The 448222-nt window shown below is 67.5% G+C and carries 412 protein-coding genes, 3 tRNA genes, 1 other RNA gene, 3 pseudogenes and 2 riboswitches (2 of these 421 cut by a window edge); of the genes and pseudogenes, 188 read left to right on the top strand and 231 right to left on the bottom strand.

The features are described 5' to 3' along the window. Positions 1–937, bottom strand: the 5' portion of a protein-coding gene (xseA, locus tag AC5WJ1_RS02855; RefSeq protein WP_135704586.1) for an exodeoxyribonuclease VII large subunit. 449 nt of this gene lie to the left of the window's left edge; only the first 937 of its 1386 coding nucleotides appear in the window; its start codon is at positions 935–937; its stop codon lies off the left edge, out of view. Positions 938–2014: 1077 nt separating this feature from the next. On the opposite strand from xseA, the gene AC5WJ1_RS02850 reads away from it, so the two are divergent. From AC5WJ1_RS02850 to AC5WJ1_RS02820, 7 genes are all read left to right on the top strand, one after another. Next, complete coding sequence (locus AC5WJ1_RS02850; RefSeq protein WP_133093852.1) at positions 2015–2635, top strand: MotA/TolQ/ExbB proton channel family protein; 621 nt, start codon at positions 2015–2017, stop codon at positions 2633–2635. Between the two features lie 18 nt (positions 2636–2653). After that, positions 2654–3100, top strand: a complete 447-nt coding sequence (locus AC5WJ1_RS02845; RefSeq protein ID WP_133093851.1) for an ExbD/TolR family protein — start codon at positions 2654–2656, stop codon at positions 3098–3100. A gap of 241 nt (positions 3101–3341) precedes the next feature. Then, positions 3342–4451, top strand: coding sequence for a tetraacyldisaccharide 4'-kinase (gene lpxK / locus AC5WJ1_RS02840; protein ID WP_133093850.1), 1110 nt, complete (start codon positions 3342–3344; stop codon positions 4449–4451). After that, positions 4432–4638, top strand: a complete 207-nt coding sequence (locus AC5WJ1_RS02835) for a Trm112 family protein (RefSeq protein WP_133093849.1) — start codon at positions 4432–4434, stop codon at positions 4636–4638. Before lpxK ends, AC5WJ1_RS02835 begins: the two co-directional genes overlap by 20 nt. Before the next feature lie 39 nt (positions 4639–4677). Further along, the gene (gene kdsB / locus AC5WJ1_RS02830; RefSeq protein ID WP_434033161.1) at positions 4678–5487 is read left to right on the top strand and encodes a 3-deoxy-manno-octulosonate cytidylyltransferase; all 810 of its coding nucleotides are present in this window, start codon (positions 4678–4680) and stop codon (positions 5485–5487) included. A 394-nt stretch (positions 5488–5881) separates the two neighbouring features. Then, positions 5882–6547 carry an adenylate kinase gene (gene adk / locus AC5WJ1_RS02825; RefSeq protein ID WP_133093847.1) on the top strand — a complete coding sequence of 222 codons (666 nt, stop codon included), beginning with the start codon at positions 5882–5884 and terminating at the stop codon, positions 6545–6547. A gap of 213 nt (positions 6548–6760) precedes the next feature. Continuing rightward, on the top strand, positions 6761–7519 hold the full coding sequence (locus AC5WJ1_RS02820; protein WP_133093846.1) for a 3-hydroxyacyl-CoA dehydrogenase: 759 nt from the start codon (positions 6761–6763) through the stop codon (positions 7517–7519). 14 nt (positions 7520–7533) lie between these two features. Here the strand turns inward: AC5WJ1_RS02820 and AC5WJ1_RS02815 are convergent, their stop codons facing one another. Continuing rightward, on the bottom strand, positions 7534–8451 hold the full coding sequence (locus AC5WJ1_RS02815) for a LysR family transcriptional regulator (RefSeq protein ID WP_133093845.1): 918 nt from the start codon (positions 8449–8451) through the stop codon (positions 7534–7536). A 92-nt stretch (positions 8452–8543) separates the two neighbouring features. On the opposite strand from AC5WJ1_RS02815, the gene AC5WJ1_RS02810 reads away from it, so the two are divergent. Then, positions 8544–9569, top strand: a complete 1026-nt coding sequence (locus AC5WJ1_RS02810) for a bile acid:sodium symporter family protein (RefSeq protein WP_133093844.1) — start codon at positions 8544–8546, stop codon at positions 9567–9569. 56 nt (positions 9570–9625) lie between these two features. On the opposite strand, the gene AC5WJ1_RS02805 is transcribed toward AC5WJ1_RS02810, so the two are convergent. Next, a complete protein-coding gene (locus AC5WJ1_RS02805; RefSeq protein WP_133093843.1) occupies positions 9626–11125 on the bottom strand; it encodes an N-acetylmuramoyl-L-alanine amidase in 1500 nt (499 codons plus the stop codon). Beyond that, entirely contained in the window at positions 11119–11652 is a 534-nt protein-coding gene (tsaE, locus tag AC5WJ1_RS02800; RefSeq protein WP_195431740.1) for a tRNA (adenosine(37)-N6)-threonylcarbamoyltransferase complex ATPase subunit type 1 TsaE, read from the bottom strand. Before tsaE ends, AC5WJ1_RS02805 begins: the two co-directional genes overlap by 7 nt. A 16-nt stretch (positions 11653–11668) precedes the next feature. On the opposite strand from tsaE, the gene queG reads away from it, so the two are divergent. After that, the gene (queG, locus tag AC5WJ1_RS02795; RefSeq protein ID WP_434033162.1) at positions 11669–12895 is read left to right on the top strand and encodes a tRNA epoxyqueuosine(34) reductase QueG; all 1227 of its coding nucleotides are present in this window, start codon (positions 11669–11671) and stop codon (positions 12893–12895) included. Here queG and AC5WJ1_RS02790 read toward each other — a convergent pair. Further along, entirely contained in the window at positions 12888–13781 is an 894-nt protein-coding gene (locus AC5WJ1_RS02790) for an AEC family transporter (protein ID WP_135704576.1), read from the bottom strand. The genes queG and AC5WJ1_RS02790 overlap by 8 nt on opposite strands. Positions 13782–13966: 185 nt before the next feature. On the opposite strand from AC5WJ1_RS02790, the gene AC5WJ1_RS02785 reads away from it, so the two are divergent. From AC5WJ1_RS02785 to AC5WJ1_RS02755, 7 genes are all read left to right on the top strand, one after another. Continuing rightward, entirely contained in the window at positions 13967–14644 is a 678-nt protein-coding gene (locus AC5WJ1_RS02785; RefSeq protein WP_135704574.1) for a chalcone isomerase family protein, read from the top strand. A gap of 134 nt (positions 14645–14778) precedes the next feature. Continuing rightward, positions 14779–15747 (top strand): tripartite tricarboxylate transporter substrate binding protein BugE, encoded by a 969-nt coding sequence (locus AC5WJ1_RS02780; protein WP_135704572.1) that lies wholly within the window; start codon positions 14779–14781, stop codon positions 15745–15747. A 108-nt stretch (positions 15748–15855) separates the two neighbouring features. Continuing rightward, entirely contained in the window at positions 15856–16347 is a 492-nt protein-coding gene (locus AC5WJ1_RS02775; RefSeq protein WP_195431745.1) for a methylated-DNA--[protein]-cysteine S-methyltransferase, read from the top strand. Then, on the top strand, positions 16344–17300 hold the full coding sequence (gene xerD, locus AC5WJ1_RS02770; protein ID WP_195431748.1) for a site-specific tyrosine recombinase XerD: 957 nt from the start codon (positions 16344–16346) through the stop codon (positions 17298–17300). The genes AC5WJ1_RS02775 and xerD overlap by 4 nt, the downstream gene beginning before the upstream one ends. Positions 17301–17334: 34 nt before the next feature. Next, on the top strand, positions 17335–17826 hold the full coding sequence (locus AC5WJ1_RS02765) for an aminoacyl-tRNA deacylase (RefSeq protein ID WP_133093835.1): 492 nt from the start codon (positions 17335–17337) through the stop codon (positions 17824–17826). A gap of 155 nt (positions 17827–17981) precedes the next feature. Beyond that, positions 17982–18590, top strand: a complete 609-nt coding sequence (gene plsY, locus AC5WJ1_RS02760; protein WP_133094214.1) for a glycerol-3-phosphate 1-O-acyltransferase PlsY — start codon at positions 17982–17984, stop codon at positions 18588–18590. Between the two features lie 155 nt (positions 18591–18745). Beyond that, on the top strand, positions 18746–20398 hold the full coding sequence (locus AC5WJ1_RS02755; RefSeq protein ID WP_255519935.1) for an amidase: 1653 nt from the start codon (positions 18746–18748) through the stop codon (positions 20396–20398). A gap of 270 nt (positions 20399–20668) precedes the next feature. On the opposite strand, the gene AC5WJ1_RS02750 is transcribed toward AC5WJ1_RS02755, so the two are convergent. Together AC5WJ1_RS02750 and AC5WJ1_RS02745 are read right to left on the bottom strand one after the other, a co-directional pair. Continuing rightward, complete coding sequence (locus AC5WJ1_RS02750; protein WP_133093834.1) at positions 20669–21940, bottom strand: ATP-binding protein; 1272 nt, start codon at positions 21938–21940, stop codon at positions 20669–20671. A gap of 67 nt (positions 21941–22007) precedes the next feature. Further along, the gene (locus AC5WJ1_RS02745) at positions 22008–22751 is read right to left on the bottom strand and encodes a response regulator (protein ID WP_135704564.1); all 744 of its coding nucleotides are present in this window, start codon (positions 22749–22751) and stop codon (positions 22008–22010) included. 339 nt (positions 22752–23090) lie between these two features. On the opposite strand from AC5WJ1_RS02745, the gene AC5WJ1_RS02740 reads away from it, so the two are divergent. The 4 genes from AC5WJ1_RS02740 to AC5WJ1_RS02725 are packed head-to-tail and all read left to right on the top strand — an operon-like array spanning position 23091 to position 32592. Next, the gene (locus tag AC5WJ1_RS02740; RefSeq protein ID WP_195431750.1) at positions 23091–24602 is read left to right on the top strand and encodes an MdtA/MuxA family multidrug efflux RND transporter periplasmic adaptor subunit; all 1512 of its coding nucleotides are present in this window, start codon (positions 23091–23093) and stop codon (positions 24600–24602) included. Positions 24603–24611: 9 nt separating this feature from the next. Then, positions 24612–27734: an MdtB/MuxB family multidrug efflux RND transporter permease subunit gene (locus AC5WJ1_RS02735; RefSeq protein WP_195431752.1), complete on the top strand. Its 3123-nt coding sequence runs from the start codon at positions 24612–24614 to the stop codon at positions 27732–27734. Between the two features lie 2 nt (positions 27735–27736). Then, positions 27737–31033 (top strand): efflux RND transporter permease subunit, encoded by a 3297-nt coding sequence (locus AC5WJ1_RS02730; RefSeq protein ID WP_494476363.1) that lies wholly within the window; start codon positions 27737–27739, stop codon positions 31031–31033. Positions 31034–31050: 17 nt separating this feature from the next. After that, positions 31051–32592 carry an efflux transporter outer membrane subunit gene (locus AC5WJ1_RS02725; RefSeq protein ID WP_240745924.1) on the top strand — a complete coding sequence of 514 codons (1542 nt, stop codon included), beginning with the start codon at positions 31051–31053 and terminating at the stop codon, positions 32590–32592. Here the strand turns inward: AC5WJ1_RS02725 and AC5WJ1_RS02720 are convergent. Next, positions 32589–33491: a LysR family transcriptional regulator gene (locus tag AC5WJ1_RS02720; RefSeq protein ID WP_133093829.1), complete on the bottom strand. Its 903-nt coding sequence runs from the start codon at positions 33489–33491 to the stop codon at positions 32589–32591. The genes AC5WJ1_RS02725 and AC5WJ1_RS02720 overlap by 4 nt on opposite strands. 113 nt (positions 33492–33604) lie before the next feature. Here AC5WJ1_RS02720 and AC5WJ1_RS02715 point away from each other — a divergent pair, with 113 nt between their 5' ends. The 7 genes from AC5WJ1_RS02715 (at position 33605) to AC5WJ1_RS02685 (ending at position 40269) form a co-directional block, all read left to right on the top strand. Continuing rightward, positions 33605–34060: a PACE efflux transporter gene (locus AC5WJ1_RS02715; RefSeq protein ID WP_195431756.1), complete on the top strand. Its 456-nt coding sequence runs from the start codon at positions 33605–33607 to the stop codon at positions 34058–34060. 137 nt (positions 34061–34197) lie between these two features. After that, positions 34198–35451 carry a flavin-dependent oxidoreductase gene (locus AC5WJ1_RS02710; RefSeq protein WP_195431758.1) on the top strand — a complete coding sequence of 418 codons (1254 nt, stop codon included), beginning with the start codon at positions 34198–34200 and terminating at the stop codon, positions 35449–35451. 52 nt (positions 35452–35503) lie between these two features. Continuing rightward, the gene (locus tag AC5WJ1_RS02705) at positions 35504–36673 is read left to right on the top strand and encodes an ABC transporter substrate-binding protein (protein ID WP_133093826.1); all 1170 of its coding nucleotides are present in this window, start codon (positions 35504–35506) and stop codon (positions 36671–36673) included. Then, on the top strand, positions 36670–37272 hold the full coding sequence (locus AC5WJ1_RS02700; protein WP_195431760.1) for a MarR family winged helix-turn-helix transcriptional regulator: 603 nt from the start codon (positions 36670–36672) through the stop codon (positions 37270–37272). Before AC5WJ1_RS02705 ends, AC5WJ1_RS02700 begins: the two co-directional genes overlap by 4 nt. 44 nt (positions 37273–37316) lie before the next feature. Beyond that, positions 37317–38942 carry a D-alanyl-D-alanine carboxypeptidase/D-alanyl-D-alanine endopeptidase gene (gene dacB, locus AC5WJ1_RS02695; RefSeq protein WP_494476362.1) on the top strand — a complete coding sequence of 542 codons (1626 nt, stop codon included), beginning with the start codon at positions 37317–37319 and terminating at the stop codon, positions 38940–38942. A gap of 191 nt (positions 38943–39133) precedes the next feature. Further along, the gene (locus AC5WJ1_RS02690) at positions 39134–39949 is read left to right on the top strand and encodes an AzlC family ABC transporter permease (protein ID WP_135704549.1); all 816 of its coding nucleotides are present in this window, start codon (positions 39134–39136) and stop codon (positions 39947–39949) included. Continuing rightward, positions 39946–40269 (top strand): AzlD domain-containing protein, encoded by a 324-nt coding sequence (locus tag AC5WJ1_RS02685; protein WP_135704548.1) that lies wholly within the window; start codon positions 39946–39948, stop codon positions 40267–40269. Before AC5WJ1_RS02690 ends, AC5WJ1_RS02685 begins: the two co-directional genes overlap by 4 nt. Before the next feature lie 36 nt (positions 40270–40305). On the opposite strand, the gene AC5WJ1_RS02680 is transcribed toward AC5WJ1_RS02685, so the two are convergent. The 7 genes from AC5WJ1_RS02680 to AC5WJ1_RS02650 all read right to left on the bottom strand — a co-directional run bounded on the left by AC5WJ1_RS02680 (position 40306) and on the right by AC5WJ1_RS02650 (position 47998). Then, on the bottom strand, positions 40306–41295 hold the full coding sequence (locus AC5WJ1_RS02680; RefSeq protein ID WP_133093821.1) for an L-threonylcarbamoyladenylate synthase: 990 nt from the start codon (positions 41293–41295) through the stop codon (positions 40306–40308). 13 nt (positions 41296–41308) lie between these two features. Then, positions 41309–42553, bottom strand: coding sequence for a 5-(carboxyamino)imidazole ribonucleotide synthase (locus AC5WJ1_RS02675; protein ID WP_133093820.1), 1245 nt, complete (start codon positions 42551–42553; stop codon positions 41309–41311). Positions 42554–42594: 41 nt separating this feature from the next. Continuing rightward, on the bottom strand, positions 42595–43092 hold the full coding sequence (gene purE / locus AC5WJ1_RS02670) for a 5-(carboxyamino)imidazole ribonucleotide mutase (protein WP_135704546.1): 498 nt from the start codon (positions 43090–43092) through the stop codon (positions 42595–42597). Positions 43093–43177: 85 nt separating this feature from the next. Further along, positions 43178–44086 (bottom strand): phosphoribosylaminoimidazolesuccinocarboxamide synthase, encoded by a 909-nt coding sequence (locus AC5WJ1_RS02665; protein WP_133093818.1) that lies wholly within the window; start codon positions 44084–44086, stop codon positions 43178–43180. Positions 44087–44190: 104 nt separating this feature from the next. Further along, complete coding sequence (gene fba / locus AC5WJ1_RS02660; protein ID WP_133093817.1) at positions 44191–45255, bottom strand: class II fructose-bisphosphate aldolase; 1065 nt, start codon at positions 45253–45255, stop codon at positions 44191–44193. Positions 45256–45305: 50 nt separating this feature from the next. Continuing rightward, a complete protein-coding gene (pyk, locus tag AC5WJ1_RS02655; RefSeq protein ID WP_133093816.1) occupies positions 45306–46742 on the bottom strand; it encodes a pyruvate kinase in 1437 nt (478 codons plus the stop codon). Positions 46743–46801: 59 nt separating this feature from the next. Beyond that, the gene (locus AC5WJ1_RS02650; protein ID WP_135704544.1) at positions 46802–47998 is read right to left on the bottom strand and encodes a phosphoglycerate kinase; all 1197 of its coding nucleotides are present in this window, start codon (positions 47996–47998) and stop codon (positions 46802–46804) included. Between the two features lie 370 nt (positions 47999–48368). Here AC5WJ1_RS02650 and AC5WJ1_RS02645 point away from each other — a divergent pair, with 370 nt between their 5' ends. Both AC5WJ1_RS02645 and AC5WJ1_RS02640 read left to right on the top strand, forming a co-directional pair. After that, positions 48369–49475 carry a helix-turn-helix transcriptional regulator gene (locus tag AC5WJ1_RS02645; protein WP_135704542.1) on the top strand — a complete coding sequence of 369 codons (1107 nt, stop codon included), beginning with the start codon at positions 48369–48371 and terminating at the stop codon, positions 49473–49475. A gap of 104 nt (positions 49476–49579) precedes the next feature. Beyond that, complete coding sequence (locus tag AC5WJ1_RS02640; RefSeq protein ID WP_133093813.1) at positions 49580–50716, top strand: helix-turn-helix transcriptional regulator; 1137 nt, start codon at positions 49580–49582, stop codon at positions 50714–50716. A gap of 144 nt (positions 50717–50860) precedes the next feature. Here AC5WJ1_RS02640 and AC5WJ1_RS02635 read toward each other — a convergent pair whose 3' ends face one another. Next, positions 50861–51880 (bottom strand): Bug family tripartite tricarboxylate transporter substrate binding protein, encoded by a 1020-nt coding sequence (locus AC5WJ1_RS02635; protein WP_133094212.1) that lies wholly within the window; start codon positions 51878–51880, stop codon positions 50861–50863. Between the two features lie 162 nt (positions 51881–52042). Then, positions 52043–55042 carry a DEAD/DEAH box helicase gene (locus AC5WJ1_RS02630; protein WP_494476361.1) on the bottom strand — a complete coding sequence of 1000 codons (3000 nt, stop codon included), beginning with the start codon at positions 55040–55042 and terminating at the stop codon, positions 52043–52045. 192 nt (positions 55043–55234) lie between these two features. Between AC5WJ1_RS02630 and AC5WJ1_RS02625 the strand changes: the two genes are divergently transcribed. The 6 genes from AC5WJ1_RS02625 to AC5WJ1_RS02600 all read left to right on the top strand — a co-directional run bounded on the left by AC5WJ1_RS02625 (position 55235) and on the right by AC5WJ1_RS02600 (position 59834). Next, positions 55235–56155, top strand: a complete 921-nt coding sequence (locus AC5WJ1_RS02625; RefSeq protein WP_135704539.1) for a branched-chain amino acid transaminase — start codon at positions 55235–55237, stop codon at positions 56153–56155. Positions 56156–56250: 95 nt separating this feature from the next. Then, the gene (locus AC5WJ1_RS02620) at positions 56251–56445 is read left to right on the top strand and encodes a zinc-finger domain-containing protein (RefSeq protein ID WP_133093810.1); all 195 of its coding nucleotides are present in this window, start codon (positions 56251–56253) and stop codon (positions 56443–56445) included. Positions 56446–56557: 112 nt separating this feature from the next. Continuing rightward, entirely contained in the window at positions 56558–57580 is a 1023-nt protein-coding gene (waaF, locus tag AC5WJ1_RS02615; RefSeq protein ID WP_135704537.1) for a lipopolysaccharide heptosyltransferase II, read from the top strand. Positions 57581–57598: 18 nt separating this feature from the next. Further along, on the top strand, positions 57599–58039 hold the full coding sequence (locus AC5WJ1_RS02610; RefSeq protein WP_133093808.1) for a YybH family protein: 441 nt from the start codon (positions 57599–57601) through the stop codon (positions 58037–58039). Between the two features lie 87 nt (positions 58040–58126). Further along, the gene (locus AC5WJ1_RS02605) at positions 58127–59221 is read left to right on the top strand and encodes a YheT family hydrolase (RefSeq protein ID WP_494476360.1); all 1095 of its coding nucleotides are present in this window, start codon (positions 58127–58129) and stop codon (positions 59219–59221) included. A 46-nt stretch (positions 59222–59267) separates the two neighbouring features. After that, a complete protein-coding gene (locus AC5WJ1_RS02600) occupies positions 59268–59834 on the top strand; it encodes a DUF2946 family protein (protein ID WP_195430656.1) in 567 nt (188 codons plus the stop codon). A 27-nt stretch (positions 59835–59861) separates the two neighbouring features. Here AC5WJ1_RS02600 and AC5WJ1_RS02595 read toward each other — a convergent pair whose 3' ends face one another. Beyond that, positions 59862–61691, bottom strand: a complete 1830-nt coding sequence (locus AC5WJ1_RS02595; protein ID WP_195430653.1) for a M48 family metalloprotease — start codon at positions 61689–61691, stop codon at positions 59862–59864. A gap of 83 nt (positions 61692–61774) precedes the next feature. Here AC5WJ1_RS02595 and moaC point away from each other — a divergent pair, with 83 nt between their 5' ends. From moaC to AC5WJ1_RS02575, 4 genes are all read left to right on the top strand, one after another. After that, positions 61775–62260: a cyclic pyranopterin monophosphate synthase MoaC gene (gene moaC / locus AC5WJ1_RS02590; protein WP_135704531.1), complete on the top strand. Its 486-nt coding sequence runs from the start codon at positions 61775–61777 to the stop codon at positions 62258–62260. Positions 62261–62417: 157 nt separating this feature from the next. Continuing rightward, complete coding sequence (gene hmpA / locus AC5WJ1_RS02585; RefSeq protein ID WP_494476359.1) at positions 62418–63629, top strand: NO-inducible flavohemoprotein; 1212 nt, start codon at positions 62418–62420, stop codon at positions 63627–63629. Between the two features lie 237 nt (positions 63630–63866). Continuing rightward, positions 63867–64307 carry a hypothetical protein gene (locus AC5WJ1_RS02580; protein WP_494476358.1) on the top strand — a complete coding sequence of 147 codons (441 nt, stop codon included), beginning with the start codon at positions 63867–63869 and terminating at the stop codon, positions 64305–64307. A 16-nt stretch (positions 64308–64323) separates the two neighbouring features. After that, entirely contained in the window at positions 64324–64830 is a 507-nt protein-coding gene (locus AC5WJ1_RS02575) for a hypothetical protein (RefSeq protein WP_494476357.1), read from the top strand. A 1-nt stretch (position 64831) separates the two neighbouring features. Here AC5WJ1_RS02575 and AC5WJ1_RS02570 read toward each other — a convergent pair whose 3' ends face one another. The 8 genes from AC5WJ1_RS02570 to recA form a co-directional block, all read right to left on the bottom strand. Then, entirely contained in the window at positions 64832–66640 is a 1809-nt protein-coding gene (locus AC5WJ1_RS02570) for a PglL family O-oligosaccharyltransferase (protein ID WP_494476356.1), read from the bottom strand. 87 nt (positions 66641–66727) lie between these two features. Further along, positions 66728–67198: a pilin gene (locus AC5WJ1_RS02565; RefSeq protein WP_195430647.1), complete on the bottom strand. Its 471-nt coding sequence runs from the start codon at positions 67196–67198 to the stop codon at positions 66728–66730. A gap of 320 nt (positions 67199–67518) precedes the next feature. Next, complete coding sequence (locus AC5WJ1_RS02560; protein WP_494476355.1) at positions 67519–68214, bottom strand: TerC family protein; 696 nt, start codon at positions 68212–68214, stop codon at positions 67519–67521. A gap of 253 nt (positions 68215–68467) precedes the next feature. Continuing rightward, complete coding sequence (sucD, locus tag AC5WJ1_RS02555; protein ID WP_062796940.1) at positions 68468–69349, bottom strand: succinate--CoA ligase subunit alpha; 882 nt, start codon at positions 69347–69349, stop codon at positions 68468–68470. A gap of 101 nt (positions 69350–69450) precedes the next feature. Next, on the bottom strand, positions 69451–70617 hold the full coding sequence (sucC, locus tag AC5WJ1_RS02550; protein ID WP_494476354.1) for an ADP-forming succinate--CoA ligase subunit beta: 1167 nt from the start codon (positions 70615–70617) through the stop codon (positions 69451–69453). 91 nt (positions 70618–70708) lie between these two features. Continuing rightward, positions 70709–71416: a DUF2889 domain-containing protein gene (locus AC5WJ1_RS02545; RefSeq protein WP_135704519.1), complete on the bottom strand. Its 708-nt coding sequence runs from the start codon at positions 71414–71416 to the stop codon at positions 70709–70711. Between the two features lie 207 nt (positions 71417–71623). Further along, on the bottom strand, positions 71624–72091 hold the full coding sequence (gene recX, locus AC5WJ1_RS02540) for a recombination regulator RecX (RefSeq protein WP_494476353.1): 468 nt from the start codon (positions 72089–72091) through the stop codon (positions 71624–71626). A 95-nt stretch (positions 72092–72186) separates the two neighbouring features. Further along, on the bottom strand, positions 72187–73242 hold the full coding sequence (gene recA / locus AC5WJ1_RS02535; RefSeq protein ID WP_133093781.1) for a recombinase RecA: 1056 nt from the start codon (positions 73240–73242) through the stop codon (positions 72187–72189). Between the two features lie 239 nt (positions 73243–73481). Between recA and AC5WJ1_RS02530 the strand changes: the two genes are divergently transcribed. From AC5WJ1_RS02530 to AC5WJ1_RS02510, 5 genes are all read left to right on the top strand, one after another. Then, the gene (locus tag AC5WJ1_RS02530) at positions 73482–74171 is read left to right on the top strand and encodes a response regulator transcription factor (RefSeq protein ID WP_116317177.1); all 690 of its coding nucleotides are present in this window, start codon (positions 73482–73484) and stop codon (positions 74169–74171) included. A gap of 90 nt (positions 74172–74261) precedes the next feature. Continuing rightward, positions 74262–75833 carry a sensor histidine kinase gene (locus tag AC5WJ1_RS02525; RefSeq protein ID WP_494476352.1) on the top strand — a complete coding sequence of 524 codons (1572 nt, stop codon included), beginning with the start codon at positions 74262–74264 and terminating at the stop codon, positions 75831–75833. Next, positions 75833–76162, top strand: coding sequence for a DUF4212 domain-containing protein (locus AC5WJ1_RS02520; protein WP_135704515.1), 330 nt, complete (start codon positions 75833–75835; stop codon positions 76160–76162). The genes AC5WJ1_RS02525 and AC5WJ1_RS02520 overlap by 1 nt, the downstream gene beginning before the upstream one ends. 261 nt (positions 76163–76423) lie before the next feature. Then, entirely contained in the window at positions 76424–78121 is a 1698-nt protein-coding gene (locus AC5WJ1_RS02515) for an MFS transporter (RefSeq protein ID WP_434033175.1), read from the top strand. Positions 78122–78260: 139 nt separating this feature from the next. Then, positions 78261–78337 (top strand) — tRNA-Met (locus tag AC5WJ1_RS02510). A gap of 98 nt (positions 78338–78435) precedes the next feature. On the opposite strand, the gene AC5WJ1_RS02505 is transcribed toward AC5WJ1_RS02510, so the two are convergent. The 8 genes from AC5WJ1_RS02505 to AC5WJ1_RS02470 all read right to left on the bottom strand — a co-directional run bounded on the left by AC5WJ1_RS02505 (position 78436) and on the right by AC5WJ1_RS02470 (position 86409). After that, positions 78436–79176, bottom strand: coding sequence for a GntR family transcriptional regulator (locus AC5WJ1_RS02505; RefSeq protein ID WP_135704512.1), 741 nt, complete (start codon positions 79174–79176; stop codon positions 78436–78438). A 124-nt stretch (positions 79177–79300) separates the two neighbouring features. Then, entirely contained in the window at positions 79301–80332 is a 1032-nt protein-coding gene (locus AC5WJ1_RS02500) for a Bug family tripartite tricarboxylate transporter substrate binding protein (protein WP_195430641.1), read from the bottom strand. A gap of 76 nt (positions 80333–80408) precedes the next feature. Beyond that, complete coding sequence (locus AC5WJ1_RS02495; RefSeq protein WP_151071156.1) at positions 80409–81443, bottom strand: Ldh family oxidoreductase; 1035 nt, start codon at positions 81441–81443, stop codon at positions 80409–80411. After that, on the bottom strand, positions 81440–82375 hold the full coding sequence (locus tag AC5WJ1_RS02490; RefSeq protein ID WP_195430700.1) for a hydroxyacid dehydrogenase: 936 nt from the start codon (positions 82373–82375) through the stop codon (positions 81440–81442). The genes AC5WJ1_RS02495 and AC5WJ1_RS02490 overlap by 4 nt, the downstream gene beginning before the upstream one ends. Further along, positions 82375–83550 (bottom strand): UxaA family hydrolase, encoded by a 1176-nt coding sequence (locus tag AC5WJ1_RS02485; protein ID WP_135704506.1) that lies wholly within the window; start codon positions 83548–83550, stop codon positions 82375–82377. Before AC5WJ1_RS02485 ends, AC5WJ1_RS02490 begins: the two co-directional genes overlap by 1 nt. A 63-nt stretch (positions 83551–83613) precedes the next feature. After that, complete coding sequence (locus tag AC5WJ1_RS02480; RefSeq protein ID WP_195430638.1) at positions 83614–83895, bottom strand: UxaA family hydrolase; 282 nt, start codon at positions 83893–83895, stop codon at positions 83614–83616. A gap of 285 nt (positions 83896–84180) precedes the next feature. Next, positions 84181–84741, bottom strand: coding sequence for a peptidoglycan L,D-endopeptidase MepK (mepK, locus tag AC5WJ1_RS02475; RefSeq protein WP_135704504.1), 561 nt, complete (start codon positions 84739–84741; stop codon positions 84181–84183). A 30-nt stretch (positions 84742–84771) separates the two neighbouring features. Continuing rightward, positions 84772–86409 carry a L,D-transpeptidase family protein gene (locus AC5WJ1_RS02470; RefSeq protein WP_195430636.1) on the bottom strand — a complete coding sequence of 546 codons (1638 nt, stop codon included), beginning with the start codon at positions 86407–86409 and terminating at the stop codon, positions 84772–84774. Between the two features lie 441 nt (positions 86410–86850). On the opposite strand from AC5WJ1_RS02470, the gene AC5WJ1_RS02465 reads away from it, so the two are divergent. The 3 genes from AC5WJ1_RS02465 to AC5WJ1_RS02455 all read left to right on the top strand — a co-directional run bounded on the left by AC5WJ1_RS02465 (position 86851) and on the right by AC5WJ1_RS02455 (position 90992). Further along, on the top strand, positions 86851–87393 hold the full coding sequence (locus tag AC5WJ1_RS02465) for a fimbrial protein (protein ID WP_195430633.1): 543 nt from the start codon (positions 86851–86853) through the stop codon (positions 87391–87393). Between the two features lie 182 nt (positions 87394–87575). Continuing rightward, a complete protein-coding gene (locus tag AC5WJ1_RS02460; RefSeq protein WP_368671186.1) occupies positions 87576–88337 on the top strand; it encodes a fimbria/pilus periplasmic chaperone in 762 nt (253 codons plus the stop codon). A gap of 207 nt (positions 88338–88544) precedes the next feature. Further along, positions 88545–90992 carry a fimbria/pilus outer membrane usher protein gene (locus AC5WJ1_RS02455; protein ID WP_368671185.1) on the top strand — a complete coding sequence of 816 codons (2448 nt, stop codon included), beginning with the start codon at positions 88545–88547 and terminating at the stop codon, positions 90990–90992. A 9-nt stretch (positions 90993–91001) separates the two neighbouring features. Here the strand turns inward: AC5WJ1_RS02455 and AC5WJ1_RS02450 are convergent, their stop codons facing one another. The 3 genes from AC5WJ1_RS02450 to AC5WJ1_RS02440 form a co-directional block, all read right to left on the bottom strand. Next, entirely contained in the window at positions 91002–91628 is a 627-nt protein-coding gene (locus tag AC5WJ1_RS02450; RefSeq protein ID WP_133093769.1) for a response regulator transcription factor, read from the bottom strand. Positions 91629–91786: 158 nt separating this feature from the next. Continuing rightward, positions 91787–92197: a carboxymuconolactone decarboxylase family protein gene (locus AC5WJ1_RS02445; protein ID WP_135704498.1), complete on the bottom strand. Its 411-nt coding sequence runs from the start codon at positions 92195–92197 to the stop codon at positions 91787–91789. 51 nt (positions 92198–92248) lie between these two features. Next, positions 92249–93316, bottom strand: a complete 1068-nt coding sequence (locus AC5WJ1_RS02440) for a CaiB/BaiF CoA transferase family protein (RefSeq protein WP_135704496.1) — start codon at positions 93314–93316, stop codon at positions 92249–92251. A 394-nt stretch (positions 93317–93710) separates the two neighbouring features. On the opposite strand from AC5WJ1_RS02440, the gene AC5WJ1_RS02435 reads away from it, so the two are divergent. Further along, positions 93711–94151, top strand: coding sequence for a universal stress protein (locus AC5WJ1_RS02435; protein WP_135704494.1), 441 nt, complete (start codon positions 93711–93713; stop codon positions 94149–94151). Between the two features lie 114 nt (positions 94152–94265). Here AC5WJ1_RS02435 and AC5WJ1_RS02430 read toward each other — a convergent pair whose 3' ends face one another. Together AC5WJ1_RS02430 and AC5WJ1_RS02425 are read right to left on the bottom strand one after the other, a co-directional pair. Further along, positions 94266–95318: a serine/threonine protein kinase gene (locus AC5WJ1_RS02430; RefSeq protein ID WP_135704492.1), complete on the bottom strand. Its 1053-nt coding sequence runs from the start codon at positions 95316–95318 to the stop codon at positions 94266–94268. A gap of 4 nt (positions 95319–95322) precedes the next feature. After that, positions 95323–96945, bottom strand: coding sequence for a DEAD/DEAH box helicase (locus AC5WJ1_RS02425; RefSeq protein WP_494476351.1), 1623 nt, complete (start codon positions 96943–96945; stop codon positions 95323–95325). Between the two features lie 329 nt (positions 96946–97274). Here AC5WJ1_RS02425 and AC5WJ1_RS02420 point away from each other — a divergent pair, with 329 nt between their 5' ends. The 15 genes from AC5WJ1_RS02420 (at position 97275) to AC5WJ1_RS02350 (ending at position 113364) form a co-directional block, all read left to right on the top strand. Then, positions 97275–98960 carry a ClcB-like voltage-gated chloride channel protein gene (locus tag AC5WJ1_RS02420; protein WP_135704488.1) on the top strand — a complete coding sequence of 562 codons (1686 nt, stop codon included), beginning with the start codon at positions 97275–97277 and terminating at the stop codon, positions 98958–98960. A 110-nt stretch (positions 98961–99070) separates the two neighbouring features. Next, complete coding sequence (locus AC5WJ1_RS02415; protein WP_135704486.1) at positions 99071–99484, top strand: hypothetical protein; 414 nt, start codon at positions 99071–99073, stop codon at positions 99482–99484. An 86-nt stretch (positions 99485–99570) separates the two neighbouring features. Next, positions 99571–100923, top strand: a complete 1353-nt coding sequence (miaB, locus tag AC5WJ1_RS02410; RefSeq protein ID WP_195430621.1) for a tRNA (N6-isopentenyl adenosine(37)-C2)-methylthiotransferase MiaB — start codon at positions 99571–99573, stop codon at positions 100921–100923. Between the two features lie 21 nt (positions 100924–100944). Further along, positions 100945–101943, top strand: a complete 999-nt coding sequence (locus AC5WJ1_RS02405) for a PhoH family protein (RefSeq protein WP_133093760.1) — start codon at positions 100945–100947, stop codon at positions 101941–101943. Continuing rightward, entirely contained in the window at positions 101944–102705 is a 762-nt protein-coding gene (ybeY, locus tag AC5WJ1_RS02400; RefSeq protein ID WP_135704484.1) for an rRNA maturation RNase YbeY, read from the top strand. A 134-nt stretch (positions 102706–102839) separates the two neighbouring features. After that, positions 102840–103727 carry a CorC family transporter gene (locus AC5WJ1_RS02395; protein ID WP_135704482.1) on the top strand — a complete coding sequence of 296 codons (888 nt, stop codon included), beginning with the start codon at positions 102840–102842 and terminating at the stop codon, positions 103725–103727. After that, on the top strand, positions 103724–105331 hold the full coding sequence (gene lnt, locus AC5WJ1_RS02390; RefSeq protein WP_195430617.1) for an apolipoprotein N-acyltransferase: 1608 nt from the start codon (positions 103724–103726) through the stop codon (positions 105329–105331). Before AC5WJ1_RS02395 ends, lnt begins: the two co-directional genes overlap by 4 nt. Positions 105332–105899: 568 nt before the next feature. Then, complete coding sequence (gene glyQ, locus AC5WJ1_RS02385) at positions 105900–106853, top strand: glycine--tRNA ligase subunit alpha (RefSeq protein ID WP_135704480.1); 954 nt, start codon at positions 105900–105902, stop codon at positions 106851–106853. Next, positions 106850–107479 (top strand): hypothetical protein, encoded by a 630-nt coding sequence (locus AC5WJ1_RS02380; RefSeq protein WP_195430614.1) that lies wholly within the window; start codon positions 106850–106852, stop codon positions 107477–107479. The genes glyQ and AC5WJ1_RS02380 overlap by 4 nt, the downstream gene beginning before the upstream one ends. Before the next feature lie 35 nt (positions 107480–107514). Next, entirely contained in the window at positions 107515–109638 is a 2124-nt protein-coding gene (gene glyS / locus AC5WJ1_RS02375; protein ID WP_133093754.1) for a glycine--tRNA ligase subunit beta, read from the top strand. A 31-nt stretch (positions 109639–109669) separates the two neighbouring features. Continuing rightward, on the top strand, positions 109670–110272 hold the full coding sequence (gene gmhB / locus AC5WJ1_RS02370; protein ID WP_133093753.1) for a D-glycero-beta-D-manno-heptose 1,7-bisphosphate 7-phosphatase: 603 nt from the start codon (positions 109670–109672) through the stop codon (positions 110270–110272). Between the two features lie 46 nt (positions 110273–110318). Beyond that, positions 110319–111083, top strand: coding sequence for a lysophospholipid acyltransferase family protein (locus tag AC5WJ1_RS02365; RefSeq protein WP_135704478.1), 765 nt, complete (start codon positions 110319–110321; stop codon positions 111081–111083). After that, positions 111080–111934, top strand: a complete 855-nt coding sequence (locus tag AC5WJ1_RS02360) for a M48 family metallopeptidase (protein ID WP_133093751.1) — start codon at positions 111080–111082, stop codon at positions 111932–111934. Before AC5WJ1_RS02365 ends, AC5WJ1_RS02360 begins: the two co-directional genes overlap by 4 nt. Positions 111935–112030: 96 nt before the next feature. Continuing rightward, on the top strand, positions 112031–112438 hold the full coding sequence (gloA, locus tag AC5WJ1_RS02355; protein ID WP_029048797.1) for a lactoylglutathione lyase: 408 nt from the start codon (positions 112031–112033) through the stop codon (positions 112436–112438). A 59-nt stretch (positions 112439–112497) separates the two neighbouring features. Continuing rightward, positions 112498–113364, top strand: a complete 867-nt coding sequence (locus AC5WJ1_RS02350) for a DMT family transporter (RefSeq protein ID WP_195430696.1) — start codon at positions 112498–112500, stop codon at positions 113362–113364. 123 nt (positions 113365–113487) lie between these two features. Here AC5WJ1_RS02350 and trpS read toward each other — a convergent pair whose 3' ends face one another. Genes trpS through AC5WJ1_RS02325 form a run of 5 tightly spaced genes read right to left on the bottom strand, consistent with a single transcriptional unit; the run spans position 113488 to position 120506 of the window. Beyond that, a complete protein-coding gene (gene trpS, locus AC5WJ1_RS02345) occupies positions 113488–114525 on the bottom strand; it encodes a tryptophan--tRNA ligase (protein WP_133093748.1) in 1038 nt (345 codons plus the stop codon). Positions 114526–114581: 56 nt separating this feature from the next. Further along, positions 114582–115415: a 16S rRNA (adenine(1518)-N(6)/adenine(1519)-N(6))-dimethyltransferase RsmA gene (rsmA, locus tag AC5WJ1_RS02340; protein ID WP_133094207.1), complete on the bottom strand. Its 834-nt coding sequence runs from the start codon at positions 115413–115415 to the stop codon at positions 114582–114584. 29 nt (positions 115416–115444) lie between these two features. Next, positions 115445–116548 (bottom strand): 4-hydroxythreonine-4-phosphate dehydrogenase PdxA, encoded by a 1104-nt coding sequence (gene pdxA, locus AC5WJ1_RS02335; protein WP_195430610.1) that lies wholly within the window; start codon positions 116546–116548, stop codon positions 115445–115447. A gap of 34 nt (positions 116549–116582) precedes the next feature. Next, positions 116583–118055: a peptidylprolyl isomerase gene (locus AC5WJ1_RS02330; RefSeq protein WP_133093746.1), complete on the bottom strand. Its 1473-nt coding sequence runs from the start codon at positions 118053–118055 to the stop codon at positions 116583–116585. Positions 118056–118064: 9 nt separating this feature from the next. After that, the gene (locus AC5WJ1_RS02325) at positions 118065–120506 is read right to left on the bottom strand and encodes an LPS-assembly protein LptD (RefSeq protein WP_195430607.1); all 2442 of its coding nucleotides are present in this window, start codon (positions 120504–120506) and stop codon (positions 118065–118067) included. 200 nt (positions 120507–120706) lie between these two features. Here AC5WJ1_RS02325 and AC5WJ1_RS02320 point away from each other — a divergent pair, with 200 nt between their 5' ends. The 17 genes from AC5WJ1_RS02320 to AC5WJ1_RS02240 all read left to right on the top strand — a co-directional run bounded on the left by AC5WJ1_RS02320 (position 120707) and on the right by AC5WJ1_RS02240 (position 136806). Beyond that, on the top strand, positions 120707–121741 hold the full coding sequence (locus AC5WJ1_RS02320) for an aminoglycoside phosphotransferase family protein (protein WP_195430604.1): 1035 nt from the start codon (positions 120707–120709) through the stop codon (positions 121739–121741). 106 nt (positions 121742–121847) lie between these two features. After that, positions 121848–122549, top strand: coding sequence for an AzlC family ABC transporter permease (locus AC5WJ1_RS02315; RefSeq protein WP_255519884.1), 702 nt, complete (start codon positions 121848–121850; stop codon positions 122547–122549). Beyond that, positions 122546–122869, top strand: a complete 324-nt coding sequence (locus tag AC5WJ1_RS02310) for an AzlD domain-containing protein (RefSeq protein ID WP_133093742.1) — start codon at positions 122546–122548, stop codon at positions 122867–122869. The genes AC5WJ1_RS02315 and AC5WJ1_RS02310 overlap by 4 nt, the downstream gene beginning before the upstream one ends. Next, positions 122869–123606, top strand: coding sequence for an N-acetylmuramate alpha-1-phosphate uridylyltransferase MurU (gene murU / locus AC5WJ1_RS02305; protein WP_135704470.1), 738 nt, complete (start codon positions 122869–122871; stop codon positions 123604–123606). The genes AC5WJ1_RS02310 and murU overlap by 1 nt, the downstream gene beginning before the upstream one ends. Before the next feature lie 118 nt (positions 123607–123724). Then, on the top strand, positions 123725–125116 hold the full coding sequence (locus tag AC5WJ1_RS02300; RefSeq protein ID WP_195430602.1) for an aminopeptidase P N-terminal domain-containing protein: 1392 nt from the start codon (positions 123725–123727) through the stop codon (positions 125114–125116). Beyond that, a complete protein-coding gene (locus AC5WJ1_RS02295) occupies positions 125113–125598 on the top strand; it encodes a hypothetical protein (RefSeq protein ID WP_135704466.1) in 486 nt (161 codons plus the stop codon). The genes AC5WJ1_RS02300 and AC5WJ1_RS02295 overlap by 4 nt, the downstream gene beginning before the upstream one ends. Then, positions 125579–126808 (top strand): UbiH/UbiF/VisC/COQ6 family ubiquinone biosynthesis hydroxylase, encoded by a 1230-nt coding sequence (locus AC5WJ1_RS02290; RefSeq protein WP_195430599.1) that lies wholly within the window; start codon positions 125579–125581, stop codon positions 126806–126808. Before AC5WJ1_RS02295 ends, AC5WJ1_RS02290 begins: the two co-directional genes overlap by 20 nt. 304 nt (positions 126809–127112) lie before the next feature. Beyond that, positions 127113–128180 (top strand): tRNA dihydrouridine synthase DusB, encoded by a 1068-nt coding sequence (gene dusB / locus AC5WJ1_RS02285; RefSeq protein ID WP_133093738.1) that lies wholly within the window; start codon positions 127113–127115, stop codon positions 128178–128180. Then, positions 128177–128410: a Fis family transcriptional regulator gene (locus AC5WJ1_RS02280; RefSeq protein ID WP_019447044.1), complete on the top strand. Its 234-nt coding sequence runs from the start codon at positions 128177–128179 to the stop codon at positions 128408–128410. The genes dusB and AC5WJ1_RS02280 overlap by 4 nt, the downstream gene beginning before the upstream one ends. A gap of 22 nt (positions 128411–128432) precedes the next feature. Next, on the top strand, positions 128433–130007 hold the full coding sequence (gene purH, locus AC5WJ1_RS02275; RefSeq protein WP_063236800.1) for a bifunctional phosphoribosylaminoimidazolecarboxamide formyltransferase/IMP cyclohydrolase: 1575 nt from the start codon (positions 128433–128435) through the stop codon (positions 130005–130007). Positions 130008–130873: 866 nt separating this feature from the next. Beyond that, complete coding sequence (gene ruvC / locus AC5WJ1_RS02270) at positions 130874–131419, top strand: crossover junction endodeoxyribonuclease RuvC (RefSeq protein ID WP_133093737.1); 546 nt, start codon at positions 130874–130876, stop codon at positions 131417–131419. A gap of 91 nt (positions 131420–131510) precedes the next feature. After that, positions 131511–132689, top strand: coding sequence for a glycerophosphodiester phosphodiesterase (locus AC5WJ1_RS02265; protein ID WP_135706207.1), 1179 nt, complete (start codon positions 131511–131513; stop codon positions 132687–132689). A gap of 74 nt (positions 132690–132763) precedes the next feature. Further along, on the top strand, positions 132764–133345 hold the full coding sequence (gene ruvA, locus AC5WJ1_RS02260) for a Holliday junction branch migration protein RuvA (protein ID WP_133093736.1): 582 nt from the start codon (positions 132764–132766) through the stop codon (positions 133343–133345). A gap of 46 nt (positions 133346–133391) precedes the next feature. Beyond that, positions 133392–134447 (top strand): Holliday junction branch migration DNA helicase RuvB, encoded by a 1056-nt coding sequence (ruvB, locus tag AC5WJ1_RS02255; RefSeq protein ID WP_133093735.1) that lies wholly within the window; start codon positions 133392–133394, stop codon positions 134445–134447. Positions 134448–134661: 214 nt separating this feature from the next. Continuing rightward, positions 134662–135276 carry a hypothetical protein gene (locus AC5WJ1_RS02250; protein WP_240745920.1) on the top strand — a complete coding sequence of 205 codons (615 nt, stop codon included), beginning with the start codon at positions 134662–134664 and terminating at the stop codon, positions 135274–135276. A gap of 44 nt (positions 135277–135320) precedes the next feature. Next, on the top strand, positions 135321–135905 hold the full coding sequence (locus AC5WJ1_RS02245) for a BPSL1445 family SYLF domain-containing lipoprotein (protein ID WP_133093734.1): 585 nt from the start codon (positions 135321–135323) through the stop codon (positions 135903–135905). A 175-nt stretch (positions 135906–136080) separates the two neighbouring features. Continuing rightward, positions 136081–136806: a queuosine precursor transporter gene (locus tag AC5WJ1_RS02240; RefSeq protein ID WP_133093733.1), complete on the top strand. Its 726-nt coding sequence runs from the start codon at positions 136081–136083 to the stop codon at positions 136804–136806. A 40-nt stretch (positions 136807–136846) separates the two neighbouring features. Here AC5WJ1_RS02240 and AC5WJ1_RS02235 read toward each other — a convergent pair whose 3' ends face one another. The 4 genes from AC5WJ1_RS02235 to tyrS form a co-directional block, all read right to left on the bottom strand. Next, a complete protein-coding gene (locus AC5WJ1_RS02235; protein WP_133093732.1) occupies positions 136847–137521 on the bottom strand; it encodes a histidine phosphatase family protein in 675 nt (224 codons plus the stop codon). Positions 137522–137550: 29 nt separating this feature from the next. Further along, a complete protein-coding gene (locus AC5WJ1_RS02230; protein ID WP_135704462.1) occupies positions 137551–138198 on the bottom strand; it encodes a YbhB/YbcL family Raf kinase inhibitor-like protein in 648 nt (215 codons plus the stop codon). Between the two features lie 79 nt (positions 138199–138277). Further along, the gene (gene dtd, locus AC5WJ1_RS02225; RefSeq protein WP_133093730.1) at positions 138278–138739 is read right to left on the bottom strand and encodes a D-aminoacyl-tRNA deacylase; all 462 of its coding nucleotides are present in this window, start codon (positions 138737–138739) and stop codon (positions 138278–138280) included. 10 nt (positions 138740–138749) lie between these two features. Beyond that, the gene (gene tyrS, locus AC5WJ1_RS02220; RefSeq protein ID WP_133093729.1) at positions 138750–139991 is read right to left on the bottom strand and encodes a tyrosine--tRNA ligase; all 1242 of its coding nucleotides are present in this window, start codon (positions 139989–139991) and stop codon (positions 138750–138752) included. 270 nt (positions 139992–140261) lie between these two features. Between tyrS and AC5WJ1_RS02215 the strand changes: the two genes are divergently transcribed. Further along, positions 140262–141656 (top strand): M23 family metallopeptidase, encoded by a 1395-nt coding sequence (locus AC5WJ1_RS02215; RefSeq protein ID WP_133093728.1) that lies wholly within the window; start codon positions 140262–140264, stop codon positions 141654–141656. 52 nt (positions 141657–141708) lie between these two features. Continuing rightward, a complete protein-coding gene (locus AC5WJ1_RS02210) occupies positions 141709–142794 on the top strand; it encodes an anhydro-N-acetylmuramic acid kinase (protein WP_218959691.1) in 1086 nt (361 codons plus the stop codon). Here the strand turns inward: AC5WJ1_RS02210 and AC5WJ1_RS02205 are convergent. Further along, on the bottom strand, positions 142782–143699 hold the full coding sequence (locus AC5WJ1_RS02205; RefSeq protein ID WP_494476350.1) for a LysR family transcriptional regulator: 918 nt from the start codon (positions 143697–143699) through the stop codon (positions 142782–142784). The genes AC5WJ1_RS02210 and AC5WJ1_RS02205 overlap by 13 nt on opposite strands. A gap of 90 nt (positions 143700–143789) precedes the next feature. Between AC5WJ1_RS02205 and AC5WJ1_RS02200 the strand changes: the two genes are divergently transcribed. Next, positions 143790–144599: a phytanoyl-CoA dioxygenase family protein gene (locus tag AC5WJ1_RS02200; RefSeq protein WP_133093725.1), complete on the top strand. Its 810-nt coding sequence runs from the start codon at positions 143790–143792 to the stop codon at positions 144597–144599. Between the two features lie 59 nt (positions 144600–144658). Here the strand turns inward: AC5WJ1_RS02200 and erpA are convergent, their stop codons facing one another. The 4 genes from erpA to rplM all read right to left on the bottom strand — a co-directional run bounded on the left by erpA (position 144659) and on the right by rplM (position 146711). Then, positions 144659–145027, bottom strand: a complete 369-nt coding sequence (erpA, locus tag AC5WJ1_RS02195) for an iron-sulfur cluster insertion protein ErpA (RefSeq protein WP_010813904.1) — start codon at positions 145025–145027, stop codon at positions 144659–144661. 101 nt (positions 145028–145128) lie between these two features. Next, positions 145129–145626 (bottom strand): bactofilin family protein, encoded by a 498-nt coding sequence (locus AC5WJ1_RS02190; RefSeq protein ID WP_133093724.1) that lies wholly within the window; start codon positions 145624–145626, stop codon positions 145129–145131. 251 nt (positions 145627–145877) lie between these two features. After that, positions 145878–146270 (bottom strand): 30S ribosomal protein S9, encoded by a 393-nt coding sequence (rpsI, locus tag AC5WJ1_RS02185; protein ID WP_018312775.1) that lies wholly within the window; start codon positions 146268–146270, stop codon positions 145878–145880. A gap of 12 nt (positions 146271–146282) precedes the next feature. Beyond that, on the bottom strand, positions 146283–146711 hold the full coding sequence (rplM, locus tag AC5WJ1_RS02180; RefSeq protein WP_010813907.1) for a 50S ribosomal protein L13: 429 nt from the start codon (positions 146709–146711) through the stop codon (positions 146283–146285). Between the two features lie 708 nt (positions 146712–147419). Between rplM and AC5WJ1_RS02175 the strand changes: the two genes are divergently transcribed. Continuing rightward, positions 147420–147842 carry an OsmC family protein gene (locus tag AC5WJ1_RS02175; protein WP_133093723.1) on the top strand — a complete coding sequence of 141 codons (423 nt, stop codon included), beginning with the start codon at positions 147420–147422 and terminating at the stop codon, positions 147840–147842. A gap of 54 nt (positions 147843–147896) precedes the next feature. On the opposite strand, the gene rnpB is transcribed toward AC5WJ1_RS02175, so the two are convergent. The 5 genes from rnpB to AC5WJ1_RS02150 form a co-directional block, all read right to left on the bottom strand. Beyond that, positions 147897–148237, bottom strand: an RNA gene (gene rnpB, locus AC5WJ1_RS02170) — RNase P RNA component class A. 23 nt (positions 148238–148260) lie between these two features. Then, positions 148261–149100 (bottom strand): DUF3025 domain-containing protein, encoded by an 840-nt coding sequence (locus AC5WJ1_RS02165; RefSeq protein WP_135704452.1) that lies wholly within the window; start codon positions 149098–149100, stop codon positions 148261–148263. 11 nt (positions 149101–149111) lie between these two features. Next, entirely contained in the window at positions 149112–150146 is a 1035-nt protein-coding gene (gene pyrC, locus AC5WJ1_RS02160) for a dihydroorotase (protein WP_135704451.1), read from the bottom strand. Positions 150147–150195: 49 nt separating this feature from the next. Further along, a complete protein-coding gene (locus tag AC5WJ1_RS02155) occupies positions 150196–151503 on the bottom strand; it encodes a glycerate kinase type-2 family protein (RefSeq protein WP_135704449.1) in 1308 nt (435 codons plus the stop codon). Beyond that, complete coding sequence (locus AC5WJ1_RS02150; protein ID WP_494476349.1) at positions 151500–152573, bottom strand: tartrate dehydrogenase; 1074 nt, start codon at positions 152571–152573, stop codon at positions 151500–151502. The genes AC5WJ1_RS02155 and AC5WJ1_RS02150 overlap by 4 nt, the downstream gene beginning before the upstream one ends. A gap of 157 nt (positions 152574–152730) precedes the next feature. Here AC5WJ1_RS02150 and AC5WJ1_RS02145 point away from each other — a divergent pair, with 157 nt between their 5' ends. Further along, positions 152731–153561 carry a class II glutamine amidotransferase gene (locus tag AC5WJ1_RS02145; RefSeq protein ID WP_135704445.1) on the top strand — a complete coding sequence of 277 codons (831 nt, stop codon included), beginning with the start codon at positions 152731–152733 and terminating at the stop codon, positions 153559–153561. Between the two features lie 62 nt (positions 153562–153623). Here the strand turns inward: AC5WJ1_RS02145 and AC5WJ1_RS02140 are convergent, their stop codons facing one another. The 8 genes from AC5WJ1_RS02140 to AC5WJ1_RS02105 all read right to left on the bottom strand — a co-directional run bounded on the left by AC5WJ1_RS02140 (position 153624) and on the right by AC5WJ1_RS02105 (position 162828). Then, a complete protein-coding gene (locus tag AC5WJ1_RS02140; protein WP_135704128.1) occupies positions 153624–154940 on the bottom strand; it encodes an IS4 family transposase in 1317 nt (438 codons plus the stop codon). Between the two features lie 123 nt (positions 154941–155063). Continuing rightward, a complete protein-coding gene (locus AC5WJ1_RS02135) occupies positions 155064–155798 on the bottom strand; it encodes an amino acid ABC transporter ATP-binding protein (protein ID WP_029048544.1) in 735 nt (244 codons plus the stop codon). Next, positions 155795–156478 (bottom strand): glutamate/aspartate ABC transporter permease GltK, encoded by a 684-nt coding sequence (gene gltK, locus AC5WJ1_RS02130; RefSeq protein ID WP_133093718.1) that lies wholly within the window; start codon positions 156476–156478, stop codon positions 155795–155797. Before gltK ends, AC5WJ1_RS02135 begins: the two co-directional genes overlap by 4 nt. A gap of 9 nt (positions 156479–156487) precedes the next feature. Further along, positions 156488–157216 carry an amino acid ABC transporter permease gene (locus AC5WJ1_RS02125; protein WP_133093717.1) on the bottom strand — a complete coding sequence of 243 codons (729 nt, stop codon included), beginning with the start codon at positions 157214–157216 and terminating at the stop codon, positions 156488–156490. Positions 157217–157279: 63 nt separating this feature from the next. After that, a complete protein-coding gene (locus AC5WJ1_RS02120) occupies positions 157280–158179 on the bottom strand; it encodes a glutamate/aspartate ABC transporter substrate-binding protein (protein ID WP_133093716.1) in 900 nt (299 codons plus the stop codon). Positions 158180–158457: 278 nt separating this feature from the next. Then, complete coding sequence (locus AC5WJ1_RS02115) at positions 158458–159765, bottom strand: Glu/Leu/Phe/Val family dehydrogenase (RefSeq protein WP_133093715.1); 1308 nt, start codon at positions 159763–159765, stop codon at positions 158458–158460. A 138-nt stretch (positions 159766–159903) separates the two neighbouring features. Then, positions 159904–160851 (bottom strand): LysR substrate-binding domain-containing protein, encoded by a 948-nt coding sequence (locus AC5WJ1_RS02110; RefSeq protein ID WP_133093714.1) that lies wholly within the window; start codon positions 160849–160851, stop codon positions 159904–159906. A 75-nt stretch (positions 160852–160926) separates the two neighbouring features. After that, positions 160927–162828: an ABCB family ABC transporter ATP-binding protein/permease gene (locus AC5WJ1_RS02105; RefSeq protein WP_494476348.1), complete on the bottom strand. Its 1902-nt coding sequence runs from the start codon at positions 162826–162828 to the stop codon at positions 160927–160929. Between the two features lie 112 nt (positions 162829–162940). Between AC5WJ1_RS02105 and AC5WJ1_RS02100 the strand changes: the two genes are divergently transcribed. Next, positions 162941–163345: an acyl-CoA thioesterase gene (locus AC5WJ1_RS02100; protein WP_025583457.1), complete on the top strand. Its 405-nt coding sequence runs from the start codon at positions 162941–162943 to the stop codon at positions 163343–163345. An 84-nt stretch (positions 163346–163429) separates the two neighbouring features. Here the strand turns inward: AC5WJ1_RS02100 and AC5WJ1_RS02095 are convergent, their stop codons facing one another. The 6 genes from AC5WJ1_RS02095 to clsB all read right to left on the bottom strand — a co-directional run bounded on the left by AC5WJ1_RS02095 (position 163430) and on the right by clsB (position 172151). Further along, positions 163430–164206, bottom strand: coding sequence for an enoyl-CoA hydratase (locus AC5WJ1_RS02095; protein ID WP_195430586.1), 777 nt, complete (start codon positions 164204–164206; stop codon positions 163430–163432). A 30-nt stretch (positions 164207–164236) separates the two neighbouring features. Beyond that, the gene (locus tag AC5WJ1_RS02090; protein WP_434034027.1) at positions 164237–165436 is read right to left on the bottom strand and encodes an acetyl-CoA C-acyltransferase; all 1200 of its coding nucleotides are present in this window, start codon (positions 165434–165436) and stop codon (positions 164237–164239) included. Between the two features lie 21 nt (positions 165437–165457). Further along, positions 165458–167926 carry a 3-hydroxyacyl-CoA dehydrogenase/enoyl-CoA hydratase family protein gene (locus AC5WJ1_RS02085; protein WP_494476347.1) on the bottom strand — a complete coding sequence of 823 codons (2469 nt, stop codon included), beginning with the start codon at positions 167924–167926 and terminating at the stop codon, positions 165458–165460. Between the two features lie 131 nt (positions 167927–168057). Beyond that, positions 168058–169845, bottom strand: coding sequence for an acyl-CoA dehydrogenase C-terminal domain-containing protein (locus AC5WJ1_RS02080; protein ID WP_434033194.1), 1788 nt, complete (start codon positions 169843–169845; stop codon positions 168058–168060). Positions 169846–169921: 76 nt separating this feature from the next. Next, on the bottom strand, positions 169922–170512 hold the full coding sequence (locus AC5WJ1_RS02075; protein ID WP_063236773.1) for a TetR/AcrR family transcriptional regulator: 591 nt from the start codon (positions 170510–170512) through the stop codon (positions 169922–169924). 343 nt (positions 170513–170855) lie between these two features. Beyond that, positions 170856–172151 (bottom strand): cardiolipin synthase ClsB, encoded by a 1296-nt coding sequence (clsB, locus tag AC5WJ1_RS02070; RefSeq protein WP_431189899.1) that lies wholly within the window; start codon positions 172149–172151, stop codon positions 170856–170858. A 108-nt stretch (positions 172152–172259) separates the two neighbouring features. Here clsB and mobB point away from each other — a divergent pair, with 108 nt between their 5' ends. Beyond that, on the top strand, positions 172260–172769 hold the full coding sequence (gene mobB, locus AC5WJ1_RS02065; protein WP_135704430.1) for a molybdopterin-guanine dinucleotide biosynthesis protein B: 510 nt from the start codon (positions 172260–172262) through the stop codon (positions 172767–172769). Positions 172770–172799: 30 nt separating this feature from the next. On the opposite strand, the gene AC5WJ1_RS02060 is transcribed toward mobB, so the two are convergent. The 17 genes from AC5WJ1_RS02060 to AC5WJ1_RS01980 all read right to left on the bottom strand — a co-directional run bounded on the left by AC5WJ1_RS02060 (position 172800) and on the right by AC5WJ1_RS01980 (position 192869). Continuing rightward, positions 172800–173585, bottom strand: coding sequence for an endonuclease/exonuclease/phosphatase family protein (locus AC5WJ1_RS02060; protein ID WP_133093705.1), 786 nt, complete (start codon positions 173583–173585; stop codon positions 172800–172802). Next, entirely contained in the window at positions 173582–174064 is a 483-nt protein-coding gene (gene nudB, locus AC5WJ1_RS02055; protein WP_133093704.1) for a dihydroneopterin triphosphate diphosphatase, read from the bottom strand. Before nudB ends, AC5WJ1_RS02060 begins: the two co-directional genes overlap by 4 nt. Positions 174065–174153: 89 nt before the next feature. Further along, positions 174154–175068: a hypothetical protein gene (locus AC5WJ1_RS02050; RefSeq protein ID WP_494476346.1), complete on the bottom strand. Its 915-nt coding sequence runs from the start codon at positions 175066–175068 to the stop codon at positions 174154–174156. 218 nt (positions 175069–175286) lie between these two features. Further along, positions 175287–177095 carry an aspartate--tRNA ligase gene (aspS, locus tag AC5WJ1_RS02045; protein ID WP_494476345.1) on the bottom strand — a complete coding sequence of 603 codons (1809 nt, stop codon included), beginning with the start codon at positions 177093–177095 and terminating at the stop codon, positions 175287–175289. A 67-nt stretch (positions 177096–177162) separates the two neighbouring features. Beyond that, a complete protein-coding gene (locus tag AC5WJ1_RS02040) occupies positions 177163–177870 on the bottom strand; it encodes a DUF502 domain-containing protein (protein WP_195430574.1) in 708 nt (235 codons plus the stop codon). Positions 177871–177883: 13 nt separating this feature from the next. After that, positions 177884–178222, bottom strand: coding sequence for an FmdB family zinc ribbon protein (locus AC5WJ1_RS02035; RefSeq protein WP_135704428.1), 339 nt, complete (start codon positions 178220–178222; stop codon positions 177884–177886). A gap of 196 nt (positions 178223–178418) precedes the next feature. Then, positions 178419–179855, bottom strand: coding sequence for a high affinity choline transporter 1 (locus AC5WJ1_RS02030; protein WP_135704426.1), 1437 nt, complete (start codon positions 179853–179855; stop codon positions 178419–178421). 287 nt (positions 179856–180142) lie between these two features. Then, positions 180143–180763: a methyltransferase domain-containing protein gene (locus tag AC5WJ1_RS02025; RefSeq protein WP_135704424.1), complete on the bottom strand. Its 621-nt coding sequence runs from the start codon at positions 180761–180763 to the stop codon at positions 180143–180145. Positions 180764–180817: 54 nt separating this feature from the next. Next, the gene (gene ubiB / locus AC5WJ1_RS02020) at positions 180818–182392 is read right to left on the bottom strand and encodes a ubiquinone biosynthesis regulatory protein kinase UbiB (protein ID WP_133093698.1); all 1575 of its coding nucleotides are present in this window, start codon (positions 182390–182392) and stop codon (positions 180818–180820) included. Positions 182393–182467: 75 nt separating this feature from the next. Continuing rightward, positions 182468–183142: a ubiquinone biosynthesis accessory factor UbiJ gene (locus AC5WJ1_RS02015; protein ID WP_133093697.1), complete on the bottom strand. Its 675-nt coding sequence runs from the start codon at positions 183140–183142 to the stop codon at positions 182468–182470. 148 nt (positions 183143–183290) lie between these two features. Beyond that, positions 183291–184262, bottom strand: a complete 972-nt coding sequence (locus AC5WJ1_RS02010) for a Tim44 domain-containing protein (RefSeq protein WP_133093696.1) — start codon at positions 184260–184262, stop codon at positions 183291–183293. A 61-nt stretch (positions 184263–184323) separates the two neighbouring features. Beyond that, positions 184324–185055 carry a bifunctional demethylmenaquinone methyltransferase/2-methoxy-6-polyprenyl-1,4-benzoquinol methylase UbiE gene (gene ubiE / locus AC5WJ1_RS02005; protein WP_133093695.1) on the bottom strand — a complete coding sequence of 244 codons (732 nt, stop codon included), beginning with the start codon at positions 185053–185055 and terminating at the stop codon, positions 184324–184326. Positions 185056–185085: 30 nt separating this feature from the next. Next, entirely contained in the window at positions 185086–185511 is a 426-nt protein-coding gene (locus AC5WJ1_RS02000) for a gamma-butyrobetaine hydroxylase family protein (RefSeq protein WP_133094203.1), read from the bottom strand. A 94-nt stretch (positions 185512–185605) separates the two neighbouring features. Further along, positions 185606–187471 (bottom strand): ABC transporter ATP-binding protein/permease, encoded by a 1866-nt coding sequence (locus AC5WJ1_RS01995; RefSeq protein WP_133093694.1) that lies wholly within the window; start codon positions 187469–187471, stop codon positions 185606–185608. Positions 187472–187603: 132 nt separating this feature from the next. Further along, a complete protein-coding gene (locus AC5WJ1_RS01990) occupies positions 187604–188041 on the bottom strand; it encodes an HIT family protein (protein WP_135704420.1) in 438 nt (145 codons plus the stop codon). Between the two features lie 93 nt (positions 188042–188134). Further along, positions 188135–192109, bottom strand: coding sequence for a DUF3683 domain-containing protein (locus tag AC5WJ1_RS01985; RefSeq protein ID WP_133093692.1), 3975 nt, complete (start codon positions 192107–192109; stop codon positions 188135–188137). Between the two features lie 181 nt (positions 192110–192290). Next, positions 192291–192869 carry a YqaA family protein gene (locus AC5WJ1_RS01980; RefSeq protein WP_133093691.1) on the bottom strand — a complete coding sequence of 193 codons (579 nt, stop codon included), beginning with the start codon at positions 192867–192869 and terminating at the stop codon, positions 192291–192293. Between the two features lie 333 nt (positions 192870–193202). Here AC5WJ1_RS01980 and AC5WJ1_RS01975 point away from each other — a divergent pair, with 333 nt between their 5' ends. From AC5WJ1_RS01975 to AC5WJ1_RS01940, 8 genes are all read left to right on the top strand, one after another. Further along, positions 193203–193709: a (2Fe-2S)-binding protein gene (locus AC5WJ1_RS01975; protein WP_195430571.1), complete on the top strand. Its 507-nt coding sequence runs from the start codon at positions 193203–193205 to the stop codon at positions 193707–193709. A 12-nt stretch (positions 193710–193721) separates the two neighbouring features. Continuing rightward, positions 193722–196103: a xanthine dehydrogenase family protein molybdopterin-binding subunit gene (locus tag AC5WJ1_RS01970; RefSeq protein WP_494476344.1), complete on the top strand. Its 2382-nt coding sequence runs from the start codon at positions 193722–193724 to the stop codon at positions 196101–196103. 27 nt (positions 196104–196130) lie between these two features. Then, a complete protein-coding gene (locus tag AC5WJ1_RS01965) occupies positions 196131–196931 on the top strand; it encodes an FAD binding domain-containing protein (RefSeq protein WP_434033197.1) in 801 nt (266 codons plus the stop codon). Between the two features lie 190 nt (positions 196932–197121). Further along, positions 197122–198018: an AAA family ATPase gene (locus AC5WJ1_RS01960; protein ID WP_133093687.1), complete on the top strand. Its 897-nt coding sequence runs from the start codon at positions 197122–197124 to the stop codon at positions 198016–198018. A 9-nt stretch (positions 198019–198027) separates the two neighbouring features. Further along, positions 198028–199278, top strand: a complete 1251-nt coding sequence (locus tag AC5WJ1_RS01955; protein ID WP_494476522.1) for a vWA domain-containing protein — start codon at positions 198028–198030, stop codon at positions 199276–199278. Next, positions 199269–199826 (top strand): SRPBCC family protein, encoded by a 558-nt coding sequence (locus AC5WJ1_RS01950; protein WP_133093686.1) that lies wholly within the window; start codon positions 199269–199271, stop codon positions 199824–199826. The genes AC5WJ1_RS01955 and AC5WJ1_RS01950 overlap by 10 nt, the downstream gene beginning before the upstream one ends. Continuing rightward, entirely contained in the window at positions 199799–200839 is a 1041-nt protein-coding gene (locus AC5WJ1_RS01945; RefSeq protein WP_494476343.1) for an XdhC family protein, read from the top strand. The genes AC5WJ1_RS01950 and AC5WJ1_RS01945 overlap by 28 nt, the downstream gene beginning before the upstream one ends. A 23-nt stretch (positions 200840–200862) precedes the next feature. Then, positions 200863–201468 (top strand): nucleotidyltransferase family protein, encoded by a 606-nt coding sequence (locus AC5WJ1_RS01940; RefSeq protein ID WP_133093684.1) that lies wholly within the window; start codon positions 200863–200865, stop codon positions 201466–201468. A 101-nt stretch (positions 201469–201569) separates the two neighbouring features. On the opposite strand, the gene AC5WJ1_RS01935 is transcribed toward AC5WJ1_RS01940, so the two are convergent. The 4 genes from AC5WJ1_RS01935 to otsB all read right to left on the bottom strand — a co-directional run bounded on the left by AC5WJ1_RS01935 (position 201570) and on the right by otsB (position 206098). Then, entirely contained in the window at positions 201570–201905 is a 336-nt protein-coding gene (locus tag AC5WJ1_RS01935) for a 4a-hydroxytetrahydrobiopterin dehydratase (RefSeq protein ID WP_084254411.1), read from the bottom strand. A gap of 33 nt (positions 201906–201938) precedes the next feature. After that, positions 201939–203330 (bottom strand): alpha,alpha-trehalose-phosphate synthase (UDP-forming), encoded by a 1392-nt coding sequence (otsA, locus tag AC5WJ1_RS01930; protein WP_135704411.1) that lies wholly within the window; start codon positions 203328–203330, stop codon positions 201939–201941. 61 nt (positions 203331–203391) lie between these two features. Then, positions 203392–205257 carry a glycoside hydrolase family 15 protein gene (locus AC5WJ1_RS01925; protein ID WP_135704409.1) on the bottom strand — a complete coding sequence of 622 codons (1866 nt, stop codon included), beginning with the start codon at positions 205255–205257 and terminating at the stop codon, positions 203392–203394. A 13-nt stretch (positions 205258–205270) separates the two neighbouring features. Beyond that, entirely contained in the window at positions 205271–206098 is an 828-nt protein-coding gene (gene otsB, locus AC5WJ1_RS01920; RefSeq protein ID WP_135704407.1) for a trehalose-phosphatase, read from the bottom strand. A gap of 300 nt (positions 206099–206398) precedes the next feature. On the opposite strand from otsB, the gene ilvA reads away from it, so the two are divergent. Both ilvA and queF read left to right on the top strand, forming a co-directional pair. Continuing rightward, entirely contained in the window at positions 206399–207937 is a 1539-nt protein-coding gene (gene ilvA, locus AC5WJ1_RS01915; protein ID WP_135704405.1) for a threonine ammonia-lyase, biosynthetic, read from the top strand. A 29-nt stretch (positions 207938–207966) separates the two neighbouring features. Continuing rightward, positions 207967–208800, top strand: coding sequence for an NADPH-dependent 7-cyano-7-deazaguanine reductase QueF (gene queF, locus AC5WJ1_RS01910; RefSeq protein WP_434033199.1), 834 nt, complete (start codon positions 207967–207969; stop codon positions 208798–208800). A gap of 14 nt (positions 208801–208814) precedes the next feature. Here queF and AC5WJ1_RS01905 read toward each other — a convergent pair whose 3' ends face one another. After that, positions 208815–210194: a carbohydrate porin gene (locus AC5WJ1_RS01905; protein WP_434034029.1), complete on the bottom strand. Its 1380-nt coding sequence runs from the start codon at positions 210192–210194 to the stop codon at positions 208815–208817. 188 nt (positions 210195–210382) lie between these two features. On the opposite strand from AC5WJ1_RS01905, the gene AC5WJ1_RS01900 reads away from it, so the two are divergent. The 5 genes from AC5WJ1_RS01900 to AC5WJ1_RS01880 are packed head-to-tail and all read left to right on the top strand — an operon-like array spanning position 210383 to position 215776. Further along, positions 210383–211138 carry a TetR/AcrR family transcriptional regulator gene (locus AC5WJ1_RS01900; RefSeq protein WP_135704403.1) on the top strand — a complete coding sequence of 252 codons (756 nt, stop codon included), beginning with the start codon at positions 210383–210385 and terminating at the stop codon, positions 211136–211138. After that, positions 211135–212121, top strand: coding sequence for an HlyD family secretion protein (locus tag AC5WJ1_RS01895; RefSeq protein ID WP_135704401.1), 987 nt, complete (start codon positions 211135–211137; stop codon positions 212119–212121). The genes AC5WJ1_RS01900 and AC5WJ1_RS01895 overlap by 4 nt, the downstream gene beginning before the upstream one ends. Next, positions 212118–213098 (top strand): ABC transporter ATP-binding protein, encoded by a 981-nt coding sequence (locus AC5WJ1_RS01890; RefSeq protein ID WP_135704399.1) that lies wholly within the window; start codon positions 212118–212120, stop codon positions 213096–213098. The genes AC5WJ1_RS01895 and AC5WJ1_RS01890 overlap by 4 nt, the downstream gene beginning before the upstream one ends. Continuing rightward, positions 213095–214273: an ABC transporter permease gene (locus AC5WJ1_RS01885; RefSeq protein WP_133093674.1), complete on the top strand. Its 1179-nt coding sequence runs from the start codon at positions 213095–213097 to the stop codon at positions 214271–214273. Before AC5WJ1_RS01890 ends, AC5WJ1_RS01885 begins: the two co-directional genes overlap by 4 nt. Before the next feature lie 12 nt (positions 214274–214285). Next, positions 214286–215776 carry an efflux transporter outer membrane subunit gene (locus AC5WJ1_RS01880; RefSeq protein WP_135704397.1) on the top strand — a complete coding sequence of 497 codons (1491 nt, stop codon included), beginning with the start codon at positions 214286–214288 and terminating at the stop codon, positions 215774–215776. 21 nt (positions 215777–215797) lie between these two features. Here AC5WJ1_RS01880 and AC5WJ1_RS01875 read toward each other — a convergent pair whose 3' ends face one another. The 6 genes from AC5WJ1_RS01875 to AC5WJ1_RS01850 are packed head-to-tail and all read right to left on the bottom strand — an operon-like array spanning position 215798 to position 222357. After that, entirely contained in the window at positions 215798–219037 is a 3240-nt protein-coding gene (locus AC5WJ1_RS01875; RefSeq protein WP_135704395.1) for a pilus assembly protein, read from the bottom strand. 48 nt (positions 219038–219085) lie between these two features. Then, positions 219086–219637 (bottom strand): pilus assembly PilX family protein, encoded by a 552-nt coding sequence (locus AC5WJ1_RS01870; RefSeq protein WP_135704393.1) that lies wholly within the window; start codon positions 219635–219637, stop codon positions 219086–219088. A 23-nt stretch (positions 219638–219660) separates the two neighbouring features. Then, positions 219661–220704, bottom strand: coding sequence for a PilW family protein (locus AC5WJ1_RS01865; protein WP_195430537.1), 1044 nt, complete (start codon positions 220702–220704; stop codon positions 219661–219663). Further along, positions 220701–221342 carry a type IV pilus modification PilV family protein gene (locus tag AC5WJ1_RS01860; protein WP_135704390.1) on the bottom strand — a complete coding sequence of 214 codons (642 nt, stop codon included), beginning with the start codon at positions 221340–221342 and terminating at the stop codon, positions 220701–220703. The genes AC5WJ1_RS01865 and AC5WJ1_RS01860 overlap by 4 nt, the downstream gene beginning before the upstream one ends. Beyond that, positions 221339–221836, bottom strand: coding sequence for a GspH/FimT family pseudopilin (locus tag AC5WJ1_RS01855; RefSeq protein WP_135704388.1), 498 nt, complete (start codon positions 221834–221836; stop codon positions 221339–221341). The genes AC5WJ1_RS01860 and AC5WJ1_RS01855 overlap by 4 nt, the downstream gene beginning before the upstream one ends. Before the next feature lie 2 nt (positions 221837–221838). Further along, positions 221839–222357, bottom strand: a complete 519-nt coding sequence (locus AC5WJ1_RS01850; protein ID WP_135704387.1) for a type IV pilin protein — start codon at positions 222355–222357, stop codon at positions 221839–221841. A 311-nt stretch (positions 222358–222668) separates the two neighbouring features. On the opposite strand from AC5WJ1_RS01850, the gene AC5WJ1_RS01845 reads away from it, so the two are divergent. Then, positions 222669–223601, top strand: a complete 933-nt coding sequence (locus AC5WJ1_RS01845) for a MurR/RpiR family transcriptional regulator (RefSeq protein ID WP_133093666.1) — start codon at positions 222669–222671, stop codon at positions 223599–223601. 6 nt (positions 223602–223607) lie between these two features. Here AC5WJ1_RS01845 and AC5WJ1_RS01840 read toward each other — a convergent pair whose 3' ends face one another. From AC5WJ1_RS01840 to AC5WJ1_RS01830, 3 genes are all read right to left on the bottom strand, one after another. After that, a complete protein-coding gene (locus AC5WJ1_RS01840; protein ID WP_243736815.1) occupies positions 223608–224588 on the bottom strand; it encodes a transporter substrate-binding domain-containing protein in 981 nt (326 codons plus the stop codon). A gap of 331 nt (positions 224589–224919) precedes the next feature. Then, entirely contained in the window at positions 224920–225273 is a 354-nt protein-coding gene (locus AC5WJ1_RS01835) for a hypothetical protein (protein WP_135704385.1), read from the bottom strand. Between the two features lie 127 nt (positions 225274–225400). Beyond that, positions 225401–225895 carry a two pore domain potassium channel family protein gene (locus tag AC5WJ1_RS01830; protein ID WP_133093664.1) on the bottom strand — a complete coding sequence of 165 codons (495 nt, stop codon included), beginning with the start codon at positions 225893–225895 and terminating at the stop codon, positions 225401–225403. Positions 225896–226099: 204 nt separating this feature from the next. Between AC5WJ1_RS01830 and AC5WJ1_RS01825 the strand changes: the two genes are divergently transcribed. After that, positions 226100–226348: a PA2433 domain-containing protein gene (locus AC5WJ1_RS01825; RefSeq protein ID WP_195430533.1), complete on the top strand. Its 249-nt coding sequence runs from the start codon at positions 226100–226102 to the stop codon at positions 226346–226348. A gap of 101 nt (positions 226349–226449) precedes the next feature. On the opposite strand, the gene AC5WJ1_RS01820 is transcribed toward AC5WJ1_RS01825, so the two are convergent. Then, the gene (locus AC5WJ1_RS01820; RefSeq protein WP_133093663.1) at positions 226450–226797 is read right to left on the bottom strand and encodes an RcnB family protein; all 348 of its coding nucleotides are present in this window, start codon (positions 226795–226797) and stop codon (positions 226450–226452) included. A gap of 385 nt (positions 226798–227182) precedes the next feature. On the opposite strand from AC5WJ1_RS01820, the gene AC5WJ1_RS01815 reads away from it, so the two are divergent. Beyond that, a complete protein-coding gene (locus AC5WJ1_RS01815) occupies positions 227183–228364 on the top strand; it encodes a GGDEF domain-containing protein (RefSeq protein WP_494476342.1) in 1182 nt (393 codons plus the stop codon). Positions 228365–228458: 94 nt separating this feature from the next. On the opposite strand, the gene AC5WJ1_RS01810 is transcribed toward AC5WJ1_RS01815, so the two are convergent. The 4 genes from AC5WJ1_RS01810 to AC5WJ1_RS01795 all read right to left on the bottom strand — a co-directional run bounded on the left by AC5WJ1_RS01810 (position 228459) and on the right by AC5WJ1_RS01795 (position 233203). Further along, positions 228459–229940: an ATP-binding protein gene (locus tag AC5WJ1_RS01810; RefSeq protein ID WP_434033201.1), complete on the bottom strand. Its 1482-nt coding sequence runs from the start codon at positions 229938–229940 to the stop codon at positions 228459–228461. Positions 229941–230133: 193 nt separating this feature from the next. Continuing rightward, the gene (leuD, locus tag AC5WJ1_RS01805; RefSeq protein ID WP_494476341.1) at positions 230134–230778 is read right to left on the bottom strand and encodes a 3-isopropylmalate dehydratase small subunit; all 645 of its coding nucleotides are present in this window, start codon (positions 230776–230778) and stop codon (positions 230134–230136) included. Next, complete coding sequence (leuC, locus tag AC5WJ1_RS01800) at positions 230771–232189, bottom strand: 3-isopropylmalate dehydratase large subunit (RefSeq protein WP_494476340.1); 1419 nt, start codon at positions 232187–232189, stop codon at positions 230771–230773. The genes leuD and leuC overlap by 8 nt, the downstream gene beginning before the upstream one ends. A gap of 39 nt (positions 232190–232228) precedes the next feature. Continuing rightward, entirely contained in the window at positions 232229–233203 is a 975-nt protein-coding gene (locus AC5WJ1_RS01795; protein ID WP_133093658.1) for a tripartite tricarboxylate transporter substrate binding protein, read from the bottom strand. Positions 233204–233305: 102 nt separating this feature from the next. Between AC5WJ1_RS01795 and AC5WJ1_RS01790 the strand changes: the two genes are divergently transcribed. After that, positions 233306–234232, top strand: a complete 927-nt coding sequence (locus AC5WJ1_RS01790) for a LysR family transcriptional regulator (RefSeq protein WP_133093657.1) — start codon at positions 233306–233308, stop codon at positions 234230–234232. A gap of 44 nt (positions 234233–234276) precedes the next feature. Here AC5WJ1_RS01790 and kdpE read toward each other — a convergent pair whose 3' ends face one another. Beyond that, positions 234277–234972 carry a two-component system response regulator KdpE gene (gene kdpE / locus AC5WJ1_RS01785; protein ID WP_133093656.1) on the bottom strand — a complete coding sequence of 232 codons (696 nt, stop codon included), beginning with the start codon at positions 234970–234972 and terminating at the stop codon, positions 234277–234279. Continuing rightward, complete coding sequence (locus AC5WJ1_RS01780) at positions 234973–237894, bottom strand: DUF4118 domain-containing protein (RefSeq protein ID WP_494476339.1); 2922 nt, start codon at positions 237892–237894, stop codon at positions 234973–234975. Positions 237895–238114: 220 nt separating this feature from the next. Between AC5WJ1_RS01780 and arsB the strand changes: the two are divergent. Continuing rightward, positions 238115–238975: pseudogene (gene arsB / locus AC5WJ1_RS01775) on the top strand (ACR3 family arsenite efflux transporter); the annotation flags it as partial. Between the two features lie 91 nt (positions 238976–239066). Here the strand turns inward: arsB and AC5WJ1_RS01770 are convergent. Both AC5WJ1_RS01770 and AC5WJ1_RS01765 read right to left on the bottom strand, forming a co-directional pair. After that, positions 239067–239612 carry a single-stranded DNA-binding protein gene (locus AC5WJ1_RS01770; protein WP_494476338.1) on the bottom strand — a complete coding sequence of 182 codons (546 nt, stop codon included), beginning with the start codon at positions 239610–239612 and terminating at the stop codon, positions 239067–239069. Positions 239613–239904: 292 nt separating this feature from the next. Continuing rightward, the gene (locus AC5WJ1_RS01765; protein WP_135704372.1) at positions 239905–241155 is read right to left on the bottom strand and encodes an MFS transporter; all 1251 of its coding nucleotides are present in this window, start codon (positions 241153–241155) and stop codon (positions 239905–239907) included. 409 nt (positions 241156–241564) lie between these two features. Between AC5WJ1_RS01765 and uvrA the strand changes: the two genes are divergently transcribed. Next, positions 241565–244429, top strand: a complete 2865-nt coding sequence (gene uvrA, locus AC5WJ1_RS01760) for an excinuclease ABC subunit UvrA (RefSeq protein ID WP_494476337.1) — start codon at positions 241565–241567, stop codon at positions 244427–244429. A 27-nt stretch (positions 244430–244456) separates the two neighbouring features. Here the strand turns inward: uvrA and AC5WJ1_RS01755 are convergent, their stop codons facing one another. Then, positions 244457–245059 (bottom strand): histidine phosphatase family protein, encoded by a 603-nt coding sequence (locus AC5WJ1_RS01755; RefSeq protein ID WP_133093651.1) that lies wholly within the window; start codon positions 245057–245059, stop codon positions 244457–244459. Between the two features lie 114 nt (positions 245060–245173). Here AC5WJ1_RS01755 and AC5WJ1_RS01750 point away from each other — a divergent pair, with 114 nt between their 5' ends. Then, entirely contained in the window at positions 245174–245659 is a 486-nt protein-coding gene (locus AC5WJ1_RS01750; RefSeq protein ID WP_133093650.1) for an adenosine-specific kinase, read from the top strand. Positions 245660–245668: 9 nt separating this feature from the next. Here AC5WJ1_RS01750 and AC5WJ1_RS01745 read toward each other — a convergent pair whose 3' ends face one another. From AC5WJ1_RS01745 to AC5WJ1_RS01735, 3 genes are all read right to left on the bottom strand, one after another. Continuing rightward, positions 245669–247348 carry a Na/Pi cotransporter family protein gene (locus tag AC5WJ1_RS01745; protein ID WP_135704369.1) on the bottom strand — a complete coding sequence of 560 codons (1680 nt, stop codon included), beginning with the start codon at positions 247346–247348 and terminating at the stop codon, positions 245669–245671. A gap of 169 nt (positions 247349–247517) precedes the next feature. Continuing rightward, the gene (locus AC5WJ1_RS01740; protein WP_494476336.1) at positions 247518–248126 is read right to left on the bottom strand and encodes a LysE family translocator; all 609 of its coding nucleotides are present in this window, start codon (positions 248124–248126) and stop codon (positions 247518–247520) included. Positions 248127–248173: 47 nt separating this feature from the next. Further along, the gene (locus tag AC5WJ1_RS01735) at positions 248174–248746 is read right to left on the bottom strand and encodes an adenine phosphoribosyltransferase (RefSeq protein WP_133093647.1); all 573 of its coding nucleotides are present in this window, start codon (positions 248744–248746) and stop codon (positions 248174–248176) included. A 161-nt stretch (positions 248747–248907) separates the two neighbouring features. On the opposite strand from AC5WJ1_RS01735, the gene AC5WJ1_RS01730 reads away from it, so the two are divergent. Both AC5WJ1_RS01730 and AC5WJ1_RS01725 read left to right on the top strand, forming a co-directional pair. Then, positions 248908–249486: a DJ-1/PfpI family protein gene (locus AC5WJ1_RS01730; protein ID WP_135704368.1), complete on the top strand. Its 579-nt coding sequence runs from the start codon at positions 248908–248910 to the stop codon at positions 249484–249486. Between the two features lie 86 nt (positions 249487–249572). Next, positions 249573–249962 carry a ribbon-helix-helix domain-containing protein gene (locus AC5WJ1_RS01725; RefSeq protein WP_494476335.1) on the top strand — a complete coding sequence of 130 codons (390 nt, stop codon included), beginning with the start codon at positions 249573–249575 and terminating at the stop codon, positions 249960–249962. A gap of 19 nt (positions 249963–249981) precedes the next feature. Here AC5WJ1_RS01725 and AC5WJ1_RS01720 read toward each other — a convergent pair whose 3' ends face one another. Further along, positions 249982–251961, bottom strand: a complete 1980-nt coding sequence (locus tag AC5WJ1_RS01720) for a monovalent cation:proton antiporter family protein (protein WP_133094198.1) — start codon at positions 251959–251961, stop codon at positions 249982–249984. Positions 251962–252112: 151 nt separating this feature from the next. Between AC5WJ1_RS01720 and AC5WJ1_RS01715 the strand changes: the two genes are divergently transcribed. The 11 genes from AC5WJ1_RS01715 to AC5WJ1_RS01665 all read left to right on the top strand — a co-directional run bounded on the left by AC5WJ1_RS01715 (position 252113) and on the right by AC5WJ1_RS01665 (position 261615). Further along, a complete protein-coding gene (locus AC5WJ1_RS01715; protein ID WP_135704366.1) occupies positions 252113–253096 on the top strand; it encodes a KpsF/GutQ family sugar-phosphate isomerase in 984 nt (327 codons plus the stop codon). Positions 253097–253139: 43 nt separating this feature from the next. Further along, the gene (gene lptC / locus AC5WJ1_RS01710) at positions 253140–253769 is read left to right on the top strand and encodes an LPS export ABC transporter periplasmic protein LptC (protein ID WP_135704364.1); all 630 of its coding nucleotides are present in this window, start codon (positions 253140–253142) and stop codon (positions 253767–253769) included. A 121-nt stretch (positions 253770–253890) separates the two neighbouring features. Beyond that, on the top strand, positions 253891–254538 hold the full coding sequence (gene lptA / locus AC5WJ1_RS01705; protein ID WP_133093643.1) for a lipopolysaccharide transport periplasmic protein LptA: 648 nt from the start codon (positions 253891–253893) through the stop codon (positions 254536–254538). A 68-nt stretch (positions 254539–254606) separates the two neighbouring features. Continuing rightward, positions 254607–255407, top strand: a complete 801-nt coding sequence (gene lptB, locus AC5WJ1_RS01700; protein ID WP_133093642.1) for an LPS export ABC transporter ATP-binding protein — start codon at positions 254607–254609, stop codon at positions 255405–255407. Between the two features lie 155 nt (positions 255408–255562). Then, complete coding sequence (locus AC5WJ1_RS01695) at positions 255563–257041, top strand: RNA polymerase factor sigma-54 (protein WP_133093641.1); 1479 nt, start codon at positions 255563–255565, stop codon at positions 257039–257041. 48 nt (positions 257042–257089) lie between these two features. Then, positions 257090–257440, top strand: a complete 351-nt coding sequence (hpf, locus tag AC5WJ1_RS01690) for a ribosome hibernation-promoting factor, HPF/YfiA family (protein ID WP_029046778.1) — start codon at positions 257090–257092, stop codon at positions 257438–257440. Between the two features lie 368 nt (positions 257441–257808). Then, complete coding sequence (gene ptsN, locus AC5WJ1_RS01685) at positions 257809–258264, top strand: PTS IIA-like nitrogen regulatory protein PtsN (protein ID WP_029046777.1); 456 nt, start codon at positions 257809–257811, stop codon at positions 258262–258264. A 79-nt stretch (positions 258265–258343) separates the two neighbouring features. Continuing rightward, positions 258344–259315: an HPr(Ser) kinase/phosphatase gene (gene hprK / locus AC5WJ1_RS01680; RefSeq protein ID WP_063236682.1), complete on the top strand. Its 972-nt coding sequence runs from the start codon at positions 258344–258346 to the stop codon at positions 259313–259315. Between the two features lie 178 nt (positions 259316–259493). Continuing rightward, entirely contained in the window at positions 259494–259826 is a 333-nt protein-coding gene (locus AC5WJ1_RS01675; RefSeq protein WP_133093640.1) for a PsiF family protein, read from the top strand. Positions 259827–259952: 126 nt separating this feature from the next. Continuing rightward, positions 259953–260840 (top strand): RNase adapter RapZ, encoded by an 888-nt coding sequence (gene rapZ / locus AC5WJ1_RS01670; RefSeq protein ID WP_135704362.1) that lies wholly within the window; start codon positions 259953–259955, stop codon positions 260838–260840. Between the two features lie 106 nt (positions 260841–260946). Continuing rightward, positions 260947–261615, top strand: a complete 669-nt coding sequence (locus tag AC5WJ1_RS01665) for an LON peptidase substrate-binding domain-containing protein (protein ID WP_133093638.1) — start codon at positions 260947–260949, stop codon at positions 261613–261615. Positions 261616–261633: 18 nt separating this feature from the next. Here the strand turns inward: AC5WJ1_RS01665 and mutY are convergent, their stop codons facing one another. The 3 genes from mutY to mutM form a co-directional block, all read right to left on the bottom strand. After that, positions 261634–262806 carry an A/G-specific adenine glycosylase gene (mutY, locus tag AC5WJ1_RS01660; protein WP_494476334.1) on the bottom strand — a complete coding sequence of 391 codons (1173 nt, stop codon included), beginning with the start codon at positions 262804–262806 and terminating at the stop codon, positions 261634–261636. A 148-nt stretch (positions 262807–262954) separates the two neighbouring features. Continuing rightward, on the bottom strand, positions 262955–264904 hold the full coding sequence (locus tag AC5WJ1_RS01655) for a dynamin family protein (RefSeq protein WP_494476333.1): 1950 nt from the start codon (positions 264902–264904) through the stop codon (positions 262955–262957). A 299-nt stretch (positions 264905–265203) separates the two neighbouring features. Then, positions 265204–266088 carry a bifunctional DNA-formamidopyrimidine glycosylase/DNA-(apurinic or apyrimidinic site) lyase gene (gene mutM, locus AC5WJ1_RS01650; RefSeq protein ID WP_133093635.1) on the bottom strand — a complete coding sequence of 295 codons (885 nt, stop codon included), beginning with the start codon at positions 266086–266088 and terminating at the stop codon, positions 265204–265206. Positions 266089–266229: 141 nt separating this feature from the next. Here mutM and AC5WJ1_RS01645 point away from each other — a divergent pair, with 141 nt between their 5' ends. From AC5WJ1_RS01645 to AC5WJ1_RS01610, 8 genes are all read left to right on the top strand, one after another. After that, positions 266230–268209, top strand: coding sequence for a tetratricopeptide repeat protein (locus tag AC5WJ1_RS01645; RefSeq protein WP_135704357.1), 1980 nt, complete (start codon positions 266230–266232; stop codon positions 268207–268209). A 115-nt stretch (positions 268210–268324) separates the two neighbouring features. Next, positions 268325–268933 (top strand): lipoprotein insertase outer membrane protein LolB, encoded by a 609-nt coding sequence (gene lolB, locus AC5WJ1_RS01640; RefSeq protein WP_133093633.1) that lies wholly within the window; start codon positions 268325–268327, stop codon positions 268931–268933. After that, on the top strand, positions 268930–269814 hold the full coding sequence (gene ispE / locus AC5WJ1_RS01635; RefSeq protein ID WP_494476332.1) for a 4-(cytidine 5'-diphospho)-2-C-methyl-D-erythritol kinase: 885 nt from the start codon (positions 268930–268932) through the stop codon (positions 269812–269814). The genes lolB and ispE overlap by 4 nt, the downstream gene beginning before the upstream one ends. Positions 269815–269873: 59 nt before the next feature. Beyond that, positions 269874–269950, top strand: a tRNA-Gln gene (locus AC5WJ1_RS01630). Between the two features lie 97 nt (positions 269951–270047). Further along, positions 270048–271001, top strand: a complete 954-nt coding sequence (locus AC5WJ1_RS01625; RefSeq protein ID WP_133093631.1) for a ribose-phosphate pyrophosphokinase — start codon at positions 270048–270050, stop codon at positions 270999–271001. 133 nt (positions 271002–271134) lie between these two features. Then, positions 271135–271752 (top strand): 50S ribosomal protein L25/general stress protein Ctc, encoded by a 618-nt coding sequence (locus AC5WJ1_RS01620; protein ID WP_133093630.1) that lies wholly within the window; start codon positions 271135–271137, stop codon positions 271750–271752. A gap of 162 nt (positions 271753–271914) precedes the next feature. Then, the gene (gene pth / locus AC5WJ1_RS01615; RefSeq protein ID WP_135704353.1) at positions 271915–272511 is read left to right on the top strand and encodes an aminoacyl-tRNA hydrolase; all 597 of its coding nucleotides are present in this window, start codon (positions 271915–271917) and stop codon (positions 272509–272511) included. 207 nt (positions 272512–272718) lie between these two features. Beyond that, a complete protein-coding gene (locus AC5WJ1_RS01610; RefSeq protein ID WP_135704352.1) occupies positions 272719–274581 on the top strand; it encodes a PhoX family protein in 1863 nt (620 codons plus the stop codon). Between the two features lie 152 nt (positions 274582–274733). On the opposite strand, the gene AC5WJ1_RS01605 is transcribed toward AC5WJ1_RS01610, so the two are convergent. The 5 genes from AC5WJ1_RS01605 to AC5WJ1_RS01585 all read right to left on the bottom strand — a co-directional run bounded on the left by AC5WJ1_RS01605 (position 274734) and on the right by AC5WJ1_RS01585 (position 279519). After that, positions 274734–274994 (bottom strand): YfhL family 4Fe-4S dicluster ferredoxin, encoded by a 261-nt coding sequence (locus AC5WJ1_RS01605; RefSeq protein WP_029046762.1) that lies wholly within the window; start codon positions 274992–274994, stop codon positions 274734–274736. 67 nt (positions 274995–275061) lie between these two features. Beyond that, on the bottom strand, positions 275062–275547 hold the full coding sequence (gene coaD, locus AC5WJ1_RS01600) for a pantetheine-phosphate adenylyltransferase (protein WP_029046761.1): 486 nt from the start codon (positions 275545–275547) through the stop codon (positions 275062–275064). 239 nt (positions 275548–275786) lie between these two features. Beyond that, positions 275787–276491: a 16S rRNA (guanine(966)-N(2))-methyltransferase RsmD gene (rsmD, locus tag AC5WJ1_RS01595; protein WP_205751646.1), complete on the bottom strand. Its 705-nt coding sequence runs from the start codon at positions 276489–276491 to the stop codon at positions 275787–275789. 88 nt (positions 276492–276579) lie between these two features. Further along, the gene (locus AC5WJ1_RS01590) at positions 276580–277971 is read right to left on the bottom strand and encodes a M16 family metallopeptidase (RefSeq protein WP_494476331.1); all 1392 of its coding nucleotides are present in this window, start codon (positions 277969–277971) and stop codon (positions 276580–276582) included. A 9-nt stretch (positions 277972–277980) separates the two neighbouring features. Continuing rightward, positions 277981–279519 (bottom strand): M16 family metallopeptidase, encoded by a 1539-nt coding sequence (locus AC5WJ1_RS01585; protein WP_494476330.1) that lies wholly within the window; start codon positions 279517–279519, stop codon positions 277981–277983. Between the two features lie 227 nt (positions 279520–279746). Here AC5WJ1_RS01585 and ftsY point away from each other — a divergent pair, with 227 nt between their 5' ends. Continuing rightward, complete coding sequence (ftsY, locus tag AC5WJ1_RS01580; protein WP_135704347.1) at positions 279747–280907, top strand: signal recognition particle-docking protein FtsY; 1161 nt, start codon at positions 279747–279749, stop codon at positions 280905–280907. 255 nt (positions 280908–281162) lie between these two features. On the opposite strand, the gene maiA is transcribed toward ftsY, so the two are convergent. After that, positions 281163–281810: a maleylacetoacetate isomerase gene (gene maiA / locus AC5WJ1_RS01575; protein ID WP_133093623.1), complete on the bottom strand. Its 648-nt coding sequence runs from the start codon at positions 281808–281810 to the stop codon at positions 281163–281165. A 4-nt stretch (positions 281811–281814) separates the two neighbouring features. Then, entirely contained in the window at positions 281815–282516 is a 702-nt protein-coding gene (locus AC5WJ1_RS01570) for a fumarylacetoacetate hydrolase family protein (RefSeq protein WP_133093622.1), read from the bottom strand. A 241-nt stretch (positions 282517–282757) separates the two neighbouring features. On the opposite strand from AC5WJ1_RS01570, the gene AC5WJ1_RS01565 reads away from it, so the two are divergent. The 5 genes from AC5WJ1_RS01565 (at position 282758) to ybiB (ending at position 288018) form a co-directional block, all read left to right on the top strand. Further along, complete coding sequence (locus AC5WJ1_RS01565; protein WP_133093621.1) at positions 282758–283393, top strand: ANTAR domain-containing response regulator; 636 nt, start codon at positions 282758–282760, stop codon at positions 283391–283393. Positions 283394–283777: 384 nt separating this feature from the next. Next, positions 283778–285118, top strand: a complete 1341-nt coding sequence (locus AC5WJ1_RS01560) for a CmpA/NrtA family ABC transporter substrate-binding protein (RefSeq protein WP_133093620.1) — start codon at positions 283778–283780, stop codon at positions 285116–285118. A gap of 56 nt (positions 285119–285174) precedes the next feature. Next, positions 285175–286098, top strand: coding sequence for a nitrate ABC transporter permease (ntrB, locus tag AC5WJ1_RS01555; RefSeq protein ID WP_133093619.1), 924 nt, complete (start codon positions 285175–285177; stop codon positions 286096–286098). An 18-nt stretch (positions 286099–286116) separates the two neighbouring features. Next, positions 286117–286920 (top strand): ABC transporter ATP-binding protein, encoded by an 804-nt coding sequence (locus tag AC5WJ1_RS01550; protein WP_133093618.1) that lies wholly within the window; start codon positions 286117–286119, stop codon positions 286918–286920. A 105-nt stretch (positions 286921–287025) separates the two neighbouring features. Further along, positions 287026–288018 carry a DNA-binding protein YbiB gene (ybiB, locus tag AC5WJ1_RS01545; RefSeq protein ID WP_135704343.1) on the top strand — a complete coding sequence of 331 codons (993 nt, stop codon included), beginning with the start codon at positions 287026–287028 and terminating at the stop codon, positions 288016–288018. A 40-nt stretch (positions 288019–288058) separates the two neighbouring features. Here the strand turns inward: ybiB and AC5WJ1_RS01540 are convergent, their stop codons facing one another. Beyond that, positions 288059–288937, bottom strand: a complete 879-nt coding sequence (locus AC5WJ1_RS01540; RefSeq protein WP_133093616.1) for a pirin family protein — start codon at positions 288935–288937, stop codon at positions 288059–288061. A 347-nt stretch (positions 288938–289284) separates the two neighbouring features. On the opposite strand from AC5WJ1_RS01540, the gene rpoH reads away from it, so the two are divergent. Further along, positions 289285–290214 carry an RNA polymerase sigma factor RpoH gene (rpoH, locus tag AC5WJ1_RS01535; RefSeq protein WP_133093615.1) on the top strand — a complete coding sequence of 310 codons (930 nt, stop codon included), beginning with the start codon at positions 289285–289287 and terminating at the stop codon, positions 290212–290214. A gap of 93 nt (positions 290215–290307) precedes the next feature. On the opposite strand, the gene AC5WJ1_RS01530 is transcribed toward rpoH, so the two are convergent. The 5 genes from AC5WJ1_RS01530 to AC5WJ1_RS01510 form a co-directional block, all read right to left on the bottom strand. Continuing rightward, positions 290308–290922 carry an SCO family protein gene (locus AC5WJ1_RS01530; protein WP_133093614.1) on the bottom strand — a complete coding sequence of 205 codons (615 nt, stop codon included), beginning with the start codon at positions 290920–290922 and terminating at the stop codon, positions 290308–290310. Between the two features lie 126 nt (positions 290923–291048). Beyond that, complete coding sequence (cyoE, locus tag AC5WJ1_RS01525) at positions 291049–291993, bottom strand: heme o synthase (protein WP_133093613.1); 945 nt, start codon at positions 291991–291993, stop codon at positions 291049–291051. Beyond that, positions 291990–293093, bottom strand: a complete 1104-nt coding sequence (locus AC5WJ1_RS01520; protein WP_195430494.1) for a COX15/CtaA family protein — start codon at positions 293091–293093, stop codon at positions 291990–291992. The genes cyoE and AC5WJ1_RS01520 overlap by 4 nt, the downstream gene beginning before the upstream one ends. Positions 293094–293103: 10 nt before the next feature. Further along, positions 293104–293772, bottom strand: a complete 669-nt coding sequence (locus tag AC5WJ1_RS01515; RefSeq protein WP_135704339.1) for an SCO family protein — start codon at positions 293770–293772, stop codon at positions 293104–293106. 73 nt (positions 293773–293845) lie between these two features. Beyond that, positions 293846–294628, bottom strand: a complete 783-nt coding sequence (locus tag AC5WJ1_RS01510) for an SURF1 family protein (RefSeq protein WP_195430492.1) — start codon at positions 294626–294628, stop codon at positions 293846–293848. 117 nt (positions 294629–294745) lie between these two features. Between AC5WJ1_RS01510 and AC5WJ1_RS01505 the strand changes: the two genes are divergently transcribed. Then, positions 294746–294955 carry a twin transmembrane helix small protein gene (locus tag AC5WJ1_RS01505; protein ID WP_029046742.1) on the top strand — a complete coding sequence of 70 codons (210 nt, stop codon included), beginning with the start codon at positions 294746–294748 and terminating at the stop codon, positions 294953–294955. Between the two features lie 123 nt (positions 294956–295078). Here the strand turns inward: AC5WJ1_RS01505 and AC5WJ1_RS01500 are convergent, their stop codons facing one another. The 8 genes from AC5WJ1_RS01500 to AC5WJ1_RS01465 form a co-directional block, all read right to left on the bottom strand. Next, positions 295079–295939 carry a cytochrome c oxidase subunit 3 gene (locus tag AC5WJ1_RS01500; protein ID WP_133093609.1) on the bottom strand — a complete coding sequence of 287 codons (861 nt, stop codon included), beginning with the start codon at positions 295937–295939 and terminating at the stop codon, positions 295079–295081. A gap of 141 nt (positions 295940–296080) precedes the next feature. Continuing rightward, positions 296081–296305, bottom strand: coding sequence for a DUF2970 domain-containing protein (locus AC5WJ1_RS01495; RefSeq protein ID WP_133093608.1), 225 nt, complete (start codon positions 296303–296305; stop codon positions 296081–296083). 9 nt (positions 296306–296314) lie between these two features. Further along, positions 296315–296947 (bottom strand): cytochrome c oxidase assembly protein, encoded by a 633-nt coding sequence (locus AC5WJ1_RS01490; RefSeq protein WP_135704335.1) that lies wholly within the window; start codon positions 296945–296947, stop codon positions 296315–296317. Positions 296948–296964: 17 nt separating this feature from the next. Beyond that, positions 296965–297096, bottom strand: a complete 132-nt coding sequence (locus AC5WJ1_RS01485; protein WP_209756341.1) for a cytochrome oxidase small assembly protein — start codon at positions 297094–297096, stop codon at positions 296965–296967. A gap of 63 nt (positions 297097–297159) precedes the next feature. After that, entirely contained in the window at positions 297160–298767 is a 1608-nt protein-coding gene (gene ctaD / locus AC5WJ1_RS01480; RefSeq protein WP_135704334.1) for a cytochrome c oxidase subunit I, read from the bottom strand. 38 nt (positions 298768–298805) lie between these two features. Next, complete coding sequence (coxB, locus tag AC5WJ1_RS01475) at positions 298806–300059, bottom strand: cytochrome c oxidase subunit II (protein ID WP_133093605.1); 1254 nt, start codon at positions 300057–300059, stop codon at positions 298806–298808. Positions 300060–300117: 58 nt separating this feature from the next. Continuing rightward, positions 300118–300627, bottom strand: coding sequence for a DUF2244 domain-containing protein (locus AC5WJ1_RS01470; protein WP_133094196.1), 510 nt, complete (start codon positions 300625–300627; stop codon positions 300118–300120). A gap of 261 nt (positions 300628–300888) precedes the next feature. After that, a complete protein-coding gene (locus AC5WJ1_RS01465; protein WP_240745918.1) occupies positions 300889–301860 on the bottom strand; it encodes a methyltransferase domain-containing protein in 972 nt (323 codons plus the stop codon). On the opposite strand from AC5WJ1_RS01465, the gene AC5WJ1_RS01460 reads away from it, so the two are divergent. Beyond that, on the top strand, positions 301849–302691 hold the full coding sequence (locus AC5WJ1_RS01460; RefSeq protein ID WP_494476329.1) for a ComF family protein: 843 nt from the start codon (positions 301849–301851) through the stop codon (positions 302689–302691). The two genes, AC5WJ1_RS01465 and AC5WJ1_RS01460, sit on opposite strands and share 12 nt — an antisense overlap. Before the next feature lie 62 nt (positions 302692–302753). Continuing rightward, positions 302754–303224 (top strand): tRNA (uridine(34)/cytosine(34)/5-carboxymethylaminomethyluridine(34)-2'-O)-methyltransferase TrmL, encoded by a 471-nt coding sequence (trmL, locus tag AC5WJ1_RS01455; RefSeq protein ID WP_494476328.1) that lies wholly within the window; start codon positions 302754–302756, stop codon positions 303222–303224. A gap of 13 nt (positions 303225–303237) precedes the next feature. Here trmL and AC5WJ1_RS01450 read toward each other — a convergent pair whose 3' ends face one another. The 5 genes from AC5WJ1_RS01450 to AC5WJ1_RS01430 form a co-directional block, all read right to left on the bottom strand. Further along, positions 303238–304215 carry a Bug family tripartite tricarboxylate transporter substrate binding protein gene (locus AC5WJ1_RS01450; RefSeq protein WP_133093601.1) on the bottom strand — a complete coding sequence of 326 codons (978 nt, stop codon included), beginning with the start codon at positions 304213–304215 and terminating at the stop codon, positions 303238–303240. 39 nt (positions 304216–304254) lie between these two features. Continuing rightward, the gene (locus AC5WJ1_RS01445; RefSeq protein WP_133093600.1) at positions 304255–305271 is read right to left on the bottom strand and encodes an NAD(P)H-dependent glycerol-3-phosphate dehydrogenase; all 1017 of its coding nucleotides are present in this window, start codon (positions 305269–305271) and stop codon (positions 304255–304257) included. 109 nt (positions 305272–305380) lie between these two features. After that, entirely contained in the window at positions 305381–305899 is a 519-nt protein-coding gene (secB, locus tag AC5WJ1_RS01440; protein WP_029046730.1) for a protein-export chaperone SecB, read from the bottom strand. A gap of 179 nt (positions 305900–306078) precedes the next feature. Next, the gene (grxC, locus tag AC5WJ1_RS01435; RefSeq protein ID WP_133093599.1) at positions 306079–306336 is read right to left on the bottom strand and encodes a glutaredoxin 3; all 258 of its coding nucleotides are present in this window, start codon (positions 306334–306336) and stop codon (positions 306079–306081) included. Between the two features lie 103 nt (positions 306337–306439). Continuing rightward, positions 306440–306853 (bottom strand): rhodanese-like domain-containing protein, encoded by a 414-nt coding sequence (locus AC5WJ1_RS01430; RefSeq protein ID WP_133093598.1) that lies wholly within the window; start codon positions 306851–306853, stop codon positions 306440–306442. Positions 306854–307044: 191 nt separating this feature from the next. On the opposite strand from AC5WJ1_RS01430, the gene gpmA reads away from it, so the two are divergent. The 3 genes from gpmA (at position 307045) to AC5WJ1_RS01415 (ending at position 310466) form a co-directional block, all read left to right on the top strand. Continuing rightward, positions 307045–307791 (top strand): 2,3-diphosphoglycerate-dependent phosphoglycerate mutase, encoded by a 747-nt coding sequence (gene gpmA, locus AC5WJ1_RS01425; protein ID WP_133093597.1) that lies wholly within the window; start codon positions 307045–307047, stop codon positions 307789–307791. A 201-nt stretch (positions 307792–307992) separates the two neighbouring features. Next, positions 307993–309582 (top strand): S41 family peptidase, encoded by a 1590-nt coding sequence (locus AC5WJ1_RS01420; protein ID WP_434033209.1) that lies wholly within the window; start codon positions 307993–307995, stop codon positions 309580–309582. Positions 309583–309701: 119 nt separating this feature from the next. After that, positions 309702–310466 (top strand): HesA/MoeB/ThiF family protein, encoded by a 765-nt coding sequence (locus AC5WJ1_RS01415; protein WP_133093595.1) that lies wholly within the window; start codon positions 309702–309704, stop codon positions 310464–310466. A 21-nt stretch (positions 310467–310487) separates the two neighbouring features. On the opposite strand, the gene mnmH is transcribed toward AC5WJ1_RS01415, so the two are convergent. The 12 genes from mnmH to AC5WJ1_RS01355 form a co-directional block, all read right to left on the bottom strand. After that, on the bottom strand, positions 310488–311591 hold the full coding sequence (gene mnmH, locus AC5WJ1_RS01410; RefSeq protein ID WP_494476327.1) for a tRNA 2-selenouridine(34) synthase MnmH: 1104 nt from the start codon (positions 311589–311591) through the stop codon (positions 310488–310490). Between the two features lie 11 nt (positions 311592–311602). Next, positions 311603–312649, bottom strand: a complete 1047-nt coding sequence (selD, locus tag AC5WJ1_RS01405) for a selenide, water dikinase SelD (RefSeq protein ID WP_133093593.1) — start codon at positions 312647–312649, stop codon at positions 311603–311605. A 197-nt stretch (positions 312650–312846) separates the two neighbouring features. Then, entirely contained in the window at positions 312847–313326 is a 480-nt protein-coding gene (gene bfr, locus AC5WJ1_RS01400) for a bacterioferritin (protein ID WP_133093592.1), read from the bottom strand. Between the two features lie 127 nt (positions 313327–313453). Then, positions 313454–313759, bottom strand: coding sequence for a (2Fe-2S)-binding protein (locus tag AC5WJ1_RS01395; RefSeq protein ID WP_494476326.1), 306 nt, complete (start codon positions 313757–313759; stop codon positions 313454–313456). Positions 313760–313984: 225 nt separating this feature from the next. After that, a complete protein-coding gene (ptsP, locus tag AC5WJ1_RS01390; RefSeq protein WP_434033212.1) occupies positions 313985–315775 on the bottom strand; it encodes a phosphoenolpyruvate--protein phosphotransferase in 1791 nt (596 codons plus the stop codon). A gap of 49 nt (positions 315776–315824) precedes the next feature. Next, the gene (locus AC5WJ1_RS01385; RefSeq protein WP_029046719.1) at positions 315825–316094 is read right to left on the bottom strand and encodes an HPr family phosphocarrier protein; all 270 of its coding nucleotides are present in this window, start codon (positions 316092–316094) and stop codon (positions 315825–315827) included. Next, entirely contained in the window at positions 316063–316518 is a 456-nt protein-coding gene (locus AC5WJ1_RS01380; RefSeq protein WP_133093589.1) for a PTS sugar transporter subunit IIA, read from the bottom strand. The genes AC5WJ1_RS01385 and AC5WJ1_RS01380 overlap by 32 nt, the downstream gene beginning before the upstream one ends. Before the next feature lie 77 nt (positions 316519–316595). Beyond that, the gene (gshB, locus tag AC5WJ1_RS01375; RefSeq protein WP_133093588.1) at positions 316596–317549 is read right to left on the bottom strand and encodes a glutathione synthase; all 954 of its coding nucleotides are present in this window, start codon (positions 317547–317549) and stop codon (positions 316596–316598) included. 23 nt (positions 317550–317572) lie between these two features. Then, positions 317573–318868 (bottom strand): glutamate--cysteine ligase, encoded by a 1296-nt coding sequence (gene gshA / locus AC5WJ1_RS01370; protein ID WP_133093587.1) that lies wholly within the window; start codon positions 318866–318868, stop codon positions 317573–317575. Between the two features lie 529 nt (positions 318869–319397). Next, on the bottom strand, positions 319398–320954 hold the full coding sequence (locus AC5WJ1_RS01365) for an ammonium transporter (protein ID WP_135704321.1): 1557 nt from the start codon (positions 320952–320954) through the stop codon (positions 319398–319400). A gap of 32 nt (positions 320955–320986) precedes the next feature. Then, positions 320987–321325: a P-II family nitrogen regulator gene (locus AC5WJ1_RS01360; RefSeq protein WP_010814843.1), complete on the bottom strand. Its 339-nt coding sequence runs from the start codon at positions 321323–321325 to the stop codon at positions 320987–320989. 53 nt (positions 321326–321378) lie between these two features. After that, the gene (locus AC5WJ1_RS01355; RefSeq protein ID WP_135704320.1) at positions 321379–322176 is read right to left on the bottom strand and encodes a TorF family putative porin; all 798 of its coding nucleotides are present in this window, start codon (positions 322174–322176) and stop codon (positions 321379–321381) included. Between the two features lie 381 nt (positions 322177–322557). On the opposite strand from AC5WJ1_RS01355, the gene AC5WJ1_RS01350 reads away from it, so the two are divergent. Together AC5WJ1_RS01350 and AC5WJ1_RS01345 are read left to right on the top strand one after the other, a co-directional pair. Then, positions 322558–322836 (top strand): accessory factor UbiK family protein, encoded by a 279-nt coding sequence (locus AC5WJ1_RS01350; RefSeq protein ID WP_133093584.1) that lies wholly within the window; start codon positions 322558–322560, stop codon positions 322834–322836. Between the two features lie 95 nt (positions 322837–322931). Next, positions 322932–324473 (top strand): YifB family Mg chelatase-like AAA ATPase, encoded by a 1542-nt coding sequence (locus AC5WJ1_RS01345; RefSeq protein ID WP_494476325.1) that lies wholly within the window; start codon positions 322932–322934, stop codon positions 324471–324473. Positions 324474–324555: 82 nt separating this feature from the next. Here the strand turns inward: AC5WJ1_RS01345 and zwf are convergent, their stop codons facing one another. From zwf to AC5WJ1_RS01325, 4 genes are all read right to left on the bottom strand, one after another. Then, positions 324556–326052, bottom strand: coding sequence for a glucose-6-phosphate dehydrogenase (gene zwf, locus AC5WJ1_RS01340; RefSeq protein WP_133093582.1), 1497 nt, complete (start codon positions 326050–326052; stop codon positions 324556–324558). 279 nt (positions 326053–326331) lie between these two features. Beyond that, a complete protein-coding gene (locus AC5WJ1_RS01335) occupies positions 326332–326511 on the bottom strand; it encodes a hypothetical protein (RefSeq protein WP_133093581.1) in 180 nt (59 codons plus the stop codon). Between the two features lie 71 nt (positions 326512–326582). Beyond that, positions 326583–327224, bottom strand: a complete 642-nt coding sequence (locus tag AC5WJ1_RS01330; protein WP_063236625.1) for a LysE family transporter — start codon at positions 327222–327224, stop codon at positions 326583–326585. A gap of 96 nt (positions 327225–327320) precedes the next feature. Continuing rightward, positions 327321–327932: a hypothetical protein gene (locus tag AC5WJ1_RS01325; RefSeq protein ID WP_135704314.1), complete on the bottom strand. Its 612-nt coding sequence runs from the start codon at positions 327930–327932 to the stop codon at positions 327321–327323. Positions 327933–328071: 139 nt separating this feature from the next. On the opposite strand from AC5WJ1_RS01325, the gene AC5WJ1_RS01320 reads away from it, so the two are divergent. The 3 genes from AC5WJ1_RS01320 (at position 328072) to AC5WJ1_RS01310 (ending at position 331530) form a co-directional block, all read left to right on the top strand. Further along, on the top strand, positions 328072–328599 hold the full coding sequence (locus AC5WJ1_RS01320) for a SoxW family protein (RefSeq protein ID WP_255519879.1): 528 nt from the start codon (positions 328072–328074) through the stop codon (positions 328597–328599). 120 nt (positions 328600–328719) lie between these two features. Further along, entirely contained in the window at positions 328720–329253 is a 534-nt protein-coding gene (locus tag AC5WJ1_RS01315; RefSeq protein WP_133093579.1) for a TlpA disulfide reductase family protein, read from the top strand. 165 nt (positions 329254–329418) lie between these two features. Continuing rightward, the gene (locus AC5WJ1_RS01310; protein ID WP_133093578.1) at positions 329419–331530 is read left to right on the top strand and encodes an ATP-dependent helicase; all 2112 of its coding nucleotides are present in this window, start codon (positions 329419–329421) and stop codon (positions 331528–331530) included. Between the two features lie 94 nt (positions 331531–331624). Here AC5WJ1_RS01310 and AC5WJ1_RS01305 read toward each other — a convergent pair whose 3' ends face one another. The 5 genes from AC5WJ1_RS01305 to AC5WJ1_RS01285 form a co-directional block, all read right to left on the bottom strand. Beyond that, on the bottom strand, positions 331625–332821 hold the full coding sequence (locus AC5WJ1_RS01305) for a class I SAM-dependent rRNA methyltransferase (RefSeq protein WP_135704310.1): 1197 nt from the start codon (positions 332819–332821) through the stop codon (positions 331625–331627). Positions 332822–333032: 211 nt separating this feature from the next. Further along, entirely contained in the window at positions 333033–333341 is a 309-nt protein-coding gene (locus tag AC5WJ1_RS01300; RefSeq protein ID WP_133093576.1) for an HP0495 family protein, read from the bottom strand. A 49-nt stretch (positions 333342–333390) separates the two neighbouring features. Then, positions 333391–334599 (bottom strand): D-alanyl-D-alanine carboxypeptidase family protein, encoded by a 1209-nt coding sequence (locus AC5WJ1_RS01295; RefSeq protein WP_133093575.1) that lies wholly within the window; start codon positions 334597–334599, stop codon positions 333391–333393. Between the two features lie 66 nt (positions 334600–334665). After that, on the bottom strand, positions 334666–335307 hold the full coding sequence (locus tag AC5WJ1_RS01290) for an alpha/beta hydrolase (RefSeq protein WP_133093574.1): 642 nt from the start codon (positions 335305–335307) through the stop codon (positions 334666–334668). 184 nt (positions 335308–335491) lie between these two features. Continuing rightward, positions 335492–335812, bottom strand: a complete 321-nt coding sequence (locus tag AC5WJ1_RS01285) for a (2Fe-2S) ferredoxin domain-containing protein (RefSeq protein ID WP_135704308.1) — start codon at positions 335810–335812, stop codon at positions 335492–335494. A gap of 396 nt (positions 335813–336208) precedes the next feature. Here AC5WJ1_RS01285 and AC5WJ1_RS01280 point away from each other — a divergent pair, with 396 nt between their 5' ends. From AC5WJ1_RS01280 to AC5WJ1_RS01245, 8 genes are all read left to right on the top strand, one after another. Then, positions 336209–337504: a dicarboxylate/amino acid:cation symporter gene (locus AC5WJ1_RS01280; protein WP_133094194.1), complete on the top strand. Its 1296-nt coding sequence runs from the start codon at positions 336209–336211 to the stop codon at positions 337502–337504. A gap of 88 nt (positions 337505–337592) precedes the next feature. Continuing rightward, positions 337593–339623: a sensor histidine kinase gene (locus AC5WJ1_RS01275; protein ID WP_434033214.1), complete on the top strand. Its 2031-nt coding sequence runs from the start codon at positions 337593–337595 to the stop codon at positions 339621–339623. A gap of 8 nt (positions 339624–339631) precedes the next feature. Continuing rightward, the gene (locus AC5WJ1_RS01270; RefSeq protein WP_133093571.1) at positions 339632–340957 is read left to right on the top strand and encodes a sigma-54-dependent transcriptional regulator; all 1326 of its coding nucleotides are present in this window, start codon (positions 339632–339634) and stop codon (positions 340955–340957) included. Between the two features lie 1053 nt (positions 340958–342010). Next, complete coding sequence (locus AC5WJ1_RS01265) at positions 342011–343138, top strand: NAD(P)/FAD-dependent oxidoreductase (protein ID WP_494476324.1); 1128 nt, start codon at positions 342011–342013, stop codon at positions 343136–343138. 11 nt (positions 343139–343149) lie between these two features. Then, positions 343150–343854: a two-component system response regulator CreB gene (creB, locus tag AC5WJ1_RS01260; RefSeq protein ID WP_276609602.1), complete on the top strand. Its 705-nt coding sequence runs from the start codon at positions 343150–343152 to the stop codon at positions 343852–343854. Positions 343855–343860: 6 nt separating this feature from the next. After that, positions 343861–345291 (top strand): two-component system sensor histidine kinase CreC, encoded by a 1431-nt coding sequence (gene creC, locus AC5WJ1_RS01255; RefSeq protein ID WP_494476323.1) that lies wholly within the window; start codon positions 343861–343863, stop codon positions 345289–345291. A gap of 131 nt (positions 345292–345422) precedes the next feature. Next, complete coding sequence (locus AC5WJ1_RS01250) at positions 345423–346400, top strand: NAD(P)H-dependent flavin oxidoreductase (RefSeq protein WP_135704300.1); 978 nt, start codon at positions 345423–345425, stop codon at positions 346398–346400. Between the two features lie 85 nt (positions 346401–346485). Next, the gene (locus AC5WJ1_RS01245) at positions 346486–346887 is read left to right on the top strand and encodes a YbaN family protein (protein WP_240745917.1); all 402 of its coding nucleotides are present in this window, start codon (positions 346486–346488) and stop codon (positions 346885–346887) included. Positions 346888–346963: 76 nt separating this feature from the next. Here AC5WJ1_RS01245 and AC5WJ1_RS01240 read toward each other — a convergent pair whose 3' ends face one another. From AC5WJ1_RS01240 to AC5WJ1_RS01210, 7 genes are all read right to left on the bottom strand, one after another. Then, complete coding sequence (locus AC5WJ1_RS01240; RefSeq protein WP_135704298.1) at positions 346964–348214, bottom strand: phenylacetate--CoA ligase family protein; 1251 nt, start codon at positions 348212–348214, stop codon at positions 346964–346966. Positions 348215–348308: 94 nt separating this feature from the next. Beyond that, positions 348309–349124, bottom strand: coding sequence for an ABC transporter ATP-binding protein (locus AC5WJ1_RS01235; RefSeq protein ID WP_029046690.1), 816 nt, complete (start codon positions 349122–349124; stop codon positions 348309–348311). 107 nt (positions 349125–349231) lie between these two features. After that, positions 349232–350569: an ABC transporter substrate-binding protein gene (locus tag AC5WJ1_RS01230; protein WP_133093563.1), complete on the bottom strand. Its 1338-nt coding sequence runs from the start codon at positions 350567–350569 to the stop codon at positions 349232–349234. A 94-nt stretch (positions 350570–350663) separates the two neighbouring features. Beyond that, positions 350664–351740, bottom strand: coding sequence for a branched-chain amino acid ABC transporter permease (locus AC5WJ1_RS01225; RefSeq protein ID WP_133093562.1), 1077 nt, complete (start codon positions 351738–351740; stop codon positions 350664–350666). Positions 351741–351764: 24 nt separating this feature from the next. Next, complete coding sequence (locus tag AC5WJ1_RS01220; RefSeq protein WP_133093561.1) at positions 351765–352679, bottom strand: branched-chain amino acid ABC transporter permease; 915 nt, start codon at positions 352677–352679, stop codon at positions 351765–351767. A 13-nt stretch (positions 352680–352692) separates the two neighbouring features. Further along, the gene (locus tag AC5WJ1_RS01215; RefSeq protein WP_494476322.1) at positions 352693–353652 is read right to left on the bottom strand and encodes an ABC transporter ATP-binding protein; all 960 of its coding nucleotides are present in this window, start codon (positions 353650–353652) and stop codon (positions 352693–352695) included. A 23-nt stretch (positions 353653–353675) separates the two neighbouring features. Further along, the gene (locus tag AC5WJ1_RS01210; protein WP_135704296.1) at positions 353676–355634 is read right to left on the bottom strand and encodes an AMP-dependent synthetase/ligase; all 1959 of its coding nucleotides are present in this window, start codon (positions 355632–355634) and stop codon (positions 353676–353678) included. Positions 355635–355913: 279 nt separating this feature from the next. Here AC5WJ1_RS01210 and AC5WJ1_RS01205 point away from each other — a divergent pair, with 279 nt between their 5' ends. Beyond that, the gene (locus tag AC5WJ1_RS01205; RefSeq protein WP_133093558.1) at positions 355914–356582 is read left to right on the top strand and encodes a Crp/Fnr family transcriptional regulator; all 669 of its coding nucleotides are present in this window, start codon (positions 355914–355916) and stop codon (positions 356580–356582) included. A 2-nt stretch (positions 356583–356584) separates the two neighbouring features. Further along, positions 356585–357007, top strand: a complete 423-nt coding sequence (locus tag AC5WJ1_RS01200) for a DUF3293 domain-containing protein (RefSeq protein ID WP_135704294.1) — start codon at positions 356585–356587, stop codon at positions 357005–357007. 27 nt (positions 357008–357034) lie between these two features. Here AC5WJ1_RS01200 and AC5WJ1_RS01195 read toward each other — a convergent pair whose 3' ends face one another. The 5 genes from AC5WJ1_RS01195 to AC5WJ1_RS01175 all read right to left on the bottom strand — a co-directional run bounded on the left by AC5WJ1_RS01195 (position 357035) and on the right by AC5WJ1_RS01175 (position 362983). Next, positions 357035–357370, bottom strand: coding sequence for a hypothetical protein (locus tag AC5WJ1_RS01195; RefSeq protein WP_135704292.1), 336 nt, complete (start codon positions 357368–357370; stop codon positions 357035–357037). Between the two features lie 219 nt (positions 357371–357589). Further along, positions 357590–358474 (bottom strand): 3-hydroxybutyryl-CoA dehydrogenase, encoded by an 885-nt coding sequence (locus tag AC5WJ1_RS01190; RefSeq protein ID WP_240745974.1) that lies wholly within the window; start codon positions 358472–358474, stop codon positions 357590–357592. An 11-nt stretch (positions 358475–358485) separates the two neighbouring features. Continuing rightward, positions 358486–358923, bottom strand: a complete 438-nt coding sequence (locus AC5WJ1_RS01185) for an HIT family protein (RefSeq protein WP_434034031.1) — start codon at positions 358921–358923, stop codon at positions 358486–358488. Between the two features lie 154 nt (positions 358924–359077). Continuing rightward, complete coding sequence (icmF, locus tag AC5WJ1_RS01180; protein WP_434033218.1) at positions 359078–362368, bottom strand: fused isobutyryl-CoA mutase/GTPase IcmF; 3291 nt, start codon at positions 362366–362368, stop codon at positions 359078–359080. Between the two features lie 267 nt (positions 362369–362635). Next, positions 362636–362983, bottom strand: coding sequence for a DUF2917 domain-containing protein (locus AC5WJ1_RS01175; RefSeq protein ID WP_133093552.1), 348 nt, complete (start codon positions 362981–362983; stop codon positions 362636–362638). 174 nt (positions 362984–363157) lie between these two features. On the opposite strand from AC5WJ1_RS01175, the gene AC5WJ1_RS01170 reads away from it, so the two are divergent. After that, complete coding sequence (locus tag AC5WJ1_RS01170; protein WP_494476321.1) at positions 363158–364567, top strand: aminotransferase-like domain-containing protein; 1410 nt, start codon at positions 363158–363160, stop codon at positions 364565–364567. Between the two features lie 3 nt (positions 364568–364570). Here AC5WJ1_RS01170 and bcaP read toward each other — a convergent pair whose 3' ends face one another. The 3 genes from bcaP to AC5WJ1_RS01155 form a co-directional block, all read right to left on the bottom strand. Then, positions 364571–365968: a branched-chain amino acid transporter BcaP gene (bcaP, locus tag AC5WJ1_RS01165; protein WP_494476320.1), complete on the bottom strand. Its 1398-nt coding sequence runs from the start codon at positions 365966–365968 to the stop codon at positions 364571–364573. Positions 365969–366171: 203 nt separating this feature from the next. Next, positions 366172–366372: a hypothetical protein gene (locus tag AC5WJ1_RS01160; RefSeq protein ID WP_133093549.1), complete on the bottom strand. Its 201-nt coding sequence runs from the start codon at positions 366370–366372 to the stop codon at positions 366172–366174. Between the two features lie 9 nt (positions 366373–366381). Next, positions 366382–367617 (bottom strand): MFS transporter, encoded by a 1236-nt coding sequence (locus AC5WJ1_RS01155; RefSeq protein ID WP_135704281.1) that lies wholly within the window; start codon positions 367615–367617, stop codon positions 366382–366384. A gap of 165 nt (positions 367618–367782) precedes the next feature. Between AC5WJ1_RS01155 and AC5WJ1_RS01150 the strand changes: the two genes are divergently transcribed. Beyond that, positions 367783–368757, top strand: coding sequence for a GlxA family transcriptional regulator (locus tag AC5WJ1_RS01150; protein ID WP_494476319.1), 975 nt, complete (start codon positions 367783–367785; stop codon positions 368755–368757). Positions 368758–368840: 83 nt separating this feature from the next. Here AC5WJ1_RS01150 and AC5WJ1_RS01145 read toward each other — a convergent pair whose 3' ends face one another. After that, complete coding sequence (locus AC5WJ1_RS01145) at positions 368841–370358, bottom strand: CoA-acylating methylmalonate-semialdehyde dehydrogenase (protein WP_494476318.1); 1518 nt, start codon at positions 370356–370358, stop codon at positions 368841–368843. A 108-nt stretch (positions 370359–370466) separates the two neighbouring features. After that, positions 370467–371798 carry an omega-aminotransferase AptA gene (gene aptA / locus AC5WJ1_RS01140; RefSeq protein ID WP_133098197.1) on the bottom strand — a complete coding sequence of 444 codons (1332 nt, stop codon included), beginning with the start codon at positions 371796–371798 and terminating at the stop codon, positions 370467–370469. A gap of 376 nt (positions 371799–372174) precedes the next feature. Here aptA and AC5WJ1_RS01135 point away from each other — a divergent pair, with 376 nt between their 5' ends. Beyond that, positions 372175–373641, top strand: a complete 1467-nt coding sequence (locus tag AC5WJ1_RS01135; RefSeq protein WP_135704277.1) for an aminotransferase-like domain-containing protein — start codon at positions 372175–372177, stop codon at positions 373639–373641. Positions 373642–374023: 382 nt separating this feature from the next. Here AC5WJ1_RS01135 and AC5WJ1_RS01130 read toward each other — a convergent pair whose 3' ends face one another. Beyond that, positions 374024–374902 (bottom strand): alpha/beta fold hydrolase, encoded by an 879-nt coding sequence (locus tag AC5WJ1_RS01130; RefSeq protein ID WP_434033221.1) that lies wholly within the window; start codon positions 374900–374902, stop codon positions 374024–374026. Positions 374903–375131: 229 nt separating this feature from the next. On the opposite strand from AC5WJ1_RS01130, the gene dmeF reads away from it, so the two are divergent. Further along, the gene (dmeF, locus tag AC5WJ1_RS01125; protein ID WP_494476317.1) at positions 375132–376133 is read left to right on the top strand and encodes a CDF family Co(II)/Ni(II) efflux transporter DmeF; all 1002 of its coding nucleotides are present in this window, start codon (positions 375132–375134) and stop codon (positions 376131–376133) included. 54 nt (positions 376134–376187) lie between these two features. On the opposite strand, the gene AC5WJ1_RS01120 is transcribed toward dmeF, so the two are convergent. The 4 genes from AC5WJ1_RS01120 to AC5WJ1_RS01105 all read right to left on the bottom strand — a co-directional run bounded on the left by AC5WJ1_RS01120 (position 376188) and on the right by AC5WJ1_RS01105 (position 378896). Further along, positions 376188–376631 carry a GNAT family N-acetyltransferase gene (locus AC5WJ1_RS01120; RefSeq protein WP_135704270.1) on the bottom strand — a complete coding sequence of 148 codons (444 nt, stop codon included), beginning with the start codon at positions 376629–376631 and terminating at the stop codon, positions 376188–376190. Positions 376632–376925: 294 nt separating this feature from the next. Beyond that, positions 376926–377000, bottom strand: a tRNA-Cys gene (locus AC5WJ1_RS01115). 107 nt (positions 377001–377107) lie between these two features. Next, positions 377108–377587 carry a bacterioferritin gene (bfr, locus tag AC5WJ1_RS01110; protein WP_133098191.1) on the bottom strand — a complete coding sequence of 160 codons (480 nt, stop codon included), beginning with the start codon at positions 377585–377587 and terminating at the stop codon, positions 377108–377110. Positions 377588–377915: 328 nt separating this feature from the next. Continuing rightward, positions 377916–378896 carry a Bug family tripartite tricarboxylate transporter substrate binding protein gene (locus AC5WJ1_RS01105; RefSeq protein ID WP_195431845.1) on the bottom strand — a complete coding sequence of 327 codons (981 nt, stop codon included), beginning with the start codon at positions 378894–378896 and terminating at the stop codon, positions 377916–377918. A gap of 107 nt (positions 378897–379003) precedes the next feature. On the opposite strand from AC5WJ1_RS01105, the gene AC5WJ1_RS01100 reads away from it, so the two are divergent. Next, on the top strand, positions 379004–379954 hold the full coding sequence (locus AC5WJ1_RS01100; RefSeq protein WP_494476316.1) for a LysR family transcriptional regulator: 951 nt from the start codon (positions 379004–379006) through the stop codon (positions 379952–379954). A 107-nt stretch (positions 379955–380061) separates the two neighbouring features. Next, positions 380062–381030, top strand: a complete 969-nt coding sequence (locus AC5WJ1_RS01095; protein WP_135704265.1) for a SphA family protein — start codon at positions 380062–380064, stop codon at positions 381028–381030. Between the two features lie 69 nt (positions 381031–381099). Here the strand turns inward: AC5WJ1_RS01095 and glmS are convergent, their stop codons facing one another. Together glmS and glmU are read right to left on the bottom strand one after the other, a co-directional pair. Then, the gene (glmS, locus tag AC5WJ1_RS01090; RefSeq protein WP_135704263.1) at positions 381100–382938 is read right to left on the bottom strand and encodes a glutamine--fructose-6-phosphate transaminase (isomerizing); all 1839 of its coding nucleotides are present in this window, start codon (positions 382936–382938) and stop codon (positions 381100–381102) included. Positions 382939–383043: 105 nt separating this feature from the next. Then, positions 383044–384408, bottom strand: coding sequence for a bifunctional UDP-N-acetylglucosamine diphosphorylase/glucosamine-1-phosphate N-acetyltransferase GlmU (gene glmU / locus AC5WJ1_RS01085; RefSeq protein ID WP_135704262.1), 1365 nt, complete (start codon positions 384406–384408; stop codon positions 383044–383046). 290 nt (positions 384409–384698) lie between these two features. Between glmU and AC5WJ1_RS01080 the strand changes: the two genes are divergently transcribed. After that, positions 384699–385526 (top strand): DUF6279 family lipoprotein, encoded by an 828-nt coding sequence (locus tag AC5WJ1_RS01080; protein ID WP_135704260.1) that lies wholly within the window; start codon positions 384699–384701, stop codon positions 385524–385526. Positions 385527–385610: 84 nt separating this feature from the next. Here the strand turns inward: AC5WJ1_RS01080 and ttcA are convergent, their stop codons facing one another. The 3 genes from ttcA to AC5WJ1_RS01065 form a co-directional block, all read right to left on the bottom strand. Further along, positions 385611–386552 (bottom strand): tRNA 2-thiocytidine(32) synthetase TtcA, encoded by a 942-nt coding sequence (gene ttcA, locus AC5WJ1_RS01075; RefSeq protein ID WP_133098184.1) that lies wholly within the window; start codon positions 386550–386552, stop codon positions 385611–385613. A 124-nt stretch (positions 386553–386676) separates the two neighbouring features. After that, positions 386677–387081: a dihydroneopterin aldolase gene (locus tag AC5WJ1_RS01070; protein WP_133098183.1), complete on the bottom strand. Its 405-nt coding sequence runs from the start codon at positions 387079–387081 to the stop codon at positions 386677–386679. A gap of 95 nt (positions 387082–387176) precedes the next feature. Further along, positions 387177–388049, bottom strand: coding sequence for an SDR family oxidoreductase (locus tag AC5WJ1_RS01065; RefSeq protein ID WP_494476315.1), 873 nt, complete (start codon positions 388047–388049; stop codon positions 387177–387179). A 15-nt stretch (positions 388050–388064) separates the two neighbouring features. Here AC5WJ1_RS01065 and AC5WJ1_RS01060 point away from each other — a divergent pair, with 15 nt between their 5' ends. Together AC5WJ1_RS01060 and AC5WJ1_RS01055 are read left to right on the top strand one after the other, a co-directional pair. Next, the gene (locus AC5WJ1_RS01060; RefSeq protein ID WP_135704258.1) at positions 388065–389282 is read left to right on the top strand and encodes a class I SAM-dependent methyltransferase; all 1218 of its coding nucleotides are present in this window, start codon (positions 388065–388067) and stop codon (positions 389280–389282) included. A gap of 15 nt (positions 389283–389297) precedes the next feature. After that, the gene (locus tag AC5WJ1_RS01055) at positions 389298–389492 is read left to right on the top strand and encodes a DUF2905 domain-containing protein (protein ID WP_133098180.1); all 195 of its coding nucleotides are present in this window, start codon (positions 389298–389300) and stop codon (positions 389490–389492) included. A 19-nt stretch (positions 389493–389511) separates the two neighbouring features. Here the strand turns inward: AC5WJ1_RS01055 and AC5WJ1_RS01050 are convergent, their stop codons facing one another. Further along, entirely contained in the window at positions 389512–389769 is a 258-nt protein-coding gene (locus AC5WJ1_RS01050; protein WP_240745972.1) for an ABC transporter permease subunit, read from the bottom strand. Here AC5WJ1_RS01050 and AC5WJ1_RS01045 point away from each other — a divergent pair. Continuing rightward, positions 389656–389925: pseudogene (locus tag AC5WJ1_RS01045) on the top strand (universal stress protein); the annotation flags it as partial. The gene AC5WJ1_RS01050 and the pseudogene AC5WJ1_RS01045 sit on opposite strands and share 114 nt — an antisense overlap. A 13-nt stretch (positions 389926–389938) precedes the next feature. On the opposite strand, the gene AC5WJ1_RS01040 reads toward AC5WJ1_RS01045, so the two are convergent. The 4 genes from AC5WJ1_RS01040 to AC5WJ1_RS01025 form a co-directional block, all read right to left on the bottom strand. Next, positions 389939–391174 (bottom strand): multifunctional CCA addition/repair protein, encoded by a 1236-nt coding sequence (locus tag AC5WJ1_RS01040; protein ID WP_135704254.1) that lies wholly within the window; start codon positions 391172–391174, stop codon positions 389939–389941. A gap of 55 nt (positions 391175–391229) precedes the next feature. Beyond that, entirely contained in the window at positions 391230–391919 is a 690-nt protein-coding gene (locus AC5WJ1_RS01035; RefSeq protein WP_133098178.1) for a glutathione S-transferase family protein, read from the bottom strand. 153 nt (positions 391920–392072) lie between these two features. Beyond that, positions 392073–393095, bottom strand: a complete 1023-nt coding sequence (locus tag AC5WJ1_RS01030; RefSeq protein ID WP_133098177.1) for a complex I NDUFA9 subunit family protein — start codon at positions 393093–393095, stop codon at positions 392073–392075. A gap of 106 nt (positions 393096–393201) precedes the next feature. After that, positions 393202–395157: a lytic transglycosylase domain-containing protein gene (locus AC5WJ1_RS01025; protein ID WP_135704251.1), complete on the bottom strand. Its 1956-nt coding sequence runs from the start codon at positions 395155–395157 to the stop codon at positions 393202–393204. 108 nt (positions 395158–395265) lie between these two features. On the opposite strand from AC5WJ1_RS01025, the gene AC5WJ1_RS01020 reads away from it, so the two are divergent. Next, positions 395266–395871 carry a 5-formyltetrahydrofolate cyclo-ligase gene (locus AC5WJ1_RS01020; RefSeq protein WP_494476314.1) on the top strand — a complete coding sequence of 202 codons (606 nt, stop codon included), beginning with the start codon at positions 395266–395268 and terminating at the stop codon, positions 395869–395871. A gap of 39 nt (positions 395872–395910) precedes the next feature. On the opposite strand, the gene AC5WJ1_RS01015 is transcribed toward AC5WJ1_RS01020, so the two are convergent. The 4 genes from AC5WJ1_RS01015 to ahcY form a co-directional block, all read right to left on the bottom strand. Beyond that, a complete protein-coding gene (locus AC5WJ1_RS01015) occupies positions 395911–396654 on the bottom strand; it encodes a Mut7-C RNAse domain-containing protein (protein ID WP_494476313.1) in 744 nt (247 codons plus the stop codon). Positions 396655–396816: 162 nt separating this feature from the next. Beyond that, positions 396817–397647, bottom strand: coding sequence for a methylenetetrahydrofolate reductase [NAD(P)H] (gene metF / locus AC5WJ1_RS01010; RefSeq protein ID WP_133098173.1), 831 nt, complete (start codon positions 397645–397647; stop codon positions 396817–396819). A 40-nt stretch (positions 397648–397687) separates the two neighbouring features. Further along, entirely contained in the window at positions 397688–398038 is a 351-nt protein-coding gene (locus AC5WJ1_RS01005; RefSeq protein ID WP_494476312.1) for a phage holin family protein, read from the bottom strand. An 82-nt stretch (positions 398039–398120) separates the two neighbouring features. Continuing rightward, positions 398121–399539 carry an adenosylhomocysteinase gene (ahcY, locus tag AC5WJ1_RS01000; RefSeq protein WP_494476311.1) on the bottom strand — a complete coding sequence of 473 codons (1419 nt, stop codon included), beginning with the start codon at positions 399537–399539 and terminating at the stop codon, positions 398121–398123. Positions 399540–399657: 118 nt separating this feature from the next. Then, a riboswitch (S-adenosyl-L-homocysteine riboswitch) is annotated at positions 399658–399751 on the bottom strand. 58 nt (positions 399752–399809) lie between these two features. Here ahcY and thiD point away from each other — a divergent pair. Further along, positions 399810–400646: a bifunctional hydroxymethylpyrimidine kinase/phosphomethylpyrimidine kinase gene (gene thiD, locus AC5WJ1_RS00995; protein WP_494476310.1), complete on the top strand. Its 837-nt coding sequence runs from the start codon at positions 399810–399812 to the stop codon at positions 400644–400646. Between the two features lie 7 nt (positions 400647–400653). Next, positions 400654–401088 carry a PGDYG domain-containing protein gene (locus AC5WJ1_RS00990; RefSeq protein ID WP_133098169.1) on the top strand — a complete coding sequence of 145 codons (435 nt, stop codon included), beginning with the start codon at positions 400654–400656 and terminating at the stop codon, positions 401086–401088. 34 nt (positions 401089–401122) lie between these two features. Here the strand turns inward: AC5WJ1_RS00990 and AC5WJ1_RS00985 are convergent, their stop codons facing one another. The 6 genes from AC5WJ1_RS00985 to thiC form a co-directional block, all read right to left on the bottom strand. Continuing rightward, a complete protein-coding gene (locus tag AC5WJ1_RS00985) occupies positions 401123–401572 on the bottom strand; it encodes a PaaI family thioesterase (protein WP_063241153.1) in 450 nt (149 codons plus the stop codon). 193 nt (positions 401573–401765) lie between these two features. Further along, positions 401766–402899: a thiamine phosphate synthase gene (locus AC5WJ1_RS00980; RefSeq protein ID WP_494476309.1), complete on the bottom strand. Its 1134-nt coding sequence runs from the start codon at positions 402897–402899 to the stop codon at positions 401766–401768. Continuing rightward, positions 402896–403738 (bottom strand): thiazole synthase, encoded by an 843-nt coding sequence (locus AC5WJ1_RS00975; protein ID WP_029047357.1) that lies wholly within the window; start codon positions 403736–403738, stop codon positions 402896–402898. Before AC5WJ1_RS00975 ends, AC5WJ1_RS00980 begins: the two co-directional genes overlap by 4 nt. A gap of 4 nt (positions 403739–403742) precedes the next feature. Then, a complete protein-coding gene (gene thiS / locus AC5WJ1_RS00970) occupies positions 403743–403940 on the bottom strand; it encodes a sulfur carrier protein ThiS (protein WP_063241150.1) in 198 nt (65 codons plus the stop codon). A 12-nt stretch (positions 403941–403952) separates the two neighbouring features. Next, a complete protein-coding gene (locus AC5WJ1_RS00965) occupies positions 403953–405143 on the bottom strand; it encodes an FAD-dependent oxidoreductase (RefSeq protein ID WP_494476308.1) in 1191 nt (396 codons plus the stop codon). 142 nt (positions 405144–405285) lie between these two features. Next, on the bottom strand, positions 405286–407166 hold the full coding sequence (gene thiC / locus AC5WJ1_RS00960) for a phosphomethylpyrimidine synthase ThiC (RefSeq protein ID WP_133098165.1): 1881 nt from the start codon (positions 407164–407166) through the stop codon (positions 405286–405288). A gap of 101 nt (positions 407167–407267) precedes the next feature. After that, positions 407268–407369, bottom strand: a riboswitch (TPP riboswitch). A 212-nt stretch (positions 407370–407581) separates the two neighbouring features. Between thiC and AC5WJ1_RS00955 the strand changes: the two genes are divergently transcribed. After that, positions 407582–409252: an acyl-CoA dehydrogenase family protein gene (locus tag AC5WJ1_RS00955; protein WP_135704241.1), complete on the top strand. Its 1671-nt coding sequence runs from the start codon at positions 407582–407584 to the stop codon at positions 409250–409252. A 22-nt stretch (positions 409253–409274) separates the two neighbouring features. On the opposite strand, the gene AC5WJ1_RS00950 is transcribed toward AC5WJ1_RS00955, so the two are convergent. The 3 genes from AC5WJ1_RS00950 to metK all read right to left on the bottom strand — a co-directional run bounded on the left by AC5WJ1_RS00950 (position 409275) and on the right by metK (position 413944). Next, the gene (locus AC5WJ1_RS00950) at positions 409275–410954 is read right to left on the bottom strand and encodes a GMC family oxidoreductase (RefSeq protein WP_135704239.1); all 1680 of its coding nucleotides are present in this window, start codon (positions 410952–410954) and stop codon (positions 409275–409277) included. 261 nt (positions 410955–411215) lie between these two features. Continuing rightward, a complete protein-coding gene (gene kdoO / locus AC5WJ1_RS00945; protein WP_494476307.1) occupies positions 411216–412160 on the bottom strand; it encodes a Kdo hydroxylase KdoO in 945 nt (314 codons plus the stop codon). A 620-nt stretch (positions 412161–412780) separates the two neighbouring features. After that, complete coding sequence (gene metK / locus AC5WJ1_RS00940; RefSeq protein ID WP_133098160.1) at positions 412781–413944, bottom strand: methionine adenosyltransferase; 1164 nt, start codon at positions 413942–413944, stop codon at positions 412781–412783. Positions 413945–414255: 311 nt separating this feature from the next. Here metK and AC5WJ1_RS00935 point away from each other — a divergent pair, with 311 nt between their 5' ends. The 4 genes from AC5WJ1_RS00935 to AC5WJ1_RS00920 all read left to right on the top strand — a co-directional run bounded on the left by AC5WJ1_RS00935 (position 414256) and on the right by AC5WJ1_RS00920 (position 417855). Next, on the top strand, positions 414256–415137 hold the full coding sequence (locus AC5WJ1_RS00935) for a lysophospholipid acyltransferase family protein (protein WP_195428599.1): 882 nt from the start codon (positions 414256–414258) through the stop codon (positions 415135–415137). After that, a complete protein-coding gene (locus AC5WJ1_RS00930; RefSeq protein ID WP_195428598.1) occupies positions 415134–416027 on the top strand; it encodes a lipid A biosynthesis lauroyl acyltransferase in 894 nt (297 codons plus the stop codon). Before AC5WJ1_RS00935 ends, AC5WJ1_RS00930 begins: the two co-directional genes overlap by 4 nt. 53 nt (positions 416028–416080) lie before the next feature. Continuing rightward, positions 416081–416947, top strand: a complete 867-nt coding sequence (dapF, locus tag AC5WJ1_RS00925; protein ID WP_133098157.1) for a diaminopimelate epimerase — start codon at positions 416081–416083, stop codon at positions 416945–416947. 98 nt (positions 416948–417045) lie between these two features. Beyond that, positions 417046–417855 (top strand): polyphosphate kinase 2 family protein, encoded by an 810-nt coding sequence (locus AC5WJ1_RS00920; RefSeq protein ID WP_133098156.1) that lies wholly within the window; start codon positions 417046–417048, stop codon positions 417853–417855. Positions 417856–417903: 48 nt separating this feature from the next. Here the strand turns inward: AC5WJ1_RS00920 and AC5WJ1_RS00915 are convergent, their stop codons facing one another. Together AC5WJ1_RS00915 and pyrE are read right to left on the bottom strand one after the other, a co-directional pair. Continuing rightward, entirely contained in the window at positions 417904–419229 is a 1326-nt protein-coding gene (locus AC5WJ1_RS00915) for a patatin-like phospholipase family protein (protein WP_135704230.1), read from the bottom strand. A gap of 83 nt (positions 419230–419312) precedes the next feature. Next, positions 419313–420017 carry an orotate phosphoribosyltransferase gene (gene pyrE, locus AC5WJ1_RS00910; RefSeq protein ID WP_431189917.1) on the bottom strand — a complete coding sequence of 235 codons (705 nt, stop codon included), beginning with the start codon at positions 420015–420017 and terminating at the stop codon, positions 419313–419315. A 30-nt stretch (positions 420018–420047) separates the two neighbouring features. Between pyrE and AC5WJ1_RS00905 the strand changes: the two genes are divergently transcribed. After that, complete coding sequence (locus AC5WJ1_RS00905) at positions 420048–420824, top strand: exodeoxyribonuclease III (protein WP_135704226.1); 777 nt, start codon at positions 420048–420050, stop codon at positions 420822–420824. Positions 420825–420833: 9 nt separating this feature from the next. Here AC5WJ1_RS00905 and AC5WJ1_RS00900 read toward each other — a convergent pair. Beyond that, a pseudogene (locus AC5WJ1_RS00900) lies at positions 420834–420935 on the bottom strand (type II toxin-antitoxin system MqsA family antitoxin); the annotation flags it as partial. A gap of 167 nt (positions 420936–421102) precedes the next feature. Here AC5WJ1_RS00900 and argC point away from each other — a divergent pair. Beyond that, on the top strand, positions 421103–422050 hold the full coding sequence (gene argC, locus AC5WJ1_RS00895; protein WP_135704224.1) for an N-acetyl-gamma-glutamyl-phosphate reductase: 948 nt from the start codon (positions 421103–421105) through the stop codon (positions 422048–422050). A 73-nt stretch (positions 422051–422123) separates the two neighbouring features. Here the strand turns inward: argC and AC5WJ1_RS00890 are convergent, their stop codons facing one another. After that, positions 422124–424172: a S8 family peptidase gene (locus AC5WJ1_RS00890; protein WP_135704222.1), complete on the bottom strand. Its 2049-nt coding sequence runs from the start codon at positions 424170–424172 to the stop codon at positions 422124–422126. Between the two features lie 81 nt (positions 424173–424253). Further along, positions 424254–425213, bottom strand: a complete 960-nt coding sequence (locus AC5WJ1_RS00885) for a M48 family metallopeptidase (RefSeq protein WP_133098148.1) — start codon at positions 425211–425213, stop codon at positions 424254–424256. 154 nt (positions 425214–425367) lie between these two features. Here AC5WJ1_RS00885 and AC5WJ1_RS00880 point away from each other — a divergent pair, with 154 nt between their 5' ends. Next, positions 425368–426627 carry a muropeptide transporter gene (locus AC5WJ1_RS00880; RefSeq protein WP_133098147.1) on the top strand — a complete coding sequence of 420 codons (1260 nt, stop codon included), beginning with the start codon at positions 425368–425370 and terminating at the stop codon, positions 426625–426627. Positions 426628–426650: 23 nt separating this feature from the next. On the opposite strand, the gene AC5WJ1_RS00875 is transcribed toward AC5WJ1_RS00880, so the two are convergent. Together AC5WJ1_RS00875 and AC5WJ1_RS00870 are read right to left on the bottom strand one after the other, a co-directional pair. Continuing rightward, positions 426651–427499, bottom strand: coding sequence for an acyl-CoA thioesterase (locus tag AC5WJ1_RS00875; protein WP_135704220.1), 849 nt, complete (start codon positions 427497–427499; stop codon positions 426651–426653). Between the two features lie 101 nt (positions 427500–427600). Beyond that, positions 427601–428488: a DMT family transporter gene (locus AC5WJ1_RS00870; protein ID WP_494476306.1), complete on the bottom strand. Its 888-nt coding sequence runs from the start codon at positions 428486–428488 to the stop codon at positions 427601–427603. 111 nt (positions 428489–428599) lie between these two features. Between AC5WJ1_RS00870 and AC5WJ1_RS00865 the strand changes: the two genes are divergently transcribed. Beyond that, positions 428600–429514 carry a LysR family transcriptional regulator gene (locus AC5WJ1_RS00865; protein ID WP_133098144.1) on the top strand — a complete coding sequence of 305 codons (915 nt, stop codon included), beginning with the start codon at positions 428600–428602 and terminating at the stop codon, positions 429512–429514. A 59-nt stretch (positions 429515–429573) separates the two neighbouring features. Here the strand turns inward: AC5WJ1_RS00865 and metW are convergent, their stop codons facing one another. The 5 genes from metW to argB form a co-directional block, all read right to left on the bottom strand. Beyond that, a complete protein-coding gene (gene metW / locus AC5WJ1_RS00860; protein WP_063241126.1) occupies positions 429574–430185 on the bottom strand; it encodes a methionine biosynthesis protein MetW in 612 nt (203 codons plus the stop codon). Continuing rightward, positions 430182–431363, bottom strand: coding sequence for a homoserine O-succinyltransferase MetX (gene metX / locus AC5WJ1_RS00855; protein ID WP_494476305.1), 1182 nt, complete (start codon positions 431361–431363; stop codon positions 430182–430184). The genes metW and metX overlap by 4 nt, the downstream gene beginning before the upstream one ends. Positions 431364–431667: 304 nt before the next feature. After that, the gene (slmA, locus tag AC5WJ1_RS00850) at positions 431668–432348 is read right to left on the bottom strand and encodes a nucleoid occlusion factor SlmA (protein ID WP_195428588.1); all 681 of its coding nucleotides are present in this window, start codon (positions 432346–432348) and stop codon (positions 431668–431670) included. Beyond that, positions 432345–433304 carry a pyrimidine 5'-nucleotidase gene (locus tag AC5WJ1_RS00845; RefSeq protein ID WP_135704216.1) on the bottom strand — a complete coding sequence of 320 codons (960 nt, stop codon included), beginning with the start codon at positions 433302–433304 and terminating at the stop codon, positions 432345–432347. Before AC5WJ1_RS00845 ends, slmA begins: the two co-directional genes overlap by 4 nt. Before the next feature lie 66 nt (positions 433305–433370). Beyond that, positions 433371–434288, bottom strand: coding sequence for an acetylglutamate kinase (gene argB / locus AC5WJ1_RS00840; RefSeq protein ID WP_084254770.1), 918 nt, complete (start codon positions 434286–434288; stop codon positions 433371–433373). 313 nt (positions 434289–434601) lie between these two features. On the opposite strand from argB, the gene AC5WJ1_RS00835 reads away from it, so the two are divergent. Beyond that, positions 434602–434832: a cysteine-rich CWC family protein gene (locus AC5WJ1_RS00835; protein ID WP_494476304.1), complete on the top strand. Its 231-nt coding sequence runs from the start codon at positions 434602–434604 to the stop codon at positions 434830–434832. On the opposite strand, the gene AC5WJ1_RS00830 is transcribed toward AC5WJ1_RS00835, so the two are convergent. Next, positions 434805–435356 carry a DMT family transporter gene (locus AC5WJ1_RS00830; RefSeq protein WP_494476303.1) on the bottom strand — a complete coding sequence of 184 codons (552 nt, stop codon included), beginning with the start codon at positions 435354–435356 and terminating at the stop codon, positions 434805–434807. The genes AC5WJ1_RS00835 and AC5WJ1_RS00830 overlap by 28 nt on opposite strands. Before the next feature lie 94 nt (positions 435357–435450). Here AC5WJ1_RS00830 and AC5WJ1_RS00825 point away from each other — a divergent pair, with 94 nt between their 5' ends. Continuing rightward, entirely contained in the window at positions 435451–436386 is a 936-nt protein-coding gene (locus AC5WJ1_RS00825; protein WP_494476302.1) for a LysR family transcriptional regulator, read from the top strand. Between the two features lie 187 nt (positions 436387–436573). Here AC5WJ1_RS00825 and AC5WJ1_RS00820 read toward each other — a convergent pair whose 3' ends face one another. Further along, the gene (locus AC5WJ1_RS00820; RefSeq protein ID WP_133098138.1) at positions 436574–437059 is read right to left on the bottom strand and encodes a copper chaperone PCu(A)C; all 486 of its coding nucleotides are present in this window, start codon (positions 437057–437059) and stop codon (positions 436574–436576) included. A 175-nt stretch (positions 437060–437234) separates the two neighbouring features. Here AC5WJ1_RS00820 and AC5WJ1_RS00815 point away from each other — a divergent pair, with 175 nt between their 5' ends. Further along, the gene (locus AC5WJ1_RS00815; protein ID WP_135704208.1) at positions 437235–438632 is read left to right on the top strand and encodes an ATP-binding protein; all 1398 of its coding nucleotides are present in this window, start codon (positions 437235–437237) and stop codon (positions 438630–438632) included. Between the two features lie 21 nt (positions 438633–438653). Further along, complete coding sequence (locus tag AC5WJ1_RS00810; protein ID WP_133098136.1) at positions 438654–439265, top strand: response regulator transcription factor; 612 nt, start codon at positions 438654–438656, stop codon at positions 439263–439265. 33 nt (positions 439266–439298) lie between these two features. Here the strand turns inward: AC5WJ1_RS00810 and AC5WJ1_RS00805 are convergent, their stop codons facing one another. The 5 genes from AC5WJ1_RS00805 to AC5WJ1_RS00785 form a co-directional block, all read right to left on the bottom strand. Next, on the bottom strand, positions 439299–439628 hold the full coding sequence (locus tag AC5WJ1_RS00805) for a hypothetical protein (protein ID WP_195428583.1): 330 nt from the start codon (positions 439626–439628) through the stop codon (positions 439299–439301). Positions 439629–439866: 238 nt separating this feature from the next. Next, a complete protein-coding gene (hslU, locus tag AC5WJ1_RS00800; protein WP_133098134.1) occupies positions 439867–441198 on the bottom strand; it encodes an ATP-dependent protease ATPase subunit HslU in 1332 nt (443 codons plus the stop codon). 37 nt (positions 441199–441235) lie between these two features. Continuing rightward, complete coding sequence (gene hslV / locus AC5WJ1_RS00795) at positions 441236–441772, bottom strand: ATP-dependent protease subunit HslV (RefSeq protein ID WP_012351483.1); 537 nt, start codon at positions 441770–441772, stop codon at positions 441236–441238. Positions 441773–442026: 254 nt separating this feature from the next. Then, complete coding sequence (locus AC5WJ1_RS00790; RefSeq protein WP_135704206.1) at positions 442027–443013, bottom strand: tripartite tricarboxylate transporter substrate-binding protein; 987 nt, start codon at positions 443011–443013, stop codon at positions 442027–442029. Between the two features lie 291 nt (positions 443014–443304). Next, positions 443305–444204: an alpha/beta fold hydrolase gene (locus tag AC5WJ1_RS00785; protein ID WP_133098132.1), complete on the bottom strand. Its 900-nt coding sequence runs from the start codon at positions 444202–444204 to the stop codon at positions 443305–443307. Positions 444205–444351: 147 nt separating this feature from the next. Here AC5WJ1_RS00785 and AC5WJ1_RS00780 point away from each other — a divergent pair, with 147 nt between their 5' ends. From AC5WJ1_RS00780 to AC5WJ1_RS00765, 4 genes are all read left to right on the top strand, one after another. Next, positions 444352–444858 carry a Fur family transcriptional regulator gene (locus AC5WJ1_RS00780; RefSeq protein ID WP_133098131.1) on the top strand — a complete coding sequence of 169 codons (507 nt, stop codon included), beginning with the start codon at positions 444352–444354 and terminating at the stop codon, positions 444856–444858. 30 nt (positions 444859–444888) lie between these two features. After that, positions 444889–445962 (top strand): CobW family GTP-binding protein, encoded by a 1074-nt coding sequence (locus AC5WJ1_RS00775; protein WP_135704204.1) that lies wholly within the window; start codon positions 444889–444891, stop codon positions 445960–445962. 338 nt (positions 445963–446300) lie between these two features. After that, positions 446301–446987, top strand: coding sequence for an RNA polymerase-binding protein DksA (gene dksA / locus AC5WJ1_RS00770; RefSeq protein WP_239477827.1), 687 nt, complete (start codon positions 446301–446303; stop codon positions 446985–446987). Between the two features lie 290 nt (positions 446988–447277). Continuing rightward, on the top strand, positions 447278–448222 hold the 5' portion of the coding sequence (locus AC5WJ1_RS00765) for a CobW family GTP-binding protein (protein ID WP_494476301.1). The gene runs 315 nt beyond the window's last position; the window shows 945 of its 1260 coding nt (coding positions 1–945); it begins with the start codon at positions 447278–447280; the stop codon falls past the right edge of the window.

The raw sequence follows: 448222 nt of genomic DNA, 5'->3' as shown, positions 1-448222 counted from the left end.
CCAGCCAGTCCAGGTGCTGGGCGCGCAGGTCAAGCGCGCGGCGCATCGCCTGCGCCAGCGCGTCGCGGCCGCGCAGGGTCTGCGCCAGCAGGTGCGAGCGGTCGGGGCTGACCAGCTCGGCCGCGCCGGTCGGCGTGGGCGCGCGCACGTCGGCGACGAAATCGGCAATGGTGAAGTCGGTCTCGTGGCCGACGCCGGAAATCAGCGGCAGTGCGCAACGCGCGATCGCATGCGCCACCACCTCTTCATTGAACGACCACAGGTCTTCGATGCTGCCCCCGCCGCGGCACAGGATCAGCACGTCGCAGTCGCGGCGCGCATCGGCCAGGTCGATCGCGTCGGCGATCTTCTGGGCCGCCCCGGCCCCCTGCACCGGTACCGGATAGACCACCACCGGCACATGCGGCGCGCGCCGGCGCAGCGTGGTCAGCACATCGCGCAAGGCGGCTGCCTGCAGCGAAGTGATGACGCCGATGGTGCGCGGGTGCGATGGCACCGCCCGCTTGCGCTCCGGTGCGAACAGGCCGGCCTGCGCCAGCTTTTCCTTCAGCCGCAGGAAGGCTTCGTAAAGGTTGCCCAGGCCGGCGCGGCGCATCGCCTCCACGCCGAGCTGCAGTTCGCCGCGCGCCTCGTACATCGTGACCACGGCGCGCACCTCGACCGCCTCGCCCTCGCGCGGCTGGAAGTCGACATGCTGGTTGCGGCCGCGGAACATCACGCAGCGGATCTGGGCACGCGCATCCTTGAGCGAGAAATACCAGTGGCCGCTGGCCGCGCGGGTGAAGTTGGAGATTTCTCCGCGTACCCAGGCCAGCGGGAAGCTGCGCTCCAGCAATCGGGCGATAGTGTGGTTTAGCTCACCGACAGGAATGACTTCGCGGCCACCGCGGGGGCTGGTGGAGGAAGCGTCACGCGAAAAGCTGGTCAGGTCGGGCATGGCGCACGCCGGTCAAGCGGCGTTGATGGGACATGTCCACAGCATAACTGGTCTGTCAAGGGGGTAGCAGTGATGGGCCGATGCTGCCCGGCGAGCCGCATCACTTCGTACAACTCTTTGATTTTTATGAGATTTATGATTGAAATAAAAATTAGGCAATATAACCAATTCTCTTTTGCATCAACCACTTAGCGGGCGCCAATGGGGCTTGTTCACAAAGTTATCCACAGGATCTCTGGATAAAACGCGCCGTTTACCCGACTTTTTCGCTGATTATTACCTCAAGCGTGGCCGGCATCACGCTGCGGGGCGGCGTAGGCGGCATGTCAAGCCATGCGCCCGCACTGCACCATGTGGAACGTCGAATAGCGAGGCGCCGCCTATTTTTTAGGCAGCGAGCAACGCCCCTCATGAAATCAATGGGTTAGCCCACCTCTCCAGACTTTATCCACAGGCCATCCACAATTCTCTCCCTGCCGGGTGTGGAAAAGCTCGGGTATACCCATGCATCGCACCATCGGGCGGTCGTGCAGCACGTCAGGAAGCATTTGCCTATTTTTTAAGCAATCACATGCCATGCTTTTAAAATCAAGGACTTAGATGGATTCTCCGACACCTGTCCACAACCGCTCCACAATACTGTCCCGCAATGGTGTGGATGACCGCGTCACATCGTGCGCGATCGCACCGACAAGGGTATGCAGCAGCTGCAAACCCGCCTTTCTCCGGTGTGCGGCAAGCGTCGCGAGCGCCCGGGACGGATCTGCTTAATTTTTAAGCAGATCCACGCTTCCTTTTGCGAATCAAGCACTTGCATCGCTTGTTCGGCGGCTTTCCACAATCGATCCACAATTCTGTCCCTGCGCCCTGTGGAAAGTCGCCGCCAACATCGGCCGGCACCGATGCGCGCCCGAGACAGCCGGCCCGGCCGTCGCTTGCCGCGCGGCAGGCCGCGGGGTAGAGTTGCGCCTGATTTTTCAGAGCAATGCCGGAGTGCGCTGCCTGCTGACGCGCCTCAAGGCATGCCGACCAGCTGGTTGGGGTTTCTTTATTGGGTTGTCGATCCCGGGGGTCCAATTGTTTTCCATCATTCAAGCGGCCGGCTGGCCGATCTGGCCGCTGTTGCTGGCCTCGGTCCTCGCGCTGGCGCTGGTCGTCGAACGCTTCCTGTCGCTCAAGCGCAGCAAGGTGCTGCCGCCGCGGCTCTATGACGAAGCGCTGGCCGCTGCGCAGCAGCGCCGCGCCACGCCGGAAGTGGTCAACACGATCGAACAGAATTCGCCGCTCGGCCGCGTGCTGGCCGCCGGCCTGCGCCACGTGGTGCTGCAGCCGCACACCTCGCGCGACGCCGCCAAGGATGTGGTCGAGGAAGCCGGCCGTGCGGTCGCGCATGAGCTGGAGCGCTACCTGAACGCACTCGGCACGATCGCCTCGGTGGCGCCGCTGATGGGGCTGCTGGGCACCGTGATCGGCATGATCGAGATCTTCGGCAGCCAGGGCGGCACCGGCGCCAACCCGGAGCAGCTGGCGCACGGCATCTCGGTGGCGCTGTACAACACCGCCTTCGGCCTGATCGTGGCGATCCCGGCGCTGATCTTCTGGCGCTACTTCCGCCGCCGCGTTGACGACTACGTGGCCGAGCTGGAATTCCGCGCCACCGCGTTCCTGGACGCGATCCTGCCGCAGCGCCGCAGCTGATCACGGACCCGCCACGCCATGCGATTCCGTTCCCGCCAGCGGCGCGAAGAGCCGGAGATCAACCTGATCCCGCTGATCGACGTGCTGCTCGTGATCCTGATCTTCCTGATGATCACGACCACGTACTCGCGCTATACCGAGCTGCAGATCCAGCTGCCCACCGCCGACGCCGAGCGCGCCCAGCAGCGGCCGCAGGAAATCGTGGTGTCGGTGTCGTCGCGCGGGGTCTACTCGATCAACAAGAAAGTGCTGGAGCAGAAGGATGTAACCAGCCTCGCCGACCAGCTGCGCGCCGCGTCCGGCCCCGCCGGCGCCGGGGGATCCGGCAATGGCCAGCCGCCGGTGGTGATCGTCAACGCCGACGCGCAGGCCAGCCACCAGGCGGTGGTCAACGTGATGGAAGCCGCGCGGCTGGCCGGGCTGTCGCGCCTGACCTTCGCCACGCAGAGCTCGCAGCCGCGCTGAGCTCCGGCATCGTCGTTGCCCCGCGGAAGCGGGGAACGGCGGCCTTGCCTGCGGGCGCGAAGCCAGCCTGGCCGGGCTTGCCCCATGCGCTTCGCAGTGCCCATAATGGGTGGATCCGCCGGTCCTTGCCGATCCACCCTTTCGGTCCCTTCCAGTCCCTTTGGGTCCCTTTTCGGGGGCGCGGGATCCCGGGCGCACTACAATCCCATCCCATCCACGACCTGAACGACCCGCCGCGTCCATGCCCGCTCCCCGCCATGCCCTCGCCGACTTCGTGACCGCCCAGTGGCAGCGCCGCGGCTGGTTTGCCTGGGTCATGCTGCCGTTCTCGCTGCTGTTCGGGCTGGTCGCCCGCGTGCGCCGGCACGGCTACCGGCGTGGCTGGTTCAAGTCCACGCGGCTGCCGATGCCGGTGGTGGTGGTGGGCAACGTGACCGTGGGCGGCACCGGCAAGACGCCGGCGGTGATCGCGCTGGCCCACGCGCTGACCGAGGCCGGCCTGCGTCCCGGCGTGGTGTCGCGCGGCTATGGCGTCGAGCTCAAGCATCCGCGCCGGGTCAAGCCGACCTCGCAGGCCAGCGACGTCGGCGACGAGCCGCTGCTGATCGCGCGCGCCACCGACGTGCCGGTGTGGGTGTTCCCGGACCGCGCGCTGTGCGCGCAGACCATGCTGGTGTCGCACCCCGGCGTCAACGTGCTGCTGCTCGACGACGGCCTGCAGCACTACAAGCTGCAGCGCGATTTCGAGATCGTGATGTTCGACACGCGCATGGGCGGCAATGGCCTGATGCTGCCGGCCGGCCCGCTGCGCGAGCCGCTGACGCGCCCGCGCGACGCCACGCTGATCAATGATCCCAACTTCCGCGCCACGCCCGACCGCCCCGGCGTCTACGGCATGCGGCTGGAGCTGGAAGACGCCTGGCAGCTGAACGACCCGACCATGGCGCGGCCCGTTGCCGCCTTTGCCGGGCGGCGCGTGCTGGCCGCGGCCGGCATCGGCAACCCCGAGCGCTTCTTCGCCAGCCTGCGCGGCGCCGGTCTGTCGCCGAAGACGCTGCCGCTGCCCGACCACTATGACTTTGCCGAAGACCCGTTCACCGGCAACGCCGACGCGCTCGATGCCGACGTGATCCTGATCACCGAGAAGGATGCCGTAAAATGCGAGCGCTTCGACGACCCGCGCATCTGGGTCGTGCCTACCAGGCCGGTGATCGACGCTGGCCTGATCGACAAAATCCGCAGCGCCGTGCTGGCGCATATCAACACCGCACCGACCGCGCAGTCGGCGGCGGCCACGTCCGGCGGCGCCGGGCGCAACGAGGAACACCGAGATGGACAACCGGCTGCTTGAAATCCTGGTCTGCCCGCTGTGCAAGGGCAAGCTGGAATACGACCGCGCCGCGCAGGAACTGATCTGCCACGCCGACAAGCTCGCATACCCGATCCGCGACGGCATCCCGGTGATGCTCGCCGACGAAGCGCGCCAGTCGGTGCCGGGCCGTGCCATCGACCCCGACGCGCCGGTGAATGGCAACTGAGCGCCACCGCGGGCAACTGAAGCTAACCAAGCCAGCACCATGACCGTTCCGGCCTTCACCGTCGTCATCCCCGCGCGGCTCGCTTCGACCCGCCTGCCCGACAAGCCGCTGGCCGATATCGGCGGGCGCCCGATGGTCGTGCGCGTGGCCGAACGCGCCCATGCCTCGTCCGCCCGGCGCACCGTGGTCGCCACCGACGCCCCGTCCGTGGCGCAGGTCTGCGCGGACCACGGCATCGAAGCCGTGCTGACCCGCGCCGACCACCCCACCGGCACCGACCGCCTGGCCGAAGTGGCAACGCAACTCGCCCTGCCCGACGACGCCATCGTGGTCAACGTGCAAGGCGACGAGCCGCTGATCGACCCCACGCTGATCGACGAGGTGGCGCTGCACCTGTCGCGCCACGCCGACTGCGCCATCGCCACCGCGGCCCACCCGCTGCACGATATCGCCGAGGTCTTCAATCCCAACGTGGTCAAGGTCGTGTGCGACGCCGCCGGACGCGCGCTGTATTTCTCGCGCGCGCCGATCCCGTGGGCGCGCGACGCGTGGGCGGGTGTGCCGGCCGTGCCCGCCGCGATGGCTCTGGTCCCGCTGCCGGCCATGCCGGTGCTGCGCCATATCGGCCTGTACGCCTATCGCGCCGGCTTCCTGCGGCGCTTCCCGACCCTGGCCGCCGCGCCGCTCGAGCAGACCGAGGCGCTGGAGCAACTGCGCGCAATGTGGCATGGCGAGCGCATCGCCGTGGTGGAAACCGCTGCCGCCCCGGCGCCCGGCGTCGACACCCCGGCCGACCTGGAGCGCGTGCGCGCGCTGTGGGCCGAGTCGATGGCGCAGGACGGGCCCTGATCGCCACCCCACCCTGATCGACAACCTGGGCGCCAGCCACTCCGGCCAGCCGCCCGCTCAGGTTCAAACTGCTGCAACCTGAACCGGGGGGCGGATTTCAGGCCGAATCGGCGCCGCCTCATGGCATAATGCTTGCCGATACAGAGCCGCCCCGGCTGTGCGCCAACGCGCCGCCGGCCAAGGCTCGGTGGGGAGATAAAGATAGAGCCCGACTGGTGCGCCGCGCCGCCATCCCCCTGGCAGCCGCCGCCGGACGTCCGCGTGGGCATGATGTGCCTGCGCCAAATGCCGTCAGTATCCGAACAAGACAGCTAGTAAGTCTTGCGTCAAGTTGCGGCATTACCCTCCTTCTGATCTCCCGCCACACCAGATTCAAAACTCTGAGGACCCGTAAATGCGTTTGATCCTGTTGGGCGCACCCGGCGCCGGCAAAGGCACGCAAGCCAAGTTCATCTGCGAGAAGTTCGCCATTCCGCAAATTTCCACCGGCGACATGCTGCGCGCGGCGGTGAAGGCCGGCACCCCCCTGGGCGTGGAAGCCAAGAAGGTCATGGACGCGGGCGGACTGGTGTCGGATGACATCATCATCGGCCTGGTGAAAGACCGGCTGAAGCAGGACGACTGCAAGAACGGCTACCTGTTCGACGGCTTCCCGCGCACCATCCCGCAGGCCGAAGCCATGAAGGAAGCCGGCGTGGCAATCGACTACGTGCTGGAAATCGACGTCCCGTTCGATGCCATCATCGAGCGCATGAGCGGCCGGCGCGTCCACGTGGCCTCGGGCCGCACCTACCACGTCAAGTACAACCCGCCGAAGGCCGAAGGCATCGACGACGAAACCGGCGAAGCGCTGATCCAGCGCGACGACGACAAGGAAGAGACGGTCAAGAAGCGCCTGGACGTCTACTCCCAGCAAACCCGCCCGCTGGTCGACTACTACTCGGACTGGGCCGCCAAGGGCGACCCCAGCGCCAAGGTAGCGCCGCCGAAGTACCGCAAGATCTCCGGCGTCGGCAACGTCGACGAGATCACCGCGCAAGTGTTTGACGCACTGAAGTAAGCCAGACAATACAACGCAAAAAGCGGCCCAAGGGCCGCTTTTTCTTTGGGGCTGCGCGCTGCGCAGCTGCAGGCGTTCCTACATTGAACCGTGCATATCAAATATCCACCAGGTATCAGCACGGGCCAAACCCCCTTGCACAACAACCTCCACCCCGTACAATAGTTGACGTTTACGTAAACGGAAATCAACCCCAAAAGGAGACACCGCAAAATGCAAATCAAAGACAACGTCTTCATCATCACCGGCGGCGCCTCCGGCCTGGGCGCCGGCACGGCAAAAATGCTGGCTGAAGCCGGCGCCAAAGTCATCATCGCGGACCTCAACGAGCAAACCGGCCAATCCCTCGCCACCGAACTGAACGGCCAGTTCATCCGCTGCGACGTCACCTCCGAAGCCGACGGCCAGGCCGTGGTCGCCGCCGCCCAGGCACTGGGCCGCCTGTCGGGCCTGATCAACTGCGCCGGCATCGCCACCGCCAACAAGACGGTAGGCAAGAACGGCCCGCATCCGCTGGATGCCTTCGACAAGACCATCCGCATCAACCTGATCGGCACCTTCAACATGATCCGCCTGGCCGCCGCCGCCATGGTCCAGAACACTCCCGACAGCGAAGGCGAGCGCGGCGTGATCATCAACACCGCCTCGGTGGCGGCCTTCGACGGCCAGATCGGCCAGGCCGCCTATGCCGCCTCCAAGGGCGGCGTGGTCGCCATGACCCTGGCCATCGCCCGCGACCTGTCCCGCGACGGTGTCCGCTGCATGACCATCGCCCCGGGCATCTTTGAAACGCCCATGCTGCTCGGCATGCCGCAGGAAGTGCAGGACGCCCTCGGCAGGATGGTTCCGTTCCCCCCGCGCCTGGGCCGTCCGGCGGAGTACGCCAAGCTGGCCCGCGCGATCATCGAAAACACGATGCTGAACGGCGAAGTGATCCGTCTCGACGGCGCGATCCGGATGCAGCCGAAGTAATCAAGCGCCGGCGCTCAGGCCGCTGCGCCCATCGCGGGCGCCTCGACGCGCAGCGTCAGGCGCCGCACCAGCGCCCACACCGCCGCCGCGGCGGGCGACAGCGAGCGGTCCTCGCGCCGGACCATGACGATGCTGCGCTCCTCGCGCGGCACCAGCGGCCGCCACACCAGCGGCGATGCGGCGGGCAGCGGCAGCGAGAAAGAGGGCAGCACGGAGGCGCCAATGCCGGCCTCGACCATGCCGAACACGCTGGCCGAGTGCCCGAGTTCCTGCACCACCTGCGGCGCCACGCCGTGGCGGCCGAAGATGCGGTCGATCAGCGGCCGGCTGCCCGAGGCAAAGTCCAGCAGCACCAGCCGCATGCCATGCAGCGCCGACCACGGCACCGTGGCCGACTGCGCCAGCGGATGGTCGCGCCGGCAGACAAAGCAGAACGGGTCGGTTGCCACCGGCTCCACCGCCAGCCCTTCGCGCACCAGCGGATCGATCAGCACGCCGAAATCGACTGCGCCGGCGCGGACCTGCTCGAGGCCGTCGGCCTGTACGTTGTCGCGCACAATCAGCCGGATATCGGGGTATTGCGCGGCGCAGGCGGCGACATACATCGGCATCAGCCGCGCGGAAATGGTTGGAGCTCCAGCTATTACGACACGGCCGCGATAGCGTTCGCCTAACTGCCTCGTTTCTTCGAGGGTGTCGTCGAGCTGCCCCAGCAGCCGCTCCAGCGCCGGCACCAGCGCATGGCCGGCATCGGTCAGCACCACCTCACGCGTAGTGCGGTCGAGCAGCTTGACGCCAAGTGCCTCTTCCAGCTCTGCGACGCCGCGGCTGACCGCCGGCTGGGTCAGTCCCACCACCTCCGCGGCGCGGCTGAAACCGCCGCTGCCGGCCACCGCGAGGAAGACGCGCAGCTGGCGCAGTGTGTAATTCATGCAACGACCGGATAAATAGATTCTATAAATGAATTTGCATTCTAGACCCGGCTGGCGTCCAATACTAGGCAAAACCCTAACCAACCGCAGTCATGTCTCGTCTTTTTGCCAAGCTCAAGAAACTTTATGACCTGATCGACGGCTTCGTCCTCGTCATGCTGACCGCCATCGCCATTGCCCTGGCGGCCCCGGAGATCGGCACCGGCAAGGGCCCGCTGCACCTGGGCCTGGTCACCAGCGTGGGCGTGGCACTGGTCTTCTTCCTGCATGGCGCGGCACTGTCGCGCGACAAGCTGGTGTCTGGCGCCAAGAACTGGCGCCTGCATGTGTTCGTGCAGTCGTTCACCTACGTGGTCTTTCCGGTGGTCGGCGCGCTGCTGATGCTGGCCCTGCACAACACGCTGCCGGCGGACCTGCTGCTGGGTGTGTTCTTCCTGTGCGCGCTGCCTTCGACGGTGTCGTCGTCGGTGGCCATGACCTCGATGGCGCGCGGCAACGTGTCGGGCGCGATCTTCAATGCCACCATCTCGGGCCTGATCGGCATGCTGGTCACGCCGGTGCTGATGGGGCTGGTGATCAGCGCCAGCGGCGCCTCGATGCCGCTGGGCAAGGCGCTCACCGGCGTGGCGCTGCAGCTGCTGCTGCCGTTCGCGCTGGGCCAGCTGCTGCGCCCGCTGATCGGCAACTGGCTGGCGAAGAAGAAGCAGATCACCACCAAGATCGACCGCGGCGTGATCGTGCTGATCGTCTATTCATCGTTCTGCGATGCCACCGCACAGGGCCTGTGGCACCAGTATGAGTGGCAGACCATTGGCGCGGTGATGCTGATCGCCGCGGTGCTGCTGTTCGTGGTGCTGGGCTTCACCACGCTGACCGCCCGCCGCATGGGTTTCTCGGTCGAGGACGAGATCACCGCGGTGTTCTGCGGCTCGAAGAAGAGCCTGGCCAACGGCATCCCGATGGCAAAGATCCTGTTTGCCGGGCATCCCGCGCTGGGGCTGCTGGTGCTGCCGCTGATGGTCTATCACCAGCTGCAGCTCATTGTCTGCTCGGTGATCGCGGCGCGCTACGCCAACCGGGATGCGCTGCTGGAGGATCGCGCGGCGGCGCGGGCGTAAGATGGCGCAGTCGTAAAAAAACCGGGGCATGCCCCGGTTTTCTTCGTCCATCCCGGTCACACCGACGGGTTCTTCGACAACGGCGGATTCTTCGCGAAGTAGGCCTTGATCCCGCGCAGGATGGCATTGGCCAGCTGTTCCTGGTGCGCGCTGTCGTTGAGCTTGCGCTCCTCCGCCGGGTTGCTGATAAACGCGGTTTCGATCAGGATCGACGGGATGTCCGGCGCCTTCAGCACCGCAAACCCGGCCTGTTCCACGTGCGCCTTGTGCAGCCGGTTGATGCCGCCGATCTCGCCCAGCACGGACTTGCCGACCTGCAGGCTGTCGTTGATCTGCGCGGTGGTGGACAGGTCCAGCAGCACGCGCGCGACCTGCGCATCCTTGTTGCCCATGTTGGCGCCGCCGATCAGGTCGGAGGCGTTTTCCTTGTTGGCCAGCCAGCGCGCCGCGGTGCTGGAGGCGCCGCGCTCGGACAGCGCGAATACCGAAGCACCATTGGCTTCCGGCGACAGGAAGGCATCGGCGTGGATCGACACGAACAGGTCGGCCTGCACCCGGCGCGCCTTCTGCACGCGCACGTTCAGCGGCACGAAGAAATCGGCATCGCGCGTCATCATCGCGCGCATATTGGGCTGGGCGTCGATCTTGGCGCGCAGCCGGTGCGCGATCTGCAGGACCACGTCCTTCTCGCGCGAACCAGCGGCGCCGATCGCGCCGGGGTCTTCGCCGCCGTGGCCCGGATCGAGCGCCACCGTCAGCAGGCGGCGCATCTTGAACGGGCGCTCGGCAGTCGGGTTGTCGCGCGCGACGGGCGGCACCACGGGGGCATCGGGCTTCGGCACCACCGGCGCAGACGGCTTGGGTCGGGTGGCAACCACCGGCGGCGGCGGCGCGGTGGTGGCCGGCACTTCGCCCTTCTCGTCGAACTTGCGCACCAGCGCGCCGATGGCATCTTCCTCGGCACCGGCCGGGGCGCCGGCGATGCTGTCCGGACCCGGGGCCGGGTCCGAGGTGGCGAAGCGGCGCTGCTTGTCCTCGGTGTCGCGCACCAGTTTCCACAGCGGGTCGGGCGGGTTGACCGGGTACAGGTCGAACACCAGCCGGTTGCGGTAGCTGCCGATCGGCAGCAACGTGAACACCTGGGGCGCCACGTTCTCCTTCAGGTCGAACACCATCCGCACCACGCGCGGGCGGTTCTGGCCGACGCGCACGGTCTGGATATACGGGTCGTTGGGCGTGATCTTGGCCACCAGCTCGCGCAGCGTGGGCGACAGGTCCAGGCCATCGATATCCACCACCAGCCTGTCCGGATCGCGAATCATCTGGTGCACCGCGGACAGCGGCGCGTCGGATTCGATGGTGACGCGGGTGTAGTCCTCGGCCGGCCATACGCGCACCGCGACGATGCCGGCGCCGAACGCGATCTGCGGACCGGCAAGCGTCAGCACGGCAGTGCCCGCGCCCAGCTTCAGCGCCTGCGCCATCCATTTGCGGCGCGCCTGCAGCAGGCCGTCGGGTCCATCGGGGCGGTCGGTGGCTAGTCGCTTGATCAGCATGCGTTCAGCAGGGTAAGTCCAGTGGGAGTATAGGCGCGCAAGGTCGCGATGCGCCGCTCGCCGGCGTCGCCGGCGAGCATTTCGCTGTCGGCCGGCCGTGCCGTGTCCGATTGGAGCAACACGTGCAGGTCGGGTTCCCCCAGCAGGCGCCCCGCCTTCTCCGGCCATTCGACCAGGTTAAAGGCCAGTTCGGCGAAACAGTCGCGGAAACCCGCATCGATCCACTCCTCCGGATCGGCGAAGCGGTACAGGTCGAAGTGGTAGACCGTCAGCGGCGACCCGTCGGCGCGGGCCACCTCGTAGGGCTCGCACAGCGTGTAGGTGGGGCTGCGGACCTTGCCGGCATGGCCGAGCGCGCGCAGCACCGCGCGCGACAGCGTGGTCTTGCCGGCGCCGAGGTCGCCGGACAGCTGCACATGCACCGCGCGCGGCGGCATGGCCTGCACGGTGGCGGCCAGCGCGGCGCCCAGGCGCGCGGTGGCGGCTTCGTCGGGCAGCGTCAGGGTGCGTTCTTCGAGCAAGGGCATTGCGTACAATTCAGGGATGATCGACCCAGCAGTCAAGCCGCCGGCCAGCGCGCCAGGCGCGCACAGTGTTCCCGCAAACGCTCCAGGGCAATCCGGCCAGGCCGGGCACGCCAACCCTGAGGAGCTGGCGGCGCTTGCGGAGTCCATCCGCGCATGGGGCGCCGCGCTGGGTTTTGCGTCGGTGCGCATCGCCGACGTCGATCTTGGCCACGCCGAGCCGGGGCTTCTGGCATGGCTGGAGCAGGGTTATCACGGCGACATGGATTATATGGCGAACCACGGCTTGCGGCGCGCCCGTCCGGCCGAACTGGTGCCGGGCACGGTACGCGCCATCGTGGCGCGCATGCCCTATGTCCCCGCCAGCGAGACCCCGCCGGGCGCGCCCGACTGGCGCCGGCGCGAACTGGCGCGGCTGGGCGATCCGGCCACCGCGGTGGTGTCGCTGTACGCGCGCGGCCGCGACTATCACAAGGTCCTGCGCAGCCGTCTCCAGCAGCTCGCCAGCCGGATCGAGGCCGAAATCGGCAAGTTCGGCTACCGCGTCTTTACCGATTCCGCGCCGGTGATGGAAGTGGCGCTGGCCAGCCAGGGGGGACTCGGCTGGCGCGGCAAGCATACGCTGCTGCTCGACCGCGACGGCGGCTCGATGTTCTTCCTGGGCGAGATCCTGGTCGATATCCCGCTGCCGGCCGATGCGCCCGAAACGGACCACTGCGGCAATTGCCACCGCTGCCTCGACATCTGCCCCACGCGCGCGATCGTCGCGCCCTACCGGCTCGATGCGCGCCGCTGCATCTCCTATCTGACCATCGAGCACAAGGGCCCGATCCCGGTCGAATTCCGCGCGCCGATGGGCAACCGTGTCTACGGCTGCGACGACTGCCAGCTGGCCTGCCCGTGGAACAAGTTCGCGCACGTGGCCAGCGTGCCGGATTTCGACGTGCGCAATGGCCTGGACGCGCCCGACATGGTGGCGCTGTTCCAGTGGACCGAAGACGAGTTCAACCAGCGCCTGGAGGGCAGCCCGATCCGCCGCATCGGCCATGAGCGCTGGCTGCGCAACCTGGCGGTGGGGCTTGGCAACAGCCTGCGCGCCGCGCTTTCCGGCACGCGCGCGGAAGACGCCGCCCTGGCCGCGCGCATCCGCGAAGCGTTGCAGGCGCGGCGCGATTCCGCTTCGCCGCTGGTGCAGGAGCATATCGACTGGGCACTCGCGCAGGGCGAGCCCGCACGCACTAGCTGACCAGGGCCAGCCACAGCGGCGTGGTAACGATGGCACCCACCGTCATCACCGATATCGTGGCCGCCACCATGGGTCCGTTGCCGCCCATGCGCACCGCCAGGATATAGGCGCTCGACGCGGTCGGCAGCGAGGCATACAGCACCACGATCTGGTACTGCAACGCGGTCAGCGGCAAGTACCGGCCCACCAGCCACGCCGTGCACGGCATCGCCAGCAGCTTGACCCCGGTCCACCACGCCACCGGCCCCGCCGTTCCGGTCGCCCCGCTCATCTGCAACCCGGCGCCCACCGTCATCAGCCCCAGCGCGGTCGAGGCCGAGCCAAGCCGGTTCAGCGTCATCGCCACCACCTCGGGCGGGTGCAAGCCCAGCAGGTTGGTCACGAGGCCGCCTGCGGTGGCCAGGATCAGCGGGTTGCGCGCCAGTTCCTTCCACAGCGCGGTCTCGCCGTGCCGGGCCAGCGCCCACACCGCCGCCACGTTGCACAGCGGCACGGTACAGCCGACGATCACCGCCATCAGCGCGAGCCCTTCGCTGCCGCCCAGGCGCGACGCCAGCGCCAGGCCGATGTAAGAGTTGAAGCGAAAGGCGGTCTGCAGGCCCGAGGCAAAGCTCAGCGCATCGGGCTTCAGCACCCACTTGACGGCGTAGCCGCCGGCCATGCCGACGGCCATCGCCAGCAGCGCCAGGCCCAGCATCGCCGAGGTCGAGGAAAAATCAAAGACCGCGGCATTGGTCGACTGGAGCAGCAGCGCCGGGAACAGCACAAAGTAGACCAGCCGCTCCACCCCGCCCCAGAAGGCGCGGTCGAACGGGGAATAGCGCACCAGCAGCCAGCCGATCAGGATCAGGCTGAAGTCAGGCACCAGCAGGAGAGCAGGAGACATTGTCGTTGTTGTTGTAATGGCGAGGGCACGGCGCGGTAACTGCCCGGCGTCCCGTCGCGATCCCGGCCGCATGGGGGATGCAAATAACGGCTGGCGATCTGGAATGTGCAGACTAGGGCAGATACGGATAGGTATTTTTCCAGATTTAGGTCAGCATGGCATGCCAAGTTGTACGCCCTGCCGCCATGTTGTCCCGCATCCGTTCCGCGCCGCCGGGCCCGGACACCCGCCTTCGCTCCCGTTCACGCCCTGGCCTGCCAAGCGGCCTGACCAGCCGCCTGCGCTCGCGCGCGGCCGCCCTGCTGGTGATGCTGTGCACCACCACCGCGGCCGTTGCCATGCCGGCGCGCGCGGTCGAGATGGAGGGAATCCGCTTCGATGACGCCGCGCGCGTGGGCGGCAAGGAACTGCAGCTCAACGGCGCCGCGCTGCGCGCGGGCTTCCTGACCAAGGGCTACGTGGCCGCGCTGTACCTGCAGGAAAAGGCCCGCAATGCGACCGTGGTACTCGGCACGCCCGGCGCCAAGCGGCTACAGTTGCGCATGCTGCGCGAGGCCGAACCGCCCGCCTTTGCCCGCGCCATCCGCCAGGGCATCCGCGACAACCACAGCGAAGCGCAGGTGCAGGGCCTGGCCGCGCGGCTGGTGCAGTTCGAGCGCACCCTGGGCGAGGTCGGCAACGCGCACAAGGGCGACGTGATCAACCTGGACTTTACCCCGCAGGCGGGCACCGTCGTCGCCATCAACGGCACGCCGCGCGGCCGCCCGATCCCTGGCGAAGACTTCTACCAGGCCGTGCTGCGGGTGTTCCTGGGCGACCGTCCGGTCGACCAGGACGTCAAGCGCGGACTGCTCGGCGGATAACGCGGCAGCCCTCCTTTACGCTGCGGCCGCCCTCATTTACGCTGCCGCCGCCGTGCCTGTACCTGTGGCACCGCGACGGTTTCTTTGCTTCCGGGCAGCACCCTGCCCGGACTTCTGACGGGAGACATGATCTCATGCAAGCTGGCAAACTCGCTCTGACCCTGGCCCTGGCCGCGGCCGCCACCACGGCGCACGCCCAGAGCTTTCCGACCAAGCCGATCCGCCTGATTATTCCGTTCGCACCGGGCGGCACCACCGACATCGTCGGCCGCGGCGCCGCTGACCAGATGAGCCGCATCCTGGGCCAGCCGGTGGTCGTGGAAAACCGCGCCGGCGGGGGCGGCTCGATCGGTGCGGACGCGATCGCCAAGGCGGCGCCGGACGGCTACACCATCGGCATCTCGACGGTGTCGACCATGGCCGTGAACCCGGCCTGCAACCCCAAGCTGTCGTACGACCCGATCAAGGACTTCAAGCCCATCACCAACCTGGCCAACGTGGCCAACGTGATCGCGGTGAACCCGAACTTCCCGGCCAAGACCTACAAGGAATTCCTGGCCGTGCTGAAAGCCAACCCGGGCAAGTACTCTTACGCGTCATCGGGCACCTGCGGCTTCGGCCACATGCTGGGCGAGCAGTTCAAGGTCTCGACCAAGACCTTCATGGTCCATATCCCGTACCGCGGCGCGGGCCCGGCGCTGAACGACGTGCTGGCCGGCCAGGTACCGATCATGGTGGACAACCTGCCGTCGTCGATGCCCTACATCAAGGCCGGCAAGCTGCGCCCGCTGGTGGTGGCCTGGAACAAGCGCCTGGACTCGCTGCCGGACGTGCCGACCTTCGGCGAAATGGGCCTGAAGGAGCCGAACGACCCGGCCTGGTACGGCCTGGTGGCGCCTGCCGGCACGCCTGACGACGTCATCAAGAAGCTGAACGAGGCCGCGGTCAAGGCCCTGCAGGACAAGGGCTTCCAGGAGCGCCTGCGCACCGCCGGCGCCGAGCCGTCGGGCAATACGCCGGCGCAGCACGCGGCCGAGATCAAGAAGGAATTCGACAAGATGAAGAACCTGGTGAAGGTGCAGAACATCAAGCTGGAGCAGTAATCCGGCCGCAGCATCGCATTCGCCACTGAAGGCCGCCAGCCAGGGCGGCCTTTTTTCTTGCCGGCGCAAAAAGCACTAGAATCCAGCATCCGCCCCAGCCAGACCGCCATGCCCGCCATATACGATGCCATCCTCCCTGCCCCGTTCGGCAAGGTCGGCGTGCGCACGGACGGCACACGCATCCGGGCCATCGTGTACCTGCCCGGGCACGTCGAGGCACGCGCGCCGGCCGATGCGCAGGCGCGGGAACTCGTGGCCCGGCTCGAAGCGCAGCTCGAGGCCTACTACGCCAACCCCGACGCGCGCTTCGACCTGCCGCTGGCACCGGCGGGCAGCGATTTCCAGCAGCGCGTCTGGCAGGCCATCGCCGCCGTGCCGCGCGGCGCCACCACCACCTACGGCACTATTGCCGGGGCCATCGGCGCGATGCCGCGCGCGGTGGGCCAGGCCTGCGGCCAGAACCCGTTCCCGATCGTGATTCCCTGCCATCGCGTGGTCTCGGCCCGCGGCATCGGCGGCTTCTCCCATCATGCCGAAGATGGTTTCTACCTCGACGTCAAACGCTGGCTGCTGCGCCATGAGGGCGCCATGCTGATATGAGCCCCGTGACACGCACGGCAGCGGCGGACGCACCGCCCGACCTCGCCGCGTCTCCCAGCGATGCCGACGCGGCGCTGGTCGGCCGCTTCTGCGATGCGCTGTGGCTGGAAGACGGCCTGTCGCAGAACACCATCGACGCCTACCGGCGCGACCTGACCCTGCTGGCGCGCTGGCTGCGCCACGAAGGCTGCGGCGAGCTGCCGGCCGTGGACGACAGCGTGCTGTCGGCCTACTTCAACGCGCGCCACACGCAGACGCGCGCGTCGTCGGCCAACCGCCGGCTCGCGGTGTTCCGGCGCTTCTACCAGTGGGCGCTGCGCGAGCACGTCGTCGAGGCCGATCCCTGCCTGCTGCTGCGCCCCGCCAAGCAGCCGCCGCGCTACCCCAAGACCCTGACCGAGGCGCAGGTCGACGCGCTGCTGGAAGCGCCCGACACCGGCACGCCGCTGGGCCTGCGCGACCGCACCATGCTGGAGCTGATGTACGCCAGCGGCCTGCGCGTGTCCGAGCTGACGCAGATGAAGACCATCGAGATCGGCCTGAACGAGGGCGTGGCGCGCGTGGTTGGCGGCAAGGGCGACAAGGAACGGCTGGTCCCGTTCGGCCAGCAGGCTGCCGACTGGCTGCGCAGCTACCTCGCCAGCGCGCGTCCCGCGCTGCTGGCCGGGCGCGCCTGCGACGCGCTGTTCGTCACGCAGCGCGGCGAGGGCATGACGCGGCAGGCGTTCTGGCACCTGATCAAGCGCCACGCGCGCGATGCCGGCGTGCACGCGCCGCTGTCGCCGCACACGCTGCGGCACGCCTTTGCCACGCACCTGCTCAACCACGGCGCCGACCTGCGCGTGGTGCAGCTGCTGCTCGGCCATGCCGATATCTCCACCACGCAGATCTACACCCACGTCGCGCGCGAGCGCCTGCGCGAGCTGCACCAGCAGCACCATCCGCGTGGGTGAGTGAAACTTAGCGACACTTAGCGGCACCATCGCCATGAGCAAGAACAAGCACGTCTCCGAAACCCCCGCCACCCAGTTCCTGCGCAAGCAAGGCGTGGCCTTCGGCGAACACCCCTATGAATACGTCGAGCATGGCGGCACCGGAGAATCGGCGCGCCAGCTCGGCGTTCCCGAGCACGACGTGGTCAAGACCCTGATCATGGAAGACGAGCGCGCGCAGCCGCTGGTGGTGCTGATGCACGGCGACTGCTCGGTCTCGACCAAGAACCTGGCGCGCCAGACCGGGCGCAAGAGCGTGCAGCCGTGCAAGCCGGAAGTGGCGCAGCGCCACAGCGGCTACATGGTCGGCGGCACCTCGCCGTTCGGCACGCGCAAGCGCATGCCGGTGTATGTGGAGGCCACGGTGCTGGAGCTGGAACGCATCTACATCAACGGTGGGCGGCGCGGCTACCTCGTCAGCCTGGACCCGAAGCTGCTGCGGGGACTGGTCGATGCACAACCGGTCCAATGCGCGCTGCCTGACTGAGGCACTGGCCAGGCGCCCCAGTCGCCACCTGGGCGACACCTGGCGACACGCGCATGGCGGCCGCGCATGCCAATCCGGGAAGTCACGGACGTGGTGAAGGCGCCGCCGCGCTACAATCCCGCCAGCTTGAAAACACCCCACTGCACATGGCTAACCTGCCTAACCTGATATTCGCCCTCGCCGCCTACCTGATCGGCTCGATTTCCTTTGCCGTTGTCGTCAGCAAGCTGATGGGGCTGCCGGATCCGCATTCATACGGCTCGGGCAACCCGGGGGCGACCAATGTGCTGCGCACCGGCAACAAGAAGGCCGCGATCCTGACGCTGATCGGCGATGCGCTGAAGGGCTGGCTGGCGGTGTGGCTGGCGGCGCGCTTCGGCCCGGCCTACGGGTTGAACGAGACCGGCCTGGCCATGGTGGCGCTGGCGGTGTTTCTCGGCCACCTGTTCCCGGTGTACCACCGCTTTGCCGGCGGCAAGGGCGTGGCCACGGCGGCCGGCATCCTGCTGGCGGTCGACCCGATCCTGGGGCTGGGCACGCTGGCCACCTGGCTGATCATTGCGTTCTTCTTCCGCTATTCGTCGCTGGCGGCACTGGTGTCTGCCATCTTCGCGCCGTTCTTTTATGTGCTGATGAATGGCGTGGATGTGATGACTGGTGCCATCTTCGTGATCAGCGTGCTGCTGATCGCGCGGCACCGGCAGAATATTGCCAAGCTGCTGGCCGGCAAGGAAAGCCGGATCGGGGACAAGAAGAAGGTCTGAGCATTACACTGCCAGCGCCGGCGTCCGGCGCGCGCTTTCCGCGGCCGGGCCCTGCCACGGCGGGTCTTTCCCGCTGATCCACGGCGGCGGGCCTGTCTCCGCCGTCCCATCGCGGCCGGCCACGTAACCGGCCCGTGCCAGGAGAATGCAAGCCGATGAGCGAAGCGCTTTGCTTTCTTTCCGCTGCCGAGCTGCAGGCCGGCATCCGCGGCAAGGACATCTCCCCGGTCGAACTGATGGACGCCGTGCTGGCCCGTGCCGCACGGCTGCAGCCCGGGCTCAACTGCTTCATCACGCTATGCGCCGACGAGGCCATGGCCGCCGCCCGCGCCGCCGAGCAGGACGTGATGGCTGGCCGGCCGCTCGCTCCGCTGCATGGCAGCCCGTTCACCGTCAAGGACATCGTCAACACGCGCGGCGTGCGCACAACCTTTGGCGCCGTACCGATGCGCGGCAATGTGCCGGGCGAAGACGCTGTCGCAGTGGCCCGTCTACGCGCGCAGGGAGCCATCCTCGTCGGCAAGACCACTACCCCGGAGTTCGGCCCCAAGTGCCTGACCGATTCGCCGCTGTTTGGCCGCACGCGCAATGCCTGGCACGCGCAGCGCACCAGCGGCGGCGCCGCGGTGGCAGTCGCGAGCGGCATCGCACCGCTGGCGGTAGCGACCGATGGCGGCGGCTCGACCCGCATCCCGGCGGCCTGCAACGGTGTGGTCGGCATCAAGCAGAGCCAGGGCGTGATCCCGCACAGCCAGGCGCAGGACCTGTTCGGCAACCAGACCTATGTCACGCCGACCACGCGCACGGTGATGGACACCGCGCTGATGATGCAGGCGATGGCCGGCGAGCATCCTTGCGACCCCTGGTCGCTGGGCGTGCCGGCCGCCGATTATGTGGCAGCCGCACAGCCCCACGGCGACCTGCGCGGCGTACGCATCCGCTATTGCCTGGCGCCGCCGGGCCACGCGGTGGCCACAGATGTGGCGGCGGCGTTCGAGGCCAGCCTGGAGCGGCTGCGCGAACTGGGCGCCGTGCTGGAGCCGTTTTCCGGCGACGGCTTTGAAGTCGAGCCGATCTGGCGCGCCATCAACCATACGGTCTGGCGCACCCGCTTCGCGCCGATCGTGGCACAGCATCGCGAGGCCCTCAGCGCAACCTTCGTGCGCCAGGTGGAATCCGCCGCGCACGTGACCGGCATGGAATACCAGCAGGCCATGTTCGAGCGCTCGAAGCTGTTCCTGCGCGTGCAAGGCCTGCTGGCGGATGCCGAACTGCTGGCGATGCCCACGCTCACGCGCACGGCCCTGCCGCTTGACCAGGACCTGTTCGGCCAGATCGAGATCGACGGCCAGCTCTACGACAATGTGCGCGCGAGCTGGTTTCCTTGGACCATGCCGTTCAACATGACCGGCCATCCGGCGATCAGCCTGCCCTGGCAAGACGGTGTTCATCGGGCCATCGCCGCTGTTCACGATCTTTCCGCTGACCTACAAGAAGCTCGGCTACGACGCCGACAAGCCTCTCGCTCTTCGCTGCGGCGGGCATCTGGTAGCTATTTGATATGCCCTGGTTTCGCCCCTGAAGGGGCGAGTCACTTTTGCCCGAGCGGCAAAAGTAACCAAAAACGCGTTTACGGCCCTGCGGGCGGCCACTCTTATCGTAGTGGGCTACGGCTTTCGTACGGGGCTTGGCTTCGTTGCAGGGCAGGACTGCCTGACGCCCTGGTGCGCCACGGTGGCTCGGGATTGACGCCATTGTTGAACGAGCCCAGAGCTGTTGGGTGGCCCCTGCTGCTAGCGGCAACGTAGGAACGCCTACGGCTGCGCTGCGCGCCGGCAGCATCTCAGGTCAGGGGCTCTGGCGCGGAACGCGTCGCTGCGCTCGCCTGGCGCTATCGCCGATGAGCCCACAGGCCTGTCCTTGCCCGTTGTTTGCTCCCCTCTCCCGCTTGCGGGAGGGGGCAGGGGTGAGGGCCGGAGCCTCCACGAAGTGCATCCGGTCAATTCCGTCAGACCGGGCGGAGGGCGGAACCGGGCATATCAAATTCCACCAGATGCCAAGTCGCAGCAAAACCGAACTTAAGCCCCCACCGCCCCAAACACCATCTCGACCCTAAACCCGCCCCCGTCGGCATTGACGAGATTGAGCTTCCCCCCAGCCTGCCGCACCAGCCGATCCACAATCGCCAACCCCAACCCGGAATGCGCATTCCCGCCCCGGGCCGGATCGAGGCGCACAAACGGCAGCGTGACGCGTTCCTTGTCCTCTTCGGGAATCCCGGCCCCCTGGTCTTCGACCACCAGCACATAACCATCAGCCGTACGCGTCGTAGCAATGCAAACCGGCGGCTTGCCGTAGGCATAAGCATTGTCAACAAGATTCCCGATAATCCGATCCAGCTGCGTAGCGATCATCCGGAACCCATCCCCCGCCCCCAGCGACAACACCACCTGCCGCTCCTGCTCGGCCAGCGAAGCCGCCAGTTCATTGACCCGCCGGTCCACCGGCACTGGCCGCGCCGTCGATTCACTGGTCTGTGCAAAGCTCAGGAACTGCTCAACGATCGCCTGCATCGAATCCACGTCGCGCGTAACCCCCGCCGCGGCCTTGGGATCGGACAGCATTTCGGCACGCAGCCGCAGCCGCGCCAGCGGCGTCTTCAGGTCATGCGCGATCCCGGCCAGCATCGTATTGCGCTCCTGGTCGATCCGCGCCAGGTCGGCCACCATGCGATTGAAGCGCTCGATCAGCTGGCGCAGCTCATGCGGCCCGCGTTCGCGCAAGGGCGGCACCGCGCGCTGGCGCGACAGCAGCTCGGCCGCGTTGGCCATGTCCCGCACCGGCCGCTGCAGCTGCCACGCGATCAGCAGCGCGAACACGATGGCCACGCCCACCACCAGCATCACGCCCGGCACCAGCCGGTTGTCAGGCGGCGGGTTGTGGACCCAGAGAATCGGCATCGCGATCCAGTCATCGCGGCTCGGCAGCTTGATCCAGATGCGCGGCGTGGTCTCGTCCTCGAGCCGGACCTCGGTGCCCTGCGGCAGCCGCGAGATGAACTGCTCGACCAGGCGGCGCGAGCGGCCGCCCTTGGGCGCGGTGGCGTGCTCATCGGCGCTGGCGGTATCGGCGGTCTCCACCAGGCTGGGCAGCTTGGCCGGCGGGTGCGCATCGAGCGCGCGCTCGATGCTGTCGAGCTGGAACAGCATCTGCTCCACGGAATAGTCGACCTGCTGCTGGCGCCGGTCCATGCGCAGGATGGCCAGCCACGAGAAGTGGCTGATCACGAGCACGGCCGCGATCAGCAAGGCAATGCGGCCGAACAGGGTGTCGATACGTCGCAACTTCATCGGGAAGCAGGCTCGGGTGGCACGCGGCGGCACGTAAAGGCGATAAAACGGCCGGCCGCCGCGGGCTTTAATCGGAAAGCTCGGCGGGAATCTCTTCCGCTTCGTCGGGCACGAAGGTGTAGCCGCGGCCGCGCACGGTCTGGATATAGCGCGGGCGCTGCGCGTCTTCGTCGAGCAGCCGGCGCAGGCGCCAGATCTGCACGTCGATGCCGCGGTCGCTGATGCCGCTGGCGCTGCCGTACATCAGCTCGACGATACGCTCGCGCGATAGCACTTCGAGCGGATGCATCAGCAGCAGCTTGAGCAACGCGAACTCGGTATCGCTGATCGACAGCGGCTGGCCGGCGCGGCTCAGCGTGCGCTGGCGGAAATTGACGCGGAACGGGCCAAACGCGACCGATTCGCGGTCCTCCGGCGCTGCCGCGGGGCGGGCCAGCTTGCGGCGCAGCACGGCGTTGATGCGCGCCAGCAGCTCGCGCGGCGAGAAGGGCTTGCCGAGGTAGTCGTCGGCGCCGATCTCCAGGCCCACGATGCGGTCGATCTCGTCGCTGCGGGCAGTAAGCAGGATCACCGGGATGTCGTCGTTCTTGGCGCGCAGGTTGCGCAGCGCGGTCAGGCCGTCGACCTTGGGCATCATCAGGTCGAGCACGATCAGCGCTGGCCGCTCGCGCTCCAGGCGCGCCTGCAGGCCGTCGCCGTCGTGCAGCACCGAGACGGCAAAGCCCTGCTGGGTCAGGTACTCGCGCAGCAGGTCGCGGAGTTCGGGATCGTCGTCGACGACGAGGATCTGGGTAGGCTGGTTCGTTCGCATAGGCACATGATAGTCAGCCCGCGCGGCGCACACGCCGGATCGGCCGGGCGGTTTTGTTTCCGGAGGTTACACCTGGGGCGCTGGTAATCCTCTGTAATAAAAGCGCCGGGCGCCGAAATACGGGCGTCCGCGCCCGCACATTATCCTTGCCGCATGACTTGCCAACGGCGCCGCCCCATGCGCGCCGCACGGCACTTGCCGGCACGCCGGCGGCCGCCGGGCGCGCTGCCCCCGCGGCCGGCCGGCGCCCATTGCGTTGCGGCATACTGCTGCATCCAGCGTCACTTGCCAGCAGAACACCGCGGCGCGCCCGGGCGCGCCGTTCCCAGGATTGCGGACATGTCCAACCCCGAACAAGGCCAACCTAACCCTCCCCCATCCCCGTCTTCCCGTCCGCCCCTGCCGCCCGGCGGCACCCCACCGCGCAGGAGCCGGCGCCGGCTGTATGCCGGGCTGCTGGTGCTGCTGCTGGCCGGAGGCGGCTGGTACTGGTATGCGCACCGCGGCGACGCCCCCAAGGGCACCGCGGGCGGCCCGGGCGGCGCCGGCGGACCCGGTGCGGGAGGTCCTGGCGGTCCTGGCGGGCCAGGGGGCCGCGCCGGCATGCCGCGCTCGCCGGTCGTGGTCGCCACCGTGGCCCAGCGCGACATGGACGTGGTCCTGAACGGGCTGGGCAACGTGACCCCGGTCTCTAACGTGACCGTGCGCGCGCAGGTGTCCGGCCCGCTGCTGAAGGTGCTGTTCAAGGAAGGCCAGATGGTCAGGGCCGGCGACGTGCTGGCCGAGATCGACCCGCGCCCGTTCCAGGCCGCGCTCGACCAGGCCGTGGGCCAGCTGGCGCGCGACCAGGCCCTGCTGCAGAACGCGAAGCTGGACCAGCAGCGCTACCGCACCCTGCTGGGCCAGGATTCGATCTCCAAGCAGCAGGTCGATACCCAGGACGCGCTGGTGCGCCAGTACGAAGGCGTGGTCAAGACCGACCAGGGCAACGTGGCCAATGCGCGCCTGCAGCTGGGCTACACCAGGATCGTGGCGCCGGTGTCGGGCCGCATCGGCCTGCGCCAGGTCGATCCGGGCAATATCGTCAACACCAGCGACGCCAACGGCATCGCGCTGATCACGCAGATCCAGCCGATCGCCGTGATGTACACCATCCCCGAGGACAACCTGCCGTCGGTGCTGAAGAAGCTCAACGCCGGCGAAAAGCTGCCGGTGCAGGCGTGGGACCGCCAGGTGCGCAACCAGCTGGGCGAAGGCACGCTGCTGACCACCGACAACCAGATCGACACCACCACCGGCACGGTCAAGCTCAAGGCGGTCTTCCCCAATGAAGACGGGATGCTGTTCCCGAACCAGTTCGTCAACGTGCGCACGCGCGTCGACACGCTCAAGGACGCCACCGTGATTCCGGTGGCGGCGATCCAGCGCGGACAGCAGGGCACGTTCGTCTACACCGTCGACGACGCCAACAAGGTCAAGGTCCAGGTGATCACCCTCGGCCCGGGCGATGGCAGCCGCAATGCGGTGCTCAAGGGCCTGGAGCCCGGCCAGCGCGTGGTGGTGGATGGCGCCGACCGGCTCAAGGAAGGCATGACGGTCGAAGCAGTCGACCCGGCCGCGCGTGCCGCGGCGACGGTGCCGGCCAGCCAGCCGCGCGGGCGCGGCCGACGCAACCGCGACGGCGCTGGCTGGGGCGGTGCCAGCGCGCCGCATGGCGATGCCAGCGGCGCGGCCGCGGGCGGCGCTTCCGGCGCTTCCGATGCTTCCGGCGCGGCCGGCGAGCATCGGCGCCAGCGTGAAGGCGGCGCCAGCGCTCCAGGTGCGGAAGGCCCGCGCCGCCAGCAGCAGTAAGGACCGCGCATGAACCCATCACGCCTCTTCATCCAGCGCCCGGTCGCTACGGCGCTGCTGATGCTGGCCATCCTGCTCTCCGGGCTGGTGGCCTACCGGCTGCTGCCGCTGTCGGCGCTGCCGGAGGTCGACTACCCGACGATCCAGGTCACCACGCTCTACCCCGGCGCCAGCCCCGACGTGATGACTTCGTCGGTGACCGCGCCGCTGGAGCGGCAGTTCGGCCAGATGCCCGGCCTGAAGCAGATGTCGTCGTCCTCGTCGGGCGGCGCCTCGGTGATCACGCTGCAGTTCGAGCTGACGCTGCCGCTGGACGTGGCCGAGCAGGAAGTGCAGGCCGCCATCAATGCCGGCAGCAACCTGCTGCCGTCCGACCTGCCGATGCCGCCGGTCTACAGCAAGGTCAACCCGGCCGACGCGCCGATCATGACCATCGCCATGACGTCCGACACCATGCCGCTGCCCAAGCTGCAGGACATGGTGGATACGCGCGTGGCGCAGAAGATCTCGCAGATCCAGGGCGTGGGCCTGGTCACCATCAGCGGCGGGCAGCGCCCCGCGGTGCGCATCCAGGCCAACCCGGCCGCGCTGGCATCGCTCGGCATGTCGATCGACGACCTGCGCACCGCGATCGGCTCGGCCAACGTCAACGGCGCCAAGGGCAGCTTCGACGGCCCGCAGCGCGCGTCGACCATCGACGCCAACGACCAGCTGCGGTCCGCCGACGAATACCGCCAGATCATCCTCGGCTACAAGAACGGCGCGCCGATCCGCATCACCGACGTCGCCGAGATCGTCGACGGCCCCGAGAACAGCCGCCTGGCCGCGTGGGCCAACGACAAGCCCGCGATCGTGCTGAACATCCAGCGCCAGCCCGGCGCGAACGTGATCGAGGTGGTCGACCGCATCAAGGCACTGCTGCCGCAGCTGCAGAACGCGCTGCCGGCGTCGGTGCACGTGCAGCTGCTGACCGACCGCACCACCACCATCCGCGCCTCGGTCGAGGACGTGCAGTTCGAGCTGCTGCTGGCGATCGCGCTGGTGGTGCTGGTGATCTTCCTGTTCCTACGCAATATCCCCGCCACCATCATCCCGGGCGTGGCGGTGCCGCTGTCGCTGGTGGGCACGTTCGGCGTGATGTACCTGGCCGGGTTCTCGATCAACAACCTGACGCTGATGGCGCTGACCATTGCCACCGGCTTCGTGGTCGACGATGCGATCGTGATGATCGAGAACATCATGCGCTACATCGAGAAAGGCGATTCGCCGATGCAGGCGGCGCTCAAGGGCTCGAAGCAGATTGGCTTCACCATCATCTCGCTGACCTTCTCGCTGGTGGCGGTGCTGATCCCGCTGCTGTTCATGGGCGACGTGGTCGGCCGGCTGTTCCGCGAGTTCGCGATCACGCTGGCGGTATCGATCCTGATCTCGGCGGTGGTGTCGCTGACGCTCACGCCGATGATGTGCGCGCGGCTGCTGCACCATGTGCCGGAAGAGAGGCTGTCGCGCTTCCACCGCGCCACCGGCCGCTTCTTCGACAACGTGATCGAGCGCTACGGGCGCGCGCTGGACTGGGTGCTCGATCGCCAGAAGGCAACGCTGGTCGTGGCCGTGGCCACGCTGGCGCTGACCGTGCTGCTGTACCTGCTGGTGCCCAAGGGCTTCTTCCCGGTGCAGGACACCGGCGTGATCCAGGGCATCACCGAGGCCGCGCAGACCACCTCCTTCGGCGCCATGGCGCGCAAGCAGGAAGCGGTGGCCAAGGTGGTGATGCAGGACCCGGCGGTGGCGAGCCTGTCGTCGTTCATCGGCGTGGATGGCAGCAACACCACGCTCAACGCCGGGCGCATGCTGATCAACCTCAAGCCCAAGGGCGAGCGCGACCCCATCGACGTGGTCACGCAGCGCCTGCAGCATGCGGTGCAGAGCCTCGGCGGCGTCTCGCTGTTCACGCAGCCGGTGCAGGACCTGACCATCGAGGACAAGGTCTCGCGCACGCAGTACCAGTTCACGGTGGAAGATCCCGATCCCGAGACGCTGGCCGCGTGGGTGCCGAAGCTGGTGGAGCGCCTGCGCCAGGAGCCGGAGCTGCGCGACGTCACCAGCGACCAGCAGAACAACGGCCTGCGCGCCTATGTCGATATCGACCGCGACGCCGCGGCGCGCTTCGGCATCACCACCGCGGTGATCGACAGCGCGCTGTACAGCGCCTTCGGCCAGCGGCTGGTGTCGACCATCTTCACGCAGTCGAGCCAGTACCGCGTGGTGCTGGAGACCATGCCGGAGTTCCGCAAAAGCCCGCAATCGCTGGCCGAGCTGCGCCTGCCCTCCTCTTCCGGCGGACAGGTGCCGCTGGGCGCGTTCGCGCGCATCACCGAGCGCACCGGGCCTCTGGTGATCAACCACCAGGGGCAATTCCCCGCGGCGACGATCTCGTTCAACCTGGCGCATGGCGAATCGCTCGGCGCCGCGGTCGACAAGATCACCAGGGTGGAGCAGGAGCTGGGCCTGCCGATCTCGATGCAGACCAGCTTCCAGGGCGCGGCGCTGGCGTTCCGCGCGTCGCTGTCGAACACGCTGTGGCTGATCCTGGCCGCGGTGGTGACGATGTATATCGTGCTGGGCGTGCTGTATGAAAGCACCATCCACCCGGTCACGATCCTGTCGACGTTACCGTCCGCAGGCGTGGGCGCGTTGCTGGCGTTGCTGGTGGCGGGGATGGACCTGGGCATCATCGCCATCATCGGCATCATCCTGCTGATCGGCATCGTCAAGAAGAACGCGATCATGATGATCGACTTCGCGCTCGAGGCCGAGCGCGAAGGCGGCATGACGCCGCGCGACGCGATCTTCCAGGCCTGCCTGCTGCGTTTCCGCCCGATCCTTATGACCACCATGGCGGCGCTGCTGGCGGCGCTGCCGCTGATGCTGGGCTCCGGCATCGGCAGCGAGCTGCGCCAGCCGCTGGGCGTGACCATGGTGGGCGGCCTGCTGGTCAGCCAGGTGCTGACGCTGTTCACCACGCCGGTGATCTACCTGGCCTTCGACCGCGTGGCGACGCGCGTGAAGGGCTGGCGCAAGCGCCGCTTCGGTGATCCGGAGGAAGGCGGCACAGGCGAGGAGCCGGTCTGAAAATGAATCTTTCGGCTGCCTTTATCCATCGCCCGGTCGCGACCGCGCTGCTCACGCTCGGCATCCTGCTGGCCGGGCTCGCGGCACTGCGGCTGCTGCCGGTGTCGCCGCTGCCGCAGGTGGACTTCCCGACCATCTCGGTATCGGCGTCGCTCCCTGGCGCCAGCCCGGAAACGATGGCCGCCACCGTGGCGACGCCGCTGGAGCGCGCGCTCGGTACCATCGCCGGCGTGACCGAAATCACCTCCAGCAGCTCGCTCGGCTCGACCCGCGTGACGCTGCAGTTCGACCTGTCGCGCAATATCGACGGCGCCGCGCGCGACGTCCAGGCCGCGATCAACGCTTCGCGCGCGACGCTGCCGACCAGCCTGCCCAACAACCCGACCTACCGCAAGGTCAACCCCGCCGACGCGCCGATCATGATCATCGCGCTGACCTCGCCGACGATGACGCGCGGACAGCTCTACGATGCGGCCTCCACCGTCCTGGCGCAGAAGCTGTCGCAGGTGGAAGGCGTGGGGCAGGTCACCATTGGCGGCGCCTCCTTGCCGGCGGTGCGGGTCGAACTGAACCCGACCGCGCTGAACAACTACGGCATCTCGCTGGAGGACGTGCGCAACACCATCAGCGCGACCAACGCCAACCGGCCGCTCGGCACGCTGGAAAACGCCAGCAACAACTGGCAGGTCTACGCCAACGACCAGATGATGAAGGCGGAAGACTACATGCCGCTGATCATCCGCTACGCTACGCCGGGCACCTACTCGTCGGCGTCGGCGGGCGCGCTGATCGCCAGCACCGCCAATGCGACCGCCAGCGGCGGCGTCAGCACCAAGGTGGTCAACGGCGTCACCGTGACCACGCTGACCACCAGCAGCGGCACCACAACCATCACCAGCGGCGCCACCGGGGGCGCCAGTGCCACCAGCGGGCCGAATTCGTTCGCGGTGCCGGTGCGGCTGCGCGACGTGGCCAACGTGGTCGATTCGGTGCAGGACATCCGCAACGCGGGCTCGGCCAACGGCAAGCCGTCGGTGCTGCTGGTGCTGAACCGCTCGCCCGGCGCCAATATCATCGAGACCGTCGACCGCGTGCGCGAGATGCTGCCGAACCTGCAGAAGATGATCCCGGCGGCGATCTCGATGGACGTGATGATGGACCGCACCCCCACCATCCGCGCCTCGCTGCGCGAGGTCGAGCACACGCTGATGATCTCGGTGGCGCTGGTGATCATGGTGGTGTTCATCTTCCTGCGCAACGTGCGCGCGACGCTGATCCCCAGCGTGGCGGTGCCGGTCTCGCTGATCGGCACCTTCACGGTGATGTACCTGGCCGGGTTCTCGCTGAACAACCTGTCGCTGATGGCGCTGACCATTGCCACCGGCTTCGTGGTCGACGATGCCATCGTGGTGCTGGAGAACATTTCGCGCCATATCGAGGAGGGCATGAAGCCGCTGGCCGCCGCGCTGCGTGGCGCGCGCGAGGTCGGCTTCACGGTGCTGTCGATGAGCCTGTCGCTGATCGCGGTGTTCATTCCGCTGCTGATGATGGGCGGCATCGTCGGGCGCCTGTTCCAGGAGTTCGCGATCACGCTGTCGGTGGCGATCCTGGTGTCGCTGGTGGTGTCGCTGACCACCACGCCGATGATGTGCGCGCGCATGCTGCGGCCGGCGGAACCGGAGCAGCAGGGACGCTTCTTCCGCGCCACCGAGCGCATGTTCCGGTGGCTGCACGATGGCTATGCGCGTTCGCTGTCGACCGCGCTGCGCTTCAGCCCGCTGGTGTGGCTGGTGCTGATCACCACCATCGCGCTCAACGTGTACCTGTACGTGATCGTGCCCAAGGGCTTCTTCCCGCAGCAGGATACGGGCCGGCTGATCGGCTTTATCCGCGCCGACCAGGCCACCTCGTTCCAGGCCATGCGCGGCAAGCTCGACAGCTTTATCAGGATCGTGCAGTCGGATCCGGCAGTGGAAAACGTGACCGGCTTTACCGGCGGCTCGCAGCGCAACACCGGCCAGATGTTCGTCACGCTCAAGCCGCTGGCGGAGCGCAAGGAGTCCGCCGACGCCATCATCGCGCGGCTGCGCGGCAAGCTGGCCAAGGAGCCCGGTGCGAGCCTGTTCCTGCAGCCGGTGCAGGACATCCGCATCGGCGGGCGGCAGAGCAGCTCGCAGTACCAGTTCACGCTGCAGTCCGACGACCTCGAAGTGCTGCGCACGTGGGAGCCCAAGGTGCGCGCGGCGCTGTCCAACCTGAAGGGGCTGGAGGACATCGACACCGACACCAACGACAAGGGGCTGCAGACCTCGGTGATCATCAACCGCGATACGGCGTCGCGCCTGGGCGTGACCGCGCAGCAGGTGGATGCGGTGCTGAACAACGCCTTCGGCCAGCGGCTGGTGTCGACCATCTACCATCCGCTCAACCAGTACCGCGTGGTGATGGAGCTGAGCCCCGAGTACCTGCAGGGCCCGAACGCGCTCAAGGACATCTACGTCGTCACCGGCAACGGCAACCGCGTGCCGCTGTCTGCCTTCGCGAGCGTGATCCCGACCAGCACGCCGCTGGGCGTGAACCACCAGGGGCAGTTCGCGGCATCGACGATCTCGTTCAACCTGGCGGAGGGGACCTCGCTGTCGCAGGCGACCGATGCGATCAACCGCGAGATGGCGCGCATCGGCGTGCCGGAAACGCTGCGCGCCAACTTCCAGGGCGGCGCCAAGGCGTTCCAGGACTCGCTCAAGAGCCAGCCGATCCTGATCCTGGCGGCGCTGATCACCATCTACATCGTGCTGGGCGTGCTGTATGAAAGCTATGTCCACCCGCTCACCATCCTGTCGACGCTGCCGTCGGCGGGCGTGGGCGCGCTGCTGGCGCTGATGGCGTCGAGGACGGACTTCAGCATCATCGCGCTGATCGGCGTGATCCTGCTGATCGGCATCGTAAAGAAGAACGCGATCATGATGATCGACTTCGCCATCGACGCCGAGCGCCGCGACGGGCTGTCGCCGCGCGAAGCCATCTACCGCGCCTGCCTGCTGCGTTTCCGCCCGATCCTGATGACGACCATGGCCGCGCTGCTGGGCGCGGTGCCGCTGGCGATCGGCCGCGGCGACGGCGCCGAGCTGCGCGCGCCGCTGGGCATCTCGATTGTCGGCGGCCTGGTGGTGAGCCAGCTGCTGACGCTGTACACCACGCCAGTGGTCTACCTGACGCTGGACCGCTGGCGCCTGAAGGTCAAGGCCTGGCGCCAGCGCCGCCGCGGCGGCACGCCTGACCAGCCGGCCGCCGTCTGAATTTACAGAGATTCCACATGACTGTGTTTCACCCTGTGTTTAGCGCTGTGTTTAGCCGATTGCTGACCCATGCCCTGCCGCTGCCGCTGGCGTGCGCGTTGCTGCTGGCCGGCTGCGCGGTGGGTCCCGACTACAAGCGTCCCGATGCGCCGGTGCCGGAAGCTTTCAAGGAAGCCGCCGGTACCAATGCCGATGCCGATACCACAGCCGATGCCAATGCCTGGCGCGGCGACTGGAAAACCGCCGAGCCGCAGGATGCCATCACGCGTGCCGACTGGTGGACGGTCTTCGGCGATCCGCAGCTCGACACGCTGATGCCGCAAGTGCAGATCTCCAACCAGAACATCAAGGCGGCCGAGGCGCAGTACCGCCAGGCCGTGGCCGCGCTGCAGGCGGCGCGTGCCGGCTTCTTCCCGGTCGTCGATGCGCAGGCCGGTGCGTCGCGCGCGCGCGGCGCCAGCGGCAATACGCTCAACGGGCAGAGCCTGACGCTGGGCGCGACCTGGGAGATCGACGTGTGGGGCCGCGTGCGCCGCCAGGTGGAAAGCAGCGAAGCCAGCGTGCAGGCAAGCCAGGCCGACCTGGCATCGACGCTGCTGTCGACGCAGGCGACACTGGCGCAGAGCTATTTCCTGCTGCGCGTGGCCGATGCGCAGAAGGCGCTGCTCGACCGCACCGTGGCCGATTACCAGAAGTCGCTGCAGCTGGTGCAGAACCAGTACGCCGCCGGCACCGCGCAACGCTCAGACGTGCTGCAGTCGGAGACCCAGCTCAAGAGCGCGCAGGCGCAGCAGATCGACATCCAGATCACGCGCGCGCAGCTGGAGCACGCCATTGCCGTGCTGGTCGGCAAGCCGCCCGCGGCGCTGTCGCTGGCCGCGGACGATTTCCGCCAGGCCCCGCCGCGCGTGCCGGGCGCGGTGCCATCGGAACTGCTGGAGCGCCGGCCCGACATCGGCGCTGCCGAGCGCCGCATGGCGTCCGCCAATGCGCAGATCGGCGTGGCGCAGGCCGCCTACTACCCGACGCTGTCGCTGTCGGCCAGCGGCGGCCTGACCGCCAGCACGCTGGCGCGCTGGATGTCGCTGCCGGACCGCATCTGGTCGATCGGCGGCGGGCTGGCGGGCACGCTGTTCGACGGCGGCCTGCGCAGCGCGGCCAAGGCGCAGGCCGTGGCCGCCTACGACCAGACCGTCGCCAATTATCGCCAGACCGTGCTGTCCGCGTTCCAGGAAGTCGAAGACAACCTTGCCGCGCAGCGGCTGCTGGAGCAGGAGGCGGTGGTGCAGAACGACGCGCTGCGCTCCGCGCGCGAGGCGCTGGTGCTGGTCAACAACCGCTACCGCGCCGGCACCGCGGGCCTGCTCGACGTGCTGACCGCGCAGACCGCCGCCTACACCGCCGAGCGCACCGCGCTGTCGATTGCCGGGCGCCAGTACACGGCGGCCGTGGTGCTGATCAAGGCGCTGGGCGGCAACTGGCATCAGCAGGCGCTGGAAGGCGCCACCGGCAGCAGGCCCGCCGGCGCCGCACCCGCCACCACAGTCGGCCAGCGCTAGGCGCCGCGCTGCGGCGCATTCGGCAACGGCTGCGCGCAGATGCGCTCGCGCAGCCAGGTGGCGGCCTTGCCCAGCGGCCGCTGCTTGTGCCACACCAGTTCCATTGCCACCGGCCAGTCCTGCTGCTGGAACGCCAGCGGCGGCGACACCAGCTGCGCCGCGGCCGGCGAGTTGGCCACCACGTGCCACGGCACGAACGCCCAGCCGAGCCCGCGCTTGACCAGCTCGACGATGACCCACTGGCTCTCCACCCACCACACATCCGCCGCCACGCGCAGGCGCATCTTCTCTTCGCTGTCGGTACGCGTGGCGACCATCAGCTGGCGGTAGCGCTTCAGCTCTTCCCAGTCCACGCGCTGCGACGCCAGCGGATGGTCGGGCGCGCACAGGATCTGCATCGGCATCCAGCCCAGCGCATGGAAGCCCAGTTCGGGCGGCAACACTTCCTGCCGCCACATGATGCCGAGATCGGCGCCGCCCTCGAGCACCAGCCGGCTCACGTCTTCCATCAAGGGGAACAGCACTTCCAGCTCGACCGCCGGGAAACGGCCGGAGAACGCTTCGAGCAGCTGGCCCAGCGTTTCCTCCGGGTAGAGCTCGTCGACGGCGAGCACCAGCCGCGTCTCCACGCCCTCGCCCAGGCTCTTGGCCACGCCGCGGAAGTGCTCGCAGCGTTCCAGGATCACGCGCGCTTCCGCCAGCAGCCGCTCGCCGGCCGGGGTCAGCACGGGATAGCGGCCGGCGCGGTCGAACAGCGCGTTGCCGACATCGATCTCCAGGTTCGACACGGCGGCGCTCACCACTGACTGGGCCTTGCCGAGCCGGCGCGCGGCGGCGGAAAAAGAACCCGCCTCGGCGGCAGCGACGAAAGCCTGGAGTTGCTCCAGTGAGAGACTCATACGGCGCCCTTCTGCGACATCTATCGGTTCTGACGATAGTATCCAACTTGGCAATCCCTGCAAAGCAGATAGACTTGGCCCGGTCTGAATTATTGCCTCGCAGGAGGAAAATCATGCGCACTACCCGCGACCGGATCCGCCACGCCGTTGGCTTCGAGGTTGTCGGCCTGCTGATCTTCGCGCCGCTGGCCAGCTGGGCCTTCGGCTACGAGCTGCACCAGATGGGCCTGATCGGCGCGGTCGCGTCGCTGATCGCGACCGGCTGGAACTACCTGTACAACCTGCTGTTCGACAAGGCCATGCTGCGTTGGACCGGCCAGCTGCGCAAGTCGGTCGTGGTGCGGGTGCTGCACGCCATCCTGTTCGAGGTGGGCCTGCTGGTGGTGTTCCTGCCGGCGCTGGCGTGGTACCTGAATATCAGCCTGCTCGATGCGCTGATCATGGATATCGCCGTGGCCGTCTTCTACATGGTCTACGCGCTGGTGTACAACTGGCTGTACGACATCGTGTTCCCGGTGCCGTCGCTGCAGCACGCCGCCGCGAGGCCTGACGGCGCGGCGGCCGGCTGAGGCCGGGTTTTTCCTGACCCCGGAGCAGGCACTCCGGGGTGTTTCCCCGCCTTGCCGTGCGGACGCGAATTGTTATACTCAATAACAAAATTCGACGGACCGGGTGCGCATCTGCGCGCCGCAAGCGGGGAGACAACATGAAGATCGCAATCGCCGGCGGCGGCATCGGCGGGCTGACGCTGGCGCTGCTGTGCCACCGCCACGGCATCGACGCCGAAGTCTGGGAAGCCAGCGAATCGCTGCGCCCGCTGGGCGTGGGCATCAACCTGCTGCCGCACGCGGTACGCATCCTGTCCGAGCTCGGCCTGCGCGACGCGCTGGCCGAGCTTGCGATCGAGACCTCGTCGCTCTCCTACTACAACAAACTGGGCCAGCGCATCTGGCACGAACCGCGCGGGCTGGCGGCGGGCTACGACTGGCCGCAGTTCTCGATCCATCGCGGCGAGTTCCAGATGCTGCTGCATCGCACCGTGGTCGAGCGACTGGGTGCCGATGCGGTCCACACCGGGCATGCGTTCGAGACCGTGCTCGATACCGGCGCGCGCGGGCCGGCGCGTTTCGTGCTGCGCCGCCGCGGCGATGGCGCCGAGGTGGAAGCCAGCGCCGACGTGCTGGTCGGCGCCGATGGCATCCACTCCGCGGTGCGCCACCACTTCTACGCCACCGGCGATGCACCGCGCTTCTCGCGCCGCATGCTGTGGCGCGCGGTCACGGAGGCGCCCGCCTACCTCGACGGACGCTCGATGTTCATGGCCGGCCACCAGGACCAGAAGTTCGTCGCCTATCCCATCTCCGAGCCGCTGCGCCGGCAGGGTCGCTCGCTGGTCAACTGGATCGCAGAGTTGCGCGTGCCCGACAGCGTGCCTGACACGCCGCCGCGCAGCGACTGGAACAAGCAGGTGGACAAGTCGGTGTTCCGCGCGCAGTTTGCCGGCTGGCAGTGGGACTGGATCGACATTCCCGCGCTGATCGATGGTGCGGCGGCGATCTACGAATTCCCGATGGTCGACAAGGACCCGCTGCCGCGCTGGACCTTCGACCGCGTCACGCTGCTCGGCGATGCCGCACACCCGATGTACCCGATCGGCTCGAACGGCAGCGCGCAGGCGATCCTGGATGCGCGCTACCTCGTCGACAGCCTGCTGGGCACGCAAGATACGCCTTACGCGCTGCGCGAATACGAGGCCGAGCGCCTGCCGCGCACCGCGGGCATCGTGCTGCGCAACCGCATGAACGGGCCGGAGCAGGTGATGCAGCTGGCGGAGGAACGCGCGCCGCAGGGGTTCAACGATATCGGGCAGGTGATCCCACGCGCCGAGCTGGAGGCGATTTCGCTGCGGTACAAGCAGCTGGCGGGGTTCGACCGGCAGTCGATGCAGGGCGGGCGATAGCGTCGCGGTCCGCCAGGCCACAACCAAAAATAAACCATCAAGAGGAGACAACATGGCGCCCCTGAACCTCACCCCGATCACCCGGCTCACCCGCCTCACCCACCTGACGCTGGCCGCCGCCCTCGCTTTCGCCGCCAACGCCGCACTGGCCGACATTACCGTCGGCGTCAGCCTGTCGACGACGGGGCCGTCCGCTTCGCTCGGCATCCCGCAGAAGAACTCGATGCCGTACCTGCCGCAGAAGATCGGCGGCGAGGCCGTCCGCTACATCGTGCTGGACGATGCCTCCGATCCCACCCAGGGCGCCAAGGTCGCGCGCCGCTTCGTCTCCGAAGACAAGGTCGACATCATCCTCGGCTCATCCGCGGTCGCCCCGTCGATCGCCATTGCCGAGGTCGCCGAGGAAAGCCAGACCGTCCAGCTTGCCTTCTCGCCGATCGAGCTCAAGCCCGGCCGGGGCGCCTGGACCTTCCGGCTGGCGCAGCCGGTGCGGCTGATGGCCAACGCCGTCGCCGCCACCGCCAAGACCAGAGGCGTCAAGACCATCGGCTTTATCGGCTTTGCCGACGCCTATGGCGAGACCTGGCTGAAGGATTTCACCGCCGCCGCCACCGCCAACGGCCTGCGCCTGATCGCCACCGAACGCTATGGCCGCGCCGATACCAGCGTGACCGCGCAGGCCATCAAGCTGATCGCCGCCAAGCCCGACGCCATCCTGATCGCCGGCGCCGGCACCGGTGCGGCGCTGCCGCATACCACGCTGCGCGAGCGCGGCTACGGCGGCGCCATCTACCAGACCCACGGCGCCGCCACCAAGGACCTGATCCGCATCGGCGGACGCCTGGTCAATGGCGCGATCCTGCCGGCGGGCCCGGTGATCGTGCCGGAGCAGCTGCCAGCCGGCGACCCGGTGCGCAAGCCGGGACTCGACTACGTCACCCGCTACGAGAAGCAATATGGCGCCGAATCGCGCACGCAGTTCGGCGCGCATGCCTACGATGCCGGACTGGTGCTGGAGCGGATCGTGCCGGTGGCGCTGAAAAGCGCCAAACCGGGAACGCCGGCCTTCCGCCAGGCGCTGCGCCAGGCGCTGGAGAGCGAAAAGGACATCGTGGTGTCGCACGGCGTGCTCAATTACAGTGGGCAAGACCACTATGGCTTTGACCAGCGCGGCCGCGTTATGCTGACAATCGACAACGGCAACTGGAAACTACTGCAATGATCCCTAACGCATCCAGTGCATCCAGTGCATCCGGTGCACCCGACGCACCCGCCGCGGCAGGCAAGACTGGCAGCTCGCACACCGCCAGCGCGCGGCGCAAGCCGCGCGAGCCGCTTGCGCCGGATCCGGCGGTGGCCGACGCCGGCTTCGATCCGCATGTGCCCAATATCGACTATGGCGTGCTCGACAGCCTGATCGGCTACGCCATCCGCCGCGCGCAGATCCGCATCTACGAGGATTTCGTGCTGTCGCTGTCGCAATGGCAGATCACCCCGCCGCGCTTCTCGGCACTGGTGATCATCTCGCGCAATCCGCACCTGAAGCTGACCGAGCTGGCGCGCATCCTGGGCATCGCGCGGTCGGGCGCGGTGCTGCTGGTCGATGCGCTGGAAGAGATGAACCTGGTCGCGCGCCGCCCGGCGGCGGGCGACCGGCGCGCCTACAGCCTGGTGCTGACGCCGTCGGGCCGCAAGACGCTGGACGCTGCCACCCGCGCGGTGGTCGAGCATGACGCGCATGTGGGCAGCGCGCTGTCCGACAGCGACCAGGCCACGCTGAAATCGCTGCTGTCCCGGCTGGCGCCGCCGCGCGCGGGCTGAGCGCCACGCTGCTGTCATCCGGCAGGCGCTTGCCATGCGTTAACATGGCCGCCATGCCAAGAACAACCGCCACGCGTACCGCATCGCGAACTGGCGCGCTGCTGCGCCGCCTGTCGCCTCTTCTTGCCGCCGCCTTGCTGATGGCCGGTGGGCCCGTCATCGCGCCGGCGCTGGCCAGGCCGCCGGCCAAGGTACAGAAATCCCAGAAGGTCCAGAAGAGCGCGAAAGCACAGAAGGACCAGATTGCCGGCAAGGCGGCAAAGGCCACGCCTTCCGCCGATGCCGGCCTGGTGCGGGCCGGCGTGCCGGCGCAAGTGGCCGCGGCCCTGCGCCGCGCCGGCGTGCCGGCTTCGGCCGCGAGCTTCTACGTAGTCAAGCTGGGCGCACCCAGCGCGCGCACCAGCTGGAACGCGCAGCAGCCGATGAATCCGGCCTCGACCATGAAGCTGGTCACGACCTTCGCCGGCCTGCAGCTGCTGGGACCCGACTACCGCTGGCAGACCGCGCTCTACGCCGACGCGCAGCCCGGCTTCGACGGCACCGTCAACGGCAATGTCTACCTGCGGGGCCGCGGCGATCCCAAGCTGGTGCCGGAGGAAATGGCCAAGCTGGTCGCCAGCGCCCGCGCCGGCGGCGCCACCGCCATCAACGGCGACCTGGTGCTGGACCGCAGCTACTTTGCCGATGGCCTGGACGGCGACGGCACCATCGACGGCGAAGTGCAGCGCGCCTACAACGTCGGCCCCGATGCCCTGCTCTATGCCTTCAAGACGCTGTCGTTCACGCTGACGCCGGATCCCGTCACGCAGACGGTGGCGGTCAGCGTCACGCCGGAGCTGGCGCAACTCAAGCTCGACAACCAGCTGGCGTTGACCAACGGCCGCTGCGGCGACTGGCAAAGCCGCGCCACCCCCAGCGTGCAGCCGCAGGCCGACGGCACCGTGCTGGCATCGTTCGCCGGTGACTATTCGAGCGACTGCGGCGAGCACGTGCTCAATATCGCCACGCTGTCGCACGCGGAATTCACCTGGGGCGGCTTTGTCGCCGAATGGCAGCGCGCCGGCGGGCGTTTTACCCGCCTGCCCGCGTTGCGCAGCGGCAAGGTGCCGCGCGGCGCGGTGCTGCTGGCGCGCCACTATGGCCTGCCGCTGTCCGACATCGTGCGCGACATCAACAAGTTCTCCAACAACGTGATGGCGCGCCAGCTGTTCCTGACCATCGGCGCCGAGCTCGACCGCGGCGGCCCGGCCAGCCCCGAGCGCTCGATCCGCGTGGTGCGGCGCTGGCTCGCGAAGCAGGGGCTGGACATGCCCGGGCTGGTGCTGGACAACGGCTCCGGACTGTCGCGCGAGGAACGCATCAGCGCCTACGACATGGCGCGCCTGCTGCAGCAGGCGGCGGCCAGCAGCGTGGGCCCGGCGCTGGTCGATTCGCTGCCGGTGCTGGGCGTCGACGGCACGCTGCGCAACCGGATGACCGGCGCCAATGCGGCCGGCAGCGGCTACCTCAAGACCGGCACGCTGGCCGACGTGCGTGCGCTGGCCGGCTATGTCGACGCGGAAGACGGCAGCCGCTACGTGCTGGTGAGCATGATCAACCACCCCAACGCCTCGCAGGCGCGGGAGGCGCACGACGCGCTGATGCAATGGGTGTATCGCGGCGCGCCCTGAGATTGCGCCGGCATTGGCGGATCGGCCACCCCGCGTGGCCTGCCGCCAACGCCGGCGCGGCATTTTGTTAAGCGCCCACTTACCAGGATGCGTTCCGACCCTATAATGCCAGGGTGCCGGCCGCGTCCTGCGGCGGCAGCTTTCCGGGCCAGCCCCCGGCGCCGGGCCTGCATTGCCCCCTTTCCTCTGACATGACTTCCCGACAACCCTCGGTGTGGTTGCGCTTCTGGCATCGCTTCGCACCCGCCGAACGCGACGGCTTCATGGCCGGCGTACGCCGCTTTGCCCCCTCCCTTCCCGCGGTGTTTTCCTGGGGGCTGGTGACCGGCGTCGCGATGAGCAAGTCGGTGCTGACCGTGCCCGAAGCCATCGGCATGTCGCTGCTGGTCTATGCCGGCTCGGCGCAGCTGGCGGTGCTGCCGTTGTTCGCCGCCGGGCTGCCGCTGTGGACCATCTGGCTGACCGCGGCCATGGTGAACCTGCGCTTCGTCATCTTCAGCGCCGCCATGCAGCCGCACTTCAGCTACCTGACACTGGCGCGGCGCACGGTGCTGGGGTTCTTCAACGGCGACCTGCACTTCGTCTACTTCCTGCAGAAGTATTCGACGCCGGGCTATGAGCCTGGCAAGGAAGGCTACTTCTGGGGCATGGCGCTGACCAACTTTGCGATGTGGCAGGTGTCGTCGATCCTCGGCATCGTGCTGGCGAGCCTGTTCCCGGACAGCTGGGGGCTGGGGCTGGCGGGCACGATGGCGCTGATCCCGGTGATGATCGCCACCATCAATTCGCGCTCGACGCTGATGGCTGTGGTGATTTCGGCGGTGTTGGCGTTGTTGTGCTTTGACCTGCCGTACCGGCTCGGGCTGGTGGTGGCGGTGGTCGGTGCGATTGCTGCGGGCATGGCGACCGATGAACTGGCGGCGCGGGCTACGCTGCGGGGTATCCGCAAGCGCAAGTCCCCGCCGATTGGCAATGCGGCTGACGCACCGCCAGGAGACCGCGCATGAGCCATGCCGAGATCTGGATCGCGCTGGTTGGCATGGCGGTGGTCACGGTGCTGACGCGCGCGTTGTTCCTGATGGCCGGCGAGCACGTGTCGGTGCCTGACCGCATCCAGCGGGCCCTGCGTTATGCGCCCGCAGCGGCGCTGGCGGCGATCATCCTGCCGGACCTGATGACCTGGCAGGGGCATTTCACCGTGGCGCTGTCGAACTACAAGCTGGTGGCAGGGGTGGTGGCCACCGCGTTCTACCTGCTGACGCGGCGGATGGTGGGGATGATTGCTGTGGGGATGGCGGTTTATACGGTGTTGCGGTTGTTGGGTTGAGGACTGGCGCATTGGAAATGCCAGCCGGAACCCGCTTCAGCCACCAAACGCCGCAGCCGCCCGCTCCAGCCGATCCCGCACCCCGGCCCAATCCTGCCCTTCAGGCAACGTCTCGAACACCAGCTGCGAATAGCCCTGCTTGTCGAGCTTGCGCAACAACCGATACAGCTCCTGCGCATACGCGGCAGCATCCGCGGGCGCCTGCACCCAGGTGCAGCGCTGATCCGCCAGCGGCGCTCGTCCCACCCAGGCCACACGCGCAGCCGCAGGCAGAGCGGCAAGCCGCGCGGCAGCCGCCTGCGCATCCGCCAGCAACAAGGGCGTGTGCGGAGCGTAGTGCGCCTTCAGGGTGCCTGATGCGCGTGGCGCGGCAGCATCGGGCGGCATCGGCGCTTCGCCCAGCACCTGCGCCAGCATTCCGACCGTGATGGCACCGGGACGCAACAGGACCGGCCCGACGCCGGCGTCCAGGCGCGACAGATCGACGATGGTCGATTCGATCCCGACCTCGACCCCATCGCCTTCCAGCACATAGACCGCGTCGCCGAACTCTTCGCGCACATGCTGCGCGGTGGTCGGGCTGACCTGCCCGAACTTGTTTGCCGAAGGCGCCGCAATACCGCCGCGACCGCGCTTGAAGCGCGCCAGCAGCGCCTGCGCCACCGGATGCGACGGGCAGCGCAAGCCGATGCTGTCCTGCCCGCCCGCCACCGCGGCATCGATATGCGAAGCGCGCTTCAGGATCAGCGTCAGCGGCCCCGGCCAGAACGCATCGATCAGCTTCTGCGCGGCTTCCGGAACCTCGTCGGTCCAGTAGCTGATATCGGCGCCGTCGACCACATGCACGATCACCGGGTGGTTGGACGGCCGTCCCTTCAGCGCGAAGATGCGGCCGACCGCCTCGGGATTCTCGGCATCGGCGCCCAGCCCGTAGACCGTCTCGGTCGGGAAAGCGACCAGTTGCCCCGCCTCGAGCAGGCGGACGGCTTCATCGAGTTCAGCAGCCGTGGGCGTGCGCGGCGACATCGTGTTCCTTGCGTCAGAGCGGGATATGCAGTGCCTGCGCGGCGGCGGTAAAGGCAGCGTCGGCTGCCTCGGCATGCTCGCCGATGCAGTTGACGTGGCCCATCTTGCGCGACGGGCGCGCATCGTTCTTGCCGTACAGGTGCAGCTTGGCGCCCGGCTGCGCCACCACCTCGTCCCACGCGGGGGTGCGTTCCAGCCCGAACTCGAACCACACATCGCCCAGCAGGTTCAGCATCTTGCCGGCCGAGTGCTGGCGCGTGCTGCCCAGCGGCAGGCGGGCCATGGCGCGCACCTGCTGCTCGAACTGGCTGGTCTCGCACGCATCCATGGTGATGTGGCCCGAGTTGTGCGGGCGCGGCGCCATTTCGTTGGCGACCAGCGAACCGTCGGTCAGCACGAAGAACTCGATGCACAGCACGCCGACATAGCCCATTTCCGTGGCGATGGCGGCAGCCGCGGCGCGGGCGCGGTCGGCGATCTCGTGCGAGACGCTGGTCGACGGCATTTGCGTCGAGAACAGGATGCCGTCGCGGTGCACGTTTTCGGCCAGCGGCCAGGTCGCGGTGGAACCGTCCGCGGCGCGCGCGGCCAGTACCGAGACTTCATAGGCCAGCGGCAGCATCCGTTCCAGCACGCACGGCACGTGCTGCATCGCCTTCCACGCGGCACGCACGTCGTCGCGCGTCTTCACGCGGGCCTGGCCCTTGCCGTCGTAGCCCATGCGCGCGGTCTTGAGGATGCCGGGCAGCACGTGGTCGGGCAGCTGGTCGACATCGGCGTCGTGCTGGATCACCCAGTGCGGGGCCGTCGGCACGCCGGTGCGCTCGGCGCAGGCGGCAAAGAACTTCTTCTCGCCGATGCGGTTCTGCGCGATCGAGACGCAGTAGCCGCGCGGCGCGACAAACGAACCCAGTTGCTCCAGGCGGTCCAGCGACAGCGACGGCACGTTCTCGAACTCGGTGCTCACCGCCTGGCACAGCTTGGCCATCTCGGCCAGCGCGGCCTCGTCGGTGTACTGGGCGCAGATATGCTTGTCGGCCACCGCGCCCGCCGGGCTGTCCTGGTCGGGATCGAGCACGCATACGCGATAGCCCATCGCCTGCGCCGCATGCGTGAACATGCGGCCGAGCTGGCCGCCGCCCAGCATGCCCAGCCACGCGCCGGGCAGGATGGGCGCGTCGGGACGGTCGACGCCGAATTCGGCGCGCGATTCCGGCGTGTGGGCTTCGGAGAGGTAGGGATGGATATCGGTCGGCATTGCTCGGTTCCGTGTGGGTCCGGAGAATTACAGCGGCAGCATTACAGCGGCAAAGTCATGGCGCGCGCGGCTTCGGTCTGCTTCGCGCGGAAGGCTTCCAGCGCGTCGGCCAGCGCGTCGTCGGTGGTCGCCAGCGTGGCGATGGCATGCAGCGCGGCATTGGCGGCGCCCGCTTCACCGATGGCGAAGGTGGCGACCGGCACGCCCTTGGGCATCTGCACGATCGACAGCAGCGAATCCTCGCCGCGCAGGTACTTCGACGGCACGGGCACGCCGAACACCGGCACGATGGTCTTGGCGGCGATCATGCCCGGCAGGTGCGCGGCACCGCCGGCGCCGGCGATGATGGCGCGGATGCCGCGGCTGCGCGCGGTCTCGGCATAGCGGAACATGTCGTCGGCCATGCGGTGCGCGGACACCACCTGGGCTTCGAACGGCACGCCGAAATCCTTCAGCATGGCCACCGCGTGCTGCATCACGTCCCAGTCGGAACTGCTGCCCATCACGACGCCGACCAGCGGCTTGTCTTGCTTGCTCACGTTTGATCCTTGCTTGTTTGCTCCCCTCTCCCGCTTGCGGGAGGGGGGAACACCATTGGCTTTTGAAAAGCCGGTGGCAACGAAATTACTTCAGCTCTTCGCCCGTCAGGCGCGTCAGCGCCTCACGATACTTCGCCGCGGTCTTCTCGATCACGTCATCCGGCAGCTGCGGCGCCGGCGCGGTCTTGGGCCACGGCTTGCCGTCGATGCGCACCGCTTCCAGCCAGTCGCGCACGAACTGCTTGTCGAACGACGGCGGGTTGGTGCCCACCTGGTACGAATCGGCCGGCCAGAAGCGCGACGAATCGGCGGTCAGCACTTCGTCCATCAGCGTCAGCACGCCGTTGTCGTCCAGGCCGAACTCGAACTTGGTGTCGGCGATGATGATGCCGCGCGTGGCGGCAAATTCGGCCGCTTCCTTGTACAGGCGGATCGAGATCTCGCGCATCTGGCGCGCCAGCGCGATGCCGATGCGGGCCTCGACCTCGGCGAACGAGATGTTCTCGTCGTGCTCGCCCATCTCGGCCTTGGCGGCCGGGGTGAAGATCGGCTCGGGCAGCTTCTGCGAATTCTGCAGGCCGGCCGGCAGCGCGATGCCGCACACCTTGCCGGTGGCCTGGTAGTCCTTCCAGCCGCTGCCGGCGAGGTAGCCGCGCACCACGGCTTCGACCAGGATCGGCTTCAGGCGCTTGACCACCACGGCGCGGCCCTTGACCTGCTCCACTTCCTCCGGCGCGACCACGGTTTCGGGCGCGATGCCGGTCTCATGGTTCGGCACGATGTGCGCCAGCTTCTTGAACCAGAAGTCGGCCATCTGGTTCAGCACGCGGCCCTTGTCGGGGATCGGCTCGCCCATGATGACGTCGAACGCCGACAGGCGGTCGGTGGTGACGATCAGCAGCTTGTCATTGCCGACGGCGTAGTTGTCGCGCACCTTGCCGTGGCCCAGCAGCGGCAGCGAGTTGATGGAGGACTGGTAGAGAGCGTTGGACATGATGGTTCCGATAAAACGGCGAAGCCGCCGGGCGCAACATGCGTGCCGCGGCGGCCGGAACTGCGATCCGCCTTCCACTTGCGCGGAAGGCGGACACGGGACAATTACTGCACGACCTGCGCCAGCTTGCCCGACTTGTACTGCTGCGCGACGTCGACCAGCGTGACCGGCTTGATCTTGCTGGCCTGGCCTTCGCAGCCGAAAGCGATGTAGCGCGCCTTGCACACTTGCTTGGCGGCTTCGCGGGCCGGCTTCAGGTATTCGCGCGGGTCGAACTTGCTCGGGTTCTCGACAAAGAAACGACGGATCGCGCCGGTCATGGCCAGGCGGATGTCGGTATCGATGTTGATCTTGCGCACGCCGTACTTGATGGCTTCCTGGATTTCCTCGACCGGCACGCCGTAGGTTTCCTTCATGTCGCCGCCGAACTTGCGGATTTCTTCCAGCAGTTCTTGCGGAACGGACGACGAGCCGTGCATCACCAGGTGGGTGTTGGGGATGCGGGCGTGGATTTCCTTGATGCGGCTGATCGCCAGGATGTCGCCGGTGGGCTTGCGGGTGAACTTGTAAGCGCCGTGCGAGGTGCCGATGGCGATGGCCAGTGCGTCCAGCTGGGTGGCCTTGACGAAGTCGGCGGCCTGCTCCGGATCGGTCAGCAGCATGGAGTGGTCCAGCACGCCTTCGGCGCCGATACCGTCTTCTTCGCCGGCTTCACCGGTTTCCAGCGAGCCCAGGCAGCCCAGTTCGCCTTCCACGGTCACGCCGACGGCGTGGGCCAGTGCCACCACCTTGCGGGTGACGTCGATGTTGTAGTCGTACTCGGCCGGGGTCTTGCCGTCTTCGCGCAGCGAGCCGTCCATCATCACCGACGAGAAGCCCAGGTCGATCGCACCCTGGCAGATCGCCGGCGACTGGCCGTGGTCCTGGTGCATCACCACCGGAATATGGGGATAAGCCTCAACCGCGGCTTCGATCAGGTGGCGCAGGAAATGCTCGCCGGCGTATTTGCGGGCGCCGGCCGAGGCTTGCATGATCACCGGAGCGTTGACCTCGTCGGCCGCCTGCATGATGGCCTGCACTTGCTCGAGGTTGTTCACGTTGAAGGCCGGCAGGCCGTAGCTGTTCTCGGCTGCGTGGTCCAGCAGCTGGCGCATCGAAACGAGTGGCATGTCTAACTCCTAAATAAAAATGGGATGTCTCTGTATTTTTCTGTCGGCGCTCAATGCCCCACCCTGACGATCTTCAGGGTGTTGGTTCCGCCCGGCTGCCCCATCGGCTCGCCGATGGTCAGCACGATGAAATCGCCGCGCTGCACCACGCCCTGCGCCAGCAGCAGCTCTTCGGCCTGCTCCAGCGCGGTGTCGCGGTCGGCGCTGGATTGCAGCGGCAGCGGCACCACGTTGCGGTACAGCTGCATCTTTCGCTGCGAGGCCAGGTTGGGCGTCATGGCGTAGATCGGCACATGGATGCGGTGACGGCTCATCCACAGTGCGGTGGCGCCGGAATCGGTCAGCGCGGCAATCGCCTTCACCTGCAAATGATAGGCGGTGAACAGCGCACCCATCGCCACCGACTGGTCGATGCGCGAGAAGGTCTGGTTCAGGAAGTCGGTGTCGAGCTGCACCACCTCGGACTTCTCGGCCTCGATGCAGACCGCGGCCATGGCCTCGACGGTCTCGACCGGGTAGCGCCCGGCGGCGGTCTCGGCCGACAGCATCACCGCGTCGGTGCCGTCCAGCACGGCGTTGGCCACGTCCGACACTTCGGCGCGCGTCGGCACCGGGTTGACGATCATGCTTTCCATCATCTGCGTCGCGGTGATGGTGAGCTTGTTGGCTTCGCGCGCCAGCTTGATCATGCGCTTCTGCAGCGCGGGCACGGCAGCGTTGCCGACTTCCACGGCGAGGTCCCCGCGCGCCACCATGATGCCGTCGGACGCCTGCAGGATTTCTTCCAGCACGCCCGGGTGGATGGCCTCGGCGCGCTCGATCTTGGCGATCATGCGTGCCTTGTGGCCGTGCGGCTGGCCGGCCACGGCGGCCAGCTGGCGCGCCATTTCCATGTCGGTCGCGTTCTTGGGGAAGCTGACCGCGACGTAATCCGCGCCCAGGGCCATGGCGGTCTTGATGTCGTCCATGTCCTTGGCCGTCAATGCCGGCGCCGACAGGCCGCCACCCTGGCGGTTGATGCCCTTGTTGTTGGACAAATCACCGCCGATGCGCACGGTGGTAAAGATCTCGGTGCCCAGCACCCGGTCCACCACCAGCACGATCAGGCCGTCGTTGAGCAGCAGCAGGTCGCCCGGGCCGACATCGCGCGGCAGGTCCTGGTAGTCCAGGCCGACGCGTTCTTCGTTGCCGAGCTGGCAGGCGGAATCGAGGACAAAGGGGTCGCCCGGCTTGAGCGTGATCTTGCCATGCTCGAACTTGCCGACGCGGATCTTGGGGCCCTGCAGGTCGGCCATGATCGCGACTTCGCGGCCGCACGCCTGCGCGGCCTCGCGCACCAGGCGTGCGCGGTCGATATGGTCCTGCGCGCTGCCGTGCGAGAAATTCAGCCGCACCACGTCGACCCCCGCGGCAATCATGCGCGTCAGGATCTCCAGCGAGCTGGAAGCGGGGCCGATGGTGGCGACGATCTTGGTGGAACGGGTCATGCGCGGGTTTCCTTGGTGAAGGACGGGGGCCCGGCACGGCGCCAGGCCCGGCGGATGCTTCAGCCTGCTGCGCGCTGTTCCAGCACTTCAAAGGCGGGCAGCTTCTTGCCTTCCAGGAATTCCAGGAACGCGCCGCCGCCGGTGGAGATGTAGCCCACGCGGTCGGCAATGCCGTACTTGGCGATGGCGGCCAGCGTGTCGCCGCCGCCGGCGATCGAGAAGGCCTTGGATTCGGCGATGGCCTGTGCCAGCACCTTGGTGCCGTTGCCGAACTGGTCGAATTCGAACACGCCCACCGGGCCGTTCCAGACGATGGTACCGGCGGCCTTCAACTGCTCGGCCAGCAACGCGGCGGTTTGGGGGCCGATGTCCAGGATCATGTCGTCGTCGGCCACATCCTTCACATCCTTGACGGTGGCCGCGGCGGTCGCGCTGAATTCCTTGGCGCAGACCACGTCGACGGGAATGGGCACCGAGGCGCCGCGCCTGGCCATGATATCGATGATGGCCCTGGCATCGCCGACCAGGTCGGCTTCGGCCAGCGACTTGCCGATCTTCAGGCCGGCGGCCAGCATGAAGGTGTTGGCGATGCCGCCGCCGACGACCAGGTTGTCGACCTTGTCGGCCAGCGACTTCAGGATGGTCAGCTTGGTCGAAACCTTGGAGCCGGCCACGATCGCCACCAGCGGACGCGCCGGCTGGCCCAGCGCCTTGCCCAGCGCGTCGATCTCGGCGGCCAGCAGCGGGCCGGCACAGGCGATCGGGGCATACCTGGCGATGCCATGGGTGGTGGCCTCGGCGCGGTGCGCGGTGCCGAAGGCGTCGTTTACATATACGTCACAGAGCTTGGCCATCTTCTGGGCCAGCTCGTCGCTGTTCTTCTTCTCGCCCTTGTTCACGCGGCAGTTTTCCAGCAGCACCACCTGGCCGGGCGCGACCTCGACGCCGTCGACCCAGTTCTGCACCAGCTTGACCGGCTTGCCCAGCAGCTCGGACAGGCGCGTGGCGATCGGCGCCAGCGAGTCTTCCGGCTTGAACTCGCCTTCGGTCGGGCGGCCCAGGTGGGAGGTGACCATCACCGCTGCGCCGGCGGCCAGGCAGGCCTCGATCGCGGGCACCGAGGCGCGGATGCGGGTGTCCTCGGTGATATTGCCGGCGTCGTCCTGCGGCACGTTCAGGTCGGCGCGGATAAACACCCGCTTGCCGGAGATTTTGCCTTGGGAAATCAGATCGGAAAGACGCAGGACAGTGGTCATGACGGTGAAAGGCGCGAGATTTCGCTGAAAAATCGGGAAAACGGGATTTTACCTGATCGCGGTCGACGCTTTGGCGATTCCGGGTCGCAATGGTTTTGCAATGTGCGCCAGCACGCACAATACGGTTCCTTGCCGGGCTGACCGATTCCCTGCCTCCCCACGAAAGAAGGGGCCGGGGAATGTCCCCCTGATCCCCCGAGTGCGGTAATGTATGCAACGTCTGCTTAAACAGACACGCACTGACACCAGAGCCGGTCCAGCAAAACGGCCAGGACAACACCAGGCGGATAACAAAAAGGCAGGCCGGCGTGCGCGTGGGCGCACAGCCGGCGCCGCGCATTGTCTTGTCGCGAATGCAGGGGGTAATCAGATGAAAGAAGCCGACATGCACGGAGCGATCCGTGGCTTGTACGAGGGCATTCTCGATCCCGGTGCGTGGCAGCAGAGCCTGCGCACCCTGACCGATATGGCCGGATCGGCGCACGCCTCGATGATGGTCTGGGACACGGTACGCGACCAGGTCACCGTCAATGAAATTGTCAATCCGGTGGTGGAGTTGTTCACCGAGTACGAATCGGATTTCCAGACCATCGACCCGGCCAAGCAGTTCGCACCGCGGCTGCAGCCCGGCGCGTGGTACGTCGACGCGCGCGAGCTGGGCGAAGGCGCCATGGCGCGCCACCCGTTCTACCGCGATTTCTTTCACCGCTATGACCTGCGCTCGTACGTGGCATGCCTGGTCGCGCGCCAGCCGCACTACGAAGTCTATTTCTCGATGCAGCGCGGACGCACGCAGCCGCTGTTCTCGACCGACGACACCCGCGGCATGGACTGGATCATCCCGCATATGCGCAGCGCCATGGCCATGCGCGACCGCACGCTGGGCCTGACGGTGCTGGCGCGGCTGTCGTCGCAGCTGGTGGAGCGGCTCAACTTCGCGCTGCTGGTGTTTTCGCCGCAGCGCCAGGTGCTGCTGGGCAACCGCGCCGGCGAACGCTGGGTGCGGCGCCTGGACCCTGCGGGCAAGGTCTCTGACTGGACCCTGTCGCGCCCGTTCGGCGAAATGCTGGCCGCGGCTTGCGATCCGCAGCGCGCGGTGGCCGCCCAGGCCGCGCGCGCCACCGACGGCAACGGCAGCAGCGCGCAGGTGATCGTGCTGCCGCTGCCGCCCTCGCACGCCTTTGCCGCGCAGTGGCAGGAGCCGGCGGCGCTGGTGGTGGTGCACGAGCACGACAACGCGCCGCTGTTGCTGGCTCCGGTGCTGCGCGACCTGTACGGCCTGACGCCAGCGGAAACGCGGCTGGCGACCCGGCTCGCCGGTGGCCAGGGCCTGCCCGAAGCCAGCCAGCAGCTGAACATCCGCCATGAAACGGCGCGCACGCAGCTCAAGGCCGTCTTCAACAAGACCGGCACCAACAGCCAGGCCCAGCTCACCCACCTGCTTTCGCGGCTGGGCGCGGCACTGGAAGGGGCCTGAATTCCACCCTCGCGCGGTACGCCGGCCGGCAACACACCGGCAGCCCTGGCACAGCCGCGCGAAGGAAGTACCAAAAGTACGAAAAAGAAGAAAGAAGAAAGACCATGAGCGACACGCCGATGCATGAAACCATCCGCGCGCTGTACGAGGGGATCTTCGACGCCGATGCCTGGCGCCGCAGCCTGGGTGCGCTTTGCCAGGCCAGCGACAGCTCGCATGCGCTGCTGCTGGTGCGCGATACCGTCCACGAACGCGTGCTGGTGAACCAGGTGGTCAATCCCGTGCCCGAAGCGGTGGCCGCCTACAGCGAATACTACGAAACCATCGATCCGGCCCTGCCCTTCGCCCAGCGCATGTCGGTGGGCAGCTGGTATATCGATTCGCGCGAACTGGGTGCGCAGGCGATGCGACACTCGCCTTTCTATGGCGACTTCCTGCACCAGTTCGAGCAATCGTCGGTGATGGCCTGCCTGATCGAGCGCAAGCCGCACTATGAAGTGTTCCTGTCGCTGCAGCGGCCGCTGGGCGGCAACCAGTATTCGCCCGAGGACGCGCGCGCGCTCGACTGGGCGATTCCGCATGTGCGCCACGCCATGGCGCTGCGCGACCGCACGCACCAGGTGTCGGCGCTGGCGCATGCGTCGAGCCAGTTGCTGGAACGGCTGCCGTTTGGGGTGATCGTGTTGCGGGACGATGGCAAGACGCTGCTTGCCAACAGTACGGGAGAGGCGTGGGTGCGGCGGCTGCTGCCAGCGGTGTCGGCGGCGGTGTCGGCGGCGATTTCGGCGGCAAGCGGCCGGGCTGAAGAATGGCGGCTGTCGCGGCCGTTTGCCGAAGCATTGAAGGCCGCGTGCGATCCGGGCAATCCGCAGCCGGCGCAGGCGCTGCGGGCGGTGGATAACGGCGGGCGGCAGGCGCAGATTATCTTGTTGCCCTTGCCGCCGGCGCATCAGCTGTCGATGGACTGGCAGCGGCCCAGCGTGCTGGTGGCGATCCATGAACCGGGAGTCGCGCCGATGACATTGCCGGCCGTGCTGCGGGACTTGTACGGGCTGACGCCGGCGGAAACGCGCTTGGCGCTGCAGCTGTCGACCGGGATGGGGCTGCCCGAGGCTTGCGAGCAGATCGGGATCCGGCGGGAGACCGGCAGGACGCAGTTGAAGGCGATTTTCAACAAGACTGCCACTGGGACGCAGGCCCAGTTGGCGCATTTGCTGACGAGGTTGGGCGTCAGGGCTTAGGGGTTAGGGGTTAGGCCGCAAACCTGTCACCGGCCGCCTGTTTGCCCCCCTCTCCCGCCTGCGGGAGAGGGGCGGGGGTGAGGGCCGGAGCCTCAACGAAGTGAAGCCCCTTATGCAACCTCAGTCGCAACCTCAGTCGCAACCTCAGTCGATCGAAGCCCCCACCGTCTTCACCACCCCCGCCCACTTCTGCCGGTCGGCCTTGACGGTCGCCTTGAACTGCTCCACCGACTCGATCCGCGGCGTATTGCCGGCATCGACCAGCTTCTGCCGGATCGATGGGGTTTCCAGCGCAACCTTGACCGCGTCGTTGAGCTTGCGTGCGATCTTCGGATCCAGCCCCTTGGGACCGAAGAAGCCGAACCAGATGGTGCTGTTGTAGCCAGCGACGCCGCTCTCGGCAATGGTCGGCACGTCCGGAATCACCGGCACGCGCTTGCTGGTGGTCACGCCCAGCAGCCGCACCTTGCCGGCGCGGTATTGCGGCAGCACGCTCTGCACCTGGTTGAAGATGCAGCAGACCTCGCCCTTGAGCACGGCCTGCAGCGCATCGGGGCCGCCCTTGTACGGTACGTGGGTCATGTCCAGGCCCGCGCGGGCATTGAATTCGGCGAAAGCCAGGTGCGTGCCGGTGCCGTTGCCGGTCGAGGCATAGTTGTACTTGCCTGGATTGGCCTTCACCTTCTCGATGAATTCCTTCACCGTCTTCACGTCGATCACGGCCGGGTTGACGGTCAGCACGTTGGACACTTCGACCAGCGGCGCCACCGGCGTGAAATCGGCTTCGGCGTCGAATGGCAGGTTCTTGTACAGCGCCGGGTTGATGCCGTGCGTCGCCGCGGTGCCAAGCAGCAGCGTATAGCCGTCCGGCTTGGCGTGCGCCACCACCTCGGAGGCAACGTTGCCGCCGGCGCCCGGCCGGTAGTCATAGATGATCGTGGTCTTGAGCGACTTCTGCAGCGATTCCTGCAGCGCGCGGCCCACCATGTCGACGCCGGAGCCGGCGGTGAAACCCATCAGGATGGTCACCGGCTGCGTCGGCCACTCGCCCTGGGCCTGGGCGGGCGCGCTCACGGCAGCGGCGGCGCACAGGGCGGCCATGCCTGCGGCCAGGCGGAAAGCGGAACGGAAGGACAAGCGCGGCAGGCGGAACGAGATGGGCATGGGGGTGGGCATGGGGGCACCGTCAGTAAAGTCAGCACAAGAGGGCTGCCGGGGTCTGGGCCCCGGGCAGCGCCACAAGATAGCAAGGATCCTGCCAAAACCAAACGAACCAGTTCGCTTGAAGGTATGCCCTGGAAGTATATGGTGGGCGCGGCGTGACGCTCAGCGGCGCAGCAGGCCCACCAGGTCGTCGATATCCGGCAATGGCGCACCGGTTCCCGCAGTGCTTTCGTCATCCGCCTCCAGCAAGCCGTCGGCCAGCGCGCGCTTGTCGCGGTGCAGGTCGACGATGCGCTCCTCGATGGTGCCGGCGTTGATCAGCCGGTACACCGTCACGGGGCGCTGCTGGCCGATGCGGTGCGCGCGGCCCATGGCCTGGTCCTCGGCGGCGGGGTTCCACCATGGGTCGGCGATGATCACGTAGTCGGCCGCGGTCAGGTTCAGGCCGAAGCCGCCTGCCTTCAGGCTGATCAGGAAGACATCGCCCTCGCCCGCCTGGAAGGCGGCCACGCGGCGCGTGCGCTCGGCCGCCGGCGTGGCGCCGTCCAGGTACTGCAGCGCGAGCCCGGCGCGCTCCAGGCCCTGGCGCAGCAGCTGCAGGAAATCGACGAACTGGCTGAACACCAGCGTCTTGTGGCCGCTGGCGGCCAGTTCGCTCGCCAGAGCGACGAAGGCGCGCAGCTTGGCGCCCTCTTCCCCCTCCCGCAGCTGGCTGCCGATTTCCGGCGTGGCCAGGCGCGGGTCGCACGCGGCGCGGCGCAGGCGCATGATCTGCGCCAGCACATGGATGCGCGCTTGCGATTGCTGCTGCGCCTGCGCGAGGGCGCGCGCCTTTGCCCCTGCAGGCGCGCCTTGCGTGGCCTTGCGCACCGCCTCCACGCGCGCCAGCGCGGCTTCGGCCTGGGTCTGCGCTTGCCGGCGCAGCGCTTCGTAGTGCGCGGCTTCGACCGCGTCGGGCTCGACGCGGATCACCAGCTCCGTGCGCGGCGGCAGTTCGTCGAGCACCTGGGCCTTGGTCCGGCGCAGCACGAAGGGCGCGATCATGCGGCGCAGGCGCTGGCGGGCCTCGCGCACGCCGCCGCGCTCGATCGGATTGGCAAAATGTTCGTTGAAACGGGCCAGCGAGCCCAGCAAACCCGGGTTGCAGAAGCGCATCACCGACCACAGCTCGGCCAACCGGTTTTCCACCGGCGTGCCGGTCAATGCCATGCGGAAATCCGCCTGCAGCTCGAACATCGACTGCGCGCGCCGCGTGATGGCGTTCTTGAATGCCTGCGCTTCGTCAGCGACCACGGTATGCCAGTCGCGCGCGCAGAAATCCTGGCGCGCCTGCTGCAGCAGCGTGTACGAGACGATCACCAGGTCATGTGGGCCTGCCTGAGCCAGCAGCGTATCGCGCGCATTCTCTGCACCCTCTCCATAGACCTGGACATTCAGGGTCGGCGCGAAGCGTCGCGCTTCGGCGGCCCAGTTGCCGCACACCGAGGTGGGCACGATCACCAGCGCGGCGCCGCCGGCCGCGCGCGCCACCAGCACCGCCAGCGCCTGCACGGTCTTGCCCAGGCCCATGTCGTCGGCCAGGCAGGCGCCCAGCCCCGAGGCGGCCAGCGTCATGGCCCAGCGGTAGCCGGCTTCCTGGTAGGGGCGCAGCTCCGCCGCCAGCGTGGCGGGCACGGTGGTTGGCGTGTCGCGCGCCGCGCGCAGGCGGGCGATGCGCTGGCGGAAGTGGGCGTCGGGATCGATGCCCGCGCCGGCCAGCACGTCGTCCAGCCACGGCGTGGCCATCTGCGGCACGCGGATGCCGTCGGGAATGCGTTCGGCCACCGACGCCAGGTCGCGCAACTGGCCGCGCAGCGCGCGGGTCAGCGCCACGAAGACACCCTGCCCCATCGGCACGAAGCGGCCGGCGTGGCTGCCGGTCCAGTCGATCAGCTTGCCCAGCTCCAGCACCAGCCCCTCGGCCACGCGCAGCTCGCCGGCCAGCCGGTACCAGGCGCCACGGCTTTCGATGTGGACGCCGAGCTGCGGCAGGTCGGCGGGCACGATGCGGATTTCCTTGCCGCGCGGCCATTCCACAGCCTGCACCGCGGGCAGGCCGGGCAGCGCCTCCAGCACGGTCAGCGCGTCTTCGGGATCGTCCAGCGTCCAGGTATATTCACCGCCCGGCGGCGACTGCGTGACCAGCACCGGCAGCGCGGCGAAGACCTCGGCCACGCTGGCCAGTTCGGCATCGAGATCGCGCTGCGTGACCAGCGTCTCGCCGCGCACCGCGGCCATCAGGCGTTCCCTGCCCGCGCCCGGCGCGAGCCGGGGCCCGAGCTGGCCCAGCGGCGTGACCACCAGCCGCATCGTGATACCGCGCCCGGCCACGCCGCCGATCGGCGCAACCTCCGCGCGCAGCCGCGCTTCGGCCTCGACCGTGCGCGAGCCGGCAGCCTGGTCGGCGTGGACCTGGAAATGGCCGGCCAGCGCGCGCAGCGTGCGATCGAGCTGGGCCTGGCCATCCTCCGGGATCGCCAGCCCGTCGCCGATCAGCCGCGCGGCGTCGAACTGCGCCGGGGTGAAGCGCAGCACCTTGAGCCGGTGCGGCCCGTCGCGCAGCACCGTGACCTGGCGCAGCGCCTCGGCCACCTGGCGCGCCGCGGCGGGCAGCAGGGCCTCCATCGCCGGCGCCTCGCGCAGCGGCGGATAGAGGCGCAGCACGAAGCGGCCAGCGCTGTGCACGGCCTCCAGCGCGGGCGCGTCCTCGACCACCTCCAGTGTCTGCGCCGGCGCGTGGGCGAGCACCACGGCCGGGTGGCCGACCAGCGCCATGGCGGCGGCGGCGCGGTCCAGCACATAGCGCCGGTTGTGCGAGGCATCGCGCCGGATCGCGCGCGCGATGCGCGCGTCCCACGGCTCGAGCCGGTCGTCCTCGGCCACGCGCGCCAGCGGCACCGGCCTGGGCTTGCCCCAGCCACGCGCGCCGCGCACTTGCTCCAACGGCTCGATGGTGGCCACCGCGCCGTCCGGCTCCAGCGTCAGCGCCCACAGCAGGCGGCGGCCGCTCTCGCCGGCGGCGACGGGTTCGGCGCTGGCGAGGGCGCGCAGCGCTTCCAGCGCCTGCTCCCAGCCAGGCTGGCCGGGTTCGGCATGCGGGTCGGAATGTGTGGTCAAAGGCACGACGAAATGGACTGGCGTCGGAAGCAGGCCCTGACGATGCAACCGTCGAGCCGGCAAACGCACGGAAATGAGGATTCTAGTCCGCCGCGGCGCTGGTTTCGTACGCTCTCCCCCCGCCACTCGCGTTGGCACCCATGCCCCCCGGGCTTACAATGTCGTTTTTGCTACTTTCACGGCGCTGGGAGAACAGACATGTCGATGGCGGATCGCGACGGCAAGATTTGGATGGACGGCAAGCTGATCGAATGGCGCGACGCCAAGATCCACGTGCTGACGCATACGCTGCACTACGGAATGGGCGTGTTCGAGGGCGTGCGTGCCTACAAGACGCCCGAAGGCACCGCCATCTTCCGCCTGAAAGAGCACACCCGCCGCCTGTTCAATTCCGCCAAGATCTTCCAGATGGCCATGCCGTTCGACGAGGCCACCCTGGAAGCCGCCACGCGCGAAGTGGTGCGCGCCAACAACCTGGAATCCTGCTACATCCGCCCGATCGTGTGGATCGGCTCGGAAAAGCTGGGCGTGTCGGCCAAGGGCAACACCATCCACGTGGCGATCGCGGCGTGGCCGTGGGGTGCCTACCTGGGCGAGGAAGGCATGGAGCGCGGCATCCGCGTGAAGACTTCGTCGTTCACCCGCCACCACGTCAACGTGTCGCTGGTGCGCGCCAAGGCCAGCGGCTACTACATCAACTCGATCCTCGCCAACCAGGAAGCGACCGGCCTGGGCTATGACGAAGCGCTGCTGCTCGACACCGAGGGCTACGTCAGCGAAGGCTCGGGCGAGAACGTCTTTATCGTGCGCAACGGCGTGATCTACACCCCGGACCTGGCCTCGTGCCTGGACGGCATCACGCGCGACGCCACGCTCACCATCGCGCGCGACCTGGGCATCGAGGTGCGCGAGAAGCGCATCACCCGCGACGAGATGTACTGCGCCGACGAAGCCTTCTTCACCGGCACCGCCGCCGAAGTCACGCCGATCCGCGAGCTGGACGACCGCATCATCGGCGAAGGCCGCCGCGGCCCGGTCACCAAGCAGATCCAGGACGCGTTCTTTGCCGCCGTGGGCGGCACCAACGAAAAGTACAGGAAGTGGCTGACGCTGGTCTGAGCACCGGCCGCCAGCCCTCGTGCCCCGCACCCGCCGCCGTGCGCGCGGGGCACGCCTTGTTTTGACGAACAACAAGCCTCAATCCCCGCAACACCATGACGCAAACCGCCACCATCATCGAAATCGGCGCCGAAGACATTCCGCTGCACTGCCCCACCGCCAACACCCCGGCCTGGAACTACCACCCGCGCGTGTTCCTGGACGTGGCCGACACCGGCGAAGCCAAGTGCCCGTACTGCGGTACCGTCTACAAGCTCAGGCCGGGCACCGTGCTGAAGGGCCACCACTGATCCGAGCCGCCGGTTTTCGCACGACCCTGACGCTCCGGGCCCCCAGTTGGTGCTCCGGGGCGTTGCTGTTCCCGGCGATTGCGCCGGCGAACCGGCCCTCCGCGCCCCGCCCATGAAGAAAGCCCTCGTCATCGCCCCCAACTGGATCGGCGACGCCCTGATGGCGCAGCCGCTGTTCGCGCTGCTCAAGGCGCGCCATCCGCGCCTGGTCATCGACGCCCTCGCGCCCAAGTGGGTGGCGCCCGTGCTCGCGCGCATGCCCGAGATCGGCCGCGTGTTCCCGTCCGACCTGGCGCACGGCAAGCTGCAGCTGTCGGCGCGGCTGATGTTCGCGCAGCAGCTCAAGAACGAAGGCTACGACCTCGCCTACGTGCTGCCGAATTCGCTCAAGTCGGCGCTGATTCCGTGGCTGGCCGGCATTCCGCTGCGCATCGGCTACCGTGGCGAAGCGCGCTTCGGCATGCTCAACGTGCGCCATGCCAACCCGCCGCGCGACCACCGTCCGCCGATGGTCGAGCACTATGCCCGGCTCGCGCTCAAGCCCGGCGCGCGCTTGCCCGAGAACCTCTCCGAGCCGCGCCTGCGCATCGACCCGGCGCGCGTGGCGGCCACCGCCGAGCGCTTCGGCATCGCCCCGCACACGCGCGTGATCGCGTTCTGCCCGGGCGCCGAGTACGGCCCCGCCAAGCGCTGGCCGGCCGGCCACTTCGCCAAACTGGCGCAGATGCTGCGGCGCTCCTACCCGTACGCGCAGATGATCACGCTGGGCTCGGCCAAGGACGCCGAGATCGCCGCCGAGATCGTCAAGGACGCACCGTTCGTGCGCAACCTGTGCGGCCAGACCTCGCTGGATGATGCCGTCGACCTGCTGGCGCTGTCCGAGGCCGCGGTCTGCAACGATTCCGGCCTGATGCACGTGACCGCGGCGCTGAACCGGCCGCAGGTGGCGGTCTATGGCTCGAGCGATCCGCGCCACACGCCGCCGCTGTCACAGGCTGCGAGTATCATGTGGCTGCAGCTGGAGTGCAGCCCGTGCTTCAAGCGCGAGTGCCCGCTGGGCCACCTGCGTTGCCTGAAAGAGATCGAACCCGAAATGGTCTTTGTTGAGCTGCGCAAGCTGCTGCACCGGCCCTGATACCCTGACACTGCCACCATGCCTCGTTTTGCCCGCCTGTTCGATTCTGCCGAAGACATCGTCGAAGCTTTCCGCGAGGCGCTCAAGCTGCGCGACGCCGAGGGCGCGCTGCGCCTGTGGCTGGATGAGGATTCGATCACCTGCGTGCTGCCCGACGGCCAGCGCATGATCGGCCACGAGCAGCTGCGCCAGGCGTTCTCGCAGCTGCTGGAAGAACAGCCGGTGCTGGTCGACGCGATCGAAACCAGCAGCCACGCATCGATGGCCGTGTCGATCTTCGACGTGACCGAGGCGCTGCGCTTTGGCAGCGACCGGGTCGAGGCCGACCTGTACGTGCACACCACCTATGTGCTGATGCAGAACCACGAAGGCTGGCGCCTGGCGCATGTCCACTGCAGCCCGGCCAACGCCGTGCAGGTGGCCGCGGTGGCTGCGGCACCCGGCCAGGCGCTGCACTGAGCCTTTGCCTGCCAGGCCGCGCGGCCCGGCTGCAACCGAGCAGGACTGCGAGACGGCAACACCGCAAGACTGTATTACCGAGCTGGCATGACGCAGCGCCCCGATCTCCTGACGCACCGTTTGCCTGTCGCCGCCGCGCCGCACGAGCATGGCCACGGCTACGGCGACGGCATCGACATGCCCTGGTGGCTGCGCGGCGGCCATGCCCAGACCATCATCCCCGCCCGCTTCACGCGCCGCCCGCCGCGCGTGGCGTTCCGGCGCGAGCGCTGGGACACACCTGACGGCGACTTCATCGACCTGGACTGGACCACCCACGCGGTGCAGCCGGACACGCCGCTGGTGGTGATGTTCCACGGGCTGGAGGGGGATTCCGGCAGCCACTACGCGCAGGCACTGATGCACGCACTGGGCACGCGCGGCTGGCAGGGCGTGGTCCCGCATTTCCGCGGCTGCTCGGGCGAGCTCAACCTGGCGCCCCGTTTCTACCACTCCGGCGACTCGGCCGAGCTGCGCTGGGTGCTCGAACGCGTGCACCGCCAGCACTGCGCCCAGGGCCGCAAGCTGCTGGTAGTCGGCATCTCGCTGGGCGGCAACGCGCTGCTGCGCCTGCTGGGCGAGGACGGCAGCGGTGCCGGGCATGTGCACGCCGCGGCCGCGATCTCGGCGCCGCTGGACCTGGCCGCGGGCGGCGCGGCGCTGTCGGCCGGCTTCAACATGCTCTATACGCGCATGTTCCTGCAGACGCTCAAGCGCAAGTCGCTGGCCAAGCTGCAGCAGTTCCCCGGGCTGTTCGACCGCGAGGCGATGCTGGCCAGCCGCGACCTGTACGCCTTCGACAACGTGGTTACGGCGCCGCTGCACGGCTATGCCGATACCGACGACTACTGGCGCCGCGCCGCCAGCAAGCCGGTGCTCGGCGCGATCACCGTGCCCACGCTGGTGCTCAATGCGCGCAACGATCCGTTCCTGCCCGGCCGGCACCTGCCCGGCCCCGCCGACGTCAGCCCGCAGGTCTGGCTGGAACAGCCGGAGCACGGCGGCCATGTCGGCTTCATGACCCCGCATGAAGGCTGGCGGCGCCATCTGTGGCTGCCCGACAGCCAGTCGGGGGTAGCGTTCGGCGGCCATATCGAATGGCTGCCGGCGCGGATCCTGCGCTTTTTCGACAGCATGATGTAAAGCCGGCGGCGGCGTGCGTGGCGCCTTGCCGGCAGAGGAGACGGAGATGGACGACATCGTCAGGCAAGCCATGGCGCGCTGGCCCAACGTGCCCAACGCCTATGGCTGGCTCGCGCTGGACCGGCGCGGGCAGTGGCGCCTGCGCAATGAATACGCCCAGCAGCACGGCCTGTCCGGCGAGCCGGTGCGCAACGAAGCGCTGGTCGCCTTCATCGAGCGCAACTACCTGTGCGACGAGCGCGGCGCGTGGTATTTCCAGAACGGGCCGCAGAAGGTGTTCGTGGCGCTGGCGTACGCGCCGTGGATCGTGCGGCTGCACCAGGGCGCGCTTTGCACAACCTCGCACCAGCCCTTTGCGCTGCAATCCTGCTACGCGGACGAGCATGGCAACGTGGTGCTGTCGGGGACGGTCGACGGCGTGGACGGCACGCAGGTGGCGCTGCTGCACGACCATGACCTGGAAACCTTCAGCGGCAGCAGCACCTGGCACGGCGAGGCCTGCGGCACCGAACTCGGCCTGTTCCACCACGACGGCCACGACCTGCCGATCGAGCCGATCGCGGAGAGCGAAGTGCCGAAGCGCTTCGGCTTCGTGCGCCAGCCGGCGGCCTGACACCGCCCGGCCCTGGCCGGGCCTGCCTCAGTTCGGTATGCCCTTGCTGTCCTGCTTGTCCTCGCGATACTGGCGTTCCAGCTGGTGCAGGCGGGCGTCGACCTCGGACAGCGTATAGAAGTCGCCGTCGCCGGCCTTGCGCGCGATCTGCAGCTGTTCGATCGCAGCCTGGTAGGCACCATCCATCGCATATTTTTCGGCCAGCGCCTGGTGCTGCTGCACCCGCTTGCCCTGGCCGGCGTATGCGCGCGCCAGCATCTCCCACCAATCGCTGCGGCTGGTTTCCTGGCGCGTGCGTTCGCGCAGGAAGCGCACCGCCTCCTCATAGCGGCCCGAGCCGAGCAGGGTCTCGGCATAGGCGACCGATACCGCATGAGAGAGCGGGAAGGCTTTCATCGAGGCCGTGGCCTGTGCCAGCGCCTCGGGCACGCGGCCCTGCGTGCGCGCCAGCTGGATCGCCATCACGTCCAGCATGGGGCTGCCCGAGCTTGCGCCCGGGATGGTGCCGTACAGCCGCCGCGCCTCGGCCAATTCCTGCTCGGCGGCGGCGGCACGGCCGAGCCGCTGCTCGGTGAAGGCAAGGCCGTAGTGCAGCGCCGGCGCCCGCAGCGTCGAGGCACCCGGCAGCTGCGCGCGCAGTGCATTGCGCAAGGCCTGCAGATCGCTCGGCGACGATTCCTGGATCACGCGCGCGCGCATCCGGGCGAACTCGTACTCGGGCGTATTGGGCACCTTGCGCGCGTTGGCGTGGCTCACGCGGTCCTGCATGTCGGCGAGACGCTCCGAAGTCAGCGGGTGGGTGCGCACATAGGACGGCACCGAGCTTTCCGAGATGCCGGACACGCGCTGCAGCCGCGCGAAGAAATCGGGCATGCCCTGCGGGTCGAAGCCCGCCGCGGTCATGATCTGGAAGCCGACACGGTCGGCCTCGCGCTCCGCGCCGCGCGAGAAGGACAGCTGGTTGGCAACGGCGGCGCCCTGCCCGCCCATCGCCAGCGCCGCCGCGGCATCGGGGCTGCGCGTGGCGGCGAGGCCGGCCAGCACCATCGACGCCAGCGCAATCCACATCGACTGGTCTTGCGACGTGATGCCGCGCGCGATATGGCGCTGCATCACGTGGCCGATTTCATGGCCCAGCACCGAGGCCAGTTCCGACTCGGTATCGGACTGCACCAGCAGCCCGGTATGCACGCCGATATAGCCGCCCGGCAGCGCGAAGGCGTTGATGCTGCGGTCGCGCACCGCGAACAGGTCAAAGCCGGTGGCAAAGGTACCGGCGCCGGTCGAGCCCGAGATGTTCTGCCGCCGCGCCGCCTGCACCAGCCGGTAGCCGAGCGCGTTCAGGTAGTCCGACAGCAGCGGATCCGGCACGTACAGCGGATCGCGGCGGATATCGCGCATGATGCGGTCGCCCAGGCGCTTTTCCATGTCGGGCGACAGCGATGCCGTGGACGGGTCGCCCAGGTCAGGCAGCTGCACCCCGCCACTCTCGACCACCGGATTGTTGGTGCGCAGGCCGAACTCGGACTTCTGGCCCGCCTTGATGCTGCGGTTCAGGTTGTCGTAGACCTGGTCGCTCGCCTCGCCGGACAATGATGGCACCGGCTCCGGCGCCCGCATGGACGCGACCGGCCTGGCCGGCGCGGCCGCGGCAGAGGCCGGGGCAGCGGCCGGTGTTCGCGTCGTCGCCTGCGGCCACGCCGGCGACGCCATGCTCAGCGCCAGCAGCGCAGCCAGCGACCGCCGCCATGGCGACCCGGGGCGACCATGATGTGACGCCGAACCGGCAGGCGCGGCATCCGCAGCGGCACAATGGCCGGGCGCGGCAGACCTGCGAAGCGATGGTTGTTTTGGCATGTTGCTATGATAGCGGCCTCCGGTGGCCGTTCCCATCAGACGGTTCTCCTCCCCGCCAAAGGCCCCCTGCACCAAGCCCTGCCATGACCCAGCTCACCCATTTCGATACCGCCGGCCAGGCCCACATGGTCGACGTCGGCGACAAGGCCAGCACGCACCGCGTAGCCGTGGCCACCGGCACCATCACCATGCTGCCCGACACCTTCGCGCTGGTGCGCGACGGCAGTGCCAAGAAGGGCGACGTGCTCGGCATCGCGCGCGTGGCCGCGATCATGGCCACCAAGCGCACCGCCGACCTGATCCCGCTATGCCATCCGATCGGGCTGACCAAGGTCGCGGTCGACTTTGCGCTCGACGAGGCCAGCGCCACCGTCGCCTGCACCGTCCGCACCGAGACCCGCGGCCAGACCGGCGTCGAGATGGAAGCGCTGACCGGAGTGCAGGTGGCGCTGCTGACGATCTACGACATGTGCAAGGCGGTGGACCGGGGGATGGTGATCGGCAACGTGAAGCTGCTGGAAAAGCATGGCGGGAAGTCGGGCGACTGGGTGGCGGCCGCCGGCCAGTGAGCGGCCTGGCTGCAGCGCCCGTGGATCGGCACGCGCCAAACGGCAATCGCGGCACCTAGACTAGACATTGCTCAGGGCAGCCGGGAAACGCGCTTCGCGCCCGCATGGACCCAGCGTCCCCGGCTGGCTCCCATCACCTTGCCAAAGGAGAGACGCAATGCTGACGCAGAAGACAAAGGACATTGTGAAAGCCACCGCGCCGGTATTGGCGGAACACGGCTACGACATTATCAAGTGCTTCTATAAGCGCATGTTCGAAGCGCACCCCGAACTTAAGAATGTGTTCAACATGGCGCATCAGGAACGGGGCGAGCAGCAGCAGGCATTGGCGCGGGCGGTCTACGCGTATGCGGAGAATATCGAAGACCCGAGCAGCCTGATGGCCGTGCTGAACAACATTGCCAACAAGCACGCGAGCCTGGGCGTCAAGCCGGAGCAGTACCCGATCGTCGGCGAGCATCTGCTGGCGGCCATCAAGGAAGTCCTGGGCAGCGCAGCGACCGAGGAAATCATCTCAGCGTGGGCACAAGCCTATGGCAACCTCGCCGACGTCCTGATGGGCATGGAAAGCGCGCTGTATGAAGGTTCGGCCGAACAAACCGGCGGCTGGACCGGGTGGCGGTCCTTTGTGGTCCGCGAGAAGCGCCCCGAGAGCGGCGTGATTACGTCCTTCATTCTCGAACCGGTCGACGGCAAGCCGGTAGCAAACTTCAAACCCGGTCAATACACCAGCATTGCCGTCGACGTGCCCGCGCTAGGCCTGCAGCAAATCCGCCAGTACAGCTTGTCCGATATGCCGAACGGGCGCAGCTATCGGATCTCGGTCAAACGGGAAGGCGGCGGCACCCAGCCTCCTGGCTATGTTTCAAACCTGCTGCACGATCACGTCAATGTCGGCGACGAGGTAAAGCTGGCTACGCCATATGGGAGTTTCCATATCGACGTCAACGCCAAGACGCCCATTGTGCTGATCAGCGGCGGCGTGGGGCTGACACCGATGATCAGCATGCTCAAGACCGCGTTGCAGGCGCCGCCGCGGAAGGTCGTCTTCGCGCATGGCGCCCGCAATAGTGCAGTGCATGCCATGCGAGACAAGCTGCGCGAGGCGGCAAAGACCTATGAGAACTTCGATCTAATCGTTTTCTATGACCAGCCCCTGCCTGAGGACGTGCAAGGGCGCGACTACGATTATGCGGGGCTGGTCGACGTCAAGCTGATCGAAAAGTCGATCCTGCTGCCCGACGCCGACTACTACATCTGCGGCCCGATTCCCTTCATGCGCATGCAGCATGATGCACTGAAGAATCTTGGCGTCCATGAAGCGCGCATTCATTACGAGGTGTTTGGTCCGGACCTGTTTGCCGAATAGGCCGGCACGCATGGGCGCATCCGGGAACGACGGACTTGTCATGCCGCGCCGGTTCACGGCGTCCGGCCAGTCTGTCGTTCCTCGGTAATAAAGGTAACGCCACATTTCCACATGCGCCGCCGCAGCGCCTGCGCACGACAATTTGGTATTCAATACGATTGCGGGCCGGCGCATGTCGCGGCCGGCTGCCACTGCCCGCGGCGAGCCTTTCGGCCACGCGGGGGAAAGGTGAATACCATGAACGGGCGCAAGCTCTGCCAGCTGGTACTGGCACTGGCGGCCACGGCCGCAAGCGGCGCCGCCCTTGCCGGGCGAGCCGATTTCCACAATGCCGGCTGGCATGACGCGGACACACGCGGCGGCATGATCAAGACGCGTGTCGGCGTGGGCTTCTATTTCGGCCCCAGCGTCGTGTTCGGCGGCTACCCGTATTACTACCCTGCCTACCCTGCGCCCTATTACTACCCGGCTCCGGCCGTCGCCGTGCCGGCCGAGCCACCTCAATACGTCGAGCAGGGCCCCAACGGGCCGGTGCCAGCCCCGGGGCCCGAGCGGTCTGTACCGCAGGACCAGGGCTGGTGGTACCACTGCAACCAGCCGGAAGGCTACTACCCCTACGTGCAATCGTGCCCGGGCGGCTGGCAGCGAGTGCCGGCCCAGCCGCCGGCCAATTACTGACAGCGTGGAGCACAGCATGCGAGTCCTGACCCGCGCCACGCTTGCCGTGGCGACCCTGACACTCGGCGCCTGCGTCGTGATGCCTTCCGGCCCCAGCGTGATGGCGTTGCCGGGCACCGGCAAGAGCTTCGACCAGTTCCGCGCCGACGACTACAACTGCCGCCAGTTCGCCTTTGGGCAGGTCGGCGGCGTGACTTCCTCGCAGGCGGCCAACAACGCGGCAGTCGGCAGTGCGGTAGGGGGCACCGCGCTGGGCGCTGCGGCTGGTGCAGCCTTTGACGGCGGATCGGGCGCGGCGGTCGGCGCGGGCCTGGGCCTGCTGACAGGCGCCGCGGTCGGCGCGGGCAACGCGCAGTACGCGGGTTACGGCACGCAGCGGCAATACGACGCCGCCTACGTGCAGTGCATGTATGCCAGCGGCAACCGCGTGCCGGTACCGGGGCGAGTGGCCGCTGCGCCGGCTCCTGCGCCGCGGTACTACTATGCGCCGCCCCCGCCGGCCTACTACGTGCCCTACTACTAGGTCAGTTGCGTCCCCACGCGGAGAACCGGCGCGAGCGATCGGTGACCCAGGCGCAGAACGCCTGCGGGCGCTCGCCCTCGGACAACTCGCTGCATGCCTTGGCGGTCTCGGCGTATTGCGTCGCTTCATCGCCCAGGTAGTACCAGCGCAACCGCTCCATCCACAGCCGGCCTTGCGCGGCATCGCCGGTCAGCGCGAGCAGCCACGCCGTGCGCGCGATCATCGTGGGAGTCGGCAGCAAGTGCACCGCGGCGATATGCGCGGGCAGCAGTTGCGCTGCGTTCTGCGGCGTGATCACGACCAGGCCCGCGGCATCGGCCTGCGCATGCTGGCGGAACCAGATGCGCGGCATCGGCAAGGTGTTGCGGGTTTCGCTGGCGGCGTACTCGCGTGCTTCGGCGCGGCGGTAGTCTTGCCACATGGTTGCCAGGATGGCGACGGCAAGCGCAATGCAGGCCACGCTGAGACCCTTCGCCACACTGACCGGAACGCGCCATGGTCCTGCGGCGGCAGGCTCGAGCCAGCCCAGCAGGAAACAGAACGGCAGGAAGAAGTACAGGTAGTGCAGCGGGTATTCCAGCATCGAATGCGCGCACAGCATCGCCAGCCACGTCAGCATCAGCACCGCTTCACGGCGCTCGCCGTTTTCTGCCTGCCAGAGCCGCGCCCGCACCACGCGCCATAGCCACGCTGCGAGAATCAGCGCGACGCCGAGCGTGCCCGCGACGCCGGTCTTGGCCAGCAGGTCTAGCACAGCGTTATGCGCATGCAGGGACATCTCCACCTTCACGCCGACCTGCGGCAACTGGGTGAATTGCGCCCAGCCGAATTCGCCCCAGCCGACACCGAGCCATGGATGCGCGCGGAACATCGCCAATGCATGCGACCATAGCGCGCCACGTGCGGACATCTGGTCTTCGGCTTCCAGTTGCGCGATGGTGTCGAACAAGCGCCAGTCGAGCAGCTGGCCGGCGGCGCGGATCGCTGGCTGCAGCACCAGCAGCATCACGATCATGGCGGCCGCGGCCACCAGCAGTCCGGTCGTACGCCGCATCGGATCCGTCTCGCGCAGCGTGCCGCGTGCCAGCCAGGCAGCAACCAGCGCGTAGAGCGCGGCAAGACCAACATGCAGCACGCCGGTGCGCGATCCCGATAGCACGATGCCGCTCTCCAGCAGTGCTACCGCTACCAGCCACATCGGGAAACGCAGCCTGCCGCGCGATGCCAGCCAGACTGACGCAACCAGTGCGAGGCCGTGCACGGTGGCCTGGTGGTTGGGCTGGTTCAGGTTGCCCCACAGGCGGCGGTTGTCATCGTAGAAGTAGGTGGAAACGAGGCCGAAGGCACTGCGCTCAAGATGGAAGAGCTGGACCCACTGTGTGACGGTGCCGAGCAGGCCGGTGATCAGGAAGGCGATGGCCAGGGTGTCGCCGGCGTTGAGCGTCTCGGATGCTTGACTGCGGCGGTATGACCATGCGGCGCATGTCACGGCTGCGCCGAGGAACAGTGACAGGACAGTGAGGGTCGCGCTGCCGGTGATATCGGCGTGACCGAGGGCGGTGCGCATCAGACCGACGGCGGCGAGCCAGAAGAACAGCAAGGCTACCCACGGCAGCGAGATCGTCGCAGATGCCGCTGGGGTGGCGGGCTTGCGAAGCGACAGGAACGCGACCAGGGCCAGCGCGCAGCACGCGGCGGTCCATTCGCCGTAGAACGTCGCGAGTGGGAGCGTATGCCGGGAGACTAGCAGCGGGAAGACGATTGCTGCGATGAGGGCAGCCGCGGGGAGATTTGTCCGGGACGGCGGCATTGAGGCGCCTGGTTTGGGGAAAGGCGCATGATAGCTTGGGCGCTGGGCAAAAAAAAAGCGCCCGAAGGCGCTTCCCCCTCCAGTAAATCAACGCTGAGTGGCAGGGTAGAACTTTGCCGGAATAGTGTCACCCGCCACGGAAGCGAACGTAAGCTTGGTGCCCGAACCGTCCTGCGCCCAATCCGCAGTGTAAACATAACTGCCAACTTCCGCCGTGCCGGTGTAGCTAACTGTAACTTTACCCGCAGCCCCGACAACACCAATAGCCGCAGTCGCATACTTCGGCTGCGGCAGTGCGGTGATATTTAGTTCACCAGCAGTGTCGCACAGAGTGCCATCGCCAGCATTATTTTGCATACAGAGCGCCACGGCTGTTTTCACGGCAGCCAGGTCCGAAATGTTGGTACCCCATTTGGACTTCGTCACGTAATCCTGATACTGCGGAATTGCGATCGCCGCCAAGATACCGATGATCGCCACCACGATCATCAGTTCGATCAGCGTAAAACCCTTCTGGACACGACGGCCCAGTTTCTTCAGTTGTTGTACCCGTTGCATGATTTGACCCCTCGAAGAGATTTTGGTTAAGCGTTGCACGTCTTCGGTTTCGTGACGCGGGGCCTATTCAGCAGTAAGCGTGCCAGCCATATCCCCCGTCCGCAGGGGGCAAAAAGCGACAAATTCCGTCACCCGGCAGCGGAAAGGCCCTACGCATGCGCCAAATTTTGTCACCTGGTGGCGCTACCACCTGCCGAAGCGACAAAATGTGCGATCACTCACATGAGTTAGTTGGATATCCCACCGACAGGGACGTCTGCCAGGAGGGCAACAAAAAAGGGCGGCCACCCGGCCGCCCTTCCCTGCGATGCAATACCCCGTCAGGCCGTCTGCGCGGCCCGGCGGCTCAGCAGCTTGCCGAGGATCACCACCAGGAACGCGCCGGCGGCGCCGAATACCAGGTGGGCATGCGGCACATGCACTTCAAACCAGGCCGCATCGACCGGATCGCTGACCAGCATCTCGCCAGCCAGGTAGCCCAGCAGCGCCGCACCCAGCACGATGATGACCGGGAAGCGCTCCATCACCTTGAGCAGCAGCGTGCTGCCGAACACGATCAGCGGGATCGACAGGCCCAGGCCGATGATCAGCAGCATCAGCTGGCTGCCTTCGGGGCCCTTCTGCGCGGCGGCGGCCACGGCGACCACGTTGTCGAGCGACATCACCAGGTCGGCGATCAGGATGGTGCGGATAGCGGCCCAGATATTGTCCTTGCCGTCGTGGCCTTCCTCGTCGTCATCGCCGGTCAGCAGCTGCACGCCGATATAGACCAGCAGCACGGCGCCGACGATCTTCAGGTACGGCAGGCTCAGCAGCTTGACCGCGGCCACGGTCAGCACCACGCGCATGATGATGGCGGCGGCGCTGCCCCAGAAGATGGCCTTCTTCTGCTGGGCGGGCGGCAGGTTGCGCGAGGCGAGCGCGATCACCACCGCGTTGTCGCCGGACAGGACGATGTTGGTCAGGATGATCGATCCCAACGCAATCCAGAAAGTGGTGGAAGACAGCAGTTCCACTGGGAGGCTCCTCGAGTTCTATGTGGTGGCGGTTTTATGTACTGGCGCGCCCCGTCATCCGACGGGTGTTCGGATGTCTGAAAGCGCAGACATGACTGTTTAACCCACGAACCTTTCGATTACATTTCAATCCTGTAATCTTTCGGGGCTTTCACGGCGCCGGGATCACCCGCCGCAAAAACAATGCCCCCGCCGATGGCGGGGGCATCACTAGTCTGTCATTCCCCGCCACAGCGGGAACGGCAAGCAGACCTTACAGCATCGCCTTCAGCAGGCGGCCCATCTCCGACGGGTTCTTGGTCACCTTGATACCGCAGGCTTCCATGATTTCCAGCTTGGCCTGGGCGGTGTCGGCACCGCCCGAGATCAGCGCGCCGGCGTGGCCCATGCGCTTGCCCGGAGGCGCGGTCACGCCAGCGATGAAGCCAACCACCGGCTTCTTCATGTTGTCCTTGATCCAGTTGGCCGCGTTGGCTTCGTCCGGACCACCGATCTCACCGATCATGACCACGGCGTCCGTTTCCGGATCGTCGTTGAACATCTTCATCACGTCGATGTGCTTCAGGCCGTTGATGGGGTCGCCACCGATGCCGACAGCCGACGACTGGCCCAGGCCCAGCGCGGTCAGCTGGCCCACGGCTTCGTACGTCAGGGTGCCCGAGCGCGACACCACGCCGATGCGGCCCTTCTTGTGGATGTGGCCCGGCATGATGCCGATCTTGATTTCGTCCGGCGTGATCAGGCCCGGGCAGTTCGGCCCCAGCAGCAGGGTCTTCTTGTTCTCGCGGCGCATGCGGTCCTTGACTTCCATCATGTCGCGCACGGGAATGCCTTCGGTAATGCAGACCACCAGGTCCAGGTCGGCATCAACGGCTTCCCAGATCGCGGCAGCGGCGCCTGCGGGCGGCACGTAGATGACCGACACGGTCGCGCCGGTCTGGGCCTTGGCGTCCTTGACGCTGGCGTAGATGGGAATGCCTTCGAAGTCTTCGCCGGCCTTCTTCGGGTTCACGCCTGCGACGAAGGCGTTCTTGCCATTGGCGTAGTCGCGGCAGCCACGGGTGTGGAACTGGCCGGTCTTGCCGGTGATGCCCTGGGTGATGACCTTGGTGTCTTTGTTGATCAGAATCGACATGCTGTAATCCTTTGCTTTTCTACGAGCGGCGCGCGCGGGAGCTCAATAAAGAGCGCCAGCGCACCGCTCGCGTTCGCGTATGGTTGCGTTCGTGCGACGGCTTACTTGCCAGCGGCAGCGGCCACCACCTTCTGGGCGGCTTCTTCCATCGTGTCGGCCGAGATGATGGGCAGGCCCGACTCGGCCAGCATCTTCTTGCCGAGGTCTTCGTTGGTGCCCTTCATGCGCACGACCAGCGGCACCGTCAGGTGCACGGCCTTGGAAGCGGAGATCACGCCTTCGGCGATCACGTCGCAACGCATGATGCCGCCGAAGATGTTGACCAGGATGGCCTGCACGTTCTTGTTGCTCAGCATCAGCTTGAAGGCTTCGGTCACCTTCTCGGTGGTGGCACCGCCGCCCACGTCGAGGAAGTTGGCCGGCTCGCCGCCGAACAGCTTGATGGTGTCCATGGTGGCCATGGCCAGGCCGGCGCCGTTCACCAGGCAGCCGATGTTGCCGTCCAGCGAGATGTAGGCCAGGTCGAACTTCGAGGCTTCGATTTCGTTGGCGTCTTCTTCATCCAGGTCGCGGTAGGCGACGATTTCCGGGTGACGGAACAGCGCGTTCGAGTCGAAGTTGAACTTGGCGTCCAGGGCGATGACCTTGCCTTCGCCGGTCAGGATCAGCGGGTTGATTTCGGCCAGCGAGGCGTCGGTGTCGTAGAACGCCTTGTACAGGCCTTGCAGGGCCTGGCGAGCCTGGGCAACCGAAGCGTCGGGCACGCCGATCTTGCGGGCGATGTCATCGGCGTCAGCGTCGGTCAGGCCGGTCGACGGCTCGATGATCAGGGTGTGGATCTTTTCCGGGGTGTGGGCAGCGACTTCTTCGATGTCCATGCCGCCTTCGCTCGACGCCATCAGCGCGATCTTCTGCGACACGCGGTCCACCACCAGCGAAACGTACAGTTCCTTCTTGATGTCGGCGCCTTCTTCGATCAGCAGGCGGTTGACCTTCTTGCCTTCCGGACCGGTCTGGTGCGTGACCAGCTGCATGCCCAGGATGCTCGAGGCGTATTGCTTGACCTCGTCCATGCTCTTGGCAACCTTGACGCCGCCGCCCTTGCCGCGGCCACCCGCGTGGATCTGCGCCTTGACAACCCACACCGGGCCGCCGAGCTGTTCTGCGGCCTTCAGGGCCTCGTCAACCGAGAACGCGGGGATGCCGCGCGGAACCGGCACATTGTATTTGCGCAGGATTTCCTTGCCTTGATACTCATGGATATTCATGCGTGTTTCCTTTCGGGTAGGCGTAAAAGGTAGAAGGGAGAAATCTGAAAAAGGAGACGAACTCTCTCGTCTGGTTGGCTGATCCTGAGAATCAGCCGGAAGTGCCGGTTGGCCTGTCGGCCGGGACAGCGTCGTTGCCGTCGTCGTTGGCTTGACCACCGCGGTCGCCATTGGCCACGGCGGGCGCCCGAGGCGCGGTTGCGACGGCAGGTGCGGCCTCGGCCCTTGCCTTGGGCGTCGGCTGGTGACCATACCAGCGCGGGTAAAACTCACGAACCACCTCGCCGTCGAAACGCAGCGCGTGGCAGCCGTGCAACTGATAGGGCGGCTCCGGATTCGGATCGTCCTCGCCGTTGTCGCGGATACTGATGACTTCGCCGGCAAACGCCTGGATCGCGGTGCTGGGCAGCACGCCGGCGGCTTCGGTCAGGTGGGAACAGCCGTTGATGCCGGCCAGGCGCTCGCGCACGGCCTTGCGGAAGCCCTTGCGCAGGTTCAGCCCGATCAGCTTGCGGTAGGCCGGGCCGATGGTGTCGCACTGCGACGGGTACGGCACCCAGTCGGAGCACGCCTCGGCATCCAGCACCGTCATGTCCTCGTTGATCGTGACGCGCAGCCACAGGTCGTGCAGGGGCTGGCCTACCGGGCGGATACGGTCGCCGGCAAGTGCGATGTCGCGGGGCTTGGTGTCGGTCAGGCGCACCTCGACATCCCACAGGCCGTCCTCTCTCTGGTACGCCTCGGCCGTAATGGCACGGCGATGGCGCAAGGAGCGGTTGACGGGCTGGGACAGAGGCATGGCCAGGCTGGAATACTGGGGGCTTGGGAACGGCGGCGCCGGAGCACCGAATAACCCGGGGAGTTTAACATGCCGCGCTGGTTTGCCCGGGAACATCCTTGTGCGGCGACTGTCGCGCCGCATTGTCGGGCAACGGCGCGCCAATGACACCCTGACTGCAGTGCAGGTAATGAACCGACGAATGCGGATACTACCGCACACAGACGCTCAGTCGTCCTCGCCGTACGCTTCGTCAGCGCCCTGGATGATCTTGCTGACCACCGCCCGGGAGAATCCCCGCGCCACCATGAATCGGATCTGCCTCGCACGTGCCTCCGGCGTATCCGGCGGCACGCCGAAACGCTTGCGCCAGACCTCGCGGGCGCGCTCGGTCTCGGTGGCGTGCAGCCTTTCCTGCAGTTCGCCCAGCTGTTCGCTGTCCAGCTTGTGGGTCTTGGCTTCCTGCATCACCCTGGCCGCGCCATAGCGGGCGCCGCGGCGATGGACCAGGCTGTCGGCAAAGCGCTGGTTGGACAGCCAGTTCTCGCGCTCGAGCGCATCGAGCAACTGCTCGAGCTGTTCCGGCGATTCGGCATGGGGCGCCAGCTTGCGCGCCAGCTCGGCGCGGCTGTGCTCGCGGCGCGACAGGTAGCCGACGGCGCGGGCCTTCAGGGACAGGGGGGGACGCGTGGCCATTGAGGTCGTGAAGTTTCCACCGTGGGCCTAAACAAAAAGGCCGGCGCATCGGCGATGCCCCGGCCCTTCCGGTTGCTCCAGCGGCGGGCTGGCGCTCAGTCTTCCAGCACTTCGGCCGGCACGACGTTGGTCGGCGCCACACCCAGCGCGGCACGCACCTTGTTCTCGATCTCTTCGGCGATGTCCGGGTTCTCGCGCAGGTATTCGCGCGCGTTGTCCTTGCCCTGGCCGATCTTGTCGCCGTTGTAGCTGTACCACGCGCCCGACTTCTCGACGATCTTGGCGTCCACGCCCAGGTCGATGATCTCGCCCTGGCGGGAAATGCCCTGGCCGTACAGGATGTCGAAGAAGGCTTCGCGGAACGGCGGCGAGACCTTGTTCTTGACCACCTTGACCTTGGTCTCGTTGCCGATGACGTCGTCGCCCTTCTTGATCGAGCCGATGCGGCGGATATCCAGGCGCACCGAGGCGTAGAACTTCAGCGCATTGCCGCCGGTGGTGGTTTCCGGCGAGCCGAACATCACGCCGATCTTCATGCGGATCTGGTTGATGAAGATCACCAGGCAGTTGGTGCGCTTGATGGTGCCGGTCAGCTTGCGCAGCGCCTGGCTCATCAGGCGGGCCTGCAGGCCGGGCAGCGAGTCGCCCATTTCGCCTTCGATTTCGGCCTTGGGCACCAGCGCCGCCACCGAGTCGATCACGATCAGGTCGATCGAGCCCGAGCGCACCAGCGCGTCGGTGATTTCCAGCGCCTGCTCGCCGGTGTCCGGCTGCGAGATCAGCAGGTCGCCGACGTTCACGCCCAGCTTGCCGGCGTAGCTGACATCCAGCGCGTGCTCGGCGTCGATAAAGGCGCAGGTGCCGCCCAGCTTCTGCATTTCGGCCACGACCTGCAGCGTCAGCGTGGTCTTGCCCGACGATTCCGGACCATAGATCTCGACCACGCGGCCGCGCGGCAGGCCGCCGACGCCAAGCGCGATGTCCAGGCCGAGCGAACCGGTGGAGACCACCTGGATGTCCTTCTCGACCTCGCCGTCGCCCAGGCGCATGATCGAGCCCTTGCCGAACTGCTTCTCGATCTGGGAGAGCGCGGCGGCAAGCGCCTTCTGCTTCTCGGCGCTCACGCCCGCACCTGCCTTCTTGTCGTCCATGGTCGTCCTTGAATCAAATGGTGTATAAATAGGCCGCATGTGGCGCGGCACCGGCTTTTGCCGGCTCCGGCGCCGGCCCGGCTGTCTGCGCGGCCGCCATTCCGGAAGCATCACTCAGGAAGCATCCCGGGCGGCCCCAGCGGAATGTGCGGGTACTGTATAAAAAAACAGTATGCTTGGCAAGCCCCATCGCGCCCATTCCGCGGGCGTCCGGCTATGCCGGCCAGGTGGAGACAACCATGCGTATTCTGATCGCCGAAGATGACGACACGCTGGCCGATGGCCTGACGCGCTCGTTACGTCACTCTGGCTATGCCGTCGACCATGTTGCCGACGGGCTCGGTGCCGACTCCGCCCTGTCGACCCAGACCTTCGACCTGCTGATCCTGGACCTGGGACTGCCGCGCATGTCCGGCCTGGAGGTGCTCAAGCGCCTGCGCGCCCGCGGCGCGATGCTGCCGGTGCTGATCCTGACCGCGGCCGACAGCGTCGACGAACGCGTCAAGGGCCTGGACCTGGGTGCGGACGACTACATGGCCAAGCCGTTCGCGCTGTCCGAACTGGAAGCGCGCGTGCGCGCACTGGTGCGCCGCGGCGCCGGCGGCGGCGCCACGCTGATGCGGCACGGGCCGCTGGCCTTCGACCAGGTCGGCCGCATCGCCTACCTGAACGAACAGATGCTCGACCTGTCGGCGCGCGAGATCGGCCTGCTGGAGATCCTGCTGACGCGCTGCGGCCGGCTGGTGTCCAAGGAACAGCTGGTCGACCACCTGTGCGAGTGGGGCGAGGAAGTCAGCAACAATGCCATCGAGGTCTACGTGCACCGCCTGCGCAAGAAGATCGAGGTGGGCGGCATCCGCATCGCCACGGTTCGCGGCCTGGGTTATTGCCTGGAAAAATTCCAGCCGGCCGTGGCCGCGCAGCATTGACGCCGCCATTGACGCCACCATTGACGCGGCCCGCACCTTAGCCTCGCCCGTGCAGGCGAGCACGACCGCACCCGAGCGACCACCGTCGAGATGAGCCTGCTGCAACTGCCCTGGCGGCGCGCGCACCGCGCCGTGCCACCACCCTCCCATACCACGCCTGGCACGCCTGGCACGCCTGGCACGCCCGGCACCGACCAGGAACTGGCCGACGCACTGCCTCACCTGGAGGAAAGCACCGCCACGCCCGCGCCACGCTCGCTGTTCGGCGAGATCCTCGACTGGATGCTGGCGCCACTGCTGCTGCTGTGGCCGATGAGCATCGCGGTGACCTACCTGGTGGCCAAGTCGATCGCCAACGGCCCGTTCGACCGGGCGCTGGAAGCCAGCGCCATCGTACTGTCGCAGCAGCTGCGCGAGGTCAACGGCCGCGTCACGCTGCAGCTGCCGCTGTCGGCGCGCGAGATCCTGCGCGCCGACGAGACCGACAATATCTATTACCAGGTAGTCGGCAAGCGCGGCGAGTACATCGCCGGCGACCACGACCTGCCGCTGCCGTCGGAAGAAGACCAGGGCCACGCCGGCCTGGTGTCGCTGCGCGACGACCGCATCGCCGGCAACGATGTGCGCGTGGCCTACACCTACGTCGACCTGCGCAACGTCAGCGGCAGCCAGCCGGTGCTGGTGCAGGTGGCCGAGACGCTCGACAAGCGCGCGCGCCTGGCCAACGAGATCATCAAGGGCGTGATCCTGCCCCAGTTCGTGATCCTGCCGCTGGCGGTGGTGCTGGTGTGGTTCGGGCTCTCGCGCGGGCTGGCGCCGCTGACCGCGATCCAGCAGCGCATCCGCGCACGCAACCCCGGCGACACCAGTCCCATCGACGAACGCGCCGCACCGCAGGAGATCACGCCGCTGGTGGGATCGTTCAACGACCTGCTGGCGCAGCTGGACCAGTCGGTGCAGACGCAGAAGCGCTTTATCGCCGATGCCGCGCACCAGATGAAGACACCGCTGGCGGGGCTGCGCATGCAGGCCGAGCTGGCGCAGCGCGAGCAGTCGCCGGAAGAGCTGCGGCGCTCGCTGGCACAGATCGCCGGCAGCTCCGAGCGCACCGCGCACCTGGTCACGCAACTGCTGTCGCTGGCGCGTATGGAAAACCTGGCCGGCACCGGCGGCATGGGCGAGCTGGACCTGTGCGCGCTGGCGCGCGAGGTGGTCAAGGACTGGCTGCCGCAGGCCTGGGCGCGCGACATCGACCTGGGGCTGGACGCCGCCGACCACCCGGTCACGGTGCTGGGCAACGGGCTGATGCTGACGGAGATGCTCAACAACCTGCTCGACAATGCCATCCGCTATACGCCGCGCGGCGGGCATGCGACGGTGCGGGTCAGCGCCGATGCCTTCGAGCCGTTTGCCTACCTCGACGTGGAAGACACCGGCCCGGGCATCGCGCCGGCCGATCGCGAACGCGTGATGGAGCGCTTCTACCGCGTGCTCGGCACCAATACCGAAGGCAGCGGGCTGGGCCTGGCCATCGTGCGCGAGATCGTACAGCAGCACGGCGGCGACGTGCAGATTTCAGACCACGTCTACCAGCAATCGCCGCGCCTGGCCGGTGCGCATTTCCGCGTGACATTGCGCCGCCCAACCGAAACTCCGACGTGATGAACGACGTTCCCGCCGCTGACCTCGCCGAAGCCCGCCAGCGCCAGGCCTGGCACCTCAACCTGCGCTGGATCGTTGGGCTGCTGGCGATCTGGTTCGTGGTGACCTTCGGGGTGGCGTGGTTTGCGCGCGAACTGCGCTTCGACTTTTTCGGCTGGCCGTTCTCGTTCTGGGTGGGGGCCCAGGGAGCACTGGTGGTCTACGTGCTGATGGCCGCGCTGTACGCCTGGCGGATGAACCGCGCCGACGAAGCTTCCGACGAAGCTGTCGCACCCGCCCCCCTGCCTTCGCAGGGTGCCTTGCGCGGGCCGGGCTCCGATGTTGCATAGCGATATGCCGGCGCGCCCGCGCGGCAATGCCAGGTGGTGCCGTGTGGCGCCAGAACTGGCTGCACCGCAGCATGCGCGGCCCTTGAAAACGGCTAGCGTATACCCCGACATTTTTGGCACTTGCGCGCCGGAATCTGTCAGAACTCAGTAAGTTTCGCGAACCACAATCCTCTGCAACTCAGGCTCCCGGCCAGCGGCACGGGCCTTTTCCGCGATGTTGCCGCGCCTTGCCCGAGATCCATTCCAGACGGAGGAGACAAGATGGCAAACGTGCAAAACGTTGCGGTACCCGGAGGGGGTGCGCAAAACGCACCGATGACACGCGAGGAACGCAAGGTGATCCTTGCCTCGTCGTTGGGCACGGTGTTCGAGTGGTACGACTTTTACCTGTACGGCTCGCTGGCGGCGATCATCGCCAAGCAGTTCTTCGCCGGCCTGGATCCGACCTCGGCCTTCATCTTCGCGCTGCTCGCCTTTGCCGCCGGCTTTATCGTGCGGCCGTTCGGCGCACTGGTGTTCGGCCGCCTGGGCGACATGATCGGGCGCAAGTACACCTTCCTGGTGACCATCCTGATCATGGGCCTGTCGACCTTCATCGTCGGCCTGCTGCCGGGCTTTGCCACCATCGGCTGGGCGGCCCCGGTGATCCTGATCGCGCTGCGCATGCTGCAGGGCCTGGCGCTCGGCGGCGAGTACGGCGGTGCCGCCACCTACGTGGCCGAGCACGCGCCGCACGGCAAGCGCGGCGCCTACACCTCGTGGATCCAGACCACCGCCACGCTCGGCCTGTTCCTGTCGCTGATCGTGATCCTGCTGTGCCGCGAGCTGACTGGTCCTGCCTTCGAAGTCTGGGGCTGGCGCATCCCGTTCCTGCTGTCGATCCTGCTGCTGGGGATGTCGGTGTACATCCGGCTGTCGATGAATGAATCGCCGGCATTCCAGCGCATGAAGGCCGAGGGCAAGACCTCCAAGGCCCCGCTGACCGAGTCCTTCGCGCAGTGGCGCAACCTGAAGATCGTGATCCTGGCCCTGCTCGGCCTGACCGCCGGCCAGGCCGTGGTCTGGTACACCGGCCAGTTCTACGCGCTGTTCTTCCTGACGCAGGTGCTCAAGGTCGATGCCAAGACGGCCAACCTGCTGATCGCCGGCGCCCTGGTGATCGGCACGCCGTTCTTCATCTTCTTCGGCTCGCTGTCGGACAAGATCGGGCGCAAGTGGATCATCATGGCGGGCTGCGCGCTGGCCGTGCTGACCTATTTCCCGCTGTTCAAGGCGCTGACCCACTACGCCAACCCGGCGCTGGAGCGCGCGCAGCAGACCGCTCAGATCGTGGTGACCGCGGATCCGAAGCAGTGCTCGTTCCAGGGCAGCCCGATCGCCCGCGAGATCGACTTCCGCAGCTCGTGCGATATCGCCAAGCGTACCCTGGCCCAGTCGTCCGCCAGCTATGAGGTGGTGGAAGCCCCGGCCGGCACGATGGCGACGGTCAAGATCGGCGACAAGGAAATCAAGGCCTTCGACGCCAAGCTGGCCAATGGCCACAGCTTCGACGACGCCAGCAAGGCGCAGATCGCGGCGTTCAAGAAGGAGGTGAGCGGCGCGATGTCCGCCGCCGGCTACCCGGCCAAGGCCGACCCGGCGCAGATGAACACGATCATGGTGCTGGTGATCCTGGTCATCCTGGTCATCTACGTGACCATGGTCTACGGCCCGATCGCCGCCATGCTGGTGGAGCTGTTCCCGACGCGCATCCGCTATACCTCGATGTCGCTGCCCTACCATATCGGCAACGGCTGGTTCGGCGGCCTGCTGCCCACCATCTCGTTCGCGCTGGTGGCCCAGAACGGCAATATCTACTACGGCCTGTGGTACCCGATCATCATCGCGGCCATCACCTTCGTGATCGGTGCGCTGTTCGTGCGGGAAACCAAGGACGTGGATATCTACGCCCACGACTGAACGGCCGACGGGACGAAACCGTGACCACGACGGCAGGCCGCCCGGCCTGCCGTTTTTTCATGGGCGCTGGTGTCCCGAAAAAACTTCGCACGGGGGTGTTGACAGTGCCGAAAGCCCCTGTATAATCTCAGTCTTCGTTGGCGAATTAGCTCAGTCGGTTAGAGCGACGGAATCATAATCCGCAGGTCCGGGGTTCGAGTCCCTGATTCGCCACCATCTATTTGAAAAGCCGCGTTCTCGCAAGAGAACGCGGCTTTTTGCTTTGGATTGCCAGGCGCGCTGCCGGCACCTCTCGATGCCGGAAGCGTCACGCCCTACGGCTGCGTCAACAGGAACTCATGCCGGCTGGTATCGAGCCGCGACACGCGGTACTCGATCCGCTCGTCGTGGTAGGACGAGGCCACGCGCAGGATCTTCAGCAACGGACTGCCCACGGCAACGCCCAGCAGCTGGTGGTCATCTTCGTCCGCCAGCGCCGAGCGCAGCCGCTCTTCGGTGCGGATGATATTGATGCCGAAGCTATCCTGGTAGAAGTTGTAGAGCGTATTGGGCCGCTCGCGCAATTGCTTCTCCGTCAGGCCCTTGAAGCGCTCTTCCGGCACGGTGATGGCATCGATCATCATCGGCGTGCCTTCCAGCGACAGGACGTTGGCGAAGCGGAACACGGGTTCACCGACGGCCAGCCCCAGGGCGGCCGCCTCGTCCTTGTCGGCCTTCGCGCGCCGGAACCTGGCCAGGCGTACGGTCGGATATTCGCGATGGCCATCCTGGCGCACGATACGGAAGAAGCGGAAGAAGTGATCCTCCTGCCGGTGCGTGGCGACGAAGGTGCCGCGTCCCTGGTGCCGGATCATGATGCCTTCGGCCACCAGTTCGTCGATCGCCTTGCGCAGCGTGCCGATCGACACGCCAAAGCGCTCGATCAGCTTGCGCTCGGACGGAATGGCTTCTCCCGGCTTCCACTCGCCCTCCGCCAGCGCGGAGAGAATGGCCTGCTTGACGTCCTTGTACAGGACGCCGCCGATCGCACTGGCGGCATCAAATCTGGCACCCACGTTGAAATCCCTGTTCGCTGGCCCGCGCCGCCTTGACGGCTGTGCACAGGCCGATTCATCTAGATAAGCCAGATCATACCGGAGGCCATCTTGTGCCTATCGGCGCTGTCGCGGCCAGCCGGTGCTATTCGGCGCGGATGTGTTTCTCTTCGATCAGCCTTGCCCATCGCGTCACCTCGCCGTTGAAGTATTCGGCGAAGGGGCCGCTGGTCTGCGGCGCCGGGCTGAAGCCGGCCGCCACAATGCGCTCGCGCATCGCGTCGGACTGCAGCATGCGCGCCACCGACGCGGCAACCTTGTCGACGATCGGCCTGGGCGTCCCCGCCGGCATCATCAGGCCGGTCCAGTTCTCGACGATCAGGTCGGGATAGCCCGCCTCGGCCACGGTCGGCACGTCGGGCAGCAGCGGATGCCGTTCACGCGTGGTCACCGCCAGCGCGCGCAGCTTGCCGCCCTTCACATAGGCCAGCGACTCCGGAAAATTGGAGAACACCACATCGATCTGGCCGCCGATCAGGTCGGTCATCGAAGGCGCCCCGCCCTTGTACGGCACATGGGTCAGGTTGGCGCCGGTCAGGCTTTCGAACAGCGCCAGCGTCAGGTGCGGCGGCGTACCGTTGCCGCTGGAGCCGGCATTGAGCTTGCCCTTCTGCGCCGCGGCGGCCAGGTCCTTCAGCGACTTGACCGGAGAACTGGCCGGCACCACCACCAGCATCGGCGACGAGGCGATGCGCGCTACCGGCACCAGGTCTTTCTGCATGCTGAACGGCAGCTTGGGGAACAGCGTCACATTGGAGGCATGCGTCAGCGTGACCGCGAGCCAGGTATAGCCGTCGGCGGGTGCCTTCGCGACCTGGTCGGCGCCGATGTTCGCGTTGCCGCCGGGCTTGTTGTCGACCACCACGGGCCGCTTCCACTCTTCGGCGAGCTGGTGCCCGACCAGCCGCGCCATGATGTCCGTCAGGCCACCGGCCGCGAACGGCACCACGTAGCGGATCGGCTTGCCGGGATAGTCATGGGCGGGCACCGACGCCTGCGCCGTGCCCTGTGCGGCGGCCGGCGCCGAAGCCAGTCCGGTGAGCGTGGATACTGCGGACAACGCGACAAGCGCGCCGGCCCCATACCTGAGCGCGGTGCGAATCAAACCTCGATACATGGTGTGTCTCCGTTTTGTGGTCGCTGGCCCGTTCTTTGCCGGGTCCGGTTTCGTGGTGGGAATCGAATCGAAAACGCTAGGCCTTGCCCTCCTGCACCTCTTCCGCCAGTTCGCCCGCCAGTTCGCGCAGCTCACTTAGCAGGGCCTCGGGGATGTCTATGCCATGGGCCTGCGCGTCGGCCTGCGCGGCATCGCGCCGCGCGCCTGGCAGGCGCGTGCCCTCGTCATCCAGCATTGCCTGCAACAGGGCTTCGACACGTCCGTCATAGGCGTCGGAGCCCGCGAACGCGCCCGGGTCCAGCGCCATGAAGAGCTGGCCGATGCGCGGCCGGTTGCCGGCGTCCGTGAAAAAGGAATCCGCTTCGGCGCCGAAGCTGGCACCTGCCAGCGAGGTCACCAGCAGCTCGACCATCAACGCCAGCATCGCGCCCTTGACGCCGCCGGCGGGCAGCATCGAGCCGCGCAACGCGGCCTGCGCATCGGTCGTCGGCTGGCCGGCTTCGTCCAAAGCCCAACCCAGGGGAATCGGCTTGCCCTGCTTCGCCGCCACCATGATCTTGCCGCGTGCGACTTCGGACAACGACAGGTCGATCACGATCGGCGCGTGGCCCCGGCGCGGAAACACCGCGGCAATGGGATTGGTGCCGAACAGCGGGCGCCGTCCTCCCCAGGCAGGCATTGCTGCGGGCGAGTTGCCCATGGCGATGCCCACCATGCCCGCGCGCGCCACCGGATCGAGCGGCAGCGCGGCCGCGCCGAAGTGGTAGCTATTGGTGACTGCCGCGACACCAACACCGGTCTCATAGGCCCGGCCCATTGCCTCGGCAATCGCCAGGTCGCATGCCGGGAAGGCGAAGCCGCACCCCGCATCGACCAGCGCCGCGCTGGCGCGTGCGCGCCGCACCGTGGGCGTCGCGCGGCCGTCGACACGATCCGCGCGCAGGTGCGCCACATACATGGGTACCCGCGATACACCGTGCGACGCCAGCCCCGCCGCATCGGCACGCACCAGCGCCGCGGCCGTTGCGTCGGCCTGCAGCTGGCTCGCGCCCGCACGCCGAAGCGCGGCGTTGGCGATCCGCTCCACTTGCGTCATCGGCACCCGGGTCATGTCATGTCCTCCAGCGTCTGCCGCACTTGTTGCGCGATCATCATCGATACCCGTGCATTGGCCTCCTGCGTCACGCCGCCGATATGCGGCGTCAGGATCAGGTTGGGCACGTCGGCGAGCACGCTGCCTGCGGGCAAGGGCTCGTGCTCGAAGACGTCAAGCGCGGCGCCACCGAGATGTCCGTCGCGCAGCGCCTGCGCCAGCGCGGCCTCGTCGACCACGCCGCCGCGGGCAGTGTTGATCAGCACCGCGCCACGCTTCATGCCGGCGATCCGCTGCGCGTCGAGCAGATGCCGCGTGGCGGCGACGAGCGGCACATGCAGGCTGACCGCGTCGGACTGCGCCAGCAGCGTGTCGAGCGCGACACTGCGCACGCCGGTGCGGGCCCATACCGGGTCGTCCGCGGCCAGCATCGGGTCGAATGCCGCCACCTGCATGCCGAACGCCTGCGCCAGCGCGGCGGCCTGCCTGCCAATGTCGCCGAAGCCCACCAGCCCCAGCGTCTTGCCCAGAGCTTCCCTGCCCTCCGACAGGCGTGCGCGCGGCCACTGCCCCGCGGCCACTTGCGCGCTGCTGCCGTAGGCGCCGCGCAGCAGCAGCGCCGCGGTGGTGACCACATACTCGGCCACCGAGCGCGCATTGGCCCCGGCCGCGGGGATCACGCGGATGCCGCGCTCGCGGCAGGCCTCGACATCGATATTGTCGAGGCCGACCCCGAGCCGCCCGACCACGCGCAGCGATGGCGCACTTGCCAGCAGCGCCGCGTCGACCTGCGTGCGGTTGCGCACGATCAACGCCTGCGCACCGGGCAGCGCATCGAGCAGTTCGGCGCGGCGGTCGACCCAGCCCGGCTCGTAGCGCAGGTCGAAGCCCGCCCGCAGCGCCTGCACCGCGGCATCGTCCATGAACTCGCTGACGCAGATGCGCTTCATCATGCCGACTCGTGGATGCGGGTCAGCACGAACTCGCGGTGGCCGAGCGCCTCAGCCGCGGTCCAGCGCCCGTTGACCGTGGCCAGCATGCACTCGAGCAGCTTGTCGCCGGCCTGGTCCAGCGTCAGCTCGCGCTGCAGCAGGCCCGAGCAATCGACATCCATATGCTCGCTCATCAGCCGCACCGTGCGCGGGTTGGCACACAGCTTGATCACCGGCACGATCGGGTTGCCGATCACGTTGCCCTGCCCGGTCGGGAAGAAATGCACCACATAGCCGGCGGCGGCGCACAGCGTGACCATCTCCGCCGCGGCCGACGACGAATCCATGAACCACAGGCCCGGGTGAGTCGGCTCCTCGGCCTTGTCGAGCACGCCGTCGACCGTGCACTTCTTGCCGATCTTCTGGATATTGCCCAGCGCCTTCTCCTCGATCGTGGTGAGGCCGCCGGCGATATTGCCCTTGGTCGGCTGCGACTCCGACAGGTCCGAGGTCTTCCAGCGGTCGATCATGCCCTGGTAGCGCTCGAACATGGCCATGAACTGGTGGCGTACTTCGTCGTTGGCGCAGCGCGCCGCCACGATATGTTCGCCGCCGGTCAGCTCGGAGGTCTCGCCGAAGACCAGCGTGGTGCCGAGCGGGTGCAGCTTGTCGAAGGCATTGCCGACGGTCGGGTTGGCGCCGCAGCCGGACGTGGTATCCGACTCGCCGCACTTGGTCGACACCCAAAGCTCGCTGATCGGGCATTCCACCCGGTGCAGCGCGGTGGCGTACTGCACGTACTCCTTCGCCGCCTTCGACGCCCGCATGATGGTGTCATGGTCGCCATGGCCCTCGATGCCGAAGCCGACCACCGGCTTGCCGGTCTTGGCGATGCCGTCGACCACCTTCTTGGTCCAGCCGTCCTCGATGCCGATCACCACCACGGCGGCGACATTGGGGTTGCTGCCCGCGCCGATCAGCGTGCGGAAGTGCAGGTCCAGGTCCGGCCCGAACTGCAGGCGGCCATACGGGTGGGGAATCGCCATGGTGCCCTTGATGGCGACGGCAACCGCCTCGGCGGCGGCGTTGGACAGGTCGTCCAGCGGCAGGATGATGACGTGGTTGCGCACGCCGACGCGGCCGTTGTCGCGGCGGTAGCCCCAGAAGGTGGTGTTTTGATCGATCACGGACATGGCTTGGGTCTCGGGTATGAGTGGGGAGATGAGTGGCGGACGAAGGCGGACGGGGGGCGCGGCTTACCAGCGCTTGGTCTTGATGTTGTGAACGTGGGCGTGTTCGCCTGCCTTGATCGGCGCCACCACCTTGCCGATGTCGATGCCGTACTTGTAGACGGTGTCGTTGGGATCCATGTCGCACAGCGCTACCTTGTGGCCGATGGGGATCGGCTGCAGCGCGGTCACGGTCACGATCTTGTCCTCATCCATGATCCAGGCGTTCAGCCTGGTGCCAGCCTGGATCCCTTCCACCACGGCCACCGCCACGGTGTCCTTGGCGTCGTGCAGCACTACGTGAATCATCGTTGTCTCCTCTGTGGGTCGGTTGTGCGGGTTGTCGGTGAAACCATCTTAGGCAAGCTAAAGATCCATGTCAACTAACTCATATATATCACTTAGTTGAATGTGAATCGGCGCATGAGGGACGCTGGGGACCGCAGCAGATCATTGGCGACCTGCGGCTCGTCTTGCGGCAGTGCTAAGGGGGAGGAGTTGCTGGCGCTGCGACGGCCTGTTCAAGGCCGCCGCCAGGGGCATCGACGTGCCCGGTCAACTAATCAGTCGCCGGCGGTGACGACCGTCCGGGGGTTACCAGTAGCGTACCCGGCCCGTATCCAGGTGTACGAATTGCTCGCCCTGGTAAAAACCGACACCCCCGCCCTTCAACGTCTTCGCGGCATCGCGCAGGTCACCGAGCGGCACGCCGGCGACGCGGATGTCGATGGCCTTGCCGTCCATGTGGAGGCTGTGCCTGGCGACCCCGCCGCCACGCGAGGTTCGCAGGCGCGAATTTGTGGCCGGACTGCGATAGCCCGAGATGACCTGGAACGGTTCGTTGGTACCGAGTTCTCGGCGCAGCTGGTACAGCAGGTCGAACAGCTGCGGATCGATCACTCCAACCTGGCCCGAATAATGGTCGCGCAGGAAACCATTGAGCGAAGTAAGTGCCTCGGGCACAAAACTGTCGCCCACGGCATAGACGAGCTTGATGCGCTCACCCGTATGAGTGTGGTCAAAGGCCAGCGTGCGCGCATCGGGCAGGCTGGCAAGCGCCTGGCGCGGCGCCAGGGGCATCAGTCCGGCAGCCAGCGCCAGGCCTCCGGTGGTATGTAGAAAGCGGCGGCGTGCCTTGCGCGTCGCATCATTCATGGTACTTCCTCTGCTTGTGCTGGGCGCGCCTCACTGCCTGGCAGCAGCGCGCGCGATGGCTGGCGGCGAGGGGCGCCCGGTGCGTTGCCGCAGCGCCTTGTCCAGCAGTTTGTCGTGACCGTAGATGTCAGGCAGGAAGGATACACGACCATCGGCCCGGGCGATGACCGTGCCATAGGCCAGCACCACCGGCAGCGGTTGCTGCAGCCGCACCGTGTTCGACTTCCCGCGCGCCATCGCCTCGCGGATACGCGCCTCGTTCCAGTCTGGCATATCCTGCAGCACGAACTGAGCCAGTGCCACTGGGGATTCCACGCGGATGCAGCCGTGGCTGAAGTCGCGCCGGTCGCGCTTGAACAGCTGCGGCGTCGGGGTGTGGTGCAGGTAGATGTTTTCGTTGTTGGGGAACATGAACTTGATGTCGCCCAGCGCGTTCATGGGGCCGGGGCGCTGCCGGATGCGCATGCGGCCATTGAGCACCGCTTCCAGGTTGTCCTCGGACAGCGTGGTCACGGCCTTGCCGTCGCCGGTCACGAACTCGAAGCCCTGCTGGTTGAAATACGCCGGATCGCGTCGCAGCCGGGGCACCGTCTCGCGCTTGGCGATCGACGGCGGCACGTTCCAGTACGGGCTGAACTCGATGTAGCGCATATCTTCCTCGAACAACGGCGTGCGCGTATCCAGCGCCTTGCCGACGATCACCTTCATCTCCAGCTTGATGTCGAGCTTGCCGTCGCGGATCTCGTAGGCGCGCAGCATGAACTCCGGCACGTTGACCACGATCATGCGCGGGCCATCGAGCGGGGTCCAGCGCATCCGCTCCATGGTCAGTTCGATCTGCCGCACCCGGCTGGCCATGGGCAGATTAAGTTGCGCCAGCGTCCCGGTGCCGATCACGCCGTCGGCCTGGAGCCCGTGCCGCGACTGGAACGCCTTGACGCCATTGACGAGTGCGCCTTCATAGCGCGCCGGCGGCTTCGTGCCTGCCGGCAGGTCGCCCAGTGCCACCAGGCGCGCCGTCAGCGCCGCAGTGCCCGCCCACGGCTGCCCCGGCGTCAGCTTGCCCGCGGGCAGCGCCGGCAGCGGCTGCGCCCAGACCGGCAGCGCGGCGATCTCGCGGTAGCGGGCCAATGCCTCGCGCAGCGTGCCATACAGGGGGAAAGTGGGCGCGGCCTGGCGCACCGCGTCCGGCAGGCGGTGTTGCGCGACCGCCTCGCGCAGCACCGTGGCGGCGTCATACGGGCGTTCTTCCTGTGGCGCGAAATCGGCGCGGACCGCACGGGGATTGATACGGCCGCCGTGCAGGTCGGCCAGCATGCGCTCCATCGCGGCGGTCAGCGCGGCGCCAAGACGGGCGGCGGCATCCGTTGCGAGCACCGGCCCGGTGGCCGCCTGGTGCACTGCCTGACGCAGCGCCTCGGCATCGTAGTCGCCCGGATCGAGTCCATCCGCAGCCGCGTTGGACAGCGCGTCGACCGCCTGCCTGGCTTCCGGTACGGGCCTGCCCTGGGCGAACCATAGTGGTCCCTCAGGTGCCGGAGCGGCTTGTGGCGCCGACGCTGGTGGCGCTGGTGGCGCTGGTGGAGTCTGGGTCGTCTGAGGCGCCTGGGCCAGGACCGGGGCTCCGGCGGCGCCCGCCAGCAACAGTGCGGCGAGCGCTAGCTTCATTTTGCCGGGACGGTGGCCGCTGACGTGACGCGCGGCCAGGCAAAGCGCAAGGAGAGCAGCCTTGCCTGCGGCAAGACTGGCGCCGGTCAGGCGCATGGCGGCTGTCGGGAACGAAGGCATCGTGGGGATGGGCTCGTTTCGTGGCACACGCCCACAGTCTACCCGTGTTGGGGAAGCGGCGTCAGGACCGCACAGCGGGCCGCTTCGCGACCGCCAGACCACATCGAACAACGCAAGTCACGGGTCCGGCAAGGTCACCAGGCAAATTCGGCCGATTCACGCAGCTTGCTCGGAAGTTTCACACGGTGGGCGTATCGCCATATTCCTACACTGGGCCCCGTTCACAAGGCAATTCCGATGTCCGGATGCAGCCGCTGCCTTGGAACACTTGCGTGCCACGGCAATCGTGCGGGCACGTCTTCCACAACCAAGAGACCCAACATGAAATTCGCATTTGCACCGGTGGTAATTGCCGCCGGCATCGTCTTCGCGTCGCAATCCGCGCATGCCGCCGACGGCACCATTACCTTCAACGGCAACATCTCCCCCACCTCGTGCGAGATCAATGGCAACGGCACCGGCTCGAAGTCGTTCACCGTCACGCTGCCGACCGTATCGGCAAAGACGCTGAACACCGCTGGTGCGCGCGCCGGCCGCACCCCGTTCACCATTGCACTGAGCTGCGATGCGGATACCGGCGCGGTCCATACCTACTTCGAACCGGGACCGACCACCGACGCCAGCACCGGCAACCTGGTGATCAACAGCGGCACCGGCACGGCAAGCAATGTGCAGATCGGGCTGCTCAATGCCGACTTCTCCCAGATCAAGGCCGGCTTTGCGGACAGCGCCCAGAACTCGCTGCCCATGCAGCTGACCGGCGGCACGGCCACCCTGTCCTACTTTGCCGAATACGTCGCCACCGGCCAGGCCGCCTCGGGCGTGGCCAATTCCAGCGTGATGTACACCATCGCGTATCCGTGACGCCAGCGCGTTCCTGAGATTTCCCTGAAGGGCAAATCCGATTCCGGACCTGGCGCTCACGTGGCGCAGTCCGGTGCGTAGGCACGCGCCATGTTGGCGGCGCGTGCCGCCTCGTTTCCCCCTGCTGTGCTTGCCGGTCCTGCCGACGACTGGTTCTTCAAGCTCTGTTTTACGGCCTCAACATGCTGTCCACATCCCTGCGAAACTTGCTGGCCGCCCCCATGGCCGCGCTGGCGCTGTCGTGCGCGTTGCCCGCCAACGCCTCCGTCATCGTCGGCGGCACGCGCGTGGTCTACCGCGCCGCGGACAAGGAAGTCACGCTAAAACTGACCAACGAAGGGCAATCGCCCGCGCTCACCCAGGCGTGGGTCGATGCCGGGACGGCGACTCCGACGCCGACCTCGATCGAAGTGCCCTTCACGATCACGCCGCCGATCGCGCGCATCGACCCGGGCAAGGGCCAGACGCTACGCATTCTCTATACCGGCGAGCCGCTGCCGCAAGACAAGGAGTCGCTGTTCTGGCTCAACGTGCTTGAAATCCCGCCGAAGCCGTCCGCCGATGAAGCTGGCGTCAACTCGCTGCAAATGGCATTCCGTTCGCGCTTCAAGCTGTTTTTCCGCCCCGCCGGCCTGCCGGGCAGCGCCACGGAGGCGCCGGCTGCGTTGCGCTGGGAACTTGGCAGCCGCGACGGCAAACCCGTGCTGCTGGCGCATAACCCAACGCCATACCATGTGTCGCCGGTCAGCGTCGAGGTCATTGCCGGCGAGCACCTCGCCAAGGCGACAGACCCGGACATGATTGCGCCTGGCGCCACTGCAACCTTCCACCTGGACAGCGAAGTCCGCAACCCTGCCGGCGCCACGGTGCGTGTGCACTGCATCAACGACTTCGGCGGCAGAGACAAATTCGGCGCGCCGCTGAACGCCTTCGGCTCTCGCTAGCCCTCTTCACTCTTCAACCCACGGTCCGTTACGCCCTTCGGCAGCCGCCGGCTGCCGATGCCTGCGTGCGGCCATCGTCGACACGCCGGTTCCATGCTGACACTCTCTCCCCGTCACGTCCCGTTTCGCCTGCGCCCGCTTTATGCCGTGTTGCTGACCTTGTTCGCCAGCAACGCAGGCGCAGCCGGGCAACCCGACGTCGGCCCGATGCCTGTCCGCTCCGCGCAGGACGTGGAGTTCAGCGATACCTTCCTGCAGGGTACGGCGGGCGGCGTTGCGGACCTGAGCCGCTTCAGCAAGGGCAATCCGGCGCTGCCCGGCCACTACCGTGCCGAGTTGTATGTCAACGAAATCTGGCTGGGTCGCGCCGGCGTGGAGCTGCGCCAGTCCGGCGACCCCGCCGCCCCGGCGGTGCCGTGCTTCGATCGCAGCCTGCTGGAGCGCATCGGCGTCGACCTGGCCAGGCTGACGGCCGCCGCATCGCTGGACGGCGACGGCTGCCAGCCGCTGCCAGCGCTGATCGCCGATGCCACCGCGAGCTTCGACAACGGCGAGCAGCGGCTCGACATCAGCGTGCCGCAGGCCGCGATGGTGCGCCGCGCACGTGGTTACGTCAGCCCCGAGAACTGGGACAACGGTGTTCCGGCGGCGCGCTTGCAGTACAACGCCAACGTCTATCACTCCGACGCATCCAGCCTGTCGACCACGCAGGCCTATGTGGGCCTGAACGCCGGCCTCAACCTGGGACCATGGCGCTTCAGCCACCAGGGCAGCCTGAACCACGATGAACGGCAGGGCACGCGCTACCAGAGCGTACTCACCAACCTGCAGCGCGCCATTGCGCCCTGGAAAAGCCAGTTGGTAATCGGCGATGCGTTTACCGACGGCACGCTGTTCGACAGCATCGGCTTTCGCGGCGTGCGCCTGGCCAGCGACGAGCGGATGTATCCCGAATCGCTGCGCGGCTATGCCCCGATCGTGCGCGGTATCGCGCGCAGCAATGCCCGCGTGCAAGTCCGCCAGCAAGGCAACATCCTCTACGAAACCACGGTGGCACCCGGGCCGTTCGAGATCGATGACCTGTACCCCACCGGCTACGGCGGCGACATCGAAGTCGTGGTTACCGAGGCGGACGGCAGCGTGCACGTATCGACGATGCCCTACGCCGCCGCGGTGAACGCCTTGCGCGCCGGCCAGAGCCGCTACAGCGTCACCGCGGGCCAGTACCGCAACACGGTACTGCAAGGCTCGACGCTGCTGCTGCAGGGCACTTACCTGCACGGTTTCAGCAACACCGTCACCGGCTACGGCGGCTTTGTGGCCGCGCAAGGCTATGGGGCAATCGCCGCGGGTGCCGCGCTGAATACCGACCTGGGTGCCTTTGGCGCCGACATCACGCATGCCAGCACGCGGCTGCAGGGTCAACCGGACCGCAGCGGCCAGAGCGTGCGGCTGAGCTACAGCAAGCTGGTTGCACCAACCAATACCAATTTCTCGGTTGCGGCATACCGCTACTCCAGCCGGGGCTACCTCGGCCTCGCCGATGCCATGTCCTGGCTCGCGCTGGACCAGGCGGGACGGCTGCCAAGCCTGCCCACCGCGCGCGGCAAGCTGCAGCTGAGCATCAACCAGGCCCTGCCGGCCGGCTATGGCAACTTCTACCTGACCGGCTCGGTGCAGAGCTACTGGCAGGGCGGCAGCACCGTCAGCCAGTTCCAGGCCGGCTACAACAATACTTACCGCGCCATCGCCTATGGGGTGTCGGCGTCGCGGCAACTGAATGTCGCCACGAGCAAGTGGGACACGCGCGTGATGCTGACCGTCGGCCTGCCGCTGGGCAAGTCGCCACGGGCACCCTACTCGCTGACCAGCGTCCAGCGCGGCTCCGACGGTTCCTTCACGGCACAGGAGACCGTGACCGGCACGCTCGGCAGCGACAATGCCTTCAGCTATGCCCTCAATGCTGGACATACCGGCGGCGGGTCCGGCAGCGCCAACAGTATCGGTGGCAGCGTCTCCTATATCTCGCCGTTTGCGACGATGACCGCCAACGCGTCCAGGAGTACCGCATATACGCAGGCCGGCGCGGGCATTTCCGGCGGCATCGTGGCCTACGCGGATGGCGTGGCGTTCTCGCCGTCCCTTGGCGATACCGTCGCTGTGGTCGAGGCCAAAGACGCCGCAGGCGCGCGCCTGGCCAACGGCGCCGGGCTGCGTGTCGACCCGTGGGGCCATGCCGTGGTCTCGAACCTGGTGCCGTTCGCGCGGAACGAAATCGAGCTCGATCCGCAGGGCCTGCCGCTGGAAGTCACTCTCAAGTCGACGCAGCAGCGGATCGCGCCCACCGCGGGCGCGGTGGTGCGGGTGCGCTTCGAAACCGAGAATCCCGGCCGCGCGGCAATCCTGAGCACGCGCCTGCCGGATGGCGCGCCAGTGCCGTTCGGCGCCGAAGTGTTCAGTGCAGACGGCAAGCCGGTCGGGACCGTGGCGCAGGCAGGCCGCGTGCTAGTACGCGGGCTGGCAACGGACGCCGGCACGCTGACGGCACGGTGGAGCCAGGCCAGTGGCGATGCCTGCACGCTGCACTATGACCTCGGCAAGCCTGGCAACCAGGCGGCGGCAATGGTGGCCAGCGATGCACCGTGCACGCGCTGATGCAGCCGTTCACCACACCAGCTGGTGGCGACGCGCATAGTCGACCATCTCCACCAGCGAGCCGACATTAAGCTTGGCCATGATGTTGGCCTTGTGCGTGCTGACCGTCTTGCTGCTGATCAGCAGCTCCGCGGCGATCGCCTTGTTGGAATGACCGCGCGCCAGGTATTGCAGGATGGTGATTTCGCGATTGCTGAGCCGCGGGATGCCGGAGTCGAGCGCTTCGCCGAGCTGGCGCGCGGCTTCCAGCGTGTACATGGGGAACACCAGGTAGCCGCTCAGCACGCCGCGCGCGGCCTGCAGCACCTCGGGCACGCCGCGATGCTTGACCACGAAGCCGTGCGCGCCGGCGCGCAGCGCCCGCACCGGGGCGGCGGTGGCGTCGGTGCAGGACAGCACCAGCACATGTACCGTGGGAAAGGTTGCCGACACGCGCCGGACGAAATCGACGCCGGGATTGCCGAAATACTCGACATCGACCAGCACCAGCCCGGGGCGGTGATCGCGCACCAGCCGGAACGCATCGCGCACGCCGTCGGCTTCCAGCACTTCGGCGGCCTCCAAGGCCGCCGCCAGTTGACCGGACAGCGTAGTGCGGAACCGGGAAGGCTCGTCGACGATCAACGCGTGTTGCAATTGGAACTCCTTGACAGCTTGGGGGAACTGCCAAGATTAAGGGCCATGCTGCGTGCTGAAGCGCGGAATACTCGCTGCGCGGGAGCAGCAGAATCTGCGCGGCGGCCGGGCAATTCCGCAGGGGTGCACAGCCAGGCGTAGCCGGGCCGGCCTGCGCGTCAGGACCTGGCGGCGTCCAGCACTTCAGTCAGTTTGCGGCTGGCGTCCAGCGCCGCTGGGAAACCGCAGTAGACGGCGCTGTGCACCATCAGTTCGCGCAGTTCCTCGGGCGTGACGCCGTTGGCCAGCGCGCCGCGCAGGTGGCCGGCCAGTTCCTGCGGCCGGTTCAGCGCGATCAGCATCGATACCGTGGCCAGGCTGCGCTGCTTGCGATCCAGCCCTTCGCGGGTCCACACCGTGCCCCATGCAAACTCGGTGACCAGCTGCTGCAGGCTGGTGTCGCCCTGCTGTGCGGCGGCATCGAGCGCGCGCTGCACGTGCGTCGGGCCAAGGACCTCGGTGCGGACTTCGAGGCCGGTGGCGAACGCGGGGGTGGGCGTGTAGTCGGCATTCTGGCTGGGTTCGGCCATGGCATCTGTCTCCGGTATCAGGTGGTGACAGATCTTAGCCGAACCGGCCGCTCACTCCGTGCCGGCGGGCAGGAAGCGCGGCGCCGGCGCCGAGCGTGGCACCTCGCGCTCGCCCTGCCGGAACATCCGGTAGGTGCCGCGCGCCTGGTTGTGCGGATGGCAGGCGGCCTCTTCCAGAGTCAGCACGCGCGCGAAGCAGACATCGGTGCCGCCCAGCAATGCCTCCCAGTGCTTGCTCGGCTGGGCGGCGATGCACGCGGCGATGCGCGCCTTCAGGGCGGGCCACTGGGCGCGGTCGTATTGCGTGGCGGGATCGACGTCGGTCAGTTCCAGCCGTTCGAGCAGTTCGCGGTAGAACTGCGGCTCGAGTGCGCCCAGCGTGATGGCGCGGCCGTCGGCGCAGCGGTAGACGTCATAGAACGGCGAGTCGTGGAACGGGCTGGGCTGGGGTCCGCCGAGCGTGCCGGCGGCCCGCGATACCTGCACCAGCGAGCCGAGCATGGCAACGATGTCGGTGATCGCCGCATCGACCACGCAGCCCTGGCCGCTGGCACGCGCGCTCAGGATGGCGCTGGTCAGGCCGAAGGCCAGCCCGAGCGCGCCGGTGGCGTCGCCCATCACGGTCGGCGGCACCATCGGCAGCGCATCGTCGCGCGCGGCCATCGACAGCAGGCCGGTCAGCGCGATGTAGTTCAGGTCATGACCGGCGCTCTGCGCCAGCGGGCCGCTCTGCCCCCAGCCGGTCATGCGGCCGTACACCAGGCGCGGATTGCGGGCATGGCAGGCCTTGGGGCCCAGGCCGAGCCGCTCCATCGCGCCGGGGCGCAGCCCTTCGATCAGCGCATCGGCGCCTGCCACGAGGTCGAGCGCCGCGGCGACGCCATCGGGCGCCTTCAGGTTCAGCTGCACCACCTGCTTGCCGTGCTCCAGCTCCATCTCCGGCGGCACGGCCTGGCCGCGCAAGATGCGGCGCGCGTCAGGGGCGACCGGGCGGGTCACCAGCGTTACCTCGGCGCCGAGGCCCGCCAGCATGGCCCCGCACAGCGGGCCGGGGCCGATGCCTTCAAATTCCACCACCTTGATGCCGCGCAGGGGCAGCAGCTTGCCATGCTCACTCATTTGCTTGTCTCCGGTTGCCGTGCGCCGGGGTCCGAGGTCGGGATCCGGGCCAGCCTGGCTGGGATATGTAGTGCGCCGCGTCAGTACGGCCTCCTGCCGGCCTGTCACGGCGCTCGCGAGCCATGCTACGCGCCACGGCGCCTGGGCGGCAATGGCCGAAACAGCCAGCCGGGTTGACGGATTTGCCATGCGGCCGGTTATCGCACGCGAGGCCGTGGTGGCATCGTAGTTTTCCGAACCAACTTGATCTAAATCGGGTCACAGCGGGAAACTTGCTGCGATGATGGTTTCAGATGGCGCCGGCGCCCCGCGGCGGCAGCGTCAGGAGGTGTTCTTCAACCTGGCTCGTCCCGACAATCCCCAACGACAGCCCCCAATCCAGGAGATTCCCGTCATGACCAATATCGTGCTCGCCACCGATGGCTCGGCCTTCAGCGATGCCGCGGCGCGCTTTGTTGCCGAAGGCAAGCTGCTGCAGACCGGCTTTACCGTGCATGTCGTGCATGTGGCCCCGGAAGTGAGCGGCCAGGTGCGCGCCTTTGTCAGCAAGGAAACCATCGACGACTGGCACAAGGAGGCCAGTGACAAGGCGATGGCGGGTGTCAGCGAGATCCTCAAGACGGCCGGCGTGCCGTTCGAGCAGCATGCGCTGCACGGTTTTGCGCCGGAACGCATCGTGGCCTATGCGCGTTCGGTGAATGCCGAAGCCATCGTGATGGGCACGCATGGCCGCGGTTCCTTCTTCGATGCGGTGATCGGTTCGGTGGCCGGACGCGTGCTGGCGCAGGCGGATTGCCCGGTGCTGCTGGTCAAGGCGCCGGAAAAGAAGGGGTAACTGAACAAAAGAGCCGGCAGGCTAACGTTTGAGGTGCTCCCAAGCCACCCCGAGCTAGCCTAAGCAAGGTGTTCTCCCTCTCCCGCAAGCGGCAGAGGGGAGTTGCAGCAGCCGTCAAGCGCCCCACAGGGGCGCTTCGTCCATCAGGGCCACCTGTTCGCGCAGTTCAAGAATGCGATCCTGCCAATAGCGCGCGGTGCCGAACCACGGGAACGCGGCCGGGAAGGCAGGGTCGGCCCAGCGGCTGGCCAGCCAGGCGCTGTAGTGCAGCAGGCGCAGGGTGCGCAGCGCCTCCACCAGCCACAGTTCGCGCGTGCGGAATTCGGCGAAGTCCTCATAGCCGGCCACAATGTCGGCCAGCTGGTCCTGCATTGCCGCGCGGTCGCCCTCCAGCAGCATCCAGATGTCCTGGATCGCCGGCGCCATGCGGCTGTCGTCGAAATCCACAAAGTGCGGGCCGGGCGCTCCGAGGCTGCCGCCGCGCGCATCGTCTTCGTCGATCCACAGCACGTTGCCGCGGTGGCAGTCGCCATGCACGCGCAGCAGCGGCACTTCGCCGGCGCGTTCGTAACAGCGGCGCACGCCGTCCAGCGCGAGCTCGGCGACCGACTGCCACGCCGGCAGCAGGTCGACGGGGATGCAGCCGCTGGCCAGCAGCCAGTCGCGCGGGGCAATGCCGAAGGTGTCGATATCCAGCGCGGGCCGGGCCTGGTAAGGCTGTGCCGCGCCGGTGGCGTGGATACGGCCGATAAAGCGGCCGAGCCAGGTCAGCGTGTCCTTGCGGTCGAGCGCGGGCTCACGGCCGCCGCAGCGCGGGAACACCGCAAAGCGAAAGCCGGCGTGGTAGCGCAGCGTGCCGGCATCCGGCGCACCGGCCGGCAAGAACAGCGCCGGCACGGCCGGGATCTCGGCATCGGCCAGCTGCTGCACGAAGGCGTGTTCTTCCAGGATGGCCGCGTCGGTCCAGCGGCCGGGGCGGTAGAACTTGGCGATGACCGGCGCGGCGTCCTCGATGCCGGCCTGCCACACCCGGTTCTCATAGCTGTTGAGTGCCAGCAGCCGCCCGTCGGGGCGCAGGCCGGCGCTTTCGAGCGCGTCCAGCATCCGCTCAGGCGTCAGGCCGGCATAGGGAATACCGGAATCGGCCGGGGCGGTGAACGCTGTCATGGTGTCAGTCGCGGTTGCGGTTGCCGCCGAGCAGTGCGGCCTGCGGCGCCGGGCGGCGGTTGCGCACGGGGGCCGGGGCCGCATCGTGCTGCTGGCGCGCCGGCTGGGCGGCGCGTTGCTGGCCGCGTGCCGGCTCCTGGCTGCCCTGGCGCGGTGCGCCGCCGCGTGCGCCGCCATTGCTGCCACCATTGCCGCCACCATTGCCGCCACCATTGCCGCCGGCGTTGCCATTGCCGTTGCCGCCGCCGCGGCGCTGGCCGCCTTCGGCCTGCCGCTGGCGCGGTTGGCCGCCCTGGCCCTGGCGCGGTGCATCGTGGGCCTGGCGCGGCGCGCGCGCGCGTTGTGCCGGCTCGCCGTCGGCGTTGGCCGGGCGTGCCTGGCTGCGGCCGCGGCCCTGCCCTTGCCCCTGCCCCTGCCCGCCGCCGCGTTGCTGGCGGCCCTTCTGGATCGGCTCGGGTGCGATGCTCGGGTCGACTTCAAACCCCGGCAGCACGGTCTGCTCGATCTTGCGCTTGATCAGGCGTTCGATATCGCGCAGCAGCGCATGCTCGTCCACGCAGACCAGCGAGATCGCCTCGCCCTCGGCGCCGGCGCGGCCGGTACGGCCGATGCGGTGCACATAGTCCTCGGGCACGTTGGGCAGGTCGAAGTTGACCACGTGCGGGAGCTGGTCGATATCGATGCCGCGCGCGGCGATATCGGTCGCCACCAGCAGCCGCAGCGTGCCGGCCTTGAACTCGGAGAGCGCGCGCGTGCGCGCCGACTGGCTCTTGTTGCCGTGGATCGCCAGCGCCGACAGGCCGTCCTTGGTCAACTGCTCGGCCAGGCGGTTGGCGCCGTGCTTGGTGCGGGTGAACACCAGCACCTGGTGCCAGTCGTGCTGGCGCACCAGGTGCGCCAGCAATTCGCGCTTGCGTTCGCGGTCGACCGGGTAGACGCGCTGGTCGACGGTCTCGGCGGTGGTGTTGCGCCGCGCCACCTCGATCGAGGCGGGGTTGTTCAGCAGGCGGTCGGCCAGCGCGCGGATATCGTCCGAGAACGTCGCCGAGAACAGCAGGTTCTGGCGCTTGGCCGGCAGCACGTTGAGGATCTTGCGGATATCGTGGATGAAGCCCATGTCGAGCATGCGGTCGGCTTCATCGAGCACCAGCAGCTCTACCTGCGACAGGTCGACGGTGCGCTGGGCCACGTGGTCGAGCAGGCGGCCCGGCGTGGCCACCACGATATCGACGCCGCGCTTGAGCTGCTCGATCTGCGGGTTGATGCCGACGCCGCCGAACATCACCATGGAGCGCAGGCGCAAATACTTACCGTAGTTGCGCACGCTTTCCTCGACCTGCGCGGCCAGTTCGCGAGTGGGCGTCAGCACCAGCGCGCGTACCGGCGGCTTGCCGGCGCGCGGCGCATTGCCGGCGGCTCGGGCCGCGGCGGACTCGGACAGCAGGTGCAGCATCGGCAGGGTGAAGCCGGCGGTCTTGCCGGTGCCGGTCTGGGCGCCGGCGAGCAGGTCACCGCCCTTGAGGACGGCCGGGATCGCCTGCGCCTGGATGGGAGTCGGTGAGGTGTAGCCCTGTTCGGCCACCGCACGCACAATCTTTTCGGACAAGCCGAGTTCGGAGAAAGACATGAATTGCTGCTTCGGCCATCCCTGCGCACGCGGTGCGCGGATCGCGGGATGGCTCGTGTAATCGATGTTCGGTATCGGTAACAGGAGCGGCCGGAAGGCCGGCCCGGCAGGCCAGTGGCCCGCCCGCGGGAAAGGTCGCTAGTGTACCAGTCCGTCGCGAGCCGGTTCTGCACATGCGGCAGCGCCGCATGCGCGACAGCACACATCGGCGCGGCCAGGTGACGCTGCGCTATCATGAATGGCTCCGCAGGCGGCCCGCCCTCAAGGCGCCGCAGTGGCGCCTGCCCATCCTGACTGCCCCGGCCCCCTGCTGCGCCCCGGAGCCCGCCATGCGCTTGCGTTTCCTCGAAGACCAGGAAGTCACCCTGTTTGCGGCCATCCCGGTCGGCATCGTGGCGGCCATTGCGACCACGCTGTTCAAGGAGGCGCTGGAAGGTGCCGGCGTGGTGCTTTTTTCCAGCCATGCCGACGTGGTGGTCGTCTTTGCCGCACTGGCGCTGGGCTGGCGCGTGGTGGTACCCGCGGTGGGCGGTGCGCTGGCCGGCGCGCTGCTGGTCCTTTCCAACCGGCTGGCCAGCAGCCACAGCGGCGCAACCGACTATATGGAAGCGGTGGCAAATGGCAGCGGCCGGCTGCCGGTGCGGATCACGCTGCTGCGGGCCATGTCCTCGTTCTTCTCCATCGTCAGCGGCAGCTCGGTCGGCAAGGAAGGCGCGATGATCCAGCTGGCGGCGCTGTGCGGCTCGCTGTTTCCGACCACCCGGCTGGAGCGCGGCGGCGGCTCGAACATGCGCCGGATGCTGACCGCCTGCGCCGCCGCGGCGGGCCTGGCGACCGTCTATCACACCCCTTTTTCCGCCGCCGTTTTCGTCGCTGAAGTGGTGTTTGGCGCACTGGCAGTGCAGCGGCTGATGCCCCTGTTCCTTGCGTCGGTAGCCGGCGCCATGGTCAGCCAGTGGCATGGCGGACTGCAGCCGCTGTATCCGGGCCTGGTTATCGCGCCGGACCTCCGCCCGCATATCCTGCTGGCGGCAGCCGGACTCGGCGTGGCGGCCGGCATCGTCGGCGCGCTGTTCCTGCGCGCATCTGGGTTCGCCCGCAGCCGCTTCGCCGCGGTGCCGGGCGGGCCGGTGGCGCGGCTGGCGCTGGGCGGCGCGCTGGTGGGAGTGCTGGCGATGGCAGTGCCCGAGGTCGTGGGCAACGGCTACCACACCATCCAGACCATCCTGCAGGAACAGCCGCTGAGCGTGCCGGTGGCCGGGGTGCTGCTGGCCAAGCTGGTGGCCACGGTGATCAGCATGGGCTCCGGCGCGGTCGGCGGGGTGTTCACCCCGTCGCTGTTCGTCGGCGCGGCGCTGGGGCAACTGCTGGCGCTGGCCATGCATGGCGTCGCCGACGGTGCCACGCCGCTGCTGCCGCTGGTCGGCATGAGCGCGTTCCTGGCGGCGACCAGCCAGGCGCCGCTGATGTCGGTGCTGATGGTGTTCGAAATGACGCTGGCGCCGGCATTGCTGCTGCCGTCGATGATCGGCGCGGTGGCGGCGTACTACACGGCATCGCGCTGCCAGACGCTGTCGCTGTACAGCGTGATCGCCGAGCGCGCACAGGCGTCGGCCGCGGCCGAGCACGCCCGCACCATGACGCTGGCGGGGCTGTGCGACCCGACCGCCACCGTGCTCGACCCCAACGCCAGCCTGGCCGAGGCCGCCGACAAATTCGCCGAGACCGGTACCCGCTATCTCTACCTGGTGCAGTTCGACGGGCGCCTGCTGGGCGCACTGTCGATCCACGCCGTGCAACGCGCCCAGCGCGAAGGCTCGCAGCAAGGCGTGCTGGAGCTGGCCGAGCGCGACTTCCCGTCGCTAACGCCCGATTCGCGCCTGCGCGATGCGCTCGAGGTGTTCGCCGAACACGGCATCAACCGGATCCCGCTGGTGCGGGACAGGGTCGACCGTGAGCTGATCGGTACCGTGTCGAAGCAACGTGTGCTGCAAGAGGCATCCTGCCTGTTCTGAATGCCATCTCGCCGGGCCGCCCCGGGGAGGCGCCAAACGAGTAAAATGCCCGGTTGCGCCCGCTCCGGGCCATCCCACCCACGCTTCGCCTTACTTGACGGAGTTTCCCCATGCCAGCAGGTCGTGATATGCGCCGCGAGGCGCCGGAAGTTGCCAGTTCCTTGCGCGGGCGGTTGCCGTGGCTGGCGGGCGTAACGGTGGCGGTGACGGTAACGGCCCTGCTGCTCGGCGCGGCCGCCGCCTCGGCCCAGCCGGTGCGGGTGATCCCTGAAGACGCGTCGGCAGCCAGGCTGGTGCTCGCCGCTCCGTCGGCCTCCGCGCCGCAGACCGCCACGCTGGACGGCAAGACCGTGGGCGTGGCACCGGGCTTGCGCCTGTTCGGGACCGACAACCAGTTGCTGGCCACGGCCGCGGTGGCAGGCCAGAAGCTGCCGGTGCGGTACAAGCTCGACCTCTACGGCCAGTTGCTGACCGCCTGGGTGCTGAGCGAGCCGGAGCAGAAGGCGCTGAAACAGAAATCGTAGTCCCCCGAAAGAGCGCGGCGTGCCCCACGCGACCGCGCGTTGTTGCAACACCCTGATGCCCCCAGGTCAACCACTGAGATCGGCATATGAAGAAAGTTTTCGTCAAGACGTACGGCTGCCAGATGAACGAGTATGACTCGGACAAGATGGTCGACGTCCTCAACGCCAGCCAGGGGCTGGAACCCACCGACAACGTCGAAGATGCCGACGTGATCCTGTTCAACACCTGCTCGGTGCGCGAGAAAGCGCAGGAGAAGGTGTTTTCCGAGCTGGGCCGGATGAAGGCGCTGAAGGCGGTCAAGCCCGACCTGGTGATCGGTGTGGGCGGCTGCGTGGCCAGCCAGGAAGGGGCCAGCATCGTCTCGCGCGCGCCGTACGTCGACGTGGTGTTCGGCCCGCAGACGCTGCACCGCCTGCCCGACCTGATCTCGCGCCGCCAGCGCACCGGCCAGTCGCAGGTGGACATCTCCTTCCCCGAGATCGAGAAGTTCGACCACCTGCCGCCGGCGCGCGTGGAAGGCCCGAGCGCCTTCGTCTCGATCATGGAGGGCTGCTCCAAGTACTGCAGCTACTGCGTGGTGCCCTACACCCGCGGCGAGGAAGTCTCGCGCCCGTTCGAGGACGTGCTGGCCGAAGTGGCCGGCCTGGCCGAGCAAGGCGTGCGCGAAGTCACGCTGCTGGGCCAGAACGTCAACGCCTACCGCGGCAAGATGGGCGACACCACCGAGATCGCCGACTTTGCGCTGCTGATCGAATACGTGGCCGAGATCCCCGGCATCGAGCGCATCCGCTACACCACCAGCCACCCGAAGGAATTCACCTCGCGGCTGGTCGAGCTCTATGGCCGATGCGACAAGCTGGTCAACCACCTGCACCTGCCCGTGCAGCATGCTTCGGACCGCATCCTGATGGCGATGAAGCGCGGCTACAGCGTGCTGGAATACAAGAGCATCATCCGCAAGCTGCGCGCGCTGCGCCCGCAGATGTCGATGTCGTCGGACTTTATCGTCGGCTTCCCCGGCGAGACCGATGCCGACTTCGAGAAGCTGATGGCGATGATCGACGAGATCGGCTACGACACGTCGTTCTCGTTCATCTTCAGCCCACGCCCGGGCACGCCCGCGGCCAACCTGCACGACGACACCCCCCACGAGGTCAAGCTGCGCCGGCTGCAGCGCCTGCAGGCCACCATCGAGGAAAACGTGCAGCGCATCAGCCAGGGCATGGTCGGCACGGTGCAGCGCATCCTGGTGGAAGGCCCCGCGCGCAAGGATCCGACCGAGCTGCATGGCCGCACCGAGAACAACCGCGTGGTCAACTTTGCGCTGCCCGGTGTGCCCCAGGCGGGCCGCGACCGGCTGGTCGGCCAGATGGTCGATGTCAGCATCACGCAGGCGTTCCCGCACTCGCTGCGCGGCGAGATCGTGGTGCGCCAGTAATCCTGCAGGCAACCCCACTACATGAAGATCCCTTCCGCAGAATTCGTCGCTCCCAAGGACGACAACGCCCGGCTGCAGAACCTGTGCGGGCCGCTCGACGAGAACCTGCGCCAGATCGAGCAGGCGCTGGATGTGACCATCCAGCGCCGCGGCCACCGCATGACAGTGCGCGGCGCCAATGCGCAGGACGCCACGGCCGCGCTGGAGCGCTTCTACAACCAGGCGCGCACGGCGCTGTCGATCGACGACGTGCAGCTCGGGCTGGTGGAAACGCGCCAGCTCTCCGCGCATGGTGCCTACCTGCCCGGCAACGACAGCGCCGAGGACGAGCGCGAGTACGAAGACGAATCGCCGGTGTTGCACACCCGCCGTACCGGCCTGCAGGGCCGCACCGTGGCGCAGCGCGAGTACCTGCGCAATATCCTGTCGCACGACCTGACCATGGGCATCGGCCCGGCCGGCACCGGCAAGACCTACCTGGCGGTGGCGTGCGCGGTCGACGCGCTGGAGCGCGACGCGGTCAAGCGCATCGTGCTGACGCGCCCGGCGGTGGAAGCCGGCGAGCGCCTGGGCTTCCTGCCCGGCGACCTGGCACAGAAGGTCGATCCTTACCTGCGCCCGCTGTATGACGCGCTGTACGACCTGCTCGGCTTCGACCGCACGCAGAAGATGTTCGAGCGCCAGATGATCGAGATCGCGCCGCTGGCCTATATGCGCGGGCGCACGCTGAACCACGCCTTCATCATCCTGGACGAGGCGCAGAACACCACGCCCGAGCAGATGAAGATGTTCCTGACCCGGATCGGCTTCGGCTCCAAGGCGGTGATCACCGGCGACATCACGCAGATCGACCTGCCCAAGGGCCAGAAGAGCGGGCTGGTGGAGGCGCAGCATGTGCTGCGAGACGTGCGCGGCGTCGCCTTTACCCGCTTTTCCAGCATCGATGTGGTGCGCCACCCGCTGGTGGCGCGCATCGTCGATGCCTATGACGAATACCACGCCCAGCACAAGGACGCGTAATTGAAATCCCCGAAAGACCAGAAATCCAAGGCCCCCGGCGTCAGCCTGACCCTGTTCGATGGCGATGGCCGCGCGCGCAAGAGCGCCGCGCATGCGCTGCGCGTGCAGCTGCCGGATGGCCGCAGCCTGACGCTGGACCTGTCGCAGGCCGCCGACGGCGTGGTCGCGCTGCTGGCCGAGCATACCGACACCAACCAGCAGGCCGGCCTGCTGGTGCGCCCGGACAACCATGACTCGCTGTCCGTGGCCGTGACCGCCACGCCGGTCGTGACCACCACCGGCACCCCGGCCACGCCGCCGGCGCTGGAGCTGGAGATCCAGCAGGGCGACGGCATCGGCAGGCAGGACGGCCTGCCGCCGCGCAGGAAGATCGAAACCTGGGTCAAGTCGGCGCTGTATGCCGATGCCGCGCTGACGATCCGCTTCGTCGGCGAGGAGGAAGGCCGGCTGCTCAACCGCACCTACCGCGGCAAGGACTACGCCACCAATGTGCTGACCTTTGCCTATGCGGAGAACGAGGACGACCCCGTGACCGGCGATATCGTGCTGTGCTGCCCGGTGGTCGAGGCCGAGGCGCGCGAGCAGCGCAAGCCGCTGGAAGCGCACTATGCGCACCTGATCGTGCACGGCGTGCTGCATGCCCAGGGCTACGAGCACGAGGAAGACGCCGAAGCCGAGGAAATGGAGGCGATCGAGACCGAGACGCTGCAGGCGCTGGGCTACGCGGATCCCTATCTCGCCGAGCGCACCGGCACCGCGTGATTGGCGGCGCACCGGCGGCACCGGACATGGTGCCGCCGGCATCACATCCAGCAGCCGCCAACCCCCGGCTGTCACGGGACCGACAGCCTTTTGGTGTATCCTTCAGTCGATCTCCACCACGCGCTCGCCGCGAAATGAACGACCCCTATCCCAGTTCGAAGCCCGCCTACCTGAAGCAGGTCGATCGCCCCAGATCGCTTCTCGAACGCCTGTCAGACCTGATCTCCCCCGAGCCGGACACCCGCGCAGAACTGCTCGAAGTGCTCCAGGACGCGCATGAGCGCAACCTGATCGACGCCGATTCGCTGTCGATGATCGAGGGCGTGTTCCAGGTCTCCGAACTGACCGCAGGCGACATCATGGTGCCGAGCGCGCAGATGGATATGGTCAATATCGTCGACGCGCCGGAGACCTTCATCCCGTTCATGCAGCAGACCGCGCACTCGCGCTTCCCGGTCTACGAAGGCAGCCGTGACAACATCATCGGCATCCTGCTGGCCAAGGACCTGCTGCGCTACTACACCGATCCCGCCTTCGACCTGCGCGAGACGCTGCGCCCGGCGGTATTCATCCCCGAATCCAAGCGCCTGAACATCCTGCTGCGCGAGTTCCGCATCAACCGCAACCATATCGCCATCGTCGTCGACGAATACGGCGGCGTGGCCGGGCTGGTGACGATCGAGGACGTGCTCGAGCAGATCGTCGGCGATATCGAGGATGAATTCGACCTGGACGAAGACCAGGACAATATCCTGCCGATGCCCGACGGCAGCTGGCGCGTGCATGGGCTGACCGAGATCTCCCAGTTCAACGAGGCCTTCGGCACCGGCTTTTCCGACCACGACGTCGACACCGTGGGCGGACTGCTGTCCAACCACGTGGGCCACGTGCCCCACCGCGGCGAGGTCATCACCCTGCCGCCGATCCGCTTCGAAGTGCTGCGCGCCGACGCGCGGCAGGTGCACCTGCTGCAGGTGCGCCGCGAATCCCTGCCTGACAGCGCGAGCGCTGCCGGCGCATGAAGCATCCCGCCCCGATCCCCAACGGCGCCGCTGCTGCCAACGCCGGTGCTGGCAGCGTGCCCGGCGCGCGGTCGCGCGCCGCCGCGATGGCTCGGCTGCTGCTCGCTGGCGTGCTCGGCATTGCCCACACCCAGGCCTTCGCCCCGCACGACTGGTGGTGGCTGCAGATCCTGTCGCTGGCCGGCCTGGCCGCGCTGATGGCCGACGCGCCGCGCGCGCGCATCGCCGCGGCCACCGGCTATGCCTTCGGCCTGGGCTGGTTCCTGTCCGGCATCTGGTGGCTCTATATCAGCATGCACGTCTACGGCGAGATGCCGGCGTGGATGGCGGCGCTGGCAGTGGTGCTGTTCTCGGGCTACCTGGCGCTGTGGCCGGCGCTGGCGGGCGCACTGTGGCACCGGCTGACGGCACGGCTGCGCGCAGGCACATGGGCCGCGGCGCTGCTCGCGCCGCTGGCGTTTGGTGCCGCGTGGGGCCTGTCGGAGTGGCTGCGCGGCGTCGTGTTCACCGGTTTCCCGTGGCTGTCGGGCGGCTATGCCCATACCGACGGGCCGCTTGCCGGCTTTGCGCCGCTGGTCGGCGTCTATGGCATCGGGGCGCTGGCGGCCGCTGTCGCGGCCTTGCTGGCCGGGGCCGCGCGCGGGCTGGGGCACGGTGCGCGCACGCCTGCCGTCGTGTCACTGGCGCTGGCGCTGCTGCTGCCGGCACTTGGCGCAACGCTGTCGCCGCTGGCCTGGACCACGCCAGCCGGCAAGCCGCTGACGGTGCGGCTGCTGCAGGGCAACGTGCCTCAGGACATCAAGTTCGAGGCCGCCGGCATCCAGCGCTCGATCGCGCTCTACCGCGACATGATCACCGCCGAGCCCGCCGACCTGGTGGTGACGCCCGAAACCGCCTTCCCGGTGATCCTGCAGGATCTGCCGGTCGACGTCGCCGTGGCGGTGCGCGACTACGCGCTGCAGAGCGGCACCACGGTGCTGTTCGGCGCGGCCGGCGCCGATTCGCCGGTCGATTTCACCAACAGCGTGTTCGGGCTGGGGCCGCTGACCGAGCGGCTGTACCGCTACAACAAGCACCACCTGGTGCCGTTCGGCGAGTTCATCCCGCTGGGCTTCCGCTGGTTCGTCGACATGATGAAGATGCCGCTGGGCGATTTCCGCCGTGGCGGGCTCGACCAGCCTTCGCTGCCGGTGCGCGGCGTGCGCGTGGCGCCCAATATCTGCTACGAGGATCTGTTCGGCGAGGAGATCGCGCAGACGCTGCGCCAGCAGCCCGCGCCCGCCAACGTGCTGGCCAACCTGACCAACCTGGCCTGGTTCGGCGACACCATCGCGCTGGACCAGCACCTGCAGATCTCGCGCATGCGCGCGCTGGAAACGCGCCGCCCGATGCTGCGCTCGACCAATACCGGCATGACCGCGGTGGTGCGCCCGGACGGCACCGTGCAGGCGCGCCTGCCCACCTTCACGGTCGGCACGCTGGTGGCCGAGGTGCAGGGCATGCAGGGGCTGACCCCATATATCCGCTGGGGGAACGCGCCGGTGCTGGCGCTGTTTGCGCTGCTGCTGGGCACAGCTGCCTGGCGCTCGCGGCGCGCAGGCTGAAGCCCGGCCTGGCGCTGCTGGCGCGCCGGGCTTCCCGCCGCTGATCGCACTGATCGCACTGATCGCACTGATCGCGATAATCCGCGGCATCCGTGGCGCGCCAGGCGCGCGCCGGCTGCGCTATTTCAGCAGCCCGGTCGCGACCGACACGACGGCCGCGGCGATCATGACCGCGATTGCGACCAGGTAAGGTTTGCGAGAAAGGAGTGTCATGATCCCAAGTCCCCAACGTTAATTTCCTACCGGCAGGACGGCCAAGCCTGCCAACCGCAACGCTCTCAAGCGGGTTGCTTACTCATACTGTATACAAAAACGTTATCGGCTAGCGTTCCCGCAACTTGAAAACAGGGTCGGTATTTTCCCCATGCGTTGCGAAAGCCCGACATCCGCCGGCACCCCCGCGCGCCAGCCGCCACCCCGCCAATGGGGGCGTGCGGCCAAAAAGCCGATAGAATTCAGGGTTTGGCAAAATCCGTATGCGGCGGCCCCGGCACGCGCTGCGCCGCCAGCCCGCCGGGCGGCGCAAGTTCGCCCCAAGCCGACCGATCAGCCACTACCTAGTCTTCATATGCTGACCTTCCAACAAATGATTCTGACCCTGCAGGCCTACTGGGACCGGCAGGGTTGCGCGCTGTTGCAACCCATCGATCTGGAGGTCGGCGCCGGCACTTCCCACGTGCATACCTTCCTGCGCGCGATCGGCCCCGAGCCGTGGCGCGCCGCCTACGTCCAGCCGTCGCGGCGGCCGAAGGACGGCCGCTATGGCGAGAATCCCAACCGCCTGCAGCACTATTACCAGTATCAGGTCGTGCTCAAGCCCGCGCCGGAGAATATCCTCGAGCTGTACCTGGGCTCGCTGGAAGCGCTGGGCCTGGACCTGAAGCAGAACGACATCCGCTTTGTCGAGGACGACTGGGAGAACCCTACGCTGGGCGCGTGGGGCCTGGGCTGGGAAGTCTGGCTCAACGGCATGGAAGTGACCCAGTTCACCTACTTCCAGCAGGTCGGCGGCATCGACTGCAAGCCGATCACGGGCGAGATCACCTACGGCATCGAACGCCTGGCGATGTACCTGCAGAAGGTCGAGAACGTCTACGACCTCATCTGGACCGAATGGGTCGAGAACGGCGAGACGCGCCGCCTCACCTACGGCGACGTGTACCACCAGAACGAGGTCGAGCAGTCGACCTACAACTTCGAGCACAGCAACACCGAAATCCTGTTCCGCCATTTCGCCGAGCACGAGGGCGAGGCCAAGCGGCTGATGGGCAATGCCGAAGGCGCCGAGGGCACCGACGGCAGCCAGGCCGGCACGCGCCTGGCGCTGCCCGCCTATGAGCAGGTGCTGAAGGCAGCGCACACGTTCAACCTGCTGGACGCCCGCGGCGCCATCTCGGTGACCGAGCGCGCCGCCTATATCGGCCGCATCCGCAACCTGTCGCGCCAGGTGGCGCAGGCCTACTACGATTCGCGCGAGGCCCTCGGCTTCCCGATGTGCGGCAACGGCGGAGCCCGGGCATGACGCAACTGGCGCGCAGCGCGCTGTGCTGCGCCTTGGCCATCGCCACGCTGTCTGCCGCCGGCAATGCCGCCGCCGCGCGCGCCGAGGCCGCCCCGGCGCCGCAGGCGCTACTGCTGCCGGCCGAACTCAGCAATGTGTGCGAGGCCGATCCGCAGGCGCTGCAGCTGGCCTTGTCGCGCCACTGGCGCCCGTCGCTGAACGCGCTCGACCAGTGGACGCAGCTGGTGCGCTCGTTCGCCTGCGACCTGTCGGGCCAGCGCGACCTGGGCTGGCACCGCGTGCCGCTGCGCGCCTATGAAAGCGCGATCCGCTACCCGCTGACCTGGGTGGAGGTGGAAACCACCAACGGCCGCACCCGGCGCAAGACCAAGACCTATTACTCGGCGGCCCAGCTGCCGCCGAAGATCGATTTCTGGGTGGGGGGGCGCATCGACGAGATCCGCTACGACAAGCGCCTGCGCCGCATCGACGCGCGCTTCCCCGCCGCGGGCAGCCGCGGCGGCAGCAACGGCGCCGCCAGCGCCGCGGCGGCCGCGCAATGCGCCTTCACCACGCTGCAATTCCGGCAACAGAACGGCCTGTGGCTGCTGTCCGGAGTGGAACCTAATCATTCGCCGCGCTGCTGACAGCGGCGCGCGCCACAACCTGTTGGATACGATTCATGTCGCAACCCATGACCGACTCGCTGCTGATCGAACTGTTCACCGAAGAGCTGCCGCCCAAGGCGCTGGCGCGTCTGGGCGACGCCTTCGCGCAGGGCCTGTTCGCCGGCCTGGGCGAGCGCGACCTGCTTGAGCCGGGCGCCACTGTGACGCCGTTCGCCACGCCGCGCCGGCTCGCCGCGCTGGTGTCGGGCGTGCGCCGCAGCGCGCCCGACCGCGAGCAGCGCGAGAAGGTCCTGCCGCTGTCGGTGGCGCTTGGCGCCAACGGCGAGCCCACCCCGCCGCTGGCCAAGAAGCTGGCCGCGCTGGCCAAGTCGGTCGGCGTCGCCGAGATCGACTGGCAGTCGCTGGAGCGCGCCTCGGACGGCAAGGCCGAGGCCTTCTTCTACCGCTACACCGCACGCGGCGCCGAACTGGCCGCCGGGCTGCAGGCCGCGCTGGAGGACACCATTGCCAAGTTGCCCATCCCCAAGGTGATGAGCTACCAGCGCCCTGACGGCAGCACCGTGCATTTCGTGCGCCCGGCGCACAGCCTGATCGCGCTGTTCGGCAGCGAGATCCTGCCGGTGTCGGTGCTGGGCCTGCAGGCCAGCAACGTGACGCAGGGCCACCGCTTCCTGTCGCACGGCACGATCGAGATCGCGCATGCCAACGACTACGCGAAGCAGCTCGAATCGGCCGGCCGCGTGCTGGCCAGCTATGGCGAACGCCGCGAGCGCATGCGTGCCGCGCTGCTGGCCGAGGCCGGCGCCGACCAGGTGATCATGCCCGAGTCGCTGCTCGATGAAGTCAATTCGCTGGTGGAATGGCCGGTGGTCTACGCCTGCCACTTCGAAGAAGCCTTCCTGGCGGTGCCGCAGGAATGCCTGATCCTGACCATGCAGACCAACCAGAAGTACTTTGCGCTGACGGATGCCGACGGCCATCTGCGCAACCGCTTCCTGATCGTGTCGAACCTGGCCACCGAGACGCCGCAGTCGATCATCACCGGCAACGAGCGCGTGGTGCGTCCGCGCCTGGCCGATGCCAAGTTCTTCTTTGACCAGGATCGCAAGAAGACGCTGGCCTCGCGCGTGCCGCAGCTGGCCGGCGTGGTCTACCACAACAAGATCGGCACGCAGCTGGACCGCGTGCAGCGCCTGCAGCAGATCGCCGGCCATGTCGCCGATGCGCTCAACGCCGCCGGCGTGGCCACCGACAAGGCGGCCGCGATGCGCGGCGCGGAGCTGGCCAAGGCCGATCTGCTGACCGACATGGTCGGCGAGTTCCCCGAGCTGCAGGGCACCATGGGCACGTACTACGCGCGCCACGACGACGAAGCCGAGGACGTGGCGCTGGCCTGCTCCGAACACTACCGCCCGCGCTTCGCCGGCGATGCGCTGCCCGAAGGCTCGGTCAGCACCGCCGTCGCGCTGGCCGACAAGCTGGAAACGCTGGTCGGCATCTGGGGCATCGGCCTGCAGCCGACTGGCGAAAAGGACCCGTTCGCGCTGCGCCGCCATGCGCTCGGCATCCTGCGCATGCTGATCGAGAAGCCGCTGGCGCTGTCGGTCACGTCGCTGCTGGCGCTGACGCAGCAGACATTCGCCGGCATTGCCGCGGTCAAGCCGGCGCCGGACGCCATCGCCGACTTCCTGTACGACCGCGTGCGCGGCTACCTGAAGGAAAAGGGCTACACCACCAACGAGGTCGAGGCCGTGGTCAGCCTGCGCCCGGACCAGCTGCACGACGTGCTGGGCCGCATGGAAGCGGTGCGCACCTTCGCCGCGCTGCCCGAGGCCGAGGCCCTGGCCGCCGCCAACAAGCGCATCACCAACATCCTGCGCAAGAACACCGAGCCGGTCGGCGCGGTGAACCCTGCGCTGTTCCAGGAAGAGGCCGAAGGCGCGCTGCACGCGGCGATCGAGAAGGTGCGCCCGGCCGTCGAAGCCGCCTTCGCCAGCGGCGATTTCACCGCCGCGCTGCGCGACCTGGCCCAGCTGCGCGATGCCGTCGACCGCTTCTTCAACGACGTGATGGTGATGGCCGAGGACGCGCAGCTGCGCGCCAACCGCCTGGCGCTGCTGGCCTCGCTGCATGCGCTGGCCAACCGCGTGGCCGACATCTCCAAGCTGGCCGCCTGAGCGCCGCCAGCACGCGATACCGGAGCCGCACATGCCGCAGACGCCCCCCAAGTTTGTCATCCTGGACCGCGACGGGGTGGTCAACCTCGACAGCGACCAGTTCATCAAGTCGCCCGACGAGTGGATCCCCATCGACGGCAGCCTGGAAGCCATCGCCGCGCTGAACCAGGCCGGCTATCGCGTGGTGATCGCCAGCAACCAGTCCGGCATCGGCCGCGGCCTGTTCGAGATGAGCGCGCTCAACGCCATGCACGAGAAGATGTACGCGGCGCTGGCACGCCTGGGCGGGCGCGTCGAGGCCGTGTTCTTCTGCCCGCATACCGCCGCGGACGGCTGCGACTGCCGCAAGCCCAAGTCCGGCATGCTCGAGCAGATCAGCGAGCGTTTCGGCATCGAGCTGCGCGGCGTGCCGATCGTCGGCGATTCGCTGCGCGACCTGGAGGCCGGTGTCGCGGTCGGCTGCGCGCCGCACCTGGTGCGCAGCGGCAAGGGCATGAAGACGCTGGACAAAGGCGGCCTGCCGCCCGGCACGCAGGTGCATGACGACCTGCGCGCCTTTGCGCGCTGGCTGACCGGCAACGACGGCGGCAACGACAGCGGCAACCACAGCGCCACCCGCGAGTCCGCACAATAAGCCATTGCCGACGCTGGCTCCGACCCTCTTTTTTGCGCCCCCACGCATGACGTTTCTCCGTTCCCTGCTGTTTGCGCTGTACCTGCTGGTGCTGACGCCCCCCTACGCCTGCGCCTGCTTCGTAGTGTTTCCCTTCATGAATGCCGACCAGCGCTTCCGCTTCGTGCGCGGCTGGCCGCGGCTGGTGATCTGGGCCGCCCGCGGCATCTGCGGCATCCAGTACCGCATCGAAGGCCATGAGCATATGGATAGCATGCTCGACAAGCCGGTGGTGCTGCTGTCCAAGCACCAGTCGGCGTGGGAGACGGTGGCTTACGTGGCGCTGATGCCCAGGCCGCTTTGCTTCGTGTTCAAGCGCGAGCTGCTGCTGGTGCCTTTCTTCGGCTGGGCGCTGGGCATGCTGAAGATGGTCCATATCAACCGCAGGGAAGGCACCCGCGCCTTCGCCTCGGCCGTGCGCCAGGGCCGCGAGCGGCTCTCCGAAGGCGCCTGGATCATCATGTTCCCGGAAGGCACGCGCACGCCGTCGGGTCTGGAAAAGCCGCGCTACAAGAGCGGCGGCGCGCGCCTGGCGGTCGAGACCGGTGCCTGGGTGCTGCCGATGGCGGTCAACTCGGGCCGGGTGTGGCCGCGCAACAAGTTCCTCAAGTACCCGGGCATGGTGACGATCTCGGTCGGCCCGCCGATCGCCTCGGCCAACAAGACCGCCGACCAGCTCAACCAGGAAGTGGCCGACTGGATCGAGCGCGACATGCGCCGCATCGACGCGGACAGCTACCGCAGCGAAGCACGGGTAGAGCCGGCCGCATGAAGCTGCTGCGCCCCGCCTCCGAAGCCGACGGCGCGCAGCTGGAACTGCCGCTGGCAGAAGCCGCTCCCATAGTCCATGCACCGGCGGCGCCGCTGGTGCCGGAGCAGCCGGCATGGCCGGTACCGCAGCCCAATGCCCGGCTGCTGCACGTGGGCGAGCGCGCGCTGCACTATACGCTCAAGCGCTCGTCGCGGCGCACCATCGGCTTCACCATCGACGACCGCGGCCTGTCGATCACCGCGCCGCGCTGGGTCACGCTGGCCGACATCGAATCGGCCATCCTGGAGAAGCAGCGCTGGATCTTCAACAAGATGGGCGAATGGCGCCACCGCGAGGCACGCCGCGTGCTGCCCACGGTGCAGTGGCGCGACGGCGCCAGCCTGCCCTTCCTGGGCCAGCCGCTGACGCTGTCGCTGGAGTCGCCGATCGGCGCGCTGCTGTTCGATGCCGACAGCCGCGTGCTGCACCTGGCGCTGCCTGCGCACGCCGACGAGCAGCAGATCAAGGACCGCGTGCAGGGCTGGCTGCAGCAGCAGGCGCGCCGGCTGCTGGCCGAGCGGCTCGACGTCTATGCCGGCAAACTGGGCGTGCGCCATACCGGCTTTGCGCTGACTTCGGCGGCCACGCGCTGGGGCAGCTGCACCGCGGACGGCAAGATCCGGCTGAACTGGCGCCTGATGCATTTCCCGCTGTCGATGATCGACTACGTCGCGGCGCACGAACTCGCCCACCTGAAGGAAATGAACCACGGCCCGCGCTTCTGGCAGACCGTGGAATCGATCTTCCCGGAATTCCGCGACGCCCGCGCGCAGCTGCGCGCGCATCCGCCCGAGCTGCTGCCGAGCTTTTAAGCCACGCTTCCAAGCCACTTCCAAGCGGCCGGTGCGTTTCGGCTAAACGCACTAAAATGGCGCCTTCGAATACCTAAAACAGTTGAAGGCCCTCAAATGCGACTCCTCCACACCATGCTGCGCGTCGGCGACATGCAGCGCTCCATCGATTTCTATACCCGCATTCTCGGCATGCAGCTGCTGCGCGAGAGCGACAACCCCGAGTACAAGTACCGCCTGGCCTTCGTCGGCTACGGCCCCGAAAGCGAGACCGCGGTGCTGGAGCTGACCTACAACTACGGCGTCGACCAGTATGACCTGGGCACCGCCTACGGCCATATCGCGCTGGAGACCGACAACGCCGCGGCGGCATGCGAGCGCATCCGCGCGGCCGGCGGCAAGGTCACCCGAGAAGCCGGCCCGGTCAAGGGCGGCACCACCGTGATCGCCTTCGTCGAAGACCCGGACGGCTACAAGATCGAGCTGATCGAGCGCCATTCCACCCGCGACGCCAGCCGCCCGTAACGCGTCCATCGGCCGCGACCGTGGACGCGCAAACCCTGAGCCGCCGGCCGCTGGACGGCATGGCGGTGGGCCTGATGGTGGTGCTGTGCGCCGCCTGGGGCCTGCAACAGGTGGTGATCAAGGTGACCGCGCCGCTGATGGGCGCGGTGCTGCAGGCCGGCGTGCGCTCGGCGGTGGCGGCGTTGCTGGTGTTCGGCTTTGCCGCCTGGCGCGGCACGCCGATCTGGCGCCGCGACGGCACGCTCAACGCGGGCCTGCTGGCGGGGCTGCTGTTCGGCGCCGAGTTCTTCTGCATCTTCGTCGGGCTGGGCCACACCACGGCCTCGCGCATGGCGGTGTTCCTGTACACCGCGCCGATCTTCACCGCGCTGGGGCTGCATTTCGTGGTCCCGGGCGAACGGCTGCACGCCGGGCAATGGCTCGGCGTGGCGCTGGCGTTCGTGGGCATGGCACTGGCGTTCGCCGATGGCATCGCGGCGCCGTCGCCCCATGGCAGCACGCTGCTGGGCGATGCGCTGGGCATTGTGGCCGGGGCGCTGTGGGCCGCCACCACCGTGGTGGTGCGCGCCAGTCCGCTGGCAACCGCGCCGGCCAGCAAGACGCTGCTGTACCAGCTGGCGGTATCGGCGGTGCTGCTGCTGGCGATGGCCATGGCAGCGGGCCAGACCGCGACCGTGCAGATCGACGGCGTGGTGCTGGCGAGCCTGTTCTACCAGTCGGTGCTGATCGCGTTTGCCAGCTACCTGGCGTGGTTCTGGCTGCTGCGGCGCTACCTGGCGTCACGGCTGTCGGTGTTTTCCTTCCTGACGCCGCTGTTCGGGGTGGCTTTCGGCGTGGTGCTGATGCACGACGTGGTGGGGCCGCGCTTTGCGGTGGCGGCGGTGTTGGTGCTGGCGGGGATTGTGCTGGTGAATCGGCGGGCGTAGGCCTCTGGCGCGGCTCGCTCACCATGGGCGCCGAACGTAGCAGCTATCCCTTGTGAACGTTCCCCTCTCCCGCCGCACGGGAGAGGGGAACAAACCGCCGACGTGCGACGGCATGCTGTTCAATCAGCGGCGCGCCTCGAACGAGAACATCCCCAGCGCGTCGCGCACTTCCTCCAGCGTCTGCTGGGTCAGTTCGCGTGCCTTCTGCGTGCCCTGGCGCAGCACATCGAACACATAGTCCGGGTTCTTGGCCAGCTCTTCGCGGCGGGCGCGGATCGGCGCCAGCATGTCCTGCAGGATGCCTTCGATGCGGCGCTTGAGCACCATGTCGCCCAGGCCGCCCTTGCGATAGTGTTCCTTCAGCGCTTCGACTTCCTCGGTGTTCGGGTCGAACGCATCCAGGTACGTGAACACGACGTTGCCCTCGACCTGGCCCGGATCCGACACCTTCAGGTGGTTCGGGTCGGTGTACATGCTGTGCACCGCGGCCTTGATCTGCTCCGGCGACGCGCCCAGCGCGATTGCGTTGCCCATCGACTTGCTCATCTTGGCCTTGCCGTCGACGCCGGGCAGGCGGCCGAACTTGGGGATCAGCGCCTTGCACTCCGGCAGCACGTCCCGGCCGACCTGGTTGTTGATGCGGCGCACGATCTCGTTGGTCTGCTCGATCAGCGGGGCCTGGTCTTCGCCCACCGGCACCACCTGGGCCTTGAAGGCGGTGATGTCCGCGGCCTGCGCGGCCGGGTAGCACAGGAAGCCGGCCGGGATATCGCGGCCGAAGCCGCGCGCCTGGATCTCTTCCTTGATGGTCGGATTGCGCTCCAGCCGCGATACCGTGACAAAGTTCAGGTACATCAGCGTCAGCTCGGCCAGCGCCGGCAGGTGCGACTGCACGGTGATGGTGGTCTTGGCCGGGTCGATGCCGACCGCCAGGTAGTCCAGCGCCACTTCCAGCACGTTGCGGCGCACCTTGTCGGGATCGTGCGCGTTGTCGGTCATGGCCTGGGTGTCGGCCAGCAGCAGGTATTGCTCATGCGAATCCTGCAGCGCCACGCGGCTCTGCAGCGAGCCGACGAAGTGGCCGAGGTGCAGCGGGCCGGTGGGACGGTCGCCGGTCAGGATCACGGGACGCCGGTTGGTTTGGCTGGTTTGGGCTGTCATGGAACGGTCTTGCACGAAATAAGTCGCGGAAATTCGGAATTCGTTGATCTGGGGCTTCAGGCGGCCTGCCCCGCAGCGCCGCCGCCGAGGCGGCGGGCCAGCTCGACATACTCGCCAACGGGCACTTCCTCGGCGCGGCGGCCAAGGTCGAAGCCCATCGCGTCGAAGTCGACCTGGTCGCGCAGGAACGACAGCGTATTGCGCAGCACCTTGCGCCGCTGCGAAAACGCCGCGGTGACCACGTCGCCGAGCACGGTGATGTCGCAATCGGCATGCGGCGAGCGCAGGCGGCCGTCGTGATGGCGCGGCCACGGGATCATCCGCACCACGGCCGAATCGACCTTGGGCGGCGGGTTGAAACTGCCCGGCGGCACGTCCAGCACATGCTCCATGTAGTAGCGCACCTGCAGCATGATCGACAGCCGGCCGAAGGCCTTGCTGCCGGGCTCGGCCACCATGCGCTCGACCACTTCCTTCTGCAGCATGAAGTGCTGGTCGCGCACCCGGTCGGCGAACTGCATCAGGTGGAACAGCAGCGGGCTGGAAATGTTGTACGGCAGGTTGCCGACGATGCGCAGCGGCCTGCCCGGCACTTCCAGCTTACCGAAGTCGAAGTCCAGCGCGTCGCCGGCATGGACCTGCAGGCGCTCGCCGTAGCGGCGGCGCAGCCGCTCGACCAGGTCGCGGTCGAGCTCGACCACCTGCATCTGCGGGATGCGTTCGAGCAGCGGGCTGGTCAGCGCGCCGAGTCCCGGCCCGATCTCGACCAGCACGTCTTCGGCTTGCGGACTGATGGCATTGACGATGCCGTGGATGATGGTGTCGTCGACCAGGAAGTTCTGCCCGAATCGCTTGCGGGCCACATGGCCCTGGTGCACGTTGGAACGCATGGTTCGATGTTGCAGCATGAGGTCCGGCTTCAGCAAGGCGGCTGCAAGCCAGGATTGGGATGGCCCGGATGGCTGGCGCCGGCGCCATCGGGATGGCGGCCGTTGGCATGGCCGGCCATGGTGACCGCACTGCGGATGGCCTCGATCATGCTGCCATGCTCTGCCTGGCCGGTGCCAGCCAGGTCCAGCGCGGTGCCGTGGTCCACCGAAGTGCGGATGAAGGGCAGCCCCAGCGTGATGTTCACGCCGTGGCCGAAGGTGCCGTATTTCAGCGGCGCCAGCCCCTGGTCATGGTACATCGCCAGCACGCAGTCGGCATCGCGCAGGTGGCGCGGCTGGAACAGCGTGTCGGCCGGGAAGGGGCCGCGCGCATCGATGCCGGCATCCTTGGCCTGCGCCAGCGCGGGCACGATCATGTCGATCTCTTCGCGGCCCATGTGCCCGCTTTCGCCGGCGTGCGGGTTCAGGCCCGTGACCAGGATGCGCGGGCGCGCGATGCCGAAGTAGCGGCGCAGGTCGGCATCGATGATGGTCAGGGTCTGCAACAGCAGCGGGACGGAAAGCGCGTCGGGCACCGCACGCAGCGGCAGGTGGGTGGTCGCCAGCGCCACGCGCAGCATGGCGTGGTCGTGCGCGGGCTGCGGGCCGGCCAGCATCATCACCACGCGCGGCACGCCGGCGCTGTCGGCGAGGTATTCGGTGTGGCCCGTGAAAGGCACGCCGGCGTCGTTGATGGTGCTCTTCTGTACCGGTGCCGTGACCATGGCCGCAAAGCGCGGCGCGGCGCGGCCATGCGGGCGGCAGCCGGCGATGGCGGCATCGAGCAGCGCCAGCACGTACCGGCCATTGCGCGCGTCCAGCCGGCCCGGTTCGCACGCGACCGCCAGCGGGATATCCTCGATCACCACGTCGCCGTCGGCGATGCGCCGCTCCCAGGCGTGCGTCACGCCCAGCGCCGCGGCGCGATCGGCCAGCAGGCGGGCATCGCCCAGCACATGGAAGCGGTAGTGCCCGCTGCCGCCGTTGTTGCCATGGTTGGCGCCGGCGAGCTGCAGCAACGCCCCGATGGTGATATCGGGGCCGATGCCGGCGGGTTCGCCGGTGGAAATGGCCAGGGATAGCGGGTCAGGCATGTCGGCGTGGGCGAGTCGGCGGCGCGTGCGCGTATCAGCGCTGCCGGTTGATGCGGTACTCGACGTACGCCTGCGAGCGCAGCTGGCGCACCCAGTCATCATACGCGGCCCGCAGCTTCTGTTCGCGGACCTCGGCTCGGGCAAAGTCGCGCTGCTTCTCGGGCGACAGCTCGGTCTCGCGGCGGTTCAGCACCTGGATCAGGTGCACGCCGAACTGCGTGACCACCGGCTCGGAGATCTCGTTCGTGCGCAGGCGGCTCATGGCCTGCTCGAACTCGGGCACCAGCTCGCCCGGCGAAACCCAGCCTAGGTCGCCGCCGTTCTGTGCCGAGCCGTCCTGCGAGAAGCGCTTGGCCGCGTCGGCAAAGTCGCCGCCGTGGGTGATGCGGTCGCGCAGCGTGCTGAGCTGGCGGCGCGCCTCGGCTTCTGGCATGTTGGGGCCGGTGCGGATCAGGATATGGCGCACCTGCGTCTGCGTGATCTTCCCTGCCGCGGCCGTGCCGGATGCGGGGGCGGCGCGCTTGGCCACCAGCTTGACCACATGGAAGCCCGCGGCGCTTTCCACCACCTGGGGCGCCACGGCGCCAGGCTGGAGGTCGACCACCGAGTTGGCGAACAGCGCCGGCAGGCGGCCGATCTCGCGGAAGCCCATGGCGCCGCCCTGCGCGGCTTCCGGGCCTTCCGAATTGGCTTGCGCCAGCTGCGCAAAATCCGCGCCGCCCTGGGCCTGCTTCAGCAGCCCCTCGGCCTTGGCGCGCTGCGCCTGCTTCTGCGCCTCCGAGGCATTCTCGGGCACGCGCACGAGGATCTGCGCCACGTTGTATTCGGTCGGGCCGGTAGCGCCGGCCTGGCCGCCGCGGGCAGCCAGGAAGTTGTCGATCTCGCCGTCGTAGACCTGAACCTTGGAATCGACCTCGCGCTCGCGCAGGCGAATCACCTGGACCTGCTTGCGCAGTTCGTCGCGGTACTTGGTCCAGGTCATGCCGCTGGCTTCCACGCGGCGGCGCAGCTCGGTGGCGTTCATGCGGTTCTGCTGCGCCACCGATTCGATGGCGCGGTCGATCTCCTGGTCGGTCACGCGGATGCCGGCTTCCTGCGCGGCCTGGGTCTGCACGCGTTCCATCACCAGGCGTTCCAGCACCTCGCCGAGCAGGTCCGCGCGCGGCGGGACCGGACGGCCGGCGGCGCGCAGCTGGCCTTCGATCTCGTCGGCGCGGTCGAGCAGCTCGCGGCGCGTGATCACGCTGTTGTTGACCACGGCAACCACCTCGTCGACCAGCTGCGAGCGCTTCTGGTCGCCGGGCTGCGGCACGCCGAGCTTGGGCTGGCTCGCCGGCGCGGTGACGTCGGACGACTGCGGCACGAAGATGCCGGTGGCACGTCCCGCGCCCGGTGCCTTCAGCTGCGCGGCGGCCGGCACGGCGATCGCGGCCAGCACGGCCGGCAGCAGCAGGCGGTGCCACGACGTCATAAGAAAGGAAAACACGGCGAATTCTTGACGTTTCATCTTAATCCGTCATTCATAGTGATCGTACTGGGTCGTCGGCACCGGCTTGGCGGACACAGGCTCGTAGCCCGGCACGTTCAGGCGCAGGATGTTCAGCGGATTGGACCCGATCTTGGAAAGGCCACGGAACTCCACCTGCAGGAAGACCCGCCCGGTATAGCCCTGCGTGGTGTTGCGGAAACGCTGGTAGACCACGCGGCCGACCCAGCAATCCGCGGCGTATTCGACGCCGGCCAGCGTATCGACCATCTGGCTCGCGCTCAGGTCGAAGGCAAAGCGGGCGATGGCGTAGGCGCGCCGCGTGATCGGCCACTGGCCCGACAGCTCGAACTGGTCGATCGCGGTGTTATCGGTCACGGCGGTCGGACGGCGGTAGCGGTAGCCGGCGTTGAAGACCTTGCGCGGCTCGGGGCGGTATGAAAACGCCACGTTGCCGTAGTTGACCCGGTCGGTATCCAGGTTGTACTGCAAGCCCATGTCCAGGTAATAGCCCCGGAACATCTGGATGGTGGTCGCGGCAAGCAGGTCGGATGCGCCGGGCTTGGGGTCCGCCAGCGTGCCGTTGAGCTGCACGCGCTGCCCGGTGAAGTCGTAGCGCTGCGCGATGGTGCCGCGGAAGCGCTCGATGCCGGAGTCGGACTCGATCAGGCGCGTGGTCAGGCCACCGGTGATCTTGTTGTTGTCGGCGATGCGGTCGTAGCCGGTGAACGGGTTCTCGCTGAAGATCTGGCCGTAGCCGAAATCGGACTGGACCGTGTCGAACAGCGGGAACAGGCTCTGGTCGCGGAACGGCGTGTACACGTAGAACAGGCGCGGCTCCAGCGTCTGCAGGTAGTTCACGCCGAACAGCCGGCTCATGGTCGGCGCCTCGCGCTCGAACGTCATGCCCGAATCCAGGCTGACGGTGGGCAGCACGCGCGAGAAGTTGGTCTGCGCGTTGGGCGTGTTGTCCTGCGACTCCATCTGGTACTGGGTCGCGTTGAACGTGACCTTCGGCGTCACGTACCAGCCGGCGCGCACGATCGGGTAGCTGATGCTCGGCTGGACATACATGCGCTCGCCCTGCGGCTGCTGGAAGCCCGTGGACGTCAGCGGGATGCGGAAGCGGGTGTAGTCGGCCTCCACCTGCACGTCGAAGCCGCCCAGGTCATAGCGGAGGTACTTGCCGTTGAGCTGCGGCACGCGCTCGTACGATGGCTCGCTGGGGCGCAGTGTCTGGAACTTCTGCACCCGCGCCATCAGGAAGAAATCCTGCCAGTTGTAGGTGACGCCGCCTTCCTGCACGTACTGGCGCTGCGCGGACTGCGCCACGCTGCGGTTGAAGTCGTCCGGGTACTGGTCGTCCGAGACCCGGTTGACGTTCAGGTAGGCGTTCAGCCCCTTGGCCAGGTTCTGGTTGTGCTGGATCGAGTAGGCCCAGCGGTTCGAGTTGGTCTTCTGGTCGTCAGGCAGGAACTCGGCGCGGATGCGGCCGGAGTAGCCCTGCCCCAGGTAACGGTACTCGCCGCCCAGCTGCAGGCCCCGCTCCGTCATCAGCCGCGGGTAGATGGTCAGGTCGCGGTTCGGCGCGATGTTGAAGTAGTACGGCACCGTCAGGTCGAAACCCGAGCGCGAGCCGTAACCCATCAACGGCGCCAGGAAGCCGCTGCGGCGATCATCGTTCAACGGAAAACTGAATGCCGGCGCTGCCGCGATCGGCACCCCGAAGAAATTCAGCACGCCGCCATAGGCAACGCCCACCTGGCGATCGCTGTCCAGGTCGATCTGGTTGGCGCTGAAATACCAGTCCGCATTGTCCGGCGAGCAGGTGGTGTACGACGCCCGCTTGATGGTGCTGCGGTCCTTGTCCAGGAAGTCGATGCGCTCGGCCTTGCCGGCGCCGCCGGTCTGCTGGAAGTAGTAGTCGGGCGACAGCATGTAGCCTTCGTTGGCCTCGACCTTAAGCTTCGCCTCCGGCCCCACTGCCAGCGTGCCGCTGCGCGACAGCCGCACGTTGCCCTCGGCATGGGCCTCGTCCGTATCCTGGTCGTAGCTCAGCTTGTCGCCCTTGACCACGCCGCCGTCGCGACGCAGTTCGGCATGGCCCTCGAGCTCGACGCCGCGCTCGCTGTAGCCGGTCATGCGGTCGCCCTCGATGAACGTCGGCGCGCCGGAATCAGGCTCGCTGGTCTTGGGAGGCTCGGCCAGCCGCGGCACCAGTTCGCCCGAGACCGCGGGCAGCTCGGGCACCTGCGGTGCGGCTTCGAACACCGGCTCGACCTGGTCCAGGTCCGGAATCGCCGAGCCAGACATCTGCGCCTGCGCGCCGGCCGACAGCCCGGCCATGGCCAGCACTAGCGGGCGCAGCCGGCCCGCGTTCAGGCGGCCGGCGCGCCTGGCGCGGGCGGCGGCGCCAGAGGGGGCAGGCGAAAGCAAGGCCTTGTTATTCGGTGTTCGTCGTTGTTCGGTCATTCGCACGGGTTGTCAGTCTCGGCGTGGGCTGCGGCCGCCTGCAAGCCGCCAACCCCTGCCAGAACAGGCTGCGGGGCAACGAAGGCCCCTCCCGGGGGCCGCCCGGCGCCCGGGTCTGGTCGGGTATTATACGGGGCATCCAAACCTGCCCTTGCGGCCGGCTTGCCCCGCTCCACGATATTTTTCCGCGCCCTTCCTGTATGGCAGCTCTTCCCCACGACCCGCGCCTGGACCAGCTCAAGGCCTGGGTGTCCGGCCTTGGCCCGGCATGGTCCGCCGATCCCGACTCCTGCGTGCCCGCATCGGCCGATGCCAGCTTCCGGCGCTATTTCCGCGTGCGCACCGGCAACCCGGCGCACCCGACCGCCATCGTCATGGACGCGCCGCCGGCGCACGAGGACTGCCGCCCCTTCATCCACGTCTGCCAGCTGTTCGGCGCGGCCGGCGTGACCGTGCCGACCGTGCTGGCGCAGGACCTGGCGCAGGGTTTCCTGCTGCTCGCGGACCTGGGCAGCCAGACTTACCTGTCACGGCTGGACGACTCCACCGCCCATGGCATGTATGCCGACGCCGCCGCGGCGCTGGTCCGCATCCAGGCCGCCACCCGCCCCGGCGAACTGCCCGCCTACGACCGCGCGCTGCTGCAGCGCGAGCTCGACCTGTTCCCGCAGTGGTACGTGGCCAAACACCTTGGCGCCACACTGGGCGACGCCCAGCAGGCCGACCTGCGTGAAGTAATGGATACGCTGCTTGCCAACAACCTGGCGCAGCCGCAGGTCTACGTGCACCGCGACTACCACTCGCGCAACCTGATGGTGCTGGACGGCGGCTCCAACCCTGGCGTGCTGGATTTCCAGGACGCGGTGATCGGCCCGATCACCTATGACGCGGTCTCGCTGTGGCGCGACGCCTATATCGAATGGGATGAGGAACAGCAGCTCGACTGGCTGATCCGCTACTGGGAGCGCGCGCGCAAGGCCGGCCTGCCGGTCAATGCCGATTTTGGCGAGTTCTACCGCGATTTCGAATGGATGGGCCTGCAGCGCCACTTGAAGGTGCTGGGCATCTTCGCCCGCCTGTACCACCGCGACGGCAAGGACGGCTACCTCGCCAACCTGCCGCTGGTGCTGAAGTACACCCGCAACGTTGCCGGCCGCTATACCGAGCTGCGCAAGCTGATCCGCCTCCTGGATGCGCTGGAAGGCGCGGCCAGCCCGGCCGGCTATACCTTCTGACGACGTGCCTGACGCCAACCACCCGGCCCGGCCGCACGCCTCCGACGCCAGTCCCGCCATCACCGCCCTCGGCGAATGGCTGGCCGGCGCGCGCGCGCTCGCGCCGATGCTGCTTGGCGTGGTGCCGTTCGGCCTGATCTACGGCGTGCTGGCCGTCGGCGCCGGCATGCCGGCGTGGCTGGCCTGCGCCATGAGCGCGATCGTGTTCGGCGGCGCCTCGCAGATGATCCTGACCCAGTTGTGGACCGCCGGCACGCCCGCGGTGGTGATCACGCTGACGGTGGCCATGGTCAACCTGCGCCACGCCCTGTATTCCGCGACGATCGCGCCCACGCTGGCCCACCTGCCGCGCCGCTGGAAGGCGCTGATCGCCTACCTGCTGACCGACGAGGCCTTCGCCGCGATGACGCACCGGCTGGGCGATACCGGCCCGCGCGCGCAATACCGCCACTGGTACTACTTCGGCGGCGGCTTCGCGCTGTGGGCCAGCTGGCAGGTGTCGACGCTGGCCGGCGTGCTGGTCGGCGCCCAGGTGCCGCGCGACTGGCCGCTCGATTTCTTCCTGCCGCTGACGTTCATCGGCATCATCGTGCCCGGTCTCAAGCACCGCTCGCACGTGGCCGCTGCGGTGGCCGCCAGCATACTGGCGGTGGCCTGCTACAGCCTGCCGCACAAGCTCGGGCTGATGGTGGCGGCGCTGGGCGGCATCGCCGCCGGCATGCTGGTACTGGGCCGCGGCAACCGCCCCGGCGCGCGCCGGGCCGGCGCGGCGGATCGGGCCGGCTCGGTCGGCAAGGAGGCCGCATGAATGCGCTGACCTTGCTATGGGTCTTCCTGGCCGCCGGCCTGGCGACCTTCCTGATCCGCCTGTCATTCATTGCCGTGGAAGGCCGCGTGCGGCTGCCGGCGTGGTTCCGGACCGCGCTGCAGTTCGTCCCGGCCGCCATGCTGTCCGCGCTGATCGCCCCCGACCTGCTGATGCAGGGCGGCGAGCTCGCGCTCACCCCTACCAATGCGCGGCTGGTGGCCGGCGTGGTCGCCATCCTGATCGCCGCGCGTACCCGCAGCGTCGGCTGGACCATTGCCGGCGGCATGGCCGCGCTGCTTGCCCTGGAGGCCCTGTTCTGATGAAGGTCATGATCTTCGCCGCCGGCCGCGGCGACCGCATGCGCCCGCTGACCGATACCTGCCCCAAGCCGCTGCTGGCCGTGGGCGGCAAGCCGCTGATCGTCTGGAAGATCGAAGCGCTGGCGCGCGCCGGCCTGCGCGACATCGTCATCAACCATGCGTGGCTGGGCGAGCAGATCGAAGCCGCGCTCGGCGACGGCAGCCGCTTCGGCGTGCGCATCGCGTACTCGCCCGAAACCGAGGCGCTGGAAACCGCCGGCGGCATCGCCAAGGCCCTGCCGCTGCTGTCGCACGACCCGGCCCGCGGCGAGATCTTCCTGGCCGTGTCGGGCGACATCTTCTGCGACTACGACTTCCGCAAGCTCCTGCCCCGCGCCGTCGCGATAGCCGGCGCCGCCGAGCCGCGCATGCACCTGGTCATGGTGCCCAACCCCGCGTTCCATCCGCGTGGCGACTTCGGAATGGACGCGCAAGGGCGGCTATCGCTGGAGGAGCACCCGATCCACGGCGAGCGCCTCACCTTCGGCAATATCGGCCTGTACGATACGCGCCTGTTCGCCGGCATCGCGACTGGCACGCGGGTCGCCATGACACCCTTCTACCGCGCCGCGATCGCCGCCGGCACCGCCAGCGGAGAACGTTTCGACGGGCGCTGGGAAAACGTTGGGACGCCGGCGCAGCTGGCAGAGCTGGACGCCAGTATTGCGCCTGTGCCGGTCGCCTCCGTGGGGCGTTGAATCAGGGGTATGGAAGCGCGCCATGGCAGTGGCGCGACGCGCCTTTTGCAGCACCGCCGCTGCAACGCGCCCGGCGGCGTTAGAATCGGCCTGATCCTCCTCTTCCCCAGGCCACACCATGTCCGCACCCGACAACGCCCTCCTCGCCGCCTGCCGCGAACGCCGCGCCCGTGTGCTGCAGCACCTGCGCGCCGGCGGCGGTGGCGTGGCGATCCTGCCTACGGCGCCGGAAGCGATGCGCAACCGCGACAGCGACTATCCGTACCGCCACGACAGCTATTTCTATTACCTGACCGGCTTCACCGAGCCCGAGGCCGTGCTGGTGCTGGTGGCCGGCGCGCCGGGCGACCCGGCCGATGCCGACCGCAGCATCCTGTTCTGCCGCCCCAAGCACGAGGAGCGCGAGATCTGGGACGGCTTCCGCTACGGCCCCGAAGGGGCGCGCGCCGCGTTCGGCTTCAACGAGGCGCATTCGTTCGAAGAGATCGATGCGACGCTACCGCCGCTGCTGGCCAATCGCGCGCAGGTCGCTTACCCGCTGGCCGAGTCGACCCGCACCGACGTGCAGATGCGCCGCTGGCTCGACGCCGTGCGCATGCAGGGCCGTGCCGGGGTGTCGGCGCCGTCGGTAGCGATCGATATCCGCACGCTGCTTGACGAGATGCGGCTGTTCAAGGACGCGGGCGAGCTGGCCATCATGCGCCGCGCGGGCGAAATCTCCGCCGGCGCCCATGTGCGCGCGATGCACGCCACGCGCCCGGGCCTGCGCGAATACCACCTCGAAGCCGAGCTGCTCTATGAATTCCGCCGCCACGGCGCGCAGAGCGTGGCCTACAACTCGATCGTCGCCGCCGGCCCCAACGCCTGCGTGCTGCACTACCGCGCCGGCCCGGCCGAACTGAAGGATGGCGACCTGTGCCTGATCGACGCCGGCTGCGAGCTCGACGGCTACGCTTCGGACATCACCCGTACCTTCCCGGTGTCGGGGCGCTTTTCGCCCGCGCAGCGCGAGCTGTATGACCTGGTGGTGGCGGCGCAGGAAGCTGCGATCGCCGAAACCCGCGCCGGCGTGCCCTACAACGTGCCGCACGATGCCGCCGTGCGCGTGCTGGCGCAAGGCATGCTCGATACCGGCCTGCTCGACCGCAACAAGGAAGGCACGCTCGACGACGTGCTGGCCAGCGGCAGCTACCGCCGCTTCTACATGCACCGCACCGGGCACTGGCTCGGCATGGACGTGCACGACGTGGGCGAATACCGCGTCGCCAGCCACAGCGGCGAAGGCGAGCGCCCGTGGCGGCCGCTGCAGCCGGGCATGGTGCTGACCGTCGAGCCCGGCATCTACGTGCGACCGGCGCAGGACGTGCCGGAGCGCTACTGGCATATCGGCATCCGCATCGAGGATGACGCCGTGGTGACCGATGGCGACTGCGAGCTGATCACCCGCGGCGTGCCGGTGCATGCCGACGAGATCGAAGCGCTGATGCGCGATGCCGGAGGCCGGCGATGATCGGTTGGCTGCGCAGACTCTTTCCCGGCCAGGGCAGCACCCAGGCTGCGGCCGCAAAACCGCGCAACCCGTCGGAACCGTTCATCATCAACCTGTTCGACGACCGCGTCGTGGTGCACCGCCCCGATGGGCAGCGCGAGGAAATCGCATGGGATACGCTGGAACGCGTCGTGGTCCGCGTCTCCAATCGCGAACCCTGGGCGGGCGCTGCCTGGCTGATCCTGGTCGGCGCGCCCGACAGCGGCCAGGGCTGTGTGGTCCCGGCCGATGCCGCCAACTATGCCGCGCTGCTCGAGCAATTGCGCGCGCTGCCCGGCTTCAGCCAGCAGAAGCTCGACAATGCGCTGCGCGACGCTGCGGCCGGCAAGTCGCGCACTGACGCGATCTGCTGGAAGCGCGGGGCCGGCGAGACTGGCATCGGCGGCAGCGATGGCACCGGCGGCAATGCAGGAGGCAGTGACGATGCCGGCCGCGCCAGCTGATATCCAGGACATCGCCATCGTCGGCGGCGGCCCGGTGGGACTGGCGCTGGCCTGCCAGCTGCTGCGCACCACCGACTGGCGCATCGCGCTGATCGATGCGGCCACGCCGGCGCGCGCCGCGCGCGACCCGCGCGCGATCGCGCTGTCGCACGGCAGCCGCCAGCTGCTCGAGCAGATCGGCGCGTGGCCCGTGCCCGGCAGCCCGATCGAGCATATCCACGTGTCGCAGCGCGGCCGCTTCGGCCATGTCCGGCTGCACCATGACGACTACGGCGTGCCGGCATTGGGCTATGTGGTCCGCTATGGCGAGCTGTGCGATGTGCTCGAACGCGCCCTCGCGCGCGCCGCGCAGGCTTGCCCCGCCGACCGGCTGCAGCGCGTATTCGAGACCCGCATCGACCAGATCGAGCAGGCGCCATCCGCCGGCACTGGCGACGATCCCGACGGCGGCACGGTGCGGCTGACTGGCACCGCCCATGACGGGCAGGTCGCGCGCTTTACCGCCAGGGTGGCGATACAGGCCGAGGGCGGCCTGTTTCACGAGCAGGCCCGGCACCAGGGCCGCGGCGCGCGCACGCGCGACTACGGGCAGACCGCCGTGATCGCCCATGTGGCCTGCTCGCGGCCGCAGCCGGGCTGGGCCTGGGAGCGCTTTACCGACGAAGGCCCGCTGGCGCTGCTGCCCCACGACGAACATGGCGTTGCCGGCTACGCGCTGGTGTGGTGCTGCCCGCCCGAACAGGCCGCGCGACGGCTGGCGCTGCCCGACGCGGAGTTCGCGCTGGAGCTTGGCCATGCCTTCGGCGACCGCATGGGCTACTTCACGCTGGCGGGCAAGCGCCATGCCTTCCCGCTGGGGCTGAACGCCGCGCCGGTCACGGTCAGCGGCCGCGTCGCTGCGGTCGGCAATGCGGCGCAGACGCTGCACCCGGTGGCGGGCCAGGGCCTCAACCTGGGCCTGCGCGACGCCTTCGCGCTGGCCGATTCGCTGCGTGCCGCCTGCACGCCGCAGGCGCTGCAGGCCTTTGCCAGCCGGCATCGGCTCGACCGCGCGGTCACCATCGGCGTCACCGACCTGCTGCCGCGCCTGTTCGGCGTGCCCTACCCGCTTGCCGCGCATGCCCGCGGGGCGTCGCTGGCGGCACTGGCCTGCCTGCCGCCGCTGCGGCACGCGCTGGCGCGCCACATGATGTTCGGCATGCGCCGCTGAAAACTGGCATCGGGGATCTGTGGCGCGTGCGCCACGCGCCACGGATCCCGCTACAGATTGCGCCATCGATGCTCAATTCTTGGGCAGTCACTCCCGTTTGGCGGTAGAATCTCGGCCTCGCACATGTCCCGATCCATCGCCGGCAGCAGTTTCGGCAGGGGCATGTTTTTCCGTTTCGTCTCTGTTTCGCCCGATCGCCACAAGTGCTCCCGAGCCAGAGCAGGCCATCCCGATCCCGTCGGCGGCGCGCGCGCCGCCAGGGCGGCAGGGCCCCCAGCAGAACCCGCGCTATCGTCGCTCTATCGTGCAGATCGGACCTCACCAACTCCGCAACAACCTGTTTGTCGCCCCCATGGCGGGCGTGACGGACCGGCCGTTCCGCCAGCTGTGCAAGCAGCTCGGCGCCGGCTATGCGGTGTCGGAAATGGTGGCGTCCAACGCACAGCTGTGGAAAAGCGAAAAGACCATGCGCCGCGCCAACCACGCCGGCGAGGTCGAGCCCATCTCCGTGCAGATCGCCGGTGCCGAGCCGTCGATGATGGCCGAGGCGGCGCGCTACAACGTCGACCGGGGCGCGCAGATCATCGATATCAACATGGGCTGCCCGGCCAAGAAGGTGTGCAACGTGGCCGCCGGCTCTGCGCTCCTGCAGAACGAGCCGCTGGTGGTGCGCATCGTCGAGGCGGTGGTCGCCGCCGTCGGCGAGCGCGTGCCGGTCACGCTGAAGATCCGCACCGGGTGGAACCGCGAGAACCGCAATGCGCTGCGCATCGCGCGCATGGTCGAGGACGCGGGCATCAGCATGCTCACCATCCACGGGCGCACCCGCGCCGACCTGTACCACGGCGACGCCGAGTACGAGACCATTGCCGCGGTCAAGGCAGCGATCTCGATTCCGGTGGTCGCCAACGGCGACATCACCACGCCGCAGAAGGCAAAGCAGGTGCTGGCGCTGACCGGCGCGGACGCGATCATGATCGGCCGCGCGGCGCAGGGCCGGCCGTGGCTGTTCCGTGAAATCGAGCACTTCCTGAAGACCGGCGAAATGCTGCCGTCTCCGGAGGTGGCCGAGATCCGCGCGATCATGAACGCGCACCTGGAAGACCACTACGCCTTCTACGGCGAGTTCACCGGCGTGCGCACCGCGCGCAAGCATATTGCCTGGTACACGCGCGGCCTGCGCGGCGCGAACCTGTTCCGGCACCGGATGAACACGCTGGAATCCACCACCGAGCAACTGGCGGCGGTCAACGCCTTCTTCGACGAGCAGGCGCAGTACTCGGACCGGCTGGTGTACGTGGACGACGAGCAGGGCAAACAAGATAAAGACGAAGCGAACAACAACAATAACGGGGAGTTGCTTGCCGCATGAGCCGCAACGCTATCGACCAGTGCATCCGGGATAGCCTGGACACGTATTTTCGCGACCTGGACGGTGAAGAGCCGTCCAATATGTACAACATGGTGCTCGAGGCCGTCGAACGGCCGCTGCTGGAAGCCGTGATGGTGCGCGCCGAGCGCAACCAGTCGCTGGCGGCCGCCTATCTGGGCATCAATCGCAACACGCTGCGCAAGAAGCTGCAGCAGCACGGTTTACTTTGAATTTGAAGCGTTTCCCACAGCCATGATCAAGCAAGCCCTCCTTTCCGTATCCGACAAGACCGGCATCGTCGAATTCGCGCGCGAACTGAACGCGCTCGGCGTGACGCTGCTTTCCACCGGCGGCACCGCCAAGCTGCTGGCCGACAGCGGCCTGCCCGTGACGGAGGTGGCCGACTACACCGGCTTCCCGGAAATGCTCGACGGCCGCGTCAAGACGCTGCACCCGAAGGTCCACGGCGGCATCCTGGCGCGCCGCGACCTGCCCGAGCACATGGCCGCGCTGGCCGAGCACAACATCCCCACGATCGACCTGCTGGTGGTGAACCTGTACCCGTTCCAGCAGACCGTGGCCAAGGATGACTGCACGCTGCCGGACGCGATCGAGAACATCGACATCGGCGGCCCGACCATGCTGCGCTCGGCGGCCAAGAACCACCGCGACGTGACCGTGATCGTCGATCCGGCCGACTACGCCGTGGTGCTCGACGAAATGCGTGCCAACGGCAATGCGGTTGGCTATGACACCAACTTCCGCCTGGCGACCAAGGTGTTCGCGCACACGGCGCAGTACGACGGTGCCATCACCAACTACCTGACCAGCCTGGGTGCCGACAAGTCGCACCAGGCACGCAGCGCCTACCCGCAGACGCTGAACCTGGCGTTCGACAAGGTCCAGGAAATGCGCTACGGCGAGAACCCGCATCAATCGGCGGCGTTCTACCGGGACCTGAAGGCGGTGGATGGCGCGCTGGCCAACTACGTGCAGCTGCAGGGCAAGGAGCTGTCGTACAACAACATCGCCGACGCCGATGCGGCGTGGGAATGCGTGAAGTCGTTCGATGCGGCCAATGGGGCTGCCTGCGTCATCATCAAGCACGCCAATCCGTGCGGCGTGGCGCTGGGTGCCAACGCGCTGGAAGCGTATGAGAAGGCGTTCAAGACCGATTCGACCTCGGCCTTCGGCGGCATCATCGCTTTCAACGTGGAGCTGGACGAAGCCGCTGCGCAGGCGGTGGCCAAGCAGTTCGTCGAAGTGCTGATCGCGCCGTCGTTCAGCGCCGCCGCGCGCGCAGTGTTCGCGGCCAAGCAGAACGTGCGGCTGCTGGAGATTCCGCTGGGCAAGGGCATCAACCAGTTCGACTTCAAGCGTGTTGGCGGCGGCCTGCTGGTACAGAGCCCGGATGCCAAGAATGTGCAGCCTTCGGAGTTGCGCGTGGTGACGCGCCGTCATCCGACGCCGAAGGAAATGGATGACCTGATGTTTGCGTGGCGGGTGGCGAAGTTCGTCAAGTCCAATGCCATCGTGTTCTGTGGTGGTGGCATGACGCTGGGTGTTGGTGCCGGGCAGATGAGCCGTGTGGATTCGGCTCGGATTGCCAGCATCAAGGCGCAGAATGCCGGGCTGACGCTGGCTGGTTCCGCGGTGGCATCGGATGCGTTTTTCCCGTTCCGTGATGGGTTGGATGTTGTTGTGGATGCGGGTGCTACCTGCGTGATTCAGCCGGGTGGGTCGGTGCGGGATGATGAGGTGATTGCTGCGGCGGATGAGCGGGGGATTGCGATGGTGCTGACTGGGACGCGGCATTTCAGGCATTAAGCGGTTTTGTTTTGTTTGACGGCTGGAGCTTGTCGCTGTTGGTGACAGGCTGTCGGCCGTTGAAACGCCTGGTTGCAGGCGGGGCGGAATCGACGCTGTTGATGACATGCTGTCGGCCGTTGAACCGCCTGGTTCCGCCCTCCTGGGCGGGTCACTTTTTGTCCGAGCGACAAAAAGTAACCAAAAAACGCGTCGCCTGAGCGGCTGGCTATCAATTTGGCGGCGTGGGTGGTTCGGGCGGCGGTGATTTCCGTTCGATATGGCCTAGTGGTTCGAACCTGCTACGCCAGGTGAGTTTGGGATATTGGCTGAGTCGAGCCACTATTGAACGATCCCCATGCAGGGCGTAGGCCGCCTGCTGCCGACGTCAACGCGGGGAACGCCTTCGGCTGCGCTGAGCGCGCTCAGTATCGTAAGGCGGATGCTCGGGCACGGAGTGCGTCGCTGCGCTCGCACAGCGCGGTCGTGGAGGACGTCGGGCCCGAAGCGCGGACCAGGACGTGGGCGCAGCCCTGCCTTTAGGGCCGGCGCGCAGCGCAGCCGTAGGCGTTCCTACCATGCCGCCAGCAGCAGGGGCCCGCCACAGCTCTGGGCTCGTTCAAACATCGCTTCAACGCCGAGCCACCGTGGCGCACCACGGCGTCAGCCAGTCCTGCTCTGCAACGAAGCAAAGCCCCGTACGAAAACCGCCGCATACTACGATAAGAGTGCCCGCCCGCAGGGCCGTAAACGCGCTTTTTGGTTACTTTTTGTCGCTCGGACAAAAAGTGACCCGCCCAGGAGGGCGGAACCAGGCGGTTCAACGGCCGACAGCATGTCACCAACAGCGACCACAGCGCCAAAACCGAACACCAATTCAACCCAAAATGCGAATCCTAGGCATCGACCCCGGCCTCCGCACCACCGGCTTTGGCGTGATCGAGAAACAAGGCAACAAGCTTGCCTACATCGCCTCGGGCACGATCAAGAGCAACGGCAACGAGAGCCTGCCGGAACGGCTGAAGACGCTTTACGACGGCATCAGCGAGATCTCCCGCACTTATGCCCCCGACTGCGCCGCGATCGAAAAGGTCTTCGTCAACGTCAACCCGCAATCCACGCTGCTGCTCGGGCAGGCCCGCGGCGCAGCGATCTGCGGGCTGGTCGGCTACGGCCTGCCGGTATTCGAATACACCGCGCTGCAGCTGAAGGTCGCAGTGGTCGGCTACGGCCGCGCCAACAAGGCGCAGGTCCAGGAGATGGTGACCCGCCTGCTGATGCTGCCAGGCCAGCCCGGCAGCGACGCGGCCGATGCGCTGGGCGTGGCCATTTGCCATGCCAACGGCGGCAATACGCTGGGCACACTGGCCGGCATGGCCCCGGAACTGGCGCGCAAGGGCATGCGTGTGCGACGCGGCCGGCTGGTCGGCTGAGCCAGCATCCCGAGTCTCTTACAATCAGGCATTCGACTTCCCGCAGGAATACTGAATGCCCACCCAGATTGATGTCCTCGTCCGCCCCGTAATGCTTGCCTTGCGGCGCTGGCGGATCCCGGTCACCGCGGCCGCTGCCGGCGCCATGCTGGTCGCCGGCTGTGTCACCGCGCCCCGGCCGAAACCCCATGCGCCGCCGGCGCCGGCCCCGGCAACAGGCACGCCGCAGCAGCCCTCCGCCGCGGAGAAACCGAAGGCGCTGGTCATCGCCCATCGCGGCGCCAGCGCGCTGCGCCCCGAACACACTCTGGCCGCCTACACCAAGGCGATCGAGGACGGCGCCGATGCGATCGAGCCCGACCTCGTCATGACCCGCGACGGCGTACTGGTGGCCCGCCACGAAAACGACATCACCGGCACCACCAATGTCGCCGACGTGGCGCAATTCGCCGACCGCAAGCGCACCAAGGTCATCGACGGCGAGCGCCTGACCGGCTGGTTCACCGAAGACTTCACGCTGGCCGAGCTCAAGACGCTGCGCGCGCGCGAGCGCATCCCGCGCCTGCGCCCGGCCAATGCGCGGCTGAACGACCAGTTCGAGATCCCCACCTTCGATGAGATCGTTCGCCTTGCCGAGCAGGCATCGCTTCGCACCGGCAAACCCATCGGCATCTACGCCGAGCTGAAGCATCCGAGCTATTTCCGCGGCATCGGCCTGCCCATGGAAGACAAGCTCGCCGCCGCGGTGCGCGCCCAGCCTTACCTCCGCCAGGCACCGCTGTTCATCCAGTGCTTCGAAGGCGGCAGCTTGCGCGCGCTGCGCCGCACGTTCGGGCATGCGCAGCCCAACGTCAGGCTGGTGCAACTGGTCGGCAACCCGCGCAAGAGTCCCGCCGACTGGAAGCTCGCCGGCGACAACCGCACCTTCGGCGACATGCTGAATACGACTGGCCTGCGGGAGGTGGCGTCCTACGCCGACGGCATCGGCCCGGAGAAAAGCAGCGTCGTGCCGCGCGACGCCCAGGGCGCGCTCGCCGCGCCGACCGCGTTGGTCCGCCAGGCCCATGCCGCCAGCTTGTTCGTCCATCCCTACACGTTCCGCCCGGAGAACAGCTTCCTGCCCAAGGCGCTGCAGACCGGCGGCGACGAGGCCACGCGCAGCCCGTCGGGCATGGTGCGCGAGCTGGAAGCGTTCATCGCGGCCGGCGTCGATGGCTTCTTCACCGACGACCCGGCGCTGGGGCGCCGCGCGGTCGATGCAAATCGCTGAGGCGGCAAGATGGCAGCAATGCGGCCGCGAGGTACACTTGCGGCCGCTTCATCCCCTACCCAACAAGCCCAGACATGATCGGACGCATCGCCGGCACCCTCATCGAGAAGAATCCCCCGCACCTGCTGGTCGACTGCCATGGCGTCGGCTATGAGGTCGACGTACCGATGAGCACCTTCTATAACCTGCCGGCGTCGGGCCAGCCGGTCACGCTGCTGACCCAGCTGATCGTGCGCGAGGACGCGCACCTGCTGTACGGCTTCGGCACGGCGGCCGAGCGCAATACCTTCCGCGAGCTGATCAAGATCAGCGGCATCGGCGCGCGCATGGCGCTGGCGGTACTGTCGGGCATGTCGGTATCCGAGCTGGCGCAGGCGATCACGCTGCAGGAAGCGGGCCGGCTGACGCGCGTGCCGGGCATCGGCAAGAAGACCGCCGAGCGGCTGCTGCTCGAGCTCAAGGGCAAGCTGGGCGCGGAACTGGGGCATGCGCCCGGCGCCGCGGCGGTGCCCGACAGCGCCGTCGATGTGCTCAACGCGCTGCTTGCGCTGGGCTACTCGGAGAAGGAAGCCGCCTCGGCAATCAAGCAGGTGCCGGCTGGCACCGGCGTGTCCGAGGGCATCAAGCTGGCGCTCAAGGCCTTGTCCAAGGGCTGAGGCGTAGAATGGCGGGGTGTTTTCCGGGGTATCCCCCATCAGCGCCATGATCGAGACCGACAAGCTTTCCGCCCCCGCCCGCGTAATTTCCGCCACCCCCGCCTCGTCGCAGGAGGAGGCGTTCGAGCGCGCGCTGCGGCCCAAGCTGCTGGACGAGTACGTCGGCCAGGAAAAGGTGCGCGGGCAGCTCGATATCTTCATGCACGCCGCGCGCAAGCGGCGCGAGGCGCTCGACCACGTGCTGCTGTTCGGCCCGCCGGGGCTGGGCAAGACCACGCTGGCCCATATCATCGCGCGCGAGATGGGCGTGGGCCTGCGCCAAACGTCTGGGCCGGTGCTGGAGCGCCCGGGCGACCTGGCGGCGCTGCTGACCAACCTGGAAGCCAACGACGTGCTTTTCATCGACGAGATCCACCGGCTGTCTCCGGTCGTCGAGGAGATCCTGTACCCGGCGCTGGAGGACTACCAGATCGACATCATGATCGGCGAAGGCCCGGCGGCCCGTTCGGTCAAGCTCGACCTGCAGCCGTTCACGCTGGTGGGCGCCACCACGCGCGCCGGCATGCTGACCAATCCGCTGCGCGACCGCTTCGGCATCGTGGCGCGGCTGGAGTTCTACAACGCCGAGGAACTGGCGCGCATCGTCACGCGTTCGGCGCAGTTGCTGCACGCCAGCATCGATCCGCTGGGCGCGCTGGAGATCGCGCGGCGCGCGCGCGGCACCCCGCGTATCGCCAACCGGCTGCTGCGCCGCGTGCGCGACTATGCCGAGGTCAAGGGCGACGGCACCATCACGCGCGAGATGGCCGATGCCGCGCTGGCCATGCTCGACGTCGACCGCGTCGGCTTCGACCTGATGGACCGCAAATTGCTGGAAGCGGTGCTGCACAAGTTCGGCGGGGGCCCGGTGGGCGTGGACAACCTGGCCGCGGCCATCGGCGAGGAGCGCGACACCATCGAGGACGTGCTCGAGCCCTACCTGATACAGCAGGGCTACCTGCAGCGCACGCCACGCGGGCGCGTGGCCACGGCGGCAGCCTACCGGCATTTCGGGCTGGCGTCGCCGCAGCCTGGCGGCGGCGAGTTGTTCGACGGGCAGTAAGGCGCGGCGACGGGGCGTCGGCATCAGCCAATTAAACGTTTTAATCTCGCGCCCCAAATTTTTTCGAAGTGGATTGCTGGCCCATGGCCCATTGTCCACAATGGCTTCATCGGCACCTGCCGGTGCCCGCCGATGACCGTCCAGTAGGCAGCCCAAGGTTGCCCCGCGGTTGCGGCGCCATTGTGAACCGGTTTCCGAACCTGCAAGGAATGCCATGAGCCGTCGCCTGCGCCGCTCCGCCTCGTCCCTTCTCGCCGCCACCCTGGCCAGTGCCGCATTGGCGCTGCTGGCTGCCGGGAACGCCAACGCCCAGCGTGCGCAGGGTCCCGTCGGCGTCGCCGAAGAAGCCGTGATCAGCGGCAAGATCATTGATATCGATCCCAACTCCAAGGCGGTGCTGGTGCAAGGCCCGCGCGGCAATGTGGTCGAACTGGTCGCGGGCGACGAAGCGAAGAACTTCGGCCAGGTGCGCAAGGGCGACATCGTCACCGTGACCCGGGGCGCGGCCCTGGTGGCATCGCTGGAGCCGCTCGACAGCAAGACCACGGCCATGGCCGAGCAGGTTGACCGCACCACGCGCGCCGCCGAAGGCGGCAAGCCCGGCATCGCGCGCGAGATCACCACCACGGTCACCGCCGAGATCACCAAGGTCGATCCGGCCAAGCGCCTGGTCACGTTCCGTGGACCGCGCGAGACGCTGCGCACCGTCAAGGTCGAGGATCCCGCCATCGACCTGAACCAGATCAAGCGCGGACAGATGGCCAAGCTCGTCTATCGTGAAGTGGTGGCCATCACGGTCAAGGCACCGGCGGCGGCCGCAGCCAACTAAACACCGTGCCGGGCGCGGTACTTTTCCCCACCAGGAGGTTACCTATGAATCGTCGCCACTTTGTTACCCGGGTTGCCGGCTCGGGCCTGCTCGTTGCCACCGCAATGGCGGCAGGCTGCACCACCACCGGCACCAGCGCCTCGAAAGACCCGGTCGCCAAGAAGCAGGAAATCGATGCCGGGGTGGACGGGGCGTTGAACCGGCTGTTCGCGGCCAACGCCGGCGCACGCGACCTGGCGCAGCGTGCGCAGGGGGTCCTGGTGTTCCCGCGTGTCATCTCGGCCGGCCTGGTGGTAGGCGGCGAATACGGCGAGGGTGCGCTGCGATCGAAGGGTGCGACGGTCGGCTACTACAGCACCACGCAGGCCTCGGTCGGGCTGACCGCCGGCGGGCAGTCCAAGGCCGTCATCATCATGTTCATGACCCCGGAGGCCTACAACAAGTTTGTTGCCAGCAAGGGCTGGACCGCCGGCGCCGATGCCAACGTGGCGGTGGCCAAGGTCGGGGCGGACGGCAGGCTCGACACCCTGACCAGCCAGCAGCCGGTGATTGCCTTCGTGCAGACCAATGCCGGCCTGATGTTCGACGTCTCGGTGAACGGCTCCAAGATCAGCAAGCTGGAGATCTGACGCGGCCACCCGGCTGCGCCGCTGCATCCGAAATTCCCGGCTTCGGCCGGGAATCTTCATTTCAGGCGGCCGCAGCAACGCTTGGACCGGTCCGCGGCAGGCACGACGGAATCCGCGGCCCGCTGGCATAATCGCGCCCAAAATACCGCGCCAGCGCGTCCGACCGGGAGCCCCCATGTCCGCCGTCCCCGCCAGCACGACCCAACCGGGCCGCGTCTACCGCTACTATGACTTCGTCATGGTGGCGTTCGTCACCGTGCTGCTGTGTTCGAACCTGATCGGCGCGGCCAAGGCGGCGCAGGTGACGCTGCCCGTGATCGGCACGGTGACCTTCGGCGCCGGCGTGCTGTTCTTTCCGATTTCGTACATCTTTGGCGACGTGCTGACCGAGGTCTACGGCTATGGCCGTGACCGGCGCGTGGTCTGGGCCGGCTTTGCCGCGCTGGCGTTCGCCACCTTCATGAGCCTGGTGGTGCTAAACATGCCGGTCGCGCCATTCATGGCGGACTATCAGAAGAGCTTGCAGGATGTGTTTGGCAACACCTGGCGCATCGCGCTTGGGTCGCTGATCGCATTCTGCTGCGGCAGTTTCACCAACAGCTATGTGCTGGCCAAGATGAAGCTGTGGACAGGGGGGCGGTGGCTGTGGACGCGCACGATCGGCTCGACCCTGGCGGGCGAACTGGTGGATTCGTCGCTGTTTTACGTGATCGCCTTCTATGGCATCTGGCCGCTGGAGAAGGTAGTCCAGGTCGCCGTGGCGCAGTATGTGCTGAAGACCGGCTGGGAAGTCGTGATGACGCCGGTGACGTACAAGGTGGTTGGGTTCCTGAAGCGGGCGGAGAACGAGGACTACTTCGACCGGCATACCGACTTCACGCCGTTCCGCGTGAGGGTCTGAAGCCCTCTCCCGCCGGGCGGGAGAAGGAACATCCAAAGCTTCAAGGCACTCGCCGGTCCACCTCGTCCAGCGCCAGGTTTTCCAGGTGGCTCACGTCCCCCCACGCCGCCAGCGTCAGGTGCGAGCTGTCACTGCGCAGCCGGTTGACACTGGCATTGAGCAACTCATGCTGGCGCGGCGCTTCCAGCGTCATGCCGGTGGCCTCGCGGTACAGGCAGTCGAGCACGCCGCCGTGCGCGACCAGCGCGATGCGCTCGCCGGGATGGCGGCGCGACAGCGCCAGCACGGCGTCGACGGTGCGCTCGTGGAAACCGAGCAGCGATTCGCCCTGCGGCGGCGCGTAGTCCGGCACGCGCGCCTGCCAGCGGGCAAAGTCTTCGGGCAGGTCCTCGGCCACTTCGGCGTAGGTCTTGCCCTGCAGGGTGCCGTAGCTGCGTTCGCGCAGGCGCGCGTCGGGGCGGATCTGCAGCCCGAGCGCTTCGGCGAGCGGCGCAGCGGTTTCCATGGCCCGCGACAGGTCGCTGGAATACACCGCATCGATCGGCTCGCCGGCCAGCGCGGCAGCCAGCGCGCGCGCCTGGGCGCGGCCGGTCTCGTTCAGCGGAATATCGAGCTGGCCTTGCAGCCGGCGCTCCCGGTTCCAGGCCGTTTCGCCATGGCGGATTACGATCAGGTGGGTAAAGGCCAGCGATTGCAGCCCGGAGCTTAGCGACATGCCGATTCCTTCGGTTTCCTTGAAGCCGCTTACTGCGCCAGCTTGGGATTGAGCGTGTAGGTGCCGGTCAGGCTGGCCTGCGCCAGCACGTGGCCCTGGATCGCGTCGCGCACCTGCGCGCCGGTGAAGGTGCCATCCAGCGGCACGCGGTCGATGTCCAGCGCATACAGCGTGAACACGTAGTGGTGCAGCAGCGTGTCGTTCCACGGCGGGCACGGGCCGTCATAGCCGAAATAGTCGCCCTTCATGTCGGCATCGCCGGCGAACCAGCCGGTGTAGTCGTTGATGCCGTGGCGCAGGCCACCCGCGGTGGCGGTGCCGCCGGTGGCCTCGGGACCCGGCTTGCCGCGCGCGATCACGCCATCGCTGTGCGAGGCGGCCGCGATCGAGCTCAGGCCCGGCGGAATGTCGACCAGCACCCAGTGGAAAAAGTCCACGCGCGGCAGCGAGGCCGGCACTTCGCGGCCTTCCTGGTTGACGTCGTCGCCCTTGCTGGGCACGTCGCGGTCATGGCAGATCAGTACGAACGAGCGCGTCTCGACCGGCGCGTCTTCCCAGTGCAGGTCGGGATTGCGATTGGCCGACAAGGCCACGTGGCTGGCGGCATCGGGCACGCAGAAAGCAAACTCGCCAGGGATCGGCGCGTTGTCGTTGAAGGACTTGCTCCAGAGTTTCATTTGTCTCTCCTGTCTTGATGACGCGCCGGGGCGCGGCAGCTTGGGATCTGTCTTGCGATCTGCGGTCTGGCGCTCGGCATCAGGCCGGCGGCACCCGCAGCCAGAACGTGACCGGCCCGTCGTTGACCAGGCTGACCTGCATCATCGCGCCGAACTCGCCGGTCTGCACCTGCGGATGCGCCGCGCGCGCCTTCGCCACGAAATGTTCGTACAACCGCTTGCCGTCTTCCGGCGAGGCCGCCGGCGTGAAGCTGGGCCGCGTGCCGCTGTTGGTGTCGGCCGCCAGCGTGAACTGCGACACCACCAGCAGGCCGCCGGCATTGCCGTTGCCGTCCATGTCCTGCACCGGCAGGTTCATCTTGCCGGCGGCATCCGAAAACACCCGGTACGACAGCATCTTGGCAAGCAGGCGCTCGGCCTGCGCCTCGGTGTCGCCGCGCTCGGCGCAGACCAGTGCCAGCAGGCCGGCGCCGATCTCGCCGGTGGTGCGGCCCTCGACGGTCACGCGGGCCTGCGCGACACGCTGGATCAGCGCAATCATGCCCGCCGCCTCAGGACAGCGTCACGCGCGCGAAGCGGCGCTTGCCGACCTGCACGACGTAGGTGCCGGCGGCGACCCTGGTGGCCTTATCGCTGACCGTGGCACCGTCGATCTTGACACCGCCCTGCTCGATATTGCGGTTGGCCTCGGACGTGGACGGTACCAGGTTGGCCTGCTTGAGCAGCTGCGCGATGCCCAGCGGGGCACCTTCCAGGCTGACCGCGGGGATATCGTCGGGCACGCCGCCGCGGGCGCGGTGGTTGAAGTCTTCCAGCGCCTTCTCGGCATCGGCCTGGCTGTGGAAGCGCGCCACGATCTCCTGCGCCAACAGCACCTTGCAGTCGCGCGGGTTGCGGCCCGCGGCGATTTCCTGCTTCATCAGGTCGATCTCGGCAAGCGGGCGGAACGACAGCAACGTGTAGTACTGCCACATCAGGTCGTCCGAGATGCTCATCAGCTTGCCGAACATGTCGTTGGGCGCCTCGGTCACGCCGACGTAGTTGCCCTTGGACTTGGACATCTTCTCGACGCCGTCCAGGCCCACCAGCAGCGGCATGGTCAGGATGCACTGCGGCTCCTGGCCATATTCCTTCTGCAGCTCGCGGCCGACCAGCAGGTTGAACTTCTGGTCGGTGCCGCCGAGCTCCAGGTCGGACTTGAGCGCGACCGAGTCATAGCCCTGCATCAGCGGGTAGAGGAACTCATGCACCGAGATCGGAATCCCGGAGCGGAACCGCTTGGTGAAGTCGTCGCGCTCCATCATCCGGGCCACGGTGTACTTGGCGGCCAGCTGGATCATGCCGCGCGCGCCCAGCGGGTCGCACCACTCGCTGTTGTAGCGGATCTCGGTGCGGGCCGGGTCCAGCACCAGGCTGGCCTGGCGGTAGTAGGTCTGCGCGTTGGCCTCGATCTGCTCGCGCGTCAGCGGCGGGCGCGTGCTGTTGCGGCCCGACGGATCGCCGATGGTCGAGGTGAAATCGCCGATCAGGAAGATCACCTGGTGGCCGAGGTCCTGCAGCTGGCGCAGCTTGTTCAGCACCACGGTGTGGCCGATATGGATGTCGGGCGCGGTCGGATCCAGGCCCAGCTTGATGCGCAGCGGCACGCCGGTGGCCTCGCTGCGCGCCAGCTTCTGCGCCCATTCGGATTCGATCAGAAGTTCGTCGCAGCCACGCTTGGAGACCTCCAGGGCGTGCATCACCGACGGCGTCAAGGGGTATTTGGCCGCGGGGCCCGTGGAAACTTCAGTCATGACGTAAGTCTTTGAAATACATGAAATTTTAGGAAAGATTCCGACAGCCGCGAGCAGCGGTTTTTGGTATAATCCGCCTTTCCCGGCGCCAGCGGGAGCCTCCCCTGTGCGCCAACCGTCACCTGCCGCAGCCCTCGAAATGAATCGATGCCGCGATCCGATGCAGGTGACCCGATAAAGTGAACAGCACGCGCCGCACCTCGGGGGAGGAAGGCAGACGAGACACATCGTTGCAGCAGCGGTGCTCAGACCAAGGTTGAATTTTACGTGATGTGGTCAAGACTCCGCGAAGTTTTCGCGCGCGAGCTGGTGGTTCTTGTTGACCCAACCAACCCCCAGCATGCGCGCCGGCGCAAGCAACTCACTGCCTCGGTGGGTGCAATCTTTACGCTCGGCATGGCCGCGGCGATGGGCGTGGCACCGCGCAGCGCCTTCGACGATCCTCTCGCCCCGCGCACCGAGCAGCCCCTGCGCATGCCCGACGTGCGCGAGCAGCTCGACCTGCTGACCGACAGCCAGGCCGTGTACGTGCGCGAAGAGCGCATGCAGCGCGGCGACACCATCGGCAGCCTGCTGCGCCGTCTCGGCGTGGACGATCCCGATGCGCAAGCCTTTATCGTCAAGAACCCCACCGCGCGCGGGCTGTTCAGCCTGAACCCCGGCCAGGCGGTGCAAGCGGAGATCGACGAAAGCAACATGCTGGTGTCGCTGCAGGCCAACCTCGGCGGCGACGCCGCGGCCTCGCGCGAGCTGGTGATCGAGCGCGTGCGCGCGGCCACCGGCAACGGCACCGCCGCCTACAAGGCCAAGGTCCAGCGCGTCGACAACGACGTCCACTACGAGATGGCGTCGGGCGCGATTTCCGGCGCCGGCTTCTTCAAGGCCATGGACGCGGCCAACGTGCCCGACGAGGTCGTGCAGCAGATGCTGTCGATCTTCTCCGGCGTGATCGACTTCCACCACGATATCGCCAGCGGCGACCGGTTCCGCATCATCTATGAAGCCGGCTTCCGCGACGGCACCTTCGTGCGCAACGGCCGCGTGATCGCGATCGAACTGATCAACCGTAACCAGCTGCACCAGGCGCTGTGGTTCTCGCCCGAAGATGGCAAGGATGGCGCCGGCGCCTATTACACGTTCGACGGGCGCAGCATGAAGCGGCCGTTCCTGCGTTCGCCGGTGGAGTTCTCGCGCGTGTCGTCGGGCTTCGGCGGCCGCGAGCATCCGCTGCACCACGACTGGGCCCAGCACAAGGGCGTGGACTTCGCCGCCCCGACCGGCACCAAGGTGCTGGCCACCGGCGATGGCGTGGTCGAATTCGTCGGCCAGCAGAACGGCTACGGCAATATCGTCATCCTGAGCCATGCCAACGGCTACTCGACCTACTACGCGCACCTGTCCGGCTTTGCCGGCATGCGCCAGGGCCAGCCGGTGCGGCAAGGCCAGCTGATCGGCTATGTCGGCTCGACCGGCTGGGCTACCGGGCCGCACCTGCACTATGAGTTCCGCTTCAACGACGTGCCGCAGAACCCGCTGACCATCACGCTGATGGAATCCCCGCCGCTGAGCGGCAAGTCGCGCCAGGAATTCCAGACCTACACCAGCGGGCTGCTCAGCCGCATCAATGCGCTGCGTGCCTACAACGTGCTGACCGCTTCCAACTGACGCGCCGACCGTGACCCCGCCCGAGCCAGGCAGCGAACGCTATATCGGCATCATGTCCGGCACCAGCATGGACGGTGCCGATGCAGTGCTGGTCGATTTCAGCGGCGCGCGGCCGGAAGTACTGGCCGCCGCCAGCGAACCTTTCCCCGAGGCGCTGCGCGCCGCATACGGCGCCCTGCAGCAGCCGGGCGAGAACGAGATCCACCGCGAGGCACTGGCGGCCAATGCGCTGGCCGAGGTCTACGCCGCCTGCGTGGCCACGCTGCTGCGCGAGGCCGGCGTGCCGGCCGCCGCGGTCGCCGCGATCGGCGCGCATGGCCAGACCATCCGGCACCGGCCCGGCCTGTACGACGGCATCGGCTACACGCGCCAGAGCCAGCATCCGGCCCGGTTGGCCGAACTCACCGGCATCGATGTGGTGGCGGACTTCCGCAGCCGCGACGTCGCCGCCGGCGGCCAGGGCGCACCGCTGGTGCCGGCGCTGCATCATGCGCTGTTCGGCAGCGACGTCGAGACTCGTGTCGCCTGCAATATCGGCGGCATTTCCAATATCAGCATCCTGCCTGCCACCGGCGCCGTCAGCGGTTTCGACTGCGGCCCGGGCAATGCGCTGCTCGACTACTGGATCCATCGCCACCGCGAGCTGCCGTTCGACAGCAATGGCGACTGGGCGGCCAGCGGGCGCGTCGACGATGCGCTGCTGGCGCGGTGCCTGGCGGATCCTTACTTCAGCGCGCCGCCGCCCAAGAGCACCGGCCGCGACCTGTTCCATCCCGGCTGGCTCGATATCCAGCTGCAGGCTTTCGGGCACCTCGCGCCTGATGACGTGCAGGCGACGCTGGCGGCGCTGACCGCCGAAGCCATCGCGCGCGACATCCGTACCCATGCGCGTGACGCAAGGCGCCTCGTGGTCTGCGGCGGCGGCGCCCGTAACGCCTTCGTGATGACGCGGCTGGCGCAGGCGCTGCCTGGCGTGGCCATCGAAACCTCGGAACACTACGGCGTGCCGGTCTCTCAGGTGGAAGCCATCGCCTTTGCCTGGCTGGCGCGCCAGTGCACGCTGCGCCTGCCTGGCAACGTGCCAACCGTGACCGGCGCTGCCGGCCAGCGCGTGCTGGGCGCGATCTATCCGCGCTGAACCGCTTCCGCGCCGGCGCCGCCCTCCTCCACATACGTCATGAATGCCTGCGCCAGCGGCGACGGCCGCATGGCCGGCGAGCGCGCCAGCACCACGCGCTGCGGCGTCACCGGCTCGCGTAGCGGCAGGCAGGCGATCGGCATGCCGTCGTAGCTGTGGTCCCCCGCCGGCCGGGTGCAAGACAGCGCCACGCCGTAGCCGTGCGCGACCAGTCCGCGCTGCATCTCGAAGGTCTGCGTGTACTGGTGCAGTGCCGGGTGCAAACCATGCGCCCAGAACAGCGACAGGAAGTACTCGCGAGTCTGCGGGATGTCCTCCAGGATCAGACGCTCGCGGGCAAGGTCGGCCAGGCTCACACCTGCGCTGTGCGCCAGCGCGTGTCCAGCGGGCAGCAGCGCGTAGGGGGGCAGTTGCGCAAGCGTGCAGCGCTCGGTGCGGGCATCCAGCCCGAGGTCGTAGGTCAGCGCCAGTTCCGCCTTGCCGGCCTGCAGCGCGCGGTGCACGGTGGCGAGGTCAGCCTCGAACAGCGTCACCGAGACCCGGGGGTGCCGCTCGCGGAAGCCGGCCAGCAGGCGCGGCACGAAATACGGCCCCAGGTCCTGGAAACACGTCAGCGACAACTGGCCGCTCAGGCCGCGCTCGCCCGCTTCGTCGGTAGTCAGGCCCGCCGCCAGCGCCAATATGTCGCGCGCACGGCCAAGCAGGCGCTGGCCGGCCGGCGTCAGCGCCAGGCCGCGGCTGACCTGGCGCCGGAACAGCGGCTCTCCCAGCGTGTCTTCCAGCTGTGCGATCGCGGTCGATACAGACGGCTGCGACACATGGCGGGCGCGCGCCGCCGCGCTGATGCTGCCGTGCTCGGCGGCGGCGACGAAGTACTCGAGCTGGCGGAAAGAGAAAGGGATCATATTTTCCTATATCACACCATAGGAAATATATGCTTTTCCTATCCATGACGGATGCCGATACTGCGAGCATCGTCAAACGGAGCCCCCGCCATGGAAATTACCCAGGAACAGATCGATACCTACCAGCGCGACGGCGTGCTGGTGCTGCGCGGCGCGTTCGCGGAGTGGATCGAGACCCTGCGCGAAGGCTTCGCGCAGAACCTGGCCGAGCCTGGCCCTTTCGCCATCGAGAACGTACGGCCCGGCGAAGGCGGGCGCTTTTTCGAGGACTACTGCAATTGGCAGCGCATCGCGCCGTTCGATGCTTTTATCCGCCAGTCCGCGGCGGGGTCCATCGCCGGCCGCATCATGCAATCGCAGGCCGTGCAGGTGTTCCACGAACACATCCTGGTGAAGGAGCCTGGCACGGCCAAGCCCACGCCGTGGCACCAGGACCTGCCCTACTACTGCGTCGACGGCACCCAGACCGCGAGCTACTGGATCCCGCTGGATCCCGTCACGCAGGCCAATACGCTGCGCGTGGTGGCCGGCTCGCATCGCTGGCCGCGGCTGGTACGGCCCAGGCGCTGGGCCAGCAACGAAAGCTTCTATGGCGGCCAGGGCAACGATGACAGTGCATTCATGGACATGCCGGATGTCGAGGACGGCAGCCACACGCTGCTTGCGCCCGAACTGGAACCGGGCGATGCGGTGGTATTCGACTTCCGCACCGTGCACGGCGCCGCGGGCAATACCGGCACCGGCCGCCGGCGCGCGTTCTCGGCGCGTTTCCTTGGGGACGACGTGCGCTTCATGCAACGGCCGGGACGTACCTCGCCCCCGTTTCCCGGCATCGGCCAGCAGACCGGCGAGCGCTTGCGCGAGGACTGGTTTCCGGTGGTCTGGCGCGCCGGCCAGTAGTCACGATCCCGAAACAAAAAAACGCACCCGAAGGTGCGTTTTTTTGGGGGCGGAACCGCTCAGACCGAGAACGACGAGCCGCAACCGCAGGTGGTCGAGGCATTCGGGTTCTTGATCACAAACTGGGCGCCGTTGATGTCTTCCTTGTAGTCGATCTCGGCGCCGACCAGGTACTGGTAGCTCATCGAGTCGATCAGCAGGGTGACGCCGTTCTTGACCATGGTGGTGTCGTCTTCGTTGACTTCCTCGTCGAAGGTAAAGCCGTACTGGAAGCCCGAGCAGCCGCCGCCCTGCACGAACACGCGCAGTTTCAGCTCGGCATTGCCCTCTTCCTCGATCAACTGCTTGACCTTGTCGGCGGCGCTGTCGGTAAAGACGAACGGTGCCGGCACGTCCTCGGTAACGGGTGCCTCTGCGACTGCGTTCATGGGGTGTTCTCCTGTTTAGATACGCCTGTATTCTAAGCGCTACTGGAAGATCGTGCCGAACCCCTTTGTTTTCAAGGGTTTCCGGACGTGCGGCAGGCCGCTCAGGCGGCCTTTTCGGTGGGACTGGCTGCGTCTGGCGGAGTTTCGTCGTCCGCAGCATCTGTTTCAGCCGTCTTTTCCGTCACTTCCGTTACGGCACCGCCATCGATCACGTTGGGCAACGCCTTGACTTCACCTGCCGCGCCCTGTGCCAGCGGCACCAGCCTCCCTTCGACCAGTGCTCCCTGGTGCATCTCCAGCGCCGCATAACGCACGTCTCCCAGCACGCGGGCCTGCGGCTGCAACTCCAGCAGGTCGGTCGCTTGCACCGGCCCCTTCACCGTGCCATTCAGCACCAGGTGGCCGACGCTGATCTCGCCTTCGACCATACCCTTCTCGCTGACCACCAGCATGCTTGCCTTGCCCGGCGCCGCGGTGACGTTGCCGCGCACACGCCCATCCAGCCGCAGGCCTCCGGCAAACACCAGGTCGCCGTCGATGGCGGTGTCTGCGCCGATCAGCGTATCGATCGAAAGGCCCTTCTTCTTCGAAAACAACATCGCTCACTCCTCTCTCGTTCGTACCGGGCCGCCGGGCCCGGGGCGCGTCGCCATGACAGACGGCTTGCCGATAGCGACAGGGCGTGATTGTATCCGCGTGCAGCGCATACCCCACAAAAGTCTGGCTCCACCCGCTATTTCGGCAGCCGGATGTGAATCCGCAGGGAACAGGCGAAAAAAAACCGCACGGCCAGCGTGCGGTTTTTCTGGATTTCGCGGCATCCGGCAGGGACCAGGACCGCGAAAACGCATCAGCGCTTCGAGAACTGCTTGCGACGACGCGCCTTGTGGAAGCCGACCTTCTTACGCTCGACTTCACGTGCATCGCGCGTGACGTAGCCAGCCTTCGACAGGGCCGACTTCAGGGTCGCGTCGTAGTCGATCAGGGCGCGGGTGATGCCGTGGCGCACTGCGCCGGCCTGGCCCGTTTCGCCACCGCCGGTCACGTTGACCTTGATGTCGAACGTTTCGCCGTGGGCGGTCAGTTCCAGGGGCTGGCGCACGATCATCAGCGAGGTTTCGCGAGCGAAATACTCTTTGATGGGCTTGCCGTTGACGACGATGTCGCCCTTGCCCGACTTGATGAAGACACGAGCCACAGCGCTCTTGCGGCGGCCAGTACCGTAATTCCAGTTACCGATCATGGATTGGCCTCCTTAGATTTCCAGCGCCTTGGGCTGCTGCGCTTCATGCGGATGCTCGGCTTCGGCGTAAACCTTCAGCTTCTTGATCATCGCGTAGCCCAGCGGACCCTTCGGCAGCATGCCCTTCACAGCCTTTTCCAGGGCACGGCCCGGGAAACGCTGCTGCATCTTGCCGAACGTCGTTTCGTAGATACCGCCCGGGTAACCCGAATGGCGATAGTACTTCTTGTCCGTTTCCTTGGTACCCGTGACACGCAGCTTGGCTGCATTGACGATGATGATGTAATCACCCGTGTCGACGTGCGGAGTGAATTCCGGCTTGTGCTTGCCGCGCAGACGGCGTGCCACTTCGCTGGCGACACGGCCGAGGACTTTGTCCGTCGCGTCAATCACGTACCAGTCGCGCTTTACCTCATGAGGCTTGGCGGAAAAGGTCTTCATGATTTTTCCTGACTATTAGTTCGTGCCCGAAATCCGACTCGCGAAGGCTTGTGCTCGCCCCTGCAAGTCTTGTGGCCCGCCCTGGGGACTGGCCGGATGCTGCTTCTCTTTCCCGCGGGCATGACGGAAAAGCCCACGATTATAATGGCGCGTCCCGGGCTGGCACAAGCAAAGACTGGGGTTTTCGTCAAGATCGTTGCCGCAAATCGACTACCCGAGCAGCGTGGGCCACTTCGATAGCAGGGGCGAAAAAAAACCCAAGCTGGTTTAGCTTGGGTTTGAATCCACCAAAGGAGGAGGGTGGAGGAGACACTTGGAGATCGACGGTGGGACCTGCGGGCGGTGCGGAGGGCTTGGCCGGGAGGCTTCGCTTTCGCACTCTGGCGCGCTGTCAGCGCCGTCGTTCAATGATTGAAATTATACATGGGGTTTTCCCGGATGCAAGGGAAATTTGTAGTGCGAAATACGATTTCGTATTGTGGTAAGAAAAAGCCTCTCCGCACACCCATAAAATCTTCTTAATATTCAAACACTTAACCAAAATTGCCAGTGTCGTCGAGTTGTCACATTAGAGGAAACCCTCAGATTTCCTAAGGATATCGGCAGCCGGCGGCCGAACTTGACGATGCCATATACTCAGAAATGCAAGATTCGGGGTCACGCGCTTGTGATCGCAATACCACAACAGAAACGACAGGAACGAACAAAATGGAATGCAAAGTAACTTGGATGGGCGTGGACGGCATGAGCTTCGTCGCCCAGACCGGCAGCGGCCATATCGTCGCGATGGACGGCGCTCCCGAGGGCGGTGGCCATAACCTTGCGCCGCGGCCGATGGAAATGGTGCTGGTCGGCACCGGCGGCTGCACGGCCTATGACGTGGTGCTGATCCTCAAGCGCGGCCGCCAGGAGGTGACCGGCTGCAGCGTGCAGCTTCAGGCCGACCGTGCCAGCGAGGACCCCAAGGTCTTCACCCGCATCAACTTCCATTTTGTGGTGACCGGCAAGAATCTCAACCCCGCCACGGTCGAGCGCGCCATCAAGCTGTCGCACGAGAAGTACTGCTCGGCGTCGATCATGCTGGCCAAGACGGCCGAGATCACGCACACGATGGAAATCGTCGAAGGCTGATGGAAGTTGGCCGGCCCGGTGTGCCGCGAAGGCGCCGGGTCATGCCGAAGACTGAAGCAAAGCAGGCCGATAAGCCGGATTCTGTGCGCACCGCCCGCCTTGCGGCCAGCGGCGCGTGACAACCATTCCTCTAGGCCGGCTGTTACCAGCCGGCTCCAGCTCCCTACCCGCAGACTCAGCGGGCCGCTTCATCGCCTGCCTATTTGGGATTGCTCCAGGTGGAGGTTACCGCGTTTCACCCTTGCCGCCGGGCGAACCCGGCGGCAAGACTCGTCTCTGTGGCCCTATTCCGCACGTTGCCGTGGATGGCTGTTAGCCAACACCCTGCCCTGTGGAGTCCGGACTTTCCTCCCCCTGCACCTTGCGGTACAGGCAGCGGTTGCCTGGCCTGCTTTGCGGGCCGCAGTCTAACACCGATTCAATCGGGTTGCCGGCGTAAATCCCGCATGCGCCCGGGCCGGAACACCGTGGTGTCGGCATAGAAATCAGGCGAGGCGTTGTCGTCACACCACCCCGGGATCCCCATGACAGGCAACGGAGCGAAGCAGCGGCCGCCGCGCAGCGTGCCGGCTGCGGCAGCGTCTTGCAGCGACAACGCCACCGCCTTGTCCAGCGCGCCATCCGCCACCAGCGGTAGCGTCCAGGCATGCGCGGTCACGGCTTTGTACGGCCGCACCAGCTTTTCCAGCAGTGCATGGCCGAACGGCACGACCCTGCAGGCGGCGGCCCACGCGTGCCGTTGGTCGACAAAGAGCTGCTGCCAGGCAAACCCTCGCAGCGCTTCGGCATGTTCGTCGTCTTCGCTCAGGAACAGCACCGCGTTCTCGTCGAACAGCGTGGCCGCGTCGCGTACGCCGCCGCGCGCGGTCCGTACACCTTCGCGCGCGATCACCGTGGCCTGGATCTGATTGAGCACGCGCTTGGCCTGGGGGAAATACAGCCAGACCAGGGCATTGAAGAAATCGTGGAGATTGTCGCGCGTCGGGACCTCGCCGGTGGCGTCGATATGCGCTTCGTAGGCGCTGCCCTCGGGCAAGGCCAGTTGCGGGACAAAGCGCAGCGGCAGGCCGCGCGCGTTCTGCAGGCCCATTGCGCCAGACTCTGCATCGAGCAGTGCCCGCAGGTCGGCCCCGCCCTGCACTGCCGCGGCCAGCGCCGCGCCGCGCGGGGCAAAGGGTTGGAACCATGGCCGGGACCAGTCGATCCCGGCCAGCGCGGCGGCGAAGGATTCGCCCGCCGCAGTTGCTCCGGCTGGCAATGCCGCAGCGGTCAGCGCGCTTTCCAGCGCAGTGTTTCACCACCGCGCAGCGGCACCAGCGTGGTGTCGCCGTACGGCAGTTCTGCCGGCAACTGCCAGTCTTCGCGCTCCAGCGTCAGCGTGCCGGTGTTGCGCGGCAGGCCGTAGAAGGCCGGGCCGTTGAAGCTGGCGAAGGCTTCCAGCTTGTCCAGCGCGCCGGCGGCGTCGAAGGCCTCGGCATACAGCTCCATCGCATGCAGCGCGGTGTAGCAGCCGGCGCAGCCGCAGGCGTGCTCCTTCAGGCCGCGCGCGTGCGGCGCGCTGTCGGTGCCGAGGAAGAAGCGCGGGTTGCCGGAGGTGGCGGCCGCGACCAGCGCCTCGCGATGGGTTTCGCGCTTGAGCACCGGCAGGCAGTAATAGTGCGGGCGGATGCCGCCGGTGAAGATCGCGTTGCGGTTATACAGCAGGTGGTGGGCAGTAATGGTGGCGCCGACCGGGCCGCTGGCTTCCAGCACGTACTGGGCGGCGTCCTTGGTTGTGATGTGCTCGAACACTACTTTCAGTTCGGGCATGTCGCGGCGCAGCGGCGTCATCACCTGGTCGATGAACACGGCCTCGCGGTCGAAGATATCGATGGCCGGGTCGGTGACTTCGCCGTGCACCAGCAGCGGCAGGCCTTCGCGCTGCATCGCTTCCAGCGCGGCGTAGCAGCGGCGGATGTCGGTCACGCCGGCGTCACTGTTGGTGGTGGCGCCCGCCGGGTACAGCTTGACGCCGTGCACGAAGCCGCTGGCCTTGGCCGCGACGATTTCCTCGGGGCTGGTGTTGTCGGTCAGGTACAGCGTCATCAGCGGCTCGAACTGCATGCCGGCCGGCAGCGCCGCCAGGATGCGGGCGCGGTAGGCCTGCGCCTGTTCCACCGTGGTCACGGGGGGCTTCAGGTTCGGCATGATGATCGCGCGCGCGAACTGGCGGGCGGTGTCGGGCAGTACGGCGGCGAGCGCCGCGCCATCGCGCAGGTGCAGGTGCCAGTCGTCCGGGCGGGTGATGGTGAGCTTCTGGGTCATGGCTTGCGTGGGCTCGCCGCGGGGGACGGCGGCGGGCACTTTTTCAGGATCAGAGAATCAGGATGGCGCGGTAATCGTTCACGTTGGTGCGCGTGGGTCCGGTGACAACCAGGTCGCCGATGGCATCGAACAGGCCCCAGGCGTCGTGCAGGTCGAGCTGGCGCTGGCCCGGCAGGCCGGCGGCTTCGGCACGAGCCAGCGTGGTCGGGTCGGCCAGCGCGCCGGCGTTGTCTTCCGAGCCATCGATGCCGTCGGTGTCGGCCGCGATCGCGTGCACGCCGGGCATGCCTGCCAGTTCGACCGCCAGCGACAGCAGAAACTCCGAGCAGCGCCCGCCGCGCGCCTTGCCCGCGCCGCCGCCGGCCGGCAAAGTGACCGTGCACTCACCTCCGGAAATCAGCGCCACGGGCGTGGCGAACGGCGCATTGTACGCGCGAATCTCGCGCACCAGCGCGGCATAGACCCGCGCCACTTCGCTCGCCTCACCCGTCACCGTGTCGCCCAGTACTACCGGCGTGATGCCCCGTTGGCGGAACAGCGCGGCAGCGGCTTCGAGGCTGCCGTGGGCGGTGGCGATCATGGCGTTGTCGACACGATCGAACAAGGGATCGCCAGGCTTGGGCGTCTCCGCCACTTCGCCACGCGCGCCGCGCTCCAGGTGCGACTGCACGCTGGCCGGCACCCGCGCGCCGTAGCGGCGCAGGATCTCCAGCGCGTCGTTGAAGGTGCTGGGATCGGCCACGGTCGGGCCCGAGGCGATCGCACTGGGATCGTCGCCCGCCACGTCCGAGACGATCAGCGTGGTCACCGGCGCCTGGCTGGCCTGCGCCAGCCGACCGCCCTGGATGCGCGAGATGTGCTTGCGCACGATGTTCATGTCGGTGATCGGCGCGCCACAGCGCAGCAATTCCCTGGTGGTCGCCTTCAGGTCGGCCATCGGGATACCCTCGGCCGGCAGCGACAGCAGGCTCGAGCCGCCGCCCGAGACCAGCACCAGCAGCCGGTCTTGCGGCGTCAGCGACTGCACCGCGGCCAGGATCTCCGCCGCGGCCTGCTCGCCCGACTCGTCCGGCACCGGGTGGCCGGCCTCGATCACGCGGATATGGCCGGTCGGCATGCCGTGCGCGTAGCGCGTGACCACCAGCCCTTCCAGGGTGGCCTTGCCGGCATAGGCGCGCTCGACCGCCGCGGCCATCGACGCCGCAGCCTTGCCCGCGCCCACCACCAGCGTGCGGCCACCGGCGTGCGGCGGCGGCAGGTGCTGCGCGACGATCTGCAGCGGATCGGCCGCCGCCACGGCGGCGTGGAAGGTCTCGAGCAGCAGTGCGCGGGCGTCCCCCGCGCACGCGGCGCTCACAGCGCCTCCGCGATGGCGCGGCCCAGGTCGGCCGTACCGGCCTTGCCGCCGATATCGCGCGTCAGCGGCGCGTGCTCCGGCCCGGCGGCCAGCACCTTCTCGATCGCGCCCAGCACGGCGGCGCCGGCCTCGTCATGGCCGAGGTGTTCCAGCATCATGGCGCCGCACCAGATCTGGCCGATCGGGTTGGCCACGCCGCGCCCGGCGATGTCCGGGGCCGAGCCGTGCACCGGCTCGAACAGGCTGGGGAAGGCCCGGTCGGGGTTGATATTGCCCGACGGCGCGATGCCGATGGTGCCGGTGCAGGCCGGTCCCAGGTCGGACAGGATGTCGCCGAACAGGTTGCTGGCGACCACCACGTCGAACCAGTCCGGATGCTGGACGAAATGGGCGGTCAGGATGTCGATGTGGTACTTGTCGACCTTCAGGCCGGGGTAGTTCGCAGCCATTGCCTCGACTCGCTCATCCCAGTACGGCATCGTGATCGAGATGCCGTTGGACTTGGTCGCCGATGTCAGGTGCTTTTTAGGCCGCTTCCGGGCCAGCTCGAAGGCAAACTTCAGGATACGGTCGACGCCGGTGCGGCTCATCACCGTTTCCTGCACCACGATCTCGCGCTCGGTGCCGGGGAACATGCGGCCACCGATGCTGGAGTACTCGCCCTCGGTGTTCTCGCGCACCACATAGAAATCGATGTCGCCGGGCTTGCGGCCCGCCAGCGGGCTCCTGATGCCGGGCATCAGCCGTACCGGGCGCAGGTTGACGTACTGGTCGAACGAACGGCGGAACTGCAGCAGCGAACCCCACAGCGAGACGTGGTCGGGCACCGCATCGGGCCAGCCGACCGCGCCGAAATAGATGGCGTCGTACTTGACCAGCGTGTCGAACCAGTCGTCAGGCAGCATCTTGCCGTGGCGGGCGTAGTAGTCGCAGCTGGAAAAATCGAAGTGATCCCACTGGAAGTCGATGCCGAAGCGGCGCGCCGCGGCGTCCATCACGCGTATGCCCTCGGGCATGACTTCCGTGCCGATTCCGTCTCCGGGAATCACGGCGATCTTGTATTGGCTCATCGTTCTCGGGATTGCTGGCAGGTATGGTGGCGCCATGGCTGGCGTCATTGGCACCGTACTGGAGCGCCCGCGGGTTGCTTGGCAGCGGCCCGGGCGCGCGGGATAATGTCTGCATTCTATTGCAAAGCGGCAGCCCGCTGCCGACCGGTGCCCCGATATGTGCCAGTTGCTAGGCATGAACTGCGCCACGCCGACCGACGTGACGTTCTCCTTCACCGGCTTCGCCGCCCGCGGCGGCGTGACCGACCACCACGCCGACGGCTTCGGTGTTGCCTTCTTTGAAGACAAGGCCTGCCGCCTGTTCATCGACAACCAGTCCGCCGGCACCTCGCCGGTGGCCGACCTGATCAAGCGCTACCCGATCAAGTCCAAGAACGTCATCTCGCATATCCGCAAGGCGACGCAGGGCACGGTGCTGCTGGAGAACTGCCACCCGTTCATGCGCGAGCTATGGGGCCGGCACTGGATCTTTGCCCACAACGGCGACCTGCTGAACTTTTCCCCGTTCCTGTCGGGCGTGTACCAGCCGGTGGGCGATACCGACAGCGAACTGGCCTTCTGCACGCTGATGCAGGGCCTGCGCAAGCGCTTCCCGGGCTCGCAACCGCCGCTGAATGAACTGGGCCATGCGCTGGCCGACATCACACGCGATATCACGCTGCATGGCGTGTTCAATTTCCTGCTGAGCAACGGCCAGGCCCTGTTTGCCCACTGCTCTACCCGCCTGTACTACATCGTGCGGGAGTGGCCGTTCTCGACCGCGCACCTGATCGATGCGGACCTGTCGATCGACTTTGCCCAGGTGACCACGCCCGACGACCGCGTTGCCGTGATCGCCACCGCCCCGCTGACCGACAACGAGAACTGGACCCAGTTCGCCCCGGGCGAGCTGATCATGTTCGAGCACGGGCGTCCGGTGATGACACTGACCGTGCCGATCCCGCCCGAAGTCCAGGCCAAGAACGCCGCCAATACAGCCTGTACCTGAGCGGCCTGCACCTGAGCCATCCGGCACACAAATGAAAAAGGGACGCCAAGGCGTAATGCCGTTCAGTTAAGGTCCTTTCTGAGGAACCGGACGGTGTAGCGCTTAGGCAGGGCTTTGACTTCACGGGGGCACTTACGCCCCCGTCGCTTTTGGACGATCGCCAACTGAAGTTTGGCGCGCATGCGCTGCAGGTGGGCCGGCAGCTTGCCTGGGGCCATGCCGGCTGCCCAGATCAACTCGCCCTGTATCAGGCGCAAGGCCAGCACAAAGCTCAAGTCGGTGGGCTCGGCGCGGGCCTCGAGCGCAGCCTTGGCCATCTCCAGACGCACCAGGTTGTACGCAATCAGTGCCCCCCAGATTTCCTGATGCACGCCCTCAGGCTGGCGGCTGCGCAAGGTCAGTTCGGCCCCGAGCATCGTCTGCTTCAGTTCTCGATAGCTGGTTTCGATTTCCCAACGGCGCTTGTAGCACCCAATGATGTCGGCTGCCTTGAAGCGCCGACGGTCTGTCAACGAGGTCAACAGGACGCGGTCTGAGTCCTCGTCCCGGATCGCGCGAGCTGTCCAAGTCTCTGGCAAGGCAGGATTCTTGCGGCGAGCCTGAGGCGAGACCTTCATCTGGACGATGCCATCGCCCTCGTTGCCTGAGAGCAACTCCCACTGCAGATTCTTCTTAGCGGGGATCAGGAAGTGGCGCTCGCTGCCGCCCATGCGCAAGCCCCACAGGATCTCTGCGGCCAGAAAGCCCTTGTCAAAGATCGTCAACGAATGATCCGGGATCCGCTCAATGAGCTCCTTGGCATAGAGCATCTCGTTGCGCCCATAGCAGCCAAAGGCGATATCGGCAACAAGATGGGTGGGAACAGCCGTGAGCGAGACCCCGCGGACTTGTGGATAGCTGGCGACCTTGCCGCTGGCGTAGCTCTGCGCGCCAAAGTGGAGGCGATTCTCAGGGCTATCGGCAGTGCGGAAGGTGGTCCCATCCATGGCGTAAAGCGCCAAGCCCTTCCATTTGTAGTGCGCAGCATCCTGAGCCACCCACGCCCGTGCGGTCTGCTCGAACAGCCACAACAGAGGCTTGTCTCCAAGCCGCTCGCGGGCTTGGGCGATCCCGCTCTTGCTGACACAGGCGTTGGCATCGTTGGGCAGTGCCAGGTCCAGCGTCTCCAGCACATCGGGAATCGATTGGTGCCGATAGAGCGCCAGCGCGATGACCAGCCAGACCACCTGCTCTGCTGGCAGTCGGCGCCGGCGAACGGACGCTGTCCCCGAGGCTGCCAGCGCTTGCTCAATCCAAGCCATCGGCAGGTGCTCGCTGAGCCGGGCAAAACTGGCCGGCTCACTAAGCTCAAGGGTGGCGTGGACTTGTTCCGATAGCATCGGAACGGCAAGTTAACAGCTCGACACCTTGTTTACAACCCCTGCAAAGAAAAATGCCGTTCAGACTTAACTGAACGGCATTAGACGCCAAGGCGTCCCTTTTTCATATGGCTGACAGTCCGCTCAGTGATGCAGGATCTTCGACAGGAACTGCCGCGCACGCTCCGAACGGGCTTCGATATTGCCGAAGAACTCCTCCTTGTCGGCGTCTTCGACGATCTTGCCCTGGTCCATGAAGATCACGCGGTTGGCCACCTTGCGCGCGAAACCCATTTCGTGGGTCACGCACATCATGGTCATGCCTTCCTGCGCCAGCTGCACCATCACGTCCAGCACTTCGTTGACCATCTCGGGGTCCAGCGCCGAGGTAGGTTCGTCGAACAGCATGCAGATCGGATCCATCGACAGCGCGCGCGCGATCGCCACGCGCTGCTGCTGGCCGCCCGACAGCTGGCCGGGGTACTTCTCAGCCTGGCTCTTCAGGCCCACGCGCTCGAGGTACTTCAGGCCCTTGGCCATCGCCTCGTCCTTCGAACGGCCAAGCACCTTCATCTGCGCGATGGTCAGGTTCTCGGTGATCGACAGGTGCGGGAACAGCTCGAAGTTCTGGAACACCATGCCCACGCGCGAACGCAGCTTGGGCAGGTTGGTCTTGGGATTGCCCACCGAGGTACCGTCGACCAGGATGTCGCCCTTCTGGAATGGCTCCAGCGCGTTGACGGTCTTGATCAGCGTGGACTTGCCCGAGCCCGACGGGCCGCACACCACCACCACTTCACCCTTGGCAACCTTGGTGGTGCAGTCGGTCAGCACCTGGAAGGAGCCGTACCACTTGGAAACATTGTTGATTTCGATCATACAGCCACCTTTTTCTGGTAACGCTTGACCAGCAGCGAAGCGGAGAAACAAATGATGAAGTACACCAGGCCGGCAAACAGCAGCAGCTCGACGATACGCCCGTCGCGCTCGCCGATGCCGTAGGCCTGGCCGAAGAAGTCAGCCAGCGCGCTCACGTACACCAGCGACGTATCCTGGAACAGGATGATGCCCTGGGTCAGCAGCAGCGGCACCATGTTGCGGAACGCCTGCGGCAGGATCACAAGCCGCATCGACTGCCCGTAGGTCATGCCCAGCGCCTGCGCCGCGAACATCTGCCCGCGCGACACGCTCTGGATCCCCGCGCGGATGATCTCTGAGTAGTATGCCGCCTCGAACAGCGCGAACGCCACCAGCGCCGAGGTCATGCGCAGGTCGGTCGCTGGCGACAGGTTGAAGATGCCCTGCAGCACCTGCGGGATGATCAGGAAGAACCACAACAGCACCATCACCAGCGGGATGGAGCGGAAGATGGTCACATACCCCTGTGCGAACCAGTTCAGCAGCCGGAATGACGACAGCCGCATCATCGCCAGGATGGTGCCCCAGATGATGCCCACTACCACCGCGGTGACGGTGATCTTGAGCGAGACCATCATGCCCTCGCCCAGCACGTGCAGCGTGCTCGGGTTGATCGAGGTGAAATCGAAGGAATAAGCCATGGCGCCCCCTTACTTGCCGCCGATGAAGCCGGGCACGCGCGTGCGGGCCTCGACCCAGCGCATCAGCAGCATCACCGTGACGTTGATCAGCGCGTACATCAGCGTGACCGCGATGAACGATTCATACGGGCGCGCGGTGTAGTCCACCAGCTGGCGCCCCTGCGCGGCCAGTTCCAGCAGGCCGATGGTCGATGCCACCGCCGAGTTCTTGAAGATATTCAGGAATTCGGAGGTCAGCGGCGGCACGATCACGCGGAACGCCATCGGCAGCAGCACGTGGCGGTACGTCTGCGGCAGCGTGAAGCCCATCGCCAGGCCCGCGTTCTTCTGCCCGCGCGCCAGCGAGTTGATGCCCGAGCGCACCTGCTCGCACACCCGCGCGGCGGTGAAGGTGCCCAGGCACAGCATCGCGGCCAGGAACTGCTGCGCGAAGGGGTTCATCTGCTTGATCGCCTCGCCGCCGGGCAGCAGCTCGGGCATAACGAAATACCAGATGAACAGCTGCACCAGCAGCGGGATGTTGCGGAAGATCTCGACGTAGGTGGCGGCAAAACCCGACAGCCACTTGTTGGGCGCGGTGCGCAGCACGCCAAGCACCGAGCCGATGGCCAGGGCAATGACCCAGGACGAAAGCCCCAGCGCGAGCGTGACCTTGAGACCCGAGATCATCCAGTCCAGGTAGGTCTCGTTCTGGGCGGCCTGTTCGAGGAAAACTCCCCAATGCCAGTTGTAGTTCATGTTGCGTCCTCAAAAAGAAACGGAAGGACATGCCTTCCGTTTCGCACTGCTGTCCCGATCAGATCAGTCCAGCGCCTTGTCGTTCGGCGCCTTGATCAGGGCCTTCATGTCGTCGGACAGCGGGAAGTCCAGGTTCAGGCCCTTGGGCGGAACCGGTTGCATGAACCACTTGGTGTACAGCGTGTTGACCGAACCGTCCTTCATCATGCCGGAGATCACGGTGTCGGACAGCTTCTTGAACTGCGGGTCGTCCTTGCGGATCATGCAGCCATACGACTCGCGCGACTGCGCCTTGCCCACCACGATCCAGTCGGCCGGGTTCTTGGCCTTGGCGCGCTCGCCATACAGCAGCGCGTCGTCCATCATGAATGCCACCGCGCGGCCCGATTCCAGCGTCAGGAACGACTGGCCGTGGTCCTTGGTGCTGATGATGTTCAGGCCCAGCTTCTGGTCGTCGTTCATCTTGCGCAGCAGGCGCTCCGACGTGGTGCCGGCGGTGGTGACGACGTTCTTGCCCTTCAGGTCGGCCCAGTCCTTGATGCCGGCATCCTTCTTCACCATGATGCGCGTGCCGATGATGAAGATGGAGTTGGTGAAGGCGACCTGCTTCTGGCGTTCCAGGTTGTTGGTGGTCGAACCGCACTCCATGTCGATGGTGCCGTTCTGCAGCAGCGGGATGCGGTTCTGCGAGGTGATCGGGATTTCCTTGACCTGCAGGTTCGGCAGCTTCAGCTGGTCCTTGATGGCTTCCACGATCTTCATATTGATATCGTAGGAATAGCCGACCTGGCGCACGCCGCCCAGGTTGTAATTAAACGGAATCGACGACTCGCGCACGCCAAGCGTAATCACGCCGGTATCTTTGATCTTCTTCAGCGTGCCCGTCAGTTGTTCGGCTGCCTGGGCCGTTCCGCACATCACGCCGGCGGCAATCATCAGGGAAGCCAACTTGGCAAAATTCATAACATCTCCTTGACCATAGAAGAGAAAGCGGGATTCTAGAGACCAAACCCCCTCTGGTGAAACAGTATTGCGCAGCATCCGCCGCAATACAACTGGGTTTTCTCCTAGAACCCTTATTCAGGGCAATCGGTGCGCACGTCGTCTGGATACGACAACGCGGTCTCCGGCGCTTGCCGGAGACCGCGTCTGGCGGTCATGAACCTTGGGAACCGGATCGGTTGCTGCATCGCACCATGCCAGTGCCACGCGCCTCGTTCCGGTTCACCGGTGCCCTGCGATCAGGGATACAGGCCGCGCATTTCGCGCGCCTGCAGGATCCGCGAGCAGGCCACGATGAACGCCGCCGTGCGCAACGTTACCTTGTTGTCCTGCGCCACCTGCCAGATTGCGCGGAACGCCTCTTGCATGATTCGTACCAGGCGCTGGTTGATTTCCTCTTCGGTCCAGAAGAACGAGGAGAAATCCTGCACCCATTCGAAGTAGGAAACGGTCACCCCGCCGGCGTTGGCGATCACGTCCGGCGCCACCAGGATATTGCGCTCGCGCAGGATATCGTCGGCTTCCGGGGTGGTCGGGCCGTTGGCGCCCTCGATCACCAGGCGCGCCTTGATCAGCGGCGCGTTCCTGGCGGTGATCTGGCCTTCCAGCGCGGCCGGGATCAGGATGTCGCAGTCGACTTCCCAGAACTGCTCGGTACGCAGGACTTCGCCGCGGAAGCCCTCGATGGTGCCGCTGTGCGCCGCGTACTCCATCATCGCCGGCACGTCCAGGCCGGCCGGGTCGAACAGCGTGGTGCGGTGGTCCTGCACCGCCACCACCTTGGCGCCGGCCTCATGGAACAGCTTGGCGGCCACGGCGCCCACGTTGCCGAAGCCCTGCACGGCGACGCTCGCGCCCTTGATTTCCAGGCCGATATTGCGCGCGGCCTCCGAGCCCACCACGAACACACCGCGGCCGGTCGCCTCGTGGCGGCCCAGCGAGCCGCCCAGCGAGATCGGCTTGCCGGTCACCACGCCGGTGGAGGTGCTGCCCGAGTTCATCGAGTAGGTGTCCATCATCCATGCCATCACCTGGGCGTTGGTGTTGACGTCCGGCGCCGGGATGTCCTTGCTCGGCCCGATGATGATGTTGATTTCGCTGGTGTAGCGGCGCGTCAGGCGCTCCAGCTCGGCGTGCGACAGCGTGCGCGGGTCGACGCGGATGCCACCCTTGGCACCGCCGTAGGGCACGTTCACCGCGGCGTTCTTCACCGACATCCATGCCGACAGCGCCATCACTTCCGACAGCGTCACGTCCTGGTGGAAACGCACGCCGCCCTTGCCCGGGCCGCGCGACAGGTTGTGCTGTACGCGATAGCCCTCGAAGTGGGCGATGGTGCCATTGTCCAGCTCGATGGGAACGTCGACGACCAGCGCGCGCTTGGGGCGCTTCAGGGTTTCGACCCAGCGTGCCAGCGAGCCCAGGTAGGGCGTGACACGGTCGACTTGCTGCAGGTAGATGCCCCAGGGGCCGAGGTTGTCGGCGTTGAGGTAGGACGGGAGTGCGTGCTTTTGGCCAGCAATGTTGGTCGGTGCTGCGGAGGACATCGGATGATTCCGGGGTGGAGGATGGCCGCAAGCTTAGGCTTGGCGGCCCGCCGGAATCCAATGCCGTTTGCTCATCCGGTTATGCAAGACTCGCATAACCTTTGAGGATGACTTGTCAACGTTGTGTTCCGGTGCGTGTCAGCCTTCCGACAAGGTCGACCACACCTGGTCCACCAGCTGCCGCTTGCGCCGTGCCCCCGCACCGCGCCGCTCGCCGCCGTTCTCCCCGGGTTTCTCGCGATACAAGCGTATCTCCATGTCGATCGACAACGGCAAGCCGCGCGCCGACTCCGCCCGCACCAGCTTGCCCTGCGCCACCTCCTCGCGCACCGCGCTCTCCGGCAGGAACGCCATGCCGTGGCCGGACAGCGCCATGACCTTGAGCGCCTCGGCCATGTCGGTCTCGTAGCATTTGTCGAGCTTGAGCGCTTCGGCGGTATCCGACAGCAGCAGGTCGACCATGCGCCCGAGGAAGGCATTGGGGGTGTAGCTCAGGAACGGCACCGGTTTCTTGTCGGTCCCGGGCAGCCGGAACTGCGGCTTGCCGGCGGCATCCGGCACACTGTACGGCGACAGCCGCTCGGTACCGAGCACCAGCATGTCGTACCGCGCCGGATCGAGCTGGATGGCCTGGCGCGCATGGTGGTAGACCATCACCAGGTCGCAGCCGCCCTCGACCAGCATCAGCACCGCATCATGGACGTTGAGCGCGCGCAGCCGGCACGGCAGCGTGCCGATCTTGCGTTCCAGCGCCTTGAGCCATTCCGGGAAGAACGTAAGCGACAGCGTATGCGGCACCGCGAACTCCAGCACCTGCGCGTTGGCCGAGCGCTGCCCGCGCATCAGCGCGCGCGTTTCGCTGACCTGCGCCAGCATGGCCAGCGCCTGCTCGTAGAACACCTTGCCGGCAGACGTCAGGCTGGTGGGGTAGCTGGAGCGGTCGATCAGTTCGGTCCCGACCCATGCCTCCAGCGACTGGATGCGCCGGGAGAAAGCGGGCTGCGTCACGTGGCGCAGCTCGGCCGAGCGCGAGAAGCTGTGCGTCTCGGCCAGGCTGACGAAGTCTTCAAGCCATTTGATTTCCATGACGCAGGATTATCCACCAGCGGCACGGGCGCCGTCACGTGGCTTCGCCGGCCTGCCGGCGCTACGCTTGCGTCGTTACGCGTCCTGCGTGGCGTCGCCCACGTCCACCGCAAGGGCGTCCGCGCTGCGCTCCGCCTCGCCACCCTTTGCCGCCGCGCGGGCCTGGATGTCCCACATCTCCGCATAGCGGCCGCGCGCGCGCATCAGTTCGGCATGCGTGCCGCGCTCGACCACGCGGCCGTGGTCCATCACCAGGATCTGGTCGGCATGCACCACGGTGGAAAGGCGGTGCGCGATCAGCAGCGTGGTGCGGTTCTGCGCCAGCCGCATCAGCTCGGCCTGGATCGCCTGCTCGGTGCGTGAATCGAGCGCGGAGGTGGCTTCATCGAAGACCAGTACCGGCGGATTCTTCAGCAGCGTGCGCGCGATCGCCACGCGCTGCTTCTCGCCGCCGGACAGCTTCAGGCCGCGCTCGCCTACCGGCGTGTCGTAGCCCTGCGGCAGCTCGCGGATAAAGGCATCGATCTGCGCTGCCTGCGCCGCGGCGATGACTTCCTCGCGCGTCGCATCCGGACGCCCGTAGGCGATGTTGTAATAGATGCTGTCGTTGAACAGCACCGTGTCCTGCGGCACGATGCCGATGGCGCGGCGCAGGCTGTCCTGTGTGATCGCGCGGATGTCCTGGCCGTCAATCTCGATCGCGCCGCTGTTGGCGTCATAGAAGCGGAACAGCAGCCGCGCCAGCGTCGACTTGCCCGAGCCGCTGTGGCCGACCACCGCGGTGGTGGTGCCTGCCGCGATATTGAAATCGACGCCGTCCAGGATCGTGCGGTCCGGCTCGTAGCCGAAGCGCACGTCGCGGAACCGCACCTGCGCGCCGTTGACCTTGAGCGGTTGCGCGCCGGGCGAATCCGCCACTTCCTGGTGCGTGCCCAGCAGCACGAACATCCGGTCCATGTCGGTGGTGGCCTGCTTGATCTCGCGGTAGATCACGCCGAGGAAGTTCAGCGGGATATAAAGCTGGATCATCAGCGTGTTGACCAGCACCAGGTCGCCCAGGGTCAGCTTGCCGTCGACCACGCCGACGGTGGCGCGCCACAGGATCAGGATCAGCCCCACGGCGATGATGACCTGCTGGCCGAAGTTCAGGAACGACAGCGAATTCTGCGAGCGGATCGCCGCGGCGCGGTAATTGAGCAGGTTCTCGTCGTAGCGCCGGGCTTCGTACTCCTCGTTGCCGAAGTACTTGACGGTCTCGAAGTTCAGCAGCGAATCGATCGCCTTCTGGTTGGCGCGCGAATCCAGCTCGTTCATCTTGCGGCGGAAGTGCGTGCGCCATTCCGTCACGACGATGGTGAAGACGATATAGCTGACCAGCGCGCAGCCGGTGATCGCCGCAAACCAGATGTCGTAGTGCAGGATGAAGAAGCCAATCACCAGCCCCATCTCCACCAGCGTGGGCAGGATGCTGTACAGCGAGTACGAGATCAGCGACTGGATGCCGCGCGTGCCGCGCTCGATGTCGCGGCTCATGCCGCCGGTCTGCCGGTCCAGGTGGAAGCGCAGCGACAGCGCATGCAGGTGGCGAAACACCTGCAGCGCGATCTCGCGCACGGCGCTCTGCGTGACCTTGGAAAAGAGGATCTCCCGCAACTCGGTGAACAGCGTCGCCGACAGCCGCAACATGCCGTAGGCGACGATCAGCCCGACCGGCACCACCAGCAGCGCGCGCGGGTCGCCCGCGGTGATATTCATGCTGTCGATCAGGCGCTTCATCAGCACCGGCACGCCCAGGTTGGCCACCTTGGCCGCCACCAGGCACGCGAGCGCCAGCATCACGCGCCACTTGTAGTGCCAGACATAGGGCAGCAGGTTGCGGACAGTCTGCCAGTCGCTGCGGGGGGCGCGCTGGCCGGGGAAGAGCTTGACCGAGGCAGGGTCGGGGGCCTGCTCGGCGGTCGTGGAATAGCGGCGCATACGTTAGAATCCGGGCCAATGCGCGATTGTCGCAGGAATCGCATTGCGCGGCAGGCGAAGGGTTTTTCGCCGCGGCCCGCGCCCCCCTTCAGAAGTCCACCCGCATACCGTCATGAACGCTCCCCATACCGTCCCCGCCCTGCCCGCCGGCAAGAACCCCGCGCTGCGCGTGGTGCCGATGCCTGCCGACGCCAACGTGCACGGCGACGTATTCGGCGGCTGGATCATGGCGCAGGTGGATATTGCGGGGTCGATCCCGGCGGTCGAACGCGCGCAAGGCCGTGTCGCGACCGTGGCGGTCAATTCCTTCCTGTTCAAGCACCCGGTGTTCGTCGGCGACCTGGTGAGTTTCTACGCCGATATCGTCAAGACCGGGCGTACCTCGATCACCGTTGCGGTGGAGGTCTATGCGCAGCGGATGCGGCATAGCAATGAGATCGTCAAGGTGACGGAGGCGACGTTGACGTATGTGGCGACGGATGAGTCGCGGCAGCCGCGGGTGTTGCCGACGGCTTGAAGGCAACGACCGTCGCGGGTTTTCTCCCCTCTCCCGCAAGCGGGAGGGGAGAAAGAATGGGGTAGAGGAAAGTCCCTCGGCCCCTCACTCGAACTTCGTAAAATCCGGCTTCCGCTTCTCAAAGAACGCGCTGAACGCCTCCTTCGCCTCCGGCGCCACCAGCATGCGCCGGAACACCTCGCCCTCGTCGGCCATCTGTTTTTCCACTTCGGCCACCGCGCCCGACTTCATCAAACGCTTGGTCTCGCGCAGCGACGAAGCCGGCAGCGCCGCCAGCTTGCGCGCCTGCTGCAGCGCGAAGTCGTGCAGTTCCGCCACGGGCAGCACGCGCGTCACCAGGCCGATGTCCAGCGCTTCCTGCGCGCTGAAGGCCTCGCCCAGCATCAGCTTCTCCGCGGCGCGCTGGTAGCCGACCAGGCGCGGCAGCAGCAGGCTCGAGGCCGCCTCGGGGCACAGTCCCAGCTGCACGAACGGCAGCGACAGCCTGGCTGTCTCCGACGCATAGACGAAGTCGCAATGCAGCAGCATGGTGGTGCCCACGCCGACCGCCGCGCCGCTGACCGCCGCAACGACAGGCTTGCTGGCATGGCTGATCTGGTACAGGAACTGGAACACCGGCGCCTGTTCCGCGCCCTCGCCTGCAGTCGGCGGGCGTTGCATGAAATCTTCCAGGTCATTGCCGGCGGTAAAGATCTCGGGCTTGCCGCGCAGCAGGATCACGCGCACATTGCGATCGGTCTCGGCCGCGCGCAGTGCGTCGGCCAGCGCCTGGTACATCGCCGCGGTGATGGCGTTTTTCTTGTCGATGCGGTCGAACTCGAGCGTCAGGATGCCCTGCTCGATGCGGGTAAGGATGCTCATGATCTCCTCGTTTTTTGGTGGCTGTGGCAATCAGACGCGCTCGAAGATCCCTGCGGCGCCCATGCCCGTGCCGACGCACATGGTTACCATGCCGTACTTCAGGTTATGGCGGCGCAGCGCATGCACCACCGTGGCGGAGCGGATCGCACCGGTGGCACCCAGCGGGTGGCCCAGCGCGATCGCGCCGCCCATGCGGTTGACCCTGGCGGGATCGAGATCCAGGTCGCGCATCACGGCCAGCGATTGCGCGGCGAACGCTTCGTTCAGCTCGATCCAGTCGATCTGGTCCTGCGTCAGGCCCGCCGCCTTCAGCGCGGCCGGGATCGCTTCCTTCGGGCCGATGCCCATGATCTCGGGCGGCACGCCGCGCACCGCGAACGAGACGAAGCGCGCCAGCGGCACCAGGTTGAACTGCTTGAGGATCTTCTCCGAAACCAGGATCAGCGCGCCGGCGCCGTCCGAGGTCTGCGAGCTGTTGCCGGCGGTGACGCTGCCCTTGTTGGCAAACACGGGGCGCAGCTTGCCGAGGCCTTCCAGCGTGGTGTCAGGACGCGGACCTTCGTCGAGCGAGATGGTCCGCGTCTTCACGCTGACCTGGCCGCTGGCGAGGTCGGGGAAGCGCTCGACGATCTCGATCGGCGTGATCTCGTCCTTGAACTCGCCGGCCTGCTGCGCCGCGATGGCCTTCTGGTGCGAAGCGAGCGAGAACGCATCCTGGTCCTCGCGGCTGACCTTCCACTGCTGCGCCACCTTCTCGGCGGTCAGGCCCATGCCATAGGCAATGCCCACGTTCTCGTCGCGCGTAAAGATGTCCGGCGACATCGACGGCGAGTTGCCCATCATCGGCACCATGCTCATCGACTCGATGCCGGCGGCGATCATCGCGTCGGACTCGCCCACGCGGATGCGGTCGGCCGCCATCGCCACGGCGCTCACACCCGAGGCGCAGAAGCGGTTCACGGTGATGCCGCCCACGGTATTGGGCAGGCCCGACAGCAGCGCGCCGATGCGGGCCACGTTCAGGCCCTGCTGCGCTTCGGGGATCGCGCAGCCGACGATGGCGTCCTCGATCAGCTTCGGGTCCAGGTCCGGCACCTGAGCCACCGCGGCCTTCAGGATGGTGGCCAGCAGGTCGTCCGGGCGCGTGTTCTTGAACGCGCCCTTGGGCGCCTTGCCGATCGGCGAGCGGGTGGCCGCAACGATATATGCGTCTTGCAGTTGTTTCATGATGTCCGTTCCTCGCTTGCCTGATTAGTTGCGCACCGGCTTGCCGGTCTGCAGCATGCCCATGATGCGCTCCTGCGTCTTGCCGGTTCCCAGCAGGTCGATGAAGGCCTTGCGCTCCAGCGTCAGCAGCCAGTCTTCGCTGACCAGCGAGCCGGCCTCGACATCGCCGCCGCACACCACGTCGGCAATGCGGGAGGCGATCAGGAAGTCATGCGCGGAGATAAAGCCGCCGTCGCGCATATTGACCAGCGATGCCTTGATGGTGGCGATGCCCGAGCGGCCAGCCACCGGCACCAGCGCCGGCAGCGGCGCGCGGTATCCGGCATCGGCCAGCGCGCGCACTTCATTCTGCGCCACGTGCAGCAGCTCGTGCACGTTGAAGACGATCCTGTCTGACGGCTGCAGGTAGCCCATCTGGCGCGCTTCCAGCGCCGATGCGGATACCTTGGCCATCGCCGCGCTCTGGAAGCGGCTGGTCAGGAATTGCAGGTAGTTGGTGCTGCCCGCTGCCTGGGCGGCGCGTGCTGCGGCCAGCGCAGCTTCCTTCAGGCCACCGCCGGCGGGCACCAGGCCCACGCCGACTTCGACCAGGCCGATGTACGTTTCCAGCGCAGCCACGCGTGCCGCCGAATGCAGCATCAGCTCGCAACCGCCGCCCAGCGCGATGCCGGACGCCGCCGACACCACCGGCACCGACGCGTACTTCACGCGCATCATGCCGTCCTGGAACTTCTTCACGAACGGCTCGATGCCCTTGGCGCCGCCCATCATGAAGGCCGGCATCGCCGCCTCCAGGTTGGCGCCCGCCGAGAACGGGCCGCCCGGCGCGCCGAGTTGCAGCGAAGTCGGCTGCCACACCACCAGGCCCTTGTACTGCGCTTCGGCGAGGTCGATGGCGCGGGTCAGGCCGTCGATCACGTCCGGGCCGATGGTGTTCATCTTGCTCTTGAACGAGACCACCAGCACGTCGTCCTGGCCTTCGCTGACCCAGATGCGCACGGCGTCGTTCTCCTCGACGGTGCGGCCCGCCTTGCGCGGATCGGCGGCGGCATCGCCCTTCAGCGCGGCACGGAACGCCTGGCGCTGGTACACCGGCAGCGTGCTGCGCGCGACGAACGACTGCGTCGCCGGCGACCACGAACCTTCGGCGGCATGCACGCCCTGGCGCTCGGCGACGGGGCCTTCAAAGACCCATGCCGGCAGCGGCGCGGCCGACAGCGCCTTGCCGCTTTCCACGTCTTCCTTCACCCACTCGGCCACCTGCTTCCAGCCGGCCGACTGCCAGTCCTCGAACGGCCCTGAGTTCCAGCCGAAGCCCCAGCGGATCGCCAGGTCGATATCGGCGGCCGAGCCGGCGATCTGCTCCAGGTACACGGCGATGTAGTGGAACACGTCGCGGAACACCGCCCACAGGAACTGCGCCTGCGGGTTGGTCGACTCGCGCAGCAGCCTGATGCGCTCGGCCGGTTCCTTCTTCAGCATGCGCACCACGATCTCGTCGGCCTTCTTGCCCGACTCGACATACTGGCCGGTCTTGGCGTCCAGCACCTTGATGGCCTTGCCTTCCTTCTTGTAGAAGCCGGCGCCGGTCTTCTGGCCCAGCGCGCCAGCATCGACCAGGCGCTTGAGCACGGCCGGCGTCTTGTACACCGGCGCGAACGGGTCGTCGTGCAAATTGTCCTGCATGGTCTTGATCACGTGCGCCATGGTGTCCAGGCCGACCACGTCCGCGGTACGGAAGGTGGCGGACTTGGCGCGGCCCAGCTTGGAGCCGGTCAGGTCGTCGACCACGTCGAACGGAATGCCGAATTTCTCGGCCTCGGCGAACACCGCCAGGATCGAAAAGATGCCGACGCGGTTGGCGATGAAGTTGGGCGTGTCCTTGGCGCGCACCACGCCCTTGCCGAGCGTGGTGGTCAGGAAGGCTTCCAGCTTGTCGAGGATCTCAGGCTGCGTGGTCGCGGTCGGGATCAGCTCGACCAGGTGCATGTAGCGCGGCGGGTTGAAGAAGTGGACGCCGCAGAAGCGCGACTTCAGGTTGTCCGCATTTTCCCCGCCTAACCCGTCGGACAGCGCGGTGATCGACAGGCCCGAGGTGTTGGTGGCGAAAATCGCATGCGAGGCCAGGTGCGGCGCGACCTTCTTGTACAGGTCATGCTTCCAGTCCATGCGCTCTGCGATCGCCTCGATCACCAGGTCGCACTCCTTGAGCAGCGCGATGTCGTCTTCGTAGTTGGCCGCCTGGATCAGGCCGGCTTCGTCCTTGATGCCCAGCGGCGCGGGCGACAGCTTCTTCAGGTTCTCGATGGCACGCAGGGCGATGCCGTTCTTCGCGACCGGGGAAGCGGACGGGGCCCCTCCCCCGTCCTTGTCCTTCGCGGGAAGGTCGAACAGCACCACGGGCACGCGCGCGTTGATCAGGTGGGCGGCGATCTGCGCCCCCATGACGCCGGCACCCAGCACGGCGACTTTCTTGACGATGAAATTGGACATGCTCGCTCCTGGATTAGTGAGCGTTGAGGTGAGAGTTTTTGCGGGCTCTTGCGTTGGCGGTCGGCGTTCTCTCCTCTCCCGCGAGCGGGAGAGGGGAGCAGACCGGCGGCATGGAAAGCCGCCTCAACGAATCAGAACAAATCCGCGTCCAGCGCCATCAGCGAAGCCGAACCCGCGCGCGCCTTGCGGATCTCGCCGGCGGTTTCAGGCAGCAGCTTGGCAAAGTAGAAGCGCGCCGTAGCCAGCTTGGCGGTGTAGAATCTGTCGCCGCTGGCTTCCTTCTCCAGCGCGATCTTGGCCATCCGCGCCCAGAAGTACGAGAACACCAGGTGGCCCACCACGCGCAGGTATGGCACCGCGGCAGCGCCTACCTCGTCGGCGTTGCCCATCGCCTTCATGCCGATTTCCATGGTCAGCTTCTGCACCTTGTCGCCCAGGTCGGCCAGCGGGTTGACGAACTCCTGCATGGCTTCGTTGGTGCCCTCTGCTTCCACGAACTCTTGCACGATCTTGCCGAAGGCCTTCATCTTGGCGCCCATGTCGCCCAGGATCTTGCGGCCCAGCAGGTCCAGCGACTGGATCGTGTTGGTGCCTTCGTAGATCATGTTGATGCGGGCGTCGCGCACGTATTGCTCCATGCCCCATTCGGAGATGTAGCCGTGGCCACCGAACACCTGCATGCCTTCGTTGGTCGAGGTGAAGGCGTTGTCGGTCAGGAAGGCCTTGATCACCGGCGTCAGCAGCGCGACCAGGTCGCCGGCCTGCTTGCGCACGGCTTCGTCCGGGTGCGACAGTTCGCGGTCGATCTGCAGCGCGGTCCAGTAGCTGAAGGCGCGACCGCCTTCGGCGTAGGCGCGCTGGGTCAGCAGCATGCGGCGCACGTCGGGGTGCACGATGATCGGGTCGGCGGCCTTTTCCGGCGCCTTCGGGCCGGTCAGCGCGCGCATCTGCAGGCGGTCCTTGGCGTAGGCGACCGAGTTCTGGTACGCCACCTCGGTCAGGCCCAGGCCCTGCGCGCCCACGCCCAGGCGCGCGGCGTTCATCATCACGAACATGGCGTTCAGGCCCTTGTTGGCCTCGCCCACCAGCCAGCCGCGCGCGCCGTCCAGGTTCATCACGCAGGTGGCGTTGCCGTGGATGCCCATCTTGTGCTCGATCGAGCCGCACTGGATGCCGTTGCGCTCGCCCGGGTTGCCGCTGGCATCGGGGATGAACTTGGGCACCACGAACAGCGAGATGCCCTTGGTGCCGCCGGGCGCGTCCGGCAGGCGGGCCAGCACCAGGTGGATGATGTTTTCGGCCAGGTCGTGCTCGCCGGCGGAGATGAAGATCTTGGTGCCGGTGATCAGGTAGGAGCCGTCGGCCTGCGGCTCGGCCCTGGTGCGCAGGATGCCCAGGTCGGTGCCGCAATGCGGCTCGGTCAGGCACATGGTGCCGGTCCAGACGCCGGACACCAGCTTGGGCAGGTAGGCCTGCTGCAACTCCGGCGTGCCGTGCGCATGCAGCGCCTCATAGGCGCCGTGCGACAGGCCCGGGTACATGGTCCACGCCTGGTTGGCCGAGTTCAGCATCTCGTAGACCACGTTGTTGACCACGATCGGCAGGCCCTGGCCACCGAAGGCCGGGTCGCACGCCAGCGCCGGCCAGCCGGCCTCGACGTACTGCTGGTAGGCCTCCTTGAAGCCGGTGGGGGCCTTGACCACGCCGTCGCCGACATAGGTGCAGCCCTCGCGGTCGCCCACCTGGTTGAGCGGGAACACCACGTCCGAGCAGAACTTGCCGGCTTCCTCGATGACCTGGTTGATGGTGTCCGCGTCGATGTCCGCGTGCGGCGGCATCGCCTTGAGTTCGGCTTCGGCGCCGAGCAGTTCATGGAGCACGAACTGCATGTCGCGCAACGGTGCGGTGTACTGGCCCATCAGAGACTCCTTGGAGTTATACGATGCCGCCACGCCGCCCGCCTCGCTTGTCGCGATCCGGTCCGACCCGACGGCCTCAGGTACGGTAAGACTGAATCAGTTTGTTGAGCGCGACCATGGCAAGCTCGGCACTGTCAGGCAGGCGCAGGAAACGGGCGTCATGATGCAAGCCTAGTTCAAGGCTATACATCTCGAACAGCATCAGGCGCGGATCGCAATCCGCGCGCAAATGGCCCTCTTCCTTGGCCTGGTCGATGGCGCGATTCAGCGCTGCCCGCCAGATGGTGACGCTCTTGACCAGCTCGTCACGCACCAGGCTGCCGGTGCGGTCGTCGTACTCCACGGCGCCGCTGATGTAGATACACCCAGTCGTCACTTCCTGGATGCGCTTCTCCATCCAGCGCCGCACCATCGACCACAGCCGGGGCAGTCCGCGCGGCTCCTGCAGCGAGGGGTAGAACACCTCCTGCTCGAACCTGCGGTGATACTCCCGCACCACCTCCACCTGCAGGTCTTCGCGCGAACCGAAGTGCGCGAAGACGCCGCTCTTGCTCATCTGCATCCGTTCCGCGAGCAGGCCGATGGTCAGACCCTCAAGCCCGTCGCGGGACGACAGTTCCAGTGCGGCATCCAGAATTGCCACGCGCGTCATTTCACCCTTGCGCATGGGCGCGGGGGAGGCGGCGGCGGATTCGAGACGGGCTGACTGGTGTCGCATGTTATTTCTCCGTTCTGCAAAGGCCCTGCTGCGGCCTGTGCGTATGACCCTGACGTTGCATTTTGTTTGCGGAAGCTGGCGAATTTGCCGCTGCATACCGCGAATGCACGCAGTCTAAGCCAAAAAAGAACGGTCGTTCAGATTATTCTGGCGCAGCAGTCGACCTTCAAGCTTTTAATTAGACCCGTGTTTCTAAATGGGCCGCAATGCAGCATGCCCGTCACGCAAGGCGACGCAACGGCTCGCAAGCCGTGCGTTGCCGCATGGCAGCAAACGGACAGTGGCAACCGTTTCAGTAGCGCCCCGTGACGCCGGCGATGATCACGCCGAGCCGCAGCAGCATGTACGCGGTCCAGTTCGCCAGCCGGTGCAGCGGCGAGCGCCGTGCATGGGCTTCCGGCATGACGCGCACGCTGCGGTGCGCAATGGCGCTTTCCAGCGCCGTGCGCAGTTCCGCGGCAAAGGCAGCATCATAAACGGCCACGTTGGCTTCGCGCGCCAGCAGCAGGCTGAACGGGTCCATATTGCTCGAACCCACGGTGGCCCACGCTTCGTCGACCACGCCGACCTTGGCGTGCAGGAAGCTCTCTGCGTACTCGTAGATCTCCACGCCGGCTTCCAGCAGGGAGGCATAGAGCGCGTGCGTGGCGTAGTGCTGCAGCCGGTATTCGACCATGCCCTGCAGCAGCAGCCGCACGCGCACGCCGCGCGCGCGGCAGGCCAGCAGCGCGCGGCGCATCTTGTGGCCGGGCAGGAAGTAGGCGTTGGCCAGGATCACATCATGGCGCGCGGCGCCGAGCGCGCGCAGGTATTCGCGCTCGATGGTGCGGCGGTTGCGTAGGTTGTCGCGCAGCAGCAGCGCGGCCCGCACGCCGCCGGTGGGCTCGGCACGGGGTGGCAGGTCGGTCAGCAGCGGGTAGTCGGCCACCGCTGCGGCGCGGCCGCTGCCGTACGTGTCGCGCAGCGCCAGGCGCCACCAGAGCCGTTCGGCGGTCAGCGCGATGCGGTCCACCAGCGGGCCGCTGACCTGCACCGCGAAGTCGTAGCGCGGTCCCAGGTTGGTGCCTTCGAACGGGCCGTGGTTGAGGTCGTCGATGATGTTGATGCCTCCGACGAAGGCCACCTGCCCGTCGATCACCGCCAGCTTGCGGTGCAGCCGGCGCAGGTGGCGCCGGGCCAGCCGGAAGCCGTGCAGCTTGCGGTAGACGCGCAGCTGTACGCCGCCCCCGCTCAGGCGCTCGGCCATGGCGGCGGGCATGTCGCCGGCGCCGAAGCCGTCGACGGTGACGCGAACCGAGACGCCGCGCGCGGCGGCACGTACCAGCGCTTCGCTGACGGCGCGGCCAATGTCGTCGTCGGCATAGATGTAGGTTTCCAGCACTACCTGGAAAGCGGCCTGGTCGATCGCTTCGATCAGCGCGGGAAAGAAGTCCTGGCCGCCGTGCAGCAGGCGCACGGTGTTGCCGCTGGTCGGCTTGCCGCGGCGCCATGTCCAGCGCAGCATGCGATGGCGTTGCCCGTCGGCAGTGTTTTCGGCAGTGCCAGCGGCGGTCACATGCGGCCGCTCGGAGTGGGATATCCGTGACATGCCGAGATTATCGGACAGAATGCTGTCCGGAAGGCGCCCCGTGCACATGTGGGCGGATCTCTGCTATCGTCGTTGCCATCATCGACGCGCCCCCCACGGATCCTGATCGTGAAGGTATTCGGCATCACCGGCTCGTCCGGCAGCGGCAAGACCACGCTGCTCGACCAGCTGATCCCCCGCTTTGTCGCCGCCGGCGTGCGCGTGGCCGGCGTCAAGCACACCCACCACGGCTTCGATCCCGACACGCCGGGCAAGGACTCCTGGCGCATGCGCGAGGCCGGCTGCGCCAACGTGGTGCTGGTCGGCGCGCGCCACCTGACGTTGATGCGACACTATCCCGAGGCAGTGCCTTCGCCGGAGCTGGACGACGCGCTGGCGGTGCTGCCGGCCGACATCGACCTGGTGCTGGTGGAGGGCTACAAGCGCAGCGATTTTCCAAAGCTGGAGGTGTTCCGGCCCGGGCTGGGGCGTGCGCCGCTGTGGGACGAAGTACCGGGGGTGGTGGCGGTGGCTAGTGAAGATGTCGCGGGCACCGCGGCGATGACGTCGTTGCCGGTGCTGGATTTGAACGATCCGGATGCGGTGTTCGCCTTTATCCGCGACTATTCGAGCCGCTAGCTGTTCCCCGACGCGGCCTGCGCGACTGCCTCAGGCAGCCTTGTCCCGCTGCTCGGCCGCCGCTTCCACAGCCTCCTTGTGCGCACGACCCAGTTCCGCCACCAGCGGCACATGGTCCGACCGCTGCGCCCAGTCCCGCCCGGTCAGCGCGTGCGCGCGCTCGATCTCGAAGCCGCGCACGTAGATCCGGTCCAGCTGCCACCACGGCATATGGCTCGGGAACGTATGCAGCCGCGCGCCGCGCGCGTGCGACGCCTCCACCGCATGCAGCGTATTGCAGATCTGCGCATCGAGCCGGTGGTTCCAGTCGTTGAAGTCGCCGGCGATCACCAGCGGCACCCCCTCGGGCACCACGTTGCGCACGCGCTCGACCAGCGCCTCGGCCTGGCGGGCGCGGCTGCGGGCGAACAGGCCGAAATGCACGCAGATCAGGTGGGTCTCGATGCCGTTGATGTCCGCCACCGCATGCAGCAGTCCGCGCTGTTCGAAGCGGTGGTCGGAAATGTCGAGGTTTTCGGACATCAGGATCGGATGGCGCGACAGGATCGCGTTGCCGTGATGGCCGTAGTCATAGACCGCGTTGCGCCCGTAGACCGAATGCGGATACGCATCGGTCGCCAGGTAGTTGAGCTGGGTATGGTCGGGATCGAACAGCGCCGCCGCCACCAGGCGGTCGTTGCGGTCCTGCACTTCCTGCAGGAAGACGATGTCCGCATCCATCGCATGCAGGCCGGCCCGCACGTTCTGGATGCGCGGGCGCCGCGACAGGCCGGTCACCCCCTTGTGGATGTTGTAGGTGACCACGCGCAGTTTCATGGCTGCGCTCCGCATAGCGCCTGCTGCCCGGCGGCACCGGCCGCGCGCCAGGCCAGCTGGCGGATGGCTTCGGCATTGCTGCTGGAGAAGCATTGGGCGGCGGCCTGCTCCCACGGCAGCCACTTGTATTGCAGGTGCTCGCGTGGCGCCAGCGTCACCGGCAACGCTTCATGCACGCGCAGGCCGAACCAGTGCTCGGTATTGCGCGTGACGCCTTCGGCGTAGCGGTGCCGCCACTGCGGGTAGATCTCGTACTGGATCGAATGGCCCCAGTCGGCCAGCAGGTGCTCGCCGGTAATGATGCCGGTTTCCTCCGCCACCTCGCGTGCGGCGGTCAATGCCAGGGGTTCGTCCAGGGTATCGAGGCTGCCGGTCACGGACTGCCAGAACCCCGGGCGATCGGCGCGTTCCAGCAGCAAGACTTGAAGATCTGGCGTGTAGATCACGACCAGCACGGATTCCGGAATCTTGTAGGGCATGGGACTGGGCGAAAGGACAAACCCAAGGATAGCGCAGCCGCGCGCGCTTGCCACGCGAAAGCGCGGTCCCCGGGACCGATGGCCCTGTCTCAGGCAGCGTTGCGCGCGGAGGCGTGGGGCGCCAGGTACGGCTCGGTGCCCTGCCCGGTGCCTTGATGCTGCCAGGTATCGAACACCTGCGGCGAGTCGCCATGGCCCCAGGCGGCACGCAGCTGGTCCATCAGCGGCGCCAGCGACTCGCGGTAGCGCCGCGAGGCAGAGTGGGCGCGCTCGGCCAGCACGTCGGCGCTCAGCCGCGCCTGGGCCTGCAGGTGTACGCGCTCCTGTGCGATGTCCTTCTCACGCTGGCCAAGGGCGTTGTACTTCTGGATCAGGAAGCGCTGGTAGTCGCCGCCATCGACGCCCTGGGCAGCCTGCGCATTGACCTGCTCGAAGCGCAGCACGATGCTGCCGGTTTCCTGCTCGATATGGGCGGCCTCGGCGTCAAGCGCCTGCAGCGCTTCCTGGTGGCGCTGGGCATCGCGGCGCAGCGCCTGCACCTGCGCGGCCTCGTCCTCGAACACGCGCTGGGCCGCCAGGTAGGCCTGCACCGACGGCTGCGGCGCCACCACCAGCAGCGGGTCAGCGCCGCCGGCACGCTGGCCGTCGAGCAGCGCGTCGTCCGCCAGGCGCAGGTTGCCCAGCTCATCGAGCCAGCGCCCGCGTGTCATGACCGCGCCGACGGTGTCCAGCGCCAGCCGGCGCAGCGCTTCGGCACGCTGCATCTCGACCGGTTCGGCCAGCGGCTGCGGCGACGCCGCCTGCACGGCATGAGCGATATCCGGCACGCAGGCGGCCACCGTGGTAGCCACCGATTCGGACATGGCCACCGCCGCGCGGCGCTGGGCGCGGCGCAGCTCGAAGCGGGCCAGCAGCATCATTACCAGCCCGGCCACCAGCCAGGTCACGATGGTTTCCTGGTGAGCCAGCAGGAACTGGCGGATCAGTTCGGTATCCAGGTTCATGTTCACGAATTTCCTCCCGAGCGCCGGGAACCTTCATCGCGGAGGCCCCTCGGCAAATTACGTGTCAAAGAAAGGAGACACGGCCGTCGCGGGCTTCGTTCCTAGCGGTAACAAATCGAAACCAAAGCGCTGCAGGCGGCACCGCGGGCGCGGTATTGCGCAGAAAGCAAAAAAGCCGCGCATCGGCGCGGCTTTCTTTACCCGGGAGGCACAGCAACTCAGGCGTTCGGCTTCGGTTCCGCAGCGCGCAGGCGGATGTGCAGCTCGCGCAGCTGCTTCTCGTCGACCGAGCTCGGGGCCTGGGTCAGCAGGTCCTGGGCGCGCTGGGTCTTGGGGAAGGCGATCACGTCGCGGATCGAGTCGGCGCCGGCCATCATGGTCACGATACGGTCCAGGCCGAAGGCCAGGCCGCCGTGCGGGGGCGCGCCGTACTGCAGCGCGTCCAGCAGGTAGCCGAACTTGGCGCGGGCTTCCTCGTCGTTGATGTTGAGCGCGCGGAACACCTTGCTCTGGATGTCCGAGCGGAAGATACGGACCGAGCCGCCGCCCATTTCCCAGCCGTTCAGCACCATGTCGTAGGCCTTGGCCAGGCACTTGCCCGGGTCGGTCTCCAGGTATTCCAGGTGCTCGTCCTTGGGGCTGGTGAACGGGTGGTGCATGGCGACCCAGCGGGCGTCTTCCTCGTCGTACTCGAACATCGGGAAGTCCACCACCCACAGCGGCTTCCAGGCGTCCTCGAACAGGTCATTGGCCTTGCCGAAGTCGGAGTGGCCGATCTTCAGGCGCAGCGCGCCGATCGAGTCGTTGACCACCTTGGCCTTGTCGGCGCCGAAGAAGATGATGTCGCCGTCCTGGGCGCCGGTGCGCTTCAGGATCTCGGCAATGGCAGCGTCGTGCAGGTTCTTGACGATCGGCGACTGCAGGCCGTCGCGGCCCTTGGCCACTTCGTTGACCTTGATCCAGGCCAGGCCCTTGGCGCCGTAGATGCCGACAAACTGGGTGTAGGCGTCGATCTCGCCACGCGAGATGGCGCCGCCGCCCGGCACGCGCAGGCCGACCACGCGGCCGTTGTCGCTGTTGGCCGGGCCCGAGAACACCTTGAAATCGACGTCCTTCATCACTTCCGTCAGCTCGGTGAATTCCAGCTTGACGCGCAGGTCAGGCTTGTCCGAGCCGAAGCGGGCCATGGCTTCGCGGAACTCCATCACCGGGAACTTGGCGTCCAGGTCGACATCGATGGCGTTCTTGAACACCGTGCGCATCATGTCCTCGAACAGGTCGCGGATCTCCTGCTCGGTCAGGAACGAGGTCTCGCAGTCGATCTGCGTAAATTCAGGCTGGCGATCCGCGCGCAGGTCTTCGTCGCGGAAGCACTTGGTGATCTGGTAGTAGCGGTCGAAGCCCGAGACCATCAGCATCTGCTTGAAGATCTGCGGCGACTGCGGCAGCGCGAAGAAGTGGCCCGGGTTCACGCGCGACGGCACCAGGTAGTCGCGCGCGCCTTCGGGCGTGCTCTTGCCCAGCATCGGGGTCTCGATGTCGATGAAGCCCTGGGCGTCCAGGAACTTGCGCACTTCCATCGCCACCTTGTAGCGCAGGCGCAGGTTGTACTGCATCTGCGGGCGGCGCAGGTCCAGCACGCGGTGCGTCAGGCGGGTGGTTTCCGACAGGTTGTCGTCGTCGAGCTGGAACGGGGGCGTGACCGACGGGTTCAGCACGGTCAGCTCGTGGCACAGCACTTCGATCTTGCCCGAGGTCAGGTTGGCGTTCTCGGTGCCGGCCGGGCGCGGACGCACCTTGCCGGTGACGCGAATGCAGAACTCGTTGCGGATCTCTTCCGCGGCCTTGAACATCTCGGGGCGGTCCGGGTCACACACCACCTGCACCAGGCCTTCGCGGTCGCGCAGGTCGATGAAGATCACGCCGCCATGGTCGCGGCGGCGCTGGACCCAGCCGGTCAGGGCCACTTCCTGGCCCGAGAATTGTTCGGTCACCAGACCGCAGTAGTGAGTACGCATGGAGGACATAAGGAGAGATTCCCGGTAAAACGCTGCCGCCCGAAGCAGATCGGGCGGCTCGTATCTGTTTGAATGCTTAAGGATCGGTCGTCTCGACCGCTTCCCCGCTGCTGGCGCGGCTGGCCGGCGGCCGCTGCTGCGGCGGCGCGCTATCGCTCTTGCGGGGCAGCTCGGCCGGCGCCACCACGCCCATCGAGACGATGTACTTGAGCGCGGCATCGACGGTCATGTCGAGTTCGATGGTGTCGGCCTTGGGCATCATCAGGAAGAAGCCCGAAGTCGGATTCGGCGTGGTCGGCACGTAGACGCTGACGTACTCGCCCTGCAGGTGGTTCTGCACGTCGCCGCCGGGGCGGCCGGTCAGGAAGGCGATGGTCCACGAGCCCTCGCGCGGATACTGCACCAGCAGCGCCTTGCGGAAAGCATTGCCCGACGACGACAGCAGCGTGTCCGACACCTGCTTGACGCTGGTGTAGATCGGGCCGACCACGGGGATATGGCCCAGCAGCGCTTCCCACCAGCGCACCAGGCGCTGACCGATGAAGTTATGCGCCAGCAGGCCGACCAGCAGGATGAACAGCAGCGTCAGGATGGCGCCGAGGCCGGTGACGCGCTTGCCGAACATGAGCCGGTCCGGGCGCCAGGCCTCGGGCAGCAGTGCCAGGCTCTGGTCCATCGTGCCGATGATCAGGCTGAGCACCCACAGCGTGATGCCCAGCGGCACCAGCACCAGCAGACCGGTTAGGAACCAGGTCTTGAGGGCGGAAGTCTTCTTGGCGACCACGTGGCGATCCGGATCAGTGGCAGGCGCAGGCGCTGCCGCAACCGCCGGCGGCAGGCGCGGCGGCGGCGGTGGTGCTGGCCGAAGACGATTCGGCGGCGGCCGGGGCGCTGGCCGCTGCCGCGCCGGCAGCCGCACCGCCCGCGGCCGGCGCGCTGGTGCCGCCGCTGCCGCCGCGGAAGTCGGTCACGTACCAGCCCGAGCCCTTGAGCTGGAAGCCGGCCGCGGTCAGCTGCTTCTTGAACGAACCGGCGGCGCCGCACGACGGGCAGTCCGTCAGCGGGGCGTCGCTCATTTTTTGCAGCACATCGCGCCCGTGGCCGCAGGCGTCGCAACGGTAGGCATAGATCGGCATGGTGTCTTTTGGCGAGAAAACTACGGAAATCGGTACAAAGGCGGGCATCGCCGCCGGTGCCGGAGAGCGCGGAAACCCGCGCGCGCCGCCCCGCATGGCGATGCAAAGCCTTGAATTATAAACCGTTCTGTGGCTGGCTGATGACCGGAAATGGAGGGCTATCGGGGCCCTGCCTTGGGAGTGGCGAGGCGCCGGGTCAGGCGATATGCACTTCCTTGACCGGCGCGTGATCCGCGATCCACTGCGGCAGCAGCGAGCCGACCACCATGCCGCTGATCGAGAACATCAGGCCTACCATTTGCGGCGGGACCACCGCATCGGCGAAGGCGACCTCGCAGGTGAGCCACGAGGTCAGGCCCAGCAGGATCGCGGCCAGGCCGCCCTGGCGGGTGGCGTGCTTCCAGAACATGCCGAAGGCCAGCGGCACGAAGGACGACACCAGCGTGACCTTGTAGGCATTTTCGACCATATGGAAGATCGACAGGTGCGAGTTCAGCGCGAACAGCGTCACCAGCGTGGTGAACACCAGCACCACGCTCTGCATCACGCGCAGGAACTGCTTGTCGTCGAGATGGCGAAAGTACGGGCGCAGGATGTTCTCGGCAAAGGTCACCGACGGCGCCAGCAGCGTCGCCGAGGCGCAGCTCTTGATCGCCGACAGCAGCGCGCCGAAGAACATCACCTGGGCGAACATCGGGGCATGCTGCAGGATCAGCTGCGGCAGGATCAGCTGCGAATCGGTGTCGATGTACTTGGCCACCATGCCCGGATCGATCAGCGTGGCCGAATACGCCAGGAACATCGGGATAAAGGCGAAGCAGAAATACAGCACGCCGCCCAGCACCGAGGCGCGCCCGGCGATCTGCTCGGTGCGCGACGAAGTCACCCGCTGGAACACGTCCTGCTGCGGGATCGAGCCCAGCATCATGGTGAACAGCGCCGCGGCAAAGCCGATGATCTGCACGAAATCCAGCGCCGGCAGGAACTCGAACTTGCCCGCCGCGGCCGCGTGCGACACCACCGCCGTGACGCCGCCGGCCTGGCCGCTGACTTCGTAGCCGATATACACCATGCCGATCACGATGATGATCATCTGGATGAAGTCGGTGATCGCCACCGACCACATGCCGCCGAACAGCGTATAGACCAGCACGCTGGCAGCGCCGATCATCATGCCGGCCTCCTGCGACAGCGCGCCGTCCGAGACCGTATAGAACACCAGCCCCAGCGCCTTGATCTGCGCCGCGACCCAGCCCAGGTACGAGACCACGATGCACAGCGTGGTCAGCACCTCGGCCAGCCGGCCGTAGCGGTTGTGGTAGTAGTCGCCGATGGTCAGCAGGTTCATCCGGTACAGCGGCCGGGCGAAGAACAGGCCCACCAGGATCAGGCACAGCGACGAGCCGAACGGGTCAGACACCACCCCCGACAGCCCCTCCTTAAGGAACACGGCCGGGATGCCCAGCACGGTCTCGGAGCCGAACCAGGTGGCGAAGACGGTGGCGGTGACGATGTGGAACGGCAGGCTGCGCCCGGCGACGGCGAAATCGGTGGTGTTGCGTACGCGCAGCGCCGCCCACAGGCCGATGCCGACCGAGATTACCCAGTAGATGATGACGAACCAGATCAGCATGCCGCTGCCTATGCAGAAAGTGCCCTTGTGGCGAAAAACCGAATGCCGGGGCGGCTTGCGTGATACGTCAGGTGCGCCTGCCCGGAGTCCAATTCATCGGTCGGGGCCGCGTGAGGAGCTTCTTGGCGAGTTCCCGGAGCGGGAGCGCGCGGCAGGGCCTGCGGTCGTAGCCGAATCAAAACGCGGATTATAGCGACGCAGACCGGCACGGGACAAAAAAATTCCCGGGTGGGGCAAATGCGCCACGCGGGTGCATCCGGAGCGCCACAACGGCTGGGAGCGAACGCTCAGCCGCCCAGCCGCCGCCACACCTGCCAGCGCTCCTGCCCCTGGAACACGGGCAGCGGCGCGGCCGAGGGCCGGTCTTCCAGGCGCTCGAAAGCGGTTCCCAGCAGAGCCGCCAGCTCGGCCTCGGGCATCGCGAAGGGCGGTCCGCCGCGGTTCTCGCCCACGTAGAAGTAGCCAGCCAGCAAGCCGCCCGGCGGCAGCAACTCGGCCACGCGGACGGCATAGGCGCCCCGCATCGCCGGCGGCAGCGCGCACAGGAAGGCACGCTCGTAGACCAGCTGGCATGGCGGCTGGGGCGTGAAGGCGAAGAAATCGGCCTGCTGCACCACCGCCCCGGCCGGACCCAGCGCGCGTTTGGCCGAGACCACCGCCTGCGCCGAAAAATCGATTGCCGTCACCGGCCAGCCCTGCTCGAACAGCCACGCTGCCTCCCAGCCGTTGCCGCAGCCCGGCACCAGCGTCGGGCACGGCGCGCGGCCGGCGATGAACTGGCGGAACTCCTCCGGCACGCCGCCTGCGTCCCAGGGCGTGAAGTGCTGCGCGAAGCGCTCGTCCCAGAATGACGGGTCGGCGGCGTTGCGCGTGCTGAACGCCGGGGCGGGCTTGGGCACGTCGGCCATGGGGACTGTCTCCTCGTTTGCCTGCTTACTCTTACTTATATAGCGGGTCGCTTGTCAGTAGCCGCCCCACGCCAGCACGTGCGTCAGCACGATGCCGGCGACAAAGCCGCCGACCAGCAGCAGCGCCGTGCCCAGCAGCCGGTTGGTGCGGCGCTGCTCGGCCACCAGCTGCGCCAGCAGCTTGTCCTGCTCGCCGTTGCCGGCCAGCGCGCGCCGCTCCAGGAACTGGTGCGCCAGCCGCGGGAAGTCCGGCAGCATCTTGGCCCACTGCGGGGCTTCCACCTTGACCCGCTCCCAGGCGCCCTTCCAGCCTACCTGCTCGTACATCCAGCGCTCCAGGAACGGCTTGGCGGTCTTCCACAGGTCCAGGTCCGGATCGAGCTGGCGGCCCAGTCCTTCGATATTGAGCAGCGTCTTCTGCAGCAGCACCAGCTGCGGCTGGATCTCGACATTGAAGCGGCGCGAGGTCTGGAACAGGCGCATCAGCACCATGCCCAGCGAGATTTCCTTCAGCGGCTTGTCGAAGTACGGCTCGCAGCAGGCGCGCACCGCGCTTTCCAGCTCTTCCACGCGGGTCTCGGGCGGGACCCAGCCGGATTCCACGTGCAGCAGCGCCACGCGGTGGTAGTCGCGGCGGAAAAAGGCGATGAAGTTCTGCGCCAGGTAGTTCTTGTCGAACTCAGACAGCGCGCCGACGATGCCGAAGTCCAGCGCGATGTAGCGGCCGAAGGACTCCGGCTGCACCGACACCAGGATGTTGCCCGGGTGCATGTCGGCATGGAAGAAGCCGTCGCGGAACACCTGGGTGAAGAAGATCTCGACGCCCTCCTCGGCCAGCTGGTGCATGTCGACGCCGGCCGCCTTGAGCGATTCGGTGCGCGAGATCGGGATGCCATGCATGCGCTCCATCACGAACACCGAGCTGCTGCACCAGTCCCAGAACACCTCGGGCACCAGCAGCAGGTTGGTGTCGGCAAAGTTGCGGCGCAGCTGGCTGGCGTTGGCCGCCTCGATCATCAGGTCGAGTTCGTCGTGCAGGTATTTGTCGAACTCGGCCACCACCTCGCGCGGCTTCAGGCGCTTGCCGTCGGCCCAGAAGCGCTCCAGCCAGGTGGCCATGTCGCGCATCAGCGCCAGGTCGCTGTCGATCACCGGCAGCATGCCCGGGCGCAGCACCTTCACCGCGACCTCGCGGCCGTGGTTGGGGCCGCCCTTGAGCGTGGCGAAGTGGACTTGCGCGATCGACGCGCTGGCCACCGGCTGGTGCTCGAAGGTGTCGAACAGCTGGGCGATCGGCCGACCCAGCGAGCGCTCGATGATCCTGACCGCCACCGCCGAGTCGAACGGCGGCACCTGGTCCTGCAGCTTGGCCAGCTCGTCGGCAATATCGGGCGGCATCAGGTCGCGGCGCGTCGACAGGACCTGGCCGAACTTGACGAAGATCGGCCCCAGCGCCGTCAGCGCGCGCCGCAGGCGCTCGCCACGCGGCATGTCGAGCTTGCGGCCGATGGTGATGACGCGCACCAGGAAACGGATCTTGCGGTTGCTGAAGCCGGACAGCACCAGCTCGTCCAGGCCGTAGTAAAGGATGACGAAGAGGATCTTGCCAAGGCGCAGGAGGCGGGTCATTCGGGAGTCTTCTCGGGGCCGGGGCGGGCAGTCAGGTTAGCGGTTGGCATGGGGTGGATGCGGCCGGGGCCGGACTCAGCGGTGCGGCGACGGCAGCTGGCCGGGTGCGGCGGGAGTGGCGGAGGCGCGCTCCAGTTTTTCCAGCCGCTTCTCCAGCCGGGCCAGGCTGTCGCGCAGCTGGCCCACGTCGGCGCCGAAGGCATCCAGCGCGGCGTGGCGCACCAGCGTCGGCTGTTCGTCCAGCAGGTAATCGGTAACGTTGTCGACCAGCGCACGGCCGATGCGCGTGGCCTGTTCGTGGACCTGGCGCGCGCCGCCGACCACGCGCTGCGCCACGCTGTCGCTGAGCGGCCCGCCCAGGATGCCGCGCAGCGCGAGGGACAGGTCTTCCTCGGCATCCCAGCGCAGGTTGCGCGCCAGCGCCGACACGGTATTGGCCAGTTCGGCATCGCCTTCGATGCGCACATGGCGCATGGCCGCGGCCTGGCCGCCCTCGGCGACATCGGCGGCAACCAGCGGCCACTGCTGCACCGGCACGCGCAGCGTCACCGCGGGGGCCTCGGCTTCCGGCGCCAGCTCGGTGCCACCGTGCTCGGTCACCTTCAGCGACAGCACGAAGGCGGCTGCATCGAAGCGGATCACGCGCCCGGCAAACGGCGCGAGCTGGTTGCGGGCCCACGGCTCCTGCTCGAGCAGGTGGTTCAGTGCCGAGACTGCTGGAGTGGCCAGGGCGGAAGGCAGAGTGTTCATGGCAGCGCGGGTTGGCTGGCTGGAAGACATGCGGGCATCCGGCGAGGTTGCACGCCAGGCGCCCAAATACAAAAAGGCCCACGCTTTCACGTGGGCCTCCATTCTAAGCTACTCCCCCGGGCGCATCACTCGCCACGGAGGCGCGGCATCACGACTCCTGCTGGATGCCGGCCAGCAGCCAGCCGCCGGTGCCGGTCGCCGGCTTGGCCAGGTTCCAGACCTCGGCGAACGGCTGCGCCGCCTCGCCCGCCTTCTCGCGGATCATGCCGGAGAAGCGCACGCTGGCGATATGCTGCGACGGCGTCGACTCGATGCCGAGCAGCTGGCCTTCCAGCGTGACCACGTCGGTCTTGTTGACCTCGGCGCCGCGCTCGGACAGGTCCATCTTGATCTCGGCGAACATTTCCGGCGTGGTGAATTCGCGGATGTCGTCGAGATTGCCGGCGTCCCAGGCCGCCTGCAGGCGCACGAAGTGGACCTTGGCGTTGCGCAGGAAGTTGTCGGTATCGAAGTCGGCCGGCACGCCCCACGGCTGCGGGGCCACGGCATCAGCCGCCACCGGCGCGGCCGCCGCGCCCGGCATCACCGGGTTGCTGGCCGGCGTGTTCAGCGGCTGGCGCAGCATCGGCTCGGCGCTGCGGCCCAAACCGCCGGCATTGCCGGCACCCGCCGCACCTGCATAAGCCGGCTGCTGGCTGCGCTGGCTGCCACCGCGAAACTTGCGGATCAGCCAGATCACCGCGAAGGCGACGATCGCGATCAGGATCAGGTTGGACAGGAAGCTCAGTGCCGCGCCGCCCAGGCCGAAGTGCGACAGCAGCCAGCCGATACCCAGGCCGGCGGCAATGCCGCCGAGGATGCCGCCCCAGTTACGCTTGGGCGCCGCGGCCGCTGCCGCGCCGGCCGCCCCGGCCGTGGCCGGTGCTGCCTGCTGTGCAGGTTGCTGCGCTTGCTGCGTGGGCGAGGTGGGTTGCGTCTGCTGACGTTGCGTCACCGATTCAGACTGCTTGCCAATGCTGCGCGAGCCGCCCATGCGCTTGGCCTCGGCGTCGAACGCCATCCCGACGGCTAGCGCCGTGACCAGCGACCCCACCAGGAATTTTCCACGAATTGACGACATATGCTGTTATCCCCTGTCAGATTCACCCATTTTAGGGCGAGCATGGCGATTTCAAGTGTTCTTAATACTTCCGCCCGACGTGGAGCGCCACCACTCCGGCCGTCAGATTGAAGTATTCGACATTCTCCAGGCCCGCATGTTCCATTAAGCGTACAAGTGAAACCTGGTCTGGATGCATTCTGATCGATTCCGCGAGATAGCGATAGCTGGGAGCATCCCCTGCCACGCGCTCGCCCAGCCAGGGCAGTACCTTGAAAGAATAGACGTCGTACGCCTTTTCCAGGGGTTTCCACACCTTGGAGAACTCCAGCACCATGACCTTGCCGCCGGGCTTGACCACGCGGCGCATCTCGGCCAGCGCGGCCTCCTTGTGCGTCATGTTGCGCAGGCCGAAGGCCACCGTGACGAGGTCGAAGTAGTTGTCGGGGAACGGGATCTTCTCGGCGTCGCACAGCGCCACCGGCGTGACGATGCCCTTGTTCAGCAGCCGGTCGCGGCCGACGCGCAGCATCGACTCGTTGATGTCGGTCAGCCAGACCTGGCCGGTCGGGCCGGCCTGCCTGGCGAACGCCTTGGCCAGGTCGCCGGTGCCGCCGGCGATGTCCAGGACCTTGTGGCCGGGGCGCACATTGGCCTGGGCGATGGTGAACATCTTCCAAAGCCGGTGCATGCCGCCCGACATCAGGTCGTTCATCACGTCATACTTGCTCGCCACCGAATGGAACACGCCGGCGACCTTGCCGGCCTTTTCCGTTTCGTCGACTTTCTCAAACCCGAAGTGGGTTTCACTCATTTCTCAGACTCCAGGGTGGTCGGGGGCGGCTCAATGGTGGTGGCCGCAACCGTGGCCGCCGGCAGCGCCGGCACCAGGCATGGGGGTATCGCGATCGACGCCGGCGGTTTCCAGGCGCTTCAGGTAGTCCTGCCACAGCGCGTCCTGCTGGTCGCCCAGCCGGTACAGCAGTTCCCACGAATAGATGCCGGTGTCGTGGCCGTCGGTGAAGCGGATCAGGATGGCGTAGTTGCCCACCGGCTCGACGGCATTGACGCCGACGTCGCGCTTGCCGGTCTGCAGGATTTCCTGCCCGGGACCATGGCCCTGCACTTCGGCCGATGGCGAATACACGCGCAGCAGTTCGAACGGCAGCCGGAAGCTGCGGCCGTTGTCGAAGCCGACTTCCAGCACGCGCGATTGCGTGTGGACGGTCAGTGCGGTGGGATGGGGGGTGTCTTTGTCCAGGCCAGCCATGATGATCGCGGCCCGGTTCACGGGCGCTCTGTAGGGGGGGAATCCGGCGCGGCGGCATGAGCGAGCGGCGCCCCAGGCGCCGCCTCGCGCCGCATCACGCTTCGCTTACAACCCGATAGCTTACCCCAGGCTCGCCGGCTTGCGCAGCCCGCGCCGCCTCCTCGTCCTGCGGCACATAGCGCAGGCGCCGGCCATGGAAGGCCGCGACCGTGCTGCGGTGCGCAATGCTGACGATGGCGGCATCCGGCAACGACTCCACCATCAGCCGGTACATCACGCCTTCGGTATCTTCATCGAGCGCGCTGGTGGCTTCGTCCAGGAACAGGTAGTCGGGCTTCTGCAGCAGCGCGCGCGCGAACGCCAGCCGCTGCTGCTCGCCCGGCGACAGCCGCAGCGACCAGTTGTCGAACACGTCGAGCTGGTCGGCCAGCGCCGCCAGCCGCGCCTGGCGCAGCGCCGCCTGCAGGGCTTCCGAGCTGTGCTCGGTACCGGCATCCGGGTAGGCCAGCGCATCGGCAAGGGTGCCGATCGGCAGGTAGCTGCGCTGCGGCAGGAACAGCATGCGCTTGCCCTCGGGCATGGTCACGGTGCCGCTGCCATAGGGCCAGATGCCGGCGAGCGCGCGGAACAGCACGCTCTTGCCGCAGCCGGACGGGCCGCTGACCAGCCAGCGCTCGCCCGGCGCGACCGACAGCGAGAACGGCGCCACCAGCGGACGCTGGCCGACGGCGCTGCCGCGCGCGGCGCGCACCGGCAGCGCCAGCGCGAGGCCGTCGATCACGATGCCCTCCTGCGGCTTGCCGGCATGCTCGACCTCGATGTCACGCGTGCCGCCGGGGGCCATGTCCTGGCGCTCGGCCACGCGGATCGCTTCCTGGAAATCGATCAGGCGGTTGGCTGCGGCCTTCCAGCCCACCAGCGTGGCATAGCTGTCGACGAACCACGACAGCGCCCCCTGCACCTGCCCGAACGCGGAACTGGTCTGCATCAGTCCGCCCAGCGTCATCTTGCCGGCGAAGTAGCGCGGCGCCGCCACCAGGATCGGGAAGATGATGGCGAACTGCGCATAGCCGGAACTGACAAAGGTCAGCCGCCGCGTATAGCGCATCAGCTGGTTCCAGTTGGCGCGGATGCGGTCGAAGCGCGCACGCAGGCCGGCCTGCTCGGTCGGCTCGCCGCGGTACAGCGCCACCGGCTCGCTGTTCTCGCGCAGGCGCACCAGCGTGAAACGGAAATCCGCTTCGTACTGTTCCTGCTGGAAGTTCAGCCCGATCAGCGGGCGCCCTACCAGATGCGCCACCAGCGAGCCGATCACCGCATAGCCGGCCGCGAACCACACCATGTAGCCGGGGATGGTCCATTCCCTGCCGCCCAGCGCAAAGCTGATCGGCCCCGACACCGCCCACAGGATGCCGACGAAGGACAGCAGCGTCACCACCGAGTTGAGCAGCCCCAGCGACAGCGACAGCGCGCCGTCGGTGAACAGGCGCAGGTCGTCGGCAATCCGCTGGTCGGGGTTGTCGGTGGCGCGGGTCTGTTCGATGCGGTAGTAGGCCTGGTGCCCGAGCCAGTGGCCCATGAAGCGGCCGGTCATCCAGGTACGCCAGCGCATCTGCAGCATCATGGTGTAGTACTGGCGCGAGATCGCCGCCACGATGAAGAACGCCGCGATCCACGAGAAGCGCAGCAGCAGCACCTTGAACGAGGCGTAGTCGCGCTGCTCCAGCGCGTTGTAGAACACGCGGTTCCATTCGTTGAGCAGCACGTTGATATAGACGATGCCCAGGTTGAGCACGACCACCAGCGCGAGCAGGCCGAGGCCGGCGACGCGGTCGTCGGATTTCCAGTAGGGCTTGATCAGCGCCCAGGTCGCGGCCATGCGCAGCCGGCTCTGGATCTTGAGGGCCTTGGCCGGGACGGCCGGGCCCGGTACGGTGACGGAAGTGGGGGTCGAGGACATAGCGGCAGCTTTCTGGCCCGCCAGCGGGTTGCATGGCCGGGCATGTTGTTCTCGTGCCGCGGCGCGCGGGCGCGACCGCGGCGGCAACAGCATTCAGACGGTTGCTGGCCGGCGCGGGTTCCGCGCCCGCCTTCAGGCGTCGTCGGCTTCGATCAGCGAAAGTGCCGTACGCAGCGCCGGCAGCCGGCTGGCCAGCTCCTGCACGCGCACGCTGTCCGCCGCGCGCTGCGGCGCCGCCCAGATCGCCTCGGGGAAATGCGTGTCCCAGCGGTAGCGCGGGACGATGTGCCAGTGCAGGTGCGGCACCATATTGCCGAACGCCGCCAGGTTGACCTTGTCGGGCGCCATCACCTCGCGCACCACCCGCTCCACGCGCGCCACCAGCCGCATCAGCCAGGCCTGGTCGGCCTCGTCCAGGTCGGTCAGCTCGGCCACGTGGTCGTTCCAGACGATGCGGCAGAATCCGGGAAAGCGGTCATGCTCGACCAGGATCAGGCGGGCGCGGTCGCCCATCCAGACCAGTTCGCCGCCGTCGGTTTCGCAGAGGGGGCAGTTGGGGCTCTTGATCATGCGGCGCATTACCTTTCGTGCTGCGTGTTTTCTCCCCTCTCCCGCTCGCGGGAGAGGGGAGAAAACCGGTGGCAAAGTCAACGTCGTCAGGCCTTACACCAGCACCCGCTCAATCCCACCCGCATTGGCCTTGGCCACGTACTCAGGCATCCAGTTCTCGCCCAGCAGGTGCTTGGCCATCTCGATCACGATGTAATCCGCCTGCACCGACGCATCTTCCTTGTAGCGCGACAGGCCCTGCAGGCACGACGGGCAGCTGGTCAGGATCTTGACGTCGCCGGTAAAGCCGTCGGCACGCAGCTTGTCGGCGCCCTTGGTCATTTCCTCTTCCTTGCGGAAGCGGACCTGCGTCGAAATGTCAGGACGCGTCACCGCCAGCGTGCCCGACTCGCCGCAGCAGCGCTCGTTCTTCTCGATCTTGCCCAGCCCCGCGTTGCCGCCCATCAGGTCGTTGACCAGCTTGGTCGGGTCCATGGTCTTGATCGGGGTGTGGCAGGGATCGTGGTACATGTAGCGCGTACCGGTCACGCCCTCCAGCTTGACGCCCTTCTCCAGCAGGTACTCGTGGATGTCGATGATGCGGCAGCCGGGGAAGATCTTCTCGAATTCATACCCGGCGAGCTGGTCGTAGCAGGTGCCGCAGCTGACCACCACGGTCTTGATGTCGAGGTAGTTCAGCGTGTTGGCCACGCGGTGGAACAGCACGCGGTTGTCGGTGACGATCTTCTCGGCCTTGTCGTACTGGCCGGTGCCGCGCTGCGGATAGCCGCAGCACAGGTAGCCCGGCGGCAGCACGGTCTGCACGCCGACGTGCCACAGCATCGCCTGCGTCGCCAGGCCGACCTGCGAGAACAGCCGCTCCGAGCCGCAGCCCGGGAAGTAGAACACCGCTTCCGATTCCGGCGTGGTCGCCTTCGGGTCGCGGATGATCGGCACGATCTCGTTGTCTTCGATGTCGAGCAGCGCGCGCGCGGTCTTCTTGGGCAGGTTGCCCGGCATCTTCTTGTTGATGAAGTGGATCACCTGCTCGCGCACCGGCGGCTTGCCCACGGTGGCGGGCGGATGCGCGGTCTGCTTCTTCGCCAGCTTCTTCAGCACCTCGTTGCCCAGGCGCTGCGCCTTGTAGCCCCAGTCGATCATGACCTTGCGGGTCAGGTTGATGGTCTCGGGGTTGGTGGCGTTGAGGAAGAACATGGACGCCGCGGTGCCGGGGTTGAACTTCTTCTGCCCCATCTTGCGCAGCAGGTTGCGCATGTTCATCGAGACGTCGCCGAAGTCGATCTTGACCGGGCACGGCGTCACGCACTTGTGGCACACCGTGCAGTGGTCGGCCACGTCGGAGAACTCGTCCCAGTGCTTGACCGAGATGCCGCGGCGGGTCTGCTCTTCATACAGGAAGGCCTCGACCAGCAGCGAGGTCGCCAGGATCTTGTTGCGCGGGCTGTACAGCAGGTTGGCGCGCGGCACATGCGTGGCGCACACCGGCTTGCACTTGCCGCAGCGCAGGCAGTCCTTGACGCTTTCGGCAATGGCGCCGATGTCGCTCTGCTGCATGATCAGCGACTCATGCCCCATCAGGCCGAACGACGGCGTATAGGCATTGCGCAGGTCGGCGCCCGGCAGCAGCTTGCCCTTGTTGAAGCGGCCCTGCGGGTCGACCTTCTGCTTGTAGGCGCGGAAGTCGCCGATCTCTTCCTCGGTCAGGAACTCCAGCTTGGTGATGCCGATGCCGTGCTCGCCCGAGATCACGCCGTCCAGCGAACGCGCCAGGTCCATGATGCGGGCCACCGCGCGGTGCGCGTCCTGCAGCATGTCGTAGTCGTCGGAGTTGACCGGGATGTTGGTGTGCACGTTGCCGTCGCCGGCATGCATGTGCAGCGCCACGAAGACGCGGCCGCGCAGCACCTGCTTGTGGATCTTCTGGGCTTCGTCCAGGATCGGCTTGAATTCGCCGCCGTTGAAGATCTTGCGCAGCTCGGCGCGGATCTCGTTTTTCCACGACACGCGGATGGTGCGGTCCTGCAGCAGGTGGAACACGCTGGCGTCCGGCTGCTGGTGCAGCCGTGCCTCGAATTCCTGCCCCAGCAGGCCCAGCCCGTGTCCGATCAGCGAGGCCCTGGCCTGCGCCAGCGGCGTGTCGAGGTGATCTTGCAGATAGCGCCAGCGCGCGCGGATCTCGCGCAGCAGCGTCAGCGCGTGCTGCACGCGGTCTTCCAGCAGCTCGGCGCTGGGGATCTCGTTGGCGTCGTCGCTGCGGCCCAGCGGCAGGTTGCCACGCGCGAAGAACGCTTCCAGCGCGTCGACCAGCTGCAGCTTGCTCTTGATCGACAGCTCGATATTGATGCGCTCGATGCCGTCGGTGTACTCGCCCATGCGGTTGAGGGGGATCACCACGTCTTCGTTGATCTTGAAGGCGTTGGTGTGCCTGGCGATCGCGGCGGTGCGCGAGCGGTCGAGCCAGAACTTCTTGCGCGCCTCGGGGCTGACGGCGATAAAGCCTTCGCCGCTCTTGCCGTTGGCCATGCGGATCACTTCCGAGGTGGCGCGCGCCACGGCGTCTTCATCGTCGCCGACGATGTCGCCGATCAGCACCATCTTCGGGAAGGCGTTGCGCTTGCTCTTGGTGGCGTAGCCCACCGCGCGCAGGTAACGCTCGTCCAGGTGCTCCAGGCCGGCCAGGATGGCGCCGCCGGGCTTGCGCGTCTCGGCATCGAGGAAGTCCTTGATCTCGACGATGCTGGGGATGGCGTCGCGCGCCTGGCCGAAGAACTCCAGGCACACGGTGCGGATGAACTTCGGCATGCGATGCAAAATCCAGCGCGCGCTGGTGATGATGCCGTCGCAGCCTTCCTTCTGCACGCCGGGCAGGCCGGCCAGGAACTTGTCGGTGACGTCCTTGCCCAGGCCTTCCTTGCGGAACTTGCGGCCTTCGATGGCGAGCGTCTCGGTGCGCAGCACCTTCTCGCCCGGGGCGCGATTGCCGTCCGACCACTTCAGCTCGAAGGTGGCCACCGGCACGTCGTGGATCTTGCCCAGGTTGTGGTCGAGCCGGGCGATTTCCAGCCAGTTGCCTTCCGGGTCCACCATGCGCCACCAGGCCAGGTTGTCGAGCGCGGTGCCCCACAGCACGGCCTTCTTGCCGCCGGCGTTCATGGCGACATTGCCGCCGATGCAAGACGCGTCGATCGAGGTCGGGTCGACCGCGAACACCAGGCCCGCCTTGTCTGCGGCATCGGCCACGCGGCGCGTCACCACGCCGGCGCCGGAGAAGATGGTCGCCACCTTGTGCGACACGCCCGGCAGGTCGGTCTGCTCGACCGGCCCCAGCTGCTCCAGCTTCTCGGTATTGATCACCGCGCTCATCGGCGTCAGCGGCACGGCGCCGCCGGTATAGCCGGTGCCGCCCCCGCGCGGGATGATGGTCAGGCCGAGCTCGAAGCAGCCCTTGACCAGGCCGGCGATCTCTTCCTCGGTATCCGGCGTCAGCACCACGAACGGGTATTCCACGCGCCAGTCGGTGGCGTCGGTCACGTGCGACACGCGCGACAGGCCATCGAACTTGATGTTGTCCTTCTGCGTGACGCGGCCCAGCACGCGCTGCGCGCGCTTGCGCAGGTCGTAGGCGGCGGCGAACTCGTTCTTGAAGTCCTCGATCGCCTGCTTGGCGAAGGCGACCAGTTGCTCCACGCGGTGCGAACGGTCTTCGGCGGCGGGCTCGGCGTGCTCGGCACGGTCGGCGGCGCGGCGCTTCTCGATCTCGTTCAGGCGGTGGTGCAGCGCGCTGACCAGCATCTGGCGGCGCTTTGGATTTTCCAGCAGGTCGTCCTGCAGGTAGGGATTGCGGCGAACCACCCAGATATCGCCCAGCACCTCGTACAGCATGCGGGCCGAGCGGCCGGTGCGGCGCTCGCTGCGCAGCTCGTCCAGGATGCGCCAGGCCTCTTCGCCCAGCAGGCGGATGACAATCTCGCGGTCCGAGAAGGACGTGTAGTTATAAGGAATTTCACGCAGGCGCGGCGGGGCGTCCTGCGCGGCGAGCTTGGCGTCGAGCACGAGTGGGGCGTTCATGGAGGGGACCGCTTCCTGCTGCGCACGGGGACAGTGCGCGAATCGTTCATTAAAGGGCGATTGTACTGCAAGGCCCGGTTTCGCCGCACCGCAACAAAGCGGAATCCTTGTGGGAACAAGGGATTAGACGCAACCCGGCGCCGAGAACATCACGCAAAATAAGACTTATAAGGCGCTTTTATCAGAAGAATGACTTGAAAGTTTGCGCAATGTTCTGCCAAAAACTGTCTGGAATCCATAGCAGGCTGGCAGTCATGAACAGGTAGCGCAGGAACTTGCCGACCGCCATCCAGGCCAGGCTGGGCCAGAACGACAGTCGCAGCCACCCGGCCAATGTGCACAATGGATCACCAATGCCCGGCAGCCAGGAAAACAGCAGCGTCGGCGGCCCCAGCCTGCGCATCCAGCGAAAGTACTTGGCATCGAGCTTCGGCTTGGGCGGCTTGCGCGCATGCTCCCGGTGCTCCTCGTGTTCCAGCTCGTGCTCGCGGGCGCGCCGCCGCTTGTGATAGCGCACCAGCGCCAGCTTGGCGTAGTAACCCAGCCACCAGTCGATCGCGCCGCCCACGGTATTGCCGGCGGTGGCGACAATGACCGCCGGCCAGAACATCTCGGGATTGAGCTTGACGTAGCCGAACACGGCCGGCTCCGAGCCCAGCGGCAGCAGCGTGGCCGACACCAAGCTGACCACAAAGATCGCGGGCAGGCCTACCTTGGGCAAGGCGACGGTTTGAAACAGCCAGTCGAAGAAGGCTTCCATGTCGGGGCAGGCGGGGGGGCCGGGCCATTCTAGCAGCGGCCCAGTGGGGCGCCCCCTCCCCCGGATGGGGCGCGGGCAAACCTCATGGCACCTGCCAGGGATTTGTGTTTAACTGTTAGAGCCTGTCGCGGCCAAACGTTCGCCGGCCGTGCCAATGCGCCGGCCGCAGCGTTCGCTGGCGCACCTGGAGCAGTTGCAGCGGCAGCACCAATATCACGAATTAGCCGTCCTATAGCCGTCTTAAGCGGCAGTACCGCGTCGTGGCCAGTCCCGCGCAGTTGCTTTCGGGATCTGGGAATTGGTCATGCGCGTCCACCCCACATGGAGACAAGCATGGCGATTCCGATCCGCCTGACGGTCAACGGCAAGCCCGTTGACGCGCAGGTAGAACCCAATACCCTTCTGGTCCAGTTCCTGCGCGAACAGCTGCGCCTGACCGGCACCCACGTCGGCTGCGACACCGCGCAGTGCGGCGCCTGCACGGTCCACCTGGACGGCCGGGCGGTCAAGTCGTGCAACATCCTGGCGCTGCAGGCGGACGGCGCCACCGTGACCACCATCGAAGGGCTGGCTGGCGACAGTGCCGGCAACGGCCTGCATCCGATGCAGGAAGCGTTCCGCGAATGCCACGGACTGCAATGCGGCTTCTGCACGCCGGGCATGGTGATGAGCGCGACCGCGCTGGTCCAGCAGCATCCCGACGCCGACGCCGCCACCATCCGCGCCCAACTCGAGGGCAACCTGTGCCGCTGCACGGGCTACCACAACATCGTGCGTGCGGTGCAGCAGGGCCAGGCGGCCATGCAGGGCACGGCGGCCAGCGCCGCCAGCGCCGAATAAGGGGGACCCGCCATGAACGCACCCGATAACCAGCGCCTGGTGGGCGCTTCCGTCAAGCGCAAGGAAGACTACCGCTACCTGACCGGCAACGGCCAGTACACCGACGACATCGTGCTGCCGCAGCAGAGCTACGCGTATTTCCTGCGCTCGCCGTATGCGCACGCGCGCATACGTTCGATCGACAAGACCGGGGCGCTGGCCGCGCCCGGCGTGATCGCCGTGCTGACCGGCGACGACCTCGCCGCCGACAAGGTGGGCGGCCTGCCCTGCGGCTGGCTGATCCACAGCATCGACGGCACGCCGATGAAAGAGCCGCCGCACCCGGTGATCGCACAGGGCAAGGTGCGCCACGTGGGCGACCAGGTGGCGCTCGTGATCGCCGAGACGCTGCAGCAGGCGCGCGACGCCGCCGAGAAGATCGACGTCGACTACGAAGAACTGCCCGCAGTGGTCCGCGCCGCCGATGCCGCGTCGGCGTCGACGCTGGTACACGACGACGTGCCGGCCAACACCTGCTACACGTGGGGCCACGGCGACAAGGCCGCCACCGACGCCGCCTTCGCCAAAGCCGCGCACGTGACCACGCTGGAGATCGTCAACAACCGGCTGATCCCTAACGCGATCGAGCCGCGCGCGGTCAACGCCAGCTATACGCGCCAGGACGACAGCTACACCGTCTACGTCGCCAACCAGAACCCGCACGTCGAACGCCTGCTGATGGGCGCGTTCGTGCTGGGATTGCCGGAATCGCGGCTGCGCATCATCGCGCCCGACGTGGGCGGCGGCTTCGGCTCCAAGATCTTCCTGTATCCGGAAGACGTGGCGCTGACGTGGGCCTCGAAGAAGGTCGGCCGCCCCGTCAAGTGGACCGCGGACCGTTCCGAGTCCTTCCTGACCGACGCGCACGGCCGCGACCACGTGACCAAGGCCGAGCTGGCGCTCGATGCCGACGGCAAGTTCCTGGCGATGCGCGTGCATACGGTCGCCAACATGGGCGCGTACCTGTCGACCTTTGCCAGCAGCGTGCCGACCATCCTGTATGCGACGCTGCTGGCCGGCCAGTACTCCACGCCGGCGATCTATGCGGAGGTCAAGGCGGTGTTCACCAACACCGCGCCAGTCGATGCCTACCGCGGCGCCGGGCGGCCCGAAGCGACCTTCGTGGTCGAGAGGCTGGTCGAGACCGCCGCGCACGAGCTGAAGACCGATCCGGCCGAGCTGCGCCGCAAGAACTTCATCCGGCAGTTTCCGTATGCCACCCCGGTGGGGCTGACCTACGACACCGGCGACTACGAGCCCTGCCTGGCGCGTGCGCAGGAACTGGCCGACGTCAAGGGCTTCCCGGCTCGGCGCGATGAAGCGAAGCAGCGCGGCAAGCTGCGTGGCCTGGGCTATTCCTGCTACATCGAAGCGTGCGGCCTCGCACCTTCCAACATCGCCGGCGCGCTTGGCGCGCGCGCGGGCCTGTTCGAAGTCGGCGAGATCCGCGTGCACCCGACCGGCACGGTGACGGTCTTCACCGGCTCGCACAGCCACGGCCAGGGGCACGAGACCACCTTCGCGCAAGTGGTGGCCGACCACCTCGGGCTGCAGCTCGACCAGGTCGAGATCGTGCACGGCGATACCGGGCGCGTGCCGTTCGGCATGGGCACCTACGGCTCGCGCTCGCTGGCGGTGGGCGGCTCGGCCATCGTCAAGGCGCTCGACAAGATCGAGGCCAAGGCCAAGAAGATCGCCGCGCACCTGCTGGAGGCGTCGGACAACGACATCGAGTTCAGCAATGGCGTGTTCCGCGTGGCCGGTACAGACCGGACCAAGACCTTCGGCGAGGTCGCGCTGAGCGCCTACGTGCCGCACAACTACCCGCTCGACAAGCTGGAGCCGGGACTGAACGAAAACGCGTTCTACGACCCGACCAACTTCACCTACCCGTCTGGCGCCTACGTGTGCGAGGTCGAAGTCGATCCCGACACGGGCGAGTCGCAGGTGGTCAAGTTCACCGCGGTGGACGACTTCGGCAACATCATTAACCCGATGATCGTCGAAGGCCAGGTGCATGGCGGCATCGGCCAGGGGCTGGGCCAGGCCATGCTGGAGCAGTGCGTCTACGACGAAGACAGCGGCCAGCTGCTGACCGGCTCGTACATGGACTACGCCATGCCGCGCGCCGGCGACCTGCCCGATTTCACCGTCGAGACCGCCAGCGGCACGCCCTGCACGCACAACCCGCTGGGCGTGAAGGGCTGCGGCGAGGCCGGCGCGATCGGCTCGCCGCCGGCGTTTATCAACGCGCTGGTCGATGCGCTGTCGCCGCTGGGCGTGAAGGATGTGCAGATGCCCGCCACGCCGCATCGCGTATGGCAGGCGATCCAGGCCGCGCGGCCTCAGCCCTGATCCATCCACACCGCAAAGGAAACCGACATGTACGCATTCAACTTTGAACGCGCCGCGGATGCCAAGGCGGCGGTGGCCAAGGTCAAGGCCGATTCCGACGCCAAGTTCCTCGGCGGCGGCCAGAGCCTGCTGGCGGCGATGAAGCTGCGGCTGGCATCGCCTTCCACACTGGTCGACGTAACGCGCATTCCCGGCATGGCCGAGATCCGCGTCGACGGCAACGAGATCGTCATCGGCGCCGCTGCGCGCCATGCCGACGTGGCCGAGAACGCCAAGGTGCGCGAACGCATCCCGGCGCTGGCGGCGCTGGCCGGCGGCATCGGTGACCGGCAGGTGCGCGCGATGGGAACCATCGGCGGCGCGCTGGCGAACGATGATCCGGCTGCGTGCTATCCCGCGGCAGTGCTGGGGCTGGGCGCCACCGTGGTCACCGACCGGCGCAGCATCGCGGCGGATGACTTTTTCAAGGGGCTGTATGAGACCGCGCTGGAGCCGGACGAACTGATCACCGCGGTGCGCTTCCCGATCCCGGATCAGGCGGCATATGTAAAGTTCCGCAATCCGGCATCGCGCTTTGCGCTGGTGGGGGTGATGGTGGCGCGCTCCGGGAATGCGGTGCGCGTGGCGGTCACCGGAGCTGCCGACAGCGTGTTCCGGTGCCAGCCGCTGGAACAGGCATTGTCGGCCAGCTTCACCGCGCAGGCGGCGCGTGGGGTGAAGGTCGATGCGGGGACGCTGAATACTGACCTGCATGCGTCGGCGGAGTACCGGGCGCATCTGATTCCGGTGCTGGCGGCAAGGGCGGTGGAGGCGGCGGTGAAGGCGTAGAGTTTCTCCATTGACCGCATGTTGTCTCCCCTCTCCCGCGCGCGGGAGAGGGGTCGGGGGAGAGAGCCGGCGCTTGAATCAGGCGTTGTCGCGGGCGAACCTCCCGCCCTCACCCCCGCCTCTCTCCCACAAGTGGGAGAGAGGCGCAAACCGCCGGCGTGCGAGGCACGTCGGCAATATAGATCGCCCCATGCTCCCCACCTCCATCGACGACACCCTCGCCAGACTCGAACACCAGCAATATTTCGCCGACCGCGAAACCGCCACGGTGCTTTACCTCGCCCTGCGCATGCAGCGCCCGCTGTTCCTCGAAGGCGAGCCCGGCGTCGGCAAGACCGCACTGGCGCAAGCCATGGCGGGCGTCCTCGGCACGCGTCTGCTGCGTCTGCAGTGCTATGAGGGACTCGACGCCGCCAGCGCGCTGTACGAATGGGACTACCCGCGCCAGATCATGGCGCTGCGCCTGGCCGAAGCCCGCGGCGAGCGGCCCGAGGCGCAATCGCTGTACCACGACGACTACCTGCTCAAGCGCCCGCTGCTGGAGTCTCTGCTGCCCGATCCCGCCGCACCGGGCTTGCCGCGCGTGCTGCTGATCGACGAGATCGACCGCGCCGACGAACCGTTCGAGGCCTTCCTGCTCGAGGTGCTGTCCGAATTCCAGGTTTCGATCCCCGAAATCGGCGTGATCCGCGCCGAGCGCCCGCCGCTGATCGTGATCACCTCCAACCGCACGCGCGAGGTCCACGACGCGCTCAAGCGCCGCTGCCTGTACCAATGGGTTGGCTATCCGGACCGCGACCGTGAATTGCAGATCGTCGCCGCGCGCGCGCCCGAGGCCGCCGCCGCGCTGCAGGCGCAGGCGATCGACTTCGTGCACCGGCTGCGCGGCATCGACCTGTTCAAGGCGCCTGGCATCGCCGAGGCCATCGACTGGTGCCGCGCGCTGGCGGCGCTGGGCGTGACCGAGCTCGACCCGCAGTCGGTGCGCGACACGCTGGGCGTGCTGCTCAAGTACCAGGACGACCTGGCGCGCGTCGACGGCCCCACCGTGGCAGAACTGCTGGCGGGCGCCGCGCCCGGAGGCTAAGCCGTGCCCATGCTGCACGCCGCGGCGCGCAGCGGCGGTCCGCATGCAGGACTGCCGGTGCTGGCGCGCAACGTCACCCACTTCATGCGCCTGCTGCGCGACGGCGGCTTTGCCCTGTCGCCGGCGCACGCGGTCGATGCACTGGCCGCGCTGCGCCTGCTCGACATCCGCCGGCGCGACGACGTGCGCGCCGCGCTCGCGGCACTGGTGCTATCCGGCCCCGACCAGCGGCCACTTTTTGACGCCGCCTTCGACCTGTTCTGGCGCGACCCCGACTGGGAAGGCAAGCTGCGCGCGCTGCTGCTGCCGCGTGTCGACGCGGGCGCGCCGCCGCCCAGGCGCAGCAACCGCCTTGCCGATGCGCTGGCCGCGCGCCAGCCGGAAATGCCGTCGCGCCCGGCGCAGACCGAGGCGGAACGCATCCACGTGCCGCTGACCTTCTCCGACCAGGAACGCCTGGCGCAGCGCGACTTCGAAACCCTGACCGCGCAGGAATGGCGTGCCCTGCAGCATCTGGTGCGCACCCGCCGCACCCACCTTGCGCTGCAGCGCACGCGCCGGCTGCGCGCCGCCACCTGCGGCACCCACGCCGACCTGCGCGCCAGCGCGCGCCTGGCGGTGCGCCAGCACGGCGAATGGCTGCGCTGGAAATTCCGCAAGCACGCCGAGCGCAAGCCGCCGTTGGTGCTGCTGCTAGACATCTCGGGCTCGATGAGCCAGTACTCGCGCGCGGTGCTGTACTTCTGCCATGCGCTGATTCAGTCACGCGAGCGGCTGTCGGTGTTCCTGTTCGGCACGCGGCTGACCAACATCACCCGCTCGCTGCGCGAACGCGACCCAGACGAAGCCGTCGCCATGATCACAGGCCAGGTGCGCGACTGGGCCGGCGGCACCCGCATCGGTGCCGCGCTGGCGAGCTTCAACCGCCACTGGGCGCGCCGCACGCTGTCCGGCCGCGCCACGGTGCTGCTGGTCACCGACGGGCTCGACCACGAGCATATCGACCTGCTCGGCGACGAAATGGCTCGCTTGCGCCGCTTTGCGCACCGCATCGTCTGGCTCAACCCGCTGCTGCGCTACCCTGGATTCACGCCGCAGGCGCGCGGCGTGCAGGCGATCCTCCCGCATGTCGACGCGCTGCGCCCCGCGCACAACCTGGATAGCTTGCTGGCGCTCGAATCCCTGCTGTCCGACCAGGGCGGCCCCCCGCGGGCCAGCGCCCCAAACCCACCAAGAAAGGAAGCCCCGCCATGGAAATGAACCAGAGCCAGCGCCTGCCGATTCCCCAGCAGGTGGCATGGGAAGCGCTCAACGACACGGAGCTGCTCAAGCAATGCATCCCGGGATGTGAGAGTATCGAGCCCGACGGCGACAATGCCTACCTGGTGGCCATGACGGCCGCGGTGGGCCCGGTCAAGGCGCGCTTCAAGGGCCGCATGGCGCTGGAGGAAATCCAGGCTCCGGACAGCTACACCATCCGCTTCGACGGCCAGGGTGGCGCGGCCGGCTTCGGCAAGGGGACCGCCCGCGTGAAGCTGGAACCTGATGGCGACGAGACCGTGCTGACATACGCCGTCGACGCCCATGTGGGGGGCAAGATCGCACAGATCGGCTCGCGGCTGGTGGACGCCGCGGCACGCAAGCTGGCGGATACCTTCTTTGCGCGCTTCACCGAGGCGGTTACACCGGACACCACACAGGAAACGCCAGCGGCCGAGGGCGCCCCCGCCGCAGCCGCGGGCGAAAATGGACAGACAGAGGAACCGAAGCGGAAACGATCATGGACAGCGTGGATCTCGAAGTCCTGAAGAACAGCGTGCACTGGCAGCAACAGGGCCATCGCGTGCTGCTGGTCACGGTAGTGCGCACCTGGGGCTCGTCGCCCCGCCCCGAGGGCGCGATGCTGGCGGTGCGTGATGATGGCCTGGTGGTCGGCTCGGTCTCGGGCGGCTGCATCGAAGACGACATCATCGACCGCGTGCGCCGGCAAGGCATTACGTCAGACCACCCGGAAGCCATCAAGTACGGCATCAGCGCCGAGGAAGCCCACCGCTTCGGGCTGCCGTGCGGCGGCACCATCGAACTGGTCACCGAGCCGCTTAAGCCGGCCAGCGGCATTGCCGAATTGCTCGACGCCGTGGAAAACGGCCGGCTGGTCGCGCGCACGCTCGACATGGCTACGGGCGCGGCCACGCTGGGACCGGCCAGTGCCACCGACGGGCTGGTCTTCGACGGCAGGACGCTGCTGACCATCCACGGCCCGCGCTACCGCATGCTGGTAATCGGCGCGGGGCAGCTGTCGAAATACTTGTGCCAGATCGCCGTGGGGCTGGGCTTCCAGGTCACCGTGTGCGATCCGCGCGAGGAATACACGGAGACCTGGGATATCCCCGGCGTGACCATGGTCCGCACCATGCCGGACGACACGGTGATGGACATGAAACTGGACGAGCGCTGCGCGGTGATTGCGCTGACGCACGATCCCAAGCTGGATGACCTGGCGCTGATGGAAGCGCTGCGCACCAGCGCCTTCTATGTGGGAGCCCTGGGTTCGCGCCGCAACAACCAGGCGCGGCGCGAGCGGCTCAAGGAATTCGATCTGACCGAATTGCAGCTGGCGCGGCTGCATGGGCCGGTTGGCATCTACATTGGCAGCCGTACGCCGCCGGAAATCGCCATCTCGATCCTGGCGGAAGTGGTTGCAGCCAAGAACCATGTGTCGCTGCCGGACATCCTGCAGGTGGAAGGCGCCAAGGCCGCGCGCGAGATGGCTGCCGGCACCGGCAGCAGCTGCGATGTTTCTCCTGGTCCGTCGACCTGACGCGTGATAACGGAGCGCCCGCCATGACTGCCGCCCCCAATGCTCCCTTGCTTCGCACCGACCTGCCTACCGGGATTTTGCTGGCCGCGGGTTTTGGCCGGCGCTTCGATGCTGCCGGCAAACGGAACAAGTTGCTGGAAGTATTGCCTGGTGGACGCACTGTCGCCTGGCGCAGTGCGCGTACGCTGGCCGCGGCGTTGCCGGATTCGATTGCGGTGATCCGGCCGGGTAATCCGGCGCTGGCGGAAGAGCTGAGGCGCGGCGGTTGCCGTGTGCTCGAATCGGCCGAGGCCGAGCAAGGCATGGGCGCAGCGCTGCGCGCGGCGGTGGCGGCTACGCCTGAGGCGCGGGGATGGGTGGTTGCGCTTGCCGATATGCCGTGGCTACCGATGGAACTGGTGCGGGCGGTGGCGTTGACGATTACCGCGCCGGAAATCATTGCTGCGCCGTGGCGGGATGGGAAGCGCGGGCATCCTGTCGGCTTTGGGGCTGCCTGGCGCGATGACTTGCTGAGGCTCGATGGGGATGAAGGGGCGCGGGCCTTTCTCAAGGATAAGCCGGTGACGAGGATATTGACGGAGGATGAGGGGGCGTTTCGGGATATTGATACGCCTGGGGATATGGAATGAGTTTACCCCCTGTTCCGCCCTAAAAGGGCGGAACAGGGCACATCAAATATCCACCAGATGCAGGCCGCAGCGGGCAACGTCAGGGGCTGTCAGCAAGAACCCTATCCCACCAACTCCCCACTCCTCACCGCCATAATAAAATCATTCCGATGCAACCCCTTGATCTTCTTGGTCCGCCAGGAAACCGTAGCATGCCCCCATCCAAAACTGATCTCCGGATGATGCCCCTGCTCTTCCGCCAGCTGCCCGACGCGATCAACAAACGCCAATGCCTCGGCAAAGTTGGCAAATGAAAATCGCCTCTCCAACCGAGTAGCCCCATCCACCAGATCCCATCCAGGCGCCTGCGGCAATAACGCCTCAGCCTCATCAGGCGTCAGCGGCGGGACGCCGCCACGACATGGCGTGCATGTTTGCGATGCCAGATCCTCACTCATAGCCCACTCCTAAACAGGCAGGCAGCTAAAACCTCAACCGCCCTCGGTCTCAGCCAGCGCGCGCAAGAATTCACTACTCCACCAGTGCACATCTTGCGCCCGAATCCGCTCCAGCAGCTTCTGGTGCCGCGACTGGCGCTCGGCCAGCGGCATGTGCAATGCCTGCTGGATCGCCTGCGCAGTCGCGCGGGTATCGTAGGGATTCACCAGCAGCGCCTCCTTCAATTGCTCCGCCGCGCCGGCAAATCGCGACAACACCAGCACCCCCGGATCCTCCGGATCCTGCGCGGCAATGAATTCCTTGGCCACCAGGTTCATCCCGTCCCGCAGCGGCGTCACCAACGCCACGCGACTCGCGCGGCACAGCCCAGGCAGCCGCTTGCGCGCGGTAGTGCGATGGATATACCGCACCGGCATCCAGTCCAGTTCGCCGAACTCGCCATTGATCGCGCCAGTCAACTGCTCCATCGCGCTGCGCAGGTCCACATAGGCATCGACCGACTCGCGCGACGGCGCGGCGATCTGCACCAGCGTGGCGCTCATGCGGTTTTCGGGATATTCCGCCAGCAGCCGGTAGAACGCTTTCAGCCGCTGCGGCAGTCCCTTTGAGTAATCGAGCCGGTCGATGCCGAGCAGCAGCCGCCGGCGCGCGTACTGGGCGCACATCATCTCGTAGGTTTCCTGCGCCTCCTCGCCGCGGCCGAGTGTGATGAACTCATCCACGTCGATCCCGATCGGGAACGCCTGCGCCCGCACCGTGCGATGGAAGGCCCGGTAGCGGTGCTCGCCCATCGGCTCGGCCTGCGCCTCGGCCTGCACGTAGCGCGAGAAGTGCTCCACGTCGGCGTGGCTCTGGAAGCCGAGCAGGTCGTACGCGAACAGCGCGCGCATCAGCCACTCATGCTGCGGGATGGCCGCCAGGATCAGCGGCGGCGGCAGCGGCACGTGCAGGAAGAAGCCGATCTTCTGGCCGCAGCCGATCGCGCGCAACTCGGACGCCAGCGGGATCAGGTGGTAGTCGTGGATCCAGATGACGTCGTCGGGCTTGAGCAGCGGCGCCAGCTTGCGCGCGAACAGCTGGTTCACCCGGCGGTAGCCGTTGAGGAAGTTGGAATCGAAGTCGGCGAGGTCGAGCCGGTAGTGGAACACCGGCCACAGCACGCCATTGCTGTAGCCCAGGTAATACGCGTCGTGGTCTTCGCGGCTCAGGTCCACCGTGGCCAGCGTCACGTTGCCGGCCTGCTGCAGGTGCAGTTCGCCTTCACCGGGGGTGCCGCCCTGCGCTGCTTCCAGCGCCTTGCCGCTCCAGCCAAACCACATCCCGCCAGTCTGGCGCAAGGCTTCGGAAAGCGCCACGGCAAGGCCGCCGGCGGCCACGTTGCGCGGATCTGCGACACGGTTGGATACCGCTACAAGTCTTGGCATATGTTGTTTTCTGGATTCCTTTGTTCTTGCCGTGCGAGATGCCGGGAACGCGGGTGCGAGGTCAGATCACCGTGTCCCACGGCGCCGACAGCCGCATCGCGCCATTGATCAGCCCGACCATCGAGTAGGTCTGCGGGAAATTGCCCCACATCTCGCCGGTCACGGGATGGGTGTCCTCGGAGAGCAGGCCGAGCGGGTTGCGCGCGGCGAGCATCGCCTCGAAGATCTCGCGCGCCTCGTCGCGCCGGCCGATGCGCGCCAGCGCGTCGATGCGCCAGAAGGTGCAGATATTGAACGCGGTCTCGGGCTTGCCGAAATCGTCGGGGGCCTCGTAGCGGCGCATATACGGCCCGTCGCACAGCGAAGTCTCCAGCGCCTTCACCGTGGCGATAAAGCGCGGGTCGCGCGGATCGATGAAGTTGACCTCGGCCATCAGCAGCACGCTGGCGTCGAGCTCGCGCCCGCCGAAGCTTTCGGCAAAGGCCTGGCGCGATTCGCTCCACGCCTCGGCCAGGATCTGTTCCTTCATGCGGTTGGCATGGTCGTGCCAGTACGCCGCGCGTGTCGTGATCTGCAGCTTTTCCGCGACCTTGGCCAGCCGGTCGCATGCAGCCCAGCTCATCAGCGCCGACGAGGTATGCACGCGGGCACGCGTGCGCAGTTCCCACATGCCGGCGTCGGGGGTGCCAAAGACTTTCACCGCCTGCTCGCCCACCTCTTCCAGCCGGCGGAACTCGGCCGGGCCGCCGCGGTGCAGCAGCCGGTGGTCATGGAAGGCCTGCGCCGCGCCCAGCACCACGTTGCCATAGACGTCATGCTGGAAGTGTTCCTGCGCCTGGTTGCCCACGCGCACCGGCCCCATGCCGCGGTAGCCGGGCAGGTGGTCGAGCATGCTTTCGGGCAGCTCGCGTTCCAGGCCGATGCCGTACAGCGGCTGGATATGTCCGTCCTGCGACTGCATCACCACGTTGGAGAGCCAGCGCAGGTAGTCCTCCATGGTGCCGACCTCGGACAGGCTGTTGAGCGCGCGCACCACGAAAAACGCGTCGCGCAGCCAGCAGAAGCGGTAGTCCCAGTTGCGGCCGCTGCCCGGCGCCTCGGGGATGCTGGTGGTCATTGCCGCGACAATGGCGCCGGTCTCTTCGTACAGCGACATCTTCAGCGTGATGGCGGCACGGATCACCGCGTCCTGCCATTCGCGCGGCACCGCCAGCCGGCGGCTCCACAGGCGCCAGTAGGCGGTGGTTTCCTGCTCGAAGTCGCGCGCGATCTCTTCCACGCCATGCGCCAGGGTCTCGTCGGGGCCCAGGATAAAGTTGTGCCCGCGCGTGACCAGGAACGGCGTGTGCGACAGCACGTAGGCCAGCGGCGCATCGGTAGTCATGCGCAGCGTCATCGATTCGCCGATGTAGCGCACGTGGCTGCTGCCGCGCGAGATCTCCGGCGCCTTGCGGCCCCATTCGAAGCGCGGCGCCACCACCACCCGCACGCGCGGCGCGCCGCGCACGGGACGGATGCGCCGGATCAGCGTGGTCGGCCGGAAATAGCGGCCCAGCCGGAAGAAGCGCGGCGCGAAGTCGGTGATCTCAAGGCAGTTGCCGTGCGTGTCGCTCAGCCGCGTGCGCAGCACCGCGGTGTTGGGTTCGTACCACTGGCTGGCGCTGTGGAAGTCCTCGATCTCGATCGAGAAATGGCCGGCGTTCTCGCTCGGGTCAAGCAGTGCGTTGAAGACGGGATCGCCGTCAAAGCGCGGCAGGCACGACCAGACGATGCGCCCGCGGCAATCCACCAGCGCGGAGATTGCGCAGTTGCCGATCATGCCCAGCGAGAGCGAGCCCTCGGCATGCCGGCAGTTGCCGTCCACGGTCTTGTTCACGCCTTCGCTCGGCGGCTTTCCCAGCTCGCTGGGGCTGCTCGTATTGGTCACAGCAGTACCTCCCTCAGGATGCTGTCGGATAGGGGTTGTGGCGCGGTGCGCCTTCGCGGCCTGGCTCGGCCTCGTGCGGCACCGCGGCGGGCTGGCCGGCGGCGCGCGCGGATTGATCCAGCGCCCGCGCCGAGCGGTGCAGCCAGCAGCGCAGCGCAGCGGGCCCTTCCACGCAGACGCCGGCCACGGTCTCGCGCCGGCCCACCAGCACGCCCAGCCCGCCGAGCTTGCGCACGGCGGCAAAGCCGGGCTCGTCGGTCATGTCGTCGCCGGCAAACAGCGGCGTGCGGTCGCAGAACGGCGCCGACTTCATGAAGGCGGCGATGGCATCGCCCTTGTCGACGCCGGCGGGCTTGATCTCGACCACCATCTTGCCGGGCAACGCTTCCAGCCCGACCGCGTGGCGCAATACGTCAGTGACCGCGGCATCGACGAGGCCGGCCAGCTCGGGTGCCTGGCGGTAGTGGATGGCAACGGCGACGGACTTGCGCTCCAGCCGCAACGCCGGGTAGGCGTGCACGAGCGCTTCAAGGTGTGGGATCAACGGCTCGAGGGCCGGCGCGGGTGTCTGGGACACCATGCCGCCGTCGGTGCGGAATTCCGCCCCGTGGATGCCGGCCGCCGGCAACTGCAATGGCTGCAGGAAATGGTCCAGCTCGACGATGGGCCTGCCGGAGATGACGGCGAGCGCGCCGTCCAGCCGCTGGTAGAGCGTACGCAGCGTGCCGACCAGTTCAGGTTCCACCTGCACCAGTTCGGGCCGCGGCGCGAGGTCGGCCAGCGTGCCGTCGAAGTCGAGAAACAGCGCGGTATTGGGTTCGATAAGCGGTAGCTGAGGCATCGCGTTACACCGTAACACGTCGTTTTGACCGGCGTCCACCGGGCGCAGTCCTACATGGCGGGAGCGCAATCGTCAGCCGATGCAAGTCCGGGGCCAGCCCCGGCGCATCGTTCCGGGCCCCGCCGCCAGTGCCTTCCCCACCACTTCAAGGCACGGCCACATCCGTCCCGCGCTAACTTCCGCGGGCGACGGTTGGGCTGCCCCGGTGGGGTGCGCGGCGCCGCCATCCTTTATCATTGACGGTTTCCGCCAGAATTTCCGGTTTTTTTGCGCCGCCCCCGCGGCCCCTGCCCTGACACCATGACCCGCTCGTCCGCCGCCCGCCCCGACTACCTGAAGAAAATCCTGACCGCCAAGGTCTACGACGTGGCGCAGGAAACCGAACTGACCTATGCGCACCAGCTGTCGGCTCGCACCGGCAACTCGGTCTGGTTCAAGCGAGAAGACACCCAGCCGGTGTTCTCGTTCAAGCTGCGCGGCGCGTACAACAAGATGGCCTCGCTCACGGCGGAGGAACTCAAGCGCGGCGTGGTCGCGGCGTCGGCCGGCAACCACGCCCAGGGCGTGGCGCTGTCCGCGGCCCGGCTGCAGTGCAAGGCCATCATCGCCATGCCGGTGACCACGCCGCAGGTAAAGATCGACGCGGTGCGCGAGCGCGGCGGCCAGTGGGTCCAGGTCGAGCTGCACGGCGAGTCCTACAGCGATGCCTACCACCACGCCGCCGAGCTGGAGAAGAAGCACAAGCTGACCTTCATCCACCCGTTCGACGATCCCGAAGTGATCGCGGGCCAGGGCACCATCGCCATGGAAATCCTGCGCCAGCACCCGGGCCCGATCCATGCGGTGTTCGTCGCCATCGGCGGCGGCGGGCTGATCTCCGGCGTCGCCGCCTACATCAAGGCAGTGCGTCCGGAGATCAAGGTGATCGGCGTGCAAACCGTGGACTCGGATGCGATGAAGCGCTCGGTCGATGCCGGCAAGCGCATCGAGCTGAAGGAAGTGGGCCTGTTCTCGGACGGCACCGCGGTCAAGCTGGTCGGCAAGGAAACCTTCCGCATCACGCGCGAGCTGGTCGACGACATCATCCTGGTCGACACCGATGCCATCTGCGCAGGCGTGAAGGACGTGTTCCAGGACACCCGCAGCATCCTGGAGCCGGCCGGCGCGCTGGCGGTGGCGGGCCTGAAGGCGTATGCCGAGCGCGAGAAGCTCAAGGGCCAGCACCTGGTCGCGATCGCCTGCGGCGCCAACATGAACTTTGACCGCCTGCGCTTTGTCGCCGAGCGCGCCGAGGTGGGCGAGGCGCGCGAAGGCGTGTTCGCCGTGACCATCCCCGAGGAGCGCGGCAGCTTCAAGCGCTTCTGCGAGCTGGTCGGCACGCGCAGCGTGACCGAGTTCAACTACCGCATCGCCGACACCAGCATGGCGCATATCTTCGTCGGCGTGCAGATCGCCAGCCGCGCCGAGAACGACAAGATCGCCGCCAGCTTCCGCAAGCATGGCTTCGACACGCTCGACCTGTCCAACGACGAACTGGCCAAGCAGCACATCCGCTACATGGTCGGCGGCCGCTCGGCGCTGGCGCATGACGAACTGCTGTACCGCTTCGAGTTCCCGGAGCGCCCGGGCGCGCTGATGAAGTTCCTGTCGAGCATGAGCCCGAACTGGAACATCAGCCTGTTCCACTACCGCAACCAGGGGGCGGACACCTCCAACATCCTGGTCGGCATCCAGGTGCCGAAGAACGAAAAGCGCGCCTTCCGCGCCTTCCTTTCGACGCTGGGCTACGTACACTGGGACGAAACCGACAACCCGGTGTACAAGCTGTTCCTGTCCTGATTGCTGTCCCGCTTCCTTCCGAGCGCCCCATGAGCCTCCCCGAACACTCGCCGCTGGGCAAGCCCTCGGCCTACAAGACCGAATACGACGCCTCGCTGCTGTTCCCGATCCCGCGCCAGCCCAAGCGCACCGAGATCGGCCTGCCCGAAGGCAAGCCGGTGCCGTTCTTCGGCGTCGACATCTGGAACGCGTACGAACTGTCGTGGCTGAACCTGAAGGGCAAGCCGCAGGTGGCGCTGGCCACCTTCATCATCCCGTCGGACACGCCCAACATCGTCGAGTCCAAGTCGTTCAAGCTGTACCTGAACTCGTTCAACCAGACCAGGATCGCTTCGCCGGAAGCGCTGCAGCAGCTGTTGCACCACGACCTGTCCGACGCCACCGGCGGCACGGTGCAGGTGCGGCTGGTGACGGAGGCAGATCTTGGCAAGCAACAAATGGGCGAGCTCGACGGCCTGCTGCTGGACCGGCTCGACATCGAGGTCGACCGCTACGAGCCCGCGCCCGAACTGCTGTTCGCCAACCAGGAGGAAACGCCGGTGGAAGAAACGCTGGTGTCGCACCTGCTCAAGTCCAACTGCCTGGTCACCGGGCAGCCCGACTGGGGCAGCGTGCAGATCCGCTACGTCGGCGCGCCGATCAACCAGGAAGCGCTGCTCAAGTACCTGATCTCGTTCCGCAACCACAACGAGTTCCATGAGCAATGCGTCGAGCGGATCTTCATGGACGTGCTGCGGCAATGCAAGCCGGTGAAGCTGGCGGTGTATGCGCGCTACACGCGGCGCGGGGGGCTGGATATCAATCCGTTCCGGACCAACTTCAATACGGCCTGGCCGGACAACAAGCGCAACGCGCGGCAATAAGGCTGGACGGGGAGTCAGAACTCCCCGTGAAACCTCACCCCATAGAACTTCACCGGCCCGCGGTCCCGGTTGTAGCCGGGATTGCGCACGAACTGGAAGTCCGGGCTGATGCTCAGGTATTTCACCGGCTGGAAACTGTAGTAGACCTCCAGGATCTGCTCGGGGCCATAACGCAGCGCACCGTCACCAAGAAAGGCGCCCTGCCCGCCCGCGGCAAGATAGTTGCGATGCTGGCCGCCCAGCATATTGATCGCGACCGCCACGCCCAGCGCATCGCGGGCACGTCCCCATGCATCCCCCTTCATCACGCCGCCACCTGACACCTGCCTGCCGATCTCGGTAAAGGCATAGGTCTCGGTCTTGTCATCCGACAGGCTGGCGCGCGCAAACACTCCCAGCGAATCCGACACCTCCTGCAGCAGCGTCACGCCGACGCCCGTCTTGGCGTGCTCGCGCCGCACCTCGGCCAGGTCCGGCGTGGTGTTGTTGGCGATGCCGAACTGGATCGCATCGCTGAACGCGCCCATGCGCGCCTTGTTGCGGAACAGCAGCAGCCGCGCGGCGCCGGGCCGGCCCGCGAGCTGGTAGCGCTTCTCCAGCTCGATGATGTCGCCGTAGTGCTCGAACATGCGCGTATCGAGCTCCAGCCCGTTCGATTCCAGCGGCTGCAGGAAGCGCCCGATGCGCGCCGACCAGCCGTCGCCGATGTATTCCAGCGACACGCCCCAGGTATAGCCGCGCGCATCGGCCGGATAGTCGAACGCGCCATGCGTCATGAACGACCAGTTCATGAATTGCGTGCGCGGGTCCGAGCCGAACTCGTTCTGGTCGAACACGTCGAGCACGCCGAAGTTGCCCGCGGTCAGCACCACGCGCTGGCGGTCGACGGTGCGTGCGAACTGGTTGAAGTCGGCCTCCAGCGCCTCGCTGCCGCCGCCCATGCCCCAGGTCTGCCGCACGAAGGCGCGCGCGCGGTAGAAGACGGGGCTGGTGCTGGCCGCCTTGCCCAGTTCGCCGTTGGACAGCCCGCCCAGGCCGTGCAGGCCTGAGAACGGCACGCCTTGCGTGGCTTCCGGATTGAAGTGGAATTCCGCACCGCGCCACAGCTTCAGCCCGAGGTCGAGCGTCGCGCTGAAGGAGTAGCTCTTGGCGCGTTCGGTGCCAATGCTGTTCGGGCCCGAATAGGCGGCGTTGAACGCCGGCTTGCGCTGCCAGACGTAGGTGCTCTGGCCGTGGAAGGCGAACGGGCTATCGGCATCCGCGGCGGCGTCGGCGGCAGTTGCCTGCTGCGCCGTGGCCGCCGGCAGGCATGCGCAGCAGGCCAGCGCGGCAAGCGCGCGGCGGAATCTGTGTCGGGCGCGCGGGTACGCGGCGGCAAGTGGCGAAAACAGCATGAACAAAGAGGAGGCGAATGATGTGCCGGCGGCGGCGCGGCGCGGCGCGGCGCCGCGCACGCAGCATAGCCAAGCGCACATGACATGTCCACCGCGGAGCCAGGTGCGGTAATGCCGACGTTGTAACTGGGCTTGAATTAATTAATTCGAAAATTAATATTGTTTTCGACACGGTTCAACACACGCCCATGCCACGCAAACCAGCTACCCCGAATCCGCCCGATCGTCGCACACCCGGTCGCACACCCGGCCGCCCTGCCGCGGGTCAACCCGGCCAGCGCGAGCGCATTCTCGATGCCGCCACCGAACTGTTCTCGCGGCACGGCGTCGCCGGCACGCCGGTCAAGGCCATCGCCGTGAAGGCAGGCGTCACGCCCGCGCTGGTCCACTACTACTTCAGCGACCGCGAGCTGCTGCTCGATGCCGTGATCGAGGAGAAGGTACAGCCGCTGGTCGCACAGTTCTTCGCCACCGGCCCGGAAGTTTCGGAGCCGCTGGCGATGCTGGTCGGCATCGCCACCCGGCTGGTCCGCGCCGCGGCGGATACGCCCTGGTTTCCCGGACTATGGATTCGCGAGGTCGCCAGCGACGACGGCGCGCTGCGCGAACGCGTGCTGAAACGCTTCGCGCTGGAGCGCGGCAGCGCGCTGATGGCGCCGCTGGCCGCGGCGATCGCCAATGGGCAGCTCAACCGCGGGCTGGAGCCCGCGCTGGTGATGCCCTCGCTGGTGGGCCTGACGCTGCTGCCGCTGGCCACCACCCATATCTGGCGCCGGCTGCCGGGTGCCGAAGCGGTCGATACCGACGCGCTGGTGCGCCATGTCTCGGCGCTGCTCACGCACGGGCTGGCCCCCGCGCCGACTGACCGCGCCGGAACCTCGCCCCCACCCGCATCAAAAAAGAAGGGCCGTGCGCCCAGGCATTCCCCGGAGTCCGCTGCATGAACACCGTTGTTTCCCCCCTTCCCCTTCTGGCGCGCGCGCTCCCCATCGCCGCGCTGCTCGGCGCCGCGCTGCTTGCCGCCGGCTGCGGCAAGTCCGGCACCGACACCTGGCAAGGCTATATCGAAGGCGAGTTCGTCAGCGTCGCCTCGCCCTTCGCCGGCCGCCTCGACACGCTTTCCGTGCAGCGCGGCCAGCAGGTGGCGCAGGGCGCGGCGCTGTTCGCGCTCGAATCCGACGACGAACGCGCCGCGCGCCAGCAGGCCGAAGACCAGTTGCGCGCCGCCGAAGCGCAGCTGCAGGACATGAAGACCGGCAAGCGCCCGGTCGAAGTCGACGTGAGCCGCGCCCAGCTGGCGCAGGCGCAGGCCCAGGCGCAACGCAGCGCCGCCGCGCTGCGGCGCGACGAGCGCCAGTTTGAGATCGGCGGCATTGCGCAGGCGCAGCTCGACGAGTCGCGCGCCCAGGCGCGCAGCGATGCGGCGCGCGTGCGCGAGCTGCAGCGCGATATCGACGTGGCACGCTTGCCCGGACGCGACGCGCAACAGGCCGCACAGGCCGCGCAAGTGGCCGCGGCGCGCGCCGCGCTGGCGCAGGCGGACTGGAAGCTGTCGCGCAAGACCGTGGCCGCCACGCAGGCAGGGCTGGTCTACGATACGCCCTACCGCCTCGGCGAATGGGTGCCCGCCGGCAGCCCGGTGGTGCGCATGCTGCCGCCCGGCAACGTCAAGGTGCGTTTCTACGTACCCGAGGCCGTGGTCGGCGCGCTGCGCAACGGGCAGGCCGTGCAGGTGCGCTGCGATGGCTGCGCCGCGCCGGTGGCGGCCAGCATCACCTATGTCGCCAACGAAGCCGAATTCACGCCGCCGGTGATCTACAGCAACGAGACCCGCAACAAGCTGGTGTTCCTGGTGGAAGCACGCCCGTCCGCCGCCGATGCCATCAAGCTGCGGCCCGGCCAGCCCGTCGAGGTGGTGCGGCAATGAACACGGAAACCAGCCACGCTGACAACGGCCGCGCGCAGGAACTTGCCATCGACGTGCGCGGGCTGAACAAGCACTTCGGCGACAAGCACGTGGTCAACGACCTCAGCATGCAGGTCGCGCGCGGCGAGATCTTCGGCTTCCTCGGCCCCAACGGCAGCGGCAAGACTACCTCGATCCGCATGATGTGCGGCCTGCTGACGCCGGATTCGGGCGAAGGCACCTGCCTGGGTTTCGGCATCCTGACCGAATCCGACGAAATCAAGCGCCGAGTCGGCTACATGACGCAGAAGTTCTCGTACTGGGACGACCTGTCGATCCGCGAGAACCTGGACTTCGTCGCGCGCATGTATGGCATGCCGGACCGGCGTGATGCCGTCGACCGCGCGCTCGAAGACCTGGGCCTGGCGACGCGCTCGGCACAGCTGGCGGGATCCTTGTCGGGCGGCTGGAAGCAGCGGCTGGCGCTGGCGGCCTGTCTGCTGCACGAGCCGGAACTGCTGCTGCTCGACGAACCTACCGCCGGTGTCGACCCCAAGGCGCGGCGGGATTTCTGGGAGCATCTGCACCTGCTTGCCGCGCGCGGCATCTCGGTGCTGGTCAGCACGCACTACATGGACGAGGCCGAGCGCTGCCACAAGCTCGCCTATATCGCCTACGGCAAGCTGCTGGCGCAAGGCACCGCCGACGAAGTCGTGGCCAGCCAGCAACTGTCGACGTGGAGCGTGGAAGGCGACGACCTCGCCACGCTGTCGGAGCAATTGCAGGGCGCGCCGGGCGTGGAACAGACCGTGGCATTCGGCACCGCGCTGCACGTCACCGGGCGCGATGCGCAGGCGTTGGCGGGCACGCTGCAGCGCCTGGCCGGACCGGGACGGCGCGTGATACAGGCCCACACCAGCCTGGAAGACGTGTTCATCCACATGATGAGCCGGGCCGATGACAACATGGACACGCGCAAGGCGAAGGAGCCGACATGAACGCCGCCGCAATCCGGAACCCGCGCCAGCCTCGCGCCAACGGCACGCGCTTCTCGGTCCAGCGCTGGTGGAGCATCGTGCTGAAGGAATTCCTGCAGCTGCGCCGCGACCGCGTCACCTTCGGCATGATCGTCGGCCTGCCGATCATGCAGCTGCTGCTGTTCGGCTTTGCCATCAACACCGACCCGCGCCACCTGCCGACCGCGGTGATCGCTGCCGACCAGAGCGAATTCACCCGCACCTTCATTGCCAGCATGCAGAACTCCACCTATTTCAAGGTGGTGGCCACGCTGCCCGACGAGGCCGCCGGCAGAGAGGCGCTGATGAAGGGTGACGTGCAGTTCGTGCTCAGCATCCCGCCCGATTTCACGCGCAAGCTGCTGCGCGGCGAACGCCCCGCGCTGCTGGTGGAGGCCGACGCCACCGATCCCTCGGCCACCGGCCAGGCGATCGCCGCGCTGCCGCAGCTGCCATTCAGGGTCGGCACCCACGACCTGAAAGGCTCGCTGGCGCCGCTGGCGGGCGGCAAGGCGCCGTTCGACGTGCAGGTGCAGCGCCTGTACAACCCCGAGGGCCTGACCCAGTACAACATCATCCCCGGCCTGATGGGCGTGATCCTGTCGATGACCATGGTGATGATGACCGGGCTGGCGATGACGCGCGAACGCGAGCGCGGCACCATGGAAAACCTGCTGGCCATGCCGGTGCAGCCGCTCGAGGTGATGACCGGCAAGATCGTGCCGTACATTTTCATCGGGCTGATCCAGGTGACCATCGTGCTGCTGGCCGCGCGCTGGGTATTCAGCGTGCCTTTCGTCGGCTCGGTGACGGCGGTCTACCTCGCGGCGCTGCTGTTTATCGCGGCCAACCTGACGGTGGGCATCACCCTGTCGTCGCTGGCGCAGAACCAGCTGCAGGCGATGCAGCTGACCTTCTTCTACTTCCTGCCCAACATCCTGCTATCGGGCTTCATGTTCCCGTTTGCGGGCATGCCCGGCTGGGCGCAGGCGATCGGCAACATCCTGCCGATGACGTATTTCAACCGCATGGTGCGCGGCATCCTGCTCAAGGGCAGCGGCTGGGCCGAGCTATGGCCGCAGGTCTGGCCGATGGCGCTGTTCATCGTGGTGGTGATGACGATCGCGGTGCGCTTCTACCGCCGCACGCTGGACTGAAGGATTGCTGCCATGACCCGATTTCTTCCTTTGATGGCCGCTGCCGCGCTGCTGGCCGGCTGTGCCGTCGGCCCCGATTTCCGCCGCCCCGCGCCGACCGATGATGCCGGCTACGTGCCGGGCCCGCAACCGGTTGCCACCGTCGCGGCCGACAGCGGCGATCGCCATCCGCAATCGCACGCGCAGACACTGGCCGCAGGCGCCGACGTGCCGGCGCAATGGTGGACGCTGTTCCATAGCGCCGAGCTGGACGCCACCATCCGCATGGCGCTCGACGCCAGCCCCACGCTGGCCCAGGCGCGCGCGCGGCTGCGCGAGGCGCAGGAAAACCTTGCCGCGCGCACTGGCGCCACGCGCTGGCCCGCGGTTGACGCGCAGCTCAATACCACGCGGCAGCAGGTCAATTTCCAGTCGATGGGCATTTCGACGATCCCCAGCCCGGGACCATTTACGCTGTATGGCGCTACGGTGCAGGTGTCCTATGTACTCGACCTGTTCGGCGGGCAGCGGCGCGAGCTCGAAGGGCTGCAGGCGGCGGTCGACTACCAGCGCTACGAGCTGGAAGCGGCGCGGCTGGCGCTGGCCGCCAACGTCGCCACCGCGGCGATCCGCGAGGCCGGACTGCGCGCGCAACTGGCCGACACGGTGGCGCTGGCCGAAGCCCAGCGGCGCCAGCTCGGCATCGCCGAGGAACGCCTGCGCGCCGGCGGCGTCGCGCGCGTCGACGTGCAGCGCCAGCGCGCACAACTGGCGCAGACGCAGGCGCTGGTGCCGGGCCTGCAGCGCCAGCTGGAAGCGACACGGCACCAGCTCGCGGTCTACACCGGCCAGACTCCGGCAGCCGCCTCCTTGCCCGCATTCACGCTGGACGCGCTGCATCTGCCCGACACGCTGCCGGTCAGCCTGCCGGCCACGCTGGCGCGGCGCCGCCCCGACATCCGCGCGGCCGAAGCGCTGCTGCACCAGGCCAGCGCCGATATCGGCGTGGCCACCGCCAACCTCTATCCGCAGGTCACGCTGAGCGCCAGCGGCGGCAGCCAGGTCACCGCCGCGCGCGACCTGTTCAGCAGCCTCAATGTGTGGAGCCTCGCAGCCGGGCTGGTGCAGCCGGTGTTCCGCGGCGGCGAACTGCAGGCGCGCAAGCGCGCCGCCGAAGCGGCGTACGAGCAGGCACTGGCCGCCTACCGGCAGGCCGTGCTGCAGGGCTTGCAGGACGTGGCTGATTCGCTGCGCGCGCTCGAGGCCGACGCCGCGACGCTGCGCGAGCGCGCCGACAATGCGCGCCAGGCGCGCGACACGCTGACGGTGGTGTCGGAACAGTACCGGCTCGGCGGCGTCAGCCAGCTGGCCGTGCTCGATGCCGAGCGCGAGGCGCGGCAGGCTTCGCTGGACCTGGCGCAGTCGCGCGCCGACCGGCTGGCGGATTCGGCGGCGCTGCTGCAGGCGTTGGGGGGTGGGTGGTGGCAGGAGGAAGAAACGCCGATGGCGGCGGCGCCCCGGTAAGCGCGCCGCCGCCGCACCCGGTCACTTGCGGTCGGTCTGCGAGTACCAGTAAGTGCGCTTGCGCTTGCCGATCCCCGGCGGCGAGATCTTCTGCGCGCCCAGCGACGAGGTATTGTCGCCGCCGCCGGGACCGGTCTGGTTGCCGCCGCCGATCAGCACCGGCACGTTGCTGGTGTTGCCTGCCGCATCCGTGACGGCAACCACCCCGAACACCGGCGACGGCGGCAAGCCACCGTTGTTGAACACGACATGGCGGTCGTCGTTCAGGCCTTTGCCGGTAAGGAACGAAATTGCATAGCCGCGCGCCTTGCCCAGGTCCGGGTAGCACACGCCCGACTTCGGCACGCTTGGCTGATTGGTGCCGAAGTAGGTGTAGCCGGCCACGGTCAGCGGCGCGTTGACCACCTTCTCGCCGGTGCCCAGCACGAGGTAGAAGCCCTTGCCCGCGCTTGTGTCGGCGTATGCGGTCGAAGTCGCGTTGAACAGGTCGGCCTCGGTCAGCGGCGTCCATGTCGACGGCAGCCCGCCGGTGAGCGTCGTGTCCTTCAGCATGTAGAAGCGGTTGCTGACGTTGTAGGCCAGGCCCGGCGTAGTGCTGGTGGTGTACAGCGGATGCTCGCGGTCGCCGCTGCCGATCATCACCGCATCGTAGTTGCCGGTGGTGATGACATCCGGCGGATACATGAACTTGCGCGCATCGTTGGTGCCCTGCGCGCCGCCCAGGGATGCGAATTTATGCAGCGTCCAGGCATCTGACCCGGTGCCGGCCGCCGTCTCGAAGTCCAGCCGCCAGACATTGCCGCCGACGTCGCCGACATAGCCCTTGTCTACCAGCCCGTCACCGTTGCGGTCCACCACGGCCACGTCGGACGGGATCGCGCGGTTCATGCCGGCAGGCGTCGTGCACACCGTGGCGGAAAGACCGGTGCAGTCGGCCAGCCATGCGCGCACCACATCGCCCGTGAAGGCATCGAACACGATCACGCCACGCCCTTGTCCCGAACTGCCGCCACCCTGGGACGGCTCGGCATCCTCGGCGGGATCGTAGCCGGCGCCCATCACCACGAGCGGGTTTGCATACCCCTTGACGCGGATCACGCGCGGCTGCGACCAGGTCTGTCCCAGTTCCGCGATGCTGGTGCTGTCGGCCTTCCACAGGAATTCCGGCGCCATCGGGTCGGTGACGTCCAGCGCGTAGGTCAGGCGCCCGCCGCGGCGCGCGGTCAGGTAGATCACCACACGAGGCTTGGCCGGGTCGCGCAGGTCCTGGAACACCGTCGTGGTGCCATCGAAGAAATAGTCGCGCGGCTTCGCGCCCGCACCGGTGGGCGATCCGCTCAGCTGCACCTCGGGCGTATTGGTGTAGAGACGGCCGAGCTTGCCATAGAACTCCGGTGCAATGAAGCCCCACAGCTCCCCGCCCGGACGTATGCCGCCGATGCCGGTGGTCTGGTTGCCATTGACCGCATGGAAGACGCCGTCGTTGGCGCCATAGAACACCACCACGCCGGTCGTGCCGCCATAGTTGATCACCACCGGGCGCGAATGCAGTACATCGCCATGCACCGAGCCGCGCATGGTAACGCTGCCCCCCGGGCCTTTCTGCAACTCCGCGCCGGCCACCGAACTTTCGCCCAGTGCCCGCACGTCGCGGCCGCGCACCCAATTGATCAGGTTGTTGACGTCGGCGGCCGTGGTATTGAGCGCGGCCTGCCCGCTGGTGCCGGTCAGCCAGCTGTTGGACGTATCGAACGAAGCCAAATTCTTGCCGCTGCATGCCCCCGACGCGCAGGTGTAGAGCTTGCGCCCGCTCTGGTCGGTGGTGAACTGGGCGCGCAGCATTTCGCCGGCGCCACCTTTCTCGACGATTTCGCCATCGCCGCCGACCACACCCGCCACGCCGTCGGCAGAGTCCAGCGCACCGGCAGCGCCGGACGGACTGTTGACCCAGAACCCCTTGGCAGGCCAGCCGCTTACCTGGCTGCCGGTATAGCTGGAACCACTGAACCCCAGCGGCGGCTCGGCGGTCCAGAAACTCTTGGCGCTGGGCGAGATGAAACCCGTGCCGGCATTGCTGATCGCACTCTGCTGGTTGGGGCCGCTGGGGTTGGCGTCCAGCACCACGATCTGGTTCTTGTTGTCGTAGCCAAGCTTGTACTGCTTCAGGTTGCCCATCCAGCGCGGCGCTGCGGTGGCGTCGGGCCGGAACATGCCGATGTAGATCTGGTTCAGGTACGAACCCTGCCCGTTCACGCTGACCGGCAGGCTCACCGAGGAGAACACGTTGTTGACGGCCTGCATCTCGTTGAAGATCTGCAGCAGCGCCTTCACCAGCGCGTCCACGTCGCCCAGGTCAACCACATAGCGCTTGCCGCCGGCATTGTCGGCCATGCTGCGGGTCGACTCGACATAGTCGGGGTTCCTGCCGTCCGTGATGGCGATCGTATAGGTGATGATGTTCTGGTTATTGTCGAGATTGCCGTTCACGTCGGTTTCGTACATGAACCGCGCCCACTCGTCTCCCCAGTTGCTTTCGTACTTGTTGGCCGCCGTGTCGAGCTTGAGCTGGGTCATCTGCTTGGCGCTGGCCCCCGCCGCGGCAAGCGCGTCCTTGGGCTCGGTGCCGGTGTCCTGCGGCTTGCCGTTGTTGACCGCGTTGGCGATGTAGATAACGAAGTTCTTCTGGCACGGGTTGGTGATCGGCGACGTGTACTGCGTACCTGACAAGCCCTTCCTGCCGCCGAAGAATGCCCAGGCTTCCTGCATGCCCCCACCCACCTGGGAATTGTTTGAGTTGTCGGTCTGGCGGTCGATGCTCTTGATGTACTCAAGGAATTGCGCGCCATTGGTGGCGTCCATCAGCGGCAATGTGTATGGCGCCGCCGACGGATAGCGGAATTTGCCGCCGGGGTTGGTGCCCGTGCCGAACATCATCAAGCCCATGTTGATGTTGCCGGCCAGCTGCGGGTTGGTCGCGAGCGTGTTCACCGCGCGGTACAGTGCGCACTGGATCGCGCCGACGTCGGTGCCGGCGTTGTTGGCGCTGACGACATCGACATCGCAGCCACGGATGGTCGTGGCCGCATTCCACGTGGACGCATTGTCCAGCAGCAACAGCACATTGGGCTTGGTACCGGCATTGCTCTGCAGGCCGGTGAACAGGTCGATGTCTTCGGCATGCGCGCCCTGCCATCCGGCCAGGGCAAGCAGGGCTGCGGCGAAGGCGGCAAGGCGCCGATTCCGGCGGGCTGGGCTCGTCATCCGGGTTCCTGTGCGATCAATGGTGAATAGGTGGCAACGCCGGTGCGGTCAGGGGCAGGCCGAGCCGGTCGGCATGCGCACCGCCACGCCCTGATGGACCGTTGCCACGGCGCCGGTGCCGGCGCTGTCATCGACCGTGGCGGCTACGTCCCACTGGGTGGCGTTGCACAGCGAATTGCCCGCGTTGTTGCCGGCCGTGACGATGCCGGTGTTCTGCACGCCGCTGCCGATCATGCACGACACATCGTCGGGATCCTTCAGGTCGAGCTCGACGTTCTTGATGGGATTGCTTGCCATGCATTCCGGCTTCGCCACCTGGGCCACGTAATCGGCCTTGCCATCTCCACTGACATCCACCGGCACGCTGATGGCCGCCGGCGCCTTGGTGAAGTCGTCGGAGATCACCTGCTCGATCGACTGCTGCGCGACGTCGCGCGCTTCGGCGGTGTGCTGCTGGTTGGCCGCGACCTTGACGTTGACCAGGCCCGAATTGACCAGCGCCACGGCGATCAGCAGGAACAGCACCATGAACACCAGCGTCACGACCAGCGTGACGCCCGTCTGCCTGCGGCGCAGTGGCCGGCCGGATAACTTCGTCATTGCTTGCCCTTCGCGGTATCGCATCATTGCTCGCGCAGTCCGGCCACGTTGACCAGCCGCGCCACCTGGGCGTAGACGTGGCGCTTGTAGCCGTCATTGAACGGACCGCTGGCGGCGGCGCGCCCCAGGTCGTAGGTGCGCGTGTCTACCGTGCCGCCAGAGGTGCGCAGCGTGCGCGCCAGCAGGTTTACGCGCACGGTGGTCACGTTGCTCCAGTTGGTTAGCGCATTGGTCCAGTCGTAGCCCGGCACGATTGGGCAGGCGGCGGCATTGTTGGCGCCGGGATCGTCCACGTAGCAGTCGGCGGAGCCGTTGCTGTCCAGGTCCATGCCGTAGGCCACATGCATGTCCTGGATGCCCTGCGCCAGCGAACGCGTCTGGAACGCGCCGTTGACCAGCTCGGCCATCTTCAGCGTGGGGATGCCGTCGCCGCCGTTGGTGCAGCGGTCGCACGGCGCGAGATAGAACGCGCGCACCACCGCTTCGCGCAGCACTGCCGGTACCGCCGCATCGCAAGCCTTGGTGCGCAACGGGAAAGCGGCCGCCGCGCTGGCATCGAAGACAAAGGCAGTGGTGTCGTTCGGGCAGGCCGATACCTGCAGGTAAGGCACGCCCGGCGTCGGGGCCGCGACCGGCGTGGTCGACACGCGCCGCACCACCAGCACCTCGGAAGTGGCGGCAAGGTCGGCCAGGCAGGGCGCAACCACGCCGGCCGCATAGCCTGCCAGAGGCAGTGGGACGGTGCCTCCTGCCGCGAAGCCGAGCGCGGCCGGGTCTGTCGCGCACAGCGCGGGACCGGCCACCGTGGCGCCCCGCGCAATGCTGCCTGCCCCGTAGAACCCCGCAAGTTCCACCTCGCGCCGGATCTGCTCCAGCGCATAGCGGCCGTTCTCCACCTGCTCGGCCGACTTGACGAACTCGGTGCGCGACAAGCTGTTGGCGTAATAGAGACTGGCCAGCGCAGTCAGCATCAGCAGGCCGATGGTGATGCCGATCATCAGCTCCACCAGCGACACGCCGCGCTGGCGCCGGCGGCCTTGTGCGATACGCGGAGGCAGGCGCTTCATGACACGGTCCCCAGCGAGCCAATGCGGATCTGCGTGCTGACCGCGCGACGGTAGGCTTCGTTGCCGTACTGGTTCTGGCCGCAGCCGAGCGCGGGGGCGCCGGTGGCGGCCAGGCCTTGCCAGGCGACGGTGATGCGGTAGACGTTGGCGGCCGCGTCGACGGTGTCGATGCAGCCGCGCGCGCCGATCATGGCGCCGACCGGCTGCGCCGCCACGCCGCTGGCCGCGGCCGTCATCTCGGCGCTGCCCAGCAGCGCGGTGTTCCATGCCTGCAGGTCGCCGTTGGCGGTGGCGTTCTGCGCGGCCGTTCCCAGCGTGCAGGCCGCCGGCGCGGCTGTGCCGGTGCCCAGCCGCACGCCGTTGGCGCCATTGGCATAGCACTGCGCCACCTGGCGGTTGGCATTGATGCGGGCGGCCATGTCCTGCAGCAGCGCGAGCGCCTGCACGCGCTGGTAGGACTCCATCTCGTTCTGGCCCGAGCGCGCCACCAGTCCCGCCGTGCCCAGCAGCGCGGCGAGCAGGATCACCACCGCCACCAGCACTTCGATCAGCAGCAGGCCACGCTGCGCGGTGCGTCGCGGCAGGCGCGCCGGCCGTTGCCCGTGGCGGCGGCCGGCGTGGGGAAGGATGCGGGTCATGTGCAGGCTCCCGTTTCAGAGGCAACGCGGCCGGTCTCGCTGACCTGCACGCACACGCGCAGCGCGACCGTCGTGTCATTGGCGGGAGCGATCTCGAAGCGCATTGCCGCGCCGGCAAGCCGGCCGTCGTTGCCGACCGACAACGCCCCGGCGGCGCTGGGGGTGATGGTGAGGCTGGCGTAGGGCCCGAAGGTGCGCACTGTCTCCGCGCCGGCGCTGACGGCCCAGCCCGCGGTCCAGGCCGCACCGGTGGGCGCCAGCGTCACGGTGGCGTTGCGCTTGACCGCCTCGCTGCGCGCCAGCAGCAGCGCCGAGCTCAGGTCGAGCGAGGCGCTGCGCACGCGCTGCCCCGCCATCAGCGACGCAAACGACGGCGCGGCGGCGAACGCGAGGATCGCCAGCACGGCCAGCGTGCACATCAGTTCGACCAGGGTGAAGCCGCGCAGCGCCCGCGGCTGCGGGCGGCACAGGCGAAGCCGGTAGGTGGCTGCCATGGTCAGTTCCAGCAATCGGTGCCGCCACCGGACGCCGACCTGGCGCCGGCGCTGGTCAGCGTCAGCGTGCCGCAGCCGGTATCGGCGCTCAGCTGGCTGCCCTTGGGCGTGGCCACGATGCTGTAGCCCGGCGGCAGCGCGGCATTGGGAGTCACGGTGACATCGTAGCGCGTGCTCTGCGCGGACGGCACCGACATGCCTAGCGCGCCGAGATTGGCGGCATAGGCGCGGTTGTCGACGAGAAACCGCTCCTGCGCGCCGGAGACTTCGAGCATGAACGACTCGATCGCGGCGCGGTGCGATCGCACCACATGGCGGCTGTAGTTGGGGATGGCGACGGCGGCCAGGATGGCGATGATCGCGACGGCGATCATCAGCTCGACCAGCGTGAAGCCGCGCGCGCGCGCGCCGCGGCCCGGCATGGCGCCCGCCGCGTCTGTTCCTGCCCCGATTTGACCCTTGACCCGAAACGGCGGCGTGACCATGCCGCCGTGTCGCACTGCAGGGCTTCTATGTCCCATGCTCGCGCTCCGTACCAATTATGTTCCGGTTGACCGATTTCCGGAGGTTATGGCGCGGAGTGTAAGTCACCGCCATTCAAGTGGGTAAGGAAATTCTGATGACAGTGCGCCAGCGTTGCGGCAATCCGACAATCGGGGGGCTTGCCAAAAACCCCGGGTACAGCTTTGGCGGTGTCCGGACGTTAACCGGCTTTCGAAGTAACGATGTGACGGCGTGACGACGTGGCAGCGCGTCGTCTGCAAGCGCCGCCGCCCGGCGCTCCGGTGCGCGGCTGTGCAACAATCGTTACAACCACGAACCCGGAGTGCCCATGCCGTCCGACAGCCCCACCCATCCGCCGCAGCCTTCCCAGGCCGGTCCCACGCCGGCGCCGCCCCACGACCTCGACGCGCTGCTGGCGTTGCTGCGCGCCAGCTTCCCGAGCCTGAGCACGCAGTTCCAGAGCGGCGCGCGCTACCTGCTCGACCACCCGCAGGACGTGCCGGTGCTGTCGATGCGCAAGATCGCCGCCAGCGCCGGCGTGCAGCCCGCCACGCTGGTGCGGCTGTCGCAGCACCTCGGCTTCGAGGGCTGGCAGGGCCTGCGCGAACTCTTTGTCGATGCGCTGCGCGGCGGTAGCCAGCCCTATGCGCGCCGCGCGCGCAAGGTGGTGCGCGAAAGCAGCGCCAGCCGCATGCTGGGCGAGATGCTCGACGCGCAGCACCATAACCTCGACCTGATCGCCGCCAACAACGACAAGACGCTGCAGCAGGCGGCGGAACTGTTGTCGCAAGCGCAGAACGTGCACGTGGCGGGCTTCCGCTCGTGCTTCCCGATCGCGTTCACCTTCCACTATGTCTACCGGCTGTTCCGCAGCTCGGTGCAGCTGATCCGCGCCGATGCCGGCACGCTGGAAATGGAGCTGCGCGGCCTGGCGCCCAAGGACGCCGTGGTGGTGGCCAGCTTCGCCCCGTATTCGCAGGAAAGCATCCGCGTGGCGGCGGCCGCGCGCGAGTGCGGCTGCAAGGTGATCGCGTTGACCGACAGCACCGTGGCGCCGATCGCGCTGGCGGCGGACTGCACGCTGCTGTTCTCGGTCGAGAGCCCGTCGTTCTTCCCCTCGATCACGGCCGGCGTGGCCATGGTCGAGGCGCTGGTCGAGCAGTTGCTGGCGCGCAAGGGCAAGGGCGCGATCCGCGCGCTCGAGCAGGCCGAGGGCGAGCTGCACCGCGCCGGGGCCTACGTGCCCGCCGGCCGCGGCTGAGGACGATTATTCGAAGGCCTCGTCGCTGGGGCTGGCGTAGGCCTTCTTCAAAGGCTCGCTCATCTGCAGCTCGAAATTGACCTGCTTGGGCGGCACCGGCGCGGCAAACCACTTGCTGTAGAGCTTGTTGATCTCGCCGCTGCGGATCAGCCCGCCGATGGCGCCGTCGACCACCTGCTTGAAGCCGGGATCGTCCTTGCGCAGCATGAACGCATAGGCCTCGAACGACTGCGGCGTGCCCACCACGGTCCAGTCGGCGGGGTTGGGCGCCAGCGTGCGCGCTCCCGACAGCAGCACGTCGTCCATCATGAACGCGGCCACGCGCCCTGACTGCAGGATCAGGAACGACTCGCCATAGTCCTTGGCGCTCTGGATGGTGATGTTGGCCTGCTTCTCGTCGTTGAGCCGGCGCAGGATGCGCTCCGAGGTGGTGCCGGCATTGGTCACCACCGCCTTGCCCGAGAGGTCGCCGAAGTCGCGCACCGGGCTGCCTTTCTTCACCAGCAGCCGCGTGCCGGCGACGAAGAACGTGGTCGAGAACGCCACCTGCTGCTGGCGCGACTTCAGGTTGGTGGTGACGCCGCATTCCAGGTCGACGGTGCCGTTCTGCACCAGCGAGATCCGGTTCTGCGAAGTCACCGGCACCATGCGCACCTGCAGCGCCGGCAGGCCGGTCTCGCGCTTCACCGCATCGATCACCCGGTCGCAGATGTCCTGCGAGAAGCCGATGACCTTCTGGTTGGCGTCGTAGTACGAGAACGGGATCGACGAGGTGCGATGGCCGATGGAGATCGTGCCTGACGACTTGATCTTGCCGAGGGTCGGGCTGGCGGCGGAATTGGCGACACCGGCGGCGACACCGGCGGCATGCGCCGTGCCGGCCGGGCCGCTGCAGAGCACCAGCGCCGCCGCTGCGGCCGATGCAACCGCGGACCGGCGCGGGGTCGGTGAACCGCCGCACGGACGCGTGACTTCTGCTGCTTTCATACAGGCTCTCCTTGGATGCGTGAATAGCTTGGTTGTCGGGGTAGCGGTCAGCGACGCGCCATCGCATCGCCAATGCTAGGCAATCAGCAACAACTGTTCCATCATGGATAACTATGAAACATATGTATTTTTCACCGGCGCGGTGAAACGACCGTTGGCGCCGCGGGCGGATGGGCGCAAACGTGGGGCATCGACGCCCGACGCTTGTGCAGCCGGCGCAGCATGGGAACGAGCAAGGAGGCAGGGAGTCGGGCGCGGGACCGCGCCGGGAGGTGGGTGGCGACGTGGGGCGGACGCCGCGCCTGGCGCGGCCGTCCGCCGTGGAACCGGCTTACCGGGTGCACTTCTCCTGGTACGCCTGCTGCAGCGACTTGCGCGGGCGCTCGCGTTCCAGCTCGGGCACCTGCCGCCCTTGCGCGGTCTCGATGGTCGAGTCGGTGGTGCGGTACTCGCGCTTGGGCGCGGTGGCGATCTGGGCGGCGAGCTCACGGCATTCCGCCGACTCGATGCTGGCCGGCGTCGCGGCCGGGTCGGGGCGGTAGGGCGTGGTGCCCTGCTGGACTGCCTCGTTGATGGCAGCGGCGGCGGCGCCCTGGACGTCCTGCTTCTGCGCCTGGGCGCTGCAGGCCACGACAAGGGTGGCAAGTGCGGCTAGGCGGATCAGGGGGCGCTGGCGGCTCGGCATGGTGGCTCCTCGGATGTATGGCTCGTTGATTGGCAGAAGCCGCCAGCTTAAACGTTCGCGCCCTGTCTGGCACTAGCGGCATCTGCGGCACTTCCGGCATTTGTTGCCGGCCGCGGCAGCCGTTGCGCTAGCGCCCGCGGTGCCCGCCCTCGTCGTCGAGTTGCCAGTCGCGCCGCATCACCACGTAGGTGAAAGACGCGGACCAGCCGATCAGGATCAGGCCCACCAGCGGCTCGATGGTCGCGATCAGCCGGGTCGCGCCGACCGGGTAGAGGTCGCCCAGGCTCTGCGTGGTGAAGGTCTCCAGCGCAAAGTAGGCATAGACCAGCAGTGAGGGCTCGCCGTGGCGGGTGGGCATGCCGGGCGCGGTCGATCCGGCCAGCCAGCCGAGGCCGAGCACATTGTCGGCAAACCAGAAGCCGAACGCGAACACCATCGCCTCCAGGCAGTGGACGAGGATGATGCAGACGATCAGCACGCCAATGTTGACGCGCCCGCTCCAGCGCCGCGGATGCAGCGACGACAGCACGCGCAGCGCCTCGTAGTGGATCCCCACCACGGCCACGGTCAGCACCGCGGCGCACAGCAGGGCCAGCAAAAAATTCTCGGCAGAGTTTTCCATGCGCAACCGGTCGAGTGGCTGGGGCGTCCGGCTTATGGCGGGCAAAAAAGACGCCCTCCAACATAACATCGGAAGGCTCGCGGGAAAACAGCCGCGGAACGCCGCAAGATGTCATGCAGAACCCGGCAAGCCACAGGATTCGTGGCCATGCGGGCCATGCACTATGCTGGAAATCCCACAATCCCAATGCAAGCGGAGGCCGACATGCGTAAATCCATCCCGATCCTGGCGGCGCTGGTGCTGTGCGGCGCCAGCGGCCTGGCACTCGCCCACAACTGCCCCAACGAGATGAAGGCGATCGACGCCAAGCTCTCGACCAAGCCGGCGCTGTCGCCGGAAGATACCGCCAAGGTGGCCAAGCTGCGTGCCGACGGCGCGGCCTATCACAAGGCCGGCAAGCATGACGAAGCGATGAAGTCGCTGCTCGAGGCCAAGAAGATACTTGGCATCTGAAGCGGGGCGCCGCACTAGAAAAAAAAGAGCCGCCGGGCAATCCCGCGCGGCGGCTTTCTCATTGCTGCATGGCCCAGGGCGAGGGCCCTGGCCCAGTCCGGTCAGGAGCCCGACCCGACCTGCTGGATCACGCCATTGGGCGCCACCAGGTAATACTCGGCGCCGACCCCCACCCAGCGCGTGCCCTTGCGCGGCGCCGGCAGGTTGTATTGCTTGTAGTCGTCGATCACATATTGGCGGTCCCTGAACTCGGTCGGCAGGCGGTCGCCCTTCTTCCATTGCTGCACCTGCACATACGGCGAGCTTTGCGGAGCTGGCGGCGGCGCAGACGCCGCGGGTTCCGTCATCGGCCGGGTAGAAGTCTTGCCACCACCCTGCGCCATGGCAAACGGCGCCGCCAGCACGCTTGCCGCCAGCAACAGGGCCGGCATCGCTTTCTTGGTATTCATCGTGATCTCCTTGCGTACGGAAAACCGAACTGCCGGAGGATCCGGACAGCTTCTAACTGCCGGAGGATCCGGACAGCTTCTACCAGATTAGTCACAAAAGCGGGAAACCGTGGCAACCGTGGCCCGGCAGCCACGTCCGCGGTGTTCACAATTGTTTGCCCGGCCGCGGCGGGCGCCATGCGCCGCGGGCCATGGTGGTGGCTAGAATGAGGCCTGACGGAAACACTCAGCAGGCCGCGGCAAGCGCCGCGCCTGCCCGGGCGCCCATGCCCTCCATAATGTTCCCTGGCCATGCCCTTCGGCCGCGCGATGCCGCGACGCATGCGCACCCTCGCCGGAGCTTGCAACCACCCCTGCCAGAGAACGACAAGAACGGGGGACTCTCGTGTTGCAAGACGCTGGTCGATTCCTGGCACTGGTCAATCCCGCCATCGCCATCGCATTCTCGCTGTGCTTCGTGCTGGCCCGGCGCTATGAGCGCAGCCGGCACTACCTGCTGCTGCCGGCTGCCGCGTATTGCATGTACGCGATCGCCATCACCCTGCAGATCGTCTGGCCGCCGCACCCCGGCGGCGGGCAGGCCACGGTGACCGGCCTGCTGTACCTGGGCAGCGGCGTGCTGCTGCTGCGCGGCATGCTGGCGCGCGTCGGTGCGCGGCTCGATACCTGCGCGCAGGTGGCATTGCCGCTCGCGCTGCTCGGCGCGATCGCGTGGTTCGACCTGGTGCAGCCGCGGCTGGTGGCGCGCATCTACATCCTGAACGTCGGCATCGCCATGATCCTGCTGCTGGGCATGCCGGCACTGGCGCGGCTGCGCAGCGGGCGGCTGGCGGACCGCGTGCTGTTCTGGTTCTACCTGCTGTTCGCGCTGCACTTCCTGCCGCGCACCGTGCTGACCGTGGTGCCGGCCGCATCGCACGATCCGGTGGCCTTTATCCAATCTGCCTACTGGCTGTGGCTGCAGGCCACGCTGGCGCTGCTGCTGATGGCACTGGCCCTGGCGTTGCTGGCCGCGGCGGTGCAGGACATCATCGTCGGCCTGCGGCACGAGCGCGACACCGACCCGCTGACGCTGCTGCATACCCGCCGCGGCCTGGCCGCGCTCGCCATGCAGCAGATCCCGCCGACGCCGGGGCAGCCGCTCAGCCTGCTGGTGTGCGACCTCGACTTCTTCAAGTTCATCAACGACAACTACGGCCACAGCGCCGGCGACGCGGTGCTGGCGCAGTTCGGCCAGATCATTGCCGGCGGCATCCGCCGGCGCGATATCGCGGCGCGGCTGGGCGGCGAAGAGTTCGTCGTGCTGCTGCCCGATACCGCGCCCGACGCCGCGCTGCAACTGGCCGAGCGCCTGCGCCATACGCTCGAACACACGCCGATGACAGTGCTGCCCGGCGTGCACCGCGTGACCGCCAGCTTCGGCGTGGCGACGCTGCGGCCCGGCGAAGACCTGGATACGCTGCTGATGCGCGCCGACCACGTGCTCTACGCGGCCAAGAACCGCGGCCGCAACTGCGTCGCGTGGGAGCGGGACGAAGCCTTGCAGGCGCCCGGCGCCCTTGCGTGAGGCGGGGCTACAGGTAGATCACCGCCAGCGCGCGCAGGATCCCGCGCAGGATCCCGATGACGATGACCGGGAGGTCGTCCGCGATCCGGTCCGGTCATGACGACAAGCGTGAATGGCGGTAGCCGGGCAGGCAGGCATCCAGGATCAGGCCGAGTTCGCCGATGCGGTCCTGCGTCGCCTGCACTGCCCACGCGGCGCCGGCCTCCAGTTCGCGGCACAGCTCCGCCGCGTCGCGCGCGGCATCGATCTGCGCGAGCGCACCGCGCATGCGATGCGCGTGCGCCTGTACCGCGCCCAGGTCGCCGCTGGCGGCAGCGGCAAGCAAGGCATCGAAATCGGCCTGCACGCTCCGCGCCAGCAGCGCGGCATCGGCGTCGCCGCTAATGCGCGGCGACGCCTGAGCGCGCCCCGGCATCAGCTCTTGCAGGCACGCCGCCAGCTCCTGCAGCAACACCGGCTTGACGAGGCAGCGGTCCATGCCGGCGTCGTGGCAGCGACCGGCTTCGCCAGCGCCGGCGTTGGCGGTCAGCGCGACGATGCGCACCGGGTTGCCCGCCGCGCGCAGCCGGCGGCTGAGCGCGTAGCCATCCATGACCGGCATCTGCACATCGGTCAGCACGACGTCGAAGGCCCCTGCCGTGCACGCCGCCAGCCCCTGCGCGCCGTCGCTCGCCAGTTGCACCGCGCAGCCGAGCCGCTCCAGCTGGCCACGCAGCAATAGCCGGTTGTGCGGATGATCCTCCACGACCAGCACGCGCAGCCCGAGCTGCGGCAGCGCCGGCATCGCTGGCGCCGCATCGGCACCGGCGGCGGCGGGCGCCGGCCGTGAGGCGGTGACGGGCAGCTGCAGCGCAACGGTAAAGCGGCTGCCCTGGCCCGGCGAGCTGTCGGCGGTGATGTCGCCGCCCATCAGCCGGGCCAGTTTCCTGCAGACGGTCAGCCCGAGCCCGGCGCCGCCGGGTTCGGCCGCGCGCGTGGCATCGCCCTGCGTGAAGGGCTCGAACAGGTGCGGCAGCAGCGCGCCATCGATGCCGGGGCCGGTGTCGGCCACTTCCAGCATCAGCGTGACCTGGTCCGCGGAGGGCTGCGGTTCCTGCCACATGCGCAGCGTGACGCGCCCTTGCGCGGTGAACTTGATTGCATTGCGCAACAGGTTGGCCAGTACCTGCCGCACGCGCAGCGGATCGCCCAGCAGCCACGGCAGGCCCGGCTGCAGGTCGCAGTCCAGGGCCACGCCCTTGTGCATGGCCAGCGGCTCCTGTGCGCGCGCCACGGTTTCGGCCAGCGCCACCGGATCGAACGGCACCGCGTCCAGCCTGATCTGGCCGGCTTCGATGCGCGAGAAGTCGAGCAGGTCGTCGAGCATCTGCAGCAACACCCGCGACGACTCGGTAATGGTCGCCACCTGCTGGCGCTGCCCTGCGTCCAGCTCGCTCATCGACAGCAGTTCCAGCGTGCCGAGCATGCCGTACAGCGGCGTGCGGATCTCGTGGCTCATCGCGGCCAGCAGGCGCGCGCCGGCGGTCCGGGCCGCCTCGGCCGGCGCCGGGCCAGCGCTGTCGTCGTTCGTCGTCATGGCATTTGTCCGGGGCTGCATGCCTGCCCGAAGGTGGCGGAGATATGCCAAGCATAGCCACGCGCGGCCGCGGATGCATGGAATTCGCATCGAGCGCTGTCGATGTCGATGTCGAACTCCTCCAGCCTTTGCGGCAGGGCATCGACGGCTAAATGCAACTGCGCGCCAGCAAGGCGGCGCGGCAGCGGAAGGCTCAGGTCGTGCCCAGCCGGTCGCGGGTGCGCCGGGCCACATCCTTCATCCACGGGAACGCATCCCAGTAGCGGCGCGCAAACTGTTCGATCTCGTCGCGCTGCTTCAGCGACAGGCCGATCATGTCGAGCCCCTCCAGGAACATGCGGCGATGCCGCGCCGACAGCTCGAACGGGAAGTCGCCGACCGGCGTGCGCACCTGCATCGCTTTGACGTCGATGCGGATCTCATTGGCGCTGTCGGCATCGACCGCGTCCATCAGCCGCTCGATCACCTCGCGCGGCAGCATCACCAGCAGCAGCCGGTTGTTCATCGCATTCGAGTAGAAGATCTCGCCGAAGCTGGGCGCGATCACCGCACGGATGCCGAACTGCTGCAGGCCCCATACGGCATGCTCGCGGCTGGAGCCGCAGCCGAAGTTGGCGCCGCCGACCAGGATGCTGGTGCCGGCGTACTCGGGCCGGTTCAGCACGAATTCCGGGCGCCGCGCGCCGGTGGCGTCGAACCGGTGGTCATAGAGAATGCCATCGGCCAGGCCCGACTTGTCGATGCCGCGCAGGAACTGCTTGGGAATGATCTGGTCGGTGTCGAGGTTCTCGAAACGGATCGCGGCGGCTTTGCCGGCGAGGCAGGAAAGTTCAGGCATGGGACAGCTCCAGCTTGCGGATGTCGGTGATCGCGCCGGTAATGGCGGCCGCGGCCGCCATTACCGGGCTCATCAGGTGGGTGATGGCACCCCGCCCCTGCCGGCCTTCGAAATTGCGGTTGGTGGTGGAGGCGCAGCGCACGCCGTCGGCGAGCACATCGTCGTTCATGGCCAGGCACATCGAGCAGCCGGGCTGGCGCCATTCGAATCCCGCCGCGATGAGGATGTCGGCCAGCCCTTCGCGCTCGGCCTGTGCCTTCACCGCGCCCGATCCCGGCACGACCATCGCACGCACGCCCGCGGCGACGGTCTTGCCGCGCACCACGCTGGCGACCGCGCGCAGGTCTTCGATGCGGCCGTTGGTGCATGAGCCGATGAAGACGTGCTGGATCGGCGTGCCAGCCAGCGTCGCGCCCGGCTGCAGGTGCGTATAGGCCAGCGCGCGCTGGACCGAGCGCTGCTCCGCTTCGTCGATCTGGTCTTCCGGGAACGGGACCTGGCCCGACACCGGCAGCACCTGGTCGGGGCTGGTGCCCCAGGTCACGTGCGGCTCGACCTGGCTGGCGTCGAACATGTATTCCATGTCGAACCGCGCGCCGGCATCGCTGTGAAGCGTCTGCCAGTGCTCCAGCGCGGCCTCGCGCCGGGCGCCGTCGATGTCAGGGGCGCGGCGCAGCACGTAGTCGATGGCGGCCTCGTCCGGCGCGATCAGCGCGCCGCGCGCGGCGGCCTCGACCGTCATGTTGCACAGCGTGAAGCGGGCTTCGATGCTCAGCTCGCGGATGGCCGAGCCGCAGTATTCCACCACGTAGCCGCGCGCACCCTGTGCGCCGATCGCCCCGATGATGCGCAGGATCAGGTCCTTGGCGGTGGTCCCGACCGGCAGCTTGCCGTCCACGCGGATGCGCATGGTTTTTGCCATCCGGTAGACCAGCGTCTGCGTGGCCAGCACGTGCTCGACCTCGGACGTGCCGATGCCGAAGCCCAGCGCGCCGAGCGCACCGTAGGTGGTGGTGTGGCTGTCGCCGCAGATCACCACCATGCCCGGGCGGATCATGCCGTGCTCGGGCGCCACCACGTGCTCGATGCCCTGCAGCGCGTCGTTGGTGTCGAACAGCGGGATCGCGTGCCGCTCGCAGTTGGCGTGCAGGTTGGTGGCCTGCAGCGCCGACGCCGGATCGGCGATCACGCGGATCGCGCCGGGGTGCGTGGGGATGATATGGCTGACCACCGCCACGTTCTGCCCCGGCACCAGCACGCCACGCCCCTGCTCGTGCAGGCCGGCGAAGGCCTGCGGGCTGGTGTATTCGTTCATCAGGTGCAGGTCGCAATACAACAGCACGTTGTCGTCGTCGATCCTGGCGACGGTATGGGAGTCGACCAGCTTCTGGTACAGGGTGCGGGGTGTCATGGCACAAGCCTTGGTAACGGTTTGACGGTCATTCCGCGGTCATTCCGCGGTGATACCGCGCTGCTTGATCAGGTCGGCCCACACGGGCATTTCTTGCTCCAGCCGCTGCCGGGCGGCCGCGGGCGTGCCCGGCGTCGGCTCGAAGCCTTCCTTGAGCATCCGGTCGCGCGTGGCCGGCGTCGCGAGCGCGGCATTCAGCGCGGTGTTCAGCTTGTCGATGACCGGCTTGGGCGTGCCAGTGGGCGCGAACACCATGAACCAGGTCTCGAAGTTGTAGCCGGGCAAGCCGGCCTCCGCCGCGGTCGGCACGTTCGGCAGCTGGGCCGAGCGCTTCGAACCGGTCACGGCCAGCGCCTTGAGCTTGCCGCCCTGCACATGCTGCTGGGCCGCGGACACCACCGGAAAGCTCATGTCGACCTGGCCGGCAATGGTGTCGACCAGCGCCGGGCCGCCGCCGCGATACGGCACGTGCACGATCGACACGTTGGCCACCGACTTGAACAGCTCCGCCGACATATGGAAGGTGCTGCCATTGCCGGCCGAGCCGTAGGTCAGCTTGCCCGGCTGGGCCTTGGCCGCGGCGATCAGCTCCGGCAGCGTCTTGGCCGGGATGTTGTTGTTGACCACCAGCACGTGCTGCGAGCTGGCGACCATGCCGATCGGCGCGAGGTCCTTCAGCGTGTCATACGGCATGCGCGGGAACAGGCCGGGGTTGATGGCCAGCGACACCGTCTGCAGGCCGACGGTGTAGCCATCGGCGGGCGCCTTGGCGACCGCGTCGACGCCGATGTTGCCGCCGGCGCCGGCACGGTTCTCCACCACGATGGTGCCGCCGAGGCTCCTGGCCCAGGCATCGGCGACCAGGCGCGCGGCGATGTCGGCGCTGCCGCCGGGGGCATACGGCACGATCAGGCGGACCGGGCGCTGGGGGTAGGACTGGGCAGCGGCAGTGCCGGCGGTGGCGGCGAAAACCGCGGCACAGGCCAGCAAGGCGGTCAGGTGGACAAGTTTCACGGGCGTCTCCTGTGGGATGAATTGTTGTGGAAACGATCGTATCATTGCCCCGGAGAAACATAATTCAGACTCCGTTACTTCTTTAGTTCCTGCAATTCAGCAATGGATAACTTCTCCGATCTCGCCTTCTTCCAGTGCATCAACAAGCACGGCAGCCTCGCCGCCGCGGCGCAGGAACTGGGCGTGACGCCGCCCGCGGTCAGCAAGCGGCTGGCCGCGCTGGAAGCGCGGCTGGGCGTGCGGCTGCTGCACCGGACCACGCGGCGCATCGGCCTGACGCCGGAGGGCGAAAGCTACCTGGTCGAAGGGGCGCGCATCCTGGCGGAAATGGAGGCGCTGGAGCGCGCCATCGCCGGCAGCAGCAGCACGCCGCACGGCCTGCTGAAGATCGGGGCGACGCTGGGTTTCGGCCGCCGCCATATCGCGCCGGCGCTGTCGGCATTCGCGCGCGCGTTTCCCAGGATCGAGGTCCAGCTGCACCTGAGCGACCGGCCGCTCAACTTGGTGGAGCAGGGCCTGGACGCGCTGATCCATTTCGGCGAGCTGCCCGACGTGCGGCTCACCGCGCGGCTGCTAGCCAACAACCGGCGCCTGCTGTGCGCGGCGCCGTCCTACCTTCAGGCCGCCGGCGAGCCGGCGAATCCACGCGAGCTGGCACGGCACAACTGCATCTTTATCCGCGAGGCCGACGAGACCTTCGGCACCTGGCACCTGCGCAACGGCGCGCAGCAGGAGACGGTCAAGGTGCGCGGCACCATGAGCACCAACGACGGCGAATCGGCGCTGGCGTGGGCGCTCGACGGGCAAGGGCTGCTGGTGCGCTCCGAATGGGACGTGGCCGAGCACCTGCGCAGCGGCGCACTGCGCCGCGTGCTGCCGCAGTGGCAGCTGGCGCCGGCGGACATCTACCTGGTATTCCCGGCGCGCAACCACCGGCCCGACAAGGTGCGGGCGCTGGTGGATTTCATGCTGGAGCGGTTTGCCGGCCACCGCGCCCGCGGGCCGGGCGGCGCGGACAGCGCGTGGTAGCGTGGTAGCGCGCGGTGGCGGGATGACCGGCTGAGAGAACCGCCTTAGCCGGCAAACCGGTAGCCCAGCCCCACTTCGGTCAGCAGGTGGGCCGGCTGCGCCGGGTCCGCTTCGAGCTTGTGCCGAAGGTGCCCCATGTAGACGCGCAGGTACTGGCTGCTTTCCGATTGCGCGGGCCCCCATACCTCGCGCAGCAGCTCGCGGTGCGTCATGACCTTGCCGCGATGCGCGATCAGCACGGCCAGCAGCCGGTACTCGATCGGCGTCAGGTGCACCGCCTGCCCGGCGCGCGTGACCAGTCGGTTGGCAAGGTCGACCTGGACGTCGCCGAACGTGACCTGGCTGGAACCCTGCGCGCTGGCGCGGGCATGCCGGCGCAGCAGCACCCGCAGCCGCGCCACCAGCTCGGCCACGCCGAAGGGCTTGGTCAGGTAGTCGTCGGCCCCCGCATCCAGCGCGCCGACCTTGTCGGCTTCGCCGCTGCGCGCGGACAGCACCAGGATCGGCACGGCGGTCCAGGTGCGCACCTCGCCGATCAGCTTGAGCCCGTCGCCGTCCGGCAGGCCAAGGTCGAGGATGACCAGGTCGGGCTGCCGCGTGCCGGCCTCGATCAGGCCGCGCTTGAGCGACTCGGCCTCGTGCACCGTGCAGCCCTCGGCCTCCAGCGTCAGGCGCACGAAGCGGCGGATATGCGGTTCGTCCTCGACGAGCAGGATCGTGGGCGAAAAATCGAACGGCATCTATGCCTCTCCTTGCCTGGTTGGCGACGGCTCGGGCAGTTCGGCCGGCTCGGGCTCGATCGCCGGCGGGTTGCCGTGCGGCAATGCGATCGTGAAGCGCGCGCCGGTGCCATCGCCAGGGCGCGACTGACCCTGCCGCTGCGCCGGCTCCACCCAGATGTGGCCGCCATGCGCCTGCATGATGGCCTCGCATACGGCCAGGCCCAGCCCGACGCCGGCGGTCGCGGACTCGCGTTCGCCGCGCGTGAATTTCTCGAAGATCTGCCGCTCCCTGCCGCGGGGCACGCCCGGACCGTCGTCCTCGACCACTACCCGGACCTCGTCGCCCGCAGCCATGGCCGACAACCGGATTTCGGTGCCTGGCGGCGTGTACTTGGCGGCATTCTCCAGCAGGTTGCACAGCACGCGGTCGACCAGCACGGCGTCGCACTCCACCAGCGGCACCTGCGACAGGCTGGCCACGACAACGCGGTGGCGCGCCAGCGCCTCGCGCATCGCGGCCAAGCTCGCGCCCACCAGTTCCTCCACCGATTGCCATTCGCGCCGGATGTGGACGTCGCGGCTTTGCAACCTGGCCATGTCGAGCAGGTTGACCACCATGGTCCGCATGCGGCGCGCCTGCTCCAGCATCGCGGCGACAGTCTCCTCCAGCGGCGGGGCCAGCGGCGGCGTGCCGCGCTGCATGGTTTCTGCCATGCCGATCAGGCTGGTCAGCGGCGTGCGCAGGTCATGCGAGACCGCGGCCAGCAGCGAACTGCGCAGGCGTTCCGACTCCATCGACAACAGCGCCTGCTGTGCCACCTCGACGTAATGCAGCCGTTCTATCGCGATCGCGATCAGCGTGCAGAACACATCAGCCTGGCGTCGTAGCGCCGGCTGCGCGAACGCATGCGGCACCGCGGGCTCCACGGCGAGCACGCCGCGGGTGCGCATCGGCGCCTTCAGCGGCAGGTACAGCACGGTGCTGCCCGGCAGCGTGCCGGTGCCGGTGCCCGCGGGCTGGCCATGGTGGAAGACCCATTCGGCGAGCACGCGGTCGATCGAGTCGCTGTGTCCCGCGCTGTGGCCCGCGCTGTGGCCGGCGCTGTTTCCCATGCCGCGCGCCGGGCCGTCATCCGACACCGGTGGCAGCAGCCGCCCGTCCGCCGAGACCAGGAAGAAGGCCGAACTGGCATCGAAGGCGGCGCGCAGGAAGCGGCTGCCGATCGCGACGATCTGCTCGGACTGCAATGCCGCCGACAGCTCGCGCGCCAGCTCGTACAGCGTGCGCGCGTCCTCTTCGCGCTGCACCGCCAGCCGCGCCTGCTCGCGCAGCCCGGCGGTAAGCTGGCCGATCACCAGCCCGACCGACAGCAGCACCAGGAAGGTCAACAGGTACTGCACGTCGGAGACGGCGAACGACAGCCGTGGCGGCACGAAGAAGAAATCGAACGACGCCACCGCCAGCACCGACGCCAGCGCCGCCGGCCCGCGGCCGTGGCGCAGCGCCACGCCGACCACCGCCACCAGGAACAGCATGACGATGTTGACCACGTCGAACCATGGCAGCGCCAGCGCCGACAGCAGCGTCGCGCCCGCGCACCAGGCCACGGCCCAGGCGTAGTCCTTGCGCCTGGCGCCGTCAGGGCTTGCCGTGGTTTCCGTGTCGTCGGCGGCATGGCGCGGACGCAGATCCGCGCGCGTCATGTCGGCGGCCACGCGGATGATATCGATCTCGGGGCAGCCGCGCGCCAGCGCATCGGCAAAGCTGGCGCGGCGGCCGGGCAGCCAGCCCGGTCCGCTGAAGAACGGCGACAGTGCCAGCCCGAGCAGCGCACGCGCGCGCTCCACCAGCGAGCCGCCGCGGCGCCAGTCCGCCGGCGCGCGGCCGAGCACGACCTTGGTCAGGTTGTGGCGCCGCACGTAGCCCGCAATCGCCTGCACCATGTCGTTGCCGGCCAGCGTCTCGGTCCGTGCGCCAAGCTCCTCGGCAAGGCGCATCGCGGCCTGCAGGCGCAGCCTGGCGGTATCGGATAGCGGCGCCAGCCGGGGCGTCGCCACCGTGACCACGTGCCAGTCGCAATCGAGCTGCCCGGCGAGCCGGCGCGCGCTGCGCACCACCTGCTCGGCATCATCGCCGCTGCCGATGCAGGCGAGCACCGCCTCGCGCGTGCGCCAGACCGCCTGCACGGCTTCGGACTGGCGCCAGGCGCGCACATCGTCGTCGATGCGGTCCGCGGTGCGGCGCAGCGCCAGTTCGCGCAGCGCGATCAGGTTGCCCTTGCGGAAGAAGTTGCGCGCCGCGTGCCGCGCCTGCTCGGGCAGGTAGACCTTGCCCTCTTTCAGCCGGCGCAGCAGTTCGTCGGCCGGCAGGTCGACCAGCACGACCTCGTCGGCGCCGTCGAAGACCGTGTCGGGCACGGTCTCCCACACGCGGATGCCGGTGATGCCGCCGACGGCCTCGTTAAGGCTCTCCAGGTGCTGCACGTTGACCGTGGTCCACACATCGATGCCGGCCGCCTGCAGCTCCTGGATGTCCTGCCAGCGCTTCGGATGGCGGCTGCCCGGCGCATTGGAGTGCGCCAGTTCGTCGACCAGCACCAGCGCAGGATGGCGGGCCAGCGCCGCGTCAAGGTCGAATTCGCTGAGCACGCGCTCGCGGTATGGCACCGCCTTCATCGGCAGGCGCTCGATGCCGCCGACCAGCGCTTCGGTTTCCGCGCGGCCGTGGGTCTCGACCACGCCGCTGACGACGTCGACGCCCTGCGCCGCCGCCGCGCGCGCGGCGGTAAGCATGGCAAAGGTCTTGCCGACGCCCGCCGATGCGCCGAAGTAGACCCTAAGCTTGCCGCGCGCAGCCCGAGCCGTTTCGGCCTGCACCTGCCTGAGCAGGGCATCGGGATCGGGGCGTGTGCCGGCGGCGCGGAGTTCGGTATCAGGCATGGGAAAGTTCGCGCCCCATGCTAGCAGAACCGCCTGCCCGACGCGCCGCCACGGCGCATGGCTGGCGCTGCGCGGCAAAAGGGATCGATACGATCTGGAAGATCCCGGTCACGGCTGACATCCTTGAATGGGTCCGGGCAAGCCTACCGGCGTGTCCGTAAAAACCGGGTAGAAAGAAGGCGGACCGGCATAAAAATCCTATAAAAATCGCAGCGCGCACGTCCCGATGCTGATCCGGATCGACTTCGGCGCCATGGGACAGGTCGCCGGCCACTGGCGCGGCATCGGCGTCACGCTGTTCGTCAACTGGCTGGTCAAGCCGTTCTCGATGGCCTTGCTCGGATGGATCTTCGTGCGCCAGCTGTTTTCCGCATGGCTGCCGGCCGACCAGACCGACAGCTACGTGGCGGGACTTATCCTGCTGGCCGCGGCGCCGTGTACCGCGATGGTCTTCGTCTGGTCGCAGTTGTGCAAGGGCGATCCCTATTTCACGCTGTCGCAGGTGGCGGTGAACGACGCCATCATGGTGGTAGCCTTCGCGCCGATCGTCGGACTGCTGTTGGGACTGTCCTCGATCACCGTCCCGTGGGACACGCTCATCATGTCGGTGGCACTCTACATCGTCATTCCGGTGCTGTTCGCGCAGATCATCCGCAAGGCGCTGCTGGCCAGAGGTGAAGCGGCGTACCGCCGCGTGGTGGATGCGCTGGGCCCCGGCTCCATCACGGCGCTGCTTGCCACGCTTGTGCTGCTGTTCGGCTTCCAGGGCAACGCGATCGTCGAGCAACCCCTGATCATCCTGCTGCTTGCGGTACCGATCCTGATCCAGGTGCTGCTGAACTCCGGCCTGGCTTATCTGCTGAACCGCAAGCTCGGCGTTGCCCATTGCGTGGCGGGACCATCGGCGCTCATCGGGGCAAGCAATTTCTTCGAACTGGCCGTGGCCACGGCCATCAGCCTGTTCGGCTTTCAATCCGGCGCGGCACTGGCCACCGTGGTCGGCGTGCTGATCGAGGTGCCCGTCATGCTGTTCGTCGTGGGCGTGGTCAACCGTTCGCGGCGCTGGTACGAATCGCACTGAGTCTCCACTGGCGCACCATCAGTCAGCTACGGACATAAAAAAAACCCGCGCAGAGGCGGGGCTGATCTTTACAGATTTTGGTTAGACAAGGTCAGAACGGAATATCGTCGTCCATATCCTCGAAACCATTCGACGGTGCCTGCTGCGGGCGACGAGCGCCGCCACCACCTTGGCCGCCGCCCTGGCCGCCACGGCCGCCGCCGTAGCCACCGCCGCCGCCCTGCGATTCACGGCTGTAGCCGCCGCCACCACCGCCGCCGCCGCCGCCGTAGCCGCCTTCATCGGCACCGCCGCCGCCACCCTGGCGCGAGCCCAGCATCTGCATCTGGTCGGCAACGATTTCGGTCGAGTACTTGTCCTGGCCGGACTGGTCCTGCCACTTGCGGGTGCGGATGCGGCCTTCGATATAGACCGACGAGCCCTTGCGCAGGTACTGGCCAGCGATTTCGGCCAGCTTGCCGAACATCGAAACGCGGTGCCACTCGGTGGCTTCCTTCATCTCGCCGGACTGCTTGTCCTTGTAGCGATCGGTGGTCGCCAGGCGAAGGTTGGTGACCGCGTCGCCGCTGGGCATGTAGCGGGTTTCGGGGTCGGCGCCGAGATTGCCGACGAGAATGACTTTGTTGACCGAGGCCATGTGAATGTTCTCCAAAAGCCACGCGCTGTGTTGAAAAGCGTGGCAATACGATAAGGCGACAAGGGTGAAGCTGACTGCAAGTGTGATCCGATACTGCGCCGACGGCTAGCGTGGCCGGTTGCCGGGTTCGGCACTGCGCCGTCACTGCGGCGCCGCCAAGGCGCAGCGACATGCAGCAACTAAAGCAACGTAAACGAACATCGCGCCGCCCGGCCGGTGTCGGGTGGCGCGATCATGCTAGGCCATTTTCGGCCCGGAAAGCGTTACGGATTGATGCGATGCCAAGGCAACTTCATGCAGCCGGCGCAGGTGCGGCTTCCTGCCCGCGGGCCGGAGGTGCCTTCATGCTCCAGGCGATTATAAGCCAGAGCAGCAGCACGGCCGCGCAGCCGACGAACACCGCGCTGCGGCCCTCGTGCTTGAGCAGCCAGCCGCCGACGGCGCCGCCCAGGAACAGGCCCAGCGCCTGCGTGGTGTTGTACACGCCGAGCGCCGCGCCGCGCGCGGATGCGGCATAGCGCGACACCAGCGAGGGCTGCATAGCCTCCAGCACGTTGAACGCGACAAAGAACAGCAGCAGCACACCGACGATGGCCCACAGGCCGTGCACCGCTGCGAACAGCAGCTGCACCGCGGTCATCAGCGCCACCGCGCCCAGCAGCACCGGGCGCACGCGGCCGTAGCGCTCGGCCGCCATCATCGGACCCAGCATCAGCACGAACGACACCAGCACCACCGGCAGGTAGACCTTCCAGTGCTGGTCGAGCGGCATGCCGGCATCGGTCAGCATCGCCGGCACCACCATGAACATGGCCACCTGCGATGCATGGAGCGCCAGCACGCCGACGTTCAGCCGCGCCAGGTCGGCATTGAGCAGCACCTTGCGGAACGGCAGCCGCACCGGGTGCGGCGCGGGCGGCGTCGGGACCAGGAACAGCGTCACGCCGATGGCCACCAGCCCCAGCACCGACATCAGGCTGAAGATGCCCGGCATGCCGATGCTGTGCAGCAGCGGCGAGGCGATCACCAGCGACAGCGCAAAGGTCAGGCCGATGCTGCCGCCAACCATCGCCATCGCCTTGGTGCGATGGCGCTCGCGCGTGAGGTCGGCGATGCAGGCGGTGATGGCCGCCGAGATTGCGCCCATGCCCTGCAGCGCGCGCCCGGCGATGATGCCCGTCAGCGTATCGGAGAACGCCGCCACCAGGCCGCCCGCGATAAACAGCAGCAGCCCGGCCACCATCACCGGCTTGCGCCCGATGCGGTCGGACAGCCAGCCCAGCGGGATATGCAGGAAGGCCTGCATCAGGCCATAGATGCCCATGGCCAGGCCGACGCGCTGGGCGTCATGCCCGTCGGGCAGGTTGCGGGCGTATTCGGCAAATACAGGCAGGATCAGGAACAGCCCCAGCATGCGCAGCGCGAAGATGCTGGCCAGCGACACGCTGGCGCGCAGCTCGGTGCGCGTCATGCGTTCGCGGGCGGGGGCCTGGGACGCGCCGGCAGGGCTCGCGTCCGGGGAAGAAGACTGGATCGGCGGCATTGCGATCGTGAGGATCTCTGGAAAGCGGGTCGGCTGGCGGGGCCGGCCGGGTGGCCGTTTTGTGACGGCGTCGGCCGGTATGGCCTCTGGCCGGTGTCCGCCCGCCTTCCGGGTCGCCCTGGAAATGAGGCCGGCGACGGCTCCGCGCCGGGGTTCCCGGCATGCGCCCGTTCTGGACCGGCTACCCCGGAAACCGAAGTTGGGTATATTAACAGGTTTGCTCCTTCGCGCTTCCCGGGTCACCTGGCCTTGCCAGCGAGCCCCCGGGCGTGTGCCCGGATGCGCTTTCCGCCGTCGCCAGCGGCAGGAAGTGCGAGCCAGCGCACCTGGACACTGGGTTTTGCCTTTCCTTCAGACAGCCTCGGCCAGCCCGGCCCGGGCGGCCTGGCTGGCGACGACTTTTCGGCATATGGAAGAAATCAAGATCCGTGGGGCGCGTACCCACAACCTGAAGAACATCAATCTCGACCTGCCGCGCAACCGGCTGATCGTGATCACCGGCCTGTCGGGCTCGGGCAAGTCTTCGCTCGCCTTCGACACGCTCTATGCCGAGGGCCAGCGCCGCTACGTGGAGTCGCTCTCCGCCTACGCCCGCCAGTTCCTGCAGCTGATGGAAAAGCCGGACGTCGACCTGATCGAAGGCCTGTCGCCGGCGATCTCGATCGAGCAGAAGGCCACGAGCCACAACCCGCGCTCCACCGTCGGCACAGTCACCGAGATCCACGACTACCTGCGCCTGCTGTACGCGCGCGCCGGCACGCCCTACTGCCCAGACCACAACCTGCCGCTGCAGGCGCAGAGCGTGTCGCAGATGGTGGATGCGGCGCTGGCGCTGCCGGAAGACACCAAGCTGATGATCCTGGCGCCGGTGGTGGTCGACCGCAAGGGCGAGCACTCGGACCTGTTCGATAGCATGCAGGCGCAGGGCTTCGTGCGCTTCCGCATCCGCTCGGGCGGCGGCACCGCACATGAGGCCGAGGCCAGTGTCTATGAGGTCGACCAGCTGCCCAAGCTGAAGAAGACCGAGAAGCACAGCATCGACGTGGTGGTCGACCGCGTGAAGGTCCGCGCCGACATCAAGCAGCGCCTGGCCGAATCGTTCGAGACCGCGCTGCGCCTGGCCGACGGCCGCGCGCTGGCGCTGGAGATGGACAGCAACAAGGAGCACACCTTCAGCTCGCGCTTTGCCTGCCCGATCTGCTCGTACTCGCTGCAGGAGCTGGAGCCGCGGCTGTTCTCGTTCAACAACCCGATGGGCGCGTGCCCGAGCTGCGACGGGCTGGGCCAGATCACCTTCTTCGATCCCAGGCGCGTGGTGGCCTTCCCCAACCTGTCGCTGGCCTCGGGCGCGATCAAGGGCTGGGACCGGCGCAACCAGTTCTACTTCCAGATGCTGCAGAGCCTGGCGGCGTTCTACGACTTCGATACCGAGACAGCGTTCGAAGAGCTGCCGGAGAACGTGCAGCAAGTGGTGCTGCACGGCTCGGGCGAACAGGAGATCCCGTTCACCTACATCAACGAGCGCGGCCGCACCACGGTGCGCGAGCATGTGTTCGAAGGGATCATCCCCAACCTGGAGCGCCGCTACCGCGAGACCGATTCCGTCGCCGTGCGCGAGGAACTGGCCAAGTACCAGAACAACCAGCCCTGCCCCGCCTGCCACGGCACGCGGCTGCGCACCGAGGCGCGCCACGTCAAGCTGGGCGAGAACGAGCAGGCGCGCGCGATCTATGAGATCAACGGCTGGCCGCTGCGCGATGCGCTGACCTATTTCCTGACGCTGGACATGCATGGCGCCAAGCGCGAGATCGCCGACAAGATCGTCAAGGAGATCACCGCGCGGCTGAACTTCCTCAACAACGTGGGCCTGGACTACCTGTCGCTGGAGCGCAGCGCCGATACGCTATCGGGCGGCGAGGCCCAGCGCATCCGGCTGGCGTCGCAGATCGGCTCGGGGCTGACCGGCGTGATGTACGTGCTGGACGAGCCGTCGATCGGCCTGCACCAGCGCGACAACGACCGCCTGATCGGCACGCTCAAGCACCTGCGCGACATCGGCAACTCGGTGCTGGTGGTCGAGCATGACGAGGACATGATCCGCGCCTGCGACTACGTGGTCGATATCGGCCCGGGCGCGGGCGTGCACGGCGGCATGATCGTGGCCGAGGGCACGCCAGGGCAGATTGAGGCTTCGCCGGCATCGCTGACGGGGCAGTACCTGTCCGGACAGCGCCGCATCGAAGTGCCGAAGAAGCGTGCCGCTCCGGACGAAGAGCGGCTGCTGCGCATCGTCAACGCCAGCGGCAACAATCTGCGCAACGTCACCGCCGAAGTGCCGGTGGGCCTGCTCACCTGCATCACGGGTGTGTCCGGCTCGGGCAAGTCGACGCTGATCAACGACACGCTCTACCACGCGGTGGCGCGCCACCTGTATGGCTCGACGCCGGAGCCGGCGCAGCACGACCGCATCGAAGGGCTGGAGCATTTCGACAAGGTCATCAACGTCGACCAGAGCCCGATCGGCCGCACGCCGCGTTCCAACCCGGCCACCTACACCGGCCTGTTCACGCCGATCCGCGAGCTGTTCGCCGGCGTGCCCGCGGCCAAGGAGCGCGGCTACGATCCGGGCCGCTTCTCGTTCAACGTCAAGGGCGGACGCTGCGAGTCATGCCAGGGCGACGGCGTGCTCAAGGTCGAGATGCACTTCCTGCCCGACGTGTACGTGCCCTGCGACGTCTGCCACGGCAAGCGCTACAACCGCGAGACGCTGGAGGTGCTGTACAAGGGCAGGAACATCTCCGAGGTGCTGGACCTGACCGTCGAGCAGGCGCATGAGTTCTTCAGCGCGGTGCCGGTGGTGCGGCGCAAACTGCAGACGCTGCTGGACGTGGGCCTCGGTTATATCCGGCTGGGGCAGTCGGCGACCACACTGTCGGGCGGCGAGGCGCAGCGCGTCAAGCTGTCGCTGGAGCTGTCCAAGCGCGACACCGGGCGCACGCTCTATATCCTGGACGAGCCCACCACGGGCCTGCACTTCCACGATATCGAGCTGCTGCTCAAGGTCATCCACAAGCTGCGCGACCAGGGCAATACCGTGGTCATCATCGAGCACAACCTGGACGTCATCAAGACCGCCGACTGGCTGATCGACATGGGCCCGGAAGGTGGCGCCGGCGGCGGCCAGGTGATCGCGCGCGGCACGCCGGAGGCCGTGGCGAAGAGCAAGGCCAGCTTTACCGGCAAATACCTGGCGCCGCTGCTCGAGCGCGGCTGACCTGCCGGCCACCCGATAGGCCGCGGCTCAGTCGAGCCCGGCGGCCGGCAGCACGCGCGTGCGCCGCGCCGTGCCGCCCTGCGGCAACTCGATCGCCACGCCGCCACCGCTGTCGGCGCCGTGGCCGGTCAACGCGGTGATCACCACCTGGTGCGTGACCATCAGGTAGGGCCCGCCGTGCGGGTCGAGCCCGTCGATCAGGCGCGACAGCTGCGCGACCTGCGCGTCGCGGCGCTGCGCATCCGCCCCGAAGAACGAATTGAGCAGCGGCTGCACCTGTACCGGCCCCAGGCCGATCAGCCGCGCCGTGTCCTGGCAGCGGCACCAGGCGCTGCTCCAAACCTGCGTCGGCCTGAAGCCGGCCGCCTTCCAGCTCGTTCCCAGCCGCGCCGCCTGCTCGCGTCCGCGCGCGTCGAGGTTGCGCTGGGTGGCGCAATCGGCTAGCCGGAACCCGGGCGGGTCGCCCACGCCCGGCGCGCTGGCATGGCGCAGCACCACCAGGACATTGGGGCGCTGCAGCTCGCTCACCGCGATCTCGCGCTGTGATGCCGGAGCGACCTGCGCAGCGGCAAACGCCGGGACCATGGCGATTACGGCAAGCAAGGAAATCAAGCGGCCAAGGGCAGGCATCGGCTGCTCCGGTGGAGGGTCAACCCCTCCGGTATAGCAGGCGCCGGCTTGCTTTCACCACCTCGCGCCCTACCATGAACCGGACGGCGACATGCATCGCACAGGAGCCCTGCCATGGAACTGACGGTCGTACCGGTCACCAAGCCGGAAGCCACCAACTTCATCTTCGGCCAGTCGCATTTCATCAAGACCGTGGAAGACCTGCACGAGGCGCTGGTTGGCACGGTGCCCGGCATCCGCTTCGGGATCGCGTTCTGCGAGGCCTCGGGCAAGCGGCTGGTGCGCTGGTCGGGCACCGACGAGCACCTGATCGACATGGCCTGCGAGAACGCGCGCGCCATCGGCGCGGGGCACAGCTTCCTGATCTTCCTGGGGGACGGTTTTTTCCCGGTGAACGTGCTGGGCGCGGTGCGCGCGGTGCCGGAGGTTTGCCGGATCTACTGCGCGACCGCGAACCCGACGCAGGTGATCGTCGCGCAGACCGATGCCGGCCGCGGCGTGATGGGCGTGATCGACGGCGCCTCGCCGCTGGGGATCGAGACCGAGGCCGATGTGGCGGAGCGCAAGGCCCTGCTGCGCAAGTTCGGCTACAAGATGTAGCCGTGCCGCTCAGTGCTGCGCCGCCTGTACCCGCGTGACGGGCGGCACATCGTCTTCTTTCATCCGGCTGCGGTTCAGCACGCCCGCTTGCTCCAGCACCGGATAGGCCGTCGCGCAGAACAGCGAATTCAGCCGCTTCAGCTCGCTGATCACATCCAGATGCAGCGAACTGGTCTCGACGCTTTCCGCCGTCTGCACCGCCACGCGCTGCAGATGGGTGCGCGCGTACTTGCGCTCCAGCTCGCGGAAGTTGGCCTTCTCCGCCATCAGCGCCTGCGCGCTCTTCAGGTCGCCGTTGAGGAACACCGACAAACCCAGCCGCAGGTTGGCCACCAGGCGTGCATGCATCTCGGCGATTTCCTGCATGCCGGCCTCGGAGAACATCAGGTTGTGGGCGATCTTCTTGTCCTTGGTATCGAGCAGGATGCGCTCGATGATGTCGCCGGCATGCTCCAGGTTGATGGTCAGCGAGATGATCTCGGTCCAGCGCTGGCCGTCGCGCTCGTCCAGCGCTTCGAGGCTGATGCGGGTCAGGTAGAGCTTGATCGCGGTGTAGAGGTCGTCGACCTCGTTGTCGATGCGGCAGGTGGCGGTGGCCAGCTTGGCGTCGTTGGTGCGCATCACGCGCAGCATGTTGTCGAGCATCTGCTCGACGCGGTCGCCGATGCGCAGCACCTCGCGCGCGGCATTGGACAGCGCCAGCGTGGGCGTCGACAGCGCGGCCGGGTCGAGATGGCGCGGCGTGACCTGGCTGTCGCCGGTATTGCGCCCGGGCAGCACCTTCTCGCACAGGCGTGCCAGCGGCGCCGTGGCGCCGAGCAGCAGCACCGCCAGCGTGACATTGAACAGCAGATGGAAATTGACGATCAGCCGCTGCGGATCATGGTCGATCAACGCCAGCAGTTCTTCGGCCTGGCTTAGCAGCGGCAGCGCCACCAAGCACCCCAGCAGGCGCGACAGCAGGTTTCCCAGCGTCACGCGCTTGCCCGGCTGGTTGTTGCCCGAGGTGGTCAGCAGCGCCGAGATGCCCGAGCCCAGGTTGGCGCCCAGCACCAGCGCCAGCGCCACGTGGATCGACACCACGCCGGCCGAGGCCAGCGCGCCGCAGAACAGCACCACGGCCAGGCTGGAATAGCACAGGACGGTCAGGAAGGCGCCGACCAGCATGTCGAGCCCCGAGTCGCCGGTCAGCGAGGCGAACAGCACCTTGACCCCGGCGGCCTGCACCACAGGACGCGTGGCAATGGAGATCAGCTCCAGCGCCAGCGTGATCAGCCCCAGGCCGATCAGCACCCGCCCCACGTGGCCCGCCTTGCTGCCCTTCCAGCTCAGATGGCCGATCACGCCGACGAAGATCAGCAGCGGCGACAGCCATGACAGGTCGAGTGAAAACACCTGCACCATCAGCGCGGTGCCGACGTTGGCGCCCAGCATGATCGCCAGCGCCGGCGCCACGGCGATCAGGCCCTGGCCGACGAAGGAACTGACGATGACCGCGGTGGCGTTGCTGCTCTGGACCAGCCCGGTGACGCCGAGCCCGGCAAGGAAGGCGGTGAAGCGGTTGGAGACGCTGGTCGACAGCACGTGGCGCAGGTTGGCGCCGTAGACGCGCAGGATGCCGACCTTGACGATGTTGGTGCCCCATACAAGCAGGGCAACACCCGAGAGCAGATGAAGAAGTACGCCCATTGTGCGCCTCAGCGTGACCGGTGCCGGATTACTGCCGGAGGCGGCCCTGCCCGGTCATCGTGTAGTTGTCAATGGGGCATTATGCGCCCGTCACCGGGCAGCGGCAACGGCACAAGGCGAGGGGTGCGGGCAACCGGCAACACATGCCGCGGCACGTCCGCGGCCGCGCTCAGGGCAGCGCGACCTTGATTCCCAGCCCGACGAAGATCGCCCCCGCGGCGCGGTCGAGCCAGCGCCCCGTGGCCGGACGGCGCCGCAGCCATGCCCCCAGCCAGCCCGCGCACAGGCCGAACAGGGAGAACACCACCGCGGTCTGCAGCATGAAGACCACGCCCAGCAGCAGGAACTGCAGCCCGGGATGCGCGGCATCGGCGCGCACGAACTGCGGCAGGAACACCAGGAAGAACAGCGTCACCTTGGGGTTCATCATGTTGCCGAGCACGCTCTGGCGGAACACGCGGCCCAGCGGCACCGCGTCGACGCCGCCCTGCGCCAGCCCGCCCCTGGCGCGCAGCGCCTGGATGCCGATCCAGATCAGGTAGGCGGCGCCGGCATACTTGATCAGCTGGAACGCCAGCGGCGAAGAGCGCAACACCGCCGCCAGCCCGACCGCCGCGATCACGGTATGGAACAGGCAGCCGACCGAGAAGCCCAGCGCCGCCACCAGCCCCGCGCGCCGCCCCTGCGCCATGCCGCGCGCGAGCACCTGCAGGTTGTCGGGGCCGGGCGCGACGGTGACCGCGACCGAGGTCAGCAGAAACAGCAGCAGGTCTGGCATACGATCTCCGGTCTTTCCGTCAGTGAGGTCCTGTCAGTGAGCGAGTATCAGTGCCCGTCGAAGCGGCACACCGTGAACAGCGGCAGCCCGCCGCCCTGCAGCAGCTTCGAGCCGCCCAGTTCCGGCAGGTCGACAATGGCGGCACCCTCCACTACCGTGGCGCCCAGCCGCTCCAGCAGCTTGCGCCCCGCCATCATGGTGCCGCCGGTGGCGATCAGGTCGTCGACCAGCAGCACGCGGTCGCCGGCCTTGCAGGCATCGGCATGGATCTCGACGGTCGCGCTGCCGTACTCCAGCTCGTATTCCTCGGCCACCGTTTGGAACGGCAGCTTGCCCTTCTTGCGGATCGGCACGAAGCCCAGGTTCAGCTCGTAGGCGACGATCGCGCCCAGGATAAAGCCGCGCGCGTCGATGCCGGCGACGAGGTCCAGCTCGGCGTCCATGTAGCGGTGCACGAAGACATCGATCAGCACGCGCAGCGTCTTGGGGTCCTGCAACAGCGGCGTGATGTCGCGGAACATCACGCCCGGCATGGGCCAGTCCGGCACGGTCCGGATGCGGTCGCGCAGGTAGCCGGTGACGTCGCCGAGGTCGGGGGACTGGATGATGGAATCTGCCATAGGGTCTGGAAAAAAACAGGAGCACAGGAGCACGCCTGGCGCGCCGGTGAAAGATGCCCGCGCCGGCTGCGGTAACGGGCTACCACCCGCTCCGCCGGGCCGGCCAGCACAATGGCCCTGCCGGCTGCCGCCGGACACCCGTAACCATACAGGAGACCGCGATGGCGAAGAAGATACTGATGCTGGTCGGCGACTACGCCGAAGACTACGAGACCATGGTGCCGTTCCAGGCACTGCAGATGGTCGGCCATACCGTCCACGCCGTCTGTCCCGACAAGAAGGCAGGCGCCGCCTGCGCCACGGCGATCCACGACTTCGAGGGCGACCAGACCTACACCGAAAAGCGCGGCCACAATTTCACGCTGAATGCCAGCTTCGCCGAGATCGACCCGGCCGCGTACGACGCGCTGGTGATCCCCGGCGGCCGCGCCCCCGAATACCTGCGCCTGAACGCCCACGTGCTGGAGATCGTGCGCCACTTCGCCCAGGCGGACAAGCCGATCGCCGCGGTCTGCCACGGCGCCCAGCTGCTGGCCGCCGCCGGCGTGCTGGAAGGCAAGGGCTGCTCGGCCTACCCGGCGTGCGCGCCGGAAGTGAAGCTGGCCGGCGGCACCTATGTCGATATCCCGGTCGACCAGGCGCATACCGACGGCAAGCTGGTCACCGCGCCGGCCTGGCCCGCGCACCCGGCGTGGCTGGCGCAGTTCCTTGCGGTGCTGGGCACGCGGATCGTACATTAGAGCCTTCCGCCACGCGGCGCCGCGCCATCGCGGTGCGGCGCCGCATGCACCCGCGCGCCGCTTGCGGCGCAGCACGGAGAGCTTCGATGTGTGAGATCTTTATCCGCGCCAATCCGGCCTCGTACCAGACCCAGGCCCGGTCGCTGCGGCTGCATGGCGTGGCCACCAGCATCCGCCTGGAGAGCCTGTTCTGGGAAGTGCTGGAAGAACTGGCCACGCGCGACGGCATGACCGTCAACCAGCTGATTACACGCCTGCATGACGAGCTGACCGCCCACCGCGGTAGCGAGGCGGTAGCGGGCAACTTCTCTTCTTTCCTGCGGGTGTGCTGCCTGCGCTACCTGAAGCTGCAGGGCGAAGGTCGGATTCCGGCGGACCAGTCGGTGCCGATCCGCACGCTGGACGCGCGCGCGGTACTGAACGACCTGCCGGAGTCCTGGGTGGAAGCGCGCCCACGGCAGGCGTTCTCCCACTGATGCGCGCCCCGCGCGGCGACTAGCCGTTCAGGATCCGCATCTCGGCGGCTTCCAATGCTTCCGGCTGGCCGCGCAGCACGACGATATCGCCCGGTTCCAGCACGGTCTCGGGCTCCGGGTCGAAGGCGCGGATGCCGCGCCGGCGCACCGCCGTTACCTCCACGCCGATCCGCTCCAGCCCGAGCATGCCCAAGCGCCGCCCGACCGCGGTGGACTGCGGCCCCAGCGACACGGAATGCAGCCGCACCGAATCGCGCTCGACCATGTCTTCTTCGTCGTCACGGCCGTGGAAGTAGCCGCGCAGCAGGCTGTAGCGCGCGTCGCGCGCCTCCTGCACGCCGCGCAGCACATGCCGCATCGGCACGCCCAGCAGCACCAGCGCGTGCGAGGCCAGCATCAGGCTGCCCTCGATGATCTCGGGCACCACCTCGGTGGCGCCGGCCTTTTGCAGGACATCCAGCTCCGAATCGTCGACGGTGCGCACGATCACCGGCAGCGCCGGCTCCAGCTCCTGCACGTGGTGCAGCACCTTGAGCGCCGACGGCGTGTTGGCGTAGGTGACGATCAGTGCCGCAGCGCGGTGGATGCCGGCGGCGATCAGCGCCTCGCGCCGGCCGGCGTCGCCGTAGACCACGGTGTCGCCGGCGGCGGCGGCTTCGCGCACGCGGTCGGGGTCCAGGTCGAGCGCGACATAAGTGATGCCCTCGCGCTCCAGCATGTGCGCCAGGTTCTGCCCGCTGCGGCCGAAGCCACAGATGATGGCGTGCTTTTCCGTCTGCAGGCTCTGCGCGGCGATGCGGGTCATGTTCAGCGACTGCATCAGCCATTCGTTGGCGGCAAAGCGCAGCACGATGGCGTCGCTGTACTGGATCAGGAACGGCGCGGCCAGCATCGACAGCAGCATCGAGGCCAGGATCACCTGGATCAGCACCGGGTCGACCAGGTTCAGGCCGTCGATCTGGTTCAGCAGCACGAAACCGAATTCGCCGGCCTGCGCCAGTCCCAGCCCGGTACGGATCGCCACCCCCTGGCGCGAGCCGAACACCCGCGCCAGCACCGCGATCAGCACCAGCTTGAACAGGATCGGTACCAGCAGCAGCGCCAGTACCAGCCACAAGTGGTCCAGCACCACGCGGATATTGAGCAGCATGCCGATGGTGACGAAGAACAGCCCCAGCAGCACGTCGCGGAACGGCTTGATGTCTTCTTCCACCTGGTGCCGGTACGGCGTCTCGGAGATCAGCATGCCGGCCATGAACGCGCCCAGCGCCATCGACAGCCCCAGCCGCTCGGTCAGCGCCGCCATGCCCAGCGTCACCAGCAGCAGGTTCAGCATGAACAGTTCCTGCGACCGGCGCGCCGCCACGATATGGAACCAGCGGCTCATCAGGCGCTGGCCGAGGAAGAAGATCGCGCCCAGCGCCACCACGATCTTGACCGTGGCCAGCCCCAGAGCCATCACCAGGTCGCCGGGATCGCGCGACAGCGCCGGGATCACGATCAGCAGCGGCACCACCGCCAGGTCCTGGAACAGCAGGATGCTGATGATGTTGCGGCCGTGCTCGCTCTCCAGCTCCATGCGCTCGGACAGCATCTTGGAGACGATCGCCGTGGACGACATTGCCAGCGCCCCGCCCAGCGCCACCGAGGCCTGCCACGACAGCGGGAACAGCCAGTTGAAGGCCCAGCTGGCGGGCACCACCGCCAGCATCGACAGCACCACCTGCGAGCCGCCCAGCCCGAACACCAGGCGCTTCATCGACCGCAGCTTGCTCAGGCTGAACTCCAGCCCGATCGAGAACATCAGGAACACCACGCCGAACTCGGCCAGGTACTTGGTCTGCGCGGTATCGCTGGCCAGCCCCAGCGCATGCGGGCCGATCAGGATGCCGACGGCCAGGTAGCCGAGCATCGGCGGCAGCTGCAGCATGCGGAAAGCGACCACGCCGAAGACGGCAGCGGCCAGCAGCACCAGGGTCAGTTCCAGCGGTGAGTGCATCAGGATGGTCGGGTGACCGGCCGGGCGCGCGCCCGACCCGGCACGGGCACCCTGCCGGGGAAACTTGGCAAGCGCGTCGATGCGGCGGGCACGCGGGGGCACATCGAGGCAGCCCCGGGCGACGTCGCATTCGTTGGTATACTTCGACGCCATGATAGCCAATTTCGATGCGGATCGAGCACTCAGGCTCGCCCGCGACACACTCCAGACCGAAGCCGAAGCGGTTTCCGCACTTTCCGGCCGCCTGACCGACGACTTTGCCCGTGCCGTGCAGATGATCCTGCAATGCAGCGGGCGCGTGGTGGTCTCCGGTATCGGCAAGTCCGGCCATATCGGGCGCAAGGTGGCGGCGACGCTCGCTTCCACCGGCACCCCCGCGTTCTTCGTGCATCCGGCCGAGGCCAGCCACGGCGACCTGGGCATGGTCACGCGCGACGACGTGCTGATCGCCTTCTCCAATTCCGGCGAAACCGGCGAGTTGCTGTCGATCATCCCGATCGTCAAGCGCATCGGCGCGCGGCTGATCTCGGTCACCGGCAACCCGGAGTCGAACCTCGCCAAGCTGGCCGACGCGCACCTCGACGCGGGCGTGGAAAAGGAAGCCTGCCCGCTCAACCTGGCGCCAACGGCAAGCACCACCGCCGCGCTGGCGCTGGGCGATGCGCTGGCGGTGGCGGTGCTGGACGCGCGCGGCTTCGGCGAAGAAGACTTCGCCCGCTCGCACCCGGGCGGCGCGCTCGGCCGCAAGCTGCTGACCCATGTGCTCGACGTCATGCGCACCGGCAACGCGGTGCCCGAAGTCCGCGAAAACACCCCGCTGGCCCAGGCGCTGATGGAAATCACGCGCAAGGGCATGGCCATGACCGCTGTGGTCGATCCCGACGGCCGTGCCATCGGCGTCTTCACCGACGGCGACCTGCGCCGCCTGCTGGAAACCCCGCGCGACTGGAAGACCGTTCCCATCGGCGAGGTCATGCACCGCAACCCGCATGTGGTCAACCAGAGCCAGCTGGCCGTCGAGGCGGTGCAGGTCATGGAAGCCAACCGCATCAACCAGTTGCTGGTGGTCGACGACGACGGGCGCCTGGTCGGTGCGCTGCATATCCACGACCTGACCCGCGCCAAGGTCATCTGAACGGGGCGCGAGAAGCACCGACAAGCACACCAACAAGCACACCATGCAGGCACTCATCGCCTCCCTCAGCGGCATCGTCATGCGCCTGCTGCCGCTGCTGCTGATGGCCTTCGTCGCCGGCAGCACCTTCTGGCTGGTGCAGATCAACTCGCCCAAGGAAAGCCAGGACACGCAGGCGACCAAGAAGCACGAGCCGGACTATTTCATGGACCGTTTTTCGGCCACGGAACTGGCGCAGGACGGCAGCACCAAGATCCGCTTCACCGGCGAACGCATGGTCCACTTCGAGGACGACCAGACCTACGAGGTCACGCGCCCCGCGCTGCGCGCCTATGAACCGGACCGTCCGCCGGTGACGGCACGGGCCGACCTTGGCCGCATGAACGCCGAAGGCTCGGTGATCGACCTGTACGGCAACGGCCATGTGCTGCGCCAGCAGGGCGCCGACGCCTCCAAGGATCCGCAGCTGACCGCCGCGTCGAGCTATTTCCAGCTGCTGGTCAATGACGACATCGTCAAGACCGACAAGCCGGTAAAGCTGACGCGCGGACCCTCGGTGATGACCGCGAACGGGCTGATCTTCAACAACGTCACCCGCGAAGTACAATTGCTCGGCAATGTACGCGGCACCATCGTCACCGGGCCGTCTCCGGGCCGTACGCCGGGACGCTGACCCGGCCCGCGCGGCCGGCCGCCGCGCAACGGCAATAACGCTGCGCGCCCTGCCTGCCCCGCAAGACCCGCATAACCCGGCCTAACCCGCACCACCACGCCCTCTAGCCACCGCTGCCAACATGACTGCATCCCTGACGACTTCGTCCCGCCGACACGCCGCCCCGGCCCTGCTCGCCACGGCCATGGCCATCGGCCTGCTGCTGGCCCAGCCCGCGCTGGCCGAGCGCGCGGACCGCGACAAGCCGATGGTGCTCGAGGCCGACAACGCCAGCTACGACGACGTCAAGCAGATCTATACGCTGACCGGCAACGTGGTGCTGACCAAGGGCACGATGATCCTGAAGTCGGATGCGGCCGAGCTGCGCACCGACCCCGAGGGCTACCAGTTCGCGGTGGCCACCGCCAAGGCTGGCAAGCAGGCCTATATCCGGCAGAAGCGCGAGGGCGTCGACGAATACATCGACGGCTGGGGCGACCGCATCGAATACGACGGCAAGCAGGAGCTGTCCAAGCTGATCGGCAACGCGCGCATGGCGCGCCTGCAGGGCGCCAAGATGCTCGACGAGATCCGCGGCGCGGTGCTGACCTACGACAGCCGCAAGGAGTTTTACACCGCTGCCGGCGGCAGCGACAACACCTCGGCCGCCAATCCGTCGGGCCGCGTGCGCGCGGTGCTGTCGCCGCGGCAGAACCCGAATGCGCAGGGTTCGGGCAGCGGCTCGCCGCTGGACCTGAAGCCGGCGCCCGCGCCCGCCAACAAACCCTGACGCCTCGCGGGGACCGATGCCCTGCAAGGACCGCCTCCCCGCCTGAAACGCTGAACGCCAGACTGCCAATGACCGATACCGCCACCATCGCCGAAAAGCCTTCCGTCCAAGCCACGGCCGTCCTCGAAGGCGGCAGCACGCTGGTCGTGCGCCACCTGAAGAAGCGCTATGGCTCGCGCACGGTGGTCAAGGATGTCTCGCTGGACGTGAAGAGCGGCGAAGTGGTTGGCCTGCTCGGCCCCAACGGCGCGGGCAAGACCACCTCGTTCTACATGATCGTGGGGCTGGTGAACCTGGACGAGGGCGATATCGTGCTCGACGGCGACCACATCAGCGGCCTGCCGATCCACGAACGCGCGCGCATGGGCCTGTCCTACCTGCCGCAGGAAGCATCGGTCTTCCGCAAGCTCAACGTCGAGGAAAACATCCGCGCCGTGCTCGAGCTGCAGGTGGAAAACGGCAAGCCGCTGGCCAGGGCCGAGATCGACCGCAGGCTCGACGCGCTGCTCGACGACCTGCAGATCGCGCACCTGCGCAACAACCCGGCGCTGTCGCTGTCGGGCGGCGAACGCCGCCGCGTGGAAATCGCGCGCGCGCTGGCATCGTCGCCGCGCTTCATCCTGCTGGATGAACCGTTCGCCGGCGTGGACCCGATCGCAGTGGGCGAGATCCAGCGCATCGTCAGCTTCCTGAAGGCGCGCAACATCGGCGTGCTGATCACCGACCACAACGTGCGCGAGACGCTTGGCATCTGCGACCACGCGTACATCATCAGCGAAGGCACCGTGCTTGCCGCCGGGCGGCCCGAAGAGATCATCGCCAACGAATCGGTGCGGCGCGTCTACCTGGGCGAAAACTTCCGCATGTGATGTACTGGCCTGCCCGCGGCGGCAGGCCATTGATTCTGCCTGGTTTCACCCCCATCATCTGCATGTGGGACAGCCCACTGCCGGCGTCGATCAAGCCGCGACATCGATAGCAATTTCCGTTCCAACAACGGAAAGATGCGCATAAAATAGGTCGCATGAAACCGTCGCTACAGCTCCGCCTCTCCCAGCACCTGGCACTGACGCCGCAACTGCAGCAGTCGATCAGGCTGTTGCAGCTTTCGACGCTGGAATTGCAGCAGGAAGTCGAACAGGCGCTCACGGAAAACCCCCTGCTCGAACGCGAGAACGACTGGATCGAAAGCCCGCTGCGCGTGGCCGCCGATGGCTCGGTCAACCTGCAGAGCGCGCCCGCGCCGGCACCGGCCGAACCGCAAGGCAACGGCGAGGCGCGCGCCGAGGGCGCGGGCGATGACGACAGCTACGGCGACAGCAACAGCGGCGACGACTATGGCGGCGACTGGAGCCTCGACGATTTCGCGCGCCGCCCGCAAGGCGACGAAGACGAGAAGACGCCGATGCAGCTGCGTGAGGCCGAGCCCACGCTGCGCGAATACCTGATGGAACAGCTCACGCCGCTGAAGATCTCGGTGCGCGACAAGGGCCTGGCCATCTTCCTGATCGAATCGCTCGACGACGACGGCTACCTGAGCGCGACGCTCGAAGAGATCTGCGCCGAACTGCCCGAAGAACTCGAATTCGAGATCGAGGAAGTACAAGCGATGCTGACGCTGCTGCAGAGCTTCGACCCGCCGGGCGTCGGCGCGCGCAACGCGGCCGAGTGCCTGGGCCTGCAATTGCGCCGGCTGCAGCATCCGCAGCGCGAGTTGGCGCTGAACATCGTGCATAACCACCTCGAGCTGCTGGCCGTGCGCGACTACACGCGCCTGAAAAAAGCGCTGCAGGTAGACGAGCCTGCACTCAAGGCCGCGCATGAACTGATCCGCTCGCTGGCACCCTACCCGGGCCACGCATACAGCCGCCCCGAAGCCGACTTCGTCGTGCCCGATGTGTTCGTGCGCAAGAGCGGCAGCGGCTGGATCGCGCAGCTCAATCCGGATGTGATGCCGCGGCTGCGCATCAATGACATGTACGCGCAGATCCTGCGCGGCGCCAAGGGCGAGTCGGGTACCGCAGGCCTGCAGCAGAAACTGCAGGAAGCGCGCTGGCTGATCAAGAATATCCAGCAAAGGTTCGACACGATCCTGCGTGTCTCGCAGGCCATTGTCGAGCGTCAAAAGAACTTTTTCACGCACGGCGAAATCGCCATGCGCCCCTTGGTTTTGCGGGAGATTGCCGATACACTGGGATTACACGAGTCAACCATCTCCCGGGTGACGACCAATAAATACATGGCAACGCCGATGGGTACTTTCGAACTGAAGTACTTCTTCGGCAGCCACGTGTCCACCGAGACCGGTGGCGCGGCTTCATCAACGGCCATCCGCGCCTTGATCAAGCAACTGATAGGAGCCGAAGACCCGAGGAATCCCCTTTCCGACAGTCGCATCGCCGAACTGCTGGGTGAGCAAGGCTTCGTTGTCGCACGACGCACCGTAGCCAAATATCGCGAAGCCCTGAAGATCCCCGCAGTGAATCTCCGCAAGTCTTTGTAGCCGAGCCCACCGCCTGCCTGGTGAGGCTCTTTCAGAAGGAGAAGCGCTATGAACTTCAAGATCAGTGGACACCACCTTGACATCACGCCGCCGTTGCGTGAGTACGTGGAAACGAAGCTGGAGCGAATCGTCAGGCATTTCGATCAGGTCATTGGCGTTAGCGTGCTGCTCTCTGTCGACAATCACAAGGAAAAGGACAGGCGGCAATATGCGGAAATCAATCTACATCTCAGGGGCAAGGACATCTTCGTTGAAGCGCATCATGAAGACCTGTATGCAGCGATCGACGCACTAGTCGACAAGCTGGACCGTCAGGTACTGCGCTACAAGGACCGCGTGCAAGGCCACGACCGCGAAGCGGTCAAGTACCAGATGGCCGCAGCGCAGATGCAGCAATGAGCGTGCCCGGTGGCCCCGCAGAGGGCCGCTGAATCAAAACTGAACAGGCAAGCCGCGCGTAGCGCGGCTTTTTTGCGCCTGCGGCGCTGTGGCGCCTGCGCAAAGGGCCTGTCACCCGTTTGAGACGGAGTGTTCGCAACGGCCGCGGCAGGGTGTATGCTGCGCCATACATGCAGGGCCGCATCCTGCCCGCGCCCGGTTAAGGTGCGGACGCCAACCGGGCGGCGCTGCGCTGCACAATCACAGGGAGGCTGCTGCTCTATAATGGCCGGACGCCTCGGCGTTGCCGGCGACCGGCAGCCCCTGAGCCACACACTGCCCGGCGGAACGGCGGAACCGCCCGCTAACTGAACTCCTGCGCATCGCCCATGAATCGTTTGGCCAAATTGCTGCCACCCGGCAACATCACCCTCGACGTCAGCGTCACCAGCAAGAAGCGTGTGTTCGAGCAGGCCGGGCTCCTCTTCGAGAACAACCATGGCGTGGCGCGCGCCACCGTGACGGACAACCTGTTTGCGCGCGAGTCACTGGGCTCCACCGGACTTGGCGCCGGCGTGGCGATCCCTCACGGCCGCATCAAGGGGCTCAAGCAGCCGCTGGCCGCCTTCATGCGCCTGGCCGAACCGATTCCGTTCGAATCGCCCGACGGCAAGCCGGTATCGCTGCTGATTTTCCTGCTGGTGCCGGAACAGGCCACGCAGCAGCACCTGGAAATCCTGTCCGAGATCGCGCAGCTGCTGTCGGATCGCGACATGCGCGAAGGACTGGCGACGTTGCCCACTTCCGAAGCCGTGCACCAGTTGCTGACCGAATGGCATCCCTGATTCACCGATTGACCTGAACGGGCCGGCACAGACCGGACAGGCACAGCGCCTGGCACACCGCCCCACACGTCATACCCGCATGGAACTCACCGGCGTCACCTCCCAGTCCATCTTCGACGACAACGCAGCCGACCTCAAACTCTCATGGGTCGCCGGCCTGGAAGGTGCGGACCGCGCCTTCGACGTGGAATTCGCCCGCGAAGCCACCTCGGCCGCGGACCTGGTGGGCCACCTGAACCTGATCCACCCCAACCGCATCCAGGTGCTCGGCAAGCCCGAGATCACCTACTACCAGCGGCTGGACGACGATATCCGCAAGCGCCAGATGGGCGAGCTGATCCTGCTGGAGCCGCCTTTCCTGGTGGTGGCCGACGGCATGGAGCCGCCGCCGGACCTGGAGCTGCGCTGTACGCGCTCTTCCACGCCGCTGTTCACCACGCCGGTGTCGTCGGCCGCGGTGATCGACCACCTGCGGCTGTACCTGTCGCGCATTTCCGCGCCGCGCGTGACCATGCACGGAGTGTTCCTCGACATCCTCGGCATGGGCGTGCTGATCATGGGCGAATCGGGCCTGGGCAAGAGCGAACTGGGCCTGGAACTGATTTCGCGCGGCCACGGCCTGGTGGCTGACGACGCGGTCGACTTCGTGCGGCTGGGGCCGGACTTCATCGAGGGGCGTTGCCCGCCGCTGCTGCAGAACCTGCTCGAAGTGCGCGGCCTTGGCCTGCTCGACATCAAGACCATCTTCGGCGAGACCGCGGTGCGGCGGAAGATGAAGATCAAGCTGGTGGTGCAGCTGGTGCGCCGCAACGACGGCGAGTTCGAGCGCCTGCCGCTCGATTCGCAATACCTCGACGTGCTGGGCCTGCCGATCCACATGGTCAAGATCCAGGTGGCGGCCGGCCGCAACCTCGCCGTGCTGGTCGAGGCCGCCGTGCGCAACACCATCCTGCGCCTGCGCGGCATCGACACGCTGCGCGATTTCATGGACCGCCAGCGCGCCGCGATGCAGGCCGATGCGGTCTCGCGCGGCCAGGGCCGCCTGCTCTGAGCGGGCTGATTGCCCGCGCACGCGTTTTCAATTGCTTACAACGGCGGCCTCCCCCGCCGTCAACGCCGACGTCCGGTCTGCCGTTTTGTGCTGTAATGGGCATCGAGCCCATTCCAAGGCCGCCACGAGCCCCTGACACCGTGCGGCCGTGATGTTTTCCACACCAAGGAGAGCGAGCATGAAGAAACTGATCGCGATGTGCGCGCTGGTCACCCCGCTGCTGGCATCCGTGGCCTTCGCCCAGTCGGCGTCGGCACCGGCCGCCCCGGCAAAGGACGCCGCCAAGGCGCCCACCGCGCAGCAGGAAAAGATGAAGACCTGCAATACGCAGGCCGGCGACAAGAAGGGCGACGAGCGCAAGGCGTTTATGAAGCAATGCCTGTCGGCCAAGCCGGACGCCACGCCCAAGACCCAGCAGGAAAAGATGGCTGCCTGCAGCAAGGAAGGCAAGGGCAAGAAGGGCGACGAATACAAGGCGTACATGAAGGAGTGCCTGTCGAAGTCGGCCTGAAGCAGGTCTTCTTCCGAAGCAAACCACGGCAATGGCGGACCGCAAGGTTCGCCATCGTTGTTTCCGGGTCCGCAGTCATCCCCCTGTCATGACGCGGCCATCACGTGATGCTATGCTTCAGTTGCTATGCGCATCATCCTCATCACCGGCATTTCCGGTTCAGGCAAGTCCGTCGCACTGAACGTCCTCGAAGATGCGGGGTACTACTGCGTGGACAACCTGCCGGCGCAGTTCATCCCGGAACTGGCCCGCTACCTTTCCAGCCAGGGCTATACGCACCTGGGCATTGCCACCGACATCCGCAGCCGCGAGTCGCTCGACCAGTTGCCCGATACCGTGCGCACGCTCGCCGGCGAGCACCAGGTCGAGGTGCTGTTCCTGACGGCCAGCACGGACGCGCTGGTGCAACGCTACTCCGAGACGCGCCGGCGCCATCCGCTGTCGATCCGCACCGATGGTGGCGTGGCAAGCCCCGGCGGCGAGCCCGCCTTCAACGACACCGCGCTGATGGAAGCGATCGAGATGGAGCGCGAGCTGCTGAGCCCGCTGGCCGAGGCCGCGCACCGCATCGATACCAGCAATGTGCGCACCAATACGCTGCGCAGCTGGATAAAGGAGCTGATCCGCAACGACAGCGAGCGCCTGACGCTGCTGTTCGAATCCTTCGGCTTCAAGCACGGCGTGCCCAGCGACGCCGACATGGTGTTCGACGTGCGCTCGCTGCCCAACCCCTATTACGACCTGGCGCTGCGCCCGCTGACGGGGCGCGACACGCCGGTGATCGATTTCCTGCAGGCGCAGCCGATGGTGCTGGCGATGGCCGAGGATATCCGCGCCTATGTGGAAAAGTGGCTGCCAAGCTTCATCGCCGACAACCGCAGCTACCTGACCGTCGCCATCGGCTGTACCGGCGGGCAGCATCGCTCGGTCTATATTGCGGAAAGGCTCGCCAACTATTTCCGCGCGCATGGTAATGTGCTGGTGAGACACCGAGAGCTCGCGCCGGCGGGCTGACGCCAAGCGCGCGTGCCTGGGGGCACTGGCGGCGTACACGGTCCGGCGGCGCGCCGTTGCTGCATTCTGGCATCCCACTGCATCCCCTTATGCACGCTGGCACCGCATGTCTTCCACCGACCTCTACCGCCCCACCTCGTCCGCCGGGTCCGACCCCGAGCCGCAGACGCTAGACAACCTCCCGCTGTTCCCGCTGCACACCGTGCTCTTTCCCGGTGGCCGGCTGCCGTTGCGCGTGTTCGAGGCGCGCTACGTCGACATGGTGCGCAACTGCCTGCGCGACGGCACGCCGTTCGGCGCCTGCCTGATCGAGAGCGGCGAAGAAGTGGCGCGGCCAGGCAAGGCGACCGTGCCGGAGTCCGTGGGCTGCCTGGCCGAAATCGTCGATTGCAACATGGAGCAGCTGGGCGTGCTGCTGATCCGCGCGCGCGGGCGCGAGCGTTTCCAGATCATCAGCCACGAGACCCGCGACGACGGCCTGCTGGTGGCGCGTGCGCAGGTGCTGCCCGCCGACATCATCGACTGCAAGCTCGAGCTGCTGGGCGAATGCCTGGACGCGCTGCGCCGCATCGTGACGCGGCTGCATGCCGAGCAGCCCGACCGGATGCCGTTCGACGAGCCTTACCTGTGGGACGATCCCAGCTGGGTCGCCAACCGGCTGTGCGAACTGCTGCCGGTGCCGCTGAAGGCCAAGCAGATGCTGATGGCGCTGCCTGACGCGGGCATGCGCATCGAGATCGTGCACCGCTACATGCGGCAGAACCACATCGTCTGAGCGGCGCCGCGGCCGGCTTCAGAACAGGCCGCCGCGGGCCTGGTCTTCCAGCAGCCTGCGCACCGGCGCGGGCGTGCCCAGCGCATCGAGATCGTCGAGCGAGAGCCAGCGCTGTGCCGCTTCCGTGGCGCTGTCCTGCGCCATCAGCTCACCTGGCCCCACATCGACGCGAATCGCGCGGATCAACAGGCGGAAGTGCGTGAAGACGTGGGTCAGTTCGCCCGCCATCGCGGCGCGCACGGGTGCGCCATAGGCGCGGGCGTAGTCGAGCGCGGCGGCTTCGGCGGCTTCCGCATCGAAGGGCACGGTGTCGACCGGCATCTCGGGCAGGCTCCACAGGCCGCCCCAGATGCCGCTGCCGGGGCGCAGCCGCAACAGCACTTCACGCTCGCGCCGCACCATCAGCATCACCGTGCTGCGCTCGGGGGTCGCGGCGCGCGGCTTTGGCGTGGGCAGCACGCCGGTCAACCCTTCGCGGCGCGCCACGCAGTCGGCGGACAGCGGGCACGCGCCGGCATCGGCCAGGCATGCCGGCTTGCCGCGCGAGCAGACCGTCGCGCCGAGGTCCATCAGCCCTTGCGTATAGGCGACCATGTCTTCGGCCTGGCGCGGGCCCGCTGCGGGCAGCGCGGTCTCGGCCAGCTGCCACATGCGCGTTTCCACCGCGCGCTCGCCCGGATGTCCATGGATGCCGAAGCAGCGCGCAAACACGCGCTTGACGTTGCCGTCGAGAATCGGCGAGCGCACGCCGGCGCTGAAGGCGGCGATCGCCGCCGCGGTCGAGCGGCCGATGCCGGGCAGCGTCGCCAGTACCGCGGGATCGGTCGGGAAAACGCCGCCGTGCTCGCTGACCACCTGCATGGCGCAGCGGTGCAGGTTGCGCGCGCGCGAGTAGTAGCCGAGCCCGGCCCAGAGCGCCATCACCTGGTCGGCAGGCGCGGCGGCCAGTGCCTGCACCGTCGGCAATGTGGAGACAAAGCGCTGGAAATACTCGATCACCGCGCTGACCTGGGTCTGCTGCAGCATGATTTCCGACAGCCAGATGCGGTAGGCGTCGCGCGTGTTCTGCCACGGCAGGTCGTGCCGGCCGTGGCTGCGTTGCCAGTTGACGACCCGTGCGCCGAAATTGGGAGGCACCTGGATGTCGTCGGGAATGGCTGCGCTGGCTCGGGGGGCGGACTTGCGGGGCATGGGTACGGCAGTGGTGTGAGCCTGGTGTCGACGACCGGCGTTGCATCGCTCTCGGGGGATGCAGACGTTGTCAGAAAAAAAGCGCCGCTATGCGCGGCGCTACATGATATACCGGCCCGGAAAAACGCTTATCGTCAGCCGCTTCCCGTCACGCCACCGCCAGGCTCGCCTGCTCCGCCCCGGCCGCCGGCCGCAGCAAGCGTTGCGCAAACCCCTCGATCTTGCCGCTGCGCTCATCCAGCCCGTTCAGCACCTCCTCGAGCTCCGCGATACGGCTTTCCAGCGTATCGGTCGCTTCGTGGATGCGCTCGATCGAATCGACGCGCCGGCGCAACTGCTTCTGGTGCTCGCGCACCTGCGCCTCGAGCGGCGTCATCACCGACTTGAGCCACACCTCGATATCGCGATTCAGGTCGCGGAAGTTCTCCAGCACGCGGCTGGCCATGGTGCTGAATGCGTTCTGCACCAGTTGCGGCCGCGAGCGCGTCAGCATGCTGACCGTGCCGAAGTGCGCATGCACCAGCCGCAGCGTTTCCTGCAGCTCGGCCACGTAGCGCTCGGCGGTGAACTGCATCGGCGTGGGCAGCGTGAAGCCATGCTCGGCATTGAAGCGCCGGTACATGCTTTCGATCAGCTGGTGCAACTGCCCGATCTTGTTGTCGGCATCGGTCACCAGCGCGGTGAGCTGGGCGAACAGCGCATCCATGTCCTCGCGCAGGCCGCGCGAGAAGAAGCGCTCCTTCATCTGCTCGCGCGCGGTCCGCATGGTCCGGCGCACGTCGCGCAGCTGCAGGCTCTTGATGATGTCGGCGCTGTGGCGGCCGAACACCAGCCGCAGAGCCTGGAACTTGCTGATGCTCTGCTCGAACTCTTCCTTCTCGCCCTGCACGCGCATCAGCATGTGCTTGACCATCGCGTGGTTCTTGCCGCGCAGCCCGCGCAGCTCGAACAGTTGCTCGACGATATCGCGGCGGCGGCTCTGCAGCAGCTGCTGCGCGGCCCGCGCCATGTCCTGCGCCTGGCGGTGGACCTGATCGGAGACGATGTCGCGCCGCCGCGGGATCAGCTGGTCGGACAGCACATGCTCGAACTCCGGCAAGCCGCTGCGCGCCAGCAGCGCGTCGTCGTGCGTGACCTTTGCCACCAGGCCCTTCTGTGCCGACACGGGATAGACACGCGCCTGCTCGATGCCCAGCACCTGCGCCGTGCTCGAGACCTGCCGCCCGATCTCGCCGGCGATCTCGGCCGGCTGGCGCAGCGGGTCCCACAGCCCGTCGATCTTGTTGAGCACGGCCAGGCAGCCGCGCCGGTGGCCGGCGTCCACGTGGGTGCGCCACAGTTCCAGGTCGCTCTTGGTCACGCCGGCATCGGCGGCCAGCACGAACACCACCACGTGCGCGTCAGGGATCAGGCGCAGCGTCAGCTCGGGCTCGGTGCCGATCGCGTTCAGCCCCGGCGTGTCCAGGATGACCAGCCCCTGGCGCAGCAGCGGATGCGGGAAATTGATCACCGCATGGCGCCAGCGGGATATCTCGACCATGCCCTCGGCATCGACCGCGTAGGCGGCGTCGGGGTCGCTCTCATGGTAGAGGCCCAGCGCCTCGGCTTGCTGCGGCGGCACGCGCACGGTCTGGACCACGTGCTGGAAGGCTTCGAGCATGCCCTCAGGCGAGGACGGATCCAGCGGCACCGTATGCCAGTGTGCCGACGGGCCGGCCTCGAGAAAATCCGCGGTCGAAGCGTCCTGGAGCCTGGTCTCGATCGGCAGCAGCCGGATGCAAGGCGGCTCGGCCTCGTCGTAGCGCAGCTCGGTCGGGCACATCGTGGTGCGGCCCGCCGACGACGGCAGGATGCGGCGCCCGTAGTCGGCGAAGAAGATCGCATTGATCAGTTCGCTCTTGCCGCGCGAGAACTCCGCAATGAAGGCGACCTTGAGCCGGTCGCTGCGCAGCACGTTCTGGATGCGCTGCACGCGGTCGTCGGCCTGCGCGTCGTACAGGTCGTGCTGCTGCAGCCACGACTGGAATTCGGCCAGGGACTGGAGGACCCCCGTTCTCCAGGCGCCGTATTGTTCGAATTGGTGGGCGAGCGTTGTCATGGAGCTGTTCGGCTGACTCGGTTTTTGCCTCGGGGCCGCCGCCGGCGGAGGCGTGCCCGTGTTCCCGCACTGCCGGCCCGCCGCGACCCGGGCGAGCCAATCTGTTCCATTTTTGTAACTTTTTATAACTGCGCACACGATACAGGTTTCCACGGCGGTTTTGTGGAATTCGCGTCCCTTGTGAATGGCGTGCGGGCAGAGTGTTGCGCCGAGCCATCGACAATCGCCGCCGGCGCGCATTGTGCGCCACACGGCGCATCGTAATGGCGGCCACCGGTCAGTGCCGGCTCAGTGCTGGTTCAGTGCTGGCAGTTGGGGCAGTAGAAGGTGGAACGCTGGCCCTGCACGATCTGGCGCACGGGCGTGGCGCAGACCCGGCACGGCTGGCCGGCCCGGTCGTAGACAAAGCAATCGAGCTGGAAGTAGCCGCTGGCGCCGTCGCTGCCGACGAAATCGCGCAGCGTGCTGCCGCCGCGCTCGATCGCCTGCGCCAGGGTCTCGCGCACGGCCTGCGCCAGCCGGTCGCAACGCGCACGGCTGAGGCGGCCAGCCGGCGTGGTCGGGCGGATGCCGGCGCGGAACAGGCTTTCCGAAGCGTAGATGTTGCCGACCCCGACGACGATGCCGCCGGCCAGCAACACCGTCTTGATGGCGGCACTGCGGCCGCGCGTGTGGCGGTGCAGCCAGGCGCCGTCGAAGGCAGCATCGAAGGGCTCGATGCCGAGCGTGCGCAGCAGCGGGTGGGATGGCAGTTCGTGCTCGGGCAGCGTGGTCCACAGCACCGCGCCGAAGCGGCGCGGATCGCGAAAGCGCAGCACCAGCCGGCCCCCGGCGCCCTCCGCCGCCACTACACCCTCTGCACCAGCGGCCAGCACCATGTCCAGGTGGTCGTGGGCGCCGGGTGGCGGCGCCTGCGGCAACACCCTGAGCGTGCCGGTCATGCCGAGATGCACCAGCAGCCAGCCGGCCGGTTCGGCGGGATCGTCGCTGACACACTCGAGCAGCAGGTATTTGCCGCGGCGTTCGATCCGGCGCACCACGCGCTGCGCCAGGCGGGCTTCGAGGTCCGGCTCGACCGGCCAGCGCAACCCGCGGTGGCGCACCGTCACCGCTTCAATGCGCCGTCCCACCACATGCGGCAGCAAGCCGCGCCGGGTCACTTCGACCTCGGGCAATTCAGGCATCGAACCTCTCCGTTGGTTAGCGCTCCAAACTCCTGCCGGCCGTGCTGGCCATGGGCCGGCGCGCCAAGCAGCGCATTGTAGCGGCAGGCTACAATGCCTTTATCCATTCCTTCGCCAGCGCGCGCCCGGAGCACTCGATACATGTCGGACCTGAAGTTGGACCTGACGCCGGACCTGATGCCGGACGCCACATTGCAAGCCTCCCAGTGCGGCATCCCCGTGCACGAGGGCGCATTTTCGCGCACGGCGGGCGCCGCGGGAGCCTTTGCCAGAACCCGCCGCCACGCACGTGCGCTGGGCGCCGCGGCACTGCTCGCGCTGGCCGGCGCCGCGCATGCGGCACCTCCGGCCGGCGACGTGCCGCTGCCGCAGCTTGCGCAGATGCCGCAGCTTGCGCAGATGCAGATCGCCGCCTCCGATGACGCGCGCCCCGCCAGCAGCACCGCCAAGCCGGCACGCAGCCCGCTGCCGTCGCTGGAACTGACCGACGACATCGTCTATATGGTGCTGGCGGCCGAGATTTCCATGCAGCGCGGCCTGGTCGGGCCGGCCTACCGCACCTACCTCGAACTGGCGCGGCAGACCCGCGACCCGCGCTTCGCGCAGCGCGCCACCGAGATCGCCTTCAACGCGCGCATCCCGCAGCAGGCGTTGGATGCGGCCCGGCTGTGGCGTGAAATCTCGCCCAATTCGCCCGCCGCCGCGCAGGTCCTGTCGACGCTGCTGGTGCTGAACGGACGCTGGGACGATGCCCGCCCGCTGCTGCAGCAGCAGCTCGCCGCCGTACCCGCCAGCCACCGCGGCGACGCCATCCTGCAGATGCAGCAGCAGCTGTCGCGCACCAGCGATCCCGCCGGCGCGGCCACGTTGCTGCAGGAACTGACGCGCAACGATACGAAACTGCCGGAAACCCACCTGGCGCTGGCGCGCGCGCGCGAAATCGCCGGCGACGTGCCGGGCGCGATCGCCGCGCTGGACCAGGCACTGAAGCTGCGCCCGGGCTTTGAGGCCGCCGCGCTGATGGCCGCCGAGCTGCGCGCCGAAAAGGAGCCCGACGAAGCCGTCGCCATCCTGAAGCGCTTCCTTGACAAGTCGCCCGAATCGGTCAACGGCCATATCACGCTGGCGCGCCTGTACCTGCTGCGCAACGACATGCAGGCGGCACGGCAGGAGTTCGAGACCTTGCGCAAGGTGGCGCCCGCCGATCCGCGCGTGCCACTGGCGCTGGGGCTCACGAGCCTGCAGGCCAAGAACTACAGCGAAGCCGAGCAATACCTGCAGGAGTACCTGCAGCTGGTCGAGAAGCAACCCACGGCCAATCCCGACATCGCCTACCAGTACCTTGCGCAGATTGCCGAGGAACGTAAGGACTATGCCGGCGCGATCCAGTGGCTGGACCGCATCGAGGACATCCGCCTGGCGCCCGCGGCCACCGCCAAGCGCGCGCAGCTGCTGGCACGCCTGGGCAAGCTCGACGATGCGCAGGCACTGTTCGGCGAGATGCTTGCCGATGCCGAGGAAATCCCCGACCCGGGCCAGCGCGCGCAGCGCGTCATGGCGATCCGCCAGGCCGAGGTGGCCACGCTGATGGAGACCAAGGCTTACGACCGAGCACGCAAGCTGCTCGACGACCGCGTCGCCGCCGAGCCCGACAACGCCGACTGGATCTACGAGCTGGCCATGCTCGACGAGCGCCAGAAGCGCTACGACAGCATGGAAAAGGGCCTGCGCCGCGTGATCGCGCTGCAGCCGCAGCAGAAGCAGGGCTACAACGCGCTCGGCTACTCGCTCGCCGACCGCAACGAACGCCTGCCCGAAGCGCGCAGCCTGCTGGAACGCGCCTCCGAGCTGGGCCCGGACGATCCCTACATCATGGACAGCCTGGCCTGGGTCAAATTCCGCATGGGCGAGCTGCGCCCCGCAGCGGACCTGCTGCGCAACGCCTACTCCAAGGCGCCCGAGGCCGAGATCGGCGCGCACCTGGGCGAGGTGCTGTGGCAGCTCGGCGAGCACGAGGAAGCGCGCAAGACCTGGACCGAGGCCATGCGCATCGATCCCGAGAACGAAACCCTGGTCGATACGCTGCGCAGGTACAAGTTCGACGTGCAGCTGGCCAAGTAACCAACCTCCTGATCCCGTGCCCGCGCTTGCCGCGCGCTTGCGTTGCCAGGCGCGGCACGGGATTTCCGTCAGTCCGGCGGCCGCCGCCGCGCGCCGCCGCTCCACGACCATGCCCATGAATCGAACCAGACGCCTGGCACTGCTTTGCCTGGGCGCCCCATTGCTGCTGCAGGCGTGCGCCAGCGTGGCACCGTCGCGCGGCTTCGATGCCGGCGAATCCAGCGCAAGCCGGCAATACACCGGCCGCTTCTCGGCCAACTACCAGCGCTACGGCCGCGACGAAGGCGTGACCGGCAGCTTCCGCTGGGAAGAGCAAGGCCGCAACGTGCGGCTCGACCTGGTCTCGCCGCTGGGCCAGACGCTGGCAGTGGTCACCGCCACGCCGTCCGGCGCCACGCTGGACCTGCCCAACCAGCCGCCGCGCAACGCGCCCGAGGTCGACACGCTGATGGAAGACGCGCTCGGCTTCGCGCTGCCGGTGGCCGGCATGCGCGACTGGCTGCATGGCCGCGCCGCGCAGGGATCGCCCGCGCGCGCCACGCGCGACGAGCAGGGGCGCCTGTCGACGCTGGCGCAGAACGGCTGGACCGTGCGCTACGTCGCGTGGCAGGACACGCAGCCCGCAAGCACCGCCGCGGCGCTGCCGCGCCGCATCGACCTCGCGCGCGACTCCGGCAGCAATCCGCTGTCGGTGCGGCTCGTCATCGATCCCCAGACGCCATGACCCCTGACCGGACCCCGGCACTGCCGCCACCCGAACTGCGCGACTGTCCCGCGCCCGCGAAACTCAACCTGTTCCTGCACGTGACCGGGCGCCGCGCCGACGGCTACCACACGCTGCAGACCGTGTTCCAGCTGGTCGACTGGAGCGACACGCTGCATTTCCGCCGGCGCGACGATGGCATCGTGGCGCGCATCACCGACGTGCCCGGCGTGCCCGCCGACAGCGACCTGGTCGTGCGCGCCGCGCGCGCGTTGCAGGCTGCCACGGGCACCCCCTTCGGCGCCGACATCGAGATCGACAAGGTGCTGCCGATGGGCGGCGGCATCGGCGGCGGCTCGTCGGATGCCGCGACCACGCTGCTGGCGCTGAACCACCTCTGGGGCCTGGGCCTGTCGCGCGAGCAGCTGATGCGCATCGGCCTGGCGCTGGGTGCGGACGTGCCGGTGTTTGTGTTCGGCCAGAACGCATTCGCCGAGGGCGTGGGCGAGCAGCTGACCGCGGTGGCGCTGCCCGAAAGCTGGTTCGTGGTCATCCATCCGAAACAGCATGTGCCGACGTCTGAAATTTTTTCGGACCAGCGCTTGACAAGGGATACGCCCATCTCCATAATTGCGGTCTTCGCTGCTCGCACAAACAAATTCGATTTCGGTCGCAACGACCTGGAACCGATAGCAACAGCGAAGTTCGGCGAAGTCGCCCGAGCCCTGGAATGGCTGAAGCAATACAATCAGCATGCCAGGATGACCGGATCCGGAGCCTGCGTGTTTGCGCGTTTTCCTGACGCAAAGACAGCGCAGCAGGTTTTGGAAAGGTTGCCTCCCGAATGGGATGGCAGGTGTGTGAGGAGTCTGGCACATCACCCGCTCGCAGCGCTCGCATAGCAAGTTATCGTTCGGCGCGGTACGGTAGTTTGGTACCACGAAGAACGGCCCGGTTGTGTAGGGGAGTCGCCAAGTTGGTCAAGGCACCGGATTTTGATTCCGGCATTCGAAGGTTCGAATCCTTCTTCCCCTGCCATTACTTCCTATAGTGTCCTAACGGAACACGATATCTTCCAAGTCACCGGCTTCGCCGGTGACACCAAGCTCCCCCAGCAGCAAGACAGGTGCCCCGAATGAGCAGCGACGGCTTGATGGTATTTACCGGCAACGCCAACCCCAAACTCGCGGAGGCTGTCGTACAGCACCTCGGCATTCCGCTAGGCAAGGCCCAGGTTGGCCGTTTCTCCGACGGTGAAGTCCAGGTTGAAATCCAGGAAAACGTTCGCGGCAAGCACGTCATCGTGCTGCAGTCCACCTGCGCGCCGACCAACGACAACCTGATGGAACTGATGGTGATGGTCGACGCGCTCAAGCGCGCCTCGGCACGCAGCATCACCGCCGCCATGCCCTACTTCGGCTATGCCCGCCAGGACCGCCGCCCGCGTTCGGCGCGCGTGGCAATCTCGGCCAAGGTCGTGGCCAACATGCTGGAAGTCGCCGGCGTCGAGCGCGTGCTGACGATGGACCTGCATGCCGACCAGATCCAGGGCTTCTTCGATATCCCCGTGGACAACATCTACGCATCGCCGGTACTGCTGGGCGACCTGCGCGAGAAGAACTACGGCGACCTGCTGGTGGTCTCGCCTGACGTCGGCGGCGTGGTCCGTGCGCGTGCGCTGGCCAAGGAACTGAACTGCGACCTGGCGATCATCGACAAGCGCCGTCCCAAGGCCAACGTGGCCGAGGTGATGAACATCATCGGTGAAGTCGAAGGCCGCAACTGCGTCATCATGGATGACATGATCGACACCGGCGGCACGCTGTGCAAGGCCGCCCAGGTGTTGAAGGAACGTGGCGCGCTGAAGGTGTTTGCGTACTGTACGCACCCGGTGCTGTCCGGCGGCGCCGCTGCCCGCATCGCCGATTCGTCGCTGGACGAAGTGGTGGTGTGCGACACCATCCCGCTGTCGGAAGAAGCGGCCAAGTGCGGCAAGATCCGCCAGCTCTCGACCGCCCCGCTGCTGGCCGAGACCTTTACCCGCATCGTCAAGGGCGACTCGATCATGTCGCTGTTTGCGGGTTCCTGATAGAATTTAATGCTTTGCTGCGTTGGCAGCCGTTTTGCGGCGGCCAGCGTGACTTGATCGGCGCTGATTCTGTTTTTCACGCCGCAACGAGGCTGTCTGGTCGCGGACGGCCTTCTTTACTTTTGGAGTCATCATGAAAGTTGTCGCTTTCGAGCGTAGCGTACAGGGTACGGGTGCGAGCCGCCGCCTGCGCAATTCGGGCAAGACCCCCGGCATCATCTACGGCGGCGCCGCCGAGCCGAAGATGATCGAACTGGATCACAACGCGCTGTGGCACGCCCTGAAGAAGGAAGCGTTCCACTCGTCGATCCTGGACCTGGAAGTCGCTGGCAAGTCGGAAAAGGCCCTGCTGCGCGCATTCCAGATGCACCCGTTCAAGCCGCTGGTGCTGCACGTCGATTTCCAGCGCGTGTCGGCCAACGACAAGATCCACGTCAAGGTGCCCCTGCACTTCATGAACCAGGAAACCGCTCCTGGCGTGAAGCTGGGCCACGGCCTGGTCAACCACATCGTCAACGACCTGGAAGTGTCGTGCCTGCCGGCCGACCTGCCCGAGTTCATCGAAGTGGACGTCGGCGCGATGGAACTGGGCCAGACCCTGCACCTGGCCGACCTGAAGCTGCCGAAGGGCGTGACCGTCATCACCCACGGTGACGAGAACCCCGCCATCGCCAGCATCTCGCTGCCGGCTGGCGCCGCTTCGGCCGCCGAAGGCGCTGCCGAGGGCGAAGGCGAAACGCCGGCTGCCTGAGCTGCTGCTGCAGCGGGCGCGGCTTCCGGGCCGCGCCATTGAGAAAACCGCCGCCCTTCGCGGCGGTTTTTTTTCGACCCCGCCGAACCGGCACCTGGCTGGATTTTCGGTATCCTTGGCGCCTGTGGCGCAGTCCTGCGCGCCAACGACTCAGTCAATCGCATGATCAAGCTCATCGTCGGCCTCGGCAATCCCGGTGCGGAATACGAGGCCACCCGGCACAACGCCGGCTTCTGGCTGGTGGACCAGCTTGCCCGCATGGGCGGCGCCACGCTGCGCGTGGAAGGCCGCTTTCACGGGCTGGCCGCGCGCGCGCGGCTGTGGGACCAGGACATCTGGCTGCTCAAGCCCTCGACCTTCATGAACCGCTCGGGGCTGGCCGTGGTCTCGCTGGCACGCTTCTACAAGATCCTGCCCGACGAGATCGTCGTCGCCCATGACGAGATGGACCTGCCGTCCGGCACCGTCAAGCTCAAGCGTGGCGGCGGCGCGGGCGGCCACAATGGCCTCAAGGACATCTCGGCCCACCTGACCACGCAAGACTACTGGCGGCTGCGCATCGGCGTTGGCCATCCGCGCAATGCGCCTGGCGGCGCCGGCGCTGGCCGCGAGGACGTAGTCAACTTCGTGCTCAAGCCGCCGCGCAAAGAGGAGCAGGAGGCGATCGAGGCGGCCATCGACCGCAGCATCGATCCGCTGGGGCTGCTGGCGCGCGGCGATGCCGAACGCGCGATGGCGCAGCTGCACACCACTCGCTGAAGGTGGGCAGCGCAGGCACATTCCTGCGACATCCATGTGACACGGGCCGCACACGCGGCCCGTTTGTCGTTGGCGCGCTGCAACTCTTATGTTGCAGACAAGCTGTCATCAAACTTCCATGGGCAGTCCCTACATTGCGGGGTTTCCACCGCGCCGGCATCACATCGTAGCCGGCGCGCATGACAAACCCGCAAGAGAGGAAAGCCCATGTCGTACCTGACCGATGAAGCGCGCGCCGCCGGCCGTGCTGCCAAGCCTGACGTTGACGTGCCCGGCCAGCGGCTGGAAGACATCGTTGCGGCCAACCCGGCCCGCCGCCGCGTGCTGCGCGGCGGCGTGGGCCTGTCGCTGTTCTCCGCCTTCGGCAGCGGCCTGCTGGCCGCCTGCGGTGGTGGCGACGATCCTGCGCCGGCGCCCGCACCTGCCCCCGCTCCGGCGCCGGCCCCCGGTCCGGCACCTGGCGCGGTCACGCCGAGCTATGAGGTCACCTTCGAGCCGGTCGCCAAGTCGACCGCCGACGCGGTGGTCGTGCCGAACGGCTACAGCGTCGACGTGCTATTTTCCGCCGGCGACCCGGTCGAGGCCGGCGCCACCGGCTATGCCGGCGCGTTCCAGTCGTCGGCCGAAACCGAGCGCCAGGCCGGCGGCAACCACGACGGCATGCACTTCTTCGCGCTGTCGGGTGTCGATCCGCAGAAGGGCGGCCTGCTCGCCATCAACCACGAACTGCCGGACTACAACATCCTGTTCGCCGGCGGCACCTACAGCGCAGGCACCGCCACGCCGGAGCAGAAGCGCATCGCGCTGTCGGCGGTCGGCATCTCGGTGATCGAGGTCGAACTGGCTGCCAGCGGCAAGTGGCAGGTCAAGCGCGACTCGATCTACAACAAGCGCTACACCGGCAACACGCTGTACCGCGTGGGTGGTCCGGCCGCTCCGGTGGTGGGCCCGACCGTGGTTGGCATGCTGAACAACTGCTCAAGCGGGTACACGCCCTGGGGCACCTACCTGACCTGCGAAGAAAGCACGGACAACTACCTGGATCCGATCCAGGACGAGAAGGGCTACGGCTGGGTCGTCGAGATCGACCCGTACGGCACGCTGGGCGCGCCGGCCAAGCGCACCGCGATGGGCCGCTTCGACCATGAGAACGTTGCCTTCATGACCGACACCGGCAACAACGTGGCCTTCTACATGGGCGACGACGGCACGCCGGGCTGCATCTACAAGTTCATCCCGAGCAAGGCGTTCGACCCCAACGATCGCGCCGCCAACGCCAACCTGCTGGACAGCGGCACGCTGTACGTGGCGAAGTTCAACGCCGACGGCAGCGGGCAGTGGATCGAGCTGACGCAAGGCAAGAACGGCCTGACCGTCGGCGCCTCGGATCCGGGCAACTGGACCCAGTTCGCCACCGCACCGGCACCGACCACGGTCGACTTCGCCACGCAGGCCGACGTGCTGGTCAACACCAAGGCGGCCGCGCGCGTGGCCGGCGGCACGCTGATGGACCGCCCGGAATGGATCACGGTCGGCCTGGACAAGACCGTCTACTGCACGCTGACCAACAACAGCGGCCGCCAGCAAACCGACGCCGCCAACCCGCGCGTGCAGAACCTGCACGGCCACATCGTCCAGTGGAAGGAAGCCGGCGACTCGCCGCTGGCCACCACCTTCACCTGGAGCATCCTGCTGCAGGCCGGCGACCCGTCGCTGGCCACGGACAACCTGAAGGGCAACATCAACGGCGATACCTTCTCGAGCCCGGACGGCCTGCGCGTGGACCCGAAGGGCCGCCTGTGGGTGCAGACCGACTCCAGCACCAGCTCGACCTACACCAACACCTTCGGCAACAACAGCATGTACTACATCTCGCCGACGGGGCAGTCGAAGCGCTTCCTGGTGGGACCGAAGGGTTGCGAGATCACCGGCATCGCCTACACGCCGGACCTGACCACCTGCTTCATCAACATCCAGCACCCGACCGGCCAGTGGCCGGACGCCGCCAAGCCGCCGCGCTCGTCGACCATCGTCGTGCGCCGCACGGATGGCAAGCCGATGGGTGCGTGACCGCGTTGTACCGTGTAGTGTCGTAGTACCGTAGTAACTGGGGAAAAGTTAAGCCCCCGCCACCTTGCGGTGACGGGGGCTTTTTTTACCTCTGAGTGCAGTGCGACTTGGTGCGGCGTGGTGCGAAGCGATGCGGGCCGACGGCCAGCCGATCAGGCAGCGTGCTTGGCCGCGGTCAGCAGCCGGTAGCGCTGCATCAGCACCTCTTGCGACTCCACCCGGTTCGGATCCTTGGGGATGCAGGCGACCGGGCAGACCTGCTGGCATTGCGGCTCGTCGAAGTGTCCTACGCACTCGGTGCACTTGTTGGGGTCGATTTCATAGATCTCGGGCCCCATCGAAATGGCTTCGTTCGGGCACTCGGGTTCACAAACGTCGCAGTTGATGCAGTCGTCGGTGATCATCAGCGCCATGGTGTTTCCTTCCTGCGGACACGCCCGCGCCCGACTGGCCGCGGTCTGACGTGTCTGAAGCCGTATTTTATTCCGGTTTGGCGATTTTCTCTTGCAGCCAGCGCTCCACCGACGGGAACACGAACTTGCTGACATCGCCGCCCAGCACCGCGATCTCGCGCACGAAGGTGCCGGAGATGAACTGGTACTGGTCCGACGGGGTCAGGAACATGGTTTCCACGTCGGGCAGCAGGTAGCGGTTCATGCCCGCCATCTGGAATTCGTACTCGAAGTCGGACACCGCGCGCAGGCCGCGCACTATCACGCGCGCATTGTTCTTGCGCACGAAGTCCTTGAGCAGCCCGGCGAATCCTTCCACGCGGACGTTGGGATAGTGCCCGAGCACTTCGCGGGCAATGCCGATGCGCTCGTCGAGCGAAAAGAACGGGCGCTTGTTGGGGCTGTGCGCCACGCCGACCACCAGTTCGTCGAAGATGTTCGACGCACGGCGGACCAGATCCTCGTGTCCCCGGGTCATTGGATCGAAGGTGCCGGGATAGACCGCGATGACCATACTTCCTCCTTGATCTGCCCGCTGCCGGCCGTTGTGGCCGCCTCGTTCGCCGGCCGGACCGGCGCGGGTGCTGCGTCGCGAGCGTTGTGACAGCGGCGTAGTGTAACCCTAAATGCGCCACTTGGAAGGCGGGCGGCACACCGTTTTGCGGCACTGCACCCAAGAATCCGTTCCGCAATCGGGAAGGTGCCCTTAGCGCATGGCGAAACTGGAGCTTCGCGCAATCCCGGAGCAGGCCGTCAACCGGCGCCGTTGCCGTGCTGTGGGTGCTGGCGGTGCTGCAGCAGATGGAAATGCACCGCGCCGGCGCGCGCATGGCGCACGATCTCAAGCGATGCCGGGACCGGGGCGTCGACGCCGGTCAGCACATGGTCGGTTTCGACATAGACGGCGCCACCGGGCCGCAGCAGCCGCGCGGCATGCTCCAGCGACGGGCCGATCCAGTCCTCGGCAAAGGGCGGGTCCAGGAACACCACGTCGAAGCTGCCGTCGGGCAACTGCGCCGCGACCGTAAAGGCATCGCCCTGCACGACGCGCACCTGGCTGGCATCGAGCCGGTACTGGTTGTCGCGCAGCTGCCTGGCTGCGCGCGGGTTGAATTCCACCAGCGTTACTGCAGCCGCGCCGCGGGAGGCGGCTTCGAAGCCGAGCGCGCCGGAGCCGGCGAACAGGTCCAGGCAGGCTAGCCCCGACAGGTCCTGGCCGAGCCAGTTGAACAGGGTTTCGCGCACGCGGTCGGGCGTCGGACGCAAACCCTGAGCGTCCGGCACCGGCAGCAGCGTACGCTTCCAGCGCCCGCCGATGATGCGGACCTGGGACGGCGCCTGGCGCGGCACCGGGCGCGGAGGGGCTGCGGGAGAACGTCCGCCGGCGGCAGCGGCCGGCGCGGAAGAAGGAGTACGCCCGCCGGGAGCGGGCGAAGGCAATCGGGAACGCGAATTCATTCCGTGATTGTAGAGCCTGCGGGACGGTTCGCCGCAGCCACGCGTGAGGCCGCGCGCATAGGCGGACCCGCGCGTTGAGGCGCCTGCATCACTTCCGCGATGCGGTCGGCGCGCTTCCCACCGGGCCGCCGACGATCACCGTGGCCATGCCGTCCGGGCGCACATGGCGCTGGAAGGCCGCCCTGACCTGCTCGCGGGTGACCTTGCCGACCTGCGCGGTCCAGGTGTCAAGATAGTCCAGCGGCAGTCCGTACCAGCCGATATTGGCAACGTTCGTCAGCAGCTTGCGGTTGTTGTCGATGCGCAGCGGGAAGCCGTTGATCAGGTTGTCCTTGGCCGCGCGCAGTTCCTTGTCGGTCGGCCCTTCCGCGACAAAGCGCGCCAGCACCTGGCGCACCAATGCCAGCGCTTCATCGGTCTGCGCCTTCTTGGTCTGCAGGCTGATGCCGAACGGCCCCGGCTGTTTCGACGGCGCGAAATAGCTGTCGACACCGTAGGTCAGTCCGCGCTTCTCGCGCACCTCGTCGGTCAGGCGCGAACTGAAACCGCCGCCGCCAAGCACGTAGTTGCCCACCAGCAGCGCGAAGTAGTCAGGGTCGCCGCGCGCGATCGACGGCTGGCCGATGGCCACGCTCGATTGCTGCGCCGGATGCGGCAGGCGCTGCTCGCTGGCCGGGATGTTGAGCTTGACCTGCGGCAGCGCCGGGGCGGCACTGCCCTGCGGCAGCCCGCTCGTAAGCCGCTCGGCAAGGGCTTCGGCCTGCTTGCGGTCGATGGCGCCGATCAGCGTCACCACCGCGCGCTGCGCGCCGTAGTTGTCGCGCCAGAATCTGGCGATGTCATCGCGCGTGATCGACTGCACGCTCCCCGGCGTAGCCGCGATGCCGTAGGGATGGTCCGGGTACATGGCCCTGGACAGCGCCTTGTCGGCAATCACCCCCGGCTTGGTGTCGGCCTCGCGGATGGCGGTGATCAGGCGCTGCTTCTCGCGCCCGACCACGGCGTCCGGGTAGGTCGGCGCCTTGATCAGCTGCGCGGCCAGCGCCACCGACTGGTCCAGCTCGAGTTGCGCGGTCAGCGTGCGCAGCCCGATGCCGCCGCGGTCGCCGCCCGCCGCGCCGCCGAAAGCCGCTCCGGTATCGGCAAAGGCGTCGGCAATCTGCGCCTCGTCACGGGCCGGCTGGCCGTCCTGCGCGCCCGCGCCCTTGTCCAGCAGCGCCGCCGTCAGCGTCGCCAGGCCGGCCTTGCCGGGCGGGTCATAGCGGCTGCCGGCATCGAAGTCGATATTGACGTCGAGCATCGGGATCGACGGGCTGTGGACAAAGTACACGCGCGCGCCGGTGGATGCGGTCCAGTGCTCGATCGGGATCGCGGCCTGGGCCAGCTGCGCGGCCAGCAGCATGGCGGCGCCGAGCGCCGCGCCGGCCAGCATGCGCAGCGTGCGGGGCCGCGCATTGAATGAAGTGGCGGACTGGGACATGGTCGTTCCTCAGTGGCGCAGGCCCGACGGGGCCTGGGTCTTGGGCTTGTTCGGATCGATCGGCTGCGGCACCAGCGTGGCCACGGTCAGGTTATCGTCGTTGAAATACTTCGAGGCGACTGCCTGCACCTGCGCCGGCGTGACGGCCTTGATCTTGTCGAGCATACGGTCGATCTGGCGCCACGAGAGATCAGAAATCTCGGATACGCCGATCTCCATGCCTTGCCCGAACACCGAATCGCGCTTGTAGATCTGCCCGGCCACCACCTGCGCCTTGACCCGCTTGAGCTCTTCCGGCGAGACCCCTTCCTTGGCAATGCGCTGGATCTCGGCGCGCAGGGCGCGCTCGATCTCGTCGGTGCTGTGGCCGGCCGCGGGCGTGCCGTCGAGGACGAACAGCGACTCGCCGCGGTTGATGCTGTCGTAGCCGACGTTGACGTCGTCGGCCAGGCGCTGCTCGCGCACCAGTTCGCGCGTCAGGCGGGCATTGTCGTAGCCGTTGAGCACGGCCGCCAGGACTTCCAGCGCGTACGGGTCGACGTCCTTCTCGACATCGCGCAGCCGCGGCACCTTGTATGCCATCACCATGTACGGGTTCTCGGCCGGTGCCTTGACCCAGATGCGCTTGATGCCCTTCTGCTCCGGCTCTTCCTGGTCCTTGCGCAGCGGCAGCGTGCGCGGCTTGAGCTTGCCGTAGTAGCGCTGGGCGAGCGCGCGCACTTCCTCGGCCTTGACGTCGCCGGTGACGATCACCATCGCGTTGTTCGGCACGTACCACTGGCGGTACCAGTCCTTGACGTCCTCGACCCGCATATTGACCAGGTCGTCCATCCAGCCGATCACCGGATGGCGATACGCCGCCGCGGTATAGACGGTGGCGAGCAGTTGCTCATAGACGGTGCCGCGCGACGAGTCGTCGGTGCGCAGGCGGCGCTCTTCCATCACCACCTTCATCTCGCGGTCGAACTCGTCCTTTTTGATGATGAGGTTGGCCATGCGGTCGGCCTCCAGCTCCATCATCTTCGGCAGGTACTGCTTGCCGATCTGCTGGTAGTACATGGTGAAGTCGCGGTTGGTCAGGGCGTTCTCGCGCCCGCCCAGTGCCGCCACCTGCTTGGAGAACTCGCCCACGCCGACCTTGGGCGTGCCCTTGAACATCATGTGCTCGAGCATGTGGGCCACGCCCGTGGTGCCGCTGACCTCGTCGATGCCGCCGACGCGGTACCAGATCTGGTGCGCCACCGTGGGCGCCCGGTGGTCTTCCTTGACGATCAGCCGCAGGCCGTTGGAGAGCCGGTATTCGGTGGTGCCATGCGCGGTGGCGCCGGCGGGCGCGGTCTGCGCGGAAGGCATCGGCGATCCGACCACGCCTTGGGCGCCGGCCGGCAATGACCAGGGGAGCAGGCCGAGCAGCATCGCCGGGACGATGCGCCGCGCCAGGCGCGCGGCGCCGGCTGGAAGTGCTGAGGACGTAGGCTGGGAATGCCGTTGGATGCGTGCTTGGGCACCTTCGGCGCCCGCCGCGGTCAGGACAGCGCAATGGTTCATGCGACCCCGTCTGCTAGAATTTTGCCGATCGATCCGCGCGGGCGGCATGCGCGCGCGGATCAGCCATGTAGCGAACTGATGTAGCGAACTATACGCAATCGCCGGCCGGGACCACAACGGGTTCTCCCCGACCTTCGCGATGTCAGCGTAAGCCCTTGATTATTAACCGGTCGCCTGCCGGCAGTGTGCCACCAGGGTAGCGGCCCCGGTATTGACTCCATTCCCCAATGTTTAGTTTCTGGAAGAAGCGCAAGGCCGAGCCCGCGTCCGTCGAAACGCCAGCGCCGGCACCCGCGCCGCTGGAGGCGCCCGCGCCCACCCCCACGCCTGCCCCGGCCCCTACCCCGGCTCCGGTCCCGACGCCGACACCAGTCCCCGCCCAGGTGCCGCCCCCGGCGCCGGCCCCCGTGGCCGTGTCCCAGGCCGCGCCCGAGGCCGCCACCATCGAAACGCTTGAACTGGTCCCCCCGCCCGCCACCAGCGCCGAAGCCCGGCAAGGATGGATGCAGCGGCTGCGTACCGGCCTGTCCAAGACCAGCCGCAACATCGGCACGCTGTTCGTCGGCGTCAAGGTCGACGAGGCGCTGTTCGAGGAGCTGGAGACCGCGCTGCTGATGGCCGACGCGGGCGTGGAAGCCACCGAATATCTGCTCGCCGAGCTGCGCAAGCGGGTCAGGTCCGAGCGCATCGAATCGGCCGAAGGCGTCAAGGCCGCGCTCAAGACGCTTCTGACCGACCTGCTGCGCCCGCTGGAAAAGACCATGGCGCTGGGCCGCGAACAGCCGCTGGTGATGATGATCGCGGGCGTCAACGGCGCCGGCAAGACCACCAGCATCGGCAAGCTGTGCAAGCACTTCCAGCGCTTCGACCAGAAGGTGCTGCTGGCCGCCGGCGATACCTTCCGCGCCGCCGCGCGCGAACAGCTGACGATCTGGGGCGAGCGCAACAACGTCACGGTGGTGGCGCAGGAAAGCGGCGACCCCGCCGCGGTGATCTTCGACGCGGTGAACGCGGCCAAGGCGCGCGGCATCGACATCGTGATGGCCGATACCGCCGGCCGCCTGCCGACGCAGCTGCACCTGATGGAAGAGCTGAAGAAGGTCAAGCGCGTCATCAGCAAGGCCATGCCGACCGCGCCGCATGAGGTGCTGCTGGTGATCGACGCCAATACCGGCCAGAACGCGCTGCAGCAAACCCGCGCCTTCGACGATGCGCTGGGGCTGACCGGCCTGGTCGTGACCAAGCTGGACGGGACAGCCAAGGGCGGCATCCTGGCGGCGATCGCACGCCAGCGCCCGGTGCCGGTGTACTTCATCGGCGTGGGCGAGAAGGTGGAGGATCTGCAGCCGTTCAAGGCGGAGGAATTCGCCGAAGCGCTTCTGGGATAAGCATCCAGAACAACGCCGATGCCAACGGTTTTGGGTGCTCCCAAGCCGCCCGTGCTAGCCTTAGCAAGGTGTTCTCCCTCTCCCCTCATGGGGAGAGGGTTGGGGTGAGGGGTGGTCTAGCAAGGAACCACGTGAAGCGAGGCCAGCGGTTTGAACCCACAGGCGTCAGCCGTTGAGACCCTCCAGTCCTCACCCCTGCCCCTCTCCCGCAAGCGGGAGAGGGGAGCAAACCCTCAGCACATCAAAGCAACACGCTCACTCCGCGTCCGGCTGCGCCTTCGGCTCCGCCTTCTGGAACGCCTCCATCGCCATGCACGCTTCGTAGATCCTCGCGATCGCCGGATAGCGGCTCACGTCGACATTGAAGCGCTGCGCATTGAACACCTGCGGCACCAGGCAGATATCGGCCAGCGTCGGCGTATCGCCAAGGCAGAAGCGCCCCGCCTTGCCGCCGCGCGCCAGGTTGGCCTGCAGCGACTCGAAGCCCAGCTCGATCCAGTGGCGGTACCACGCGTCCTTGACCTCGTCGGTCACACCCACCTTGTGCTTCAGGTACTTGAGCACGCGCAGGTTGTTCAGCGGATGGATCTCGCACGCGATTTCCTGCGCCAGCCCGCGCACATAGGCGCGGTCCAGCGCCGTGCCGGGTAGCAGCTTCGGCTCGGGATGGACTTCGTCCAGGTATTCGACGATGGCCAGCGATTGCTGCAGCACGTTGCCGTCGTCGGCCAGCGCCGGCACCAGGCCGTCAGGGTTCACCGCGCGGAATTCGGGCTTGAGCTGCTGGCCGCCGTCCTTGAGCAGGTGCACCGGCACGTATTCGTACGGCAGCCCCTTCAGTTCCAGCGCGATGCGCACGCGGAACGAGGCTGAGCTGCGGAAGTAGCTGTAGAGCTTGAGCATCGGATCAGACTACCTTGATGGTGAGGTCGCCCACGCCGCCGACGTGGCATTGCATGACATCGTCCTTGACCACCGGGCCCACGCCTTCAGGCGTACCGCTGAAGATCAGGTCGCCCGGCTGCAACTCGAACAGCCTGGACAGGTACGACACCATCTCCGGCACCGACCAGATCAGGTCCGACAGGTCGCCGCGCTGCTTCTCCACGCCGTTGACCGACAGCGTCACTTCGCCCTTCTGCGGATGGCCGATGGCCGAGACCGGCACGATCGGGCCGATCGGCGCCGACTTGTCGAAGGCCTTGCCGGTTTCCCAGGGGCGGCCGGTTTTCTTGGACTCGTTCTGCAGGTCGCGGCGGGTCATGTCCAGGCCCACGGCGTAGCCGAACACGTGCTGCGCGGCGCTTTCCACCGGGATGTCGCGCCCGCCCGTGCCGATCGCCACCACCAGCTCCACTTCATAGTGGCAGTTGCTGGTGCCCGGCGGGTACGGGAACGCCCCTTCGGTGCCGTCGGCGACGTAGCTGACCGCGTCGGCCGGCTTGCAGAAGAAGAACGGCGGTTCGCGGTCGGGGTCCGAGCCCATTTCGCGGGCATGGGCAGCATAGTTGCGGCCGACGCAGTACACGCGGCGGACCGGGAAGCTAGCGTCGCTGCCACGCACCGGCACCCCAACGGGGGCCGGCGGGGCGAACACGAATTCGGTCATGCATCTCTCCAGATTTTTTCTGATCGGTCCCGCAGCCGGGATGCGAGGGTGTGCATCGCGGCGTCGCCAGCAGACGCCCCCGGCGCGGCAGGGCCACAGGATACACCGCGCGCGGTGGGCTGCGTACGACGGCATACAATGAATCCAGGCGGGCCCGCGACCACTCTGCACCACGGCAGTGCGGCGTGGACCGCCGAACCCGGCGCGAATCTTGCATGGCGCACTGCAACAGAATCAAGCCATGACCCGACGCCATCCGCCCCCATCGCCATCGACGCCTGCCCCCGCCGCCGGTCGGGCGCTGCGTATCCTGCTGGTGCGCGATCCCCTTGACGGTAACCCACTCAACGTCGAGACCATCCGCAACGGACTGGTCAGCGCGGGCTTCAGCGAGATCCAGATCGTCGATGCCGACTTGCGGCTGCCGGACGTGATCACCGCGACCCAGCCCGACATGCTGATCATCGCCTCGGAATCGGCCGCGCGCGACACCATCGAGCACGTCTGCGTCTCGACCCAGCATGCGCCGCGCCCCATTGTGCTGTTCACCGACAACGACGACAGCCAGCGCATCAAGGCCGCGCTGTCGGCGGGCATCACCGCCTATATCGTCGACGGCCTGCGCGCCGAGCGCGTCAAGACGGTGCTCGACGTCGCCTATGCCCGCTTCGAGCTGGACCAGCAACTGCGCGCCGAACTCGACGCCACCCGCCTCAAGCTGGCCGAGCGCAAGGTGGTCGAGCGCGCCAAGGGCCTGCTGATGCAGGCGCGCGGCATCACCGAGGACGAGGCCTACAAGCGCCTGCGCAGCATGGCGATGGAGCGCGGCCTGAAGCTGGTCGATGCAGCCCAGCGCGTGATCGACGTCATGGGCTGAACGCCCGCCTGCCGGCCGCGGGGCGCCACAGCCCGCGGCTGGTGCAATGCACGATACTGGCGCTGCCCCAAAGCGAATCCTTCGCGCCCCGCGGTCCTCGGCTCTGCCCCGGGATGCGGCAGCGCAGCCGGCGCACGCACCGCGTTCGCTCATTTCATCCCGAAGCATCACTCCGCCGGCACGGTTCCGCCCCGAAATGTTGCACCGCACAGGCTGGCACACGCCTTGCGATATGCAGGCATCGGCCAACGGCGGCCGATCACAATTTAGGCGGACCCAGCCAACGCAGGCTGCGTCACGCCATGGACAACGGCGTCCCTGCACCGTACCCGTCTTCTGGCGAAGCCGGCACGGACGGGGACGCTTTTTTCTTGGAGTTTCGCAATGCCCTCTCGCCTCAGGATTGCCAAGCCGCTGCACGCGGCGGTGAACGCCTCCGAAGCCGCCTCGGCGGCCGCAGCCGACGCGGTGCCGGCCAGCAGCGGCCGCCGCCGCGCGCTGGCGACCATCGCCGGCGCCAGCGTGATGACGCTGGTCGATCCGCTGGTGCGCGCCGGGGCGTGGGCGGCGGGCTCCGACGCCCCCGAGAAGACCGACGTGCGCATCGGCTTCATCCCGCTGACCGACTGCGCCTCGGTGGTGATGGCGTCCACGCTCGGCCTCGACAAGAAGTACGGGATCAAGATCACGCCGACCAAGGAAGCCTCGTGGGCCGGCGTGCGCGACAAGCTGGTCAACGGCGAGCTCGACGCCGCGCACGTGCTGTACGGCCTGATCTACGGCGTGCAGCTCGGCATCGGCGGCCCCAGGAAAGACATGGCGGTCCTGATGAACCTGAACTACAACGGCCAGGCCATCACGCTGTCGTCCAAGCTGGCCGAGAAAGGCGTGCGCGACGGTGCCAGCCTGAAGGCGCTGATGATGAAGGAAAAGCGCGACTACACCTTCGCGCAGACCTTCCCCACCGGCACGCACGCGATGTGGCTGTACTACTGGCTCGCGGCCAACGGCATCAACCCGATGCAGGACGCCAAGGCCATCACCGTGCCGCCGCCGCAGATGGTGGCCAACATGCGCGTGGGCAACATGGACGGCTTCTGCGTGGGCGAGCCCTGGGGCGCGCGCGCCATCGCCGACAAGATCGGCTTTACCGCCGAGACCACCCAGTCGATCTGGAAGAACCATCCGGAGAAGACGCTCGGCACCACCGCGGAATTCGTGCAGAAGTACCCCAACACCGCGCGCGCGATGGTGGCTGCGGTGCTGGAAGCGTCCAAGTTCATCGACGCTTCGGCCTCGAACCGCCGCAAGACCGCCGAGACCATCGCCGCCAAGTCCTACGTCAACACCGACATGGACATCATCCTGGACCGCATGCTTGGCCGCTACAGCAACGGCCTGGGCAAGACCTGGGACGATCCCGATGCCATGAAGTTCTACCAGGACGGCAGCGCCAACTACCCGTTCCTGTCCGATGGCATGTGGTTCCTGACCCAGCACAAGCGCTGGGGCCTGCTCAAGGAGCACCCCGACTACCTGGCCGTGGCGAAGCAGGTCAACCGCATCGACATCTTCAGGCAGGCCGCCACCGCGGCGCAGGTGCCGCTGCCCAAGGGCGACTTCCGTACCGCAAAGCTGATCGACGGCGTGGTCTGGGATGCCACCAAGGACCCGAAGGCGTATGCCGACGGCTTCAAGATCAAGGCCGGCGCGCAGAACGCTTGACCACAGGCCGCCACCACCCCACCGATCCGCAGCGCCCCTGGATAAAGGAGCCCGATGTGAATGCCATCGCCCACACCGCGCCTGAAGGCGCCAATGCTGCCAATGTCGCCGCCACCGACACCGACATCAAGGAACGCGCACGGCGGCGCGAGCTGGAAATCGCCGCGCAGGAACGGCGCGCACAACGCCACGCACAACGCCAAGACCTGCTCGGCGCGCTGGTGCTCAAGGCCGTGCCGCCGATCCTGGGCTTTGCCGTGTTCGTGATGGCCTGGCACGGCATCGCCACACTGATCCCGGCGATTCCGACGCCGGGTGCAACGTGGAACGCGGCGGTGCCGCTGTTCTCCGACCCGTTCTACCGCAACGGCCCCAACGATCAGGGCATCGGCTGGAATGTGCTGGCGTCGCTGGCGCGCGTGGCCGCGGGCTTCGGCCTGGCCGCCGTGATCGGCATTCCGGCGGGCTTCCTGATCGGGCGCTTTGCATTCCTGAACGCGATGGCGTCGCCCGTGATCAGCCTGCTGCGGCCGGTCTCGCCGCTGGCGTGGCTGCCGATCGGGCTGCTGCTGTTCAAGGCTGCCAACCCGGCGGCGATCTGGGCCATCTTCATCTGCTCGATCTGGCCGATGGTGATCAACACCGCGGTAGGCGTCACGCGCGTGCCGCAGGACTACCTGAACGTGGCGCGCGTGCTTGACCTGTCGGAATGGAAGGTGTTCACGCGGGTGCTGTTTCCCGCGGTGCTGCCCTACATGCTGACCGGCGTGCGGCTGTCGATCGGCACGGCGTGGCTGGTGATCGTCGCGGCCGAGATGCTGACCGGCGGCACCGGCATCGGCTTCTGGCTGTGGGACGAGTGGAACAACCTGAAGGTCGAGCACATCGTGATCGCGATCTTCGTGATCGGCATCATCGGACTGATGCTCGAGCATGCATTGCTGGCACTGGCACGGCGCTTCAGCTACGGCGCCAACTAAAAGCGAGGGAGAGACGCCATGGACAAGTTCGTCAGCATCGAGAACGTCGGACAGACCTTCAAGACGCGCAAAGGGCCGTTCGTCGCCCTGCGCGACATCAACCTTCAGATCGCCGAGGGCGAGTTCATTACGCTGATCGGCCACTCCGGCTGTGGCAAGTCCACGCTGCTGAACCTGATCGCGGGGCTGGCCACGCCGACCACCGGCGCGCTGATCTGCGCCGGGCGCGAGATCGCCGGACCCGGGCCGGAGCGCGCCGTGGTGTTCCAGAACCATTCGCTGCTGCCGTGGCTGACCTGCTTCGAGAACGTCTACCTGGGCGTGGAGCGTGTGTTCGGTGCCAGCGAAGGCAAGGCTGAACTGAAGACGCGCACGCACGAGACGCTGGCACTCGTGGGCCTGACGCACGCCGAGGGCAAGTATCCGCACGAGATCTCCGGCGGCATGAAGCAGCGCGTCGGCATTGCCCGCGCGCTGGCGATGGCGCCCAAGGTGCTGCTGATGGACGAACCCTTCGGCGCGCTCGATGCCCTGACCCGCGCACACCTGCAGGACGAACTGATCAAGATCGTGGCGCGCACGCGCAGCACGGTGGTGATGGTCACGCACGATGTCGACGAGGCCGTGCTGCTCGCCGACCGCATCGTGATGATGACCAACGGCCCGGCCGCCACCATCGGCGAGATCCTCAGGGTGGACCTGCCGCGCCCGCGCGACCGCGTGGCGCTGGCCGACGACAAGGACTACCACGCCTGCCGTACCGCGGTGCTGGACTTTCTCTACCGCAAGCAGCGCAATCCCGCGCTCCAGGAAGCAGCCTGAGCGTGCTCCCCGCCGTCGCGCTCGTCCGTGGCAACGGGCGGCGATGGGCGCGACGGCGCTGCTCCGCTATCATGAACCCAGAACAGACTCCTCCCCCAAGCCGCCATGACCACGCCAGCCAACCCGTTTTCCGCCGCCCGCTATATCAAGGAAGTCGGCCGTGGCGTCAACGGCGCGCGCGCGCTGCCGCGCGACGACGCCAAGACCCTGTTCGACGCGATGCTGGCTGGGCGCGTGTCCGACCTGGAGCTGGGCGCGATCCTGATGGCCTACCGCATCAAGGGCGAGGCCCCGCACGAACTGGCCGGCATGCTCGAGGCCGCCCATGCGCACTGCCAGCCGCTGCCCGCGCCGCCCGAGCGCCAGGTGGTAGTGATCCCCAGCTACAACGGCGCACGCAAGCAGCCAAACCTGGTGCCGCTGCTGGCGCTGCTGCTGGCTCGCGACGGCATCCCCGTACTGGTGCACGGGACGCGCGTCTTCAATGACCGCATCACCAGCATGACCCTGTTCGAGGCGCTGGGCATTCCCCTGTGCGCCAGCACGGCCGAAGCCTCGGCACGGCTGCGCGAGACCGGCGGCGACGGCCCGCTGGCGGTGCTGCCGGTCGATGTGCTGTCGCCGGGCCTGTCGCAGCTGCTGGAGCGGCGCACCGTGATCGGCTTGCGCAACTCGTCGCATACCGTGGCCAAGATGCTGCAGCCGGTGGGCGAGCACGCGCCGGCTGAAGGCTTGCGGCTGTATAGCTATACCCACCCGGAATACCGCGAGACGCTGACCGACTATTTCTCTCACGAGCCGGCCAACGTGCTGCTGGCACGCGGCACCGAAGGCGAAGTGGTGGCCGATGCGCGCCGCAGCGGCCGCATCGACTGGCTGCATGAAGGGCACCAGCAGACGCTGGTCGATCCCTCCGGCGGATCGCTGGCCGAAGTGCCGGATCTGCCGCCCGGCAATGATGCCGGCCTGACCGCGGCATGGATCCGGCGCGTGCTCGATGGCGCCGTGCCGGTGCCGGCGCCAATCGCCACGCAGGTCGAAGCCATCCGCGAGTGCCTGAAGCTCGGCACCCGCGTCACCTGGGCCAGTCCGGTCTAAACGCGCGGTCTGAGCGCGGTCTGAGCCCGGACCGCCCGGTTCAGGGCTTGCGCGCCGGCAGCGGGATGCGCTCGCGCTCGTCGCCCGGCACGCGCGGAAACTGGTCGTCCTCCCAGCGTCTGGCAGCGGACTCGATGGCTTCCTTGCTGCTGGCCACGAAATTCCAGTAGATGAAGCGGCGGCCGTCGGTCGGGTCGCCTCCCAGCAGCATCACGCGCGAAGGCGCCGTCGCCATCAGCAGCGCCGGCTGCCCGGGCGTCAGCACCACCATGTGCTCGGCCGGCAGCGGCTCGCCGTCCAGCGACACCGCGCCGTCCACCGGGTAGATGCCGCGCTCGGCATGGTCGGCGGGGATCTCCACGCTCGCGCCCGCATCCAGCTCGATCGCCACGTACAGGGTGCGGCTGAAGACCTTGACCGGCGAAGTCTTGCCGAAGGCATCGCCGGCGATCACCACCATGCGCACCCCCGGCCGCTCGATGCGCGGCAGCGTTGCAGCGGGATGGTGGAAGAAGGACGGTTCGTCGGTCTCGTGCGACTGCGGCAATGCCACCCATGTCTGGATGCCGTGCAGGCGCGCGCCGTCGGCGCGCGCGGAATCGGGCGAGCGCTCCGAATGGACGATGCCGTGGCCGGCAGTCATCCAGTTGACGTCGCCCGGCCGGATCGCCTGCTCGCTGCCGAGACTGTCGCGGTGAATGATCTCGCCTTCGAACAGGTATGTGACGGTCGCCAGCCCGATATGCGGATGCGGGCGCACATCGGCACCCTCGCCCGGCGGCATCTGCACCGGCCCCATATGGTCGAAGAAGATAAATGGCCCGACCGTCTGGGTCGCAGCGGCCGGCAGCAGGCGGCGCACGGTGAAATCGCCCAGGTCGCGCACATGCGGTTTCAACAAGTGTTCGATAGCAGACATAGCTCCTCCGGAGTATGAGAGATCGGCAAGCGTGCCAGCTTGCCGCCGCTTGCGTCGAGTGTAGCCGCTGGCGCAACAAATCATTCCACTGGCATGCAGAACCGGCGGGCACACATTCGCTCTAACACGAGTGTACCCAGCCACGAGTATCCCCGAAGCCGCTTCATAGCGTTATTGCTATTCTATGCGGTGAGTCAATCGACGGGAACTATCAAGACCGTTGGGACTCCAATTAGCACTCACCCGGATGGAGTGCTAAGATGTGTTGCAGTGCCGCCGCCGTTCCCACAAGGACGTGCGGGACATGACCCGGCAACCCAACCGCCGGATGCGAAAGGAGCGATTGAGTGAACGCAGTCTTGTCTGCCGAACAAACCCTGACGACTAGCCGTCTGCCGACGGCGCCCCGTAGCGGGAGCAGCTTTGCGCTGACCTTCCCGGCGACCGTGGGCAATCTCGACAGCTATATCCAGGCTGTCCACCGAATTCCGTTGCTGACCGCGGAGGAAGAGCAGCGCCTGGCGCGCGATCTCCGCGATAACGATTCCGTCGATGCCGCCCGCCAGCTGGTGATGTCCCACCTGCGACTGGTGGTGTCGATCGCCCGCCAGTACCTGGGCTATGGCCTGCCGCACGCCGACCTGATCCAGGAAGGCAATATCGGCCTGATGAAGGCCGTGAAGCGCTTCGATCCCGAGCAGGGCGTACGCCTGGTCTCGTATGCGATGCACTGGATCAAGGCCGAGATCCACGAGTACGTGCTGAAGAACTGGCGCATGGTCAAGGTGGCAACCACCAAGGCCCAGCGCAAGCTGTTCTTCAACCTGCGCAGCCACAAGCAGGGTTCGCACACGTTCACGCCGGAGCAGGTCGAGGCCGTGGCGCGCGAGCTGAACGTGAAGCCGGAAGAAGTAATGGAGATGGAAACCCGCCTGTCGGGCGGCGACCTCGCGCTGGAAGGCCAGGTCGACGACGGCGAAGAGGAATTCGCCCCCATCGCCTACCTGGCTGACAACCACAACGAACCCACGCGCGTGCTGGAAGCCAAGCGCCAGGACCGCATGCAGGTCGAAGGCCTGGAAGAAGCGCTGGGCCGGCTGGACGAGCGCAGCCGCCGGATCATCGAGGCGCGCTGGCTGAACGTGGCCGACGACGGCTCGGGCGGCGCCACGCTGCATGAGCTGGCCGCCGAGTTCGGCGTCTCGGCGGAGCGCATCCGCCAGATCGAAGCCGCGGCGATGAAGAAGATGAAAGGGGCGCTGCAGGCATTTGCCTGATGCCGGGCACCCATGCAAAAAGCCGGTCCAAGTGGACCGGCTTTTTTTTGCCTGCGATCGCAGCGGTGCGACGTTATGCCGCACCGTCAGGCGTCAGGAAAGCAGCTGCTTCAGGTCGTGCGCGATCGGCTCCGGCCCCTGGCCGTGGCGGATGAACAGCCGCAGCCGGCCTTCCGGATCGAATACATAGCTGCCCGCCGAGTGATCCACCGTGTAGTTGTTGGGCGAGCTGCCCGGCACCTTGGCGTAGAACACCTTGAAGTCCTTGGCCAGCTTCTGCAGCGCGGCGTCGTCGGCCGGGCGCAGGCCCAGGAAGCGCGGGTCGAATGCTGGGACGTACTGCGCCAGCAGCGCCTGCGTGTCGCGCTCCGGATCGACCGTGACGAACAGCACCTGGACGCGGTCGGCATCGGGGCCCAGCTGCTCCATCACCGCCTTGAGCTCGGCCATGGTGGTCGGGCATACGTCGGGGCAATGGGTGTAGCCGAAGAACATCACCACCGCCTTGCCCTTGAAGTCGGCAATGGTGCGGACTTTGCCATTGTGGTCGGGCAGCGAGAAATCCTTGCCGAAATCCGCCGCGCCGCTGATATCGACATTGCGGAACGACGCCTTCTGCTGGCCGCAGGCTGCCAGCGCCAGCGCGAGCGCGGCAACCAGGGAAAAGCGGCGGAAGGCTGAGAACAGGCCGGAAGCGGGTCTGGGCATGCGCGAAAGCTTGTGTGGAACGATCAGCAATGGAAAGGTCGGCGAAAGCACCCAGTATCGCCGATGGCGCCGCCGCGCTGCGCCGGCCGCGACAAGATGACGCAGCCCGCAGCGTGGCAAGGCCGGTCAGACCTGCGGCACGAACTTGAAGTAATGGTCGACCAGCAGCGCCGCGAACAGCAGCGACAGGTACAGGATCGAGAAGCGGAAGGTGCGCTGCGCCAGCTCGTCCGAGTAATTGCGGTACATCTTCCAGGCATAGGCCAGGAAGCCGCCGCCCAGCGCCAGCGCGGCCACCAGGTAGATGTAGCCGCTCATGCCGTAGACGAACGGCAGCAGCGTCGCCGCGATCATGATCAGCGTGTACAGCAGGATATGCAGCAGCGTGTAGCGCTCGCCGTGGGTGACCGGCAGCATCGGCAGGCCCGACTTGGCATAGTCGGCGCGCCGGTACAGCGCCAGCGCCCAGAAGTGCGGCGGCGTCCACGTAAAGATGATCAGCACCAGGAACCAGGCCTCGGCCGGCACTTCGCCGGCGACGGCGGCCCAGCCCAGCGCCGGCGGCATAGCGCCGGACAGCCCGCCGATGACGATGTTCTGCGGCGTGGCCGGCTTGAGCAGGATGGTGTAGACCACCGCATAGCCCAGGAAGGTGGCGAAGGTCAGCCACATCGTCAGGTCGTTGGCGAACTCGTGCAGCATCCACATGCCAGCGCCGCCAAGGATGGCGGAGAACACCAGCGTCTGCGGGGTGGTGATCTCGCCGGTGGCGGACGGGCGCCAGGCGGTGCGGCGCATCAGCGCATCGATCTTCTGCTCGACCAGGCAATTGATGGCAAAGGCGGCGCCGGCAAGCAGCCAGATGCCTGCGGCACCGCCGATCAGCACGCGCCACGGCACCATGCCGGGCGTGGCCAGGAACATGCCGATGATGGCGCAGAAGACTGCCAGCTGCGTCACGCGCGGCTTGGTCAGGGCGGCATATTGCCGGGCCAGATGCCGTATCCGGCTCAGCTTGCCCAGTGAATGAGGGTGTGTAGCGGTAACCACGGAAGGGGTCTTGTCTTTCATGTGGCGCGGGCGGCGTTCGGCATGGCTTTGGGGGCGCCGGCGGCCCGGGTCGCGAGCCCTATATTGTAGTGGAGGCGGACCAGCAGCAGCAGGAGCACCGCCGCGCCGCCGTTGTGGGCGACCGCCGCCACCAGGGGCCAGTCGAACACGATATTGGACATCCCGGTGGCCAGTTGCAGCACCAGCATGCCGAGCAGCCAGCCTGCCTGCCGGTGCAGCCCGTCGAGCCGGCGCGCACGCAAGCCGAACCACGCCAGGTAGCCCAGCACCACGAATGCAAAGCCCCGGTGCACCCAGTGGATCGCAACCAGCGCAGCGTGCGGGATGTAGTCGCCAGCGGCCGTCATGCCAAGCTGGCGCCACAGCGTGAAGCCGTGCCGGAAGTCCATCTCGGGCACCAGCTGGCCGTTGCACAGCGGGAAATCCGTGCAGGCGAGCACCGCGTAGTTGGTGCTGACCCAGCCGCCCAGGAAAATCTGGATCACCAGCAGCAGCAAGCCGATGCGAACCGGCCAGTGCAGCCGCGCCGCCTCGGGTACGACCGGGTGCGGCGGGTCGCTGCGCGAGCCCAGCTGGATCAGCGCGGCCAGCAGTGCCATGCCCAGCATCAGGTGCGTGACCACGATGATCGGCTGCAGCTTCATGGTCACGGTGAACGCGCCGAATGCGCCCTGCACGCACACCAGCACCAGCACGCCGGTGGCGAACCATGGCGATTGCTTCAGCTCGCGGCGCTTGACCCATGCCAGCACCATCAGCGCGATGATCAGCACGCCCACCGCCATGGCGAAGTAGCGATGGATCATCTCGATCCACGCCTTCATCAGCGTCACCGGACCGCTGGGCAGCGCGGTCTCGGCCGCCCGGATCGGCTCCATCGCGGCATGCGGATTGGAGTGTCCATAGCAGCCCGGCCAGTCCGGGCAGCCCAGGCCGGAGTCGGTCAGCCGCGTGAAGCTGCCGAACATGATCAGGTCCAGCGTCAGGAAGGCGGTGATCCAGACCAGCTTGCGGTATTTGTTGCGATCGCCCTTGACCAGCACGTAGCTGAGCGGCAGCAGTGCGATCAGGACGCCGATGACGGCCAGTTGCAGCAGCATGCCCTTCCCCTTAACCGATGCGCGAGACCTTGAGCAGCTTCTTCAGGTCGCCGCTCAGCTTCTTGGGGTCCGGATCCTGCGGGAAGCGCATCATCAGGTTGCCGAGCGGATCCACCAGGAAGATGGTGTCCTCGGCACGCTTGCCCGGCTCGGCCGGCAGCCATTGCTGCGCCACCTGGTGGTCGATGCGCAGGAAGCGCACGCCGGCGTAGGGCTCGTTGTAGGCAGTGCTCAGGCGCTCGTCGATCTTGCCGTCATCGGTGATCAGCCACACCGGCACGATGCGCTCGCGGTCCTGGCCTTGCCCGGCGCGGATCTGGCGGATGGTGAAGAGCTTCTTTGCGCAGGCCTCGTCGCACGCGGACGGATCCGCCGTCACCAGCAGCCACTTGCCGCGGTACTGCTCCAGCGGCACGGCGTTGCCTTGCTCGTCGGTGACGCGCACCGGCGGCATCGGCCGTTGTGGATCGACCAGCGCGCCGTAGTTGGTGGCGCCGCCCCTGGGCTTGATGACGTAGTAGGTGAAATAGGAGGCGATCACCGGCGAGGCGCACACCAGCAACAGCATCAGCATCTGCAGGCGGCCACGGCGCGTGCGCGCGTCGATGCGGGGATCCTGCGGCGAGGCCGACATCGCGGGAGGCCCGACGGGTGCCGGGGCGGAGTCTTGCTGTGACATGGGAGTACGTCTGTCCTTTTTCATCTGCAGTCAGGCCCGTCCGGGAACCTGCCCCGGTCGTGCTGCCATCCGTTCATGCGTTGTTGCGGGCCGCGGACGATACCGCGCGCCGGCGCGCGTGCCAGCCCAGCACCGCCACCAATACCACCGTCAGCGCAGCCAGGCCGAACCACTGGAAGGCATAGCCATAGTGCCGGTCCGCGCCCGCATCGGCCGGCGCCCAGTCGCGAGCGAGGCCGTCGCCGGTATCGCTGCGCTGCGCGACCACCAGCGGCTGCAGCGCCAGCCCGGTTTCGGCGGCGTAGTCGGCGATTTCCAGGTTCTGGCGGATCTTGCTGCCGGCCTCGGCGCTGGCCGCCTGGCCCAGGCCATAGACCCGCGGCACGGCCGCCAGTGCCGTGCCTTCGATGGTCACCTCGCCGTCGGGCGTCGGAAAGGGCGCGATCCGGGTGCGGTCCTGCGCATCGCGCGGCAGCCAGCCGCGCAGCACCAGCACCGCCCGCGTGGCGCCGGCACCGTCCTGTGCCGGACTAATCACCAGCGGCGTGACCACCAGGAAGCCGGCACGGCTGTCGCCGCTGCGCCCGCCGGCGCCGTGGGGGCGATTATCCAGCAATACGGTGCGGGCCGTGTCGAACCGCCCCGTGACCCGCACCCTTCGATCCGTCACAACTTGTGACAGCGGCGCGGTGCCCAGTTCCACCGGCGGCTGTGCCGCCAGTGCCTGCAGCCGCGCGGCGCGCGCCTCTTTCTCGTGCGCGCGGTTGAGCTGCCAGTTGCCAAGCGCAGCGGTCACGGCAATCACCACCAGCGCGGCGGCCAGCGGCAGCACGCCGAGTAGGCGGCCTGCCTTCATTGCGCCGACATGCCCGGCGGCATGCATGCGGGGCCGGTGCGATAATGTGCCGCACCGTCATCCATCGCGGCCACTACTACGAGACTGCGGCAAGCTCCGCTGCCAACCCGCCCCGCCATGCGCTTCGTCATCATCGTCGCCTTCATCCTGATCATCGCCAGCCTGGCCTCCGCCCTGTTCTTCATGATGCGCGACCGCGGCAAGACGCCCAACATGATGCGCTCGCTGATGCTGCGCGTGGGTTTTTCGGTGGCGCTGTTCCTGTTCATCCTGTTCTCGAGCTGGATGGGCTGGATCCATAGCACGGGCATCCGCATGGCGCCCTGACGGACCGCATGGCTTGAGGCCAATGCAAACGACAAACGCCGCAGGCTGCCGGGCCTCCTGCGGCGTTTCTCCTTTGCGTTGGCGCCGGCACCCCGCTGCGGGGCGGCCGGCGGGTATGGCAGCTTACAGCCAGTACACCACGACGTAGAGCAACAGCCACACCACGTCAACGAAGTGCCAGTACCAGGCGGCGCCTTCGAAGGCAAAGTGGTGATCCGGCGTGAAGTGGCCCTTGAGCACGCGGCCCAGCACCACCGCCAGCATGATCGCGCCCATGGTCACGTGGAAACCGTGGAAGCCGGTCAGCAGGAAGAATGTCGAACCGTAGATGCCCGAGGTCAGCTTCAGGTTCAGGTCCTGGTAGGCGTGCATGTACTCGTACACCTGCAGGCACATGAAGATCGCGCCCAGCAGGATGGTCAGCACCATGCCCTGGATCAGCTGGTTGCGCTTGCCGGCCAGCAGCGCGTGGTGCGCCCAGGTCAGCGTCACGCCCGACATCAGCAGCAGCGCGGTGTTGATGGTCGGGATCGGCCACGGGCCCATGGTCTGGAACGATTCCACCACGCCGGCCGGCCCCAGGTTGGGCCACACCGCGGCGAAGTCGGGCCACAGGATCTTGTTGTTCAGGTCGCCCAGCCACGGCATGGCGATGGCGCGGGCATAGAACAGCGCGCCGAAGAACGCCGCGAAGAACATCACCTCGGAGAAGATGAACCAGCCCATCGACCAGCGGAACGAGATGTCGATGTTCTTGCCGTACATCCCGCCTTCGGATTCGCTGATGGCGTCGCCGAACCAGCTCTTGAGCACGAACAGGAACCACAGCAGGCCGAAGACGCACAGGTACGGCGCCCAGGATTGCCCGTTCACCCAACCGGCGGCTCCGGCACCTGTCATCAGCAGGCCGAAGCTTGCCGTGATCGGGTGGCGCGACGGGCCCGGTACGAAGTAGTACGGAGCGTTTGCGCGATTCGCACTCATTCTTTTATCTCCAGCTCAGAGTCTTTGATTCAGTATTCGTTATCCGTGCCGGTTTTCCCGGGGCCGCCCGCCTCCTGTGGACGGCCCCGTCGGCGCGGTTGTTTTTCTGCGACTGCCTTGTTGTCTACCCTTCCTGCCTTGCTACCCTGCCGCCTGGCTGACCACCATCCGGACGATGACGACCAGCACCGCGATAAACACTGCCGCGGCGATCAGCCCGGCGATGACCACATGCACCGGGTTCAGCCGCGCCATGTCGCGCTCGTGCTCCGCGCCCTTGCGCAGGCCGATAAACGACCACAGCACCGCGCGCATGGTCTGCGCGAAGGACATCTTCCGTTTGGCGGCGTCCTTGAGTTCGTCCATCGCGCCCCCTTAGCTGCCCTTGCCCGCCGGCGCCGTCGCCGGTGTCGACAATTGGCCTTCGGGAGCCTGCGCCACCGGTGTGCCCACCTCGAAGAAGGTGTACGACAGCGTAATGCTCTTCACATCCCTGGGCAGCGCGGGGTCGATCACGAACACCACCGGCATCTCGCGCGCCTCGTTCGCCTTGAGCGTCTGCTGCTTGAAGCAGAAGCACTCCAGCTTCTTGAAATACTGGGTCGCCTGCTTGGGGGCGTAGCTCGGGATGGCCTGCGCGGAAATATCGCGCGACTGCCCGTTGGCCACCTCGTAGACGATGGTCATCATCTCGCCCGGATGCACTTCCATGCTGTTCTTCACCGGACGGAAGGCAAAGGGCCCGCGCGCGTTGGAGTCGAACTCCACCGTGACCGTGCGGCTCTTGTCGACCTGCGTGTTCTTCACCGAACCGCCATGCAGCTCGCGCGTGGTCACCACGTTGATGCCGGTGATGTCGCAGATCTTCTTGTACAGCGGAACCAGCGCATAGCCGAAGCCGAACATCACGGCGACGATCACCACCAATCGCACCATCATGCCGCGGTTGAAGCGCTTGTCGGCTTCCCGCGCTTCCTGCGCTTCCCTGCCCTGCTGGTCGACGCTCATCTCGCTACCCTGCCACCTCAGCCAAGGAACACCATCTTGGCGAAGAACCCCAAAAAGAAAACCACCACGATCGACAGCAGGATCAGGCCAAGGCGCCGGTTGGCGGCCTTCGGGTCCGGGTGTGATGGGTTTTTGTCTGGAGCCTGCATGTTGTGTGACTGGCTGGCGTGGTGGCGGACATTGCCGCCACCACGCCTGGTTACGCTGGCCGCTTAGCGAACCTGCGGGGGCACTTCAAAGGTGTGGAACGGCGCCGGCGACGGCACGGTCCATTCCAGTCCTTCGGCGCCTTCCCAAGGCTTGTCCGCGGCCTTCTCGCCGCCACGGTACGACGGCAGCACCACGAAGAAGAGGAAATACACCTGCATCAGGCCGAAGCCGAGCGCGCCGATCGACGCAATCGCGTTGAAGTCGGTGAACTGGGTCGGGTAGTCGGCATAGCGGCGCGGCATGCCGGCCAGGCCCAGGAAGTGCATCGGGAAGAAGGTCACGTTGAAGAAGATCAGCGAGCCCCAGAAGTGGACCTTGCCGCGGGCTTCGTTGTACATGAACCCGCTCCACTTCGGACCCCAGTAGTAGAAGCCCGCGAACAGCGCGAACAGCGAGCCGGCCACCAGCACATAGTGGAAGTGCGCCACGATGAAGTAGGTGTCCTGCAGCTGGATGTCGATCGGCGCCACCGCCGGCATCAGGCCGGTAAAGCCGCCGATGGTGAACACGAAGATAAAGCCGATCGAGAACAGCATCGGGGTCTCGAAGGTCATCGAGCCGCGCCACATCGTCGCGATCCAGTTGAAGATCTTCACGGCGGTGGGCACCGCGATCAGCATGGTCGCGTACATGAAGAACAGCTGGCCGGTCACCGGCATGCCGGTCGTGAACATGTGGTGGGCCCACACGATGAACGACAGGATGGCGATCGAGGCGGTGGCGTACACCATCGAGCTGTAGCCGAACAGGCGCTTGCGGGCAAACGCCGGCACCACCTGCGAGATGATCCCGAATGCCGGCAGGATCATGATGTACACCTCGGGGTGGCCGAAGAACCAGAAGATGTGCTGGTACATCACCGGGTCGCCGCCGCCGGCGGCCGAGAAGAAGCTCGTGCCGAAGTGGCGGTCGGTCAGCACCATGGTGATGGCGCCGGCCAGCACGGGCATCACGGCGATCAGCAGGTAGGCGGTAATCAGCCAGGTCCAGCAGAACATCGGCATCTTCATCAGCGTCATGCCGGGGGCACGCATGTTGAGGATGGTCACGATGATATTGATCGAGCCCATGATCGACGACGCGCCCATGATGTGCATCGCGAAGATGGCCATGTCCATGCCCGCGCCCATCTGCACCGACAGCGGCGCGTACAGGGTCCAGCCGGCGGCGGTGGCGCCGCCCGGGGCGAAGAACGAGCCGGCCAGCAGCAGCGCGGCCGGAGGCATCAGCCAGAAGCTGAAGTTGTTCATGCGCGCGAACGCCATGTCGGACGCGCCGATCTGCAGCGGGATCATCCAGTTGGCGAAGCCGACGAAGGCCGGCATGATCGCGCCGAACACCATCACCAGGCCGTGCATGGTGGTGAACTGGTTGAACAGCTCGGGGCGGAAGAACTGCAGGCCCGGCTCGAACAGCTCCAGGCGGATCAGCAGCGCCAGCAGGCCGCCCGACAGCAGCATGATGAACGAGAACAGCAGGTACAGCGTGCCGATGTCCTTGTGGTTGGTGGCGAACAGCCAGCGGCGCCAGCCATGCGGGTGATCGTGCGCGTGGTCGTCATGCGCATGATCGTGCGGATGGGCGAGTGCGTCCGGGGTAGCAGTACTCATCGCAAATGCTCCTCTAATCCTGTTCTGTCTTCAGCGGGTCAGCCTGCAACGCGGTTGCCCGCGAGGCTGGCCTGCTTGGCGCCGGGCTTGGCGTCGGCCTTGGGGGCTTCGCCGCCGGCCGCGCCGCCGCCTTCGGGGAACTTGCCCGCGCGGGCACCCACGAAGTCGCTCGGCTGGATCACTTCACCCGTCTTGTTGCTCCAGGCGTTGCGCGTATAGGTCATGACCGCCGCCAGCTCGGTGTCCGACAGCTGCTTCCACGACGGCATGCCGCCCTTGCCTTCCAGCAGGATGTGCATCTGGCCGGCCTTCGGGCCATTGACCATCTTGGAGCCGTCCAGCGCCGGGAAGGCGCCGCCGCCCTTGCCGTTGGGCTGGTGGCAGACCGCGCAGTTGGCGGCGTAGACCTTCTCGCCACGCACCTTGGATTCGTCCAGCGTCCAGGTCTTGTTGGGATCGTCGGCCTTGGCCATCAGCTCTTTTTTCTTGCCGTCGACCCACTTGGTGTAGTCGGCATCGGAAACCACGCGCACCACGATCGGCATGAAGGCGTGTTCCTTGCCGCACAGCTCGGCGCACTGGCCGCGGTACACGCCGATCTTCTCGGCCTTGAACCAGGTGTCGCGCACGAAGCCGGGGATCGCATCCTGCTTGACGCCGAAGGCCGGGATCATCCAGGCGTGGATCACGTCGTTGGCGGTGGTGACGATGCGGATCTTCTTGTTGACCGGCACGACCAGCTCGTTGTCCACCTCCATCAGGTAGGTGTTGCCCTTGGGCTGCTCGTTGTTGATCTGCTCGCGCGGGGTGGTCAGGGTCGACACGAAGGAGATGCCCTCGCCTTCGCCCTTCAGGTAGTCATAGCCCCACTTCCACTGGTAGCCGGTGGCCTTGATGGTGATGTCGGAGTTGGTGGTGTCCTTCATCGCGACCACGGTCTTGGTGGCCGGCAGCGCCATCGCGATCACGATCAGGAACGGGACGATGGTCCAGACCACCTCGACCGTGATGCTCTCGTGGAAGGAAGCGGGCTTGGAGCCCTTGGCCTTGCGGTGCGTGAAGATGGAATAGAACATCACGGCGAACACCGCGACGAAGATCACCGTGCAGATGATCAGCATCATCCAGTTCAGCCAGTGAATCTGTTCGGCGATCTTGGTAACGGGCTCGGTCAGGTTGAGCTGGCGCACGGCGGGGCCGCCGGGCATGTCGCTGACCGCGAACGCCGCGTGGCTGGCAAGCAGGGACGCACCTGCCAGACAAGCTGCGGATGCCTTCTTCCACATTTTCATTTGTTATCTACCCAATTTACAGATTCAAATCTGTCCCCGCCGCCGCCCCTGCCCCCTCTCAGAGGTGGCGCAAGGCCGCTGCGAGCTCCTGCGCGAACTTGCGCCGCCGGTACGGGTCCACGTAACACCCCACCTGTACCTCACGCCCGCCCGAGCGCAGCGTCACCAGCGCGCGGAGCGATTCACCCAGTTCGACCCGCACCCAGCGCGGGTTGAATTCGTGGCGCGTCACCTGCGTGCCGCTGGCTGTCTCCACGACCAGCATGCCGTCGGTAATGCTGACGCGCTCATAGTCTGTCGCATGGCGCGCATACACAAGCAGGGCGATCCCCAGCCCGGCCAACTCGATGCTGGCAAACGGCAGCACGAGCCAGGACCCTTGCCACGCGAAAAACAGCGCGATGGCAAGCGAGACAGTGAGGATCGAGAGGTAAAACCAGCCGACCTGGCGTGGACTCAGCGAGCAATTCCGCTTCATCAGCCAGTCGTGGGGCGCGGGGAGAGGTCCGTCGTGATTTCCGCCGGAGTCACCACCTGCCGTCTGGAATGCGATACCCAAGTCTTGCATCGCCAACCACTCTGCATCGGATGCACACCCGGGACGATGGCGCCCGGGCTGCACAGTGCAGGTGCAAAACCAGGACGTTCTTGTGCCAGGGGACCACTGCGACAAACTGGCGCATTATAGGGCGCTTCCCATACACGGACAAGGGCGGTCCTTGACCATGGCGCTTGCGCGCCGCTCTATTCTGTGCATGGGAAATAGCCCGGGATGCCGCGCCAGCCCTCGCTCTGCGGCAATCTGTCGCACGCGCAAGTTAACTCTGTTTTAACCTGCCCGACGCGGCTTTGCACGCCCGATCTGGTCCAGCGGCACCACGGCGCGGCCCTGGTCGTCGAGCGCCTGGCCACCGCGCGCCGGCAGCTTCCACGCATGGCCGTAGACGATCTCGAAGGTCAGCGGGATCACCCCGTCGGCGTTGCGGCGCCGCTCCAGCGCCTGCGTCAGGGCCTGGTACCAGCGCCGGCCGCGCAGGCCTTGCGGCAGCGCGCCGGCCGGGCCGCGCAGGCCGCCGAAGGCCTGCACCTCGCGCAGCAGCGTGGCGGGCGACTCGTAGGTCACGGTCAGCGTTTCCATGTCCATCACCGGCGTGGACCAGCCGCCGTGGACCAGCATGTCGCCAATGTCGTGCATGTCGACAAAACGCAACGTATGGGGCGCGCCGTCGACTTCGGCGAAGGCCGCGCGCAGCTCGCCAAGGGTGTCGGGGCCGAACAGCGAGAACAGCACCAGCCCTTCGTCGCGCGTCACACGGTGCCATTCCGGGAACACGCGGTGCGGCTCCGGATGCCAGTGCAGCGCCAGGTTGGACCACAGCAGGTCGAAGCTCGCGGGCGCAAACGGCAGTGTGGCAAGATCGCCCTGGACCAGGTCGAACAGCGGCCGCTTGCCCAGCATGCGGCCGAGCCAGCCCGGGCGGCGCTGCGGGTCGCGCTGGCCGGCTTCGGCCAGCATCGCCCCGGAGATGTCGAGGCCGGCAATCTGCGCATCCGGGAAGCGGGCGCGCAGCGCCGCCAGCCCCTGGCCATGGCCGCAGCCGATGTCCAGCGCACGCCGCGGCGCCAGCCGGATCACCTCCATGCGCTCCTGCATGCGGCGGCCGATCTCGCCCAGCAGGAAGTCCAGCTGGCCGAAATGGCGGCTGCGCCGGTCGAAGGCGAGCCGGGTCAGGCGCGCGGGCGGCAGGAAGGCATCGTTACCAGCGGAGCTATCGGGGAGATCGGCGGCATGCAGGGACACGGACAGGCAGGGCAGCAAGAAAACCAGGAACCGGCGCGCGCGCCGGACGAACGCGGCCGCCGCGCCCGATGGGCCGCGGCCGGACGGCAAGTATACGCGCGCGCCGCGATGGGCGCCGGGAAGGCTTTCGGCGCCGCCTGGCGGGCCGCTGTGCCCGCGCTGATGCCAAGCGCCTGCGCGCTATGCGGCAGCGTGCAGCGGGATGTAGTGTGCGCACCCTGCGCGGCCGACCTGCTGCGGCCGGTACGGCGCTGCGCCGTTTGCGCGCTGGCGCTGGCCCGCCATAGCGGCTGCGCGGCCTGCGCCGCCATGCCGCCGGCGTTCGACCATGCCTGCACGCTGGGTGACTACGCCAGCCCACAGGACAGCCTGGTGCTGTCGCTCAAGTTCGGCCACGCGCTGCCGCTGGCCGACTGGCTGGCGGGCCGCCTGGCTGCCGCGCTGCCGGCGGCCTGGGCGGCGCAGCGGCTCGCGCCGCCCGACCTGCTCGCCCCGATCCCGCTGGCGCCGCAACGGCTGGCCGTGCGCGGCTTCAACCAGGCCTGGGAAATCGCCCGCCCGCTGGCGCGCCGGCTCGGCCTGCGCGCCGACCCCGTGCTGCTGCGGCGCCGGCGCGATACCGGCAGCCAGCGCGCGCTGGACCTGGCCGCGCGGCAGGTGAACCTGCGCGATGCGTTCCGGCTGACGCGGCCCGCGCGGCTGGATGGGCTGCATGTGGCGCTGGTGGACGACGTGATGACTTCCGGCGCGACGCTGCATGAGGCAGCGCTTGTGCTCAAGGCGCACGGCGCGGCAAGCGTCAGCGTGATCGTCGCGCTGCGTACGCCCTAGCCCGGATGACAGCGCCCGGTGCGCGCGTTAAGCTGCGCACCGTTCTCAAGAAGCTCCGCATCATGTTCAACGTCGTCCTGGTCGAACCCGAAATCCCGCCCAATACCGGCAATGTGATCCGCCTGTGCGCCAACACCGGCGCGCAGCTGCACCTGGTGAAACCGCTCGGGTTCCCGCTGGAAGACGCGCGCATGCGCCGCGCCGGGCTGGACTACCACGAGTACGCGACCATGCGCGTGCACGAGAACTGGGACGCGCTGATGGCCAGCGAGCAACCCGATCCCACACGCATGTTCGCGCTGACCACGCGCGGCTCGACGCCGTTCGGACAGGTAGAATTCAGGCCGGGGGACTGGTTTGTGTTTGGCTCCGAAACGCGCGGGCTGTCGCCGGAACGGCGCGAGTGGTTCCCGCCGGCGCAGCGCATCCGGCTGCCGATGCGGCCGGACAACCGCAGTCTCAATCTGTCGAATACGGTGGCGGTGGTGGTGTTCGAGGCGTGGCGGCAGAACGGGTTCGCGGGCGGTAGCTAGGCGCCCTGTCCTGCTACTCCGGCTGCACGCCCGCAGCGCGGATGACCTTGTCCCAGCGCGCCTTCTCGCTGACCATCGTCTGCCGCAGCGACGCCGGCGCGGTCCCGGCCGGCACGAAATACTGCGCCCGCATCTTGTCGCGCACGTCGGCGCTGCCAATGATCGCCACCAGTTCACGATAAAGACGATCGATCACCGGCTGCGGCGTCCCGGCGGGCGCCAGCACGGCCTGCCACGAAATCGCCTCGAAGCCCGGATAGCCCGACTCCGCCACCGTCGGCACCGACGGCAGCACCGCGGTGCGCCCGGTGGTCGTCACCGCCAGCACGCGCAGCTTGCCCGCGTTGACCTGCGGCATCGCAATGGCCGGCACCATGAAGCCCGCCTGCACCTGCCCGCCCACCATCGCCGTGGTGATCTGCGGGAAGCCGGGATACGGCACGTGCTGCAGGTCGATCCCCGCGATAGCCTTGAGCTGCTCCATCGCCAGGTGCGACGCGCTGCCATTGCCGGGCGAGCCATAGTTCAGCGCGCCCGGTTTCGACTTGGCCAGTGCGACGAACTCGCGCAGGCTATGCACCGGCAGCCGCGCGTCGACCACCAGCACATTGGGCGATGTGGCCACCAGCGTCACCGGGGCGAGCTGGCGGAAAGGGTCGTAGTTGAGGTTGCGCGACAGCGTGGGCGCGGTGACCAGCGGGCCGTTGATGGTGAACAGCAGCGTATAGCCGTCCGGCGCGGCGCGCGCCACCATGCCGGTACCGATATTGCCGCCGGCGCCGGGCCGGTTCTCGATCACCACCGGCTGGCCCAGCGCGGCGGCCAGCTTCTCGGTGACGATGCGGGCGATCAGGTCCGGCGACGAGCCCGGCGGGAACGGCACCACCATGCGGATCGGGTGCGCAGGCCACGGTTGCGCCAGCACGCCGGCGGAAGCACCGGCAGCGCAGGCGGCGGCGAGCGCGATCAGCGCGTGTCGGCGGGTAGGCATGCGGAAATTTTCTTCAGGAGGATTGGAGCGCGCGCGGTGTCATTCATCGCGCGCATCGCGCTGGAGCAACTGCGCGACCGCATCGGCGGCACCCAGGCCCTCGAACAGCACGGCGCACACCGCGCGCGCGATCGGCATCTCGACGCCGTGGGCGGCGGCCAGCTCGGCCACGGCCTGCGCGCAGCGCACGCCCTCGGCGACGTGGCCCAGGCCGGCCAGGACCTGGTCCAGGCTCTGCCCGGCGGCCAGTTGCTGCCCGACCTTGCGATTGCGCGACAGGTCGCCGGTCGCGGTCAGGATCAGGTCGCCCACGCCGGCCAGCCCCATGAAGGTCTCGACCCGTCCGCCCAGCGCCAGCCCCAGCCGCGTCATCTCGGCCAGCCCGCGCGTCACCAGCGCGGCCCGCGCGTTCAGGCCGAGGCCAAGCCCGTCGCTGGCCCCGGTGGCGATCGCCAGCACATTCTTGACCGCGCCGCCGACCTCGACGCCGGTCAGGTCGTCGCTGCCGTAGATGCGCATGGCGTGGTGGTGGAAGGCCCGCTGCGCCCGCTCCGCCAGCGATGGCACGCTGCCCGCCACCGTCAGCGCGCACGGCAGGCCCTGCGCGACTTCGCGCGCGAAGCTGGGACCGGTCAGCACGCCATAGTCGAAGCCTTCGGTGCGGCCGGCGGCGTCCAGTTCGGCGCGCACCATCTGGTGCGGCAGCAGGTGCGTGCCGGCCTCGAAACCCTTGCACAGCCACAGCATCGACACCGGCCGCGCGCTGCGCGTGGCCAGCCGGCGCGTCATTTCGCGCAGCCCGGAGACCGGCGTGGCCACCACCACGATGCCGTCCGGGTCGTCCGCGGCATGGGCCACCGCTTGCTCGAAATCGGCTTGCACCGCCAGCCGCCCGGACAGCTTCACGCCAGGCAGGTAGGCCGCGTTTTCACGCGTGGCGGCGATGGCCGCCAGTTGCGCGGCATCGCGTCCCCACAGCACCACGTCATTGGTGGCCGCGGCATGGCTGGCGAGGGCAGTGCCCCAGGCACCGGCACCGAGAAAGGTCAGTTTCATGGCAGCTCGATCGGAGAGATGATCGGAGAGATATCAGGCGCTGGAACATGCGCACAAACAAAACGGGGCCGCAGCCCCGTTCCGTAGCATGGCGCGGCAGGCCGCTCGCTTAGTGGCGAGCCTGGCTGCCGTCGGGCATCACGATGCCGCTGTTGCCGCCTTCGGCCGCCTGGGCTTCCTGCATGGCCGCCTGCAGGCGTTGCTCGTACAGCGCCTGGAAATTGATTTCCGACAGGTGGATGGCCTGGAAGCCGGCGCGGGTGATCACGTCGGCGATATTGCCGCGCAGGTACGGGTACAGGATGGTCGGGCAGGCAATGCCCAGCAGCGGGTCCAGCTGCTCCACCGGCACGTTGCGGATATCGAAAATGCCGGCCTGGTGCGCTTCCACAAGGAATGCCACCTTGTCCTGCACCTTGGTCGTCACGGTGCCGGTCACGACCACCTCGAAGATGCCTTCCTGCAGCTGCGAAGCGCCGACGTTGACCTGCACTTCCACCGACGGGGCTTCCGATTCCAGGAAGATGCCGGGCGAATTGGGCTGCTCCAGCGACATGTCCTTCAGGTAGACGCGCTGGATGTTGAAGAAGGGTTGATCGTCCTGCTGGGTGTTTTGCTGGTCGCTCATGAAAGGCTTCCGGGAGGATGGGCGTTGGGCGCGGCGGCGGCAGCTCCCGCGAGGCGCAAGGACTGGCCGGTGCCCGGTTGGAAAAGTGGAAAGCGCATATGGTACATGACGCGGGTGGCGATTTCACCCGCGCCGGCGCCCGGCCGGCCAGGAATCAGAGAGTTCTGACCGCAACGCGATCAGGCCGCCAGCAGCGACACCAGGCCGCCCTTGCGGTCCAGCGCCGAAAGGTCGTCGAAGCCGCCCACATGGGTCTCGTCGATGTAGATCTGCGGCACGGTACGGCGCCCGGTGCGCGACATCATCTCTTCGCGCTTGCCCGGTTCGCGGTCGATCAGGATCTTCTCGATCGTCTCGACCCCGCGGGACTTGAGCAGGCGCTCGGCCATGTTGCAATACGGGCACACCATGGTGCTGTACATGACGACGCGGGCCATGCGGGTTCTCCTTCAATACGAATGCGGCGCGCCTGGCGAACCGGGCGCACTGTGATGGATGCGGCGGAATTGCCTGCGGGATCCGGGGCTTGCTTAGCCGGGCTTACTTGACCAGCGGCAGACCTGCCTGCTGCCAGGCGGCGATGCCGCCCTCGAGCGCATAGATCTCACTGTAACCGGCTTCCTTCAGCGCTGCCTGGGCCTTGCCCGAGCGCTGGCCATTCTGGCATACCACGATGATGGGGGCCGTCTTGTCCTTTGCAAGACCCGCTGCGCGCGACGCCAGGTCGGCCAGCGGGGCGCTCTTGGCCTGCGGCAGGTGGCCCTTGGCATACTCGGCGGGCTCGCGGATGTCGACCACGACGGCGCCACGCTTGTTGATCAGCTGCGTGGCGGCGGCCGTATTGACGGACTTGGCGCCGGTGCTGCGCGAGATCGCAGGCCAGGCCAGCAGGCCGCCGGAGACCACGGCCAGGGCGATCAGGGCGAGGTTGTTGTAGTCGGCAAAGAAATTCACGTTGGCTTTCCGGTAGGTTGGGTCGGCGGCATTATAAAATACGCGGTTTGGCGTCCGGGCCCCTGCCGCAGCGGGCCACCCGTCATTGTCGCCTGTCCGAGACATGGGACACCCATGGAGAACTTCGGCGCACTTCGGACCAGGTGACGGCGCGGACGCACGCAGGTTACCTACTCTCTGGAAGCAGCAGCATGTACAAGCTCGTCCTTATCCGCCACGGCGAATCCACCTGGAACCTTGAAAACCGCTTCACCGGCTGGGTCGACGTCGACCTGACCGAAACCGGCGCCGCCCAGGCCCGCCAGTCCGGCAAGCTGCTCAAGGAAGCCGGCTTCGACTTCGACATCGCTTACACCTCGGTGCTCAAGCGCGCCATCCGCACCCTGTGGCACGTGCAGGACGAAATGGACCTGATGTGGATCCCGGTGCGCAACGAATGGCGCCTGAACGAACGCCACTACGGCGCGCTCGCCGGGCTGAACAAGGCCGAGACCGCCGCCAAGTTCGGCGACGAGCAGGTGCTGGTGTGGCGCCGCAGCTATGACACGCCGCCCCCGGCGCTGGAGCCGGCCGATCCGCGTGCCTCGTTCGACGATCCGCGCTACGCCAATGTGCCGCGCAACGAGATCCCGCTGACCGAGTGCCTGAAGGACACGGTTGCCCGCGTGATGCCGCTGTGGAACGAATCGATCGCTCCCGACATCAAATCCGGCAAGCGTGTGGTCATTGCCGCGCACGGCAACAGCATCCGCGCGCTGGTGAAGTACCTGGACCAGATTTCGGATGACGATATCGTTGGACTCAACATCCCCAACGGCACCCCGCTCGTGTACGAGCTGGACGCCGACCTGCGCCCGATCCGCCACTACTACCTGGGCGACCAGGAAGCCATCGCCGCCTCGCTGGCGGCCGTGGCCAACCAGGGCAAGGCGCGCTGACGCCCGCCCGGGCAGCCGTGCCGGCGCTGGTGCGCCGATGTGCGGCCGCCCACCCTGAACCGGGACGTGGCAGGTCCGTTTCCCCGCACGCCCTTATACTGTCGGACACAGGCGCCCCGCTAACCCGGTCTCCCCGGCGCCGGGCGCCCGCAGCCGGCATAATCCCCATACGTACAATCCGTACACGTTCAGGCAGCCCTCATGCGCAAGACGCTCAAGAACATCAGTCTAGTTTCTGTCGGCCTCGTCGCCGGCGTGCTCGCCACGCTGCAGATCTCGGCGACCGCACAGAACTCATCGGGCCCCCTGCCGCTGGACCAGTTGCGGCTGATGGCCGATATCTTCGGGCAGATCAAGCGCGAATACGTCGAGCCGGTCGATGACAAGAAGCTGCTGACCGAGGCCATCAAGGGCATGGTGGCAAGCCTCGACCCGCATTCGTCCTACCTGGACGAGAAGGATTTCAAGGAACTGCAGGAAGGCACCCGCGGCCGCTTTGCCGGCCTCGGCATCGAGATCTCGCAGGAAGAAGGCCTGGTCAAGGTGATTAACCCGATCGAGGACACGCCCGCGTTCCGCGCCGGCATCCAGCCGGGCGACCTGATCACCCGCATCGACGACAAGCCGGTGCGCGGCCTGCCGCTGGAGCAGGCGGTCAAGCGCATGCGCGGCGAGCCGGGCACCAAGGTCACGCTGACCATCTACCGCAAGAGCGAGGAACGTACCTTCCCGGTCTCGATCACGCGCGCCGAGATCCGCGTGCAGTCGGTCAAGGCCAAGATGCTCGACAACAATATCGGCTGGGTGCGCCTGACCAGTTTCCAGGAACGTACCGTTGCCGACCTGTCGCGCAAGCTGGCCGACCTGGCGCAGAAGAACCCCAACATGAAGGGCCTGGTGCTGGACCTGCGCAACAACGGCGGCGGCGTGCTGCAGGGCGCGGTCGGCGTGGCCGCGGCCTTCCTGCCGGAAGACTCCACCGTGGTCTCGACCAACGGCCAGGTGCCCGATGCCAAGCGTACCTACAAGGCGTCGTACAACAACTACCGCCTGTCGTCGCTGGAAGACGATCCGCTCAAGAGCCTGCCCGCGCTGTACAAGAAGATCCCGATGGTGGTGCTGACCAACGCCTACTCGGCCTCGGCTTCCGAGATCGTCGCGGGCGCGCTGCAGGATCACCACCGCGCCCAGATCATGGGCAAGACCACGTTCGGCAAGGGCTCGGTGCAGACCGTGCGGCCGCTGACCAACGACACCGGCATCAAGCTGACCATCGCGTACTACTACACGCCGAGCGGCAAGTCGATCCAGGCCAAGGGCATCCGCCCGGATATCCCGGTCGACCAGAACCCCGAGGGCGATCCGGACGACGCGCTGATCACGCGCGAGATCGACACCGAACGCCACCTGCACAACAAGCAGGAATCGGAAGAGCCGGAAATGACCGAGCGCGAGCAGCGCCGCGTCGAGGAACTGCGCCGCCTGGAAGAAGAGAACGCGAAGAAGTCGCCGGAAGAGCGCGAGAAGGAACGCCGCAAGAAGCCGGTTGAATTCGGCTCCGCCGACGACTTCATGCTGCAGCAGGCGATCGCGCAGCTCAACGGCCAGCCGGTCAAGCGTTCCAAGTCAAAGCTGGAAACCAACCCGCCGGCTGACAACGGCAAGGCGGCGAAGCCGAAGGGCGGCGCCAAGCCGGCCGCCAAACCCGCTGCTCCGGCCCCGGGCAAGCAGCCACCGGCGAGCGCGCCGATCGGCGAGCCGCTGGGGACGCCGACCGGCAAGGCGCCCTAAGGGGGGTTCCTCCCCTCTCCCGCTGAGGGGGAGAGGGAGAACACCTTGCTTAGGCTAGCTCGGGCGGCTTGGGAGCACCCAACACCGCGCTCCTCTTCTGCCTTGTTCCGGATTTCATCATGAGCGACGACGGCCTCAACGACGAACAGCTGCTGCGCTACTCCCGGCACATCCTGCTGGACGAACTCGGCATCGAAGGCCAGCGGCGCCTGCTGGCCGGCCACGCGCTGGTGATCGGCGCCGGCGGCCTGGGCGCCGCCGCGCTGCCCTTCCTGGCCTCGGCCGGCGTGGGCCGCATCACCATCGTCGACAACGACGAGGTCGACCTGACCAACCTGCAGCGCCAGATCATCCATACCACCGCCAACGTCGGCAGGCCCAAGGTCGACTCGGCGCGCGAAGGCATGCTGCGCATCAACCCGGGGCTGGACATTGTCACGGTGCCGGCGCGCGTGGGCGATGCGGAGCTGGAACAGCTGGTCGCCTCGGCCAGCGTGGTGCTGGACTGCTGCGACAACTTTGCCACGCGCCAGGCGGTCAACCGCGCCTGCGTGCACCACAACGTGCCGCTGGTGTCGGGGGCGGCGCTGCGCTTCGACGGCCAGATCAGCGTGTTCGACCGGCGCCAGCCCGAAGCGCCCTGCTACGCCTGCCTGTTCCCGCCGGCAGAGCCCGCGCCCGAAGTGGCCTGCGCCACCATGGGCGTGTTCGCGCCGCTGGTCGGCATGGTCGGCACGGTGCAGGCGGCCGAGGCACTCAAGCTGCTGGCCGGCGTGGGCGAGAGCCTGGCGGGACGGCTGCTGATGGTCAACGCGCTGACGATGGAATGGACCACAATGCGGCTGGCGCGCACGCCGGATTGCCCGGTGTGCGGCGGGCACTGATCGCGCGAATGGGGCTGCCGCTCAGTCTTGCGGCGCCGCGTGCGCGAGCAGCCAGTCGGTGACCGCGGCGCGGTCGCCGCGGAACACGATGCGCGGCTCGCGCTGCGCGCGCTGGTAGGCATACATGGGATCGTAGTAGTCGCGCAGCAGGATCTCGATCCAGCCGCGGTGCAGCGCCACGTCGCCTGACCCGGCCTGCCGCGCCAGCGCCTGCTCCAGCAACGCCGACAACTTGCCGTAGCGCTCACCCCCGAGCCGCGGCGCGATCGCCGCCATGGCTTCGCGCAGGCGGGCGGAATAGGCGTCGAAACCCATGCCGTCGCCATGCCCGGCGACGAATTCCGCCGCCAGGTCCTGCACGTAGTCGCGCAGCACGCGCTCCAAGCGTTCCTCGAAAGACGCCTCCAGCCACACCAGCGGACTGGCCTGCATGCGCTGCGCCAGCGCCTGCGGCACATCGCGGCTGCCGATAAAGCGGCCCTCGTCTTCCACCACCAGCGCGCGGAAGCGGGCCTCGATACGGCGCAGCACATCGATCGCCAGCGCGTTCTCGAAGTCCACCTGCGGCGGCTGCGCCTGCGCGCGCCGGCCAAAGGCCGAGCCGCGGTGCCGCGCATGGCCCTCGAGATCGAGCGCGGCCGGCACGTCGGCCAGCACGTCGGTCTTGCCGCTGCCGGTCATGCCGCCCAGCACCAGCCACTGCTGCGCGGCCGCCGCCTCGTCGAGGGTCGCGATCAGGAAGGCGCGCATCGCCTTGTAGCCGCCCGTCACGCGCGGGTAGTTGATGCCCGCGTCATGCAGCCATTGCTGCACCAGCTGCGAGCGCAGCCCGCCGCGGAAGCAATACAGGTAGCCGTCCGGATGCGCACGGGCAAAGTCCGACCAGCCGGCGATGCGCGCCGACTTGAGTTCGCCCGACACCAGCTGGTGCCCGAGCTCGATCGCGGCCTCCTGCCCTTTCTGCGCGTAGCACAGGCCGACGGCGTGCCGCTCGGCATCATCCATCAGCGGCAGGTTGACCGCGCCCGGAAAGGCGCCGCGCGCGAACTCCAGCGGCGCCCGCACGTCCAGCATCGGCACGCCGCTGAGAAACAGGCTGCGGAAGTCCGCGGTATCAGCACGCATGTCAGCCGGCCTCACACGACCTCGACGGCCAGCGCCGCACGCGCCACCATTTCGCCGATCGGCGTCAGCGACAGGCCGAGGCGCTGGCATTCGGCTGCGAACTCCGCTTCGCCGGCCAGCTCGACCGCCACCAGCAGCCCGCCACTGGTCTGCGGATCGCACAGCACCGCGCGCTGCGCCTCCGTCAGCGGCGTGATGCGGTGGCCGTAGCTGTCGAAATTGCGCTGCGTGCCGCCCGGCACGCAGCCCTGGCCGATGTAGTCGACCACGTCGTCGAGCACCGGCACCGCTGCGTAGTCCAGCCGCGCGGTCAGGCCGCTGCCGTCGGCCATCTCGACCAGGTGGCCGAGCAACCCGAAGCCGGTCACGTCGGTCATCGCGCGCACGCCAGGCAGGCGCCCGAAGGCGCTGCCGGGACGGTTCAGCACGCACATCCAGTCGCGCGCGAGATTGCGGTTGTCGGCCCGCAGCAGGCCCTTTTTCTCGGCCGTGGTCAGCACGCCGATGCCCAGCGGCTTGGTCAGGTACAGGCGGCAGCCAGGCGTGGCGGTGTCGTTGCGCTTCATGTGGGCGCGCTCCACGATGCCGGTAACGGCCAGCCCGAAGATCGGCTCCGGCGCATCGATCGAATGCCCGCCGGCAAGGGGAATGCCGGCGTCGTCGCAGGCGCGGCGCCCGCCCGCCACCACCTCGCGCGCCACCTCGGGCGGCAGCACGTTGACCGGCCAGCCGAGGATGGCGATGGCCATCAGCGGGTCGCCGCCCATTGCATAGATGTCGCTGATCGCATTGGTGGCGGCGATGCGCCCGAAGTCGAACGGGTCGTCGACGATGGGCATGAAAAAGTCCGTCGTCGACACGACGCCCCTGCCGCTATCCGTGCCATCGAGCGCATACACCGCTGCATCGTCGCGCGAGGCGTTGCCGACCCACAGCCGCGGATCGAGATGCTGCGCGCCGCTGCCGGCGAGGATCACATCGAGCACTTTCGGGGAGATCTTGCAGCCGCAGCCAGCGCCGTGGCTGTACTGGGTCAGGCGGATGGGACCGGTGGTCATGGTGGGCTCCGTCGCAGCGCGCCGGCCGGGGAGGAGCCACTACCCGGCCAGGCACGCCTGGATGAAGAAAGGAATTGGAATGAGAAGGGTTACTGCCTACAGCCGAACAACGTGGCAGCGCCGGGTGGCGCCGCGCGGTGGGGCTGGGCGCCCTTGCAGCATACTGCAGCGGCGGCCCGGCCTGTGGGACGGACGGCTTACTGCTCGCCCGGCTCCATCTGCGACTGCAGGTAGTTCTGCAGGCCGACCTTGTCGATCAGGTCCAGCTGCGTTTCCAGGTATTCGATGTGTTCCTCGGTGTCGGTGAGGATATCGACCAGGATTTCGCGGCTGACGTAGTCGCCGACCGATTCGCAGTAGGCGATGCCTTCCTTGACGGTCTGGTGCGCGGTATGCTCCAGCTTCAGGTCGCACTTGAGCATTTCGGGCGTGTCTTCGCCCAGCAGCAGCTTGTGCAGGTCCTGCAGGTTGGGCAGGCCGTCCAGCATCAGGATGCGTTCGATCAGGCGGTCGGCATGCTTCATTTCGCCGATCGACTCCTTGTACTCGACGTCACCGAGCTTTTTCAGGCCCCAGTGGCGATACATGCGAGCGTGGAGGAAATACTGGTTGATCGCGGTCAGCTCGTTCTTGAGCTGGGCGTTCAGATGCTGGATGACCTTCTTGTCACCTTTCATTGGCGGCTCCTGTTGCATCGGGCCCGCGCAAAAACACGAAGCGGCGCCATTGGCGCCGCGTGCAGTCGGTGAGAATAGAAATGCGCAAAACGCGCCGTGAACTGACTTTCAGTTCACATGGGCGCGTTCAGGCAACCAGCGCCTTGCGCCGGTCGTTCGCGACTGCCGGGTCCCGAGTGTCCATTATGGTACATGGGCCCGACACGGAACAGGAAGAAATCTCCACAACCTGGATGCTGGCGAGAGTGGCCTTGGTGACGTTGCGCACCGCTGCAACGCCTTCCTGCAACACTTGCTGCGCGCAGTCGCGGCAGCGTCCGCAGCACGTGCCGACGCCAAGCGTCTCGGCCAGTTCGTCGAGGGTCTCGACGCCCAGGTGAGCGGCACCGTGGATCTCACGATCGGTGATCTGGTTGCAGATGCAGACGTACACAAGTCCCTCCGTTGGGGCGCGTGGCACCGGCATGCCACTGCGAATGAACGTCAGAATATCAGAGATCGAAAATGATAACAATTCCCATTAGCGACGTGGGAACGTCTCTTCACATCGGATGGTAAAACTGCCTTAGGCGCGATAAGAAGGCGGCGAAAGCGGCACTCATTAACAGGCTCAAGTGTCTTTCCTGCCGCCTCGGAGGCTCGAAAAACCCTGACGTTGTCAGGGTCTGGCGATCTGGCTCAGCGCGGCCGCGAGGTCCTCGGGGTCATAGGCATTGAGCACCTGGTCGACCAGCGGCTCCAGGTGCTCGCAATTGGCGTGCAGGATCTCCTGCTTGACCCGCAGCAGCTGCGCCGGGTGCATCGAGAACTCGCGCAGGCCCATGCCCAGCAGCAGCCGCGTCATGGAAGGATCGCCCGCCATTTCGCCGCACACTGCCACCGGCACGCCGGCGCGGTTGGCCTCGCGGATGGTGCGCGCCACCAACTGCAGCACGGCCGGGTGCAGCGGATCGAACAGGTGCGCCACGGCATTGTCGGCGCGGTCGATCGCCAGCGTGTACTGGATCAGGTCGTTGGTGCCGATGGACAGGAAATCCATCTTGCGCAGGAACAGTGGCAGCAGCAGCACCGCCGCCGGGATCTCGATCATGGCGCCGACCTTCATGCCGGGGTCGTACGGCTCGCCGCGCTCGTCCAGCTGACGCTTGGCCTTGGCGATCAGCGCCAGGGTCTGGTCGATCTCGCTGGCGTGCGCCAGCATCGGCACCAGCAGCCGCACCGGACCGAAGGCCGAAGCGCGCAGCAGCGCCCGTAGCTGGGTCAGGAACATGGTCGGCTCCGACAACGACCAGCGGATCGCGCGCAGCCCCAGCGCCGGGTTCAGCGCCGTCTCGAAGTCATCGCCGCGCCCGTCGCCGCGGCCATCGCGTCCGTCGCGGCCGTCTAGCGGCTTGTCCGCGCCGATATCGATGGTGCGGATGGTCACCGGCAGCCCGTGCATGGCATCCACCGCGGCGCGGTAGGCCTGGAACTGCTCGTCCTCGTCCGGCAGATCGCCACGCCGGTTCATGAACAGGAACTCGGACCGGAACAGGCCGACGCCCACCGCACCCGCAGACAGCGCCGCGCCGGCGTCCTCGGCCATCTCGATATTGGCCAGCAGCTCGATCTCGAGCCCGTCCAGCGTCACCGCCGGGGTATGGCGCAGCCGCTGCAGGCGCTTCTTCTCCAGCGCGCGCTCGCTCTGCCGGTGGCGGTATTCCTCCAGGATGATGGCGGTCGGGTCGACGATCACCAGCCCGGCATCGCCATCGATGATGATCCAGTCGTCCTGCCGGATCAGCTCGCTCGCGCACTGCACCCCAACCGCGGCCGGGATATCCAGGCTGCGCGCGACGATGGCGGTGTGCGAGGTGCGCCCGCCCAGGTCGGTGACAAAGCCGTGGAACACGGTGTGGCGGAACTGCAGCATGTCGGCCGGGGCGATGTCATGGGCCACCACGATCACGCCCGGCGCCGGCTCGCCGTCCGCCGCCAGCGCCGGCACCGGCGCTGGCACCAGCACGGGGGCGCCGGCCAGCGCCTTCAGGATGCGCTCGACCACCTGCTGGATATCGGCCTTGCGCTCGCGCAGGTATTCGTCCTCGATCTCGTCGAACTGGCGCATCAGTTCTTCGAGCCGCGTGGTGAGTGCCCACTCGGCGTTGTAGCGGCGGCCCCGGATCAGCGCCTCAGGCTCGCGCGCGAGCGCCTCGTCGTCGAGGATCATCGCGTGCACGTCGAGGAAGGCGCCCATCTCCTCGGGCGCGTCGCGCGGCAGGTCGCGCTTGAGCGCCGCCAGTTCCGCGCGCACCGCCGCGCGCGCGGCGCGCAGCCGTTCGACTTCGGCATCGAGCTGGTCTTCATCGACCAGGTAGTGCGACACATCCAGCGCCGCGGGCGCGAGCAGGTGCGCGCGCCCGATGGCGACGCCGCGCGAGACCGGGATGCCGTGCAGGGCGAAAGGCATGTACCGCTCCGTCAGGAACGTTTAAGAATTCGAAGTTGCGGGACCGGGCTCACTCTCCCTCACCAAACCGGTTGGCGATCAGCGCCAGCAACGCGTCCATCGCTTCCTGCTCGTCGGGTCCGTCGGTCTCGAGGGTCACCGTGGAGCCGATGCCGGCCGCCAGCATCATCACGCCCATGATGCTCTTGGCATCGACCTGGCGCCCGTTGCGGGACATCTTGACCTGGCTGACGAAGCTGCCTGCGAGCTGGGTCAGCTTGGCGGACGCGCGTGCATGCAGTCCGAGCTTATTGATGATGGTGGTGTCCCTCTGCAGCATATTTGTCGGGATGGTTGGCGGTTTGGTTCTGTACGGTGGTGGTGCCGACCTGCAGCACGCCCTGCGAGCCGCCCGCCAGCGCCTTGTTGGCGAGCTGGTCGAGCTTTTCGTTGCGGTAGCAGATGGCGCGCACGAGCATGGGCAGGTTGACGCCGGCCAGCACGCGCACGCGGCCCTGCTCGGCCAGGCGCGCGGCGATATTGGCCGGGGTCGCGCCGAAGATATCGGTCAGGACCAGGGCGCCGTTGTCTTCGCAGACGGCGGCCAGGCGGCGCCTGGCCTCGGCCAGCACCGCGGCGGGGTCCGCGTCGGGAAGGACGTCGATGGCTTCCAGCCCTTGCGGCTGGCCGCAGTAGACGTGGGCGGCGCAATCGCGCAGGGCCGAAGCCAGCGGGGTGTGCGCGATGATCAGGATGCCTGCCATGATGGTGAATCCGTTGGATTGCCCAGATTGTAGCAGGCGGCCCCCCGCGCTCCCGCTGCCAGCCGGGATGGTTCCGGTCAGCTGCCGGCGGCGCCCACGGCGTGTTCCAGCGCGTCGATGAACATCGCCGCGACGTGGAACCCGGTCTGCTGGGTGATTTCCTGGAAGCAGGTCGGACTCGTCACATTGACTTCCGTCAGGTAGTCGCCGATCACGTCCAGGCCCACCAGCAGCAGGCCCTGCTCCCACAGCCCCGGCGCCAGCGACTCGGCGATCTCGCGGTCGCGCTGGCTCAGTTCCTGGGCGCGGCCGCTGCCGCCGGCGGCCAGGTTGCCGCGCACTTCGCCGGCCATCGGCACGCGCGCCAGCGAATACGGCACCGGCACGCCGCCGATCAGCAGGATGCGCTTGTCGCCGTCCTTGATCGCCGGGATATAGCGCTGCACCATCAGGGTGCGGGCGCCGTCCTGGCCCAGCGTCTCGACGATGGCGGCCAGGTTCATGCCGTCAGAGCCCACCCGGAACACGCCCATGCCGCCCATGCCGTCGAGCGGCTTGACGATGATGTCGCGGTGCTCGGCATGGAAGTCGCGGATGCGCGCCAGGTCGCGCGTGACCAGCGTCGGCGTGATGAATTCCGGATGCTGGGCGATCGCCAGCTTCTCGGAATGGTCGCGGATCGCACGCGGCTTGTTGAACACGCGCGCGCCCTGCTGCTCGGCCAGCTCCAGCAGCCAGGTGCTGGTGACGTATTCCATGTCGAACGGCGGATCCTTGCGCATCAGCACCGCGTCGAAGGCCGACAGCGGTTCCAGCGCGCTGTTGCCTTTGCGGTACCAGGCCTTGTCGTCATCCGTCAGGTGCAGGCGCGTCGCCAGCGTCTCGACGGTGCTGCCAGACAGGCACAGCTGCGGCTGCAGGCACCAGTACAGCTCGTGGCCGCGCGCGGCGGCCTCGGTCATCATGGCGTAGGTGGAGTCCTTGTAGGTCTTGAAGGTCTCCAGCGGATCGGTGATGAAGAGGATGCGCATCAGTCAGGACTCGTCAGGGCTCGTCACAGGATCGGGTTCGGGTCAGTCTTTTCGAGTTCGATCGACGCCGCCAGCAGCGCCAGCCGCGCCACCACGCCGTACATATAGAAGCGGTTCGGCACCGCAGCGCCCGGCTTGGCATGGCTGTCGGGGATGCCGTTGGGGGCAAACGCCAGCGGCACGAAATGCATGCCCGGGGCGTTCAGGTTTTCATCGTTGCCGCGGCCCGTGTGCACGCGGTAGAAGCCGCCGACCACGTAGCGGTCGATCATGTAGACCACCGGTTCGGCCACCGCCTCGTTGACCTTCTCGAAGGTGTGCACGCCTTCCTGGATGATGACGTCGCTGACCTCGAGGCCTTCCTTGACGACGCTCATCTTGTTGCGCTCTTTCCGGTTCAGGCCCTTGACCTCGGACGGGTCGCGCACGGTCATGATGCCCATGCCGTAGGTGCCGGCATCGGCCTTGACCACCACGTACGGCGTTTCCTTGATGCCGTACTCTCGGTACTTCTTGGCGACCTTCTTCAGCACGCCCTCGACCGCGTCGGCCAGCTCTTCCTCGCCCACGCGCTCGTGGAAATTCACCCCGGTGCAGCGGGCAAAATACGGGTTGACCATCCACTGGTCGATGTCGATCAGCTTCGCGAATTTCTTGGCCACCTCGTCATAGGCGGCAAAGTGGCTGGTCTTGCGGCGGGTCGACCAGCCGGCGTGCAGCGGCGGCAGCAGGTACTGCTCGTTGATGTTTTCCAGGATGGGCGGGATCCCGGCCGACAGGTCGTTGTTCAGCAGGATCGAACACGGATCGAAGTCCTTCAGCCCCAGCCGGCGGCCCTTGGTGCCCAGGCGCGCCAGCGGCTCGACCACCAGGGTCTGGCCGTCGGGCAGCTCGATCGGGGTCGGCTCGGTGATTTCCTCGGACAGCGAGCCCAGGCGCACATTCAGCCCCGCCTGGCGCATGATCAGCGACAGCCGCGCCACGTTCTGCAGGTAGAACATGTTGCGCGTGTGACGTTCCGGAATCAGCAGCAGGTTCTTGGCATCGGGGCAGATCTTCTCGATCGCCGCCATCGCCGCCTGCACGGCCAGCGGCAGCATTTCCGGGGCCAGGTTGTTGAAGCCGCCCGGAAACAGGTTGGTGTCGACCGGCGCGAGCTTGAAGCCGGCGTTGCGCAGGTCCACCGAACAATAGAACGGAGGCGTATGTTCCTGCCATTCCAGCCTGAACCAGCGCTCGATCGACGGGGTGGCGTCCAGGATCTTCTTCTCGAGTTCGAGCAGAGGACCGTTCAGCGCGGTGATGAGATGCGGGACCATATCCATCCTATAGATCGTCTTTATCGTTCGCCCCGATTGTAGAGGAACGGCCAAACAGGCGCTGGCCCACTCCTGATAAGGATATGCAGGCCATGGCATGAGGGATAACGATATGGGGATGCCGCGCGGGATATAAAGGGCGCTGGCGCAGCGGACAAAAAAAAGCGCGGCATCGCCGCGCCTTTAAATGGCCTGACAGATACGGGGAGCGTTCTGCAGGTGGAGGAAACTGCCTCACTGGCAATGTATGTGCCCCGCACATTAAAGACAATTGAAGCTTTTTAAGATCGGATTTAAGCACTTTGCGAAAAGCCCACGGGCGTGCCGGGGAGATCGGCCGCCAGCCCGCATCAGCATTGGACTGGCGGCTTTTGCGAGTTTTCTCCGGCCAGCCGCCCAGCGAGCCGGTGTGGCGTTGTGTGCGGTGCTAATGCCTGCTTGATAAGACAAGAAAAAAGCCCGGCACGCGGCCGGGCAAAGCTCCTGAGAGACGATTCCCAATCAGCTCTCCAGCACAACACCTTGGCGATCAGCCTTCATACGCGGTCTCGCCGTGCGAGGTGATATCCAGGCCCTCGCGCTCTTCATCTTCCGGCACCCGCAGGCCGATCAGCATGTCCACCAGCTTGTAGGCCACGAAGGAAACGATGCCCGACCACACCACCGTGGTCAGCACGCCCTCGAACTGGACCCACAGCTGGCCGGCGATCGAATAGTCTTCCGCCACCTTGTTGGCCACGTAGTCGTAGATGCCGGTGCCGCCCAGGCTAGGCGCGGCGAACACGCCGGTCAGCAGCGCGCCCACGATGCCGCCCACGCCGTGCACGCCGAACACGTCCAGCGAGTCATCCATGCCCAGCATGCGCTTCAGGCCGGTCACACCCCACAGGCACAGCAGGCCAGCCACCAGGCCCATCACGATCGAGCCCATCGGGCCGACGAAGCCGGCTGCCGGGGTGATCGCCACCAGGCCGGCCACCGCGCCCGAGGCACCGCCCAGCATCGACGGCTTGCCCTTGCCGATCCACTCGCCGAAGGTCCACGCCAGCACCGCGGCGCAGGTCGCCAGCAGCGTGTTGACGAAAGCCAGCGCGGCACCGGCGCTCGCTTCCAGGCCCGAGCCGGCGTTGAAGCCGAACCAGCCGAACCACAGCAGCGAGGCACCGACCATGGTGAAGGTCAGGCTGTGCGGACGGATCGCCTCGCGGCCGAAGCCGATGCGCTTGCCGAACAGATACGCGCCCACCAGGCCCGCCACGGCGGCGTTGATGTGCACCACGGTGCCGCCCGCGTAGTCGAGCGCGCCCTTCTGGAACAGCCAGCCCGACTTGGCGGTCGCGGCAGCGCCGGCGGCAGCGTCGGTGTAGGCGTCAGGACCCGGCCAGAACCAGACCATGTGCGCCATCGGGATGTAGGAGAAGGTGAACCACAGCACCACGAACACCAGCACGGCCGAGAACTTGGCGCGCTCGGCGAAGGCGCCGATGATCAGGCCGCAGGTGATGCAGGCGAAGGCGCACTGGAAGGCGAAGAAGCCCAGCTCCGGGATCACCACGCCCTTGCTGAAGGTGGCCGCCATGGCTTCCACCGTGAGGCCCTTCATGAAGAGCCGGTCGGTGCCGCCGAAGAAGGCGTTGCCCTCGGTGAAGGCGAAGCTGTAGCCGTAGATCGCCCACAGCAGCGCCACCAGCGAGAAGATCACCAGGCACTGCATCAGCACCGACAGCATGTTCTTGGAACGCACCAGGCCGCCGTAGAACAGCGCCAGGCCCGGCAGCGTCATCAGGATGACGAAGGCGGTGGCCACCAGCAGCCAGGCCACGTCGCCCTTGTTGGGCTGCGGCGCCGCCGGTGCGGCGGCGGCTTCGGCGGCAGCGGCCGGGGCCGCCGCCGCGGGGGCGGCAGCGGGCGCGGGTGCCGCTGCAGCGGCGGCGGGCGCGGGGGCGGCGGCCGAGGCGGCCGGGGCCGAAGCCTCCGCCGCCGGCTTGTCCTGTGCGGCGGCCGGCGCGGACATGCCCACTCCCGCCGTGCCGATGGCCAGCGCCATTGCGCCGGCCGTCAGGAATCGCTTGATCCAGGTTTTCATGTGATTAGCCTCTGTCTCTATGCTGTCTTGGGTCACAGGGCATCGCCGCCGGTCTCGCCGGTGCGAATGCGGATGACCTGCTCGATCGGTGCCACGAAGATCTTGCCGTCGCCGATCTTGCCGGTGCGGGCAGATTTCTCGACCGCCTCGATGGCTCGCTCGACCACGTCGTCGGGCACCGCCACCTCGATCTTCACCTTGGGCAGGAAGTCGACGATGTACTCGGCGCCGCGGTACAGCTCGGTATGGCCCTTCTGGCGGCCGAAGCCTTTCACTTCGGTGACGGTGATGCCGGACACGCCCACGTCCGACAGCGCTTCGCGCACTTCGTCGAGCTTGAACGGCTTGATGACTGCGATGATGAGTTTCATCCGGGTTCTCCTTGGGGCAGGCTCGCTTCAGCCTGCCCGGCCTGCAGCGGTGATTAGAAAGTCTTGGTGAGCGAGGCCCAGGCCGCCGCCTTGCCCAGGTAGCGGCCGCGGTTGGCGCTGGTGTACACCGACTCCTTGGCATTGGTGTCGACGTAGGCCACCGCCAGCGAGAAGCCCTTGCCGAGATCCTTGGTCAGGCCGATTTTCCAGTCGGTGTACGACGCGTCGCTGAAGTGCGCCACGCCCTGGTAGCCCACGTGCGCATTCAGCGTCAGGTCCCAGAAGTTCAGCGGCACGTTGGCCGTCAGGTCGACGTAGTAGCTGTTCTTGCTGTCGTTGAAGCCAAACAGGTTGGTCACCGAATGGGAGTACTTCAGGAATACCGGACCCCAGCCGATGCCGGCGTACAGCTCGGTCGTATAGGGACGCGGGTTGTTGTAGCCGCCCGGGTAGTAGTAGGTCAGCACGCCCAGGTCGTAGTTGAATTCGAGGTCGGACACCTTGAAGGTGTTCTTGAAGCCACCGTAGAAATCCATTTCCACCGGTGCCGACACCGAGGGGTTGGCGTCCTCGAGCCAGCTGATGCTCGAGTTCCAGTTGCCCACGTAGAAGCCGCTCGAATGGGCGTAGTCGAAGCCGCCCTGGATGGCCGGGCGCAGGTTGGTCTGGCTGATGCCGCGATAGCGGTAGTCAGAGACCAGCGACACGTTGGCCGTAAAGGTATGCGGCGATGCCGGCTCGGCAGCGGCGGCGGCGGCGGGCGCTGCTGCCGCGTCGGTGCTTTGGGCATACGCGGTGGCGGCGGCGCCGGACAGGACGACCGCGCTGACTGCAAGGGCCAACTTCTTCATGAATTTCTTCTCCTTTTCCCGGGATGGCTCGGATTTCGTTTGTTGGATTTTGGTGAGGCAGGCGCGATCACTACTGCAACTGCCGTGCCAGCCGCTGCGAAATCGGTGAACCGAAACCCCATCCTGGCCGCGCCGGTGACCCAAGCCGCGCTTCAATCTGCCTTGCGACAAAGCCTGATCGGGTGAAAAGGTGTGAAGGCAGGCACGCCGGAGCTTTCCCCCACGTGCCGCACCGGCGATAATTGAGACCTGACGGTGGCAGCGTGCGCCCGCACCAGGGAATTCCGCCCGCATTCAGGGCGCCCAAAACCAGTGCGAAAGCGCGCGATACGCCAGATGCCTACCGGGATTGGCACCAGTTAGGTGCGCAAAGGAGAAACCATGAAACCGACCGATCTCTTCAACGACCTGCAGAACAAGGTCAGCGAGGCGCTGCGCAATTCGCCGGCAAGGGACATCGAGAAGAATGTGCGCAGCATGATGACGCAGGGCTTCGCCCGGCTCGACCTGGTCACCCGCGAGGAATTCGACGTGCAATCGCAGGTGCTGGCCCGTACCCGCGCCCGGCTGGAAGAGCTGGAAGCCCGCGTGGCCGAACTCGAGCGCCGCGCCGGCATCCCGCCCGGCGCCGGTGCGGTGGACTCCACCGGAGGCGCGTGAGACCGCCAGTCCGCGCTGACCACACCAGCCTGCCTGAAGGCCGCCAATCCTGGCGGCCTTCTTCGTTAACGATTCGATGACATGGAGGGCCTGACATGAGTCTTGCCGTCCTGCGCAGCCGCGCGCTGACCGGCATCGCCGCGCCCCCGGTGCGCGTGGAAACGCACCTGGCCAACGGCCTGCCGGTGTTCACCATCGTCGGCCTGGCCGACACCGGCGTGCGCGAGAGCCGCGAGCGCGTGCGCGCCGCCATCCTCAACAGCGGCTACGAATTTCCCAACCGGCGCATCACCGTCAACCTGGCCCCGGCCGACCTGCCCAAGGAATCGGGGCGCTTCGACCTGGCCATCGCGCTGGGCATCCTCGCCGCCAGTGGCCAGATCCCGTCCGAGGCGCTCGACGCCCACGAATTCGCCGCCGAGCTGTCGTTGTCGGGCGAGCTGCGGCCGGTGCGCGGCGCGCTGGCCATGGCGATGTGCCTGGCGCAGGACAACGCCGCATGCCACGCGGCCGGCGCCGCCCCACGCGCTTTCCTGGTGGCCCGCGACAATGGCCCCGAAGCGGCATTGATCGAAGACCTGGCCGTCCACGCCGCCGCCACGCTGCGCGAGGTATGCGAGCACCTCGGTGGCCAGCCGGACGCGCGCCTGCCGCGCGCCGCCCCCGCCGCGCTGCCGAAGTCGAGCGCCAGCGGACCCGACATGCGCGACGTGCGCGGCCAGGCGCAGGCACGCCGGGCCATGGAAGTCGCCGCCGCGGGACAGCATTCGGCCTTGCTGGTGGGCCCGCCAGGCACCGGCAAGTCGATGCTGGCGCAACGGCTGCCGGGCCTGCTGCCGCCGATGTCGCTGCAGGAGGCGCTGGAATCCGCGGCGGTCATGAGCCTGACGCCGGGCGGCTTCCGCACCGAACTGTGGGGCCGGCGCCCCTGCCGCGCGCCGCACCACACCGCGTCGGGCCCGGCCATGGTTGGCGGCGGCGGCAACCCGCGGCCGGGCGAGATCTCGCTGGCGCACCACGGGGTCCTGTTCCTGGATGAATTGCCCGAATTCGACCGCCGGGTGCTCGAAGTCCTGCGCGAGCCGCTGGAGTCCGGTCGCATCACCATCGCGCGCGCCAATGGGCACGCCGACTTTCCCGCGTGCTTCCAGTTCGTGGCGGCGATGAACCCGTGCCCGTGCGGCTACCTCGGGCATCCCGACCGGCCATGCCGCTGCACCCCCGACCAGGTGCGCCGCTACCAGTCGCGCATTTCCGGGCCGATGCTCGACCGGATCGACCTGCAGATCGAAGTGCCCGCCCAGGACCAGGGCGAGATGCTCGACGGCCCGCCGGGCGAGCCCAGCGCCGCGGTGCGCGAGCGCGTGCTGGCGGCGCGGGCGCTGCAGCTGTCGCGGCAAGGCAAGCCCAACAGCGAACTGGGCGGCCGCGAGATCGAGCAGCACTGCGTGCTGGAGCCGCAGGCACAGGCGCTGCTGCGCGGCGCGATGACGCGGCTGGCGTGGTCGGCGCGCTCGTACTTCCGCGTGCTGAAGGTGGCGCGCACGGTTGCCGACCTCGATCGCGCCGAGGTGCTGACCGCCAGCCACGTGGGCGAGGCGATCCATTACCGGCGGGCGCTGCGGATGGCCGGCTAGCGCCAGCCGCGGCGAAGCGGCGGGGACAGCCTCGATCCGGACGACCGGCGCGCCGGTCCGCAGTTGGCGGTGGCGGCGGCGGTCAGGCTTCCTCCGACCACTGCACGCCCTCGCGCGCCATGAACGCCGAAGACGCCGCCGGCCCCCAGGTGCCGGCGGTGTAGGGCCGCGGGCCTTCGTCCTGGTGCCGCCAGGCTTCCAGGATCGGATCGACCCAGGTCCACGCGGCCTGCAGCTCGTCGCGTCGCACGAACAGCGCCAGCCGGCCCCGGATCACGTCGAGCAACAGCCGCTCGTAGGCTTCGGCGCGGCGCGTGGTGAAGGCCGAGTCCAGGTTCAGCGCCAGGCTCAGCGGCTTGAGCTTCATGCCTTCGCCCGGCTGCTTGACCATCAGCATCAGCCGCACCGACTCTTCCGGCTGCAGCCGGATCACCATGCGGTTGGCGCGCAGCGTGCTGCCGGGATCGAAGATCGAGTGCGGCACCCCGGCAAACTGGATCACCACCTCGGTCACCCGTTCCTGCATGCGCTTGCCGGTGCGCAGGTAGAACGGCACCTTGTTCCAGCGCCAGGTACCCAGCTCCGCGCGCATCGCGACGAAGGTCTCGGTGCGGCTGTCCGCCGGGATGCCGTCTTCCTGCAGGTAGCCGGGCACCAGCTCGCCGCCGATGGCGCCCGCGGTGTACTGGCCGCGCACCGTGTTGCGGCGCACGTCCTCGGGCGACATCGGGCGCAATGAGCGCAACACCTTGAGCTTCTCGTCGCGCACGGCGTCCGAGTTCAGCGATGCGGGCGGCTCCATGGCCAGGATGCTGACCAGTTGCAGCAGGTGGTTCTGGATCATGTCGCGCATGGCGCCGGCCTCGTCGTAGAAGCCGCCGCGCGAGCCCACGCCGACCGTCTCGGCCACGGTGATCTGCACGCTGCACACGAACGGCGTGCGCCACAGCGGCTCGAAAATCGAATTGCCGAAGCGCAGCGCCATCAGGTTCTGCACCGTCTCCTTGCCGAGGTAGTGGTCGATCCGGTAGGTGCGGTCTTCGCTGAAGTAGCGCGTCACTACCTCGCTGATGGCAATGGCCGAGGCGAGGTCGACCCCCAGCGGCTTCTCCAGCACCAGCCGGGTGTCGTCGGCAATCAGGCCGTGCCCGGCCAGGTTGTCGCAGGTCTGGGCGAACAGGCCCGGCGGCATCGCCATGTAGTAGATGCGCAGCGCTTCGCTGCGCAGCGCCTTCCCCAGCGTCTCGTAGTGGCCGGGCTGCGAGGCATCGACCCGGACGAAGTCGAGCCGCTGCAGGAACGCGCGCCACTTGTCGGGATCGAGGTAGCGCGCATCGACGAACGGCTGCGCGCGCTCGTCGGCAAAACGCGCGAAGGCTGCGGCATCCCATTCATGGCGGCCCACGCCGATGATGCGCGTGCCCTCGGGCAGGTTGCCGTCGCGATGGCACATGTACAGCGAGGGCAGCAGCTTGCGGGCCGACAGGTCGCCGGTGCCGCCGAAGATCACAAGATCCACCGGCCGTGGATCGGGCGTGCCGAAGGAGGAAGCTGAAAACGCGGAACGGGCGGTAGGCATGGAGGGCTCCTTGCTTGCCGGGAACACCGGCGCGATGTGGGTCGGGCAGCGCGAGCCCGGCCGGCACGCGCGGCAAGCCGCATGAACCATGCCAGTGAGCACGCTGGCCCCCACCCCGGCGCAGGCACAGGCGCGGGTCACAGCGCGCCCGGCACGATGCCGCGGCATGGACCGCCATACTTTGCGCCCCCAGCGTGACAGGCGAACCATGCCGGGCGCCGCGCCGCAGCGACGAAAGGGAGGAAGGCCTAAAGCGGCCCCGGCGGGCCGCGGCGATCCCTACGCGCGTTTTCCGATTGGCGTCGCCACCGGCGGCTCGACCGGCGGCGGCACCGGATCTTCTTCCGGCGGCAATGGCAAGTCGGGAGGCACGCCCGGCGGCGACGGTTCTTCCACCGGAGGCACGGTGTGGCGCGGCAGCATGCGCGCGCCGGCGCGGGGAATCGGCGAGGCTGGCATTTGGGGCTCTCCGTGGCCGGGGGGTTCCCCTCATTGAAGCAAACCCCGAGGGTTGGCGCCAGTGCCGGCGCTCAGGCGTGCTGCCGGCGCACGAAGAACAGCGCCGCGCCAACCGCCATCAGCACGCTGCCGAAGAAGCGGTTCTGCCAGCGCACCGCGCGCGCGTTGCGGAACAGGCCCTGCATGCGCGAGGCCAGCAGCGCGTAGCCGTGCATCACCACCAGGTCGACGCAGCACATGGTCAGCGCCAGGATGGCCAGCTGCGGCGCCAGCGGGTGGTTCGGGTCGATAAACTGCGGTAGCACCGCGACCATGAAGATGATGCCCTTGGGATTGGTCACGTTGGTCAGCAGCCCGGTGGCGAAGCGCCGGCGTGGGCTCATCACGGCCACGCGGGCGGGACCCTCGCTGGCGCCTTCGCTGCTTTGCACCTTCGCGCGCCACTGCTGCAAGCCCAGGTAAATCAGATACAGCGCGCCCACGGTCTTCACCACCATGAAGGCCTGCTCCGAGGCCAGCAGCAGCGCGCCCAGCCCGCCGCCGGCCACCAGCAGCACGATTACCAACCCCGTCTGCAGGCCGAAGATCGTGGTGGTGGTCTTGCGCAGGCCATACGACAGGCCGTGGCTCATCGACAGCACCGCCCCCGATCCCGGCGACACCGCAATCACCCAGCACGCGGCGAAATAAGCCAGCCACACTTCCCAACGCATTTCGATTCTCCTAGACGACAACTGCCCGACAACTGCCGCCGCCGCACTGACGCGGCCCGGCGCAAACCCTGTATTCCTGCGGCGTCCTGCGGGACCTCAGAACGGGTGGAAGCCGCCGAGGAACTGCTCCACCTGCTCGGCCTGGCGCTGGTCGCGCGCGGCGTCGCCGGACTCCAGCACCACCGCCTGGTAGGCGCGCGCGCCCACCGCCACCAGCCGCGCGGTCAGCCGCCGCGGCGACTGGTCCTGCGGCGACACGCCGCTGGCCTGCACTTCCACGCCGGCCAGCGGCCGCCCCGGCTTGTCGGCGGTCGTGATCGTGACCGGGCGCGTACGCGCCGGCTCGCCCGACGACGTGCCCAGGTTGGCCAGCAGGCCCGCCTGCATCGCCGCCAGCGCCTCGCGCCGCAGCGCTTCGTCGTCGGCAGGCAGCGTGACCACGCCCACGGCGAATAGCGTGTCGTCGACGCGCGCCGCCTCCATCGTCATCGGCAGCTTGCGGCCGGCGATGGTGACGTCGCGCGCGGCGCTGCTGGGCTTGCCGGGGTAGAGCGCGGCATAGGCGCCCTCGCCGGACTGGATCGTGCGCCAGTCATAGCGGGGCGAACAGGCGCAGAGGGCCAGCGCCGCGCATACGGCGGCGCGGCGCAGCATGGGACTGCGGGCCAGGGCGGCCAGGCTCGACGACTGGGGCGAAAGAGGACGCATGGGGAAGCGTGTGGCGGACAGCGCGCGCAGGCCATGGAGCGGCTCTGGCGGCCGCCGTCGCCTGCGGGCGGAAACCGGTATTATCGCGGAAGTGGCGCCCCGGTGCATGGTGCGCCGCCTGACAGTCTTTCCCGACCGCATGCCTGTTCCCGCCCTGCCCCGCCTCGCCGTACCAGCCCGGTCCGCGCTGCTCCGACTAGCGCAACTGGCGCGACTGGCCGCCTGCACGCTGCTGGCAACGGCCGCCGGCGCGGCGCTGGCCGCGGGCACGGCGCACCTGCCTGCCGCCACCGACCTGGCCGCGCATGGCGCCGAGGCCGCGCAACGTGGCGAGCCGCTGGTGCTGCTGGTGTCGATGCCAGGATGCGGCTATTGCGACGCGGTGCGCCGCAACTACCTCGGCCCGCAGGCCGCCGCCGGCGAGATCGCGGTGCGCGAGCTCGACCTGACCGCCGCCACGCCGCTGCGCGATGCCGACGGCAGCATGACCACCGCGCGCGACTGGGCGCGGGCGCACCAGGTGCGGGTGGCGCCGACGGTGCTGTTCCTCGATCGCCAGGGCCGCGCCGCCGCCAGTCCGCTGCGCGGCATGCAGCCCGATTTCTACGGCGCCTACCTGGAGCAGGCGCTGGACCAGGCACGCGCCGCCATCGCCACACGGCGCTGAACCGCGCGGTGGCGCCGGCATTGCGACAGATTGACGCAAGCAGACCGCGCGCAACACCGCGGCGCCCGCGGCATTAGAATGTGTCGTTGCCCGAAGAGAATTCGCCTTCCTCCGCCTCCCATGACCACTTCCACTTCCGCCAAGTCCTCCCGCAAGCCCTGGCCCATCGTCGCCGCAGTCGTCGTACTGGCGCTGCTGGGCTGGTTCGGCTACCGCGCGCTGGCGCCCTCCAACGCCGCGCCGGCCGCCACGTTCACGCTGCTGTCGGGCGAGAAGGTCAGCACCGCCGACCTGAAGGGCAAGGTCTACCTGGTCAATTTCTGGGCCACCAGCTGCGCCACCTGCGTCAAGGAAATGCCCGACATGGTCAAGACCTACGAGCAGTTCAAGGGCAAGGGGCTGGAGTTCGTCGCCGTGGCGATGAACTATGACCCGCCGATGTACGTGATGAACTACGCCAAGACGCGCGGGCTGCCGTTCAAGGTCGCGATGGATTCGGACGGGTCCGCCGCCAGGGCCTTCGGCAATGTGCAGCTGACGCCGACCACCTTCGTGGTCGACAAGGACGGACGCATCCTCAAGCGTTATGTCGGCGAGCCCGAGTGGGATGCGCTGCACAAGCTGCTGGACGGCGCGCTGGCAAAGTCTGCGTAACGCTGTCACCCGCCGCCGCCCGCAACATTCAGGAAAAGGTGCTCATCGAGCACCTTTTTTATTGGTTCGTGCCCCATCCCGCGCAAAGCGGCTTGCACTGCCGGGCTGTATGGATATACAGTTAGCGCCAGCTTTTTTTGCCCGCCCCATTCCTCTTTCCTGCCTGTGTCACTCGACCTTGCCCCCGCCGCGGACCTCGAATCCGCCCTTGCCCCCGATGCGGCCGACGCAGGCCCCGCCTACCTGTCCAGGCTCAACCCGGAGCAGCGCGCCGCGGTCGAGCACGGCAGCGACGGGCCGCTGCTGATCATCGCCGGCGCGGGCTCGGGCAAGACCAACACGCTGGCGCACCGGGTCGCGCACCTGGTGCTGGGCGGCGCCGATCCGCGCCGCATCCTGCTGCTGACCTTCTCGCGCCGCGCCGCCGCCGAAATGGGCCGGCGCGTCGAGCGCATCGTCGACCAGGCGCTGGGCACGCAGACCGGCGCGGGCCGCGCGGCGCTGCAGTGGTCGGGCACCTTCCACGCCATCGGCGCGCGCCTGCTGCGCGAGTACGCCGAGACGCTGGGCCTGTCGCCCGCCTTCACCATCAGCGACCGCGGCGATGCGGCCGACCTGATGCACGTGGTGCGCCACGACCTGGGCCTGTCCGAGACCGCGAGCCGCTTTCCCAAAAAAGAGACCTGCCTGTCGATCTACTCGCGCGTGGTCAACACGCAGGCGCCGCTGGAGGACGTGCTCAAGCAGCAGTTCCCGCGCTACGCGATGTGGGCCGATGCGCTGCGCACGCTGTTTGCCGGCTATGTCGAGGCCAAGCAGAAGCAGCACGTGCTCGACTACGACGACCTGCTGCTGTACTGGGCGCAGGCCATGGCAGAGCCGGCCATCGCGCAGGACATCGGCGCGCGCTTCGACCACGTCCTGGTCGACGAATACCAGGACACCAACGCACTGCAGGCGTCGATCCTGCTGGCCATGCGGCCCGATGGCCGCGGCCTGACCGTGGTCGGCGACGATGCGCAGTCGATCTACGCGTTCCGCGGTGCGACCGTGCGCAATATCCTCGATTTCCCGCAGCAGTTCACGCCGCCCGCGCAGCAGGTGACGCTGTCGCAGAACTACCGCTCGACGCAGCCGATCCTGCAGGCCGCCAACGCCGTGATCGGACTGGCGGCCGAGCGCTATACCAAGGATCTCTGGTCCGAGCGGCTGTCGGCCGAGAAGCCCGGCATCATCGTCGTCAACGACGAGGCCGACCAGGCGCGCTACGTGGTCGAGCAGGTGCTGGCGCGGCGCGAGGCCGGCCTGGCGCTGATGGCGCAGGCGGTGCTGTTCCGCGCCGCCGACCACAGCGCGCAGGTGGAGATCGAGCTGGCGCGGCGCAATATCCCGTTCGTGAAGTTCGGCGGGCTCAAGTTCCTGGAATCGACGCACGTGAAAGACGTGCTGGCCGTGGTGCGCTGGCTGGAAAACCCGCGCGACCGCATGGCAGGCTTCCGCACGCTGCAGCTGCTGCCGGGCATCGGCCCCAAGACCGCGGCACGTGTGCTCGACGCGCTGGCGCTGGCCACCGAGCCGCTGTTCTCGCTGCAGGAATTCGAGCCGCCGCCGGCCGCTGCCCCCGCGTGGGCCGACCTGCTGACGCTGGCGCGCGCGCTGATGGCGCCGGCCTCGCCGTGGCCGTCGGAGTTCGAGCAGGTGCTGGCCTGGTACACGCCGCACCTCGAACGCCTGCACGACGACGCCGCCGCGCGCCAGGCCGACCTGCAGCAGCTGGAACGCATCGCCGCCACCTACGGCGCGCGCGAGCGCTTCCTGACCGAGCTGACGCTGGACCCGCCCAGTGCGTCGAGCGATGAATCCGGCGTGCCGTCGCGCGACGAGGACTACCTGATCCTGTCGACCATCCACTCGGCCAAGGGGCAGGAGTGGAAGGCAGTATATGTGCTCAATGCCGTCGATGGCTGCATGCCGAGCGACCTGGCGACGGGAACGACCGAAGAGATCGAGGAAGAACGGCGGCTGCTGTATGTGGCGATGACGCGCGCCAAGGACCATCTGGACGTCGTCGTGCCGCAGCGCTTCTACGTGCACCAGCAGGTGGGCTTTGGCGACCGGCATGTGTATGCGTCGCGCACGCGGTTCATCCCGAATCGCGTGATGCCGAATTTCCACAGCCGGGCATGGCCGCCGCCGCCGATGCCGGGCGAGGGGAAGGCAAAGCCGGCGCTGGCGCCGGTGGACCTGGCCAGCCGGATGCGGAATATGTGGCGGTAGTCTCGTCGCGCCGTTTTTCTCCCCTCTCCCGCGCGCGGGATAGGGGAGAAAACAAGCGGCGCGCTAGGGCTGTCGCCGCTTCCGGATCGCAGCGTTACCCCACCTTCTCCAGCAGCAACCCCTTCAGGTACTCCCCTTCCGGGAACGCCGCCAGCATCGGGTGATCGGTGCCGGCCGACAGCCTGCGCAGGATGCGCGCATCCGCCCGCGCATCGGTCATTGCGCCCGCCACGATCTTCTGGAACAGCTCCATGCTGATCGCGCCCGAGCACGAGTACGTGAACAGCAAACCGCCTGGCCGCAGCAGCTGCGTGCCGACCAGGTTGATCTCCTTGTACGCACGCGCGGCACGGTCGATATGCTGCGCCGACGGCGCGAACTTGGGCGGGTCCAGCACGATCAGGTCGAACTGACGCCCTTCGGCGCGGAATTCGCGCAGCGTCTTGAACACGTCAGCGTCGAGCCAGGTCGCGCGCTCCGGATCGAACCCGTTCAGGGTGACGTTGCCCGCGGCAATCTTCAGCGCCTCGCCCGACGAATCGATCGACGTCACCGACTTGGCCCCGCCGCGCAGCGCGGCCAGCGAGAAACCGCCTGTATAGCAGAAGCAGTTCAGCACCTCGCGCCCTTCGGCCAGGTCGCCCACCAGCTTGCGGTTGTCGCGCTGGTCGACGTAGAAGCCGGTCTTGTGGCCGTTGCGCACGTCGACGTAATAGCGCACGCCATGCTCGGTCACCGACAGCGCCGGATCGGGCTCCGCGCCGGCCAGCACGCCGGTCACCAGCTCCAGCCCCTCGCGCTGGCGCACGGCGGCGTCGGAGCGTTCATAGACGTTGGGGCAGCCAGTCTCCTTGACCAGCGCCTGCACGATCGCGGTCTTCCAGTGCTCCACGCCGGCCGCATTGAACTGGCACACCAGCTGGCCCGTTTCCCCACTGCCGTAGTAGTCGACGATCAGCCCCGGCAGCCGGTCCGATTCGCCGAAGATCAGGCGCACCGCATCGCTGTCCTTCACCCACTGGCGCCGGTAGGCGATGGCCGCGGCCACGCGGCGCTTGAACAGCGCGTGGTCGACCGGCTCGTTTTCGTCGAAGGTCCACACGCGCGCACGGATCTGCGATTCGGGGCTGTAGGCGGCCTTGGCCAGGAAGCGGCCGTCGGCGGCGCGCACGGTCACGGTCGAGCCCGGCTCGCAGCGGCCTTCGGTGGTGGCGATGCCGGTGGCATAGATCCACGGGTGGCGGCGCAGCAGCGATTTTTCCTTGCCGGGTTTCAGGGTGATGGTGTTCATGTCGGTATGGGGAGGATGCGTGCCGCAGCCGCGGTGTTTGGCTCCCTGCGGTGCGGCTCCCCTCTCCCGCCTGCGGGAGAGGGGTTGGGGGAGAGGGCGGGAGTGTCAACAAAGTGACGGGCGTCGGCATTGCCAGCGCCTGCCCTCTCCCCCGGCCCCTCTCCCGCGCGCGGGAGGGGGGAGCAAACAATCAGGAAAGATACGTCAGCGGTTACAGCACCACCTTCACCATCGGATGCGAAGTCAGCGCCCGGTACAGGTCGTCCAGCTGCTCGCGGCTGGTCACCCACACCGTCACGGTGAGTCCGAGATAGTTGCCCTTGCTCGAGGGCCGCATCTCCATCTTGCCCGCATGGAAGTCCGGATCGAACTCCTGCACCAGCGTGACGATGGCCTCGGCAAAGCCGTCCTGCATCGAGCCCATCACCTTGATCGGGAAATGGCTCGGGTATTCGATCAGCGACTGCTCCGGCGGGATATCGCCGGGCTTGTTGCCGCTGCCCTGGTTGTCGGAAGTCATGTCGTTTTCTCCGGCGCGGCCCGGCAAATCTCCAGGCCGCGCGTGCCAATCACTTGCGCTTGAACCACAGGCGGATGGTGTCCCACAGGCGGCCGAAGAAACCGGCCTCGGGCACTTCTTCCAGCGCCACCACGGGGAACTCGGCCACCTTGTTGGCGCCGTCCATCAGCTTGACCATGCCCACCTGCTGGCCCGCCGCGATCGGCGCGATCATCAGTTCCTGGCGCTCCAGCACCGGCTTCAGGCGACCGCCGGTGCCCTTGGGCACGGTGACGAAGGTCTCGTGCTGCACGCCGATCTTGACCGTGCCGGCCTTGCCCTTGTAGATCTCGGGCGTGGCCAGCACCTGCCCCTTGTCGTACAGGCGCAGCGTGTCGAAGAACTGGAAGCCGTAGTTGAGGATCTTCAGGCTTTCCTGCGTGCGCACCTGTTCGGTGGTGGTGCCGATCACGATCGAGATCAGGCGGCGCTGGCCGTTGGGCACGTTGGCCAGCGGACGCTGGGCCGACGAGATCAGGCAATAGCCGGCGGACTTGGTGTGGCCGGTCTTGACGCCGTCCACGGTCGGGTCGATGTACAGCAGGCGGTTGCGGTTGGGCTGCCTGATCTTGTTATAGGTGAACTCCTTCTGCGAGTACATGGCGTAGTACTCGGGGAAGTCCTTGATCAGGTGCGTGGTCAGCGTCGCCAGGTCCACCGCGGTGGTGTAGTGGTTCGGGTCGGGAATGCCGTCGGTGTTGGTGAAGTGGGTGCTCTTCATGCCCATGCGCTGGGCCTCGCGGTTCATCATCGCGACGAAGCCCTCTTCCGAGCCGCCCACTGCCTCGGCCAGCGCCAGCGCGGCGTCGTTGCCCGACTGCACGATCAGGCCCAGCAGCAGGTCCTGCACGCTGACCGGCTTGTTGGGCTCGATGAACATGCGTGACTCGTCGCTTTTGACCTTGAGCACGAGGTTGGTCGGCACCACGGTCTGTTCCAGCGTCAGGCGCTTTTCCTTGAGTGCCTCGAACGCCAGGTAGGCGGTCATCAGCTTGGTCAGCGAGGCCGGCTCGATGCGCTGGTCGGCATTCTGCGAGGCCAGCGCCTGGCCGCTGGTCACGTCATACAGCATCCACGACTTGGCGGCGACCTGCGGCATCGGCACGCCCTGCGCAAGGACGGCGGCGGGCGCGGCGGCCAGCGTGGCCGTGGCGACGGCAGCGACGATGGCGGCGGGTGCAAAGGCGGAGGAAAGGCGTGTCGTGGCTCTATTCAGCATTGTTTCTGTTTCCGACAAGAAAGGGATCGTGCGGGACGGGATGGCGCGGTGACGAAGCTGCGCCGCTCACCGGTCCCACGCGTTGACGACGAGCTGCTTGATCAGGTGCAGCTTGCGGTGAAAGAAATGGTCGGCGCCGGGGATGACGATCACCGGCAGCTCCTGCGGGCGCGCCCAGTCGAATACGCTGGCGAGCGGCACGGTGTCATCCTGCTCGCCGTGTATGACGATGGTGTCGGCGGGCACCTCGGCCACCTGCCAGCGGCTCGCTGCGGTGCCGACCAGCACCAGGCGCTGCGCCGGCGTGCCGGCCTCGGCCAGGCGCCGGGCCACGTGCGTGCTGACAAAGCTGCCGAAGGAGAAGCCGCCCAGCGCCAGCGGCAGCGTCGCGGCCTGCGCCGACCACGCGGTCTGCTCGCGCATCCAGGCGACGACTGCCAGCAGGTCGTCCTGCTCGCCGACGCCATTGTCATGCTCGCCGGCGGTCGCGCCGACGCCGCGGAAGTTGGGGCGCACGGTGGCATAGCCCAGCTGCACGAAGGCGCGCGCCAGCGTCTGCGCGACCTTGTTGTCCTTGGTGCCGCCGAACAGCGGATGCGGGTGGGCAACCAGCGCCAGGCCCCGTGGCTCGCCTTGCGGCAGGTCCACCGAAACGTCGATCGCGCCGACGGGGCCGGCGATGGAAAGTACCTGGGTATGCGCGTTCATAGGACGGTCAGGGCAATCAGGAGGCAATCAGGAGGCGGTCAGGATGGCGCTTCTGGATGGTGATACGCCGGCTGGCTCTACCCGGAAATCCCGGGGCAAGAAATGAAAAAACCGTCCGGCGTGCGGGCGGCGGGGTCTGGCATCGGCGCTGCGGCATCGGCAGCGCCTTGGGCTTCGTTCCCGTTCAGCGGTCCACCATCAGCCGCTCGACCGGCTTGCCGTTGAGCAGGTGGCTGTCGATGATTTCATCGATGTCGTGCTCGTCCACATACGTGTACCAAATTGCCTCGGGGTAGACCACCAGCACCGGCCCGAGTTCACACCGGTTCAGGCAGCCCGCCTTGTTGATGCGCACGCGGCCTTCGCCGCCGGCGATGCCGAGTTCCTTGCAGCGCCTCTTGGCGTATTCCTGCATGGCCTTGGCGTTGAAATTGGCGCAGCAGTTCTCGCCGGCCTCGCGCTGGTTCAGGCAGAAGAAGACGTGGTGCTGGTAGTAGCTGCTCATGCGATGCGGTGACAAGGAGGGCGGGCCCGCGCGGCGGCACGACCGCGGGACGTTGAACGGAAGCTCGGAATTATACGGCGTCACGGCGGCACGCCCGCGCCTTCCGGCACCCGCGCAACGCCATTGACCGCGCATGCCGGCCGCGCAGGTGGCGCCTCGGCCACCTTTGCCCGCGCCGGCATTCCGAATCCCCGGAAGCCGGGATTCCGGATTTCCGGAATCCCGGAGGCCCCGCGTCTTGGCAAGACCCGCGTTTCCTTGTGAATCAATCAGTTAACGATACCGGTTGGACTGGCATGCCGGTTGCAAATTCCCGTCCCTGAACGCGCCGCAACCGTGACGGCGCGCGCCCGCGGCGCCATCGCCCCGGGTACGGTCAACACCGAGGACGACACCATGAAGAAACCCTTCTACAAGATCCTGTATGTGCAGGTGCTGTTCGCCATCCTGGTCGGCATCCTGCTGGGCCACTACTGGCCCGATACGGGCGTGGCCATGAAGCCGCTGGGCGATGGCTTCATCAAGCTGATCAAGATGATCATCGGCCCGATCATCTTCTGTACCGTGGTGACCGGCATGGCCGGCATGAGCGACATGAAGAAGGTCGGCCGCGTCGGCGGCAAGGCGCTGCTCTACTTTGAAGTGGTGTCGACCTTCGCGCTGCTGATCGGCCTGGGCGCCGCGCACCTGCTCAAGCCGGGCGTGGGCTTCAACATCGACCCGTCGACGCTGGACACCAAGGCGATCGCGCAATACGTGTCGAAGGCGCACGGCCAGAGCACGGTCGAGTTCTTCATGCACATCATCCCGGAAACGGTCTTCAGCGCCTTCGCCAACGGCGACATCCTGCAGATCCTGCTGGTGTCGCTGTTCTTCGGCGCCGCGCTGGCCACGCTCGGCGAACGCGCCCGCTTCGTGGTGCAGCTGATCGAGCAGGTCTCCAAGGTGTTCTTCCACATCGTGCACGTGATCACCAAGGTGGCCCCGATCGGCGCCTTCGGCGCGATGGCGTTCACCATCGGCAAGTACGGCCTGGGTTCGCTGGTGCCGCTGCTCAAGCTGATCGGCACCTTCTACTTCACGGCCATCATCTTCGTGCTGGTGGTGCTGGGCACGATCGCGCGCATGACCGGCTTCAGCATCGTGCGCTTTATCTCGTACATCAAGGAAGAGCTGCTGATCGTGCTTGGCACCAGCTCGTCCGAGGCCGCGCTGCCGCACATGATGGAGAAGCTGGAGAAGCTGGGCTGCTCCAAGTCGGTGGTGGGCCTGGTGGTGCCTACCGGCTATTCGTTCAACCTGGACGGCACCAACATCTACATGACGATGGCGGTGATCTTCATCGCGCAGGCGACCGGCATCGAACTGACGTGGATGCAGCAGCTGACCATCCTGGCGGTGGCGATGATCACCTCCAAGGGCGCCAGCGGCGTGACCGGATCGGGCTTCATCACGCTGGCCGCGACGCTGGCGGTGGTGCCGACCATCCCGGTGGCCGGCATGGTGCTGATCCTGGGCATCGACCGCTTCATGAGCGAGTGCCGCGCGCTGACCAACATCATCGGCAACGGCGTGGCCACGGTGGTGGTGTCGGCGTGGGAACGCGAGCTTGACCGCAAGCGCCTGGCGCAGGTGCTGCAGGGCGGCGGCGATGCCGGCGATCTGGCCCAGGCCGGCCAGGGCGCCCGCTAAGTACACCGCTGCGCGGGCGGCTGCATCGGCGTCTGCCCCGGCCGCCCGCCAGCGGGTATCATCGGCACGACAGCCCTTGCGCGCGCCGATGCCCCATTCCGACGATTTCCTAGCCGTGCATGATCCTGCCGCCACCCGCGCGGTGCATGCGCCGGACACCGGCAGCAGCCGGTGGTGGGTCTTCGCCGCCGCACTGGCGGCCGGGCTGCTGCTGTTGTGCGGGCTGACCTGGCTGGTGTCGTTCCAGCGCGGCCTGGCCGCGCTGCAGCAGAGCACCGCGACGCGTGCCGACCGCTACGCCGCCACCCTCGAAAGCACCCTCGACCGCTACGAATTCCTGCCCGCGCTGGTGTCGCTGCACCCCTTCGTGCGCGGGCTGCTCGAATCCCCAAACGACCCGACGCGCGTCGCCGCCGCCAACCAGTACCTGGAAGAGGTCAACCGGCGCGCACATGCTTCGGCCACGTACGTGATTGCCGCCAACGGCATCGCGCTGGCCGCCAGCAACCATAACCAGCCCGGCAGCTTCGTCGGCACCGACTACCGCTTCCGCCCCTACTTCCAGATCGCCGCGGGCGGCAGGATGGGCCGCTTCTACGCCATCGGCATCACCAGCGACGAACCGGGCTATTACCTCGCGCAACCGGTGGAATCCAATGGCAAGGTCGTCGGCGTCACCGTGGTCAAGCTCAACCTGGAGTGGTTCCAGCGTGCCGGCAGCGGCGCCGAGCCGCTGATGGTCAGCGACGACCACGGCGTGATCTTCCTGTCATCGGTGCCGGCCTGGCAGTACCGCACGCTGCAACCGCTGCCGCCGGCATTGCAGGCCGAGATGGAAAACACGCGCCAGTACCACGGCCGCGCCGTCACGCCGCTGCCGCTGGAGCCGCTCGACTCGCTCGTCACGCGCTGGCTCGCGCAGACCACGCTGGGCGCCAACGCGCGGCTGGTGCGCGTGCGTGACGACTCGCCCGCCGCCCGCACCACTTTTACCCCCGACGCCACCGCGCGCGCCGACCGCTACCTCGAACTGGGCCGCACCGTGGGCCCGGCCGACTGGACCATGCAGGTGATGGCGCCGCTGGAGCCGGTGCTGGCCAACGCGCGCAACGCCACCGTGGCCGCGGCGCTGGCCTATGCCTGCATCTGCCTGCTGCTGGTCAACTGGCGCCAGCGCCGCCAGCGCGCGCGCGACGTGCAGTACAGCCGCCGGCTGCTGGAAGCGGCCTACGACGAACTGGAGCGCCGCGTGGAAGCGCGTACCGCCGACCTGATGGCGATCAACGAGAAGCTCGAGGAACAGGTTGCCGAGCGCACCCGCGCCGAAAGCGAGCTGCGCGCGGCGCAGGACGAACTGGTGCAAGCCAGCAAGCTGGCCGCGCTGGGACAGATGGCGGCCGGCATCACGCACGAGCTGAACCAGCCGCTGGCGGCGCTGCGCACCTTCTCGGACAACACCCGCGTGCTGCTGGAGCGCGGCCAGCTGGCCGCGGCAGAAGGCAACCTGGCTGCCATCGCCGACCTGACCGAGCGCATGGGCAAGATCACCAGCCAGCTCAAGCTGTTCGCCGGCAAGGCGCGCCCGGTGCGGCGGCCGGTGGTGGTGCGCACGGCGCTCGACCACGTGCTGGCGCTGCTGGCGCCGCGGCTGGGTGCGGTGAAGGTCAACGTGGCCGGCCTCGACGAACAGCCCGGCCTGTCCGTGCGTGCCGACGAACTCAAGCTTGAGCAGGTGCTGCTGAACCTGATCGGCAATGCGCTCGACGCCATCGCCTCGGCGGCGCCCGCGCAAGGCCGCATCGACATCGAGGTGCAGACCAATGCCGGCACCAACGGCGGCACCAACAGCGGCACCATCACCCTCGCCGTGCGCGACAACGGCACCGGCATCGCGCCGGAAGCGCTGCCGCGCCTGTTCGAGCCCTTCTTCACCACCAAGGAAACCGGGCAGGGCCTGGGGCTGGGGCTGGCGATCTCGTCATCGATCGTGCGCGAGTTCGGCGGCCAGCTCAGCGTGGCCAACATGCCCGGCGGCGGCGCGCAATTCACGCTGGTGCTGGCAGGCGCGCCGGCCAGCTCCGGCGCGAACGAGGCGCTGCCGGTTTCCACTCCCCAATGAGCATTGCCATGCAAGACGGTCTGCGTGTCCTGTTTGTCGAAGACGAGCCGCTGGTGCGGCAGGCTACTGCGCAAAGCCTGGAGCTTGCGGGCTTTACCGTGCTGGCGCTGCCTTCGGCAGAAGCCGCCATGCCGCATCTGCATGCGGGCTTTCCCGGCGTCGTGGTGACCGACGTGCGCTTGCCCGGCGCCAGCGGGCTGGACCTGCTGCAGCACTGCCGCAATGCGGCGCCAGGCGTGCCGGTGGTGCTGGTGACGGGGCATGGCGATATCACGATGGCCGTGCAGGCGATGCGTGAAGGCGCCTATGACTTTATCGAGAAGCCGTTCGGAGCCGACCGGCTGACCGACACCGTCCGTCGCGCACTCGAGCGGCGCGCGCTCGAACTGGAGAACCAGGCGTTGCGGCGCGAGCTGGCTGGTCCCGCGGCCGGTACGCGGATCATCGGGCGTTCGCCGGCGATCGAGCAGGTGCGGGCTCTGGTTGCCAACGTGGCCCCGACCGACGTGCCGGTGATGATCAACGGCGAGACCGGCACCGGCAAGGAGCTGGTGGCACGCAGCCTGCATGCGCTGTCCGGCCGCGCCGAGGGGCCTTTTATCGCGCTGAACTGCGGGGCGGTGCCTGAGGCCATCTTCGAGAGCGAGATGTTCGGACATGAAGCTGGTGCCTTCACCGGCGCAGGCAAGCGACGTATCGGCAAGCTGGAGCATGCTTCGGGCGGCACGCTCTTCCTCGACGAGATCGAGAGCATGCCGCTGGCGCTGCAGGTCAAGCTGTTGCGGGTGCTGCAGGAAGGAACGCTGGAGCGGCTGGGGTCGAATGCGTCGGTGAAGATCGATGTGCGGATCGTGGCGGCGGCCAAGGGGGATATGGATGCGCTGGTGGCGCAAGGTTCGTTTCGTGAGGACCTCTATTACCGGCTGAATGTGGTCACGATTGCGCTGCCTCCGCTGCGGGAACGGCGCGAGGATATCGTGGCGTTGTTCGAGCATTTCATGCTGGTGGCGGCGGTACGTTATCAGCGGCCGGCGCCGATTTTGTCGGAGGCGCAGCGGCAGGGGCTGCAGCAGCGGCCTTGGCCTGGGAATGTGCGGGAGTTGCGGAATGCGGCGGACCGGCTGGTGCTGGGGGTGCCTGAGGGCGGGCAAGCGGGTGCGCATGCGGCGACTGCGGACGAGACCGCGCCGCTGCGGGAGAGGATGGAGCGGTATGAGCGGGCGGTGATTGCCGATGCGCTGGCGCGGACGGGGGGTGCTGTCAGTCAGGCTGCTGATTTGCTGCAGGTTGGCAAGGCTACGCTGTATGACAAGATCAAGCGGTATGGGCTTTGATGTTGGCTTGTCATTGGCTGTTCACCTTGTTGCCATGTGGGCGTCACATTGGTTTTCTATGCTTCGTGGGCGGTTGTGGCATTGGCAGGTGCCCTGCCGGCTGTATCAGTCTTCGTGGTAATTGATGGCCCCGCGGTTTATGCGGGGCGTTTTTTTGTGGGCTTATTAGGTGCATGTCGCTGTTGATGACATGCTGTCGGCGGTTGAACCGCCTGGTTCCGCCCTCCTGGGCGGGTCACTTTTTGTCCGAGCGACAAAAAGTAACCAAAAAGCGCGTTTACGGCCCTGCGGGCGGCCACTCTTATCGTAGTATGCGGCGGTTTTCGTACGGGGCTTTGCTTCGTTGCAGGGCAGGACTGCCTGACGCCCTGGTGCGCCACGATGGCTCGAGATAGCAGCGATGTTTGAACGAGCCCAGAGCTGGGCGTGGCCCCTGCTGCGGGCGGCATGGTAGGAACGCCTTCGGCTGCGCTGCGCGCCGGCCCTAAGGGCAAGGCCGCCGCCCCACGTCCTCGCCCGGGCTTCGGGCCCGGCGTCATTCACGACGGCGCTGTGCGAGCGCAGCGACGCACTCCGTGCCCGAGCCCTAAATCACAGGTACTGCCGGCGCGCAGCGCAGCCGAAGGCGTTCCTGTGTTGACGCCGGCAGCAGGCGGCCTACGCCCGGCATGGGGATTGTCCAATAGTGGGTCGACGCAGCCACTATCCCAGACTCACCTGGCGTAGCAGGTCCGAACCACCAGCCACATCGAACGGAAATCACCACCGCCCGACCCACCCACGCCGCCAAATTGATAGCCAGCCGCTCAGGCGACGCGTTTTTTGGTTACTTTTTGTCGCTCGGACAAAAAGTGACCCGCCCAGCAGGGCGGAACCAGGCGGTTCAACGGCCACAGCATGTCATCAACAGCGACAGCGGACGCTTAAACAGCCGCCAGCATCCAACAGCAAGCCACCGCCCCCAATAACGCCAACGACTTCACAACCACCCCACATTCCCCTCACCCAGCAAGACAACACTGGAGAACCCTTCATCCAGAAGCCCCTCCAAAAATGCCAACCTTCGACTACGACCTAGTAGTATCCGGCGCCAGCTTCGCCGGCGCAGCCTGCGCCCTGGCGGCCGCCCGCGCCGGCCTGCGCGTCCTGGTCCTCGAACGCAAACCCGACCCCGGCGAAAAACTCCACACCACCGGCATCGTCGTCAAGGAAGCCATCGAACAAACCTGGCTGGGCCGCGCCCCCGCCGACTGCATACACCGCGTTGAACGCGTGCGACTCTATTCTCCACGCTTGCGCAGCCTCGACCTGGCCGCCCCAGGCTACTACTTCCACACCACCGATACCCCCAACCTGATGCGCTGGCTGGCCAACGAGCTGGTGCGCCACGGCGCCACGCTGCGCCTGGGCCAGTCGTTCGTCCGCGCTACGCCACGCCATGGCGGCTGGCACGTGACCGGCGTCGGCACCACCCGCTACCTGGTCGGTGCCGACGGCGCCAAATCGCGCGTGGCGCAATGCGCAGGTCTCGGCCGCACCCACGATTTCCTGTATGGCATCGAATACGAATTCCCGGGAATATCCCTGCCCGATCCCGTCATGCTCCATTGCTTCATCACCCGCCGCTTCGCGCCCGGCTACATAGGCTGGATCGCACAGAATCCCACCGGCGTCCAGGCCGGCCTGGCGCTGCGCTACTTGCCCCGTCACGGCCGCGCTCCCGACCTCGACGGCCTGCTCGCCCATGTACGCGCCCGCGCCGGACTGCCTGAACTGACGCAGCCCGCCGCCACGCGCGCCGGCCTGATCCCGTGCGGCGGTCCCGCCATGCCACTCGCGCGCGACGGCGTGATCCTGACCGGCGACGCGGCCGGCATCGTCTCGCCGCTGACCGCCGGCGGCATCCACTACGCCTTCGCCCATGGCGAATCCGTTGGCAAAGCCATCGCCGAACACCTGCTGCACAACGGCCCGGCGCCGGAAGCCGTCGCCACCGGCAGCGCGCCACGCTTTCGCGGCAAGCGCGCGCTGCGCTGGATGTTCGACCGCTTCCAGTGCGACTGGCCCTTCGACCTGATGCTGTATTCACCGCCGCTGCGCTGGGCCGCCGAGCAGATCTACTTCCACAAGCGCGGCGGCGACCAGGCCGCGCCGCCGCCGCGCACCGTGCCCAGCCTCTGACGTGGACTAGAATGCCGGGCATGGGACAACCGCGCATCCTGGTGGTGGAAGACGAGCAAGCCATCGCCGATACCATCCTCTACGCCCTGCGCACCGATGGCATGCAGGCCGAGCACTGCACGCTGGGCAGCGCCGCGCTGGCGCGGATGCGCGCCGATGCGGCCGACCTGGTGATCCTGGACGTGGGCCTGCCCGATGTGAACGGCTTCGAGGTCTGCCGCACGCTGCGCACGTTCTGCGATGCGCCGGTGATCTTCCTGACCGCGCGCCACGAGGAGATCGACCGCATCGTCGGTCTGGAAATCGGCGCCGACGACTACGTGGTCAAGCCGTTCTCGCCGCGCGAGCTGGCCGCGCGCGTGCGCGCCATCCTGCGCCGCGCGCGCGGCGTGGCCGCACCCGCTGCCGCCGATTCCGGCTTCACCCACGACGCCGACGGCGCACGGCTGGCCTACCGCGGCCGCTGGCTGGACCTGACCCGCTACGAATACCTGCTGCTGGCACTGCTGGTGGCACACCCGGGCCGCATCTACACCCGCGCCCAGCTGATGGAACTGGTCTGGCAGGACGCGCTCGACACGAGCGACCGCACCGTCGACACCCATGTCAAGACGCTGCGCGCCAAGCTGCGCGACGCCACTCCGCAAGGCGAAGGCGCGGAGCGCATCCGCACGCACCGCGGCATGGGCTATTCGCTCGATCCCGTGCAGGCCTGAGCGCGCATGCGGATCGGCCTGCGCATCTTCTTTGGCTTCTTCTTCATCGTCGGCCTGGCGACGGTGCTGACGCTGCGCGTGTTCGTGCAGGAGGTCAAGCCCGGCGTGCGGCAGGCGATGGAAGACACGCTGATCGACACCGCCCACGTGCTGGCCGCGCTGGCCGCTGACGACATGAAGGCCGGCCACATCGCCGACGGCGACTTCGCGCGGCGCATGGCGGCGCTGCGCCAGGCGCCGGTCAATGCCGACGTATGGGGCCTGCACAAGGACAGCATCGGCTACCGCGTCTATGTCACCGACGCCGGCGGCATCGTCCGCTACGACTCCACCGGCACCGACGTGGGCCGCGACTACTCGCGCTGGAACGATGTCTACCTGACGCTGCGCGGCCAGTACGGCGCGCGCAGCACGCGCAGCGATCCGGAGGACGAGGCCAGCACCGTGATGTACGTGGCCGCTCCCATCCGCGACGGGGACCGCATCGTCGGCGCGCTCACCGTGGCCAAGCCCAATGCCGCGATGGCGCCCTTCATCGCGCGCAGCCAGCACCGCATCCTGCTGTACGGCGGGCTGCTGATCGGGACCGCGTGCGTGATCGGCCTGGCCTGCACGCTGTGGCTGGTGCATGGCCTGCGCCGGTTGCGCGGCTATGCGCGCGCGGTGGCCGCCGGCGAGCGCGCCGAGATGCCGCTGCATGGCACCAGCGAGCTGGCCGAACTGGGCCGCGCGGTGCAGGGCATGCGCGAGCGGCTGGAAGACAAGCAGTATGTCGAGCACTACATCCACACGCTGGCGCACGAGATGAAGAGCCCGCTGGCGGCGATCGGCGGCGCCGCCGAGCTGCTGCAGGAAGACATGCCGGCAACGGACCGCGAGCGCTTCGTCGCCAATATCCGCGCGCAGTCGGGCCGGCTGGAAACCATGATCCGCAAGCTGCTGGCGCTGGCGGAGGTGGAACAACGGCAACGGCTGGAAACCCGCGAGCCGGTGCGATTGGGCGAGCTGCTGGCCCAGCTGTGCGCCGAGCTGGAACCGCGCGCGCGGCAGCGCGGCGTGGTGCTGCGGCTGGAGTCGCCGCCGGGTCCCGACGTGGCGGCGGGCGACCCGTTCCTGCTGCGCCAGGCCGTCGCCAACCTGCTGGAAAACGCCATCGACTTCGCCCCCCGGGACAGCGCCATCGCGGTAGCGCTGGAACGGCGCGGCGCGCAGCTGGCGATCACCGTGGCCGATCATGGCCCCGGCATCCCCGAATACGCCCTGCCGCGCGTGTTCGAGCGCTTCTACTCGCTGCCGCGCCCGCAGGGCGCCGACAAGAGCACTGGCCTGGGCCTGTGCTTTGCGCGCGAGGTAGCGGCGCTGCATCATGGCAGCGTGACGCTGGCCAACCGGCCGGGCGGCGGCGCGCTGGCCGAACTGACGCTGCCCGCGGGCTGACCCGCCTGCCATGGCGCGCAGGATCGGCATAGACTTGGGCTTCTAGCGACGCACGCCAGAAACTCCCTATAATCGAACGACCGTTCATTTAGGGCACGACCAGCGTGCCCGCCAGTGGTTCAGGAGACACCATGCCCGCCGCCAAGCAACTGCCCCAGGCCCTGCAGAACCTGGCCCTGCCCGTGATTGCCTCGCCCATGTTCATCGTCAGCTATCCCGAGTTGGTGCTGGCGCAGTGCAAGGCCGGCATCGTCGGTTCGTTCCCCGCGCTCAATGCGCGCCCGGCGGAGCTGCTCGACGAGTGGCTGACGCAGATCGAGCAGGAGCTGGCCGCCTTCAGGGCCGCCAACCCCGGCGCGCCGGTGGGACCGGTCGCGGTCAACCAGATCGTGCACGGGTCCAACGCGCGGCTCGAGCATGACATCAAGGTCTGCGTCGAGCACAAGGTGCCGATCTTCATCACCTCGCTGCGCGCGCCCCCCAAGGAGCTGATCGACGCGGTGCATAGCTACGGCGGCATCGTGCTGCACGACGTCATCAGCCTGCGCCATGCCGAAAAGGCGATCGAATCCGGTGTCGACGGCCTGATCCTGGTCGCGGCCGGCGCCGGCGGCCATGCCGGCATGCTGTCGCCGTTCGCGCTGGTGGGCGAGGTGCGCAAGATCTTCGATGGCCCGATCGCGCTGTCGGGCTCGATCGCCACCGGCGAGGCAGTACTCGCGGCGCAGGCCATGGGCGCCGACTTCGCCTACGTGGGCACGCGCTTCATCGCCTCGCAGGAGGCGCACGCGGCCGAGACGTACAAGCGGTCGATCACCAGCTCGGCCGCCGCCGATATCGTCTACACCAACCTGTTCACCGGCGTGCACGGCAACTACATCCGCGAGAGCATCAGCAACGCGGGCCTGGACCCTGACAACCTGCCGGTGGCCGACAAGACCAAGATGGACTTCTCCAGCGGCAGCTCCAAGGCCAAGGCATGGAAGGACATCTGGGGCGCCGGCCAGGGCGTGGGCCAGATCCACGACATCCCCAGCGCCGGCGAAATCGTCGCGCGCATGAAAGCGGAGTACGATGCGGCCAAGGCGCGACTCGGGATTTCGCGCTGACCGATCCATCACCGGGGCCGCTTAGCGGCCCTTTGTTCGACCATTGCCCCCTTCCGCCCCTGACCTTTCGCCCGATCCTGAAGCCGTGCTGAGCCACCGCCAGCGCGTGCTGCGCGCCGTCTGGGTGGCGCTGGGCGGGCTCTTCCTGCTGCTGGGCGTGATCGGGATCTTCCTGCCGGTGCTGCCGACCACGCCGTTCGTGCTGCTGGCCGCGGCGTGCTTCGCGCGCGGTTCGCAGCGCTTCCACGGCTGGCTGATGGGGCATCCGCGCTTCGGGCCGCTGGTCAACGACTGGCAGCGGTATCGGAGCATTCCGTTCAAGGCGAAGTGCCTGGCGCTGTCGATGATGTGGGTGTCGATGGGGACCACCGCATGGCTGCTGCGCGGGCGGCCGGTGGCGTCGGCGGCGTTGCTGGCTTGTGCGGTGGGGGTGAGTGTGTGGATGATCCGGTTGCCGACGCGGCCGGAGGAGGGGGGGGAGTCTTGAGGCTTTCCGGCCCGTCGACGCCCTTCACTTCGTTGAGGCTCCGGCCCTCACCCCCACCCCTCACCCGGCTAGCCCTTCACTCATACCGCCGCGCATCCTCAATCACCTTCCCGTCCTGCGGCAACGACCCCGCCGCCACGAACGCCACCTCCCCGCGCAGGCGCATCACCTCGCGCAGCGACTCGGCCACCGCGCGCTGCAGTTCCGCATCCTCGCGCGCTGCCTCGCAGCGCAACGTCATCACGTCCGCGCCGGGATCGCCGGTCACCACCAGCCGCGCGGCGCGGATTTCCGGATGGCGGCGCAATACGTCGGCCACCTGCCCCGGATGCACGAACATGCCCTTGACCTTGGTCGCCTGGTCCGCGCGTCCCAGCCAGCCCTTGAGCCGGATATTGGTGCGCCCGCACGGGCTCGGCCGCTGCGAGGACTCCGCCACCACCGCCGACAGGTCGCCGGTGCCGAAGCGGATCAGCGGATAGTCGCCGTTGCCCAGCACCGTCACCACCACCTCGCCGGTCTCGCCTTCAGGCATGGGCCGCGTGCCGCCCGGCTCGACGATCTCGACCAGCACGCCCTCGTCCACCACCCAGCCGTCGCCGCCCTCGGTCTCGTAGGCGATCAGCCCGAGATCCGCGCTGCCGTACATCTGCTGAACGCGCACCCCGCGTTGCTGGAACCACGCGCGCAATGACGGCGGCAGCGCCTCGCCGGAGACCAACGCCTTCGTCAGGCTGGTGCAGGGAAGTCCCATCTCGTCGCCCCGTTCCAGCAGCAGCTTCAGGAACGATGGCGTGCCAGCGTAGGCCGCAGGCTGCAGGCTGGCCAGCGCCTGCACCTGCGACTCGGTCTGGCCGACGCCCGCCGGGAACACGCAGCAGCCCAGCTTGTGCGCGCCGGTCTCCATCATCATGCCGGCCGGCGTGAAGTGGTAGGAAAAGGTGTTGTAGACCAGGTCGCCGGCACGGAAGCCCGCGGCGTGCATGGCGCGCGCCGTGCGCCACCAGTCGGCGTCGTGGCCGTCGGGCTCGTGGATCGGGCCCGGTGACTGGAACACATGGCGCAGCCTGCCCAGCGGCGCCGCATTGAGGCCGCCCAGCGGCGGCAGCGCGCGCTGGCGTGCGGTCAGGTCGGACTTGCGCGTCACCGGCAACGCCGCCAGCGCCTCGCGCGAGGTCAGCGAGCGCGGGTCCACGTCGCGCAGCAGTTCGGCGAAATACGGCGCATTGTCGCGCGCGTGGGCCACCTGTCGTGCCAGGGCGGCAAGAAGCGCCTGCTCGCGGACTGCCGGCGCGCGGGTTTCGAGCGAATCGAAGTATTCGGGCATGGTGCTGTTGCGTCAGGGAAGGATGCGGATTGCCGCCGCGCCGGTGACAGCCCGCCACGGCGCGTCGGCAAAGCCAGGGATAAACCGCGCGGCGCTATGCCAGCCAGCGCTTGCGCCGGCGATAGCTCTTCACGTCGCGGAAGGACTTGCGCGCGCCACCATCCGCGTCGTTGGCGGCCACGCCCAGGTAGAACTCCTTCACGTCCTCGTTGGTGCGCAGCGACTCGGCGTCGCCGTCCATCACCACGCGGCCGTTTTCCAGGATGTAGCCGTAGTCGGCATAGCGCAGCGCCACCATGGTGTTCTGCTCGGCCAGCAGGAAGCTGACCTTCTCGCGCGAATTCAGGTCTCGCACGATCTCGAAGATCTCCTCGACGATCTGCGGCGCCAGGCCCATCGAAGGCTCGTCGAGCAGGATCATCGCGGGCTTGGCCATCATGGCCCGGCCGATCGCGCACATCTGCTGCTCGCCGCCCGAGGTATAGCCCGCCTGCGACTTGCGGCGCGTCTTCAGGCGCGGGAAGTAGTTGTAGATCTTCTCCAGCTCGTCGCGCGTCTGCGAGCGCGACAGGCCGCGCGTATACGCGCCGGTGAGCAGGTTTTCCTCGATGGTCAGGTGCGCGAAGCAGTGGCGCCCTTCCATCACCTGGATCACGCCGCGGCGCACCAGGTCGTTGGGGGTGAGCTGGTCGACGCGGTCGCCGCGATACTCGATGGTGCCCTTGGTGACGTCGCCGCGCTCGGCGTGCAGCAGGTTGGAGATCGCCTTCAGCGTGGTGGTCTTGCCCGCGCCGTTGGCGCCGAGCAGCGCCACGATCTTGCCTTCCGGCACTTCGAGCGAAACGCCCTTGAGCACCAGGATCACGTGATCGTAGATGACTTCGATGTTGTTGATGGACAGGAGGCTCATGGTGCGGCTCGGGTTGGTGTTGCGGTAGCTCCGGATTTCACATCCGTGTCGGCTTACCCCCCTCTCCATTTGGGAGAGGGGAGCAAACCTTCAGGATTCAAAGGGCATCAAGACTTCGAGCACCCCGGCGTAATCCCCTTCTCCTTCGCGTACTGCGCCGCCGTGGCCTTGAACAGCGGGTGGATCAGTCCCTTGTTGCCCTCGATCCAGTCCGACACCACCACCCACTTGCTGCCGTCCCATTGCTGGATCTTTACCTTGCCCGAACCCTCGTGGTTTTCGCAGCTGGTCTTGATCTCGGGCAGCAGGCCGGTGGCACCCAGTTGCTGCAGGCGCGCGTTGGTCAGGTTCAGGTTCTCGAACGCCCAGCGCATCTGCTCGCCGGTCATGGGCTTGCCCTTGCCGAACTTGGCCTGCGCCACGCGCACCGCTTCCACCGTTACCACCGCCGCGGAAACGCCGCGGTTGTACAGCACCGAACCGATCTTGCTCTTGTCCTGCATGTTCCCCTTGCCGGCGCCGTACACGACCTTCTCGATGTCGGAAATCAGCGGCACGCTCTTGCCCGCGACGTTCCAGGTCGCGCTCATGTAGCCCTTGGAGGCATCGCCCGCCGGCACCGTGTCTTCCTCGGAGCCCGCCCACCATGAGCCGATCATCTTCTCGCGCGAGAAGCCCACCTTCTGCGCGGCCTTCAGCGCGGTCTGGTTCATCACGCCCCAGCCCCAGAAGATCACGTAGTCGGGATTCTCCTGGCGGATCTTCAGCCACTGCGCGCCCTGCTCGTTGCCCGGGTGCGCCACCGGGATCTCGACGAGGTTGAACTTGTTGAGCCTGGCCTCGGCCTGCAGCGCCACGATCGGCTCCTTGCCATAGGCCGAGTCGTGGTACAGGTAGACGATCTTCTTGCCGGCCAGCGAGCCGCCGCTCTTGCTCGCCAGGTACTTGACGATGGCCGAGACCTGCATCTGGTACGTGGTCACCAGCGGGAACGCATACGGGAACACCGAGCCATCCACGGCGTCGGTGCGGCCATAGCCCATCATCACCAGCGGCACCTTGTCGGCGGCGGTCTTGTCGACCAGCGCGTAGGAAATGCCGGTGGACATGGCGTGGTACGCGGTGCCCTTGGTGGTCGCGTTCTTGGCCTTCAGGCGTTCATAGCACTCCACGCCCTTGGCGTTGTTGTACTCGGTCTCGCACTCTTCCCAGCTCAGCTTGACGCCGTTGACGCCGCCGTCCTTCAGGTTGACGTAGTTGAGGTAGTCGATGAAGCCGCCATACCACGACTGCCCGTTGGCGCCATATGGCCCCACGCGATAGCTCGGCAGCGCGACGAACTGCTCGTTGCTTTGCGCCAGTGCCGGCACCGCCGGCGCCAGCAGTGCAGCCGCGGCGCTGACCACCAGGGCGGCGCGTTGCACGTTACGGATCAGGTTGGTCATGACAGTCTCCTTCGCCCTCGGTGGGGCGTTTCGTTATGCGTAGGCTTCAGTACTTCACTCAGGACCTGCGTTCAGACAATAAGACCCCGCTCCGTCAGTGCGGGAACGGCCACAGCCTCAGCTTCTCCTTGGCGATCTGCCACAGCCGGGCCAGCCCGTGCGGCTCCACGATCAGGAAGAAGATGATCAGCCCGCCGAATACCATCAGCTGGATGTGCGACACGGTGGCGTTGGTAAAGGGAAGGTGCAGCAGCGACGCCAGCGGCGGCAGCACGTTGTCCAGGAAGATCGGCAGCAGCAGGATGAACGCCGCGCCCAGGAACGAGCCCAGGATGCTGCCCACGCCGCCGATGATGATCATGAACAGCACGCGGAACGACAGGTCCAGCGAGAAGCCGTCCGGCTCGACCGAGCCCAGGTAGCAGAACGCATACAGCGCGCCGGCCACGCCGCAGTAGAACGAGCTGACCGCGAACGCCATCAGCTTGGTGCGCATCAGCGGGATGCCGATCACCTCCGCCGCCACGTCCATGTCGCGCACCGACATCCAGGCGCGGCCCGTCGCCGAGCGCACCAGGTTCTTGGCCACCAGCGCCAGCACGGTGACGATGGCCAGCACGAACAGGTACTTCTTCACCGGCGTATCGATGGCGATGCCGAATAGGTCCAGCCGCTGCGCCGTAATCACGCCCGACGAGCTGTTGTTGGAGAACCAGGGGAACTTGGTCAGCGCCCACACCACGAAGAACTGCGCCGCCAGCGTCGCCACCGCCAGGTAGAACCCCTTGATGCGCAGCGACGGCAGGCCGAACGCCACGCCCACCAGCGCCGCCGACAGCCCGGCCAGCAGGAACGACAGCAGCACCGGAATGCCTTCGATGCGCAACTGGAAGTTGTAGGCCGCGTAGGCCCCCACCGCCATGAAGGCCGCGGTGCCGAGCGACAGCTGCCCGGCATAGCCGGTCAGGATATTGAGCCCCAGCGCCGCCAGCGAAAAGATCAGGAACGGGATCAGGATGGCCGAGAACCAGTATTCCGATCCAACGAACGGGATCGCCACGAAGGCCACGGCCATCAGCACGGCAAAGCCGATGCGGTCCTGGCGGATCGGGAAGATCTGGCTGTCGGCAACGTAGCTGGTCTTGAACTGGCCGGCTTCACGATAAAACATGGCAAGTCTCCTGTGCGAAGTCGGTCAGACGCGGTCGATATGCTTCTCGCCGAACAGCCCTTCGGGCCGCACCAGCAGGAACAACAAGGCAAAGACATACGGGAACCACCCTTCGATGCCGCCGAAATTGCCGCCGAACACCGACTGGAACACCGGCGGGATGTAGATCTCGGCCAGCTTCTCCGACGCGCCGATGATCAGCCCGCCGACGATGGCACCGGGCACCGAGGTGAAGCCACCCAGGATCAGCACCGGCAGCGCCTTCAGCGCGGTCAGCGTCAGCGCGAACTGCACGCCATTGCGCGAGCCCCACAGCATGCCCGCCACCAGCGCGACGAAGCCGGCCACGCCCCACACGATCGCCCAGATGTTCTGCAGCGGGATGCCCAGCGACAGCGCGGCCTGGTGGTCGTCCGCCACCGCGCGCAGCGCGCGGCCGACCTTGGTGTACTGGAAGAACAGCGCCAGCGATCCCACCAGCAGGCCGGCAATGGCGGCTGCCGCGAGGTCGAACTTGGAGATGACGATGTTGAAAGTGGTCAGGATCGATTCGATCGGCTCGTCGACGATGCCCAGGTTGATCGGGCGCACTTCATTGCCGAACAGGAGCGGCCCCAGCCCTTCCAGGAAGAACGACAGCCCGATGGTCGCCATGAACAGCGTGATCGGCGGCTGGTTGACCAGCTTGCGCAGCACGAAGCGCTCGGTGCTCATGCCGACCAGGATCATCACGACAAAGGCGCCGATTACCGCCGCCCACATCGGCATGCCCTTGTCCATCAGCCCCACCACCGCCAGCGCGGCAAAGTAGACCATCGCGCCCTGCGCGAAGTTGAACACGCCCGAGGCCTTGTAGATCAGCACGAAGCCGAGCGCCACCAGCGAGTACATCAGGCCGGACAGCAGGCCGCCAAGCAGGATTTCAAAGAAGAACGTCATGGTGGAAAACCCCTCAGTGCGATGTGCCCAGGTACGCCTTGATCACGTCCGGATTGCCCTTGACCTCCTCGGGCGTGCCGTCGCCGATCTTCTTGCCGTAGTCGAGCACCACCACGCGGTCGGAGATATCCATTACCACGCCCATGTCGTGCTCGATCAGCACGATGGTGGTGCCGAACTGCCGGTTCACATCGAGGATGAAGCGGCACATGTCCTGCTTCTCTTCCACGTTCATGCCGGCCATCGGTTCGTCGAGCAGCAGCATCGACGGCTCGGCGGCCAGCGCGCGCGCCAGCTCCACGCGCTTCTGCAGGCCATACGGCAGGCGTCCCACCGGGGTCTTGCGGATCGACTGGATCTCCAGGAAGTCGATCACCTCCTCCACCTTCTGGCGGTGGCGCATCTCTTCATTGCGTGCCGGCCCCCACCACAGCGCATGCGCGAACAGCCCGGTGCGGAACTGCGTGTTGCGCCCGGTCATGATGTTGTCCAGCACCGTCATGCCCTTGAACAGCGCGATGTTCTGGAACGTGCGCGCGATGCCCTGCCGCGCGGCGGCGGTCGGGTGCATCTGCTTGCGCTCCTCGCCGCGGAACACGATGCGCCCCTGCTGCGGGTGGTACACACCGTTGATCACGTTCAGCATCGAACTCTTGCCGGCGCCGTTGGGCCCGATGATGGCGCGGATCTCGTGCTCGCAGACGTCGAACGAGATATCGGTCAACGCCTTCACGCCGCCGAACGACAGCGAGATATGCTGCAGGTCCAGGATCACCTCGCCGCCGGTGCGGGCGTGCTCGCCGGTGCGCTGCGCGTGCTGCGTGCCGGGTTGCGCGCCGCTGTCGTCCGCCAGTCCCGCCGGGGACAGCGGGCCCGCGGGCGCCATCGCGCCGCTGCCGCCGGCCGCACTTGCGTCGGTACGTGCGGTGCCGGTCCATTCCGGCTTGCCGCCTTGCCAGGCCACTTGCGTCATGTTGATGCCTCCGCCCTATGCTCTTATGCCGCGCGCGCCGCCGTGGGCAGCCGCTTCGCATCGACCAGCTTCAGCGTGGCCGACACGCTGCCCTCGCGCCCGTCTTCGAACTTGACGCGCGTCTCGATGAACTGCTCGGACTTGCCCGCATAGAGCGCATCCACCAGCACGCCGTATTTCTCGGCGATGTAGCCGCGGCGCACCTTGCGCGTGCGCGTCAGCTCGTCGTCGTCGGGGTCCAGTTCCTTGTGCAGGATCAGGAAGCGCGCGACCTGCGAGCCGGCCAGCATGGGATCGTTGGCAAGGTCGGCATTCACCTGGTTCACGCATTCGCCGATCATCTCGATCACGTCCGGCTGCGCGGCCAGGTCGACATAGCCCGCATACGGCAGGTGGCGGCGCTCGGCCCAGTTGCCCACTGCCTCGAAATCGATGTTGATGAAGGCGCAGACCTGGTCGCGGCCATTGCCGAAGGCCACGGCTTCCTTGATGTACGGGAAGAACTTGAGCTTGTTCTCGATGTACTTGGGCGCGAACATCGCGCCGTCGGCCAGCTTGCCCACGTCCTTGGCGCGGTCGATGATCTTCAGGTGGCCGTCGGCGTCGATCACGCCGGCATCGCCGGTCATGAAGTAGCCCTCGTCGTTGATGGCCTCGCGCGTGGCGTCGTCGCGCTTGTAGTAGGACTTGAGCAGGCCCACGCCGCGCACCAGCACCTCGCCGTTATCGGCGATGCGGATCTCCATGCCCGGCGCGGCCGGTCCCACGGAATCGAACTTGACCTGCCCGTCGGGCTGCAGGCAGACGTAGGCGCAGGTTTCGGTCTGGCCGTAGAACTGCTTCAGGTTCACGCCGATGGAGCGGTAGAAGCGGAACAGGTCCGGCCCGATGGCCTCGCCGGCGGTATAGCCCACACGGATGCGGCTCATGCCGAGCACGTTGCGCAGCGGACCGTAGACCAGCGCTTCGCCCAGCGCATAGCGCGCGCGCTCCATGACGGACACCGGGCGCCCGTCGAGGATATCGGCGCCGCAGCGGCGCGCCACGTCCATGGCCCAGTGGAACAGCTTGCGCTTGATCCAGCCCGCATCTTCCATGCGGATCATCACCTGCGTCAGCAGGCCTTCATAGATGCGCGGCGGTGCGAAGTAATAGGTCGGGCCGATCTCGCGCAGGTCGGTCATCACGGTCTCGCGCGATTCCGGGCAATTTACCGTGAAGCCCGCCACCATCGCCTGCGCGTAGGAGAACAGGTTGTCGCCCACCCACGCCATCGGCAGGTACGACAGCACGTCGTCCTTCGCGGTTAGGCCGTCGAACGCGCAGCCGTTGCGCGCCGAGCCGATCAGGCCCGCGTGCGAGTGGCACACGCCCTTGGGCTTGCCGGTGGTGCCGGAGGTGTAGAGGATGATCGCGGTGTCGTCAGGCTGGCCCGCGGCAATCGCTTCGTCATAGAAGCCCGGATGCGCCTGGTCGTATTCGCGGCCCAGCTCCTGCAGCCGCTCGTACGACATCAGCGAGGGATGCTCGTAGTCGCGCAGGCCGCGCGGGTCTTCGTAAATGACATGGCGCACGGTGCGGCCGGACTCGGCCAGCTGCGCCTCGACCTCCAGCAGCTTGTCGACCTGCTCCTGGTCCTCGACGATGGCGAAATCGATCTCCGCATCGTTGAGCACGTACACCATCTCATTGGCGATGGCGTCCTGGTACAGCGGCACCGGCACGCCGCCCAGCGCCTGCGCCGCGGTCATCGCCCAGTACAGGCGGGGGCGGTTGTCGCCCACCACCGCCAGGTTCATGCCGCGCCTGAATCCGAGCGCGGCCAGACCACATGCCAGCGCCCTCACCTGCTGTGCCGCCTGGGCCCAGCTGTATGTCTGCCAGATGCCGAGATCCTTCTCGCGATAGGCCGGATGCTCCGGCCGCTGCTGGGCGTGTGCCAGCAGCCATCGCGGGAAGGTCGTCGCCGACGATTCCTGCATCGCTGTCTCCTGTCCCTCCGGCGTGGGGGTCCACGCCCGGTGTCAAGCGCCGGTCCGGTCGTTATACTTGGCTTGCTTTGCCCGGCGGCATCTGCCGCATCGCATCAAGCCCGTCTGTGCCTGGTCTGGAGGGGCCGGGGGAAGCGCCTTCTGCCTTCCCGGCGTGCCCTCTCTGGCACCCGCGGTTCCGTTGTGATCGTACGATAGCCCATGCCAACCACCCGGGTTGTCACGCCGGTGACAATTCCGGGTTAATCCCTACCGGAGCTTCTGCAGGCCATGCTGAACGATTTTGTCGACCGCTGCGTGTGGGCAGCAGACCTGAGCCCCGAGCAGCGCGAACGCGTGCGCCGCGCGATGTGCGTGCATGAATACAGCCAGGGCGATTACGTCTGCCACAAGGGCGACAGGGCCGAGCACTGGATGGGCGTGCTGGAGGGCATCGTCAAGATCACCACGGTCTCGCCCTCGGGCAAGTCGGTGACCTTTACCGGCGTGCCCACCGGCGGCTGGTTCGGCGAAGGCGCGGTGCTCAAGTCGGAGATCCGCAAGTACGACGTGATGGCGCTGCGCCGCTCGACCATCGCCTTCCTGCCGCTCGAGACTTTTCAGTGGCTGCTGGACACCAGCCTGCCGTTCACGCGTTTCCTGTTGACGCAGCTCAACGAGCGCCTGGGCCAGTTCATCGCCGCGGTGGAATACGAACGCTCGCTCGATATCGATTCACGCGTGGCGCGCGCGGTGTCGTCGCTGTTCAACGAGCACCTGTACCCTGGCATCGGCAAGACGCTGGAAATCTCGCAGGAAGAGATCGGCCTGCTCGCCGGCATCTCGCGCCAGCGCGCCAACCAGGCGCTCAAGGTGCTGGAGCAACAGAAGCTGGTGCGGGTGGACTACGGCGTGATCGAAGTGCTGGACCTGGACGGGTTGCGGCAGTACGGGGAGTAGCAGTGGCCACGGTCATCGACGCGGCCACGCTGCAGGCCTATCGCGAAACGCACTATCGCGTGCTGGGCGGCACGCCGATGACCTTGCGGGTAGACCAGGCCAGTGCGCCGCTGGCAACGCTGCACCAGGCGCTTGGCGTAGCGTGCAGCGGCTTCATTACGGCGGCCAACCCCTTCAGCCAGCGTTGCGACGACAACGCCAACGCGGCGCGCCAGCAGGCGCTGGCGCAGGACTTGGCGCAAATGGGATTGCGTGCGATCGAGGCCGCCGGCGAGCATCCCGCCAACGGCTGGCCGGCCGAGCCCAGCTTCCTGGTGCCGGGCCTGTCGCTTGAGGGGGCGCGCTCGCTGGGCGGGAAATACGGGCAGAACGCGGTGGTGTGGAGCGGCGCCGACGCGGTGCCGCGGCTGGTGCTGCTGCGCTGAGCGGCGGCACCTCACCCCCGCGGGCGCTCAGTGGCGATGGCCGTGGTGGCCATGACCGTGGCCGTGGCCGTGGCCGTGGCCGTGCCCATGGCGGTGGCCATGACCGTGGCGATGATGGCGGTGCCCATGCCACTCATGTCGCCCATACCAGCGGCGCCCGTCCCAGTAGCGGTCGCCATGCCAGCCGTGATAGCGCGGCGCATAGACCACCGGCGGCGGCGGCGCCACGTAGACCGGCGCAGGAGCAACATAGACCGGCGCGCCGATCTGCACGCCGACATCGACATGGGCCATGGCGGAACGGGCGGCAAGCAGCGACATCGCGCCCGCCAGCAGGGCGGCAACAAGAACCGGAGGCAGCATTGGATGTTTTGTCGTAATTGGAATGGGTGCACTGTACCCGGCATTCCTGTTACTGGATGCGGCGGAGTGTTTCCATTTATAACGAGGTGTAAGCGGGATTTGGCCAAGAGGTGGCCGATCCGGGCATGACAAGGGGCCGCACGCGGCGGCCCCACGGTGGTACGGCCAGCGTCACGCCAATACGGCGCAACGCGTCAGGTGCAGTAAATGCCGCCTGAATTACTTGCTGTAGACGTAGACACCGCGGCCGGTCTTGCGGCCCAGGTAGCCGGCGGCCACCATCTCGCGCATCAGCATCGCCGGACGGTACTTCGGATCGGCGAATTCGGTGTACAGCACTTCCATCACGGCCAGCATGGTGTCCAGGCCGATCATGTCGGCCAGCGCCAGCGGGCCGATCGGGTGGTTGCAGCCCAGCTTCATGCCTTCGTCGATCTCTTCGGGCGAGGCCAGGCCTTCGCCCAGCACGCAGAAGGCTTCATTGATCATCGGGCACAGGATGCGGTTGACGACGAAGCCCGGGCTGTTCTTGACCGTGATCGGGTACTTGCCCAGTTCCTTCGCCAGCGCTTCCACGGCGGCGTGGGTGGCGTCGCTGGTCTGCAGGCCGCGGATCAGTTCGACCAGCGCCATCACCGGCACCGGGTTGAAGAAGTGCATGCCGATAAAGCGGTCGGCGCGCGAGGTCACCGCGGCCAGCTTGGTGATCGAGATCGACGAGGTGTTGGACGCGATGATCACGTTCTCGCCGACGATGCCGTCGATCTGCCTGAGGATCTTGACCTTCAGGTCGTAGTTCTCGGTGGCGGCCTCGATCACGATGTCGGTGGCCTTGAGGTCGTCATATGACGTGCTGCCCTGGATGCGCGCCAGCGCGTCGGCCTTTTGCGCCTCGGTCAGCTTTTCCTTCTTGATCAGCCGGTCCAGGCTGCCCGCCACGGTGGCCACGCCCTTCTGCACGGCGGCGTCGCTGATGTCGACCATCACCACCTTCAGGCCGACCACTGCGCAGGCCTGGGCGATGCCATTGCCCATGGTGCCGGCACCGACGATACCTACTGTCCTGATTGCCATCTTCTCTTCCTCTGTTTGCTGGTTGCTTATCGATGTTTGCGTCAGTCGGCCTGCCTGGCCAGCGCGGCGATGATGCGCTCGGCATGCGCCTTGAGCACTTCCGGCTCCTGCATGTCGCGCGCATGGCCGCGCAGCGCCTGGTCGTTGTAGCGCGGCACGATATGGAAATGGATATGCGGCACGGTCTGGCCCGCCGCTGCGCCGTTGAACTGGCCGATCGAGATGCCGTCGGGGCTGAAGGCCGCGCGCACCGCGCGCGCCACGCGCTGCGTGGCCACGATGGCCGCCTGCGCGGCCTGCTCGGACAGGTCGAAGAGATTGACCGCCGCCTCCTTGGGCACCACCAGCGTATGGCCGTCGGCCTGCGGCATGATGTCCATGAAAGCGATGGTGTTGTCGTCCTCGTACACCTTGATGCATGGCATCTCGCCGCGCAGGATCTTGGCAAAGATATTGTTCGGGTTGTACTGGCTGTCCATGGTCTCGTATTGCGGTTGTCTCGGGATGGTTGCCGCCGGCGCCATGTTGCGGTTAGCTGCGGCGCAGCATTCGAGTGTAACGCAGGGCGGCCCTGCACTGCGGCCGCCCTGCGCGATTACCGGTCACTGAGCCGGGTACTACGTGAATCCGGGTCTACATATTGCGCCGGTATTGCCCGCCGACCTCAAACAGCGCGTGCGTGATCTGCCCCAGCGAGCAGACCCGCACCGCGTCCATCAGCACCGCAAACACGTTCTGGTTGTCGATCACCGCCTGGCGCAGCCGCTGCAGCATCGCCGGCGCCTCGCCGGCATGGCTCTGCTGGAACGCGTGCAGGCGGTCCAGCTGGCTCTGCTTCTCGGCCTCGCTGGAGCGCGCCAGCTCCAGCTTCTGCGGGACCGGGTCGCCATCCGGATTGCGGAAGGTATTCACGCCGATGAGCGGCAGCGTGCCGTCGTGCTTAAGCTGCTCGTAGTAGAGCGATTCTTCCTGGATCTTGCCGCGCTGGTAGCCGGTCTCCATCGCGCCCAGCACGCCGCCGCGCTCGGCGATGCGCTCGAATTCCTGCAGCACCGCTTCTTCCACCAGGTCGGTCAGTTCCTCGATCAGGAAGCTGCCCTGGTTGGGGTTCTCGCACTTGGCCACGCCCCACTCGCGATTGATGATCAGCTGGATCGCCAGCGCGCGGCGCACCGATTCGCCGGTCGGCGTGGTGATGGCCTCGTCGTAGGCGTTGGTGTGCAGCGAATTGCAGTTGTCGTAGATCGCGATCAGCGCCTGCAGCGTGGTGCGGATATCGTTGAAATCGATCTCCTGCGCGTGCAGCGAGCGGCCCGAGGTCTGGATGTGGTACTTGAGCTTCTGGCTGCGTTCGTTGGCGCCGTACTTGTCGCGCATGGTCACCGCCCAGATGCGGCGCGCGACGCGCCCCAGCACGCTGTATTCCGGGTCCATGCCGTTGGAGAAGAAGAACGACAGGTTGGGCGCGAAGTCGTCGATGTGCATGCCGCGCGCCAGGTAGGCTTCCACGTAGGTGAAGCCGTTGGCGAGCGTGAAGGCGAGCTGCGAGATCGGGTTCGCGCCGGCCTCGGCGATGTGGTAGCCGGAGATCGACACCGAGTAGAAGTTGCGCACCTGGTGGTGCACGAAGTACTCCTGGATATCGCCCATCACCTTGAGCGAGAACTCGGTGGAGAAGATGCAGGTGTTCTGGCCCTGGTCTTCCTTGAGGATGTCGGCCTGCACCGTGCCGCGCACGTTCTGCAGCACCCAGGCGCGGATCTTGGCCTCTTCGTCGGCGGTCGGCTCGCGCTGGTTGTCGGCGCGGAACTTGTCGAGCTGCTGGTCGATGGCGGTGTTCATGAACATCGCCAGGATGGTCGGCGCGGGGCCGTTGATGGTCATCGACACCGACGTCGACGGACTGGTCAGGTCGAAGCCGTCGTACAGCACCTTCAGGTCGTCGAGCGTGGCGATCGACACGCCCGAGTTGCCGACCTTGCCGTAGATGTCCGGGCGCACGTGCGGGTCTTCGCCGTACAGCGTGACCGAGTCGAACGCGGTCGACAGGCGCTTGGCCTCCATGCCCTCGGACACCAGCTTGAAGCGACGGTTGGTGCGGAAGGCATCGCCCTCGCCGGCGAACATGCGCGTCGGGTCTTCGTTCTCGCGCTTGAAGGCGAACACGCCGGCGGTGTAAGGGAAGCTGCCGGGCACGTTCTCGCGCATCAGCCACTTCAGCACCTCGCCTTCGTCCTCGAAGCGCGGCAGCACCACCTTACGCACCTTGGTGCCTGACAGCGTCGTCGTGACCAGGCCGGTGCGGATTTCCCTGTCGCGGATCTTCACCACGTATTCGTCGCCGCTGTAGGCCTCGCGCATCTGCGGCCACATCGCCAGCAGCTTGCGCTCGACCTGGCCTAGCGCGCTGTCGCGTTGGGCGGCGAGTGCATCGAGTGCAGCGCCATCGCCCTGCGCGGCCTGCAGCATGCGGCTGGATTCGCGCAACTGCTGGCGCTCGCGCGCGATGCGGCTTTGCTCTGCCACGCGGCGGTGGTAGGCGCGCAAGGTATCTGCCAGCTCGGCGAGATAGCGGCTGCGTGCCGGCGGCACGATCACGTTCTGGCCAGTGGAGATGCGCCCCCACAGCTCGGGCAGGGAACCGGGCCGCAACTTCAGGCCGCGCTCGGCCAGTGCCGCGCGCAATCCCTGGTACAGCATGGTCACGCCATCGTCATTGAAGCGCGATGCCTGCGTGCCGTAGACCGGCATGTCCTCGGCCTTGCCATGCCATTGCTCGCGGTTGCGCTGCACCTGCTTGGCCACGTCGCGCCACGCATCCTGCGCGCCCTTGCGGTCGAACTTGTTGATGGCGACGAAGTCGGCAAAGTCCAGCATGTCGATCTTCTCGAGCTGGCTGGCAGCGCCGAACTCGGGCGTCATCACGTACAGCGACAGGTCCACGTGCGGCACGATCGCGGCGTCGCCCTGCCCGATGCCCGAGGTCTCAACGATCACCAGGTCGAAGCCCGCCACCTTGCATGCGGCGATGACGTCCGGCAATGCCTGCGAGATCTCCGAGCCCGCCTCGCGCGTGGCCAGCGAGCGCATGAAGATGTTCGGATGGTTGATCGCATTCATGCGGATCCGGTCGCCCAGCAGCGCGCCGCCGGACTTGCGGCGCGACGGGTCGATCGAGATCACGGCGATCGACAACGCATCCTGCTGGTCGAGGCGAAAGCGGCGGATCAGTTCGTCGGTCAGCGACGACTTGCCGGCGCCGCCAGTGCCGGTGATACCGAGGACGGGAATCGAAGCCTGCTTCGCCTGCGCGTGCATCGCCTGCACCAGCGCGGCATCGGCCTTGCCGTTTTCCAGCGCGGTAATCAGCTGCGCCAGCGCGCGGCGGTCGCCGCCTGCAACCGGATCGAGCGAAGTGGGCGCGTAGCGCGACAGGTCGATGTCGCAGCGCTGCACCATGTCGGCAATCATGCCGGCCAGGCCCATGCGTTGCCCGTCTTCCGGGCTGTAGATGCGCGCCACGCCGTAGGCCTGCAGTTCGCGGATCTCGTCCGGCACGATCACGCCGCCACCGCCGCCGAAAACCTGCACATGCGCGCCGCCCTTTTCGCGCAGCAGGTCGACCATGTACTGGAAGTACTCGACGTGGCCGCCCTGGTAGCTGGAAATGGCAATGCCCTGCGCGTCTTCCTGCAAGGCCGCCGTGACCACCTCCTCGACCGAGCGGTTGTGGCCCAGGTGGATCACCTCGCAGCCGTGCGACTGCAGGATGCGGCGCATGATGTTGATCGAGGCGTCATGGCCGTCGAACAGCGACGCCGCCGTGACAAAGCGCACCTTGTTGGCCGGACCGCGGCCCTGCTCCGCCGGCTTGGGCTGCGGCGCACCGCGGCGCACATCATGCACATCGGAAAGGTCGGTCATTGTCTCCACCGTCTCTGGGTGTTGGCTGCCACCGCGAGGTCCGCCCGGGGTGCTGGTCTGCGCCGGCTTGGCGGGAAGTGCGCGGGCTGGCCCCGGGGTTGGGGCTGGTCGATTATATGACGTTGACGTAAACGTCAATCAATGAGGCGGAACCCCAACGGCGCGGGCAGCGGTGCTTATAGAGTAGGTGGCCGCGGCGCAGAGCAGGCAAACAAAAGGCCACCTCGCGGTGGCCCTCCCTGGGTACTTCGCCAGCAATGCAAGAGATCACCGGCACAACGCCCATATCCGGGGGCATTCCCCGAACGCATCCGTGCTGTGCTCCTCGACCCGATGGCGCAGCGCGTGCAGCCACGCCGCCATCCGCCGCATCGACCACGGTGCCGGCGTCTGGGCCAGCGTGAAGCGTGCTTCCGGGCCATCGCCCGACAGCCATACGCGATAGCCTTCCGGCAGCGCCAGTTCCTGGCCGGGCTCGAGCCAGATATCGTTGGGATTGCCTTCCACCGTCACCCACAGCTTGCCCGCCGCCGCGCAGACGGTCTGCCCGTAACCGGCGCGCCAGCTCACTGGCTGTCCGGGCTCGTCCAGTTCGAAAGTCCGTAGTTCGCGCATGATGCTCTCCTGATCAGCCTGGCGGAACCGATATCTCCGCCACGCTTCCATTATTCGCATCCCTCACTACAATCCCATGTACAGTTGTGAACAGTTTTCGATGAACTGTTCAGTAGTTTTCCCTGACAGTTGCACTGACAGTTGCATATCCCGGTTTCCCCCGGCTGCCTGCCTATGAAACTCATATTAGATGCTTCCACCGGGATTCCACTGACCGATCAGATCGTCAATGGCGTGAAGTCGTGGATCGGCAACCGCGAGGCCCGGCCGGGGGCAAAACTGCCCTCGATCCGCCAGCTGGCGGCGGAAAACGGCATCAGCCGCTTCCCCGTGATCGAGGCCTATGACCGGCTGGTGTCGCAGGGGCTGCTGGATTCGCGGCAGGGGTCGGGCTTCTACGTGGCGGACAGCCCGCTCGCGGGGCGCTCGGAGCGCGGCTGGTCGGACCCCAGCCTGGCGGAGGATCTTTCCGACCACATCCTGGAGCAGTTCAACCACCCCAGCAGCACGCTGAAGCTGGCCGGCGGCTTCGTGCCCGAGACCTGGCGCGACGTGGAAGGGCTGCAGCAGGCGATCCGCGCGATCTCGCGCACCGAGATCGACAGCGTGATCCACTACGCCACGCCGCTGGGCCATCCCGAACTGCGCAGGCAGGTGCTGCTGCGCGTGCGCCAGCTCGGCATCGCGGCGGAACTGCTGCAGGTGCTGATCACCACCGGTGCCAGCCAGGCGCTGGACCTGGTGGTGCGCCACCTGCTCAAGCCGGGCGATACGGTGTTCGTGGAGGACCCCGGCTACTACAACCTGTTCGGCCTGCTGCGGCTGCATGGCGTGCAGCTGGTGGGCGTGCCGCACACGCCCCACGGCCCGGACCCCGACGCGTGCGAGGCGCTGCTGCGCCAGCACAAGCCCAAGCTGTTCTTCACCAACAGCGTGCTGCAGAACCCCACCGGCTCGACGCTGGCGCCGCCGGTCGCGTTCCGGCTGCTGGAGCTGGCGCGCCGGCACGGCTTCCGCTTTGTCGAGGACGACATCTTCTCGGACTTCCAGACGCACTTCACCGACCGGCTGGCCACGCTGGACCAGCTCGAGCACGTGATCTACATCGGCGGGTTTTCCAAGACGGTGTCGGCGTCGCTGCGGATCGGCTACGTGGTGGCCGACAAGGCGCTGGTCAAGGACCTCGTCGACGTCAAGGTGCTGACCAGCGTCGCCGGCTCGCACTTCGCGGAAGCGGTCACGGCGGCGCTGCTGGAGCGCGGCGGCTATCGCAAATACATCGAGCGGCTGCGCCTGCGCGTGCGCGAGGCGTCGGCCAACGCGGTGCGGCAGCTGACCGGCTGCGGCTGGGAAGTGTTCTGCGAACCGAGCGGCGGCAACTTCCTGTGGGCGCGGCCACCTTTCATCGAGGATTCGCGCGACCTGGTGGCGCTGGGCGAGGAATTCGGCGTGACGCTGGCGCCGGGCAATTATTTCCGGCCCGGCGGCGAGGCATCGGCCTGGATCCGCATCAACGCCGCCTATGCCAACGAGCCGCGCGCGGTGGCCTTCATGAAGGCCGCGGCGGAGCGCCGCCCGCGCTGACGCCTAGCCGCCGTGGTTATGCAGCACGGCGTTGCGCCGCGCGTAGGCGAAGTAGATCACCAGCCCCAGCGCCAGCCACACCAGGAAGGCAATCCAGGTCAGTGCCTGCAGGTGCGCCATCAGGAACAGGCAGAAGCCGACCGACAGCAGCGGCACCACCGGCACGCCCGGGCAGCGGAACGCGCGCGGCAGGTCGGGACGGGTCTTGCGCAGCACCAGCACCGCCACCGAGATCAGCGTAAAGGCCGCCAGCGTGCCGATATTGATCAGCTCGGCCAGCACGTTCAGCGGCACGAAGCCGGCAATCGCGGCAAAGATCAGGCCCACGGTCCAGGTGGCGAAGTAAGGCGTCGCATGCACGGGATGCACCGACGACAGCCGCTCCGGCAACAGCCCGTCGCGCGACATGGCGAAGATCACGCGGGTCTGGCCGTAGGTCATCACCAGGATCACCGTGGTCATGCCCAGGATCGCGCCCAGGTCGACAAAGCCCGCGACCCAGTCTTGCCCCGCGTATTGCAGCGCCAGCGACACCGGGTGGTCGACGCCGGCAAACTTGGCGAACGGCACGATGCCGGTCATGATCGCCGCCACCACGACATACAGCACCGTGCATACGGCCAGCGAGCCGACGATGCCGATCGGCAGGTCGCGGCGCGGGTTGCGCACTTCTTCGGCCGCAGAAGTCACCGCATCGAAGCCGATAAAGGCGAAGAACACCAGCGCCGCCGCATTGAAGATGCCGCTGAAGCCGAACGGCGCAAACGGCTCCCAGTTGGCCGGCTGCACGTGCCAGACGCCGACCGCGATAAACAGCACCACCACGCCGATCTTCACGGCCACCATCAGGTTGTTCACGCGCGTGGATTCGCGCACGCCGTAAGACACGACCCAGGTGATGGCCAGCATGATCAGGCAGGCCGGGAGGTTGATCAGGGTCTCCACGCCCGGCACCGAGCCCGGCGCGGCGGTCAGCGCCGCCGGCAGCTTCAGCCCGAAGCCCGCCATCAGCGACTGGAAATAGCCCGACCAGCCCACCGATACGGCCGAGGTGGCCAGCCCGTATTCCAGCAGCAGGTCCCACCCGATCATCCACGCGACGATCTCGCCGAGCGTGGCATAGCTGTAGGTATAGATCGATCCCGATACCGGGATGGCCGAGGCAAACTCCGCGTAGCACAACGCGGCAAAGCCGCACGCCAGCGCGGCAATGACGAAGGACACGGTCAGCGCCGGCCCCGCGGTCAGCGCGCCGGTGCCGGTCAGCACGAAAATCCCGGTGCCGATGATGGCGCCGATTCCCATCATCACCAGGTCGACCGGACCCAGCACCTTCCTCAAGCCGTCATCGCGCGCGACGGCCAGCATCGCGTCGATGTCCTTGGTGCGGAACAAACTCATTCAGACTCCTGCAGCAGTGGCCGGCGCGCCTGCTTCTGCATTGGCGGCGGCCCGGAAAAAGCGCGCTAGTTTACGCCTGCCGCACTGCGCGGACGTCACTTTCGGCGCCAGCGCCCCAGCGGGCATGACGTCGGAATGATAGAGAACGCGCGATCGCCCGGTGCTGACCGGCCTCAGCCGGCCTGAGCCGGCCTGAGCCGGCATCAGCCGCCGCACCCGGGCGCGGCAAGAATGCCGTCCACGCGAGCCAGCGCGGCGGAGAGCGGGTCCAGCATCAGCATGGCGGTGCCGGCGAGCGCCAGCACCACGAACAGGAGAATCCGGGCCTGCCGCGTGCACGGCATCGTGCAGGCCGCCGCCAGTGGCGCCAGCGTGGCGGACGCCAGCAGAAGTTTCAGCAACATGATGCCGATTCAACGGCTCGGTGCCACAGCCTGCGCCCGGCCAGTCGCCACCACCGGCAACGCCCCCGCCCGGCGCAGCCCGAACCACGAACATGCCGCCGAACACAGCGTGATCCCGACCAGCGCGACGATGGCGTGCCGGTAGCTGCGCGTGGCATCGAACGACCACGCGCCCAGCTGCACCGTCAGGAAGGCGCCCAACTGGTGGCCCAGGAACAGCAGCCCGAATACCTTGCCCTTGATCCGGCTGCCATAGCGCTCGAAGCAGAACATCGAGGTCAGGATCACCGTGCCCAGGTAGCTTGCGCCAAAGCCCATTGCAAAGGGCAGCACGCCAAGGCCCGGCACCAGCAGCAGCACCATCGACAGCGAGCGCAGTGCATAGAACCCCGCCAGCAGGCGATGCTTGTCCCACCGCAACGCCAGCGCGCCGGAGACAATGCCGCTGGCCAGCTCCAGCACGCCCAGCGTGCTCAGCGCGGTGCCCATCGCCAGCCGTGGCACGCCTTGTCCCTGCCAGTGCGCCACCAGGTGCACGTCGATGAAGGCCATGGTCGCTCCACAACCGAAGAAGCCCGCCGCCAGCGCATAGAAGACCGGGTCGCGCCGGACCACCGCCCATGCCGAGACCTCCGCCGCCTGCGGCGCCGGCGCGGCTCGCGGCTCCCGGCGCGAGGCCAGCCACAGCGCGCCAGCCACCGGCAGCGCGAACACCACCCCCGCCGCGCCGAAGGCCGTGGTCCATCCCGCCCGCGGCTGCAGCCAGATCCACAGCGGCGACAGCACGATGAATCCGATCGCGGTACCGTTCGTCACGACCGCATAGGCCAGTCCCTTCCTGCGCTCCTCGAACAGGCGATCGACCAGGATGCCCATCGGCACAAAGGTCATCGCCGCCAGGCCGAACGCGCCCGCCAGCCCGAACGCCAGCACGAAGAATGCGAGCGACTGGTGCCACCACGCCACGCTGCCCAGCGCCAGCCCCGCGGCCAATGCTCCCGTCGCGGCCGTGCGCAGCGGCCCGACCCGATCGCTTAGTGCGCCGACCACCGGCGACATCAGTCCCGTCGCCAGCATGAACACGCTGCCGGACCAGGCGAACTGCGCGCGGCCCTGGCCGAAGTGGGCAGCGAGGTCGACGAAATACACCTGGTACAGGCCCTTCACCGCGGTCGAGACGAACATCGCGGCAAAGCCGATGGCGACCAGCGCGAGGGTGATCGCGGGGATGCGGGTGCGGGTCATGGCGGTTCCTGTGTCGGGCGGGCTTGCCGACATGCTAAGCAACGCCATCCTGCCGCCACGGCAAGGTCGTGGACCAAAAAAGCAAATTTTCAGCCATGGCTGTTGCAGCGCCGCCGGATCGCGCGAGAATGGCGGCATCGGACCGTTCGCCCTTTCCTTGCCGCCATGACCACCGCCTATCTGCTGGTGCTGCCCAATGTCCACATGCTCGACCTCGGCGGCCCGCTCCAGATCTTTTCCAGCGTAGCGGAACTGGGCCTTGCACCGCTGCGGGTGCGCTGCGCGGGACCGCATTCGAGCGTCACGTCGTTCCAGGGACCGGCGTTGGGCCAGGTCGAACGGCTGCCTGCGCGACTGGAACCGGGCGATGTGGTGCTGGCGATCGGCAGCAAACTTCTGGACACACTGACCACTTCCGCGGCGTGGCGTGATACGGCGGCCTGGCTCAGGGAAACGTTTGCCGACGGCAGGAACGCGGGCGTGCAGGTCGCCGCCGTCTGCACCGGCGCTTTCCTGCTGGGCGCCGCGGGCCTGCTCGACGGCCGCCTGTGCACCACCCACCATGGACATACCCGCCGCCTGCGCGCGCGGCATCCAGCCGCGTCGGTCATCGACAACCGGGTCTTCGTTCGCGATGGCAATGTATGGACGTCGGCCGGCGTTGCCTCCGGCATCGATCTCGCGCTGCGGCTGGTCGCCGACGCTTACGGCGATGACGCCGCCATCGCCGTCGCGCGCGACAACGTCGTGCCCTTCCGCCGCTTCAGCGGCGATCCGCAGCTGGCGCCGCAGTTCCGCGCGCGTTCGCATGGCAACGCACTGGTGCATGCGGTGCAGGACGCGATCACGCGCGAGCTCCATGCCAATGTCGCCGACCCGCGCTTCGCCGACCGCTTTGCCATCAGCGTGCGGCACCTGTCCCGCATCTTCCATGAGGAAACCGGCCTGACGCCCAAGCAATACCAGCTCACGCTGCGCATGGCACGCGCGCGCAAGCTGCTTGCGTCATCAAGCCTGGCCGTGGAGGAAATCGCGCTGAAGAGCGGCTTCGCCAGCGTGCAGGCCTTTCGTGCCTGCTGGAACAAGACTGAGTCAGCCACGCCGAGGGCGTACAGACAGGCGCGTGCCGGCACGCAATAGCCGACAGACACAAGCCCCGTACGAAAACCCCGGCTCACTACGATAAGAGTGGCCGCCCGCAGGGCCGTAAGTCAAACCAACCCTTACTTCGCCACCGGCATCGTAAATTCAGCCCCCTTGGCAATGGCATCCGGCCACCGCTGCATCACGCTCTTGTAGCGCGTATAGAACCGCACGCCTTCTTCGCCATAGGCATGATGGTCGCCGAACAGCGAACGTTTCCATCCACCAAATGAATGCCAGGCCATAGGCACAGGGATGGGAACATTAATCCCGACCATACCAATCTGGATTTGCCGCGCAAACGCCCGTGCAATCCCGCCGTCGCTGGTGTAGCACGACACGCCGTTGCCAAACTCGTGCGCATTGATCAACGCAACCGCCTCGGCAAAGTCATGCACCCGCACTACCGACAAGACCGGTCCAAAAATCTCTTCCTTGTAGATGGTCATGTCGGGCTTCACATGATCGAACAACGTGCCACCGACGTAGAAGCCGTTTTCATGCCCTTCGACCTTGTGCCCCCGCCCATCGGTCACCAGCGTCGCGCCTTCTTCCACGCCGCGGGCGATATACCCCTCGACCTTGGCCTTGTGCGCCCCGGTCACCAGTGGACCCATTTCGGCGTCTGACTCCATCCCGTTACGGATCTTCAGCGCACGCGCCCGCTCCGCCAGCCGCGGCACCAGCTTGTCAGCAACGTCCCCCACCGCCACGGCAACGGAGATCGCCATGCAGCGCTCGCCCGCCGAGCCATAGGCCGCACCAATCAGCGCATCGACCGCCTGGTCCAGGTCCGCATCCGGCATCACCACCAGGTGGTTCTTGGCCCCGCCCAGCGCCTGCACCCGCTTGCCATGCCTGGTCCCTTCCGTATAGATGTACTCGGCAATCGGCGTCGAGCCAACGAACGACAACGCCTGCACATCCGGATGCGCCAGCAGCGCATCGACTGCTTCCTTGTCCCCCTGCACGACGTTGAACACGCCATCGGGCAAGCCAGCCTGGCGCAGCAGGTCGGCAATCAGCAAGCTGGGCGAAGGATCGCGCTCCGACGGCTTCAGCACGAACGTATTGCCGCATGCCAGTGCCACCGGGAACATCCACATCGGCACCATCACCGGGAAGTTGAACGGCGTGATCCCCGCCACCACGCCCAGCGGCTGGCGCAGGTTCCAGTTGTCGATGCCGCCACCGATGTTGTCGGTGAAGTCCGTCTTGAGCAGGTTGGGAATGCCGCAGGCAAACTCCACCACCTCGATGCCGCGCGTGACTTCGCCCCTGGCATCGGAGAACACCTTGCCATGCTCGCGCGTGATCAGTGCGGCCAGGTCGTCATGGTGCTGGTCGAGCAGCTCCTTGAACTTGAACAGGATGCGCGCGCGGCGCAGCGGCGGCGTCTCGGCCCATGCGGGGAACGCGGCCTTGGCGGCAGCCACGGCGTCGGCAACGTCCTGTGCGGTGCCAAGTGCCACGCGCGCCGCAACTTCGCCGGTGGCGGGATTGAATACGTCAGCCAGGCGCTGGCCGCCGGCGCGGCGCACGGCACCGCCGATGTAATGATGGATTTCGGCCAGTTGCCGGTTTTCTGCGATGCTCACTTGGGATCCTTCGATGGCCACGGCGCGCGCCGTGGCTTGCAATCAGGGAGAGAGAGGGAGAGAGCCGGCCCCGAAGGGCCGGCGGCAATGCGAGGCGGCGTGCGCCGCTTATTTGATGTCCTGCAGCGCTTTCTTCACCGTATCGAACAGTTCGCCGATCTGCGCTTCCGAGATGATCAGCGGCGGCGAGAACGCCAGGATGTCGCCGGTGTAGCGCACCAGCACGCCCAGCTCCAGGCACTTGAGGAAGGCCTCGTAGGCCCGCGCGCCGGGCTGGCCCGGACGCGGCTCCAGCTCGATCCCGGCCACCATGCCGAAGTTGCGGATGTCCTTCACGTGCGGCGCGCCGCGCACGCTGTGCACCGCCGCCTCGAACACCGGCGACAGCTCGGCCGCGCGGCCGAACAGGTTCTCGCGCTGGTACAGGTCGAGCGTGGCCACGGCAGCGGCGGCGGCCAGCGGGTGGCCGGAGTAGGTGTAGCCATGCAGCAGCTCGATCGTGCCCGGCGCGGCAGCATTGACTACGGCATCGTGCACTTCGCGGCGCACCGCCACGGCGCCCATCGGCACCGCCGCGTTGTTGATCGCCTTGGCCATGGTGATCAGGTCCGGCGTCACGTTGAAGCGCTCGGCTGCGGTGGCCGCGCCGAGGCGGCCGAAGGCGGTGATCACTTCATCGAAAATCAGCAGGATGCCGTGCTTGCTGGTGATCTCGCGCAGTTTTTCCAGGTAGCCGAGCGGCGGCACCAGCACGCCGGCGGAGCCGGCCAGCGGCTCGACGATCACGGCGGCGACGTTGGCCGGGTCATGCAGCGCAAGGATGCGCTCCAGCTCGTCGGCGAGATGCGCGCCCCATTGCGGCTGGCCCCTGGAGAAGGCGGCCTCGGCGATGTTGAGCGTAGCCGGCAGGTGATCCGTGCCCGGCATCAGGTTGGCCGAGTAGGCCTTGCGGTTCGGGCCGATGCCGCCCACCGCCATGCCGCCAAAGCCAACGCCGTGGTAGCCGCGCTCGCGGCCGATAAAGCGGGTGCGCTGGCCTTCGCCGCGCGCGCGGTGGTACGCCAGCGCGATCTTCAGCGCGGTGTCGACCGACTCCGAACCCGAGTTGGTGAAGAAGATGCGGTCCAGTCCCTGCGGCATGACCGCGGCCACTTTGGTGGCGGCCTCGAACGACAGCGGGTGGCCCATCTGGAACGGCGGCGCATAGTCCAGCGTTGCCGCCTGGCGCGCGACGGCGTCGGCGATTTCCTTGCGGCAGTGGCCCGCGGCCACGCACCAGAGGCCGGCGCAACCATCCAGGATCTGGCGGCCGTCGTGGGTGGTGTAGTACATGCCGCTTGCCGACGCGAGCAGGCGCGGCGCCGCCTTGTACTGGCGGTTGGCGGTGAAGGGCATCCACAGGGCATCGAGATCGGGAATCACGGTCTTGGCGGCGTCCATACGTCCTCCTCGGGGCAATTGGGCGGGTCGGTTGGCTGGTGCCGTTCCGGCCCGCTGAGAGTGGCGGGCACTGAAGCAGGCACGGAAACGGCGGCAATGACGGCCACTCTACCGGCGGCGTCTGGCCGACAAAATATACAGTCCGGACAGCACCGCCTTACCGTACAGTTTGATCACGCCAAACCGTACAGGCAAGCAGCCGCGGCGGCCACCGGGACCGCCACCGTGCCACGCAGCGTTTGCCAGCACCGTGCGGCATCCCACGCTGCACTGCGGCAATTTTCGCTACTCGGAATGGGGCTGCGCGCGTCGCCCCTGTGCGGCCGTTAAACTGTACAGGCTCGCGCCTACCGAGGTGCCTAGTGCAACGCTTCCGATGCTGACCCTGAACCTGACCCGCAGCCGCCGCGGCGGCGAAACCCTGACTGAGCAGATCGTCGCCGGCATCGCCGCGCTGGTGGAGCAGCGCGCGCTGCGCGCCGGTGCCACGCTGCCGTCGGTACGCCGCTTTGCCCAGCACCACCAGGTCAGCACCTTCACCGTGGCCGAGGCCTACGGGCGGCTGACCGCACTGGGCTACCTGGCCGCGCGGCCGGGCTCCGGCTACACCGTGGCGCACCGTCACGCGCCCACCGGCAGCGCCCGTGCGCCGCAATGGGAAGCGCCGGGGCTGAACGCGGCCTGGCTGCTGTCGGATGTGTTCGCCGATCATTCCGTGCCGATCAAGGCCGGCGCCGGCTGGCTCCCGGGGGACTGGCTCAACGAGGAAGGCCTGCACCAGGCTATGCGCGCCTCGGCCCGGGTGCCTGCGGCGCAGTTGTCTGGCTACGGCCATCCGTATGGTTTCGCGCCGCTACGCGAGCATATCGCCACCGGCCTCGGCCAGTACGGCATCCCGCTGCAGGCGCAGCAGGTGGTGCTGACGCAGGGCGCGACCCAGGCGCTGGACCTGGTGGTGCGCACGCTGCTGCGCGGCGGCGACACCGTGCTGGTGGAATCGCCCTGCTACTGCAACCTGCTGCAGATCCTGCGGCTGGCGGGGCTGCGCGTCATCGGCGTGCCGCGTTCGGCGGCCGGGCTCGACACCGATGCGCTCGACGACGCGATCCGCGCCCACGCCCCGCGCGCCCTCTTCGTCAACACCGTGCTGCAGAACCCGACCGGCGCCAGCCTCAGCAGCATGAACGCCTTCCGCGTGCTGCAGCTCGCCGAGCAGCACCGGCTGCTGGTGGTGGAAGACGATATCTACCGCGAGCTGGCGCCGGCTGGCTCGCCGATGCTGGCGGCCATGGACGGGTTGTCGCAGGTGGTCTACGTCAATGGCTTTTCCAAGACCATCACGCCGTCGCTGCGCGTGGGCTACCTTGCCGCCAGCCCGGACCTGGCCAAGGCTTTCGCGCGGACCAAGATGGCGGTCGGGCTGACCTCGTCCGAAGTGACCGAGCGCCTGGTCTACTCGGTGCTGACCAGCGGCCACTACGGTCGCCACGTGGCCGCGCTGGCCGAGCGGCTGCGCGCGCAGCAGGACCTGGTGACGGAAAAGATGGAGGCGCACGGCCTGGAGGTGCTGCTGCGCCCCGAAGGCGGAATGTTCGCCTGGGCGCGGCTGTGCGAAGACACCCAGCAGCGGCTGCAGGCGAGCCGGCGCGGCGAGCCGCTGAGCGGCAACCAGCTGGCCACGCTGGCGCTGGAGCACGGCATCTGGCTGGCGCCGGGCTCGTACTTCGAGCCGGACGAGACCGACTCGCCGTGGATCCGCTTCAACGTGGCCACCGGCGACGCGCCGCAGCTGTGGCAGTTCTTTGACAGCCTGGCACAGGCGCCGCGTGCCGCGGCCGCCTGATACCCTGATACCCGGCTACTTCAGAAGCGGTAATGTGGTTCGTGGCGGGAGCGCGGGCCGGCGCCGTTCCCAGGGCGCTGCCTCAACTCCAGAGGCGTTCGACGACCAGGCCTGCGGTGGCGCAGATGCCCACCCAGGTCACCAGTGCGATAGCGATAAAGCGATATGTCATCTCGGGAGCGACAATAAAGTCGTTGCGGGAATATGAATTCTTCGCAAAATCATACATCCATTCATGAATGTATGTAAGCGGCAATCGTATTTCCCTGAGATGGTCTGGGGGCTTTTCGTAACGTGGGAACACGAAAAAGCGCCTATTGCGGCATGCGACAGGCGCTGATGCGGCAAGATGCCGCGGGTCGGAGGGGTAACCGGGGGACCTTCAGCCGCGCAGGAACGGCAGCACTTCCTCCAGCAGGCGCTCCGGCATCTCTTCGGCAATGTAGTGGCCGCACGGCAGCGCATGCCCGCGCACGCGCCGCGCCGCCTTGCGCCATTCGTCCAGCGGCCGGAAACACTGCCCGACGGCGCCCTGCTCGCCCCACAGCGCCAGCATCTCGCACTCGACCATGCGGCCCGCGGCAAGGTCGGCGCGGTCATGCTCGAGGTCGATGGTGGCACTGGCGCGGTAGTCCTCGCACAGCCCGTGGGCGGCGCCGGGCAGGCTCAGGCAGCGCAGGTACTCGGCCATGGCGGCATCGGTGAACGGCGCCAGCCCGGCGCTGCGGGCACCCATGGTCTGGCGCAGGTAGAGCGCGGGATCCGCTTCGATCAGCGTTTCCGGGAATGGCGCCGGCCGGATCAGGAAGAACCAGTGCCAGTAGGCGCGGGCAAAGGCCTCGCTGGTCTGCGCGTACATCGCCAGCGTGGGGGCGATATCCAGCGTCACCAGCCGCGTCACCGCCTGTGGATGATCGAGCACCAGCCGGTGCGCCACGCGCGCGCCGCGGTCGTGCGCCAGCACGCTGAACCGTTCGAAGCCGAGCGCGCGCATCAGCGTGAGCTGGTCGGCGGCCATGGTGCGCTTGCTGTAGTTGGCGTGGTCCGGCAAACCCGCGGGCTTGCCGCTGTCGCCATAGCCGCGCAGGTCTGCGGCCACCACGGTGAAATGCCGCGCCAGTTCGGGCGCCACCTTGTGCCAGATCGCATGGGTCTGCGGGTGGCCATGCAGCAACAGCAAGGCAGGCCCCTGGCCGCCGGCCACCGCGTGGATGGCAACGTCGCCGCAATCGATCCGGTGCGGCGTGAATCCTTCGAACATCGTCTGTCTCCATGGCCGGCGGGCGGCCGTCTGCATCCGCGCGGGCTAGTGTAATCACTAAGCGGTGCGACAGGATTTCCTGCGACGACACTCATTCGGTCGACAGATTCATGAATCCATCGCTGCCGGCCCGCCCCTGCCACCGGCAGGGATGCCGCCGGCCGCACCGCGGCGCTCTGCTACCCTTGCTGCATCCATATTGACTTCCAGCACACAGCAAGATCCGACCATGCATACCCATGACCTGTCCGCATGGACCCACAGCCATACCTTCGACGGTGGCAACCGCAACGCCGAGCGCGGCACGCGCCTGGTGATGATGATCACCGCCGTCGTGATGGTGGTGGAAATCGCCGCCGGCCTCTGGTTCAACTCGATGGCGCTGCTGGCCGACGGCTGGCACATGAGCTCGCACGCGCTGGCCATCGGCCTGTCCACCTTTGCCTACGCGGCCGCGCGCCGCTACGCCAGCGACTGGCGCTTTGCCTTTGGCGCATGGAAGATCGAAGTGCTGGCCGCCTTTGCCAGTGCCGTGTTCCTGCTCTGCATTGCGGCGCTGATGGCGGCGGGTTCGGTCGAGCGGTTGTTCAGCCCGCAGGAAATTCATTACCGCGAGGCGATGATCGTGACCGCGCTGGGGCTGCTGGTCAACCTCGGCTGCGCGCTGATCCTGGGCGGACATGCGCATGGGCACGGTCATGACCATGGGCATGACCACGGGCATCACCATCATGGGCATGACCACGACCATGGCCATGGCCACGGCCACCACCACGACATCAACCTGCGCGCGGCCTACGTCCACGTGCTGGCCGATGCCGCCACCTCGGTGCTGGCCATCGTGGCGCTGGCCGGCGGCTGGTGGCTGGGCTGGGCCTGGCTCGACCCGGTGATGGGCCTGGTGGGCGCGGCGCTGGTCGGCAAGTGGGCGATCGGCCTGCTGCGCCAGAGCGGCACCGTGCTGCTGGACCGCGAGATGGACCACCCGGTGGTCGAAGACGTGCGCGAGGTGCTGGCCGGGCTAGACCGCGACGGCCGCCCTGGCGACGAAGGCACCCGCGTGACCGACCTGCATGTCTGGCGCGTCGGCCGCCAGCATTTTGCCTGCATCGTCTGCCTGGTCACGCATGACGCCACGCTGACGCCGCTGCGCGTGCGCCAGGCGCTGTCCGTGCATGAGGAGCTGGTGCACGTGACCGTCGAGATCAGCCGCTGCGAGGGCACGCACTGAAGCACCCGCGGAACCAAGCACGCGGAAAGCGCGCGCCACGCTGGGGGCGTGCGGTCAGCCCAGCTCGCACCACATGCACAGCGGCGGCGTATCGGTGTGCCGCTGGAATTCGCCGGACGACAGCACCTCCTGCGGCAGTTTCGATGCCGGCACCAGCGTAAAGCCGTAGCGCGCGAAATAGCTCGGGCAACTCGATGCCAGCAGCACCGCGCGTTGCAGGCCATTCGAGCGCGCGCGCATCAGCGCGGCGCGCACCACATGCGTCGCCACGCCCTGGTCGCGGTGCTCGGGCAATACCGCCACCGAGCGGATCACCACGGTCTGGCCGAACGGCTCGCCGGCGGCGCAGCCGATGATCCTCGATTCGAGGATGGCCACATGGAAGTGCTCCAGCACGCGGAACACATCGTCGGTCGGCAGGCCGCAGCGCTCTAGCAGCGCCCCCACCGCTGGCGCGTCCGAGGGCATCGCCGCCCGGATTCGCAGGTCTTTCATCATCAGGAGCCTCTTTTCTTCACATCACTTGGCGACGGGAACACCATGGAAGCCCGGCATGGTCGCACCGCCATCCTGGCGGCGCTCTGTGCGCACAGGCCGGTCTGGCCTGACCGCCCAACACTAACCGATTCGATCGCTTTGTACTATCAGGGAAGAACAGGGCAAACCGGTGTCGGAAATTGGCCCGCCGCATTACGCACAGGGCAATGGCGGCAACGTGGCGCAGGCGCACCCCATCGCGGGCATAACGCGGCGCAGGTGTGAAGAAGGAATGGCGCTACAGGAGAGGAAAACTGGAGGCGGGGATCCGGAATCGAACCGTCGTACACGGCTTTGCAGGCCGTTGCATCACCACTCTGCCACCCCGCCGTGGATGGCGCGCCATGCCGGCGCGTCGTGCTGCGGGCCGCAGTGTAGCGGGAAATGGAAAAGTCTGCAGGGCGCTGCGCGGACGGCAGCGCCGGCACCGGCGCCAGTCAGTCGCCGATCTCGCCAATGGCCGACTGGACGTAGTTCTGCAGGCCAACCTTGCCGATCAGCTCGATTTGCGACTCGAGCCAGTCGATATGCGATTCGGTGGCTTCCAGGATATCGACCACCACCTCGCGCGAAACATAATCGCCGATCGACTCCAGATACTTGATCGCATCCTTGCAACTGGCCTGTGAAACCTGTTCCAGCTTCAGGTCGCAGCCGAGCATTTCTTCGGTGTTTTCGCCGAGCAGCAATTTGTCGAGGTCCTGCAGGTTGGGCAAGCCATCGAGCAGCAGGATGCGCTCGATCAGCTTGTCGGCATGCTTCATTTCCTCGATCGATTCTTCGTACTCGTGCTTGCCCAAAGCATTGAGACCCCAATGCCGGTACATGCGCGCATGCAGGAAATACTGGTTGATGGCGGTCAGCTCATGCCGGAGCTGGCCGTTGAGCATCTGAATCGCTTTCTTGTCGCTTTTCATGACAGCACCACCGACCCCTCGATTCGGGTGGATCAATTTTCATTATCGTGGCCAGCGCGCCGCTGCAGACAATATTGCGCCGTGCCTTTCATGGTAGCCCGGCAAAGGGGGACATCAAGCAAATTCGGCTGTTATTGGCCGATTATCCGGCGCTATTGCATATGAGAATGGCAATGGTTTCCATTCGGTTTTCGTTAGCGCATGAAAAGCCGCATCCGGCGCATCCGGCATTAATACGCCGGCCTTCCGGACAATACTGGTGAATAAAAAAAACGGGCGCACACGGCATCTTGCCGCGGCGCCCGCCATGGCAGGAGCCGGAAGGAAATCAGTCGAGCCGCGCGCCCGAATCCGCGACCAGCGTCTTCAGCACCGGCCAGTCGCGCGCATACAGCGCCTGCGCCTCTGCCGGCGAGCTGCCTACCGTGCGCAGCCCCAGCGCGACCATGCGCGCCTGCATGTCGGGGGTCTGCAGGATCGCCTTCACCTCGCTTTCGAGCCTGGCCAGGATAGGCGCCGGCACGCCGACCGGGGCCACCAGCCCGATCCAGCCTACCGTCTTGAACGCGCTGTCCTGCATGCCCAGCTCGGCAAAGGTCGGCATCGCGGGCAGCGCGCTGCTGCGCTGCGTGCCGGTAACGGCCAGCGCCTTGAGCTTGCCGCTCTCGATATACGGCCTGGCCGTCAGGATGCTGGCAAAGCCGAACTGCACCTGGCCGCCGAGCAGGTCCTGCAGCATCGGTGCCTCGCCCTTGTAGGGCACGTGGGTGGCGTTGCCGCGGGTGAGCTTGCTGAGGTAGGCGCCGCTCAGGTGCGACAGCGAGCCCACGCCCCATGAGGCATAGGTAGCCTTGCCGGCCTGGGCGCGGGCATAGTCGCCCAGCTCGCGCGGCGTGCGTGCCGGCACCGACGGGTGCGCCACCAGCACCAGCTGCGCGTCGGCCAGCACGCTGATCATGGTCAGGTCCTTGCGCGGGTCGTACGGCAGCTTCTCGAACAGGAACTGGTTGGTGAGCACCGACTGCGTCAGCGTCATCAGCAGCGTGTAGCCGTCCGGCGCCGCCTTGGCCACGGCATCAGTGCCGATGATGCCGGACGCGCCGGCCTTGTTCTCCACCACCACCGGCTGGCCCAGCCGCTTGCTGAGCTTCTCGCCCATCGCGCGGGCGATGGTGTCGGTGCCGCCGCCGGCCACGTAGGGCACCACCAGGCGGATCGGCTTGGCCGGATAGGTCTGTGCCGCGGCCGGCAGGCCGAGGCTGAGCGAAAGCCCGCTGATTGCGAGCGCGAGCCATGCGCGTCGTTTCATGTCGTCTCCAGATCGTCTTTATGGTTTTGGAGAACAACGGTAGCGGGCTTGAGAAAATACGTCCAATGCAATATTTTTCAGATTTCCATGCATAGAAGGTTAAGTTGATGGGCCTGCGCCAGCTGCATCACTTCGTCACCCTGGTCGAACAAGGCAGCTTCGCGCGCGCGGCCGCGGCGCTGCACCTGTCGCAACCGGCACTGACGCGCAGCATCCAGGCGCTGGAGGCCGACCTCGGCACACTGGTCGACCGCAGCTACGGCAAGGTTCGTCCCACCGCCGCCGGCACGCTGGTGCTGGAACGCGCGCGCCGGATGCTGCGCGAAAGCCGCGAACTGCGCCGCGACCTGCAACTGCTGGACGAAGTGGAGATCGGCGAGATCCGCGCCGGCTTCGGACCGTTCGCGGCATCGTTCCTGCTCGACCCGGTACTGGAAGCGCTGGTGCGGCGCTATCCGCGCCTGCGCATCGACGTGGAGACCGCCGACACCACCACCATGCTGCGCGCGCTGGAAGCCGAGCGCCTCGATGTCTTCGTCGGCGAAAGCCGCAGCCTGGCCCAGTTCGGCCACTTGCAGATCGAGCGCCTGCCCGCGCTGGAGACCGGCTTCTTCGTGCGCGCCGCGCACCCGCTGGCGCATCAAGGCGATATCAGCCTTGCCAGCCTGCGCGACTATCCCGTGGCCGGTCCGCGGCTGCCGGCCCATATCCGGCAGTTCTTCCGAGAGGCGATGCAGGCCGCCGGCAGCGGCGCGGCCGATGACGACAGCACCGGCCTGCTTACCGCCACCTGCAATGACATGCACGCGCTGCGCGCGCTGATGCTGTCCGGCGATGCCGTCGCGCTGGTGCCGGTGGCGATGATGGCCGACGCGTGCGCGCAAGGCACGGCCGTGCCGCTGCAGATGCGCCCGCGCCATGACCTGCGCGCGCAGTACGGGATCGTGTCGCTGGCCGGGCATACGCCGTCGCCGGCAACCCGCGCATTCGTGGCCCAGGTGCACGCGGCACTGGCGGACTACCCGGCGGCAGAGTCCGGCGCCGTACCGGTTCACTAGAAATTCTCAGGGCAGCCGGGAAAAAATCTTCAGATCGCGAGCCGGACCGGCATGCTATGTTGGCCGCGGGTCACACCTTCCACCGAGGTCGCTCCGGAGGCTCACGCATGCCAACCAAGACCGCCAGGCGGCTGCTCGCTACCCTGGCTCCAGCCCTGCCGCTGCTGGGCGCGGCAACCAGTGCCGGCGCTACCGAAGGCGCGCTCGGCCGGCCCGTCACCGGGACCAGCGTCACGCCCAATGCCGGCATCGTCTCGCCCGAACCCATCCTGGCGGTCAACCTCGGCGAGATCTACCTAGACGGATCGGTCGGCGGCAGCCGCAGCGTGCCGATTGGCGGCAAGGCAGCGCTGGATGTCGACGGCAAGGTCGCCTTCACGCTGGCAACCGTGATGAAGGTCTGGGACACCGGGCCCGGCGCGTGGAACTTTGCCTCCAGCTTCACGCTGCCTTACGTGTGGACCAAGGTCACGGCCAATGCCGGCATCGGCGGCGTCAGCGCCAGCACCCAGGACACCGCGTCGAACCTGTTCGACATCTATTTCACGCCGCTGATCGCCGGCTACCACTTCTCCAAGACCGAACACGTGGCGCTGAGCCTGAACATCTGGGCGCCGACCGGCAAGTACGATCCCAACGCACTGGCCAATCCCAGCCTGAACAACTGGACCTTTATCCCGCAGGTGGCCTACACCCGGCTGTTCCCCGAGCACGGGCTCGAATTCGATGCGGTGGCCGGGCTCCAGTTCTACACGCGCAACAACGCCACCGATTACCAGAACGCGCCGCTGTTCACGCTCGACACGATGCTGCTCAAGCGCTTCGCCAACGGCGCCGGCGTGGGCCTGATCGCCGGCACCACGCAGCAGCTGGGCGACGACAGCGGTCCGCTGGCCGACCGCCTCAACGGCTTCCGCGGCCATGACTGGGCGCTCGGGCCGATCGTCACCTACGACACCAAGATCGGCGCGAAAAGCCACCTGTCGATGAGCCTGCGCTGGGTGCCGACCATTGCCAGCAAGAACCGGCTCGACAGCACCAGCACGTTCATGGGGACGGCGGCGATCGTGTTCTGAGCGGACCCAAAAGCAAAGAGGCCCGGAAGGGCCTCTTTGCTTTTTTGATGACATTGCGCTGCGGCTTCCTTACTCCACCGTCACCGACTTCGCCAGGTTGCGCGGCTTGTCCACGTCGGTCCCGCGAGCGCATGCCGTGTGATACGCCAGCAGCTGCAGCGGCACCACGTGCAGGATCGGCGACAGGTCGCCATAGTGCTCGGGCATGCGGATCACCTGGATGCCGTCCGACGACTGGATCTGCGTATCGCTGTCGGCGAACACATAGAGGCGGCCGCCGCGCGCGCGCACTTCCTGGATGTTGGACTTCAGCTTTTCCAGCAGCGCATCGTTGGGCGCGACCGTGACCACCGGCATCGCTTCGGTCACCAGCGCCAGCGGGCCGTGCTTCAGTTCGCCGGCCGGATACGCCTCGGCGTGGATGTACGAGATTTCCTTGAGCTTGAGCGCGCCTTCGAGTGCGATCGGGTAGTGCAGGCCGCGGCCCAGGAACAGCGCGTTCTCGCGGCGCGCAAAGTCTTCGGACCAGGCGATGATCTGCGGCTCCAGCGCCAGCACGCCGTGCAGCGCGGCCGGCAGGTGGCGCAGGTTGGCCAGGTCCCTGGCCTCGGCTTCCTCGGTCAGCAGGCCGCGCACCTTGGCCAGCGCCAGCGTCAGCATGTACAGCGCGGCCAGCTGCGTGGTGAAGGCCTTGGTCGAGGCCACGCCGATCTCGGTGCCGGCACGGGTCAGGAAGCGCAGTTCGGTCTCGCGCACCATGGCGCTGGTGGCAACGTTGCAGATCGACAGCGTATGCACGTGGCCGAGCGCGCGCGCGTGGCGCAGCGCGGCCATGGTGTCGGCGGTTTCGCCGGATTGCGAGATCACCACCACCAGCGCGCGCGGATTGGGCACGGTGTCGCGATAGCGGTATTCGCTGGCGACCTCGACCTGTGTCGGGATCTTGGCGATGCTTTCGAGCCAGTACTTGGCTGTGCAGCCGGAATAGTAGCTGGTGCCGCAGGCCAGGATCAGCACGCTGTCGATGCCGGCGAAGACCTCGGCGGCGTTGTCGCCGAACAGCGCCGGCGTGATGCTTTCCACGCCCTCCAGCGTGTCGCCCAGCGCGCGCGGCTGCTCGAAAATTTCCTTCTGCATGAAGTGGCGGTACGGCCCCAGCTCGACGGATGCGGCATGGGCCTCGACCAGGCGCGCTTCACGCTCGACCGCGTGGTCCTGCGCGTCATGGATGACGACGCCGTCGAGCGAGATCTCGACCACATCGCCCTCTTCGAGGTAGATGATGCGGTTCGCGGTGCCGGCCACGGCGAGCGCGTCGGACGCGAGGAAGGCCTCGTTCTCGCCCAGCGCCACCACCAGCGGCGAGCCGGCGCGGGCGCCGACCACCACGCCGGGCTGGTCCTTGGCGAACACGGCGATGGCATAGGCGCCGTGCAGGCGCTTGGTAACGGCGCGCACCGAGGCAAACAGGTCGCCGCGGGTGGCGCTGCTGGGATAGGTGTAGGCCTGGTGGATCAGGTGCGCGACGACTTCGGTGTCAGTCTGCGACTCGAAGCCGTAGCCGACCGCGCGCAGTTCCTCGCGCAGCGGCTCATAGTTCTCGATGATGCCGTTATGCACCAGCGCGATGGTCTCGCCCGACAGGTGCGGGTGGGCGTTGACGGTATCGGGCTTGCCATGGGTGGCCCAGCGCGTATGCGCCACGCCGGTGAAGCCGGACAGGCCCGAAGCCTGCGTCTGCGCATCCAGGTCGGCCACGCGCGACACGGTGCGCGCGCGCTCGACCGCATCGTCGCGCACGACGGCGACGCCGCACGAGTCATAGCCGCGGTATTCCAGGCGGCGCAGCCCCTCGATCAGGACCGGAACGATATTGCGCGTCGAAACCGCGCCGACGATGCCACACATGCTGAACCCCCGTTGCTGGCGCCCACTGCGGCGCCCTGTCCAATCAATCGCGCCGCCCGTCCCGGGCCGGCGCTTTCCTTGGCCGCTCACGCGGCGGCCTGGCGATTACTTCTTCGGCTGCCTGACCGGACGCTGCCATGCGTCGACGGTCAACTGCTTGGCGCGCGACAGCGTCAGCTTATCCGCAGGCGCTTCCTTGGTCAGCGTGGTGCCTGCACCCAGCGTGGCGCCGCGGCGTACCGTCACCGGCGCAACCAGCTGCGTATCGGAGCCGATAAAGACGTCGTCCTCGATCACCGTGCGGTGCTTGTTGACACCGTCATAGTTGCAGGTGATCGTGCCGGCGCCAATATTGACGCGCGAACCCACTGTGGCGTCTCCAACATAGGCCAGGTGATTGGCCTTGCTGTGCGCTGCCACCTGGGCATTCTTGACCTCGACGAAGTTGCCGATATGGACATCTTCGCCCAGTTCGGTGCCCGGACGCAGCCGCGCGTACGGCCCGATGCGCCCGGCAGGACCGATCCTGGCGCTGTCGACATGGCAGAACGGGTGCAACTGCGCGCCGGCACCCACGGTGCTGTTGCGGATCACGCAATGGGCGCCGATGCTGGCGCCGTCTTCCAGGTGCACGCGGCCTTCGAACACGCAGCCGACATCGATGGTGACATCGCGCCCGCAGGTCAGCTCGCCACGCACATCGATGCGCGCCGGATCCAGCAGCGTCACGCCGGCTTCGAGCAGGCGGCGCGCCTGGTTGCCCTGGTGGATGCGTTCGACTTCAGCGAGCTGCAGCTTGCTGTTGACCCCGAGCGTCTCCCAGATCGCCGCCGGCTGCGCCGAGACGATCTCGACACCTTCCCTGGCGGCGCGCTCGACCGTGTCGGTCAGGTAGTACTCGCCCTGGGCATTGTCGTTGCCGAGTGTTGACAGCCAGCGCCTGAGGTGGCCCGTCGGGCACACGATAATGCCGGTGTTGATTTCGCGGATGGCCTTGACGGCCTCGCTGGCATCCTTTTGCTCGACGATGCGGACGATGCTGCCCGCCGCGTCGCGTACGATACGTCCATAGCCGGTCGGATCGGGCATTTCGACCGTCAGCACGCCGAAGCGCTCCGAGCCTGCCTCGGCCACCAGTGCCTTGAGCGTGGCTGCGGTTGTGAGCGGCACGTCACCGTACAGAACCAATGTCGGCTGGCTGTCGTCCAACAATGGAAGTGCCTGCATCACCGCATGGCCCGTGCCCAGCTGCTGGGCCTGTTCGGCGAAGGCGACATCGTAGGCGGCGACCGCCTCGCGCACATGCGCGGCGCCGTGGCCGACCACTACGACCAGCCGCGACGGCGACAGCGCGCGAGCCGTATCCAGGACGTGCGCCAGCATGGGCCGCCCGGCAACCGGGTGCAGTACCTTGGGCAAATCGGAAACCATTCGCTTGCCCATGCCCGCGGCGAGAATGACGATATTCACAAGGAGACCCCTAAGTGAGTGTGTCCGAAAATATTCTGAAAAGCGCCAACCGGGTGATTCGCGGTCTTCGCCGCCCAGCTTGGCTGCAGGTCCGGGCCCGGTCGGTGCGGAATCCCGCAAACCCTTGCCAGTCTTGGGCTGGCGGCGATCGAAGCGGCCCGGCTGCAATGCGCGCCGATTTTAACATGGCGATTTCTGCGCAACCCGGCGCTGTTTCCGAATTTCACAATCGGTGGGCGCGGCGGATTTTGGTGATTTTCAGCGCCGCGGCGCTGTGCGCATGCAACGCGATGAAACTCGGGTACCAGCAGGGTGACCGGCTGGCCTACTGGTGGATCGACAATTATGTCGATGTGACCTCGGCCCAGGAGCCGCTCACGCGCGAGGCCATCGCGCGCTTCTTCGCCTGGCACCGCAAGTCCCAGCTGCCCGAGATCTCGGGCCTGCTGCAGCAGGCCAAGGCCGAGGTCCGCCAGCCGGTGACGCCGGCCATGGTCGAGCACTTCCAGGACGCCTCGCAGCAGCTGGCGCGCCGCTCGTACGAGCAGGCCATGCCCGACATGGCCGACTTTCTGCTGACGCTGACGCCCGACCAGATCGCCCGCATGGAGAAGAAATTCGCCGAGGGCAACGCCAAATACCGCAAGAAATTCCTGAACCCCAACCCGGCCGAGCGGGTCGACGCCCGTTTCGACAAGGTGATGGACTATGCGCGGCTGGTCTATGGCGATTTCTCCGGCGAGCAGGAAAAGCAGATCCGTGCGGCGGTGCTGCCGGTGGTCGAGAACGCCGAGTCGCGCTACGCCGAGCGGGTGGCGCGCCAGCAGGAATGGCTCAAGATGGTGCGCTACGTGCAGGCCACGCAGCCGTCCAAGCCGCAGGTGACGGACCTGCTGCGGCGCTTCCGCGATTACTGGCAGAACCCGCCGGGCAAGCATGCCGTGAGCCACGATGCCAGTACCAGCGCCGGCATTGCGCTGACCGTGGCGATCGCCAACATGACCACGCCGAAGCAGAAGGCACATGCGCAGGACCGGTTCCAGAGGTGGATCGACGATACCAACGCGCTGATGCGGGAGAAGGCGAACGCCCCGGTGCAGTCGGCGGCGACGAACTGAGCTTTGGCAGCACACATGCAAAATGCCCGCTCGCAGCGGACCGCTCGCGCGGGCATTGTTGCCATGTGGTGGCGGTTGGCGGCGTTACTGCGGCGCGCCGGCCTGCTCCGCCCCGGGCGCGGACACCGGCGGGCGCTCGAAGCGCACGAACTCCATCCGGTTCTCTTCCATGCTGCCCGCGAACACCAGCGGCTGCTGCTGGAATGTGGTCTCACCGAACAGCGAAGCCTCGTCCACCTTGGCCAGCCCGGTAGCCAGCCCCGTGAACGGGAACAGCTCGGTATCGGCCAGGTGAGAGGGCACCACGTTGCGCAGCGCCGAGAAGATATTGTCGATACGGCCCGGGTTCTGCCGCTCCCACTCCTGCAGCATCTCGCTGACCTTCTTGCGCTGCAGGTTCTCCTGCGAGCCGCACAGGTTGCACGGGATGATCGGGAACTCCATCGCGCGTGCGTACGATGCAATGTCCTTCTCCGAGCAGTACGCCAGCGGGCGGATCACGATATGCGCGCCATCGTCGGTGGCCAGCTTGGGCGGCATGGCCTTCATCTTGCCGCCGAAGAACATGTTCAGGAAGAAGGTGTTGACGATGTCGTCGCGGTGGTGGCCCAGCGCGATCTTGTTGGCGCCCAGCTCCTTGGCGGTGCGGTAGATCACGCCGCGGCGCAGGCGCGAGCACAGCGAGCAGGTGGTCTTGCCCTCGGGCACCTTCTCCTTGACGATCGAGTAGGTATCGGCCTCGACGATCAGGTATTCCACCCCCACCGACTTCAGGTATTCGGGCAGCACGTGCTCCGGGAAACCCGGCTGCTTCTGGTCCAGGTTCATCGCGATCAGCCTGAACTTGATGGGCGCGCGCTTCTGCAGCGCCATCAGGACCGACAGCATGGTGTACGAGTCCTTGCCGCCACTCATGCAGACGAGCACGGTGTCGCCGTCCTCGATCATGCCGAAGTCGCCGATGGCCTTGCCGGTTTGCGATTGCAGCCTCGTCTCGAGGCGGTAGAAATTGTTCGAGTGGCTCATGGAGCATCCTGTTGCATGGCGCCTGCCGGATGGAATGGCCGGCAGCGCGCGAAGGGGCAACATTTTACTTCAGGCGCCCGCGCGCCGCAGGCGCCGGGCAGCCGCAGATAACGCAGCTGCCGGCTCAAGCGCCCTGCTTGATGTGGAACACCTCGACGCCGACGGAATCGCAGTCCGGGTACACGTCGGGCTTCTCGGTCGACACGCGCACGGCGCGCACCTTGGGATGCTTCAGCATGGCGCGCGCGACGTCGTCGCACAGCGTTTCCTGCAGGTGGACGTGGCCCTGCGCCATGCGCTCGGCCACGGTGTTGCGCATGAAGTCGTAGTCGACCACTTCGTCGAGCTTGTCGGCGTGCGGGGTGCATTCTTCCAGCGGCACGAACAGGTCGATATTGATCAGCACGCGCTGCTCGCCCTTCTTCTCGAACTCATGCACGCCGATATTGATCTGCACTTCATAGTTGCGCAGGAACATGCGTCGGCAGTCCTGCAGGCTGGGGTGGGAAAGAGCGGCGAGCATGGTCATGGCTGGGAGAAAAGACTAGAAAAGGGAACGCCGCGCCGGGGGGCGCGGCACATCAGGGTACGGCTTGCCGGCGTGCCTGGCGTACAGGCGCCAGCTTACTCGGTCAGGAACATCACGTCGCGCGCCAGCGGCATCAGGTGCTGGCCGCCGTCCACGTACAGCGTGGTGCCGGTGACGGCGCGCGCCTGTGCGAGGTAGGCCACCGCCTGGGCGATATCCTCGGGCGTCGACGACTGGCCCAGCGGCGTCACGCGATGCGCGCGGCGGAAGCTCTGCTCCGACTGCTCGCCCGACACCAGCGTGATGCCCGGCGCCACGCCAACCACGCGGATGCGCGGCGCCAGCGCCTGCGCCAGCTGCACCGTGGCGGTCTGCAGCGCGGCCTTGGACAGCGTGTATGACAGGAAATCGGGATTCAGGTTGTCCAGCTTCTGGTCGAGCAGATTAATTACCACGCCGCCTGGTCCGGCCGTCTTGTCCTTGTCCTTGTCCTTCTCCCCGGCCGGGGCGGCGGCGGCCAGCGCCTTGTGCAGCTCGCGCGCCAGCAGCAACGGCGCCGCCACATTGGTGCGCATATGCGTATCGAGCGACGCATAGGAGAAGCTGGTCGCCACGTCGTACTGGAACAGCGAGGCGTTGTTGACGAGGCAGGTCGGCAGGCCCAGCGCGGCAATGCAGTCCGCGATCAGGCGGCCGGTGGCGGCTTCGTCGGCGAGATCGGCACGCAGCACCGCGGCACGGCGGCCGAGCCCGCGGATCCTGGTCGCCAGCGCTTCGGCCTCGTCCACCGAGCGGTGGCAGTGCACGGCCACGTCCCAGCCCTGCGTGGCCAGTTCCAGCGCAATGGCGCGGCCCAGGCGGCGCGCGCCGCCGGTGACGAGGGCGACGCCGCGGGCGGCGGACTGGGCCGTGGCGGCAGCGGCTGCAGGCTGGGCGGCAGCGGGTGCCGAGGTATCGGATGCGGGCATTGCTACAATCGCGGGATGCAGAAAGCCGCTAGTTTACCCCTTCCCCCCGCCGACGCGCAGGCCGCGTCCGATACCCTTACAGCCCGTATTGGCGAATCGATCGATGCGGCCGGCGGCTGGATCGGCTTTGACCGCTATATGGCGCTGGCGCTGTATGCGCCCGGCCTGGGCTACTACAGCGGCGGCTCGGCCAAGTTCGGGCGCGATGCCCGCGACGGCAGCGACTTCATCACCGCGCCGGAACTGAGCCCGTTCTTCGCGCGCACGCTGGCGCGCCAGTTCGCGCCGCTGATCGCGCAGGGCCTGCCACACATGATGGAATTCGGCGCCGGCACCGGCCGCCTGGCCGCTGACCTGCTGCTGGAGCTGGAGCAGGAAGGCCAGTTGCCACAGGAATACGCGATCGTCGAACTGTCCGGTGAGCTGCGCGCGCGCCAGCAGGAAACGCTGGCGCAGCGCGCCCCGCACCTGGCCGCGCGCGTGCGCTGGCTGGATGCGCTGCCCGACAGCTTCGAGGGCGTCATCGTCGGCAACGAAGTGCTCGATGCAATGCCGGTGCAGCTCTACGCACGCACCGGCGGCCGCTGGCACGAGCGCGGCGTGACGCGCAGCGGCGTGGCGGGCACCGAACCCGGCGCGGCCGCCGCGTTCCGCTTCGAGGACCGCGTGCTCGCCGATGCCGACGTGCCGGCGATGCTCCACGACATCCCCGGCGACCACGATGTCGTCACCGAAACCCACGCCGAGGCCGAAGGCTTCATGCGTGCCGTCGGCGCGATGCTGGCGCGCGGCACCGCCTTCTTCATCGACTACGGCTTCCCCGCCGCCGAGTACTACCATCCGCAGCGCGCCGGCGGCACGCTGATGTGCCACTACCGGCATCACGCGCACCCGGACCCGTTCCTCTACCCGGGCCTGCAGGACATCACCACGCACGTCAATTTCAGCGGCATCGCCGCCGCCGCGGTGGAAACCGGGCTGACGGTGTCGGGCTTTGCCTCGCAGGCGCGCTTCCTGATGAACGCCGGCATCACCGAGCTGCTGATGGCGCTTGACCCGTCCGATGCGCGCGCCTTCCTGCCGCAGGCCAACGCCGTGCAGAAGCTGTTGTCCGAAGCGGAAATGGGCGAGCTGTTCAAGGTCATCGCGCTGACGCGGGGCCTGGACGACGGCACGGACCAGAGCGAGCCGCTGGCCGGCTTCGCCCGCGGCGACCGCTGCCATACCTTGTAAGCCATCGCGAACGCCATGCTGCGCTGGACCCTCACTATCTTCCTGAGCGTGATCATCCTGTCCGCGGCGCTGCCGTGGCTGCAGAAGTTCGGGCTGGGACGGCTGCCCGGGGACGTGCGCTTCCGCGTGTTCGGGCGGGAATTCGTGCTGCCGTTTGCATCGACGATCCTGCTGTCGCTGGTGGCGCTGGTGATCGGCAAGCTGCTCTAGTCCCTCTAGTCCACCAGGCTCACTTGATCGCCCCGACGGTAAATCCCGCAACGGTGATGAAGGTCGGGGCGTAGACGAACTCCTGCATCGCCAGCGTCATGCTGAAGATGACCACGGTCAGGATACCGCTCGACGACACCGGCACCACCACCGTCAGGAAGGCGCCGAAGCGGCTCAGCCCGTCCATCATGGCGGCTTCCTCGATATCGCGCCGATCGCCGGCGAGGCCGCCGCGGCAGGCGTGGCCTGCAATACCGCCTGCGCCACCGGCGACCACATCTTCCAGGCGATCATCGACGAGGCGGACGCCCGGCAATGCGACCTGATCGTGATGGCCTCGCACGGGCGGCGGGGGGTGCAGGCGCTGGTGATCGGCAGCGAGACGCAAAAGGTGCTCACGCACACGAAGATCCCGGTGCTCGTCTACCGCTAGCAGAGAGCCGCGTTCAGCCCCCGATGCGCGCTGCCACCGCCGCCACGCGCGCCTCGTGGATGCGGTCGCGGATCTGGTCGACCGCATCGCCGCAGGCGCGGGCGATGGCGCCGGCATCGACTGCCGTTGCCGCCTCCAGCGCCGCTGCCAGCCGCGGCGCCTGCGGGTATGTGCCCGCTTCGAAGCCCTTGCGTCCGCGCATGTCGGCCTCGCACGCCTGCAAGACTCCGGCAAATCTCGCCGGCTTGCGCAGCGCATCGCAGCGCTCGAGCAGGCGCATCACCGCGGCGGCGCTGATCTCCAGCGAACGATGGATATTGCCATGCTCGCGCGCCACCACCAGCGCGAGGTCGCGGCAGTCGTTGGGCACGCGCAGCCGCGCGCAGACCTCTTCCAGCAGCTTGACGCTGCGCATCTCGTGGCCGACGTGGCGCGGCAGCACGTCCTCGGGCGTGGTGCCCTTGCCCAGGTCGTGCACCAGCGCGGCAAAACGCACCGGCAACGGCGCGCCCATCGCCGCGGCGGTATCGATCACCATCATCACGTGCACGCCGGTATCGACCTCGGGATGGTAGTCGGCGCGCTGCGGCACGCCCCACAGGCAGTCAAGCTCGGGCAGCAGCCGCGCCAGCGCGCCGCAGTCGCGCAGCACCTCGAACATTCGTGACGGATGCGCTTCCATCAGGCCGCGCGCCAGTTCCTGCCAGACGCGCTCGGGCACCAGCGCATCGACCTCGCCGGCCGCCACCATCTCGCGCATCAGGCGCTGGGTCTCGGCGGCGACGGTGAACTCGTGGAAGCGCGCGGCAAAGCGCGCCAGCCGCAGGATGCGGACCGGGTCCTCGGCGAAGGCATCCGAGACATGGCGGAACAGGCGGGCCTGCAGGTCGCGCTGGCCGCCATGCGGGTCGATCACCGGGCCGACGAGGTTGCCATCGGCATCGACCTCGCGCGCCATCGCATTGATGGTCAGGTCGCGCCGGACCAGGTCGTCTTCCAGCGTGACATCGGGCTCGCAGTAGAAGGCAAAACCCTTGTATCCCATCGCTGTCTTGCGCTCGGTGCGCGCCAGCGCGTATTCCTCGTGGGTGCGCGGATGCAGGAAGACCGGGAAATCCTTGCCGACGGGGCGATAGCCCGCGGCTACCATCTCGTGCGGGGTCGCGCCGACGACTACGTAGTCGCGGTCCTGGCTGGGCTTGCCCAGCAGTTCGTCGCGGATCGCGCCGCCGACGGCATACACCTGCATCGTTGTGGCCTCTTCTCTGGTGCCGGCGCGCCGGCGCCGGCGGTATCGCTCAGTCTCAGTGGTTGACGATGATCGCGTCGGGCCGCTCGGGCGACAGGCGGTAAGGCTCGTCGTCGGCCAGGAAATCGCGCTCCTCGCGCGCGGCGGCGATCCACTCCTGCATGGTCGGCAGCGCCAGCATGAAGTCGGCATAGGCCTTGGCGTCTTCCGGCAGGTGGATGCCGTAAGTGGCGAAGCGGCTCACCACCGGCGCAAAGAAGGCGTCGGCCACGGTGAACTCGCCGAACAGGAACGGGCCGCGCGCGCCATGCTGCTGGCGCAACCCGCTCCAGATCGCGGCGATACGGTCGACGTCGCGCTGCACCGCCACGTTCCAGCCGCGTCCGGGCAGCACCGCGGTCACGTTCATCGGCAACTGGCTGCGCAGGTTGGTGAAGCCGGAATGCATCTCGGCGCAGATTGCGCGCGCCACCGCACGCTCGGCACGGTCGGCGGGCCACAGCGTCTTTTCCGGGAAACGCTCGGCCACGTATTCGGCGATCGCCAGCGAGTCCCACACCGTGACGTCGCCGTCGACCAGCGCCGGTACCTTGCCGGCCGGCGAATAACGCGCGATCTCGGCCGCGAAGCTGCCGGTGAACAGGCGCACCTGTACCTCTTCGAATTCGATGCCGGCCTGGCGCATCAGCAGCCAGGGGCGCAGCGACCAGGAGGAGTAATTCTTGTTGCCGATGACGAGCTTCATCGTAGGTCCTTGGGGGGAGGCGAAGGGAGACGGCGGCGGCGCGCCGGACCGGTCATTTTGCCAGCGCGCCCGCCTGCCTCAAAGTGAATTGCTCTCGCAACCGATCCGAAAATGGGTCACATAGGCCACCCGCGGCCCTGACCCGCCCGCCCTTCAGCGGTGCACGCTGGCGCGCATCGAGGTCAGCGCGGCATCGCGATTGCGCCCCGCCAGCGCGTCGGTCATCACGGATTCCAGGCTGGCCGGATGCAGGTCCAGCTCCGGCGCGACCGGATGCTCGAGCACGTTGTCCAGCTGCATCGAGTCGAGGTTGTCGCGCGACAGCAGCGGATCGCCCGGCATGTGTTCCATGATGGTCGCCTGCACCCGAGCCAGCGCATCCGGCAGCGCGATCACCGGGCGCGGATGGCCGGATGCGCGGCCGGCGAAGCGCACCAGCTCCTCCAGCGTATAGACCTGCGGGCCGCCCAGCTCATAGCCGCGGCCGATGGTGGCAGGGTTGACCATGGCATTGAGGAAGGCCTGCACCACGTCCTGCACGAACACCGGCTGGAAGCGCGCCTGTGCGCACGCCAGCGGCACCACCGGCGCCATCTGTTGCATCTGCGCGAACAGGTTGAGGAAATGGTCGTCGGGACCGAACACCACCGACGGCCGCAGGATGGTCCAGTCCAGCCCGCTGGCGCGCACGATGCGCTCGCCGTCGCCCTTGCTGCGCAGGTACATCGACGGCCCCTGGCTGTCGGCGCCAAGCGCACTCATATGCAACAGCCGGCGCACGCCGGTGGACAGGCACGAGGCCACGATCTGCCGCACCATTTCCACATGAGCGCTGGCAAAGGCCTCGCCGTAGGGATCGGCACGCTCGCCGTGCAGCACACCCACCAGGTTGACGACGATGCCGTCGACCCCGAGCGAGCCGATGGCGTCGTCGAGCGCGGCATTGTCGGCCAGCCCCAGTTCGACTACCTCGACGCGCGGCAGCAGCAACAGGTGCTGCGCGTGCTCGACGTTGCGGGTGCCGACCACGATGCGGTCGGGGGCGATCGGCGAATCGGGATTGCTGCCGGGTTCCAGCGGCGCACCCGAGGCAGAAGCGGCGCCGGCCAGGCGCGAGACAAGGTGGCTGCCGATAAAGCCGGCGCCACCGATGACGAGGACGTTGCTGGTCTGCATGATGCCTCCGTGCAAAGTGGACTGCACGTCGCGGCGCATTGCGCAAGCCAGGCCGCCGCGACGCGCCCGGCGCGGCACACCAGCGGCCCGTCCCGTCGGGTGCCCGTCAGGGCAGGCTGGTCGTGGTCACCGGCGACGGCGCGACCGTCCCCAGGCGCGATTTCAGCGACTGCGGCCGGCCACTCATCAATGCAGCATAGTACGTAGCGTTGGAAAGCACATTCTTCACATAGCCGCGCGTTTCATTGAACGGGATGGTCTCTGCAAAGATCGCGCCTTCCACGGGCCGCGCCAGCGTGCTGCGCCAGGCCTTGGGCCGGCCCGGACCGGCGTTGTATGCCGCCGACGCCAGCGCCCAGGAACTGTCCAGGTCGGTCAGCACCATGTTCAGGTAATTGGTGCCGAGCAGGATGTTGATGTTGGGATCGCCCATCATCTGCGGCGAGAAGTCGTTCATGCCGATCTTGCGCGCCACGTACTTGGCCGTCGCCGGCATCACCTGCATCAGGCCGTGCGCGCCGGCGGACGAGCGCGCGTTCATCAGGAAGCGCGATTCCTGCCGGATCAGGCCGTAGACCCACGCCATGTCGAGGCCGACATCGTCGGTCGCGCGCTGCATGATGTCGCGGTACGGCATCAGGAAGCGCAGCTCGAAGTCATGCTCGTTGCGGGTGCGGTCAGCGGTATTGACGGTGCGGTCGAGCAGTTCGAGACGGCGCGCGTACTCCGCCGCGCCGAGCAGCTCGCGGTCGTTCATGCCGCGCAATTCCCAGTTCCATTCGCGGTTGCCCTCGAAGCGCATGTTCATCGCGTAGAACTTCTGCGCGCGCTGGAAGCCGGCGCGCGCGCGCATGGCATTGGCTTCGGCATCGCCGACGGCGGTGCGCGCCGGTAGCGTGATGCGGTTGCCCAGTTCTTCGCTGGCGAGCTGGCCATAGAAGTTGAACTGGCCGGCGATCTGCTGGAAGTTCTGCTGCGCCTCGGTGTCGCGGCCTTCGGCCTTGAGCGCGCGGCCGTACCAGTAGAGCCACGCCGGGTCCTTGGCGCGCAGCTCGGGACGCATCAGCTCGACTGCCTGGCGCACCTGCTTCCAGTCGCCCTGGCGCAGCGCGGCGCGCACGCGCCATTCCTGGGAGTCGTCGGACAACCACTGGTTGCCGCCCAGGTCCATCTGGCGGCGGTAGTAGTTGGCCGCTTCCGGCATCAGCTTCTTGCCCGCGAACTGGCCGATCACGCCCCAGGCGGCGCCCTGCTCGTCGCGCGACAGCGTGCCCTGGACGGTACCCAGGTAGGCGACGGCCTGGTTGGGATCGGTGCGCGCCATCTTGACGATGGTGGCGAGCGCGTCGCCGTCGACGCGTGCATCGGGCAACAGCGCGGCGATCTTGCCGGCCAGCGTGAGGTAGTTCTGCTCCAGCGCCAGCCGCGCGTGGAAGGCCACATCGCTGCGCTGGATCTGCTGGCTTTGCACCAGGTAGCCGATCAGGTCGACGCAACCTTCGCCGAAATAGCGCGGATCGCTCAGCGCCTGGCGCGACTCGGCGGCAACGTTCTGGCCCTTGAGCGCGCGCGACAGCAGCGCATAGCATTCGACCTGGGTGTCGTCCTTGAGTGCGAACTGCGGATACTCGGCATCGAAGCTGGCCCAGTCGCGCTTCTTGCCCAGCACCAGCAGCCAGTCGTTGCGCATGCGGTCGGCGATGGCCTGGCCCTTGTAGCGCTGCAGGAAGGCGCGCACCTGGTCGTCGGGCGCGTCGATGCGCGCCAGGCCGCTGGCGTCGAACATCTGCGGCTTGATGCGGAAGTACTCGACGTACGACGGGATCGGGTAGTCGACCAGCGTGGCCGAGATCGCGTAGGCGCGCTCTACGTCATTCTTGCGCGCCGCTTCGCGCAGCGCGGCGAAGGCCTCGTCCGGATCGCTCGGGATCACCGCCGGCTGCTGCTGGCGCACGGGCGCCTGCGGGCGCTTCTGCGCATGGACCGGCGTGACAAGCAGTGCACATGCCATGGCGATCCAGGCGGCCCGCCCTGCACGCTGCAGATATACTCCCTTCAGCATTCTTTGCTTCCTTGTCGATGACGGCGGCGCCGGTGCCGCCATGCAAGGCAAGGGCCGCAGCAGCTTCCGCCGTCCGTGTTGGTTCGGACGCGGGCATTATCCCACGCCATGTCCTCAACTTCCGCCACCTCGGCCGCCACCTCCCCCGGCAGTTCGCCAATCGACCTTGCGGAGGACCGCCGCGCGCAGCGCGCGCGCCTGCTGTCCTTGCGTGCCGCCCTGCCCGCGCGCGACGATGCCGATGCGCGCATCGCCGCCGCATTGTCCGAGCTGCTGGCGGGCCTGGCCGTGCGCTGCCTTGGCTTCTACTGGCCGATCCAGCAGGAGTTCGACGCGCGCGGCGCGATCGCGCAATGGCTCGCGGCGGTGCCCGCGCGCCAGGCGGCGCTGCCGGCGGTAAGCCGGCCCGGCGCGCCGCTGGACTTCCATCGCTGGGACCCGGACACGCCGATGACCAGGGGCCACTATGGCATCCCGGTCCCCGACGGCACCGAGGCCGTGACGCCCGACGCGCTGGTCATTCCCTGTGTCGGTTTCAGCCCGGACAAGTTCCGCCTGGGCTACGGCGGCGGCTTCTACGACCGCACGCTGGCGGCAATGGCGCAGCGGCCCGTGGCGATCGGCATCGGCTATGAAGCGTGCCGCATCGCACTGCCAGCGCAGCCGCATGACGTGGCGATGGACTGGATCGTTACCGAAGCGGGGGCGTTCTAGCCCGATAGGGTGACAGCAGCGTGCGGGCTACGGCCGGGTTCAGCCGGCCTGCACCAGCTCGTCCACCAGCGCGCGCATGCAGCGCCAGTGCGAGCCTTCCCAGAATACCCGCCGGCACTGGTCGCAGGTGACGAAGCTGCGGTGGCGCTCGAGCACGCCGTCTGGCACCCGCCCGGCCGCGGCGGCCGCTTCCAGCGCGTGCAGCGGCACGTTGCAGTCCAGGCACAGCGAGAACGGCCGCGCGCTGCGCGCCAGGTCGAGCCGCGCGAAGATCTCGCGCACCTGCTGGCGCGGCTTGAGCGCCCGCACATAGCAGCCGTGCGTGATGCCGCGGCGCTTGAGCAGTTCACGGTCGCGCGTCAGCACGATGCGGCCTTCGTCGACCGCAATGCGCTCGATCTCGCTGTCTTCGAAGTGGTTGTCGTAGAGGGTGTCGAAGCCGGTCATGCGCAGCAGGTGCGCCAGTCCGCCCAGATGCGCGTCGGCAACGAAATGCGTCGCGCGCAGCGGATGTTCGCGCACGCGCAGCAGCGGCGTGACGTCGAGGCGTTCGAACTTGGGATAGACCGAGACCCGGTCGCCGTCCCGCAGCTGGCGCTCGAAGACGGCGGATTCGCCGTTGACCAGGATCAGCTCGACTTCGGTGTGCGGCACGCCCAGCGCCTCGATCATGTGCTTGACGGTCGCGGCGCGCGCGCACGCGCAGGGCAGGTCACGCCGGCGCTGGCCCGGCGCGAGGAAGTCGTTCAGTTCCTCGTAGAAGCGGAAGGTGGCGGTGACCATGGGGCGAGTATGGCACCGATTTGCCGTGTTAGTACGCTGGTGGCACCACGGACGCATGCAGCAGGCTCCCCTCTCCCCATGAGGGGAGAGGGAGAACACCTTGCCTGGCAAGATCGAGCCGCTTTGGAGCACCCAAAACCGCTCTCTTCTTCAGCGGGTTCCTTACAGCTTCAGCCGCTGCCAGATCGCCTTGGTCGCGGCGGCCGCGTTGAGCGTGTAGAAATGCAGCCCCGGCACGCCCGCGGCGAGCAGCCGCTCGCACAGCGCGGTGACCACGTCCAGCCCGAAGGCGCGGATCGATTCTCGGTCGTCGCCGAAGCTCTCCAGCCGCTTGGCCACCCAGCGCGGCACTTCGGCGCCGCACATCTCGGAGAATCGCATCAGCTGCGAGTAGTTGGTGATCGGCATGATGCCCGGCACGATCGGCACTTCCACGCCCTGCGCGCGCACGTCGTCGACAAAGCGGAAGTACGCGTCGGCGTTGTAGAAGTACTGCGTGATCGCCGAGTCGGCACCGGCCTTGACCTTGCGCACGAAGTTGTCGAGGTCATGGCGCGGCGACTTCGCCTGCGGGTGGTACTCCGGGTACGCTGCGACTTCGATATTGAACCAGTCGCCGGTCTCGGCACGGATGAACTCCACCAGCTCGTTGGCGTAGCGGAACTCGCCGATCTCGCCCATGCCCGACGGCATGTCCCCGCGCAGCGCGACGATATGGCGGATGCCGCCTTCGCGGTACTGCTGCAGGATTGCGCGGATGCTCTCGCGCGACGAGCCCACGCACGACAGGTGCGGCGCGGCCTCGATGCCTTCGCGCTGGATCTCCAGCACGGCGTCGAGCGTGCCCTGCTGGGTGGTGCCGCCGGCGCCGAACGTCACCGAGATGTACTTGGGCTTGAGCGGAGCCAGCTGCGCGCGCGTGTTGCGCAGCTTTTCCAGGCCCTCCGCCGTCTTGGGCGGGAAGAATTCAAAGCTGAAGTAGCGGTCTTGCATGATGGTGGCGCGTCGCGTTGGCGCGGCGCGCGAAATAAGGTCATTCGTCGCGGTTGCCCAGCAGCAGGCTGGACAGCAGCCACGAGATCACGCTGTACAGGATGGAGCCCAGCAAGGCCGCCCAGAAGCCGCCGACCGTGAAGCCCGACAGCAGGTTGCCGACAAACAGGAACAGCAGCGCGTTGATGACGAAGATAAACAGCCCCAGCGTCAGCAGCGTGACCGGCAGCGTCAGGATCACCAGGATCGGACGGATCAGCGTGTTGACCAGGCCCAGCACCAGCGCCGCCAGCATCGCCGAGCCGAAGCTCTTGATGTGGATCGACGGGATGATGTACGGCAGCACGAACAGCGCAACGGCGTTGATGATCCAGACGACCAGTAGTCTCATGACGGCTCCTTGGTTGGCTCAATGGCGGGAGTGCTCCCTCTCCCGCAAGCGGAAGAGGGGAGTTGCTACCTCACTGCGCGCATCAATAGCGGTAGTGATCCGCCTTGTACGGGCCTTCCTTCCTCACGCCGATATAAGCGGCCTGCTGCTCGGTCAGCTCGGTCAGCTGCGCGTTCAGCTTGCGCAGCTGCAGGCGCGCGACCTTCTCGTCCAGGTGCTTGGGCAGCGTGTAGACGCCGACCGGGTACTTGCCGCTGTCGCGTTCCTGCCAGAGCTCGATCTGGGCGATGGTCTGGTTGGCGAACGAGCTGCTCATCACGTACGACGGGTGGCCGGTGGCGCAGCCCAGGTTCACCAGGCGGCCCTTGGCCAGGATGATCAGCTTCTTCCCGTCCGGGAACTTCACGTGGTCGACCTGCGGCTTGATCTCGTCCCACTCGTACTTCTCGATCGAGGCGATGTCGATCTCGTTGTCGAAGTGGCCGATGTTGCAGACGATGGCCTGGTCCTTCATCTTGGCCATGTGCTCATGCGTAATGACGTGGTAGTTGCCGGTGCAGGTGACGAAGATATCGCCATGCTCGGCGGCGTAGTCCATGGTCACCACGCGATAGCCTTCCATCGCGGCCTGCAGCGCGCAGATCGGGTCGATCTCGGTGACCCACACCTGCGCCGACAGCGCGCGCAGCGCCTGTGCGCTGCCCTTGCCCACGTCGCCGTAGCCGGCCACGATGGCGATCTTGCCGGCGATCATCACGTCCGTGGCGCGCTTGATGCCGTCGACCAGCGATTCGCGGCAGCCGTACAGGTTGTCGAACTTGCTCTTGGTGACGGAGTCGTTGACGTTGATCGCCGGAAAGCGCAGCTCGCCCTTCTGGGCCATCTGGTACAGGCGATGCACGCCGGTGGTGGTTTCCTCGGTCACGCCGCGGATGGCTGCCAGGTTGCGGCTGTACCAGCTCGGGTCCTTCGCCAGCTTTTCCTTGATCGCGGCGAACAGGTAGGTTTCTTCCTCGCTGCCCGGGTTGGCGATCAGCGACTGGTCCTTCTCGGCGCGCGCGCCCAGGTGCAGCAGCAGCGTGGCATCACCGCCGTCGTCGAGGATCATGTTCGGGGTGCCACCGTCGGCCCAGTCGAAGATGCGGTGCGTGAAGTCCCAGTATTCCTTCAGCGATTCGCCCTTGAAGGCGAACACCGGCGTGCCGCCCGCGGCGATGGCGGCGGCGGCGTGGTCCTGCGTCGAGAAGATGTTGCACGAGGCCCAGCGCACGTCGGCGCCCAGCGCCTGGAGCGTCTCGATCAGCACGGCGGTCTGGATCGTCATATGCAGCGAGCCGGCGATGCGCGCGCCCTTGAGCGGCTGCGCGGCGGCGAATTCGTCGCGGATCGCCATCAGGCCGGGCATTTCGGTCTCGGCAATGGCGATTTCCTTGCGGCCCCAGCCGGCCAGTTTGATATCGGCGACGAGGTAGTCTTGCTTCAGGTCGGTCACGGCGTTCATGTTTCACTCCGGTGAAGAGTGGCACGCAGGTGACGAGATCGGGAAATCGGGCGGCGGCATGGCAGCGGGCACATGCGCAGCGGGCGGATAGGTCGACTCGCCTCCGTGCGAAACCACGGATCAGCGAGCGCCGTTGAAGACAGTCCGAGCCTGGCGGATGCATGGGGTAGCACTTCTTGCCTACCGCATCCGTTGCAACGCTCCTCGGAGTGGCGGTATTGTAGCGTGCCCGGCCGCCTTGCGCACCGGCCCTCCTTGATTTCCTCACAGATGATCCCAACGCCACCCCGCACCCTGACCATCGCCGGCTCCGACTCCGGCGGCGGCGCCGGCATCCAGGCCGACCTGAAGACTTTCTCCGCGCTGGGCTGCTTCGGCATGAGCGCGATCACTGCGATCACCGCGCAGAACACGCTTGGCGTGACCGGCGTGCATGCGATCCCCGCCGACATGGTGGCCGCGCAGATCGACGCGGTGGCCGGCGATATCGGCGTGGACGCGGCCAAGACCGGCATGCTGGGCACCGCCGCCATCGTCGAGGCCGTGGCCGCGGCGGCGGACCGGCATGGCATCCGCAAGCTGGTGGTGGACCCGGTGATGATCTCGACCTCGGGCGCGACGCTGTCCGACGACGCCACCACGCAGGCCATGGTGCGGCTGCTGTTCCCGCGCGCGCTGCTGGTCACGCCCAACCTGCCCGAGGCCTCCTACCTGCTGGGCCGCAGGATTGCGCGCCGCGCCGACATGGAACAGGCCGCCGCCGACCTGATCGCGATGGGCTGCCCGGCCGTGCTGCTCAAGGGCGGCCACCTGGAAGACGATGGCGCGGCCGGCATTGCCGGCGGGCTGGACGACCTGCTGATGCTGAAGGACGGGACCGTGCGCATGTTCACGCACCCGCGCGTCGATACCCGCAACCTGCATGGCACCGGCTGCACGCTGGCAGCGGCCATCGCATCGCAGCTGGCGCGTGGCGATGCGCTGGAAGATGCCGCGGGCAAGGCGCTGGACTATGTGGCGCAGGCCATCGCGGCCGGCGCGGGACTGCGGCTTGGCAGCGGCAACGGCCCGCTGAACCACGCCTTCGCGCCGCGCGCGCTGGGTTGAGCGCCAGATGCAGAGGCTCACCCATATCGATCTGCGCAGCGATCCCGACGCCGCCTTCTACCTCAAGCATGAAGTCGTCGACGTTGCATTCGCCACCGAGGCTGGCGAGCTGGTCAGCCGCGAAGGCCCCAACCGCTACCAGCCCGGCGATGCGCTGATCACCAGCCGCACCGGCGACCGCTGGTGCGTGTCGCGCGACCGCTTCGACCCCAAGTACGACGCCATCCCGCCGCTGGTGCACGGCCAGGACGGCGCCTATCGCAACAAGCCGATCCCGGTGCTGGCGCGCGAGATGCACGAGGCCTTCAGCATCGAACGCAGCGCCGGCGGCGACGTGCTTCACGGCAAGCCGGGCGACTGGCTGATGCAATACGCGCCCGGCGACTATGGCATCACCGAGCGCGCGAGGTTCGAACAGGTGTACCGGCCGCTGCAGGACTGAGCGGCCGGGTTTTTCGGGCAGGTTCAGGCAGGGATCAGTTGCCGCCGCTGGACAGCGGCACCAGCTTGAACGCCGCCCGCGCCACGCACACCACGGTGCCGGCCGCATCCTTCACTTCGCCTTCGCAGAAGGCGATGCGCGCGCCGCGGCGCAGGCAGCGCGCTTCCAGCGTCAGCTCGCCGCGCGCGGCGGCAAGGAAGTGGGTCGACATGTCGATGGTGATCACGCCCGTTTCCGTGGGCGCATGCGAGCGCGCCGCCCCGCTGAGCGTAAAGTCCAGCGTCGCCATCAGCGTGCCGCCGTGCACGTCGCCGCGGCTGTTCACCAGCTGCGGGTGCGCCGGCAGGCGCGTGCGGCAGTAGCCCTCCTCGATCACCTCCGGCTGCAGGCCGAAATAGCGCATCAGCGGGACATCGATGCCGAAATAGGGCTTCTCAGGCGTGCCGGGAGCGGCGGGAATGATCTCGGGGAGCTGGGTCGACATGGTGCGCGATGCGGGATGGTTGGCGGGGAATGCTGCCCGACATCATAGCGGCGGGGTCCGCTTCGGTTCCCGCGGCTGGGCGAATGTCGCACAAATCTTGGCGACGCGATGCCCCTCACCAGGTGCGGTGTGCTCCCCTCTATCAAGGAGAGGGGAGCACACCGCCGGACACACTCTGCACGTGATCGCGCGCTCAGCCGGTCGGGAACAGGCTGACGAGATGCGCCACCGCGGCCGGCACGTCGTCGGCCTCGGTAACGGCGCGCACCACTGCGGCACTGCCGACACCCACGGCGAGCACTTCGCGCATATTCGTGGCATTGACGCCGCCGATGCCGACCAGCGACGGGATCACCGGCTGCATCAGCTTTGCATATGCGCGGAAACGGCCCATGCCTTGCGGCTGGGTCGGCATCACCTTGGTCGTGGTCGGGAAGATCGCGCCCAGCGCCAGGTAGCTCGGACGGATCGCCGCGACGCGCAGCATCTCGGCGTAACCGTGCGTGGATACGCCCAGCCGCAGCCCGGACGCGCGGATCGCGTCGAAGTCGGCGTCGTCGAGGTCCTCCTGGCCGAGGTGGATGCCGTAGATGCCGCTCTGCGCGCCATTGGCGGCATGGTAGTCGATCGCCACCTGCCAGTGGTCGTTGATGAACAGGCGCGACGACGAGCCCTGCATGGCCCTGGCCGCGCGCGCGATCTCGGCGCGCACCGCGGCGGGATCGTCGGACTTGAAGCGCAGCTGCACCGTCGGCACGTTCAGCGGCGCCAGGCGCTCGATCCATTCCGCGCTCGGCACGACCACGTACAGGCCCAGCGCGGGGCACGGCGCGAACGGCTCGACGGCCTGCTCCGGCGCCACCAGCGCGGCATGGCGCACGTGCGGGAAACGCGCGAAATCCGTCGGCCAGTCGGCCGAGCCCGGCGCCCAGGCGCGCGCCAGCGCCAGCGCGTCATGCGCCGGGAAATGCAGCGACAGGCTCGCCAGCAGCACCGCGACGAACGCCGGCGAGTGCGGCTGGTCGCTGTCCGCGGCAACCGAGAACACCCAGGTGCCCATCGGCGAGCGCACCGTGTCGATCCACTGGCCGCCTTCGCGGTCGGTCTCGATCAGCGTGGCGCCGCTGGCGGCGACGCGCGCGATGAATTCTTCGGTGGCTTCGCCGTCGGACAGCAGCACGTCGTGCGCGCCGGGATGCTCAGGCGCGTCTTCCAGGCGCCAGGCCTGCCACGGCTTGTCGTCGATGCCGAAGGTCTCGCCGTAATGCTCCAGCACCGCCGCGCGCAGCGGACCGTCGCTGGGAACGTGGACGGGGCGGCGGGTCATGCGCGCTGCTCCCGCTGCTCCGCCTCCGCATGCCAGAACGGCATGCCGACCACCGGCGTGCTGGCCTGCGCCACCTCGCGCTCGGGCATCGGGCCGGCCAGGTACGCGGTGCGGCCGGCTTCGACTGCCTGCGCGAACGCGCGCGCCATGTTAACCGGGTAGGCGGCCTGCGCCACCGCGGTGTTGAGCAGCACGCCGTCGTAGCCCCACTCCAGCACCTGCGCCGCATGCGACGGCAGGCCCAGGCCGGCATCGACGATCAGTGGCGTATCCGGCAGGCGCTCGCGCAGCACGCGCATCGCATGCGGATTCACCGCGCCCCGGCCGGTGCCGATCGGCGCGGCCCACGGCATCAGCGCCTGGCAGCCGACGTCGAGCAGCCGGCGGCACAGCACCAGGTCCTCGGTGCAGTACGGCAGCACCTTGAAGCCTTCCTTGATCAGGGTCTCGGCCACGGCGGGCAGGTTGAGCGTGTCGGGCTGCAGCGTGTAGTCGTCTCCGATCAGCTCCAGCTTGATCCACGGCGTCTCGAACACCTCGCGAGCCATCATCGCGGTGGTGATGACCTCCTGCGCGGTGAAGCAGCCGGCGGTGTTGGGCAGCACCGGCACGTTCAGCGCCTTGAGCATCTGCCAGAACGCCTGGCCGCCCTCGCCATCGCCCACCGCGCCCTGGCGGCGCAGCGCGACGGTGATCATGGCCGGCGTAGATGCCTGCACGGCCGCTTCCAGCGTGGCCGGCGACGGATAGCGCGCGGTGCCCAGCAGCAGGCGCGAGCCGAACGACTCGCCATACAGCACGAACGGGTCGCGCAGGGTTTCGGAGGGTTCGAATGTCATGGGGTCAGCCTCCCGTCACGGGTTGCACGAGGTCGATGCGGTCGCCGGCCGCAAGGGGGGTGTTGGCGTGCGCGGCGCGGGGCACGAACTGGCCATTGACCGCCGCGGCAAAGGGGGGCGCGATCTTCGCCACGGTCACCGCGTCCGCCAGCGTGGCGGATTCGGCAAGGGCGAGGGGTCGGCCGTTGAGCAGGATTTCCATGTCAGTCTTGCGTTAGTGCAGCAGCCCGGTGCGCGCGTGCAGCGCGGCCGCCGGCGCTTCCGTCACTGCCTCGATCATGCCGGGCCAGCGCAGCGCGGCAGGCACTGCATGGGCGGCAGGATCGCCCTTGAGCAACGCGCACACCACGGCGCACGCGGCCTCGGTCACCGCCGGGGCGATCAGGAAGCCGTGGCGGTACAAGCCGTTGACGCGCACCACGCGCGCCCGCTGGTCGACGCGGATCGCCGGCAGATGGTCGGGCCGCGTGGGGCGGCGCTGCACGTTCAGTTCCATCACGCGCGCCTCGCCGAAAGCGGGATGCAGCGAATGCGCCGCCGACAGCAGCTCCAGCGCGGAACGCACGCTCATCGGCGAATCGTCCTCGCTTTCCAGTTCGGTCGCGCCAATGACGTACAGGTCGTTGGGCTTGGGAGCAATATAGATCGGGTAGCGCGGATGCAGCAGCCGCACCGGCCGGTGCAGCTTCACGTCAAGCGCATGCACGCGCACCACTTCGCCACGCAGGCCCCGCAGCCCGGGCGCAGTGCCGCCGGGCTGCGCCGGCCATGCCGCGCGCGCGCCCAGGCCGCGGCAATCCAGCACCACGTCCGCGCGGATGCCCAGCGTGGGCAGCGTGTCGGCATCCACCTCGCCGGCTTCCCAGACGCAATGCACGCCCTCGCTGACCGCGCACGACAGCAGCGCGCGCAGCGCGCCGCGGTTGTCGAGCTGGCCCTCGCCGGCCAGCAGCAGCCCCTGCGGGAAGCGGCCCGCCAGCGCCGGCTCGACTTCGCCCACGCCCTTGCCGTCCAGCGCCCGCAGCCGCTGCGACACCAGTTCGGGCGGCGCCACCGCGCGCATGCGGCTGGTGAACAACGACATCTCGCCGCGGTCGCGCGCGTGCCAGACCACCAGCGTGCCGTCCTCCTGGAAGAACACCGGCTCCGGCAACTCGGACAGCCACGCACGCCACAGGTCGACGCTGGCGATGCCGAGGTCGACGATGCGGCGCTCTGCGATGGCCGATTCCGCCAGCGGCGCCAGCATGGCCGCGGCCACGTAGGCGGCCGAACCCGCGCCGTCCGGCCCGGCGCGCTCCACCAGCGCCACGCGGGCGCCGCTGCGCACCAGTTGCCAGGCAGCCAGGCGGCCGGCAAGTCCGGCCCCGAGGATGGCGACGTCAAACGACTGTACTGCTGTCATGAGGGATGTTGTGCCGGCGCATGGGCATGCGGGCATGCCGCGGCGCCGGCCTCCTTGTTGTCTGGGCCGCCGCGCGGGGCGCTGCGCGGTGGCGGAACATGCGCGGGCATGGTTGCGAGGCCATGCCCGTACTGCCGTTGCCTTACGAGTAGATCTTGCTGCCCTTCTTCAGGAACTCAATCGACTTTTCTTCCATGCCCTGCTGCGCTTCCTTGGGCAGCGATGCCGCGTAGTCGCGCACTTCCTGCGTGATCTTCATCGAGCAGAACTTCGGCCCGCACATCGAGCAGAAGTGGGCGATCTTGGCGCCTTCTGCCGGCAGCGTGGCGTCGTGGTACGAACGCGCGCGTTCCGGGTCCAGGCCGAGGTTGAACTGGTCTTCCCAGCGGAACTCGAAGCGTGCCTTGGACAGCGCGTTGTCGCGCAGCTGTGCGCCCGGCCAGCCCTTGGCAAGATCCGCGGCGTGGGCAGCGATCTTGTAGGTGATGATGCCTTCGCGCACGTCTTCCTTGTCCGGCAGGCCCAGGTGCTCCTTGGGCGTGACGTAGCACAGCATGGCCGTGCCCATCCAGCCGATATTGGCCGCGCCAATGCCGCTGGTGATGTGGTCGTAGCCGGGGGCGATGTCGGTCACCAGCGGTCCAAGGGTGTAGAACGGCGCCTCGTAGCAATGCTTGAGTTCTTCGTCCATATTGGCCTGGATGCGCTGCAGCGGCACGTGGCCCGGGCCTTCGATCATCACCTGCACGTCGTGCTTCCACGCCTTGGCGGTCAGCTCGCCCAGCGTGCGCAGCTCGCCGAACTGGGCATCGTCGTTGGAGTCGGCGATGCAGCCCGGACGCAGGCCGTCGCCGAGGCTGAACGACACGTCGTACGCCTTCATGATCTCGCAGATCTCGTCGAAGTGCGTGTACAGGAAGTTTTCCTTGTGGTGCGCCAGGCACCACTTGGCCATGATCGAACCGCCACGCGAGACGATGCCGGTGACGCGGTCGGCGGTCAGCGGCACGTAGCGCAGCAGCACGCCGGCGTGGATGGTGAAATAGTCCACGCCCTGCTCGGCCTGCTCGATCAGCGTGTCGCGGAACATCTCCCAGGTCAGGTCCTCGGCGATGCCGCCGGTCTTGTCCAGCGCCTGGTAGATCGGCACCGTGCCGATGGGCACCGGCGAGTTGCGCAGGATCCACTCACGGGTTTCGTGGATGTGCTTGCCGGTCGACAGGTCCATGATGGTGTCTGCGCCCCAGCGGATCGACCACACCATCTTTTCCACTTCCTCGGCCAGCGACGAGGTCACGGCGGAGTTACCCAGGTTGCCGTTGATCTTGACGCGGAAATTGCGCCCGATCGCCATCGGCTCCAGCTCGGTGTGGTTGATGTTGGCGGGAATGATCGCGCGGCCCGAGGCGATCTCCTGGCGCACGAATTCCGGCGTGATGTCTTCCGGACGCAGCGGCAGGCCGGCGCCCAGCGCGTTGCCGGGGTGCTGGCGCAGCAGCGCCTTGTATTCGGGCTTGTCGTACAGCGCCTGCAGGTTCAGCGATTCGCGCAGCGCCACGTACTCCATTTCAGGCGTGATGATGCCCTTGCGCGCATAGTGCATCTGCGACACATTGGCACCGGCCTTGGCGCGGCGCGGGTTGGTCAGCTGGGCAAAGCGCAGGTGCGCGGTGGCCGGGTCGTTGGCGCGGTCGCGGCCGTATTCCGACGACAGGCCGGGAAGCACTTCGGTGTCGCCGCGCTCTTCGATCCACTTGGCGCGCACCGCCGGCAGGCCGGCCTTCAGGTCGATATGCACGTCCGGGTCGCTGTACGGGCCCGAGGTGTCGTACACCGGGATCGGCGGGTTGGGCATCTCGCCCTTCTCGGTGCGCGTGGAGGTCTGCAGGATCGTGCGCAGCGGCACGCGGATATCCGGGCGGCTGCCGGTCAGGTAGGTCTTGCTGGAAGCCGGGTAGGCAAATTTCTGGTCGAGGTCGCTCTCGAGCGATTCGAAGGAAGCAGCGGGGGCAGTACGGGCCATGGGTGTCGTCCTCTCTCTTGCGGGGTGGACGAAACCAGGAGCCCTGTGAGCGCTGCCGGCGGCGTGGTGGCCTGGGCGGCGAGTCCCGGAGGGACTAGAGGCTTGGTCTTGCTGAAACTTCCCACGCCGGTACTAACCGGATCGGGTTCGAAGGGACTCTCTCAGCCGCACGGCCCATCCGTACGGCACCCCTGTTTCATCCAACGGGGTGAATTTAAGCACAGAGCACCGGTGGGCGCCAGTGCCAGTTCCCCGTCGTTTGTGGTGCCACACCTGTGCGCATAGGTATCGAATCGCGCATGGTGCAGCGCAAAAACAGGCATCAAGCGGCCGAGCATGCACTCAAACGCGTGTCAGGTGCTCTACCATGCAAAGCAAACGGCAAGCATCGAACCGATCCAGGAGACCTCCCAAAATGACCGACGCCGCCACGCATCGTGTCTTCAACCAGGTGCCGGACCTTGCGCACTACAACCTCTTCGGCTGCGATCCCATCGTCCGCGCCGCGCTGGAGCGGCTTGGCGGCGGCTGGCATGCCGAGGCGCTGGGGCAGTTCGGCGCGCGGCTGGGCGAGCCGGAAGTGCAGCAATGGGCCGCCGACGCCAACCGCCATACGCCCGAGCTGCACACGCACAGCCGCACCGGCGAGCGCATCGATTCCGTGGAATTCCACCCAAGCTGGCACGCACTGCTGTCGCTGCTGCGCAGCCAGCAATTGCAGGCCCTGCCCTTCGCGCTGCCGCGCGCGGGCGTGTGGAGCGCGCGCACCGCGGGCTACTTCCTGCAGGCGCAGGTTGAGTCCGGCTCGCTGTGCCCGCCCACCATGACCCTCGCCAGCATTCCGGTGCTGCGCAAGGAAACCGCGCTGTTCGCCGAGCTGGAGCCGCGCCTGTATGCGAGCGAGCATGATGCGCGCGACCTGCCCTGGCGCGAGAAGACCGCGATCATGATCGGCATGGGCATGACGGAGAAACAGGGCGGCTCGGACGTGCGCGCCAACACCACCGTGGCGCGCGCCGTGCGTGGCGAAGGCCGCGGCGCGGAATACGCGCTGACCGGGCACAAGTGGTTCTTCTCGGCGCCGATGTGCGACGCGCACCTGGTGGTGGCGCGCATGGGCGCCGAAGACGGCCCGCTGTCGTGCTTCTTCGTGCCGCGCTTCCGCGACGACGGCAGCAAGAACCCGATCCAGATCCAGCGCCTGAAGGACAAGCTCGGCAACCGCTCCAACTCCAGCAGCGAGGTCGAGTTCCGCGACGCGACCGGCATCCTGATCGGCGAGGAAGGACGCGGCATCCCCACCATCATCGAGATGGCGACCAATACGCGGCTCGACTGCGTGATCGGCAGCTCGGCCATCCTGCGCGCGGCCTTCGTGCAGGCGCTGCACCATACGCGCCACCGCAGCGCCTTCGGCCGCCTGCTGGCCGACCAGCCGCTGATGCGCAATGTGCTGGCGGACCTGGCGCTGGAATCCGAAGCGGCCTCGCTGCTGATGATGGAACTGGGCCACGCCTTCGAGCACGCCGAGGGCGACAACCCCGACCCGCTCGCCGCCGCGTGGAAGCGGGTGGTCACGCCCGCGGCCAAGTTCTGGATCTGCAAGCGCGCCATCGAGGCCACCGGCGAGGCGATGGAAGTCTGGGGCGGCAACGGCTACGTCGAAGAAAGCCCGATGGCGCGGCTGTACCGCGAAGCGCCGGTCAACTCGATCTGGGAAGGCTCGGGCAACATCATGTGCCTGGACGTGCTGCGCGCGATCCAGCGCAACCCCGACGACGGCGCGCGCCTGCTGCAGGACCTGCAGCGCCGCGCCGGCGGCCATCCAGCGGTGCGCGCCGAGCTGGCATCGCTGCAGGCGCTGCTGCGCGAAGCGCCGGAGCACCTGGAGGCCAACGCGCGCCGCTTTGCGCAGGGGCTGGTGCTGACCACGCAGGCGGCGCTGATGCTGGCGCATGCCGATGCGGAGAATGCGGAGCTGTTTGTCGCCAGCCGGCTTGGGCGCCAGCATGGACGCGTGTTCGGCACGCTGGATGCGGAGGCCGAATTGCTGAAGCGCGTGGCATCGCGCGGCTTCGAAGGCTAGCCGCGCAGACCCGGCGCTTGCGTCACGCCTCCATCGACTCCAGCACGCGCAGCATCACCCGCGGCGCGTAGCGGATCAGGTCATGCGCGCGTTCGCCGATCATGATCGCGGGCGCGTTGATGTTGCCACCGACCAGCGTCGGCATGACCGAGGCATCGACCACGCGCAGCCCTTCCACGCCGCGCACGCGCAACTGCGGGTCGACCACCGCCAGCGCGTCCATGCCCATGCGGCAGGTGCCCACGGGGTGATAGATGGTGTCGGCACGTGCGCGGATCATCTCGCGCACGTCGGCATCGTCGCTGCCGTCGGCGCGCAGGTGCGCGGAGTACAGCTCGCGCCCGCCGTAGCTGGCCAGCTGCGGCTGCGCGAAGATCCGGCGCACGATGCGCACGCCGGCAACCATGTCGTCGAGGTCGCGCACATCGTTGAGGTAGCGCGGGTCGATCAGCGGCGCCTCGCGGATATCGGCCGATGCCAGCCGCACCTCGCCGCGGCTGCGCGGACGCAGCACGCATACGTGGCAGGAGTAGCCGTGGCCGAAGTTGAGCCGGCGCATGTGGTTGTCGGCCATGCCGACGACGAAATGCAGCTGCAGGTCGGGCTCGGCCAGTTCGGGGCGGCTGCGTATGAAGCCGCCGGCCTCGGCGAAGTTGCTCGACAGCATGCCGGTGCGTTCGCGCCGGTAGCGCAGCATTTCCGACAGCAGGGTCATGAAGCCGCTGAACGACACGCCGAACAACTCGGGCGCCGCCACGCGCTTGTGCAGGATGATGTCGAGATGGTCCTGCAGGTTGGCGCCCACGCCGGGCAGGTCGTGGACCACGTCGATGCCAAGCTCGCGCAGCTGCGCCGCCGGTCCCACGCCGGACACCAGCAGCAATTGCGGCGAGCCGAAGGTGCCGGCGCAAACGATCACGTCGCGCCGTGTGCGCAGAAGTTGCTGGCGGCCGTCGCGCGCGACCAGCACGCCGGCCGCATGGCGGCCCTCGAAGACGATGCGCAGGGCCTGTGTGCCGGTCAGCACCTGCAGCCGCGCGCGCCCGCCGTTGCAGGCCTTGTCGCGCGTGTTGCCGCCGTGCAGGTAGGCGCGCGCCGCGTTCCAGCGCTCGCCCGCATGCTGCGTGACCTGGTACCAGCCCACGCCCTCCTGCTCTTCGCCGTTGAAGTCATCGTTGCGCAGGTAGCCCGCCTGCTGCGCGGCCTCGATAAAGCGCTCGGCGAAGGGATTTGGCGTGCGCAGGTCCGATACATGGAGCGGGCCGCTGCCGCCATGCAGCGGATCGTCGTCGCTGCCGGCCAGGCGCTCATTGCATTCCGCACGGCGGAAATACGGCAGCACGTCGTCCCATGACCAGCCGTCGCAGCCTGCGGCGGCCCAGTCGTCGTAGTCGGCGGGCCGTCCGCGCGTGTAGATCATCGCGTTGATCGACGAGCAGCCGCCCAGGCCGCGTCCGCGCGGCTGGTAGCCCCGCCGGCCATTCAGTCCCGGCTGCGGCACGGTCTCGTAGGCATAGTTGCGTGCGCTGGCGCGCGGCAGCATGGCGGCGCACGCGGCGGGTGTGCGTACCAGCACATGGTGGTCGTGCTGGCCGGCCTCGACCAGGGCAATGGTGTCGTCCCCGCTGTCGGCCAGCCTTCCGGCCAGCGCACAGCCCGCCGATCCCGCGCCGACGATGACGTAGTCGTAGGTGGTTTCCATCTGTCTCCCCGCATGTCCGCAGGCGGCGAGAGTCAGCCGGGCCAGCGGATGGCAAGCCGTGAAATTCAGTGTAGGCGCTAGCCTGAGCGGGGGTGAAGGGTTGCGGCGTGCCGGCGTTGGTGGTCCGGGCAGGCGGTTGTCATGCCGATGGAGGAACAGGCATCAATGGCCCTGGCTGGCCTTCAAGTGATGCGCGCGGCAGCCGGCGCGCCATCCCGATGCCCCGGGGTGTTGCAACCGACTGCGCGTCTGGCCTGCGGGTCAGGACACCAGCATCGGCCGCCCGAGCATGCGCGACAGCACGGCCTCGGGCGAGTGGGTGTGGTCGGAGATCGCCTGCGGCTCAAGATAGATGGTCTGCTCCATCATCGCGCGCCCGCGCATGGCGGCGTGCAGCAACTGGTCGCTGAAGACGATCCAGGTCGAACCGGGCGGGAAGTGGAATTCCTGCTGCGGCACGTCGCGCTGGTAGTCCAGGTCGGCCTTGGCCAGGTCGTGGAGCTGCAGCATGCGGTGGTCGTATTCCGAGCGCTTGCGCTTGGTGATATGCAGCAGCTTCATCAGCGCCGCCTGTCCCGGCCACATGCCGTGGGTCTTCGGCACGAACTTCTGCGCGAAATCGCCAAACGGCTCGCCCACGCGCCACACGCGCGCCGCGGCCGGGTCGATGTTATGGAACACGCGCAGCAGGCGCTTTCCCAGCATCGGGTTGGAGGGGAAGGAATCGACGTGCAGGCGGGTGTCGTCCTTGCGCCAGCTGACCGGGCGGCCGGCGATCTCGCTGGGACGCAGCGAGGTGCCGGCGCGGGTCATGTGGGGAATGTATTCGGGGAACAGCGTGCGGATCAGCGACTCGCTGTTGTCGGCATAGCGGCGGATCAGCGTGTAGAGGTCGGACAGGTCCTGCTGGGTGCCCTGCGCGCCGCGCACCGCGGTGTCGTTGGCGCGGAGGTTGATGTTCTTGGATTTGCCGTCGGAATAACGGGCGTCGAGGAAGCGTTCCTCGCCGGGTTCGAAGTGGAATTTCAGGTTGGGGAAATACAGCACCGCGCCCTGCTCCAGCTCGCGGCGAAGGGTGGCGCGTTCCTCGGGGGTGACCTGGGGGGCCCAGTTGGTGTAGGGCTGTGGGCGGATCAGGTCGAGGCTGCCTCCCGACGCGGAGCGGTTCGGCGCGGTGGCATTGGAAATGGCTGGTGCTGCGGGCATGGCAGTCCTCTGGGGACGGGACCCCCGTGAAGGAATTTTGTGGTGGTTGGGATTTTACTACCTGGATGTTTGGGTGGCGATTGGGGCGCAGGGGGCGGGGGTTTTTCTGGCCTGGTGACATGCTGTTGGCTGTTTTAGCGTCTGCTGTCGCTGTTGATGACATGCTGTCGGCTGTTGAACCGCCTGCGATGATTGAACGAGCCCAGAGCTGGGCGTGGCCCCTGCTGCTCGCGTCAACGCGGGGACGCCGGCAGCAGGCGGCCTACGCCCGGCATGGGGATCGTCCAATAGTGGGTCGACGCAGCCACTATCCCAAACTCACCTGGCGTAGCAGGTTTGAGCCACCAGCCACATCGAACGGAAATCACCACCGCCCGACCCACCCACGCCGCCAAATTGATAGCCAGCCGCTCAGGCGACGCGTTTTTTGGTTACTTTTTGTCGCTCGGACAAAAAGTGACCCGCCCAGCAGGGCGGAACCAGGCGGTTCAACGGCCGACAGCATGTCATCAACGGCGACCCACCACCAAAAACAAAAAACCCCACCGTCCCTTGCGGGCCAGCGGGGCTTGCCGAAGTCAGAAGTGCAGGAGTCCAGGATCCGGACTCCGAAGACCCACTTACAGTCCAGCAGCAGCGCGCAAGGCAGCCGCCTTATCCGTAGCCTCCCAAGAGAACTCCGGCTCTTCACGCCCAAAGTGGCCGTAAGCCGCAGTCTTCTCATAGATCGGACGCAGCAGATCCAGCATCTGCACAATACCCTTCGGCCGCAGGTCAAAATGCTCCTGCACCAGTTCCGCAATCTTGGCGTCCGGAATCTTGCCGGTACCTTCGGTGTACACCGTCACATTGATCGGCCGCGCCACGCCGATGGCATAGCTCACCTGTACCTGGCACTGGCGCGCCAGCCCCGAGGCCACCACGTTCTTGGCCACATAACGCGCCGCATAGGCAGCCGAGCGATCCACCTTGGACGGGTCCTTGCCCGAAAACGCACCGCCACCGTGCGGCGAAGCGCCACCATAGGTATCGACAATGATCTTGCGCCCGGTCAGGCCGCAGTCGCCCTGCGGGCCGCCGATCACGAAACGCCCGGTCGGGTTCACCAGATACGTGGTTTCTTTCAGCATCTCGGCCGGCAGCACCGGCTTGATGATCTCTTCGATCACGGCTTCTCGGATCTGCGCCTGCGTAATATCCGGCGAATGCTGCGTCGACAGCACTACGGTATCGACGCTGTGCGGCTTGCCGTCGACATAACGCACCGTCACCTGCGACTTGGCGTCCGGACGCAGCCAGGGCAGGCGGCCGTCACGGCGCAGCAGCGACTGGCGCTCGACCAGGCGGTGCGCGTAGTAAATCGGGAACGGCATCAGCTCCGGCGTCTCATCGCAGGCGTAGCCGAACATCAGGCCCTGGTCGCCGGCCCCCTGGTTCAGGTAGTCGTCCGAGGCGCGGTCCACGCCCTGGGCGATGTCCGGCGACTGCTTGTCATAGGCCACCAGCACGGCGCAGCCCTTGTAGTCGATGCCATATTCGGTGTTGTCGTAGCCGATGCGCTTGATCGTGTCGCGCGCGATCTGGATGTAGTCGACGTTGGCGGTCGTGGTGATTTCCCCTGCCAGCACCACCAGGCCGGTGTTGCAAAGCGTCTCGGCGGCCACACGCGCATACTTGTCCTGCGCCAGGATGGCGTCGAGGACGGCGTCGGAAATCTGGTCGGCGACCTTGTCGGGATGGCCTTCGGAAACCGATTCCGAAGTAAAAAGGAAGTCGTTTGCCACGAACTTATTCTCCAGGTTGGCTATTGCGTGCCACCCGGTCGGGTTCATGGCGGCGACGCTTTAGCGGTATTTAAAACAGCCCGGTTTGAGCTGCATCGCCCCGCAAGTTGTCAGTTAACTCGGCGATACACGCTATTATACGCGCCTGCCGGGCTCGTTGCAGCGCGCCAAAGGCGCCGACGCAACACGCTGCCGCCACGGCATGCCGTTTGCCCGGATTTACGGCAAGCCGGCGTGGAACTGAATTCCGCGCCGGGGAAAAAATGCGCCGGATTTGACCTGTTTGCAGCCCAGACTGCAATCCACGCCCGATGACCTTTCTTTTCTGGCTGATCTCCCGTTTCCCACTGCGCTTGCTGCAGGCCGCAGGCGGCGCGCTCGGACTGCTGGCAGCACGGCTGCCCGGCCGCTACGGCCAGCGCCTGAATGAAAATTTCCGCCTGGCGTTTCCCGACGCCACGCAGGCGATGATCGATGAAGCCGCCCGCTCGGCCGGTCGCATGATGATCGAGATGCCCTATTTCTGGAGCCGCAAGAAGATCGGCACACGGCTGCATGGCTTCGACGACTACATGTGGCCGGAACTGGAAAAGCTGCAGGCCCGAGGCAAGGGCCTCATCATCCTGACGCCGCATCTGGGTTGCTTTGAAGTGCTGCCGCAGTCCCACGCGCTGGTGCGCCCGGTCACCGCGCTGTTCAAGCCGCCACACCAGCCCTGGCTGCGCGACTGGATCGAAAAGATGCGCACGCGGCCCAATATGCACATGGCGCCCGCCACGCCGCGCGGCGTGCGCATGCTGGTCAAGGCGCTCAAGCGCGGCCAGGCGGTGGGGATCCTGCCGGACCAGGTACCCAGCGGCGGCGAGGGTAACTGGGCGCCGTTCTTCGGCAAGCCGGCCTACACCATGGCGCTGGTGCACCGGCTGCAGCAGCTGACCGGCGCGCCGGTGGTCGCGGTCTTTGCGGAACGGCTGCCGAAAGGCGCGGGCTATCGCGCCCACCTGCATGTGCTCAATGAGGGCGGCATGCTGCCGGACGACCCGGCCGAAGCGGCCGCGGTGATCAACCAGGCCGTCGAGATCCTGGTGAGGCAGTGTCCCACCCAGTACCTGTGGGGATACAGCCGCTACAAGGGGCCCGCCGCCGCCCCCAGCCGCAGCACCGAGCCGACCACTGACCAATCGATTTCATGAGCCGCGTGTTCACCTGGCTCGGCATCGGCCTGCTCACGGTGCTGGGCAAACTTCCATATCCGTTCGTTGCCCGCTTCGGCGAAGCGCTGGGCAGCCTGCTCTACCTGATTCCCAGCGCACGCCGCCGCGTGGTGCAGGCCAACCTGCGCCTGTGCTTCCCGGACAAGACCGAGGCCGAGATCGACGAATTGTCGCGCCAGAGCTTCCGCACCGTGTTCCGCAGCTTTGCCGAGCGCGGCATCTTCTGGACCGGCAGCGAGGCGCAGATGCGCCGCTGGGTGCAGATCGACGACCAGGCCGACCTGGTGTCGCTGGACGGCACGCCGCATATCCTGGTCACGCTGCACCTGTCGGGCGTGGAGGCCGGTGCGATCCGGCTGACCATCCACCTGCGCGAGCATGTGGGGCGTTCCGGCGCATCGCTGTACACCAGGCAGAAGAATGATTTGTTCGATGGCTTCCTCAAGCACGCGCGCGGCCGCTTCGGCGCCAACATGATTTCGCGCAACGACAGCGCACGCGACATCCTGCGCTGCCTGAAGAAGGGCGAAGCGCTGCAGCTGATCGCCGACATGGACTTCGGCGAACGCGATTCGGAATTCGTGCCGTTCTTCGGCGTGCAGGCGCTGACGCTGACATCGGTGTCGCGGCTGGCGCGCCTGACCGGCGCCAAGGTTGTGCCGATCTACACCGAGATGCTGCCCGACTACCAGGGCTACGTGCTGCGCATCCTGCCTGCCTGGGACAACTACCCCGGCGAAAGCGTCACCGACGACACGCGCCGCATGAATGCCTTCTTCGAGGACTGCATCCGCCCGCGCGTGCCTGAGTATTACTGGGTGCACAAGCGCTTCAAGCACCGCCTGCCGGGCGAACCCGAGATCTATTGAGCGTCCGCCGAGGGCGGCAGCAACTTGCGCGAGCCGCGGCTACAATCCCCACCATGAAACTCCAGTTCACCAAGATGCATGGCGCCGGCAACGACTTTGTCGTGCTCGACGGCATCCACCAGCAGATCGACCTGACGCCCGCGCAATGGCGCGCGCTCGCCAGCCGGCATTTCGGCGTGGGCGCCGACCAGATGCTGGTGGTCGAAAAACCGTCGCGCGGCGATGTCGACTTCCGCTATCGCATCTTCAATGCCGACGGCAGCGAGGTCGAGCACTGCGGCAACGGCGCGCGCTGCTTCGTGCGTTTTGTCAGCGACAAGGGCATGACCGACAAGCGCTCGGTGCGCGTGGAGGTGATGAAGGGCGTGATCACGCTGACGCTGCAGGACGACGGCCAGGTCACCGTGGACATGGGCGCGCCCGAGCTGGAACCGGCCCAGGTGCCGTTCCGTGCCGAGGGGCTGCCGACCCGGGCTGAAGGCGTGGATACGGTCTACGGCCTGGAGGTCAACGGCCGCACCGCGTGGATCTCGGCGGTGTCGATGGGCAACCCGCATGCGGTGCAGGTGGTGGACGACGTCGAGGACTTCCCCGTGCTGCAGGACGGGCCGGTGATCGAGCAGCACGCCACCTTCCCCAACCGCGTCAATGCCGGCTTCATGCAGGTGCAGGACCGCAACACCATTCGCCTGCGCGTCTACGAGCGCGGCGCCGGCGAGACGCTGGCCTGCGGCACCGGCGCCTGCGCAGCGGTGGTCGCCGGCATCCGGCGCGGCCTGCTGGACTCGCCGGTCAAGGTGCATACGCATGGCGGCGACCTGACCATTGCCTGGGACGGCGGCGCCGAACCGGTGCGCATGACCGGCCCGGCGACCACGGTGTTCGAAGGCACCATTGACCTGGCGGCCCTGCCGGCCTGACCATAGGGGCAGCGCGCCCCACGACACAGCCCGCATTGTTTCCGGCCCAGGCGGGGCGCCCATTCCCTGATCTTGCAGGTCATACCGATGGAGCGCCCATGCCGCTGGACGATTTCCGCATCACGACGGGCAAGCGATTCCGCCTTGCCGATTTCCCTCCCGGCAGCAAGCCGCTGTCGCGCGGCGGCAAGGCCGAGGACCTGGCCCTGATTGCCGAACTGAGCGAGGGCCTGGACGCTAAGCAGGACATCTTCTACGCCGAACACCGCCGCAAGCTGCTGGTCGTGCTGCAGGGCATGGACACCAGCGGCAAGGACGGCACCGTGCGCGGCGTGTTCCGCAGCTTCGATCCTCTGGGCATCCGCGTGGTCGGCTTCAAGGCGCCCACGCCCAATGAACTGGCGCGCGACTACCTGTGGCGCATTCACCTGCAGGTGCCCAGGGCCGGCGAGATCGTGGTGTTCAACCGCAGCCACTATGAAGACGTGCTGGTCACGCGCGTGCACGGCTGGATCGACAATGCCGAAACCGAACGGCGCTTCCGCCAGATCCGGGATTTCGAGGCAATGCTGACCGAGACCGGCACCACCATCGTCAAATGCTTCCTGCATATTTCGCGCGACGAGCAGAAGGCGCGGCTGGAGGCGCGGCTGGCAGACCCGGAAAAACACTGGAAATTCGACACCACCGACCTCGCCGAGCGCAAGCACTGGAAGGCCTACATGGATGCGTACGAGGCCGCGATCATGGCGACCAGCACGCAGGAATGCCCGTGGTACGTGGTGCCGGCCGATTCCAAGACGCACCGCAACCTGATGGTGGCGGAGATCCTGACGCGGGTGTTCGAAGACCTGAAGCCCGCCTACCCGCCGACCAAGCCGGAACTGGCGAACATCAAGGTCGAATAGCGCCCCGGTGCAGACGGCTGGCCGCCCGGCTCAGCCACCTCAGCCGCCTCAGCCACCATTCCCGCGATGCACGTCGTGCGTGACGAACGGGTGCTCGCGGCTGGGCATCGCCAGCCAGTGCGGATGGCGCAGCGTCTGGCGGATATCGTCCAGGCCGCTGGTCCAGTGCTCGTTCATGGTCAGCAGGCCGAACTGGTAGTCCTTGGCCATGTTCTCAAACGATTTGTCGCGGTAGATCAGCTGGATCACGTTACGGCGCGCGTCGCAGGCCTGTTCGGCGGCGCGGCGGTACCACTCGCTGTTGCGCTTGGATTGCGGCACCAGCGCCATCACCTCGTTGAGCATGCGGCGCATGTTCTGCTGCTCGCGCATGTAGTCCGTAATGGCGCGGGTGCGGCTGGAATAGCGGATCTCCTTCTCGCGCTCGGCAACATCGATCAGGTCATGCGGCAGCTTGCCGCGCGCGCTCCACAGGTCGACCTGGAAGATCAGCGCGTCGCGCCGCGGCTGCGCGGTCAGCACCTCGGCCAGCGGGGTGTTGGACACGAGACCGCCGTCCCAGTAGTACTCGCCGTCGATCTCCACCGCCGGGAAACCCGGCGGCAGCGCACCCGAGGCCATGAAATGCTCGGGGCAGAGCTTGTCGCGGGTGTTGTCGAAATAGGCGAAATTGCCCGTGCGCACATTGACCGCGCCCACCGAGACCCGCATCAGCTCGGGGCGATGGTTGATCAGGTCGAAGTCAGCGAAGCGCTCCAGCGTGGCCTTCAGCGGCGAGGTGTCGTAGAAACTGGCGCGGCCGGGTTCCGCATAGCGCATCATCAGCTCCACCCAGCTGCGCGGCTGGAAGAAGCCGCGCTGGCCTTCGACCATGGCGCGCGTGGCATGCAGGCCGTCGAACCAGACGCGCAGCGGCTCGGGCCAGCTCTCGGCGCCGTCGGTCAGCCAGGTGGGCGACAGGCTGGGCAGCCACGGCTGCGCGCAGATGTGTTCCCAGAACGCGCGCAGCTGTTCGATGCGGCGCTCGGGCGGATTGCCGGCAATCACCGCGGCATTGAGCGCGCCGATGGAAATACCGGCGACCCAGTTCGGGTAGATCCCGCCTTCGGCCAGGCCCTGGTACACGCCGGCCTGGTAGGCACCGAGCGCGCCACCGCCCTGCAGCACCAGTGCGCGCACGGCATAGGCCTCATGCGCGGGCCTGTCGGGCGCCTTGGCGTCCTGGCGCACCGGCTTGCGCGGACGCACCTGCGCGCCGCGCTCGGCCAGCGAATCGCCGTTGCCGTTGGTCTTGGCTGTTTCGCTTTCCGCTTCCTTCGCTGCCGCCGCTGCCGGCTGCCGCCCTGCCCGTTCCTGCCGCTCTTTCGCCGCCACGCACGCCCCCTGCCGATTGGATTTTCCGCCTGCCCTGGATCGTTGCAGCGCCCGGCGCATCCGCGCGCGGGCGCAAGGCTTCGTCAGACGCCGTAGCGCTGCCGATACGCCGACACGGCCTCGCGCGAAGCAGCCAGCGACTGGTCCTGCGACGCGTCGAGATAGGCCAGCAGGTCCTTCAGGCTGGCGATCGCGATCACGGGGATGCCGAATTCGCGCTGCACGTCCTGCACGGCCGAATGCGTGCCAACCTGGTCGGCGGTCCCGCTCTTTTCCATGCGGTCCAGCGCGATCAGCACGGCGGCCGGCTCGGCGCCGGCGGCGCGGATCAGGTTGACCGATTCACGCACCGAGGTGCCGGCGGAAATGACGTCGTCGACGATGACGACCTTGCCCTGCAGTTTGGCGCCAACCAGCGTGCCGCCTTCGCCATGGTCCTTGGCTTCCTTGCGGTTGTAGGCGAAGCCGACGTCACGTCCCATGCCGGCCAGCGCCACCGCCGTCGCCGAGGCCAGCGTGATGCCCTTGTAGGCCGGCCCGAACAGCACGTCGAACTGCACGCCCGAGGCCAGCAGGGTTTTCGCATAAAATTGCGCCACCTCGCCGAGCATCGCGCCCTGGTTGAACAGGCCGGCATTGAAGAAGTAGGGCGACTTGCGGCCGGCCTTGGTGACAAATTCACCAAACGACAGGACGCCGGCGTCGAGCGCAAAGCGGATAAAGGTCTGGCTCAGGTCGGTGCCCTGCATGCCCTCGGGCAAGGCGGCCGGCGTGTTCTGCTGCGTCATCATTTCTCTCTGAATTCAAAATTTCCCCGAATGTTACGGATTATCAGCGCCAACCTCAACGGCATCCGCTCCGCGTCCAAGAAGGGCTTTTTCGACTGGATGGGCAAGCAGGACGCGGACATGGTCTGCGTGCAGGAACTGAAGGCACAGGCCGCAGACATGACCGAAGCGTTCCTGGCGCCACACGGTTACCACGGCTACTTCCACTATGCGGAGAAGAAGGGCTACAGCGGCGTGGGCCTGTACACGCGGCACAAGCCTGAGCGGATCATCACCGGTTTCGGCAACGCCGAGTTCGACGGCGAAGGCCGCTATGTGGAAGTGCAGTATCCGCACCTTGCGGTGATCTCGGTGTACGTGCCTTCCGGTTCCAGCGGCGAGGAACGCCAGCTGGCCAAGTTCCGCTTCATGGAGGCTTTCCTGCCCCACCTGCTGCAGCTGAAGGCCAGCGGGCGCGAGATCGTTCTGTGCGGCGACGTCAACATCGCGCACAAGGAAATCGATATCAAGAACTGGAAGGGCAACCTGAAAAACTCGGGCTTCCTGCCGGAAGAACGCGCCTGGATCGGCGAGTTGTTCGACGTCCATGGCTACGTCGATGTGTTCCGCAAGCTCGATCCTCGCCCGGACCAGTACACGTGGTGGAGCAACCGCGGCCAGGCATACGCCAAGAACGTGGGGTGGCGCATCGATTACCACCTGGCAACGCCGAAGATCGCCGACACGGCGCAGCTGTGCTCGATCTACAAAGACGAGAAGTTCAGCGACCACGCGCCGTTGTCGATCGATTACGACTATCCGCTCTGAGCTATGTAGTCAGGCCGCCCGGACTTCTTCTAGAAGTTCCGGGTGGCGGTCAAGGAGTTTCAGCAGCTTGACGAGCGCCAGCGGGGGCAGCATCCGGCCGGTCTCGTAGCGCAAGCCGCGAACTGTGCCAAACCGCAAGAATCCAATCGGTACAAACCCCTGCGACCGGCCCCCATCCCCGCTACAATGCAGGTTCGCCCCTGCGCCCGGCAGGAGATACTTCGCATTCACGCGCGCATTCACGCGTATTCCCCCGCATTTCATAGAGCGAGTCCGCCATGGTTTTCAAAGTGTTCGTCGATGGTCAGGAAGGCACGACCGGTCTCCGGCTGCTTGACTATCTTTCCGGTCGTTCCGACGTGGAACTGCTGCGCATTGCCGATGACAAGCGCAAGGACCCGGCCGAGCGAGCACGCTTCCTGAACACCGCCGACGTCGCCTTCCTGTGCCTGCCCGACGTGGCCTCGCGCGAGGCGGTGTCGCTGGTGACCAACCCGAATACCTGCGTGATCGACGCCAGCACGGCGTTCCGTACCGCCGACAACTGGGCCTATGGCCTGCCGGAACTGGTGCGCGGCCAGCGCGAGAAGATCCGTGCCAGCAAGCGCATCGCCGTGCCGGGCTGCCACGCCAGCGCCTTCGTGCTGGCGGTGCGGCCGCTGGTCGATGCCGGCGTGCTGCCGCGCGACTACCCGGTGACGGCGTTCTCGCTGACCGGCTACAGCGGCGGCGGCAAGAAGATGATTGCCGACTTTGAAGCCGGCGGTAACCCGAAGCTGCACAGCCCGCGCCCGTACGCGCTGGCGCTGCAGCACAAACACCTGCCCGAGATGCGCGTGCAGGGCGGCCTGTCGTCGGACCCGATCTTCAACCCGATCGTCGGCAACTTCCTGAAGGGCCTGGCGGTGACGGTGCCGGTGTTCGGCGAGCGCCTGGCGCGCAAGGTGAGCCCGGAGCAGATCGTCGACATCTACCGCAAGCACTATGAAGGCGAGCAGTTCGTGCGCGTGATGCCGTACAACAGCGAGGACAACCTCGACGACGGTTTCTTCGACGTGCAGGCCAACAACGACACCAACCGTGTCGACCTGTTCGTGTTCGGCACCCCCGAGCGCCTGAACCTGGTCGCGCGCCTGGACAACCTGGGCAAGGGTGCGGCCGGCGCGGCGGTGCAATGCATGAACGTGCATGTCGGTGCCGACGAGGCCACGGGGCTGCAGGCCTGATACGGCTGCTTCCTGGACACAACAAAAAAGCCGGCACTGCCGGCTTTTTTTACTGGCCGGAAACCGGCGCGGCCTACACGCGCTGCAGCGCCCGCAACGCATCCACCAGCCCGGCCCCCTGGAATGCGCGCTCGCGCCCAAGATCCGTGGCCGCGTCGCACAGGATGGCCTTGACGGTCTCGGGCTGGCCCATCAGCTCATTGTTGCGCGACAGCAGCAGCGCGGCCACGCCGGACACATGCGGCGCGGCCATGCTGGTGCCATCCATCGACGCCAGCGTGCCGCCGGGCACGGTGGAGGTAATCTTCTCCCCGGGTGCCACGAGGTCGGGCTTGATGCGGCCATCGCCGGTGGGACCGTGGCTGGAGAAATAAGAGATGCCGTACCGGTAGGGATCGGTACGATGGGTCGCTCCCACCGTGATCACGGTGCGCGCATTGCCAGGATCGGTAATGGTCTGGCCGCGAAAGCCCGCGCCCATGTGCGCGGCCGCATATTGCTCGTCATAGCCATAGTTGCCGGCCGCCGCCACCACGATCACGCCGTTGGCCACCAGCCGGTCGCATTCGACGCACACCGGCGTGCTGCCGCAGGCGTAGGTGCGCACGTCATGGCGCAGCGCCACGCTGAGGTTGACGCCGTGCACATATTGCCGGTCGCGGCTCTGGTTGAGCCAGCGCACATATTGCAGCGCGCCCAGGATGCCGAACTCATCGCCCCTGCCCTGCGCATCGAAAATGCGCAGGTCGAGCAGCTCGATACGCGGGCAGATGCCGCTGACATCGCCGCTTTCGGCAAGCTCGGGCGGCAGCGGCATGGGCTCCGGCCGCGCCAGGTAGGCCGAAGACGGCCAGCCGGCGCCGATGATGCCGGCCACGTGCGTGCCGTGGCTGCCGCCCGGCGGCACGTATTGCGCCAGGTCTTCCTGGCTGATTTCCAGCAAAGGCTCGATCACGGACCAGTCGATGATGCGGCCGTTGGCGAGGTCGTCGGCGATCGCCGCAATGCGCTCCCTGAGCTCGGCCTCGCCGGGGCCGCGCTTGCCCTTGGGCATGGGCGGCAGGCGGCCGCTGGTGATCGCCGACAGGCGGGTGAAATCCAGCGTCCTGACCACGCGCGACAGACGCGGTGCGATCAGGCCGTCGCTGACCGGCAGCGCTCCCTCCAGCCTGGCGGGATCGAAGAACGCCGGATGGCGCGCATCGATGCCGGAGTCGATCACCGCCCAGCGCACGCCCTGCCCGCCGGTATCGAACACGCGGATCGCCGCATCCGCCTTCACGGTCTTGCGCGACGAAAACACCGCGTGCTCTGCCGGCCGGTTGACCGAGATGCGCCACAGCGGCGCCACTGCGGCCACCTTCGCCGCATCCGCGGCATCGGCATCCGGCGGCGCCGCATGGTCGTCCTGCAGGCAGGCCCATAGCGTTTCAAGCACCTGCCGGCTCGCCTGCCCGATGCGCCGGGTCAGGCCGCCGGGCGGGAAGCTGTCGTCGTCCAGTCCCAGCAAGGTCAGGGCAACATACTGCGCGGCGACATTGACCAGCCGTCCCAGCGCCTGGCCGGCCGGCGCCGGGATGCCGCCGAAGCGCGTCCGGGAAGCGGTGTAGCCGATGTCCTTGAACCTCGCAATGGCTGTCTCGCTGGACACATGGGCCAGCACCGACTCGCCCAGCCAGCGCACGAAGGCGTCGCCGGTGAGGCTGCGCTCGAGCGCGTGGCGCGCGGCGGTTGACCAGCTGGCGCTGGCCATCGGCAGCCGTACCTCCCGGTGCCACCATGCCGTCAGCGGCAGCAGCCTGAGCATGTCGAAGAAATCGATCTGCGCGAGCAGGTGCGATTCATTTGCCGCCAGGAAGCGCTGGCCTGCCGCCGCCGGCTCGGCCAGCGCCGGCAGGCGGCGCAGCACCGCGGTGCGCAGGGCGGCAATGCCCGCGGCGTGGTGCGGGGTCAGCAACAGCCCGCGCGGCACCTCGAACGATTCTCCCGACGCATACAGCAGCCAGACTTCGGAGCTGACCGGCAGGTCGCTGGTGAAGCGGTCGGGCTCGGCCTCGCTGCCCGCGAAGATCAGCATATAGGCGGCCCGTTGCTCCGACGGGCTCATGCGGTTCAGGCTCATGCGGGTTCCCCTGCGGTTGTCGCATTGTCCTTCGATCCGGTGGCCGCCCTGGTTGCCGGCGCCAGGCGCCGCAAGCAGCGGCTAGCGCTTCAGCGGCTTGCTTCTGTCGTCGTCGCCCGCGTCGACCGGCGCATCGCCCAGTCCCGCCATATTGGCGCGGTACGGTGGCAGCCTGTCGACCGGGGTGTTGATCGCGCGTGCGTAGAGTGGCAGCACCTCGGGCATGTGCTTTTCCAGGTCGGCAATGCGGCTGCGCCCGGACGGGTGCGTCGACAAAAAATCAGTGCCCGACTGCGACACTTTGCCCATCTTCTGCCACAGCGACACCGCGGCGCGCGGATCGAAGCCGGCGCGCGCGGCGATATCCATGCCGATCAGGTCGGCCTCGGTCTCGTCGGCTCGCGAGAAGCGCAGTGTCAGCAGGTGCGCCCCGGTGCCGAGCGCCATGTTGCCCAGGTTGCCGAAGCCGAACAGCTGCGAAATGACGTTGGCGCCGAGGTTGGTGATCTCGGACTTGGCGGCGCGCTCGCGCGCATGCTCCTGCAGCGCGTGCGCGATCTCGTGCCCCATCACCATCGCGACCTCGTCGTCGGTCAGCTTGAGCTGGTCAAGCAGGCCGGTGTAGACGGCGATCTTGCCACCCGGCATGCAGAACGCGTTGACCTGCTTCGAGCCGATCAGGTTGATCTCCCACGGCCAGTTGCGCGCGCGCTCGTTCCAGCGCACGGTCTGCGGCAGAAGCCGCTTGCCGATCGCGCGCAGGCGCCTGAGCTGCGGGTTGTCGTCGCCGGCCAGCGCGCGCTTGGCGATGGCTTCCTGCTTGAGCTGCTCGTACTCCTGCGCGGCCTGCTGCTCGATCGCCTCGGCGGGCACGATATTGCGCACCGCCGAGCCGCCGCGCTGGATGCTGATGCCTCCGGATTCGGTTTCCTGCGCCTGGGCGGGCATGCCGGACCAGGCCAGCAACGCCGCCGCCAGCGCGAGCGCGCGGACGAGCCGGACACGAATCGGACGCTGGACACATTGCTGGGGGCGGAGCATTTGCGGTTCCTCGGGCGCAGTGGAGGGATCGTGGCGGCGGACCGGTGCGATCCCTGGCAACGCTGCCGCAGCACAAGTGGCGGGGCGGCGAACAGGTGATGCAATAATACACGGCGCCCGCGCAGCCGCGCGGCGCTCCACCCCCCGCGCATCCATGACTTTCCAGGCCTATCTCGATATCTTCCGCAACCGCCGCATCGGCGCCATGCTGACCCTGGGCTTTGCCTCCGGGCTGCCGCTGGCGCTCACCTCCGGCACGCTGCAGGCCTGGATGACGGTCGAGGGCCTGGATATCAAGACCATCGGCTTCTTCTCGCTGGTGGGCCAGGCCTATATCTTCAAGTTCCTGTGGGCACCGCTGATGGACCGCTACACGCCGCCGCTGCTGGGCCGGCGCCGCGGCTGGCTGCTGCTGACGCAGCTGGGGCTGGTGGCGGGCATCGCCGCAATGGCGTTCTGCCCGCCGCGCGAGGCGCTGTGGACGCTGGCGGCGCTGGCTACGCTGGTGGCCTTCCTGTCGGCCTCGCAGGACATTGTCTTCGATGCCTACAGCACCGACGTGCTGCGTCCGGCCGAGCGCGGGGCCGGCGCGGCGGTGAAGGTGCTGGGCTACCGGCTGGCGATGCTGGTCTCGGGCGGCCTGGCGCTGTGGCTGGCCGACCGCGTGCTCGGCTGGCAGCAGACCTACCTGCTGATGGCGGCGCTGATGGCCGTGGGCATCCTGACCCTGCTGTGGGCGCCCGAGCCCGACGTGCCCGCGCGCGCGCCGCGCTCGCTGGAAGAGGCGGTGCTCGGCCCGCTGCGCGATTTCTTCGCGCGGCCCGGCGCATGGTGGCTGCTGCTGCTGATCGTGCTGTACAAGCTGGGCGACGCCTTTGCCGGCAGCCTGTCGACCACCTTCCTGATCCGCGGCGTGGGTTTCTCGGCCGGCGAGGTTGGCATCGTCAACAAGACACTGGGACTGGCCGCCACCATCATCGGCGCGCTGTTCGGCGGCACGCTGATGGTGCGGCTGGGGCTGTACCGTTCGCTGATGGTGTTCGGTGTGCTGCAGGCGGTATCGAACCTGGGCTACTGGATACTCGCCGTGACGCCGCCGCACCTGTGGACCATGGGCGCGACCATCGCGGTGGAAAACCTGTGCGGCGGCATGGGCACCGCGGCCTTCGTGGCGCTGCTGATGACGCTGTGCAACCGCTCGTTCTCGGCCACGCAGTATGCGCTGCTGTCGGCGCTGGCGTCGGTGGGCCGGGTCTATGTCGGGCCGACCTCCGGCTACATGGTCGAGGCCTGGGGCTGGGCGCCGTTCTACCTCGGCACCGTGGCGGTGGCGCTGCCCGGCGTGATGCTGCTCTGGGCAATGCGCAACACCGTGCACCGCTACGAAACCCAGGCGCGCGAAGCGATCGCCTGAGCCCCTCCCTGCTTGTTCCTTGCTTATTCCTTGTAGTAGACGATCTGGTGCGAGCTGGCCAGCAGCTGGCCAGCCGGGCTCCATAGCTGCGCGCGCTGGTCGAAGTACCCCTGCTGGAAGACCTGCGCCTGCGCGCTGGCCAGCACGTGGCGGTCGCCCAGCGCCGCCAGCGTGGGCGCATCGGCGTGGAAATACGTGGTCATCGACACCGTGCCGGCCGGCACGAAGCCCGCGCGCTTGAGGAAGATGCGCGGGTAGAAGCTGTCCGCCCATGACGCCACCGCGGCGAAGTCCGGCGTGCGCGCCGGCGCGTCGCGCAGCCAGAACTGGGTCAGGCTGTCGGGGTGCTCGGTGCCGGCCTCGGCGGTCGGCTTGGCGCCGCGCACCGGGCGCATGTCATAGGACTTGAGCCAGCGCACCGGCGCAAAGCCGCCCATCGCCGGCAGCGTGTCGGCGTCCGGCACCTCGGGCATCACCGCCTCGCCGCAGGCCCAGGTCTCGCGGCGCACCGCGAACACGGCGGTGGCAGTGGTGGCCACGGCATCGCCCTGGCGCAGCGTCAGGTTCCAGTGCTGGGTCGAGCGGTTGGTCCGCACCGGCAGCGCCTCGATCTCGAACGGGCCTTCGGCGATCGGGCCGGCAAAGTTGACCGACAGCGCGATCGGGTCGCCCAGCCGTTGCGGATGCAGCAGCGCCGCCTGCAGCAGCGTGGCGGCGGTGATGCCGCCAAACGGGCCGATCATGTTCCAGTAGGCCGGCGTGGTGCGGCCCAGGAAACGATTTTCGCCGGCGGCCTCCAGGGCGATGGCGTCGTCGAACGCATGCAGCGCGATGGGGGCGGAGGCGGACAGGGCGGCAGCGGTAGCAGTCATGGCAAGGGCGCAAATAGAACGATCGTTCGATAGCTGCCTACACTAACCGTAGTCAGGAGTTCGGTCAACCGTCCCCGCATGCAAGCGCTCCAGAAGGCGCATCAGCCTTGTGCCCGGCGCCGCCACACCACGCTCCAGCCGAGCTGGTTGGCGATCACACCCAGCAGCACCAGCAGCATGCCCGCGACCTGTAGCGGCCCGAGCACGACGCCGAACACCATCACGTCGATGACGATCGCCACCAGCGGATAGACGAACGACAGCGTGGCGATCGACACCACGCTCAGCCGCTGGAAGGCGCCGTACAGCAGGGTGTACATGACGCCGGTATGGACCAGCCCCAGCGCCAGCAGCGCGGCCCAGGTGCCGGTCTGATAGCTGCCGGCCGCGGGATGCGCCAGCGGTGCCAGCATCACCACGCCCAGCACCATCTGCAGGCCCGCAATCTGCCCGGGCGGAATCGCCTGCAGCCGGCGCGTGGCCATGGTCGTGACCGCATACAGCAGTGCCGCCAGCAGCGCCAGGCCGATCCCGGCCAGCATCGCGGCGCCGGTGCCGCCGTGCTCCAGCCCGGTGATCAGCATCACGCCGGCAAAAGCCAGCACCAGCCACGGCAGCCTGGCGAACGGGAACGGATCGCGCTGCATCGCAGACGTCAGCAGCAGCAGGAAAAACGGCTGGGTATGGTAGACCACCGTGGCAATGGCGATGCCGCTGTAGGCATAGGCCGAGAACAGCGCCAGCCAGTTGAGCACCAGCGTGACGCCGCCCAGCATCAGCCAGCTCAGTTGCGCACGGCTCATGCGCACCCAGCCGCGCTGCAGCGTCAGCGTGCCCAGCAGCGCGGCGCCGCCAAAGATGCAGCGGAAGAACACCACGTCCAGCGGCGGTTGCCCGCTGGTGACGACAAACCAGCCGATGGTGCCTGACAGCACCATGGCGGCGACCATGCGCCAGGCGCCGCCGGGCAGGGATTGGGGGGAAAGCATGGGGGCACTCCGGAGATGCAATGGCGGCATTGTTCCACCCTGCCATCCACTCAACAATCCTGCCAAAGCTCAATTAGTATTTGAGCTGCGATCAAAGACCGGAGACGCTGCATGTCGGATACACCACTCAATGCGATGGCCGTCTTCGCCCGCGTGGTCGAATGCGGCAGCTTCTCCGCCGCGGCGCAGGATCTCGGCATGACGCCGTCGGGCGTCAGCCGGCACGTGTCGCGGCTGGAAGCGACGCTCGGCGCCAGCCTGCTGCAGCGGACCACGCGCGCCTTCGCGCTGACCGAGCTGGGCCAGTCGGTCTACGCCGCCTGCGCACGCATGACCGCCGCCGCGCGCGAGGTCACCGCGCTGGCCGGCGAGCACGGCGGCACGCCCCATGGCGTGCTGCGCGTCAGCGCGCCGGTCGCGTTCGGGCAGGCCTGGCTGGCGCCGCGCCTGCCGGCGCTGCTGCAGAAATACCCCGCGCTGGACCTGCAGCTGACCCTGGCCGACCGCATGGTCGACCTGGTCGAGGAGGGCCTCGACGTGGCGGTGCGCATCGCGCGCGAACTGGCGCCGGGCCTGGCGGCGCGGCCGCTGCGCGAAGTGCGCTACCGGCTGGTGGCCTCGCCGCGCTACCTGGCGCGGCACGGCACGCCCGCCGCGCCGGCCGAGTTGCCGGCGGCGCGCTGCCTGTACCTGGGCTACGGCAATTTCGGCGAGCGCTGGACGCTGCGCCACCAGGCCGGCGGCGAGGCCGTGGTGGTGCGCATCCCGCCGCGGCTGACGCTGAACAACAGCCTGGCGATCATGACGATGGTGGAAGGCGACGCCGGCATCGGGCTGGTGCCGGATTTCTCGCTGGGCAGCGCGCTGGACGAGGGCCGCGTCGTCGCCGTGCTGCCGGACTGGGACATCCTCGAGCCCTACATCGGCACGGCCTACGCGGTGTACACCCCGACGCGGCACGTGCCGCCCAAGGTGCGCGCCTTTGTCGACCACCTCGCCGCCACCGCGACCGGCCTGCCGGCCTGATCAGTCCTTGCCCAGCGCCCGCCGCAACTATCAGGGACAGTGCGGGAGGGCCAAGCCTGTCAGGCCGCGCAGACCCGGTACACCGCCAGGCTGCCGCGCCAGTTGACGCCCCAGTTAACGGTAATGCCCTCGTGCATCACCACGCGGTCGATGACGCGCAAGCCGACCGTGGGCGCCAGCTCCTCGAAATCGCTGATGGTCAGCACGCGCACGTTGGGCGTGTTGTACCACTGGTAAGGCAGCGATTCCGACACCGGCATGCGCCCGCGGAACACCGACAGCCGGTGCGGCCAGTAGCCGAAGTTCGGGAACGACACGATGCACTCGCGCCCCACCCGCAACGTGTCGCGCAGCACCTGTGCGGTGTTGTGGATGGTCTGCAGCGTCTGCGACAGGATCACCGTGTCGAAGCTCTTGTCCTCGAACAGTGCCAGCCCGCCTTCCAGGTTCTGCTGGATGACATGCACGCCCTTCTGCGCGCACGCCAGCACGCCTTCATCGCGGATCTCGATGCCGTACGCCTGCACGTCGAGCTCGTCCTGCAGCACGCGCAGCAGGCTGCCGTCGCCGCAGCCCAGGTCGAGCACGGTGGAGTTGGGTTCGATCCAGCGCGCGATCGCGCGGAAGTCGGGGCGCAGCGCCAGGATATTGGGATTGGCCAGGGCGTTCATGCGCCGATCTCCTCTGCGATGCGGTCGTAGTAGGCGCGCATCAGGTTGTGGTAGCGCGGGTCGTCGAGCAGGAAGGCATCGTGGCCATGCGGCGCGTCGATCTCGGCGTACGAGACCGGGCGCTTGTTGTCCAGCAGCGCCTTGACCAGCTCGCGGCTGCGGCTGGGCGCGAAGCGCCAGTCGGTGCTGAAGCTGGCCACCAGGAAGCTCGCCTGCGTCTGCGCGATGGCGCGGGTCAGGTCGCCGCCATAGGCCAGCGCCGGGTCGAAGTAGTCCAGCGCGCGCGTGATCAGCAGGTAGGTGTTGGCGTCGAAGTACTCGGCGAACTTGTCGCCCTGGTAGCGCAGGTAGCTTTCCACCTGGAACTCGACATCGAACGAGAAGCGGATGTCTTCCGCCTTCAGCTCGCGGCCAAACTTCTCCGCCATGTCCTCGTCCGACAGGTAGGTGATATGGCCGATCATGCGCGCCACGCGCAGCCCGCGCTTGGGCTTGACGCCATGCGCGTAGTAGTTGCCGCCGTGGAAGTCCGGATCCGACAGGATGGCGCTGCGCGCCACCTCGTTGAAGGCGATGTTCTGCGCCGACAGCTTGGGCGTGGACGCGACCACGATACAGTGGCGCAGACGGCCCGGGTACATCAGGCTCCAGGCCAGCGCCTGCATGCCGCCAAGGCTGCCGCCCATGACCGCGGCGAACTGCGTGATGCCGAACGCGTCGGCCACACGCGCCTGCGCGTTGACCCAGTCCTCCACCGTCACCACCGGGAACGTCGCGCCATAAGGCAGGCCGGTCGCGGGATTCACGCTCATCGGCCCGGTCGAGCCGAAGCACGAGCCCAGGTTGTTGACGCCGATGACGAAGAAGCGGTTGGTGTCGAGCGGCTTGCCCGGGCCCACCATGTTGTCCCACCAGCCCAGGTCGCGCGGGTTGTCGGCGTAGACGCCGGCGACATGGTGCGAGGCATTGAGCGCGTGGCACACCAGCACCGCGTTGGAGCGCGCCGCGTTGAGCGTGCCGTAGGTCTCGACCATCAGGTCGTAGCCGGCGAGGGACGTGCCGTTGCGCAGCTTCAGCGGCTCGGCGAAGTGCATGCGCTGCGGCGTAACCACGCCGACCGAATCGGTCGACAGCGGGGCGAGTGCGCTGGGCGCAGACGGCAAGGCGACATCAGTCATGGAATCCGGGCCCGCGGCGAACGGGCATAAAAAAACCCGACCGGCATTTGCGTGTGAAGCATCGCAGCCAAGTCGGGATTCACTGGATTCCTTGCGGGATTCCGCGTGCCGGCGATCATTGTCGTGGTGACATGGGGCGCCGACCCAACCTCTTTAGCCGCATTTATAGTGGCAGCCCGGACCGGGGTCCCTTGGTCCCTTGGTCCCTTGGTCCCTTGGTCCCGTAGCTGCCGCGCGCCCGCAAGCCAGTCATCAAATCGGCGCGACCGGGCAATTATAGAGCAATCGGCCCGGCGTGTCGGTTTCAGCCCAGCAGCACCCGCAGATGCGCCTCGGCATGGTCCGACGGCGACTTGCGGAAACCGCTCTTGGCATAGCGGTGCCACTGGCCCTGCACCGTTGCCATGATCAGCGCGGCGCGCGCCGGGATGTCGGCATCCGCGGGGAATTCGGCCTGCGTCACTGCCACCTTCAGGCACTGGCGCAGCGAGGCCTCGATGCGGTCCACCACCTGGTTGATGCGTTCCTGCAGCCGCTCGTGCTCGCCCACCAGCGCCTCGCCGGTCAGCACGCGCGTCATGCCCGGGTTCTTCTCGGCAAACGACAGCAGCATGCGCACGATCGCCTGCGCCTGGCGCAGGCCGTGCTCTTCCTTGTCGGCAATCTGGTTGATCAGGCCGAAGACGGTCTGCTCGATAAAGCCGATCAGGCCCTCGTACATCTGCGCCTTGCTGGCGAAGTGGCGATACAGCGCCGCCTCGGACACGCTCAGGCGCGCGGCCAGCGCGGCGGTGGTGATCTTTTCCCCGCGCGGATGCTCGAGCATGGTCGCCAGCGTCTGCAGGATCTGGATGCGGCGCTCGCCCGGCCGCGGGCGCTTGCGCGCCGGCGCGGCAGGCGCCGCGGGCGTGTCCGCGGGTGTGTCCATCTCGTCGGCTCCGCCTGCAATGACTGCCTCCGGCTGGTCCCCGTTGCTTTGCGTCATGACCCGTTTCTCCGCATTCGTCGTTGGAGTTGATGCATCGATTGTACTTTTATGTCCACATAGGCCGGCCGGTTCGGCACGCGGGCCCGCACGCGAGGCGCGTTGCCGGACTGCGCCTGCGGTGCCTGCGGAACCTGTGATTCCGCGGCCACCAGCGTGACCGAATGCTCCTGCGCGGCGTGGCCGGCGCGGCGGTCTTCTTCCGCCTCGAGCGTCGAGCGGACCGCCGCATCGCGCCGGCTGCCATCGTCTTGCGCCGAATTGGGCGCGCCAGGCACGTCATGCGGGCGCGACGGCGCCATGGTGCGCAGGTAGCCGGTCACCCAGGCGGTGCGGATGCCGGTGCCGGCATAGCGCTTGAGGTGCGACACGGTGTCCTCCACCAGCACCGCGCGATGCGGCGCCACGCGCGCCTGCACCAGCAGGCGCCGCAGCATGCGGCGGTCCGGCTTGGGCCGCAGGTGGCCATGCACCCACATCTGCTCGATCGCCACCACGCGCTCGAAGCAATGGCCGATGCCGGCGATGTCCAGCACAGCGCGCGCATAGTCCTGCGGGGCGTTGGTGACCAGGAGCTTGCGCCCCGGCAGGCGCCGCAGGTGCGCCGCCAGCCCGCGCTGCACGCGCACCATCCCGGCCAGCGCCGGGAATTCATGCGCCGCGCGCAGGAAGTCGGCGGGATCGACGCCATGGTGGCGGATCATGCCGAGCAGCGTCGCGCCGTAGCGCTGCCAGTAGTCCACCCGCACGCGGCTGGCGGTGGCCTCGTCGCAACCGAGCACGCGCGCCACGTAGGCGGTCATCAGCCGGTTGATCGCCGGGAAGATCGCGTGCGAGGCATCGTGCAGCGTGTTGTCGAGGTCGAACAGCCAGACCGTGCGCCCCGAGTTGTCCCCGGCGGGACGGCGGCGCAGGCGAGCGCGGACACGGCGCGGAGGAGGAAGACTGGTAGGCACGCCGGGCGACTCTGGAGATGATGGGATGCCGGGGCAGCCGGTTGTGGCCCGCCCCGGCGGTGCCGCTCAGTGCGAGCGGATCATGGTGCCGAACGCCTGCTCGGTCAGGATTTCCAGCAGCAGCGAATGCTCGATGCGGCCGTCGACAATGTGCACCGAATGCACGCCGCTCTTGGCTGCGTCCAGCGCCGACGAGATCTTCGGCAGCATGCCGCCCGAGATGGTGCCGTCGGCGAACAGCTCCTCGATCTCGCGCGCGGTCAGGTCGGTCAGCAGGTTGCCCTTTTTGTCCATCACGCCCGGGATGTTGGTCATCATCACCAGCTTCTCGGCCTTCAGGATCTCGGCCATCTTGCCGGCGACCACGTCAGCGTTGATGTTGTAGGCCTGGCCGTCGTCGGAGAAGCCGATCGGCGAGATGACCGGGATGAAGGCGTCATCCTGCAGCGCCTTGACCACGGCCGGGTTGATCGCCTCGATATCGCCCACGTAGCCGATATCGATGAAGGCGCCCGGGTTCTCGCGGTCGGGCATCTGCAGGCGCTTGGCGCGGATCAGGCCGCCGTCCTTGCCGGTCAGGCCCACGGCCTGGCCGCCGTACTGGTTGATCAGCATCACGATGTCCTGCTGGACTTCGCCGCCGAGCACCCACTCGACCACTTCCATGGTCTCTTCGTCGGTGACGCGCATGCCTTGCACAAAGGTGCCGACCTTGCCGACCTTCTTCAGCGCCTCATCGATCTGCGGGCCGCCGCCGTGCACCACCACCGGGTTCATGCCGACCAGCTTCAGCAGGATCACGTCGCGCGCGAAGCCGTGCTTGAGCTTTTCTTCGGTCATGGCATTGCCGCCGTACTTCACCACGATGGTCTTGCCGTGGAACTTGCGGATATACGGCAGCGCCTCGGCGAGGATCTCGGCTTTCAGTGCGGGAGCGATGGCGGCCACCGCAGTCGCGGCAGGCCCGGGGTTGTCGGCGTTCATGGGGGACATCCGTGAGATTCAACAGGTATGATGGCTAACAGCCGCGTAGCCGGCGGAAAACGCAACAGCGCGCAACAGGGATCGCCCGAAAGTGCGCCATCCGGCTATGGCAGGCGCCGATTTTACAAGAAACCGCGCGGGGCGCGAGTCCCGCGGCCCGGGCAGGTCCGGCCATCCGCCCCGCAAGCGCCGCACGGGGCACCACGGCGGCCCGCCGGCGTTCCGTTCGCGCAACAGCACAGCTTCTTTCGCGGCCTTTGCCGTTTGTCTTGCGCTTCGCCGTACCAGTTCCCGCCGTATCAGTTCCCGCACCATGACCGATCCCGCCACCGTCCTGACCGGCCAGCTTCGCCCCGTCGAGCATTGCGGCCAATGCGGCGCCGGCTTCGTCTGCGGCTACGTGGCTGGGCTGCGCGAGTGCTGGTGCGCCAGCCAGCCGCTGCTGCCGGCACGGCGCATCGTGCCCGGCCAGCACTGCCTGTGCCCCAGCTGCCTGGCGGCGCGCCAGCGCGGCGATCAGGCGCCGGAGCCCGCCGAGGGCTGAACCGCCGGCACAGGGCCGGACGACGCGCCGGCGCTGCTCCACTGCATCACCAGCATCCCCACCACGATCAGCGTGGCGCCCGCCAGCCGCGCCGGCGTCATGGCCCGCACTGCGAATCCGGCCAGGCCGAACTGGTCGACGGCCAGCGCGGCCAGCACCTGCCCCGCCACCACCGCGGCAATAAAGCCGGCCGCGCCGAGCTTCGGCGCCATCACCAGGGCAGCCGAGATATAGAACACGCCCAGCACCCCGCCGATCCACGTCCACGCCGGCGCGCGCGCGAGCACCGATGCCGCGGGCAGCGGCACGCGCAGCAGCCACAGCAGGGGCAGCAGCGCCGCCAGGCTGACCAGCAGCGACACCAGAGTCGCCGCCAGCGGATGTCCCAGCGTACGCCCCAGCGTGGCGTTGGCACCCGCCTGGAACGGGATCACGGCGCCCGCCAGCACGGCGGTGGCAAGGGGCAACACTAGGGGCAACAGCAAGGAAATCGGGAAAGAATTCGGCAACTGGATGCCTGACATGTCACGCTCCGTAGGGCAAACTGCGATGCCTGACAGTTTGAAATATCGCAAAGCGAATTCCCAATTCTGCTTTCATACGTTTAATATTCGCCGAATGAATAGCCTACGCGGAATCGACCTCAACCTGCTGGTGGTGCTTGAAGCACTGCTCGCCGAGCGCCACATCTCACGCGCCGCGCTGCGCCTGCACCTGAGCCAGCCGGCGGTCAGCCATGCGCTGGGGCGGCTGCGGCAGCTGCTCGACGATCCCATCCTGGTACGCGGCAAGGGCGGCCTGGTGCTGAGCGCACGCGCCCATGAACTGTCCGGCCCGCTGGCCGAAGCGCTGTCGCAGGTGCGCATCCTGCTGGGGCCGAGCGGCTTCCAGCCCGCCACCGCGCGCCGCAGCTTTCGTCTCGCGATGTCCGACTACGGTGCGCTGGTGGTGCTGCCGCGGCTGCTGCGCGCCTTGCGCAAGGCCGCGCCCAATATCGACCTGGTGGTGTCGCAGGCCAGCCGCGAGGGCATGACGGCGCAGGTGGCAGATGGCGAGATCGACATGGCGCTGGGCGTGTTCAGCTACCAGCCCGAAGGCGTGCAGTCGGCCGAATTGTTCCGCGAAAGCTATGCCTGCGCAGTGGACGCAGCCACGGTGCGCGACACCGGCCGGCTCGACCAGGTGGCCTACCTGGCGCGCTCGCATGTGCTGGTGGCCACCCACAGCGAACGCATGGACGCGATCGACGCCGCGGTCGCCAGGCTGGGCGGGCGGCGCAAGATCGCCTGCGTGGTGCCGCACTGGAGCGTGGCGCCGGCGCTGATCGCCGGGACCAACCTGGTGCTGACCACGGCGCGGCGCAGCCTGTCGGCGCTGGAGGAAGACCCGCGCTACGCCATCTTCGAGCCGCCGTTTGCGCTGGAAGACTTCACCTTCAGCATGATCTGGCACGAGCGCACCGAAGCCGATCCGGCCCACGCCTGGCTGCGCGAGCGCGTGCTGGCGGCGGCGGCCAGTCAGGAATCGGAAGAGCCGATCAGCTTGCGCGGCTGACGCCGCCGCGCCGGCTTGGCGGCACCCGGCACCGGCGGCTGCGGCCGGGCGTCCCGCCTTGTCGGGGGTGCAGGCGGTGCGGGCGGTGTGAGTCGCGTGCCCCCGCGGAACACCAGTTTCTGACGCGTGCCGTGCTGCTTGTTGGCCATGATGGCTGGCGGCCAGGGCCAGGCCTGGCTTCTGCTGATCAGTGCATGTGATCGCCGTGGCCGGCGTGGCCGCCGCCCGGCACCATGTCGCGCACTTCGGCGTTGACCTTCTGCTCGGTCACCTTGCCGCCCTGCTCGATCTTCAGCGTGATGGGCACGGTGTCGCCCTTCTTGAGCTGGCTCTTCAGGCCCATCAGCATCACATGGTAGCCGCCCGGCTTCAGCTCTACGTCCTTCATCTTGGGCAGGTCGAGCGACTTGACCTGCCGCATGCGCATCACGTTGTTTTCCATCTTCATCTCGTGGATCTCGGCCTCGCCCACCGGCGACGAGACGCCCACCAGCTTCGCGTTCTCGTGCGCATGCAGCACCATGAACGCGCCCGAAGCGGCCTGCGTCGGCACCGTGCCGCGCACCCAGGCGTTGCTGACGTCGACCTGGGCCAGCGCGGCCCCGGACGCCAGCGCCGTGGCCAGTGCGGCAATCGATGCGGCCAGCGTGGCCGCGCGGAATTTGGCTTGCATCGTTGTCTCTCCTGAAAGCAGAGATTAGAACATGGCACCGCGCGCCGCGTGCAGGCATGCCAGGGCATGCGGGCCGGCCAAAGCCGGCTAGTCTGGCAGCCGCGGCGGCGCGCCGCCAATGCGGCAAGGTGTCGCACGCGCCGGCACCTTCCAGCCGCATTGATACACTCGCGCCATGACCACCGCCGCAGCCGTGTCCCCCTCATCCCCCTCATCCCGCTTGCCTGACCTGCCCTTCCTGTCGCCCTTGCCGGCCGCCAGCTCGCCGCGCCACGGCCAGGTGACGCTGCGGCGGCTGTTCTGGCTGCGCTGGGCGCTGCTGTCGGGGCAGGCGCTGACGCTGCTGGCCTGCGACCCGATCGCCGGCATCCGGCTGCCGTATGGGCCGCTGATGGTGGTGCTCGGGCTCCAGGCGCTGTTCAACCTGATCACGGCGCTGCGCCTGCGCCAGCACACGCGGCGCAACACGGCGCCCGGCGAAGCCGAACTGATGGGGCAGCTGCTGGTGGACCTGACCGCGCTGTCGGCGATCCTGTTCTACACCGGCGGCGCGACCAATCCCTTCGTGTCGTTCTACCTGCCGGGCCTCGCCATCGCCGCGGCCATCCTGCCGTGGCGGCAGGTGCTCGCGCTGGCGGTCTATGCGCTCGCCTGCTACACGGTGCTGCTGTTCGAATACGTGCCGCTGGACCTGCACAACCCCGACAACGCGGTGAACTACCACCTGGCGGGCATGTGGCTGAACTTCGTCGCCAGCGCGGTGATGATCGCGATGTTCGTCGCGCGCCTGTCGGGCGTGCTGCGCCAGCGCGAGGCGCAGCTGAACCTGGCGCGCGAGCAGCTGCTGCGCGAGGCGCGCGTGGAAGACCTCAACGGCCAGGCCGCCGCGGTGGCGCATGAGATCGGCACGCCGCTGGCGACGCTGGCGGTGATCGCCGGCGAGCTGCGCGCCGATGCCTCCGACGCGGCGCTGGGCGCCACGCCGATCCGCAGCTACCTGCCCGACCTGCAGACCGTCGAGCAGCAGCTGGCGCTGTGCCGCACCACGCTGGCGCGGCTGCGCGAGGACTCGGCCACGCTGGCGCCGCAGCGCCTGGACGCCTGGCTGCCGGCCTTTGCCGAGCGCTGGCAGCTGCGCCATCCCAACGCCAGCCTGCAGGCAAGCGCCACGCCGGGCGCCGGCGCGCAGCCGGTGGAGACCGCGCGCGTCGGCCAGATCCTGACCATCCTGCTCGACAACGCAGCGCGCGCCCAGCAGAACGCCGGCCGCTCCAGCCGGCCGCTGCAGCTGGAAATCGCCATGGAGCCGGGACACGTGGCGCCGTGGCTGTCGTTCCGCGTCGCCGACCATGGCGACGGCATTCCCGAGGCACTGCGCGGCCAGCTCGGCGAAATGCCGGTGGCCAGCCAGCACGGCGGCCAGGGCATCGGCCTGTACCTGGCGCAGAGTGGCGCGCGCCAGATGGGCGGCGAGCTGGGCTGGCGCGACCGCTCCGGCGGCGGCACCGTGGCCGAGCTGCGGCTGCCCGCACTGTCTACGCTATCGGCGCCGCGTGCGCGCAGCGCATCCTGAACCCACGCGCGACTCCTGACCATGACCGACACCTTCCAACCGGTTCCCGAAGCCACCGCGCCGGCGGGCACTTCGTTCCTCGTCATCGACGACGACGAAGTCTTTGCCGGCACGCTGGCACGCGCGCTCATGCGCCGCGGCTACGCCGTGCAAGTGGCCCATGACGGCCGCACCGCGCTGGCGCTGGCGGGCCGAACCGACTTTGCCTACGTCACGCTCGACCTGCACCTTGAGCCGCCGCCCGAGGCCGGCAGCACCGCGCCGGCCGAATCCGGCCTGCAGCTGGTCGCGCCGCTGCGCCAGGCGCTGCCGGACGCGCGCATCCTGATCCTGACCGGCTATGCCAGCATCGCCACCGCGGTGGCGGCGGTCAAGCAAGGCGCGGACGAGTACCTGGCCAAGCCGGCCAATGTCGATTCGATCCTGACTGCGCTGATGGCGGGGGTGTCGGAAGACGCGGCGCAGGCCGCGCTGGAAGAGCCGGTGCCGCTGTCGGTGGCGCGGCTCGAGTGGGAACATATCCAGCGCGTGCTGGCCGAGCATGGCGGCAATATCTCCGCCACGGCGCGGGCGCTGAACATGCACCGGCGTACCTTGCAGCGCAAGCTGGGGAAGCGGCCGGTGTCGCGGTAGAAGGGTAGGGAAACCGGATTGCGGCTGCCGCGCTTACAGGCGCAGCTGCACGTGTTCCCAGTCCAGCCCTTCGCTGGACTCGGCAGTATCGCCCTGCGCGACGATGCGCATGGCATCGCCCGCATGCCGGTCCGACAGCGAGAACAGCGCGCCGGCTTCAAGCGCCAGCGTGGCGGCCGCGGCCTTGGCGGCGCCGCGCGCGCTGGCCTGTGCAGCAGGTGTGGCCGGTTTGGCCTGCGTGACTTCGGCTGTCTGCACGGCAGGCACGGCGGGACGGATGCAAAGGAATGCCGTGGCCGCGGCCAGTGCGGCCAGCAAGCCTCCGGTGGCAAGCACCACGCGGCGGGTCTTGTAGTTGACCATTGGTTTCTCCTGGCAGTGGTTTGAGTGGGATGCGGTGGCTCCCGCACCGGTCAATCGACCGTCAAGGTGCGCAAGGGTCTCATTGCCGCGCGCGGGTGCGCCAGTGTGCTTACCAATGCTTACGATGCTTACCGCGATGTGGCAGGCGGATACGTACTGACAACAAATTCCAGCCGCGACCCGACAAAAAAAGGGCGCATCGTGATGCGCCCTTCTTGTTCCGGCCCTGCGTGCCCGCTTACAGCACGTAGCGCGACAAGTCTTCGTTGCCGGCCAGGTCGCCGAGGCGCTGGTCGACATAGGCCGCGTCGATCGTCACGGTCTCGCCCGACGACTTGGTGGCGTGGAAGGACAGGTCCTCCAGCAGCCGCTCCATCACCGTGTACAGACGGCGCGCACCGATGTTCTCGACCTTCTCGTTGACCGAGAACGCGATCTCGGCAAGTCGGCGGATGCCGTCCGGCGCGAACACCAGGTTGACCTCTTCGGTGTTCAGCAGCGCCTGGTACTGCTTGGTCAGGCTGGCATCGGTCTGCGTCAGGATGGCCTCGAAGTCCTGCACCGACAGCGACTCCAGTTCCACGCGGATCGGAAAGCGGCCCTGCAGTTCGGGGATCAGGTCGCTCGGCTTGGACAGATGGAACGCGCCCGAGGCAATGAACAGGATATGGTCGGTCTTGATCATGCCGTACTTGGTGTTCACCGTGGTGCCTTCCACCAGCGGCAGCAGGTCGCGCTGCACGCCCTGGCGCGACACCTCGCCGCCGCCGATTTCGCTGCGGCTGGCGATCTTGTCGATCTCGTCCAGGAATACGATGCCGTTCTGCTCCACATTGGCGATGGCCTTGTGCTTGAGCTCCTCGTCATTGACCAGCTTGGCGGCCTCTTCGTCGACCAGCAGCTTGAAGGCTTCCTTCACCTTCATCTTGCGGCGCGCCTTCTTGCCCTGGCCCAGGCCGGCGAACATCGAGCGGATCTGCTCGGTCATGTCCTCCATGCCCGGCGGGCCCATGATGTCCATGCTCGGCACGCCGGCGGCGAGTTCCAGCTCGATTTCCTTGTCGTCCAGCTGGCCCTCGCGCAGCTTCTTGCGGAACACCTGGCGCGTGTTGGAATCCTTCTCTTCCGGCTGCGAGAAGCCGATATCGCGCGGCGGCGGCAGCAGGACGTCGAGCAGGCGGTCCTCGGCCGCGTCCTCGGCCTTGGTGCGCACCTTCTTCATCTCGGATTCGCGCGTCTGCTTGATCGCCATCTCGGCGAGGTCGCGCACGATGGTGTCGACGTCGCGGCCGACATAGCCCACCTCGGTAAACTTGGTCGCTTCAATCTTGATGAACGGCGCGTCGGCCAGCTTGGCCAGGCGGCGCGCGATCTCGGTCTTGCCGACGCCGGTCGGGCCGATCATCAGGATGTTCTTGGGCGTGATTTCCTGGCGCAGCGGCTCGGCCACCTGCTGGCGGCGCCAGCGGTTGCGCAGCGCCACCGCCACGGCCTTCTTGGCCTTGTCCTGGCCGATGATGTGCTTGTCGAGTTCGGAAACGATTTCCGACGGGGTCATGGTGTGCGACATGGTATCCGTTCAGTAGGGCGCGCGTTGCCGCCTTCGCTTATTCCAGCGTCTCGATGACGAAGTTGGTATTGGTGTAGATGCAGAGCTCGCCGGCGATGGTCAGCGCTTTCTCGACCACGTCCTTCGGCGCCATCTCGGTGTTCTCCATCAGCGCCTTCGCGGCCGACTGCGCATACGCGCCGCCCGAGCCGATCGCGGCGATGCCGCCCTCGGGGTCGAGCACGTCGCCGTTGCCGGTGATGACCAGCGTGGTGTCGCGGTCGGCGGTGATCAGCATGGCTTCCAGCCGGCGCAGCGCGCGGTCCGAACGCCAGTCCTTGGCCAGGTCGACCGCGGCGCGGGTCAGGTTGCCCTGGTACTTTTCCAGCTTGGCTTCGAAGCGGTCGAGCAGCGAGAAAGCATCGGCCGTGCTGCCGGCAAACCCGACCAGCACCTTGCCGTTGTAGATGCGGCGCACCTTGCGTGCGGTGCCCTTCATCACGATATTGCCGAGAGTGACCTGGCCATCACCGCCAAGTGCGACCTGGTTGCCGCGGCGAACGCTGACGATGGTAGTGCCGTGATACTGTTCCATGGTGGCTTCCGTGAATATGTCACGACCGTAGTTGGCGACGCCCCCGGCCGTTTCAAGCCCTTTCGTGCGCCGGGCCACACAGGCGGCGCGCCGCGCGGGCGTCTGACCACTATAGGACGCCGGGCGCGGGCCTGCCGCTGCACCTCGTGCGCCTCCCCCCAGATGCAAAAAGGGCCATGCGTTGCCGCATGGCCCTTCCATGGCGCCCGGCGCATCACTTCAAGCGATGCGCCCTGGCAATCCGCTCAGTCGGCTCAGTCGGCATATACGCCGGCCTTCTTGATCACCGGGGTCCACTTGTTGATTTCGGCGGTCAGGTTGGTGCGCAGCGATTCCGGCGTGGCGCGCTGTGCCGGCACCGCTTCGGCGCCCAGCTCGGCCATCTTGGCGCGGAACGCCGGGTCGGCCACGGCCTTCTGCAGGGCGGCCGACAGCTTGTCGATCACCGGCTTGGGCGTGCCCTTGGGCGCGTACATGGCGTGCCAGACCTTCACTTCCACGTTAGGCATGCCCTGTTCGGCTGCCGTCGGGACGTCCTTGAACGCCTCCACGCGACGCGCCTGCATGGCTGCGTACGGCTTGACCGAGTGGGCCTTCAGGTGGCCGGCCAGGTTGGTGGTCTGGTCGCACAGCAGGTTGACCTGGCCGCCCAGGATATCCGTCAGCGCCGGCGCCGCGCCCTTGTACGGCACGGTGGTCAGCTCGGTCTGGATCGCGCTCTGGAACAGCAGGCCGCACAGGTGCGAGGCCGAGCCGATGCCGGCGTTGGCCAGCGACAGCTTGGCGGCGTTGGCCTTGATGTACGGCAGCAGTTCCTTGAAGCTGTTCGGCGGCAGCTGCTTGTTGCCGACCAGGATCATCGGCACGTCGGCGATTTCACCGACCATCTCGAAGTCCTTCAGCGGATCGAAGCCCAGGTTGCGGTACAGCGCCGGGGCCGTGGCCATGCCGATATGGTGGATCAGCACGGTGTGGCCGTCGTTCTTGGCCTGGACCACCTTCTTGGCACCGATGGTGCCACCGGCGCCGCCCAGGTTTTCGATCACGATGGTCGCGCCCAGGTGCTTGGACATGATCGCGGTCAGTTCGCGCGAGAGCTTGTCGGTCGGGCCGCCCGCCGAGAACGGCACCACGGCCGAAATGGGCTTGCCGCCCGGGAATTCCTGCGCGTACGCGCCTGCCGCCACGCCCATCGCGCTGACTGCCAGCGCGGCCGCGATCGTCTTTGCCACTCGTTTCATGCTCTCTTCTCCTGGTTCCTTCAATACCCGTCTTGCAATGCATTGCCGCCGGCTTGGCCCCTGCTCGTGCGGGGGCGCTCTGGCGCGGTCTCACTAGCCGCGCTTGGACCATGACCGGCTGGCGCCGCTGCCCCTGCGGTAAACCACAAGGGCGGGGGATGATGTTAGCAACTCCAGACAATGCGCAGGTATAGGGGCTAACCCGCCTGCAATCCGCGGCATATGGCGGGAAATCCGGAAAACAGGCAGGGATCGGCCGCAAAGGCACGCTTTTGCGACATGTGGCGCTGCTCAACGGAAAAAACCGAGCATTTCCTCAAGTAGCGGTTCGGGGGCTTCTTCCGGGAGGTAGTGCCCGCACGGCAGCGCCTTGCCGCTGACATCGGCGGCTACCTCCTGCCACAGCCCGAGCGGCTCGAAGCAGCGCGCCACCACACCGTGCTCGCCCCACAGCACGCGCAGTGGCAGCGCCAGCCGGCGTCCGGCCTCGCGGTCGGCGCGGTCGTGCTCAAGGTCGATGGTGGCGGCGGCGCGGTAGTCCTCGCACATGGCGTGCACCCGCGCCGGGTCGCGCATGGCCGCCACGTAGGCGGCCATCGCGTCCGGGGCGAACGGGCTCGGGCCGGCGTGGCGCAGGCCGACCAGCTTCTGCAGGTAGAACTCGGGCTCGGCGTTGATCAGCGTCTCGGGGAACGGCGCGGGCTGGATCAGGAAGAACCAGTGCCAGTAGGCCGCGGCAAAGGCCATGCTGGTGCGCTCGTACATGGCCAGCGTGGGCGCGATGTCGAGCAGCATGGCACGGCTCACGGTTTCGGGGTGGTCGGCGCAGAGCCGGTGCGCCACGCGCGCGCCGCGGTCGTGGCCGCACAGCGCAAAGCGCGTGAAACCGAACTTCGCCATCAGCCCGACCTGGTCCTGCGCCATGGCGCGCTTGCTGTAGTGCTCATGCCCGGCGTTGCCCGGCGGCGCCGAACTGCTGCCGTAGCCGCGCAGGTCGGTGGCGATCACGGTGAAGTGGTCGGCCAGCGTTGGCGCCACCCGGTGCCAGATCAGGTGGCTTTGCGGATGGCCGTGCAACAGCAGCAGCGGCGGGCCGGAGCCGCCCTGCACGCCGGCGATCTCGACCTCGCCGATGCGGTGCCGGAAGGGCTCGAAATTAGGGAACAGCAGCGCGCTGGCGTCGTTCAGCATGGCTTGTCTCCGCTCCTGGGTCGCTTGTCGATCATAGGCGCAAACCCCGCCCTCGGCGCCGCCCGTGACTACCGGGGACTACCGGGCGCATCCACGGACCGTTGCAACTGAATTGCATCAACCGTGGGCCTATGGTTAAATCGGCCCATGACCCGCATTAGCCCGGACGGGCCGGCCCCTGGACCGGCGCCCGCCATCCTTGAAGCCGCCCACGAGCGCCTGCGCCAACTGGGCGCGCGCGTGACGCAGCCGCGGCTGTGCATCCTGGCCTGCCTGATCGGCAGCGACGAAGCGCTGACCCACCAGGCCGTGATCGACCACCTGCCCGAGCAGGGCGAGACCATCGACCGCGTCACCGTGTACCGCGTGCTGGACTGGCTGGTGGAGCAAGGCGTGGCGCAGAAGCGCGCCGGCAACGACCGCGTGTTCCGCTTCAGCCTGGTCGAGCACGAGGCCGCGCGCGCGCAGGAACACCGCCAGCACAGCCATTTCCACTGCACCCGCTGCGACCGCACTTTCTGCCTGGACGACGCCAGCGCCCCGGCCCAGCCGGCCGCGCCGCGCGTGCCCAGCGGCTTTGCCATCGAACATGTCGAACTGACCGTGAACGGCGTCTGCGCCGAGTGCGGCAAGCGTACGCCCGCCGCCCACTGACCGGCACTCTCATTTCCCGGAGAACAACAAATGTCCAAACTGACCCCGGTCACGATCCTGACCGGCTTCCTCGGCAGCGGCAAGACCACCCTGCTCAAGCGCATCCTGAACGAGCAGCACGGCATGAAGATCGCCGTGATCGAGAACGAGTTCGGCGAGGAAAACATCGACAACGAGATCCTGGTGCAGGACGGCCGCGAACAGATCGTGCAGATGAGCAACGGCTGCATCTGCTGCACCATCCGCGGTGACCTGGTGCAGGCGCTGTCAGAACTGCTGACGCGCCGCGACGCCGGCGAGATCGACTTCGACCGCGTGGTGATCGAGACCACCGGCGTGGCCAACCCGGGCCCGGTGGCGCAGACCTTCTTCATGGACGAGGAAATCGCCTCGCGCTACCTGCTCGACGCGGTGATCACGCTGGTCGATGCCAAGCACGCGCACCTGCAGCTGGACAAGCAGGAAGAGGCGCAGCGCCAGGTGGGCTTTGCCGATGCCATCTTCATCACCAAGTCCGACCTGGTCAGCGAGGGCGACGTGGCCGAGCTGCGCCACCGCCTGCTGCACATGAACCCGCGCGCGCCGATCCGCCCCGCCCATTTCGGCGAGACGCCGATCGACACCATCTTCGACCTGCGCGGCTTCAACCTGAACGAGAAGCTGGAGCTTGACCCAGAATTCCTGCGCGCCGACGAGCATGACCACGATCATGACCACGAGCACGGCGAGCATTGCGGCACCGACTGCGGCCATGACCACGACCACCACCATGGCCACGGGCACGACCACCACCATCACCACCACCATACCGACCGCATCGCGTCGTTCGTCTTCCGCAGCGAAAAGCCCTTCCACTACGGCAAGCTGGAGGAATTCCTGTCGGGGATCCTGGCGGTGTACGGGGAGAAACTGCTGCGCTACAAGGGCGTACTATATATGGAGGGCGTGGACCGGAAAGTCGTGTTCCAGGGCGTCCACCAGTTGATGGGCAGCGATATCGGCGCCAAGTGGGAAGACGAGACGCCGGGCACCAAGATGGTATTTATCGGCGTGGACCTGCCGCGGGACGCCATCCTCAAGGGCCTGGAGAACTGCCTGGCCTGAGTGCACGGACCGCCGCATGCGCGGTCCCTACCTTCGGACACCGTTCACGGCCACCCCCGTTCGGGGTACCGGGGAAATACCGAAGTGCTGGCTGGCTTTCCCCCGTATCTCGGAAAAATTTGTTCAAGTACAATAGGCCGGATTTGATACCGGTGGCGCACCTTTTTTCCGCCGCCGGTATGGTCCGCTGAACAGGCGGGCCGCAGGGCGGCGGTCGTCGTCAGCATGAGGCAGGCCGCCGGGCAGGTGCGGTCGCAGTGCTTCGTGCGGAGACCGCCTTTCCGCTAGGGGTACCTCGGCGCGCGCCGTCACTGACTGACGCGAGAGAGAGGTGTCCCATGACAGCCGCAACGAAGACGAAAGAAAGCCGCAGCAAGACAGGTAGTGCAGCGGCAGAGACGCTCAAGGCGCAGCCTGTGAAGGCCGCGCCCGCTCCCCGCGGCAGTACGGCGAACGCCGAAGCGGGCGCAACGAAGGGAGGCCCGCGAAGCAGCAAGACTGCAGCCAGCCAGAGTGAAACGACCGTGGCGCGCAAGCGCACGGACAGCGAATCCGAGCGGACCCAGACGCCGCCGGCCGCCTCAACAAGAGAATCAGCAGCAACCATGAGCAGCAACAAACTTCTGACTGAAGCTGAAATCCTGAAGATGAGCGACAAGGATTACATGAACGAGGCGCAGCTCGCCTTCTTCAAGAATCGCCTTGAGCAGCTGCGTGACGAAATCCTGAAGAACGCTGACCAGACCACGGAACACCTGCGCGAAACCGTCATCGTGCCGGATCCGGCCGACCGCGCCACCATCGAGGAAGAGCATGCGCTGGAACTGCGCACGCGCGACCGCGAGCGCAAGCTGCTGAAGAAGGTCGAGCAGTCGCTGCAGCGCATCGAGTCCGGCGACTACGGCTGGTGCGAGGAAACCGGCGAGCCGATCGGCGTTCCGCGCCTGCTGGCCCGGCCCACCGCGACGCTGTCGCTGGAAGCCCAGCAGCGCCGCGAACTGCGCCAGAAGCTGTTCGGGGACTGAAGCCCGGCAACTGAGCCGGCCTGCCTGGCCGGCGCAGCCGCGACACGACGGCCCGGTTTATCCGGGCCGTTTGCATTGGTGGTCAAGCGCGGGGCACCGCTGCACTTGTCGTGGCCCGGCCACGGCCTACCATGATGAGAATCGTCCCGCTGTCGCCGGCCGGGGCTTTCTGGTAAATTCGCAACTTTGTTGCAACAACCGGGTGCGCGCCTGTTTGCGGCCCCTGCTTGCAGTCCCTGCTTGCAATCCCTGCTTGCGCCGCCGGTTCGCCACCTTTCCGCTCTCCTGCCATGGCTGATCGCCTGCCTGTCACCGTGCTGTCCGGCTTTACCGGCGCCGGCAAGACCACGCTGCTGAACCACCTGCTTGCGCAAGGCGCCGGCGGGCGCGTGGCCGTGCTGGTCTGCGGCGCGCAGGATGGCCAGACGCTGGCGCCGCTACCGCCCGGCTGCGAGGCCACCGTGCTGCCGGATGCCGGCACGCTGATGGCCGAAGCCGCGCGGCTGGCCGCGCAAGGGCGCTTTGATGCGCTGCTGGTCGAGGCCGATGGCCGGGACGACCCGCTCGCCATCGCCGAGGGCTTCCTGTTCGAGGCCGAGCACGGCGCCGGCCCCGATGCCGCGCTGCAGCCCGACACGCTGGTGACAGTGGTCGACGCGGCCACCTTCCTCGCCGACCTCAACGAAGCCGATTTCCTGGCCGACCGCGGCCTGGCGCAGGGCCCGGAAGACGACCGCACCGTCGCGGAAGTGCTGGCCGCGCAGGTCGAGTTCTGCGACGTCATCGTGCTGAACAAGGCCGACCTCGCCAGTGCCGGCGAGCTGGCGCGGCTGCGCGCGGTGCTGCATGCGCTGAACCCGCGCGCCGAGATCGTCGAGGCCAGCTTCGGCAGCGTGCCGCCGCAGCGGGTGTCCGGCACCGGCCGCTTTGACTTCGCCGCCGCCGCGGATGCTCCCGGCTGGCTGGCTGCCCTGCAGGGCACGGCGCCGGAGCCGGACAGCGGCGTGTCGACGCTGGTGTACCGGCGCCGCCGCCCGTTCCATCCACAGCGCTTTGCCGACCTGATCCATACCGAATGGCTGCGCGAACAAGGCAGCGTGCTGCGCTCCAAGGGCCTGTTCTGGCTGGCCAGCCGCATGGACACCGCCGGCGACTGGAACCAGGCCGGCGGCGTATGCCGCCACGGCGGCGCCGGCGCCTGGTGGTCTGCGCTGGACCCGGCCGCATGGCCGACC

Source organism: Cupriavidus sp. MEYA8 (assembly GCF_059278825.1).
Note: the sequence above shows the minus strand (reverse complement) of the source record. Positions and strands in the feature narration are given on the sequence as shown.

Bases quoted from the DNA above. Each gene is read 5' to 3' on its own strand.
- AC5WJ1_RS02845 (WP_133093851.1), top strand. From the start codon at position 2,654: ATGCGATTCCGTTCCCGCCAGCGGCGCGAAGAGCCGGAGATCAACCTG.
- lpxK (WP_133093850.1), top strand. From the start codon at position 3,342: ATGCCCGCTCCCCGCCATGCCCTCGCCGACTTCGTGACCGCCCAGTGG.
- AC5WJ1_RS02835 (WP_133093849.1), top strand. From the start codon at position 4,432: ATGGACAACCGGCTGCTTGAAATCCTGGTCTGCCCGCTGTGCAAGGGC.
- kdsB (WP_434033161.1), top strand. From the start codon at position 4,678: ATGACCGTTCCGGCCTTCACCGTCGTCATCCCCGCGCGGCTCGCTTCG.
- adk (WP_133093847.1), top strand. From the start codon at position 5,882: ATGCGTTTGATCCTGTTGGGCGCACCCGGCGCCGGCAAAGGCACGCAA.
- AC5WJ1_RS02820 (WP_133093846.1), top strand. From the start codon at position 6,761: ATGCAAATCAAAGACAACGTCTTCATCATCACCGGCGGCGCCTCCGGC.
- AC5WJ1_RS02815 (WP_133093845.1), bottom strand. From the start codon at position 8,451: ATGAATTACACACTGCGCCAGCTGCGCGTCTTCCTCGCGGTGGCCGGC.
- AC5WJ1_RS02810 (WP_133093844.1), top strand. From the start codon at position 8,544: ATGTCTCGTCTTTTTGCCAAGCTCAAGAAACTTTATGACCTGATCGAC.
- AC5WJ1_RS02805 (WP_133093843.1), bottom strand. From the start codon at position 11,125: ATGCTGATCAAGCGACTAGCCACCGACCGCCCCGATGGACCCGACGGC.
- tsaE (WP_195431740.1), bottom strand. From the start codon at position 11,652: ATGCCCTTGCTCGAAGAACGCACCCTGACGCTGCCCGACGAAGCCGCC.
- queG (WP_434033162.1), top strand. From the start codon at position 11,669: ATGATCGACCCAGCAGTCAAGCCGCCGGCCAGCGCGCCAGGCGCGCAC.
- AC5WJ1_RS02790 (WP_135704576.1), bottom strand. From the start codon at position 13,781: ATGTCTCCTGCTCTCCTGCTGGTGCCTGACTTCAGCCTGATCCTGATC.
- AC5WJ1_RS02785 (WP_135704574.1), top strand. From the start codon at position 13,967: ATGTTGTCCCGCATCCGTTCCGCGCCGCCGGGCCCGGACACCCGCCTT.
- AC5WJ1_RS02780 (WP_135704572.1), top strand. From the start codon at position 14,779: ATGCAAGCTGGCAAACTCGCTCTGACCCTGGCCCTGGCCGCGGCCGCC.
- AC5WJ1_RS02775 (WP_195431745.1), top strand. From the start codon at position 15,856: ATGCCCGCCATATACGATGCCATCCTCCCTGCCCCGTTCGGCAAGGTC.
- xerD (WP_195431748.1), top strand. From the start codon at position 16,344: ATGAGCCCCGTGACACGCACGGCAGCGGCGGACGCACCGCCCGACCTC.
- AC5WJ1_RS02765 (WP_133093835.1), top strand. From the start codon at position 17,335: ATGAGCAAGAACAAGCACGTCTCCGAAACCCCCGCCACCCAGTTCCTG.
- AC5WJ1_RS02755 (WP_255519935.1), top strand. From the start codon at position 18,746: ATGAGCGAAGCGCTTTGCTTTCTTTCCGCTGCCGAGCTGCAGGCCGGC.
- AC5WJ1_RS02750 (WP_133093834.1), bottom strand. From the start codon at position 21,940: ATGAAGTTGCGACGTATCGACACCCTGTTCGGCCGCATTGCCTTGCTG.
- AC5WJ1_RS02745 (WP_135704564.1), bottom strand. From the start codon at position 22,751: ATGCGAACGAACCAGCCTACCCAGATCCTCGTCGTCGACGACGATCCC.
- AC5WJ1_RS02740 (WP_195431750.1), top strand. From the start codon at position 23,091: ATGTCCAACCCCGAACAAGGCCAACCTAACCCTCCCCCATCCCCGTCT.
- AC5WJ1_RS02735 (WP_195431752.1), top strand. From the start codon at position 24,612: ATGAACCCATCACGCCTCTTCATCCAGCGCCCGGTCGCTACGGCGCTG.
- AC5WJ1_RS02730 (WP_494476363.1), top strand. From the start codon at position 27,737: ATGAATCTTTCGGCTGCCTTTATCCATCGCCCGGTCGCGACCGCGCTG.
- AC5WJ1_RS02725 (WP_240745924.1), top strand. From the start codon at position 31,051: ATGACTGTGTTTCACCCTGTGTTTAGCGCTGTGTTTAGCCGATTGCTG.
- AC5WJ1_RS02720 (WP_133093829.1), bottom strand. From the start codon at position 33,491: ATGAGTCTCTCACTGGAGCAACTCCAGGCTTTCGTCGCTGCCGCCGAG.
- AC5WJ1_RS02715 (WP_195431756.1), top strand. From the start codon at position 33,605: ATGCGCACTACCCGCGACCGGATCCGCCACGCCGTTGGCTTCGAGGTT.
- AC5WJ1_RS02710 (WP_195431758.1), top strand. From the start codon at position 34,198: ATGAAGATCGCAATCGCCGGCGGCGGCATCGGCGGGCTGACGCTGGCG.
- AC5WJ1_RS02705 (WP_133093826.1), top strand. From the start codon at position 35,504: ATGGCGCCCCTGAACCTCACCCCGATCACCCGGCTCACCCGCCTCACC.
- AC5WJ1_RS02700 (WP_195431760.1), top strand. From the start codon at position 36,670: ATGATCCCTAACGCATCCAGTGCATCCAGTGCATCCGGTGCACCCGAC.
- dacB (WP_494476362.1), top strand. From the start codon at position 37,317: ATGGCCGCCATGCCAAGAACAACCGCCACGCGTACCGCATCGCGAACT.
- AC5WJ1_RS02690 (WP_135704549.1), top strand. From the start codon at position 39,134: ATGACTTCCCGACAACCCTCGGTGTGGTTGCGCTTCTGGCATCGCTTC.
- AC5WJ1_RS02685 (WP_135704548.1), top strand. From the start codon at position 39,946: ATGAGCCATGCCGAGATCTGGATCGCGCTGGTTGGCATGGCGGTGGTC.
- AC5WJ1_RS02680 (WP_133093821.1), bottom strand. From the start codon at position 41,295: ATGTCGCCGCGCACGCCCACGGCTGCTGAACTCGATGAAGCCGTCCGC.
- AC5WJ1_RS02675 (WP_133093820.1), bottom strand. From the start codon at position 42,553: ATGCCGACCGATATCCATCCCTACCTCTCCGAAGCCCACACGCCGGAA.
- AC5WJ1_RS02665 (WP_133093818.1), bottom strand. From the start codon at position 44,086: ATGTCCAACGCTCTCTACCAGTCCTCCATCAACTCGCTGCCGCTGCTG.
- fba (WP_133093817.1), bottom strand. From the start codon at position 45,255: ATGCCACTCGTTTCGATGCGCCAGCTGCTGGACCACGCAGCCGAGAAC.
- pyk (WP_133093816.1), bottom strand. From the start codon at position 46,742: ATGACCCGTTCCACCAAGATCGTCGCCACCATCGGCCCCGCTTCCAGC.
- AC5WJ1_RS02650 (WP_135704544.1), bottom strand. From the start codon at position 47,998: ATGACCACTGTCCTGCGTCTTTCCGATCTGATTTCCCAAGGCAAAATC.
- AC5WJ1_RS02645 (WP_135704542.1), top strand. From the start codon at position 48,369: ATGAAAGAAGCCGACATGCACGGAGCGATCCGTGGCTTGTACGAGGGC.
- AC5WJ1_RS02640 (WP_133093813.1), top strand. From the start codon at position 49,580: ATGAGCGACACGCCGATGCATGAAACCATCCGCGCGCTGTACGAGGGG.
- AC5WJ1_RS02635 (WP_133094212.1), bottom strand. From the start codon at position 51,880: ATGCCCATCTCGTTCCGCCTGCCGCGCTTGTCCTTCCGTTCCGCTTTC.
- AC5WJ1_RS02625 (WP_135704539.1), top strand. From the start codon at position 55,235: ATGTCGATGGCGGATCGCGACGGCAAGATTTGGATGGACGGCAAGCTG.
- AC5WJ1_RS02620 (WP_133093810.1), top strand. From the start codon at position 56,251: ATGACGCAAACCGCCACCATCATCGAAATCGGCGCCGAAGACATTCCG.
- waaF (WP_135704537.1), top strand. From the start codon at position 56,558: ATGAAGAAAGCCCTCGTCATCGCCCCCAACTGGATCGGCGACGCCCTG.
- AC5WJ1_RS02610 (WP_133093808.1), top strand. From the start codon at position 57,599: ATGCCTCGTTTTGCCCGCCTGTTCGATTCTGCCGAAGACATCGTCGAA.
- AC5WJ1_RS02605 (WP_494476360.1), top strand. From the start codon at position 58,127: ATGACGCAGCGCCCCGATCTCCTGACGCACCGTTTGCCTGTCGCCGCC.
- AC5WJ1_RS02600 (WP_195430656.1), top strand. From the start codon at position 59,268: ATGGACGACATCGTCAGGCAAGCCATGGCGCGCTGGCCCAACGTGCCC.
- AC5WJ1_RS02595 (WP_195430653.1), bottom strand. From the start codon at position 61,691: ATGCCAAAACAACCATCGCTTCGCAGGTCTGCCGCGCCCGGCCATTGT.
- moaC (WP_135704531.1), top strand. From the start codon at position 61,775: ATGACCCAGCTCACCCATTTCGATACCGCCGGCCAGGCCCACATGGTC.
- hmpA (WP_494476359.1), top strand. From the start codon at position 62,418: ATGCTGACGCAGAAGACAAAGGACATTGTGAAAGCCACCGCGCCGGTA.
- AC5WJ1_RS02580 (WP_494476358.1), top strand. From the start codon at position 63,867: ATGAACGGGCGCAAGCTCTGCCAGCTGGTACTGGCACTGGCGGCCACG.
- AC5WJ1_RS02575 (WP_494476357.1), top strand. From the start codon at position 64,324: ATGCGAGTCCTGACCCGCGCCACGCTTGCCGTGGCGACCCTGACACTC.
- AC5WJ1_RS02570 (WP_494476356.1), bottom strand. From the start codon at position 66,640: ATGCCGCCGTCCCGGACAAATCTCCCCGCGGCTGCCCTCATCGCAGCA.
- AC5WJ1_RS02565 (WP_195430647.1), bottom strand. From the start codon at position 67,198: ATGCAACGGGTACAACAACTGAAGAAACTGGGCCGTCGTGTCCAGAAG.
- sucD (WP_062796940.1), bottom strand. From the start codon at position 69,349: ATGTCGATTCTGATCAACAAAGACACCAAGGTCATCACCCAGGGCATC.
- sucC (WP_494476354.1), bottom strand. From the start codon at position 70,617: ATGAATATCCATGAGTATCAAGGCAAGGAAATCCTGCGCAAATACAAT.
- AC5WJ1_RS02545 (WP_135704519.1), bottom strand. From the start codon at position 71,416: ATGCCTCTGTCCCAGCCCGTCAACCGCTCCTTGCGCCATCGCCGTGCC.
- recX (WP_494476353.1), bottom strand. From the start codon at position 72,091: ATGGCCACGCGTCCCCCCCTGTCCCTGAAGGCCCGCGCCGTCGGCTAC.
- recA (WP_133093781.1), bottom strand. From the start codon at position 73,242: ATGGACGACAAGAAGGCAGGTGCGGGCGTGAGCGCCGAGAAGCAGAAG.
- AC5WJ1_RS02530 (WP_116317177.1), top strand. From the start codon at position 73,482: ATGCGTATTCTGATCGCCGAAGATGACGACACGCTGGCCGATGGCCTG.
- AC5WJ1_RS02525 (WP_494476352.1), top strand. From the start codon at position 74,262: ATGAGCCTGCTGCAACTGCCCTGGCGGCGCGCGCACCGCGCCGTGCCA.
- AC5WJ1_RS02520 (WP_135704515.1), top strand. From the start codon at position 75,833: ATGAACGACGTTCCCGCCGCTGACCTCGCCGAAGCCCGCCAGCGCCAG.
- AC5WJ1_RS02515 (WP_434033175.1), top strand. From the start codon at position 76,424: ATGGCAAACGTGCAAAACGTTGCGGTACCCGGAGGGGGTGCGCAAAAC.
- AC5WJ1_RS02500 (WP_195430641.1), bottom strand. From the start codon at position 80,332: ATGTATCGAGGTTTGATTCGCACCGCGCTCAGGTATGGGGCCGGCGCG.
- AC5WJ1_RS02495 (WP_151071156.1), bottom strand. From the start codon at position 81,443: ATGACCCGGGTGCCGATGACGCAAGTGGAGCGGATCGCCAACGCCGCG.
- AC5WJ1_RS02490 (WP_195430700.1), bottom strand. From the start codon at position 82,375: ATGAAGCGCATCTGCGTCAGCGAGTTCATGGACGATGCCGCGGTGCAG.
- AC5WJ1_RS02485 (WP_135704506.1), bottom strand. From the start codon at position 83,550: ATGTCCGTGATCGATCAAAACACCACCTTCTGGGGCTACCGCCGCGAC.
- AC5WJ1_RS02480 (WP_195430638.1), bottom strand. From the start codon at position 83,895: ATGATTCACGTAGTGCTGCACGACGCCAAGGACACCGTGGCGGTGGCC.
- mepK (WP_135704504.1), bottom strand. From the start codon at position 84,741: ATGAATGATGCGACGCGCAAGGCACGCCGCCGCTTTCTACATACCACC.
- AC5WJ1_RS02470 (WP_195430636.1), bottom strand. From the start codon at position 86,409: ATGAAGCTAGCGCTCGCCGCACTGTTGCTGGCGGGCGCCGCCGGAGCC.
- AC5WJ1_RS02465 (WP_195430633.1), top strand. From the start codon at position 86,851: ATGAAATTCGCATTTGCACCGGTGGTAATTGCCGCCGGCATCGTCTTC.
- AC5WJ1_RS02460 (WP_368671186.1), top strand. From the start codon at position 87,576: ATGCTGTCCACATCCCTGCGAAACTTGCTGGCCGCCCCCATGGCCGCG.
- AC5WJ1_RS02455 (WP_368671185.1), top strand. From the start codon at position 88,545: ATGCCTGTCCGCTCCGCGCAGGACGTGGAGTTCAGCGATACCTTCCTG.
- AC5WJ1_RS02445 (WP_135704498.1), bottom strand. From the start codon at position 92,197: ATGGCCGAACCCAGCCAGAATGCCGACTACACGCCCACCCCCGCGTTC.
- AC5WJ1_RS02440 (WP_135704496.1), bottom strand. From the start codon at position 93,316: ATGAGTGAGCATGGCAAGCTGCTGCCCCTGCGCGGCATCAAGGTGGTG.
- AC5WJ1_RS02435 (WP_135704494.1), top strand. From the start codon at position 93,711: ATGACCAATATCGTGCTCGCCACCGATGGCTCGGCCTTCAGCGATGCC.
- AC5WJ1_RS02430 (WP_135704492.1), bottom strand. From the start codon at position 95,318: ATGACAGCGTTCACCGCCCCGGCCGATTCCGGTATTCCCTATGCCGGC.
- AC5WJ1_RS02425 (WP_494476351.1), bottom strand. From the start codon at position 96,945: ATGTCTTTCTCCGAACTCGGCTTGTCCGAAAAGATTGTGCGTGCGGTG.
- AC5WJ1_RS02420 (WP_135704488.1), top strand. From the start codon at position 97,275: ATGCGCTTGCGTTTCCTCGAAGACCAGGAAGTCACCCTGTTTGCGGCC.
- AC5WJ1_RS02415 (WP_135704486.1), top strand. From the start codon at position 99,071: ATGCCAGCAGGTCGTGATATGCGCCGCGAGGCGCCGGAAGTTGCCAGT.
- miaB (WP_195430621.1), top strand. From the start codon at position 99,571: ATGAAGAAAGTTTTCGTCAAGACGTACGGCTGCCAGATGAACGAGTAT.
- AC5WJ1_RS02405 (WP_133093760.1), top strand. From the start codon at position 100,945: ATGAAGATCCCTTCCGCAGAATTCGTCGCTCCCAAGGACGACAACGCC.
- AC5WJ1_RS02395 (WP_135704482.1), top strand. From the start codon at position 102,840: ATGAACGACCCCTATCCCAGTTCGAAGCCCGCCTACCTGAAGCAGGTC.
- lnt (WP_195430617.1), top strand. From the start codon at position 103,724: ATGAAGCATCCCGCCCCGATCCCCAACGGCGCCGCTGCTGCCAACGCC.
- glyQ (WP_135704480.1), top strand. From the start codon at position 105,900: ATGCTGACCTTCCAACAAATGATTCTGACCCTGCAGGCCTACTGGGAC.
- AC5WJ1_RS02380 (WP_195430614.1), top strand. From the start codon at position 106,850: ATGACGCAACTGGCGCGCAGCGCGCTGTGCTGCGCCTTGGCCATCGCC.
- glyS (WP_133093754.1), top strand. From the start codon at position 107,515: ATGTCGCAACCCATGACCGACTCGCTGCTGATCGAACTGTTCACCGAA.
- gmhB (WP_133093753.1), top strand. From the start codon at position 109,670: ATGCCGCAGACGCCCCCCAAGTTTGTCATCCTGGACCGCGACGGGGTG.
- AC5WJ1_RS02365 (WP_135704478.1), top strand. From the start codon at position 110,319: ATGACGTTTCTCCGTTCCCTGCTGTTTGCGCTGTACCTGCTGGTGCTG.
- AC5WJ1_RS02360 (WP_133093751.1), top strand. From the start codon at position 111,080: ATGAAGCTGCTGCGCCCCGCCTCCGAAGCCGACGGCGCGCAGCTGGAA.
- gloA (WP_029048797.1), top strand. From the start codon at position 112,031: ATGCGACTCCTCCACACCATGCTGCGCGTCGGCGACATGCAGCGCTCC.
- AC5WJ1_RS02350 (WP_195430696.1), top strand. From the start codon at position 112,498: ATGGCGGTGGGCCTGATGGTGGTGCTGTGCGCCGCCTGGGGCCTGCAA.
- trpS (WP_133093748.1), bottom strand. From the start codon at position 114,525: ATGACAGCCCAAACCAGCCAAACCAACCGGCGTCCCGTGATCCTGACC.
- rsmA (WP_133094207.1), bottom strand. From the start codon at position 115,415: ATGCGTTCCAACGTGCACCAGGGCCATGTGGCCCGCAAGCGATTCGGG.
- pdxA (WP_195430610.1), bottom strand. From the start codon at position 116,548: ATGCCTGACCCGCTATCCCTGGCCATTTCCACCGGCGAACCCGCCGGC.
- AC5WJ1_RS02330 (WP_133093746.1), bottom strand. From the start codon at position 118,055: ATGAAACGTCAAGAATTCGCCGTGTTTTCCTTTCTTATGACGTCGTGG.
- AC5WJ1_RS02325 (WP_195430607.1), bottom strand. From the start codon at position 120,506: ATGACCGAACAACGACGAACACCGAATAACAAGGCCTTGCTTTCGCCT.
- AC5WJ1_RS02320 (WP_195430604.1), top strand. From the start codon at position 120,707: ATGGCAGCTCTTCCCCACGACCCGCGCCTGGACCAGCTCAAGGCCTGG.
- AC5WJ1_RS02315 (WP_255519884.1), top strand. From the start codon at position 121,848: ATGCTGCTTGGCGTGGTGCCGTTCGGCCTGATCTACGGCGTGCTGGCC.
- AC5WJ1_RS02310 (WP_133093742.1), top strand. From the start codon at position 122,546: ATGAATGCGCTGACCTTGCTATGGGTCTTCCTGGCCGCCGGCCTGGCG.
- murU (WP_135704470.1), top strand. From the start codon at position 122,869: ATGAAGGTCATGATCTTCGCCGCCGGCCGCGGCGACCGCATGCGCCCG.
- AC5WJ1_RS02300 (WP_195430602.1), top strand. From the start codon at position 123,725: ATGTCCGCACCCGACAACGCCCTCCTCGCCGCCTGCCGCGAACGCCGC.
- AC5WJ1_RS02295 (WP_135704466.1), top strand. From the start codon at position 125,113: ATGATCGGTTGGCTGCGCAGACTCTTTCCCGGCCAGGGCAGCACCCAG.
- AC5WJ1_RS02290 (WP_195430599.1), top strand. From the start codon at position 125,579: ATGCCGGCCGCGCCAGCTGATATCCAGGACATCGCCATCGTCGGCGGC.
- AC5WJ1_RS02280 (WP_019447044.1), top strand. From the start codon at position 128,177: ATGAGCCGCAACGCTATCGACCAGTGCATCCGGGATAGCCTGGACACG.
- purH (WP_063236800.1), top strand. From the start codon at position 128,433: ATGATCAAGCAAGCCCTCCTTTCCGTATCCGACAAGACCGGCATCGTC.
- ruvC (WP_133093737.1), top strand. From the start codon at position 130,874: ATGCGAATCCTAGGCATCGACCCCGGCCTCCGCACCACCGGCTTTGGC.
- AC5WJ1_RS02265 (WP_135706207.1), top strand. From the start codon at position 131,511: ATGCTTGCCTTGCGGCGCTGGCGGATCCCGGTCACCGCGGCCGCTGCC.
- ruvA (WP_133093736.1), top strand. From the start codon at position 132,764: ATGATCGGACGCATCGCCGGCACCCTCATCGAGAAGAATCCCCCGCAC.
- ruvB (WP_133093735.1), top strand. From the start codon at position 133,392: ATGATCGAGACCGACAAGCTTTCCGCCCCCGCCCGCGTAATTTCCGCC.
- AC5WJ1_RS02250 (WP_240745920.1), top strand. From the start codon at position 134,662: ATGAGCCGTCGCCTGCGCCGCTCCGCCTCGTCCCTTCTCGCCGCCACC.
- AC5WJ1_RS02245 (WP_133093734.1), top strand. From the start codon at position 135,321: ATGAATCGTCGCCACTTTGTTACCCGGGTTGCCGGCTCGGGCCTGCTC.
- AC5WJ1_RS02240 (WP_133093733.1), top strand. From the start codon at position 136,081: ATGTCCGCCGTCCCCGCCAGCACGACCCAACCGGGCCGCGTCTACCGC.
- AC5WJ1_RS02235 (WP_133093732.1), bottom strand. From the start codon at position 137,521: ATGTCGCTAAGCTCCGGGCTGCAATCGCTGGCCTTTACCCACCTGATC.
- AC5WJ1_RS02230 (WP_135704462.1), bottom strand. From the start codon at position 138,198: ATGAAACTCTGGAGCAAGTCCTTCAACGACAACGCGCCGATCCCTGGC.
- dtd (WP_133093730.1), bottom strand. From the start codon at position 138,739: ATGATTGCGCTGATCCAGCGTGTCGCGCAGGCCCGCGTGACCGTCGAG.
- tyrS (WP_133093729.1), bottom strand. From the start codon at position 139,991: ATGACTGAAGTTTCCACGGGCCCCGCGGCCAAATACCCCTTGACGCCG.
- AC5WJ1_RS02215 (WP_133093728.1), top strand. From the start codon at position 140,262: ATGTGGTCAAGACTCCGCGAAGTTTTCGCGCGCGAGCTGGTGGTTCTT.
- AC5WJ1_RS02210 (WP_218959691.1), top strand. From the start codon at position 141,709: ATGTCCGGCACCAGCATGGACGGTGCCGATGCAGTGCTGGTCGATTTC.
- AC5WJ1_RS02205 (WP_494476350.1), bottom strand. From the start codon at position 143,699: ATGATCCCTTTCTCTTTCCGCCAGCTCGAGTACTTCGTCGCCGCCGCC.
- AC5WJ1_RS02200 (WP_133093725.1), top strand. From the start codon at position 143,790: ATGGAAATTACCCAGGAACAGATCGATACCTACCAGCGCGACGGCGTG.
- erpA (WP_010813904.1), bottom strand. From the start codon at position 145,027: ATGAACGCAGTCGCAGAGGCACCCGTTACCGAGGACGTGCCGGCACCG.
- AC5WJ1_RS02190 (WP_133093724.1), bottom strand. From the start codon at position 145,626: ATGTTGTTTTCGAAGAAGAAGGGCCTTTCGATCGATACGCTGATCGGC.
- rpsI (WP_018312775.1), bottom strand. From the start codon at position 146,270: ATGATCGGTAACTGGAATTACGGTACTGGCCGCCGCAAGAGCGCTGTG.
- rplM (WP_010813907.1), bottom strand. From the start codon at position 146,711: ATGAAGACCTTTTCCGCCAAGCCTCATGAGGTAAAGCGCGACTGGTAC.
- AC5WJ1_RS02175 (WP_133093723.1), top strand. From the start codon at position 147,420: ATGGAATGCAAAGTAACTTGGATGGGCGTGGACGGCATGAGCTTCGTC.
- pyrC (WP_135704451.1), bottom strand. From the start codon at position 150,146: ATGACCCAGAAGCTCACCATCACCCGCCCGGACGACTGGCACCTGCAC.
- AC5WJ1_RS02150 (WP_494476349.1), bottom strand. From the start codon at position 152,573: ATGAGCCAATACAAGATCGCCGTGATTCCCGGAGACGGAATCGGCACG.
- AC5WJ1_RS02145 (WP_135704445.1), top strand. From the start codon at position 152,731: ATGTGCCAGTTGCTAGGCATGAACTGCGCCACGCCGACCGACGTGACG.
- AC5WJ1_RS02140 (WP_135704128.1), bottom strand. From the start codon at position 154,940: ATGCTATCGGAACAAGTCCACGCCACCCTTGAGCTTAGTGAGCCGGCC.
- AC5WJ1_RS02135 (WP_029048544.1), bottom strand. From the start codon at position 155,798: ATGATCGAAATCAACAATGTTTCCAAGTGGTACGGCTCCTTCCAGGTG.
- gltK (WP_133093718.1), bottom strand. From the start codon at position 156,478: ATGGCTTATTCCTTCGATTTCACCTCGATCAACCCGAGCACGCTGCAC.
- AC5WJ1_RS02125 (WP_133093717.1), bottom strand. From the start codon at position 157,216: ATGAACTACAACTGGCATTGGGGAGTTTTCCTCGAACAGGCCGCCCAG.
- AC5WJ1_RS02120 (WP_133093716.1), bottom strand. From the start codon at position 158,179: ATGAATTTTGCCAAGTTGGCTTCCCTGATGATTGCCGCCGGCGTGATG.
- AC5WJ1_RS02115 (WP_133093715.1), bottom strand. From the start codon at position 159,765: ATGTCCTCCGCAGCACCGACCAACATTGCTGGCCAAAAGCACGCACTC.
- AC5WJ1_RS02110 (WP_133093714.1), bottom strand. From the start codon at position 160,851: ATGGAAATCAAATGGCTTGAAGACTTCGTCAGCCTGGCCGAGACGCAC.
- AC5WJ1_RS02105 (WP_494476348.1), bottom strand. From the start codon at position 162,828: ATGCGCCGCTATTCCACGACCGCCGAGCAGGCCCCCGACCCTGCCTCG.
- AC5WJ1_RS02100 (WP_025583457.1), top strand. From the start codon at position 162,941: ATGAACGCTCCCCATACCGTCCCCGCCCTGCCCGCCGGCAAGAACCCC.
- AC5WJ1_RS02095 (WP_195430586.1), bottom strand. From the start codon at position 164,206: ATGAGCATCCTTACCCGCATCGAGCAGGGCATCCTGACGCTCGAGTTC.
- AC5WJ1_RS02085 (WP_494476347.1), bottom strand. From the start codon at position 167,926: ATGTCCAATTTCATCGTCAAGAAAGTCGCCGTGCTGGGTGCCGGCGTC.
- AC5WJ1_RS02080 (WP_434033194.1), bottom strand. From the start codon at position 169,845: ATGGGCCAGTACACCGCACCGTTGCGCGACATGCAGTTCGTGCTCCAT.
- AC5WJ1_RS02075 (WP_063236773.1), bottom strand. From the start codon at position 170,512: ATGCGCAAGGGTGAAATGACGCGCGTGGCAATTCTGGATGCCGCACTG.
- clsB (WP_431189899.1), bottom strand. From the start codon at position 172,151: ATGTCACGGATATCCCACTCCGAGCGGCCGCATGTGACCGCCGCTGGC.
- AC5WJ1_RS02060 (WP_133093705.1), bottom strand. From the start codon at position 173,585: ATGAAACTGCGCGTGGTCACCTACAACATCCACAAGGGGGTGACCGGC.
- nudB (WP_133093704.1), bottom strand. From the start codon at position 174,064: ATGCCCTACAAGATTCCGGAATCCGTGCTGGTCGTGATCTACACGCCA.
- AC5WJ1_RS02050 (WP_494476346.1), bottom strand. From the start codon at position 175,068: ATGAACCTGGATACCGAACTGATCCGCCAGTTCCTGCTGGCTCACCAG.
- aspS (WP_494476345.1), bottom strand. From the start codon at position 177,095: ATGTCCTCCATGCGTACTCACTACTGCGGTCTGGTGACCGAACAATTC.
- AC5WJ1_RS02035 (WP_135704428.1), bottom strand. From the start codon at position 178,222: ATGCCGATCTATGCCTACCGTTGCGACGCCTGCGGCCACGGGCGCGAT.
- AC5WJ1_RS02030 (WP_135704426.1), bottom strand. From the start codon at position 179,855: ATGCTGATCTGGTTCGTCATCATCTACTGGGTAATCTCGGTCGGCATC.
- AC5WJ1_RS02025 (WP_135704424.1), bottom strand. From the start codon at position 180,763: ATGGCCGACGTGCCCAAGCCCGCCCCGGCGTTCAGCACGCGCAACGCC.
- ubiB (WP_133093698.1), bottom strand. From the start codon at position 182,392: ATGACCCGCCTCCTGCGCCTTGGCAAGATCCTCTTCGTCATCCTTTAC.
- AC5WJ1_RS02015 (WP_133093697.1), bottom strand. From the start codon at position 183,142: ATGAACACTCTGCCTTCCGCCCTGGCCACTCCAGCAGTCTCGGCACTG.
- AC5WJ1_RS02010 (WP_133093696.1), bottom strand. From the start codon at position 184,262: ATGTCGTCAATTCGTGGAAAATTCCTGGTGGGGTCGCTGGTCACGGCG.
- ubiE (WP_133093695.1), bottom strand. From the start codon at position 185,055: ATGAGTGAAACCCACTTCGGGTTTGAGAAAGTCGACGAAACGGAAAAG.
- AC5WJ1_RS02000 (WP_133094203.1), bottom strand. From the start codon at position 185,511: ATGGCTGGCCTGGACAAAGACACCCCCCATCCCACCGCACTGACCGTC.
- AC5WJ1_RS01995 (WP_133093694.1), bottom strand. From the start codon at position 187,471: ATGTCCTCGACCCCCACTTCCGTCACCGTACCGGGCCCGGCCGTCCCG.
- AC5WJ1_RS01990 (WP_135704420.1), bottom strand. From the start codon at position 188,041: ATGATCAAGAGCCCCAACTGCCCCCTCTGCGAAACCGACGGCGGCGAA.
- AC5WJ1_RS01985 (WP_133093692.1), bottom strand. From the start codon at position 192,109: ATGAACGCCCCACTCGTGCTCGACGCCAAGCTCGCCGCGCAGGACGCC.
- AC5WJ1_RS01980 (WP_133093691.1), bottom strand. From the start codon at position 192,869: ATGGAAGCCTTCTTCGACTGGCTGTTTCAAACCGTCGCCTTGCCCAAG.
- AC5WJ1_RS01975 (WP_195430571.1), top strand. From the start codon at position 193,203: ATGGCGATTCCGATCCGCCTGACGGTCAACGGCAAGCCCGTTGACGCG.
- AC5WJ1_RS01970 (WP_494476344.1), top strand. From the start codon at position 193,722: ATGAACGCACCCGATAACCAGCGCCTGGTGGGCGCTTCCGTCAAGCGC.
- AC5WJ1_RS01965 (WP_434033197.1), top strand. From the start codon at position 196,131: ATGTACGCATTCAACTTTGAACGCGCCGCGGATGCCAAGGCGGCGGTG.
- AC5WJ1_RS01960 (WP_133093687.1), top strand. From the start codon at position 197,122: ATGCTCCCCACCTCCATCGACGACACCCTCGCCAGACTCGAACACCAG.
- AC5WJ1_RS01955 (WP_494476522.1), top strand. From the start codon at position 198,028: ATGCTGCACGCCGCGGCGCGCAGCGGCGGTCCGCATGCAGGACTGCCG.
- AC5WJ1_RS01950 (WP_133093686.1), top strand. From the start codon at position 199,269: ATGGAAATGAACCAGAGCCAGCGCCTGCCGATTCCCCAGCAGGTGGCA.
- AC5WJ1_RS01945 (WP_494476343.1), top strand. From the start codon at position 199,799: ATGGACAGCGTGGATCTCGAAGTCCTGAAGAACAGCGTGCACTGGCAG.
- AC5WJ1_RS01940 (WP_133093684.1), top strand. From the start codon at position 200,863: ATGACTGCCGCCCCCAATGCTCCCTTGCTTCGCACCGACCTGCCTACC.
- AC5WJ1_RS01935 (WP_084254411.1), bottom strand. From the start codon at position 201,905: ATGAGTGAGGATCTGGCATCGCAAACATGCACGCCATGTCGTGGCGGC.
- otsA (WP_135704411.1), bottom strand. From the start codon at position 203,330: ATGCCAAGACTTGTAGCGGTATCCAACCGTGTCGCAGATCCGCGCAAC.
- otsB (WP_135704407.1), bottom strand. From the start codon at position 206,098: ATGCCTCAGCTACCGCTTATCGAACCCAATACCGCGCTGTTTCTCGAC.
- ilvA (WP_135704405.1), top strand. From the start codon at position 206,399: ATGACCCGCTCGTCCGCCGCCCGCCCCGACTACCTGAAGAAAATCCTG.
- queF (WP_434033199.1), top strand. From the start codon at position 207,967: ATGAGCCTCCCCGAACACTCGCCGCTGGGCAAGCCCTCGGCCTACAAG.
- AC5WJ1_RS01905 (WP_434034029.1), bottom strand. From the start codon at position 210,194: ATGCTGTTTTCGCCACTTGCCGCCGCGTACCCGCGCGCCCGACACAGA.
- AC5WJ1_RS01900 (WP_135704403.1), top strand. From the start codon at position 210,383: ATGCCACGCAAACCAGCTACCCCGAATCCGCCCGATCGTCGCACACCC.
- AC5WJ1_RS01895 (WP_135704401.1), top strand. From the start codon at position 211,135: ATGAACACCGTTGTTTCCCCCCTTCCCCTTCTGGCGCGCGCGCTCCCC.
- AC5WJ1_RS01890 (WP_135704399.1), top strand. From the start codon at position 212,118: ATGAACACGGAAACCAGCCACGCTGACAACGGCCGCGCGCAGGAACTT.
- AC5WJ1_RS01885 (WP_133093674.1), top strand. From the start codon at position 213,095: ATGAACGCCGCCGCAATCCGGAACCCGCGCCAGCCTCGCGCCAACGGC.
- AC5WJ1_RS01880 (WP_135704397.1), top strand. From the start codon at position 214,286: ATGACCCGATTTCTTCCTTTGATGGCCGCTGCCGCGCTGCTGGCCGGC.
- AC5WJ1_RS01875 (WP_135704395.1), bottom strand. From the start codon at position 219,037: ATGACGAGCCCAGCCCGCCGGAATCGGCGCCTTGCCGCCTTCGCCGCA.
- AC5WJ1_RS01870 (WP_135704393.1), bottom strand. From the start codon at position 219,637: ATGACGAAGTTATCCGGCCGGCCACTGCGCCGCAGGCAGACGGGCGTC.
- AC5WJ1_RS01865 (WP_195430537.1), bottom strand. From the start codon at position 220,704: ATGAAGCGCCTGCCTCCGCGTATCGCACAAGGCCGCCGGCGCCAGCGC.
- AC5WJ1_RS01860 (WP_135704390.1), bottom strand. From the start codon at position 221,342: ATGACCCGCATCCTTCCCCACGCCGGCCGCCGCCACGGGCAACGGCCG.
- AC5WJ1_RS01855 (WP_135704388.1), bottom strand. From the start codon at position 221,836: ATGGCAGCCACCTACCGGCTTCGCCTGTGCCGCCCGCAGCCGCGGGCG.
- AC5WJ1_RS01850 (WP_135704387.1), bottom strand. From the start codon at position 222,357: ATGGGACATAGAAGCCCTGCAGTGCGACACGGCGGCATGGTCACGCCG.
- AC5WJ1_RS01845 (WP_133093666.1), top strand. From the start codon at position 222,669: ATGCCGTCCGACAGCCCCACCCATCCGCCGCAGCCTTCCCAGGCCGGT.
- AC5WJ1_RS01840 (WP_243736815.1), bottom strand. From the start codon at position 224,588: ATGAAAGCAGCAGAAGTCACGCGTCCGTGCGGCGGTTCACCGACCCCG.
- AC5WJ1_RS01835 (WP_135704385.1), bottom strand. From the start codon at position 225,273: ATGCCGAGCCGCCAGCGCCCCCTGATCCGCCTAGCCGCACTTGCCACC.
- AC5WJ1_RS01830 (WP_133093664.1), bottom strand. From the start codon at position 225,895: ATGGAAAACTCTGCCGAGAATTTTTTGCTGGCCCTGCTGTGCGCCGCG.
- AC5WJ1_RS01825 (WP_195430533.1), top strand. From the start codon at position 226,100: ATGCGTAAATCCATCCCGATCCTGGCGGCGCTGGTGCTGTGCGGCGCC.
- AC5WJ1_RS01820 (WP_133093663.1), bottom strand. From the start codon at position 226,797: ATGAATACCAAGAAAGCGATGCCGGCCCTGTTGCTGGCGGCAAGCGTG.
- AC5WJ1_RS01810 (WP_434033201.1), bottom strand. From the start codon at position 229,940: ATGACGACGAACGACGACAGCGCTGGCCCGGCGCCGGCCGAGGCGGCC.
- leuD (WP_494476341.1), bottom strand. From the start codon at position 230,778: ATGCCTGAACTTTCCTGCCTCGCCGGCAAAGCCGCCGCGATCCGTTTC.
- leuC (WP_494476340.1), bottom strand. From the start codon at position 232,189: ATGACACCCCGCACCCTGTACCAGAAGCTGGTCGACTCCCATACCGTC.
- AC5WJ1_RS01790 (WP_133093657.1), top strand. From the start codon at position 233,306: ATGGATAACTTCTCCGATCTCGCCTTCTTCCAGTGCATCAACAAGCAC.
- kdpE (WP_133093656.1), bottom strand. From the start codon at position 234,972: ATGCCGTTCGATTTTTCGCCCACGATCCTGCTCGTCGAGGACGAACCG.
- AC5WJ1_RS01780 (WP_494476339.1), bottom strand. From the start codon at position 237,894: ATGCCTGATACCGAACTCCGCGCCGCCGGCACACGCCCCGATCCCGAT.
- AC5WJ1_RS01770 (WP_494476338.1), bottom strand. From the start codon at position 239,612: ATGGCCTCGGTCAACAAAGTCATTCTCGTCGGCAATCTCGGCGCCGAC.
- AC5WJ1_RS01765 (WP_135704372.1), bottom strand. From the start codon at position 241,155: ATGCCGCCGATCCAGTCTTCTTCCCCGGACGCGAGCCCTGCCGGCGCG.
- uvrA (WP_494476337.1), top strand. From the start codon at position 241,565: ATGGAAGAAATCAAGATCCGTGGGGCGCGTACCCACAACCTGAAGAAC.
- AC5WJ1_RS01755 (WP_133093651.1), bottom strand. From the start codon at position 245,059: ATGCCTGCCCTTGGCCGCTTGATTTCCTTGCTTGCCGTAATCGCCATG.
- AC5WJ1_RS01750 (WP_133093650.1), top strand. From the start codon at position 245,174: ATGGAACTGACGGTCGTACCGGTCACCAAGCCGGAAGCCACCAACTTC.
- AC5WJ1_RS01745 (WP_135704369.1), bottom strand. From the start codon at position 247,348: ATGGGCGTACTTCTTCATCTGCTCTCGGGTGTTGCCCTGCTTGTATGG.
- AC5WJ1_RS01740 (WP_494476336.1), bottom strand. From the start codon at position 248,126: ATGCCAGACCTGCTGCTGTTTCTGCTGACCTCGGTCGCGGTCACCGTC.
- AC5WJ1_RS01735 (WP_133093647.1), bottom strand. From the start codon at position 248,746: ATGGCAGATTCCATCATCCAGTCCCCCGACCTCGGCGACGTCACCGGC.
- AC5WJ1_RS01730 (WP_135704368.1), top strand. From the start codon at position 248,908: ATGGCGAAGAAGATACTGATGCTGGTCGGCGACTACGCCGAAGACTAC.
- AC5WJ1_RS01725 (WP_494476335.1), top strand. From the start codon at position 249,573: ATGTGTGAGATCTTTATCCGCGCCAATCCGGCCTCGTACCAGACCCAG.
- AC5WJ1_RS01720 (WP_133094198.1), bottom strand. From the start codon at position 251,961: ATGCACTCACCGCTGGAACTGACCCTGGTGCTGCTGGCCGCTGCCGTC.
- AC5WJ1_RS01715 (WP_135704366.1), top strand. From the start codon at position 252,113: ATGATAGCCAATTTCGATGCGGATCGAGCACTCAGGCTCGCCCGCGAC.
- lptC (WP_135704364.1), top strand. From the start codon at position 253,140: ATGCAGGCACTCATCGCCTCCCTCAGCGGCATCGTCATGCGCCTGCTG.
- lptA (WP_133093643.1), top strand. From the start codon at position 253,891: ATGACTGCATCCCTGACGACTTCGTCCCGCCGACACGCCGCCCCGGCC.
- lptB (WP_133093642.1), top strand. From the start codon at position 254,607: ATGACCGATACCGCCACCATCGCCGAAAAGCCTTCCGTCCAAGCCACG.
- AC5WJ1_RS01695 (WP_133093641.1), top strand. From the start codon at position 255,563: ATGAAACCGTCGCTACAGCTCCGCCTCTCCCAGCACCTGGCACTGACG.
- hpf (WP_029046778.1), top strand. From the start codon at position 257,090: ATGAACTTCAAGATCAGTGGACACCACCTTGACATCACGCCGCCGTTG.
- ptsN (WP_029046777.1), top strand. From the start codon at position 257,809: ATGAATCGTTTGGCCAAATTGCTGCCACCCGGCAACATCACCCTCGAC.
- hprK (WP_063236682.1), top strand. From the start codon at position 258,344: ATGGAACTCACCGGCGTCACCTCCCAGTCCATCTTCGACGACAACGCA.
- AC5WJ1_RS01675 (WP_133093640.1), top strand. From the start codon at position 259,494: ATGAAGAAACTGATCGCGATGTGCGCGCTGGTCACCCCGCTGCTGGCA.
- rapZ (WP_135704362.1), top strand. From the start codon at position 259,953: ATGCGCATCATCCTCATCACCGGCATTTCCGGTTCAGGCAAGTCCGTC.
- AC5WJ1_RS01665 (WP_133093638.1), top strand. From the start codon at position 260,947: ATGTCTTCCACCGACCTCTACCGCCCCACCTCGTCCGCCGGGTCCGAC.
- mutY (WP_494476334.1), bottom strand. From the start codon at position 262,806: ATGCCCCGCAAGTCCGCCCCCCGAGCCAGCGCAGCCATTCCCGACGAC.
- AC5WJ1_RS01655 (WP_494476333.1), bottom strand. From the start codon at position 264,904: ATGACAACGCTCGCCCACCAATTCGAACAATACGGCGCCTGGAGAACG.
- mutM (WP_133093635.1), bottom strand. From the start codon at position 266,088: ATGCCTGAATTGCCCGAGGTCGAAGTGACCCGGCGCGGCTTGCTGCCG.
- AC5WJ1_RS01645 (WP_135704357.1), top strand. From the start codon at position 266,230: ATGTCGGACCTGAAGTTGGACCTGACGCCGGACCTGATGCCGGACGCC.
- lolB (WP_133093633.1), top strand. From the start codon at position 268,325: ATGAATCGAACCAGACGCCTGGCACTGCTTTGCCTGGGCGCCCCATTG.
- ispE (WP_494476332.1), top strand. From the start codon at position 268,930: ATGACCCCTGACCGGACCCCGGCACTGCCGCCACCCGAACTGCGCGAC.
- AC5WJ1_RS01625 (WP_133093631.1), top strand. From the start codon at position 270,048: ATGAGCAGCGACGGCTTGATGGTATTTACCGGCAACGCCAACCCCAAA.
- AC5WJ1_RS01620 (WP_133093630.1), top strand. From the start codon at position 271,135: ATGAAAGTTGTCGCTTTCGAGCGTAGCGTACAGGGTACGGGTGCGAGC.
- pth (WP_135704353.1), top strand. From the start codon at position 271,915: ATGATCAAGCTCATCGTCGGCCTCGGCAATCCCGGTGCGGAATACGAG.
- AC5WJ1_RS01610 (WP_135704352.1), top strand. From the start codon at position 272,719: ATGTCGTACCTGACCGATGAAGCGCGCGCCGCCGGCCGTGCTGCCAAG.
- AC5WJ1_RS01605 (WP_029046762.1), bottom strand. From the start codon at position 274,994: ATGGCGCTGATGATCACCGACGACTGCATCAACTGCGACGTTTGTGAA.
- coaD (WP_029046761.1), bottom strand. From the start codon at position 275,547: ATGGTCATCGCGGTCTATCCCGGCACCTTCGATCCAATGACCCGGGGA.
- rsmD (WP_205751646.1), bottom strand. From the start codon at position 276,491: ATGAATTCGCGTTCCCGATTGCCTTCGCCCGCTCCCGGCGGGCGTACT.
- AC5WJ1_RS01590 (WP_494476331.1), bottom strand. From the start codon at position 277,971: ATGTCCCAGTCCGCCACTTCATTCAATGCGCGGCCCCGCACGCTGCGC.
- AC5WJ1_RS01585 (WP_494476330.1), bottom strand. From the start codon at position 279,519: ATGAACCATTGCGCTGTCCTGACCGCGGCGGGCGCCGAAGGTGCCCAA.
- ftsY (WP_135704347.1), top strand. From the start codon at position 279,747: ATGTTTAGTTTCTGGAAGAAGCGCAAGGCCGAGCCCGCGTCCGTCGAA.
- maiA (WP_133093623.1), bottom strand. From the start codon at position 281,810: ATGCTCAAGCTCTACAGCTACTTCCGCAGCTCAGCCTCGTTCCGCGTG.
- AC5WJ1_RS01570 (WP_133093622.1), bottom strand. From the start codon at position 282,516: ATGACCGAATTCGTGTTCGCCCCGCCGGCCCCCGTTGGGGTGCCGGTG.
- AC5WJ1_RS01565 (WP_133093621.1), top strand. From the start codon at position 282,758: ATGACCCGACGCCATCCGCCCCCATCGCCATCGACGCCTGCCCCCGCC.
- AC5WJ1_RS01560 (WP_133093620.1), top strand. From the start codon at position 283,778: ATGCCCTCTCGCCTCAGGATTGCCAAGCCGCTGCACGCGGCGGTGAAC.
- AC5WJ1_RS01550 (WP_133093618.1), top strand. From the start codon at position 286,117: ATGGACAAGTTCGTCAGCATCGAGAACGTCGGACAGACCTTCAAGACG.
- ybiB (WP_135704343.1), top strand. From the start codon at position 287,026: ATGACCACGCCAGCCAACCCGTTTTCCGCCGCCCGCTATATCAAGGAA.
- AC5WJ1_RS01540 (WP_133093616.1), bottom strand. From the start codon at position 288,937: ATGTCTGCTATCGAACACTTGTTGAAACCGCATGTGCGCGACCTGGGC.
- AC5WJ1_RS01530 (WP_133093614.1), bottom strand. From the start codon at position 290,922: ATGCCCAGACCCGCTTCCGGCCTGTTCTCAGCCTTCCGCCGCTTTTCC.
- cyoE (WP_133093613.1), bottom strand. From the start codon at position 291,993: ATGAAAGACAAGACCCCTTCCGTGGTTACCGCTACACACCCTCATTCA.
- AC5WJ1_RS01520 (WP_195430494.1), bottom strand. From the start codon at position 293,093: ATGCTGCTGCAACTGGCCGTCATCGGCGTCCTGATCGCACTGCTGCCG.
- AC5WJ1_RS01515 (WP_135704339.1), bottom strand. From the start codon at position 293,772: ATGTCACAGCAAGACTCCGCCCCGGCACCCGTCGGGCCTCCCGCGATG.
- AC5WJ1_RS01510 (WP_195430492.1), bottom strand. From the start codon at position 294,628: ATGAAGGCAGGCCGCCTACTCGGCGTGCTGCCGCTGGCCGCCGCGCTG.
- AC5WJ1_RS01505 (WP_029046742.1), top strand. From the start codon at position 294,746: ATGCGCTTCGTCATCATCGTCGCCTTCATCCTGATCATCGCCAGCCTG.
- AC5WJ1_RS01500 (WP_133093609.1), bottom strand. From the start codon at position 295,939: ATGAGTGCGAATCGCGCAAACGCTCCGTACTACTTCGTACCGGGCCCG.
- AC5WJ1_RS01495 (WP_133093608.1), bottom strand. From the start codon at position 296,305: ATGGACGAACTCAAGGACGCCGCCAAACGGAAGATGTCCTTCGCGCAG.
- AC5WJ1_RS01490 (WP_135704335.1), bottom strand. From the start codon at position 296,947: ATGAGCGTCGACCAGCAGGGCAGGGAAGCGCAGGAAGCGCGGGAAGCC.
- AC5WJ1_RS01485 (WP_209756341.1), bottom strand. From the start codon at position 297,096: ATGCAGGCTCCAGACAAAAACCCATCACACCCGGACCCGAAGGCCGCC.
- ctaD (WP_135704334.1), bottom strand. From the start codon at position 298,767: ATGAGTACTGCTACCCCGGACGCACTCGCCCATCCGCACGATCATGCG.
- coxB (WP_133093605.1), bottom strand. From the start codon at position 300,059: ATGAAAATGTGGAAGAAGGCATCCGCAGCTTGTCTGGCAGGTGCGTCC.
- AC5WJ1_RS01470 (WP_133094196.1), bottom strand. From the start codon at position 300,627: ATGCAAGACTTGGGTATCGCATTCCAGACGGCAGGTGGTGACTCCGGC.
- AC5WJ1_RS01460 (WP_494476329.1), top strand. From the start codon at position 301,849: ATGCAGGGACACGGACAGGCAGGGCAGCAAGAAAACCAGGAACCGGCG.
- trmL (WP_494476328.1), top strand. From the start codon at position 302,754: ATGTTCAACGTCGTCCTGGTCGAACCCGAAATCCCGCCCAATACCGGC.
- AC5WJ1_RS01450 (WP_133093601.1), bottom strand. From the start codon at position 304,215: ATGCCTACCCGCCGACACGCGCTGATCGCGCTCGCCGCCGCCTGCGCT.
- AC5WJ1_RS01445 (WP_133093600.1), bottom strand. From the start codon at position 305,271: ATGAAACTGACCTTTCTCGGTGCCGGTGCCTGGGGCACTGCCCTCGCC.
- secB (WP_029046730.1), bottom strand. From the start codon at position 305,899: ATGAGCGACCAGCAAAACACCCAGCAGGACGATCAACCCTTCTTCAAC.
- grxC (WP_133093599.1), bottom strand. From the start codon at position 306,336: ATGGCCCGCGTCGTCATGTACAGCACCATGGTGTGCCCGTATTGCAAC.
- gpmA (WP_133093597.1), top strand. From the start codon at position 307,045: ATGTACAAGCTCGTCCTTATCCGCCACGGCGAATCCACCTGGAACCTT.
- AC5WJ1_RS01420 (WP_434033209.1), top strand. From the start codon at position 307,993: ATGCGCAAGACGCTCAAGAACATCAGTCTAGTTTCTGTCGGCCTCGTC.
- AC5WJ1_RS01415 (WP_133093595.1), top strand. From the start codon at position 309,702: ATGAGCGACGACGGCCTCAACGACGAACAGCTGCTGCGCTACTCCCGG.
- mnmH (WP_494476327.1), bottom strand. From the start codon at position 311,591: ATGCGTGCTGATACCGCGGACTTCCGCAGCCTGTTTCTCAGCGGCGTG.
- selD (WP_133093593.1), bottom strand. From the start codon at position 312,649: ATGACCACCGGTCCCATCCGCCTGACCCAGTACAGCCACGGCGCTGGC.
- bfr (WP_133093592.1), bottom strand. From the start codon at position 313,326: ATGAAAGGTGACAAGAAGGTCATCCAGCATCTGAACGCCCAGCTCAAG.
- ptsP (WP_434033212.1), bottom strand. From the start codon at position 315,775: ATGCCTTTCGCCCTGCACGGCATCCCGGTCTCGCGCGGCGTCGCCATC.
- AC5WJ1_RS01385 (WP_029046719.1), bottom strand. From the start codon at position 316,094: ATGCTGCAGAGGGACACCACCATCATCAATAAGCTCGGACTGCATGCA.
- AC5WJ1_RS01380 (WP_133093589.1), bottom strand. From the start codon at position 316,518: ATGGCAGGCATCCTGATCATCGCGCACACCCCGCTGGCTTCGGCCCTG.
- gshB (WP_133093588.1), bottom strand. From the start codon at position 317,549: ATGCGCATCCTCTTCATCACCGATCCGCTGGAGACCTTCAAGACCTAC.
- gshA (WP_133093587.1), bottom strand. From the start codon at position 318,868: ATGGTCCCGCATCTCATCACCGCGCTGAACGGTCCTCTGCTCGAACTC.
- AC5WJ1_RS01365 (WP_135704321.1), bottom strand. From the start codon at position 320,954: ATGAAAACCTGGATCAAGCGATTCCTGACGGCCGGCGCAATGGCGCTG.
- AC5WJ1_RS01360 (WP_010814843.1), bottom strand. From the start codon at position 321,325: ATGAAACTCATCATCGCAGTCATCAAGCCGTTCAAGCTCGACGAAGTG.
- AC5WJ1_RS01355 (WP_135704320.1), bottom strand. From the start codon at position 322,176: ATGAAGAAGTTGGCCCTTGCAGTCAGCGCGGTCGTCCTGTCCGGCGCC.
- AC5WJ1_RS01350 (WP_133093584.1), top strand. From the start codon at position 322,558: ATGAAACCGACCGATCTCTTCAACGACCTGCAGAACAAGGTCAGCGAG.
- AC5WJ1_RS01345 (WP_494476325.1), top strand. From the start codon at position 322,932: ATGAGTCTTGCCGTCCTGCGCAGCCGCGCGCTGACCGGCATCGCCGCG.
- zwf (WP_133093582.1), bottom strand. From the start codon at position 326,052: ATGCCTACCGCCCGTTCCGCGTTTTCAGCTTCCTCCTTCGGCACGCCC.
- AC5WJ1_RS01335 (WP_133093581.1), bottom strand. From the start codon at position 326,511: ATGCCAGCCTCGCCGATTCCCCGCGCCGGCGCGCGCATGCTGCCGCGC.
- AC5WJ1_RS01330 (WP_063236625.1), bottom strand. From the start codon at position 327,224: ATGCGTTGGGAAGTGTGGCTGGCTTATTTCGCCGCGTGCTGGGTGATT.
- AC5WJ1_RS01325 (WP_135704314.1), bottom strand. From the start codon at position 327,932: ATGCGTCCTCTTTCGCCCCAGTCGTCGAGCCTGGCCGCCCTGGCCCGC.
- AC5WJ1_RS01320 (WP_255519879.1), top strand. From the start codon at position 328,072: ATGCCTGTTCCCGCCCTGCCCCGCCTCGCCGTACCAGCCCGGTCCGCG.
- AC5WJ1_RS01315 (WP_133093579.1), top strand. From the start codon at position 328,720: ATGACCACTTCCACTTCCGCCAAGTCCTCCCGCAAGCCCTGGCCCATC.
- AC5WJ1_RS01305 (WP_135704310.1), bottom strand. From the start codon at position 332,821: ATGAACACCATCACCCTGAAACCCGGCAAGGAAAAATCGCTGCTGCGC.
- AC5WJ1_RS01300 (WP_133093576.1), bottom strand. From the start codon at position 333,341: ATGACTTCCGACAACCAGGGCAGCGGCAACAAGCCCGGCGATATCCCG.
- AC5WJ1_RS01295 (WP_133093575.1), bottom strand. From the start codon at position 334,599: ATGCTGAATAGAGCCACGACACGCCTTTCCTCCGCCTTTGCACCCGCC.
- AC5WJ1_RS01290 (WP_133093574.1), bottom strand. From the start codon at position 335,307: ATGAACGCGCATACCCAGGTACTTTCCATCGCCGGCCCCGTCGGCGCG.
- AC5WJ1_RS01285 (WP_135704308.1), bottom strand. From the start codon at position 335,812: ATGAGCAGCTACTACCAGCACCACGTCTTCTTCTGCCTGAACCAGCGC.
- AC5WJ1_RS01280 (WP_133094194.1), top strand. From the start codon at position 336,209: ATGAAGAAACCCTTCTACAAGATCCTGTATGTGCAGGTGCTGTTCGCC.
- AC5WJ1_RS01275 (WP_434033214.1), top strand. From the start codon at position 337,593: ATGCCCCATTCCGACGATTTCCTAGCCGTGCATGATCCTGCCGCCACC.
- AC5WJ1_RS01270 (WP_133093571.1), top strand. From the start codon at position 339,632: ATGCAAGACGGTCTGCGTGTCCTGTTTGTCGAAGACGAGCCGCTGGTG.
- AC5WJ1_RS01265 (WP_494476324.1), top strand. From the start codon at position 342,011: ATGCCAACCTTCGACTACGACCTAGTAGTATCCGGCGCCAGCTTCGCC.
- creB (WP_276609602.1), top strand. From the start codon at position 343,150: ATGCCGGGCATGGGACAACCGCGCATCCTGGTGGTGGAAGACGAGCAA.
- creC (WP_494476323.1), top strand. From the start codon at position 343,861: ATGCGGATCGGCCTGCGCATCTTCTTTGGCTTCTTCTTCATCGTCGGC.
- AC5WJ1_RS01250 (WP_135704300.1), top strand. From the start codon at position 345,423: ATGCCCGCCGCCAAGCAACTGCCCCAGGCCCTGCAGAACCTGGCCCTG.
- AC5WJ1_RS01240 (WP_135704298.1), bottom strand. From the start codon at position 348,214: ATGCCCGAATACTTCGATTCGCTCGAAACCCGCGCGCCGGCAGTCCGC.
- AC5WJ1_RS01235 (WP_029046690.1), bottom strand. From the start codon at position 349,124: ATGAGCCTCCTGTCCATCAACAACATCGAAGTCATCTACGATCACGTG.
- AC5WJ1_RS01230 (WP_133093563.1), bottom strand. From the start codon at position 350,569: ATGACCAACCTGATCCGTAACGTGCAACGCGCCGCCCTGGTGGTCAGC.
- AC5WJ1_RS01225 (WP_133093562.1), bottom strand. From the start codon at position 351,740: ATGTTTTATCGTGAAGCCGGCCAGTTCAAGACCAGCTACGTTGCCGAC.
- AC5WJ1_RS01220 (WP_133093561.1), bottom strand. From the start codon at position 352,679: ATGACGTTCTTCTTTGAAATCCTGCTTGGCGGCCTGCTGTCCGGCCTG.
- AC5WJ1_RS01215 (WP_494476322.1), bottom strand. From the start codon at position 353,652: ATGACGCAAGTGGCCTGGCAAGGCGGCAAGCCGGAATGGACCGGCACC.
- AC5WJ1_RS01210 (WP_135704296.1), bottom strand. From the start codon at position 355,634: ATGCAGGAATCGTCGGCGACGACCTTCCCGCGATGGCTGCTGGCACAC.
- AC5WJ1_RS01205 (WP_133093558.1), top strand. From the start codon at position 355,914: ATGCTGAACGATTTTGTCGACCGCTGCGTGTGGGCAGCAGACCTGAGC.
- AC5WJ1_RS01195 (WP_135704292.1), bottom strand. From the start codon at position 357,370: ATGCTGCCTCCGGTTCTTGTTGCCGCCCTGCTGGCGGGCGCGATGTCG.
- AC5WJ1_RS01185 (WP_434034031.1), bottom strand. From the start codon at position 358,923: ATGGACAGCCAGTACAACCCGAACAATATCTTTGCCAAGATCCTGCGC.
- icmF (WP_434033218.1), bottom strand. From the start codon at position 362,368: ATGACCGACCTTTCCGATGTGCATGATGTGCGCCGCGGTGCGCCGCAG.
- AC5WJ1_RS01175 (WP_133093552.1), bottom strand. From the start codon at position 362,983: ATGCGCGAACTACGGACTTTCGAACTGGACGAGCCCGGACAGCCAGTG.
- AC5WJ1_RS01170 (WP_494476321.1), top strand. From the start codon at position 363,158: ATGAAACTCATATTAGATGCTTCCACCGGGATTCCACTGACCGATCAG.
- bcaP (WP_494476320.1), bottom strand. From the start codon at position 365,968: ATGAGTTTGTTCCGCACCAAGGACATCGACGCGATGCTGGCCGTCGCG.
- AC5WJ1_RS01160 (WP_133093549.1), bottom strand. From the start codon at position 366,372: ATGTTGCTGAAACTTCTGCTGGCGTCCGCCACGCTGGCGCCACTGGCG.
- AC5WJ1_RS01155 (WP_135704281.1), bottom strand. From the start codon at position 367,617: ATGACCCGCACCCGCATCCCCGCGATCACCCTCGCGCTGGTCGCCATC.
- AC5WJ1_RS01150 (WP_494476319.1), top strand. From the start codon at position 367,783: ATGACCACCGCCTATCTGCTGGTGCTGCCCAATGTCCACATGCTCGAC.
- aptA (WP_133098197.1), bottom strand. From the start codon at position 371,798: ATGGACGCCGCCAAGACCGTGATTCCCGATCTCGATGCCCTGTGGATG.
- AC5WJ1_RS01135 (WP_135704277.1), top strand. From the start codon at position 372,175: ATGCTGACCCTGAACCTGACCCGCAGCCGCCGCGGCGGCGAAACCCTG.
- AC5WJ1_RS01130 (WP_434033221.1), bottom strand. From the start codon at position 374,902: ATGTTCGAAGGATTCACGCCGCACCGGATCGATTGCGGCGACGTTGCC.
- dmeF (WP_494476317.1), top strand. From the start codon at position 375,132: ATGCATACCCATGACCTGTCCGCATGGACCCACAGCCATACCTTCGAC.
- AC5WJ1_RS01120 (WP_135704270.1), bottom strand. From the start codon at position 376,631: ATGATGAAAGACCTGCGAATCCGGGCGGCGATGCCCTCGGACGCGCCA.
- bfr (WP_133098191.1), bottom strand. From the start codon at position 377,587: ATGAAAAGCGACAAGAAAGCGATTCAGATGCTCAACGGCCAGCTCCGG.
- AC5WJ1_RS01105 (WP_195431845.1), bottom strand. From the start codon at position 378,896: ATGAAACGACGCGCATGGCTCGCGCTCGCAATCAGCGGGCTTTCGCTC.
- AC5WJ1_RS01100 (WP_494476316.1), top strand. From the start codon at position 379,004: ATGGGCCTGCGCCAGCTGCATCACTTCGTCACCCTGGTCGAACAAGGC.
- AC5WJ1_RS01095 (WP_135704265.1), top strand. From the start codon at position 380,062: ATGCCAACCAAGACCGCCAGGCGGCTGCTCGCTACCCTGGCTCCAGCC.
- glmS (WP_135704263.1), bottom strand. From the start codon at position 382,938: ATGTGTGGCATCGTCGGCGCGGTTTCGACGCGCAATATCGTTCCGGTC.
- AC5WJ1_RS01080 (WP_135704260.1), top strand. From the start codon at position 384,699: ATGAAACTCGGGTACCAGCAGGGTGACCGGCTGGCCTACTGGTGGATC.
- ttcA (WP_133098184.1), bottom strand. From the start codon at position 386,552: ATGAGCCACTCGAACAATTTCTACCGCCTCGAGACGAGGCTGCAATCG.
- AC5WJ1_RS01070 (WP_133098183.1), bottom strand. From the start codon at position 387,081: ATGACCATGCTCGCCGCTCTTTCCCACCCCAGCCTGCAGGACTGCCGA.
- AC5WJ1_RS01065 (WP_494476315.1), bottom strand. From the start codon at position 388,049: ATGCCCGCATCCGATACCTCGGCACCCGCTGCCGCCCAGCCTGCAGCC.
- AC5WJ1_RS01060 (WP_135704258.1), top strand. From the start codon at position 388,065: ATGCAGAAAGCCGCTAGTTTACCCCTTCCCCCCGCCGACGCGCAGGCC.
- AC5WJ1_RS01055 (WP_133098180.1), top strand. From the start codon at position 389,298: ATGCTGCGCTGGACCCTCACTATCTTCCTGAGCGTGATCATCCTGTCC.
- AC5WJ1_RS01040 (WP_135704254.1), bottom strand. From the start codon at position 391,174: ATGCAGGTGTATGCCGTCGGCGGCGCGATCCGCGACGAACTGCTGGGC.
- AC5WJ1_RS01035 (WP_133098178.1), bottom strand. From the start codon at position 391,919: ATGAAGCTCGTCATCGGCAACAAGAATTACTCCTCCTGGTCGCTGCGC.
- AC5WJ1_RS01030 (WP_133098177.1), bottom strand. From the start codon at position 393,095: ATGCAGACCAGCAACGTCCTCGTCATCGGTGGCGCCGGCTTTATCGGC.
- AC5WJ1_RS01025 (WP_135704251.1), bottom strand. From the start codon at position 395,157: ATGCTGAAGGGAGTATATCTGCAGCGTGCAGGGCGGGCCGCCTGGATC.
- AC5WJ1_RS01020 (WP_494476314.1), top strand. From the start codon at position 395,266: ATGTCCTCAACTTCCGCCACCTCGGCCGCCACCTCCCCCGGCAGTTCG.
- AC5WJ1_RS01015 (WP_494476313.1), bottom strand. From the start codon at position 396,654: ATGGTCACCGCCACCTTCCGCTTCTACGAGGAACTGAACGACTTCCTC.
- metF (WP_133098173.1), bottom strand. From the start codon at position 397,647: ATGCAAGACCGCTACTTCAGCTTTGAATTCTTCCCGCCCAAGACGGCG.
- AC5WJ1_RS01005 (WP_494476312.1), bottom strand. From the start codon at position 398,038: ATGAGACTACTGGTCGTCTGGATCATCAACGCCGTTGCGCTGTTCGTG.
- ahcY (WP_494476311.1), bottom strand. From the start codon at position 399,539: ATGAACGCCGTGACCGACCTGAAGCAAGACTACCTCGTCGCCGATATC.
- thiD (WP_494476310.1), top strand. From the start codon at position 399,810: ATGATCCCAACGCCACCCCGCACCCTGACCATCGCCGGCTCCGACTCC.
- AC5WJ1_RS00990 (WP_133098169.1), top strand. From the start codon at position 400,654: ATGCAGAGGCTCACCCATATCGATCTGCGCAGCGATCCCGACGCCGCC.
- AC5WJ1_RS00985 (WP_063241153.1), bottom strand. From the start codon at position 401,572: ATGTCGACCCAGCTCCCCGAGATCATTCCCGCCGCTCCCGGCACGCCT.
- AC5WJ1_RS00980 (WP_494476309.1), bottom strand. From the start codon at position 402,899: ATGACCCGCCGCCCCGTCCACGTTCCCAGCGACGGTCCGCTGCGCGCG.
- AC5WJ1_RS00975 (WP_029047357.1), bottom strand. From the start codon at position 403,738: ATGACATTCGAACCCTCCGAAACCCTGCGCGACCCGTTCGTGCTGTAT.
- thiS (WP_063241150.1), bottom strand. From the start codon at position 403,940: ATGGAAATCCTGCTCAACGGCCGACCCCTCGCCCTTGCCGAATCCGCC.
- AC5WJ1_RS00965 (WP_494476308.1), bottom strand. From the start codon at position 405,143: ATGACAGCAGTACAGTCGTTTGACGTCGCCATCCTCGGGGCCGGACTT.
- thiC (WP_133098165.1), bottom strand. From the start codon at position 407,166: ATGGCCCGTACTGCCCCCGCTGCTTCCTTCGAATCGCTCGAGAGCGAC.
- AC5WJ1_RS00955 (WP_135704241.1), top strand. From the start codon at position 407,582: ATGACCGACGCCGCCACGCATCGTGTCTTCAACCAGGTGCCGGACCTT.
- AC5WJ1_RS00950 (WP_135704239.1), bottom strand. From the start codon at position 410,954: ATGGAAACCACCTACGACTACGTCATCGTCGGCGCGGGATCGGCGGGC.
- kdoO (WP_494476307.1), bottom strand. From the start codon at position 412,160: ATGCCCGCAGCACCAGCCATTTCCAATGCCACCGCGCCGAACCGCTCC.
- AC5WJ1_RS00935 (WP_195428599.1), top strand. From the start codon at position 414,256: ATGACCTTTCTTTTCTGGCTGATCTCCCGTTTCCCACTGCGCTTGCTG.
- AC5WJ1_RS00930 (WP_195428598.1), top strand. From the start codon at position 415,134: ATGAGCCGCGTGTTCACCTGGCTCGGCATCGGCCTGCTCACGGTGCTG.
- dapF (WP_133098157.1), top strand. From the start codon at position 416,081: ATGAAACTCCAGTTCACCAAGATGCATGGCGCCGGCAACGACTTTGTC.
- AC5WJ1_RS00920 (WP_133098156.1), top strand. From the start codon at position 417,046: ATGCCGCTGGACGATTTCCGCATCACGACGGGCAAGCGATTCCGCCTT.
- pyrE (WP_431189917.1), bottom strand. From the start codon at position 420,017: ATGACGCAGCAGAACACGCCGGCCGCCTTGCCCGAGGGCATGCAGGGC.
- AC5WJ1_RS00905 (WP_135704226.1), top strand. From the start codon at position 420,048: ATGTTACGGATTATCAGCGCCAACCTCAACGGCATCCGCTCCGCGTCC.
- argC (WP_135704224.1), top strand. From the start codon at position 421,103: ATGGTTTTCAAAGTGTTCGTCGATGGTCAGGAAGGCACGACCGGTCTC.
- AC5WJ1_RS00890 (WP_135704222.1), bottom strand. From the start codon at position 424,172: ATGAGCCTGAACCGCATGAGCCCGTCGGAGCAACGGGCCGCCTATATG.
- AC5WJ1_RS00885 (WP_133098148.1), bottom strand. From the start codon at position 425,213: ATGCTCCGCCCCCAGCAATGTGTCCAGCGTCCGATTCGTGTCCGGCTC.
- AC5WJ1_RS00880 (WP_133098147.1), top strand. From the start codon at position 425,368: ATGACTTTCCAGGCCTATCTCGATATCTTCCGCAACCGCCGCATCGGC.
- AC5WJ1_RS00875 (WP_135704220.1), bottom strand. From the start codon at position 427,499: ATGACTGCTACCGCTGCCGCCCTGTCCGCCTCCGCCCCCATCGCGCTG.
- AC5WJ1_RS00870 (WP_494476306.1), bottom strand. From the start codon at position 428,488: ATGCTTTCCCCCCAATCCCTGCCCGGCGGCGCCTGGCGCATGGTCGCC.
- AC5WJ1_RS00865 (WP_133098144.1), top strand. From the start codon at position 428,600: ATGTCGGATACACCACTCAATGCGATGGCCGTCTTCGCCCGCGTGGTC.
- metW (WP_063241126.1), bottom strand. From the start codon at position 430,185: ATGAACGCCCTGGCCAATCCCAATATCCTGGCGCTGCGCCCCGACTTC.
- metX (WP_494476305.1), bottom strand. From the start codon at position 431,363: ATGACTGATGTCGCCTTGCCGTCTGCGCCCAGCGCACTCGCCCCGCTG.
- slmA (WP_195428588.1), bottom strand. From the start codon at position 432,348: ATGACGCAAAGCAACGGGGACCAGCCGGAGGCAGTCATTGCAGGCGGA.
- argB (WP_084254770.1), bottom strand. From the start codon at position 434,288: ATGAACGCCGACAACCCCGGGCCTGCCGCGACTGCGGTGGCCGCCATC.
- AC5WJ1_RS00835 (WP_494476304.1), top strand. From the start codon at position 434,602: ATGACCGATCCCGCCACCGTCCTGACCGGCCAGCTTCGCCCCGTCGAG.
- AC5WJ1_RS00830 (WP_494476303.1), bottom strand. From the start codon at position 435,356: ATGTCAGGCATCCAGTTGCCGAATTCTTTCCCGATTTCCTTGCTGTTG.
- AC5WJ1_RS00825 (WP_494476302.1), top strand. From the start codon at position 435,451: ATGAATAGCCTACGCGGAATCGACCTCAACCTGCTGGTGGTGCTTGAA.
- AC5WJ1_RS00820 (WP_133098138.1), bottom strand. From the start codon at position 437,059: ATGCAAGCCAAATTCCGCGCGGCCACGCTGGCCGCATCGATTGCCGCA.
- AC5WJ1_RS00815 (WP_135704208.1), top strand. From the start codon at position 437,235: ATGACCACCGCCGCAGCCGTGTCCCCCTCATCCCCCTCATCCCGCTTG.
- AC5WJ1_RS00810 (WP_133098136.1), top strand. From the start codon at position 438,654: ATGACCGACACCTTCCAACCGGTTCCCGAAGCCACCGCGCCGGCGGGC.
- AC5WJ1_RS00805 (WP_195428583.1), bottom strand. From the start codon at position 439,628: ATGGTCAACTACAAGACCCGCCGCGTGGTGCTTGCCACCGGAGGCTTG.
- hslU (WP_133098134.1), bottom strand. From the start codon at position 441,198: ATGTCGCACACCATGACCCCGTCGGAAATCGTTTCCGAACTCGACAAG.
- hslV (WP_012351483.1), bottom strand. From the start codon at position 441,772: ATGGAACAGTATCACGGCACTACCATCGTCAGCGTTCGCCGCGGCAAC.
- AC5WJ1_RS00790 (WP_135704206.1), bottom strand. From the start codon at position 443,013: ATGAAACGAGTGGCAAAGACGATCGCGGCCGCGCTGGCAGTCAGCGCG.
- AC5WJ1_RS00785 (WP_133098132.1), bottom strand. From the start codon at position 444,204: ATGCTGAACGACGCCAGCGCGCTGCTGTTCCCTAATTTCGAGCCCTTC.
- AC5WJ1_RS00780 (WP_133098131.1), top strand. From the start codon at position 444,352: ATGACCCGCATTAGCCCGGACGGGCCGGCCCCTGGACCGGCGCCCGCC.
- AC5WJ1_RS00775 (WP_135704204.1), top strand. From the start codon at position 444,889: ATGTCCAAACTGACCCCGGTCACGATCCTGACCGGCTTCCTCGGCAGC.
- dksA (WP_239477827.1), top strand. From the start codon at position 446,301: ATGACAGCCGCAACGAAGACGAAAGAAAGCCGCAGCAAGACAGGTAGT.